414 protein-coding genes, 7 tRNA genes, 1 other RNA gene, 8 pseudogenes and 2 riboswitches (1 of these 432 running past the window's edge) are annotated in these 452,087 nt (G+C 67.3%); of the genes and pseudogenes, 242 read left to right on the top strand and 188 right to left on the bottom strand.

The genetic code is table 11. The annotated features are described in order from the left end of the window. Positions 1-360, top strand: partial view of a DUF4190 domain-containing protein gene (locus AC50YM_RS02150; protein WP_494955354.1) — the 3' portion only. The gene continues 303 nt to the left of window position 1, outside the view; only the last 360 of its 663 coding nucleotides appear in the window; its start codon lies off the left edge, out of view; it ends in the stop codon at positions 358-360. 42 nt (positions 361-402) lie between these two features. Here the strand turns inward: AC50YM_RS02150 and AC50YM_RS02145 are convergent, their stop codons facing one another. From AC50YM_RS02145 to AC50YM_RS02120, 6 genes are read right to left on the bottom strand one after another with little or no spacing between them, the layout of a single operon-like run. Further along, positions 403-1,908, bottom strand: coding sequence for a mannitol dehydrogenase family protein (locus AC50YM_RS02145; RefSeq protein WP_494955353.1), 1,506 nt, complete (start codon positions 1,906-1,908; stop codon positions 403-405). A gap of 59 nt (positions 1,909-1,967) precedes the next feature. After that, entirely contained in the window at positions 1,968-2,846 is an 879-nt protein-coding gene (locus AC50YM_RS02140; protein WP_494955352.1) for an ABC transporter permease, read from the bottom strand. After that, positions 2,846-3,763, bottom strand: a complete 918-nt coding sequence (locus tag AC50YM_RS02135) for an ABC transporter permease (protein ID WP_494955351.1) — start codon at positions 3,761-3,763, stop codon at positions 2,846-2,848. The genes AC50YM_RS02140 and AC50YM_RS02135 overlap by 1 nt, the downstream gene beginning before the upstream one ends. Before the next feature lie 2 nt (positions 3,764-3,765). Next, positions 3,766-4,899, bottom strand: a complete 1,134-nt coding sequence (locus tag AC50YM_RS02130; protein ID WP_494955350.1) for an ABC transporter ATP-binding protein — start codon at positions 4,897-4,899, stop codon at positions 3,766-3,768. Continuing rightward, a complete protein-coding gene (locus AC50YM_RS02125) occupies positions 4,896-6,122 on the bottom strand; it encodes an extracellular solute-binding protein (protein WP_494955349.1) in 1,227 nt (408 codons plus the stop codon). Before AC50YM_RS02125 ends, AC50YM_RS02130 begins: the two co-directional genes overlap by 4 nt. Further along, positions 6,109-7,167: a LacI family DNA-binding transcriptional regulator gene (locus AC50YM_RS02120; RefSeq protein ID WP_494955348.1), complete on the bottom strand. Its 1,059-nt coding sequence runs from the start codon at positions 7,165-7,167 to the stop codon at positions 6,109-6,111. Before AC50YM_RS02120 ends, AC50YM_RS02125 begins: the two co-directional genes overlap by 14 nt. Positions 7,168-7,404: 237 nt before the next feature. On the opposite strand from AC50YM_RS02120, the gene uxaC reads away from it, so the two are divergent. From uxaC to AC50YM_RS02100, 4 genes are read left to right on the top strand one after another with little or no spacing between them, the layout of a single operon-like run. After that, on the top strand, positions 7,405-8,850 hold the full coding sequence (uxaC, locus tag AC50YM_RS02115; RefSeq protein WP_494955347.1) for a glucuronate isomerase: 1,446 nt from the start codon (positions 7,405-7,407) through the stop codon (positions 8,848-8,850). A 34-nt stretch (positions 8,851-8,884) separates the two neighbouring features. Beyond that, positions 8,885-10,453, top strand: a complete 1,569-nt coding sequence (locus tag AC50YM_RS02110; RefSeq protein ID WP_494955346.1) for a UxaA family hydrolase — start codon at positions 8,885-8,887, stop codon at positions 10,451-10,453. Beyond that, positions 10,429-11,124, top strand: a complete 696-nt coding sequence (locus AC50YM_RS02105; RefSeq protein WP_494955345.1) for a bifunctional 4-hydroxy-2-oxoglutarate aldolase/2-dehydro-3-deoxy-phosphogluconate aldolase — start codon at positions 10,429-10,431, stop codon at positions 11,122-11,124. Before AC50YM_RS02110 ends, AC50YM_RS02105 begins: the two co-directional genes overlap by 25 nt. Next, positions 11,121-12,101 carry a sugar kinase gene (locus AC50YM_RS02100; RefSeq protein ID WP_494955344.1) on the top strand — a complete coding sequence of 327 codons (981 nt, stop codon included), beginning with the start codon at positions 11,121-11,123 and terminating at the stop codon, positions 12,099-12,101. Before AC50YM_RS02105 ends, AC50YM_RS02100 begins: the two co-directional genes overlap by 4 nt. 34 nt (positions 12,102-12,135) lie before the next feature. On the opposite strand, the gene AC50YM_RS02095 is transcribed toward AC50YM_RS02100, so the two are convergent. The 4 genes from AC50YM_RS02095 to AC50YM_RS02080 all read right to left on the bottom strand — a co-directional run bounded on the left by AC50YM_RS02095 (position 12,136) and on the right by AC50YM_RS02080 (position 17,367). Continuing rightward, positions 12,136-12,981 (bottom strand): phosphotransferase, encoded by an 846-nt coding sequence (locus tag AC50YM_RS02095; RefSeq protein WP_494955343.1) that lies wholly within the window; start codon positions 12,979-12,981, stop codon positions 12,136-12,138. A 4-nt stretch (positions 12,982-12,985) separates the two neighbouring features. Then, positions 12,986-14,455, bottom strand: coding sequence for a peptide MFS transporter (locus tag AC50YM_RS02090; protein ID WP_494955342.1), 1,470 nt, complete (start codon positions 14,453-14,455; stop codon positions 12,986-12,988). A gap of 230 nt (positions 14,456-14,685) precedes the next feature. Next, entirely contained in the window at positions 14,686-15,798 is a 1,113-nt protein-coding gene (locus AC50YM_RS02085; RefSeq protein WP_494955341.1) for an alcohol dehydrogenase catalytic domain-containing protein, read from the bottom strand. A gap of 108 nt (positions 15,799-15,906) precedes the next feature. Then, positions 15,907-17,367: an amidase gene (locus AC50YM_RS02080; protein WP_494955340.1), complete on the bottom strand. Its 1,461-nt coding sequence runs from the start codon at positions 17,365-17,367 to the stop codon at positions 15,907-15,909. A gap of 282 nt (positions 17,368-17,649) precedes the next feature. Here AC50YM_RS02080 and AC50YM_RS02075 point away from each other — a divergent pair, with 282 nt between their 5' ends. The 3 genes from AC50YM_RS02075 to AC50YM_RS02065 all read left to right on the top strand — a co-directional run bounded on the left by AC50YM_RS02075 (position 17,650) and on the right by AC50YM_RS02065 (position 19,305). Continuing rightward, positions 17,650-17,976, top strand: coding sequence for a rhodanese-like domain-containing protein (locus tag AC50YM_RS02075; RefSeq protein ID WP_494955339.1), 327 nt, complete (start codon positions 17,650-17,652; stop codon positions 17,974-17,976). Positions 17,977-17,994: 18 nt separating this feature from the next. Then, a complete protein-coding gene (gene pheA / locus AC50YM_RS02070) occupies positions 17,995-18,975 on the top strand; it encodes a prephenate dehydratase (RefSeq protein WP_494955338.1) in 981 nt (326 codons plus the stop codon). Positions 18,976-19,068: 93 nt separating this feature from the next. After that, entirely contained in the window at positions 19,069-19,305 is a 237-nt protein-coding gene (locus AC50YM_RS02065; protein WP_494955337.1) for a hypothetical protein, read from the top strand. Here the strand turns inward: AC50YM_RS02065 and AC50YM_RS02060 are convergent. Then, positions 19,302-20,366: a diacylglycerol/lipid kinase family protein gene (locus AC50YM_RS02060; protein ID WP_494955336.1), complete on the bottom strand. Its 1,065-nt coding sequence runs from the start codon at positions 20,364-20,366 to the stop codon at positions 19,302-19,304. The genes AC50YM_RS02065 and AC50YM_RS02060 overlap by 4 nt on opposite strands. Positions 20,367-20,454: 88 nt before the next feature. On the opposite strand from AC50YM_RS02060, the gene serS reads away from it, so the two are divergent. Together serS and AC50YM_RS02050 are read left to right on the top strand one after the other, a co-directional pair. Beyond that, the gene (gene serS, locus AC50YM_RS02055; RefSeq protein WP_494955335.1) at positions 20,455-21,735 is read left to right on the top strand and encodes a serine--tRNA ligase; all 1,281 of its coding nucleotides are present in this window, start codon (positions 20,455-20,457) and stop codon (positions 21,733-21,735) included. 113 nt (positions 21,736-21,848) lie between these two features. Continuing rightward, a complete protein-coding gene (locus AC50YM_RS02050) occupies positions 21,849-22,721 on the top strand; it encodes an HAD family hydrolase (protein WP_494955334.1) in 873 nt (290 codons plus the stop codon). 17 nt (positions 22,722-22,738) lie between these two features. Here the strand turns inward: AC50YM_RS02050 and AC50YM_RS02045 are convergent, their stop codons facing one another. Then, positions 22,739-23,338, bottom strand: a complete 600-nt coding sequence (locus AC50YM_RS02045; RefSeq protein ID WP_494955333.1) for a hypothetical protein — start codon at positions 23,336-23,338, stop codon at positions 22,739-22,741. Positions 23,339-23,477: 139 nt separating this feature from the next. Between AC50YM_RS02045 and AC50YM_RS02040 the strand changes: the two genes are divergently transcribed. Further along, on the top strand, positions 23,478-25,913 hold the full coding sequence (locus AC50YM_RS02040; protein WP_494955332.1) for a phosphoketolase family protein: 2,436 nt from the start codon (positions 23,478-23,480) through the stop codon (positions 25,911-25,913). Between the two features lie 32 nt (positions 25,914-25,945). Here the strand turns inward: AC50YM_RS02040 and AC50YM_RS02035 are convergent, their stop codons facing one another. The 3 genes from AC50YM_RS02035 to AC50YM_RS02025 form a co-directional block, all read right to left on the bottom strand. Beyond that, entirely contained in the window at positions 25,946-26,713 is a 768-nt protein-coding gene (locus AC50YM_RS02035) for a DUF429 domain-containing protein (RefSeq protein ID WP_494955331.1), read from the bottom strand. A gap of 53 nt (positions 26,714-26,766) precedes the next feature. Continuing rightward, entirely contained in the window at positions 26,767-28,092 is a 1,326-nt protein-coding gene (locus AC50YM_RS02030; protein WP_494955330.1) for a carboxylesterase family protein, read from the bottom strand. A gap of 144 nt (positions 28,093-28,236) precedes the next feature. Further along, entirely contained in the window at positions 28,237-28,725 is a 489-nt protein-coding gene (locus AC50YM_RS02025) for an inorganic diphosphatase (protein ID WP_494890114.1), read from the bottom strand. A gap of 158 nt (positions 28,726-28,883) precedes the next feature. Between AC50YM_RS02025 and dacB the strand changes: the two genes are divergently transcribed. The 15 genes from dacB (at position 28,884) to AC50YM_RS01950 (ending at position 44,336) form a co-directional block, all read left to right on the top strand. Beyond that, positions 28,884-30,431, top strand: coding sequence for a D-alanyl-D-alanine carboxypeptidase/D-alanyl-D-alanine endopeptidase (gene dacB, locus AC50YM_RS02020; protein ID WP_494955329.1), 1,548 nt, complete (start codon positions 28,884-28,886; stop codon positions 30,429-30,431). Positions 30,432-30,498: 67 nt separating this feature from the next. After that, entirely contained in the window at positions 30,499-31,611 is a 1,113-nt protein-coding gene (locus AC50YM_RS02015; RefSeq protein WP_494955328.1) for a zinc-dependent metalloprotease, read from the top strand. 134 nt (positions 31,612-31,745) lie between these two features. Continuing rightward, a complete protein-coding gene (gene tilS / locus AC50YM_RS02010) occupies positions 31,746-32,783 on the top strand; it encodes a tRNA lysidine(34) synthetase TilS (protein WP_494955422.1) in 1,038 nt (345 codons plus the stop codon). 30 nt (positions 32,784-32,813) lie between these two features. Further along, positions 32,814-33,365 (top strand): hypoxanthine phosphoribosyltransferase, encoded by a 552-nt coding sequence (gene hpt, locus AC50YM_RS02005; protein WP_494955327.1) that lies wholly within the window; start codon positions 32,814-32,816, stop codon positions 33,363-33,365. A 209-nt stretch (positions 33,366-33,574) separates the two neighbouring features. Beyond that, positions 33,575-35,644, top strand: coding sequence for an ATP-dependent zinc metalloprotease FtsH (gene ftsH, locus AC50YM_RS02000; protein WP_494955326.1), 2,070 nt, complete (start codon positions 33,575-33,577; stop codon positions 35,642-35,644). Between the two features lie 9 nt (positions 35,645-35,653). After that, complete coding sequence (gene folE, locus AC50YM_RS01995) at positions 35,654-36,298, top strand: GTP cyclohydrolase I FolE (protein ID WP_494955325.1); 645 nt, start codon at positions 35,654-35,656, stop codon at positions 36,296-36,298. An 11-nt stretch (positions 36,299-36,309) separates the two neighbouring features. Then, positions 36,310-37,248: a dihydropteroate synthase gene (folP, locus tag AC50YM_RS01990; protein WP_494955324.1), complete on the top strand. Its 939-nt coding sequence runs from the start codon at positions 36,310-36,312 to the stop codon at positions 37,246-37,248. 14 nt (positions 37,249-37,262) lie between these two features. Continuing rightward, complete coding sequence (gene folB / locus AC50YM_RS01985; RefSeq protein ID WP_494955323.1) at positions 37,263-37,631, top strand: dihydroneopterin aldolase; 369 nt, start codon at positions 37,263-37,265, stop codon at positions 37,629-37,631. Beyond that, positions 37,628-38,155 carry a 2-amino-4-hydroxy-6-hydroxymethyldihydropteridine diphosphokinase gene (gene folK, locus AC50YM_RS01980; protein WP_494955322.1) on the top strand — a complete coding sequence of 176 codons (528 nt, stop codon included), beginning with the start codon at positions 37,628-37,630 and terminating at the stop codon, positions 38,153-38,155. The genes folB and folK overlap by 4 nt, the downstream gene beginning before the upstream one ends. Further along, on the top strand, positions 38,155-38,676 hold the full coding sequence (locus AC50YM_RS01975; protein ID WP_494955321.1) for a DUF3180 domain-containing protein: 522 nt from the start codon (positions 38,155-38,157) through the stop codon (positions 38,674-38,676). Before folK ends, AC50YM_RS01975 begins: the two co-directional genes overlap by 1 nt. Further along, on the top strand, positions 38,657-39,169 hold the full coding sequence (locus tag AC50YM_RS01970; protein ID WP_494955320.1) for a PH domain-containing protein: 513 nt from the start codon (positions 38,657-38,659) through the stop codon (positions 39,167-39,169). The genes AC50YM_RS01975 and AC50YM_RS01970 overlap by 20 nt, the downstream gene beginning before the upstream one ends. A 39-nt stretch (positions 39,170-39,208) precedes the next feature. After that, on the top strand, positions 39,209-40,798 hold the full coding sequence (locus tag AC50YM_RS01965; RefSeq protein WP_494955319.1) for a PH domain-containing protein: 1,590 nt from the start codon (positions 39,209-39,211) through the stop codon (positions 40,796-40,798). Then, complete coding sequence (locus tag AC50YM_RS01960; RefSeq protein ID WP_494955318.1) at positions 40,791-41,711, top strand: Rossmann-like and DUF2520 domain-containing protein; 921 nt, start codon at positions 40,791-40,793, stop codon at positions 41,709-41,711. The genes AC50YM_RS01965 and AC50YM_RS01960 overlap by 8 nt, the downstream gene beginning before the upstream one ends. A gap of 1 nt (position 41,712) precedes the next feature. After that, complete coding sequence (gene panC, locus AC50YM_RS01955; RefSeq protein WP_494955317.1) at positions 41,713-42,612, top strand: pantoate--beta-alanine ligase; 900 nt, start codon at positions 41,713-41,715, stop codon at positions 42,610-42,612. Between the two features lie 191 nt (positions 42,613-42,803). Next, positions 42,804-44,336 carry a DHA2 family efflux MFS transporter permease subunit gene (locus AC50YM_RS01950; RefSeq protein ID WP_494955316.1) on the top strand — a complete coding sequence of 511 codons (1,533 nt, stop codon included), beginning with the start codon at positions 42,804-42,806 and terminating at the stop codon, positions 44,334-44,336. A 102-nt stretch (positions 44,337-44,438) separates the two neighbouring features. Here the strand turns inward: AC50YM_RS01950 and AC50YM_RS01945 are convergent, their stop codons facing one another. From AC50YM_RS01945 to AC50YM_RS01935, 3 genes are all read right to left on the bottom strand, one after another. Then, on the bottom strand, positions 44,439-45,272 hold the full coding sequence (locus AC50YM_RS01945) for an alpha/beta fold hydrolase (RefSeq protein WP_494955315.1): 834 nt from the start codon (positions 45,270-45,272) through the stop codon (positions 44,439-44,441). Between the two features lie 93 nt (positions 45,273-45,365). After that, the gene (locus AC50YM_RS01940) at positions 45,366-45,992 is read right to left on the bottom strand and encodes a thymidine kinase (protein ID WP_494955314.1); all 627 of its coding nucleotides are present in this window, start codon (positions 45,990-45,992) and stop codon (positions 45,366-45,368) included. A gap of 47 nt (positions 45,993-46,039) precedes the next feature. Further along, entirely contained in the window at positions 46,040-46,981 is a 942-nt protein-coding gene (locus tag AC50YM_RS01935) for an alpha/beta fold hydrolase (protein WP_494955313.1), read from the bottom strand. 76 nt (positions 46,982-47,057) lie between these two features. Between AC50YM_RS01935 and lysS the strand changes: the two genes are divergently transcribed. From lysS to dhaM, 9 genes are all read left to right on the top strand, one after another. After that, complete coding sequence (gene lysS / locus AC50YM_RS01930; protein ID WP_494955312.1) at positions 47,058-48,590, top strand: lysine--tRNA ligase; 1,533 nt, start codon at positions 47,058-47,060, stop codon at positions 48,588-48,590. 2 nt (positions 48,591-48,592) lie between these two features. Next, a complete protein-coding gene (locus tag AC50YM_RS01925) occupies positions 48,593-48,781 on the top strand; it encodes a hypothetical protein (protein ID WP_494955311.1) in 189 nt (62 codons plus the stop codon). Between the two features lie 135 nt (positions 48,782-48,916). Continuing rightward, positions 48,917-49,243 (top strand): histone-like nucleoid-structuring protein Lsr2, encoded by a 327-nt coding sequence (locus AC50YM_RS01920; RefSeq protein ID WP_494955310.1) that lies wholly within the window; start codon positions 48,917-48,919, stop codon positions 49,241-49,243. Between the two features lie 355 nt (positions 49,244-49,598). Continuing rightward, a complete protein-coding gene (locus tag AC50YM_RS01915; RefSeq protein ID WP_463963320.1) occupies positions 49,599-52,091 on the top strand; it encodes an ATP-dependent Clp protease ATP-binding subunit in 2,493 nt (830 codons plus the stop codon). Between the two features lie 173 nt (positions 52,092-52,264). Further along, the gene (locus tag AC50YM_RS01910) at positions 52,265-54,400 is read left to right on the top strand and encodes a S9 family peptidase (protein ID WP_494955309.1); all 2,136 of its coding nucleotides are present in this window, start codon (positions 52,265-52,267) and stop codon (positions 54,398-54,400) included. Between the two features lie 103 nt (positions 54,401-54,503). Continuing rightward, complete coding sequence (locus AC50YM_RS01905; protein WP_494955308.1) at positions 54,504-55,013, top strand: amino-acid N-acetyltransferase; 510 nt, start codon at positions 54,504-54,506, stop codon at positions 55,011-55,013. A 639-nt stretch (positions 55,014-55,652) separates the two neighbouring features. Further along, positions 55,653-56,654 carry a dihydroxyacetone kinase subunit DhaK gene (gene dhaK, locus AC50YM_RS01900; protein WP_494955307.1) on the top strand — a complete coding sequence of 334 codons (1,002 nt, stop codon included), beginning with the start codon at positions 55,653-55,655 and terminating at the stop codon, positions 56,652-56,654. A gap of 2 nt (positions 56,655-56,656) precedes the next feature. Next, a complete protein-coding gene (gene dhaL / locus AC50YM_RS01895; protein WP_494955306.1) occupies positions 56,657-57,283 on the top strand; it encodes a dihydroxyacetone kinase subunit DhaL in 627 nt (208 codons plus the stop codon). Continuing rightward, positions 57,280-57,954, top strand: coding sequence for a dihydroxyacetone kinase phosphoryl donor subunit DhaM (dhaM, locus tag AC50YM_RS01890; RefSeq protein ID WP_494955305.1), 675 nt, complete (start codon positions 57,280-57,282; stop codon positions 57,952-57,954). Before dhaL ends, dhaM begins: the two co-directional genes overlap by 4 nt. Before the next feature lie 102 nt (positions 57,955-58,056). Here the strand turns inward: dhaM and AC50YM_RS01885 are convergent, their stop codons facing one another. From AC50YM_RS01885 to AC50YM_RS01875, 3 genes are read right to left on the bottom strand one after another with little or no spacing between them, the layout of a single operon-like run. Continuing rightward, on the bottom strand, positions 58,057-58,749 hold the full coding sequence (locus AC50YM_RS01885; protein ID WP_494955304.1) for a hypothetical protein: 693 nt from the start codon (positions 58,747-58,749) through the stop codon (positions 58,057-58,059). A 24-nt stretch (positions 58,750-58,773) separates the two neighbouring features. Then, positions 58,774-59,268 carry a hypothetical protein gene (locus tag AC50YM_RS01880; protein ID WP_494955303.1) on the bottom strand — a complete coding sequence of 165 codons (495 nt, stop codon included), beginning with the start codon at positions 59,266-59,268 and terminating at the stop codon, positions 58,774-58,776. Between the two features lie 51 nt (positions 59,269-59,319). Beyond that, positions 59,320-60,156, bottom strand: a complete 837-nt coding sequence (locus AC50YM_RS01875; protein ID WP_494955302.1) for an A/G-specific adenine glycosylase — start codon at positions 60,154-60,156, stop codon at positions 59,320-59,322. Positions 60,157-60,441: 285 nt separating this feature from the next. On the opposite strand from AC50YM_RS01875, the gene AC50YM_RS01870 reads away from it, so the two are divergent. Continuing rightward, positions 60,442-61,215 (top strand): hypothetical protein, encoded by a 774-nt coding sequence (locus AC50YM_RS01870; protein ID WP_494955301.1) that lies wholly within the window; start codon positions 60,442-60,444, stop codon positions 61,213-61,215. A 94-nt stretch (positions 61,216-61,309) separates the two neighbouring features. Here AC50YM_RS01870 and disA read toward each other — a convergent pair whose 3' ends face one another. Then, positions 61,310-62,386, bottom strand: coding sequence for a DNA integrity scanning diadenylate cyclase DisA (gene disA, locus AC50YM_RS01865; RefSeq protein ID WP_494955300.1), 1,077 nt, complete (start codon positions 62,384-62,386; stop codon positions 61,310-61,312). 446 nt (positions 62,387-62,832) lie between these two features. On the opposite strand from disA, the gene AC50YM_RS01860 reads away from it, so the two are divergent. Both AC50YM_RS01860 and AC50YM_RS01855 read left to right on the top strand, forming a co-directional pair. Beyond that, the gene (locus tag AC50YM_RS01860; RefSeq protein WP_494955299.1) at positions 62,833-64,446 is read left to right on the top strand and encodes a peptide chain release factor 3; all 1,614 of its coding nucleotides are present in this window, start codon (positions 62,833-62,835) and stop codon (positions 64,444-64,446) included. Between the two features lie 202 nt (positions 64,447-64,648). After that, a complete protein-coding gene (locus tag AC50YM_RS01855) occupies positions 64,649-66,007 on the top strand; it encodes a GAF domain-containing serine/threonine-protein kinase (RefSeq protein WP_494955298.1) in 1,359 nt (452 codons plus the stop codon). A gap of 145 nt (positions 66,008-66,152) precedes the next feature. Here AC50YM_RS01855 and AC50YM_RS01850 read toward each other — a convergent pair whose 3' ends face one another. Continuing rightward, the gene (locus AC50YM_RS01850; RefSeq protein WP_494955297.1) at positions 66,153-67,355 is read right to left on the bottom strand and encodes a PucR family transcriptional regulator; all 1,203 of its coding nucleotides are present in this window, start codon (positions 67,353-67,355) and stop codon (positions 66,153-66,155) included. Positions 67,356-67,453: 98 nt separating this feature from the next. On the opposite strand from AC50YM_RS01850, the gene AC50YM_RS01845 reads away from it, so the two are divergent. Together AC50YM_RS01845 and AC50YM_RS01840 are read left to right on the top strand one after the other, a co-directional pair. Further along, positions 67,454-68,527, top strand: coding sequence for a ferredoxin reductase (locus tag AC50YM_RS01845; RefSeq protein WP_494955296.1), 1,074 nt, complete (start codon positions 67,454-67,456; stop codon positions 68,525-68,527). Between the two features lie 13 nt (positions 68,528-68,540). Then, positions 68,541-69,752, top strand: a complete 1,212-nt coding sequence (locus AC50YM_RS01840) for a fatty acid desaturase family protein (protein ID WP_494955295.1) — start codon at positions 68,541-68,543, stop codon at positions 69,750-69,752. Between the two features lie 97 nt (positions 69,753-69,849). On the opposite strand, the gene AC50YM_RS01835 is transcribed toward AC50YM_RS01840, so the two are convergent. From AC50YM_RS01835 to AC50YM_RS01815, 5 genes are all read right to left on the bottom strand, one after another. Beyond that, positions 69,850-70,485, bottom strand: coding sequence for a class I SAM-dependent methyltransferase (locus tag AC50YM_RS01835; RefSeq protein WP_494955294.1), 636 nt, complete (start codon positions 70,483-70,485; stop codon positions 69,850-69,852). A 32-nt stretch (positions 70,486-70,517) separates the two neighbouring features. Continuing rightward, positions 70,518-72,035: a multicopper oxidase family protein gene (locus AC50YM_RS01830; RefSeq protein ID WP_494955293.1), complete on the bottom strand. Its 1,518-nt coding sequence runs from the start codon at positions 72,033-72,035 to the stop codon at positions 70,518-70,520. Beyond that, complete coding sequence (locus tag AC50YM_RS01825) at positions 72,035-72,349, bottom strand: SHOCT domain-containing protein (protein ID WP_494955292.1); 315 nt, start codon at positions 72,347-72,349, stop codon at positions 72,035-72,037. The genes AC50YM_RS01830 and AC50YM_RS01825 overlap by 1 nt, the downstream gene beginning before the upstream one ends. A gap of 132 nt (positions 72,350-72,481) precedes the next feature. Next, positions 72,482-73,855 (bottom strand): DNA repair protein RadA, encoded by a 1,374-nt coding sequence (radA, locus tag AC50YM_RS01820; RefSeq protein ID WP_494955291.1) that lies wholly within the window; start codon positions 73,853-73,855, stop codon positions 72,482-72,484. Positions 73,856-73,918: 63 nt separating this feature from the next. After that, positions 73,919-75,046 (bottom strand): FUSC family protein, encoded by a 1,128-nt coding sequence (locus AC50YM_RS01815; protein ID WP_494955290.1) that lies wholly within the window; start codon positions 75,044-75,046, stop codon positions 73,919-73,921. 254 nt (positions 75,047-75,300) lie between these two features. Here AC50YM_RS01815 and pstS point away from each other — a divergent pair, with 254 nt between their 5' ends. From pstS to pstB, 4 genes are all read left to right on the top strand, one after another. After that, the gene (gene pstS / locus AC50YM_RS01810; protein WP_494955289.1) at positions 75,301-76,419 is read left to right on the top strand and encodes a phosphate ABC transporter substrate-binding protein PstS; all 1,119 of its coding nucleotides are present in this window, start codon (positions 75,301-75,303) and stop codon (positions 76,417-76,419) included. A 148-nt stretch (positions 76,420-76,567) separates the two neighbouring features. Then, on the top strand, positions 76,568-77,500 hold the full coding sequence (gene pstC / locus AC50YM_RS01805; protein ID WP_494955288.1) for a phosphate ABC transporter permease subunit PstC: 933 nt from the start codon (positions 76,568-76,570) through the stop codon (positions 77,498-77,500). Beyond that, positions 77,501-78,610, top strand: coding sequence for a phosphate ABC transporter permease PstA (gene pstA / locus AC50YM_RS01800; RefSeq protein ID WP_494955287.1), 1,110 nt, complete (start codon positions 77,501-77,503; stop codon positions 78,608-78,610). Between the two features lie 55 nt (positions 78,611-78,665). Further along, the gene (gene pstB, locus AC50YM_RS01795) at positions 78,666-79,445 is read left to right on the top strand and encodes a phosphate ABC transporter ATP-binding protein PstB (RefSeq protein ID WP_494955286.1); all 780 of its coding nucleotides are present in this window, start codon (positions 78,666-78,668) and stop codon (positions 79,443-79,445) included. 163 nt (positions 79,446-79,608) lie between these two features. On the opposite strand, the gene AC50YM_RS01790 is transcribed toward pstB, so the two are convergent. The 3 genes from AC50YM_RS01790 to AC50YM_RS01780 all read right to left on the bottom strand — a co-directional run bounded on the left by AC50YM_RS01790 (position 79,609) and on the right by AC50YM_RS01780 (position 82,191). Next, positions 79,609-80,625, bottom strand: a complete 1,017-nt coding sequence (locus AC50YM_RS01790) for an inorganic phosphate transporter (RefSeq protein WP_494955285.1) — start codon at positions 80,623-80,625, stop codon at positions 79,609-79,611. A gap of 1 nt (position 80,626) precedes the next feature. Beyond that, complete coding sequence (locus AC50YM_RS01785; protein WP_494955284.1) at positions 80,627-81,244, bottom strand: DUF47 domain-containing protein; 618 nt, start codon at positions 81,242-81,244, stop codon at positions 80,627-80,629. A gap of 290 nt (positions 81,245-81,534) precedes the next feature. Beyond that, on the bottom strand, positions 81,535-82,191 hold the full coding sequence (locus AC50YM_RS01780) for a hypothetical protein (protein WP_494891636.1): 657 nt from the start codon (positions 82,189-82,191) through the stop codon (positions 81,535-81,537). A 247-nt stretch (positions 82,192-82,438) separates the two neighbouring features. On the opposite strand from AC50YM_RS01780, the gene AC50YM_RS01775 reads away from it, so the two are divergent. From AC50YM_RS01775 to AC50YM_RS01765, 3 genes are all read left to right on the top strand, one after another. Further along, positions 82,439-82,511 (top strand) — tRNA-Lys (locus AC50YM_RS01775). A 124-nt stretch (positions 82,512-82,635) separates the two neighbouring features. Further along, the gene (locus AC50YM_RS01770; protein ID WP_494955283.1) at positions 82,636-83,133 is read left to right on the top strand and encodes a MarR family winged helix-turn-helix transcriptional regulator; all 498 of its coding nucleotides are present in this window, start codon (positions 82,636-82,638) and stop codon (positions 83,131-83,133) included. 56 nt (positions 83,134-83,189) lie between these two features. Continuing rightward, entirely contained in the window at positions 83,190-83,468 is a 279-nt protein-coding gene (locus tag AC50YM_RS01765; RefSeq protein WP_494955282.1) for a hypothetical protein, read from the top strand. A 40-nt stretch (positions 83,469-83,508) separates the two neighbouring features. Here the strand turns inward: AC50YM_RS01765 and AC50YM_RS01760 are convergent, their stop codons facing one another. Then, positions 83,509-84,669, bottom strand: coding sequence for a GGDEF domain-containing protein (locus AC50YM_RS01760; RefSeq protein ID WP_494955281.1), 1,161 nt, complete (start codon positions 84,667-84,669; stop codon positions 83,509-83,511). A gap of 180 nt (positions 84,670-84,849) precedes the next feature. Here AC50YM_RS01760 and AC50YM_RS01755 point away from each other — a divergent pair, with 180 nt between their 5' ends. Both AC50YM_RS01755 and AC50YM_RS01750 read left to right on the top strand, forming a co-directional pair. Continuing rightward, positions 84,850-85,866, top strand: coding sequence for a PHP domain-containing protein (locus AC50YM_RS01755; RefSeq protein WP_494955280.1), 1,017 nt, complete (start codon positions 84,850-84,852; stop codon positions 85,864-85,866). Positions 85,867-86,193: 327 nt separating this feature from the next. Then, complete coding sequence (locus AC50YM_RS01750; protein WP_494955279.1) at positions 86,194-87,006, top strand: putative protein N(5)-glutamine methyltransferase; 813 nt, start codon at positions 86,194-86,196, stop codon at positions 87,004-87,006. Between the two features lie 18 nt (positions 87,007-87,024). On the opposite strand, the gene AC50YM_RS01745 is transcribed toward AC50YM_RS01750, so the two are convergent. From AC50YM_RS01745 to AC50YM_RS01725, 5 genes are all read right to left on the bottom strand, one after another. Further along, a complete protein-coding gene (locus AC50YM_RS01745) occupies positions 87,025-87,588 on the bottom strand; it encodes a hypothetical protein (protein WP_494955278.1) in 564 nt (187 codons plus the stop codon). Between the two features lie 117 nt (positions 87,589-87,705). Next, positions 87,706-87,969 (bottom strand): GlsB/YeaQ/YmgE family stress response membrane protein, encoded by a 264-nt coding sequence (locus AC50YM_RS01740; RefSeq protein ID WP_494891622.1) that lies wholly within the window; start codon positions 87,967-87,969, stop codon positions 87,706-87,708. Between the two features lie 220 nt (positions 87,970-88,189). Continuing rightward, a complete protein-coding gene (locus AC50YM_RS01735; RefSeq protein ID WP_494955277.1) occupies positions 88,190-89,161 on the bottom strand; it encodes an aldo/keto reductase in 972 nt (323 codons plus the stop codon). A 127-nt stretch (positions 89,162-89,288) separates the two neighbouring features. After that, positions 89,289-89,498 (bottom strand): dodecin, encoded by a 210-nt coding sequence (locus AC50YM_RS01730; RefSeq protein ID WP_463883029.1) that lies wholly within the window; start codon positions 89,496-89,498, stop codon positions 89,289-89,291. A 96-nt stretch (positions 89,499-89,594) separates the two neighbouring features. After that, positions 89,595-90,338: an SGNH/GDSL hydrolase family protein gene (locus AC50YM_RS01725; protein ID WP_494955421.1), complete on the bottom strand. Its 744-nt coding sequence runs from the start codon at positions 90,336-90,338 to the stop codon at positions 89,595-89,597. 339 nt (positions 90,339-90,677) lie between these two features. Between AC50YM_RS01725 and AC50YM_RS01720 the strand changes: the two genes are divergently transcribed. Next, positions 90,678-90,935, top strand: coding sequence for a metal-sensitive transcriptional regulator (locus AC50YM_RS01720; RefSeq protein WP_494891616.1), 258 nt, complete (start codon positions 90,678-90,680; stop codon positions 90,933-90,935). Positions 90,936-90,951: 16 nt separating this feature from the next. Here AC50YM_RS01720 and AC50YM_RS01715 read toward each other — a convergent pair whose 3' ends face one another. Continuing rightward, positions 90,952-91,662, bottom strand: a complete 711-nt coding sequence (locus AC50YM_RS01715; RefSeq protein ID WP_494955276.1) for a FadR/GntR family transcriptional regulator — start codon at positions 91,660-91,662, stop codon at positions 90,952-90,954. 143 nt (positions 91,663-91,805) lie between these two features. Here AC50YM_RS01715 and AC50YM_RS01710 point away from each other — a divergent pair, with 143 nt between their 5' ends. From AC50YM_RS01710 to AC50YM_RS01675, 8 genes and pseudogenes are all read left to right on the top strand, one after another. After that, positions 91,806-93,344, top strand: coding sequence for a four-carbon acid sugar kinase family protein (locus tag AC50YM_RS01710; protein WP_494955275.1), 1,539 nt, complete (start codon positions 91,806-91,808; stop codon positions 93,342-93,344). A gap of 32 nt (positions 93,345-93,376) precedes the next feature. Next, positions 93,377-94,270 (top strand): NAD(P)-dependent oxidoreductase, encoded by an 894-nt coding sequence (locus tag AC50YM_RS01705; protein ID WP_494955274.1) that lies wholly within the window; start codon positions 93,377-93,379, stop codon positions 94,268-94,270. 122 nt (positions 94,271-94,392) lie between these two features. After that, on the top strand, positions 94,393-95,859 hold the full coding sequence (locus tag AC50YM_RS01700; RefSeq protein ID WP_494955273.1) for a GntP family transporter: 1,467 nt from the start codon (positions 94,393-94,395) through the stop codon (positions 95,857-95,859). Further along, the gene (locus AC50YM_RS01695) at positions 95,859-96,734 is read left to right on the top strand and encodes a class II fructose-bisphosphate aldolase (protein WP_494955272.1); all 876 of its coding nucleotides are present in this window, start codon (positions 95,859-95,861) and stop codon (positions 96,732-96,734) included. Before AC50YM_RS01700 ends, AC50YM_RS01695 begins: the two co-directional genes overlap by 1 nt. A 168-nt stretch (positions 96,735-96,902) precedes the next feature. Continuing rightward, positions 96,903-98,244: pseudogene (locus tag AC50YM_RS01690) on the top strand (acyltransferase family protein). Next, positions 98,241-98,585 carry a GNAT family N-acetyltransferase gene (locus AC50YM_RS01685; protein ID WP_494955271.1) on the top strand — a complete coding sequence of 115 codons (345 nt, stop codon included), beginning with the start codon at positions 98,241-98,243 and terminating at the stop codon, positions 98,583-98,585. Before AC50YM_RS01690 ends, AC50YM_RS01685 begins: the two are co-directional and overlap by 4 nt. A gap of 123 nt (positions 98,586-98,708) precedes the next feature. Next, positions 98,709-99,491 (top strand): hypothetical protein, encoded by a 783-nt coding sequence (locus AC50YM_RS01680; protein ID WP_494955270.1) that lies wholly within the window; start codon positions 98,709-98,711, stop codon positions 99,489-99,491. A gap of 30 nt (positions 99,492-99,521) precedes the next feature. Then, a complete protein-coding gene (locus tag AC50YM_RS01675) occupies positions 99,522-100,310 on the top strand; it encodes an SDR family NAD(P)-dependent oxidoreductase (RefSeq protein WP_494955269.1) in 789 nt (262 codons plus the stop codon). Between the two features lie 223 nt (positions 100,311-100,533). On the opposite strand, the gene AC50YM_RS01670 is transcribed toward AC50YM_RS01675, so the two are convergent. Beyond that, positions 100,534-102,141: an MFS transporter gene (locus AC50YM_RS01670; protein ID WP_494955268.1), complete on the bottom strand. Its 1,608-nt coding sequence runs from the start codon at positions 102,139-102,141 to the stop codon at positions 100,534-100,536. A gap of 408 nt (positions 102,142-102,549) precedes the next feature. Here AC50YM_RS01670 and AC50YM_RS01665 point away from each other — a divergent pair, with 408 nt between their 5' ends. Together AC50YM_RS01665 and AC50YM_RS01660 are read left to right on the top strand one after the other, a co-directional pair. After that, positions 102,550-102,783, top strand: coding sequence for a hypothetical protein (locus tag AC50YM_RS01665; RefSeq protein ID WP_494955267.1), 234 nt, complete (start codon positions 102,550-102,552; stop codon positions 102,781-102,783). Between the two features lie 84 nt (positions 102,784-102,867). Then, the gene (locus tag AC50YM_RS01660) at positions 102,868-103,116 is read left to right on the top strand and encodes a hypothetical protein (protein WP_494955266.1); all 249 of its coding nucleotides are present in this window, start codon (positions 102,868-102,870) and stop codon (positions 103,114-103,116) included. Between the two features lie 36 nt (positions 103,117-103,152). Here AC50YM_RS01660 and AC50YM_RS01655 read toward each other — a convergent pair whose 3' ends face one another. Then, the gene (locus tag AC50YM_RS01655) at positions 103,153-105,648 is read right to left on the bottom strand and encodes an ATP-dependent DNA ligase (RefSeq protein WP_494955420.1); all 2,496 of its coding nucleotides are present in this window, start codon (positions 105,646-105,648) and stop codon (positions 103,153-103,155) included. Between the two features lie 124 nt (positions 105,649-105,772). Here AC50YM_RS01655 and ku point away from each other — a divergent pair, with 124 nt between their 5' ends. Further along, positions 105,773-106,843 carry a non-homologous end joining protein Ku gene (ku, locus tag AC50YM_RS01650; protein ID WP_494955265.1) on the top strand — a complete coding sequence of 357 codons (1,071 nt, stop codon included), beginning with the start codon at positions 105,773-105,775 and terminating at the stop codon, positions 106,841-106,843. A 32-nt stretch (positions 106,844-106,875) separates the two neighbouring features. Here ku and AC50YM_RS01645 read toward each other — a convergent pair whose 3' ends face one another. The 6 genes from AC50YM_RS01645 to AC50YM_RS01620 all read right to left on the bottom strand — a co-directional run bounded on the left by AC50YM_RS01645 (position 106,876) and on the right by AC50YM_RS01620 (position 112,406). After that, entirely contained in the window at positions 106,876-107,163 is a 288-nt protein-coding gene (locus AC50YM_RS01645) for a DUF7218 family protein (RefSeq protein WP_494955264.1), read from the bottom strand. Between the two features lie 260 nt (positions 107,164-107,423). Beyond that, positions 107,424-107,702: an HPr family phosphocarrier protein gene (locus AC50YM_RS01640; protein WP_494891593.1), complete on the bottom strand. Its 279-nt coding sequence runs from the start codon at positions 107,700-107,702 to the stop codon at positions 107,424-107,426. 75 nt (positions 107,703-107,777) lie between these two features. Continuing rightward, positions 107,778-109,817: a PTS fructose transporter subunit IIABC gene (locus AC50YM_RS01635; RefSeq protein ID WP_494955263.1), complete on the bottom strand. Its 2,040-nt coding sequence runs from the start codon at positions 109,815-109,817 to the stop codon at positions 107,778-107,780. A gap of 2 nt (positions 109,818-109,819) precedes the next feature. After that, complete coding sequence (locus AC50YM_RS01630; protein ID WP_494955262.1) at positions 109,820-110,806, bottom strand: 1-phosphofructokinase family hexose kinase; 987 nt, start codon at positions 110,804-110,806, stop codon at positions 109,820-109,822. Beyond that, positions 110,803-111,606 (bottom strand): DeoR/GlpR family DNA-binding transcription regulator, encoded by an 804-nt coding sequence (locus AC50YM_RS01625; protein WP_494955261.1) that lies wholly within the window; start codon positions 111,604-111,606, stop codon positions 110,803-110,805. The genes AC50YM_RS01630 and AC50YM_RS01625 overlap by 4 nt, the downstream gene beginning before the upstream one ends. A gap of 536 nt (positions 111,607-112,142) precedes the next feature. Next, complete coding sequence (locus AC50YM_RS01620; protein WP_494955260.1) at positions 112,143-112,406, bottom strand: DUF6458 family protein; 264 nt, start codon at positions 112,404-112,406, stop codon at positions 112,143-112,145. A 629-nt stretch (positions 112,407-113,035) separates the two neighbouring features. Here AC50YM_RS01620 and AC50YM_RS01615 point away from each other — a divergent pair. The 11 genes from AC50YM_RS01615 to AC50YM_RS01565 all read left to right on the top strand — a co-directional run bounded on the left by AC50YM_RS01615 (position 113,036) and on the right by AC50YM_RS01565 (position 128,530). Continuing rightward, entirely contained in the window at positions 113,036-114,256 is a 1,221-nt protein-coding gene (locus tag AC50YM_RS01615; protein WP_494955259.1) for a beta-ketoacyl-[acyl-carrier-protein] synthase family protein, read from the top strand. A 9-nt stretch (positions 114,257-114,265) separates the two neighbouring features. Beyond that, the gene (locus tag AC50YM_RS01610) at positions 114,266-114,892 is read left to right on the top strand and encodes an alpha/beta hydrolase (protein WP_494955258.1); all 627 of its coding nucleotides are present in this window, start codon (positions 114,266-114,268) and stop codon (positions 114,890-114,892) included. A 432-nt stretch (positions 114,893-115,324) separates the two neighbouring features. Then, complete coding sequence (locus AC50YM_RS01605) at positions 115,325-116,062, top strand: HAD family hydrolase (RefSeq protein WP_494955257.1); 738 nt, start codon at positions 115,325-115,327, stop codon at positions 116,060-116,062. An 88-nt stretch (positions 116,063-116,150) separates the two neighbouring features. After that, positions 116,151-118,481, top strand: a complete 2,331-nt coding sequence (locus tag AC50YM_RS01600; RefSeq protein ID WP_494955256.1) for a glycoside hydrolase family 65 protein — start codon at positions 116,151-116,153, stop codon at positions 118,479-118,481. A 158-nt stretch (positions 118,482-118,639) separates the two neighbouring features. Then, entirely contained in the window at positions 118,640-119,518 is an 879-nt protein-coding gene (locus AC50YM_RS01595) for a hypothetical protein (RefSeq protein WP_494955255.1), read from the top strand. Further along, entirely contained in the window at positions 119,509-120,258 is a 750-nt protein-coding gene (locus tag AC50YM_RS01590; RefSeq protein ID WP_494955254.1) for a LamB/YcsF family protein, read from the top strand. Before AC50YM_RS01595 ends, AC50YM_RS01590 begins: the two co-directional genes overlap by 10 nt. 98 nt (positions 120,259-120,356) lie before the next feature. Beyond that, a complete protein-coding gene (locus AC50YM_RS01585; RefSeq protein ID WP_494955253.1) occupies positions 120,357-124,067 on the top strand; it encodes a nitrate reductase subunit alpha in 3,711 nt (1,236 codons plus the stop codon). Next, positions 124,067-125,782 (top strand): nitrate reductase subunit beta, encoded by a 1,716-nt coding sequence (gene narH, locus AC50YM_RS01580; RefSeq protein ID WP_494955252.1) that lies wholly within the window; start codon positions 124,067-124,069, stop codon positions 125,780-125,782. The genes AC50YM_RS01585 and narH overlap by 1 nt, the downstream gene beginning before the upstream one ends. After that, on the top strand, positions 125,779-126,399 hold the full coding sequence (gene narJ, locus AC50YM_RS01575; RefSeq protein WP_494955251.1) for a nitrate reductase molybdenum cofactor assembly chaperone: 621 nt from the start codon (positions 125,779-125,781) through the stop codon (positions 126,397-126,399). The genes narH and narJ overlap by 4 nt, the downstream gene beginning before the upstream one ends. A gap of 2 nt (positions 126,400-126,401) precedes the next feature. Continuing rightward, positions 126,402-127,235, top strand: a complete 834-nt coding sequence (gene narI / locus AC50YM_RS01570; RefSeq protein WP_494955250.1) for a respiratory nitrate reductase subunit gamma — start codon at positions 126,402-126,404, stop codon at positions 127,233-127,235. A gap of 71 nt (positions 127,236-127,306) precedes the next feature. Continuing rightward, positions 127,307-128,530 carry an MFS transporter gene (locus AC50YM_RS01565; protein WP_494955249.1) on the top strand — a complete coding sequence of 408 codons (1,224 nt, stop codon included), beginning with the start codon at positions 127,307-127,309 and terminating at the stop codon, positions 128,528-128,530. A gap of 37 nt (positions 128,531-128,567) precedes the next feature. Here AC50YM_RS01565 and AC50YM_RS01560 read toward each other — a convergent pair whose 3' ends face one another. Then, positions 128,568-129,905 carry a DUF445 domain-containing protein gene (locus AC50YM_RS01560; RefSeq protein WP_494955248.1) on the bottom strand — a complete coding sequence of 446 codons (1,338 nt, stop codon included), beginning with the start codon at positions 129,903-129,905 and terminating at the stop codon, positions 128,568-128,570. A 50-nt stretch (positions 129,906-129,955) separates the two neighbouring features. Between AC50YM_RS01560 and AC50YM_RS01555 the strand changes: the two genes are divergently transcribed. Beyond that, positions 129,956-130,855, top strand: a complete 900-nt coding sequence (locus AC50YM_RS01555; protein ID WP_494955247.1) for a glycerophosphodiester phosphodiesterase — start codon at positions 129,956-129,958, stop codon at positions 130,853-130,855. 12 nt (positions 130,856-130,867) lie between these two features. Here the strand turns inward: AC50YM_RS01555 and AC50YM_RS01550 are convergent, their stop codons facing one another. Both AC50YM_RS01550 and AC50YM_RS01545 read right to left on the bottom strand, forming a co-directional pair. Next, positions 130,868-132,460, bottom strand: coding sequence for an ABC transporter permease (locus AC50YM_RS01550; protein WP_494955246.1), 1,593 nt, complete (start codon positions 132,458-132,460; stop codon positions 130,868-130,870). After that, positions 132,453-133,424, bottom strand: coding sequence for an ABC transporter ATP-binding protein (locus tag AC50YM_RS01545; protein ID WP_494955245.1), 972 nt, complete (start codon positions 133,422-133,424; stop codon positions 132,453-132,455). Before AC50YM_RS01545 ends, AC50YM_RS01550 begins: the two co-directional genes overlap by 8 nt. 161 nt (positions 133,425-133,585) lie before the next feature. Between AC50YM_RS01545 and AC50YM_RS01540 the strand changes: the two genes are divergently transcribed. The 4 genes from AC50YM_RS01540 (at position 133,586) to AC50YM_RS01525 (ending at position 135,640) form a co-directional block, all read left to right on the top strand. Continuing rightward, positions 133,586-134,326: an AzlC family ABC transporter permease gene (locus AC50YM_RS01540; RefSeq protein WP_494955419.1), complete on the top strand. Its 741-nt coding sequence runs from the start codon at positions 133,586-133,588 to the stop codon at positions 134,324-134,326. Continuing rightward, positions 134,323-134,634: an AzlD domain-containing protein gene (locus tag AC50YM_RS01535; RefSeq protein WP_494955244.1), complete on the top strand. Its 312-nt coding sequence runs from the start codon at positions 134,323-134,325 to the stop codon at positions 134,632-134,634. The genes AC50YM_RS01540 and AC50YM_RS01535 overlap by 4 nt, the downstream gene beginning before the upstream one ends. 89 nt (positions 134,635-134,723) lie before the next feature. Next, positions 134,724-134,915, top strand: coding sequence for a hypothetical protein (locus AC50YM_RS01530; RefSeq protein ID WP_494955243.1), 192 nt, complete (start codon positions 134,724-134,726; stop codon positions 134,913-134,915). Beyond that, positions 134,915-135,640, top strand: a complete 726-nt coding sequence (locus tag AC50YM_RS01525; protein WP_494955242.1) for a GAF and ANTAR domain-containing protein — start codon at positions 134,915-134,917, stop codon at positions 135,638-135,640. The genes AC50YM_RS01530 and AC50YM_RS01525 overlap by 1 nt, the downstream gene beginning before the upstream one ends. 4 nt (positions 135,641-135,644) lie before the next feature. Here AC50YM_RS01525 and AC50YM_RS01520 read toward each other — a convergent pair whose 3' ends face one another. After that, the gene (locus AC50YM_RS01520; protein WP_494955241.1) at positions 135,645-136,061 is read right to left on the bottom strand and encodes a YkvA family protein; all 417 of its coding nucleotides are present in this window, start codon (positions 136,059-136,061) and stop codon (positions 135,645-135,647) included. A gap of 6 nt (positions 136,062-136,067) precedes the next feature. Continuing rightward, positions 136,068-136,700: a TetR/AcrR family transcriptional regulator gene (locus AC50YM_RS01515; protein ID WP_494891529.1), complete on the bottom strand. Its 633-nt coding sequence runs from the start codon at positions 136,698-136,700 to the stop codon at positions 136,068-136,070. 177 nt (positions 136,701-136,877) lie between these two features. On the opposite strand from AC50YM_RS01515, the gene AC50YM_RS01510 reads away from it, so the two are divergent. The 9 genes from AC50YM_RS01510 (at position 136,878) to ppsA (AC50YM_RS01470) (ending at position 147,833) form a co-directional block, all read left to right on the top strand. Next, positions 136,878-137,246, top strand: coding sequence for a thiamine-binding protein (locus AC50YM_RS01510; protein WP_494955240.1), 369 nt, complete (start codon positions 136,878-136,880; stop codon positions 137,244-137,246). A gap of 107 nt (positions 137,247-137,353) precedes the next feature. Continuing rightward, a complete protein-coding gene (locus AC50YM_RS01505; protein WP_494955239.1) occupies positions 137,354-138,031 on the top strand; it encodes an O-methyltransferase in 678 nt (225 codons plus the stop codon). A 160-nt stretch (positions 138,032-138,191) separates the two neighbouring features. After that, entirely contained in the window at positions 138,192-139,298 is a 1,107-nt protein-coding gene (locus AC50YM_RS01500) for an acyl-CoA dehydrogenase family protein (RefSeq protein ID WP_494955238.1), read from the top strand. After that, the gene (locus tag AC50YM_RS01495; protein WP_494955237.1) at positions 139,292-140,734 is read left to right on the top strand and encodes a PIG-L family deacetylase; all 1,443 of its coding nucleotides are present in this window, start codon (positions 139,292-139,294) and stop codon (positions 140,732-140,734) included. Before AC50YM_RS01500 ends, AC50YM_RS01495 begins: the two co-directional genes overlap by 7 nt. A 5-nt stretch (positions 140,735-140,739) precedes the next feature. Beyond that, entirely contained in the window at positions 140,740-141,543 is an 804-nt protein-coding gene (locus tag AC50YM_RS01490; RefSeq protein WP_494955236.1) for a glycosyltransferase family 2 protein, read from the top strand. A 91-nt stretch (positions 141,544-141,634) separates the two neighbouring features. Next, positions 141,635-142,051 (top strand): hypothetical protein, encoded by a 417-nt coding sequence (locus tag AC50YM_RS01485; protein WP_494955235.1) that lies wholly within the window; start codon positions 141,635-141,637, stop codon positions 142,049-142,051. A gap of 207 nt (positions 142,052-142,258) precedes the next feature. Further along, positions 142,259-142,555 carry a hypothetical protein gene (locus tag AC50YM_RS01480; RefSeq protein WP_494955234.1) on the top strand — a complete coding sequence of 99 codons (297 nt, stop codon included), beginning with the start codon at positions 142,259-142,261 and terminating at the stop codon, positions 142,553-142,555. Between the two features lie 116 nt (positions 142,556-142,671). After that, a complete protein-coding gene (locus AC50YM_RS01475; protein ID WP_494955233.1) occupies positions 142,672-145,326 on the top strand; it encodes a cation-translocating P-type ATPase in 2,655 nt (884 codons plus the stop codon). Positions 145,327-145,433: 107 nt separating this feature from the next. Then, the gene (ppsA, locus tag AC50YM_RS01470) at positions 145,434-147,833 is read left to right on the top strand and encodes a phosphoenolpyruvate synthase (protein WP_494955232.1); all 2,400 of its coding nucleotides are present in this window, start codon (positions 145,434-145,436) and stop codon (positions 147,831-147,833) included. On the opposite strand, the gene AC50YM_RS01465 is transcribed toward ppsA (AC50YM_RS01470), so the two are convergent. Next, entirely contained in the window at positions 147,784-149,721 is a 1,938-nt protein-coding gene (locus AC50YM_RS01465) for a heavy metal translocating P-type ATPase (RefSeq protein WP_494955231.1), read from the bottom strand. The two genes, ppsA (AC50YM_RS01470) and AC50YM_RS01465, sit on opposite strands and share 50 nt — an antisense overlap. A gap of 172 nt (positions 149,722-149,893) precedes the next feature. On the opposite strand from AC50YM_RS01465, the gene AC50YM_RS01460 reads away from it, so the two are divergent. The 3 genes from AC50YM_RS01460 to AC50YM_RS01450 all read left to right on the top strand — a co-directional run bounded on the left by AC50YM_RS01460 (position 149,894) and on the right by AC50YM_RS01450 (position 155,383). Further along, positions 149,894-150,997: an SDR family oxidoreductase gene (locus AC50YM_RS01460; protein WP_494955230.1), complete on the top strand. Its 1,104-nt coding sequence runs from the start codon at positions 149,894-149,896 to the stop codon at positions 150,995-150,997. 133 nt (positions 150,998-151,130) lie between these two features. Then, positions 151,131-152,117 carry a polysaccharide deacetylase family protein gene (locus AC50YM_RS01455; protein ID WP_494955229.1) on the top strand — a complete coding sequence of 329 codons (987 nt, stop codon included), beginning with the start codon at positions 151,131-151,133 and terminating at the stop codon, positions 152,115-152,117. Between the two features lie 92 nt (positions 152,118-152,209). Then, positions 152,210-155,383: an HAD family hydrolase gene (locus AC50YM_RS01450; RefSeq protein WP_494955228.1), complete on the top strand. Its 3,174-nt coding sequence runs from the start codon at positions 152,210-152,212 to the stop codon at positions 155,381-155,383. Between the two features lie 54 nt (positions 155,384-155,437). Here the strand turns inward: AC50YM_RS01450 and AC50YM_RS01445 are convergent, their stop codons facing one another. The 6 genes from AC50YM_RS01445 to AC50YM_RS01420 all read right to left on the bottom strand — a co-directional run bounded on the left by AC50YM_RS01445 (position 155,438) and on the right by AC50YM_RS01420 (position 160,628). After that, positions 155,438-156,445: a zinc-dependent alcohol dehydrogenase family protein gene (locus AC50YM_RS01445; protein WP_494955227.1), complete on the bottom strand. Its 1,008-nt coding sequence runs from the start codon at positions 156,443-156,445 to the stop codon at positions 155,438-155,440. 63 nt (positions 156,446-156,508) lie between these two features. Further along, the gene (locus AC50YM_RS01440; protein WP_494955226.1) at positions 156,509-157,396 is read right to left on the bottom strand and encodes a universal stress protein; all 888 of its coding nucleotides are present in this window, start codon (positions 157,394-157,396) and stop codon (positions 156,509-156,511) included. A gap of 72 nt (positions 157,397-157,468) precedes the next feature. Continuing rightward, positions 157,469-158,656 (bottom strand): YihY/virulence factor BrkB family protein, encoded by a 1,188-nt coding sequence (locus tag AC50YM_RS01435; RefSeq protein WP_494955225.1) that lies wholly within the window; start codon positions 158,654-158,656, stop codon positions 157,469-157,471. Between the two features lie 83 nt (positions 158,657-158,739). After that, positions 158,740-159,336: a DUF3618 domain-containing protein gene (locus AC50YM_RS01430; RefSeq protein WP_494955224.1), complete on the bottom strand. Its 597-nt coding sequence runs from the start codon at positions 159,334-159,336 to the stop codon at positions 158,740-158,742. Between the two features lie 18 nt (positions 159,337-159,354). Continuing rightward, on the bottom strand, positions 159,355-159,768 hold the full coding sequence (locus AC50YM_RS01425) for a phage holin family protein (protein WP_494955223.1): 414 nt from the start codon (positions 159,766-159,768) through the stop codon (positions 159,355-159,357). After that, a complete protein-coding gene (locus AC50YM_RS01420) occupies positions 159,765-160,628 on the bottom strand; it encodes a hypothetical protein (protein ID WP_494955222.1) in 864 nt (287 codons plus the stop codon). The genes AC50YM_RS01425 and AC50YM_RS01420 overlap by 4 nt, the downstream gene beginning before the upstream one ends. Positions 160,629-160,865: 237 nt before the next feature. Here AC50YM_RS01420 and AC50YM_RS01415 point away from each other — a divergent pair, with 237 nt between their 5' ends. Beyond that, entirely contained in the window at positions 160,866-161,789 is a 924-nt protein-coding gene (locus AC50YM_RS01415; protein ID WP_494955221.1) for a spermidine synthase, read from the top strand. Between the two features lie 28 nt (positions 161,790-161,817). Here the strand turns inward: AC50YM_RS01415 and AC50YM_RS01410 are convergent, their stop codons facing one another. Further along, on the bottom strand, positions 161,818-162,735 hold the full coding sequence (locus AC50YM_RS01410) for a LysR family transcriptional regulator (protein WP_494955220.1): 918 nt from the start codon (positions 162,733-162,735) through the stop codon (positions 161,818-161,820). A gap of 141 nt (positions 162,736-162,876) precedes the next feature. On the opposite strand from AC50YM_RS01410, the gene AC50YM_RS01405 reads away from it, so the two are divergent. Beyond that, on the top strand, positions 162,877-163,626 hold the full coding sequence (locus AC50YM_RS01405; RefSeq protein WP_494955219.1) for a 3-hydroxybutyrate dehydrogenase: 750 nt from the start codon (positions 162,877-162,879) through the stop codon (positions 163,624-163,626). 11 nt (positions 163,627-163,637) lie between these two features. Here AC50YM_RS01405 and AC50YM_RS01400 read toward each other — a convergent pair whose 3' ends face one another. The 3 genes from AC50YM_RS01400 to AC50YM_RS01390 form a co-directional block, all read right to left on the bottom strand. Next, on the bottom strand, positions 163,638-163,916 hold the full coding sequence (locus AC50YM_RS01400; RefSeq protein WP_494955218.1) for a helix-turn-helix domain-containing protein: 279 nt from the start codon (positions 163,914-163,916) through the stop codon (positions 163,638-163,640). A 17-nt stretch (positions 163,917-163,933) separates the two neighbouring features. Continuing rightward, a complete protein-coding gene (locus tag AC50YM_RS01395; RefSeq protein WP_494955217.1) occupies positions 163,934-164,125 on the bottom strand; it encodes a hypothetical protein in 192 nt (63 codons plus the stop codon). Between the two features lie 396 nt (positions 164,126-164,521). Beyond that, the gene (locus AC50YM_RS01390) at positions 164,522-164,860 is read right to left on the bottom strand and encodes a hypothetical protein (protein ID WP_494955216.1); all 339 of its coding nucleotides are present in this window, start codon (positions 164,858-164,860) and stop codon (positions 164,522-164,524) included. Positions 164,861-165,097: 237 nt separating this feature from the next. On the opposite strand from AC50YM_RS01390, the gene AC50YM_RS01385 reads away from it, so the two are divergent. The 15 genes from AC50YM_RS01385 to AC50YM_RS01315 all read left to right on the top strand — a co-directional run bounded on the left by AC50YM_RS01385 (position 165,098) and on the right by AC50YM_RS01315 (position 181,142). Continuing rightward, positions 165,098-165,931 (top strand): IclR family transcriptional regulator, encoded by an 834-nt coding sequence (locus AC50YM_RS01385; RefSeq protein WP_494955215.1) that lies wholly within the window; start codon positions 165,098-165,100, stop codon positions 165,929-165,931. A gap of 217 nt (positions 165,932-166,148) precedes the next feature. Beyond that, positions 166,149-167,846: a urocanate hydratase gene (hutU, locus tag AC50YM_RS01380; RefSeq protein ID WP_494955214.1), complete on the top strand. Its 1,698-nt coding sequence runs from the start codon at positions 166,149-166,151 to the stop codon at positions 167,844-167,846. Positions 167,847-167,943: 97 nt separating this feature from the next. Beyond that, a complete protein-coding gene (gene hutH, locus AC50YM_RS01375; protein WP_494955213.1) occupies positions 167,944-169,536 on the top strand; it encodes a histidine ammonia-lyase in 1,593 nt (530 codons plus the stop codon). A 150-nt stretch (positions 169,537-169,686) separates the two neighbouring features. Continuing rightward, positions 169,687-169,923, top strand: coding sequence for a hypothetical protein (locus AC50YM_RS01370; protein WP_494955212.1), 237 nt, complete (start codon positions 169,687-169,689; stop codon positions 169,921-169,923). Positions 169,924-170,161: 238 nt separating this feature from the next. Then, on the top strand, positions 170,162-171,268 hold the full coding sequence (locus AC50YM_RS01365) for a DUF475 domain-containing protein (RefSeq protein WP_494955211.1): 1,107 nt from the start codon (positions 170,162-170,164) through the stop codon (positions 171,266-171,268). Between the two features lie 55 nt (positions 171,269-171,323). Then, positions 171,324-171,914: a TerD family protein gene (locus AC50YM_RS01360; RefSeq protein WP_494955210.1), complete on the top strand. Its 591-nt coding sequence runs from the start codon at positions 171,324-171,326 to the stop codon at positions 171,912-171,914. 62 nt (positions 171,915-171,976) lie between these two features. Continuing rightward, a complete protein-coding gene (locus AC50YM_RS01355) occupies positions 171,977-172,558 on the top strand; it encodes a TerD family protein (protein ID WP_494955209.1) in 582 nt (193 codons plus the stop codon). Between the two features lie 72 nt (positions 172,559-172,630). Then, positions 172,631-173,212, top strand: a complete 582-nt coding sequence (locus AC50YM_RS01350) for a TerD family protein (protein WP_494955208.1) — start codon at positions 172,631-172,633, stop codon at positions 173,210-173,212. Between the two features lie 32 nt (positions 173,213-173,244). Continuing rightward, positions 173,245-174,441 carry a toxic anion resistance protein gene (locus AC50YM_RS01345; protein ID WP_494891462.1) on the top strand — a complete coding sequence of 399 codons (1,197 nt, stop codon included), beginning with the start codon at positions 173,245-173,247 and terminating at the stop codon, positions 174,439-174,441. A gap of 34 nt (positions 174,442-174,475) precedes the next feature. Beyond that, a complete protein-coding gene (locus AC50YM_RS01340; protein ID WP_494955207.1) occupies positions 174,476-174,997 on the top strand; it encodes a hypothetical protein in 522 nt (173 codons plus the stop codon). An 8-nt stretch (positions 174,998-175,005) separates the two neighbouring features. Continuing rightward, the gene (locus tag AC50YM_RS01335) at positions 175,006-175,548 is read left to right on the top strand and encodes a TerD family protein (protein WP_494955418.1); all 543 of its coding nucleotides are present in this window, start codon (positions 175,006-175,008) and stop codon (positions 175,546-175,548) included. A gap of 2 nt (positions 175,549-175,550) precedes the next feature. Next, complete coding sequence (locus tag AC50YM_RS01330; RefSeq protein WP_494955206.1) at positions 175,551-176,396, top strand: hypothetical protein; 846 nt, start codon at positions 175,551-175,553, stop codon at positions 176,394-176,396. Between the two features lie 35 nt (positions 176,397-176,431). Then, complete coding sequence (locus AC50YM_RS01325; RefSeq protein ID WP_494955205.1) at positions 176,432-177,613, top strand: HpcH/HpaI aldolase/citrate lyase family protein; 1,182 nt, start codon at positions 176,432-176,434, stop codon at positions 177,611-177,613. After that, positions 177,610-180,249 carry a phosphoribosyltransferase domain-containing protein gene (locus AC50YM_RS01320; protein ID WP_494955204.1) on the top strand — a complete coding sequence of 880 codons (2,640 nt, stop codon included), beginning with the start codon at positions 177,610-177,612 and terminating at the stop codon, positions 180,247-180,249. The genes AC50YM_RS01325 and AC50YM_RS01320 overlap by 4 nt, the downstream gene beginning before the upstream one ends. Continuing rightward, on the top strand, positions 180,246-181,142 hold the full coding sequence (locus tag AC50YM_RS01315; protein WP_494955203.1) for an HAD family hydrolase: 897 nt from the start codon (positions 180,246-180,248) through the stop codon (positions 181,140-181,142). Before AC50YM_RS01320 ends, AC50YM_RS01315 begins: the two co-directional genes overlap by 4 nt. Before the next feature lie 6 nt (positions 181,143-181,148). Here AC50YM_RS01315 and hutG read toward each other — a convergent pair whose 3' ends face one another. After that, the gene (gene hutG / locus AC50YM_RS01310; RefSeq protein WP_494955202.1) at positions 181,149-182,165 is read right to left on the bottom strand and encodes a formimidoylglutamase; all 1,017 of its coding nucleotides are present in this window, start codon (positions 182,163-182,165) and stop codon (positions 181,149-181,151) included. Between the two features lie 192 nt (positions 182,166-182,357). Beyond that, the gene (locus AC50YM_RS01305) at positions 182,358-183,800 is read right to left on the bottom strand and encodes an NCS2 family permease (RefSeq protein ID WP_494955201.1); all 1,443 of its coding nucleotides are present in this window, start codon (positions 183,798-183,800) and stop codon (positions 182,358-182,360) included. A gap of 110 nt (positions 183,801-183,910) precedes the next feature. Here AC50YM_RS01305 and AC50YM_RS01300 point away from each other — a divergent pair, with 110 nt between their 5' ends. Continuing rightward, a complete protein-coding gene (locus AC50YM_RS01300) occupies positions 183,911-184,504 on the top strand; it encodes a copper resistance CopC family protein (protein ID WP_494955200.1) in 594 nt (197 codons plus the stop codon). 160 nt (positions 184,505-184,664) lie between these two features. On the opposite strand, the gene AC50YM_RS01295 is transcribed toward AC50YM_RS01300, so the two are convergent. Beyond that, a complete protein-coding gene (locus AC50YM_RS01295; protein WP_494955417.1) occupies positions 184,665-185,291 on the bottom strand; it encodes an FAD-binding protein in 627 nt (208 codons plus the stop codon). Between the two features lie 462 nt (positions 185,292-185,753). Here AC50YM_RS01295 and AC50YM_RS01290 point away from each other — a divergent pair, with 462 nt between their 5' ends. The 5 genes from AC50YM_RS01290 (at position 185,754) to AC50YM_RS01270 (ending at position 192,822) form a co-directional block, all read left to right on the top strand. Continuing rightward, the gene (locus tag AC50YM_RS01290; protein ID WP_494955199.1) at positions 185,754-186,791 is read left to right on the top strand and encodes a universal stress protein; all 1,038 of its coding nucleotides are present in this window, start codon (positions 185,754-185,756) and stop codon (positions 186,789-186,791) included. A 38-nt stretch (positions 186,792-186,829) separates the two neighbouring features. After that, the gene (locus AC50YM_RS01285; protein ID WP_494955198.1) at positions 186,830-189,616 is read left to right on the top strand and encodes a PEP/pyruvate-binding domain-containing protein; all 2,787 of its coding nucleotides are present in this window, start codon (positions 186,830-186,832) and stop codon (positions 189,614-189,616) included. A gap of 60 nt (positions 189,617-189,676) precedes the next feature. Then, positions 189,677-190,831: a LolA family protein gene (locus tag AC50YM_RS01280; RefSeq protein WP_494955197.1), complete on the top strand. Its 1,155-nt coding sequence runs from the start codon at positions 189,677-189,679 to the stop codon at positions 190,829-190,831. Positions 190,832-190,850: 19 nt separating this feature from the next. Then, entirely contained in the window at positions 190,851-191,843 is a 993-nt protein-coding gene (locus AC50YM_RS01275; protein ID WP_494955196.1) for an ABC transporter ATP-binding protein, read from the top strand. Between the two features lie 163 nt (positions 191,844-192,006). Beyond that, positions 192,007-192,822, top strand: a complete 816-nt coding sequence (locus tag AC50YM_RS01270; RefSeq protein WP_494955416.1) for an ABC transporter permease — start codon at positions 192,007-192,009, stop codon at positions 192,820-192,822. 15 nt (positions 192,823-192,837) lie between these two features. On the opposite strand, the gene AC50YM_RS01265 is transcribed toward AC50YM_RS01270, so the two are convergent. From AC50YM_RS01265 to AC50YM_RS01250, 4 genes are all read right to left on the bottom strand, one after another. Beyond that, complete coding sequence (locus AC50YM_RS01265; RefSeq protein ID WP_494955195.1) at positions 192,838-193,770, bottom strand: cation diffusion facilitator family transporter; 933 nt, start codon at positions 193,768-193,770, stop codon at positions 192,838-192,840. Positions 193,771-193,780: 10 nt separating this feature from the next. Continuing rightward, a complete protein-coding gene (locus tag AC50YM_RS01260) occupies positions 193,781-194,254 on the bottom strand; it encodes a metallopeptidase family protein (protein WP_494955194.1) in 474 nt (157 codons plus the stop codon). A gap of 21 nt (positions 194,255-194,275) precedes the next feature. Further along, on the bottom strand, positions 194,276-195,319 hold the full coding sequence (locus AC50YM_RS01255; protein ID WP_494955193.1) for a DMT family transporter: 1,044 nt from the start codon (positions 195,317-195,319) through the stop codon (positions 194,276-194,278). A gap of 98 nt (positions 195,320-195,417) precedes the next feature. Beyond that, positions 195,418-196,299 (bottom strand): LysR family transcriptional regulator ArgP, encoded by an 882-nt coding sequence (locus AC50YM_RS01250; protein WP_494955192.1) that lies wholly within the window; start codon positions 196,297-196,299, stop codon positions 195,418-195,420. Between the two features lie 69 nt (positions 196,300-196,368). On the opposite strand from AC50YM_RS01250, the gene AC50YM_RS01245 reads away from it, so the two are divergent. The 5 genes from AC50YM_RS01245 (at position 196,369) to AC50YM_RS01225 (ending at position 198,188) form a co-directional block, all read left to right on the top strand. Further along, positions 196,369-196,971: a LysE/ArgO family amino acid transporter gene (locus tag AC50YM_RS01245; protein WP_494955191.1), complete on the top strand. Its 603-nt coding sequence runs from the start codon at positions 196,369-196,371 to the stop codon at positions 196,969-196,971. A gap of 56 nt (positions 196,972-197,027) precedes the next feature. Further along, positions 197,028-197,666 (top strand): FMN-binding negative transcriptional regulator, encoded by a 639-nt coding sequence (locus tag AC50YM_RS01240; protein WP_494955190.1) that lies wholly within the window; start codon positions 197,028-197,030, stop codon positions 197,664-197,666. Between the two features lie 157 nt (positions 197,667-197,823). Then, positions 197,824-197,896, top strand: a tRNA-Glu gene (locus tag AC50YM_RS01235). A gap of 94 nt (positions 197,897-197,990) precedes the next feature. After that, positions 197,991-198,064, top strand: a tRNA-Asp gene (locus tag AC50YM_RS01230). A 48-nt stretch (positions 198,065-198,112) separates the two neighbouring features. After that, positions 198,113-198,188 (top strand) — tRNA-Phe (locus AC50YM_RS01225). Between the two features lie 435 nt (positions 198,189-198,623). Here AC50YM_RS01225 and AC50YM_RS01220 read toward each other — a convergent pair. Further along, positions 198,624-199,469, bottom strand: a complete 846-nt coding sequence (locus AC50YM_RS01220; RefSeq protein ID WP_494955189.1) for a hypothetical protein — start codon at positions 199,467-199,469, stop codon at positions 198,624-198,626. 1,423 nt (positions 199,470-200,892) lie between these two features. On the opposite strand from AC50YM_RS01220, the gene AC50YM_RS01215 reads away from it, so the two are divergent. Then, positions 200,893-201,663: an EAL domain-containing protein gene (locus tag AC50YM_RS01215; RefSeq protein ID WP_494955188.1), complete on the top strand. Its 771-nt coding sequence runs from the start codon at positions 200,893-200,895 to the stop codon at positions 201,661-201,663. Positions 201,664-201,911: 248 nt separating this feature from the next. Here AC50YM_RS01215 and AC50YM_RS01210 read toward each other — a convergent pair whose 3' ends face one another. Further along, on the bottom strand, positions 201,912-203,111 hold the full coding sequence (locus tag AC50YM_RS01210) for an IS110 family RNA-guided transposase (protein WP_494955187.1): 1,200 nt from the start codon (positions 203,109-203,111) through the stop codon (positions 201,912-201,914). Positions 203,112-203,682: 571 nt separating this feature from the next. Between AC50YM_RS01210 and AC50YM_RS01205 the strand changes: the two genes are divergently transcribed. Then, positions 203,683-205,557, top strand: coding sequence for a diguanylate cyclase domain-containing protein (locus AC50YM_RS01205; RefSeq protein WP_494955186.1), 1,875 nt, complete (start codon positions 203,683-203,685; stop codon positions 205,555-205,557). A gap of 331 nt (positions 205,558-205,888) precedes the next feature. Here the strand turns inward: AC50YM_RS01205 and AC50YM_RS01200 are convergent, their stop codons facing one another. The 3 genes from AC50YM_RS01200 to AC50YM_RS01190 form a co-directional block, all read right to left on the bottom strand. After that, positions 205,889-207,703 carry an alpha/beta fold hydrolase gene (locus AC50YM_RS01200; RefSeq protein WP_494955185.1) on the bottom strand — a complete coding sequence of 605 codons (1,815 nt, stop codon included), beginning with the start codon at positions 207,701-207,703 and terminating at the stop codon, positions 205,889-205,891. A 218-nt stretch (positions 207,704-207,921) separates the two neighbouring features. Further along, positions 207,922-208,575, bottom strand: a complete 654-nt coding sequence (locus AC50YM_RS01195) for a class I SAM-dependent methyltransferase (RefSeq protein WP_494955184.1) — start codon at positions 208,573-208,575, stop codon at positions 207,922-207,924. A 5-nt stretch (positions 208,576-208,580) separates the two neighbouring features. Continuing rightward, positions 208,581-209,219 carry a CG0192-related protein gene (locus tag AC50YM_RS01190; protein ID WP_494955183.1) on the bottom strand — a complete coding sequence of 213 codons (639 nt, stop codon included), beginning with the start codon at positions 209,217-209,219 and terminating at the stop codon, positions 208,581-208,583. 162 nt (positions 209,220-209,381) lie between these two features. On the opposite strand from AC50YM_RS01190, the gene AC50YM_RS01185 reads away from it, so the two are divergent. From AC50YM_RS01185 to AC50YM_RS01145, 9 genes are all read left to right on the top strand, one after another. Further along, entirely contained in the window at positions 209,382-209,831 is a 450-nt protein-coding gene (locus AC50YM_RS01185) for an Asp23/Gls24 family envelope stress response protein (RefSeq protein WP_494955182.1), read from the top strand. Then, entirely contained in the window at positions 209,828-210,019 is a 192-nt protein-coding gene (locus AC50YM_RS01180; RefSeq protein WP_024367397.1) for a hypothetical protein, read from the top strand. The genes AC50YM_RS01185 and AC50YM_RS01180 overlap by 4 nt, the downstream gene beginning before the upstream one ends. Beyond that, positions 210,016-210,396, top strand: coding sequence for a hypothetical protein (locus tag AC50YM_RS01175; RefSeq protein WP_494955181.1), 381 nt, complete (start codon positions 210,016-210,018; stop codon positions 210,394-210,396). Before AC50YM_RS01180 ends, AC50YM_RS01175 begins: the two co-directional genes overlap by 4 nt. Positions 210,397-210,563: 167 nt before the next feature. Then, positions 210,564-211,127 carry a DUF6286 domain-containing protein gene (locus AC50YM_RS01170; RefSeq protein ID WP_494955415.1) on the top strand — a complete coding sequence of 188 codons (564 nt, stop codon included), beginning with the start codon at positions 210,564-210,566 and terminating at the stop codon, positions 211,125-211,127. After that, the gene (locus AC50YM_RS01165; RefSeq protein ID WP_494955180.1) at positions 211,124-211,735 is read left to right on the top strand and encodes a hypothetical protein; all 612 of its coding nucleotides are present in this window, start codon (positions 211,124-211,126) and stop codon (positions 211,733-211,735) included. The genes AC50YM_RS01170 and AC50YM_RS01165 overlap by 4 nt, the downstream gene beginning before the upstream one ends. A 245-nt stretch (positions 211,736-211,980) precedes the next feature. Continuing rightward, positions 211,981-213,330, top strand: a complete 1,350-nt coding sequence (locus AC50YM_RS01160; protein ID WP_494955179.1) for an ABC transporter substrate-binding protein — start codon at positions 211,981-211,983, stop codon at positions 213,328-213,330. Positions 213,331-213,427: 97 nt separating this feature from the next. After that, positions 213,428-214,393 (top strand): carbohydrate ABC transporter permease, encoded by a 966-nt coding sequence (locus AC50YM_RS01155; RefSeq protein ID WP_494955178.1) that lies wholly within the window; start codon positions 213,428-213,430, stop codon positions 214,391-214,393. Further along, positions 214,390-215,367, top strand: coding sequence for a carbohydrate ABC transporter permease (locus AC50YM_RS01150; protein ID WP_494955177.1), 978 nt, complete (start codon positions 214,390-214,392; stop codon positions 215,365-215,367). The genes AC50YM_RS01155 and AC50YM_RS01150 overlap by 4 nt, the downstream gene beginning before the upstream one ends. A 196-nt stretch (positions 215,368-215,563) precedes the next feature. Beyond that, positions 215,564-216,613 (top strand): LacI family DNA-binding transcriptional regulator, encoded by a 1,050-nt coding sequence (locus tag AC50YM_RS01145; protein WP_494955176.1) that lies wholly within the window; start codon positions 215,564-215,566, stop codon positions 216,611-216,613. Positions 216,614-216,643: 30 nt separating this feature from the next. Here the strand turns inward: AC50YM_RS01145 and AC50YM_RS01140 are convergent, their stop codons facing one another. Both AC50YM_RS01140 and AC50YM_RS01135 read right to left on the bottom strand, forming a co-directional pair. Continuing rightward, a complete protein-coding gene (locus tag AC50YM_RS01140) occupies positions 216,644-217,582 on the bottom strand; it encodes a DUF8083 family protein (RefSeq protein ID WP_494955175.1) in 939 nt (312 codons plus the stop codon). A gap of 30 nt (positions 217,583-217,612) precedes the next feature. Then, positions 217,613-218,419, bottom strand: coding sequence for an exodeoxyribonuclease III (locus tag AC50YM_RS01135; protein ID WP_494955174.1), 807 nt, complete (start codon positions 218,417-218,419; stop codon positions 217,613-217,615). Between the two features lie 164 nt (positions 218,420-218,583). Between AC50YM_RS01135 and AC50YM_RS01130 the strand changes: the two genes are divergently transcribed. The 4 genes from AC50YM_RS01130 (at position 218,584) to AC50YM_RS01115 (ending at position 223,029) form a co-directional block, all read left to right on the top strand. Beyond that, entirely contained in the window at positions 218,584-220,083 is a 1,500-nt protein-coding gene (locus AC50YM_RS01130; protein WP_494955173.1) for a CoA-acylating methylmalonate-semialdehyde dehydrogenase, read from the top strand. Then, positions 220,083-221,165, top strand: coding sequence for an enoyl-CoA hydratase/isomerase family protein (locus AC50YM_RS01125; RefSeq protein ID WP_494955172.1), 1,083 nt, complete (start codon positions 220,083-220,085; stop codon positions 221,163-221,165). The genes AC50YM_RS01130 and AC50YM_RS01125 overlap by 1 nt, the downstream gene beginning before the upstream one ends. Continuing rightward, positions 221,158-222,156, top strand: a complete 999-nt coding sequence (mmsB, locus tag AC50YM_RS01120) for a 3-hydroxyisobutyrate dehydrogenase (RefSeq protein ID WP_494955171.1) — start codon at positions 221,158-221,160, stop codon at positions 222,154-222,156. The genes AC50YM_RS01125 and mmsB overlap by 8 nt, the downstream gene beginning before the upstream one ends. 93 nt (positions 222,157-222,249) lie before the next feature. Beyond that, on the top strand, positions 222,250-223,029 hold the full coding sequence (locus AC50YM_RS01115; RefSeq protein WP_494955170.1) for an enoyl-CoA hydratase: 780 nt from the start codon (positions 222,250-222,252) through the stop codon (positions 223,027-223,029). Positions 223,030-223,229: 200 nt separating this feature from the next. Here AC50YM_RS01115 and AC50YM_RS01110 read toward each other — a convergent pair whose 3' ends face one another. Continuing rightward, the gene (locus tag AC50YM_RS01110) at positions 223,230-223,658 is read right to left on the bottom strand and encodes a DUF1761 domain-containing protein (protein ID WP_494955169.1); all 429 of its coding nucleotides are present in this window, start codon (positions 223,656-223,658) and stop codon (positions 223,230-223,232) included. Positions 223,659-223,827: 169 nt separating this feature from the next. Here AC50YM_RS01110 and AC50YM_RS01105 point away from each other — a divergent pair, with 169 nt between their 5' ends. Beyond that, positions 223,828-225,234 carry an MFS transporter gene (locus AC50YM_RS01105; RefSeq protein WP_494955168.1) on the top strand — a complete coding sequence of 469 codons (1,407 nt, stop codon included), beginning with the start codon at positions 223,828-223,830 and terminating at the stop codon, positions 225,232-225,234. Positions 225,235-225,377: 143 nt separating this feature from the next. Here the strand turns inward: AC50YM_RS01105 and AC50YM_RS01100 are convergent, their stop codons facing one another. From AC50YM_RS01100 to AC50YM_RS01090, 3 genes are all read right to left on the bottom strand, one after another. Further along, complete coding sequence (locus AC50YM_RS01100) at positions 225,378-226,232, bottom strand: LuxR C-terminal-related transcriptional regulator (protein ID WP_494955167.1); 855 nt, start codon at positions 226,230-226,232, stop codon at positions 225,378-225,380. A 78-nt stretch (positions 226,233-226,310) separates the two neighbouring features. Then, positions 226,311-226,817 carry a MarR family winged helix-turn-helix transcriptional regulator gene (locus AC50YM_RS01095; protein ID WP_494955166.1) on the bottom strand — a complete coding sequence of 169 codons (507 nt, stop codon included), beginning with the start codon at positions 226,815-226,817 and terminating at the stop codon, positions 226,311-226,313. Between the two features lie 36 nt (positions 226,818-226,853). Then, positions 226,854-228,614, bottom strand: coding sequence for an AMP-binding protein (locus tag AC50YM_RS01090; RefSeq protein ID WP_494955165.1), 1,761 nt, complete (start codon positions 228,612-228,614; stop codon positions 226,854-226,856). 265 nt (positions 228,615-228,879) lie between these two features. Between AC50YM_RS01090 and AC50YM_RS01085 the strand changes: the two genes are divergently transcribed. Then, positions 228,880-230,013, top strand: coding sequence for an acyl-CoA dehydrogenase family protein (locus AC50YM_RS01085; protein WP_494955414.1), 1,134 nt, complete (start codon positions 228,880-228,882; stop codon positions 230,011-230,013). A gap of 35 nt (positions 230,014-230,048) precedes the next feature. Here AC50YM_RS01085 and AC50YM_RS01080 read toward each other — a convergent pair whose 3' ends face one another. Further along, positions 230,049-230,726: a response regulator gene (locus AC50YM_RS01080; RefSeq protein WP_494955164.1), complete on the bottom strand. Its 678-nt coding sequence runs from the start codon at positions 230,724-230,726 to the stop codon at positions 230,049-230,051. After that, the gene (locus tag AC50YM_RS01075; protein WP_494955163.1) at positions 230,723-233,422 is read right to left on the bottom strand and encodes a DUF4118 domain-containing protein; all 2,700 of its coding nucleotides are present in this window, start codon (positions 233,420-233,422) and stop codon (positions 230,723-230,725) included. The genes AC50YM_RS01080 and AC50YM_RS01075 overlap by 4 nt, the downstream gene beginning before the upstream one ends. A 161-nt stretch (positions 233,423-233,583) precedes the next feature. Between AC50YM_RS01075 and AC50YM_RS01070 the strand changes: the two genes are divergently transcribed. After that, the gene (locus tag AC50YM_RS01070) at positions 233,584-235,560 is read left to right on the top strand and encodes an APC family permease (protein WP_494955162.1); all 1,977 of its coding nucleotides are present in this window, start codon (positions 233,584-233,586) and stop codon (positions 235,558-235,560) included. 125 nt (positions 235,561-235,685) lie between these two features. Here AC50YM_RS01070 and AC50YM_RS01065 read toward each other — a convergent pair whose 3' ends face one another. Beyond that, a complete protein-coding gene (locus tag AC50YM_RS01065; RefSeq protein ID WP_013599688.1) occupies positions 235,686-235,889 on the bottom strand; it encodes a cold-shock protein in 204 nt (67 codons plus the stop codon). 158 nt (positions 235,890-236,047) lie between these two features. Between AC50YM_RS01065 and AC50YM_RS01060 the strand changes: the two genes are divergently transcribed. Further along, positions 236,048-236,632 (top strand): glycosyltransferase family 2 protein, encoded by a 585-nt coding sequence (locus AC50YM_RS01060; RefSeq protein ID WP_494955161.1) that lies wholly within the window; start codon positions 236,048-236,050, stop codon positions 236,630-236,632. Positions 236,633-236,656: 24 nt separating this feature from the next. Here the strand turns inward: AC50YM_RS01060 and AC50YM_RS01055 are convergent, their stop codons facing one another. The 9 genes from AC50YM_RS01055 to AC50YM_RS01015 form a co-directional block, all read right to left on the bottom strand. Further along, positions 236,657-237,595, bottom strand: coding sequence for an alpha/beta fold hydrolase (locus AC50YM_RS01055; protein WP_494955160.1), 939 nt, complete (start codon positions 237,593-237,595; stop codon positions 236,657-236,659). Positions 237,596-237,654: 59 nt separating this feature from the next. After that, positions 237,655-238,770, bottom strand: coding sequence for an alpha/beta hydrolase (locus tag AC50YM_RS01050; protein ID WP_494955159.1), 1,116 nt, complete (start codon positions 238,768-238,770; stop codon positions 237,655-237,657). 91 nt (positions 238,771-238,861) lie between these two features. Next, complete coding sequence (locus AC50YM_RS01045) at positions 238,862-241,582, bottom strand: PEP/pyruvate-binding domain-containing protein (RefSeq protein WP_494955158.1); 2,721 nt, start codon at positions 241,580-241,582, stop codon at positions 238,862-238,864. A gap of 9 nt (positions 241,583-241,591) precedes the next feature. Continuing rightward, entirely contained in the window at positions 241,592-241,909 is a 318-nt protein-coding gene (locus tag AC50YM_RS01040) for an NIPSNAP family protein (protein WP_494955157.1), read from the bottom strand. 180 nt (positions 241,910-242,089) lie between these two features. Continuing rightward, positions 242,090-243,145, bottom strand: coding sequence for a zinc-dependent alcohol dehydrogenase family protein (locus AC50YM_RS01035; RefSeq protein ID WP_494955156.1), 1,056 nt, complete (start codon positions 243,143-243,145; stop codon positions 242,090-242,092). 38 nt (positions 243,146-243,183) lie between these two features. Then, the gene (locus AC50YM_RS01030) at positions 243,184-243,360 is read right to left on the bottom strand and encodes a hypothetical protein (protein ID WP_494955155.1); all 177 of its coding nucleotides are present in this window, start codon (positions 243,358-243,360) and stop codon (positions 243,184-243,186) included. 33 nt (positions 243,361-243,393) lie between these two features. Next, positions 243,394-244,578 (bottom strand): acetyl-CoA acetyltransferase, encoded by a 1,185-nt coding sequence (locus AC50YM_RS01025; RefSeq protein WP_494955154.1) that lies wholly within the window; start codon positions 244,576-244,578, stop codon positions 243,394-243,396. Next, positions 244,575-245,255: a CoA transferase subunit B gene (locus AC50YM_RS01020; protein WP_494955153.1), complete on the bottom strand. Its 681-nt coding sequence runs from the start codon at positions 245,253-245,255 to the stop codon at positions 244,575-244,577. The genes AC50YM_RS01025 and AC50YM_RS01020 overlap by 4 nt, the downstream gene beginning before the upstream one ends. Before the next feature lie 32 nt (positions 245,256-245,287). Beyond that, complete coding sequence (locus AC50YM_RS01015; RefSeq protein WP_494955152.1) at positions 245,288-246,025, bottom strand: CoA transferase subunit A; 738 nt, start codon at positions 246,023-246,025, stop codon at positions 245,288-245,290. A gap of 196 nt (positions 246,026-246,221) precedes the next feature. On the opposite strand from AC50YM_RS01015, the gene AC50YM_RS01010 reads away from it, so the two are divergent. Further along, a complete protein-coding gene (locus AC50YM_RS01010) occupies positions 246,222-247,007 on the top strand; it encodes an IclR family transcriptional regulator (RefSeq protein ID WP_494955151.1) in 786 nt (261 codons plus the stop codon). A gap of 118 nt (positions 247,008-247,125) precedes the next feature. Here AC50YM_RS01010 and nadE read toward each other — a convergent pair whose 3' ends face one another. Continuing rightward, positions 247,126-247,962, bottom strand: coding sequence for an NAD(+) synthase (nadE, locus tag AC50YM_RS01005; RefSeq protein WP_494955150.1), 837 nt, complete (start codon positions 247,960-247,962; stop codon positions 247,126-247,128). 196 nt (positions 247,963-248,158) lie between these two features. On the opposite strand from nadE, the gene AC50YM_RS01000 reads away from it, so the two are divergent. Then, positions 248,159-249,400, top strand: a complete 1,242-nt coding sequence (locus AC50YM_RS01000) for an FAD-dependent oxidoreductase (RefSeq protein WP_494955149.1) — start codon at positions 248,159-248,161, stop codon at positions 249,398-249,400. 34 nt (positions 249,401-249,434) lie between these two features. Then, positions 249,435-250,034 (top strand): dihydrofolate reductase family protein, encoded by a 600-nt coding sequence (locus AC50YM_RS00995; protein WP_494955148.1) that lies wholly within the window; start codon positions 249,435-249,437, stop codon positions 250,032-250,034. On the opposite strand, the gene AC50YM_RS00990 is transcribed toward AC50YM_RS00995, so the two are convergent. The 6 genes and pseudogenes from AC50YM_RS00990 to acsA all read right to left on the bottom strand — a co-directional run bounded on the left by AC50YM_RS00990 (position 250,031) and on the right by acsA (position 255,652). Beyond that, positions 250,031-250,273 (bottom strand): acyl carrier protein, encoded by a 243-nt coding sequence (locus tag AC50YM_RS00990; protein ID WP_494955147.1) that lies wholly within the window; start codon positions 250,271-250,273, stop codon positions 250,031-250,033. The two genes, AC50YM_RS00995 and AC50YM_RS00990, sit on opposite strands and share 4 nt — an antisense overlap. Positions 250,274-250,303: 30 nt before the next feature. Beyond that, positions 250,304-251,791 (bottom strand): dihydrolipoamide acetyltransferase family protein, encoded by a 1,488-nt coding sequence (locus AC50YM_RS00985; RefSeq protein ID WP_494955146.1) that lies wholly within the window; start codon positions 251,789-251,791, stop codon positions 250,304-250,306. Continuing rightward, positions 251,784-252,764 (bottom strand): alpha-ketoacid dehydrogenase subunit beta, encoded by a 981-nt coding sequence (locus AC50YM_RS00980; protein WP_494955145.1) that lies wholly within the window; start codon positions 252,762-252,764, stop codon positions 251,784-251,786. Before AC50YM_RS00980 ends, AC50YM_RS00985 begins: the two co-directional genes overlap by 8 nt. Beyond that, on the bottom strand, positions 252,761-253,474 hold the full coding sequence (locus tag AC50YM_RS00975) for a thiamine pyrophosphate-dependent enzyme (RefSeq protein ID WP_494955144.1): 714 nt from the start codon (positions 253,472-253,474) through the stop codon (positions 252,761-252,763). Before AC50YM_RS00975 ends, AC50YM_RS00980 begins: the two co-directional genes overlap by 4 nt. Continuing rightward, positions 253,399-253,797, bottom strand: a complete 399-nt coding sequence (locus AC50YM_RS00970; RefSeq protein ID WP_494955143.1) for a thiamine pyrophosphate-dependent enzyme — start codon at positions 253,795-253,797, stop codon at positions 253,399-253,401. The genes AC50YM_RS00975 and AC50YM_RS00970 overlap by 76 nt, the downstream gene beginning before the upstream one ends. Then, a pseudogene (acsA, locus tag AC50YM_RS00965) lies at positions 253,794-255,652 on the bottom strand (acetate--CoA ligase). The gene AC50YM_RS00970 and the pseudogene acsA overlap by 4 nt, the downstream one beginning before the upstream one ends. 116 nt (positions 255,653-255,768) lie before the next feature. On the opposite strand from acsA, the gene pyrE reads away from it, so the two are divergent. The 4 genes from pyrE (at position 255,769) to AC50YM_RS00945 (ending at position 259,055) form a co-directional block, all read left to right on the top strand. Next, positions 255,769-256,353, top strand: a complete 585-nt coding sequence (pyrE, locus tag AC50YM_RS00960; RefSeq protein WP_494955142.1) for an orotate phosphoribosyltransferase — start codon at positions 255,769-255,771, stop codon at positions 256,351-256,353. A gap of 95 nt (positions 256,354-256,448) precedes the next feature. Continuing rightward, positions 256,449-257,222, top strand: a complete 774-nt coding sequence (locus AC50YM_RS00955; protein WP_494955141.1) for a GAF and ANTAR domain-containing protein — start codon at positions 256,449-256,451, stop codon at positions 257,220-257,222. 96 nt (positions 257,223-257,318) lie between these two features. Further along, a complete protein-coding gene (locus AC50YM_RS00950; protein ID WP_494955140.1) occupies positions 257,319-257,942 on the top strand; it encodes a hypothetical protein in 624 nt (207 codons plus the stop codon). Between the two features lie 69 nt (positions 257,943-258,011). Beyond that, a complete protein-coding gene (locus AC50YM_RS00945; RefSeq protein WP_494955139.1) occupies positions 258,012-259,055 on the top strand; it encodes a thioesterase domain-containing protein in 1,044 nt (347 codons plus the stop codon). 9 nt (positions 259,056-259,064) lie between these two features. On the opposite strand, the gene AC50YM_RS00940 is transcribed toward AC50YM_RS00945, so the two are convergent. Next, positions 259,065-259,919 (bottom strand): HAD-IIA family hydrolase, encoded by an 855-nt coding sequence (locus AC50YM_RS00940; protein WP_494955138.1) that lies wholly within the window; start codon positions 259,917-259,919, stop codon positions 259,065-259,067. Between the two features lie 157 nt (positions 259,920-260,076). Between AC50YM_RS00940 and AC50YM_RS00935 the strand changes: the two genes are divergently transcribed. From AC50YM_RS00935 to AC50YM_RS00925, 3 genes are all read left to right on the top strand, one after another. Then, entirely contained in the window at positions 260,077-260,760 is a 684-nt protein-coding gene (locus AC50YM_RS00935; RefSeq protein ID WP_494955413.1) for a TrmH family RNA methyltransferase, read from the top strand. A gap of 175 nt (positions 260,761-260,935) precedes the next feature. Then, positions 260,936-261,955 (top strand): class II fructose-bisphosphate aldolase, encoded by a 1,020-nt coding sequence (gene fbaA, locus AC50YM_RS00930; RefSeq protein WP_494891287.1) that lies wholly within the window; start codon positions 260,936-260,938, stop codon positions 261,953-261,955. Positions 261,956-261,957: 2 nt separating this feature from the next. Further along, on the top strand, positions 261,958-262,386 hold the full coding sequence (locus AC50YM_RS00925; RefSeq protein WP_494955137.1) for a DUF3151 domain-containing protein: 429 nt from the start codon (positions 261,958-261,960) through the stop codon (positions 262,384-262,386). A 151-nt stretch (positions 262,387-262,537) separates the two neighbouring features. Here the strand turns inward: AC50YM_RS00925 and AC50YM_RS00920 are convergent, their stop codons facing one another. Continuing rightward, the gene (locus AC50YM_RS00920) at positions 262,538-263,170 is read right to left on the bottom strand and encodes a uracil-DNA glycosylase family protein (RefSeq protein ID WP_494955136.1); all 633 of its coding nucleotides are present in this window, start codon (positions 263,168-263,170) and stop codon (positions 262,538-262,540) included. A 172-nt stretch (positions 263,171-263,342) separates the two neighbouring features. Beyond that, a complete protein-coding gene (locus AC50YM_RS00915) occupies positions 263,343-264,551 on the bottom strand; it encodes a cobalamin-independent methionine synthase II family protein (RefSeq protein WP_494955135.1) in 1,209 nt (402 codons plus the stop codon). Positions 264,552-264,561: 10 nt separating this feature from the next. Further along, positions 264,562-264,663, bottom strand: a riboswitch (SAM riboswitch). A gap of 280 nt (positions 264,664-264,943) precedes the next feature. Between AC50YM_RS00915 and AC50YM_RS00910 the strand changes: the two genes are divergently transcribed. From AC50YM_RS00910 to AC50YM_RS00895, 4 genes are all read left to right on the top strand, one after another. Continuing rightward, a complete protein-coding gene (locus tag AC50YM_RS00910) occupies positions 264,944-266,233 on the top strand; it encodes an adenylosuccinate synthase (protein WP_494955134.1) in 1,290 nt (429 codons plus the stop codon). A gap of 346 nt (positions 266,234-266,579) precedes the next feature. After that, the gene (locus tag AC50YM_RS00905) at positions 266,580-267,077 is read left to right on the top strand and encodes a hypothetical protein (protein WP_494955133.1); all 498 of its coding nucleotides are present in this window, start codon (positions 266,580-266,582) and stop codon (positions 267,075-267,077) included. A gap of 107 nt (positions 267,078-267,184) precedes the next feature. Then, positions 267,185-267,733: an RNA polymerase sigma factor gene (locus AC50YM_RS00900; RefSeq protein WP_494955132.1), complete on the top strand. Its 549-nt coding sequence runs from the start codon at positions 267,185-267,187 to the stop codon at positions 267,731-267,733. Further along, complete coding sequence (locus tag AC50YM_RS00895) at positions 267,730-268,587, top strand: hypothetical protein (RefSeq protein ID WP_494955131.1); 858 nt, start codon at positions 267,730-267,732, stop codon at positions 268,585-268,587. The genes AC50YM_RS00900 and AC50YM_RS00895 overlap by 4 nt, the downstream gene beginning before the upstream one ends. Before the next feature lie 138 nt (positions 268,588-268,725). Here AC50YM_RS00895 and AC50YM_RS00890 read toward each other — a convergent pair whose 3' ends face one another. The 7 genes from AC50YM_RS00890 to AC50YM_RS00860 form a co-directional block, all read right to left on the bottom strand. Continuing rightward, positions 268,726-269,223 carry a CoA-binding protein gene (locus AC50YM_RS00890; protein ID WP_494955130.1) on the bottom strand — a complete coding sequence of 166 codons (498 nt, stop codon included), beginning with the start codon at positions 269,221-269,223 and terminating at the stop codon, positions 268,726-268,728. Beyond that, positions 269,220-270,575, bottom strand: a complete 1,356-nt coding sequence (locus tag AC50YM_RS00885) for an O-acetylhomoserine aminocarboxypropyltransferase/cysteine synthase family protein (RefSeq protein WP_494955129.1) — start codon at positions 270,573-270,575, stop codon at positions 269,220-269,222. Before AC50YM_RS00885 ends, AC50YM_RS00890 begins: the two co-directional genes overlap by 4 nt. Next, positions 270,575-271,795, bottom strand: a complete 1,221-nt coding sequence (sfnG, locus tag AC50YM_RS00880) for a dimethylsulfone monooxygenase SfnG (RefSeq protein WP_494955128.1) — start codon at positions 271,793-271,795, stop codon at positions 270,575-270,577. Before sfnG ends, AC50YM_RS00885 begins: the two co-directional genes overlap by 1 nt. 8 nt (positions 271,796-271,803) lie before the next feature. Beyond that, complete coding sequence (gene acs, locus AC50YM_RS00875; RefSeq protein ID WP_494955127.1) at positions 271,804-273,798, bottom strand: acetate--CoA ligase; 1,995 nt, start codon at positions 273,796-273,798, stop codon at positions 271,804-271,806. Further along, positions 273,774-274,685, bottom strand: a complete 912-nt coding sequence (locus AC50YM_RS00870; protein ID WP_494955126.1) for an ABC transporter permease — start codon at positions 274,683-274,685, stop codon at positions 273,774-273,776. Before AC50YM_RS00870 ends, acs begins: the two co-directional genes overlap by 25 nt. After that, positions 274,685-275,728, bottom strand: a complete 1,044-nt coding sequence (locus AC50YM_RS00865) for an aliphatic sulfonate ABC transporter substrate-binding protein (RefSeq protein WP_494955125.1) — start codon at positions 275,726-275,728, stop codon at positions 274,685-274,687. Before AC50YM_RS00865 ends, AC50YM_RS00870 begins: the two co-directional genes overlap by 1 nt. A gap of 130 nt (positions 275,729-275,858) precedes the next feature. Continuing rightward, positions 275,859-276,719 (bottom strand): ABC transporter ATP-binding protein, encoded by an 861-nt coding sequence (locus AC50YM_RS00860; RefSeq protein WP_494955124.1) that lies wholly within the window; start codon positions 276,717-276,719, stop codon positions 275,859-275,861. Between the two features lie 313 nt (positions 276,720-277,032). On the opposite strand from AC50YM_RS00860, the gene AC50YM_RS00855 reads away from it, so the two are divergent. The 7 genes from AC50YM_RS00855 (at position 277,033) to AC50YM_RS00825 (ending at position 280,984) form a co-directional block, all read left to right on the top strand. Continuing rightward, complete coding sequence (locus tag AC50YM_RS00855; RefSeq protein ID WP_494955123.1) at positions 277,033-277,458, top strand: CoA-binding protein; 426 nt, start codon at positions 277,033-277,035, stop codon at positions 277,456-277,458. A 40-nt stretch (positions 277,459-277,498) separates the two neighbouring features. Next, positions 277,499-277,909 carry an MmcQ/YjbR family DNA-binding protein gene (locus tag AC50YM_RS00850; RefSeq protein ID WP_494955122.1) on the top strand — a complete coding sequence of 137 codons (411 nt, stop codon included), beginning with the start codon at positions 277,499-277,501 and terminating at the stop codon, positions 277,907-277,909. After that, complete coding sequence (locus tag AC50YM_RS00845; protein ID WP_494955121.1) at positions 277,906-278,451, top strand: DUF1990 domain-containing protein; 546 nt, start codon at positions 277,906-277,908, stop codon at positions 278,449-278,451. The genes AC50YM_RS00850 and AC50YM_RS00845 overlap by 4 nt, the downstream gene beginning before the upstream one ends. Before the next feature lie 12 nt (positions 278,452-278,463). Next, the gene (locus AC50YM_RS00840; RefSeq protein ID WP_494955120.1) at positions 278,464-279,066 is read left to right on the top strand and encodes a hypothetical protein; all 603 of its coding nucleotides are present in this window, start codon (positions 278,464-278,466) and stop codon (positions 279,064-279,066) included. Positions 279,067-279,237: 171 nt separating this feature from the next. Beyond that, positions 279,238-279,555, top strand: a complete 318-nt coding sequence (locus AC50YM_RS00835) for a putative quinol monooxygenase (RefSeq protein WP_494955119.1) — start codon at positions 279,238-279,240, stop codon at positions 279,553-279,555. A 75-nt stretch (positions 279,556-279,630) separates the two neighbouring features. Beyond that, positions 279,631-279,924, top strand: coding sequence for a DUF503 domain-containing protein (locus AC50YM_RS00830; RefSeq protein WP_494955118.1), 294 nt, complete (start codon positions 279,631-279,633; stop codon positions 279,922-279,924). Positions 279,925-280,207: 283 nt separating this feature from the next. Beyond that, positions 280,208-280,984, top strand: coding sequence for a type IV toxin-antitoxin system AbiEi family antitoxin (locus AC50YM_RS00825; RefSeq protein WP_494955117.1), 777 nt, complete (start codon positions 280,208-280,210; stop codon positions 280,982-280,984). Positions 280,985-281,067: 83 nt separating this feature from the next. Here AC50YM_RS00825 and purL read toward each other — a convergent pair whose 3' ends face one another. From purL to purS, 3 genes are read right to left on the bottom strand one after another with little or no spacing between them, the layout of a single operon-like run. Next, positions 281,068-283,407, bottom strand: a complete 2,340-nt coding sequence (gene purL / locus AC50YM_RS00820) for a phosphoribosylformylglycinamidine synthase subunit PurL (protein ID WP_494955116.1) — start codon at positions 283,405-283,407, stop codon at positions 281,068-281,070. Beyond that, positions 283,404-284,165 carry a phosphoribosylformylglycinamidine synthase subunit PurQ gene (purQ, locus tag AC50YM_RS00815; RefSeq protein WP_494955115.1) on the bottom strand — a complete coding sequence of 254 codons (762 nt, stop codon included), beginning with the start codon at positions 284,163-284,165 and terminating at the stop codon, positions 283,404-283,406. Before purQ ends, purL begins: the two co-directional genes overlap by 4 nt. 1 nt (position 284,166) lies before the next feature. Then, complete coding sequence (purS, locus tag AC50YM_RS00810) at positions 284,167-284,418, bottom strand: phosphoribosylformylglycinamidine synthase subunit PurS (protein WP_056427643.1); 252 nt, start codon at positions 284,416-284,418, stop codon at positions 284,167-284,169. A 301-nt stretch (positions 284,419-284,719) separates the two neighbouring features. Between purS and AC50YM_RS00805 the strand changes: the two genes are divergently transcribed. After that, positions 284,720-284,905, top strand: coding sequence for a hypothetical protein (locus AC50YM_RS00805; protein ID WP_494955114.1), 186 nt, complete (start codon positions 284,720-284,722; stop codon positions 284,903-284,905). A 270-nt stretch (positions 284,906-285,175) separates the two neighbouring features. After that, entirely contained in the window at positions 285,176-288,316 is a 3,141-nt protein-coding gene (locus AC50YM_RS00800; RefSeq protein WP_494955113.1) for a S8 family serine peptidase, read from the top strand. A 109-nt stretch (positions 288,317-288,425) separates the two neighbouring features. On the opposite strand, the gene AC50YM_RS00795 is transcribed toward AC50YM_RS00800, so the two are convergent. The 4 genes from AC50YM_RS00795 to AC50YM_RS00780 are packed head-to-tail and all read right to left on the bottom strand — an operon-like array spanning position 288,426 to position 290,795. Next, the gene (locus AC50YM_RS00795; RefSeq protein ID WP_494955112.1) at positions 288,426-288,806 is read right to left on the bottom strand and encodes a serine protease inhibitor; all 381 of its coding nucleotides are present in this window, start codon (positions 288,804-288,806) and stop codon (positions 288,426-288,428) included. Further along, positions 288,803-289,783: a 3-methyladenine DNA glycosylase gene (locus AC50YM_RS00790; RefSeq protein WP_494955111.1), complete on the bottom strand. Its 981-nt coding sequence runs from the start codon at positions 289,781-289,783 to the stop codon at positions 288,803-288,805. The genes AC50YM_RS00795 and AC50YM_RS00790 overlap by 4 nt, the downstream gene beginning before the upstream one ends. Next, a complete protein-coding gene (locus tag AC50YM_RS00785; protein WP_494955110.1) occupies positions 289,752-290,303 on the bottom strand; it encodes an SSI family serine proteinase inhibitor in 552 nt (183 codons plus the stop codon). The genes AC50YM_RS00790 and AC50YM_RS00785 overlap by 32 nt, the downstream gene beginning before the upstream one ends. A 27-nt stretch (positions 290,304-290,330) precedes the next feature. Next, positions 290,331-290,795 (bottom strand): MarR family winged helix-turn-helix transcriptional regulator, encoded by a 465-nt coding sequence (locus tag AC50YM_RS00780; protein ID WP_494955412.1) that lies wholly within the window; start codon positions 290,793-290,795, stop codon positions 290,331-290,333. A gap of 89 nt (positions 290,796-290,884) precedes the next feature. Between AC50YM_RS00780 and AC50YM_RS00775 the strand changes: the two genes are divergently transcribed. Then, positions 290,885-291,118 (top strand): hypothetical protein, encoded by a 234-nt coding sequence (locus tag AC50YM_RS00775; protein ID WP_494955109.1) that lies wholly within the window; start codon positions 290,885-290,887, stop codon positions 291,116-291,118. A 146-nt stretch (positions 291,119-291,264) separates the two neighbouring features. Then, positions 291,265-291,477 (top strand): hypothetical protein, encoded by a 213-nt coding sequence (locus AC50YM_RS00770; protein ID WP_494955108.1) that lies wholly within the window; start codon positions 291,265-291,267, stop codon positions 291,475-291,477. 89 nt (positions 291,478-291,566) lie between these two features. On the opposite strand, the gene AC50YM_RS00765 is transcribed toward AC50YM_RS00770, so the two are convergent. After that, positions 291,567-292,925: an aspartate kinase gene (locus tag AC50YM_RS00765; RefSeq protein WP_494955107.1), complete on the bottom strand. Its 1,359-nt coding sequence runs from the start codon at positions 292,923-292,925 to the stop codon at positions 291,567-291,569. Positions 292,926-293,132: 207 nt separating this feature from the next. On the opposite strand from AC50YM_RS00765, the gene AC50YM_RS00760 reads away from it, so the two are divergent. After that, positions 293,133-294,101, top strand: coding sequence for an ABC transporter ATP-binding protein (locus tag AC50YM_RS00760; RefSeq protein WP_494955106.1), 969 nt, complete (start codon positions 293,133-293,135; stop codon positions 294,099-294,101). After that, complete coding sequence (locus tag AC50YM_RS00755; RefSeq protein ID WP_494955105.1) at positions 294,098-295,252, top strand: ABC transporter permease; 1,155 nt, start codon at positions 294,098-294,100, stop codon at positions 295,250-295,252. The genes AC50YM_RS00760 and AC50YM_RS00755 overlap by 4 nt, the downstream gene beginning before the upstream one ends. 47 nt (positions 295,253-295,299) lie before the next feature. Here AC50YM_RS00755 and recR read toward each other — a convergent pair whose 3' ends face one another. The 3 genes from recR to ffs form a co-directional block, all read right to left on the bottom strand. Next, entirely contained in the window at positions 295,300-295,899 is a 600-nt protein-coding gene (recR, locus tag AC50YM_RS00750; protein ID WP_494955104.1) for a recombination mediator RecR, read from the bottom strand. A 53-nt stretch (positions 295,900-295,952) separates the two neighbouring features. Then, positions 295,953-299,084 carry a DNA polymerase III subunit gamma and tau gene (locus AC50YM_RS00745; RefSeq protein ID WP_494955103.1) on the bottom strand — a complete coding sequence of 1,044 codons (3,132 nt, stop codon included), beginning with the start codon at positions 299,082-299,084 and terminating at the stop codon, positions 295,953-295,955. Positions 299,085-299,111: 27 nt separating this feature from the next. Further along, positions 299,112-299,208: signal recognition particle sRNA small type (gene ffs, locus AC50YM_RS00740), an RNA gene on the bottom strand. Between the two features lie 236 nt (positions 299,209-299,444). On the opposite strand from ffs, the gene AC50YM_RS00735 reads away from it, so the two are divergent. Further along, a tRNA-Ser gene (locus AC50YM_RS00735) sits at positions 299,445-299,529 on the top strand. A gap of 48 nt (positions 299,530-299,577) precedes the next feature. Here AC50YM_RS00735 and AC50YM_RS00730 read toward each other — a convergent pair. Then, positions 299,578-300,537, bottom strand: a complete 960-nt coding sequence (locus tag AC50YM_RS00730; protein ID WP_494955102.1) for an oxygenase MpaB family protein — start codon at positions 300,535-300,537, stop codon at positions 299,578-299,580. Positions 300,538-301,110: 573 nt separating this feature from the next. On the opposite strand from AC50YM_RS00730, the pseudogene AC50YM_RS00725 reads away from it, so the two are divergent. Next, positions 301,111-301,464, top strand: a pseudogene (locus AC50YM_RS00725) (M23 family metallopeptidase); the annotation flags it as partial. A 212-nt stretch (positions 301,465-301,676) separates the two neighbouring features. On the opposite strand, the gene AC50YM_RS00720 reads toward AC50YM_RS00725, so the two are convergent. Further along, entirely contained in the window at positions 301,677-302,435 is a 759-nt protein-coding gene (locus tag AC50YM_RS00720) for a hypothetical protein (RefSeq protein WP_494955425.1), read from the bottom strand. On the opposite strand from AC50YM_RS00720, the gene AC50YM_RS00715 reads away from it, so the two are divergent. The 3 genes from AC50YM_RS00715 to AC50YM_RS00705 all read left to right on the top strand — a co-directional run bounded on the left by AC50YM_RS00715 (position 302,434) and on the right by AC50YM_RS00705 (position 305,492). Next, positions 302,434-302,919 (top strand): glutathione peroxidase, encoded by a 486-nt coding sequence (locus tag AC50YM_RS00715; RefSeq protein WP_494955101.1) that lies wholly within the window; start codon positions 302,434-302,436, stop codon positions 302,917-302,919. The genes AC50YM_RS00720 and AC50YM_RS00715 overlap by 2 nt on opposite strands. 224 nt (positions 302,920-303,143) lie before the next feature. Further along, positions 303,144-304,355, top strand: a complete 1,212-nt coding sequence (gene fdhA / locus AC50YM_RS00710; protein WP_494955100.1) for a formaldehyde dehydrogenase, glutathione-independent — start codon at positions 303,144-303,146, stop codon at positions 304,353-304,355. A 195-nt stretch (positions 304,356-304,550) separates the two neighbouring features. Beyond that, the gene (locus AC50YM_RS00705) at positions 304,551-305,492 is read left to right on the top strand and encodes a phosphodiesterase (protein WP_494955099.1); all 942 of its coding nucleotides are present in this window, start codon (positions 304,551-304,553) and stop codon (positions 305,490-305,492) included. A 19-nt stretch (positions 305,493-305,511) separates the two neighbouring features. Here the strand turns inward: AC50YM_RS00705 and AC50YM_RS00700 are convergent, their stop codons facing one another. Both AC50YM_RS00700 and AC50YM_RS00695 read right to left on the bottom strand, forming a co-directional pair. Next, complete coding sequence (locus tag AC50YM_RS00700; protein WP_494955098.1) at positions 305,512-307,146, bottom strand: stealth family protein; 1,635 nt, start codon at positions 307,144-307,146, stop codon at positions 305,512-305,514. A gap of 117 nt (positions 307,147-307,263) precedes the next feature. Then, positions 307,264-308,178, bottom strand: a complete 915-nt coding sequence (locus AC50YM_RS00695; protein ID WP_494955097.1) for a hypothetical protein — start codon at positions 308,176-308,178, stop codon at positions 307,264-307,266. A gap of 179 nt (positions 308,179-308,357) precedes the next feature. Between AC50YM_RS00695 and AC50YM_RS00690 the strand changes: the two genes are divergently transcribed. Together AC50YM_RS00690 and AC50YM_RS00685 are read left to right on the top strand one after the other, a co-directional pair. Continuing rightward, positions 308,358-308,657: a type II toxin-antitoxin system VapB family antitoxin gene (locus AC50YM_RS00690; protein WP_494955096.1), complete on the top strand. Its 300-nt coding sequence runs from the start codon at positions 308,358-308,360 to the stop codon at positions 308,655-308,657. Continuing rightward, entirely contained in the window at positions 308,650-309,330 is a 681-nt protein-coding gene (locus AC50YM_RS00685) for a LytR C-terminal domain-containing protein (RefSeq protein ID WP_494955095.1), read from the top strand. The genes AC50YM_RS00690 and AC50YM_RS00685 overlap by 8 nt, the downstream gene beginning before the upstream one ends. 65 nt (positions 309,331-309,395) lie before the next feature. Here AC50YM_RS00685 and AC50YM_RS00680 read toward each other — a convergent pair whose 3' ends face one another. Then, positions 309,396-310,034, bottom strand: a complete 639-nt coding sequence (locus tag AC50YM_RS00680; RefSeq protein ID WP_494955094.1) for a TetR/AcrR family transcriptional regulator — start codon at positions 310,032-310,034, stop codon at positions 309,396-309,398. Positions 310,035-310,277: 243 nt separating this feature from the next. Here AC50YM_RS00680 and AC50YM_RS00675 point away from each other — a divergent pair, with 243 nt between their 5' ends. Further along, the gene (locus AC50YM_RS00675) at positions 310,278-311,396 is read left to right on the top strand and encodes a glycosyltransferase family 4 protein (RefSeq protein WP_494955093.1); all 1,119 of its coding nucleotides are present in this window, start codon (positions 310,278-310,280) and stop codon (positions 311,394-311,396) included. Positions 311,397-311,411: 15 nt separating this feature from the next. Continuing rightward, positions 311,412-313,559: an amylo-alpha-1,6-glucosidase gene (locus tag AC50YM_RS00670; RefSeq protein WP_494955092.1), complete on the top strand. Its 2,148-nt coding sequence runs from the start codon at positions 311,412-311,414 to the stop codon at positions 313,557-313,559. An 11-nt stretch (positions 313,560-313,570) separates the two neighbouring features. Here the strand turns inward: AC50YM_RS00670 and AC50YM_RS00665 are convergent, their stop codons facing one another. After that, on the bottom strand, positions 313,571-314,287 hold the full coding sequence (locus AC50YM_RS00665; protein WP_494955091.1) for a DsbA family oxidoreductase: 717 nt from the start codon (positions 314,285-314,287) through the stop codon (positions 313,571-313,573). A gap of 56 nt (positions 314,288-314,343) precedes the next feature. After that, the gene (locus tag AC50YM_RS00660; RefSeq protein ID WP_494955090.1) at positions 314,344-314,880 is read right to left on the bottom strand and encodes a GNAT family N-acetyltransferase; all 537 of its coding nucleotides are present in this window, start codon (positions 314,878-314,880) and stop codon (positions 314,344-314,346) included. Positions 314,881-315,028: 148 nt separating this feature from the next. On the opposite strand from AC50YM_RS00660, the gene AC50YM_RS00655 reads away from it, so the two are divergent. Continuing rightward, entirely contained in the window at positions 315,029-316,222 is a 1,194-nt protein-coding gene (locus tag AC50YM_RS00655) for an MFS transporter (RefSeq protein WP_494955089.1), read from the top strand. 6 nt (positions 316,223-316,228) lie between these two features. Here AC50YM_RS00655 and AC50YM_RS00650 read toward each other — a convergent pair whose 3' ends face one another. From AC50YM_RS00650 to aceA, 5 genes are all read right to left on the bottom strand, one after another. Further along, positions 316,229-316,891, bottom strand: coding sequence for a hypothetical protein (locus AC50YM_RS00650; RefSeq protein ID WP_494955088.1), 663 nt, complete (start codon positions 316,889-316,891; stop codon positions 316,229-316,231). An 89-nt stretch (positions 316,892-316,980) separates the two neighbouring features. Then, complete coding sequence (locus tag AC50YM_RS00645) at positions 316,981-318,315, bottom strand: O-antigen ligase family protein (protein ID WP_494955087.1); 1,335 nt, start codon at positions 318,313-318,315, stop codon at positions 316,981-316,983. A gap of 2 nt (positions 318,316-318,317) precedes the next feature. Further along, positions 318,318-319,028 carry a hypothetical protein gene (locus AC50YM_RS00640; protein ID WP_494955086.1) on the bottom strand — a complete coding sequence of 237 codons (711 nt, stop codon included), beginning with the start codon at positions 319,026-319,028 and terminating at the stop codon, positions 318,318-318,320. 448 nt (positions 319,029-319,476) lie between these two features. Further along, positions 319,477-321,141, bottom strand: a complete 1,665-nt coding sequence (aceB, locus tag AC50YM_RS00635; protein ID WP_494955085.1) for a malate synthase A — start codon at positions 321,139-321,141, stop codon at positions 319,477-319,479. Between the two features lie 105 nt (positions 321,142-321,246). Then, on the bottom strand, positions 321,247-322,560 hold the full coding sequence (aceA, locus tag AC50YM_RS00630; RefSeq protein ID WP_494955084.1) for an isocitrate lyase: 1,314 nt from the start codon (positions 322,558-322,560) through the stop codon (positions 321,247-321,249). 142 nt (positions 322,561-322,702) lie between these two features. On the opposite strand from aceA, the gene AC50YM_RS00625 reads away from it, so the two are divergent. From AC50YM_RS00625 to AC50YM_RS00615, 3 genes are all read left to right on the top strand, one after another. Beyond that, positions 322,703-324,211, top strand: coding sequence for a helix-turn-helix domain-containing protein (locus tag AC50YM_RS00625; protein WP_494955083.1), 1,509 nt, complete (start codon positions 322,703-322,705; stop codon positions 324,209-324,211). A gap of 119 nt (positions 324,212-324,330) precedes the next feature. Then, positions 324,331-326,079 (top strand): pyruvate dehydrogenase, encoded by a 1,749-nt coding sequence (locus tag AC50YM_RS00620; RefSeq protein WP_494955082.1) that lies wholly within the window; start codon positions 324,331-324,333, stop codon positions 326,077-326,079. 274 nt (positions 326,080-326,353) lie between these two features. Next, a complete protein-coding gene (locus AC50YM_RS00615; RefSeq protein WP_494955081.1) occupies positions 326,354-327,634 on the top strand; it encodes a serpin family protein in 1,281 nt (426 codons plus the stop codon). 231 nt (positions 327,635-327,865) lie between these two features. On the opposite strand, the gene AC50YM_RS00610 is transcribed toward AC50YM_RS00615, so the two are convergent. Then, the gene (locus AC50YM_RS00610; protein WP_494955080.1) at positions 327,866-328,735 is read right to left on the bottom strand and encodes a hydroxymethylpyrimidine/phosphomethylpyrimidine kinase; all 870 of its coding nucleotides are present in this window, start codon (positions 328,733-328,735) and stop codon (positions 327,866-327,868) included. Between the two features lie 142 nt (positions 328,736-328,877). Here AC50YM_RS00610 and AC50YM_RS00605 point away from each other — a divergent pair, with 142 nt between their 5' ends. After that, on the top strand, positions 328,878-330,281 hold the full coding sequence (locus tag AC50YM_RS00605; RefSeq protein WP_494955079.1) for an MFS transporter: 1,404 nt from the start codon (positions 328,878-328,880) through the stop codon (positions 330,279-330,281). A 323-nt stretch (positions 330,282-330,604) separates the two neighbouring features. Then, entirely contained in the window at positions 330,605-331,300 is a 696-nt protein-coding gene (locus AC50YM_RS00600; RefSeq protein ID WP_494955078.1) for a queuosine precursor transporter, read from the top strand. A 236-nt stretch (positions 331,301-331,536) separates the two neighbouring features. Here AC50YM_RS00600 and AC50YM_RS00595 read toward each other — a convergent pair whose 3' ends face one another. Together AC50YM_RS00595 and AC50YM_RS00590 are read right to left on the bottom strand one after the other, a co-directional pair. Then, positions 331,537-332,478 carry a type IV toxin-antitoxin system AbiEi family antitoxin domain-containing protein gene (locus tag AC50YM_RS00595; RefSeq protein ID WP_494955077.1) on the bottom strand — a complete coding sequence of 314 codons (942 nt, stop codon included), beginning with the start codon at positions 332,476-332,478 and terminating at the stop codon, positions 331,537-331,539. 418 nt (positions 332,479-332,896) lie between these two features. Next, complete coding sequence (locus AC50YM_RS00590; protein WP_494955076.1) at positions 332,897-333,910, bottom strand: LacI family DNA-binding transcriptional regulator; 1,014 nt, start codon at positions 333,908-333,910, stop codon at positions 332,897-332,899. A 151-nt stretch (positions 333,911-334,061) separates the two neighbouring features. Here AC50YM_RS00590 and AC50YM_RS00585 point away from each other — a divergent pair, with 151 nt between their 5' ends. From AC50YM_RS00585 to AC50YM_RS00575, 3 genes and pseudogenes are all read left to right on the top strand, one after another. Then, positions 334,062-335,240 (top strand): Gfo/Idh/MocA family protein, encoded by a 1,179-nt coding sequence (locus tag AC50YM_RS00585; protein WP_494955075.1) that lies wholly within the window; start codon positions 334,062-334,064, stop codon positions 335,238-335,240. Beyond that, a pseudogene (locus AC50YM_RS00580) lies at positions 335,237-336,253 on the top strand (sugar phosphate isomerase/epimerase family protein). The gene AC50YM_RS00585 and the pseudogene AC50YM_RS00580 overlap by 4 nt, the downstream one beginning before the upstream one ends. 83 nt (positions 336,254-336,336) lie before the next feature. Then, positions 336,337-336,582: a Gfo/Idh/MocA family oxidoreductase gene (locus AC50YM_RS00575; RefSeq protein WP_494955074.1), complete on the top strand. Its 246-nt coding sequence runs from the start codon at positions 336,337-336,339 to the stop codon at positions 336,580-336,582. 337 nt (positions 336,583-336,919) lie between these two features. Here the strand turns inward: AC50YM_RS00575 and tgt are convergent, their stop codons facing one another. From tgt to AC50YM_RS00550, 5 genes are all read right to left on the bottom strand, one after another. Further along, positions 336,920-338,218, bottom strand: coding sequence for a tRNA guanosine(34) transglycosylase Tgt (gene tgt, locus AC50YM_RS00570; RefSeq protein ID WP_494955073.1), 1,299 nt, complete (start codon positions 338,216-338,218; stop codon positions 336,920-336,922). A gap of 33 nt (positions 338,219-338,251) precedes the next feature. Beyond that, a complete protein-coding gene (locus tag AC50YM_RS00565; protein ID WP_494955072.1) occupies positions 338,252-338,977 on the bottom strand; it encodes an SRPBCC family protein in 726 nt (241 codons plus the stop codon). A gap of 48 nt (positions 338,978-339,025) precedes the next feature. After that, positions 339,026-340,081 (bottom strand): DUF6707 family protein, encoded by a 1,056-nt coding sequence (locus tag AC50YM_RS00560; RefSeq protein ID WP_494955071.1) that lies wholly within the window; start codon positions 340,079-340,081, stop codon positions 339,026-339,028. 119 nt (positions 340,082-340,200) lie between these two features. After that, a complete protein-coding gene (locus AC50YM_RS00555) occupies positions 340,201-340,740 on the bottom strand; it encodes an NUDIX hydrolase family protein (protein WP_494893979.1) in 540 nt (179 codons plus the stop codon). A 43-nt stretch (positions 340,741-340,783) separates the two neighbouring features. Continuing rightward, on the bottom strand, positions 340,784-341,575 hold the full coding sequence (locus AC50YM_RS00550) for a VOC family protein (RefSeq protein WP_494955070.1): 792 nt from the start codon (positions 341,573-341,575) through the stop codon (positions 340,784-340,786). 92 nt (positions 341,576-341,667) lie between these two features. Here AC50YM_RS00550 and AC50YM_RS00545 point away from each other — a divergent pair, with 92 nt between their 5' ends. Continuing rightward, a complete protein-coding gene (locus tag AC50YM_RS00545; protein WP_494955069.1) occupies positions 341,668-342,267 on the top strand; it encodes a YdeI/OmpD-associated family protein in 600 nt (199 codons plus the stop codon). 36 nt (positions 342,268-342,303) lie between these two features. Here AC50YM_RS00545 and AC50YM_RS00540 read toward each other — a convergent pair whose 3' ends face one another. The 4 genes from AC50YM_RS00540 to AC50YM_RS00525 all read right to left on the bottom strand — a co-directional run bounded on the left by AC50YM_RS00540 (position 342,304) and on the right by AC50YM_RS00525 (position 347,536). Beyond that, positions 342,304-343,485, bottom strand: coding sequence for an ABC transporter ATP-binding protein (locus AC50YM_RS00540; RefSeq protein WP_494955068.1), 1,182 nt, complete (start codon positions 343,483-343,485; stop codon positions 342,304-342,306). Then, positions 343,482-345,074 (bottom strand): ABC transporter permease, encoded by a 1,593-nt coding sequence (locus AC50YM_RS00535; protein WP_494955067.1) that lies wholly within the window; start codon positions 345,072-345,074, stop codon positions 343,482-343,484. The genes AC50YM_RS00540 and AC50YM_RS00535 overlap by 4 nt, the downstream gene beginning before the upstream one ends. A gap of 4 nt (positions 345,075-345,078) precedes the next feature. Further along, positions 345,079-346,134, bottom strand: a complete 1,056-nt coding sequence (locus AC50YM_RS00530) for an iron ABC transporter substrate-binding protein (RefSeq protein ID WP_494955411.1) — start codon at positions 346,132-346,134, stop codon at positions 345,079-345,081. A 166-nt stretch (positions 346,135-346,300) separates the two neighbouring features. Then, the gene (locus AC50YM_RS00525) at positions 346,301-347,536 is read right to left on the bottom strand and encodes a glycoside hydrolase family 76 protein (RefSeq protein ID WP_494955066.1); all 1,236 of its coding nucleotides are present in this window, start codon (positions 347,534-347,536) and stop codon (positions 346,301-346,303) included. A 135-nt stretch (positions 347,537-347,671) separates the two neighbouring features. Here AC50YM_RS00525 and AC50YM_RS00520 point away from each other — a divergent pair, with 135 nt between their 5' ends. Both AC50YM_RS00520 and AC50YM_RS00515 read left to right on the top strand, forming a co-directional pair. Then, positions 347,672-348,520, top strand: coding sequence for an SDR family NAD(P)-dependent oxidoreductase (locus AC50YM_RS00520; RefSeq protein ID WP_494955065.1), 849 nt, complete (start codon positions 347,672-347,674; stop codon positions 348,518-348,520). 137 nt (positions 348,521-348,657) lie between these two features. Next, the gene (locus AC50YM_RS00515) at positions 348,658-349,797 is read left to right on the top strand and encodes an acyl-CoA dehydrogenase family protein (RefSeq protein WP_494955410.1); all 1,140 of its coding nucleotides are present in this window, start codon (positions 348,658-348,660) and stop codon (positions 349,795-349,797) included. Between the two features lie 24 nt (positions 349,798-349,821). On the opposite strand, the gene AC50YM_RS00510 is transcribed toward AC50YM_RS00515, so the two are convergent. Together AC50YM_RS00510 and AC50YM_RS00505 are read right to left on the bottom strand one after the other, a co-directional pair. Next, positions 349,822-350,673, bottom strand: a complete 852-nt coding sequence (locus tag AC50YM_RS00510) for a DUF1684 domain-containing protein (RefSeq protein WP_494955064.1) — start codon at positions 350,671-350,673, stop codon at positions 349,822-349,824. A 2-nt stretch (positions 350,674-350,675) separates the two neighbouring features. After that, positions 350,676-351,287 carry a TetR/AcrR family transcriptional regulator gene (locus AC50YM_RS00505; RefSeq protein WP_494955063.1) on the bottom strand — a complete coding sequence of 204 codons (612 nt, stop codon included), beginning with the start codon at positions 351,285-351,287 and terminating at the stop codon, positions 350,676-350,678. Positions 351,288-351,430: 143 nt separating this feature from the next. Between AC50YM_RS00505 and AC50YM_RS00500 the strand changes: the two genes are divergently transcribed. From AC50YM_RS00500 to AC50YM_RS00480, 5 genes are all read left to right on the top strand, one after another. Further along, the gene (locus AC50YM_RS00500) at positions 351,431-352,525 is read left to right on the top strand and encodes an acyltransferase family protein (protein WP_494955062.1); all 1,095 of its coding nucleotides are present in this window, start codon (positions 351,431-351,433) and stop codon (positions 352,523-352,525) included. 216 nt (positions 352,526-352,741) lie between these two features. After that, positions 352,742-353,422, top strand: coding sequence for an NADPH-dependent F420 reductase (locus AC50YM_RS00495; RefSeq protein WP_494955061.1), 681 nt, complete (start codon positions 352,742-352,744; stop codon positions 353,420-353,422). A gap of 129 nt (positions 353,423-353,551) precedes the next feature. Further along, the gene (locus AC50YM_RS00490; protein WP_494955060.1) at positions 353,552-353,914 is read left to right on the top strand and encodes a hypothetical protein; all 363 of its coding nucleotides are present in this window, start codon (positions 353,552-353,554) and stop codon (positions 353,912-353,914) included. 112 nt (positions 353,915-354,026) lie between these two features. Beyond that, positions 354,027-356,864, top strand: coding sequence for a phosphoenolpyruvate carboxylase (gene ppc / locus AC50YM_RS00485; protein ID WP_494955059.1), 2,838 nt, complete (start codon positions 354,027-354,029; stop codon positions 356,862-356,864). Positions 356,865-357,170: 306 nt separating this feature from the next. Beyond that, positions 357,171-357,476, top strand: a complete 306-nt coding sequence (locus AC50YM_RS00480) for a hypothetical protein (RefSeq protein WP_160667988.1) — start codon at positions 357,171-357,173, stop codon at positions 357,474-357,476. 8 nt (positions 357,477-357,484) lie between these two features. Here the strand turns inward: AC50YM_RS00480 and AC50YM_RS00475 are convergent, their stop codons facing one another. Further along, the gene (locus AC50YM_RS00475; protein ID WP_494955058.1) at positions 357,485-358,111 is read right to left on the bottom strand and encodes a DedA family protein; all 627 of its coding nucleotides are present in this window, start codon (positions 358,109-358,111) and stop codon (positions 357,485-357,487) included. Between the two features lie 68 nt (positions 358,112-358,179). Then, positions 358,180-359,193, bottom strand: a complete 1,014-nt coding sequence (locus AC50YM_RS00470; RefSeq protein ID WP_494955409.1) for a pseudouridine synthase — start codon at positions 359,191-359,193, stop codon at positions 358,180-358,182. A 443-nt stretch (positions 359,194-359,636) separates the two neighbouring features. On the opposite strand from AC50YM_RS00470, the gene AC50YM_RS00465 reads away from it, so the two are divergent. Both AC50YM_RS00465 and AC50YM_RS00460 read left to right on the top strand, forming a co-directional pair. Further along, positions 359,637-360,329 carry a helix-turn-helix domain-containing protein gene (locus AC50YM_RS00465; RefSeq protein ID WP_494955057.1) on the top strand — a complete coding sequence of 231 codons (693 nt, stop codon included), beginning with the start codon at positions 359,637-359,639 and terminating at the stop codon, positions 360,327-360,329. Beyond that, a complete protein-coding gene (locus AC50YM_RS00460; RefSeq protein WP_494955056.1) occupies positions 360,326-361,018 on the top strand; it encodes an SRPBCC family protein in 693 nt (230 codons plus the stop codon). The genes AC50YM_RS00465 and AC50YM_RS00460 overlap by 4 nt, the downstream gene beginning before the upstream one ends. 216 nt (positions 361,019-361,234) lie before the next feature. On the opposite strand, the gene yczR is transcribed toward AC50YM_RS00460, so the two are convergent. Next, complete coding sequence (gene yczR, locus AC50YM_RS00455) at positions 361,235-362,758, bottom strand: MocR-like transcription factor YczR (protein WP_494955055.1); 1,524 nt, start codon at positions 362,756-362,758, stop codon at positions 361,235-361,237. A gap of 61 nt (positions 362,759-362,819) precedes the next feature. On the opposite strand from yczR, the gene yczE reads away from it, so the two are divergent. Continuing rightward, positions 362,820-363,452 carry a membrane protein YczE gene (gene yczE / locus AC50YM_RS00450; protein ID WP_494955054.1) on the top strand — a complete coding sequence of 211 codons (633 nt, stop codon included), beginning with the start codon at positions 362,820-362,822 and terminating at the stop codon, positions 363,450-363,452. A gap of 96 nt (positions 363,453-363,548) precedes the next feature. Here the strand turns inward: yczE and AC50YM_RS00445 are convergent, their stop codons facing one another. The 5 genes from AC50YM_RS00445 to AC50YM_RS00425 form a co-directional block, all read right to left on the bottom strand. Further along, positions 363,549-364,427: a DNA-formamidopyrimidine glycosylase family protein gene (locus AC50YM_RS00445; RefSeq protein WP_494955053.1), complete on the bottom strand. Its 879-nt coding sequence runs from the start codon at positions 364,425-364,427 to the stop codon at positions 363,549-363,551. Beyond that, positions 364,420-369,603, bottom strand: coding sequence for an Lhr family helicase (locus AC50YM_RS00440; protein WP_494955052.1), 5,184 nt, complete (start codon positions 369,601-369,603; stop codon positions 364,420-364,422). Before AC50YM_RS00440 ends, AC50YM_RS00445 begins: the two co-directional genes overlap by 8 nt. Positions 369,604-369,761: 158 nt before the next feature. Then, complete coding sequence (locus AC50YM_RS00435) at positions 369,762-370,409, bottom strand: DUF4232 domain-containing protein (RefSeq protein ID WP_494955051.1); 648 nt, start codon at positions 370,407-370,409, stop codon at positions 369,762-369,764. Between the two features lie 101 nt (positions 370,410-370,510). Continuing rightward, positions 370,511-371,239, bottom strand: a complete 729-nt coding sequence (locus tag AC50YM_RS00430; protein WP_494955408.1) for a YcnI family copper-binding membrane protein — start codon at positions 371,237-371,239, stop codon at positions 370,511-370,513. Between the two features lie 192 nt (positions 371,240-371,431). Continuing rightward, complete coding sequence (locus AC50YM_RS00425; protein WP_494955050.1) at positions 371,432-372,064, bottom strand: hypothetical protein; 633 nt, start codon at positions 372,062-372,064, stop codon at positions 371,432-371,434. A 507-nt stretch (positions 372,065-372,571) separates the two neighbouring features. Between AC50YM_RS00425 and AC50YM_RS00420 the strand changes: the two are divergent. From AC50YM_RS00420 to AC50YM_RS00410, 3 genes and pseudogenes are all read left to right on the top strand, one after another. Then, positions 372,572-373,735 (top strand): annotated as a pseudogene (locus AC50YM_RS00420) (IS110 family RNA-guided transposase); the annotation flags it as partial. 34 nt (positions 373,736-373,769) lie between these two features. Then, entirely contained in the window at positions 373,770-375,872 is a 2,103-nt protein-coding gene (locus tag AC50YM_RS00415) for a helicase-like domain-containing protein (RefSeq protein WP_494955049.1), read from the top strand. 273 nt (positions 375,873-376,145) lie between these two features. Beyond that, on the top strand, positions 376,146-376,319 hold the full coding sequence (locus tag AC50YM_RS00410; RefSeq protein WP_494955048.1) for a hypothetical protein: 174 nt from the start codon (positions 376,146-376,148) through the stop codon (positions 376,317-376,319). Between the two features lie 210 nt (positions 376,320-376,529). On the opposite strand, the gene AC50YM_RS00405 is transcribed toward AC50YM_RS00410, so the two are convergent. From AC50YM_RS00405 to AC50YM_RS00385, 5 genes are all read right to left on the bottom strand, one after another. Beyond that, positions 376,530-376,910: a hypothetical protein gene (locus AC50YM_RS00405; protein ID WP_494955047.1), complete on the bottom strand. Its 381-nt coding sequence runs from the start codon at positions 376,908-376,910 to the stop codon at positions 376,530-376,532. Between the two features lie 70 nt (positions 376,911-376,980). After that, the gene (locus AC50YM_RS00400; protein WP_494955046.1) at positions 376,981-377,973 is read right to left on the bottom strand and encodes an EAL domain-containing protein; all 993 of its coding nucleotides are present in this window, start codon (positions 377,971-377,973) and stop codon (positions 376,981-376,983) included. A 551-nt stretch (positions 377,974-378,524) separates the two neighbouring features. After that, a complete protein-coding gene (locus tag AC50YM_RS00395) occupies positions 378,525-378,728 on the bottom strand; it encodes a cold-shock protein (protein ID WP_069951488.1) in 204 nt (67 codons plus the stop codon). A gap of 208 nt (positions 378,729-378,936) precedes the next feature. After that, positions 378,937-379,545 (bottom strand): recombinase family protein, encoded by a 609-nt coding sequence (locus AC50YM_RS00390; RefSeq protein ID WP_494955045.1) that lies wholly within the window; start codon positions 379,543-379,545, stop codon positions 378,937-378,939. A 338-nt stretch (positions 379,546-379,883) separates the two neighbouring features. Next, positions 379,884-380,471, bottom strand: coding sequence for a CGNR zinc finger domain-containing protein (locus tag AC50YM_RS00385; RefSeq protein ID WP_494955044.1), 588 nt, complete (start codon positions 380,469-380,471; stop codon positions 379,884-379,886). Between the two features lie 89 nt (positions 380,472-380,560). Between AC50YM_RS00385 and AC50YM_RS00380 the strand changes: the two genes are divergently transcribed. The 7 genes from AC50YM_RS00380 to AC50YM_RS00350 all read left to right on the top strand — a co-directional run bounded on the left by AC50YM_RS00380 (position 380,561) and on the right by AC50YM_RS00350 (position 385,587). Next, positions 380,561-381,655: an LLM class flavin-dependent oxidoreductase gene (locus tag AC50YM_RS00380; RefSeq protein ID WP_494955043.1), complete on the top strand. Its 1,095-nt coding sequence runs from the start codon at positions 380,561-380,563 to the stop codon at positions 381,653-381,655. A gap of 51 nt (positions 381,656-381,706) precedes the next feature. Next, positions 381,707-382,336 carry a cysteine hydrolase family protein gene (locus AC50YM_RS00375; RefSeq protein WP_494955042.1) on the top strand — a complete coding sequence of 210 codons (630 nt, stop codon included), beginning with the start codon at positions 381,707-381,709 and terminating at the stop codon, positions 382,334-382,336. A 371-nt stretch (positions 382,337-382,707) separates the two neighbouring features. Beyond that, positions 382,708-383,064, top strand: a complete 357-nt coding sequence (locus AC50YM_RS00370; protein ID WP_494955041.1) for a DMT family transporter — start codon at positions 382,708-382,710, stop codon at positions 383,062-383,064. Beyond that, a complete protein-coding gene (locus AC50YM_RS00365) occupies positions 383,064-383,381 on the top strand; it encodes a DMT family transporter (protein WP_494955040.1) in 318 nt (105 codons plus the stop codon). Before AC50YM_RS00370 ends, AC50YM_RS00365 begins: the two co-directional genes overlap by 1 nt. Positions 383,382-383,793: 412 nt before the next feature. Then, entirely contained in the window at positions 383,794-384,393 is a 600-nt protein-coding gene (locus AC50YM_RS00360) for a hypothetical protein (RefSeq protein ID WP_494955039.1), read from the top strand. Continuing rightward, complete coding sequence (locus tag AC50YM_RS00355; protein ID WP_494955038.1) at positions 384,380-384,673, top strand: transposase; 294 nt, start codon at positions 384,380-384,382, stop codon at positions 384,671-384,673. Before AC50YM_RS00360 ends, AC50YM_RS00355 begins: the two co-directional genes overlap by 14 nt. A gap of 17 nt (positions 384,674-384,690) precedes the next feature. Beyond that, on the top strand, positions 384,691-385,587 hold the full coding sequence (locus AC50YM_RS00350; RefSeq protein WP_494955407.1) for an IS3 family transposase: 897 nt from the start codon (positions 384,691-384,693) through the stop codon (positions 385,585-385,587). Positions 385,588-385,639: 52 nt separating this feature from the next. On the opposite strand, the gene AC50YM_RS00345 is transcribed toward AC50YM_RS00350, so the two are convergent. Then, on the bottom strand, positions 385,640-386,032 hold the full coding sequence (locus AC50YM_RS00345; RefSeq protein ID WP_494955037.1) for a hypothetical protein: 393 nt from the start codon (positions 386,030-386,032) through the stop codon (positions 385,640-385,642). An 88-nt stretch (positions 386,033-386,120) separates the two neighbouring features. Beyond that, positions 386,121-386,843 carry a hypothetical protein gene (locus tag AC50YM_RS00340; RefSeq protein WP_494955036.1) on the bottom strand — a complete coding sequence of 241 codons (723 nt, stop codon included), beginning with the start codon at positions 386,841-386,843 and terminating at the stop codon, positions 386,121-386,123. A 265-nt stretch (positions 386,844-387,108) separates the two neighbouring features. Between AC50YM_RS00340 and AC50YM_RS00335 the strand changes: the two genes are divergently transcribed. Beyond that, entirely contained in the window at positions 387,109-387,357 is a 249-nt protein-coding gene (locus tag AC50YM_RS00335; RefSeq protein ID WP_494955035.1) for a hypothetical protein, read from the top strand. Positions 387,358-388,077: 720 nt separating this feature from the next. Here AC50YM_RS00335 and AC50YM_RS00330 read toward each other — a convergent pair. Then, on the bottom strand, positions 388,078-388,878 hold the full coding sequence (locus AC50YM_RS00330) for an IclR family transcriptional regulator (RefSeq protein WP_494955034.1): 801 nt from the start codon (positions 388,876-388,878) through the stop codon (positions 388,078-388,080). Positions 388,879-388,999: 121 nt separating this feature from the next. On the opposite strand from AC50YM_RS00330, the gene AC50YM_RS00325 reads away from it, so the two are divergent. The 8 genes from AC50YM_RS00325 (at position 389,000) to AC50YM_RS00290 (ending at position 396,224) form a co-directional block, all read left to right on the top strand. Then, complete coding sequence (locus AC50YM_RS00325) at positions 389,000-389,503, top strand: tripartite tricarboxylate transporter TctB family protein (RefSeq protein ID WP_494955406.1); 504 nt, start codon at positions 389,000-389,002, stop codon at positions 389,501-389,503. Between the two features lie 2 nt (positions 389,504-389,505). Continuing rightward, complete coding sequence (locus AC50YM_RS00320) at positions 389,506-391,008, top strand: tripartite tricarboxylate transporter permease (RefSeq protein ID WP_494955033.1); 1,503 nt, start codon at positions 389,506-389,508, stop codon at positions 391,006-391,008. A 68-nt stretch (positions 391,009-391,076) separates the two neighbouring features. Then, positions 391,077-392,081 carry a tripartite tricarboxylate transporter substrate binding protein gene (locus AC50YM_RS00315; RefSeq protein WP_494955032.1) on the top strand — a complete coding sequence of 335 codons (1,005 nt, stop codon included), beginning with the start codon at positions 391,077-391,079 and terminating at the stop codon, positions 392,079-392,081. Between the two features lie 33 nt (positions 392,082-392,114). Further along, a complete protein-coding gene (locus AC50YM_RS00310; RefSeq protein ID WP_494955031.1) occupies positions 392,115-392,744 on the top strand; it encodes an RraA family protein in 630 nt (209 codons plus the stop codon). 20 nt (positions 392,745-392,764) lie between these two features. Then, positions 392,765-393,553 (top strand): NAD(P)-dependent oxidoreductase, encoded by a 789-nt coding sequence (locus tag AC50YM_RS00305; protein WP_494955030.1) that lies wholly within the window; start codon positions 392,765-392,767, stop codon positions 393,551-393,553. 78 nt (positions 393,554-393,631) lie between these two features. Continuing rightward, entirely contained in the window at positions 393,632-394,969 is a 1,338-nt protein-coding gene (locus AC50YM_RS00300) for a TRAP transporter large permease subunit (protein ID WP_494955029.1), read from the top strand. Between the two features lie 11 nt (positions 394,970-394,980). Beyond that, positions 394,981-395,238 (top strand): hypothetical protein, encoded by a 258-nt coding sequence (locus AC50YM_RS00295; RefSeq protein WP_494955028.1) that lies wholly within the window; start codon positions 394,981-394,983, stop codon positions 395,236-395,238. Continuing rightward, positions 395,235-396,224: a cyclase family protein gene (locus tag AC50YM_RS00290; protein ID WP_494955027.1), complete on the top strand. Its 990-nt coding sequence runs from the start codon at positions 395,235-395,237 to the stop codon at positions 396,222-396,224. Before AC50YM_RS00295 ends, AC50YM_RS00290 begins: the two co-directional genes overlap by 4 nt. Positions 396,225-396,745: 521 nt before the next feature. Here the strand turns inward: AC50YM_RS00290 and AC50YM_RS00285 are convergent. The 10 genes from AC50YM_RS00285 to AC50YM_RS00240 all read right to left on the bottom strand — a co-directional run bounded on the left by AC50YM_RS00285 (position 396,746) and on the right by AC50YM_RS00240 (position 405,163). After that, positions 396,746-397,963 carry an MFS transporter gene (locus AC50YM_RS00285; protein WP_494955026.1) on the bottom strand — a complete coding sequence of 406 codons (1,218 nt, stop codon included), beginning with the start codon at positions 397,961-397,963 and terminating at the stop codon, positions 396,746-396,748. A 78-nt stretch (positions 397,964-398,041) separates the two neighbouring features. Beyond that, positions 398,042-398,266 (bottom strand): cupin domain-containing protein, encoded by a 225-nt coding sequence (locus AC50YM_RS00280; RefSeq protein WP_494955025.1) that lies wholly within the window; start codon positions 398,264-398,266, stop codon positions 398,042-398,044. A 185-nt stretch (positions 398,267-398,451) separates the two neighbouring features. Then, positions 398,452-398,853: a (R)-mandelonitrile lyase gene (locus AC50YM_RS00275; protein ID WP_494955024.1), complete on the bottom strand. Its 402-nt coding sequence runs from the start codon at positions 398,851-398,853 to the stop codon at positions 398,452-398,454. Between the two features lie 8 nt (positions 398,854-398,861). Further along, complete coding sequence (locus AC50YM_RS00270; protein ID WP_494955023.1) at positions 398,862-399,194, bottom strand: carboxymuconolactone decarboxylase family protein; 333 nt, start codon at positions 399,192-399,194, stop codon at positions 398,862-398,864. Positions 399,195-399,478: 284 nt separating this feature from the next. Continuing rightward, the gene (locus AC50YM_RS00265; RefSeq protein WP_494955022.1) at positions 399,479-400,519 is read right to left on the bottom strand and encodes a zinc-binding dehydrogenase; all 1,041 of its coding nucleotides are present in this window, start codon (positions 400,517-400,519) and stop codon (positions 399,479-399,481) included. 59 nt (positions 400,520-400,578) lie between these two features. After that, on the bottom strand, positions 400,579-401,067 hold the full coding sequence (locus AC50YM_RS00260; RefSeq protein WP_494955021.1) for a cyclophilin-like fold protein: 489 nt from the start codon (positions 401,065-401,067) through the stop codon (positions 400,579-400,581). A gap of 47 nt (positions 401,068-401,114) precedes the next feature. Then, the gene (locus tag AC50YM_RS00255; RefSeq protein WP_494955020.1) at positions 401,115-401,882 is read right to left on the bottom strand and encodes a glucose 1-dehydrogenase; all 768 of its coding nucleotides are present in this window, start codon (positions 401,880-401,882) and stop codon (positions 401,115-401,117) included. Between the two features lie 60 nt (positions 401,883-401,942). Further along, positions 401,943-403,148, bottom strand: coding sequence for an MFS transporter (locus AC50YM_RS00250; RefSeq protein ID WP_494955019.1), 1,206 nt, complete (start codon positions 403,146-403,148; stop codon positions 401,943-401,945). Positions 403,149-403,403: 255 nt separating this feature from the next. After that, positions 403,404-404,501, bottom strand: a complete 1,098-nt coding sequence (locus AC50YM_RS00245) for a PQQ-dependent sugar dehydrogenase (protein ID WP_494955018.1) — start codon at positions 404,499-404,501, stop codon at positions 403,404-403,406. Beyond that, a complete protein-coding gene (locus AC50YM_RS00240) occupies positions 404,498-405,163 on the bottom strand; it encodes an SDR family NAD(P)-dependent oxidoreductase (RefSeq protein WP_494955017.1) in 666 nt (221 codons plus the stop codon). The genes AC50YM_RS00245 and AC50YM_RS00240 overlap by 4 nt, the downstream gene beginning before the upstream one ends. 178 nt (positions 405,164-405,341) lie before the next feature. On the opposite strand from AC50YM_RS00240, the pseudogene AC50YM_RS00235 reads away from it, so the two are divergent. Beyond that, positions 405,342-405,563: pseudogene (locus AC50YM_RS00235) on the top strand (hypothetical protein); the annotation flags it as partial. A gap of 49 nt (positions 405,564-405,612) precedes the next feature. Here the strand turns inward: AC50YM_RS00235 and AC50YM_RS00230 are convergent. Further along, positions 405,613-406,509: a helix-turn-helix transcriptional regulator gene (locus AC50YM_RS00230; RefSeq protein WP_494955016.1), complete on the bottom strand. Its 897-nt coding sequence runs from the start codon at positions 406,507-406,509 to the stop codon at positions 405,613-405,615. Positions 406,510-406,855: 346 nt separating this feature from the next. Between AC50YM_RS00230 and AC50YM_RS00225 the strand changes: the two genes are divergently transcribed. From AC50YM_RS00225 to AC50YM_RS00190, 8 genes and pseudogenes are all read left to right on the top strand, one after another. Then, entirely contained in the window at positions 406,856-408,004 is a 1,149-nt protein-coding gene (locus AC50YM_RS00225; RefSeq protein ID WP_494955015.1) for an alpha/beta hydrolase, read from the top strand. Positions 408,005-408,713: 709 nt separating this feature from the next. Next, entirely contained in the window at positions 408,714-409,154 is a 441-nt protein-coding gene (locus AC50YM_RS00220; protein ID WP_494955014.1) for a hypothetical protein, read from the top strand. 58 nt (positions 409,155-409,212) lie between these two features. Beyond that, entirely contained in the window at positions 409,213-409,458 is a 246-nt protein-coding gene (locus tag AC50YM_RS00215; protein ID WP_494955013.1) for a hypothetical protein, read from the top strand. 221 nt (positions 409,459-409,679) lie between these two features. Continuing rightward, positions 409,680-409,823 carry a hypothetical protein gene (locus AC50YM_RS00210; RefSeq protein WP_494955012.1) on the top strand — a complete coding sequence of 48 codons (144 nt, stop codon included), beginning with the start codon at positions 409,680-409,682 and terminating at the stop codon, positions 409,821-409,823. Positions 409,824-409,887: 64 nt separating this feature from the next. After that, positions 409,888-410,871, top strand: coding sequence for an SDR family NAD(P)-dependent oxidoreductase (locus AC50YM_RS00205; RefSeq protein WP_494955011.1), 984 nt, complete (start codon positions 409,888-409,890; stop codon positions 410,869-410,871). A 336-nt stretch (positions 410,872-411,207) separates the two neighbouring features. Beyond that, positions 411,208-411,517 (top strand): annotated as a pseudogene (locus AC50YM_RS00200) (6-phosphofructokinase); the annotation flags it as partial. 395 nt (positions 411,518-411,912) lie between these two features. After that, positions 411,913-412,518 (top strand): TetR/AcrR family transcriptional regulator, encoded by a 606-nt coding sequence (locus AC50YM_RS00195; protein WP_494955010.1) that lies wholly within the window; start codon positions 411,913-411,915, stop codon positions 412,516-412,518. Between the two features lie 116 nt (positions 412,519-412,634). Continuing rightward, the gene (locus AC50YM_RS00190) at positions 412,635-413,615 is read left to right on the top strand and encodes a zinc-binding dehydrogenase (RefSeq protein ID WP_494955009.1); all 981 of its coding nucleotides are present in this window, start codon (positions 412,635-412,637) and stop codon (positions 413,613-413,615) included. A gap of 230 nt (positions 413,616-413,845) precedes the next feature. Here the strand turns inward: AC50YM_RS00190 and AC50YM_RS00185 are convergent, their stop codons facing one another. Both AC50YM_RS00185 and AC50YM_RS00180 read right to left on the bottom strand, forming a co-directional pair. After that, on the bottom strand, positions 413,846-414,226 hold the full coding sequence (locus AC50YM_RS00185) for a Rossmann-fold NAD(P)-binding domain-containing protein (RefSeq protein WP_494955008.1): 381 nt from the start codon (positions 414,224-414,226) through the stop codon (positions 413,846-413,848). Then, a complete protein-coding gene (locus tag AC50YM_RS00180) occupies positions 414,223-414,561 on the bottom strand; it encodes a site-specific integrase (protein ID WP_494955007.1) in 339 nt (112 codons plus the stop codon). Before AC50YM_RS00180 ends, AC50YM_RS00185 begins: the two co-directional genes overlap by 4 nt. 832 nt (positions 414,562-415,393) lie before the next feature. On the opposite strand from AC50YM_RS00180, the gene AC50YM_RS00175 reads away from it, so the two are divergent. The 3 genes from AC50YM_RS00175 to AC50YM_RS00165 all read left to right on the top strand — a co-directional run bounded on the left by AC50YM_RS00175 (position 415,394) and on the right by AC50YM_RS00165 (position 419,121). After that, entirely contained in the window at positions 415,394-415,660 is a 267-nt protein-coding gene (locus tag AC50YM_RS00175) for a type II toxin-antitoxin system Phd/YefM family antitoxin (RefSeq protein WP_494955006.1), read from the top strand. Beyond that, the gene (locus tag AC50YM_RS00170; RefSeq protein ID WP_494955005.1) at positions 415,657-415,917 is read left to right on the top strand and encodes a type II toxin-antitoxin system RelE family toxin; all 261 of its coding nucleotides are present in this window, start codon (positions 415,657-415,659) and stop codon (positions 415,915-415,917) included. Before AC50YM_RS00175 ends, AC50YM_RS00170 begins: the two co-directional genes overlap by 4 nt. Before the next feature lie 579 nt (positions 415,918-416,496). Next, positions 416,497-419,121, top strand: coding sequence for a non-ribosomal peptide synthetase (locus AC50YM_RS00165; RefSeq protein ID WP_494955004.1), 2,625 nt, complete (start codon positions 416,497-416,499; stop codon positions 419,119-419,121). A 252-nt stretch (positions 419,122-419,373) separates the two neighbouring features. Here AC50YM_RS00165 and AC50YM_RS00160 read toward each other — a convergent pair whose 3' ends face one another. Continuing rightward, positions 419,374-419,544, bottom strand: a complete 171-nt coding sequence (locus tag AC50YM_RS00160; RefSeq protein WP_494955003.1) for a hypothetical protein — start codon at positions 419,542-419,544, stop codon at positions 419,374-419,376. Between the two features lie 191 nt (positions 419,545-419,735). Here AC50YM_RS00160 and AC50YM_RS00155 point away from each other — a divergent pair. The 3 genes and pseudogenes from AC50YM_RS00155 to AC50YM_RS00145 form a co-directional block, all read left to right on the top strand. After that, positions 419,736-420,155, top strand: a pseudogene (locus tag AC50YM_RS00155) (acetaldehyde dehydrogenase (acetylating)); the annotation flags it as partial. A gap of 2 nt (positions 420,156-420,157) precedes the next feature. Beyond that, positions 420,158-421,204 (top strand): 4-hydroxy-2-oxovalerate aldolase, encoded by a 1,047-nt coding sequence (dmpG, locus tag AC50YM_RS00150; protein WP_494955002.1) that lies wholly within the window; start codon positions 420,158-420,160, stop codon positions 421,202-421,204. Between the two features lie 71 nt (positions 421,205-421,275). Then, positions 421,276-421,530 carry a hypothetical protein gene (locus tag AC50YM_RS00145; RefSeq protein ID WP_494955001.1) on the top strand — a complete coding sequence of 85 codons (255 nt, stop codon included), beginning with the start codon at positions 421,276-421,278 and terminating at the stop codon, positions 421,528-421,530. A gap of 748 nt (positions 421,531-422,278) precedes the next feature. Here AC50YM_RS00145 and ppsA (AC50YM_RS00140) read toward each other — a convergent pair. After that, a complete protein-coding gene (gene ppsA, locus AC50YM_RS00140) occupies positions 422,279-424,678 on the bottom strand; it encodes a phosphoenolpyruvate synthase (protein WP_494955000.1) in 2,400 nt (799 codons plus the stop codon). Between the two features lie 152 nt (positions 424,679-424,830). After that, positions 424,831-425,649, bottom strand: a complete 819-nt coding sequence (locus AC50YM_RS00135; protein ID WP_494954999.1) for a pyruvate, water dikinase regulatory protein — start codon at positions 425,647-425,649, stop codon at positions 424,831-424,833. Between the two features lie 149 nt (positions 425,650-425,798). Between AC50YM_RS00135 and AC50YM_RS00130 the strand changes: the two genes are divergently transcribed. Both AC50YM_RS00130 and AC50YM_RS00125 read left to right on the top strand, forming a co-directional pair. Then, positions 425,799-426,002, top strand: coding sequence for a hypothetical protein (locus AC50YM_RS00130; protein ID WP_494954998.1), 204 nt, complete (start codon positions 425,799-425,801; stop codon positions 426,000-426,002). A 439-nt stretch (positions 426,003-426,441) separates the two neighbouring features. Next, complete coding sequence (locus AC50YM_RS00125; protein ID WP_494954997.1) at positions 426,442-427,221, top strand: type 1 glutamine amidotransferase domain-containing protein; 780 nt, start codon at positions 426,442-426,444, stop codon at positions 427,219-427,221. A 182-nt stretch (positions 427,222-427,403) separates the two neighbouring features. On the opposite strand, the gene AC50YM_RS00120 is transcribed toward AC50YM_RS00125, so the two are convergent. After that, positions 427,404-427,491: transfer RNA gene (locus AC50YM_RS00120), tRNA-Ser, on the bottom strand. 62 nt (positions 427,492-427,553) lie between these two features. Between AC50YM_RS00120 and AC50YM_RS00115 the strand changes: the two genes are divergently transcribed. The 4 genes from AC50YM_RS00115 to AC50YM_RS00100 all read left to right on the top strand — a co-directional run bounded on the left by AC50YM_RS00115 (position 427,554) and on the right by AC50YM_RS00100 (position 431,618). Then, positions 427,554-428,618, top strand: a complete 1,065-nt coding sequence (locus AC50YM_RS00115) for a zinc-dependent alcohol dehydrogenase (RefSeq protein WP_494954996.1) — start codon at positions 427,554-427,556, stop codon at positions 428,616-428,618. Positions 428,619-428,622: 4 nt separating this feature from the next. Further along, positions 428,623-429,021: a 6-pyruvoyl trahydropterin synthase family protein gene (locus tag AC50YM_RS00110; RefSeq protein ID WP_494954995.1), complete on the top strand. Its 399-nt coding sequence runs from the start codon at positions 428,623-428,625 to the stop codon at positions 429,019-429,021. Positions 429,022-429,028: 7 nt separating this feature from the next. After that, positions 429,029-430,261 (top strand): glycosyltransferase, encoded by a 1,233-nt coding sequence (locus AC50YM_RS00105; RefSeq protein WP_494954994.1) that lies wholly within the window; start codon positions 429,029-429,031, stop codon positions 430,259-430,261. An 88-nt stretch (positions 430,262-430,349) separates the two neighbouring features. Next, positions 430,350-431,618, top strand: a complete 1,269-nt coding sequence (locus tag AC50YM_RS00100; RefSeq protein WP_494954993.1) for a DNA glycosylase AlkZ-like family protein — start codon at positions 430,350-430,352, stop codon at positions 431,616-431,618. A gap of 34 nt (positions 431,619-431,652) precedes the next feature. Here AC50YM_RS00100 and AC50YM_RS00095 read toward each other — a convergent pair whose 3' ends face one another. Continuing rightward, complete coding sequence (locus tag AC50YM_RS00095) at positions 431,653-432,156, bottom strand: nucleoside deaminase (RefSeq protein WP_494954992.1); 504 nt, start codon at positions 432,154-432,156, stop codon at positions 431,653-431,655. A gap of 71 nt (positions 432,157-432,227) precedes the next feature. Between AC50YM_RS00095 and AC50YM_RS00090 the strand changes: the two genes are divergently transcribed. From AC50YM_RS00090 to AC50YM_RS00080, 3 genes are all read left to right on the top strand, one after another. After that, positions 432,228-433,013, top strand: coding sequence for a phosphatase PAP2 family protein (locus AC50YM_RS00090; RefSeq protein ID WP_494954991.1), 786 nt, complete (start codon positions 432,228-432,230; stop codon positions 433,011-433,013). A 69-nt stretch (positions 433,014-433,082) separates the two neighbouring features. After that, a complete protein-coding gene (upp, locus tag AC50YM_RS00085; RefSeq protein ID WP_024366205.1) occupies positions 433,083-433,718 on the top strand; it encodes a uracil phosphoribosyltransferase in 636 nt (211 codons plus the stop codon). Between the two features lie 91 nt (positions 433,719-433,809). Next, complete coding sequence (locus AC50YM_RS00080) at positions 433,810-434,187, top strand: VOC family protein (RefSeq protein ID WP_494954990.1); 378 nt, start codon at positions 433,810-433,812, stop codon at positions 434,185-434,187. Positions 434,188-434,216: 29 nt separating this feature from the next. On the opposite strand, the gene AC50YM_RS00075 is transcribed toward AC50YM_RS00080, so the two are convergent. From AC50YM_RS00075 to AC50YM_RS00065, 3 genes are all read right to left on the bottom strand, one after another. After that, on the bottom strand, positions 434,217-435,002 hold the full coding sequence (locus tag AC50YM_RS00075) for an aggregation-promoting factor C-terminal-like domain-containing protein (RefSeq protein ID WP_494954989.1): 786 nt from the start codon (positions 435,000-435,002) through the stop codon (positions 434,217-434,219). Further along, a riboswitch (cyclic di-AMP (ydaO/yuaA leader) is annotated at positions 435,001-435,159 on the bottom strand. It overlaps the preceding gene by 2 nt. Before the next feature lie 103 nt (positions 435,160-435,262). After that, the gene (locus AC50YM_RS00070; protein ID WP_494954988.1) at positions 435,263-436,894 is read right to left on the bottom strand and encodes a sensor histidine kinase; all 1,632 of its coding nucleotides are present in this window, start codon (positions 436,892-436,894) and stop codon (positions 435,263-435,265) included. A 3-nt stretch (positions 436,895-436,897) separates the two neighbouring features. Next, positions 436,898-437,638 carry a response regulator transcription factor gene (locus tag AC50YM_RS00065; protein WP_494954987.1) on the bottom strand — a complete coding sequence of 247 codons (741 nt, stop codon included), beginning with the start codon at positions 437,636-437,638 and terminating at the stop codon, positions 436,898-436,900. Between the two features lie 623 nt (positions 437,639-438,261). Between AC50YM_RS00065 and AC50YM_RS00060 the strand changes: the two genes are divergently transcribed. The 5 genes from AC50YM_RS00060 (at position 438,262) to AC50YM_RS00040 (ending at position 442,194) form a co-directional block, all read left to right on the top strand. After that, the gene (locus AC50YM_RS00060; RefSeq protein ID WP_494954986.1) at positions 438,262-439,122 is read left to right on the top strand and encodes a winged helix-turn-helix domain-containing protein; all 861 of its coding nucleotides are present in this window, start codon (positions 438,262-438,264) and stop codon (positions 439,120-439,122) included. A 380-nt stretch (positions 439,123-439,502) separates the two neighbouring features. Next, entirely contained in the window at positions 439,503-439,706 is a 204-nt protein-coding gene (locus AC50YM_RS00055; RefSeq protein WP_146335814.1) for a dodecin family protein, read from the top strand. Positions 439,707-439,761: 55 nt separating this feature from the next. Beyond that, positions 439,762-440,289: a SixA phosphatase family protein gene (locus AC50YM_RS00050; protein WP_494954985.1), complete on the top strand. Its 528-nt coding sequence runs from the start codon at positions 439,762-439,764 to the stop codon at positions 440,287-440,289. A 116-nt stretch (positions 440,290-440,405) separates the two neighbouring features. Next, positions 440,406-441,017, top strand: coding sequence for a hypothetical protein (locus tag AC50YM_RS00045; protein ID WP_494954984.1), 612 nt, complete (start codon positions 440,406-440,408; stop codon positions 441,015-441,017). Between the two features lie 85 nt (positions 441,018-441,102). Next, a complete protein-coding gene (locus tag AC50YM_RS00040; protein WP_494954983.1) occupies positions 441,103-442,194 on the top strand; it encodes an EamA family transporter in 1,092 nt (363 codons plus the stop codon). A 603-nt stretch (positions 442,195-442,797) separates the two neighbouring features. Here AC50YM_RS00040 and AC50YM_RS00035 read toward each other — a convergent pair. The 5 genes from AC50YM_RS00035 to AC50YM_RS00015 form a co-directional block, all read right to left on the bottom strand. Then, on the bottom strand, positions 442,798-443,457 hold the full coding sequence (locus tag AC50YM_RS00035) for a TetR/AcrR family transcriptional regulator (RefSeq protein WP_494954982.1): 660 nt from the start codon (positions 443,455-443,457) through the stop codon (positions 442,798-442,800). After that, positions 443,454-445,514, bottom strand: coding sequence for a YhgE/Pip family protein (locus AC50YM_RS00030; RefSeq protein WP_494954981.1), 2,061 nt, complete (start codon positions 445,512-445,514; stop codon positions 443,454-443,456). Before AC50YM_RS00030 ends, AC50YM_RS00035 begins: the two co-directional genes overlap by 4 nt. After that, complete coding sequence (locus tag AC50YM_RS00025) at positions 445,511-446,230, bottom strand: ABC transporter ATP-binding protein (RefSeq protein ID WP_494954980.1); 720 nt, start codon at positions 446,228-446,230, stop codon at positions 445,511-445,513. Before AC50YM_RS00025 ends, AC50YM_RS00030 begins: the two co-directional genes overlap by 4 nt. A 180-nt stretch (positions 446,231-446,410) precedes the next feature. Beyond that, positions 446,411-447,868: a dihydrolipoyl dehydrogenase family protein gene (locus AC50YM_RS00020; RefSeq protein ID WP_494954979.1), complete on the bottom strand. Its 1,458-nt coding sequence runs from the start codon at positions 447,866-447,868 to the stop codon at positions 446,411-446,413. A 247-nt stretch (positions 447,869-448,115) separates the two neighbouring features. Next, positions 448,116-448,189: transfer RNA gene (locus AC50YM_RS00015), tRNA-Arg, on the bottom strand. A gap of 275 nt (positions 448,190-448,464) precedes the next feature. Between AC50YM_RS00015 and AC50YM_RS00010 the strand changes: the two genes are divergently transcribed. Both AC50YM_RS00010 and AC50YM_RS00005 read left to right on the top strand, forming a co-directional pair. Continuing rightward, positions 448,465-450,297: a phosphoenolpyruvate carboxykinase (GTP) gene (locus tag AC50YM_RS00010; RefSeq protein WP_494954978.1), complete on the top strand. Its 1,833-nt coding sequence runs from the start codon at positions 448,465-448,467 to the stop codon at positions 450,295-450,297. A 283-nt stretch (positions 450,298-450,580) separates the two neighbouring features. Next, a complete protein-coding gene (locus AC50YM_RS00005) occupies positions 450,581-451,966 on the top strand; it encodes an FAD-binding oxidoreductase (RefSeq protein WP_494954977.1) in 1,386 nt (461 codons plus the stop codon). The last annotated feature ends 121 nt before the right edge of the window (positions 451,967-452,087 follow it).

The following is a 452,087-nucleotide window of genomic DNA, read 5'->3' as shown; positions in this document are numbered from 1 at the left end:
CAGCCCTATGGCGCGCCGGCTCCTTATGGCCAGCAGCCCTATGGCCAGCCGGGCAGCCCGTTCAACGCGTACGGGCAGCCGAGTTATTACGGGGTGCCGCCGGAGCCCAAGAGCCTGAGCATCGCCAGCCTGTGCTGCGGCATCGCCGTCTTCCTGGGGCTGGGCTTTTTCCTGCTGCCGCAGCTCGCGGCAGTCATCCTCGGGCACATGGCGCTCAAGCGCGAGCCGTCGGGCAGGGGCATGGCCATTGCCGGCCTGGTGATGGGCTACGTGGGGCTCGCGCTGACCGTCCTGGTGATCATGGTCATCGTGCTGGGGCTGGCCCTCGGTGCCTCCTCCGGGACGTACTACGGGGCTTAGGCTCCCCGGTCAGCGATCCTGCCAGCCAGTCAGACGGCGGTCTCAGGAGACCTCCGACAGCAGACGCGCAACGGCGGAGCTGACCGCCCGGCGGAAGCCGTCGTGCCCGGAAACCTCGTCCGGAAAGACGGACCGCAGGCCCAGCAGCCGGTCGGGCAGTCCGGACTCGGACCCGGCGGCGGCCTGGCGCAGGCTCGCCGCCAGGGGATCGTCCAGCGGGAGCGGCTTTCCGTTGACGTCGTGCCCGCGGAAGACGAACACCATCCAGGCGGCGACAAGCAGCGCCCCGTATTCGGGCACAGCGCCGCCGGCCAGCCGGTCCGCGACCGTGCCGAGCACCCGGACCGGCAGTTTCTGGGATCCGTCCATCGCGACCTGGATGGTGGTGTGCCCCAGGTTGGGGTTTGCGAAGCGGCTGAGGATCGATTCGCCGTACTCCTCGAGGTCCAGTCCGAGCGGCGGGGTGAGCGTGGGGATAACGTCGTCGCGCTGCAGCCCGCGGGCGGCGCCGGCCAGGGACTCGTCGCCGACGGCTTCGGCGATGGTGGCATAACCCCGCAGCGCGCCCAGATAGGCCAGCAGCGAATGCGTGGCGTTGAGCATCCGCAGTTTGGCGACCTCGTAGGGGCCGACGTCGTCAGTCAGGACCGCCCCAGCACGCTCCCAGTGGGGGCGGGGGACCAGGAAGTGGTCTTCGATCACCCACTGGCCGAAGGGTTCGGCGACGACCAGCCCTTCGTCACGCACCCCGAGGATCCGTTCCGCCTCGGTCCGGTTGGCCGCCGTCGTCGCCGGAACAATCCGGTCCACCATGGTGGAGGGAAACGTGACCGAGTCCTGGAGCCAGTCCAGCAGGCCATCGGCGCCCGCGGCTCCGGCCAGGGCATGAAGGAGGCCGCGGGTGACCCGGCCGTTGGACATGAGGTTGTCACAGCACACGACGGCGAATGGCGCCCCGGACGCGGCATAGCGCCGGGCCAGGCCACGCCCCAGGAGGCCCAGGGGCGTGTGCGCGGCCCCGGTGACTGAGCGGCCCGCGAGCTCGGACGTGAGAGCCGCAATGTCCGCCGCGACCGCGGGATTGGAGGCATCCAGTCCGCCGTTGGGAAGGCGCGGATACCCCTTTTCCGTAATGGTCAGCGACGCGAGGTGAACATCGTCCGACGCCAGCGCCTGCAGCACCACTTCGGAATCGGCACCCGGGAAGACCACCTTGCGCAAAGACCCAACCAGACGGAGTGATTCCGCATCGCGTGCCTTGGTGAGGACGGAATACAGCCCGTCCTGCGGGCCCAGCTGTTCGGCCACCCTCGCCGACCGGCCGGTGACGCCGAGGATTCCCCAGCGGGTTTCGCCGGCTGCCGCCGCGGCGTCCTCGGTGTAGACGGCCTGGTGCGCCCGGTGGAACGCGCCGACGCCGAAGTGGACCATTCCCGTGCTCAGCGCGCGGGGGTCGACGGCAGGTCCGGCGACAGTCGGCCGTCCGCTGGTCGCAGCCAGTGACGCCAGGGACAGCCGCGCCGTCGTCGTGGGAGTTCCTGTGGACATGGCGTGACCTTTCAACGGAGGGCGGGGGAGGCGGTATCCGGGCGGAACCCGGTGCCCGTTCAGTCGGTGTCTTCGCGGATCTGCGAGACGAGCTGGGTCGGATTGACGAACCTGAGCGCCACGACCAGCATCAGCATCATTATCAGCATGTAGACCACGGCCATCGCATCTACCGACTGTTGCGCGCGGATGCCGGCACCGGTCATGGCCGTGAAGAGTGCCACCACGAGCGTGTCCGAGGTGGAGTCCGACGTCAGGAAGGTCAGTTCGAACATGCCCACTGTGCGCACCAGCACCAGAACCGCGGCGGCGAGGATCCCGGGAATCAGCAGCGGCGCCAGGATCTTCGTGAACAGCCGGAGCATGTTGGCTCCGCACATCCGGGCAGCGGATTCGATCGATGGGTTGATCTGCTCGATGAAGGGCGTCATGGTCAGGATGACGAACGGGATGGACGGGACGAGGTTGGCGAGGATGACGCCGGTCAGTCCCGGGGCCAGGTGGTAATACGTCAGCAACGTGGCCAGTGGGATGCCGTAGGTGATGGGCGGCATCATGATGGGCAGCAGGAAGATCAGCATCAGGATGCTCTTGCCTGGGAAGTTGCGCCGGGCCAGCACGTAGGATGCCGGCGCGCCGATCAGCACGGAGATGCCGACGACGGCGACGGAGACCGTCAGCGTGGTGCCGATGACCTGGCCGAGGTCGTACTCCTTCCAGGCTTCGGCGTACCAGGTGGCGGTGTAGCCGGAGGGCATCCAGGTGTCGAACCATTCGCGGGCAAAGGAGTTGACCACCACCGACGATACGACGCCGAGCAGCAGGAGCAGGAAGATCGTCATGCCGCCCCAGATCAGGAAGGTCCCGGGGGAGGCCGCCAGGGGGCGCTTGGCCGCGGCCGGCCCCGCTTTCGGGGTTCGTTTCAGCGTGAGACTCATCAGCCTTTACCTCCGGTGGATCCTTTGTACATCCGTGAACGCCAGATCAGCACCAGGACGATGACGATCAGTTCGACCGCGCCCATAACGATGGCCGCCGCGGACGCGAGCGGATAGTCGAACTGTTGGCCCCACGCGTTGTAGGCAACGTAGGCGATGACGCGGGTGGAGCCGGACGGATCGCCCACCAGGATCGCGGAGGGGAAGACACTGAAGGCCAGGACAAACGTCAGGCAGAACGTGATGGCAAGGCCCGGGGCCAGCAGTGGCAGGGTGATGCGGCGGAACCGTTGTTTCCAGTCGGCGCCGAGGGTCCGGGCGGCCGCCTCCAGCGACGGGTCGATGCCTGAGAGGTACGACAGGATCAGGAGGAAGGCGAACGGAAAACCGGAAATGATCAGCGACCACAGCACACCCCAGTAGTTCTGGACCAGCTGGAGCGGCTCGAACCCGAAGAGCCCCAGGAAGCGGTTCAGCCAGCCGCGCTGGCCAAAGAAGTTCAGCAGGCCTTCGGCCGTGAGGACGGTTCCCAGCGTGATCGGAATGACCAGCACCGTGGTCAGGGCGCGCTTGCCGCGAAACTTTCCGCGCATCTTGTAGGCGATCGGGACGGAGGCCAGCACGTTGATCAGGGCGGCGGGGACCGCAAGCTGCAGCGTCACCCAGATGGACTCCAGGCCCCGCACGGAAGGGTCGGTGAAGAACTTGGCATACGCGCCGAACAGGCCGCCGGTCTTCGGTTGGAAGGACAGACCCAGCCCGTAAATAAAGGGGTACACAAAGAGCACCAGGGCGAACACCAGGGCAGGCAGCAGCAGGAGCAGCAGCCTGTCGATGCCACGCTCAGCCAGTCGGTGGGAGAGTGCCGGCCGTGTACCGGGCGCCTGCTTCAGCTGGCCAGGTTTCTGCCCGGTCATGGTCACAGCACGGCCCCCTCAAGCTCCGGGACCGGAGTCGGGGCCCCGCCCAGCTCAGCGGGAAACACCAGGACGCGGTCGTGGGACGCGGTCAGGGTGACCCGCTGCCCCGGCTCGACATGCCGCGCCGTGCGCACGTGCAGGGCCTGTCCGTCATCAGCGCGTGCCTCGACGGCGAATTCCCGGCCCTGGTATTCGACCACCTCAACGGTGGCACTGATGCTCGCCAGCCCCTCCGGCGCCGTTCCTTCCGGCGCAATGTCGAAGTCCTCGGGCCGGAGCCCCACCTTCACAGCGTCGCCGGCGCGGAGAGCATCCTTGGCGGAGCCGGTCAAGGTTGTTCCCAGTACCGAGACGGTCACGGCGGCGCCCTGCACCCGTTCCACCACACCCTCGAGCAGATTGCGGTACCCCATGAAGTCGGCCACGTGCCAGTTCACCGGATGCTCGTGCAGCTCCCGTGGCGTGCCCACCTGCTGCACCTCGCCCAGGCGGAGCACGACCAGCCGGTCGGCGAGGGACAACGCTTCCTCCTGGTCGTGCGTCACGTACAGCGTGGTCAGACCCAGCGACTGGTGCAGGCGGCGGATCTCGGTGCGCATTTCCAGCCGGAGTTTTGCATCCAGGTTGGACAGCGGCTCGTCCATCAGCACGAGCGGCGGGCGGAGCACCACCGCGCGCGCAATGGCGACGCGCTGCTGCTGGCCCCCGGACATTTGGCCGGGCAGCTTCGAAGCGTGCGGGCCCAGCTGCACGAGCTCAATCGCTTCCGCCACGCGTTTCTTGATTTCCGCCTTGGGAATGTTCCGCATTTCCAGTCCGAAGGCGATGTTCTTTTCCACGCTGAGATGCGGGAAAAGCGCGTAATTCTGGAACACCATGCCGAAGCCGCGTTTTTCCGGCGGCAGCTGGTCGATCTGCTTGCCATCCATCAGGATGCGGCCGCCGGTCAGCGGCAACAGGCCCGCCAGGCAGTTCAGCGCCGTTGACTTGCCGCAACCCGAAGGGCCGAGGAGGGCGATGAATTCGCCGCTCCGGATGGACAGGTTGAGGTCCCGGAGCGCGTTCTGGCCGCCGAAGGAGCGGGCCACATTTTCAAGTTCGAGGGTCTCGAAACTGCTCGCGTGGATGCTCACTTTTTCTGTTCGACCTTTCCGGTGGCCACCTGCGTGTCCCAGGTGTCAAAGGCTTTGACGATTGCCGCGGCGTCGATCGGGGTGGCCTTGGGGTTGTCCTTGATCAGGGCGTCGTATTCGGGACGGCCGAACTTCGTGATGACGTCCTGGCTTGCCTGCGGGGCGAGGCTGACGCTGACGTCCTTGATCGCCGGGCCGGGGTAGAAGTAGCCGGTGTCGTAGGTCTTGGCCTGCTGCTCCGGCGTCAGGGCGTACTGCAGGACCCGGAGGATCGCGGACATCTTGTCCGCCGAGACGCCCTTGGGCACCGCAGCGTACTGGGCGTCAGTGACCCAGGTGAACCCCTCGAGGGCCTGGGTCTTGAAGTTCTCCGGGACCTGGCCCAGGGCGCGGGGGTTGATGTCCCAGCCGGTGGTGGTCACCGCCATGTCCCAGGTGCCGTTCTTGAGGTTGTTCATCGTGACGCCGGTGCCGGTCGGGTAACTGGTCACGGACTCATTCAGCTGCTTCAGGTAGTCCCAGGTCTTGGTCCAGCCCTTGACCGGGTCCTTGGGGTCCGAGTCGCCGAGGATGTACGGCAGACCCATCAGGAAAGTCCGGCCCGGGCCGGAGTTGGCCGGACGCGCATAGCCGAAGCGGCCCGGGTGCTCCTTGGCCCAGGTCAGCAGCTCTGCAGCGGTGGTGGGCGGGTTGGGGACCTTGTCCGGGTTGTATTCCAGCAGCGGGCCGGACGGGTAGTACGTCAGCGCCACGGCCTGGTCTTCAGCGAGCTTCTGCATTTCTGCGGCGGGCTCCTGGTAGTTGGCCATGTTGCCGAGCCGGTCCTTGTAGTCCTTGGCTATAGGGGCGAACAGGCTTTCGCTGATGCCGGCCGCCAGCCCGTCGGTGCCGGTGAGCACGAGGTCGATCTTCAGGTTTCCCGCCTGCTGCTGCGCCTTCACCTTGCCGGCCATGTCCGGAGCGCCGGCCGTTTCCCAGGTCACGGCGGAAATGATGTCCGGGTGGTCTTTTGCGAACTGGTCGAAGATGGCGCCGGTGAGTTGTTTGTTGCCAGCCACGTCCAGGATGTTCAACGTCACGGCCTTGGCAGGCTTTTCGGGGACGCTGCCGGCGGACAGCGTCGCTGCCGCCGCGCCGTCACTGCCCGGAGCCCCGCAACCGGTGGCAAGCAGCGCGGCCGCTCCAAGGGTGGCGGACCACTGGATTCTTCTAGATGCTCGCATGCGATTTCCTTTCGTTGCGTCCGGCAGCACTGCCGGACGGGCGCTCTGGTGCGGAGGACGGAGGGACGGCTGTGGATTGCCGGACGACAAGTTCGATCGGCAGGTTTTCCGGGGGGCGGGTCGGGGCGGAAGAGGAGAGGCTGTCAACCAGAAGGTCGACGGCGGACAGGCCCACCCTGCGCAGCGGTGCCCGCACGGTGGTGAGGGCGGGTGAGACCAGGGTCGCGGCGTTGATGTCGTCGATGCCCACGACACTCATGTCGCCGGGGACGTCGATGCCGCGGGCGTTCAGCCGGGCCATGAGCCCCAATGCCACCAGGTCGTTGTAGGCGAGGACGGCGGTGACCCCCGCCGCCACGGCGAGGTCGGCTGCGGACTGCCCGCCGCCGAAAACCGGGGCGAAGGAGCCCAGCGAAATGACCTCCAGCCCGCTGAGACCGGGGACAACCTTTTCAATGCCGATCCGCCGCTGGCCGTCGGACCAGGACCCGGTAGGCCCGCCCGCGTAGCCCACGTGCCGGTGTCCCAGGGCGTGGAGGTGTTCCAGGGCCTGCCGGACGATTTCCCCGTCATTCAGGGTGATGTGCGGCAGCCCGTCCATGGTCCGGTTGATCAGCAACACCGGGGTATCGCCCACCAGGGATGCCAGATCCGGATCGGACATCCGCGAGGAACAAAGGATGAGGCCGTCCACCTGGGGTTTGAGTTTGCGGACGAGTTCGAGCTCAAGCCGCGCGTCCTCGTCGGAGTCAGCCACGAACACCGAGTAGCCGGCGGTCAGGGCCCTGGCCTGGACGCCCTTCGTGACGGATGCGAAGTACGGGTTTTCGAGATCCGGTACAACGAGCCCCAACGTTCCCTTGCGTCCCGTTACGAGGCCTCGGGCTGCCTTGTTCGGGGTATAGCCCATCTCCCGGGACTTCTCGATGATTTGCTGCCGGGTTCGCGGCGCCACGAGATCGGAGGAGGACAGCGCCCGCGAGACGGTGGACGGCGATACGCCCAGCGCCTTGGCCACGTCCCGAACTGTGATGGATCCCTTCATGGATGCTTCGCCTAACGTCGTTGTCGAGAAGCCGTGATGTGCGGTACACCACATCCTGCAATCGTTTGCATTTACCTGTCAAGACTTGCAACGACTTTTCCTTATAAACATCCGAATAGCCGCCCTGGAATTCCCAATGAATCCAAAAATCATTGATTTCTTGGGGAGTCGGGGGCATATTGATACGTAGTTCAAATGCTGAATTTGTTGCATTTTGTTTCATAGGAGAGGCAAATTATGACTGAGACCCCGAAATGGGCGATCGATCCGGACCGCGCCCTTCCAGTCGATCCCGCAACCCGCGGCACCGCCCGGGAGATCTATGGTGCGGTGGCAGCGCTGCCGATCGTATCCATGCACGGCCACGTCGAAGCCGAGGTGTTCGTGGACAACGACTTCTTCGGGAACCCCTCCGACCTCCTGATTACGCCGGACCACTATCTGGTCCGGATGCTGGTCTCGCAGGGATACACGCCGGGGCAGCTTGGCGTGGCGTCCCGCCACGACCAGTCGCTGACCGAGCGGGACCCGCGGACGATCTGGCGGCACTTTTGCGAGAACTGGAAGCTGTTCCGCGGTACACCGACCCGCTACTGGCTTGAGCACGAACTGGCCGTGGTCTTTGGCGCGGAACTGCAGCCCTCAGCTGCCACTGCCGACGCGCTGTACGACCAGATAGCAGCCTCCCTGCAGACCGAGGCGTTCCGCCCCCGCGCCCTGCTGGACCGCTTCAACGTGGAAATTCTCGCGACCACCGATTCGGCCCTGTCGGATCTCTCCGCGCACAACAAACTCAGCGATCTCCTCGGGCCGGGCCGGGTCGTCCCGACCTTCCGTCCGGATTCCCTCCTGCACGTCGACCATGCCCGGTGGCAGGAGGAAGTCCGGATGCTGTCCGAGGTCTCCGGCGTGGAGGTGGCCGACTACGGGTCCTTCCTGTCCGCGCTCCGGCAGCGGCGGGACGCCTTTCTTGCCGCCGGGGCGAGGGCCACGGATCACGGCCATCTGCTGGCGGACACGACTCCGCTGCCGGCCTCGGAGGCGCAGCGGGTCTTCGCCGCGGCCCTCCGCGGGGAGGCCACCCCGGAGGAGGCCCAGGCGTTCTCCGCCAACATGCTCTGGGAGATGGCGCGGATGTCCGCCGAAGACGGCCTCGTCATGCAGCTTCACCCAGGCGTGCTGCGCAACCATTGCCACGGCGTCTACGACTCCTACGGGCCGGACAGCGGCTTCGACATTCCCGTCAAGGTTGAGTTCACCCGCTCCCTGCGGCCGCTGCTGGAGAGTTTCGGGATGAGCAAGGACTTCCGTCTGATCGCCTTCACCACTGACGAAACCGTCTACTCCCGCGAACTCGCGCCGCTGGCCGGCTGTTATCCGGCGATGAAACTCGGGGCACCCTGGTGGTTCCTGGACAGTCCCGAACAGATGCGGCGTTTCCGGGAGTCCGCCGTCGAAACCGCGGGCTTCTACAACACCAGCGGTTTCGTTGACGACACGCGGGCGCTGGCTTCCATCCCGGCACGCCACGATCTGTCCCGGCGGATCGACGCCGGTTACCTCGCCCGACTGGTCGCGGAGGGGCGCCTGGGTTTGGCGGAAGCCGTGGAAACCGCCGTCGACCTCTCCTACAACCTGCCGCTGCAGTCCTACGAGGCCCGCAAGTCCGGGGCCAAACCGTGACGATCCGTTCGGCCGAAAGGACGGTGCGTGGCTCGTGAACGGACCGGACGCCGCTGCAGCTGCGGCAACCATCGAGGGCTCAACCCTCAGGCTGGCGGAGGGTGATGAGGTGGCAGTGGCCACCCGCGACCTCACGCCCGGCACGATCCTCCGGGCCACGGACGGGACTCCCGAAGGGACTGCGCTGGAGGTGCACGCCCGTGTTCCGCGCGGACACAAAATAGCGCTCGCCGACGTGCCCGCCGGTTCGCCCGTCCATAAGTACGGCCAGTCGATCGGCCGTGCCCTCACCGACATCCGGCGCGGCGACCACGTCCATGTCCACAACCTCGGCATGGACGAGGTCCGCCAGGATTACGAGTTCGGCACCGCCCGCGTCACTCCGGGGGTCCCCGACGGCGGGCGGCCCACGTTCCAGGGGTACCGGCGGGCGAACGGGAAAGTGGGAACCCGGAACTACATCGGCATCCTGACTTCGGTGAACTGCTCGGCCAGCACGGCCCGAATGATCGCCGACCAGTTCCGCGGATCGGCGCTGGACGCCTACCCCAACGTTGACGGGGTCTTCGCCCTGACCCACGGGGGCGGCTGCGGCATGGTGCTGGGCAGCGCCGGGGCCGAGGTCCTGGTCCGCACGCTCCGGGGCTACGCCCAGCACCCCAACTTCGCCGGGCTCCTCGTCCTGGGGCTCGGCTGCGAAATGTTGCAGACAGAACGATTCATCGACGCGGACACCTCGGCCGGACTCATTGAACGGCTCACCATCCAGGATTCGGGCGGAATCCGGGCCACCGTCAAAGCCGGAGTCGCCCTGATCCAGCAGATGCTTCCGGTCATCGACAAGCTGCAGCGGGAAACCGTCGATGTCTCCGAACTTGTCCTCGGGCTGAACTGCGGCGGCTCGGACGGCTATTCGGGGATTACCGCCAACCCCGCGCTCGGCGTCGCCTCGGATCTGCTCGTGGCCTATGGCGGAACCTCAGTGCTCGCGGAAACCCCGGAGGTGTTCGGGGCCGAGCATCTCCTGACCCGCCGGGCGGTTTCGCCCGAAGTGGGCCGGCGGCTGCTGGACCGGCTCGCCTGGTGGCAGGACTACGCCGCCGCCGGGGGAGGAAGCCTGGACAACAATCCTTCGCCAGGGAACAAAGCCGGCGGCCTGACCACCATCCTGGAGAAGTCGCTCGGCGCCGTCGCCAAGGCCGGCCAGGCCGAACTGTCCGCCGTCTACGAATACGCCGAACCCATCACCAGCCGCGGTCTCGTCTTTATGGACACCCCCGGCTACGACCCCGTCTCGGTGACCGGCATCGTGGCCGGCGGCGCCAACGTCGTGTGTTTCACCACCGGACGCGGATCCGTGTTCGGCTGCAAACCGGTCCCGAGCATCAAGCTGGGCACCAACACGGAGCTCTACAACAAAATGCCGGAGGACCTGGACGTGAACTGCGGCGTCATCGTGGACGGCGAGGCAACCGTGCAGGAGCTGGGGAAACAGATCTTCGCCCGCATCCTCGCGGTGGCTTCCGGCGAACAGACGGTCAGCGAAGAACTCGACCTCGGACAGGAAGAATTTGTGCCATGGCAATTGGGAACAGTGACATGACGTCCGGCCAGGGCCTGGAGCGCCCTGCTCCCAGCGCCATTCTGCTGCGCAACCCCGTGGTCGCCGTGCTGCGTGCCCGGCATGCCGGGGAATACGCGCCGGTCATCGCCGCGCTCGCGGACGGCGGCGTACGGTCCATCGAACTGACACTCAGCACGGCGGGAGTCTTTGAACTCCTGCCTGACCTGATCCGGGATTTCGGTGCTGAGGTGGAAATCGGCGTCGGCACCATCACCGGGACCGCGGAGGCTGAGGAGGCGCTCGACGCCGGAGCGCGGTTCCTCGTCACGCCGGTGACGGACCGTGACATCGTCCGCGCCGCCGTCCAACGCGGCGTCCCGGTCTTTCCCGGCGGCCTCACCCCTACGGAACTGTTTGCCGGCTGGCGTGCCGGCGCGACGGCGGTAAAGGTCTTCCCGGCTTCGACAGTAGGTCCGGGCTACCTTGCGCAGCTCCGCGGGCCGTTCCCTGACCTTCAGGTCATCCCCTCCGGTGGGGTGGCGATCGAGGACGCAGCCGCCTGGATCAGCGCCGGGGCCCTGGCGGTCAGCCTCGGCGGCCCGCTGCTTGGGGATGCCTTCAAAGGCGGCGACCTGGGCAAGCTGAGCGCCCGGGCGGCCGAAGTCAGCCGGCTGGTGGCAGCAGCCCTGCCGGCCCGGGGCGACCGTTGAGCAAGCAGCAGCCCGGTACGGTGCCCACGGTGGCCAGCGATGTTGTCACTTTCGGTGAGACCATGGCGCTGATGAAGGCCTCGACTCCGGGCCCCCTGGCGTTTACGGAATCCCTGCGCCTCGGCGTCGGCGGGGCCGAGAGCAATGTGGCCATCGCCCTGCGGCGCCTGGGCGCCTCCGTTTCCTGGGTGGGGCGGGCCGGGGCGGACAGCCTGGGTGACCTCGTCCTCCGCGAGCTCCTGGCGGAGGGACTGGACGTGGACTGCATCCGCGATCCCGGCGCGCCGACCGGCCTGATGATCAAGGAGCGCCGGACCAGCGAGACGGCCAAGGTCTGGTACTACCGGTCGGGCAGCGCCGGCTCAAGGCTGGCGCCTGGCGACATCCCGGTGGACAAGATCGCCAGCGCCCGGCTGCTGCACGTCACGGGCATTACGCCGGCGTTGTCCCCGCCGGCGGCTGAAGCGACCCGGTACGCCGTCGACTGCGCCAGGAAGGCCGGCACCCTGGTGTCCTTCGACCTGAACTACCGCTCCGCCCTGTGGTCCCGGGACGAGGCCGGGAAAGTCTTCAGGGAGCTGATCGGGCAGGCGGACATCGTTTTCGCGGGCGACGACGAGGCGGCAATCGCGGTCGGCGCGGCCGGCGACGCCCTCACCCTGGCCCAGCGGGTGGCCGAGCTCGGCCCCTCGCAGGTGGTCATCAAACTGGGCGCGGAGGGCTGCGCCGCCCTCGCCGGCGGCCGGACCTACCTCCAGCCGGCCATCCCCATCCGGGCGCTGGACACGGTTGGTGCCGGGGATGCCTTCGTCGGCGGGTACCTCGCCGAACTGCTGATGGGGGAACCGGTCGAACAGCGGCTCCTGACCGCGGTGAAGTCCGGCGCCTACGCCTGCCTCGTTTCAGGCGACTGGGAGGGTATGCCCCGGCGTGCGGAACTCGATTTGCTGGGCGCCCCGGAACCCGTGAGCCGCTAAGGCCGCTGGCTCCCCCGGTCAGCGGGTCAAGGGGTCAGCAGGTCAGTGCCGCAACCAGCCGTCCGGCGTTGGCCTCGAGCCAGACGCCGCGGCGGCGGATCTGCCCGCCCACGCCGGCGTCCCACATCCGCGCCCAGCCGCCGCCGATCACCCGGGCGTTGTGTTCCATCCGCTGGTAGCTGAGCGCCGTCGCCTCGACCCCGAAATCCGGCAGCCGGCGTCGTTCTTCCTCGCTCCAGCCGTAGCCGTCGGCGAAGATCCGGAGCCGCCGGAACGGGTCGGTCGCCTCCCAGCCCGGCCAGGCATCGGCCGGATCCCGGAGCGGGACCCAGTGCGACGCGGTGTTAACGGAGTCCCTGAACGCCGTGCTGGGGCCGGCCAAATCGAAGTCCACCAGCCCGGCGGCGCGGCCTTCCCGGACCACCACGTTCTGCGGGGTCACGTCCAGGTGGCAGACGAGCTCGGCCGGATCCTGGCGGACCGGGCGGGGCGGAAACGGGTGGGCGTCCGGCACGAAACCGGCTGACGCAGCGTGCAGCCGGCGCAGCAGCTGCGCCACGGAGGCCAGGAGCTCCTCGGACTGCACCCAGGATTCCGGGAAGGGTCCGGCGCACCGCCCGGGCAGGAACGTCAGCACGTCCCTGCCCTCCGCGTCCCGGCCCAGGAACCGCGGCGCACCGTCGAACCCGGCGTCCTCCAGCCAGTCCAGGTACGCGGCGACCGCCAGGGACTGCGGCTGGTGCGGCCGGCGGACGGTTCCGCCGACCCGCACGACACCGTCGGTGACATCGCCCGCCGGCAGAAGTTCGACGTCGGACGCCTCGCCGGCGGCGGGGACGTGGACGCGGGACTCAAGCGGTGCGCGTTGCCCTGGACTCATCGGCTCAGCGTACGCCGCCCATGAGCTTCTTGATCGCCGGTGAGGCGGCCGCCAGGCCTACGGCCAGCAGCATGGCGGTGCCGCCGATGCCGATGAAGTAGGGCAGCTCGTCGTCCGGGTTGTACAGGCCGGACAGGATGCCGGCCAGCGTGGTGCCCAGCGACACCGAGAGGAAGAACAGCGCCACCATCTGGGTGTGGAACGCCTTCGGGGCCAGCTTCGTGGTGACGGACAGGCCGATCGGGGACAGGAACAGTTCCGCCAGGGTGAAAAGGAACAGGATCCCCACCAGTGCCAGCAACGGGGTCTTGCCCTCCCCGGCGAGCGGGATGAAGGCCAGGAACGCCAGGCCCATCACGAAGAGGCCGACGGAGAACTTCAGTGCCGAGCCGGGCTGCCTGCGGCCCAGCCTGGTCCAGAGGGCGGCCATAACGCCGGCGAAGATGATGATGAACACCGGGTTGATGGACTGGACCCAGGCGGCCGGCATTTCCCAGCCGAGCAGGTTCCGGTCCAGTTTCTCCTCCGAGTAGACCGCGATGAAGGTGAACTGCTGCTGGAACAGCGCCCAGAACGCAGCCGAGGCGACGTACAGCGGGATGAAGGCCGCGACCCGGCGGCGTTCGGTGCCGTTGACCTTTTTGCTGCTGAAAATCAGGCCGAAGTAGAGCACGGACGCCCCGATCGCCGCGTAGGCCATCGACAGGGCCAGGTTCCCGGCATTGACGATGCCGGTGGCCAGCAGCACGGCGATCACCGCGGCGATGCCGGCGAAGCGCAGGCCATACCGGGTGCGCTCGGCGGCGGGCAGCGGGTTGTGCACCAGGTGCGCCTCCCCGGGCAGGTTCTTGCGGCCCAGCGCGTAGATGACCAGGCCCACGGCCATGCCGGCGGCGGCGGCGCCGAAGCCCCAGTGGAACCCGTGGCTTTCCTGCAGCCAGCCGGTGACCAGCGGGCCGATCAGTGCGCCCGCGTTGATGCCCATGTAGAAGATGGAGAATCCGGCGTCGCGGCGTTCGTCCTGTTCCCGGTAGAGGCTGCCGACCAGTGCGGTGGCGTTGGCCTTCAGGCCGCCGGAACCGACGGCGACGAGTACCAGGCCGGCGATCAGGCCGGGGATGCCCGGCAGCAGCGCGAGGGCGATGTGGCCGGCCATGATCAGGATGGCGGAGCCGAAGAGCACTTTTTCGGAGCCGAAGAGCCGGTCTGCGAGCCAGGCGCCCAGGATGGTGGAGAGGTAGACGCCGCCGCCGTAGGCGCCGACGAGGCCTGCGGCCAGGCCCTGCTCAATCCCCAGGCCGCCTTCGGCGGCGGTGAAGTACATGTAGTAGAGGAGGATCCCCTGCATGCCGTAGAAGGAGAAGCGCTCCCACATTTCGACGGAGAACAGGCTGGCCAGCATCTTTGGGTGACCAAAAAAGGACGAATCGCCCGGCGTTGTAACGGGGGGATCAGATAAATGAGTAGTGCTCATTTACTTAATGCTGACAGTGGGACGCGGGAATGTCACATTCCGGGCGCCGCGGGGCGGGCTGCTGGCCCGGCTTCTGGCCCCCCGGGTCCCCCGCTCTGTGCCCCGCTTCCCGCCGTTGCCGTGTCAGTGGATGCTGCTCTGGACGCGGAATAGCAGCCGTACGTGATACCGCATTGTGAGGGCGGTGCGCCGCGGCGTGGGCCGGGCGCAGCCGGCGGGCGGGCGCGGGGCTACCCGGCGTCGAACATAATGACCTGGCGGACCGCTTTCCCGTCGGCGAGCTGGTCCATGGCCTGGTTGATGTCCGCAAGGGCGATGCGGGCCGAGATCAGTTCCTCGACCGGGAGTTTCCCTTCGCGCCAGAGCTGGGCGTACTTGGGAATGTCCCGGGCCGGCACGGCGGAGCCAAGGTAGCTGCCGACGATGGTCCGGGCCTCGGCTGTGACGGTCAGCGGCGAGATCTGGGCCCGCGCATCCGGGTGCGGCAGGCCCGCTGTGATCGTGGTGCCGCCCACCGCTGTCGCGGCGAAGGCGGTTTCGAAGGCGCGCGGGTTCCCGGCACATTCGATCACGTACCTGGCCTTGACGCCCTGTTCCACAACCTGCTGCGGGGTGTACGTTTCGTGGGCGCCCAGCCGGCGGGCGTGCTCCAGTTTTTCGTCCAGCGTATCCACGGCAACAATCCGCGAGACACCCTGCGAGATCGCCGTGATCAGCGCGGCCATGCCGACACCGCCGAGGCCCACAATCATGATGCTGTCCTGCGGCCGCGGCCGGGCCGCGTTCAGGACGGCGCCGCCTCCGGTCAGCACGGCGCAGCCGAGGACGGCGGCGATGTCGGCGGGGATGTCGTCCCCGACCGGCACGGCAGAAGCGCGGTCCACGACGGCGTGGGTGGCGAAGCCGGAGACGCCCAGATGGTGGAAGATCTTTTCGCCGCCGCGGTCAAGGTGCATGGACCCGTGCAGGAGCGTGCCGTCGCCGTTGCTCTTCGACCCCGCGGTGCAGGGGAGCCGTCCGTCCTCGGCGCAGTTCGCACACTTTTCACACCGCGGCAGAAAGGACATCACGACGCGCTGGCCCGGTTCCAGATCCTTAACGTCCGTGCCGACCTCGACGACGCGGCCGGCGGCCTCGTGCCCCAGCAGCATCGGCACCGGGCGCACCCGGTTGCCGTCCACAACACTCAGGTCCGAGTGGCAGATGCCGGCGGCCTCGATCCGCACCAGGATCTCGGTGGGCCCGGGGCCCGCCAGATCCAGCTCGGAGATGCTGATGGGCCGGGAATCCGCGTAGGGGCGAGGGCGGCCGATTTCCTCAAGTACTGCTCCGGTGATCTTCATTGATCCCTCTCGTCGGGAAGCTCTCAAAACTGGACATGTCCGGACCTGCTCAGCTAAACCGTAGCCGCACCGGTGCGTGAAATCACCCACACCGTGCGGGTCGCCACGCTAGCATCCGAGCTGCGTTGCCAGCTGAAGCAGCAGTGCCTCGGAGCCCAGCGGTCCGATCAGCTGGATGCCCATCGGCAACCCGGCACCCTTGGACCCGCCGGTCCAGTGCACCGGAATGCTGATCGCGGGCAGCCCGCACACGTTCACCATCGACGACCACGGCGCGTACTCGCACTGCTTGCGGTAGTCGCCGTCGGCGTCACCCGTCCACTCGGCCGCCGGCCAATAACCGTCCCCGTGGGCAGCGCCGGTGAACCAGCCCACCGGGCGGGGCGTCTGGGCCAGGGCCGGCATCAGCATCAGGTCCCAGCCGGAGTACTGGGCAACGGTGTCCCGCCGGAACAGCCGCAGGAACCGGAGCGCCTCGGCCAGCTGGGCCGGCCCGCGCTGCTGCGCGCGGCGCCGGAACGTCCGGGTCAGCGGGGTCAGGAGGGCCTCGCGCTGGGGCACGATCCGGGCGTCCCCGACGGCGGCGGTCCAGGCAGTGGTGAACGCTGCCGGGTAGCGGTTGTCGTAGCGGATCGAGGCCTCCGAGGTTTCGTGGCCGGCCGCCTCCAGCAGCCGGATGCCCTCGGCAAGCGCGTCGAGGGCCTCGGGGTCCGGGGTGAAGGGGAAGATCGTCTGCCACGGGCTGTCCAGGGTCACTCCGATCCGCAGCCTGGGCGGGTCCTGTGTGGCGAGCTCAAGGTATCCGGGGGCGGCAATCCCGGCGGTGCCGGCCCCGGCCGGGCCGGCCCCGGCCGGGCCGGGCACGAGGGCATCGAGCAGCAGCGCGGCGTCCGCCGCGGAGCGGGCCAGCGGCCCGGACACGACCAGGCCGGCCGGGTCGCCGGTGCTTTCGCCCGCGGGAGCCAGGCCGCGGCCGGGTTTCAGCCCCACCAGCCCGCAGGCGGCGGCCGGGATCCGGACCGAACCGCCGCCGTCGGAGCCGGGGGCAAAGGGCACCAGCCCGGCTGCGACCGCGGCCGCACTGCCGCCGGAGGAGCCTCCCGAGCTGCGGCTGAGGGCGTGCGGGTTCCGCGACGGCGGAGCGATCCGGTTCTCGCTGTACGCCGTCAGGCCGAACTCCGGAACCTGGGTCTTGCCCAGCGAGACCACCCCCGCATTCTTGAGCATGGCGACGATGGTGCTGTCGGCCAGGGCCGGCTTGTGGTCCAGGGCGGCGCTGCCGTGGGTGGTCACGACACCGGCAACGTCCGTCAGGTCTTTGAAGGCCACCGGCATGCCGTGCAGCAGAGCCAGCCCGGTCCCGTCCCGTCCCGCGCGGGCGTGGGCCCTGTCCGCGGCGTCCGCCTCCTGCATGGCCTGCTCCGCGGTGACGGTGATGAAGGCGCCGAGGTGCCGGTTTTCGGCGCCGATGCGGTCCAGGAAATGCTCCGTGGCCTGCCGCGCGGACAGCTCGCCGGCGCGCAGGGCGGCGCGCAGTTCCACCGCGGAGAGCTCGTGGATTTCAGCCAAGGTGGCGCGGCCCCGGTGATTCCCCGGCCGCACGCTCCGGGGGACATGCCCAGTGCTGGCGTGCGCTGGTGGACATGGTGGGATTGCGCCCAGCGGTGGCGCCGGGCGGAGGGCATGTCCGGTGGGTGGGGGAGCGGGGAGCCGCTGGGCCCGTGGGCCGGGCAGCTGCCCTTGATCTCCTGTGCGCCATGCCAGAAGCGTAACCTGCTGCGGGGTGAAGGTGCGTGGGTGCGGCTGGCGATACGCTGGAGTCAGACCATGCATTCTGCCGAAGGGACGACCATGAGCGACTTTGACACCGTAACCGTGTCCGACATCCCTGACGGGGCCAAGATCCTCGACGTCCGCGAGGACTACGAGTGGGCCGCAGGCCATGCTGCGGGGGCCCTGCACATCCCGCTGGACCAGCTTCCGGCCCGACTCGAGGACCTCGACCCGGACGAGGACCTTTACGTCATTTGCCGCACCGGGGGGCGGTCTTTCCGCGCCGCCCAGTGGCTCGCCGGACAGGGATATTCGGCCCTGAACGTCGCCGGCGGCATGGACCAGTGGCTGGAAACCGGAATGCCGCTGGTGTCCGACAACGGACTCAAGCCCGTCATCCTGTAGTAGAAGAAAGAAGCGCCGATGCCCGCATCACCCGTCACCTACACTTTCCTGGGACCCGCGGGCACCTTCACCGAGGCGGCCCTGATGCAGGTTCCCGGTGCGGCGGACGCCATCCGCATTCCGTCGTCCAACGTCAACACGGCGCTGGACAAGGTCCGTGATGGTTCGGCGGACGCGGCGATGGTGCCGATCGAAAATTCCGTGGAGGGCGGCGTCTCCGCCACCCTGGACGCGATCGCCACGGGACGGGAGCTGCGGATCCTGCGCGAGGCCCTGGTGCCGATCAGCTTCGTGCTGGTGGCCCGGCCCGGCACCCGGATCGAGGACATCCGGCGGATCTCCACGCACAGCCACGCCTGGGCGCAGTGCCGGCTCTGGGCCGACAATAATATTCCGGATGCAGAATACATCCCGGGCTCCTCGACGGCCGCGGCGGCAATGGGCCTGCTGGAAGACGACGTCCACTACGACGCGGCGATCTGCGCCCCGATTGTGGCCACCGAGCAGCCAGGACTCGCCGTGCTCGCCGAGAACATCGGCGACAACCCAGGTGCGGTCACGCGGTTTGTGCTCGTTGGCCGGCCCGGCGAGCTGCCGGAGCCCACCGGCTCGGACAAGACCACTGTGGTGGTTCCGCTGCCGGAAGACCGCCCGGGTGCCCTGATGGAGATCCTCGACCAGTTCGCCACCCGCGGGGTGAACCTCAGCCGGATCGAATCGCGGCCCACCGGCCAGTACCTGGGCCATTACTTCTTCAGCATTGACGCGGATGGCCATGTGGCCGATGCGCGGATGGCGGACGCCCTGGCCGGCCTGCACCGGATCAGCCCGGCCACCCGTTTTGTGGGTTCCTACGCCCGCGCCGACGGGCACCGGACCGCCGTGGAGCCACACACGTCGGATCAGGCCTTCCGGTCCGCCCATGCCTGGGTCAAAGACATACTGTCCGGGGCATCTGTGGTGCCGGAATATACGTCCAAGGCTTCGCCCACAGCGTAGACAAATGCCAGTTTAGGCACTTCCGCCCCCCTGAAACAGTGCGTATGCTTGCCTGATCCATATTGGGGAAGGTCTCTACTGAGGGAGCAGATCATGGCAAACACCAGCCTTGAAAATGACGGCCAGGGAATGATCGTGAATCCCAAACCGACCGCTGACAACCAGGACTGGGACGGCGACGACGCGGACCGTGCGGACCGCCTGCGCTTCGAAGAGGAGCAGGCCATGATCCGCGAGCAATCCGAAGCGCGCGCCGCGAAGGCCGCCGCGGAAGCGAAAGTGACCGCTGACGCGCACAAGGAAGCCGCCAGGAAGGAAGCCAGCGCCTAGTCTCCCTCGGTGCCGTCCTTGACCCGGACGAGCAGCGAGCCGGGGGCAACCTGCACGGTGACTTTCGTGGCGGCACCGGACGGATCGCCGTCAACCTGGGTGGGCATCGGCTCCGCGCAGCGGATGGTGATCTTGCCGGAGCGGTAATACGTCATCACCGGCAGGTGCCTCTTGTGCTTCAGCACGATCTTCCAGTACATCGCCAGCCAGCCGATCGCGCTGCGCGGACTCATCACCACGACGTCCAGCATGCCGTCATCGATCATGGCCTGCGGGATGAAGTCGATCCCGCCAGGGATCAGGCCGCAGTTCGCGAACAGGACGCTGCGGATCTTCCGGCTCTGTTCCGGCTGGTCGTCCAGCGAGATGGAGACCTTCTTCCGGCGCCCGGGCAGGTGCCGCACGCCGGCCTCGGTGTAGGCCAGCCAGCCGACAGCCTTCTTGAGGCCGTCGTTGGTGTCGCCGATGACCTCGGCGTCCATGCCGATTCCGGCAATGACCAGGAACGTGTACTCCGCAGACGCGTTGGTACGGGAGTTCTCCACCCGCATCCGCGCCGTGTCGATGAAGCGCTGGTGCCCGAACAGGGCGGTCTGGACATTCTCGTGCAGGTCACCGACGTCGAGGTGGATGTTCCGGGCGAGCAGGTTGCCGGTGCCGAGCGGGATCAGGCCCATGGCGGTGTCCGTGCCGGCGAGGATGTCGGCCACGACCCGTACGGTGCCGTCACCACCGCCCACCAGCACAACGTCGGCGCCGTATTCGACGGCGGCCCTCGCCTGCGAGAATCCGGGGTCCCCGGCGGTGGTGTCGAAAAACTGCGGCGGCACCCAGCCGGCTGCGGCGCAGGCGTCTTTTATCATGGCGCGAGCCTCGTCCGACCGCGATTTGATCGGGTTCATCACCACGGCCACCTTCTGCTGGCCCAGGCCCGGACTGTGCGTTTCCTCCCACACGGCGCTGCGCGTGTGCCTGGCCTTGAGCTTGCGCACGCCCCACCAACTGGAGACGGCAGATGCCAGCACTGCCGCGATGATGAGGTACGGCAGCCAGTCGCTCATGGTGCTCCAACACTATCCCGCCGGCGGCCGGAGGCTGGTTGCCCGTGGATTGCCCGGTAATGCTGGCTGGATTGGATACTCTTGTCTGGTGATCGACGTAAAAGACCTCAGCGAAAATCCGGACAAGTTCCGAGCCAGCCAGCGCGCCCGCGGCGCCGACGAATCCGTGGTGGACGCGATCATCGCCGCGGACTCGGCCCGGCGCGCCGCCCTGATCCGCTTCGAGAACCTGCGGGCTGAGCAGAATGCCTTCGGCAAGAAGGTTGCGCAGGCCAAGGGCGAGGAGAAGCAGGCCCTGCTGGCCGAGGTCAAGGTTCTCGCGGGCGAGGTCAAGGCCGCCTCCGCCGGGGCCGACGTCGCCCAGGCCGCCCAGGAGGAACTGCTGCGCGGCATCCCCAACCTGATCGAGGACGGTGTCCCCGCGGGTGGCGAGGACGACTACATCGTGGTCAAAACCGTCGGCGTCCCCCGCGAATTCCCCGACTTCGAACCCAGGGACCACCTGGAGATCGGTGAACTGATCGGCGCCATCGACATGGAGCGCGGCGCCAAGGTCTCCGGTTCCCGGTTCTACTTCCTGCGCGGCGCCGGTGCCCGGCTGGAAATGGCGCTGCTGCAGATGGCCATGGAGCAGGCGATCGACGCCGGCTTCGTGCCGATGATCACCCCGACGCTGGTGCGCCCGGAGACCATGCAGGGCACCGGCTTCGACGTCAAGCACGACGCCGAAATCTACCGCCTCGCCGAGGACGACCTCTACCTGGTGGGCACCTCCGAGGTGGCCCTTGCCGGCTACCACGCGGACGAAATCCTTGACTTCTCCGCCGGCCCGATCCGGTACGCCGGGCAAAGCTCCTGCTACCGACGTGAGGCCGGCTCGCACGGCAAGGACACCCGCGGCATCATCCGGGTCCACCAGTTCAACAAGGTGGAAATGTTCATCTATACCACGGTCGAGGAGGCCCCAGCCGAGCACGCCCGGCTGCTGGCCTGGGAAGAGGAGATGCTGGCCAAGTGCGAACTGCCCTACCGGGTGATCGACACCGCCGCGGGCGACCTCGGCAACTCCGCCGCCCGCAAGTTCGACTGCGAGGCCTGGGTACCGACGCAGGGCGCCTACCGCGAGCTGACCTCGACCTCCAACTGCACCACGTTCCAGGCGCGCCGGCTCAACATCCGCGAACGCGTGGTGAATGAGGACGGGGCATCCAAGGGCACCCGCGCCGTCGCCACGCTCAACGGCACCCTGGCGACCACCCGCTGGATCGTCGCCATCCTGGAGCACCACCAGAACCCGGACGGCTCCGTGAACATCCCGAAGGCGCTGCAAAAGCACCTCGGCGGCATGACGGTCTTCCCGGTCATCTGAGCCGTTAGCGCAGCGGCAGCCACGCGGGCCGTCAACAGCTGTTCACCCCGGTTTCACCGCGCGCTGTGTCATGCGTCCTAGCGGCGGTCGGGGGTGTCTGCTCTACTTATTGGATGACAACATTGACTGAAACCTCAGTCGCCGGCAACGATGACCGGCGAGACAACAACCAGAACAACCAGAACGCCACGGCCCACAAGCTGATGGTAGCTCTCGACGTCGACGGCACCCTGGTCGACCACGACGGCCACATGTCCGTTCCCGTCCGCGAAGCCGCGCGCGACGTCGTGGCGGCTGGCCACCACGTCACGATCGCTACCGGCCGCTCGCTGAACGCAACGCTGCCCATCATTGAGCACATCGGGATCGAAAACGGCTACGCCGTGTGCTCCAACGGCGGGGTCACCCTGCGTCTGGACTCGAGCCTGTCCGACGGCTACGAGATCATTCACAAGGCGACCTTCGACCCGGGCCCTGCGCTCCGGGCACTGCGCAAGCGGCTGCCCACGGCCAAGTACGCCCTGGAGGACGAGGACGGCAATTTCCTCTCCACCGAGCGCTTCCAGGACGCGAGCTTTGGGGTGGAGGCAATCGGCGTCGACTTCCAGACCATGCTGGCCGCCACTGCCGTGCGCGTGGTCGTGTTCAGCGCCGAGAACACCCCCGAGGAGTTCAACGCGGCAATCCGTCACATCGGCCTGGCCGGCGTGACCTACTCGGTGGGCTGGACGGCGTGGCTGGACATCGCCGCCGCCGGCGTCTCCAAGGCCAGCGCCCTGGAGGTCCTCCGCGGACGGCTGAGCATCGGGGCGCACCGCACGGTCGCCGTCGGCGACGGCCGCAATGACATCGAGATGCTCGGCTGGGCCGCCCGTGGCGTCGCCATGGGCCAGGCGCCCGAGGAAGTCATCGCCGCGGCGAATGAAGTTACGCACTCCGTTTACGACGACGGCGCCGCCCACGTGCTGCGCAGCCTGCTGCTCTAACAGACCCGGGCTCGCGGTCAGCGCACCTCGAGGATCAGGCCCAGCAACCTGGCAGCGGCGGGCCGCGCCGCGTGTTCCTCATTCCACTGCGCCCGCGCCACGGCCTTGCTGACCGCCTGGGTGGTGATGCCGAGCGCCTTGGCCACCGCCTTCTGCTGCCCGCGGACCCCCGGGGTCAGCAGGTCAAGGACCCGCCATTCAGCGGCGCTGCGGTCATGGACGATGTGACCCAGCAGCCGCAGCACTGCCTCGGACTCCGCGGCGACGTCGGCCAGCGGGCCCTCCACGGCCACCGGGATCCGGTCCTTGCCGTTGCGCAGCCGGTCGACGGCCCGGCGGGCGTAAATCAGCCCATGGCCGGAGGCGTCCTTGATTTGGTTCGGCAACGGCTCATTGACCGGGCCGACGCCGATTCCGACGTACCAGCTGCCGGTCCGCAGCGCGACCAGCGCCGCTTCGACGGCCTGCTGGGGACGGTCCACAATTCCCTGGACCTCGTCCTCCACCGAGCGGTCGAAATCGAGGCGCGCCGGTATGTGCCGCAGGTCCCTGAGGAGCTGCGGCACGCAGTCGCCGTCGCGCCGGCTGTCGGTTTGGTTGATGGTCAGCGTGAACATTCTGGGACAACACTACCCGGTGGTAACGGACTGGCAAGCGCCGCCCTGGACGCCGGGCCCGGGGCTTGTTTCCGGTCCGGGGACGTGTTGCGATGGAGCTTGTGTGCCGCCTTAGACCCCCGTTGAAGCGAGGACTCCATTGACCAGTGACCTGAACGCCGACACCGAACTGGAGCTCGTGGACCGCTGGTGGCGGGCCGCCAACTACCTCTCCGTGGGGCAGATCTACCTTCGCGCCAACCCGCTGCTGCGGAAACCCCTGAGCGCCGCCGACACCAAGTCACGGCTGCTGGGCCATTGGGGCACCACGCCCGGTCTGAACTTCATCTACGCCCACCTGAACCGGGTCATCCGCCGGGACAGCCAAAGCATGCTTTACATCGCCGGGCCCGGCCACGGCGGACCCGCCGTGGTGGCGAACGCCTGGCTGGAGGGTACGTACTCGGAGATCTACAGCAATGTCGGCGATGACGAGCAGGGCATGGCTGAGCTGTTCCGGCAGTTTTCCTACCCGGGCGGGATCCCCAGCCACGCCGCCCCGGAAACCCCGGGGTCGATCAGCGAGGGCGGAGAGCTGGGCTACTCCCTGGCGCACGCCTACGGCTCCGTCTTTGACAACCCGGACCTGATCACCGCCGTCGTGATCGGCGACGGGGAGGCCGAAACCGGGCCGCTTGCTGCGAGCTGGCACTCCCACAACTTCCTGGATCCGGTGCATGACGGCGCGGTGCTGCCGATTCTGCACCTGAACGGCTACAAAATCGCCAACCCCACCATCCTGGCCCGGATGCCCGAATCCCAGCTGGAGCAGCTGCTGCGCGGCTACGGCCACGAGCCGCACTTCGTCACGGTGGGACATCCGGACGACACTGCTGCCGCGCACCGGGACTTCGCCGCCGTCCTGGACGAGTGCCTCCACGAGATCAGGGCCATCCAGGCCGAGCGCCGGGGTGGACCCGACGGCGGACCGGCCAGCGGCCAGACTTCCGGCGGCGGGCCTGAGGGCGGCCAGACTGACGGCGGCGGCCCCGCTGCGCGCTGGCCCGTCATCGTGCTGCGCTCCCCGAAGGGGTGGACCGGCCCCCGGATCGTGGACGGATTGCAGGTCGAAGGCACCTGGCGGAGCCACCAGGTGCCGCTGTCCGAGGTGCGCACCAACCCGGAGCATCTCGTGGAGCTGGGGGAGTGGCTCGAGTCGTACCGGCCCGGCGAGCTCTTCGACGACGCCGGGCGTCTGCGGCCCGATGTCGCGGCGAACGCCCCCGCGGGCCAGCTCAGGATGAGCGACACGCCTTACGCGAACGGCGGCGTCCTGCTGCGGGACCTCAAGCTGCCGAAGTACGAGGACCATGCCGTAGAGGTCGCGGAGCCGGGAGTCGAGCGGGTCAGCGCCATGGTGACGCTGGGATCCTGGCTGCGCGACGTGATCAGCCAGAACCCGGAGACGTTCCGGCTGTTCGGACCGGATGAGACGGCCTCCAACCGCCTGCAGGACGTCTACCAGGTCACGGACAAAGTCTGGCAGTACCGGATCGAGGAACTTGATGAGCATCTGGCCCGTGCCGGACGGGTCATGGAGGTCCTTAGTGAACACCTGTGCCAGGGCTGGCTGGAGGGATACCTGCTCACCGGCCGGCACGGCGTGTTCAGCTGCTACGAGGCGTTTATCCACATTGTGGATTCCATGTTCAACCAGCACGCCAAGTGGCTCAAGGTGCACCGCGAACTGCCCTGGCGCCGGCCGGTCGCCTCACTCAACTACCTGCTCTCCTCCCATGTCTGGCAGCAGGACCACAACGGCTTCTCGCACCAGGATCCCGGCTTCATCGACCACGCGGTGAACAAGAAAGCCGAGGTCATCCGGGTCTACCTGCCCCCGGACGCGAACACGCTGCTCTCCGTCATGCAGCACTGCCTCGAATCGCGGGATTACGTCAACATCGTGGTCAGCGGCAAGCAGCCCTCGCCGACCTGGCTGGGCCCCGCCGCGGCCGCGCATCACTGCCAGCGCGGCCTCGGAATCTGGGAGTTCGCCGGCTCCGAAGTTCCGGGCGAGGAACCCGACGTCGTGCTGGCCTGCGCCGGAGACGTACCTACTGTCGAGACGGTCGCCGCGGCGGAACTGCTGAAGGCCGGTGCCCCGGGGCTCAAGATCCGGGTGGTCAACGTGGTGGACCTGATGCGGCTCCAGGACGCCAGCGAACACCCGCACGGCCTGACGTCCCGGGACTTCGACGGGATCTTCACGGCGGACAAGCCGATCATCTTCGCTTACCACGGCTATCCGTCCCTGATCCACCGGCTGGCCTACCGGCGGACCAACCAGGAAGGGCTGCACGTCCGCGGCTACAAGGAGGAGGGCACCACCACCACAGCCTTCGACATGGCCATGCTCAACGGGATTGACCGCTTCCAGCTGGCCATCGACGCGATCGACCGCGTGCCGGGACTGGCGGAGAAGCATTCACTGTTGCGGCAGGCGCTGCAGGACAGCCGGATCCGGGCCCATAACCAGACCCGGGACCACGGTGAGGACGCGAAGGAAATCAGCGGCTGGACCCTCGGCCAGGATTAGCTGCCCAGCTGGGGTCGTTGGGCCCGCCGGGATTAGCTGCCCGGCTGGGGGTCGTTGAGCCCGGCCAGCCCGCCGGTCGGGAGATGGATCCAGCCTTCGCTCAGGGCGGCCCGGGCCTGGCTGGCGTCGGGGCGGAGGGTCGTGCCCGCCGCCACTGCCCGCGCGGTGAGGGATGCGATGAGGGCGTCGAACATGTCATCCGAGCCCGCCAGCTGGTCATCCAGCCCGGCCAGGTCCAGCCAGGGTGCCGCCTGCTTGAGCCCGCCAAGAAGCACTGCCAGCCGCTCCGTTTCGACGCCGCCGCGCCCCTTGTAGCCGCGGGCCAGCAGGCCCCAGCCTTTCAGCGACGCCGCCGGGTAGACCTCGGCGAGGCGGCCGCTGCCGTCCCTCGGCTGCGGCCCGTGGTCCCGCGCGATCTTCGCCTGGATTACAGCACAGCGCATCGCCGGGTGCGCCAACCGGTCGGCGGAGACGCTGAGCGGGATCAGCCCGGTCCGGGCAGTGACGAACCGGTCGGTGTCCCGGTACGCCAGCAGCCGGCGGCCTTCGATCCCGTCATGGTCCAGCACCGGGTGCGCCGCTGCGGCCAGGTGCCCGGCGATGAAGGGCAGGAAAGCGTCCGGCCAGCCCACGGGACAGTCGATGCCGGTCATGTCGCTGGTGCCGAAGAGCCGGACTATCTCCTCGTCGCCGACGTCGAGGGCCAGGTGGGCCAGGCGGGCGGTGCCGTGACCCCACTCGATCACGGCGGCCGCGGTCTTCCTGGTTGCCGCGGCGAGGTCGACGCCGAGAGTCTTCACCGGGGGCCGCCAGGGACGGTAATCAGAAGCATGGTCTCAACCGCATCTCCGGCTCAGGCCGGGCTGTACCGCAGGAAGGCGGGAATGCCGCCGGGACTATTGAGACCCTCGCCGGCGGCGAAGCGGGCCCACACGGCGCGGAGGGCCCGGCCCTGCGCATCGATTTCCTCCCAGGACGCGCCCACGAGAAGGCCCGCCCCCGCCCAGGTCTTTTGGTCCCCGAACAGCAGCGGCAGGTCCACGGTGTGCGCGGCCCCGTAAAAGTTACCGGGCGCCGCCCAGGACAGCACGTAGCTGTACGCCGTGCCGCCCGCCCGGGCGTGCCGCCGGGCGAATTTCCGGGCGGCCCGGCCGTACACCGCCTCCGTCACGGCCCAGCTGACGGCCCGGAGGACTGTGGCCCCAACCACCGGGACCTTGCCGAGCAGGCTGACGGCGCGGTTGCGCGGCAGGAACATCCGGGCCTCCTCGGAGGTGTGGCCGATCAGGACCTCGATCCCTGGTGCCGTGGCATTCCAGGCGTCCTCAATGCCGGATTCCGGCGGCAGGGGTGCGTGCCCGTACTGCGTGCCGAACGGCATGGCCGCGATCAGCCCGAACTTCCGGGCCACCTGCGACACGTGCCCCTCAATCTCCACCACGTCCATGGCAGGGGTGTCTTCGGTGACGGTTTCCGCTGCGATGCCCATCGCGGTGCTCATCTTTTCCCGGCCCCGGGTGATGCCCAGCGGTGCGCTCTGGATGATGGCGCGGCGGAACAGGCTGGGGGCTTCCGGCGTCGCCATCAGGTGGGCGACGGCGTCGCCGCCGGCGGACTGCCCGAAGGCGGTGACGTTTTTGGGATCACCGCCGAAGGCACCGATATTCCGCTGCACCCAGCGGAACGCCTCGAGCTGGTCCAGCAGGCCGAGGTTCGCGGGCCGGCCGGTGCCCGTTGCCAGGTAGCCGAACAGTCCCAGCCGGTAGGTCACGGACACGACGATGACCCGGTTTTCGGCGACGAGGGCTTTGGCGTCGAAGATGGCCAGGTCGCCGGAGCCGGAGGTGTACGAGCCGCCGTGCAGCCACACCATCACCGGGACGCGTTCGTCGTCCTCGAGGCCGGCCGGCATGGTGATCGAGAGCCGCTGGCAGTCCTCGCTGCCGGGGAGTTCGCCGTAGCGGGTGCCCAGGATGTCGTCCAGGAACGGCACCGGACCCTGCGGGCAGGCGGGGGAGAGGGATGTGGCCGCGAGGACGCCGGTCCGGTCAGGGGCGCTGACCGGAGGCTGGAAACGTCCCGCGGTGGCGTACGGGATCCCGGTGGCGCGGACGACGTCGCCGTCACGCCACCCGGTGATCGGGCCGCAGGGAGGATTAAAGGCCGGGGCAACGTTCATGGGGCAACGATTTCACACATTCCTGACCCGCCACTGACAGCTGCCCGCGCGGAACAGTCCCCTAAACAGCAACGCGGGGTCACCTACGGCCCATTGTCCGTGGCCGGATGGGCCGTAGGTGACCCCGCGTTGGAGTTGGAGGGGTTAGTGCGTGTGCGGGACGTAACGCTTGATGGAAGCCTCAAGCTCGGCCTCGGCAGCGGCGCGGTCGCCCCAGCCCTCGGCCTTGACCCATTTGCCCGGCTCAAGGTCCTTGTAACGGGTGAAGAAGTGCTCGATTTCCTTGATCAGGAAGTCGCTGACGTCGCTGATCTCCTGGATGTGGTCGAAGCGGGCGTCAACCGGCACGCAAAGCACCTTGGCGTCGCCGCCGCCGTCGTCGGTCATGTTGAACACGCCGATGGGGCGGGATTCAACGATGACGCCGGGGTGCAGGTCGAAGTCCTGCAGCAGCACCAGGGCGTCCAGCGGGTCGCCGTCTTCGCCCAGGGTGTTCTCGAAGAAACCGTAGTGCGTCGGGTACTGCATGGAGGTGAACAGGACGCGGTCCAGGCGGACGCGGCCGGTTTCGTGGTCGACTTCGTACTTGACGCGTGATCCCTTGGGGATCTCGATGGTCACGTCATGCTTCATGGAATACTCCTCGACGAATTCAGGGGTGCACGGTTTTCAGGGGGTGCGCGGCACACACAAAAGGCTGCCGGTGCCGCCGACTACTATTGAGGATATAGCGACAGGCCCTGGTTTCAGGAACTAGTGGGGACATTTAGGACTAAAGGACCAGCAGCAGCATGAAACGCAGAACCAGCCGCCCCGGCGCGGACCCGGCACCCGGGCCGCTGCCGCGGTCCCTGCCGCTGCTGCTCCAGACCCTGCTGGTCGTGGCGCTCGCCCTCCCCGCCGGTTTCGCGGTCGCACCGGCTTTCCTGGGCCCCGGCCCCGCTGCCCCCGCACCCGCCGCCCCGCCCTGGCACCAGGCCCCCGGCACGCTGGCACCCCGCGACGGCACGGCGGACGGCAGCACGGCCGGAACCACCGACGACGTCGGACCGCTCACCAGCACGGCCCTCCTCCCGGCGCCCGGGCCGCTGGCCGGCCAGCTTAACGAAACCCTGAAGACCGACGGCGCCGGCAGCTTCACCGGCGTCGTGCAGGACGCCAGCACCGGGGAGGTCCTCTTCGACCGGTCCGGCGACGCCGCCCGCGTTCCCGCCTCCAATATGAAGCTCCTCACGGCCGCAGCCGCCCTGCGCGTACTCGGCCCGGAGCGCCGCTTCAGCACCCGGGCCGTGGCCGGCACCGCCCCCGGCTCCGTCATCCTCACCGGCGGCGGCGACGTGCTCCTGGGCGCCGGCGAATCGGACCCAGGCGCCGTGCTGGGCCATGCCGGACTGGCCAGCCTGGCGAAGTCAACCATCCGCACCCTGGCGGACGACGGCGTCCGGGTCCCTGTCACGGTGCTGCTGGACGACTCCCTGTTCACCGGCCCCGCACTTAACCCGGCCTGGAACCCGGAGGATGTGGCCGCCGGTGAGATGGCTCCGTTGTTCCCGCTGGCACTGAACTCGGCCCGCTTCGACCCTGCCACGACCACCGGGCCCCGCCCGCAGGACGCGTCGATGAGCGCTGCCGAGGCGTTCGCGGCCGAGCTCGCCGCGGCGGCGGCAGCGGCCGGGCTGACGGTCGCACCGGGCGTCACGCGGGCTCCCGCCGGAACCGCAACCGGCCCGGACGCCTCCGGACCGGACGCGGAAACCGGAACGGACGGGCCCCGGGTCCTGGCCGAAGTCCAGTCCGCCACGGTCGGCCAGCAGGTGGACCTGCTGCTGCGGACCTCGGACAACTACCTGGCCGAAGCGATTGGCCGGATGGCGGCGCTCGCGGCCGGTATGCCCGGCAGCAACGACGGCGCCGTCGCGGCCGTGCTGCAGCAGCTCGAGGGAATGAAAGTGCCGGCCGCCACGCTGCGCGCCGCCGACGTGTCCGGGTTGGCGCTCGCCAACCAGGTCTCGGCCCGGCAGCTCGCCCACGTGGTCCGCGCCATCACCTCGGGCACCGATCCGCGGCTGCGGGCCGCGCTGGCCGGGTTCCCGGTCGCCGGCCTCACCGGAACTTTGGCGGACCGTTATGCTGACGCGGCGACCGCCGGCGGTGCGGGGCTGGTCCGGGCCAAGACCGGCACCCTGAACACGGTGATCGCCCTCAGCGGTTATGTGGTGGACGCCGACGGCCGGCTGCTGGTGTTCTCCTTCATCGGCAACGGCCTGACGCCCGGGGCGGCAAACCGGACTGCCCTGGACCGCACCGCCTCCGTTTTGGCCGGCTGCGGCTGCCGCTGACGGCTGACCGTTCGCCGGCCGACGAATTTGCGGCGGATTGTCAGGCCCCTGTGTTCTGATGGAGCCTATGGAGTCCTCTGCCCCCGAGACATCAGCCCAAGCCCTTATCAACTGGGACCTTGCCGCTTCCACCGCAGCCCGCCTGACGCCCTCCGGACCCACCTTGGGATCGGCGGAGATCGGCGCCGCCGTGGAGAACCTGCGGCGGATGGCGGACATCTCCGTGCCGCACGTCCACACCATCACCGGGCTGGAGGCCGCACGCGACCTGCGGGATTCCTCGGTCCTGGTCGTGGACCGAGCCTCCTGGTCCAAGGCCAACACCCAGAGTTTCGCCGTGATGCTCAAACCCGCGATGGAAAAGATGCTCGAGAGCCGCCGCGGCACGCGGAACCCCGGCGCTGCCAGCGTCAGCGGCGCCATCACCGGCAGCCAGCTCGGCGCCATCCTCGCCTTCCTGTCCAGCAAGGTCCTGGGCCAGTACGACCCCTTCTCCGCCCTCGCCGAGAACTCCACCGCCCCCGCGGGCGGGCGGCTGCTGCTCGTCGCACCGAACATCATCTCGGTCGAACGGGAAATCAACGTCGAACCCGAGGATTTCCGGCTCTGGGTCTGCCTCCATGAACAAACCCACCGCGTGCAGTTCGCCGCCGCGCCCTGGCTGCGCCACCATATGCTCGGCGAGGTCGAGAGCCTCAGCGGGCAGCTGCTCGGCAACGTCGACTCCCTGATGGAACGGGCCTCGGCCGCCGCGAAATCACTGCGGGACCGCACTGCGTCCGGGAGTTCACCCAGCCGGGGGGCCATCCTTGACCTGCTGCAGAACCCCGAGGAAAAGGCCGCGATCTCACGCCTGACCGCCCTGATGAGCCTGCTCGAAGGGCACGCCAACGTGGTGATGGACGCCGTCGACTCCAGCATCGTGCCGTCCGTGAAGACCATCCGGCAGCGGTTCAATTCCCGGGGCACGGACCGCGGCGTGCTCGAAAAGTTCCTCCGCAGCCTGCTCGGCCTGGACGCCAAAATGCGGCAGTACAGCGACGGCGCAAAGTTCGTCCGCGAGGTGGTGGACGTGGCCGGCATGGAGGGGTTCAACAAGGTCTGGGAATCCGCCGACCACCTGCCAAGTGAGACCGAAATCCACGATTCAAAGCTGTGGCTCGAGCGGATGGGGCACTAGCTTCCGTGACTTCCCGTCCCGCCCCGGGGGAGCGTCCCGCTTCCAGCGAGCATCCCGCCCCCGGCGAACGTCCCGTCTCCCGCGGACGACGCCGGCCCGGCCGGCTGGCGCCCGTTGTTGGTACCGCCCGGAAAATGCTGCAGGACGCCCTGGCAGCTGCCGGCTATCCGGACCGGGTCCTGGTCGCCTGCAGCGGCGGACCTGACTCGCTCGCCCTTGCCGCCGTTGCCGCCTACTTCGCCCGCCGCGGACACGTGGACGGGCACCCGGTCGCCGTGGGCGCCGTCGTGGTGGACCACCAGCTGCAGCCCGGTTCAGCCGAGGTCGCCGCCACCACGGCGGCGACGCTGCGGGAACTGGGGCTCTCGCCCGTGCAGGTCAGGGCGGTCGACGTCGCTCCCACCGGGATGGGACCGGAAGCCGCCGCCCGGGACGCCCGCCATGCTGCCCTGGAGGCCGCGGCCGACGACACCGGTTCCCGGGCCGTCCTGCTCGGCCACACCCTGGATGACCAGGCCGAACAGGTGCTGCTGGGACTCGCGCGCGGTTCCGGTACCAGGTCCCTGGCGGGCATGCGGCCCGTCCGCGGGCGCCTGCTGCGGCCTTTCCTGGGACTGCGGCGCGCGGACACCCTGGCTATCTGCGAGGCTGAGGGCCTGGACCCCTGGCACGATCCGAGCAACGCCGACCCGTCGTTTGCGAGGTCCCGGACCCGCGTCGAGGTGCTGCCGCTGCTGGAGGCCAAGCTTGGTCCCGGGGTGGCCGAATCACTGGCGCGGACGGCCGCCATCCTGCAGCTGGACGCCGACTACCTCGACGACGTGGCGGAAGACACCTTTGTCCGGCTGAAGGAACTCACCGGTGCCACAATCAGCCTGCCGGAGGAAGCCCTGCGCGACCTGGCGCCGGCCCTGAGGTTCCGGGTGATCGCGAAGGCCGCCGCCGCCGTCGGGGGCCAGCAGCCCAGCTACCAGCGCCTGCTGGCCGCAGAGGCACTGCTTCGGCGGCAGGGATCGGCGGGTCCCGTCGAGCTCCCGGGCGGGGTCAGCGTCTACCGGCTCTCGCTCGCGGAACTCCTCGCCGAAGCGAAGTCCGGCCCCGAAGGTGTGCCCCGCGAAGCGGTCCGCTGTGGGAAGCTAGTATTCCGGCCTCAAAAACCGCCCCAAATATAGTCGCCCCCCGCATCTACACAGGAGTTATTGGTGGATTCAAACGACGTCCAGTCAGATCTCAAGCACGTTCTGTACTCCAAGGAGCAGATCCAGACACGGATCACCGAACTCGCTGCCCAGATCGACAAGGACTACGAAGGCCGTGAACTGCTGATTGTCGGAGTGCTCAAGGGCGCCGTGATGGTTATGGCCGATCTCGCCCGCGCCCTGCACAGCCACGTCTCGATGGACTGGATGGCTGTCTCGTCCTACGGCTCCGGCACCCAGTCCTCCGGCGTGGTCCGCATCCTCAAGGACCTCGACACGGACCTGATGGGCAAGGATGTGCTGATCGTCGAGGACATCATCGACTCCGGCCTGACGCTGTCCTGGCTCAAGACCAACCTGGAATCGCGCGGCACTGCCTCGGTCGAAATCTGCACCGCGTTCCGCAAGCCCACCGCCGCCAAGGTCAAGATCGACGTCAAGTACGTCGGCTACGACATCCCCAACGAATTCGTCGTCGGCTATGGCCTGGACTACGCCGAGAAGTACCGCAACCTGGACTTCGTCGGCACCCTGGCCCCGCACGTCTACGAGTAGCGGACGGCCGCCGGGTCCGGCAGGACAGGCCCGGCCAGACGGCACGCCGCCGGTCCTGGCCGGTCCCGCTACGCCCTCAGGGAACTTTTGGCCTACACCGTGCGTGAGTTACTGCGACGGTGTATAGCTAGAAGCTGATGCAGCACCACACGCGCGCAGATCGGTCGCCGTGCAGCACTACCAGGAGGGACGGGGCCTGCCCCGAACAGATGAAAGCTAAGAGTTTCTTCAAGGGCCCGGGCATCTGGATTGTCGTTGTTATAGGCATGCTCCTGCTGGCCTTTGCCACCCTTTCCCCGGCCGGCGCAGCCCGGATCGACACGGACAAGGGTCTTGCGCTGCTGACCGATGGCGGCAAGATCGAACAGGCTAAAATCTTCGACGCGGAGAACCGCGTGGACCTGGTCCTGAAGGAAAACCTTCAGGTTGACGGCCAGGACAAGGGCAAGAACATCCAGTTCTACTACGTCAACGCCCGCGCCGACGACGTGGTCAAAGCCGTCACGGACTCCCGGCCACCGAGCGGCTACACCGACCAGCCGGTCGAGAACAACTGGTTCGCCGGGCTGTTCTCCCTCCTGATCCCCGTGCTCCTCCTCGGCGTCCTCTTCTGGTTCCTGCTCTCCAGGATGCAGGGCGGCGGCTCCAAAGTCATGCAGTTCGGCAAGTCCAAGGCCAAGCTGGTCAACAAGGACATGCCCCAGGTCACGTTCGGCGACGTCGCCGGCGCCGACGAGGCCGTCGAGGAACTCGAAGAAATCAAGGAATTCCTGCAGGAACCGGCGAAGTTCCAGGCCGTTGGCGCCAAGATCCCCAAGGGCGTGCTGCTCTACGGCCCTCCCGGCACCGGCAAGACCCTCCTGGCCCGGGCCGTCGCCGGCGAGGCCGGGGTTCCGTTCTTCTCGATCTCCGGCTCCGACTTTGTGGAAATGTTCGTCGGTGTGGGCGCCTCCCGTGTCCGCGACCTGTTCGAGCAGGCCAAGGCGAACGCCCCGGCCATCATCTTCGTGGATGAGATCGACGCCGTCGGCCGGCACCGTGGCGCCGGCATCGGCGGCGGCAACGACGAACGCGAGCAGACCCTCAACCAGCTGCTGGTTGAAATGGACGGCTTCGACGTCAAGACCAACGTCATCCTGATCGCCGCGACCAACCGCCCCGACGTGCTGGACCCCGCCCTGCTGCGCCCGGGCCGCTTCGACCGGCAGATCTCCGTGGAGGCCCCCGACCTGATCGGCCGCGACCAGATCCTGAAGGTCCACGCCAAGGGCAAGCCGATGGCTCCCGGCGTCGACCTGAAGGCCGTCGCCAAGAAGACCCCCGGCTACACCGGCGCGGACCTGGCCAACGTCCTGAACGAGGCCGCGCTGCTGACCGCGCGCTCCAACGCCAACCTGATCGACGACCGCGCCCTCGACGAGGCCATCGACCGTGTGATGGCCGGCCCGCAGAAGCGCAGCCGCGTGATGAAGGAACACGAACGCAAGGTCACCGCCTACCACGAAGGCGGGCACGCCCTCGTGGCGGCGGCGCTGCGGAACTCGGCGCCGGTCACCAAGATCACCATCCTGCCCCGCGGCCGCGCCCTGGGCTACACCATGGTGGTTCCGGAAAACGACAAGTACTCCGTGACCCGCAACGAACTTCTCGACCAGATGGCCTACGCCATGGGCGGCCGCGTCGCGGAAGAACTCGTCTTCCACGACCCGTCCACCGGTGCGTCCAACGACATCGAAAAGGCCACCGGGATCGCCCGCAAGATGGTCACCGAGTTCGGCATGAGCGAACGGGTCGGCGCGGTGCGCCTCGGCCAGGGCGGCGGCGAGCCCTTCCTGGGCCGCGACGCCGGCCACGAGCGCAACTACTCCGACCAGATCGCCTACATCGTCGACGAGGAAGTGCGCCGCCTGATCGAGGGCGCCCACGACGAGGCCTACGCGATCCTGGTCGAGAACCGCGACGTCCTGGACGAACTGGCCCTCGAACTGCTGGAACGCGAAACGCTGAACCAGGCCGAAATCGCGCAGGTCTTCACCAACATCCGGAAACGCGACTTCCGCGAGATCTGGCTGTCCAAGGAGACCCGCCCGATCCAGGAAATCGGGCCGGTGGAATCACGCCGGGAAAAGGCCGAACGCGAAGCGCAGGTTGAAGCCAAGGAAGCCCGCCTCGAGGAACCGCTGGATGCCTTCCCGCCGCATGCCCAGGGCGTTGCGTCCGGACAGGAGCCGTTCCAGGGCGGTGTAACGGATCTCGGGCCTGACGGCCATCCCGGCTAGGCTTCATCCGTGACTTCTTTCTTCAACGACGATGACGACATGCCCGCCGCCGATGCTTCGGCGGCGGGCGGGTCCGTCCCCGAACCGGCCGCGGTGGACAAACCCCGAATCGAGGCGGCCGTTCGTGAGATCCTGCTCGCCATCGGCGAGGACCCGGACCGCAGCGGCCTCCTGGACACCCCGAAGCGGGTCGCCAATGCCTACACCGAGATGTTCGCCGGGCTGCACCACGATCCGGCGGAAATCCTGGCCACCCAATTCGACCTGGACCACGAGGAACTGGTCCTGGTCAAGGACATTCCGTTCTACTCGACCTGCGAGCACCACCTCGTCCCGTTCCACGGGGTCGCGCATGTTGGCTACATTCCCTCGCATGACGGGAAGGTCACCGGGCTCAGCAAACTGGCGCGGCTGGTGGACATGTTTGCCCGCCGCCCCCAGGTCCAGGAACGCCTGACCACGCAGATCGTCGAAGCCCTCGTCAGCCACCTCAAACCGCGCGGCGCCATCGTCGTCATCGAATGCGAACACCTCTGCATGTCCATGCGCGGCATCCGCAAGCCCGGCGCCAAGACCGTCACCAGCGCGGTACGCGGGCAACTCCATGACCCGGCCACCCGTGCCGAGGCCATGAGCCTCATCATCGGAAGGTAAGAACACAGACAATGGACTCCCTGGCTGCAGCCCCCGGAACCGGACCCGCGACCTCGCCCATGCCCGTCCTGCGCAAGCCCCGGCCGGCGGCGAAATTCGCGGACCTCCCCACCGACCGGACGCTGGTGATGGGGATCGTCAATGTCACCCCGGATTCCTTCAGCGACGGCGGCAAGCACGCCACCGCGGACACCGCCATCGCCGCGGGCCTGCGGATGTTCTACGCCGGAGCAGACATCATCGACGTCGGCGGCGAATCCACCCGTCCGGGGGCCGTCGAGGTCTCCGTCGAAGAAGAACAGCGGCGGGTCCTGCCCGTGATCCAGGCCCTGGTGAAGGCCGGCGCCCTCGTCAGCATCGACACCACCCACGCCGCCACCGCCGAAGCGGCGCTGGCCGCCGGGGCCGTGATCATCAACGACGTCTCCGGGCTGACCATCGAACCGGAAATGGCGGAACTCGCGGCCCGCAGCAAGGCCCCTTACATCCTCACGCACCGCCGGGGCAACGCCAGCACCATGGACTCCCTGACCGAGTACACGGACATCGCGGCGGACGTCGCGGCGGAACTCGCCGGCGTCCGCGACAAGCTGTACGCGGCCGGCGTCGCCCCGGAACAGATCATCCTGGATCCGGGACTGGGCTTCTCGAAGAACGAGGAGCAGAACTGGGAACTGCTGCGCCGCCTGGACGTCCTGCAGGCAATGGGGCACAAGGTTCTGGTCGCTGCCTCCCGCAAGCGGTTCCTCGGCAGCCTCCTGACCGTGGCCGGGAAGGCCGCCGCACCGGCCGAACGCGACGACGCCACTGCCGCCGTGACCGCCGTCAGCGCCTACCGGGGCGCCTGGGGGGTCCGTGTGCACGACGTCGTCTCCAGCCTCGACGCCGTCAAGGTCGCTGCCCGCCTGGCCCCGGCGCATCCGCCGGCTGCCGCGCCCGGCCAGCACTGATCTGACAGGCCACCATGGACCAGATCACGCTGAGCGGCGTCACCGCCGTCGGCCATCACGGAGTACATGACTTCGAGCGGCGCAACGGGCAGCCGTTCGTCGTCGACGCCGTGCTGCACCTGGACTTCAGCCGGGCCGCGGCGTCCGACGACGTGCTGGACACCGCGCACTACGGCGAAGTCGCTGAATGCATCCGGAGCTGGATCACGGGGGCGCCGCTGAACCTGATCGAGGCCCTGGCCGTGCGGATCGCCGAGGACGTGCTGGCGAAGTTCCCCGTCGCCACGGTGGACATCACCGTGCACAAACCCAAGGCTCCGATCGAAGTCGAGTTCGGCGATGTCTCCGTCAGCGTCCGGCGGACCCGGCAGGACCAGCAATGACCTACACCCGGGCCGTCCTTGCGCTCGGCAGCAACCTCGGGGCGCGCAGCGACACCCTGTCCGCGGCGGTCGCGGACATCGTCGACCCGCCCGAGGTCCGGCTCCAGGCGATCTCACCGATCTTCCAGACCAAAGCCGTCGGCGGGCCGGCCGGCCAGCCGGACTTCCTGAACATGGTGATCGCCGTGGACACCACGCTGACACCCCTGGAGCTGCTGCGGCACTGCCACGCAGTGGAACAAAAACACCACCGGGTCCGCGACATCCACTGGGGCCCGCGCACCCTCGACGTCGACATCATCACCTACGGGGAACTGGTGAGTTCCGACCCGGAGCTGACACTTCCGCACCCGCGCGCGGCCGAGCGGGCGTTCGTGCTGTACCCTTGGTCGCTGATGGACCCGGCAGCCGAGCTGAACGGCGAACGCGTCGGCGAGCTCGCGGTTAAGGCCGCCGACTTCGCCGACCTCATCCCCTTCGACGGCTTCGAAAACCTGCACGGCGTGGCCAGGGCGGTGGAGTGATGAAACTGACCAACCCGCTGGTGCTGTTGCTGATCGGCGTGGCCGTGGGGATCCTCGGCTGGCTGGCGGCCCTGCTGACCACCCGCTACAGCCTGAACACCCCCGTGCTGCCGCTGAACGGTCTCCTCACGATGGGCGTGATCGTGGTGCTCACCCTGGTGCTGGGCATCCGGGTGCTGCGCTGGCGGAACGGCAACAAAAAGAAGATGCTCAACCCGTTCCTCGCCGCCTGGACCCTTGTCCTCGCCCAGGCCGGGGCCTACACGGGCAGCGTGCTGCTGGGCTGGCATGCCGGGATCTTCGTGGACCAGCTGCGGCTCTGGAACCTGCGCAGTGACCAGACCCTCGCGTGGCAGGCCCTGGCCATGGCCGGCGGCGGACTGGTGATGATTGTGGTCGGGCTGATGGTGGAGCGGTTCTGCCGGATACCCCCCGAGGACAGCGACGGCGACACGGCGCCGGGCCTGCAGGAAAAGCGCAAGCCCAAGTCGGAGGGTGAATATGCGTACCGAGGCGATTGATCCGCCGGGCATCACCTGGCTGCGCGTCTCACCCAAGTACGTGACGGTGCGGCTCGCCAGCTGGGCGCTGGCCAACCTCGTCGTCGTGGCGCTGCTCTGCGTTCCGCTGCTGCTGGTCGCCGGCGGCTGGTGGCAGTCCTTCCCGCTGTGGCTGGCCGTCGCCGCCCCCGCCGTGATGCTGGTCCTGGCCCTGTGGCGGCTCCTGCTCATTCCGCGCCAGGTCCGCGCCATCGGCTACGCCGAACGTGAGGATGACCTGCTGGTCCGCCGCGGCATGTTCTTCCAGCGCACGCTCGTGGTTCCCTACGGCCGGATGCAGTACGTGGACATCGGCGCCGGACCGGTGGAACGCAGCCTGGGCCTGTGCACACTGAAACTGCACACCGCCTCCGCCGGGACCCACGCCGAGATCCCGGGACTGCCCGCCGCCGAGGGTGCCCGGCTCCGCGAGCAGCTCTCCGCCCGCGGTGAAGCCCGGCTGGCCGGACTGTGACGGGTTTCGTTGTGAGGCTCCCGCTGTGAAGGTCCCGCTGTGAAGCCGGACGTGGCACCGGAAGCGACCGCCGGCGCCGAGGCGGGAACACCCGACGTCGCGTGGCTGCGGGTGCACCCGGCCTCACCGTTCGTGCGCGGCTGGGTGGCGCTGGCCGCCATCGGGTTCTTCTTCTTCCGCGACACCTTTGAGCGGATGCTCCAGGGCGGACCCCTCGTGGATGAACAGTTCGCGGGCCGGGCGCCGTGGCTGCTGCTCGGCGGCGGCATCCTGCTGCTGCTCACCGTGCTCGGCTACATCCTGAGCTGGTACTTCACCCGCTACCAGGTGGCCGAAGGTTACGTCCGGCTGAACACCGGCTTCCTCTTCAAGCAGCAGCGGCAGGCCAGGCTGGACCGGGTCCAGGCGATCGACATCGTGCAGCCGCTGCTGGCCCGGATCTTCGGGCTGGCCGAGCTCAAATTCGAGGTGGCCGACGCCGGCGAGTCCGCCGTGCGGCTCGCCTATCTCCGGATGGACGAAGCCCGGCAGCTCCGGGCCACGATCCTGGCCCGCGCCGCCGGGGCGGTGCCGGATCCGGCGAGCCCCGGGGCCGCTGCCGCAGAAGCCCCCGAACACGCCGTGCTGACCGTCCCGCCGCCGCGGCTTGTCGGCTCGCTGCTCCTCAGCGAACAAAGCGCCGGGGTGGTCCTGGGCGCCGCCGCGTCCGTGCTGCTCTCCGCCGTGACCGAGAACCGCGGCTTCTACCTCTACCTGATCCCGGCCGCCCTGGGCCTGGCAGCCGCGTACTGGAACTCCTTCAACAAGGGCTACAACTTCACGGCCGCCATTTCCCCGGACGGCATCCGGCTGCGTTACGGGCTGCTGGACACCCAGGCGCAGACCGTGCCGCCCGGCCGGATCCAGGCGCTGCGGGTCAGCCAGCCGCCGCTCTGGCGGATTTTCGGCTGGTACCGGATCCAAGTCAACGTCGCCGGCTACGGCGCGGCCGGAAGCAACGGCGAAAGCTCTTCCCGGACCACGCTGCTGCCGGTAGGGACCTTCCCCGATGTCCTCACGATGCTTTCCCTGGTCCTGCCCGATCCGGGCACCCCCGACCCGGTGCGGGTCTTCACTGCCGGCATTAACGGCCTCGCGGACCCGGCGGCGGGGACGGACGACGGCGGCTTCGTCACCACCCCGCGGCGCGCCCGGCTGCTGGCACCGCTGGGCTGGCGGCGCAATGGCGTCACCGCCACCGACACTGCCCTGCTGATCCGCTCGGGCCGCTGGTGGCGGCACCTCGTGGTGGTCCCGCACCAACGCACCCAGTCGATGTCGCTGGAGCAGGGTCCGCTGGCCCGGCGCTTCCGGGTAGCGGACCTGGTGCTGCACACCACCGCCGGACCGGTGTCCCCGCGGCTGATCCAGGCCGGCCTGGACGAGGGGCGTGCCCTGCTGGATGCACAGGCGGCCCGCGCCCGGGCCGCGCGCAAACGCCAGACCAGCGAGCACTGGCTCGACGAGGTCCGGGCGCTCGTGGCGGAACCTTCCCCTGTCGCGGAACCCCTCCACAGCGCAGAAACCAACACCGCAGAACCCCTCCCCAGCGCAGATCCCAACAGGCAGGACGACCGGCAGCATGGCTAAACCAGGACGACTCGGCATCGGAATTATCGGCGCCGGCAAGGTCGGCGCGGTCCTGGGGGCGGCGCTGCGCGGCGCGGAGCACGCCATCATCGGTGTCTCAGCCGTCTCGGAGGCCAGCCGTGAACGCGCCGATGCCCTGCTCCCCGGTGTCCCCGTGCTGGATGTGCCCGACATCGTCGAGCGCGCCGAACTGGTGCTCCTGGCCGTGCCGGACGACGCGCTGGGACCGCTTGTCGAGGGCCTGGCGAAGCTTGGTGCCTGGCAGCCGGGACAGCTCGTTGCGCACACCTCCGGGCGGTTCGGCGTCGGGATCCTGCATCCGATCCGCGCGGCCGGGGCCATCCCGCTGGCGCTGCACCCGGCGATGACCTTCACCGGGATGAGCCTGGACCTGACCCGGCTGCTGGACTGCACCTTTGGCGTCACTGCGGACGCTGCGATGCTGCCCATTGCGCAGGCCCTCGTGGTGGAGATGGGCGCTGAACCGGTCGCGATCGCCGAGGCTGACCGCACGATCTACCACGCGGCCCTGGCGCACGGCTCAAACCACCTCGTGACCCTGGTCGCGCAGGCCTCGCAGCTGCTCCGGGAGATCGGCGTCGAATCCCCCGAGCGCATGTTGGGACCGCTGCTGCGCGCGACCCTGGAGAATGCGCTCGCCTCGGGCGAAGCGGCCCTGACCGGGCCGGTGGCCCGCGGGGATGTGGGCACCGTGGCCGCGCATGCCGAGTCCCTGCGGGAGCACGACGGCGGCTCGGGCGGCGATATTCTGGAGGCGTACCTGGCCATGGCCCGGGCGACGGCCCGCCGGGCAGGACGCCGGGGCCTGCTGAAGCCGGAGCAACTCGACGACGTCGCGCAGGCGCTCGAGCGACCGGACGGCACTGGCAACAACCCTAAGGAAGGTCCCTAACGTGGCGATCCAACTCGTGACCACGGCCGCCCAGCTCCGGGCCGAAAGCGCCCGCCTGCTCCAGGCGAAGGACGGCTCCTCACAGGGTCTGGTGCCCACCATGGGCGCCCTGCACGAGGGCCACGCCGAGCTGGCGCGCACCGCCGTCGAACAGAACGACGTGGTGGTGGTGAGCATCTTCGTGAATCCGCTGCAGTTCGGCGAGGCCGTTGACCTGGAACGCTACCCCCGGACCCTGGAGGCGGACCTGGCGCTGCTGGACGCCGCGGGCGTGGACCTGGTGTTCGCCCCGGACGTGGACGAGGTCTACCCCGGCGGGGAACCCCGGGTGCGGATCAGCTCAGGCCCCATGGCCGATAAGTGGGAGGGGACGTCCCGGCCGGGGCACTTCGACGGTGCCCTGACCGTGGTGGCCAAGCTGCTGCACTACGGAACGCCCGGCGCGGCCACGGGCGGGCAACTGCCGGCGTACCGGGCATATTTCGGCCAGAAGGACGCCCAGCAACTGACCCTGGTCAAGCGAATGGTGGCGGATCTGAATTTCCCGGTCGAGATCGTGCCGGTGCCGATCGTGCGGTCCGCAGACGGTCTTGCGCTCTCCAGCCGCAACCGTTTCCTCTCCGCCGAGGAGCGCGAGGCGGCCCTGGTGCTGTCGCGGGCGCTGCGGCTGGTTGAGGAACGGGCCAACGCCCACCAGCCGCTGGACCTTGAGTCCGCACGTGCGCTGGTGGAGTCCCAGCCGCTGGTGGAACTGGACTACTTCGATGTGGTGGACCCCGGCACCCTCGAACCGCTGGCCGAGAACTGCCGGGAAACCCCGTTCCGCGGCGAGGGCCTGGTGCTGATCGCGGCCAAGGTCGGCCCGGTCCGGCTGATCGACAACGTCCCGCTGGACTCCTGACCACACCAACCCACACCAACGCACACCAACGCGGGGTCAGGTAGCGCCCATGCCGGGCCCAAACTTGGGCCGGATCTGACTCCGCGTTGTTTTTACGGCGGCGGGAATTACTTGCTGGACCGGGTTGTTGGAGGATGAGTCAACGACGACGCTCGCAGACCCCAATTCAAAAACTCCCTGAGGGAACCCCCATGTCTACAGACGTCTCTTCACAGCCCGCCGGCGATCCCGCGCAGGGCACGGTTTCCGGCGCGGCTGTTGCTGCCCCGGAAGCGCCAACTCCACCCGCAAGGTCCGCACCACAGGTACCTCAGGGACCTCCGGCGGCGCCGGCAAAGATGTCCCGGGAGTCGGTTACTGTAATCGCCACCCTTTTGGTGGCCACCTTCGTGGTTATCCTGAACGAAACCATCATGAACGTCGCGCTCCAGCGGCTGATGGTCGATCTCGGGGTCACCGCCCCCACCGTGCAGTGGCTGTCGACCGGTTTTATGCTCACGATGGCCATCGTGATCCCGACAACGGGCTTCATCCTGCAGCGGCTGTCCACCCGCGCCGTTTTTATGCTCGCCATGGGTCTGTTCTCCGGCGGCACGCTGCTGGCGGCGCTGGCGCCGGGATTCGAGATCCTCCTGCTCGCCCGGATCGTCCAGGCCGGCGGCACGGCCATCATGCTCCCGCTGCTGATGACCACCATCCTCACGCTGGTCCCGGTGGCGCGCCGCGGCTTCGTGATGGGCAACGTCAGCATCGCCATTTCAGTGGCGCCGGCCATGGGCCCCACGGTTTCCGGCTTTATCCTTGAGCACTTCTCCTGGCGCTTCCTGTTCGTCTTTGTCCTGCCGATCGCCCTGGCCGCCTTCGCGATCGGAGCGAGGTTCCTGACCAACATCGGCGAAAAGGAATCAACCCGGCTCGACGTGCCCTCCGTGCTGCTCACCGTTCCTGCCTTTGGCGGCCTCGTCTACGGACTGAGCCAGATCGGCGGCGGGCAAGGCGGCCCCGGCGCGCCCGCAGTCATTGCGCTGGCCGTGGGCGTGATCGCCATGGTCGCGTTTGTGCTCCGGCAGTTGCGGTTGCAGGCGTCTGAGGCGCCGCTGCTGGACCTCCGCGCCTTCAACTTCCGGATGTTCACGGTGTCCGTGCTGCTCCTTGTGGTTGCCATGATCGCCCTGTTCGGTGCGGTGATCCTGCTGCCGTTGTACCTGCAGGAAATCCGCGGCCTGACATCGCTGGAAACAGGGCTGACCCTGCTGCCCGGCGGCCTCGCGATGGGCCTGCTGGGCCCGTTCATCGGGCGGCTCTTCGACAAGATCGGCCCGCTGCCGCTGACGGTTTCCGGCTCGATCCTCCTGGTCGTGGCCCTCTTCCAGTTCTCACTGCTCGACGCGGAAACGCCTGTCGCGTGGATCGTCGCGTTGTATGTGGGACTCAGCCTGGGACTGGCCCTGATCTTCACTCCGGCGTTCACCACGGGCTTGAACCCGCTGCCCCCGCACCTGTACTCACACGGTTCGGCGATCATGAGCACCCTGCAGCAAGTCGCGGGAGCCGCCGGGACGGCACTGCTCGTCTCAATATTCGCTGCGGTGTCCGCCGGCGCCGGAATCGTCGCGGGAATGCACGCGGCGTTCCTCACGGCATCGGTCATCGCACTGGCCGCCGTCGTCCTGGCCGCCATGATGCGAAAGACCGTCGCAGCGGAACAGCCCGCCTTCCACTAGGCACCCCACGCCCTCAACCCAACGCGGGGTCACGTAGCGTCCCTCCGGCCGGCCGGAATGGGCGCTACGTGACCCCGCGTTGCTTGGTGTGGGGGAGGGCAGTCAGCTGGCGAAGAACTCGCTGAGCGCGGAGATCAGTTTGTCCGGCGCCTTGTTGACGCCGTCGTGTCCCATGCCCGGCAGGATCGTGTAGCTGGAGCCGGAGAGCACGTCGTGGATCTGGCCGCAGGCCACGCCGAAGTACGCCGGGCTCTTCTCGCCCACGACAATCAGCGTTTCCAGCGGCAGCTCCAGGAACGGCTCGGCCGGCATGTCCGCGGCGATGATGGCCTTGATCTCACGGACGCCGGTCGTCATCAGCTCGCGCATCTGCTTGCCGATCGGCGTGCCGGCCGACAGCTTGTTCGCCAGCGTCAGCATGGACAGCGGCATCCGGGACAGTGCGCTGCCGGTCTCCAGGCCCCTGAGCAGCACTGCGAGGGCGCGGTCGTCGTCGCCCGCCGCCGTCGCTTTCTCATATTCGGCGGTCCAGTCGGCGGTGACGCTGTGGTTCACGGAAACGGCCGGGTCGTAGACTGCGAGGCGTTCCACCGGCAGCGTGCGGGCGGCGTGCAGCGCCACGGCTCCGCCGAAGCTGTGCCCGAAGACGTCAGTACTGGCGGTGTGCTTCATCACGGCGTCGAGGTCTTTGATATCCACATCGAGGGTGTAGTCCTCCGGCTGCGGGGATGAGGAGCCGCGGCCGCGCCGGTTGAAGGTATGCACCGGCCGCCCCAGGGATGCGCTGAGCTTCTGGGCGAAGCGGGTGTAGTCGGCGGCGGTCACCATTGAGGCCGGAACGACGACGACGCCCGAGCCCGCCGAGGCAAGCTCGGCGCCCGTGCTGAAAAGCTCGATCGTTCCACCATCGGGGGTTCTGATGTTCTCGCGGGTCATGCTCCGAGCCTAGCCGAGCCTGCAGCTACGGCGCAGTAGGTCCACCTGCGGGGGTCGCTGGGGCAATTCAGGCGCGGTCAGGCGTGGCGGGCCCTAGTTCCCCAGCCGGCCGCCGGAGACCTCGAGGTAGCAGGAGCCGCAGAGGGATTCATACCAGACGTCCTGGCCGTCGATCGCGACCTGGTCGCCGTCGAAGACCACCTGGTCCCCGGCCCGGCGGGTGTTGAAGATGGCCTTGCGGCCGCAGCGGCAGATGGTTTTGAGTTCCTCGAGGGTGTGTGCGATTTCAAGGAGGCGCAGCGATCCCGGGAACGCTCGGGTGCGGAAGTCGGTGCGGATGCCGTAGGCCAGCACCGGAACGTTGTCCAGGACGGCGATCCGGAACAGGTCGTCCACCTGATCCGGTTCCAGGAACTGTGCCTCGTCCACCAGCAGGCACGCTACCGGCTGGGTCTCCACGTGCTCCAGGAGGGCGTCCGGGTCATCCCCGTGGGCATGGGCGGTGAACACGCCGCGGGCGGATGCCCCGGCCGGGATCAGGAAGTCCACCGAGCGGGTCATGCCCAGCCGGGACACCACGTCGGCGTCGCCCTTGGTGTCCACGTCCGGCTTCGCCAGCAGCACCCGCTGGCCGCGTTCCTCATAATTGAAGGCAGCCTGCAGCAGGCCCGTCGACTTGCCGGAGTTCATCGCGCCGTAGCGGAAGTAGAGCTTGGCCAAAGGGGTCCTTTCGAAAGGGTCGCCCACCGATTGTAAAGGCGCGCCCCTCAGCGGCCCAGCCTGAGCCGCGGCCTGCGTGCCGAGAGTGGCCGCAGGACCCCTTCGCCGGCAAGGAGGAACCTCGCAGCAGCCCGCGGAAGCCTGATGCCGGGCCGGAGCGGGCTCTCGTGCAGCTGCCCGGGCAGCACAGCGAACTCAATCGAAGGGACGTCGGCGGCGAGCTGACGGCCGGTGTCGGCGAAATACTCGGGGCTCCAGCCGCCGCTCAGCATCAGCGTGGGGCTGGTCACCGCAGCGAAGTCGGCCAGTTCGGCGTCGGCGTCCAGCACCGCCCGCATTTCCGCGACGGCGGTGGGCAGCAGTTCACGCATCTCGGCGCCGGTACTGGTCCGGGCGGAGAGGATGCTGAGCATCCGCAAAGCGCCGAGCGGGAGTTTTGACACCGGCCCGGCCGTCTCGAGGCCCTGGACCAGGTGCGCCCACGCGTCGTCGAGCTGCCCGGCGGCCACCGAACGCTCCAGCTCGGGCCGCCAGCGCCGGGTCAGGTTGCCGGACAAGGAAACCGCTGCGTCATAGGTCACCATCCGGCGGATCGATAACGTCCGGGCGGCCTGCAGGGCCACGAAACCGCCGTAGCTGTGCGCCACGACGTCGCACGAGCCCGTCTCCCGCAGCACCGCAGCCAGGTCGCTGACCTCCGTGGACACGGAATAGCCGGCCGGCTGCGGAGAGGACCCGGCCCGCCCGCGCCGGTTGTAGCAATGCACCGGACGCCCCAGCAGCTTTCCGAGCTTCCGCGCAAACGGGCGGTACAGCGCATCGGTGACAAGCGTGCCGTGCACGACGACGATGCCGGGTCCCGGGTCCCGGGGCGGCGATCCCGGCACGGTGGCGGCAGGCCCGTCCCGCTCAGGCCCGGCGGCCGGACCGAAGGAATGCAGCTCGAGCTGCCCCTCGCCGTCGTCGGTGCTGATGGTCCGCGTCTCCACAGCCTGAGTCTATTCCGCAACCGGCCACAGCTGCGCGGGACCTGCCCCGGCAGAAACCCCGGTAAACTTGGGGATTGTGACTTCCCAAAACACTTCCGCCCCGAATACCGCCGCCGACTCCCACGACGCCAGCGAGCAGACGCGCATCCGTATGGAGAAGCGCGCCAGGCTGATCGAACGCGGCATCGAGGCGTACCCGGTGGGTGTTGAGCGCACCCATTCGCTGGGCGACATCCGGGAGAAGTACGCGCACCTTGAGGCCGACGAAACCACGGGCGACGTCGTCGGTGTCACCGGCCGCATCGTCTTCATCCGCAACACCGGCAAGCTCTGCTTCGCCACGCTCCAGGAGGGTGGCGTGGACGGCAAAGCCGTCCGGCTGCAGGTCATGCTGAGCCTGGCCAACATCGGGGAGGACGCCCTCGCCGACTGGAAGGCCCTCGTGGACCTCGGCGACCACGTGTTCGTCAAGGGCGAGGTCATCTCCTCGCGGCGCGGCGAGCTCTCGGTCATGGCCGGGTCCTGGTCCATGGCCTCCAAGGCGCTGCGCCCGCTGCCGGTGCTGCACGCCGAGCTCAACGAGGAAACCCGCGTCCGCCAGCGGTACGTGGACCTGATCGTCCGCGACGAAGCACGCCAAATGGTCTACACCCGGGCAGCCATCACCCGTTCCATCCGCGAGACCCTGCACCGCCAGGGCTATGTCGAGGTGGAAACCCCGATGCTGCAGCTGGTCCACGGCGGCGCCACGGCCCGTCCCTTCGAGACGCACATGAACGCGTTCGACCAGAGGATGACCCTGCGGATCGCCACCGAGCTGTACCTCAAGCGAACCGTCGTCGGCGGCATCGACCGCGTCTACGACATGGGCCGGGTCTTCCGCAACGAAGGTGTGGACTCCACCCACAGCCCGGAATTCACCACCCTGGAAAGCTACGAGGCCTGGGCCGACCAGTTCGTCATGGCCGACCGCATCAAGGAACTCATCCTCGACGCCGCCGACGCGGCCGGCGTGGGCCGCGTCCTGCAGACCGAGGCCGGGGAGATCAACCTCGACGGCGACTGGGCCTGGATGGCGGTCTACCCGGGACTCTCCGAAACCGTGGGCCAGGAAGTCACCCCGGAAACCCCGGTGTCGGAGCTGCTGGCGCTCGCTACCAGGCACGAGGTCAAGGTCGACGCCAATTGGGATGCCGAGAAGCTCGTGGTGGAACTCTTCGGTGAGCTTGTTGAACCCACACTGCTGAACCCGACCTTCGTCTACGACTACCCGCCGTCCGCCCAGCCGCTGGCCCGCCAGCACCGCGAGGATGACCGGCTGATCGAAGCGTGGGACCTCATCATCGGCGGGATGGAACGCGGCACGGCCTTCTCCGAGCTGATTGACCCGGTGATCCAGCGCGAGCGGCTCACCGAGCAGTCCCGCCGCTCCGCCGCCGGCGACGTCGAGGCCATGCAGCTGGACGAGGACTTCCTCCGGGCCCTGGAGTACGGCGCTCCGCCCATGGGCGGTATCGGCCTGGGCATCGACCGGCTGGTTATGCTCTTCACCGGCGCCGGTATCCGCGAGACCATCCTGTTCCCGCTGCTGAAGCCGGAAGGACACTGATCATGGAGTACGTAGCCGTATTGCTTCCCTCCGTTGTGGTCGGCCTGATTTTCTGGTTTGCCATGAAATCGATTTTCAATGCGGACAAATCCGAGCGCCAGGCCGAAGCGCGTGCGCAGGCGGAAGCGGACGCAAATGCCAAGGCCTCTGATACCCCCCGCAGCGACGGTCATTCCAACGGCCAGAAGTAATAGCCGGATATTCAAAACCTTGGGTTTTCCTTTGGAAAGCCCATTTCACTTTGACTCATTGCCATAAAGCAGAGGATACTTTCAAGTAGATAGATCCCGCTTTTCCCTAATACTCATCCTTTTGGAAAGGGAGTTATGGCTCAGAAAGTAAAAATCATCCTCGTTGATGATCTCGACGGGGGTTCCGCGGATGAGACCGTGAGGTTTGGCCTGGACGGTGTCAGCTACGAGATCGACCTGTCTTCGGACAATGCTGCGGCGCTGCGGTCGTCAGTGGAGCGGTTTGTAGCCCATGCGCGCAAGACCTCAAGCGGCCGCCCCACCCGCACCAAGATTTCATCCGGCCGGAATCAGGACTCCGCCCAGATCCGGCAGTGGGCCCGCGATAACGGCTACGCGGTAAACAGCCGCGGCCGCATCCAGGCTGAAATTCAGGAAGCCTACCAAAAGGCGAATTCCTAACTGGAAGACCGGACGGTGTGCGCACCCTGAGCTCCGTTGTGCAATAACTCTGACAAAAGCCCCCGCTCTCCGGCGGGGGCTTTTCTCATGAGGTGCGCGTGCTGAGTATGCCGACGTCGGGACGCCCCGTGGGACGCGGTCGCGCTGAGCGGCCGCCGTCGTCGGATCGCAGAGCGGCCGCCGTCGGAGGGCTGAGCGGTCGCCGCCGGAGGGCCGAGCCGCTCCGCGTTCGCGCCGCCACATGCCCCTGATGTGACGCGGCCGCGGCGTCCCGGTTTCCCCTGTGGCGAACAAGCCCCAAATCTTGAACCCGGGCACGTAGCATCAAAGTATTCGTAGCTAGGAGTGTGGCGAAATGTTTGAGCGATTTACGGACCGTGCCCGTCGCGTAGTTGTGCTTGCCCAAGAAGAGGCACGCATGCTGAACCACAATTACATCGGTACCGAACACATCCTCTTGGGTCTGATCCATGAAGGTGAAGGTGTTGCTGCCAAAGCCCTTGAGTCCTTGAGCATTTCGCTCGACGGCGTTCGCGAGCAGGTGCAGGAGATCATCGGGCAGGGCCAGCAGGCCCCGTCCGGACATATCCCCTTCACCCCCCGCGCCAAGAAGGTCCTGGAACTCTCGCTCCGCGAGGCCTTGCAGCTGGGCCATAACTACATCGGAACCGAGCACATCCTGCTCGGCCTCATCCGCGAGGGTGAAGGCGTTGCCGCGCAGGTGCTGGTCAAGCTCGGTGCGGACCTCAACCGTGTCCGCCAGCAGGTGATCCAGCTGCTTTCGGGTTACCAGGGCAAGGAAACCACCGGAGCCGGTGTTGGCCCGGGCCAGGCCGAAGGAACCCCCGCCGGTTCCGTTGTCCTGGACCAGTTCGGCCGCAACCTGACCCAGGCTGCCCGGGAGAACAAGCTGGACCCGGTCATCGGGCGCGAATCCGAAATGGAACGCGTTATGCAGGTCCTCTCGCGCCGCACGAAGAACAACCCCGTGCTGATCGGCGAGCCCGGCGTCGGCAAGACCGCCGTCGTCGAGGGTCTTGCCCAGGCGATCGTCCGCGGCGACGTCCCGGAGACCATCAAGGACAAGCAGCTGTACACGCTGGACCTTGGGTCCCTCGTGGCCGGCTCCCGCTACCGCGGTGACTTCGAAGAGCGCCTCAAGAAGGTCCTCAAGGAGATCCGCACCCGCGGCGACATCATCCTGTTCATCGACGAGATCCACACCCTCGTCGGTGCCGGTGCCGCTGAGGGTGCCATCGATGCGGCCTCGATCCTGAAGCCCATGCTGGCCCGCGGTGAGCTGCAGACCATCGGTGCCACCACGCTGGACGAGTACCGCAAGCACATCGAGAAGGACGCCGCGCTGGAGCGCCGTTTCCAGCCGATCCAGGTCAAGGAGCCTTCGGTCGCGCACGCGATCGAAATCCTCAAGGGCCTCCGCGACCGGTACGAGGCGCACCACCGTGTCACCATCACCGACGGCGCCCTCGCGTCGGCGGCGAGCCTCTCCGAGCGCTACATCTCGGACCGTTTCCTGCCGGACAAGGCGATCGACCTGATTGATGAGGCCGGCGCACGCCTCCGCATCCGCCGGATGACCGCTCCGCCGGAGCTCAAGATCATGGACGAGAAGATCGCAGCCATGAAGCTGGAGAAGGAATCCGCGATAGACGCGCAGGACTTCGAAGGTGCCGCCTCGCTGCGGGACAAGGAGCAGAAGCTCATTGCCGAGCGTGCCGAGAAGGAACGCCAGTGGAAGACCGGCGGCATGGACGACATCTCCGAGGTGGATGAGGATCTCATCGCCGAGGTGCTGGCGAACTCCACCGGCATTCCGGTCTTCAAGCTGACCGAGGAAGAGTCTTCGCGACTGCTGAAGATGGAAGACGAGCTGCACAAACGTGTTGTTGGCCAGAACGAGGCCATCAGGTCCCTGTCCCAGGCGATCCGCCGCACCCGTGCTGGCCTGAAGGACCCGAAGCGTCCGGGCGGTTCGTTCATCTTCGCCGGCCCCACCGGCGTCGGCAAGACCGAACTCGCGAAGGCCCTGGCCGAATTCCTCTTCGGCGAGGAAGACGCCCTGATCACCCTGGACATGTCCGAGTACTCGGAGAAGCACACGGTGTCGCGTCTCTTCGGTGCCCCTCCGGGCTACGTGGGCTACGAGGAGGGCGGGCAGCTGACCGAGAAGGTCCGCCGTCGTCCGTTCTCCGTGGTCCTGTTCGACGAAGTGGAGAAGGCCCACGCCGACCTCTTCAACTCGCTGCTGCAGATCCTGGAAGACGGCCGCCTGACCGACTCCCAGGGCCGCGTGGTGGACTTCAAGAACACCGTGATCATCATGACCACCAACCTCGGCACCCGCGACATCTCCAAGAGCGTTGCCACCGGCTTCCAGTCCGGCACGGACACGCAGACCGGCTACAACCGGATGCGGGCCCGCGTCACGGAGGAACTCAAGCAGCACTTCCGCCCCGAGTTCCTGAACCGTGTTGACGACGTTGTGGTCTTCCCGCAGCTGACCCAGGACGAAATCATCGAGATCGTGGACATGTTCGTCGGCCGGCTGGAGAAGCGGCTCAAGGACAAGGACATGGGCATCGAGCTCACGCCCGCGGCCAAGATCCTGCTGGCAACCCGCGGCTACGACCCCGCCATGGGTGCCCGGCCGCTGCGCCGGACCATCCAGCGCGAGATCGAGGACCAGCTCTCCGAGAAGATCCTCTTCGGCGAAATCCACGCCGGCGACATCGTTGTAGTGGATGTGGACGGCGAAGGCGACGACGCCAAGTTCACCTTCGCCGGCAACACCAAGCCGCGCATCCCGGAGATCGCTCCGAGCGTCTAGGCAGTCAAGCCAACGGCCCCGCCTTCCGGAAACGGAGGCGGGGCCGTTGCGTTGTCACCTCCTTCAGCCCGACGACGGCGGCATCCAGTCAGCCCAGGGCCTCTTCTGAAAGCAGCGTTTCACTCTTAGTGAATTTGCGTGACCGGGGCCACGCTGGGGTGTTGAATCGGGGCATGGCTTCCGACGATTCAGCGACACTCAACGAAAAACCCGAGACACCCTTCCACGACCTGGACCATTACCTCGCCATCCCGCGGGTCAGCGGCCTGGCGCTGAGCCCCGACGGCAGCAGGCTGGTCACCACTGTGGCCACGCTGAACGCAAAGGGCACCGAATACGGCACCGCCCTGTGGGAGCTTGATCCGGAGGGGCGCAAGCAGGCCCGCCGGGTCACCCGGAGTGCAAAGGGTGAGGCCGGCGCCGTGTTTGCCGGAGGCGGTGACCTCTACTTCAGTTCCGCGCGCCCCGACCCGGAGACCCCCGACGCGGATCCTGTCAACGCCCTGTGGATGCTGCCCGCGGACGGCGGCGAGGCCCGCGTCGTGCTGACCCGGGCCGGTGGAATCAGCGGACTCCTGGCCGCCAGGCAGACCGGTGCCCTCTTCGTCAACGCCTCCGTGCTCGCCGGTGCCACGGACGAGGACAGCGATGAGGAACGCCGCAAGGCGCGCAAGGACAACAAAGTCGCCGCCATCCTGCACAGTGGATATCCCGTCCGCTACTGGGACGCCGACCTGGGCCCCGCCCAGCCGCGGCTCTTCGCCGTCGAACCGGGCGCCGAGCCGCAACCCGGCAAACCGGCAACAGTGGACGCCGTGGCGCCGCTGACGCTCCGCAACCTCACCCCCGACGCCGGCGCCGGACTTCGGGATGCCCAGTCGGCGGTCAGCCCGGACGGGAAGACGATCTACAGCAGCTTCGACAAGCCGCTCGCACGCGCGGACTCACGGTCTGTCCTTATCGCGATCGACGTCGCCACCGGCACCCGAACCGTCCTGCTGGATACCGAGGGAATGAGCTACTTCCCTGGGCCGGTCAGCCCCGACAACTCGACCCTTGTGGTGGTCAGCGAAAGCGGCACGACACCGGAGGAGGCCCCGCAGGTCAGGCTGCACCTGCTCGACGTCGCCGGCGGTGCGTCCGGACCGGGACCGGCGGGCGAAACCGCCCTGACGCCCCTCGCGCACGGCTGGGACCGCTGGCCCCGCCCGGCCACCTGGCTGCCGGACGGCTCGGCCCTGCTCGTCACCGCCGACGAGGACGGCGCCTCGCCGGTCTTCCGAATCAGCGTGACCGGAGACGGGGGAGCCGGCGAGGTCGCCCGCCTGACCGCCGACACCGCCGCGTATACCGACGTCGTGGCCGCCCCCGACGGGCGCACCGCCTACGCGCTGCGCAGCTCCTACGAGTTCCCGCCCGAAGCCGTGCGGATCGACCTCGCCAGCGGCGACGTCCTCCGTCTCCCGGCCCCCGCAGAGCGCCCGCACTACAAGGGCGCGCTGGAACGGGTGGCGACGACGGCGCCGGACGGCACCCGCGTGCCGGCGTACCTGGCCCTCCCGGAAGGTGCATCCGCCGGCAGCCCGGCGCCGCTGCTGCTCTGGATCCATGGCGGCCCGCTCGGATCCTGGAACGCCTGGACCTGGCGCTGGAATCCCTGGCTGCTCGTGGCCCGCGGCTATGCCGTGCTGCTGCCGGACCCGGCGCTGTCCACCGGCTACGGCCAGCACCACATCCAGCGCGGCTGGGGCGAATGGGGGAATGCGCCGTTCACCGACCTGATGGCCATCACCGACGCCGTCGTGCAGCGGCCGGACATCGATGAGACCCGCACAGCCGCCATGGGCGGGTCCTTCGGCGGCTACATGGCCAACTGGGTGGCCGGCCACACGGACCGCTTCAGGGCGATCGTCACCCACGCCAGTCTCTGGGCGCTGGACCAGTTCGGGCCCACTACCGACGCCGCGCAGTACTGGCTCAAGGAGATGACGGCCGAGATGGCGCTGGCGAACTCCCCGCACCTGCACGTGGCGAACATCAGCACCCCGATGCTCGTTATCCATGGCGACAAGGACTACCGCGTCCCGATCGGCGAGGGCCTGCGGCTTTGGTACGAACTCCTTGCCAAGTCCCGGCTCCCCGCCGACGAAAACGGCGAGACCGAGCACCGCTTCCTCTACTTCCCGGACGAAAACCACTGGATTCTGCAGCCGCAGCACGCCAAGGTTTGGTACGGCGTCGTCGAGCACTTCCTTGCAAGGAACCTGCTGGACAAGGATCTGCCGGTACCGGACGAGCTGGGACTTTAGGCGGCTGCCGACCGGCGAAGGAGGTTGGGCATGGCGCAGCCTCCTTCGAACGGACGTCGGGAGACTTCCCAGGCACAGGCAAGCGCCGCCGTAGGATTGGGTGGTGACTGAGACAATCCGCATCCGCCCTGCCCGCACCAGCGATGTCGGGGCGATCAAGACGCTCGTGGCGCCCCTGGCTGATCAGCGGATCCTGATGGCCAAGGAAACTGTGGCGTACTACGAAAGCCTGCAGGAATTCCGGATCGCCGAATCCCCGGACGGCGAAGTGATCGGCTGCGGAGCGCTGCACGTTATGTGGGAAGACCTCGCCGAAGTGCGCACGCTCGCAACATCGGACGCCTGGCGGGGCAAGGGCGTGGGGCACCTGCTTGTGGAGCGCCTGCTGGAGGAGGCTAAGGCGCTGGGCGTCTCCCGCGTGTTCTGCCTGACCTTCGAGGTGGACTTTTTCAAAAGGCACGGCTTTGATGTCATGGCCGACCAGACCGCCGTCGACCCCGCAGTGTATTCGGAGCTGCTGCGCTCCCATGATGAGGGTGTGGCCGAATTCCTGGACCTCGCCCGGGTAAAGCCCAACACGCTCGGCAACACCCGGATGATCAAAACCCTGTAGTTCGACGGCGTCCGGCCCGACGGCGTCTGGCTCGGCTACGCCTGGCCCGACGGCGTCTGGCTCGGCTACGCCTGGCCCGACTACCGCCGCCTCGACAGCAACTGCTTTGACGGCTGTCGGCGGCGCCGCGCAGGACAAAATTCGACTGCCACTTCCCATATGTAAATATGATGGATAAACTGACGGCGGTCCAGGGGGTGGACCACCCGACTTCCGGAGGCAAGAAATTGCACGAGCGCGCCGTTTTTCCAGATTTCTCCGCTTTCCAAATGACGATGAACGGCGCGGCTGCAGCTCACCGCGCCTCGGAACCGAACGCCGGGGAAGCGCCCGCTCAGGACCTGCAGGCTCCACCTCTGCGCCTCGCTGCCGGCCCGGGTGCCGGCCCGGCAGCTGAGACTAGTTTTGGGCGGCAAGCCGCGCCGCCGTTCTCCTGGCTGGGCGGGGATGCCTGGCCTAATTTCCCGTTATCGGCTGACAAGGGAACGTGACGCCGGCTCCAGAACATTCCGCTCCGGGCTGTCATGCCACGGAACCGCGTTTCCGCTGCTGAAGTCGGGAATTCGGAGCCTACCGCTGGCAGGGGCCCCGGTAGTAGGGTGAGCAAGCAAGCCAGGACACCATCCAGGGAGCACAGCCATGAAGAAGCTCATCAATGATCCCCGCGCAGTGGTTGACGAGTCAGTGGAGGGTTTCGGGCTTGCCCATGCCGACCTCGTGACCGTCTTCGCGGACCCGAAGTACATCGTGCGCAAGGACGCGCCCGTGGCAGGGAAAGTCGGACTGGTCTCCGGCGGTGGCAGCGGGCATGAGCCGCTGCACGGCGGCTACGTCGGCATGGGAATGCTCGACGCCGCCGTCCCGGGCGCCGTGTTTACCTCGCCCACACCCGACCAGATCCTTCCCGCCACGCTCGCCGTCAACGCCGGCGCCGGCGTCGTGCATATCGTGAAGAACTACACCGGGGATGTCCTGAACTTTGAGACAGCCGCCGAGCTGGCCGAGGCCGAGGGGGTGCAGATCCGCACGGTGCTGGTCAACGACGACGTCGCCGTGCAGGACTCGCTCTACACCGCCGGCCGCCGGGGCGTCGGCGGAACGGTCCTCGTGGAGAAGATCGCTGGTGCCGCTGCCGAACGGGGCGACAGCCTGGACGCCGTGGCCGCGATCGGCGACCGCGTCAACCAGAACGTGCGCAGTATGGGCGTCGCGCTGACTGCCTGCACGGTCCCGCATGCCGGGGCGCCAAGCTTCATGCTGGAGGAAAACGAGATCGAGATCGGCATCGGCATCCACGGCGAACCCGGCCGGAAGCGGATTCCGATGGAGAACGCCGACGGCATCACCGACCGACTGTTGGAACCCGTCATCAGCGACCTGGGTGTGGCGTCCGGGGACAACGTGCTCCTGTTCGTCAACGGCATGGGTGGCACCCCGCAGAGTGAGCTCTACATCGTCTACCGCCGCGCCGCGCAACAGCTGGCCGAGAAGGGCATCACGGTGGCACGCTCGCTGGTCGGCAACTACATCACCGCCCTCGAAATGCAGGGCTGCTCCATTACCGTCCTGCGCCTCGACGACGAGATGACTGCGCTCTGGGACGCTCCCGTGCACACCCCGGCCCTCCGCTGGGGCGTCTGACCGTGGGGCTGGACGTCAACTGGGCTGTCCGGTGGCTGACGCTCTCGGCCGAGGCCATGGCTGAGCACCGGGAAGAGCTCATCGAACTGGACCGGCCGATCGGCGATTCGGACCACGGTGAGAACATGGACCGCGGCTTCAAGGCGGTGATGGCGAAGCTCGCCGAAGCGCCGCCGGAAACGGCGGGGGCGGCGCTCAAGCTGACCGCCATGACGCTGATGTCGAAGGTCGGCGGGGCCGCGGGGCCGCTCTACGGCACGGCCTTCCTCCGTGCGGCCACGGCGCTGGGCGACGCAGCCGACGTCGACGCCGCCACCCTCGCCTCGGCGTTCCAGGCCGCACGGGACGGGATCGTGGCCCGCGGCAAGGCAGAATCCGGCGATAAGACGATGGTTGATGCGTGGACCCCCGCCGTTGACGCGGCCGCCGCCGCGGCCGGAGACAGCGATGTGCACAAGGTCCTGGCGGCCGCCGCGGAGGCAGCCGAAGCCGGTGCCGTCTCCACCGACCCGATGCTCGCCCGCAAGGGACGCGCCAGCTACCTGGGGGAGCGCAGTATCGGCCACCGGGACCCGGGCGCGGTGTCGACCGCCCTGATCCTGCGGGCCGCGGTCGGGGCAGCGGAATGACAGTCAAGCTCGTCGTCGTCTCCCACAGTGAAAAGATTGCCGACGGCGCCGTCGAGCTTGCCGCCCAGATGGCGCCCGACGTCCTGATCCTCCCCGCCGGCGGCACCGACGACGGCCGGATCGGCACCAGCCTCGAGCGGGTCATGGCCGCGCTGGAACAGGCAGCGGACGCGAACAGCGACGGCATCGTCGTCCTCACGGACCTGGGTTCGGCCGTGATGACGGCCGAGTCCGCGGTGGAGTTCGTGGCGGATCCCTCCGCCGTGCTGATCGCCGATGCGCCCCTCGTCGAAGGGCTGGTCGCCGCGGCCGTGGCGGCCCAGGCCGGAGCTGATGCCAAGGCCGTGAAGGAAGCCGCGGAAGCGGTGTACCGGCCGCCCGCCGCGCCGACGCATGCGCACGGGGGCCGGCCCCCGGAGGCGACCGGGGACTTTGAACTGGTCAACCAGGCCGGCATGCATGCCCGCCCGGCGGCGAAGATTGCCGGCGGCCTGTCCGGCATGGACGCCGAGGTGACCGTCAACGGCGCGGACGGGGCCTCGATGACGGAGCTGATGATGCTCGGAGCGGCTAAGGGAACGGTGCTGCACGTGGAAGCCAGTGGCCCGGACGCCGCGAGAGCCGTCGACTATCTGCGTGGACTGGTCGCGGCGGGTTTCGGCGAACCCTAGCGTACGGGTTCCCGCCGCACGGCTCTTGCCGCACGGTTTTCGTGCCGCATGGGTCCAGACCGTACCGCGGTTCAAACGTGCCCCTTTCAGGCCGTGCCCGTTTCAGACCGTGCCGGCCGAAGTCAGGTCCGGTGCCATCTGGGCCTGCCGGGATCCGCTCCAGGCGATCCATCCGCCGGCCACCGCCATCAGCAGGGCGCCCGCGGTCTGGGTCGGCAGGCTGCTTCCCGTTGTCGCCTGCCCGAGGACGACGCCCAGGACGTAGAACAGGGCGGCGCCGGCCGCCCATAGCACCCCGGCCCAGCGTGGCAGCTGGTGGGACCGCCACACAGCGATTCCCAGCAGTATGTTCCCCAGGAAAGCGAGCAGGAGGCCCAGCAGGAACGCCGCTGTCATTGTCCCGGGGAATTCCAGCTGCATCACGTCCTGGTTTCCGGCCAGGTAGGCCTTGCCGATGGCGGGCGTGGCAAAGGTGGAGATCACGGCCGGGACCAGGAGTAGGGCCGTGCCGGCGGCGGTGCTGACCATTGCTGCCAGGGCCAGGCCGCCGACCCTGCTGTTGGCCAGGCAACAGCCCAGGGCGAAGACTCCGAAGATCGCGAGGATGGTGCCGGCGGTGCTGCCCAGCAGGTGGCTCAGGTGGTACGAATCGGAGCTGACAAACCGGGCCCAGGCATCCGGGTCCTTCTCCTGGTCCGGTTGCGGCTCCAGCGTGGCCCAGGCGGTGACGAGCCACGAGGCGGCGAGGACCCACAGCCCTGCCCGGATCCAGTGGCGGATGTTCTTGGAGTTCATGGCGTTTCCCTTTCTGCTCGCGGGCTAGCCCGCCTGCCGGACGCCGTCGGCGTCGAGCAGCACTCCGGCCGAGATGAACCTGCCGCACTGTGCGCCATACGGGTGGGCGACGCGCGGCGTGAACGTCAGGGTCCGGCCCGGCAAAGGAACGCCCCCGGGGCCGGTACCGCCCACGCTGGCCTCGATGGGGGATTCCGTGAGGTGATCCAGGAACAGCATTCCCATAAGGGTGCCGTCGGGTGAGGCCGTCGCCGAACACGGACGGTCCTTTCCGTACCCGGGTTCGCAGCCCTGGTCCACCGTGGTGCTCCCCGGGAAAAGCTCAAGGTCAGCCTCGGTGCAGCGCCCGTCCTGGCAGGCTTTGAGCCGGAGCGAGTGCACTGAAGCGGCGTACTCCCGCGCTACGGTCAGCGCAACAACCGGTGCCTGGCCGATGTCCGGGCACGCCGTCTCTCGCTGGCACCCGGCGGCCAGGAGCGTGGTGCAAGCCAGGCCGACGAGCGCAGTGAACGTGCGCATGTTTCAGGGTAGTTCCGGGAGGACAGGGCTGCTAGGGGCTGGCGGTGGAGTTCAGGCCGGCAACTGGAGGCCGGCGGGGTGCAGCTGCGCCAGACCGTCGCCCACGAGCCCGGCCAGCGCGCGTTCCAGCTGCTCCGGTGCCGAGTTGAGCCGGTGCAGTGCGGCCAGCGGGATTCCGATCCCGGCTGCTTCGAAGCCCAGGTCCGCGGCGGGCCGCTGGAACAACTCCGGGGCCACCGGCGACTCGGCCACCCGCAGCACCGCCAGCACGGCTCCCCGCACCTGACGGTCCGTTCCGTGCCAGGACTGTCCCTTTGGGGTGTAGGTCGGCGGCGGCTCGCCTGCCGCGAGCCAGGCGCAGGAGGCGCTGACCGGGCATTCCGCGCACTTCGGCGACCGCGCCGTGCAGACCAGGGCGCCCAGTTCCATCACAGCGGCATTCCAGCGGACCGAGGAGCCTGCGCCGTCCGGCAGCGCCTGCGCGGCAAGCCGCATTTCCGCGGCGGTCAGCGACTGCGACGGCAGGGCCGAGCCGGAAAACAGGCGCGCGTGCACGCGGCGGATATTGGTGTCCACCACGGTTTCGCGGCGCCCGTAGGCGAAGGCTGCGACGGCGGCCGCCGTGTAGCTGCCCACCCCGGGCAGCTCGATCAGTTCAGCGTAGGTGCCCGGGACCTTTCCGCCGTGGTCAGAACCGATGGCGGCGGCGGCGGCGTGCAGCCTCAGCGCCCGGCGCGGGTAGCCCAGCCGCCCCCAGGCCCGGACGGCTTCGCCCGCGGGTTCCCGGGCCAGGGCAGCAGGCTCCGGCCAGCGCCGCAGCCACTCCTCCCAGACCGGCAGCACGCGCACCACCGGTGTCTGCTGCAGCATGATCTCGCTCACCAGCACAGCCCACGGTGTGCAGTCGGCAGCCCGCCACGGCAGATCCCGGGCGTTGAGCTCGAACCATCCGGCGAGGGCCTCATGCAGGGCGGCAAGCGCTGAGCGTTCGGGAAGTTCTCCCGGGCGCGCGGCGGCAGGGACAGCGGGGGCATCGGCTAGAGCATTGATGGATACAGCGTAGTGGATTCAGTTGGTGGATTTAGCTGGGGATTCGGCGTAATAGATGAGGGCCACACCGCGCCTGCGGCGTGGGAGGGCCGCATCCCCGGCGCGGTTCTCTAGCCTAGAAGGATGGGCAGGCAAGACAATTCCGGACCGCAGGGTTCCCGGCCGAAAGTTCCCGGCAGCGGCGCACCCGCAGACCGCGGCGCGGCGCGCGCAACCGCGCGCAAAACCGGGCCCAAAACCGCGGGCAAAACCGTGCGCAGGCCTGCCCGAAGGCCTGCCCGGAAAACGGTCAGCCCCGTTTACCGCCGCCGCCGCCTGTTCGTGGGCGCCGCGCTGCTGCTCGTGATCGCCGTCGCGTTCGGGGGATTCGCCGCTGCCTCAAACGTCCTCAACGCCGGGCAGTCGGGATCCGGCGGAGGAGAGACTCCGTCGGGCCAGGAGACGCAACCGGCCCCGGCCCCAGAGACGACGGCCTCAGCGTCCCCGTCGGCGTCGCCGACAGGCAACGGCTGCGAACTGAACCTCGTCACCGTGACGGCCGCCACCGACAAGCCCGCCTACGCTGCCGGGGAAAACCCGCTGCTTACGCTCAAGGTGACGAACGGCAACAAGGTGCCGTGCCAGGTCAACATCGGCACGTCGCAGATGGAGTTCCTGGTCACGAGCGGCTCGGACCGGATTTTCTCGTCCACCGACTGCCAGACGGACCCCACCGACCTGATAAAGACCGTCGCGCCGGGGCAAAGCGAGACGGCCAACTTTCTTTGGGAGCGCAACCGCTCGGTCGAGGGCTGCAAGCTCATCGACGCCAAACCGGGAGCCGGCGGCGCGTACTACGTCTTCACGGCCCGGCTGGCGGACAAGACCAGCCCCAAAGCCGTGTTCCAGCTCAACTAACCCCATCGGTTGCTGAGTAGGCGCCGTTTTGAGGGCTCAAAAGGGCGGTTGCGGAGCAATCGACGGGGTAATGGAGGGGGTTGCTCCAGCGGGGTTAGAGGAACCGGTCCAGCAGGCTCGCCTCGGCCATCCGGCTCAGGCCCTCGCGGACCGTCCGGGCGCGCTGGTCGCCGATGCCGTCCACCGTCATCAGGTCATCGATCGTGGCGGCCATCAGGAACTGCAGGCCGCCGAAGTGGTCGACCAGGCGGTCGGCGACGGCCTTCGGCACGGCTTTCAGCCCGGAGAGCAGCCGGTGTCCGCGCGGCTGGACGACGGCGTCGAGGTTGGCTTCGCCGCCGGAAAAGCCGACAATTCCGGCTATCTTGCCCAGATCGATCAGCTCGGTGGGGCCCAGGTTAACGAGCGCCTTCACGGCCTTGTCGATGTCGTCGGCGGTAGTGTCAGGCCCGGAGTAGTCGCGGATGATCACATCGCTGCCGGGACCGCGGCCCACGGTGAGCTCGTCCAGCTGGAGGGAGAGCAGACGGCCGTCCTCGCCGAGTTCCAGCACATACTGCGAAATCTCTTCCGAGATCCGGCGGACCATTTCCTGGCGCTGCAGGGTCACGGCAACGTCGCGGACTGTCACCATGGCCTCGATTTCCAGGGCCGAGAGCGAACTGGTCACCTGGTCAAGGCGGGAACGGTAGCGCTCCAGTGTCGCGAGGGCCTGGTTGGCCCGGGCCAGGACCTTTTCCGAGCCCTCCAGGACGTGCCGCAGCCCGTTCACGTAGAGGGCGATGATCTGCATGGACTGGCTGACCGAGATGACCGGGACGCCGGTCTGGATGGCAACACGCTCCGCGGTCCGGTGCCGGGTGCCGGACTCCTGGGTCTCGATGCTGGAGTCCGGGACCAGTTGAACGGCCGCGCGCAGGATGTTGCTGGCGTCCTTGTCGCAGATGATCGCGCCGTCCATTTTGGCCAGTTCCCGCAGGCGCGTGGGGGAGAAGTCGATGCCGATGTCGAAGCCGCCGGAGCAGATGGACTCGATGGTCCTGTCGATGCCCAGCACAATTAGGGCGCCGGTCCGTCCACGGAGAATACGCTCCAGACCGTCGCGGAGGGCGGTGCCCGGTGCCACCCGGCCCAGGGTCGCCTTGAGTGAATCTTCAGGGCTCCGAGCCATAGATCTTCCCTTCAAAGGTGCAGGTCACAGCCTGCAAGTGCGCCGGTTTCCAGTAGTTACCGGCAGGATCAAAAGTACTCGGTTGCCCGTTCTCACCATAGTAGAGGCAAAGAAGGTCAACTTCCGCACGGACAAGCCCCAAAGTGGGCCATCTGAACCTTCGCGGAACGCCCGGGGAATGGCCCCGCGGACGATGCAGCAGAACGGCGTTTTTGCGCGGCTGAGCTCCGGCGCCGCCCTGGCTTTCTTCCCGCATCGCGGAGGCAGCGCGGGCTGGGATAAACTTGAAGCCTTGGGTGTACCGTCGGCTGCCGCCGCCGCGTATTGGCAAGCACGCCCAGCAGTTCCGCAGAACCCCAGCAGAACCACCAGCGATCCCACCGGGCCAGCCTGATTACCGCCGGTCCGGGACCGCAACCATCCAAAGCCGCAGCGAAAGTAGCACCGTGTCCCAAGAAGTCCTTAGCCCCGCCCGAGTCCAGGAGATTCACAAGCAGGCGGCCCGGCGTCGGACATTCGCGGTCATTTCACACCCCGACGCCGGCAAGTCAACGCTCACCGAGGCACTCGCGCTGCACGCGAAGGTGATCGGCACTGCCGGTGCCTCCAGTGGCAAATCCAACCGCAAGGAGACGGTCTCGGACTGGATGCAGATGGAGAAAGACCGCGGCATCTCGATCAGCTCCGCGGCCCTGCAGTTTTCCTACCGGGACACTGTGATCAACCTGCTGGACACCCCCGGCCACGCGGACTTCTCCGAGGACACCTACCGTGTGCTGGCCGCCGTTGACTGCGCCGTAATGCTGGTGGACGCCGCCAAGGGCCTGGAAACCCAGACCATGAAGCTCTTCGAGGTCTGCAAGCAGCGCAACCTGCCGATCATCACCGTGATCAACAAGTGGGACCGGCCGGGCCTGGACGCGCTGGCCCTGATGGACGAGATCACCGAACGCACCGGACTCCAGCCAATGCCGCTGACCTGGGCGGTGGGGATCTCCGGTGACTTCCGCGGGGTCTGGGACCTGCGCAATGACCGTTTCGCCCAGTTCCAGCGCAACAACGCCGGCGCCAAGATCGCCCTCACCGAGTACTTCACCCCCGAGCAGGCCGCGGCAAGCCAGGGCGACGACTGGTCCAACGCCGTCGATGAGGCCGGACTGGTCATCGAGTCCAACCTTGAGTTCGACGTCGATGCCTTCCACGCCGGCAAGGCCACGCCGATCCTCTTCAGCTCCGCCGCGCTGAACTTCGGTGTGAAGGAGATCCTCGACGCCCTCGTGGACTTCGCCCCGCCGGCCGCCCCGCGGCCCGACGTCGACGGCGACGCGCGCCCCGTCGATGCCCCCTTCTCGGGCTTCGTGTTCAAGGTCCAGGCCGGCATGAACAAGGCCCACCGGGACCACGTCGCGTTCATCCGGGTCTGTTCCGGCATCTTCGAGCGCGGCATGGTGGTGACGCAGGGCCGGACCGGCAAGTCGTTCGCCACCAAGTACGCCCAGCAGGTCTTCGGCCGGGAACGCGAGGTCATTGACGAAGCCTTCCCCGGTGACGTTGTGGGCCTGGTGAACGCGTCCTCGCTGCGGGTCGGCGACAGCCTCTTCCTCGAGCAGCCGGTGGAGTTCCCCGCCATCCCGCTCTTCGCGCCGGAGCACTTCCAGGTGGCCCGCTCCAAGGACCCGAGCCGTTTCAAGCAGTTCCGCCGCGGCATCGAACAGCTGGAGCACGAGGGAGTCATCCAGGTGCTCCGCTCGGACATCCGCGGCGACCAGGCCCCGGTGCTGGCCGCCGTCGGCCCCATGCAGTTCGAAGTGGTGGAGGACCGCATGGCGCACGATTTCAGCGCACCGATGCGGCTGGAGCGCCTGCCCTATTCCATCGCCCGGATTTCGACGGCGGACGCCATGCCGGCGCTGGCCACCGTCCCCGGAGCCGAGGTGCTGCTGCGCTCCGACGGCGAATACCTCGCCTTGTTCAACGACGTCTGGGCCCTGCGCCGGATCGAGAAGAACCACCCGGACCTGACCCTGCTGCCGATCGGCACGCACAATCCGGCGAAGTAGCGCCCCGCGGTCCTGGGCCGGGCAGAAACAACTGCGCCGCCGGTCGTCCGGAAACCCGTTCCCGCGGTATCATAAGTAACCTTGCTACTTTGCTGGCGCCGTGATTTTTCGGCTTTCTGGACTGATCCGCCCGATTCTATTGGCGGGCCCCGCACCTGAGGGACAACGAACACGCTTGACTGACTACAACAGAAAACCCGGCATGGAAGCAGGCTTCCTGCTGAGCGGGCGCTACCGGATCGAATGCCTGATTGGCCGGGGCAGCCAGTCCACCGTGTACCGCGCCCATGACGAACTCCTGCAGCGCCAGGTGGCCATCAAGCTGTTCCGGGCCGACGCTGACGACCTTGAACACACCCGCCGGCAGGGGCAGGAAATCCGCATCCTCGCCGGGATGAGCCACCATTCCCTCGTGACCCTGTTCGACGCCGGCGCTGACCTGAGCGACCCGGCCGCGCCCCTGAGCTACCTCGTGATGGAACTGGTCCGCGGGCCGGACCTGCGCAGCCGGGCCGCCGAGGGCCCGCTGTCTGCCGCGCACATGGCGGTGATCGGCCACGACCTGGCGGATGGACTCTCCAACATCCACCACTATGGCATCGTGCACCGCGACGTGAAGCCCGCCAACATCCTGCTGGTGGACTACAGCAACGACGACCGGCGCCCGCGGGCGAAACTCAGCGACTTCGGCGTGGCCATCATGACGGGCCACGGCCCGGTGGCGGACGACGGCGGAACCTCCGGAACCCCCGCGTACCTGAGCCCGGAGCAGGCTGCCGGCGAGCCCGCCGGGCCGCTGAGTGACGTGTATTCCCTGGGCCTGGTGCTGCTCGAAGGACTGACCGGGAAGATGGCCTACCCCGGTGCGCCTGTCCAGTCCGCCGTCGCGCGGCTGCTCCACGATCCGGACATCCCCGAAGAGCTCGCCCCGATGTGGACCTCGCTGCTGACGTCCATGCTTGCCCGCGACCCGGCAGATCGCCCGGCAGCCCGTGAAGTCTCGCTGGCCCTGCGCCAGGAAGTCATCAACGGCGCTGCCCGGCACCGCCGGGACCAGGCTGCGAGCACCGTGGCTGAGGAAGGCCGGATGCGTGCGGTGGACCGCTACCGGATCCTCGACACGCCTGCGGACGGCGCCTTCGACCGGATCGCGGGCCTCGCGGCCCGGATGTTCTCGGTGCCGGTGGCGATCGTCAGCGTGGTGGATCATGACCGGATCTGGTTCAAAGCCCATCACGGCACCGGGGTCAGCGAGATCGGCCGCGATCCGGGACTGTGCGCCTCCGCGATCCTGCAGGACGACGTCTGGGTTGTTGAGGACGCCACAAAGGATCCCCGCACCCTTGCCAACCCGCTGGTGGCGGGCGAGTTCGGCCTGCAGTTCTACGCCGGGGTCCCGCTGCGCACCCCGGACGGCTACAACCTGGGCACGTTCTGCATTCTGGACCGGGAGCCGCGGGAGTTCAGCGCCGAGGACACCCGGACGCTGCAGGACCTGGCCGCGATCGTGATGAACGACCTGGAGCTGCGGCTGCAGAGCCGGGAAGCGATCGCCGGTTAGCCGGAGTCGACGGCGGGGACGCCGGCTGCGCTTCGCGCGCCGGCCGTGTTTAACGCCGGCTCTGCTTAACGCCTGCTCTGTTTAACGCCTGCTCTGTTTAACACCTGCTCTGTTTAACACCTGCTCTGTTTAACGCCGGCCGTGTTTAACGCCGGCCGGCGTGGAGCGCCAGTTCAAGTTCGAACCTGGCCTGGGGGTCCTCCAGCGCGTCGCCGAACAGTTCGCGCAGCTGCGCCGCCCGGTAACCCACGGTCTGCGGGTGGATTCCGAGCTCGGCCGCGACTGGGGCGCGCTGGCCCCAGTTCCGCAGCCACGACAGCAGTGTTTCCGCCAGCCGCTCGCGCTGGGCCGGCCGGAGCCCTTCCAGCGGCGCCAGGCGGCGGCTGGCCAGTTCCGCGATAGCGACAGGCTCCGCCCCGAGGATCACCTCGGCCAGGTGCTCGTCGGCCCAGATCGGCGGGTCCTCAGGACCTTCCCGGGGTGGCAGCGCCGAGGCCGCGAGCACTGCCAGACGCAGTGAATCGGGGACCTTTCCCCAGTCACCGGCCGGTCCCACGGCCGCCCCGCGGCCGCGCAGCGCCTTTTCCAGTTCCGCCCGTGCGGTCTTGCCCCTCCGCGCCGGAACCAGGGCCACGGCATCGGTCTCACGCTCGATGACCAGCGTCCCTGGCCCCAGCCGGAGCCGCAGCCCCGCGGACCGGTCGATCGGCAGGGTCACCACCACCATCCGCTGCGGCAGGGCCCAGTCAGCCATCGCCGCCGTCTGGCGCAGGGCCGCCTCATCCGCCTGCCCCAGCAGCAGCAGGTCAAGCAGTTCGGTGCGCCGCCGGTCCACCGCGCCGGCCCGTTCCGACTGTTCGAAGGCATACGCCTCGGCGCTGACGGCGGACAGTTCGTCGATGTACGCCAGAATCGATTCGCCCAGGTCCACCACCACGCTCTGGCCCAGATGGTGTTCCACGGACACCCTGGACATCTCGCGGAAGGTGACACGGGCGCCCATCCGGTAGGCACTCAGCAGCGCATCCATGCTCCGGCCCTGCCGGAACTCGCCGCTACCCAGCCCGGCCACAAGTTGCCTGCTCTCCTCCGACAGGGCGGGCAGCCGGGTTCCGGGCAGCTGCAGGAAGCGGTCCAGTGCGGCCGCCACGCCGCGGCGCAGCCCCCGCCCGAAGCGGCCCTCGATCGGGCGGGCGTAGGCCGGCACAAGCTGCGGCACGGCGTCGATGATCGCCTCGACAATGCCGGGCATCATCGGCCGGAGCATGTCGCTGACCTCACGCGGCAGGGCCAGCCACGGAGGGTCGTGGGCGGGGGAGGCGGAAGGGCTGGCGGGCGAGGCGTTCATGTCGGCTTCCATTAAGTTGTTGCGGGGAGACAGTTTCTTTGAGTCGATCGTATGCCTTGAATGAAGAAGTATGACCCAATCTGACATACGCTTGATAAATGATCCGGCTCCGTAAGCTGGCGCGCGCCGCATCTGTACTGACCACCCCACTGGCTCCAGAAGACATTCTGTCGCTGTTCAATCCTGTGTTTTCCGCCCGCCAGTTGCGCGGCGTGGTTACCCGGGTGGTTCCAGAAACGGCCGATTCCGCCACCATTTTCTTCCGTCCTGGCCGCGGCTGGCAAGCACACCTTGCCGGCCAGTGGGCCCGTATCGGCGTCGAACTCGACGGCGTCCGCCACTGGCGGTCGTACTCGCTCAGCGCGCCCGCCGGCGAAGACCCGGCCATCACCGTCAGTGACATGGGTGCTGTCTCGGGGACTCTCGTGCGCAACACGAAGCCCGGCGACGTGCTCTTCCTGGCGCCGCCGCAGGGCGACTTCGTCCTCCCGGAGCACCCGCGGCCCCTGCTGATGCTCACCGCCGGCAGCGGGATCACCCCGGTGATGTCGATGATCCGCACGCTTGTCCCGCACCGCCCGGACTCCGACGTCGTCCTCATCCACACCGCCCGGACCCCGGATAACGCCATCTTCCTCGAGGAACTGGCGGAACTGGCGGACCAGTTTCCCAACTTCCGGGTTATCCACTGGTTCACCGGCGAACGCGGCCGGCTGGACTTCAGCTCCGTTGCCGCGCTGGAACAGCTTTGCCCCGACTGGCGCGAGCGCGCCGCCTACGCCTGCGGCCCGGAGAGCTTCCTGGACGACGCCGAGGCGCTGTGGGCGGCGGAGACCGAAACCGCCGGACCCGCCGCGGACTCGACCCTCACCATCGAGCGCTTCAGCACCAAGCTGGCCGGCGGCGCAGGGCACGACGGCGGCCTGGTCAGCTTTGAGGCCTCGGACCGCGAGGTCGAAGCCGACGGCGACACTTCGCTGCTCGACGTGGGCGAGGACGCCGGCGTGCTGATGCCCAGCGGCTGCCGGATGGGCATCTGCCACAGTTGCCTAACCCCACTCCGGGCCGGACAGGTTCGTGACCTGCGCACGGACGAAGTCCATGGCGAGCCCGGTCAACTAATCCAAACGTGTGTCTCGGCAGCCGCCGGACCCGTAAACCTCGACATCTGAGGAGTACCAGAGCATGACGATTGTTTCCGACAAGCCAGACGTTTCCGACGAAGGCGCTACGGCCGCAGCATCCGGCGCCGTTTCAGCCAAGGCGCCCGCTCCCGTAAAGACGCGGCCGGGCGCACTCGCCGAATTCGGCAGCCCGACGCTGCGTCCGCCATCGGCCGCGCACCTCTCCGACGAGCAGGTCGCCGAACTGGGCCGCGAACTCGACGCCATCAAGGACGATATCCTCGCCAAGCGCGGCGCGTCCGATGCTGCCTACATCCGCCGGATGATCAAGATCCAGCGCGGACTGGAGATCTCAGGCCGTGCCACCCTGCTGGTCAGCAAGCACAAGGCTGCCTGGGTTGCCGGCACCGCGCTGCTCAGTTTTGCCAAGATCCTGGAGAACATGGAGCTTGGGCACAACATCCTGCACGGCCAGTGGGACTGGATGCGGGACCCGGACATCCACTCCACCACCTGGGAGTGGGACTTCGTCACCCCTTCGCGCGCCTGGCAGCACACCCACAACGACCTGCACCACCGCTGGACCAACGTCATCGGCAAGGACAACGACGTCGGGTACAACCTGCTGCGGATGGACCCGGACCAGGAGTGGAAGCCCTTCAACCTGGGCAACCCGCTCTACAACGCGCTGCTGGCCCCGGTCTTCGAATGGGGCATCGCGATCTACGACCTCGAGCTGGAGGACTTCAAGCAGGGCAAGAAGTCCAAGGAGGCCCTGGTCAAGGACCTCAAGGCCCTGGGCCGCAAGGCCCTCACACAGTTCACCAAGGACTACGCCGCCACTCCCGCCGTCGCCATGCTGACCGGTTCCGGCAAGCAGGCACTGTACGGCACCCTGACCGCCAACGCGGTCCGCAACGTCTGGGCCCACGCGGTGATTTTCTGCGGGCACTTCCCCGACGGCACGGACACCTTCACCGAGGAAATGGTCGAAGGCGAGACCCGTGGCGACTGGTACGTCCGGCAGATGATTGGCTCCGCCAACATCTCCGGGTCCAAATTCATGCACCTGATGACGGGCAATCTCTCGCACCAGATCGAGCACCACCTCTTCCCGGACATTCCGTCCAACCGCTACGCCGAGGTGGCGCCCAAGGTGCAGGAAATCTGCAAGCGCTACGGCCTGACCTACACCACCGGCCCGATCTGGAAGCAGGTCGGCTCCACCTGGGCCAAGGTCTTCAGGCTCGCGCTGCCGCCCAAAAAGGCCTAGACGCCGGGCTCAAACCGGTCTGACTGATTGACGCAGGGGCGTCTGCCAGGGGGCAGGCGCCCCTTTTGTATGCCCGGGCTGGATTGCGCGCCCGGGCTCAGGGCTTGCGGGCCACCCCGAGAACGTGGGCCAGCCGCGGGTTGCCGGGGAGCACCGAAAAACCGAAGCGCTCCAGGGCCTGCACCGTGAGGCCCGCCCGGGCGACCATGGCGGTGGTGTTCCGGTTCGGGTGGCATCCGCCTGCCAGCCGGCTCCACAACGGCGTGACCAGGTCTTCGGCCAGGCCGAGCACGGGGTGTGCCGAGCGGACGTGCTCGTAGAACAGCAGCTGGCCGCCCGGCCGCAGGACCCGGACCACCTCCGCCAGCGCAACGGACTGGTCCGCCACGCTGCACAGGACCAGGCTGGAAACGACGACGTCCACCGAGCCGTCCGCGACCGGCAGCGATTCCGCCACGCCGTCCTCTACGGTGACCGGCACCGGCGCCTGCCTGGCGGCGGCAAGCGCGAGCTCCCGAAGTGTGGGGTCCGGCTCGAGGGCAAGCACACCCGTCACCGCGGTCGGATAATGCGCGAAGCTGGCCCCGTAGCCCGCTCCGATCTCGACGACGACGCCGTGCGCCGCTGCCACGAGGCGCCGGCGGTGCTCCGCTGCCCCGCGGGCGTCCATCCGCGGCCCCACCCGTGCGAACGATTTCCCGAACGAGGGAGGGCGGGGAGTGTCCTCCGGCATGGGTTCCTTCCGCCCGTCCACGTGGGGGGACATCATTTGACCTCGATCACGCTCATCATCCCGAGGTCCTCGTGATCCAGGATGTGGCAGTGGTAGACCGAACGGCCACTGAAGTCGCGGAATGCGATCCTGACCGTGACGCGCCCGTTGGCCCGCACGTTCACCACGTCCCGCAGGACCACGGAACTGACGGCCTGGCCGTTGTCGTCGATGAGCTGCATCGGCCACACGTGCAGGTGGAAGGGGTGGTCCATCGGGCTGGTGTTGACCAATGTCCATTCCTCCACGGTGCCGGCTGCGACGGTGGTGTCGGTGCGGGTTTCGTCGTATTCGCGGCCGTTGATGGTGAACCGCATCATGCCGCCCATTCCGCCGCCCATCCCTCCGGACCCCGCGCCCGCTGCCAGGACGATCTGCCGGCGTGCGGCGACGGCGGCAGTGCGGAGGTCCTCGGGGACGGGCCGGGACGGAACGCCCCCGGGCGGAATGGCGGATTCGCCGTCGACCCGCAGCACCGCCAGGGCTGCCGACCCGCTGGCGGAGGCCGGTCCCCGCCCCATCATTCCGGGCATGCCGCCGCGGTCATAAGGGAAGGCCCGCAACACCGATTCGTTGGCCGCGGCGGTCATCAGCAGGTCCGCCCGGTTGCCCGGCGCGAGCAGGAGCTCGTCCACGGCTTGGGGATCGGCCGACTGCCCGGAATCCATGCCGAGCAGCTGCAGCCGCTGGCCATCCAGCCGGAGCCGGAGGTAGCGGGCCACGCAGGTGTTGATGATCCGCCACCGTTCCCGTTCCCCGGGGCGGGCCGTCAGAAGGGGGCTGTCCTGCCCGTTCAGCAGCAGCAGGTCACCTTCCCGGCCGGCCATCCGCTCCATTGGCGACACGGCGGAGATGTTGCCCCTGCGGTCCAGAGTGGTGTCCGAAACCAGCAGCACCCGTTCGGTGCTTACCGGGATGGCTTCGGGGTCTTCCACGATGAGCGCCCCGAACAGTCCGGCGAAAATCTGCCCTGCGACCAGGCCGTGGTGATGCGGGTGGTACCAGTAAACGCCCGGCGGGTGGTTGGACGGCAGCTTGTAGCTGTAGTCGTAGCCGGTGCCGGGCAGGACTGCGAGGAACACATTGTCGCCGTTGCCTTCCGGGGTCACGTGCAGGCCGTGGACGTGCAGGTTCGTGACTTCGGCGAGGTGGTTCTCTAGCCTGATGGCGAGCTCATCGCCCGGCCGCAGGCGGAGGGTTGGGCCCGGGAGGGTCCCGTTGTAACAGAGCGGGTTGGCCCGCCGGCCGCCGAGTTCCACGGGTGCGCGTGCGGCGTCGAGGGTGACCTGCAGCCTGCCGTCCGTGCTGCGAAGCTCGGCCGGGCTGCGCAGATCCTGGCCTGCCGCCGGGTTGCGCTGCCCGGGACCGCGTCCGGGATCCAACCCGGCACCTGCGCCGCCGGTCCGGTCCGTGGAAGCCAAGGCCCACCACAGCCCGGCGCCGCCCGCCACCGTGGCCGCCGTGCCCAGGCCGCCCAGGAGCAGCGCGTCGCGGCGGCTGACCGGCCGCATCAGGTCCCCTCGCCGAGGACTTTCAGGTTCTCGCGGTACTGGTCCGCGCTGAGTTCGCCCCTCGCGAAGCGCTCATCCAGGATCAGCCGGGCCTGGCTTTTTCCGCCCGGGAATCCGGGGCCGCCAGGGGGAGCCCCCGGCTGGCCATAGGGCGGCGCGCCATAGCCGCCGGCCCGTCCGGATTGGGCGGGACCGCGGCTGGCCCCGCCGGTGACCAGCCGGACCGCGAGCAGTACCAGGACCGCGATTCCGACCAGCAGCAGCAAACCCCAGAGCCACATCCAGCCGAAGCCGTCTCCGTAGCGTCCCATCATGGCAGATCTCCTCCGTGGGCGACCGTTCTGGTCCCATCATCCGCCGAAAGCCGGGGCGGTGCTAGAGTCCTAAGTCGCCTTTTGAGGCGTGAAACCGAGCTCAGCCGATCAGCAGGTCCCGCGAAGCCAAGCTCAGCCGATCAGCAGGTCCAGGGCCTCGGTCAGGTGTCCGATTTCCCGCACGGAGAAGCCCGCGGGCACCGGCCCCGGGCCGTTCGGGCTGGCGGGCACCACGGCGTGGGTGAATCCCAGCCGGTGCGCTTCGTGGATCCGCTGGTTGATGCCGGGCACCGGGCGGACCTCGCCGGCCAGGCCGACTTCGCCGAAAGCGATGAGCCGCTGCGGCAGGGGTTTCCTGGCCTTCGCCGATGCCACGGCCAGCGCGACGGCGAGGTCCGTGGCGGGCTCGCTGAGTTTCACGCCGCCCACCGTTGCCACGTAGGAATCGTCCTTGTTCAGCAGGCAGCCGGCCCGCTGCTGCAGCACGGCCAGCAGCATTGCCACCCGGGAACTGTCCAGTCCGCTGGTGGCCCGGCGGGGCTGCGCGTTGGCGCTTTCGGCCAGCAGCGACTGCACCTCCGCCAGCAGCGGCCGGCGCCCCTCGAGGGTGACCGTGATGCAGGTTCCGGACACCGGTTCCTTGGTCCGGGAAACGAACAAACCGCTCGGATCGGCCAGGCCCACGATGCCGTCCTCGTTCAGGTCGAAGCAGCCGACGTCGTCGGTGGGGCCGTAGCGGTTCTTCACCGCCCGCAGCAGCCGCAGCCGGGAGTGGCGCTCGCCCTCGAACTGGCACACCACGTCCACGAGGTGCTCAAGCAGCCGTGGCCCGGCGATGGAACCGTCCTTGGTTACATGCCCCACCAGCAGGGTGGTCATATTGCGGCGTTTGGCCGCGGCGATCAGGGAAGCTGCGACCTCGCGGACCTGCGAGACGCCGCCGGCGCTGCCCTCGACGTCGGCGCTGCTCAGCGTCTGCACGGAGTCCACGATCAGCAGGCGCGGCTCAAGCTTCTCCACCTGGCCCAGGGCCTGGCCGAGGTCTGTTTCGGCGGAGAGGTACAGCGATTCGGCGACGGCGTCGATCCGGTCGGCGCGGAGCTTGACCTGGGCGGCGGATTCCTCGCCGGTGATGTAGAGGACGTCCTGCGCGGTGCGGGCAAACTTGGCGGCAACGTCCAGCAGGAGGGTCGATTTGCCGACGCCGGGTTCCCCCGCCAGCAGGATCACGGCGCCGGGAACCAGCCCGCCGCCGAGCACCCGGTCCAGTTCGTCCACGCCGGTCGGCAGGAAGGCCGCGGACGTCGCATCCACCTCCGAGATCCGGCGGGCTGGCTCCAGCACCGCGGAAGCCGCCGTCGTGCGCGCCACGGCGCCGCCGGTTTCCTCCACGCTTCCCCAGGCCTGGCACTCGCCGCAGCGGCCCACCCACTTGGCCGTGGTCCAGCCGCACTCGGCGCATTTGTAGCCCGGCGCCTTGGAGGTCCGGGAAGTCTTGGTAGCCATCGCTCCACCCTATCCGCGCCCGGCGACTACAAAAGTGACAACCACGCTCCCGCCCCACGGCATCTACAGCGGCGGCAGGATGTCCCGGGCTTCCCGGGAATCGACCCCGGCCGCCTCGAGCAGGTCCACGATCAGCGGACGGAACAGCATAACCACGGTCTCGCCCTCAAGCCGCTGCACGTCCAGCAGCCGCGGATGCAGCCGGCCGGCGACTTCCCGCAGCTCCGCCCGCGCCGTCCTCATGTGCGTGCGGCGGACGCCGTCGTGCACCTCTGCCAGGCCCAGCGAGAGCTCGTCAACGGCGTCGGCCGTGTCCTGCAGGACGTCGGCGATGTTCTGCGTGGCGTCGTCGGACAGCGCCGCATGGTTGATGGCGCTGGTCAGCCGGCGGGCAAAGACGCGGCTGTTGCGCAGCGCGAGATCGATGTAGTCCAGCGACTGCGCCATCTGGTCCAGCTCGTCCCGGTGCCGGCGGTAGGCGGGCGCCAGGGTCGCCACCTCCCCGGAACTTCGGAGGGTCTGCCGCATGGAATCAACGAGCGGCTGGCAGTTCCGCCCACGGATGAGCGCATGCCAGGCCTGGGTCGAGTCGCTGTAGCTCAGCGCGGAGGCGCACTCGCGCAGCACCTCGGCGAATTCGTGCAGCAGCTTCTTGACGTCGTTGCGGGGTTCCCGGCGCGGGTCCTTCGGAACCAGGAACGTCACCAGCAGGGCGAACACGCCGCCCACGACGGCGTCGATGCTGCGGGTGAACGGACCCTCGGCCGGAGCCGGCAGCAGCACCACCAGCAGCGACTGCAGCCCGAGCTGGGTGGTGAAGATCGTGCCGCTGTCCAGGAAGCGCGCCAGCAGGATCGAGAAGAGCAGCACGACGGCGGCCTGCCAGAGCCCGGGGCCCAGCCAGTGCAGCAGCAGGTCGCCCACCACGATGCCGATGGTGCAGCCCAGGCCCACCTCGATCACGCGGCGGAGCCGGGGGTCGCGGGAAAAGCCCAGCGAGATGAGTGAGGAGGTGGCGGCGAAGAGCGGTCCGCTGTGGCCCAGAACGTTCTCGGCGAACGCATAAGCGCCGACTGCGCAGGCGGTCATCTGAACGGCCGGCAGGAGGGAGTTCCGGCTTCGGACCAGTCCGGTGCGGACCCGCCCGCGCAGGAAACGGGCGCTTGCGGAGAGTCCATTAGCGGGGGCCATGCGCACCAGTCTATTTGTTCGGTCTGCCGGTGCTGGACGCGCCACAATCACTACGGACGTGACGCAGGTAACGCAATAGGAACCCGGTGGTTGTAAGCCAATGTCCGCGCGTCGTTAACCGTGCGTTAACCCTGGACGGCAATTCTCTTCATCTGGGGCACCTAAATTCAATAAAGGTACAAACCGTACGCATCCCCTGCCCGGCCCTTCTCCGGCCCGGCACGCATAGAAAATCCCTGGAAGGGGTACATCTAGTGAAGGCACTCCGCTTCGGCCGCCACGCGGCACTCGCTGTTATCGCAGCCGGCGCTCTCGCGCTTACCGCTTGTGGTTCGGACAACGCTACGAACACCGCTCCCGCCAGCACCACCGCGTCGGGCCCCAAGGTCACCGGCACGCTGACGGGTATCGGTGCCTCATCGACCGGCGCAGCGATGGATGCCTGGAAGGCCGGTTTCACGTCCGCGAACCCGGGCGCAACGGTGCAGTACTCCCCGGACGGCTCCGGCGCAGGACGGAAGGCCATCATTGACGGCTCGGCCCAGTTCGCCGGCTCCGATGCCTACCTGAAGGACGAGGAAGTCGTCAGCTCGCAGGCCAAGTGCGGCCCCGACGGTGCCCTCAACATCCCGGTTTACATCTCCCCGATCGCGGTGGCCTTCAACCTGCCCGACATCAAGGAACTGAACCTCGACGCCGTCACCGTTGCCAAGATCTTCCGCGGCGAAATCGCCAAGTGGAACGATCCCGCGATCGCCGCCCTGAACGCGGGCGTCACGCTCCCGGACCTGGCCGTCACCCCGGTCAACCGCTCCGATGACTCCGGCACCACGACCAACTTCACCGAGTACCTGGCCGCTGCAGCGCCCGAGGCATGGACCGACAAGGCCGCCGGCATCTGGCCCGCAACCCTCCAGGGTGAGAACGCCAAGGGCACTTCCGGTGTAGTCAAGACCGTCACCGACACCCCGGGCGCCGTGACCTACGCCGACGACTCCGCCGTCAGCGGGAAGCTCGGCACCGCCCAGATCAAGGTCGGCACCGAATTCGTGAAGATCTCAGCTGAGGCGGCCTCCAAGGCAGTCGAAGCCGGTGCGCCCGTTGAAGGCCGCAAAGCCAACGACGTCGCGATCAAGCTGGACCGCAAGACGACCATGGCCGGCGCCTACCCGGTCGTCCTGGTTTCCTACCACGTCGTCTGCAGCACCTACGACTCCAAAGAAACCGTTGACCTGGTCAAGGCTTTCGAAAACTACGTAGTCTCCGAGGCAGGCCAGAAGACTGCCGCCGATGCTGCCAAGTCGGCCCCGCTGTCCAAGACCCTTCAGGACAAGGCCCTCAAGGCCATCGAGTCCATCAAGGTCAAGGCCTAGGGCTAACGTCCTCAGCAAGGCATAGTGGAAACACCAGCCTGAACCAGGTTCCCTGTCCCGACCAGGCGGTCACTGACCGTCTGGCGGGGCAGGGAACCTGAGCGTTTTGTCCGAAGTACCAAAAGATTCGAAGCTGAAGGACCCTGAAGTGACCACCACCTCCCTGACCTCGTCACGGGGCGCAGGCCGCGCCGGAGACAAAGTCTTCTCCGCAGCCACCCTGGCCGCAGGGTGCCTGATTCTGGCTGTGCTCTTCGGCGTGGCGCTCTTCCTCGTTGTCCAGGCGTTCCCCGCCCTCGTGGCCGCCCCTGACAAGATCCAGGGCGGCGAAGGGTTCTTCGCCTACATCTGGCCGATCGTTATCGGCACGCTCATCGCGGCCGCAATCGCCCTGGCAATCGCCACTCCGGTGGCCATCGGCGTCGCGCTGTTCATCTCGCACTTCGCCCCGCGACAGCTCGCCTCGGGCCTCGGCTACGTGATCGACCTGCTGGCCGCCATTCCGTCGGTGGTTTACGGAGCCTGGGGTGCGGCCTTCCTGGCGAAGGAAATCTCGCCGGCCTACAACTGGCTTGCCGACAACATGGGCTGGCTGCCGATCTTCCAGGGCCCCGCCTCCGCCACCGGCAAGACGATCCTGACCGCTGGAATCGTCCTGTCCGTCATGGTCCTGCCCATCATCACGTCCCTCGCCCGCGAAATCTTCCTGCAGACCCCCAAGCTGCACGAAGAAGCCGCGCTGGCCCTCGGAGCCACCCGCTGGGAAATGATCCGGATGGCGGTGCTTCCCTTTGCCCGGCCGGGCATAGTCAGCGCCGTCATGCTGGGCCTGGGCCGCGCCCTGGGCGAAACCATGGCCGTCGCGCTCGTGCTGTCCTCCGGCGCCCTCACCGCCAGCCTGATCCAGTCCGGCAACCAGACCATCGCCGCCGAAATCGCGCTGAACTTCCCCGAGGCAAGCGGGCTCCAGGTCAGCACCCTGATCGCGGCAGGCCTGGTCCTGTTCGTCATCACCCTCGGCGTGAACATGATTGCCCGGTGGATCATCACCCGGCACAAAGAATTCTCGGGAGCCAACTAAATGACCTCCACCCTGACTCCCGTGCAGAAGCGCTCGGCCCTCACCAAGGGCCAGCTGCCGAAGTGGGCCCCCTACCTCGTGCTGGCCATCGCGCTGATTTTTGGTGCGGCCATCCTCGCCTTGATCGGCTTCAATGCCTTCGGCTGGGGAATCGTCTCCGCCATCCTCTTTGCCGTCGGCCTGGTCGGCTGGAGCGCCGTTGTGGAGGGTTCGCGCCGCGCCAAGGACAAACTGGCCAGCTGCCTCGTCGTGGGTTCGTTCCTGGTTGCCCTGCTGCCGCTGATCTCCGTGATCTGGACGGTGCTGGTCAACGGACTGCCCGGGCTTACGGACCCCGGCTTCCTGTCCACATCGATGAATGGCGTCACGGGCGCCTTTGACAACAAGAGCGTCGAGGAGGGGACCCCAGTGGTCGGGGGCATCTACCACGCCCTCATGGGTACCCTGCAGATCACCCTGGTCGCGACGGTCATCTCAGTCCCTGTGGGCCTGCTGACCGCCATCTACCTGGTGGAATACGGGAACGACCGCCCGCTGGCCCGCGCCATCACGTTCTTCGTGGACGTCATGACCGGCATCCCCTCGATCGTGGCGGGCTTGTTCGCAGCGGCGTTCTTCTTCGCGGTCGTGGGACCGGGCACCAAAACCGGCGCCGTCGCCGCCGTCGCCCTCTCCGTCCTGATGATCCCCGTCGTGGTGCGCTCCAGCGAGGAAATGCTCAAAATCGTTCCGAACGAACTCCGCGAGGCCGCCTACGCCCTCGGCGTCCGTAAATGGCGGACCATCCTCAAAGTGGTCATCCCGACGGCGATCTCCGGCATCGCCTCCGGCGTCACGCTCGCGATCGCCCGGGTGATCGGCGAGACCGCGCCGATCCTGGTCACCGCCGGCTTCGCGACCTCGATCAATACCAACGTGTTCTCCGGATGGATGGCCTCGCTGCCAACGTTTATCTACTCGCAGATCCTCAACCCCACCTCGCCGTCCAACCCGGACCCGTCCTCCCAGCGTGCCTGGGGTGCGGCCCTGGTGCTCATCATCCTGGTGATGCTGCTCAACTTCGGCGCACGCCTGATCGCCCGCGCCTTCGCCCCCAAGACCGGCCGCTAGCCAGCACCGGCGACCCAAATCTTCAGCCCGTACCTCCAGCAAGTGAAGGAACATCATGTCTAAGCGCATCGACGTCAAAGACCTGAACGTCTACTACAGCAAATTCCTGGCCGTCGAAGACGTCAACATCAACATCGAGCCGAAGTCCGTCACGGCCTTCATCGGACCCTCCGGCTGCGGCAAGTCCACCTTCCTGCGCACGCTCAACCGCATGCATGAGGTGATCCCCGGCGCCCGTGTCGAAGGCGAAGTGCTGCTCGACGGCGACAACCTGTACGGCCCCGGCGTGGACCCGGTCACCGTCCGCTCGCAGATCGGCATGGTGTTCCAGCGGCCCAACCCCTTCCCCACGATGTCCATCCGCGACAACGTGCTGGCCGGCGTGAAGTTGAACAACCAGAAGATCTCGAAGGGTGAGGCCGACTTGCTGGTGGAACGCTCGCTGCAGGGCGCCAACCTCTGGAACGAGGTCAAGGACCGGCTGAACAAGCCCGGCTCGGGCCTGTCCGGCGGCCAGCAGCAGCGGCTCTGCATTGCCCGGGCGATCGCGGTCGAACCGCAGGTGATCCTGATGGACGAGCCCTGCTCGGCCCTGGACCCGATCTCCACGCTGGCCATCGAGGACCTCATCAATGAGCTCAAGGATGACTACACCGTGGTGATCGTGACGCACAACATGCAGCAGGCCGCGCGTGTGTCGAACAAGACCGCGTTCTTCAACATCGCGGGCACCGGAAAGCCGGGCAAGCTGATCGAGTACGGTGACACGCACACGATCTTCAGCAACCCCACCGAGAAGGCCACCGAGGACTACGTCTCAGGCCGCTTCGGCTAAACACCCGCTAAACCCCCGCTAAACCCCATCGACTGCTCCGAAGCCGCCCTTTTGAGCCCCCAAAAGGGCGGCTTCGGAGCAACGGATGGGATCCCTCAGCGCAGCGCCCGGGGACACCGCGTCACATGCGGCCTGCGGCCCTGAGTCCCGAAGCGTCGCGGGCCTAGAGCCTAACGAGCGGTGACAGGGACAGGGCCAGCACGAACGCCGCCGCCGCGGTGACGAGCGGTGTCAGCAGCCAGAACATCAGGACCCGGATTACCACTTTGCGGTTGGTGGCGGGGAACCTCTGGTTGGCTCCGGAGCCCAGGACTGCCGAGGTGACGGCGTGCGTGGTGGAGATGGGCCAGTGCAGCCCCACGGCGCCCACCAGCAAGATGGCCGAGCTGAACAGCTGCGCCACGGAGCCGCGCAGGGGTTCCATCCGGATCAGCCGGTTGCCAATCGTGTAAGAAATGCGCCAGCCGCCGGCCAGCGTCCCGGCAGCCAGCAGGGCCGCTGTGGAAAGCCCTACCCAGACTGGCATCGCGCTGCCGTCGGACAGCCCGGAAGCCAGCAGCGCAAGGAGCAGGACGGCGCTGGTGCGCTGGCCGTCCTGGAGGCCGTGGGCGAACGCCACAGCGCCCACGGCAATGCTCTGGGCGCGGCGCGCCCGGCGGTTGACGACGTTCGGCGGGGTGTACCGCGCCACCCAGGCGACGGGCCAGACCAGCAGGTACGCGCCGGCGAAGGCTATTGCGGGCGAGAGCAGGAGTGGCAGCACCACCTGGAACAGCAGGGAGGCGTCAACGCTCCCGACAGCGCCCCCGCCGACCGCTACGCTGGCGACCCCGGCGCCGGCCAGCCCGCCGACCAGGGCGTGCGTGGAGGACGACGGGATGCCCCGCCACCAGGTGTAGATCCCCCACAGCACGGCACTGGCCAGTCCCGCCATCAGGATGCTCAGCCCGTTTCCGCCGCTGGGCAGCTGCACCCAGGTCTGGCTGGCGGCCAGGGCCAGGCCGGCGCTCAGCCCGGCGCCGACGAAATTGAATAAAGCGGCCAGCAATACCGCGACGGTGGGCGTGAGCGCGCGGGTCCGGACGGCAAGCGCCACCGCCGCCGAAGCGTCCCTGAAGCCGTTGAGAAAGGCGAATGCCCCGGCGCAGGCGACCACCAGGACAAACAGGAACAAGATCACGTCAGGATTCCTTGACGATGATGCTGCCCACCTGCGTCGCAATCCGGCGCATGTCCCTGGTGACCCCCACCAGCTGCTCGGCGATGTCACGGTTGCGCGCGTACGGGGTCCACTTCATCTCGTTGAGCATGTCCGCCACCCAGACCCGGTGGGATCGTTCCGCGCGCTTGGCGAGGCGGAGGACCTCGATCCAGTAGTCCTCGAGGTCGTCCAGGTTGTCGAGGTTCCGCATGGCATCCACGGTGAGTTCGGCCTGCCTGCTGATGATTTCCAGCTGGTCGGCGGCGCGCTTGGGCAGGCGGTCCAGCTTGTAGAGCGAAACCAGCTCGGCGGCGGCATCGAGTTTTTCCATCGCATTGTTGAGGCCCAGCGAGAGCGTGTACATGTCCTCGCGGGGGAGCGGGTTCACGAAGGAGGTCCGCATATGGGTCAGCAGCGCGAAGTGCAGCTCTGCGGACTTTGCCTCATGGTTGTGCATGTCCTCCACCAGCCGGGCATTCTCGCTGGCCGGCGCGCCAACGATCTCCGAGAGGGTGCCCGTGGCGAGCATTATCTGGTTGGCCATTTGGGCGAGGAGTTTCAGCCCGGCGGGCTCCTGGGGGAAAAGGCGCAGCTTCACGTGTGATTACCGGTCTTCGGGGAGGAGGTGCACGGGGGTTGTCTGCCGGGCCCAAGAAGTGATGAAGTCCCGTGCATAGGTATTACTTTATCCTCTGGCCGGAAGCGGGCATGAAGATGGTGCCGAACCGGATACGCCTCTCGGCGGTAGGCCGCTCTAGGCGGCTAGATGTTGAAGCCCGGGGGTTTCGCGGTTCGGCACCGCTTTTAGTTTTCTACGTGGTTGGGGACAAGTCAACATTGACAGTCAGGGGGTCGCGTGCGTTGCGGTGCCCCGAGGGTGCCGACGCCTCAGTCCAGTTCGCCCAGGCGCCAGGCGTTGGCGGCATGTTCCAGGTCCTCGGCGGTCTTGACCAGGAGGTGCGAGTTGCGGGTGAGCTTGCTCGCATGGTTCTCGTTGCTGTGCTCGGCGCCGTCGGCCAGGGTGGCCTGGCCAAGGGCAACGACACGGCAGAACGCGGCGGAGCGTTCCAGCGCGACGTCGAACTCGCCGTCGAACGCGCCCGAAAGGATGGCATCGGCCATCAACTTCATCTCGTCCGCGCCGGGCGGCTCTGCGGCGCCTGCCACCACATGCGAGACCTGGGCAGTGTCCTTGCCGGCCTTGAAGTAGACGGAGATCCGCTCGGGGTCCTGAATCGTGGCGGCGCGGATGGCATAGAGCCGCCAGAGGGCTCCCGGCAGCGAACGTGCCGGGCTTTCGGCCCACATTTCGGCGATGGCCTCCAGGCCCTGTTCGTCGGCGAGCTTCACAAGCCGCTTGGTCACGACGGGATCGTCGCTGTCGCGTCCGCGGCGCACGAGGGCCTGGGCGGCGAGATGGGCGGCCTCGGAGATGCGGGCAGGATCAGCCCCGCCCGCGAAGGGCTCAAAGTCCATGGGGGCGAAGGCCTTCGGCTTGTGGTGCCGGTGCGGCCCGGGGGCGCTGGATCCTGCTTGCTCGCTCATGCCACCACGCTACTCCTGTGCTGTCGGGGAATCGAGCGCGCTCCCGGCACGCGCCAGCGCCCGACGGCGGGCGACGGCGGTGCGATGGCGGGCGACGGCGGTGCGATGGCGGCGACGGTGTGCGACGGCGGCGCCCGCGTGCGAAAAACGTCCGCCGGTCTGGGGTACAGTATTAACGTTCAGAAATGGACTGGGCTGATCGGCCTTGGAAGGGTGGATTTATCCGCAGTTTCAGGGCATTCGGCTGGGGCCTTTAGCTCAGTTGGTAGAGCATCGGACTTTTAATCCGTGGGTCGTGGGTTCGATCCCCACAGGGCCCACTCTTTTAGCGAAGAGTGGAAAACCCCCGGCATCCTGGCGACAGGGTGCCGGGGGTTTTTGTCACCCCGGCGCAGCGCAGAACTCCCACGAAATTCCAGATATCAGGTCGGCTAGGATAGCCGGATGAACGCGCACAGCCCCTCCGGCTCCGGGTATTGGTACGGACCCGACGACAGGCTCGACCCGCCTGGCGCCGTCCTGCAGGCCCTGCGTGACTACCGCACCGCGGAAGTCGCCCGGCGGCGATCCACGAGGGATTCGATGGGAATGGGCGAAACGGACCTGCTGGCACTGAGGTACCTGCTGCGCGCCCAGGCGGACGGCGAGCGGGTTGGACCCAAGGATCTGAGCCGCGTCCTGGGGATTACCACGGCCTCCACCACCTCGTTGCTGGACCGGCTGGTGGGCAGCGGCCATGTCCGCCGCGAACCCCATCCCACGGACCGGCGCTCGCTGGTGATCGTTCCCACGGCTGATTCGGATTCGGAAGTCCGGGCCACCCTCGGTGACATGCACCGCCGGATGATGGCCGTTGCGGAGGAGCTCAGCGCCGCGGAGGCACGGGTCGTGGTCAACTTCCTGCGGCGGATGAGTGAAGCCGTTGCAGAGCCGCGGGGCTGAGCCCGGATTATCCTATGACTAGCTAGTCTGACTAGTCATATGTATGCTTACTAACTGTGTCTATCCAACGTTCCACCCGCGCTGCCGTCGCGGATTTCGCGCCCGCCGCATTTCCGGCGCCTGCCGATCCGTCTCCTGCGCTTGCCCTGGCCGCGCCGGTCCACTGCGGGATGCCGATGGAATGGACGACGCCGGCCGCTGCCTTTATGACCGTGTACTCCTTGGCCCCAGCCGGCGCCGCGGCGGAGTTGCCGCCGCTCTGGCGCTGCAGCCGCGGCTTCCAACTGGACGGAATCGTTCAGCCCTCCAGTTTTTCGTCGAAGCTCAGCCGCTAGGTCCCCGGTCCGGGGCGCTGGCGGCGGGTCAGGGCGCCTGCTAGCCGGCCGCTGTAGTACTGATCACTGCCCGGTTGCGGCCGCCTGCCTTCGCGTCATACAGGGCGCGGTCGGCTTCCCGGAGCAGGCGGGGCAGCCCGGCGTTCCGGTCCCGCGCGTCGACCACGCCGAAGCTCGCCGTCGGCGCAACTACTCCGTCGGGCAGTGAACTGTGACCGGCCAGGGCGGCGTTGATCCGCTGGGCGATCCTTGCACCTTCTTCGGCGTCGACGCCGTTGAGCAGCAACGCGAATTCCTCGCCGCCGTAGCGGCCCACCAGGTCATCCTCCCGCACGGCTGCCCGGCAGGCCTCGGCGAACGCGCGGATGACGCCGTCGCCGGCCTCATGCCCGAACCGGTCGTTGATGGCTTTGAAGCGGTCCAGGTCCGCCATCACAATGGCGGCTCCGCCGCCGCCCGCGAGGGTGGCCCGGAGCCGGCGCTGGGCCTGCTGCATGAACTCCGCCCGGTTCAGCAGCCCGGTGAGCCCGTCCCGCGAGGCCCGTTCCTGCAGATTCTCGGTTTGGCGGGTGTTGTCCAGCGAAGTGATGCTGGACGAGACGACAACCAGCAGGACCATCGCCATCAGCAGGGTCACTCCGGTGCCGAACAGCACCTGGAACAGCGGATCCTCGGGCCCGAGCACCGCCAGCCCCACCATTCGGCTCAGGTAGTACACAGCGCCGCCGGCAGATGCGATGGCGAGGGACCGGACAAGATGCCAGGACTCCGCACGCTCGCGCCACAGCTCCGCCGAGGCGAGACCGACGGCTGTCCCCATCAGCGCCAGCAGGACAATGCTGCCGACCCGGGCGTTGTCGGAGTAGCGGACGGTGGCGTCAATGGCCACGGCCGCCGTCGCCGGGATCGCCAACAGAACGGGCCGGACCCGACGGCCGGCCAATGACCTGGTTCCGGCCCAGACGCACCCGGAGCCAAGCACCATCACGCCGTTTCCGACGCTGGGGGCCCAGGCGACTTCCTGGACCTCGCCCAGGAAGTAGAAGACGGCGGCCAGGAAGAACGACGCGACGGCCCCGCACCACCAGGCGGCAAACGGCGCATGGCTCTTGCGGTAGGTATCGAAATAGAAAAGGACCAGCATTGTCAGCGTCATCACGGCGAAAACCACCATAAGCGTTGACCGGTCGAGCAGCACCATAGTCGATGAATCCCTGCTGCTTGGCGGTCCTCCCCGGGACCGTCAGGCGTAGTTTCCCGCCGGATCAGGCCCCGGCCGGGACAAGTCTCTCAGAAGAGGCCCCGGCTGCCAGGCATGCCGCGCGGCATTTGGGCGCCGCCGGGGGTCCCAGGGCGACGGCCGGGGGTGCAAGATGGTGCAATGGATGCCGTCGACGCCCTCAATGAGATTGCCTTCTGGCTGGAACGCGAGCTTGCCCCGACGTTCAAGATTCAGGCGTTCCGCAAGGCCGCCGGAATCATCGCAGACCTGGAGCCGGAGGAACTTGCGGCCCGGGCCGGGGACGGGCGGCTCAAAAGGACCAAAGGGATCGGCGACCGGACATTCCAGGTGCTCCGCGAAGCGCTCGACGGCGGCGTCCCCGAGTACCTGAGCGGACTCCGGAACCGGGGGGCCGGGCCGCTGGTGCCGGGAGGGCATGCGCTGCTTGCCTCACTCCGCGGCGACCTGCACAGCCACAGCGACTGGTCCGACGGCGGGTCCCCGATCGGGGCCATGGTGGACGCCGCCCGACTGCTCGGCCGAGAGTACCTCGCCCTGACCGATCATTCGCCCAACCTCAAGATCGCCAACGGGCTAAGCGCCGGGCGGCTGGCGGACCAGCTCGGCGTCGTCGACGAAATCAATGCCGGCGGCGGCTTCCGCCTGCTGCGGGGCATCGAGGTCGATATCCTCGAGGACGGCACCTTGGACCAGACGCCGGAAATGCTCGACCGGCTGGATATCGTGGTCGCCAGCGTGCATTCGAAGCTCCGCTCGGACAAAGGAACCATGACGCGCAGGATGCTGGGCGCGATCGCAGACCCGCACACGAACGTGCTTGGTCACTGCACGGGCCGCCTCGTCCAAGGAGGCCGCGGCACCCGTCCGCCGTCGGAGTTCAACGCCGAAAAGGTCTTCGCCGCCTGCGCGGAACACAACGTCGCCGTCGAAATCAATTCCCGCCCGGAACGCCAGGACCCGCCGGACGACCTGATCGAACTGGCCCTCGACGCCGGCTGCCTCTTCAGCATCGACAGCGACGCCCACGCCCCGGGGCAGCTTGATTTCCTGCAGTACGGTGCCGAGCGCGCGGAACACAACGGTGTGCCGGCGGACCGGATCGTCACGACCTGGCCCCTGGACCGCCTGCTGGAGTGGGCGGCGTCGGGGCGCTGAGTGCCCGCCCTGGCGCCCCGCCTAGCCACCCGCTGCGTGCCTTGGGGCCTGCGCACTGCTCCCATCCCCTTGGGGCCTGCGCACTGCTCCCATCGCAGGGGTCCGCGCCCGGCCGCGCACCCCGGACATGCCCTCCGGGTGGCTTGCTTCCTCCGGGACATGCCCTCCGGCCGGCCTGCTTCCCTTCGGGACATGCCCTCCGGCTGCCGGGAGGACCGGACATAGTCCCGTTCTGCCCGGTCCTGGGCGTGAGGAATGGGCATGTCCCCTCGCCGGCCGTTTCGATAGCATGGGATTCCAGTAGGGCAAGCGGGAGGGGGTCCTGGCATGACGATCCGAGCGGAGCCCGAACGCTCCGTGGTCGCCCGCCTCCGGGCTGCCGGCTGCGTCTTTGCTGAGGAGGAGGCCCGGCTGTTGTCCGAAGCCGCCACCACGCCTGGTCAGCTGGAGGCCCTCGTGGAGCGGCGGGTGTCTGGCCTGCCGCTCGAGCACCTTCTGGGCTGGGCGGAGTTTTGTGGACTGCGGATCGAAGTGGACGCCGGCGTCTTTGTGCCCCGCCGCCGGACCGAGTTCCTCGTCCGGCAGGCCGCACGGCTCCTCGAGCGATCCCGCGGCACCGCGACGGATCCCGTCGTCGTCGACCTGTGCTGCGGGTCAGGGGCTGTTGGAGCCGCGCTCGCGGTGCTGGCCGGCCGGCTGGAGCTTCACGCCTCCGACGTCGACCCCGCCGCCGTGGCGTGCGCGGCCCGCAACATCGTGGCTTTGGGTGGTGAGGTCCACGCAGGGGACCTGTATCAGGCGCTCCCGTCACGGCTGCGGGGCCAGGTCGACATTCTCGCCGTTAATGCCCCGTACGTTCCCTCGGCAGAGTTGGCCACCATGCCGCAGGAAGCCCGCCTTTACGAGCCGCGGGTTTCCCTCGACGGCGGCAAGGACGGGCTTCGCGTGCAGCGGCGGGTGGCCGCCGCGGCGCGGCAATGGCTTGCGCCGGGCGGATCCCTGCTGATCGAGACGAGCCGGCGGCAGGCACCGCGGACCGTCGAACTGTTCGTCCGCAACGGGCTCACGGCCCGGGTGGCGAGCTCCGCGGGACTGGGCGCGACCGTTGTTATCGGATCGGCGCGTGCTGCGGCCGGCTAAGGATCCGGACCGGTGGAGCTAGGGAACCTTGTCGGGATCGACGTTGGTTGCCGGGCCGGCCGGGGTGGCCCCGCCTTCGTCGGACCAGTCCTGGCCGTGCTGGTCGTTAAGCGCAGGGTCGGACTCGACGTCGGAAGCAGCGGACACCGTGGCGTCGGCCGAAGAAGAGGTACCAAGGTTGACCGTCTCCGGGTGGGTGCTGTGCGCGGGGATACCGGCATCGGCAGCCGTGGCGCCAGTGCTGCCCGGCTGGCCGCCGCCGGTGGTTGCCGATCCGCTGGATACTGCGCCGCCTGTTGCGCCGCCTGTTGCGCCGGTGGTCCCCGTGGGGGAGTTGTCACGGTGGACGGCGGAACTGATCACCGTTCCTGCCCGCCGGGCCGCCTCGCCGAGCTGCTCGGTCACCTCGGGTGCCTTTTCTTTGACAGCCTCGGTTGCCGCTGCCACCTTGTCCTGGACCGGCTTGCTTTCCCAGAGTGCTGCCGCGCGTGCCTTGAGCTTCTCGTAGGCTGCCCGCCCGGACCGTGACCCGAAAACGTAGCCGGCCGCGATGCCGGCTCCGAATAGAAGTTTGCCTTTCATGCTGTCCTCCTGCTTATTGGTGGTGCCCTCAGAGGGTGGTCATTCAAAGTGTTGATGCATGTGCCAAAAAACCGGCCCCGGGAAAGTCCCGGGACCGGCTTTTCGGTCGCGTCAGTCTTAGCGGACTGAGCGCTTGGTGATCATGCCGTATACCAGCAGGACGATGATCGCACCGCCGATGGCCAGCAGCCAGGTGGAGAGCGAGAAGAACTCATTGATGCTCACACCGAAGAGTGCGCTGCCAATGAAACCGCCCAGGAGGGCGCCTACGACGCCGAGGAGCAGCGTAATGAAGATGCCGCCACCCTGCTTGCCCGGAAGGATTGCCTTAGCAATCGCGCCGGCGATAAGACCCAGAAGCAGAAATCCGAGAAAACCCATTTTTTGTTCCTTCTTCTTTCATTGAGGAGACACCCGGGTTGCCGGGTGCGCTTCATCCTTCTGCCTCAATACTAATCATGCTTAGTATAAAAGAGCCAGTCAGGAGCTGAAAAGCATTCCGTGTGGCGACTCCTTTCGGCCCATCGGGACAGAACTGTAGGGTTTTTCCTCATTCTTCGGTGTCCGGTCCGCGGCGCCGGGTCACTATGCGAGCCGCCGGTCACCAGGCGTAATCCTCGGGTGCTGTCCGGTGGCCCGGGAAGATTTCGTCGAGTCGCTGCAGTGCGCCCGGGTCCAGCGGCAGGTCCACGGCGCGGAGGGCGGCGTCGAGCTGGTCCTGGGTGCGGGGGCCCACAATCGGAGCGGTCACCGCGGGCTGGTGAAGCAGCCAGGCCAACGCCACGTCCCCGGGCTCCCGGGCAAGCTCGTCCGCGAAATCCTCGTACCGCCGGAGCTGTTCCTGGTGCTTTTTCAGCGTCTCCAGGGCGCGGCCCTCGGCGCGGCGCACCCCGGTGCGCTCCTGCTTGAGCACACCGCCGAGCAGCCCGCCCTGCAGGGGTGACCAGGGAATCAGCCCCAGCCCGTAGTGCTGTGCAGCCGGTATGACCTCCAGCTCCACGGCGCGGGTCAGCAGGTTATAGATCGACTGCTCGCTCACGAGGCCGTTGCTGTGACGGCGGGCGGCAGCTTCCTGCGCTTGGGCGATGTGCCAGCCGGCGAAGTTGCTGCTGCCTGAGTACAGAATTTTGCCCTGCTGGACTGCGACGTCGATGGCCTGCCAGATCTCTTCCCACGGGGTGTTCCGGTCCACGTGGTGGAACTGGTAGAGATCGATGTAGTCCGTCTGCAGCCGCTTCAGACTCGCGTCCAGGGCGCGTCGGATGTTCAGGGCGGAGAGCCTCGACTCGTTCGGCCGGTCCGACATGGAGCCATAGAGCTTCGTCGCGAGCACGGTCCGGTCCCGTCGCCTGCCTCCGGCGGCGAACCAGCGGCCGATGATGTCTTCGGTCCGGCCCCGGTGGCCGGTGCCGCCGTAGACGTTGGCGGTGTCGACGAAATTGATGCCGGAATCCAGTGCTGAGTCCAGGATCGAATGGGCGTCTGCCTCCTCGGTCTGCGGGCCGAAGTTCATGGTTCCGAGGCAAAGCCTGGAGACTTTCAGGCCGGAGCGGCCGAGTTGCGTGTACTGCACGCGGGGTCCTTCCCGGGGTGCGGAACAGGCGGATCCGTTCACCGGGCGCGGCGACGCCTTCGCGCCGACGCACCCGGCGACCGGGGGGTAAAACGACCGGACGTGCCCGGGCGGCCGGCCTCGGAGCCTAGCGTTCCAGGCGGAAGCCGAGCTTGATGGTTACCTGCCAGTCGGCGACCTCGCCGTTTTCGAGGTGTCCGCGAACTTCCTTAACCTCAAACCAATCGAGGTTCCGCAAAGTCTTGGCCGCCTCTGCGATGCCATTGCGGACGGCGGCATCGATACCTTCGTTCGACGTTCCGACAATTTCAGAAATGCTGTAAGTGTGATTAGGCAACTTCGCTCCTCGTGATCGCCATGGAGACCCGGCGGTGGGCCGTTCCTGCAGATTAGCGGACAGATCGCGGCGGGACTAGGGGCGGGAGGCTGCCTCTCAGGATCCGGAGACCGGCCCCGGTTCCGGACGTTTGGGTGCCAGCGGCGGGTCATCAGAACGCTTGTGGACGCGGCTGACCATCCAGGGGAGCAGATAGTTGGTGAACCAGGCGATGTCACCGGCCTTGCTGTCCCGCCAGCTTCCGGCAGGCATGGGCTTGGGCTCCTGCGGGCTCAGGGTGTGCGGGACGCTCAAGGACTCCAACACCATGGCCGCGATGGTGTGGTGTCCCATCGGCGAGAAGTGCAGGCGGTCAGGGTCCCACATACGCGGGTCCGAGAGCTGCCGCAAGGCCCAGAGATCAGCGATGACACCGTGGTGGCGCGCGGCGATCGTCCGGATGTTCTCGTTGAAGACGGCCACCCTTCCCCGGTTGTGGCCCAGCAGCGGCGTGTCGCGCCAGTCGGGGCCGGTGAACAGGACGATCGTGGCGCCGGTGGCGCTGAGCATGCCCACTCCGGCATCGAGAGTGGCAGCCAGCCGGTCAGGATCGCTCCGGTGAAAAACTAGGTCGTTTCCGCCCGCCGAGAGCGTGATCAGGTCCGGCCTCAACATGATCGCAGGGCCAAGTTGCCGGTCGAGGATCTCGCGCAGGAGCAGGCCGCTGACGGCGAGGTTGGCATAGCGAAAATCCGGCCTCCCGCCGCTGAGCTCCTCGGCGATGCGGTCCGCCCAGCCCCTCACACCGCCGGGACTCAGCGGTTCCGGGTCGCCGATGCCCGCCGTGAACGAATCCCCCATTGCCACGTAGCGGGTCCACAGCCCGGCATTTGGGCCCAAGGTTCGGCGCGGACCCCGCCCAGTGCCGGGGCCACCGGAGCCGGACCAGCCGGCGCCAGGATCCAAGAAACCGGCGGCGTTCACATCCCCAGCATTACGCCGAATATTCGACGTCCGGTAGGTACTTTGGTCCCTAGCGGGGCGACCTCCGGGCGGGCCGGGGCTTAAAGGCCGGCGTGGAAGGGGCCCGGGCAGCAGAAGCGCAGGTGTCAACGGGCCCATGATCATCGGCCGCCGGCTGGTCCTTATACGTAGGGGGGTATATTATGGAGACTAGCCCTGCAAATCCCGGAGGAACACATGGAACTCGATCCCGCCGACATGAAGCCCGTCATCAATCGCCTGCGCCGCGCCCAGGGGCAGCTTGCCGCCGTGACCCGGATGATCGAAGAGGGCCGCGACTGCAAGAGCGTCGTGACCCAGCTGGCGGCTGTTTCGAGCGCGCTGGACAAGGCCGGATTCTCGATCATCGCCACCGGCCTGCAGCAGTGCATGAAGCAGGAGGACCCCAGCCTGGACCGGGCCGAACTTGAGAAGCTATTCCTCTCACTCGCCTGAGCCTGGCCGGCGCGACTCAGGCGGGGCGGCCCGCCAGGACATAGGCCTTCAGGTCATCCAGGGTCTGCTGCATGTGCGCGTCCATGGCATCCCGGGCCCGGTGCGGATCCCGTGTTGACAGCGCCTCCACGATCTTCTGGTGGTGGCCGATCGCATGCGCCTGGATTTCGCGCACCTCGGACGTCTGGGTCCGCCGCCGTTCGAGCACCCGGTGCAGCGGCGCGAACAGGACGGCCACAAAAACATTCTCCGCGGCGTGCAGGATCAGATCGTGGAACGCCAGATCGGCCGCCACGAACGCGGCGACATCGTGCTTTTCGTGCGCCATGCGCATCGCTTCCAGCTGCCCGGAAAGCGCGTTGAGGTCGGAGTCGCTGATCCGGCCGGCCGCCAGCTCGCACGCCCCGGTTTCCAGCATCCGGCGCAGCTCGATCAGCTGAACGGCGGCCGCCGCATCGTCTTTCCCCTCCGAAGCTGCCCGTAGTACCGCCTCCAGCGACGCCCAGCGGCTCAACGGGTTTACAAAGGTGCCGCGGCCGCGCTCCACACTGAGGATCTGCTGGGCTTCAAGGGTCTTCATCGCCTCGCGGACCGTCATCCGGCTCACCTCATGGCGTGCGCTCAGCTCAAGCTCGCCGGGGACTGGTGCGCCGGGTGGGAATTCTCCGCCAATGATCCGGTCCAGCAGTTCATCTGCCACCACTCCGACCAGCGATTTCCTAGCCAATTTTCCCCATTCGCCGTCGCCGATGCCTGATTGACAAGTCTACTTGCGCGTCTTTGTGCCGTGTGCCACACTAGCATTCAAATGTTAGATGTCAGACATCTTACATATTTCAATGCAGCAGAGTTTCCCACATTGGAGTGCAAGTGCCTTTTGAATCAGAGCTTTTTGAAGCAGATGTGCTGGCCGCCTTCCCGGCCGAAGTCCGGATTCCCGCCAAGTCTGTGGCCGAGGCCCTCGAGACTGCCGCCTTGTCGTCCCCTCGGATCCTGGTGGTGCTCGACGACGATCCGACGGGCACGCAGTCCGTCGCGGACCTGCCGGTGCTGACCCGCTGGGACGTTGCCGACTTCTCCTGGGCGTTCACCCACCGCATCAACGGCCGCCGCCCGGATGCCGTCTACGTCCTGACCAACACCCGGAGCCTGGACGCCGCCGAGGCTGCCGTCCGCAACGAGGAGGTGGTCCGTAACGCCCTGGCGGCGGCGGCACTCGAAGGGGACGCTGCCGGCTCCAGCGCTGCCGGTTCCAGCCTGCGCCTGGGGTTCGTCAGCCGCAGCGACTCCACCCTCCGCGGCCACTACCCGCTGGAGCCGGACACCATCGCGGCAACCATCGCCGCTGTCAGCGGCGAGGAGACGGACGGTGTCGTGATCGTCCCTGCGTTTCCCGACGCCGGACGCGTCACCATCGGCGGCGTGCACTACATGCGCGGCACCGGCGACAAGGCCGGCAGGCTCACGCCGGTGGCCGAGACCGAGTTCGCCAGGGACGCGAGCTTCGGTTTCGCCAACTCCGAACTTGCCAAGTACGTCGAGGAGAAGTCCGGGGGGCGATTCCAGGCGGATTCGGTGATCGTGCTGGACCTGAATGTCATCCGCGCCGCAGGCCCGGACCAGGATCCCCAACTCTCGGCTGACGCCATCGCCGACGCCATCGCATCCGCCACCGACTCAACCCCCATCGTGGCCGACATCGTCACTGAAAACGATTTCCGCGCCCTGGCACTGGGTCTGGCGGAAGCCGAGCGCCGCGGAAAGAAGCTGCTCTACCGCGTGGGTCCGCCGTTCGTCCGGGGCCGCATCGGCCAGGAAATCCGGACCGAGCTCAGCGGCGCCGAGGCCTACGCGGGCAACACGCCCTCGGACGCCGGCGGCCTGATTGTGGTGGGCTCCCACGTCGGTGTCACAACCCGCCAGCTGCAGGCCCTCGTCGAACAGCACAGCGCCGCGCGCATCGTGGAAATCGACGTCGAAAAGCTGCTTGGCGGCAAGTCTGACGGGTACCCGGACGAAATCGTCGAAGCCGTCGTGGAGTCCCTGCGCAGCGCCGACGTCATCCTGCACACGAGCCGGCTGCTCATCAAGACGGACGACGCCGCCGAGAGCCTGCGGATCGCCCGCACCGTGTCCGCCGCCGTCGTCGCCGTGGTGAACCGGACGCTGAAGACCTTTCCGCCGCGCTTTGTCATTGCCAAGGGCGGCATCACCTCCTCGGACGTTGCCGCCCACGGACTGGAAATCCGGCATGCCATCGTCCGCGGCCCCATGCTGCCGGGCATCGTCAGCCTGTGGGAGCCGGTGGACGGACCCGCCAAGGGCATTCCCTTCATCGTCTTCGCCGGCAACGTCGGCGACGACCAGTCCCTGGCCCAGGTCACCCGCAAGCTCAGCAACACTTTCTGACCCTCCCCAACCCCATTTCAACGGAGAAAACCATGAACTACAAAGTCACCGTCCTCGGCCTGGGCGCCATGGGACTGCCCATGGCCACCCGGCTGGCAACCCGGCTGACCGTCCACGGCTTCGACATCGCCGAGCCCCGCCTGCGGCTCGCCGAAGAAGCCGGCGTCCGCACCTTCGCCTCCGCCCGCGAAGCAGCCGAGGGCGCGGATGCCCTGCTGCTGGCCGTGCGCAACGGCGAACAGCTGGACGATGTCCTCTTCGGCGGGAACGGCGTCGCCTCCGTGCTGAAGCCGGGCGCCGTCGTGATCCTGGGCAGCACCGTCGGAACCGACGCCATTCCCGCCACGGTCGCGCGGCTCGCTGAGTTCGGCGTTTCCCTCGTTGACGCGCCGCTCTCCGGCGGACCGAAGCGCGCCGCCGAAGGCGACCTCCTGATCGTCGTCGGCGCGGAACCGCAGGCGCTGGAAGCGGCCCGGCCGGTCCTGGAACTGCTCGCCTCCACCCTGACCGTCGTGGGGGACAAGCCCGGCGACGGACAGGCCCTCAAAACCGTCAACCAGCTGCTCTGCGGGATCCACATCGCCGCGGCAGCCGAGGCGATGGCCCTCGCCGACGCCCTCGGCCTGGACCAGGCCAAGACCCTGGCGGCCCTCGAAGCCGGCGCCGCCGGGTCCTTTATGCTGTCCAACCGCGGGCCCCGCATCCTTGAGGCCTACACGGAAAACGGGGCCGAGGTCCTCAGCCGGCTGGACATCTTCGTCAAGGACATGGGCATCGTCGGCAAGGCCACCCGCGCCGCCGGCCTCGCCGCACCCGTGGCAGCCGCCGCCGAGCAGCTGTACCTCCTCGGCCAGGCCCAGGGCCTCGCCGCCGCCGACGATTCCGCGGTCATCAAGGTCGTCGCACCCACCAAACGCACCGCCTAGGTCCCGCACCTCCGGATTCCCCCACCCGACGACGGCGGCACCCTCCGCCGTCGTCGGACCCCCGCACCCTTCCCGACGACTGAGTCGTCGGACGCCTTTGCTGTCCAAGGAGACACCCCGACATGACCCCCCTGCTCAATTCCCTGATTGTGCGCGCGGCCGACGCGCCCGTTATCAAGCCGGCCGTGGAACTGGGAACTCCACTGCTGCTGAGCATCGCCGTTGCGGGCGTCGCCCTGCTGCTGCTGATGATCATCCGCTTCAAGATCCAGGCCTTCGTGGCCCTGCTGACCGTCAGCGTCCTGGTGGCCGTGGCCGCCCAGATCCCGCTCAAGGACGTTTTCACCGTGGTGGCCAACGGGGTGGGAAGCACGATGGGCAAGGTGGCGCTGCTGATCGCCCTCGGCGCTATCCTGGGGCGCATGATCGAGGTTTCCGGCGGCGTGCAGTCGCTCGCTGACCACTTCACCGCCAAGCTCGGGGCCCGGCGGGTCGCCGTGGCCCTCACCGCGGTGGGCTTCCTGGTCGCCATACCGGTGTTCTTCGAGGTCGGCATCATCGTCCTGGTTCCGATCGTCTACGCCTTCTCCAAGATCGCCAACGTCCACCCGGTGAAGTTCGGCCTGCCCATGGCCGGCATCATGCTGGCCATCCATGTGGCCGTGCCTCCGCACCCGGGAATTGTCGCCGGGGCCGGCGTCCTTGGCGCCGACATCGGACTGATCGCCCTGATTTCGCTGGCGATCTGCGTGCCGCTCGGCTTCCTGTCCTACTGGGTCGCGGCGATCATGAACCGGACGACATACGCGCTGCTGCCGGCCGTTAAAACCCAGGTGGACGAGTTCGGCTCCGGCACCGTGGTGCACCCCGGCCACACCGGAAAGGACCACCACACGGTGGCCCCGCCCCGCCCGGGCCTGATCATCTTCCTCATCGCCACACCTATCGCGCTGATCCTCCTTGGCACGGTCGGCACCCTCGTGATCGACAAGAACAACGTCTGGTACGGCGTCGCTGCCTTCGTTGGCAACCCGGTCTTCGCGCTCCTCGTGGCCGTCGCGCTCTCCTTCCTCCTCCTCGCCGTCCGCCGGCAGTGGTCGCTGACGGAAACCGGCGAAATCTTTGAAGGTGCCCTGCCCCCGATCGCCTCCATCCTCCTGGTCGTTGCGGCCGGCGGCGTCTTCGGCAGCGTCCTGCAGGTGAGCGGAATCGGGAAGGCGCTCTCCGAATCGCTCGACACTCTCGGCGTGCCGCTGCTGCTGCTGGGCTTCATCATCTCGCTGGCCCTCCGCGCCGCCCAGGGCTCGGCCACCGTCGCGATCGTGACGACGGCGGGCCTGCTCTCTTCCGCCGTCGCCGGCGGCGGCTACACGCCGGCGCAGATTGCCGTGATCGTGATCGCCATCGGGTTCGGCGCCCTCGGCCTTTCGCATGTGACCGACGCGGGGTTCTGGGTGGTCGTCAGGTACTACGGCCTGACTGTCGCGGACGGCCTCAGGACCTGGACGGTGCTCACCACCATCCTGGGCCTTGCCGGCTTCGCGCTGACCTTCGTGGCCTGGATCCTGGTCGGAGGCCTGAGCGCCTGATGCGGGCCCGTCTAGATCAGCTGGTCCATTCAGCCCTCCAGCAGGGATCCGCCGTTCCGGCTTTCACCTGCTATGACTTCACCACCGCGCTCGCCGTGGTGGCCGCGGCGGAGCATGCCAACCGCGGCGCCATCCTGCTGGTCTCGCCGAGCACGGCGGCCACACCGAACGGCCTGCGGCTGGTCGCGGCGCTGCGCGGCCTCGCGGACGGCGCCGGCGTTCCCGTCGTCGTCCAGCTCGACCATGCATCCGATCTCCGCCTGATCGCCGACGCCGTTGCCGCCGGCGCCGACGCCGTCCTGGTGGACGGATCGTCGCTGGAGTACGAGGACAACATCGCCCTGGTCCGGGCGGCCCGCGCCGCCCTGGACGGCGCCGGCGCGGCGGAGACAGTCATCGAGGCGGAACTCGGCGTCCTCGCCGGCGACGAGGACAGGGCCTTCGGGTCCGACGCCGCGGGCAGCGCCCCGGCAGCCGGCACGGCCGGACTCACCGACTCCGCCCAGGTGGAAGACTTCGTGGCCCGCACCGGGGCCCAGCTGCTGGCCGTCGCCGTGGGCAACGTCCACGGCGAGTACCAGGGCGAGCCGGAGTTGCGCTGGGACGTACTGCAGGACATCGCCGTACGGACCCGCGTTCCCCTGGTGCTGCACGGCGCCTCGGGAATCCCCTCCACCGAGCTCGTCAAAGCCGCCGCCATGAACGTGGGCAAGGTCAATTTCAACACCGAGCTGCGCACCGGCGTTCTGGAGACCCTCGAGGCACGCACGGCGGTGCACCGGAGGGACGGCGAGAACCTGCAGGGATTGCTGGCCGAGTGGGATACCGCGGCTGGGACGTTCGCGGCCGCGGCGCTTGCCACCCTGTCACGCTGATCCGCTGATCCGCTGGCGGGACGGAAACCGGGGGAGGCCAGGGTCAACCCATGATCCTGGCCTCCCTCATGACCGGCGGTACTGGCCGCCGGCCCGGACAAGGCCGACAATGGAGCAACATGGCAGCACCCACCCTTCCGGGTGCTGCCAGCTTCCCTAAGAGGCTCCATGGTTCCACGGCACCAATCCGGCCGGCCAGCGGTTCGGCCCGGCCACGACCCGGTGATTGATCTCGCCCGGTTCTTCTGCCTTGCGCTCGTGGTGGTGGCGCATACCATGATGGTCAGCCCCGAGCTGCAACCCGACGGAACCGTGATCTCCGAGAACACGCTCGGCAACCAGCACTGGTTCGAACCGGTCGTCTGGATCCTGCAGGTCATGCCGCTGTTCTTCGTTCTCGGGGGCATTACCGGCCTGCAGTCCTGGCACCGCCTCAGCGCCCGGGGCGGCAGTGCCTTCGACTTCATGCAGGCCCGGATGCTGCGGCTCATCCGCCCGGCCGCTGTGCTGCTCGCGTTCATGTTTACCGGGCTCTGGGCGGCGCGGCTTGCCGGTGTGGACCCGCAGGTCATCCAGCTGCTGGCTGCCGGCGCAGGCATGCCGTTGTGGTTCCTCGCCGCGTACCTCGCGGCGCAGCTGAACCTTCCACTGCTTGCCCGGCTGCAGCCCGGGCGCCCTGGCAGCCCTGGCAGCCCTGGCAGCCCTGGTCGCGCTGGTAGTGACTGGCGACTGCCTCCGGGGGGCCGTGCCGCCGCTGGCGTACTTCAACATAATCTTCCTGTGGTGTGCCGTGCAGCAGCTCGGATTCTTCCTCGCCGACGGCGGACCTGCGGCTCCCGGCCGTCCTGCGCTGGCGGTCCTCATCCTGGCGAGCAACCTGCTGCTGGGCCTGCTCGTGTGGCTGGGGCTGTACTCCGGGAACATGCTGGTGAACCTCAATCCGCCCAACCTGGCCATGCTGCTGCTCGGAGTCTCGCAGGCCGCGGCCCTGCAGCTCCTGCGGCCCCTGCTGGCGGACCTGGGGTCGCTCGCGCCGGTGCGGGGTTTCCTGGGAGTGGCCGGGCGGCGGTCAATGACCGTCTACCTCTGGCACCTGCCGCTGTTCGCGGCGCTGTCCGGGCTGCTGCTGCTGACCGATTTTCCGCAGCCGGCAGGGGGAACCGCAACCTGGTGGTGGGGGCGGCCACTCGTGCTGCTGGCACTGATCGGCCTGCTGCTTCCCGTGCTGGCACTTTTTGGCCGGCTTGAGGAACGTCCGACGACGGATGCCGCCGCCCGGCCCCGTCCGGCGGCCGCGGTGGTGACGGCCGCCGCCGTCGTCTATGTCCCGATGGCTGACGCCGCCCTCAACGGGCTCAACCTGGGCCTGCTCGGCGGGGGAGCGGCGTGTTTCGCGCTCGCCGTGCTGTTGCTGGGGCGGATGCCGGCCCGGTTCGTGGCTGGTCCGGGCGTCGGCGGATCGGGTCCGCCATTGCCACGCCCGCCTTTACGTGCCAATGTCGAACCATGACGGAGAACTCGGCAGCCACTGAAGACACGTTCAGCCCGGACGTTTCCACCACCCGGAATGATGAGCTGCACCGCTACGAACTCCGTGTCGGTGACAAGCTTGCCGTCCAGATCCGATTCATCGACGAACCGGGCCATGTGGACTTCATCCACACCGACACGGCGGAGCAGTTCCAGGGCCAAGGGCTGGGCAAGGTGCTGGCCCATTTCGCCCTCGATGACGTCGTGGCGTCCGGCAAGCGAATCATTCCGAACTGCCCGTTTATGTACCGTTATTTGCGCAAGCACGACGCCTACACCCAGTACATCGACTGGCCGGAGCGCCCACCGGCCGGAGCCTGAAAGGGGACCGGGGCCGGACAGGGCGGCTGAACGGCCGGCACCGCTTGTGACCGCGGCAACAACCTCGTAAAGTTTGTACTGAGTTATGCAGCTGGCTCATGGACGTGTCGCTTTGGAGAACCCGTGAATCATAAACTGCGTGTGCTTGTCCGTGTGGATGTCGATCCCGGACATGTGACCCTCGAAGTCACCGGTTGCCTCACCCAACCAGACTTCCCCGCGCTGCTGCACATCATGCAGCGGGCAGGCCGCCTCGGCGCCGGCACCGATGTCATCATCGACCTCCACGGGGTGTCCCACCTGGACCCCGAGATCCTCCTGCAGTTAAGGGCCATTGCCGCGGCCAGCGTGGTTGCCGCCGCGCCGGACCCCGGAGCCCCTGAATCCGCGCCCGGCGGGGACGCGGAGCCGTTCCGGGTCACCCTGTCGGAACCCGCGGAGCTGCCGATCTGCCTCCTTCACGTGGGCGCCGACGGCGCGGTCCTGGCCGGTCTCGAGGGGCAGCTCCCGGTAGTCCCGCTGTTTGACGTCGCGGCCGCGTCCGTCGCCGACGGCGCCGTCGGAGTGCCTTCGGTCAGTGCCGATTTCAGCGGGAATGGCCGGAAGGACTCCGGACGGGGCGAGACCAACAGCCCCTTCGTCGAGGGGCCCGGCACGATCAACGGCCTCGAGCCCGCCGAGTACTTCGAGGGCACTCTCGACCCGGCCGCCACTGTCCGGGCATTGTCCGACGCCGCCCTGGGCCAGCTGGCTGACGCCCTGTACCGGCACCTCGACACGGACAGCCCGTCCTTCGGGGCGCACACCTGGTACGAACTGGCGGCCGAAGAGCTGGAGAACCGCAAGCTGAGCGGCGCGGACGGCGCCGCGGAGGACGACCTGGCAGCCGGGCAGGCCATTGCCTGAGTCGGGGCCCGGCAGGGATAGGCTGTCGCCATGACTGCACCTACTGCCTCTACTGCGACGCCGGCGGGCACTGCCCTGGTCACCGGGGCAACGGCCGGCATTGGAGCGGAGTTCGCCCGGCAGCTCGCCGAACAGGGACACAACCTGGTGCTGGTGGCCCGCGACGCCACCCGGCTGCAGGCCACGGCCGCGGAGCTGCAAAACCGCTACAGCATCAGCGCCGAGGTGCTTCCTGCGGACCTGACGGACGACGCCGGTGTGGCGGCTGTTGTGGCCCGGCTCACGGATCCGGTCCGCCCGGTCGAGATCCTGGTCAACAACGCCGGGATGGGCCTGCTGCTTTCCTTTGAGGAAAACGACATCGAGGAGGAGAGGAAGCACCTCAAACTGCACGTGGAGACCGCGATGCAGTTGACGCATGCCGTGCTGCAGGGCATGCTCCGGCGACATTCCGGCAGGATTATCAACGTCGCCAGCGTGGCCGCGTTCCTTCCCCGGGGCAGCTACTCGGCGGCGAAGGCGTGGCTGGTCAGCTTCAGCCGCTGGGCCAACCTCGCCTATTCCAAACAGGGCGTCAAGGTGACGGCGGTCTGCCCGGGGTTTACCCACACCGAGTTCCACGACCGCATGGGCATGGACAAAACGGTGACCCCGAGGTGGTTGTGGCTGCGGGCCGGGCGTGTGGTGCGGGAGGGCCTCGCTGACAACGCGCGGGGCAAGGCAGTTTCCATCCCGACCAGACGATACAAGGTGCTGACGGCGGCTGCCCGCCTGCTCCCGGACAGGCTCGTGGCCGGTCCGCCCCGCCGCGCCAAATAGCCGTTCAGCGCGGTAGGTCCGGCGTCGGACCCGATTGGACGGCCCGCGCAGCAGCAGCGGGCCTCAACGGGCCGGACACACCAAAGGCCCGCCGTATGTGTTTCCCAAAAACGGGTACAACACACACGGCGGGCCTCACAGGGCGGGACGCTACGACAGAATCCGGCTTAGCCGGCCCGGCCCAGGACGAACCGGACGGGCTGGCCGTGCGACGGGCTCAGGCTCAGACCGGAACCTTTTCGGTCTCCCGGGGCGCCGCCGGAGCAGCACCCGACTCGGCCGCCGTCGCGGTGAAGGGCATGTCCATTTCGACCAGGTCGATCAGCGGGTTCTCGTCCTGGTTCGCAACGATGTCCTTGGCTTCGGCCTGCGTGGCCACGCTGGGCATGGAGCCCGGCAGCGGGCGCTGGGCCGATTCCTTGAGGAAGTAGATCGCAACGGCACCGATCGCCGAGGTGGCCATCAGGTAATAGGCCGGCATCATGTCATCGCCGGTGGCCCCGATCAGGGCGGCAACGATAAACGGTGTGGTGCCGCCAAAGATGGCCACCGAGAAGTTGTACGCGATGCCCATGGCGCCGTAACGGCTCGCCGTCGGGAACTGCGCCGGCAGGGCCGAGGCCAGGTTTGCCACGTAGAAGGTGACCGGGAAGGCGATCATGCCCAGGCCCAGGAGGGTGGACCAGATTTCTCCGACGCCGATCAGCATAAACGCCGGGGCAGCCAGGACCACGGTGCTGAGCGCGCCGATCCACAGCACCGGGCGGCGGCCGATCCTGTCGGACAGCTTGCCGGTGAGCGGAATGCAGAGGCTCATGACGACCAGCACGGGAATGGTCAGCAGGGTGCCGTGCACCGGATCGTAGCCCTTGGACTCGGTCAGGTACGTCGGCATGTAGGACGTCAGGGCGTAGCCTGCGGTGTTCGCGGCTGCCACCAGGATCATGGCAACGATGAGTGAACGCCAGTAGGCCTTGACGATGCCGACCGGTCCCTTCGACGCGGTGACGTCGGAGGAGATGGCGTTGGCTGCGTTTTCCTGCTGGGCGTCCAGGGTGGCCTGGAACTGCGGGGATTCCTCGATCTTGTTACGGAAGTAGATCGCGATCAGGCCCAGCGGGCCGGCAAGCAGGAACGGGATCCGCCAGCCCCACTCCTCCATGGCGCTCTGGCCGAGGGTGAGCTGCAGCGCCGAGACGAGTGCGGCGCCGAGGGCGAAGCCGATGTAGCTGCCCATGTCCAGGAAGCTGGCGAAGAAGCCGCGGCGTTTGTCCGGGGAGTATTCGCTGACGAAAGTTGTGGCGCCGGCGTACTCGCCACCGGTGGAGAAGCCCTGGACGAGCTTGAGCAGGACCAGGAGGGCAGCAGCCCACATGCCGATCTGCGCGTAGCCGGGCAGCAGGCCGACGGCGAAAGTGCTCGCGGCCATCAGCATCAGGGTCCAGGCGAGGACCTTCTGGCGGCCCACCTTGTCGCCAAGCCAGCCGAAGATGACTCCGCCCAGCGGGCGGGCAATGAAGGTGGCAGCAAAGGTGCCCAACAGGAACAGGGTCTGCACGGACTTGTCGGCCTCGGGCAGGAACACGGGTCCCATGGTGGTGATCAGGTAGCCGAACACGCCGACGTCGTACCATTCCATGGTGTTACCCACGATGGTGCCGCCGAGGGCTTTCTTGAGCATTGGTTTGTTGACGACGTTGACGTCGGACTCTTTGAGCCGACGGCGTGTCCGGAGCTTTGGTTTTCTGGCACCTGTGGGGGCAATGTTGTTGGTTCCGCTGGCGTTCATAACGCCTGCTGAAGAGTCGGTCGTGCTTCGGTCTGTGGGCATTTGGGCCGCTCCTATGGAGGTCATTTGCTTACGACTTGTAGCTGCCCCGCTCTGGGCAGGCTTTCAATTTTACGCGATTTCTATGGTGTTTCGGAGATTGGTGACGTATGATCCGGTTTTTCAGCCCGTATCGGGGGTCGGTGGCCGGTTTCTTTTCCCCGGTTTCACCGCGCCATCGTTGGGAATGGCCGGTCTTGGGCGGTGGCTGCGGAAAGTTTTTCCCGAAAAGGCGGCCGGAGGCCCTAAATCCGGTCGGATTCACCGCCTGGTGCCGCGTCCGGCTCGCCGCTCGCGGCCCCGTTTACGGCGTGCGGACGCGGTGCCGAAAGGGGTACCCAAGGGATCCGGAATGCGCTTAGGGTTGAATTCAGCGCAGTGCTGATCAAAAGCCACACGAGGAGACAGTCAATGACGGGCAAAGAGACCAAAAAGAGCGGCGGCAACGGAGCCGCAGAGGACAACACGTCCCAGCCCACGCAGGACGAAGCCAAGGGCATCAAATCGCGCCTCACCGACGCCCAGAAGGAGATGCTCGCGAGCAAGTCCAGGGGCGGCGCCGGCTCACAAAGTGTCGGCCACAGCCACAAGCCCACGCACGCCAGCGGCAAGCAGGGCCCGGCTGAGAAGAAAGTCCGCTGGTAGACCTGCAGACATCGCGGGCCGCCCGTCCTACGATGGTGGAACACTTCATTTCACAGCGGTAATTGCACAGGGGAAGGAAGAGCAATGGCAGATCACTTGCGAGACGAGATCGAGCCGGAGGTGGCCAGCCACCTGGCTGAGTCCATGGATGAGGCTCCGGGGCCCGAGCCGGTGCATCACCTTCCACCCCCCGCTTCCGAGGGTCATTCCTGGCCGGATGGCAGCGGCAAACACCGCCACCCGAAGGACCGCGACGAGGTCCGCAGCCAGCAGGTCGTGGAGGCCGCCGAGCACCGGACCAGCCGCCCGGACATCCCGCACCGCGACAAGTAACCCGGCGGTCCGGACGGCGTCGAGTCCGGCCCGGCACTATTCGAACACCACGTCCTCCGGCCTCTTGTCCAGCCGCCAGCCGCGCCAGACAGGGTGCCGGAGCTTGCCGCTGCCGGTCCATTCACCGTAGGTGACCTCCCCGACCAGGCTGGCGCTCACCCAGTGGGCGTCCGAGGCGTCGGCCGCCGGCACCTCCTCGAACGGCGAAGTCTTCCGCGGGAGCGCATCGAGCTGCCTTCTCAGTTCCTGGAGCTCCTTGGCGCTGAATCCGCTGCCGACACGGCCCACATAGCGCAGCTTGGATCCCTCCGGTATTCCCAGCAGGAGTGAGCCCACAGACTGTCCGCGCCCGCCCTTGCCGGGCCGCCAGCCGCCGACCACCACCTCCTGGGTCCGTTCGAACTTGAGTTTGAGCCAGGACCTGCTGCGCTGACCGACGTACCGGCCGCCCGTGCGCTTGGCCATCACGCCCTCCAGGCCGAGCTCCTCGGCGCTTTCCAGGATGTGCCGGACTTCGCCGTCGATCAGCGGCGAGAGCTCCACCGGGCAACCGGAAGGCGCAAAGAAGTCCTCCAGCCTTTCCCGGCGTTTGCTGAGCGGCAGACGGCGCAGATCCCTGCCGTTCTCCGACAGGAGGTCGAACAGCATCAGCCGAACCGGCGTCGACGCCTGCGCCTTGGCGATGTCGGAGGCGTGGGTGAGCTTCATCCGCCCCTGCAGCAGCCCAAAATCCGGCCGCCCCGAGGCGCCGACGGCGATGACCTCGCCGTCGGCGATGAAATCCTGCTCCGGCCAGCAGGAGCGATCCGTCAGTTCCGGGTACACCGCGGTCATATCGTTGCCGTTGCGGCTGACCAGGCGGATCTTCTGCGCGTCGCCGACGATCAGGGCCCGCACTCCGTCCCACTTGAGCTCAAAGCGCCAGTCCTTGCCCGGCAAGTCGGCGGCCGTTCCGGCACTGGCCAGCATCGGCCGGAAGTCCGCCGGGTCAGGGGCGGCGGACCCGTCGTCGGGCGCGGGCGGCTCCGGCGCCGCCGGCGACGCCTCCTCCGGCGACGCCTCCTCCGGCGACGCCGGGGGCGCATGCCCCTTCTTCGTGCCCAGCGGGTCCATCAGATGGATCAGCCACTGGTCGTCCGCCCGGCCGGTATGGATCAGGGCGAACCTGCGGGTGCCGCCCAGCCCGCCGTCGTCCTGGCCGGTAAGGGAGGCGATGACCTCCTTTCCCGCGATCCACTTTTCACATTCGTAGTGGCCGCGGTCCCAGATGCTCATGGTCCCGGCGCCGTACTGGCCCTTGGGAATGGTGCCTTCGAAGTCCAAATAGTCCATCGGGTGGTCCTCGGTCTGGACCGCCAGGTGGTTTTTCGTCTTGCTGGTGGGGACACCCTTGGGCAGCGCCCAGGAGACCAGCACGCCGTCCCGTTCCAGCCGCAAATCAAAGTGCAGCCGGCTCGCGTGGTGTTCCTGGATGACGAACTTCTCCCGGAGCGTCCCGTTATCTGGCTCCGCGCCGTACCGCTCCGCGGCGAACGGCTCCGGCGTAGAGCCCGGGTCCCGCTTGGCGCGGTAGGTGTCCAGCCGCGGGTCGGTGTTGCCGCCGTCGCCGGCTGCTTCCCCCGCTGCGGCGCCGGTGCCACCGGCGCCAGCGCCGGCCGCGTGGCCGTCCGGGTGGCCGTACGTGTGGCCGTCCGGCCTGGCCGCGGGCCGGACCCGGCCCGAGATCGCGGCGAACGGATCCTTGCCGGACTGCACCCGCTTCAGCACCTCGTGGTAATCGAGCTGGTGCAGGGACGGCGAGCCGAGTTCGCGCCAGGTGCGTGGCGCCGCCACGGTGGGCCGGAGCCGCCCGCGCAGGGAATAGGGCACGATGGTGGTCTTCGCTGCACTGTTTTGGCTCCAGTCCACCAGCACCTTGCCGGTCCGCAGCGTCTTCTTCATGTCGCTCACGGCCAGGTCCGGGTGGTCGGCTTCCAACGAGCGGGCCAGTTCGTGGGCGAACTCGGAGATCTGCTCGGAACTCTGCGAGCCGTCGAGGGCGGCGTACAGGTGGATGCCTTTGCTGCCGCTGGTCACGGGCACCGGGTCCAGTCCCACGTCCTGCAGGATGGTCCGGGCGAGCCTGGCGACCTCCACGCATTCGGCCAGCCCCGCACCCTCGCCGGGATCCAGATCCAGCACCAGCCGGTCCGGAGGCAGGGCGTTTCCGTGCGAATCAACCCGCCACTGCGGTACGTGGATCTCAAGGGAGGCGATCTGGGCGAGCCAGGTGAGCGTGGCCGGGTCGTTGACCAGCGGGTACTGGATGGTGCGTTCCTTGTGCGTGATGGAGGCCCTGGGCACCCACCCGGGAGTTGAATGGTCCAGGTTTTTCTGGAAGAACATCGTGCCGGGGGCATCTGCGGTCCCGACGCCGTGCACCCAGCGCTTCCGGGTGGCCGGGCGGTTCGCGGCGGCCGGGATCAGCATGGGCGCCACCGCGGCGTAGTAGGCGAGCACATCGGCCTTGGTGGTGCCGGTCTCCGGATACATCACCTTGTCCAGGTTGGTCACCACCAGTTCGCGGCCGCCAACCCGGACCCGCTCCCTGCCGCCGGCCGGGATCCTTTCAGCCAAGGGGCTTCACCTCCACGCAACTGTGATGTTCACTGTATCCATGAGAGCCATCTGGAAAGGCGCGATAGCGTTCGGGCTGGTCAACGTGCCCGTCAAGGTCTACAGCGCGACCGAAGATCATGACATCAGTCTGCACCAGGTCCACAACGCCGACGGCGGACGGATCCGCTACCAGCGCCGCTGCGAGATCTGCGGCGAAATCGTCGACTACGAGGACATCGACAAGGCCTACGAGGACGACGGCCGCACGGTGGTTCTCAGCCGCGAGGAGCTCAAGTCCATTCCGGCTGAGAACAGCCACGAGATCGACGTCGTGCAGTTTGTCCCGGCCGGGCAGCTCGACCCGATGATGTTCGAGAAGAGCTACTACCTTGAGCCGGACTCCAAGTCCCCCAAGGCCTATGTCCTGCTGCGCCGGGCGCTGGAGGACACCGACCGGGTGGCCGTCGTCCAGTTCGCCCTGCGGGACAAGACCCGGCTGGGCGCCCTGCGGATCCGCGGCGACGTGCTGGTGCTGCAGGCCTTGCTCTGGGCCGACGAGGTGCGGGAGGCCAGCTTCCCCGCGCTCGAAACCACCATCCGCATCTCCGCCCAGGAGCGGGAAATGTCCGCCGCGCTGGTCGACTCGATGGCAGCGGACTTTGAACCGGACCAGTTCACCGACGACTATCAGCTGCAGTTGCGGCAGCTCATCGAGGCCAAGCTGGAGAAGGGGGAGTCGCTGGACACGGAGGAGACCTTCGGGGTGCCGGCAGCGGAGGCCGGTGGCGGCGAGGTGATCGACCTGATGGAGGCCCTCAAGCGGAGCCTGGAGAAGAAGCGCGGGGGAGGGGCGGCATCCGCGGACGAATCCGGCAGTGCGGCCCCGAAGCCGGCCGGTGCCAAGTCCGCCCGGAAGGCGCCCGCTGCGACGGCGGCTCCGAAGACGGCATCGCGGGCACCGGCCCAAACCGCGGTCAAAACTTCGGCAACGGCCGCCGGAACGAAAGCCGCCGCAACGAAGGCTGCCGGCACGAAGACCGTCGGAACGAAAGCCGCCGGCACGAAGGCTGCCGCAACGAAGGCTGCCGCCCCAAAAACTGCGGTGCGGAGCGCACGGAAAGAGGCCTGAGCAGTCTGCCGTCCGGCCCGTGGCCACCGGGATCAGGAATTCCTGAGTGCGGAGATGAGCTCGCTTTTCTTCATTGCCGAGTAGCGTTTCAGCCCGATCTCCTTGGCGCGTTCCCTCAACCGGGGGACGGTCCAGTCCTCGTAGTTGCCGGCTTTTCCGCCCGTCCGTCCCACCGCTGATCTGCCCTTCGCGGCTGCGGCGTTGGAGATACGGGCGGCCTTCTGCTTCGAGGCGCCGTCGTCGAGCAGGGCTTCGTAGAGTTCGGGGTCCTTTATGCTGGGGCTTTCGGATCCCCGCGGGGCATTATTCTTCGTTGGCATCGCAACCTCGGGAGTCGTCCTGCGGCAGGCAGGCCGTGCCGCCGCGGTTCCAAGCTAGCGCCGCCGCAGGGGCCGTGACAAGCACCTAACAAGTTTGCTTAGGGATTTAAGGCAGTCGCCGCGACCACTGCAGGCTCCGCAAACCCCGCCGTCCCCTTAACCCCGGAACGCCGAAACCCGGCCGCACCCCTGTTCAGGGTTCGGCCGGGTTTCGGCGTTCCGGTCCTCGTGCCCGGCGGCAGAACCGCCGGGAGGTGGGACTATTCGGCGTCGTGGTCCGTTTCCAGGATCTGGACCAGGCGATCGAGGGCGGCGTCGGCGCCGTCGCCCTCGGCGCGCAGAACCACTACTTCGCCGTGGGAGGCACCCAGGCTCATGAGGGAGAGGATGCTGGCGGCATCCATGGCCTCGTCCACGGGTTCGCCCAGCCGGGCGATGGTGATTTCGAGATCGAACTCGCCTGCAGCCTCGGCAAAAATGGCGGCCGGTCGGGCGTGCAGCCCTACGCGGCTGGCGATGGTGGCGTTACGTTCGGTCATTTCTGCTCCTTGAATTTCAAAAAAGGAATGTCGGCCGGGAAGGTCGGCCCTGGAAGGGATTATTCCGGGTCCGGCTTAGACGGTTACGGGAACCGGTTCAACCGTATCAACGCTCTTCTTGGCTGCCCAGCGCTTGAGGGCGACGACCGCCAGGGCGCTGACCACGGTTCCGGCGAGGATGGAGACGATGAACATCACCAGGTTGCCGATGGCGAAGAACACGAAGATCCCGCCGTGGGGTGCCTGCGAGGTGACGCCGGTGGCCATGCAGAGGGCCCCGGTGAGGGCGCCGCCCAGCATGCTGGCCGGGATGACACGCAGCGGGTCGGCGGCCGCGAACGGGATGGCCCCTTCGGAGATGAAGGACGCGCCCAGCAGCCAGGCCGCCTTGCCGTTTTCACGCTCGGCGAGGCTGAAGAGCTTCTTGTCCAGGACAGTGGCCAGCGCCATCGCCAGCGGCGGGACCATGCCGGCAGCCATCACAGTTGCCATGATCTGCCACGGCGCCTGGTTGGTGGCGCTGCCGGCGCTCAGGCCGGCCACGGCGAAGGCGTAGGCAACCTTGTTGACCGGACCGCCGAGGTCGAAGCACATCATCAGGCCGAGGATGATGCCGAGGACGACGGCGGAGGCGCCCGTCATGCCCGAGAGCCACTCGTTGAGAGCTTTGGTGAGGCCTGCGATGGGACCGCCGAGAACCAGGAACATCAGGCCGGAGGCAAAGATCGAAGCGAGCAGCGGGATGATCACCACGGGCATCAGGCCGCGGAGCCAGCGTGGGACCTGCCAGGTCCCGATCAGGTGCGCCATGTAACCCGCGAGCAGGCCGCCGACGATGCCGCCGAGGAAGCCGGCACCCATAAAGCCTGCCACCGCACCGGCGACGAAGCCCGGTGCAATGCCCGGCCGGTCGGCGATTGCGTAGGCGATGTAGCCAGCGAGTGCGGGGACCAGGAAGCCCATGGAAAGGGCACCGATCTTGAACAGCACAGCGCCGAGGTAGATCGCGAGGCCGCCCTCGGGAAGGTTGCCGAAGTTGTTCTCCACGACCACTTTGTCAGCAACAGCGGTGATGTCGTAGCCGCCCAGGAGGAAGCCCAGGGCAATCAGCAGGCCGCCACCGGCGACGAACGGGATCATGTAGCTGACACCGGTGAGCAGCGCCCGCTTCAGCTTCTGGCCGATGTGCTCGCCTTTTTCGGACGCCTCGTGCTCGGCCTGTTCCTCGGCGCCGAAGTGCGGGACGCGGCGGGCGTTCGGGTTGTCCGCCGCGGCGAGGGCCTCCTGGACCATCTTGTCCGGCTCGTCGATGCCTCGCTTGACGGGTGCGTTGATGACGGGCTTGCCGGCGAAGCGCTCCTTGCCGCGGACGTCCACGTCCACCGCGAAAATGACGGCGTCGGCGGCAGCGATGACTGCCGGATCCAGGGGCTTGGCGCCGGAGGAGCCCTGGGTTTCGACCTGGAGGTCGACGCCGGCTTCCCTGGCTGCGGCCACGAGTGAATCGGCGGCCATGTAGGTGTGGGCGATGCCGGTGGGGCAGGCGGTCACGGCGACGAGGCGCTTGGGGCGGGCTGCCCCGGGCGTTTCCGGTTTGGCGGTTGACAAGGCTGCTGCACCGGCTGCGGTTGCCCCTGCTGCGGCCGGGGCCGCGGCGGCGGGCTTGTCAGCCAGTGCGCCGTCGACGAGCGCGACGACCTCGGCCTCGGAGCCCGCGGCGCGCAGGGCCGCGGTGAAATCCTTTTTGATCAGCGAGCGGGCCAGCTTGGAGAGCAGCTTGAGGTGCTCCTGGTCCGCGCCCTCGGGTGCCGCGATGAAGAAGATCAGGTCCGCGGGACCGTCCTTGGCGCCGAAATCGACCGGGGCGGAGAGCCGGGCCATCGCGAGGGTGGGTTCGATGACCGCCGTCGAACGGCAATGCGGGATCGCGATGCCGCCGGGGACGCCGGTGGCGGTCTTGGATTCCCGGGCGAAGGCGTCGGCGAAGAGGCCTTCGACCTCGGTGGCGCGTCCGGTGGCCGCAACTCTGCCTGCCAGGTGCCGGATCACGTCCTCGGGCGAGCTGCCCAGGTTCTGGTCGAGCTCGACCAGGTCGGTGGTAATGAGCTGAGTCACTGTCAATCCTTCCGGAGGGCCGTGATGGTTACGGCATCGGGGGTGGTTTGGTGGACTGCCGGAACTGTGGAGCCCGGCAGCGAAGCGGCGGCGGCACCATGGGCCACCGCCTGACGGAGGCAATCGGCCGGGGCGGCGCCCTGGCTGGAGGCGAGCAGGTAGCCGGCCAGCGACGAGTCGCCGGCGCCCACCGTGCTCACGGCGGTGACCGGCGGATGCGTGGCCAGCCACGCGCCGTCGGCCGTTACGAGCACTGCACCCTTGGAGCCGAGCGTTGCGAGCACGGCACCCACCCCGGATCGCACGACGGCGGCGGCGGCCACTGCGGCAGCCTCCGGATCCGCTTCGAGTTCCTCGGCGGATTTGTGCGTGGCGAACCCGGCTGCGGCAGCCAGTTCCACCAGTTCCTCGGCATTGGGCTTAATGAGATCCGGTTTCCCCAGCGCGTCGCCGGAGATCGCGGCGGCGAGCGGTTCGCCGGAGGAGTCGACGGCGATGAGGGGGGGCTCGTTGCCGTGATCCATGGAGCGCAGCCGCCGGGAGACGGTCGCGTAGAAGTCGGCCGGGACCCCGGGTGGGAGCGAGCCGGCCAGGACGACCCAGCTGGCGCCGCGGGCGTGGTCCAGCAGCAGCCCAATCAGGGCTTCCTGCTGCTCCTCGCTGAGCACCGGTCCGGGTTCGTTGATTTTGGTGGTGACCCCGCCGGGCTCGGTCAGGGCCACGTTGCTGCGCAGCGGCTCGCCGATCGGGAGGGCAGCGAACGGGACGTCGCCTGCCCGGAGCCCGGCAAGGACCGGGTCCGCCTCGGCTCCGGGCAGCACGGCGACGGTTGTCAGGCCGGAGGCGACGAGGGCGCGGGAGACGTTCACTCCCTTGCCGCCGGATTCCTGCCGGACGGAGACGGCCCGCTGGACTTCGCCGCGGAGCAGCGGGCCGGGCAGGGCCACAGTGCGGTCCAGGCTCGGGTTCGCGGTCAGGGTGACTATCACGCGACCACCACCTCCACTCCGGCGTCCGACAGGGCATCGGCCAGCTCCTGGCTGGGTTTCGTGTCAGTGATCAAAGTGTCCAGATCTTTCAACGAGGCGAACTGGACCAGGGTTTCGGCATCCAGCTTGGAGGAATCAGCCAGCACCACAATGCGGCGTGCTGATTGGACGAAGGCAGCCTTGACCGCGGCTTCTTCAGGATCGGGCGTGCTTAGCCCGAAGGCTGCGTGGATGCCGTTGGTGCCGATGAAGGCGATGTCCGGGCGGATCCGCCGGGCGGCTTCCACGGTGGACGGGCCGACGGCGGCCTGGGTGATGCCGCGGACCTTCCCGCCGAGCAGGTGCAGGGCGATGCCCGGTTCGCCGGACAGCTTCACGGCAATGGGCAGGGAGTGGGTGATGACCACGAGTTCCGCGGCGGGCCCGGAGAGAGCGGCGATCGCTGCGGTCCGTGCGGCCAGGAGGTCCGCGAGGGACTCGGTGGTCGAACCGGCGTCGATCAGGATGCTGCCGGTGCCGTCCCGCGGGATGAGCGCGAGGGCGGCCTCCGCGATCCGGGTCTTTTCCGGCTGCCGCTGGTCCGTCCGGACCAGGATGCTTTCCTCGTTTGTGCTGAAACGCTCCGGGGACACCGCACCGCCGTGGACCCGGCGCACGCTGCCCGCGGCCTCAAGGGCGGCGAGGTCGCGGCGGACGGTCTCGGTGGTGATGCTGAAACGCTCGGCAAGGTCCGTCACGCTGGCACGGCCGCTGACGGTGATGAGACCGACAATCAGCTGTTGGCGTTCCTCGGCGAACACTGGCTCTCCCTTGCGTCAGTACTGCGGACCCTCCGGCCACCTCCGTGATGACCATCACACGGCTGGTGGAGTTGATTGACTTTATCTTTGAATTTGTGGCTTTGTCAATGGAAAACAACAGAAACGCAGAATCCTCACGGACGCCCCCGGGGGACATGCCCAGTGGTCGCGCCGAGGAGCGGGCATTTTGGCACTATGTCCCGCGACGGCTGCGAGGACTGGGCATGTGCCCTCCGGGAGGAGTGGTTACCCCGATCTGGGGCGTGGTGAGCCGCGGGACATGTCCACGTATCGCGCCCAGAGGTGGACATTTTGGGACCATGTCCACCGGTGGCTGCGGGGGCGGGGCATGTCCCGCGGGCTGGCGGTGGGCATGTTCGGCGGACTGGCGGTGGGCATGTCCCGCGGGCGGGCGGGCGGCGCCTGTCCCGCGGAGGGGCCGGGACGCAAACGACGGACGCCGGGCCAGACCTGAGGTCCGGCCCGGCGTCCGGGTCGTTGGAGTGGGGCACCTTGGTGCATGTTGGCCCCGTGGTTCAGAGACCGGCGTCGCGGCTTTCGTTGCGGGTGATGGTTTCGCCGGTGTTGGGGTCCACGACGGAGCGGGTCTCGCTGACCCGGCGCGTGCGGCTTCGGCCCGGAGTGGCCAGGATCAGCGAGGCGATCAGTCCGATCACGCCCACAGCCATCAGGATGTAGCCGATCATGGTCTGGTCAACGTTGGGGATCAGGCCGGGAGTGATGGCCCACGCCAGAATGGCGCCGAGGGCGATGAGGAAGATGGAGGAACCGATTCTCATGAGGTGCTCCTTATGTCCGGTGGGACGGATAGGTATTGCTAAGCATGCTTTCCAGCGTCACGCTACAGCCCGGTGGACGCTCATTCAACGATCCGCGGCGCCGCCACACCGGACGGTTTCCGCGCAGTTTTGTGCTTTCCGCCGCGGATTCGGACCATCGCGGCGCGGATCCTGCCCGCGGTTGTCCGTTTCCGACGCAGTTGTCCGATTCGCGAGCGGCCGGCGGGTAGCGCCCGGGAAGTCTCCGGCCGGAGCCCGCGACAGGCCCGCAGGCGCCCGCGGAATCCCTGGCCGGAGCGGAAATACCGGTGGGGGAGTCACAGAACGGCACGGTTCCGGCCGTCCCCCGTATCCTTAAGTTGTCCCGGGTCCCACCCAGGTATCAAACCGCTTTGACCGCTTCCGCGCGCAACCACCCTGCACGCCCCACGCCGCACACCCGCGCGCAACCACCCTGCACACCCGCACGCACGCAACCACGCCGCACACCCGTGCGCAACCACCCTGCACACCCGCACGCACGCCCCACCCCGCACACCTGCACGCCCCACCCCGCACACCCGCTCGCCACGGACCGCACGCCGCGCTCACCGCGGGTCCCGGCGGGCCTCACAGAAACACCGGTACCCATGCCTGAAGCCTTTCCCCGCGTTGTTGTCACCGGACTGGGCGCGGTGACCCCGGTAGGCGGGACCGCGGCCGAGACGCGGGCCGCGCTGCTGGCCGGGCGCTCCGGCATCGTGGCCCTCGAGGACGACTGGGCGCAGGAGCTCCCCGTCCGCATGGCCGGCCGGGTGACCGTCGACGTCGCGTCGCTGCTCTCCACCCCCGAATACAAAAGGATGGACCGGTGCGGGCAGCTGGCGCTGGTTGCAGCCCGCGAAGCGTGGGCGCAGGCCGGCCGCCCCGAGGCCGACCCGGAACGCCTGGCGGTGGTGATCGGCTCCGGCTACGGCGGACTCGACACCACCCTGGCACAGAACCGGACACTTGATGCAAGCGGTCCGCGCAGGGTCTCCCCGCACACCCTCACCCGAATCATGACCAATGCGCCCGCGGCCTGGGTATCCATCGACGTCGGAGCCAAGGGCGGGGCACGGACACCCGTAAGCGCCTGCGCCTCCGGGGCGGAAGCCATCTCCCAGGCGGCCGACATGATCCGGGCGGGGTCGGCCGACGTCGTGATCGCCGGCGGCGTCGATTCCTGCATCAACGGCCTGATCATCAGCGGTTTTGCCCAAATCCGTGCCCTGTCCACCCGCAACGAGGACCCGCAGTCCGCCTCCCGGCCCTTTGACCGCGACCGGGACGGATTCGTCCTGGCCGAGGGCGCCGCGGTCCTGGTCCTGGAACGCGAGGACCACGCCCGGGCGCGCGGCGCCGAAATCCTGGGCGTCGTGGCCGGGACCGCGGTGACCTCCGACGCCGTCGACATCGTCGCTGCCGACCCGGCCATGCAGCGCCGCGTGATGGAAAAAGCACTCGCAATGGCGGGCCTGTCCGCCGGTGACATCGGCCTGGTCCACGCGCACGCAACCTCCACGCCGGTCGGTGACCGGCTGGAAGCGGAAGCGATCAGGGCCGTGCTCGGAAACCAGGTTCCGGTGACGTCCACGAAGTCCCTCACCGGCCACCTCCTCGGCGGCGCCGGCGCGCTCGGCGCCGTCGTAATGATCCAGTCACTGAAGACGGGGGCGGTCCCGGGCATCGGCAACCTTGACGAACCGGATGACGGGATCGACCTCAACCTCCTGCGGGGAACCGCTGAGGGGCAGCCGGCGAAGGCGGGCATCGCCAACGCCTTCGGATTCGGAGGGCACAGCACGGCGCTGGTGATCACCGAAAGCTAGGATGTTCCGATGGAGACAGTCGTCTGGTCCAAGCCGGAACACGAGCGCGCTGGAACGCCGCTGCTGGTGATGCTGCACGGCTACGGCCGGGATGAATCCCGGATGGCAAAACTCTTTGACCGCCTGCCCCCCGAGTTCAGCTGCGCCGCGCTCCGCGGACCCAAGGTGATTGGGGACGGCTTCGGCTGGTTCCTGCTGGACTACTTTCTGACCCATGACTTCGCCGACGTTATCTCCTCCACCAACGCCGTCTTCAGCTGGATCGAATCCGTCAAGGCGCAACACAGCAGCGTCACCCTGTTCGGCTACTCGCAGGGCATGGCCATGGCAACCACCCTGCTGCGGCTGCGCCCGGCGCAGTTCCGGGCCGTCGTCGGGCTGTCAGGATTTGTCCTGGAAAACGAACTCCTGGCGATGAGCGAATCGTTCGATTCCCGCACGCCCGTCTTTTGGGGCCGCGACCGGGACGATCTGGTGATCAACGACGCCGCCACCGAGCACACTGAGGAATGGCTGTACGAGCACACCCAGTTGACCGCGCGGACGTACCCCGGCATGGGCCACGCCATGTCAGCGGCCGAACTCGTGGACGTCAGCGCCTTCCTGCGGCATTATGTGCTGCGCCCGGGCAGCTGACCCGGCTCCCGGGCGAGACCCGGCTCCCGGGCGAGACCAGGGTGCACCGGCGCGACAGGGGCCATACCGTGTTCGTCCACTTGCGCGTTAATTTTGCCAGCCTTTATACTTAACGTTGGCCGTCTCCACGGCCGATAATTCAGGGGGAAGAAAGGCTGAGCCCCGTGCCGCAGGCCAAGAGGCCACCCGTTCCCAGCCAGGACGCAGCCGGACCCTCCATCCGCATCATCTGCACAGCACTCCGGTACTTGCCGGGCCTCCCGCCGCGCTGAACCGTCGCGCCCACCCGGTGTCCCAGGCCCGCGGTCCGCCCGCGGAAGACTCCGGAGCGTCACCGCCCGCACTGCGCCACCGCCGCCGTGCGCACAATTTCTGGCCCGCTGTCGTGCCGCCCACGCGTTACCTACCGCCGTCTGAAAGGACACCCGATCCATGACTGAGCCTTCCAGCACCACCCTGTCCGGCTGGACCGGTGCCGCAGCGATACTCTTTGACCTCGACGGCGTCCTGACCCCCACCGCGGTGGTGCACGAACGCGCCTGGCAGGAACTCTTCGACGGGTTCCTCACGACCGTTCCCGGCGCGCCCGGCTACCGCGAAAGCGACTACTTCGACCACATTGACGGCAAGCCACGGTTCGACGGCGTCCGCGACTTCCTCGCTTCCCGCAACATCGTCCTGCCGGAAGGACCGCTGGATGACGACCCGGCCCACAACACGGTCCACGGTCTGGGCAACCGCAAGAACAAGGTCTTCAACGACATCGTGGAGGCCGGCGGCGTCAAGCCCTACGAAGGGTCCGTGCGGTTCCTCGACGCCGCGCTGTCCCGCGGACTGAAGGTCGCCGTCGTCTCCTCCTCCCGCAACGCACCGGCAGTGCTCAAGGCCGCCGGGCTCTCCGACTGCTTCCCGGTGGTGGTCGACGGCGTCGTCGCCGTGGCCGAGGGGCTGCCCGGCAAGCCCAGCCCGGCGACCTACGAGTACGCCGCCCGGCTGCTGGGCCTGCCCAGCGAGGACTGCGTCGTGGTCGAGGACGCCGTCTCCGGGGTCCAGGCCGGACGAGCCGGAAACTTCCATTCGGTGATCGGCGTCGACCGCGGCGCCGGCCGGCAAACGCTACTGGACGCGGGAGCCACCCTGGTGGTAAACGACCTTCAAGAGCTCCTTTAACCAGAGGTTTCCGCCCCGCTCCGCACGACCCGCACCAACTTTCACGCACGACTTCGCCGCACGACTTCACCGCCTCAAGGAAACCACCATGGCTCTCATCACCTCGGACCGCGCACGGTTCCCCAACGACCCCTGGCAGCTGGTGGAAACCGTCCACCTCCCCGGGAGCGCGGGCGTCCTGGAGACACTCTTCAGCCTCGGCAACGGCCACCTCGGCATCCGCGGCGCCCACTGGGCCACCACCGACGCAGACTTGCCGGGCAGCTTCATCAACGGCTTCCACGAGACCTGGGACATCAAGCATGCGGAGAACGCCTACGGCTTCGCCCGCACCGGCCAGCGCATTCTCTACATCCCGGACGCCAACAACTTCACCGTGATCATCGACGGCGAACCCCTGAGCCTGGACGAATCCCACGTGCTGGACTACCGGCGCAGCGTCGACTTCGCCACCGGCATCTACGAGTGCAGGATCACGTGGCTGTGCCGTTCCGGGGCGACCGTGACCACCACCGAACGCCGCGCCGTCGGCTACCAGTCCCGCGGGGCGCTCGGCATCTCGCTGGAGCTCGCCGCCGACCGGGACATTTCGGCCGACGTGACCTCCTGGGTGATCAACCGCCAGGACCAGCCGGTCGACGACCACTCGGCCCACGACCCGCGCCGTGCAGGCCGGCACGCCGGCCGGGTGCTGCTTCCCCTGCGGCTCGACGGCGGCGACGGCTCGCTGCGCCTTTCCTGGCAGACCGCCGAGTCCAAGCAGCGCATCGGCCTGGCCGTGGACCACTGGACGAACGCCGGTGTGCAGCCCTTCGACACCCACGTGCATGAGGACGAGAGCAGCGTCCGCTACGTCCTGGCCGTGGGCGCCGACGAACCGTTCCTGCTCGAGAAGAGCGTCAGCTACGCCGTCGGGCAGGGCGCCGAGGACCTCGCGGGCGACGCCGAGGCAGCCCTCAAGCCGCTAGCGGACATCTTCGCGGAAAGCGCCACGCACTATCGGAACTACTGGACCACCAGTGACATCGTCCTTGCCGGCCAGACCGAACTCCAGCAGGCCGTCCGCTGGAACCTCTTCCAGCTGGCGCAGGCCACGGCCTGCGCCGACGTCGCCGGCATCCCGGCGAAGGGTGTCAGCGGATCCGGCTACGACGGGCATTACTTCTGGGACCAGGAGGTGTACCTGATGCCGTACCTGACGTACACCAACCCGGGCAACGCCCGCCAGGTCCTCGAATTCCGCCACGAGATGCTGCCCGAGGCCAAGATCCGCGCCGAGGAGCTCAGCGTCGACGGGGCCCTGTTCCCGTGGCGCACCATCAACGGGCTCGAGGCCAGTGCCTACTACGCCGCCGGAACGGCGCAGTTCCACATCGCCGCCGCGATCGCCTTCGCGACCAACCGCTACATCTGGGCCACCGGCGACCAGGAGTTCGAGGCAACCCTCGGCGCCGACCTGCTGATCGAGACTGCCCGGATGTGGGTCTCGCTGGGCTTCTTCGGCAAGGACGGGCTCTTCCACATCCACGGCGTCACCGGCCCGGACGAGTACACCGCCGTCGTCAACGACAATCTGTACACCAACGTGATGGCGCGGTTTAATCTGCGCGCCGCGGCGGCGCTGGACCACGCGGATATTGACGACGCCGAACGCCAGGTCTGGGAGCAGGCCGCCAAGCGGATGCAGCTGCCCTATGACGAGGACCTCCAGGTGCACTCGCAGGACAACGACTTTATGACGCTGGAGCCATGGGACTGGAGCACACCGCGTTCGAAGTATCCGCTGCTGCTGCATTTCCACCCGCTGGTGATCTACCGCCACCAGGTCCTCAAGCAGGCGGACAGCGTGCTGGCCATGTTCCTGCAGTGGCAGGACTTCACCGCCGAGGAGAAGCGCCGCGCCTTCGACTTCTACGATCCGATCACCACCGGCGATTCCACCCTTTCCGCGTGCGTGCAGGGCATCATGGCGGCCGAGGTCGGCTACGGCAAGGCCGCGCTGGACCACTTCATGCACGCTTTGTTCATCGATCTGGACGACACGCACGGCAACGCGATCGACGGCGTGCACATCGCGTCCACCGGCGGCGTCTGGAGTTCGCTGGTCAGCGGCTTCGCGGGTCTGCGCGACCAGGGCGCGCTGCCCTACTTTGACCCGCGGCTGCCCGCCGAATGGGACGGGTTGTCCTTCCACCTGAAAATCCATGGCCGGCTGCTGCGGGTCGAACTCGAACAGGGCGCCATTAGCCTGACCGTGCGCGAGGGCGCACCGCTGCTGGTCGATGTGCGCGGCGAGCAGCTCACCATCGACGGCGATACCGTCCGGGTCCAGCTGGCGCCGGTCGCGACACCGGAGCCGACGATCTTCCCGAGCGGACTCCCGACGGCGTCCATCCCGATCGTGCGCGCCGCAGTCTAAAATGCCGCCAAAGCAACGCGGAGTCACTTCGCGTCCATGACACCCTCTGACATGGGCCCGACGTGACCCCGCGTTGGTTGCACGGGGGCGGCGGGACGGCTGTGGCCTAGTGTTAAGGACTGCAACTGCAGCAGTTCAGGTTCCGACGAGAGGCGATGATGGCCAAGCGAAGCAACCCGGCAATGAAAATTGTCCAGAAGTCCGCGCACAACGTGATGTTCGACGCCGAGGGCAAGCCCAAGCCGGGCGTCCACAACATGCTCCTGCGCGCGGTCGAAGTCCAGCGCCCGCTGGTGCTGGCCAACCTGCGCAGGCTCCAGAAGAAGCATCCCCAGGCCACAGCGGCGCAGCTCGCCGCCCTGCTGGAACGGGATTATCTGATCGCTGTCACCGGCGGCGGCGCGCTCGTGGGCGGAGCAGCGGTGATCCCCGGCGTCGGGACGGTTGCCGCGTTGGGCCTTTCGGCGGCCGCCGCCGTCGGTTTCCTCGAAGCCACCGCACTGTTCTCCACGTCCCTCGCGGAACTGCACGGCGTACGGATGGTTGACCCTGAGCGGGCCAGCACCCTGGTCATGGCAATCATGCTGGGCGAGGAGGGCACAGCCCTGTTAAGCTCCCTGAGCGGACAGGCCGCGGGGCAGGGCAAGGGCCCCACCCAGGCCTGGGGTTCCCTGTTCGCCCGCCGGGCACCGCTGGCCGGATTCGGCTCGGTGCGGGAACGGATCCAGACGATGTTCCTGCGGACGCTGCTCAAGAAGCAGGGCACCGCCCTGCTGGGCCGGGCGCTTCCGTTCGGCATCGGGGCCGTGGTCGGCGGCGTGGGCAACCGGATGATGGGCCGTGCCGTGATCGCGAACGCCAAGGAAGCCTTTGGTCCGATGCCGCTCACCATTCCCGGGGAACTGGCTGACTTGGGGGAGAAGGCCGATGCTCCGGCGGGGGTCCAGGACCAGGCAGACTCAACCATCAGGGACAACCCGAACAACCCGGACTCCAAGAACAATCCGGCCAAGGAAGGCGGCAACTTTTGGATCTGAACGCTGACCTGGGGGAGTCCTTCGGGACCTGGACCATGGGCGACGACGCCGCGATGTTCCCGCTGGTCACCAGCGCCAGCGTCGCCTGCGGACTGCACGCCGGGGACCCCGTGACCATGCTGGACACCTGCCGGGCAGCCTACGAGCTCGACGTCCGGGTGGGCGCCCACCTCGGCTACCCGGACCTGGCCGGTTTCGGGCTGCGGGCGATGGACATCACCTTCGATGACCTCTTCGGCGCCGTGCTGTACCAGCTCGGAGCCCTCGACGGCGTGGCGCACGCCGTCGGAGCCTCGGTGGACTACATCAAGCTGCACGGCGCACTCTATGACCGGACCGTGCACGACGCCGAGCAGGCCTCCGCCGTCGTCGCCGCCATCCAGGCCTACGATCCGGGCCTGCCCGTCCTCGGCTTCCCGGGCTCTGCGCTGCTCGGCATCGCCCAGGAAGCCGGCCACCCGGTCTTCGCCGAGGCCTTCGCCGACCGCGCCTACCTGCCCGACGGCACCCTCGTGCCGCGCTCGCAGGACGGCGCCCAGCTGCACGACGTCGACCGGATCACCGAACGGGCCGTGCGCCTCGCGACCAAGGGCGAAGTCGAGGCCGTCGACGGCACCGTGCTCCGGATCCAACCGGACTCGCTGTGCATCCACGGCGACACCCCCGGTTCCCTCACCACGGCCGCCGCGATCCGCGCCGCGCTGGAAAATGCCGGCGTGGAGCTGGACAGCTTCGCCTGATCCGGCATTGCCGGCGTCGGGCGCCGCACCGCCAGACGCCTTCTGGCCAGTGCCGTAAGACACTATCGGGGCCGAAGTACGGCCCATAGCTTGAGGGCATGACTGCCGGAGGCTCCGCGGGGTTAGACGGACCCGCCTCGGACGCAATGTTGAAGCTGGGCCGTTTCTTCACGAAATGGGACCAGACCGGCGACGGCAGGGCGGTGTTCCGGGAAGGCGGCCGCAAGGGCGATATCTTCTACCGGGACCGGTGGAGCCACGACAAGGTGGTCCGCTCCACCCACGGGGTGAACTGCACCGGCTCCTGCTCCTGGAAGGTGTACGTCAAGGACGGCATCATCACCTGGGAATCCCAGCAGACCGACTACCCGTCCGTCGGACCCGACAGCCCGGAATACGAGCCGCGGGGCTGCCCCCGCGGGGCCGCGTTCTCCTGGTACACCTACTCGCCCACGCGGGTCCGTTTCCCCTACGCCCGCGGCGTCCTCGTGGAGATGTACCGCGAAGCCAAGGCCCGGCTCGGCGATCCGGTGCTGGCCTTTGCCGACGTCGTGGGCGACCCCGAACGGCGCCGCCGCTACCAGCTGGCCCGCGGCAAGGGCGGCCTGGTCCGCGTCTCCTGGCAGGAAGCGATCGAAATCGCGGCCGCCGCGCATGTGAACACGATCAAGACCTACGGGCCGGACCGCTGCGCCGGTTTCTCCCCGATCCCCGCGATGTCGATGGTCTCGCACGCGGTCGGAACCCGCTTCATCCAGCTGATCGGCGGGGTGATGACGTCGTTCTACGACTGGTACGCGGACCTGCCCGTGGCCAGCCCGCAGGTCTTCGGGGACCAGACCGACGTACCCGAATCCGGTGACTGGTGGGACGCCGGCTACCTGATGATGTGGGGCTCCAACGTCCCCGTCACCCGGACCCCGGACGCGCACTGGATGGCCGAAGTGCGGTACCGCGGCACCAAGGTCGTCACGGTCAGCCCCGACTACGCGGACAACACGAAGTTCGCCGACGAGTGGCTTCCCGCCCAGGCCGGCACTGACGCCGCGCTGGCCATGGCGATGGGCCATGTGATGCTCAAGGAATTCTTCGTCGACCGTGAGGTCCCCTTCTTCTCCGACTATGTCCGCCAGTACACCGACCTGCCGTTCCTGGTCCGGCTGGAACGGCGCGACGACGGCACCCTCACGCCGTCGAAATTCCTCACCGCCAGGGACATCCCGGCCGAATCCCTGGCCGAGGACGCGGCGTTCCGCACCGTGCTGTTCGACAAGAAGGCGGGCCGCCCGGCCGTCCCCAACGGCTCGATGGGGTTCCGCTACTCCGGCAGCGGCGAGGGCAAATGGAACCTGGACCTGGAGGGGATCGAACCGGCGCTGTCGCTGCGCGAGGTCTCCGGGGAGAGCGCCGAAATCCTGCTGCCCTGCTTCGAGCAGGCCGACGGCACCGGCAGCGTGCTCCGCCGCGGGGTGCCCGTCCTCGAGGTTGAGGGCCAGCTGGTCACCACCGTGTTCGACCTGATGCTGGCCCAGTACGGGGTGGGCCGGGAAGGGCTGCCGGGCGACTGGGCCGCCGGCTATGAGGATGCCGCGACGCCCTACACCCCGGCCTGGCAGGAGGAGATCACCTCCGTTCCGGCGCAGGCCTGCATCCGGGTGGCCCGGGAGTTCGCCCGGAACGCCGAGCAGTCCAAGGGCCGCTCGATGATCATCATGGGTGCCGGGATCTGCCAGTGGTTCCACGGCGACACCACCTACCGGGCCGTGCTGGCCCTGGTGATGCTGACCGGCTGCATGGGCCGCAACGGCGGCGGCTGGGCGCACTATGTGGGCCAGGAAAAGACCAGGCCGGTGACCGGCTGGGTGTCGCTGGCGAATGCGCTGGACTGGTCCCGGCCGCCGCGGACCATGATCGGCACCGGCTACTGGTACATGCACACCGACCAGTGGCGGCAGGACGGCTACTCCGCGGACGCACTGAAATCACCGCTGTCCACCGGGGCGCTGGACGGCATGCACACCGCGGACGCGCTGGCCCAGTCCGCCCGGCTCGGCTGGATGCCGTTCTACCCGCAGTTCGACCGCAACCCGCTGGACCTCGCGGACGAGGCGGAGGCCGCCGTCGCCGCCGGGACCGCCGCGGACACCCCCGCCTACATCGCGGCGGCGCTGAAGAACCGCACCCTGAACCCGGCGATCGAGGACGTGGACGCCCCGGAGAACTGGCCGCGGACGCTCGTGCTATGGCGCTCCAACCTGTTCGGCTCCTCCGCCAAGGGCAACGAGTACTTCCTCCGGAACCTGCTCGGCACGCACAACAACGTCCTGGGCAAGGACCACGCCGATGGCCTCAGGCCCACGGACGTGAAATGGCATGAGCAGGCGCCGGAAGGAAAACTGGACCTGCTGGTCTCCGCGGACTTCCGGATGACCTCGACCACGCTGCTGTCCGACGTCGTGTTCCCGGCCGCCACCTGGTACGAGAAGCATGACCTGTCCTCCACCGACATGCACCCGTTTGTGCACGCGTTCACCCCGGCGATCGACCCGCCGTGGGAGACCAAAACGGACTTCGACCTGTTCCACCTGCTGGCCCAGGAGTTCTCCCGGCAGGCCAAAACCCACCTGGGCGTGCGCCGGGACCTGGTCAGCGTCCCGCTGCAGCACGACACCCCCGGCCAGCTCGCGCAGCCCGGCGGGATCGTCCGGGACTGGCGGGACACGTCCATCCCAGCGGTCCCGGGGCAGAACATGCCCATTTTTTCTGTGGTGGAGCGCGACTACACCGCCATCGCGGACAAGCTGGCCGCCGTCGGGCCGCTGGCCGACAAGCTTGGCTTCACGGTCAAGAACGTCACCTATAAACTCGCCGGCCCGCTGGACCGGCTCAGCCGCTCCAACGGGGTGATGCTCGGCGGCGCCGCGGACGGCCGGCCCGCGATCGACACCGACGCGAAAATGGCGGAGGCCATCCTGGCGTTCTCCGGCACCACCAACGGCGCCCTGTCCGTGCAGGGCTTCAAGGACCTGGAAATCCGCACCGGCCGGAAACTGGCGGACCTCTCCGAAGGATCCGAGGAAAAGTTCATCACCTTCGCCCAGACCCAGGCCGGGCCGGTCCCGGTGATCACCTCGCCGGAATGGTCCGGCTCCGAGACGGGCGGCCGGCGCTACGCCCCGTTCACCATCAACGTGGAGCGGCTCAAGCCCTTCCACACCCTGACGGGGCGGATGCACTTCTTCCTCGACCACGACTGGATGATCGACATCGGCGAGGCGCTGCCGATCTACCGGCCGCCGCTGGACATGCACCGGATCTTCGGCGAGCCCAAACTCGGCAGCGACGGGCAGCTGGAGGTGGTGGTCCGCTACCTGACGCCGCACTCCAAATGGTCCATCCACTCCGAATACCAGGACAACCTGCTGATGCTCTCGCTCTCCCGCGGCGGGCCGACGGTCTGGATGAGCCCCGCCGACGCGGAGTCCATTCAGGTCAGGGACAACGACTGGGTGGAGTGCCTGAACATCAACGGGGTCCTGGTGGCCCGGGCGATTGTCAGCCACCGGATGCCGGCCGGTGTGGTCTACGTCCACCACGCGCAGGAACGCACCATCGACGTGCCGAAGTCGGAGGCAACCGGACGGCGCGGCGGGATCCACAACTCCGTGACCCGGCTGCTGGTCAAACCCTCGCATCTGATCGGCGGCTACGCCCAGCTGGCCTACGCGTTCAATTACCTTGGCCCCACCGGAAACCAGCGCGACATGGTTGCCACCGTCCGCCGTCGTTCCCAGGAGGTGCAGTACTGATGCGTGTAATGGCTCAAATGGGCATGGTCATGAACCTGGACAAATGCATCGGCTGCCACACCTGCTCCGTGACCTGCAAGCAGGCCTGGACCAACCGTGCGGGCACCGAGTACGTCTGGTTCAACAACGTCGAAACCCGCCCCGGGCAGGGGTACCCGCGCCGCTACGAGGACCAGGACAAGTGGCAGGGCGGCTGGGTGCTGAACAAGCGCGGCAAGCTGGTCCTCAAGGCCGGCGGCCGGGTGAAAAAGATGTTCGGGATCTTCGCCAGCCCGGTCCAGCCCGAGCTCAAGGACTACTACGAGCCGTGGACCTACGACTACAAGACGCTGGTGGACGCGCCGCTGGGCGATGATTTCCCGGTGGCCCGGCCCAAGTCCCTGATCACCGGGGAGGACACCAAAATCACCTGGTCCGCGAACTGGGACGACGACCTGGGCGGCTCCACCGAGTACGGCCACCTGGACCCGATCGTGGAGAAGGTCCGGCGCGAATCCGAGGACAAGATCAAGTTCGCCTACGAACAGACCTTCATGTTCTATCTGCCGCGGATCTGCGAGCACTGCCTGAACCCCTCCTGTATGGCGTCCTGCCCCTCCGGCGCGATCTACAAACGGGTGGAGGACGGGATTGTGCTGGTGGACCAGGACAAGTGCCGGGGCTGGCGGCAGTGCGTCACCGGCTGCCCGTACAAAAAGATCTACTTCAACCACAAGACCGGGAAGGCCGAGAAGTGCACCTTCTGCTACCCGCGGGTCGAGGTGGGACTGCCGACGGTCTGCTCGGAGACCTGCGTGGGCCGGCTGCGGTACCTGGGGCTGTTCCTGTACGACGCCGACGCCGTCACCGCGGCGGCCGCCGTCACGGACCCGCAGGAACTCTACGACGCCCAGATGGACGTGCTGCTGGACCCGAATGACCCCGCCGTGCAGGCCGAAGCCCGCGCCCAGGGGATCCCGGAGGACTGGATCGACGCCGCCCGGCGCTCGCCGGTCTACGCCCTCGCCAAGGTCTACAAGGTGGCGCTGCCGCTGCACCCCGAATACCGGACCATGCCGATGGTCTGGTACGTGCCGCCACTGTCCCCGGTGGTGGACCTGCTCCGCGACCAGGGGCACGACGGCGAGGACGCCGGCAACCTCTTTGGCGCCATCGACGCGCTGCGGATCCCGGTGGAATACCTCGCCGAACTCTTCACCGCGGGCGACGCCGACCGGGTCACCGCGGTGCTGAAGAAGCTCGCGGCCATGCGCTCCTACATGCGCGGCATCAGCATGGGCAACGACCCGGACGACTCCATCCCCGAAGCCGTGGGCATGGACGGGCAGACCATGTACGAGATGTACCGGCTGATGGCGATCGCGAAGTACGAGGAGCGCTACGTGATCCCCAAGGCGCATGTGGAACAGGCCCATGACCTTGAGGAAATGGGCTGCTCGCTGGACTTCGACGGCGGCCCCGGCATGCAGGATTCCTCCCCGTTCGGCGAGGCCAGCGGGCGGCCCGTGCCGGTGGCGGTGGAGACCTTCAACGCCCTGCGGGACCGGCAGACCTCCGGCGAGGCGCCCGGGGGGACCACCCTGCGCGGCCGGGTGAACCTGCTGAACTGGGACGGCACGGGGGCCCCCTCGGGGCTGTTTCCGGAAAAGGCGGTCTTTCCGGAGGAATCGGTGCTCCCGGATAAACCCGGCCCGCCGCAAGGAGAGCAACCGTGAGCCGGCGCCAGCAGGTCGTTTACCTCGCGGCAGCCTGGTGCCTGTCCTACCCGGACGAGGACCTGATCGCCCGGGTGCCGATGATGCGGGCCGCGCTGGACGAGTTCCCCGGCGCCGCCGCGGACTTCCAGGAGGTGCTCGATGCGCTGGAATCCGCGCCTCCGATGCAGAGCCAGGCCCACTACGTGCGTGAGTTCGACCTCGGCAAGCGCCACGCCCTGCACCTGTCCTACTGGACGGACGGGGACACCCGGCGCCGCGGCGAAGTCCTCGGAAACTTCAAGAAGACCTACCGGCAAAGCGACATCCTGGTCGACACCCACGGGGAGCTGCCCGACTACCTGCCGATGGTGCTGGAATACGCAGCCCGGGTGGACCTCGCCGCCGGCAGGGAGCTGCTGACCCGCTTCCGGGCCAGCCTGGAGATGCTCCGGTTCGGGCTGCTGCGGGACGAACTGCCGCACGCCAGGATCCTGCAGGCCATCTGCGCCACGCTGCCCGGGAAATCGCCGGCTGACGAGCAGGCCGTGATGCGGATGGCAGGCTACGGTCCGCCCACCGAAGCCGTGGGCCTGGACCCGTACGACCCCCGACTGCTGCCCGTGAAGGGGGCCTGAGAATGCTCGCATCCGACGTTGAGCCCGGATCCGCCGTCGAACTCTCCGCGCTGGACATCGTGCTCTGGGGCGTCCTGCCGTACGTGATGGTCGTCGTGCTCGTGGGCGGGCTGGTCTGGCGCTACAAATACGACCAGTTCGGCTGGACCACCAGGTCCTCCCAGCTGTACGAATCCCGGCTGCTGCGGATCGCCTCGCCGCTGTTCCACTTTGGCCTGCTCGCCGTGATCGCGGGCCACTTCTTCGGCCTGGTCATCCCGATGGCCTGGACCCAGGCGGTGGGGATGAGCCAGGACTTCTACCACTTCAACGCCCTGTTCGTGGGCGGGATCGCCGGGGTGGGGACCCTCGGCGGGATCCTCCTGCTGATCTACCGCCGCCGCACCACCGGGCCGGTGTTCATGGCCACCACCAGGAACGACAAGATGATGTACGTGGTGCTGACCGCGGCCATCGTCTTCGGCCTGTGGACCACCCTGGCCAGTGTCTTCGAGGGCGAGCACGGCCACAACTACCGTGAAACGGTGGCCCCGTGGTTCCGCTCGCTGTTCATCTTCCAGCCGGACCTTAGGGCCATGGCCGCCGCGCCGTTCTCCTTCCACCTGCACACCCTGGTGGGCATGGCGCTCTTTGTGATCTGGCCCTTCACCCGGCTGGTCCATGCCTTCACCGCGCCGTTCCACTATCTGTTCCGCCCCTACATCGTCTACCGCTCGCGGGACCGGGACCGGAGCGGCGGGAAGGCCGGAACGCCCGCGGCGCGTGCCTCCAACGTCGCCGCCCGCCGCGGCTGGTCCGCGGTCGGAACCCGCGACCGCGACACCCGGAACCGCTGACCCGAACAGAAATCAACCCAGAAACTGACCCAAAAACCTGACCAAAACTGACCCGACTGAGAGGAAACCCAGTGGCCGGATCCGCGCCCAATCCCTCGGCCGTCCCCGCCGGGCGGACGCTCAACCTGGTGCTCGCCACCTCCGCGTCGGTGGTCGGGTTCTGGGCCTGGAACTCCGTGGCCACCCTCGGCGCCTTCTATACGCAGAACCTGCAGCTGAACCCGGCCGCCACCGGCGTGCTCGTGGCCATGCCGGTGTTCGTGGGCTCGCTGGGCCGGATCGTTGTCGGCACCCTGACGGACCGGTACGGCGGCCGCGTGATGTTCACCTTCGTGCTGCTCGCCTCCATCCTGCCGATCCTGCTCGTGTCGCTCGGCGGACTCCTCAGTTCCTTCGCCCTGGTGCTGGGCGCCGGCCTCCTCCTCGGCGTCGCCGGAACGGTCTTCGCCGTCGGGATCCCCTTCGTCAGCGCCTGGTACAAACCATCCCGGCGCGGCTTCGCCACCGGCGTCTTCGGCGCCGGGATGGGCGGCACGGCGCTGGCCGCCTTCCTGAACCCGCGGCTGGTCGCCAGCATCGGCTATTTCCCCACGCACCTGCTGATCGCCGCGATCCTCGCCGGAATGGCGGCACTCGTCTGGTTCCGGATGAAGGAAGCCCCGGGCTGGGCCCGCAGCACCCTCCCCGTCCTGCCCAAGTTGCTGGACGCCGCAAAGACTCAGGTCACCTGGAAGATGTGCTTCCTCTACGCGGTAGTCTTTGGCGGATTCGTTTCCTTCGCCACCTACCTGCCCACCTACCTCCGCGACGTCTACAGCTTCGACCCCAGCGGCGCCGGGGCCCGCACCGCAGGCTTCGCGCTCGCGGCCGTGCTGGCCCGGCCGGTCGGCGGCATGCTCGCGGACAAGTTCGGGCCCAAACCCGTCGTGGTTACCTCGCTGACGGCCGTTGCGGTCCTCGCCTGGGTGGTGAACCTGCAGCCCGACGGCGAGGTCCCCGCCGGCCTGACATTCGTCGCCCTGGCGGCGGCGCTGGGCCTCGGAACGGGCGGCGTTTTCGCCTGGGTCGGGGTGCTCGCCCCGGCCGGAAAAGTCGGCAGCATCAGCGGGGTGGTGAGCGCCGCCGGCGGCCTGGGCGGGTACTTCCCCCCGCTGATCATGGGAGCGACGTACGACGCCGCGACGCGCAGCTACTCGATCGGGCTGCTGCTGCTCGTGGTCACGGCGCTGGCCGCGCTGGCCTTCACGGTCTTGGCCCTGCCGGGCCGGGCGAAGGCAAAGGTCGCGGCAGCCTAGGACGGCCGCCGGGCCGGAGCCGCGGACGGCCGGCGGGTCAGCCGAAGGCCAGATGCGCCACGGTAAAGATCGCCAGCCCGGCCAGGGCGCCCACCACGGTGCCGTTGATCCGGATGAACTGCAGGTCCTTGCCGATCTGGAGCTCGATCTTCTGCGAGGTCTCCTCGCCGTCCCAGCGGGCCACGGTATCGGTGATCACCCCGGCGATGTCCGAGCGGTACGTCTTCACGAGGTACCCGGCGGCGTCGCCGATCCACTTGTTCACTTTGCCGGCCAGCTCGGGATCCACCACCAGCCGGGTGCCGAAGTCATGGACGGCGGCTTTGAACCGAACGGTCAGTTCGCTGTGCGGATCGTCGACGGCGGACAGCAGCGCGGCCTTGATGGTGCCCCAGGTGCGGGAAGCAAGTTCCCGGATCTCGGGGTCGCCGAGAACCTGGGCCTTGATGCCTTCCGCCCGGGCGATCATCACCGGATCGTGCTGCAGGTCCTGGGCGAGGTCCTTGAGGTATTTGTCGATCGAGCGGCGGACCTGGTGCTGCGGATCGGACTGCACGGCGCGGGTGAACTTGAGGATCTCAACGTAGACCTTGTCGCCGACCAGCCCGTCCACGAACGAGGGCACCCAGGTCGGGGAACGGTCGGTGACCAGCCGGTTGACCGTGTCCTGGTTGTCCCGCACCCAGTCCACAGTGCGGTCCACGAGCACGTCCACCAGCGCGTGGTGGTGGCCGTCCTCGAAGATGCGCTGGGCGACCCGTCCCACCGGGGGACCCCACGGCGGGGCGATCAGGTGACGGCGGACCATGCCCTCGATCACGGCCTGGACATCGTCGTCGTTGAGTACGGTAAACGCGCCGCGGATCACGGCGGCGCCTTCCCTGGCGACGCGTTCGGCGCCGCCGGGTCCGGAGAGCCAGGCGCCGGCCTTGCGGGCGATGTCAACGGTTGCCAGTTTTTCCTGGACCACCTGCTCGGAGAGGAAGTTGGTTTCCACGAATTCGCCCAGCGAGGCGCCGATCTGGTCCTTGCGCTGCGGAATGATGGCGGTGTGCGGGATCTTGAGGCCCATCGGGTACTTGAACAAGGCCGTCACGGCGAACCAGTCGGCGAGGGCGCCGACCATCCCGCCCTCCGCCGCGGCCCGGACGTACTCCAGCCAGGGGTACTGCTTCTGCAGGGCGAAGGCGACGATGAAGATGACGGCCATCAGGATCAGCAGCGAGAGCGCCAGGAACTTCATCTTCCGCAGCGCCGCGGCCTTTTCGGCGTCCCCAGCGGACAGCGTGTGGGGGCGGCCGGGACCGCCGGGCGCGGCAGCGCCGGTGCCGCCGGGGCTGTCCGAACGGGTACTTGGCTCAGTATTCACCTGCATGTGCCCAGCCTAGCCCCGGTTTGGCAGGCGCCGTCGGCTAACGTGGCAGCATGACGACTGACGAGTCCACCGCAGCCCGTCCGCTGGTCTACGCCCACCGCGGTTCCAGCGCGGCGTTCGCCGAGCACACCCGGGCGGCCTACCTGCAGGCCATCGACGACGGCGCCGACGGGGTGGAGTGCGACATCCACCTCACCCGGGACCAGCACGCTGTGCTGCTGCACGACGCCAACCTGGACCGCACCTCGGACGGTACCGGCCCGGTCTCGGACCGCACGCTCGAGCAGCTTCGGCAGCTCGATTTCTCCTCCTGGAAAGGTGCCAGGATCCCGGACAAATACGGCGCCCGGTCCACGCAGCTGCTGACCCTGCCCGAGCTGCTCGAGCTGCTGCGGACCGCAGGCCGGGAGATCGGGCTGGCCATTGAGCTCAAACACCCCAGCCCGTTCCAGCTCAAACTGGAAGACCGGGTCCTGGCCGTCCTTCGGGCCGAAGGCTGGGACCCCGCGACGTCCCGGCTGGGCAACATCAGGGTGTCGTTCATGAGCTTCAGCCCGGACTCGGTCAAGCACCTGCTGAAGTCCGTCCCGGCGTTCGCCGTGTGCCAGCTCGTGGACGACGTCAACGCCGAGGAGATCCGGGAGGAACTCGGTCTGGGGGCGCTCACCGGCGGCGCGCTGGCGAACGTGATGAGGGCCGCGCAAACCGAGGCCGAACGGATCCTGGACGACTGCGAGGCCGGTCTGGCCGGTCCGGGCATCGACTATGTCCGCGGGCACTCCCGGACCATCCGGCGTTGGCTCGACTCCGGCCGGCGTTTCCGGGTGTGGACCGTGGACTCCGAATACGACGTCGCACTCTGCAAGCAGCTTGGGATCCACGAGGTCACCACCAACCGTCCCGCGCAGGTCCTCGCCCAGCTGACGGCGGGCTCCCCGAGCTTCCGCTGATCGGGTACGTGCCTAGGCGGCGAGATCGCGGCGCCGCCAGCCGGCATAGCCCAGCCCCGCGAGAGCCGCCGCAGCCACGATGAGGCCCGCCAGCCCCGGCACGCCCGCGGAACCCACCGGCAGCAGCGGGGAGTGCCGGAATGGCGAGAGGTCCATGAGCCATTCGGGGGCGTTCCAGAGCACCCCGAATTCGCCCAGGGCGACGAAGGCCAGCAGGATGCCCCACGTCGCCCCGGCGAGCCGGGGCGCCCAGCCAAACACGGCAAGCGCAATACCAGTCACTACCCACGCGGCCGGGACCTGGGCCAGCGCGGCCACGGTGCTGCGGCCCACCAATCCGGGATCGTTGACCGCGACGGCGGCCCCGACGCCGATCGATACCCCCGCCATCAGCAGCAGCACAGTGACCCCTGCCAGGGCAAACCCGAAGTGGCTGCTCGCCCAGCGGATCCGGGTGGTGGCGGTGCCCAGCAGGGCTTCGGTGTGGCCCGTGGCCTCCTCACCGCGCAGATGGTTGGCCGAGGACACCCCGTAGGCGGCCGCCAACAACCCGATGATGCTGATCTCGGCGGCCAGGAAGGCCTCGGTCAGGGCCTGCCGGCCGCCCAGCATCTTGATCAGCTCCTGGGCGTTCGGTGAACTCAGCAGCTCTCCCACATTGCTGACCAGGGAACCGATCACCACGCCGAAAACGAGGAAGGCCACGGCCCACGCCAGCAGCACCCGGTACTGCAGGCGCACGGCGAGGTCCCAGACGCCGGAAAGTGAGCCGACGGCCGGCCCCGGGCGTTCAGCGCGGAGCCCGGCCCCGAGGTCGCGCCTGGCGCGGAGCGCAAAGGAAACCGGGACCAGCAGCAGGGACAGGCTGACCGGCAGCGCGAGGACCCACCATTGGTCGCCGGCGAAGGCGCGGATCTGCTGGTTCCATCCGATGGGCGACAGCCAGGAGAAGAATGACGGACCCGGTTCGGCGAGATCGCCGACGGCCCGCAGAGCGTAGGTGACGGCAACGACGCCGATGCTGAACCCGGTGGCGGCCCGCGCGCTCGCGGTCAGCTGGGCGGCCAGCCCGGCCACGGCGCTGAAAGCCATGCCCGTGGCAGCCCAGCCCAGCCCGAAAGCGAGCGAGCCGGCGGCCGGCAGCCCCCCGGCGGCCAGCGCGGCTGCCGAGAGCAACCCGAGCAGCACGTTGGCGCCGAGGCAGATCATGAGGGCTGCTGCCAGCGGCGCGTCGCGGCCCAGCCGCCCCCCGCCGAGCAGCTCCAGGCGGCCGGTCTCCTCGTCGCTGCGCGTGTGCCGGATGGCGAGGATGACCATGAGGACGGCGAGGATGGCGGTCATGAACGCGGTGTATTTGATCAGTGAGAGGGCGCCGATGGAGCTGGGGTCGTAGATCCGGCCGAAGAGCGCCACCATCGAGGCGGTCGCATTCACGGCGGTGGAGGCCTCGACCCGGCTCGCCACATCCGGATAGAGCTCGGCTCCGGCCGCCGCCGTCGAGTACGCGATGAGGGCAAAACCGGCGATCCAGACCGGCAGCATCCACCGGTCCCGCCGAAGCCCGAGCCGGATCAGGACGCCGGTGCCGGCCAGGGTCTCAGGCATCGCCGGCCCGCCGTCCGCCCGGCCCCGGGGTGCCGGGCCGGACCGGCACCGAGCCGACGGCCGCGGCAGGAACCCCCGCGCTGAGGTCACCGTAGTGGCGCAGGAACAGGTCTTCCAGCGTCGGCGGCTGGCTCGTAAGCGACGTCAGTCCCGCCGTCGTGAGCGCCTGCATCAGGTGGTTCAGTCCGGCGGGCTCGACCTGGGCGGTGACCCGGTGGTTGGTGATGACGACGTCGTGGACCCCGGGCAGGAGGTCCAGCCCGGGAGGCACCACGGCGACGTCGGCGGTGACGGCGGTGCGGGTCAGGTGCCGCAGCTGCTCCAGCGGGCCGGTCTCCACCACCCGTCCGGCGCGGATGATACTGACCCGGTCCGAGAGCGCCTCGGCTTCGCTGAGGATGTGGCTGCTCAGCACGACGGTGCGCCCCTGCGCGCGCAGGTCGCGGACGCAGCCTCGGAACGCGTCCTCCATCAGCGGGTCCAGTCCGCTCGTGGGCTCGTCCAGCAGGAACAGTTCGGCGTCGGTAGCCAGGGCAGCCACCAGGGCCACTTTCTGCCGGTTTCCCTTGGAGTATGTGCGCGACTTTTTCGTGGGATCCAGCTCGAACAGGTCCAGCAGGCGGTCCCGGCGGGCGCGGTCCTGGCCGCCCTGCAGCCGGCCCAGCAGCTCGATCACTTCGCCGCCCGTCAGGTTCGGCCAGAGCACCACATCCCCCGGGACATAGGCCAGCCGGCGGTGCAGGGTTGCGACCTCGCGCCACGGATCCAGCCCGAGAACCCGGATGGAACCGGCGTCGGAGCGCAACAGGCCCAGTAGGAGTCGCAGGGTGGTGGACTTGCCGGACCCGTTGGGGCCGAGGAAACCGTGCACCTCGCCGGCGGCCACCTCGAAATCCAGTCCGTCCAGGGCCGTCACGGCCCCGAAACGCTTGACCACACCCGTCATCTCCACGACACCGCTCATAGTCACACGGTACGTCGGATTGACGGGCCGCGACCCCTGCGCAAAGTCCTGTTTCTGCGACGCCGGCCGCGGTTAGCAGGGGGTCCGTTGCTGTGATTGAGTTATTCCATGCCATCTCGCTGGTCCGGCCGGGACACCCAGACGCCGAAACCGGTCCGGCCGTGACCCTCCTGCAGTCCCCGGCCGTGCGCGTGGGTCTCTCCATCAGCATCGCCACCGGACTTTATGGGGTGTCCTTCGGTGCCCTGTCGGTCACCTCCGGACTCGACTTCTGGCAGACCATGGCCCTGAGCCTGCTGCTGTTCAGCGGCGGCTCCCAGTTCGCCTTCATCGGCGTGGTGGCCGGGGGCGGCTCCGGCGTCGCCGCGATGGGGGCAGCCACCCTGCTGGGCATGCGCAACGGCATTTATGGAATGCAGATCAACGCCCTGCTGCAGCCACGGGGCTGGCGGCGGTTCGCAGCCGCCCACGTCACCATCGACGAGTCCACCGCCACAGGCACCGGCCAGACGGACCCGCTGGAGCAGAAGCGCGGTTTCTGGACCGCCGGCCTGGGCATCTTCGTCTTGTGGAACCTGTTCACCGCCGTCGGCGCGCTGGCCGGAGGCGCGCTGGGGGATCCCAGGCAGTGGGGCCTCGACGGCGCCGCCGTGGCGGCGTTCCTGGGCCTGCTGTGGCCGCGGCTCAAGGGCCGCGAGCCCGTCGCGATCGCCGTTGTCTGCGCCTTGGCCACTGTCCTTGCCGTACCGTTTGTGCCCGCCGGCGTGCCGATCCTGGTGGCCGCGGTGGTCGCGGCGGCCATCGGCTGGTTCAGCCATGGCCGCAGCGACGAAGGGCTGGAACCGGACGTTGACCCCTACGCCGAACACCCGCGAGCCCATCACCCGGGAGACGACCGATGACCCTGTGGATGTGGGTGCTGCTCTCCTGCCTGCTGGCCTATGCCTGGAAGCTGCTGGGCTATCTGGTCCCGGCCAGTGTGCTCCGCGATCCCCGGATGTCCCGGATCGCCGGGACCATGACGATTGGCCTGCTGGCCTCCCTGACGATCGTGAACACCGTGGCCTCCGGCCAGACGCTCACACTGGATGCACGCCTGGGGGCCCTCGCCGCGGCCGCCGTTGCCCTGGCGTTCCGCGCGCCGTTCCTCGTCGTTGTGCTCGCCGGAGCCGGTGCGGCAGCAGGCCTCAGGCTGCTGGGCTGGGGCTGACGGACCTGCCGCAGGACCGTCCGCCCGTACCGATCCGCAATGGTCTTTAGTCCCTACTTGCCGCAAGGCCCCCGTGGGAGCATTCGGGTATGAGCGAGAACGACGATCCGGATACGCCCGCGCCCGGAAAAGACCAGCACCACAAGCCGCCCGCGCCGTTCGTTCCGCCCGGAGCAGAGTCCACCCGCGAACTGCGCGAGCTGGCCCGGCGCCGGCGGGAGGCCGAGGAGAAGCTGCAGCACCACCTGCAGGAGGCCAAAGAAAAGCCCGCGGAGGATTGATGCCGGGAACCCGGCTCACGGAGCGCCTGCAGGATCTGTTGCTGGACAATGAACAACTCGAGGATTTCCTCCTGCAGTTGTCCGATCTGGCCGCGGGGTTCGCCTCCGCTGAGACCGGCCGACCGATGCTGTGCTCGGTGCGGGCAGCCGCGAGACGTCAGCCGGCAGTCCTCGCCGCCAGCAACGCCGAAGCCCGGGTGCTGGACCGCTTGCAGGACGACGTGGGGGAGGGGCCGGGGCTGGACGCCTGGCAGACCGGGCAGGCAGTGATGGTGCCTGACACGATTATGGATCCGCGGTGGAGGCGCTACCAGCGGGCGGCTGCCCAGCGCGGGAGCCGCAGCATCCTCGCTGTCCCGCTGCCTGTGGGTCGGGACGCAGCGGCCACCCTGACCCTCTTTTCGACCTCCCCCGAGGCTTTCGACGACGGCGCACTGGCAGCCTGCGGGGTGCTCGCCGCCCGCGCCGCCAAAGTGACGGGGCTGGCCCTCCGGCTGGAAACCGCGCAGGGCGTGAACCGGGACTTGCTGCAGGCCATGCGGTCCCGGACCGAGATCAATCTCGCTACCGGCATCCTGATGGCACAGAGCCGATGCTCCCAGTCGGACGCGCTCGCGCTGCTGGCCAGGGTCTCCAACACCAGGAACGTCAAGCTCCGCATCCTGGCCCGGGAGATCCTCCGTCGGTTCGACGGCGGTCCCGCCGGCACTGCCTTCAGCGTATGAGCTCCTACAACGGTGCTCCGAGACCGGCGAGCCGGAGAATGAGCTCCAGCCCCTCGGGCGTACCGGGCCAGTGCCGGCGCAGGGCATCCGCGCCGGCCCGTGCGATCACCGCGCGCAGGACGACGGCAACAATGATCACGTCGTCGGCGTAGCCGATCACCGGAATGAAATCCGGCACAAGGTCGATCGGTGAGAGGAGGTACGCCAGAAGCAGGGCAAGCCGGACCCGCACCCCTGCGCCCAGGGTCTTGTCCGCAACCAGCCGCCGCAGGAGTCTAAGCAGGTCCGGCAGCAACCGCAGCGCGTCCTTCATCGTCACCGCTTCCGGGTGGCGGCGCGCATAGCCCCACAGCAGGAGCAGGAGGACGGCGTAGACCAGCAGCAGACCCCCGATTGCGCCGACGACGGTTTCCCAGCCCACAGGTGTCTAGCCGAGCACCGAGTCGTACGCCGTGCCCGGCAGCGGCGCCTGCGGCGGCAGCGGGCGGTGCGGGCGCTCGGTTCGGATGGCGTCCTCGACCAGGGCGACGGGGCGCCGCCAGGCATCCGAACCGGCCTCCATCGTGTCCACAACACCGATCAGCATGGCCAGCAGACGGATCAGGTCCGTCATCGAGATGTCGCTGCGCAGGGTTCCCTGGCCCTGTCCGCGGCCCAGCAGCACGGCCACGGATTCGATCAGATCGCCCGTGATGCCGGTGAGCAGCCCGCGCCGGCCGGCGACCGCACCCAACAGGTTGGCTTCTTCGCTGGCCACCCCCATCAGGGCATCAATGACACGGAAGAGCCCCTCCGCGGCGTCCGGCCCGGCGAGGGCCTCCTCGATGACGGGATCGACCAGCAGGCCGAGCTGCCGGTGCAGGGCAGCGAGGACCAGTTCTTCCTTGTCGGCGAAGTTCCGGAAGAGCGTGGCCGGGCCGACGCCGGCGGTCACGGCGATGGTCTGCAGCGGGACCTCGGGTCCGTGTTCCCGGAAGCACTGGCGGGCCGCGGTAATGATCTTGTCCACGTTCCGCGCGGCATCGGCGCGGAGCGGCCTGCGGTCTGCTACCCGGTTCATTTGCTTAGGTTAGCAATGCAGGGCCGGGCCGGGGAGGTTACTTCCGGGTATTGATTTATGTGACGGAGCCGAGAGCAAACTCCGGGCCCGGGACCGGTCCGGAAACAGCCCGGAAGCCGGAAAGGCCGGGCCCGCTCCGGACCGTCAGGCCGCCGGTGCACGTGACAGACTGGTGCCATGTTGCTTGCATTCTCTGTCGCACCTTCAGGCCGTCCCACAGCCTCTCCCGGCAGCCCGCCCGCCGGTTCCGGGGCCGTTCCGTCAGACGAGGCTTCCGTCCACGACGCCGTCGCCGAAGCCGTGCGGATCGTCCGGGAGTCCGGCCTGCCGAACCGCACCGACTCGATGTTCACCACGATCGAGGGGGAATGGGATGAAGTCTTCGACGTCGTGAAGCGCGCCACCGAGGCCGTGGGCCGCTACGGCAGCAGGGTTTCGCTGGTGATCAAGGCAGACATCCGCCCCGGTTTCGCGGGCGAACTCACCGGGAAGCTGGACCGCCTGGAGCAGGCGCTCGACGGCGGCCCGGACCCCGCCGCTGGCTAGGACCCCCGAGTCCGGGCCCTGACGCTGGCTAGGACCCCGAGCCGGGCCTCTGGCCGCGGACAGCGTGGAGCCTACCGCCGGGACGGGCCAGCTGGGAGACTTGGCGCATGTTCGAGCATCAGCCCACAGCCCGCTGGACCGCCGTCGAGGACTTCCTGTCCGAATCCGTGGTCCGCCCCGACAGCACCCTGAAGCACGCCGTCACCACGGCCCTCGAGGCGGGCATGCCGCCCATCGAAGTCGCCCCCACCGCCGGGAAACTGCTGAAACTGCTCGTCCAGCTCACCGGCGCCCGGCGGGTGCTGGAGATCGGGACGCTGGCCGGATTCAGCACGATTTGGATGGCCCAGGGCCTGCCCGGCGGCGGCCGGCTGATCACCTGCGAATATCTCCCCAGACACGCCGCGGTGGCCCGCGCCAACGTCGACTTCGCCGGGGTGGGCCACCTTGTGGAAATCCGGGTCGGGGCCGCCCTTGATACCCTGCAGGCGCTCGCCGACGAGGAGGCCGGGCCGTTCGACTTCGTCTTCATCGACGCGGACAAGGAAAACAACCCGCACTACCTCGACTGGGCCATCCGCCTCGGCCGGCCCGGCACCGCCGTCGTGATCGACAACGCGGTCTGGGAAGGCGCCGTGCTGGATCCGGCCATGGACCCCGTCAACGCTCCGGGCATCATCAGCGCCCTGGAAATGCTGGGCTCGGACCCCCGGCTGGACGGCACGGTCATCCAGACGGTGGGCTCCAAAGGCTGGGACGGCTTCGCCCTTGCCCGCGTGCTGTAGCCACGCGGGCAACAGCATCGGGGTGCCACAGGTCTGCCCGGGGAACCCCAAAGTGCTAAGTGTGCTTAGATTTACGGGAAGGCCTGAAATTACCGGCCGGGAGGGCGGCTGGCACGGACGCCGGGAGCAGCAAGCACGTCGAAGGAGAGCAGGGCAGCGAATGAACCGGACTCCCGATTCCCGGCGGCCACTCGCCGTCAGGATCAGCTCCACGCCGCAGGACCTCGCGGGGCTCGGCGCCCTGCTGGCGGACGCACGGTCGGCGGTCGGCGACGTCCCGGCCCTGCTGGAGCTGGCCAAAGCCGCAGCGGCAATTGCCCCGAACCCCGGCGCAGGCGAAACGGCGTTCCTCTGGGAGATCCTGGCCTCCGTTACCGCTGTCGATGTTGGCGCCGGCCGGGCCATTGAACCCCACCTGGACGCTGCCGCCATCCTTGCCCAGGCCACCGGCCAGGCGAAACTGGGCGGCTGGGACTGTCCGGACTTTGACAGCGTGCACTTCGACGGCGCCTGGGGTGTGTTTGCCGCGGAAGCCCCCGGCCTGCGGCTTGAGGCAGCAGTGGTGGACGGTTGTTTCCGGCTGCATGGTGCCAAACCCTGGTGCTCCCTCGCGGCCCAGCTGGACCACGCCGTCGTGACCGCCCGTTTGGACGACGGCGGCAGGGCAGCGTTCGCCGTCGACCTGCACGCCGACGGCATCAGCTTCGAGGACCCGCAGTGGACCACCCGGGCGCTCGCGGAAATCCCCAGCGGCACCGTGCACTTCGACGCCGTCCCGGCCGTGCCGCTGGGCGACGCCGGCTGGTACTACCGCCGTCCCGGCTTCGCGTGGGGCGGCATGGGTGTGGCGGCCTGCTGGCTGGGCGGCGCCGTCGCGGTGGCCCGCAGTTTCAGGGATTCCCTGCTCACCGCGGCCGACGGCGGCCGCGAACCGGACCAGATTGCGCTCGCCCACCTCGGCGAGATCGACCGGACGCTCACCGCCGTGACCGGCTACCTCGCCCGGACGGCCGCCCGGATCGATGCCGGGGAACTCTCGGACACCGGCGCCTGGAGCGAGGCCCTCCGCGTCCGCGGCCACGTCGCTGCCGCCGTCGAACGCATCCAGACCCTGGTCAGCCAGAACCTCGGACCCGGCCCGCTCGCCTTCGACCCGGTCTACGGTAAGCGGATGGCTGACCTCTCGCTTTACATCCGCCAGCACCACGCCATGCGCGACGACGCCCAGCTGGGTGCCCGCACGCTCAGGGAGGACCATCCGTGGTGAACTTCAGCCACCGCGACGCCGGCACCAGCGAGGACGCCTGGGCAGCCAGCGGACTCGCCGCCCTCCCGGAACTGCCGCTCGACGCCGACGAACTCGCCGGACAGGCGTTCATCGTCCTGGCCGCGCACCCGGACGATGAATCCCTCGGCGCGGGCGGCCTGCTCGCACGGCTGCGGGGGCTGGGCGCCCGCGTCACCGTGCTGCTGTGCACGGCCGGTGAGGCCTCGCATCCGGATTCCCCCACGACAACGCCGGAACAGCTTGCCGCCGTCCGGCTGCAGGAATTCGACGGAGCCCTCGCGCGCCTGCTGCCCGATCCGGACTGGGAATTCCTCGCCCTGCCGGACGGCAGGCTCGCCGACCACCGGCCGGAGGTGGACGCAGCGCTGCAGCGCGCCCTCGCCGGGGCCGCCGCCGGCTCGGGACTGCCGCCGGAGCAGATCACGATGGTGGCCCCCTACCGACAGGACGGCCACCCGGACCACGAAGCACTGGGTGCCGCCGCCGCCGAGGCGGCCGGGGAAGGCGGCCACGGACTGCTGGAATACCCCATCTGGTACTGGCTTTGGGCCGACCCCGCGGACCCTGCCTGGCAGTCCTGGCTGCGCCTGCCGCTTCAGCCTGCCGAACAGCAGGCCAAGGCTGCGGCGATGGCCGCCCACGGCTCGCAAACCCGTGCACTCTCCGGCCGGCCCGGCGACGAAGTGCTGCTTCCGCCGGCATTCCTGGCCCACTTTGACCGGTCCTTCGAGACGTTCGCGTGGCAGCGCCCGGCCGTTCGGGGCGGCACCGGTGAAGCCGGCGGCGCCTACGCCGCCGCCGACGCGGAACGCGTCTTTGACGGCGTCCACGCCGGAAATGACGACCCGTGGGATTACACCGGCAGCTGGTACGAACACCGCAAACGCGCTCTCACGCTCGCGGCACTGCCCGGCCTGAACTACATTGCCGGACTCGAAATCGGCTGTTCCATCGGGACGCTCAGCGTGGAACTCGCGCAACGCTGTGCCAGCTTCCTGGCCGTCGACGCCAGCAGCGCCGCACTGGCCCACGCCGCCCGGCGCCTCGAGCACCTGCCGGCTGCCCGGACCCGGCACGTCACCGTCCCGCAAAACTGGCCGGAGGGCCGCTTCGACCTGATCGTGGTCTCCGAGGTGGGCTACTACCTCGCCCCCGGCGAGCTGGCCGAACTGTTCGACCGGATCGAGGCAGCACTGCTGCCCGGCGGCACCCTGGCCCTGTGCCACTGGCGGCACCCCATCTCCGGCTGGGAGCTCGACGGCGACTCCGTCCACGCCGCCGCCCGCAGTCAACTCGGCTGGGCCGACGCCGGTCTCTACTGCGAACGCGACTTCATCCTCGAGGTCCTGGTCGCGCCCGGAGCCGGCGGGGATCCGCAGTCCGCTGATGCCGGCGTGCGGGCACGGGAAGGCTAGACCGAATGGCCGCCCTTGCCCTGCCGCTGCCCCGCGGGCACAGTCTCGACCGGATCGCCGTCGTGCTTCCTGCCCACAATGAGGATGAGTACCTCGGCCGCGCCCTGGGCGCGGTGCAATGCGCCGCCGATACGCTGCACCGGCTCCGGCCCGAAGTTGAGGTCCGCGTAATCGTGGTGCTGGACAGCTGCAGCGACGGCTCCGCCGCCATTGCGGCGCGGTACGCCGCGGCGGACCGGCGCTTCCGCGTCCTGGATGTGGACTTCCACAACACCGGAGCCAGCCGCGCGGCCGGGGTCCGGGCAGGGATCGGAGCATCCCGGCGGAGACCGCCCGGCAAACGGTGGACGCCGCCGCCGTGGGCGGGCCGGACCTGGCTGGCCAACACGGACGCGGACTCGCAGGTTCCGGAAAACTGGCTGGTCCGCCAGGTGGAATTCGCAGCGGCCGGAGCCGACGCCGTGCTCGGCTCGGTGGAACCGGACCCCGCCGGGATGGACCCGGAGTTGCTCCGGCGGTGGCGGGAACGCCATCCCTTCGAGGAGGACCACCCGCACATTTACGGAGCCAACTTCGGCGTCAGGGCCTCCGCGTACCTGGCCGCGGGCGGCTTCCCGAAGCTCGCCTCGCACGAGGACCGGACCCTGGTGCAAAGCCTCCGCAACCGCGCCTTCACCGTGACGGCGACGGACAGCATACGCGTGCTGACCTCGGGCCGGATCCAGGCCAGGGCGCCGCATGGCTTCGGCGCCTACCTCCGGACGCTGGGACGGACCCGGCCACCCGAGAGCCAAGTTCCGGGCAGATGACTTGCCATCCGGTGGACCGGCCGTAGACTCGGCCCATGTCTGGTCCTGGGGGAACGAAACAGTCCGCTGCCTTCTGGCGCTCATTATCGCTATGCCGCTGGCCGGGGGCCTGGCCGGGGGCCTGGCCGCCTGCGCTTACGAGGACGGGGACGATCCCCAGCCGACGGCGGCGGGCGCAAGCCTCCGGCCCGGGCCCACCCTCCCCGCGAAGGACCCGGACGTCCTGGCTGTGGAAGCGCGCAACTACGCTGAACTGGATCAGCGCCTGGCCAGGGTACCGGGGTCGGTTCTCCTGGCCGACACCGGCCCGGCCGACGGGCCAGGCGTCGGCTTCAGCAAGGGCGCGACAGTGAGAACTGCTGGCCCGCACACTGTCACCGCAGCGTGTGTAGGCATCCCCCAAGCCCAGGTAGGCGGCCGCGAAGATAAGGTCTTCGAAGTCGATTGCGCGGGAACGCAGACACAGGTGGTCCAGCTCCAGAGGGGTACATCAGTGCCCAGCTGGTAGGGCGCCGGGACCCTGCGGGTGCCTGGACCGGGGCGGTCGCCGGGATCAGGATCACGGTCGGAGAGAACGCGGCGCCGCCAACCTTGCCAGCCCGTTGGGGCACGAGGTCGAAGCCTCACGATGGCCTTCGCCAACTGGTTGACATCCGGCGTTACGAGGTCTAGAGGTTGGCCTGTCGAACACATCCAGACCGGCCTAGGAGTAGAAATGGAAGCAGCGCCCTATGGAATCGTGCACTTCTTTGCGGGAGGCACGAAGGACCAGTACGAAGCCTCAATTGCCGCTGTTCACCCTGGTGAGGGGCGCCTGCCCGAGGGCCAGATCTTCCATGCAGGCGGCTCTTCTGCCGGTGGCTGGACGATCATGGCTGTCCATGAGTCGAAGGAGAGCTGGGAGAAATTCCGCGATGCCATCCTCCTTCCCCGGATGCAACAGGGCATCGAGGGCGGATTCGCATCGCCGCCCGAGGAGACCGTCATCGATCTGTACAAGATCATGCCCTAGCACGCCGCCGTGACCTTTGGCCCTAACGGCCGGCACGCCCCGGGCGCACCCTCAACCCATGAGCTACCTGACCCGGGCCGGTCTACGGTGTTGCGCCTAAGCCGCCCCGGCTGGCCGTGACACCGGAGGCTCCGGCCGGGGGGCGGGACACCGGGGCATTGCCGGGCGTTGCCGGCCTGAGCTCCGCGGAGGCGGCCCTAAGACTCACTCAATTCGGGGCGAACAAGCTTCCAGAGACCGGCACGGTACCCGGCTGGCGGAGGCTGCTGGCCGAACTGACGCACTTCTTCGCCATGCTGTTGTGGTGTGCCTCCGTGCTGGCCTACCTCGCGGGTATGCCGCAGCTGGCCATCGCGATCGTTGTTGTCATCCTGGTGAACGGTATTTTCGCCTACATCCAACAGGAGCGCGCCCAGCACGCCGCCGCGAAGCTCCGCGAACTGCTCCCGGCGATGGTCTCGGTCCGCCGGGACAACCGCGTCATCAAGGTCCACACAACTGACCTGGTGCCGGAAGACGCCGTCGTACTGGTTGCCGGTGACCGGGTACCGGCAGACCTCCGCTTGGCGGTGGCGGCAGGCTGCTCCGTGGACGAATCGATGCTCACGGGTGAAAGCGAGGCCGTCGCCAAGGTCCCCGGCGACACCGTCTTTGGCGGGACCTTCCTGGTCAACGGCCAGGCTGAAGGTGTGGTCGCGGGAACGGGCGCTAAGACCCGGCTCGCCGAAATCGCCGCCCTGACGGGAAAAGTGGAGGCGCCGCCGAGCCCGCTCGCGCGGGAACTGCAACGAATAGTCCGCATCACCGCCGCGATGGCCCTGGGCATTGGCGTGCTGTTTTTTGTGCTCTCCCTGTTGGTCGGGATCTCCTGGCGGGATGCCTTCTTGTTTGCCATCGGCGTGATGGTGGCGTTGGTGCCCGAGGGCCTGCTGCCCACGGTCACACTGTCCCTGGCCGTCGGGGCGCAGCGGATGGCGCAGCGAAACGCACTGGTCCGGAACCTGGAAGCGGTGGAAACCCTCGGCTCCACCACCTTCATTTGCACGGACAAAACCGGCACGCTGACCCAGAACCGGATGAACGCCGTCGAGGTCTGGACCCCGGCCGGGGTGCTCAGCGTCATCGGTGCAGGCTACGGGCCGGAGGCCGAGATCACCGGGACGGGAACCGGGGAGGCACTGCACCTCAGCACCGCCGCGCTGGCCGCTTCCCTAGGCCGCGCGGTGCTCCACGAGGGGCAGTGGATCGCCGAGGGCGACCCGATGGAGGCCGCCATCCATGCGCTTGCCGTCCGGCTGGCAGGTGCCGGGACAGGTCCCGGGTCACGCCCCGGGGCGGGTCCGGCCGAGCCCGCGGTGTCGCACCGCTTTGCCTTCGATCCCCGCCGGCTGCGGGAGTCCGCGATCGTGGGGACCACGCTGTATGTCAAGGGCGCCCCGGAGTCAGTGATTCCGCTGTGCGGCGGCAATGGCCGCGCCCTGCAGATGGTCGACGAGATGGCCTCGCACGGGCTGCGGGTACTGGCCGTGGCCGAGCGGAGCCTGCCCGGCCTGCCGGGCGCCAGCTTCAGGCTCGAGGAAGTTGAGCGCGGACTGACGCTGCTGGGGCTGATCGGACTGCACGACCCGCCGCGGGCCGAGGTCCGGCTGGCCCTCGAGGCGGCCCGCGGGGCCGGCATCAAGGTGGCCATGGTCACCGGCGACCACGCTTTCACGGCCGCGGCCATCGCCCGGGAAACCGGGCTGATCGGCTCGCCCGAGCTGGTGCTGGAGGGTCATATCCTGCCCGAGGACGATGCCGTCCTGACCGCCCTGCTGGACCGCGACGGCGTGGTGGTTAGCAGGGTCACCCCGGAACAGAAGCTCCGGGTTGCCCGCCTGCTCCAGCGCCGCGGCCACGTGGTGGCAATGACCGGCGACGGCGTCAACGACGGCCCCGCCCTCCAGCAGGCCGACATCGGCGTGGCCATGGGGCTGAGCGGCACCGACGTGGCCCGCGAGGCGGCGGATCTGGTGCTGCTGGATGACGATTTCGCCACCATCATCGCCGCGGTGGAGCAGGGTCGCGCCACCTACGCGAACATCCGCCGTTTCCTGACTTACCACCTGACGGACAACGTCGCCGAGCTCACCCCGTTCGTGATCTGGGCACTGTCCGGTGGGCGCTTTCCGCTGGCGCTGAGCGTGCTGCAGATCCTCGCCCTGGACATCGGCACCGACCTGCTCCCCGCACTGGCGCTGGGCAGTGAGGCCCCCAGCAAGGGGACGCTGAAGCGCCCGCCGGAGCGCAGGCACCTGATGGACCGGGCGCTGATGCTCCGGGTGTTCGGGCTGCTGGGCCCGGTCGAGGCGTTTTTTGAGATGACGGCGTACACCGCCGTGCTGCTCGGTGCCGGCTGGACGCCCGGGGCGGAACTTCCCGCGGCGGACGTGCTGATGGCCGCCTCCGGCGCCGCGTTCACCACCGTGGTGCTGGCCCAGCTCGCCAACGCCTTCGCCTGCCGCAGCGCCTCCGTCCCGCCGTGGCGGCTCGGCTGGTTCACCAACCGGCTGCTGGTCTGGGCCGTGCTGGCCGAACTGGGCCTGCTGGCAGTGTTCCTGTTCCTCGGCCCGCTCGCCACCCTGCTGGGCCACGCACCGCCGTCGCCCGGTGGCCTGGCCGTGGCGCTCGCCGCCATCCCCGCCGTGCTGCTCGCGGACTGGCTGTACAAGATCCTCCGCCACCGCCGGGCTGGGCAGGCCGCAACAGGTACAAAGGTCCAAAGACTCTGACACCGGACGGCCCGCCGCCACAGGATGGGTTCAGAGACGCCGCGCACCGCGGATCATCATCGTGCCCGGCGGGTCCCTTTCCCGTTGCCGAAAGCAGGAGCTGCGACATGGCTGAATCCCCGGTGCTGTGGTTTGACGAGATCGGAATGGGCGATGTCCCGCAGGTGGGCGGCAAGAACGCCTCCCTCGGCGAACTCATCCAGTCCCTCAAGGCCAAGGGGGTGCGCGTCCCGGACGGCTTCGCCACCACCGCGGACGCCTACCGACGGTTCCTCGAGGCCAACGGGATCGAGGCCGCGATGCGCGCGCGGATCCAGTCCTACCGTGCCGGCGAAACCACCCTGCGCGCCACCGGGGAAGCCATCCGCGAGCTGTTCCTGGACAGTGAGTTCCCGCCGGACATTGCCGGATCCATCCGTTCCCACTACCGGGAACTGGGGGAGCGCGCCGGACTGGACCGGCTCTCGGTCGCGGTCCGCAGCAGCGCCACCGCCGAGGACCTGCCGGACGCAAGCTTTGCCGGGCAGCAGGAGACGTTCCTGAACATCGCCGGGGAACGGGAGCTGCTGGACGCCTGCCGCCGCTGCTACGCCTCGCTGTTCACCGACCGGGCCATCAGTTACCGCGAGGTCAAGGGCTTTGACCACCTCGAGGTCGCGCTCTCCATCGGGGTGCAGCGGATGGTGCGGTCCGACGTCGGCGCCTCCGGCGTGATGTTCTCCATCGACACGGACTCCGGGTTCCCCCGCGTCGCCGTGATCAGCGCCGCCTGGGGGCTGGGTGAAACCGTGGTCCAGGGCACCATCAACCCGGACAAATACCTCGTGTTCAAACCGCTCCTGGCGGAAGCCGCGGCCGCGGGCGAAATCAGCCCGATCATCGAAAAGACCCTCGGTTCCAAGGAACGGAAGATGGTCTACAGCCGGGGCGGCCACGCCCGCACCAAAATGGTGGACACCTCGGCAGCGGAACGCCGCGCGTTTGTCCTGGCCGACGCCGAGATCCTCGCGCTGGCGCGCTGGGCCGTGAGCGTTGAGGAGCACTACGCCCGGGCGATGGACATGGAGTGGGCCCGGGACGGTGTGACCGGGGAACTGTTCATGGTCCAGGCCCGGCCGGAGACGGTCCAGTCGCAGAAGTCAGGGTCCCGTTTCACCCTCCACCACCTCGTGGGGACCGGCACCGTGCTCGCGCGGGGCGCCGCGATCGGCGACTCCATCGCGCAGGGCACTGCGTGCGTGATCAGGAGCGCGGCGGACATCGAAAACTTCCGCGACGGCGCCATCCTGGTCACCGAAATGACCGACCCGGACTGGGTGCCGATCATGAAGCGGGCGGCCGGCATCGTCACCGACCACGGCGGTCCCACGAGCCACGCGGCGATCGTCAGCCGCGAACTCGGGGTCCCCGCCGTCGTCGGCACCGGGAACGCCACCACCGTCCTGGCGGAAGACCTGGCCGTGACGATTTCGTGCTCCGAGGGCGATGAGGGCCGCGTGTACGAGGGCAGCCTCGCCTACGACACCGAAGAGGTGGATCTGGGGGAGCTGCCGGAGACGCGCACCAAGGTCATGGTCAACATTGCCAGCCCCGCGGCGGCGTTCCAGTGGTGGCGGCTGCCGGCCGACGGCGTCGGGCTGGCCCGGATGGAATTCATCATCAGCAGCCTGATCCGGGTCCACCCGATGGCGCTGGTCCATCCCGAGCGGGTCACCGACCCCGCGGAAGCAGAGCAGATCCGGGCCCTGACCAGCGGCTACGCGGACCCGAAGGACTACTTTGTGGACGCCCTGGCCCTCGGCATCGCCAAGATCGCCGCTCCCTACCATCCCCGGCCGGTGATCGTCCGGCTCAGCGACTTCAAGACCAACGAGTACGCGCACCTGATCGGCGGGTCCGCGTTCGAGGAGCCGGAGGAGAACCCCATGCTCGGCTTCCGCGGCGCCTCCCGCTATTACGACGAGCGCTACCGGGAGGGATTCGCCCTGGAATGTGTGGCCCTCAAGCGGGTCCGGGAACAGCTCGGGTTCGGCAACATCATCGTGATGATCCCGTTCTGCCGGACCCCGCAGGAAGCGGACAAAGTGCTGGCCGTGATGGCGGAGAACGGCCTGGTCCGCGGTGAAAACGGCCTGCAGGTCTACATGATGTGCGAAATCCCGTCCAATGTTGTCCTCGCCGAAAAATTCGCCACCCGCTTCGACGGCTTTTCCATCGGCTCCAACGACCTCACCCAGCTGGTCCTCGGTGTGGACCGGGATTCGGCGCAGCTCGCCGCGCTCTTCGACGAGCGGGACGAGGCCGTGATGGCGATGATCAGCGAAGCCATCCGCAAGGCCCACGCCGCCGGGATCAAGATCGGCATCTGCGGCCAGGGGCCCAGCAACCATCCGGAGTTCGCGGCCTTCCTGGTCAGCGAGGGCATCGACTCGATCTCGTTGAACCCGGACAGCTACCTCAGGACCGTTCCGCGGATCGCGGAAGCCGAGAAACAGGCCGGCCGGTAGCGCCGACGTCGTCCGTCACCCCCGGGCCCTTGGGTCCGGGGGTCTTCTTGCGGGCGGATTTCCTGCCGGGGCTGAGCGCGCGCAGCGCATTGAGGATCGTGGCCAGGTCCACCAGTTCCTGGGAGAGGGCGCCTGCGATGGCGGGAACGTAGCCGGCCATCGCCGCGACCATCAGCGCCACACTCAGCGCGATCCCGATCCAGATGCTCTGCAGCGCCACCTTGACGGTGCGCTGCCCGATCCGCACGGCGGATGCCACCTTGGACAGGTCATCCAGGATGATCACGACGTCGGCCGACTCGCCGGCCGCCGTCGATCCCCGCGCACCCATCGCGATTCCGACGTCGGCGACGGCCAGGACGGGCGCGTCGTTCACGCCGTCGCCGACCATCATGACCGGGCGGACGGGCAGCGAGCGGACGGCCTCGACCTTGTCCGGCGGCAGGCACTCGGCGCGGACATCCGTGAGCCCTGCCTCGTCCGCGATGTGCTCGGCGGTGGCGAGCGCGTCACCGGTCAGCATGACGGTCTGGGTGACGCCGAGCGCGGTGAGTTCGGCCAGGGTGTGGCGGGCTTCCTTGCGGATCGGGTCGCTCATCACAAGGGACCCGGCGAATTCCCCGGCCACGCCCACGTAGATGGCGAGCTCGCCGCTGGCCAGCTCCGTTTCCTGAACGCCGGGGGCCGATTCAGCCACGAACTTGGGCTTGCCAACCACCACCTCGCGGCCGTCGAAGCGCGCCCGGACGCCGTGGGTGGCATATTCCGTGGCCTCCGTGGCGGACTCGAAGACCAGCCCGCGGGTCCGTGCGGCATCCATCACGGAGGCGGCGAGAACATGCGAGGAATACTGTTCGGCGGAGGCCGCCAGCCCGAGAACCTCGTCCTCGGTGAAGGACCCCGACGTCCGGACCCCGACGAGCGCGGGCCGGCCATAGGTCAGGGTTCCGGTCTTGTCGAAGGCGACGGTTTTGATCCGGCTCAGCTGTTCCAGCACGCCGGCGTACTTAACGATGATGCCGCCGCGCGCGGCACGGCTCATGCCGCCCAGGAAGGCGACCGGGGCGGCGATCAGCAGCGGGCACGGGGTGGCGACCACCAGCACTTCCGCAAACCGGGCCGGGCTGCCGCTGATGATCCAGCCGATCGCCCCCAGCAGGTAGGCCAGGGCCGTGAACGGAACGGCATACCGGTCCGCGAGCCGCACCATGGGCGCTTTGCTGTCCGCGGCTTCCTTGACCAGGGCGACGATGCGGCTGTACTGCGAGTCCTCCATCAGGGCCGTGACCTGCATCCGGACTGCGGCTTCGCCGTTGAGGGAGCCGCTCATCAGCCCGTCGCCGGCAATCCGTTCCACCGGAAGGCTCTCGCCGGTGAGTGAGGACTCGTCGAGGGTGGCGGATTCGGAGAGCAGGATGCCGTCCAGCGGCACCACTTCACCCGGCCGGACCAGCAGGATGTCGCCGATCCGGACATCGGTGGCGGCGACATCCTCGTGCTGGCCGTCTTCATGGTTGCCGTTGCGTTCCCGGTGGGCAGTCTGCGGGACGCGTTCCAGCAGCGATGTCAGTTCTTTCTTGGCCCGGCCGGCAGCGTAGTCCTCGAGGGCTGTGCCGCCGGCCATCATGAGGACAATGATCATCGAGGCGATGAACTCGCCCACCAGGACGGTGCTAACGATCGCGGTGACCGCCAGGATGTCGATGCCCCATTGGCCGCCGATCAGCCGGCGGACCATGCCAACCCCCAGATAGGCCGCCACCGCCAGGGCGTAGAGGCTCGCCGCGATCTGCGCTATCAGCGGCTGGCCAGACACCAGCAGAACCAGCACGGCCAGGAGGACGGCGAGGGTGCCCGCCACGAGCGGATACCGGAGCAAAAGTTTCACGGAGAGCCCGCCTTAGATTTCGCTTTGTGGACTACTTTGCATCCTACTGCGGGGGCCTCCCCGGGAGGGCCGGGCGCGTACAGGTTACGCGGCGCCGGCGGGCCGCCCCCGCGCCGGGGCGTGAGACGCTGGAGCGGGAAAGTTGGAGCGGGACAGCAACAGGAGGCATAGCGTGCGAAGCATTTCAGACGCCGTTGAGACGAAGACTGCCCTGGTGGTGGGGGCCAGCGGGATTGCCGGATCGGCCCTGGTCGACCGGCTGGCGGATGAGGGCAGGGACGTCGTCGCACTGTCCCGCCGCCCGATTCGGCGCGGGGATGTTCGGCATGTGAGTGCGGACCTGAATTCTGTGGAGAACCTGCGTGAAGGCCTGGCCGGCGAACGGGTTAGCCACGTCTTCTACACGGCGTGGTCACGGATGAGCACGGAGCAGGAAAACATCGAGACCAACGCGGCTATGCTGCGGAACCTGCTCGCCGGCCTCAGCGGCCATCCGGTAAAGCACGTGGCGCTCATGACCGGGCTGAAGCACTATCTCGGGCCCTTTGAAGCGTATGCGGCAGGGGAGATGCCCGACACCCCGTTCCGCGAAAGCGAGCCGAGACTGCCGACGCCCAACTTCTACTACGCCCAGGAAGACGAATTGTGGGCTGCCGCCGGCAAGCAAGGCTTCGGCTGGTCCGTGCACCGGGCGCATACGGTGATCGGGCATGCGGTCGGCAACGCCATGAACATGGGCCTAACGCTCGCCGTCCAGGCATCCATCTGCCGGGAACTCGGCCAGCCGTTCATCTTCCCCGGGTCCGAGACGCAGTGGAACAGCCTCACCGACATGACGGACAGCGGGCTGCTCGCGGAACACATGATCTGGGCGGCCACCGCCGACGGGGTGGCCGACGAGGCCTACAACATCGTTAACGGCGACATCTTCCGGTGGCGGCGCATGTGGCCTGCACTGGCCGCCTATTTCGGGGTTGAACCCGAAGGATACGCCGGCCAGCCCCGCCCGCTGGAACAACAGATGCTCGGCAGGGAGAAGGAATGGGCTGACATCGCCGCCCGCCATGGCCTGGCCGAACCCGATCTTTCGCGGGTCGCCTCCTGGTGGCACACCGACGGTGATCTGGGCCGGAACCTGGAAGTGGTCACCGACATGAGCAAGAGCCGCCTTGCAGGCTTCACCGGGTACCGCCGAACGGAAGACTCGTTCATCCGCCTGTTCGACCGGTGCCGGGCCGACCGCCTGATTCCCCCAGCACCCTCCGGCTCAGCTTAACCAACGCGGGGTCAGACCGCGCCCATCCGAGGGGTCAACATGGGCGCGGAATGACCCCGCGTTGCTTGGGGGTTGACGGGCGCTGGGCACTTTAGCCCTACTCCGGCCATGGCCGCTGGTGCCACTGTGAGGCATGTGGGCGATTTTTACGGGGGACCGGCGCCGGTGGCTCGCGGCCGCGGCTGCGGTGCTGTTGCTGGCCGCCGCGGTGGTGCTGGGCGTCGTGTTTTCGTCCGGGCCACCAGGAGCCAGTCCGACGCCGGCGCCCACTTCGCCGTCGCTCACGGCCACCGCCGGCCCGTCGGACAGCCCTTCGATTAGCCCGTCGGACAGTCCGGTGCCAGCGTCGCCGTCCGAAACCCCGGCCCCCGGCCCCAGCGGCACTGCTACGGCCGCCCCCGCCCCGCCGGCCCCGCCCCCGGCACCCCCTGCGCCTCCACCGCCAGCGCCGGAACCCCCGGCACCGGCACCCGCCGCACCGTTCCCCGCCGCGCTCGCCGGACGCGACATCGAGGTGATCCCGGGCGCCGGGACGGTGGTGGCGCTGACGTTCGACGCCGGAGCCAACTCGGCGGGGCTGCCCCGGATCCTGCAGACCCTGGCCGCCACCGGGGTGCGCGGCACCTTCTTCCTCACCGGCAACTGGGCGGCCGCCAACCCCGCGGGCGTCGCCGCGATTGTGGCGGGCGGCCACCGGGTCGGCAACCATTCGATGACCCACCCGGGCTTCACCGGGCTCGCCGACGCCGCGATCGGGGACCAGCTGTCGGGGGCCGAACAGGCCATCAAAACCGGCGGTGCGGACCCGCGGCCGCTGTTCCGCTTCCCCCTCGGCGACCGCGACGCCCGGACCATCGCCACCGTCAACGCCCATGGCTACCTCCCCGTCCGATGGACCGTTGACAGCCTGGGCTGGAAGGGCAGCAGCGGAGGGATCACGGCCCAAATCGTGGCGGACCGCGTGCTCGCCCGGCTTCAGCCCGGCGAGATCGTGCTGATGCACATCGGCTCCAACCCCGACGACGGGACCACCCTCGACGCCGACGCGCTGCCCGGGATGATCGACCGGATCCGCCAGGCCGGCTACGGCTTTACGACCCTCGACGCGCTGCTGGGCTGACGGCCGGCAGCCGGAAGGGAAGCGCGGACCGGGCCGCGCATTGCGGCAGAACGACACTGTCGCGGTGGCCGGATGCCTGATACGACTGAGCCATGACGGAGTCGCCCACCCTTGCCGCCGCCCTGGCGCCGGTCGATGCCGTGATCTTTGACCTCGACGGCGTGGTCACGGACACTGTGGAGCTCCGCGCCGCGGCCTGGCAGCAACTCTTCGATGGCGTCCTGCAGGACCCGCGGCTTCCCGCCGGGACGCGCCGGGACCCGTTCAGCACGGACGACTTCCGGGACTTCGCCGCGGGCCGGACCGGGGAGGACGCGGTCGCAACCTTTCTCCGCTCCCGCGGCGCAGGCATGCCGCTGGGTTCGCCGTCGGATGGCCCGGCGGACTGGACCGCCTTTGGCCTCGCGGCCCGCCAGACCGACCTGTTCGACAAGCTTCTCAGCCGCAACCCGGTCCGGGCCTTTCCCGGCACGGCCGACCTGCTCAGCCGGCTGAAGGCAGGCCGGATTCCCGTGGTGCTTGCCACCTCCGCAAGGAAAGCGGGGGCGCTGCTGACCGCAGCCGGCCTCGGGGACGCCTTCGACCACATCATCGACGGGCAGACAGCCCTTGACCGGGACGTCGCGGGCAAACCTGCCCCCGCGCTGCCCCTCGAAGCGGTGCGCCGGCTCCAGATCCTGCCAGCCCGGGCGATGGTTATCGAGGAATCAGTCGCCGGAATCGAGGCGGGCCGGCGCGGCGGCTTCGGGTTGGTCGTCGGCATCGACCGCGTCGGACGCCGGGACCTGCTGGAAGCGGCGGGAGCCGACGTCGTCGTCGAAGATGTCGGCCAACTGGACATCGGACTTGCCATCACGCACCCGTGGCTGCTGGTCTACGAGGGCTTCGACCCGGCGCACGAAGGGCACCGCGAAGCCCTCACTACCCTGGGCAACGGTTACCTGGCCACCCGCGGCGCCGCCCCCGAACACCGCGCCGGGGCAGTGCATTATCCCGGCAGCTATCTCGCCGGTGTCTACAACAGCCTGCGCAGTGTGGTGATGGACCAGGAAACCGTCGACGAGCACATGGTCAACATCCCCGACTGGCTGCCGCTGGACCTCCGGATCGGCGCGGGCCGGTGGTGGTCCGAGGGCGGGCTGTCCCTCCGCAGCGAGCGGCGCACCCTGGACCTGAAGAACGCGGTGCTGGCCCGCGAGGCGCTTCTGGAGGACGACGCCGGCCGCCAGCTCCAGCTGCAGCAGCGCCGACTCGTGTCCATGGCCACGCCGAACCTGGCCGCCCTGGAAACCGTGATCACAGCTGTCGGCTGGGACGGCGCCGTCAGCATCCGCAGCGGCTGTGACACGGACGTCACCAACGCCAACGTCCCCGATGACGAGGCGCTGTCCAACCGGCACCTGGGGTCCGTCAACGTTGCCGCTTCCGAGACTGGTCCTGGCGCCGCCGGGCTAACCGTTGAAGTCAGGACCGTCACCAGCGGGATCGGGATCGCCCTCGCGCTCCGGACCGAGGTTTCCGGGTCCGACCGACCGGCCGGGGCCGGGATTCCCGACGTACTGGGCGGGCTGCACGCGCACCGCTTCGAGCGTTCCCTGGCTGCCGGGAAGCCGCTGACCGTACTCAAGACCGTGGCCGTGGCCTCCTCGCGCGACCACGCCATCGCATCGCCGCTGGCGGCAGCCAGGGCCGTCCTGGCCCGCGCCCCCGGCAGTTTCGCGGCGCTGCTGGCCGAACACGAGGCAGCGTGGACGATCCTTCTCGACTCCTTCCGCATCGAGCTCGAGGACGGCTCGCAGACGCAGCTCATCCTCAACCTGCATGTCTTCCACCTGCTGCAGACGCTCACCACCCACACCGCCGAACTGGACGCGGGCGTACCGGCCCGCGGACTGCATGGCGAGGGCTACCGCGGGCACGTCTTCTGGGATGAACTGTTCGTTCTCCCGCTGCTTAACTCCAGGTTGCCGTCGCTCGCGCGGGAGCTGGTCGATTACCGGTGGCGGCGGCTCGGCGCAGCGCGGGACGCAGCCCGGGCAGCGGGGCTGAAGGGGGCAATGTTCCCGTGGCAAAGCGGCAGCGACGGCACCGAACAGACGCCCAAGCTGTTGTTCAACCGGCTGTCCGGGCGCTGGATGCAGGACCATTCCCGGCTTCAGCGGCATGTTGGCCTCGCCGTCGCCTACAACGCCTGGCAATACTTCGAGTCCACCCAGGACCGGGGCTGGCTGACCAAACACGGCGCGGAAATCATCGTCGACGTCGCCCGGCTGTTCGCGTCGATGGCGGAGTATGACCCGGCGGAAGACCGCTTCCACCTCCGGGGGGTCATGGGCCCGGATGAATACCACACCGGAAACCCGGGCGACCCGGGCGGCGGACTGAACGACAACGCGTACACCAACGTCATGGCGGCCTGGGTGTTCGATCAGGCGGTCTGGATCATGCATTCCGTCCGAGGTTTTGACATGCAGGAACTGCGTATCAGGCTGCAGGTCACCGCCGCCGAGATCGATGCCTGGGAACACCTCAGCCGCCGCATGTTCGTTCCGTTCCACGACGACGGCGTGATCAGCCAGTTCGAGGGCTATGAAGCGCTCCGGGAACTGGACTGGAAGCACTACCGCCGGACTTACGGGCTCATCGAACGGCTGGACCTGATCCTGGAGGCGGAAGGGGACAGCGCCAATCACTACCGGCTGGCCAAACAGGCCGACGTCCTGATGCTGTTGTATGTCCTGGGCGAGGACCAGCTCATCCAGTTCCTGGCCCGGATGGGCTACGTCGTTACGTCCGCCCAGATGGCCGCCACGGTCGACTTCTACCTGGCCAGGACGGCGCACGGATCCACCCTCAGCCGGGTGGCCCACGCGTCTGTCCTGGCGCAGCGGGATCCCGAGCGGGCGTGGGCGGTGTTCCGGGAGGCCCTGGACGCTGATCTGGATGACACCCAGGGCGGAACCACCAGCTCCGGCATCCATCTGGGGGCGATGGCCGGGACGATCGACGTCATCCAACGCAGTTTCGCCGGGCTGCGGATCACCCGGGATGCCCTCGACTTCGCGCCCCGGCTGCCCACAGAGCTCAGCCGGGTAAAATTCCAGGTCCGCTACCGGGACCAGCTGCTCGCCGTCCATCTGGAACGCGACCGCCTGCTGGTGTCGACTGCCCCCGGCGACGCCGCCCCGGTGCTGGTGCGGGTCGGTACCCAGCGGGTGCTGCTCCGGGCCGGCCAGGACCACGTCTTCCTGCGCCAGAACGACTGAAAATCGGACGGGCTGAACCAGGACGGGCTGAACCGGGATTCGCCGGGATGCCGGCTACGGGGAGTCCATCCGGAGTACGGCAGCGCCCGTGATCCGGTCCTCCGACAGGTCCAGCAGGGCCTGGTCCGCGGCCTCGAACGGATAGGGCACCGTCGTCGGACGCAGCGGGATCTCCGCGGCGATGCGGAAGAACTCCTCGCCGTCGGCCCTCGTGTTGGCCGTGACACTGCGCAGCTGGCGTTCCTGGAACAGCTCTGTGGCGTAGTGCAACGGCGGTATGTCGCTCAGGTGGATGCCGGCGACGGCCAGGGTGCCGCCCCGGTCCAGGGCCCGCAGGGCCACCGGAACCAGGCCACCGGCCGGGGCAAAGAGGATGGCGGAGTCCAGCGGATCCGGCGGCTGCTCGTCGGCGCCGCCGGCAAACGTAGCCCCCAGCTCGAGGGCGAGTCGGCGGGCCTCCTCAGACCGGGTCATCACGTACACCCGTGCGCCCTGGAAGAGGGCGATCTGTGCTGCCAGGTGCGCGGATCCACCGAATCCGTAGAGGCCCAGCCGGCCGCCGATGGGCAGCTCGGCACGGCATAGCGCGCGGTAGCCAATGATCCCCGCGCAGAGCAGGGGTGCGGCCTCCTCATCCGAGAAGCCCGAGGGGAGCCGGTAGGCGAATTCTTCGGCCACCGTGATGAGTTCGGCATAGCCGCCGTCGCGGTCCCAGCCCGTGAACACGGGGGAGAGACAGAGGTTCTCCGCCCCCCGGAGGCAGAAGCGGCACAAGCCGCAGGTCCCGCCCAGCCAGGCAGCTCCCACCCGGTCGCCGGGGGAGAACCGCGTGGCGCGGGACCCCGCCGCGATGACTTCGCCCACGACTTCATGGCCCGGGATGACGCCGGGACGCCGCGGGGCAAGGTCGCCCTCGGCCAGATGAAGGTCAGTCCGGCAGACACCGCACACATGGACCCGCAGCAGCACCTCCCCGGGGCCCGGACGCGGATCGGGGCACTCGTCCGCCACCAGCGGGCCGCTTCTCATCGGCCCGGGCCGTCCTACCCGCCAGGCTCGCACGGGTGTCCTCCTCTGCTAGGACCTCCAGCTCCCCTCTGAAGGCAGTGGTCCGGTGGAGCGGGGTCAGCGCGTGATCAGGACATTACAGCGCGCCTTGTTAAGGACGGCCGTGACGGTGTTGCCCAGGCCACCCTCATGATTGTGGGTTCCGATCACCAATACCCCGGCGTCGCTGGCGGCCGCCAGCAGTTCTTTGGATGCTGCGCGCCCTTCCCGCAGGTCGACTGAGATCAACAGCTGCGGGACGTGGCTTCGGGCCTCCTCCCGTGCGCGGTCCAACAACTCCTGGCGGCGCAGCGGGACGTGCCGGCCGTGGCCTTCTCCCGCGCCGCCGCGGGTCTGATCGATGTGCACGATCCGCAGGGATGTACCCAGCGCTGCCGCCGGCTCGGCGGCGCCGGCCGGCGCTTCGGAGCTTCGGGACGTCCCGTCGACGCCCACGACGACGGGGGCCACCCGTTCGCCGGGGCTGCGGGGGCGGCGGATGACCATCAGGGGGCAGGGCGAGGAGGCCGCCAGCTCGAGGCAGACTGACCCAGCCACGTGTCCGAGCACACCGCCGATGCCACGGCTGCCGACCATCAGGCCCTCTACGTCGGGGCCGGGATCGGCCGCTATTTCCGGCGTGGGTCCCTCTGGGGCGGTTTCAGCTGCCGTCGCTGCCCGGTGTGCCCCCGTCGCGCGGGCGTCGGCGCGGGCAGCGCGGGCCGGTTCGGCGCCGTCCGCCAGGATGGATTCGGCGGACTGCCGCAGTCCGCTGCCTTTTACGCCCGCGACCGGGCCAAGTTGTTTCGTGAATATGGGCCACACCCAGGCGTGGCCTACCCGCAACCGGGAGTTACCGGCAGCAGTGTCCTCCGCGGCCCACCGGACGGCCCCTTTCGCTGCCTTCGCCCCGTCGTAGCCTACGGCCACGGTGGTGCGATCCTGCCCTGCCGCGGGTGCCGTCATCCGTCCTCCCGGTCAGCCGTGTCCGCCTCCGGGCGGTGTTTTGCCCATTAGAACGCAAAGGGCGGGAAAGGGCTAGTGGCTTTCGTCCCTCGGCTTGCGCCGACCCGAATCCTGAATGTGCCCGCTTTCCTGCGTGCCACCCGTGGGCCGGACTGGCTCCGATCCAGTGGCCTCGCCGCTCCGTTCACGAAGTTCGCGGCCGCGCCGGATGTCATCCTCTTCCTTTTCCTGCAGCTTGTCGCTCTTCTTGGTGTCCCGGGGCGGCAGTTGGATGGTTTCTTCCGCCACGATGCCGGCCTGGAGCTGGCGCCCGCGTTCCATCTCGGCGTCGAACTCAGCGCCGAACAGCAGTGACATGTTCAGGATCCAGAGCCAGAGCAGCGAGACGATGACGCCGCCGATCGTGCCGTAGGTCTCGTTGTAACTGCTGAAATTGGCCACGTAGAAGCCGAAGGCCAGGGAGGCGAGCAGGAAGATCACCAGGGCAATGAACGAACCCAGGCTCATCCAGCGGAACTTGGGCTGCTTCACGTTCGGAGTGGCGTAGTAGAGGATGGCGATTGTCAGGACGACAAGCAGCACCATGACGGGCCACTTGAGGATGTTCCAGACAACGAGGACAGTTCCGCCCAGGCCAATCATCCGGCCGACGGACTCTGCTACCGGCCCGCTCAGTACGAGCATGGCAGCCAGCACGAGGACGATAAGCACGGTCACAATCGTGGCCGCAAGCATGGTGCCCCGAAGCTTGATGAACGGCCGGCCCTCGTCGACTTCGTAGATCCGGTTCATGGCCCGGCCAAGAGCACCGACATAGCCGGACGCGGACCAGAGGGCGGTGATGATGCCGAGCACCAGGGTCAGGCCGGCGGCGGAGGAACCGGTCAGCTGCTGGACCGGTTCGCGGATGGCGTCCACGGTGTCGGCGGGGGCGAATCCTGAGACGATTTCCAGAAGCGCGCCGGTGGTTTTCCCGGCGTCGCCGAAGATGCCCAACAGCGATACGAGGGCCAGCAGGGCCGGGAAGATGGAGAGAACGGAATAGTAGGTCAACGCCGCGGCGAGGTCCGGGCACTGGTCCTTGGTGAATTCTCGAAACGTTTTCCTGGCGATGTACTTCCACGACGGTTTGGTGACATCGGTAGGGCTGTCCGGCTTCCGCCGGTCGTCCGGATGGGGCGCCGTGCGGGCCTTGGCGGTGCTGCTCTCCTGGGTTTCGGCGTCGGCCCCAGTGTCTGCGGTGGCGGGATTCTTGGCCATGGGAATTCTTCCTCTGCGAGTTAAGTGCGACGGCCGGCCCGTCCGGCGCGTGAGCGCAGGAGGGCCGGCCGGTTCAAGCGGGATCAGACCTGCTGGACGTTGTCCCTGGCCTCGGCGGTGCGGTCCTTGACATCCGTGACCGCGCCCTGGCCCTCGGCCTTGACATGTTCGGTGGCATCGGCGGCGGTGGCCTTGACGTTTTCCATCGCTTCCTGGGCGGGCTCCTTCAGGCCTTCAGCGACGTGCTTGGCGGCCTCGGTGAGCTCCGTCGTGAGCGGTTCGGCCGCGGTCTTCAGTGCATCCGCGGCTTCGCGTTCCTTCTGGCTGGCGGGAATCAGCGAGGAGACCAGCAGGCCCGCCCCGAAGGCGATCAGGCCTGCCGCCATGGGGTTCCCCTGCGTCTTGGTCTTCAGCTGCGCCGGGGCGTCACCGATCGCCGCGCCGGCGTCGCTGAAGTGGCTCCCTGCGCTGCCGGTGGCGGAATGGACATTGCCGGCGGTGTGGTCGGCAGCTCCCATGACTTTCTCCTTCACTCCAAAGACGGCGTCCCGTACTTTGTCCGTTTGCCGCTGGACGATGTGGGACGGGGTGACTTTGTCCGCGACGGCGTCGACATTCGTGCCCAGCCGCGCGCGGGTTGCTTCAATATCTGCTCGGATGACATCCGGGTTTTCACTCATCGTGTTTCCTCGCTGTAATTAAGGGTTGGGTTTGAGCGTGGGCGGGATTTCCTGGAGCGTTGCGGCGGTCTGGGGCATCCCCTTGATCGCATTGAGTTCCTTGCGCCCCTTGGCGGCCAGGACTGCGGCGACAATGCCCCAGATGACGGCGACGACGACGCCGGACCAGCCCAGTCCCATGAGGTTCCCCAGCGCCCACCAGAGCGCGAGGGACAGGAACAGCAGGACGAAGTGGCCCGCGACGCCGGCGCCGGCCAGCATCCCGCTGCCCTTGCCGGCGCGGGTCGCGGACTGCTTCAGTTCAACCTTGGCCAGCTCGACTTCCTGCCGCATCAAAGTGGACATGTCCCGCGTGACCTCGCCCAGAAGATCACCCAGGGACGTGCTGTCCGCCTTGGCGTGCGCGGCAGTGGGGGGAATTTCGGTGCTCATCGACGTCCGCCCTCAAAGGGGTCGTCGCGGAGCCCATCCTGACGGAGCGGGTCGGTGACGACGGGTTCCGAAGCCCAGCGGTCCTCGCGGCCCCCGCCGAGCGGGTCGGTCTGGCGCGGGATGGGCGGATAAGTGGTGTCCGCGAAGCCCGCCGTCGTGGTTTCCGGTGCAGGCATCTGCACGGGAGGCGGCGGAACCGCCATTCCGGTGTCGGCAACGCGGGTGGCCGGGCGGCTGGTTCCTGCGGTGGACGGGGAGTCCGGGGCGCCGGCGCTGAGGCTGCGGCTGAGCCGGCCTGCCAGCACGCCTGCTCCGGCCGCAAGCAGCAGGAACGTGCCAGGGCGCTGGCGGGCGAAGGACTTTACCTCGGTCAGCAGCGAGCCCGGATCGCGGCCGTCAAGCCAGGCGGCGACGGCAGAGGACCGCTCGGCGGCCTGACGCACCAGATCGCTGGCGACTCCGGGCTGATCCGAAGCGGCGGACATCGTGTGCAGCTCGGTGGAGATGGAGCGCAGTCCCGCAGCGACCTTCTGCTGCTGCGTCCCTGCCTGATCGGTCAGGTCGGACTTCGCCTGGTACAGCAGATCCTTGGCGTTTGTCTTGACCTCGGCAACGACATGGGCTGCTTCGGTCTTCGCGGTCTCGGCCACGTGCTGGACCGAATCCGCGGCCTGGTTCTTGACGCCGGCCGCTTCGTCCTTGGCCGCGTCGGTCTTCGAGGCCCCGACCGCGGTGGACGTCCCGTAGGCCTCGGCGTCGGCGGTCGGCGGGAAAGTGCTTGCCGGCCGGAGGGGAGTTGTCTGCTGGGTGGCCGTGGGGGTGCCGTAGGTACGGTCTTCGGGCCAGTTGTTCTCTGTCATCTTCGCTCTCATTTCAAGATCGGCTGCTGATCACAAACCAGCAATAACTGGAGCCTTAATAGTAAGCATGGTTACTAACAAATAGTAAGTACCCTTTGCTTAGTTCTTCCCGGGACCGATCAGTGCAGGGTTTTCCTGTACGGGACCCGCCACCGTTCGGACCGGGCGCGTCTTCCCGGTGAAGGCCGCCCGCGCCGTCAACTAGGCTTGAAACATGAGCAAAACGGTGGACGGCTGATGGCGAAGCGGGGCAGGGCCGCCGGCCGGAGCAACACCGAAAAGACGGCAGGAGTCGTGGAGGTTCCGAAAGGCAGCCGGCCAGACGGGCCCGTGGAGGGTGTCTACTACATCGACACCGGGGACTGCGAGCTGATCGCCGATCAGGACAATTCCAACGGCTGGCTGCTGCGGATCAACGGCGTGATGAGTTCGCACATCGATCTGGCGGACCCGTTGTTCCTGGACTTCGAGTACATGCGCTGGATCTCGGCGCTGGTGGAATCGCGCTGGTCACGGGAATCCCGGCCGAGGCTGCGCGCCCTCCACCTTGGCGGCGGAGCATGTTCACTGGCGCGCTACTTCCACGCCGCCTACCCGGAGGCGCGCCAGGTGGTGGTGGAGCTCGACGGCAAACTGGCGGAGTACGTCCGGGGCTGGTTCGACCTGCCAAAGGCACCGCTGATGCGCCTGCGCGTGGGGGAGGCGCGCGAGGTGACCGAAAGCCTCACCCCGCAGACCCGGGACCTGATCATCCGCGATGTTTTTGCCGGCTCGGTGACGCCGCGGCCGCTCACCACCAAAGAGTTCACCGAGCACGCCGTGCGTGTCCTGGCACCCGGCGGGATGTACGTGGTGAATTCCGGGGACGCCCCGGACCTGCGGAATGCGCGCGAGGACGCGGCGACCATCGCGGACACCTTCAAACACACCGTGATCATCGCGGACCCGGCCATGCTCAAGGGCCGGCGGTACGGGAACATGATCATGGCCGGCAGCGACGTCCCGTTCGACGACGACCCGGGGCTGGCACGGCGCCTGCTGGGCGGGGCGGTGCCAGCGCACATCTGGAATGATGCCAAGGTCCGGGCCTTTGCCGCTGGCGCCGCGGTCCGGCATGACCCGAAAACAGAGGACCCACTCCCGCCGTCGGCTGCTCCGTAACGGCCCTTTTGCGGCCCCAAAACGGCGCCTACGGAGCAGCCGATGCAACTCCTCCCCGGCCCATGAGCGCCTCGCGGTGCGCCCTGGTCTGTTCGCGCAGGGCCTGCACCACCGCAGCGACGGCCGGGCGGCGCATCGAGTCGGGCCGCAACACCATCCAGTAGGGCAGGAGTTCGGAGAACTGCTCGGGCAGCAGCCTGACGAGGTCGGGGTGCAGGTCCGCTGCAAAGCACGGCAGGAACCCGATGCCGGCGCCGGCGCGGGTCGCCTCGATGTGGACGAAGACGTTGGTGGAACTGAGCCCGTCCCGCATCTCCGGCACCAGGCGGCGCGGCGCGTCCAGGTCGTCCACCTGCAGCATGGAATCCACGAAGTAGACCAGCGAATGGGTACTCAGTTCCTCGATTGTCGTGGGCGCGCCGTACTCGGCCAGATAGTCGCGGGAGGCATACATGCCCAGCATGTACTCCCCGAGCCGGGCCGCCGCGGCCCGGTGCACCTGCGGTTCACCCACCACAACTTCGATGTCCAGGCCGGAACGCTGCTGCAGCGCCCGCCGCGTCATGGTGATGATTTCAACGCTGAGACCGGGGTGCTCCCGGCGGATCCTGGCCACCGCGGGTGCCGCGATGTAGGCGCTGAAGCCGTCCGTCGCGGTCATCCGGACGACGCCGGTCACCGGGTCGGGCGCCCGGCCGGGCTCGTCGAGGACACGGACTGCCGCTTCCACGCGTTCCGCCACCTGCACCGCTTCGGCGCCCAGGTCCGTGAGTTCCCAGCCGCCCGACGCGCGGGAGAGCACCCGACCGCCCAGGGCCTTCTCCAGTGCCGCAATCCGGCGTGAAACGGTGGTGTGGTTCAGCCCCAGCGATTGTGCGGCCGTAGTGAACTTCGCCGAGCGGGAGACGGCCAGGAGTACGAGCAGGTCATCCGGGTTCGGTTTCATATCTGCAATTCTGCACATACCTCGTGCCTGTTTGACCATTGAATCGCCAACTTTGTGCGGCAATACTCAGTGAAGCTGCTCAGCGCTGTGCATCGCACCTCCTCTGGGCTGTTTAAGACCACAAACTTGAGGAGTGCAGCCATGGAGAGCAGCTTGAACGGGCGCAAGGCCCTGGTGACCGGCGGAGCCGGCGGAATTGGCGCCGCCAGCGTCCGTGCCCTTGCCGCGCGGGGCGCCAAGGTGGTGATCGCGGATGTGGATGAGGCCGCGGCCGAGGCCCTGGCCGACGAGGTTGGCGGCACCGTCTGGGCGGTGAACCTGCTCGACGTCGGATCGCTCGAGACCGTCAGCCTGGACTGCGACATCCTCGTCAACAACGCTGGCATCCAGCGGATCAGCCCGATCGAGGACTTCGATCCGGCGGACTTCCGCCGCCTCATCACGCTGATGCTCGAAGTTCCGTTCCTGCTCATCCGCGCCGCGCTGCCCCACATGTACGCGAACAACTACGGCCGGATCATCAACCTGTCATCCGTGCACGGGCTGCGTGCCTCGCCGTTCAAGAGCGCCTACGTCTCAGCGAAGCACGGGCTCGAAGGGCTGAGCAAAGTCACGGCGCTGGAGGGCGGCGCGCACGGCGTCACGTCCAACTGCATCAACCCCGGCTACGTCCGCACGCCACTGGTCGAGTCCCAGATCGCGGACCAGGCCAAGGTGCACGGGATCCCGGAGTCCGAGGTTCTCAGCAAGATCATGCTGACCGAGGCCGCGGTGAAGCGTCTCGTCGAGCCGGAGGAGGTCGCCTCCCTGGTCGCGTGGCTTGCGTCCGACGACGCCGGTATGGTCACCGGCGCGAGCTACACGATGGACGGCGGCTGGTCGGCGCGCTGACCAGCCGCTGGTCACTGAGTATTCTTGTCGTCGCCCTTGCTGTCGCCCTGGTCGGCGGCATGGTCGCCATCGGCACCTTTGTCGTCGCCCTGATCCTGGGTGGCCGGTTCGGTGGAGCGACGGATGTAGTCATTGACGGCTTCCTCGGGAACCCGGAACGAGCGGCCCACCCGAACGGCCGCGATAGCGTGCGCCTTCACCAGCCGGTAGACGGTCATCTTGGATACGCGCATCGCTGCAGCGACTTCCGCGATAGTGAGGAAGTGGGAGGAAACATTCGCTGAGCTCACGTCTTCTGGCCCGTCCACTATTCGGGGTACCGGAGTTGCCGGTAGTCGTAGAAGACGACGCGCCCTGCGGGGCTGCCGGCTGTCCGGAGGCCCACATAGGGGGTCTTGATCACGGCCACTGTGCCCAGGTGCCGGCCGGTGAACGGGTCATCCCCGATCAGCACCTGCCCCACCCGGAAGGGAACTTTCGGAATTCTGGCGCGGCTCACCGTTTTCGACAGCAGCCGTGTCAGGCCGTGTCTCTGGCGTTGTATCTGCGGAGATGCTGGGGACCCCATCGGAACCACTCCTTCGAAAAGCGAGTCATGCACGATCGGCGGTTCCGGACCAGATTTGGGATGGCTCCCCAGCCAGCGTCCTGTGCGGTCCGGACTAGCCGTGAAGCAACTGTAGCCGCCCGCCCCTCTCGTCACACGAGTAACTTCTACCCCTGAGGGACCGGGCACCACTTAGGCTGCCGCGCCGACTACTTGCCGGCAAACCAGGGGCGCGCCCTACTGGCGATCAAAGCCCGGCCACTGTCCGGGCCAGCGCGGGCCCGGCGATCAGCAGAACGCGGCTGCTGCCCCCGGGGACATCTGGACGGCGGGACAAAGTTCGACCGTTCAGCTTGCCTGCTGCAGTGCAAGCACGATGATTGCGGTGTTGATTCCGAGGCCGATCAGCCACCAGCGGTTAAAGGTCAGAATCAGCAGTGCTGCAGAGACCGCCGCTCCGGCGACTGTGACCGGAACCCACCACGTCGCGTCCCCGATCAGGCGGAGCCCGCCGAACGCCAGGATCACGGCGGCCGCAATGGCCAGTCCGGATGCCAGCCGGCGTACATTGCCGGCAAAAGGTGAGTGGCCGACGTCGAACGGTGCCTTCTCGTCCGGCTTCGGCAGCCAGATGGCCAGATGAACCAGCCCGTGCGCAATCACAAACACCCCGGCAATCCAGCGCATGACGGCCCTCCTGTGTCCGGCTGACGGGTCCATCCAAGCGCCGACGCCGGGCGGCGGCAAGGGCCGGAAGCCCCCGCCCGGGACGCGTTTTCAGCCGCGCATCTGAAAGCGCCAGGGTCTGCGCAGGCAATGTCCGGGATACCGGACGGCGCACCCCGTGCCGGACCGTCCGGGGCCCCGGCCAGGGCGCATGCTTAAGTACGGGATACCGGACACCGCACGATGTGAAGAGGATCTATGCCAGCCGACAGCACCACCCCGCCTGCCGGCGAGCCGGCGCCGCTGGCCCCGGCGAAGCCAGCGTCCAAGGTTCCGGCGGCGGAAAACACCCTGCGCATCCTCAAGCTCCTGGCCTCGAAGCGCGGGCCGATGGCGGCGTCGAACATTGCCACCGCGCTGGGACTGCCGCGCTCCAGCGTCTACCACCTCCTGGGCGTGATGGAAGCCAACGGATTTGTGATGCACCTGCACGAGGAGCAGCGCTACGGGCTGGGCATCAGTGCGTTCGAGCTGAGTTCGGCCTACTCGCGGCAGGAGCCGCTGTCCCGCCTGGGCCGGCCGATGCTCGCCTCGCTGGTGGATGTGATCGGCGAAAGCGCCCACCTCGCCGTGCTGCACGGCCGGGACGTGCTGTACATCGTCGAGGAACGGGCGAAAAACCGCCCGTCGCTCGTGACCGACGTCGGCGTCCGGCTGCCGAGCCATCTCACCGCGAGCGGACGCGCCATCCTCGCGGCGCTGCCGAAATCCCAGGTCCGCGCGCTGTATCCCAACGCTGCCGCTTTTACGGCCCGGCACGAGACTGAGTCGCCGATCATGAAGTACTCGGCGCTGTCCTCGCATCTGGACCAGGTCCGGCAGCGCGGTTACGCGACCGAGCACGGGGAGGTGACGCCCGGGTTCGGCTCGATCGCCGCCGCCGTCACGGACCATGTTGGCTGGCCGACCGCCGCCGTCGCTGTGACCTTCATCGAGGACAAACTGCCGCCCGAGGAGTGGCCGGCCCTGGCCGCCCGGGTGAAGAAGGTCGCCGACGAGCTCTCGATCCGGATCCACGGCCGCCCCGCCTGACCCCGCCGCACGCCCCTTTGCGCTATCACGCACTGTCCCTATCCGCAGGTTTTAGGCACTGGAAGTGATAGCGCAACGTGGGGCGGCGGACCTGCCTGCCAGGGTCTGGAATCCCGGACAGCACCTGGCCGCTGGCCCTGTTTCCGCGGACCCGGGCAGGCTTTAGTTGAGACAGAACCTCATTTCCCCGAACCACCAGGAACCAGAAGGAGCCCTCATGGCACCCGCCGACTTCACCACCGGTGCCCGCCCGGTCAAAGCGGCCCGCGGCACCGAGCTGACCGCCAAGAGCTGGCAGACCGAAGCCCCGCTGCGCATGCTCATGAACAACCTGGACCCCGAGGTCGCCGAGCGCCCCGATGACCTGGTGGTCTACGGCGGCACCGGCCGCGCGGTCCGGTCCTGGGCCGCGTTCGACGCCATCATCCGCACCCTGGAAACCCTGGAAAAGGACGAAACACTGCTGGTGCAGTCCGGCAAGCCGGTCGGCGTCTTCCGCACCAACGAATGGGCGCCGCGCGTCCTGCTGGCCAACTCCAACCTCGTCGGCGACTGGGCGAACTGGCCCGAATTCCGCCGGCTCGAGGCCGAGGGCCTGATGATGTACGGCCAGATGACCGCCGGGTCCTGGATCTACATCGGCACCCAGGGCATCCTGCAGGGCACCTTCGAAACCTTCGCCGCGATCGCCCGGAAGCTCACCGGCGACGAGAACGGCACCCTCGCCGGCACCCTGACCCTCACCGGCGGCTGCGGCGGGATGGGCGGCGCGCAGCCGCTCGCCGTCACCCTCAACGACGGCGCCTGCCTGATCGTCGACGTCGACGAAAGCCACCTGCGCCGCCGCCTCGGCAAGCGCTACCTCGACGAGGTGGAAACCGACCTCGACGCCGCCATCGCCAAGGTCCTCAAAGCCAAGGAGGAGCGCCGCGGCTGGTCCGTCGGCTACGTCGGCAACGCCGCCACGGTCTTCCCGGAGATCCTGCGCCGCCACCTTGCCGGCGAGCTCACGGTCGACATCGTCACGGACCAGACCTCCGCGCACGATCCCCTGAGCTACCTGCCTGAAGGCGTCACGGTGGCGGAATGGCAACGCGAGGCCGCCGCCGACCCCGAGGGCTTCACCAAGAAAGCCCAGGCCTCCATGGCCAGGCACGTGGCGGCCATGGTCGAGTTCCAGGACGCCGGCGCCGAGGTGTTCGACTACGGCAACTCCATCCGCGACGAGGCCCGCAACGGAGGCTACAACCGCGCCTTCGAGTTCCCCGGCTTCGTCCCGGCCTACATCCGCCCGCTGTTCTGCGAGGGTCTCGGCCCGTTCCGCTGGGTGGCGCTCTCCGGCGACCCCGAGGACATCGCCGTCACGGATGCGGCGATCAAGGAATTGTTCCCGGACAACAAGCACCTGCACCGCTGGATCGACGCCGCGCAGGAACGGGTCGAGTTCGAGGGCCTGCCGGCCCGCATCTGCTGGCTGGGCTACGGCGACCGCGCCAAGGCCGGCCTGCTGTTCAACCAGCTCGTCAAGGAGGGCAAGGTCAAGGCGCCCATCGTGATCGGCCGCGACCACCTCGACTCCGGCTCCGTCGCCTCCCCGTACCGCGAAACGGAGGCGATGGCCGACGGCTCGGACGCCGTGGCCGACTGGCCGCTGCTGAACGCCCTGCTTAACACCGCCTCGGGCGCCACCTGGGTGTCCATCCACCACGGCGGCGGCGTCGGCATTGGCCGCTCCATCCACGCCGGCCAGGTCTCGGTCGCGGACGGCACCGACCTCGCCGCTCAGAAACTCGAACGACTGCTCACCAACGACCCCGGCATGGGTGTCATCCGCCACGCCGACGCCGGCTATGACCGCGCCGTCGACGTCGCCGCCGAGCGCGGCGTCCGCATCCCCATGAACGAAACCCGCTAACCGGTCCAACCCCAAATCGACTGCTCCGCAAGTGCCCTTTTGAGCCACCAAAAGGGCACTTGCGGAGCACTCGATGAGAACGAAGTAGGAACTTTCCATGACTACCACCACCCAGGCCCCGCTCACCGTCACCCTCGGCTCCAGCGGCGTCGCGCCCGAGGACGTCGTCGCCGTCGCCCGCCACGACGCCCGGGTGACCATCGCCCAGGACGCCCTCCACGCCGTCGAAAAGGTCCGCGCCCACATCGACGGCCTCGCGCACAGCGACACGCCGGCCTACGGGATCTCCACCGGCTTCGGGGCGCTGGCCAACCGGCACATCCCCACTGAGCTGCGCACCCAGTTGCAGAAATCGCTGATCCGCAGCCACGCCGCCGGCATGGGCCCGGCCGTGGAACGCGAGGTGGTCCGCGGCATCATGTTCCTGCGCGCCAAGACCCTCGCGTCAGGCCGCACCGGCGTCCGCCCGGTGGTGCTGCAGACCATGGTGGACGTGCTCAACGCCGGCATCACCCCGGTGGTCCGCGAATTCGGCTCGCTCGGCTGCTCCGGGGACCTCGCGCCGCTGTCCCATTGCGCCCTCGTGCTGATGGGCGAAGGCGAAGCGGCCGGCCCGGACGGGGAGCTCTATGGAACCAAGGGCGGGCGCACCGTCGCGGAACTCCTCGCCGCCCACGGGATCGAGCCCGTCACCCTGGCCGAGAAGGAAGGCCTTGCCTTGGTCAACGGCACCGAGGGCATGCTCGGCATGCTGCTGATGGCCATCGCGGATATCCGCCAGCTGCTCACGACGGCGGACATCACGGCCGCGCTCAGCGTCGAGGCGCTGCTCGGCACCGACCAGGTGTTCCTGCCCGAGCTGCACGCAGCGCTGCGCCCGCACCCGGGCCAGGCCGCCTCCGCGGACAACATGCTCCGGGTCCTGTCCAACTCGCCGATCGTGGCCTCGCACCGGATCAACGACACCAAGGTCCAGGACGCCTACTCGCTGCGCTGCGCCCCGCAGGTGGCGGGCGCCGTCCGCGATACCGTGGACCACGCCGCGATGGTCGCCTCCCGGGAACTCGCCGCCGCGATCGACAACCCGGTGGTCCTGCCCGACGGCCGGGTCAGCTCCAACGGCAACTTCCACGGTGCTCCGGTGGCCTACGTGCTTGATTTCCTGGCCATCGCCGTCGCGGACCTGAGCTCCATCGCCGAGCGCCGGACCGACCGGATGCTGGACCCGGCCCGGTCGCACGGACTGCCGGCCTTCCTGGCAGCGGATCCCGGGGTCGACTCGGGCCTGATGATCGCCCAGTACACCCAGGCCGGGCTGGTCTCGGACAACAAGCGGCTGGCCGTACCGGCGTCGGTGGATTCGATCCCCAGCTCGGCCATGCAGGAGGACCACGTGTCGATGGGCTGGCACGCGGCCCGCAAACTCCGCCGCGCGGTCGAGAACCTGCGCCGGGTCCTCGCGATTGAACTGGTGGCCTCGGCGCGGGCGCTGGACATCCGCACCCAGCTCTCCAACGGCGACCTCACCCCGGGGCCTGCGGGTACCGCCGTGATCGCCGCCCTGCGCGCCGTCGTCGACGGTCCGGGCACGGACAGGTTCCTCTCACCGGAACTTGAAGCGGCTGACCTCCTCGTGGCCTCCGGCAAGATCCGGGCGGCGGCCGAATCCGCCGTCGGAAATCTCGCGTGAAGGAAAACAAAATGCAGTTTTAGTGAACAATTCCCGGTACTCCCGAAATAGTCGGCAACACTGCCGGCAGGGCCCCGGGAACTGTAGTACAAATAGAAGTTCACACCAACGAAGTTGTGATACAGAACGTATACAAAGGGGTAGAAGTTCATGAAAGCACGCGGAACAGTAATGTCCGGGCGCCAGGCGTCAACGACCACGGTTTCTGACTGGCGGAGCCTGAAAGCCGGAGATCCGGTCGAAATCCTTAAGCACGCCCAGGTTTTGGCTGCCGGTGAGGTGGAAGAGGTCTCGCTGAGCGGCAACGTTCTCTGGCTGGTCCCGGCGGTCCCGTCCGAGACCCAGCTTTTCCTGAAGTCCGACGGCGTGGAAGTGCGGCGCGGCTAGCCGCACCGGTCCCGCCGGAAAGTCCCTGCCGTGACCGGCGGGGACTTTCTCCGTTTGGCCGCCGGTCAGGCGCCGGCCGCCGTTCGTCGATAGCGATAATACGGGCGTGGCAGGGCAAAGCGTCGCACCCAGCGGATAGGATGGGTGGCACGAAGTCTTGGGGGATAACTTCCGGGATGTTTTTTCGCCGTCCTGCCGTCGACCGGACAGGACCCGTCGTTCCAGGAGTTGTTCCAGCTTGATCCTCAAGACATTCGGATGGTCGTTCGCGGTCACCATCATCGCCCTCGTGGTCGCCTTCCTCTACGGCGGTCCCGAAGCGCTCATCCTCTGCATCATCCTGGGCATCCTGGAAATCAGCCTGAGCTTCGACAACGCCGTCGTCAACGCCCGAATCCTGGAGCGGATGAACGCCTTCTGGCAGAAGATGTTCCTCAGCGTCGGCATCATCATTGCCGTGTTCGGCATGCGCATCCTGTTCCCGCTCCTGATCGTCGGCGTCACGGCCAACCTGAATCCGGTCGAAGCCGTCACCCTGGCCATGGAGAAGGGCGACCCGGCCACGCCCGGCAGTTACGGGTACCTGCTGCACGAGGCGCACCCGCAGATCGCTGCCTTCGGCGGCATGTTCCTGCTGATGCTGTTCCTGGACTTCATCCTGGCCCACCGTGACATCAAGTGGATCAAGTTCCTTGAAATCCCGCTGGCCCGGCTGGGCAAACTCGAAGGCGCATCCCTGATCATCGGTATGGTCGCGCTGGCGATCGCCGGTGCCGTCTCCGGCGAGAAGCAGGGCATCGTGCTCCTCTCCGGCCTGCTCGGCATGATCACCTACTTCCTGGTGAACGGCCTCGGGAACCTCTTCGACGTCGATCAGGACGGCGACGTCGACGCCGCGGACGCGGACCGCGTGGTCCATTCCGGTCCCTCCGGTTCCGCCAAACTGGCCGGCAAGGCCGCCTTTATGCTCTTCCTCTACCTCGAGGTCATCGACGCGTCCTTCTCGTTCGACGGCGTCATCGGCGCCTTCGCCATCACCTCCGACCCCATCATCATTGCCCTGGGACTCGGCTTCATCGGTGCCATGTTCGTCCGTTCGCTGACCGTCTTCCTGGTCCGCGAAGGGACCCTGGACGAATTCGAATACCTGGACCACGGCGCGCACTGGGCCATCGGCGCCCTGGCGGTCATCCTGCTGATCACCATCGTGACCCCGATCAACGAAATCATTACCGGCCTCATTGGAGTCGTCTTTATCGGCGCAGCCTTTACCGGATCGATTATGCGTAACCGGCGCGCCAGCGCCGCTGAGCAATTAAACGAGCCGGCGGACGTAAAAGGCTAACTTTTTACCAGCACTTACAAGCAGTAACCACGACTAGGGAAAAGCGAGTAAATCAATGGGTTTGAGTTTGCAAAAAGGCCAGTCACTATCCCTTACCAAGCAGAACGGCGAGTCCCTGACGAACGTCCGCCTGGGCCTGGGCTGGGACTCCGCTGTCCCGGCGAAGAAGGGTTTTTTCGGCGGTACGAAGACCGTTGAGATCGACCTGGATGCCTCGGCCATCATGTTCGACGCCGCGGGCAAGCACCTGGACACGGTCTTCTTCAACCAGCTCGCCAGCAAGGACGGCGCCGTCCGCCACACCGGCGACAACCTCACCGGCGCCGGCGACGGCGACGACGAGACCATGATGGTCAATCTGCCGGCCGTATCGCCGGCGGTCCAGAACATCGTGTTCGTCATCACGAGCTACAGCCAGCAGACCTTCGACATGGTCCAGAATGCGTTCTGCCGGGTCATCGACGACTCGGTCGCAGGCAGCCCGGAGGTAGCCCGCTACTCCCTCACCGAATCAGGCCGGAACACGGCCATGATCATGTCGAAGCTTTCACGGACCGGCAACACCTGGACCTTCCACGCCATCGGCAATCCAGCCAACGGCCGCACGGCGACGGATGTCCTCGGCGCCGCGGTTTCCGCCCTGTAATCCAACGGGACCGGGGCTTCTGAGCCCTTCCGACTGCACCCACCAACCTGAAGGAGCACCTCGTGTCCAGCCTGACTCTCAGCAAGGGCAGCAACCTGTCGCTCACGAAAGCCGATCCGGGACTTCGCAAGGCAATGATCGGTCTGGGCTGGGATCCGCGCAGCACCGCGGGTGAACAGTTCGACCTCGACGCCTCGGCTCTCCTTGTCCGCGCTGACGGCAAGGTCCGCTCCAACGCCGACTTCATCTTCTACAACCAGCTGTCCTCGCCGGACGGCTCAGTCGTCCACCAGGGTGACAACCGCACGGGCGAAGGCGACGGCGACGACGAGCAGGTCCTGATTGACCTTGACGCCGTGGCGCTGGACATCGAAAAGATCGTCATTGTCGTGTCGATTGACCAGGCAGAGGCCCGCCGCCAGAACTTTGGCCAGGTCCGCGACGCTTTCTGCCGGGTCGTGAACCAGGAGACCGACAACGAAGTGGTCCGCTACGACCTCACCGAGGACGCCGCTGCCGAAACCTGCATGATCTTTGCCGAAATCTACCGCCACAACGGCGAGTGGAAGTTCCGTGCGGTCGGCCAGGGCTACGCCTCCGGCCTCCACGGCGTGGCCACGGACTTCGGCATAGCGCTGGACTAAATGCCGGGCGGTCCGGGGGAAACCCGGCCGCCCCGTTACCCCTCCACCCCGACTGAACAAGGAGAACAACCAATGGCTGGACTGACCCTCACTAAAGGCAGCAACCTCTCGCTCACCAAGACCGACCCGGGGCTGAACAAAGTTCTCGTCGGGCTCGGATGGGATCCCCGCACGACCACCGGCGACGCCTTTGACCTGGATGCCTCAGCGCTCCTGCTCGGCGCGGACGGCAAAGTCCGCAGCTCCGCGGACTTCATCTTCTACAACCAGCCGGCCGCCCCTGACGGTTCGGTCGTTCACAAAGGTGACAACCGCTCCGGCGACGGCGACGGCGACGACGAAGTGGTCGCCGTCGAACTTTCCGCCGTGGGCGCGGACGTTGAGCGGATCGTTTTCGTGGTTTCGATCGACCAGGCGGAAGCCCGCCGGCAGAACTTCGGCCAGGTGCGCGCAGCCTACTGCCGTGTGGTCAACCAGGAATCCGACGCGGAAGTCGTCCGCTACGACCTGAGCGAGGACGCCGCCCCGGAGACCTGCATGATCTTCTCCGAGCTCTACCGGCACAACGGCGAGTGGAAGTTCAAAGCAGTCGGCCAGGGGTACGCCACCGGCCTCGCCGGCATCGCCGCGGACTTCGGCGTCCAGCTCGGCTGAGCACCCAAGACCATAGAAAGAGAGACGGACCCATGAGCATGCAACTCACGCCGCCGGAGGCCACCGCCTCGTCGCCGCTGGTACTGAACGCCCCGGAAAGCGTTGACATCGTCAAGGTGGACGACGCTCCCGGAATGGTTCCGGTTCCGGCCGAACGCCAGCAGGAGATCAACGCCCAGGCGCGCGCCTTCATCAGCGAGGTGTCGGCGATGAGCCCGTTCAGCCCCGAATACTCCAGCAAGATTGATGGCATCAACCGGCTGGCCGGGCAACAGCTCGTGGCCTCCGCCAGCACCTCAAGCCGGCTGCTGGAGCGGTCGTCGACGTCGCTGGCCGGTGCGAAGAAGTCAGGCAGCAATGCCCAGGTGCAGGTCGCCTCGACGCTCGGTGAGCTTCGTTCCACCGTGGAGGACCTGACGCCGAACAACTCCGACTTGAGCGTCGGCCGGAAAATCCTGGGGATCATCCCGGGCGGCAACAAGCTCGCGAAGTATTTCCAGAAATACGAGAGTGCGCAGACCCAGCTCGACAAGATCATCAAGTCCCTGATGGCGGGGCAGGACGAACTGCTCAAGGACAACGCCTCGCTTGCGCAGGAAAAGACCCAGCTGTGGGAGACCATGCAGGGACTGAGCGAATATGCCGTGTTCGCCAAGGCCCTGGATACTGCAACTGCCAGCAGGATCGACGAAATGAAGATGCAGGGCCAGATCGAAGAGGCGGGCAAACTCGACTCGGACGTCCTGTACCCGATCCGCCAGCGCCACCAGGACATCCTGACCCAGCTGGCCGTCTCGGTGCAGGGCTACCTCGCCATCGACATGATCCGCAAGAACAACACCGAACTGATCAAGGGCGTTGAACGGGCCCGCACGACGACGATCTCCGCGCTGCGGACCGCCGTCATCGTGGCCCAGGCGCTGGCGAACCAGAAAATGGTGCTGGACCAGATCGACGCCATCAACACGACGACGAACAACATGATCCTCAAGACTTCCGAGATGCTCAAGGATCAGACCGCACGGATCCACCAGCAGGCGGCCAGCTCCGGCGTCAGCGTCGAAACACTGCAGAAGGCGTTCGACAACGTCTTCCAGACCATGGACGCCATCGACACCTTCCGCTCCCAGGCCAACAAAAGCATGGAAGGCACCGTGCAGGCCCTCGAAACCGGGCTGGAACGCGCCCGCCCCTACCTGGACAGGGTGCGGCAACAGGAGGGGAATTAGTGGTCGTCAGCCCTGAGCAATAGGCTTACGGGCTATGGTCGCAAAATTCTTAGGCTCGCTGTTCGGCGGCGGAGCGGAATCCCGCTCCGCCGCGGCGGCGGGCGCCGAATCTCCACCCGCCGCGGATCCGGCTGCGGACGAGCTGACAGTCACCGGAGCCGCGCTCGAGGAGCTGCGGCGGACCGTGCTGGGCAATGGCGCAGAACTGCCCACCGTCGTGGTGTCCCAAGTGCTGCAGTTGGCCGACATCCTGCGTGCCCTCATCGGCTACATCGGCCAGTCGGGGGCGTCCACGGAACAGCGCGTCCTGCTGGACGCCGTCATCACGGACTACCTGCCGGCGCCGCTGCGGGCCTATTTGATGCTCGCCGCTGCATCGCGGACCGACGACTCCGCGGACACGGCGGTACTGCTGGAACAGCTCGACACGCTCTATTCCACCGCCCAGAACCTGGACAACCAGGTCCGGACAGGTGCCATAACGGAACTGGCCGTCCACGGGCAGTTCCTTCGCGACAAGTTTGATATTGATGGTCTTCATCTGGAAGGACGCTAGTGACTTCGATGGTCGCGGGCAGCAACGCCGCCCTCACTGCTGAGAACCCCGGACTGGCGAAAGTGCTGCTGGGGATCGGCTGGGACCTGGTCCCGAGCCGCGGCCCGCAGGCGGAGCTGGTTCCGATGGTGATCATGTGCGGGACGGACGGCCGCGCCATCTCCGACGACCATCTGGTCTTCTTCAACCAGATCGCCAGCCCCGACGGCAGCATTTCCTTCGCGGGCGCGGAAGACCAGGAACAGATCGACGTCGACCTCAACCGGGTGCCCGAATCGGTCCAAAAGATCGCCGTGCTCCTCTACGTGGACCCGGATGTGCGGGGGCCCGGTACCTTCGGGGCCGTCAAGAACGCCTACCTGAGGGTCGCCACCGAACAAAACCGGGAGCTCCTGCGTTTCACGGTGCCGCGGGGGAACCTGGACAAGATCAACGCCATGATCCTCGGCGAGCTCTACCGGCACTCGGGGGGCTGGAAGTTCCGTGCCCTCGGCCAAGGATATGAGGCCGGGCTCGCGGCCGTTGCCGCCGACTTCAAGTTGAAGCTCTGAACATGGTGGTGAACCGAACCGCGGTGCGGACCGACATCGGATACCTCAGCCGGCGCCGGAAGGCCGTGGCGCAGCCTGAGCCCACCCTGACCCCTGCGCGCAGCACTGCCCCCACCTCCGCCTCCGGCCCGGCTGCGTCCGGCGGGCTCACGCTCGGCTCCGGTCCGGCCCCGGCTGCGTCCGGCGGGCTGACACTGGGCTCCGGCCCGGCTGCGGACCCGGCCCCAGCCGCGTCCGCCGGGCTGACGCTCGGCCGCGGCCCGTCGCCCGCACCGTCCGCGAGCACCGCAGCGGCATCCAGGCCAGGCCCCCGGCCCGCCCCGACGGCGACGGAACGGCTGTTCCCTGCGCCGGCCTTCGGCAGCCTCCGCGCGTTGGGGGAAGCCAACCCGGTAGTGCGCCTGAACCCCAGGCAATCCGCGATTGGCTCACTCCTGGTGGCCGGAATCCGCTCGGTGGCCTGGGAGGACCAGCAGTTCACCACCGGCGCCCACCACACGGACGGGCACAAAGCCGGGACCGCCGTCGTCACTCCCGGAAACCGGCCCCTGGCCGGCGTCCAGGACGGGGCCGGCATCGTGTCGCTGCGCCACGTCCGGCTGCTGCGCCGCGCCCTGTTCGTCGCGGGGGAGAGGCCGCTGACGATCGGCGTCTTCGACGGCGCGGCCGCCGCGGTTGCCGCCCGGAACGATGCCGGGCTGCGGAGCGTTCTGTATGTCGTGCGGGTCGGCGCGGTCCTTGAGCTTCGCGCCGAGTTTGTGCCCGCAGACGCCTCCGACGCAGCCATCTGGGCTACTTTCGGATTCACCATGACCATCCCACTGGACCAACGGGTCCTCCTGCGCTGATCCGGAAGCGCACCACTGCTATCCACTAGGGGACGATGCAGCACTTCAAAGCCTTGACCGAATCCGTTCAGGATCGGCTTTTCCACCTGCGCCCTGAACACCTTCACCGCACCTCGGACCCGGGCCTGCTCGCCGTCGCACTGGGCGCCACCCTGTACTCGCCGGCCACGAGAACCTCACTGGCACACGGAATCCGGAAACAGGCCCGGGCCGGGTGCCTCAGCATCGTCGTCTGCCTCGAAGACGCTGTCCCCGACGAGGAAGTCCCCGCCGCAGAGGAGAACCTGCTCGCTGCCCTGGCGGAGCTGGCCCAGGACCATCCGGGTGAGCTCCCGCTGATCTTCATCCGGTGCCGTACGCCCGAACAGCTGCTCGACGTCGGCCGCCGGGCCGGCGCCGCACTCAAAGTGGTCTACGGCTTCGTCCTGCCCAAGTTCGAGAACGAGACAGGGCGCGGGCGCGCCTTCCTGACGGCACTGCGGCTGTTGAACGAAGAAGCCGGACGCACCGGGGCCCCGCAGGAACAGGCCCTGATGGCGATGCCGATCATCGAGGACCTGTCGACAACCCACCTGGAGTCACGCGTCAGGGTGCTGACGGACAACCTCGCCTTGGTCGAAGAATTCCGTGATCTGGTGCTGTGTGTCCGGATCGGTGCGACGGACATGTCCAGTGCTTTTGGCCTGCGCCGTTCCCGCGACCTGACCATCTACAACGTCAAGGTCGTCGCGAACATCATCGGCGACGTCGTGAACATCTTCGGCCGCCCGAATGACGGCTGGGTCATCTCCGGCCCCGTCTGGGAACACTTCGTAAACACCGAACGGGTGCTGCGGCCGCAGCTGCGGTCCACGCCGTTCGAAGCCGCCAACGAGGGCAAACTCCGGAAGCGCATCCTGCTGGAAAATCTGGACGGCCTGATCCGCGAGATTGAACTGGACCTGGCCAACGGCCTACTGGGCAAGACCGTCATCCATCCCACCCATGTGCCCGTGGTGCACGCCATGTGCGTCGTCAGCCACGAGGAATACCTCGATGCGCTGGACATTGCCGGGAGCGCAGGGGGAGGGGTGAAGGCCTCGTCCTACGGAAACAAGATGAATGAGGCGAAGCCACATCGTGCCTGGGCGGAACGCACCCTGCTGCGTGCCAGGGCCTTCGGGGTCGCGCGGCCCGGCGTCAATTTTGTCGAACTACTGGAAGCGAGCATGCGGTGAAGCAACTCTCAACGGAGGCTCCCTGGAGCGGCGGTTACGTGCGCGATGCCCTCGGCGTCGACGTGGCTTCAGAGCCCGGCCGCAGCGTGCTGCCGGTGAAGGCACTGGTCGGGCTGGCGCTGCGGCGCAATCCCAAACGGGCCCACCTGCTGGTCTCCCGGGTGCTCGCCAAGCACGTCCCCACCGAACCCGGGATCGTGACGTCGGCAGGCCGGCTGCTGGGCCTCCTGGTCCGCCGGGAACTCCAGCTCCCCGCCGCCTCTGCCGGCCCTGCGGCCGGGCCGGACGCCGGATCGCTGACCGCCGTCATTGACGCGGCCGCCGACCGGCTGGAGCGCCTACTGGCCGCCGCGTCCCTGCCGGACGGCGCAACGGCCCCGGCCGAGGACGAACGACGCACCAGGATGGCCGCCGTGGCAGCCCTGTGCGACCTGCTCGCCGGAGCGCAAACGGAACTTCCCGGCGTCGTGACCATCGGCTACGCGGAAACCGCCACCGGGCTGGGCCAGCTGGTGGCCGGGCAACTGGGCACGTACTACCTCCACTCCACGCGGCAGGGCGGCAACGGGATCGAGCCGTACGGCGCGTTCGAGGAAATGCATTCGCATGCAACCTCCCATCAGCTGCTGCCGACCAGCCGGGCCGCCCTGGACCTGGCCGGGACCGTGGTCCTGGTGGACGACGAACTCAGCACCGGCGCCACGATCATCAACACTATCCGCGAACTGCACCGCACCGCCCCGCACGACCGTTACGTCGTCGCCTCCCTGGTGGACCTCCGCGCCCCGGCAGACCGGGACAGCCTGGATGAACTGGCACGCGAACTCGGCACCCGGATCAGCTCCGTGGCGCTGGCGCAGGGAAGCATCCAGCTGCCGGACACCCTTGCAGCGGATGCCGCGGAGCTGATCGGCAGCCTTCCGCACCCGCCCGAACCGGTCCCCGGACCGGGCCGGATCCAGCTGCTGGACCTGCACCAAATCGTGCCGCCCATCCGCAGCGCCCGCTTCGGCGTTGCCGGACGACCCGATCCGGACCAGGCGGCGCGCATCGCGGACGCCCTTGCCGCGGATCTCGGCAGCAGCGCCGGGGCGGGAGCCCGCGTGCTGGTCCTCGCCACGGAGGAATTCATGGCGCTGCCGCTGGCGGTCGCCGCCCGGCTCCAGGACCTGCGCCCCGACGCCGACATCCGCTATTCCACCAGCACCCGCTCACCGATCGCCGCACTGGACCAACCGGGCTACGCGATCCGTTCGGCGATCGCCTTTGGCAGCGACGACGACGCCCCGGACGGGCCCGGACCGCGGTTCGCGTACAACTTCACCCACCCCGAGGGGCGGTTCGATACGGTGGTGGTCATGGCGGAACCCGGCACCCCGGTGGCCGGACTTCTGGCCCCCGGCAGGATCGCCGAGGCCGTTGCCGGCAGCGCCGACGCTGTCCGGCTAGTGGTGCTGCCGGTCCAGGCGCCGTTCCCGGCGCCGCTGGTCGGCCCCGCCTTTGGCTCGTATCTGCCGGAGGACGTGGAGTGGCTGCTGAAGGACCTGAGTTTTGCTCAGCTGGAAGCGCCGAAGGCAGAGCGTGAAGCGGCGATCCAGTCCGGCAAGGCCAGCTATGCAGAATCGTTGCCGCAGGAGTTCGAACCCTCGCCCGAGTACGGCGCCTTGTTCCAGGCCGCGCTGGAGAGCACCGCCGTCCGGATCGCGCACGCCGTCGGAACGCTCACCGAGCAGGTCCTGAAGCTGCGCGGCAACGCGCCCGTGCTGGTGTCCCTCGCCCGCGCCGGAACCCCCGTGGGCATCCTGATGAAGCGCTGGGCCTGGGAAGTCCACGGACTGGAGCTGCCGCACTATGCCATCAGTATCGTCCGCGGGCTCGGCATCGACCAGACCGCGCTCGGCTATCTCGCCTCCCGGCACCGCCCGGAGGACGTGATGTTCGTCGATGGCTGGACCGGCAAGGGAGCCATCGCGCGCGAACTGGCCGCCGCCGTCGAACTCTTCCGGCAGACCGACGGGCCTGCGTTCCGGCCGGACCTTGCCGTCCTCGCAGATCCCGGGCGCAGCGTCCGGATCTTCGGCACCCGGGAAGACTATCTCGTCCCGTCGGCCTGCCTGAATTCGACCGTGTCAGGTCTCGTCTCCCGCACCGTCTTCAACAAGGCGCTGATCGGCCCCGGCGATTTCCACGGGGCCAAGTTCTACTCGGAGCTCGCCGGCAGCGACGTCTCCCGCGACTTCCTGGCGGCCGTCACGGCCCAGTTCGACGGCGTCCGGGATGAGGTCCTGCGGGCGGCAGCCCACGCCCCCTCGGACATCGCCGGGCTCCCGGAAGCGGACTGGGCCGGCTGGGCCGCCGTCGAGGAGATCAGCCGGAGCTTCGGCATCAACAACGTGAACCTGGTCAAACCGGGTGTCGGCGAAACCACCAGGGTCCTGCTGCGGCGCGTTCCATGGAAGGTGCTGGTGCGCCCCGAGGCCGTCCCGGAGCTCGCCCACGTGCTGCACCTGGCCGAACAGCGCGGCGTCGAGGTACTGGAGGTCCCGGACCTGGCCTACAGCTGTGTCGGACTGATCCATCCGCTCCACACACCGGGAGCAACCGGCGCCGACGGCAAGGCAGTGGTCGACGTATGAGCGTTGCATCAAGCGCCGCACCCGTCATGGTGGCCAGCGACCTGGACCGAACCCTGATCTACTCGGCGAACTCCATGGCCCTCGTGGGGAGCGACCATCTGGCGCCGCGGATGGTCGTCGCCGAGGTCTATGACGCAGCGCCGCTGTCCTTCATGACCCGGGCTGCGGAGGAGCTGCTGGAAGGGATCGTGGAGCGGAGCGTCTTCGTGCCCGTCACCACCCGCACCCAGGCCCAGTTCTCCCGTGTGCGGCTCCCGGGCTTTGGCCGCGGGTACGCCGTCACCACCAACGGTGCCGTATTGCTGCACGACGGCGAGCCCGACGCCGGCTGGTCCCGGCACATCCGGCGGTCGTTGGGCGATTGCGCGCCCCTGGCCGACGTGCTGGACCAGTTCACCGGCAGCGACGCGAACCCCGCGGTGCTGAGGGTCCGGACCGCCGAAGACTACTTTGTCTACTCGATCGTTGACCGGCAGGCGCTGACCGATGCGTACCTGCACGAGCTCAACGACTGGTGTGCCGCCCGCGGCTGGACGACATCCCTGCAGGGCCGCAAGCTCTACTGCGTGCCGGCCCCGATCACCAAGGAAGCCGCCGTGCAGGAAGTCCGGCGCCGCAGCGGTTCAGGCCTCCTGGTGGCCGCGGGGGACTCGCGCCTGGACGCGGGCATCCTCGAGCTGGCGGACATCGCGATCCGGCCTTCGCACGGCGAACTCGACAGCGACTCGTTCACCCGGCCGAACCTGACGGTGACCTCGGCTTCCGGGGTGATGGCCGGCGAGGAGATCCTGCGGTTTGTCAGCGATATCGTGGCGCAGGCGGCAGACCCCGCTGCGCTGGCCGTGTTGCTGGCAGGACAGTGGTCCGGGCCTCTGGCGGCAGTTCCGCGCTGACGCGGCCTACGCCAGCAGCGTGTTGATGAGCCGCGCGGCCACCTTGGCGGTGCGCTGGTCGATATCGAACTCCGGGTTGAGTTCGGCGATGTCCACTTGCAGCAGCTTTCCGCTCGCGGCCACCTGGCGGCATACCGCGCTGACCACCGGCAGCGGCACCCCGTACGCGGCCGGTGCGCTCACCCCGGGCGCCACCGAGGCCGGCAGTACGTCCAGGTCGATGGTCAGATAGAGGGCGTCCACCTGCGCCAGGAACGCTGCAACGAAGGCCCGCGCGGCCTCCGCCGAGCAGTCCTCGTCAAGGAGGAAGTCGGCACCGAGATCCTCGGCGGTGCGGAACAGCGCCCGGGTGTTGTTCGGCTCGGAAATGCCGACGACGGCGTACTTCAGTTCCCGGCCCGCGGCGGCTTCCGCGCGGGCCATCTGCAGGAACGGGGTGCCGGAACTGGGCGCGGGTTCGTCGCGGAGGTCGAAGTGGGCGTCCAGATTCAGCACGCCCACGCGCAGGCCCGCCCGGACCGCCGCCGAACCGGCCACGCCCAGGTAGCTCGCGAACGCGGTCTCGTGCCCGCCGCCCAGCACCACCGGCAACTGCCCGGCGTCGAGCAGGCTGGTGATGGCGAGTCCGGCGCGGGCCTGGCCCGCTTCCAGGGCATCCCCGGCCACGGTGACGTCGCCGGCGTCGTGCACGTCCCGGCGAAGGTGGAAGGCGAGCGGACCGAGCGCGGCGCGGATCGCGGCGGGCGCGGCGGCGGCACCGGCGCGGCCCTTGTTGCGGCGCACCCCGGCATCGCTGCCAAACCCGAGAAGGACCGCGGGCCGGGCGGACGCGTCCCGGCCGGCCCCGGTCCCGGCCCCGGTCCCGGTCCCGGACGCCGACGCGGGCTCAGACCCTGCCCGCTCCCGGCGCGCCGCGTACGGCGTGACGGCCTGCCACCAGCGGCGGTGGTCGGCGCCGTCGCCGTCGAACCGCCCGGTCCAGGGCTGCGGCGGGACATCGATGACGGGCACGGGGGAAACCATGCCCCTAGCTCACCCCAGCCTGGGCCGGAAAACCAGCCGCGCCGCCGTCGTGCCGTCCGGAATCCCGGATTCACGCCGGTAACACCCCCAAAAGCACCGCCGAGGTGACACTTCGCGCCCATGTCGTGGAGGAACATGGGCGCGAAGTGTCACCTCGGCGGGGAAGTGGGGCGTGCGGCGCGATGGTGGTGCTTAGTGCATCCCCAGCGCAGCTTCGATCGGGCCGATCGCGAAGAAGAGCAGGAAGGCCGCGGCCACAGCCCACATCAGCGGGTGGACTTCGCGGGCGCGGCCCTGGAAGGTGCGGATCAGGACGAAGGAGATGAAACCGGCGCCCAGGCCGTTGGCAATCGAGTAGGTGAACGGCATCAGCGTGAAGGTCAGGAAGGCCGGGATTGCGATGCCCATGTCCGTCCAGTCGATCTTGCCGACCTGGGAGACCATCATGAAGCCGACCACGACGAGCGCCGGCGCCACTGCCTCGAACGGCACGAGGTTGATCAGCGGGGTGAAGAACATCGCCACCAGGAACAGCAGGCCCGTGACGATCGAGGCAAGACCGGTCCGTGCGCCTTCGCCGATGCCGGCGCCGGACTCGACGAAGATCTGGTTGGAGGACACCGACGCGCCGCCGCCGACGATCGCGCCGAGCGCGTCGACCTGGAGGACGCGGTCAACGTTGGGAATGTTGCCGTCCTTGTCGATGGTGCCGGCCTCGGTGGCCAGGCCGACCATGGTTCCCATGGCATCGAAGAAGATGCTCAGCAGGATGACAAACGCGAGCAGGGTCGCGGCGATGAAGCCCAGGTGCTCGAAGGCGCCGAGCGGGTTGGCCTTGCCGATCAGCGACAGGTCCGGGGCGGCCCATTCGGTGAACTTCGGGGCCACGAGGGACCAGCCGGCCGGGTTGTAGGTCTTGCCGTCGAAGCTGGGGCCGATGTGCAGGGTGAATTCCAGGATCACGGACAGGATGGTCGAGGCGATGATGCCGATCAGGATCGCGCCCTTGACCTTGCGGACCACCAGGGCGATGGTCAGGATCAGGCCCAGGACAAAGACCAGGGTGGGCCAGCCCAGGAGCTTGCCGTCGAAGCCGAGGCCGACCGGAACGGTGGTGCCGGCGACATCCGGGATGCGGCGCACGAAACCCGCGTTGACCAGGCCGATCAGGGCGATGAAGAGCCCGATGCCCACGACAATCGCGGTTTTCAGCCCTTCCGGGACCGCCTTGAACACGGCGGTGCGGAAGCCGGTGAGGACCAGGATCAGCATGGTGACGCCCGAGAGCACCACGAGGCCCATCATGTCCGGCCAGGTCAGGCCCGGGTTGGTGGCCACCGTGACGGCGACGAAGGCGTTGACGCCCAGGCCCGTTGCCAGCGCGAAGGGGTGCTTGGCCCACGCCCCCATCACGATGGTCAGGATGCCGGCCGCGAAAGCGGTGACGGCGGCGACGGCGGGGAAGCCCAGCGTGGCGCCGGAGGAATCGGGGCCGGAGAGGATCAGCGGGTTCAGCACGACGATGTAGCTCATCGCGAAGAACGTGGCGAAGCCTCCGCGGATCTCGCGGGAGAAGTTCGACCCCCGTTCGGAGATCATGAAGTACCGGTCGAGTGCAGAGCCCTGCTTGAGCATTAATCCTCCGGGGGAAGTGGGTGTTCCTTGAATCCTATTGGGCGTACCAGCGGCGCCCGGCCAGATTCCCATAGTCTGTAAGGAAGCCAACACTAGGAGCAGCTTTACCCATGCGCCTCATCCGACAGTTTCTGAGCACCCTGCTGGGCGCCGTAATCCTTGCCGCCGCCCTGCTGGGCGCGGTTGGTCCGGCCTCGGCCCACGACGCCGCCGAGTCCACCAGCCCGGCCTCCGGCGCCACCGTGGCGGCGCCCCCGGAGAAGGTTTCCATCACCTTCAACAAGAACCCCCTGGCGATCGGTGCGCAGATCACGGTCACGGACGCGGCGGGGACCGGCTGGGCCGACGGCCCCGTGGAAATCGTGGATAACGTCGCCTCCGAGCGGCTCAAGCCCGGCGCGCCCGCCGGGCTGTTCACCGTCGCCTGGCGGGTGGCCAGCTCCGACGGCCACCCCATCGAGGGCAGCTTCACGTTTACGGCCACCGCCGGGGCCACCGGCTCGACGGCGGCTGCCGCGGTCCCCACGATGGGAACCGCCCAGCCGGGCATCACGACGGCGCCGGAGCCGACGGCCAGCTCAGCGGAGCCGTTCCCGTGGAGCATCGTGATCTTCGTCGGGACGGCGATCGGCATCCTCGTGGTTCTGGGGCTGATGGCGAAAAGCCGCCTCAAGCCGGGTTCGGGCAGCGACCCCGAAAGCTGACCACTGCCAACGCGGGGTCACTTCCAGCCCATCAGGAGCCCCCCGATGGGCCGGGTCTGACCCCGCGTTGCAGTGGTAGCCGAGTGACTCCGGGGCTGGGCGCTCCGGGCAGGGCCGCGTTACTCCGGGGCTGGGCGCTCCGGGCAGGGCCGAGTTGCAGTCAGGCCGGCGCGGCGAGGGCATAACCTCCGGGCAGCGCGGCGGGAAAGCCGTCCGGATAGACCTTGGCTGAGATCGCCTGGCCGACCACCTTGGCCTGGCGCAGCACTTCCTTCGGCGTGGGCGTGATCAGCTCGCCCACGCCCACGAGGTACATCCCCAGTGCGTGCATGGCGGCCATCAGGTTGTGGCCCGCTGCCATCCCAAGCTCGGAAAGCATCCGGCGCAGCTGGCTGTGGGCGCAACGGGTCAGCACGAGGTGGTCCGCCAGGAGGACACCGCCGGGCGTGCGGACGGCCCATTGGTGCGTGGCCCCGGTGACGGCGGCGTCGAGGTGTTCCAGCTGCAGGGCCCGGATGTTGTTGCGGACGTCCAGCTTGTGGCTGGTGGCGTAGTTCCTCAGGTGCCGGAGGATCTCATTTCGCTCGCGCAGGCTGCCGGCGTCTGCCGCGTCGCAGCGCTGCAGGGAGGACGTGTTGGCCGGATTCCCGGCGCCCAGCAGATCGAGGCCGTCCACAACGATGGAGTCCACGCCCCGCCGTTGCAGCTCGCTGGCAACCGCCAGCCCGGACAGACCGGTGCCGATCACGACGGCGGAGGTCCGTTCGATACCCCCGGACGTAGGCATGCTCGCCACTGCAGGTCCCTCCTTGAATGTTGACGGTCGCGGGGCCGATGCGCCCAAACGCGTGACCGCTCCAAACCAGCTCACTCAAGTGAACTGCGTTCTGAAACTAGAGTCTCGTTTTCGTAACGCTCGAAGAATACCCAACATTTCCACCCTTGGATAGAGCAGTTGCAACATTAGCCGTTCCGGGTAAATCCGCTCTTTTCGGAGACTCAAAGGACGAAATCCGCCGTCATTCGGGGTCACCGGAAGCCGTGTAAACACTGGGTAAAACCTTCGCGACGCTCGTCAGCCGGCCCGCCCGGCCGCCGTCTTGCTTGTTCCCGGCAAACCGAGAATAGTGAAGGAAACCAGGGCTTCTGGCCGCAGAATCTTCGGGCGCGTTGCCGGTGGACGCTGCACGCGGGCACGTCTGGCAGAATAGCCGCAACATCAGGCAAGAATCGCAAGGAGGCGGACCCCATGGGCCGAGAACAGGTGCATCCGGATCCGGCTGGGGATACCCCCGGCAGGTCCGCCGCTCCCCGGGGGATCGTTGTCGGCGTCGACGGTTCAGACCACAGCAAATGCGCCCTGGTGTGGGCCGCCCGCGAGGCCGAGCGACGCCGCCGCCCCTTGCACATCGTGACCGCTTATTCCGTTCCGATTTTTGCCGCGTCGGGGCTCGACGGCGGCTACGCCACCGTCGATGATTCGGTGATCCGCGAAGGCGCGGAGGCCATCCTGCAGCAGGCCGTGAACAAGGTCGCGGGATACGGCATCGACGTCGACGCTTCCGTCGAGAACGGGGACGCCTCCGGCGTCCTGCTGGAAATGTCCGAAACCGCCGAGCTGCTGGTCTTCGGCACCCGGGGCCGGGGCGGCTTCGTCGGGCGGCTGCTCGGCTCGGTCAGCAGCGCCCTCCCTGCGCACTCCAAATGCCCCACCGTCACCGTGCCACTGATTTGCGCCGACCGGCTGGGCGAAACCACCGATGACAAGCGTGTTCTGGCGGAGCAGGCGAAGTCCGGGCACGCCGCGGTCGAGAACGTTGTGGTGGTGGGGGTCGACGGCTCCGAACAGGCCCGCGTGGCGGTGCTGGAGGCCGCGGCCCAGGCCGAGCGTCTTTCGGCGCCGCTGCGGGTGGTGTGCGCCGTCCCGCAATACAGCGGGTCGCTCGCCTGGGTTCCGGCACCGATGGACCGGGAAGCACTCTTCGCCGACATCAGGACCCAGCTCGACGCCGGCGCAGCCTGGATCCGGAGCCACTTTCCCCGCCTCACCGTGGAGACCCAGCTGGTGGACGGCTCGCCCGTGGACATCCTCGTGGAGGCCAGCCGGCACGTGGAGCTGGTGGTCGTCGGCACCCGCGGCCGCGGCGGGTTCGCCGGGATGCTGCTCGGGTCCACCTCGGATGGCATCCTGCACCACTCCAAGGGCCCTGTCATGGTGGTCCCGGACCGGGACGACCCCCGGCTGGCTGACCGGGTGAACTTCGGACCCGTTCTCGGGGACTCGTAGCCCCAAGCGGCTCTAAGCGTTGAACGGAGGACCGGCAGGTGGAGCAGCTCCCCGGACCCACTGCGTTGCGGCAGGAGCCGCGGCAGGCGCTGGTGCTCGAGCTGGAGCAGGTCGGCGCGGAACTGCTCCCCGACGTCGGCGGCAAGGCGGCCAACCTCGGTGAACTGATGCGCGCCGGGCTGCCGGTCCCGGCTGGTTTTTGCCTCACCACACAGGCCTACCGGCGTGCCACCGCCCCGGCCGGGCTGGACGCTGTCCATGCGGAGCTGGCCGGGACCGCCCCGGATGACCTCCCGGGGCTCGCCGGGCTGGCCGCCGCCGCCCGCCGGCTGGTCCTGGCCGCGGCGGTTCCGGCTGACATTGCCGAGGCCGTGCGGGACGCCTACGCCGCGCTGGGAACCGACGTCCCGGTGGCCGTGCGCTCGTCCGCGACCGCCGAGGACCTGCCCTTCGCGAGCTTTGCCGGCCAACAGGACACCTTCCTGAACGTGGTGGGCGTCGACGCGGTCCTGGCCGCGGTCCGGCAGTGCTGGGCCTCGCTCTGGACCGACCGCGCCGTGAGCTACCGCGCCACCCACGGGATCAGCCCCTCGACGGTGGCGCTGGCCGTGGTCGTCCAGCGGATGGTCGACGCAGCGGTGGCAGGGGTGCTGTTCACCGCGAATCCGGTGACCGGAAGACGGCACGAGGCGGTTATTGACGCCAGCCCGGGGCTCGGCGAGGCGGTCGTGTCCGGGGCAGTCAACCCGGACCACTTCGTCGTCGACAGCACCATGCAAAGGATTCTGGAGCGCCGGATCGGCAGCAAGCAGGTGGTGATCCGGCCGCTTCCGGGCGGAGGGACCGAACGGATCGAGCTGTCCGGGCCACGGTCGCAGCCCTGCCTGGACGACGCCCAGCTTGCGGCGCTGGAGCGTCTGGGTCGCCGCGCCGAAATACACTTCGGCGCGCCGCAGGACCTCGAATGGGCCGTCGCCAGCGGCGGAGAGCTGTGGCTGACGCAGTCACGGCCCATCACCACCCTCTATCCGATGCCGGAGCGGCGGCGGGTCCGGGACGGGACACGCGTCTACCTGTGCTTCAGCCTGGCCCAGGGCCTGACCCGCCCGCTGACCCCGATGGGGCTGGCAGCCTTCCGGCTGATTGCCTCCTCCGTGGCGCGCGCGGCGCACTTCGACGTCGCCGAGCCGCACGACGGGCCGCCACCCTACGTCGAGGCCGGCCAGCGCCTCTTCTTCGACCTGACGCCGGTGCTGCGGAGCGCCGTCGGGCGGGCGGTCGTTCCCCGGGTCTTCGACGTGATGGAAGCCCGCTCCGCGACCGTGATGCGGAAGCTGTTCGCGGACCCCCGCTTTTCCGTCACCAGCAGATCCCCGTGGCGCGTGCTGCGGCACGTCGGCCCGGTGGCGGCGCGCGCCCGCGTCCCGGAGGCGCTGCTCCGCGCCGTGTTCCGGCCCGAAGCCGCGCTGCGCCGTGCGGAACGATTCGGCGAGCGGTTCCGGGCCGCCCTCATCGTGCCGGCCGGCGCCACAACGGGGCAGCGCCTGGACCACGTGGAGCGCATCCTGGGACGGGAGCTGTTCCCGGTGGTCCCGAACATCCTGCCGCTGCCGGCGCTGGGTTTTGCCCTGCTGGCGGCCGCCGGCAGGCTGTTGGGGCCCGCGGCCGGGCCAGGGTCGCTGCAGCAGGTCCTGCGCGGGCTGCCCAGCAACGTGACCACCGAAATGGACCTGGCACTCTGGCGGCTCGCCTCCGCCATCCGGGCCGACGCCGGATCCGCTGCCGTGTTCGACGGCGTGGCGGTGCCGGAGCTGGTCCGCCGCTACCGCGCCCACGAACTGCCCGCCGTCATGCAGTCGGGGCTCGCCGGCTTCCTGGGCCGCTACGGGCACCGGGCGGTCGCAGAAATCGACGTGGGGATGCCCCGGTGGTCCGACGACCCGGCCCATATCCTCGGAGTCCTGGCCAACTATCTGCGGCTGGAGGACCCCGACCAGGCCCCGGACCTTCAGTTCAGCAGGGCCGCACGGGAGGCCGGGTCGCAGATCGACCGGTTTGCCGCCGCCGCAGGGGAGCGGAGCAGACTGCGGGCAGTCCTCGTCCGGGCGGCACTGAAACGCACCCGGATGTTCGCCGGGCTGCGCGAACTGCCGAAGTACCACATCGTCGAGGCGCTGGCCGTGGTGCGCGGGCAGCTCCAGCACATCGGGGCCGAACTGGCCGCGGCCGGCCGCATAGATGAGGCGGACGACGTCTTCTTCCTCGACCTGGTCGAGACCCGCGAGGCCCTTGCGGGGACCCCGCTGCACGCGGTCGTGGCGCAGCGCCGCGACGCCTACGCCCGGGAACTGGGACGCCGGCACATTCCGCGGGTGCTGCTCTCGGACGGGACGGAACCGGAGGCGCTGCAGGCCAGCGCCGCCGGGGCGGATAGCGCGGCCGCCGGAACGCTGACGGGCACCCCGGCGTCGGCCGGCACGGTGACCGCCGTGGCCCGCGTCATCCTGGAGCCGCAGGGTGCGCAGCTGGAGCCCGGGGAGATCCTGGTGGCACCCTCCACCGACCCGGGCTGGACGCCGCTGTTCCTCACCGCCGGCGGACTGGTGATGGAAATGGGCGGACCCAACTCGCACGGCGCCGTCGTCGCCCGCGAGTACGGAATCCCCGCAGTCGTCGGCGTCCCGGACGCTACCTCGCTGATCCGCACCGGGCACAGCATCACGGTCGACGGCGCCGCCGGCACCGTTGTGCCCGCCGCCGGCCCGGCCCAGGCCGCCGGCCCGGACAGAATTGCCGGCCCTCACCAATCTGCCGCTGAAGGGTGAAACGGGCCATCCCCGGGCGTACTGTTGAAACATGAGCTGCAAGGTTGGAGCGCTGTCACAATGACGCGCAAATGGCTGCGTTGGATCCCCGCCGTGGCGGTGCCTGCCGTGATCGCGGCCGGCGTCCTGTCCGGTTCCCTCCCCGCCACCGCCGGAGACTCACTACCGGACAAGACTCCGCAGCAGGTGCTGCAGATGATCGCCCAGCACGGCGAGAAATCCCTCTCCGGGACCCTGCAACAAAACTCCGAGATCGGCCTGCCGGACCTGCCGAAGTCCGGAGCCGGCGCGGGCTCCGCGGAGACCGCGTGGCTGGAACTGCTGACCGGGCCCCACACCGCCCGCGTCTACCTGGACGGACCCGAAAAGGCCCGGGTTCAGATCCTGGACCGGATGGCGGAACGGAACGCGGTCCGGAACGGGAATGACCTCTGGTTCTACAACTCCAAGGACAACACCGCCGCGCATGCCCAGCTGCCGGCCGGAACTGCCGACCGCCACTCTGCCCGTCCCGGAACACCGACCCCCGAGGAGCTGGCTGACAAGCTTCTCGCCAAGCTCGACGCGAACACTCAGGTGACCGTCGGCGCGGATTCCCAGGTGGCCGGGCGGTCAGCCTACAACCTGGTGCTCACCCCGAAGTCCGGCATCACCCTGATCGAATCGGCCACCATAGCGGTCGACGGCGAAAGCGGCCTGCCGCTCGGCGTCGAACTGAAAGCCCGAGGACAGTCCGAGCCGGCCTTCAGTGTCGCCTTTACGAGCCTCACGCTCGGAGCCCCGGATTCCTCCATCTTCAACTTCACTGCGCCGGCCGGGGCCACCGTGCAGGAGATCCCGGTTCCGGAGCGCAAGACCGGCGCCGCCACACCGCAGGACCTGGCCACAGCGAACGCTGCGAAGCGGCCCACGGTCATCGGAACCGGCTGGGAAACGGTGCTCGCGTTCCCCGCCGGGACCGCACGGCTTCCGGGCACCACACCGCAGACCGAAGCGCCGGACCTCTCGACCACCAACCCGCTGCGGCCCGGCCACGCTGACGCGGAAGGAAACCGTTCCGGCGCCGCCGCGCTGCTGGAGCAGGCTGCCGTGGCCGTCCCGGGCGGCCGGCTGATGTCCACGTCCTTGGTGAACGTGCTGATCCTCGACGACGGCCGTATCCTCGCCGGATCCGTGCCCTTGGAGCGGTTGCAGGCCGCCGCCACGCCGTGGTGAACCGCCCGGTGACAACCGCGTGACCGCCGTCGGGCCGGCGACGGAACTCAGCATCGAGACTTCCGGTCTCAGCAAGCGCTTCGGCCACCAGTTGGCCGTCGACGGCGTTGACCTCGCCGTGCCGAAAGGCTCGGTTTTCGGCTTCCTGGGCCCCAACGGCTCCGGCAAAACGACCACCATCCGGCTCCTGCTCGGCCTCGCCGCTGCCACGAGCGGATCCGTCCGGCTCCTCGGCCAGGAGATGCCCGGGCAGCTGCACGGAGTGCTGCCCCGCGTGGGCGCCCTGGTGGAGGGGCCTGCCTTCTACCCTTTCCTCTCCGGCGCTGCGAACCTGCACCGCTTCGACGCCGCCGACCCGCACGTTCCCGCCGCCACCCGGAAAGCCCGGGTGCAGTCGGCGCTGGAGCGGGTGGGGCTCTCGCATGCCGCGGACAAGAAAGTCCGCGCCTATTCGCTGGGCATGAAACAGCGGCTGGGCATCGCCAACGCCCTGCTGGCACCCCGCGAACTCCTGGTCCTGGACGAACCGACCAACGGCCTGGATCCGCAGGGCACCCGGGAGGTCCGCAGCCTGGTGCGTTCGCTCGCGGCCGACGGCGCCACGGTTTTTGTCTCCAGCCACCTGCTGGCCGAAGTGGAACAGATCTGCACGCACGCCGCCATCATGAGCGCCGGCCGGCTGGTGGCGCAGGGGACCCTTGCGGAGCTGCGGCAGGCCGGGCAGGCACGGATCCGGGTCCTCACGCCCGACGCCGGGACCGCCACCGAAGTGCTGGCCCGGCTGGGACTGGGCGTTGCCGGCGGCACAGTTGCCGGCAGTGCAGATGCCGATGGCGAAGTGCTCTACGCGCCGCTGCCCGCGACGGCCGGCGCTGACGCCGTGGCGCCGGAGGCGGTCGTGGCTGCCCTGGTGACGGCCGGTGTCCGGGTCCGGGGTTTCGCGACCGAACAGGTCAGCCTGGAAGAGCGCTTCGTGGCACTGACGGGGGAGGGCTTCGACGTTGTCCAGTGAAAAATCCGGCACCAGGGGAGGGCCCGTTGCTGCCGAACGCTCCGGCGCCAGCTCCGACCGCGCCGGCTCCGACCGCGCCGGCTCCGGCCTGTCCAGCCCCGCCGCCGCGAGCCCGGGCGGCTCCAACCCGGGTAGGGCCAGCGGAGGCAGGCAGGGCCGGGGTCTGCGGAGGCATGGTCTGCTGGCGTCCGAACTCGGCGTGCTGTTCCGCCGCCGCAGGACCTGGGCCATGCTCGGTGCGCTGGCGGCCATTCCAATCCTGATTGCCCTGGCCGTCCGGCTGTCCTCCGCTGTGCCGGCCGGCCGGGGTCCGGCGTTTCTGGACCGGATTTCCCAGAACGGTCTGTTCGTCGGCGTGACCGCGATGCTGGTCTCCGTTCCGCTGTTCCTGCCGCTGACCGTGGGGGTGGTGGCAGGGGACACCGTGGCCGGCGAGGCCGGGCTGGGAACCCTGCGGTACCTGCTGGTGGCGCCGGCGGGACGGGTCCGGCTGTTGCTGGTGAAATACGCCGGGGCGCTGGTCTTCGCTGTCGCGGCGCCGCTCGTGGTGGCGCTGGTCGGGGCCGGAATCGGTGCGGCCCTTTTCCCGGTGGGGCCGGTTACGCTGCTCTCCGGGGACTCGATCGGAGCGGCGGAAGCACTGCTGCGGCTGCTGCTGATCGCCACCTACCTCGCCGTCTCGCTGCTGGGACTGTCGGCGATCGGGCTCTTTATGTCCACGCTCACGGACGTTCCGGTGGGGGCGATGGCGTCCACGGTGGTGCTCGCGGTGGTCTCGCAGGTCCTTGATGCGCTGCCGCAGCTGGAATGGCTGCACCCGTGGCTTTTCAGCCACTACTGGCTGGACTTCGCGGACCTGCTCCGCCAGCCGGTGGTGTGGGATTCCTTCCTCACAAACGCACTGCTGCAGGGCGGCTACGTCGCCGTTTTCGGTGCGCTCGCGTACGGTAGGTTCGTCACCAAGGACGTGCTCTCCTAGCGCGTAGGTCCGGGCTCAGGCGTGCTGGTGTGATTCGTGCTCCGCGTGGGAGACAGGTTCCAGCTGGAAGGTGCAGTGTTCGGTGTCGAAGTGCGAGCCCAGGCAGCTGACCAGCTTGTCCAGGACCTGATCCGCGCCCCGGGCCCCCAGCGCCGCGTCCTCCACCACGACGTGGGCGGAAAACACGGGCACCCCGGAGGTGATGGTCCAGATGTGGATGTCGTGCACCGACACCACCCCCTCGACGGCGAGGATATGCTCCCGGATCAGCTGGACTTCCACACCCTTGGGCGTCGCTTCCAGCAGCACATCCACCACGTCCCGGAGCAGATGCCAGGCCCGTGGCAGGATCATCAGCGCGATAACGATCGAGGCGATGGTGTCGGCCGTCTGATAGCCGGTGACCATAATGACCACTGCGGCGGCGATCACGGCGATAGAGCCGAGCAGGTCGCCCAGGACCTCGAGGTAGGCGCCGCGAACGTTCAGGCTCTCCTTCTGCGCGCCGCGGAGGATCAGGAGGGAGATGAGGTTGGCGACGGCGCCCAGGACCGCTGCGTAAAGCATGACGTCGGTCTGCACCTCGGGGGTGGAGCCCAGGCGCCGGATGGCCTCGGTGAAGATGACCACCGAGATCACGATCAGCACCAGGGCGTTGGCCAGCGCGGCGAGGACTTCGGCGCGCTGGTAGCCGTAGGTGCGCTGGTCGCTGGCCGGCCGGGAGGCGATCCAGGCGGCCAGCAGGGCGATGAAGACTCCGGCCGCGTCGGAGAGCATGTGCCCGGCGTCCGCCAGCAGTGCCAGGGACCCGGAAACCAGGGCGCCGATGATCTGGATCAGGACGACGCCGAGGGTAATGGCCAGCACGGCGACCAGCCGCTTGCGGTGCTTTGCAGTGCCAGTGGCAGAGCCTGCGATGCCGTGCGAGTGGCTGTGGTCGTGTCCCATGCCTACAAGGCTAGCCCCAGCCGAGCTCGTGCAGGCGGTCGTCGCTGATGCCGAAGTGGTGCGCGATCTCGTGGACCACGGTGACGGTGACTTCCTCGACCACGTCCTCGCGGGATTCGCAGATCTCCAGGATCGGGTCGCGGTAGATGGTGATGCGGTCCGGCAGCGAGCCGGCGTCCCACCACGAGTCCCGCTCGGTCAGCGGCACACCCTCGTAGAGGCCCAGCAGTACGGTGTCCGGGTCCTCGCCGGGCTGCGGTGTGTAGTCGTCCTCGATGAAGATGGCGACGTTGTTCATGGTCTTGGCGAGGTCCGGCGGGATCCGGTCGAGGGCGTCGTTGACTGCGGCCTCGAAGTCGTCGTCGGACATCGGGAACGCGGCGTGATCGTGGCCGTTCCCGCTGTCGTCCGGTTCACCCGGGTCATTTGGTGTGTGAGGTCCGTCCGGGATGATGGGCAGGCCTGGCGGCAGGGAGGCGGGCATAGCTGAAACTCTAGCGTCGAATCAGCGGGACCGGCGCCGCGTCAGTCCGACGCCCACGAGGCAGATGCCGCCGCCGACCAGGCCCCAAATGGTGGGTATTTCGCCGAGCACCAGCCACGAGATCAGAATCGTGGTGCCAGGCACCAGATACGTGGTGGCGGCGAGCCGGCCGGCGTCGATCAGCGACAGCGCATAAGCCCAGGTGGTGAAGGCGATCGCGGTCGGGAAGACGCCGAGATAGACCAGTCCCAGCGTGGCCGGCAGCGGGGCCGCCTGCAGTTCGCCGAGCAGCTGGCCGCTGAACGGCAGGCAGCAGATGGCGCCGACCATAATGCCGAACCAGGTGGCCTGGGCGGCAGGGAACTTCCGCAGCACCGGTTTTTGCACAATGACGCTCACCGCGGCGAGGGCAGCCGCCAGCAGGCAGAGCAGCACCCCGGCGACATCCGCCGTCGACCGCTGGCCGGAGCCGAGCGCGATCACCGCGACGCCGCCGAAGGCGACGAGGCTGCCGATGATCAGCCAGCGCGGGAAGCCCTCCTTGAGGATCAGGCCGGCCATGATGGCGACCAGGATCGGGTTGACGTTGATCAGCAGGGCGGCCGTGCCGGCGTCGAGGAGGTGCTCGGCGGCGTTCAGCGCGACGTTGTAGCCGCCGAACCACATCACGCCGTAGGCCAGGATGGGCCACCATTCGCGGCCCCGGGGGAGGTTCTTGTGTTTCAGGAGCTGGGGCAGCACCACTGCCCCCAGCACGACGGCGGCAATCGCCAGCCGGCCCAGGGTCAGGGAGCCGGGGGAAAAGCTGGGCCCGACCGCGCGGATGCCCACAAAGGCGGAGGCCCACAGCACCACGGTGACGATGACGGCGGCGATGCCGAGCCTGCTGATCTGGCCCGGCGGCAGGGGCGTCCTGGCGGGCTGCGTGGCGGGCCGGGGAGCGGGCGCCGGCCCTTCGTGGGTACTGTCCGGATGGGTGCGGTCCGGATCCGCGTCGACTGGACCCACACCCCCCGGATGGGTGCGGTCCGGGTGGGGTGGGCCTGCTGGTGCGGTTGTTGCCATGTTGCCAATCTAGTCCGTGCCTCGTCCCGGGGACTGGCGGAATTCGGTCACGTCTAGTCGAGTTCCTGCCAGCGGCCGTGCCGTCGGTCCCGGCGGGGTCAGCGGAGCGGGCGGGCGGCGGCCTGGATTGCCGCCGCGACCTCGTCGAGGGCGGCCGACCCGTGCCGCCATTGCTGCCAGTGGAGCGGCACGTCCACATGCGCCGCCGGATCCAGGGCAACCAGTGTGCGGCGCTTCAGTTCCTCCGAGACCTCGATTTCCGGCAGCAGCCCCCAGCCCATTCCCCAGCGGATGGCTTCGCCGAACTCGTGTGCGGCCGGGACGTAATGCCGGGGCGGCTGGAGGGCCCGGCGGCTGGCGCCCCGGAGGTAGCGGTCCTGCAGATCGTCCTTGCGGTCGAAAGTGATGACGGGGGCGGCGGTGAGCGATTCCGCCGTCGCGCGCTGCGGAAACCACCGGGCGGCAAAGTCCGGGGTGCAAACCGGCAGGTAGCGCATCACACCCAGACGCCGGGAGGAGCAGCCCGGGGCGGCCTTTGCCGTGGTGGTGATGGCGGCGGCTGCGGCGCCGCTGCGCAGGAGTTCCAGCGAGTAGTCCTGGTCCTCGCGCAGGATCTCCAGCAGGACCTTGTCCGCCACCGCCGCGAGCCCGGGCAGCGCCCAGGTGTGCAGGGAATCGCTGTTGATGACCAGGGTCAGCCGGACGCTGTCGGGCTGGGCTCCCGGCTGCAGTTCTTCAGCCAGATCGGCGGCGAGCATCTCCAACTGCCGGGCGAAGCGCACCACCGCCTGGCCGGACGCGGTGAGTTCGACCGGGCGGGTCCGGGTCAGTACCGGCCGGCCGACTGCCACCTCGAGGGCGCGGACGCGCTGGCTGACTGCCGACGCAGTGACCGAGAGGTGGGTGGCGGCGGCCTCGAAGCTGCCGTTGGCCACGATTGCAGCCAGGGTGCGGGCCTGTTCCGGAGAAACATCGATCATTAGCTCATCTTATGTTGCTGCAAAATTATTAACTGGTCTCATTCTGGAGTGACCCCTAGCGTGGGTGATGTGATCCTCTCTCTCGTATCGGGCCTGGCCAGCGGGCTGTCCCTCATCGTGGCCATCGGCGCCCAGAACGCCTTCGTGCTCCGGCAGGGGGTGCAGCGGGCGCACGTGGCGCTGGTTGTTGCCGTCTGCGCCATCTCGGACCTGGTGCTGATTGTGCTGGGCGTTGCCGGGGTCGGCGTCGTTATTGAGCGGGCCCCCGCGGTTCTCGAGCTGGTGCGCTGGGCCGGGGCCATTTTCCTGCTGGTCTACGGCGGCAGGGCTGCCTTGCGGGCGGTCCGCGGGGGGCAGCTGGCCCAGCCGGCTGCCGGGTCCAAGGGAACCTGGGCGGCTGCGCTGGGGACCTGTCTGGCGTTGACCTGGCTGAATCCGCACGTTTATCTGGATACCGTTCTGCTCCTTGGTTCCCTGGCCGGGACCCACGGGGCGGACGGGCGGTGGTGGTTTGCTGCCGGTGCAGGGTTCGGCAGCGTGCTGTGGTTCGTTGCGCTCGGCGTCGGGGCCCGGTACCTCGCGCCGCTGTTCGCCCGGCCGGGCAGCTGGCGTGTGCTCGACGGCGGCATCGCGTTGGTCATGGTCATACTGGCCGTCATGCTCGTAGCCTGATCCTGTCAGTCTGCCCGCAGCGCCTCGAAGAAATGAACTCGAAGAAGGAACCGACCATGTACATCCCCTCGCATTTCGCCGTAGACCAGGAAGCCATCACGGAGCTGCTGTCGGACCACGGGGCAGCAAACCTGGTGACCTCGACGGAGCGCGGCCTGCTCGCCACCCTGCTGCCGTTTGTTTACGACCCGGCGGCCGGCGACCACGGGGCGCTGCTGGGTCATGTTGCCCGCAACAATGAGCAATGGCTGTTGCCGGCGCTGGGCGAATCCCTCGCCATCCTGCAGCGGTCCGATGCGTACATTTCGCCGTCCTGGTACCCGTCCAAGGCTGAACACGGCCGGGTGGTCCCCACCTGGAACTACACCACCGCGCACGTCTATGGCCGGCTCGTCATCCATGACGACCCGGCCTGGGTTGACGCCCTGGTCCGGCGGCTGACGACGCTGCACGAAGCGTCTTCCGAACAGCCCTGGGCGGTGGATGATGCGCCGCCGCGGTTCGTCGCGGGTCAGCTCCGGGCGATTGTCGGCGTCGAACTGGTCATCACCCGGGTGGAAGCGAAACGGAAACTCAGCCAGAACCGGCCGGCCGCCGACGTCGACGGCGTCATCGCGGGTTTGCGCGCCAAGGGCGAGCTGGCGGCGGCCGCCGACGTCGAGCGGGCGCAGCCGGATCCGACGCTCCGGGGATGAGCGCCGGACAGGCCGGCGACCGCGATTTTGGATAATCCGGGGGTCTGCCCTTATAGTTTTATAGTCCAGTTCGGAGGAACCCGAAAGGACAAAAATGAACGGCTTCGGCCCTTAATTTTTGCCTTTGTTTCAGTGGGTTTAACCGGATGGCGTTCTGGCCCCCATCGTCTAGCGGCCTAGGACACCGCCCTTTCACGGCGGCGGCACGGGTTCGAATCCCGTTGGGGGTACGCAAGGAACTGGTCTGGCCGGGTGTGAAAGTCTGGTAGGCTAAAGGCCTTGAAAAATTGCGGTAGCGATACTGCGGAAGCAAGAAAATAGCAAGGCCCTGTAGCGCAGTTGGTTAGCGCGCCGCCCTGTCACGGCGGAGGTCGCGGGTTCAAGTCCCGTCAGGGTCGCTCTGATTGCCAGAAGAAATTCCGGCTCTCATGGTGACATGTCACCTAGGCTCTGTAGCTCAGTTGGTAGAGCGTTCGACTGAAAATCGAAAGGTCACCGGATCGACGCCGGTCGGAGCCACCAGCTAGAACCCCGCTGTTCCTCGTGTTTACACGGGAACGGCGGGGTTTTTTCGTTGTGCGGGGAGACCGGCGATTCAGTCTCAATCATGCGGAATCAGCCAAGGTCGATAACAGACCTCTGGTATTCCCTTGGTATATGCCCCGGCCCCGGCATGATGCGGTGAGACTGGTTGCCTAAATCTGTTCTTCTTAGCAGCGCATTCGCGCAGGGGAGTGCGTCAGCTTCGAGAGCGCTTCGATCCGCCGGCGTGGAACTGTCTTGGTCCTGGGAACGTGCCAGTAGGGTCAGCTGCGGCCGGGGTAATTGCGGCTGTTTCTTCATCCACTAGTTAGCTGGTTTCAGTCATTGCGCCGACGATCCAGGTTGATCGTTGGTGGGCCTAACGTCGGCAGGGCAGTGTCAATGACGATCCAGATCCTTTCAGCCCCCGCTGATTCAGGTGGGTCTGGTCACGGGCGGATATGTTAATGCCTGCTTCAACTGCTGCTGAGTCGCCTTTGTTAATGCGATACCGGCGATGGCGGCTAGCGCCACGCAGTCTCTGTATGGGACGGCCTGCGTCAGGATGATATACGCCTTGTAGACGGGGTTAGGGGAGGATTGCATCTTGACGGCGCCACCTAGTCCGGTGATCCACACCCTGGCGAGACCCGCCGCCCAGCCTCCGGTGGCGATACTGAGCACGCAACCGCCCGTCACCGGCGAAGTAAGCCACTCCGGTGGCGTCGGAAAGTCCTCGTGTGCCACCTCGTGGGGTACACCGAGGCACTGGCCGCCGGGGCCGACGATGCATCCGAACGGGATGAGTTGAAGGTTGCTTGCCCCGCCATATCCCCACCAGTCATTAAGAGTGAACTGTTGGGCGAGCTCTGGCACCACGTCGAACTTCGCCCAACTGGGGAACTTACTGCCGCCCGGGACGGTCCAGTTCGTGCCCGGGAACTTGGCGCAGTAAGAGTCACTTTCGGTGTAGGTCCTCCCGTTTAGCGTAATGGAGGTACGTTGGACCGCCTGCGGACAGGTGAGCCCTTGAGGGTACGATGTGACATTCTGATAGATCACTTCGGCTGTGCTTTGCCCCCCGGCTACCGACATGGACGACAAGCGCACATTGAACGGACTTCCGGTACCGTTACCCAGGACTCTGCTGAGCATGTAGACCCCGTCTGGCGTGACGGCCGCTCGGGCAGCAGGTGTTCCCGCCACCACCGCGAAGCAGCCCAACGCCAGAGAAACCACTAAGAGCAACGAGGCCGACGTCGATTGATTTGGTCTGCGCATGATGTCCTCCAAAGGGTGGTTGTGCGCATGCGGCCCTCTGGACGTCGGAAGGCTCGCTGGCTCAACCGTGGACGACCAGGGAATGGGTTTGGGACGGCCGCCAAGGTTAGGGAGCCGGCCCCGGTTTAGATAGGCGTGGCTTCATACGGTGGACAGTCCTTGAGGACTGTGACACGGCCGTAAGCTGTGGCTCGTTGAATCCGATCTAACTGGCATACATCCGCTGTTAATACGTGTCAAGCCCGGAAATCTCCCCCAGCTCCGGGCATCGTTTGGTCCTGCCATCCCGTGACCGGTGGCCCGGGAACAGGAGACTTCGAACTTCACCAGCCTGTACTTACGCGGATGCCGGTGCATATGACTTCGACAGATCAACATCACGCCTGCAAGCGCGTACCAGGCTGCCGAGAACCACTGGAGCACAGTGACACCCAAGGCGGATTTCAAAGTTGGGCAATGATGCTGGAGAAGTATCTGACTGATGGGGGATACCGCTGACTAACGTCAGGCATCTTCCGATACTTGCGGCGGATTGGCATCTGCTGCGGCATTTCCTGACACGATTGTTTGCGGGTCTAAGGGGTCAGCTCCATCTGTCCACAATGGGCATAACCCGCCAGACAGGCCTGCCCTAACGCGGTGGAAAGGCCCCCGGGCGGAGTGTCCAACTTCTGTTTGCATTTTCCGGCGCGTGTTCGATGGCGAGACCGCTGTTGGTTCGACGCGCCCCCTCGATCCCACCTGTGCGACTTCGGCAGGGTAGGTCTGTCTCCACCCAGTCCGGCGACGAGCGCCCGGGCTCTCCTTGCCATGAAAGAGCGTTCCGAAAACCCGCCCGTCCTCTCTGCTTCGCTGCCGGTTCAGACCGGACCTACGGCAGCGGTCAGCCAAGTGACCGGCCGGCCTCCCGCCCCAAAGTGCGTCTTCCGGCGTCATGTGGACGTCAGCAGACTCTCGGCTCCAGCGGCGGACAGGTGGGTCCCGTTGTACTGTGTCCTCAGGGCCCCCGCTCTCCTGACCCGGCAAGTCTGGAAGAGGAGCGCGCGCGGCCGGATGTGGATTCCGGGCTCAGCCGGAATCCCTAACAAAGGAATAGCGTATGTCGATGCAGCCGCCGTCCGTTCCGGGTGGCCCTCATGGCGCCGACTCTGCAAACCAAAGCCTTAATTCGGCGTGCGGCGCTGAGCCTGCGGGGATACGCCGGCAGGCCGCTTGGATTGTTGAGACGGTGCTGGCCGACCCAGCGCCGGAGCTGGCCCATGTCAAGGGACTGCTGCGCGGACATCTGGCTGCCCATCCGGGACGGCCGGACATTGCGTTGGCGGAGCATCTGGCGGCTCTCAGATCTCTCACGAGACTGCCTGAGGAATCCGAGGCACTGTCGTCCAGACAACGGATACCTGCCCGGGATTCCCAAGAAAGCATGAATTTAAGGATCCAGACGGTCCTGAAAGGCCGGATGCTGGTGACCGCTTTCCAACCGATCCGTGAACTGTCCACCGGTGGGGTTGTTGGAGTCGAAGCATTCACGCGGTTCGTCAGCGATGGGGGCGACACCGCGGGGGAGTGGTTCGCTGCGGCCGCCGACGCGCGGCTCGGCAGCGAGCTTGAAATCGCGGCCCTGGAGTCTGCCCTCGCCTCGGCTGTGCACCTCCCGGCGCACGTGTACGTGGCCCTGAAACTCTCACCGGCCACCTGTTTGGACCCGCTCCTGCCAGGACTGCTCGAGGAATCCATGGTCGCCGTCGACCGCGTGGTCCTCGAGCTGACTGACGCACTGACAGACATGCAGCCCGCCGCTCTGGTCGTTGCGCTGGCGCCTCTGCGCCGGCGAGGGCTCCGTCTGGCGGTTGACCACGTGGGATCGCACTTCGATTCCATCCGCCAGATCAGGCAAATCTGCCCCGACTTCATCAAACTCGACCGTAACCTCGTGGCCGGAATCGATACGGACACGCTCCGTCACGCCTTCGGCGAGGTCATGATCGATTTTGCTGAGCAGCTCGGAGCGGTGCTCATCGCGGAAGGCATCGAGACCAGCAGTGAACTTGCAGCCGTCGCAGCTCTCGGTGTGACAACCGGTCAGGGCTATCTCCTCGGCCGGCCCACGGTCCGGCTCCGGGACTGGGCCGGGTGGAAGGACCCGGTCCAGGAATTCCGGCCGTTGGCAGCTGACGGCGCGGGTTCTTCCTGACTGCAGGCCGGGCGGTGCACTTTGCGTCGAGAGGCCCCATCACCCGGCCCTAAGAACTCAAACGCGGACGGAAGACATGGGCATGAATATGCCGAATTTCTTGTGCCCACGTCGCCGAACACGAGGTTGGCATCCCGGGCTAAAACTTCACCGCGCTCCACGACGACAACGCGGGGGTCCCGCATCCCCTGCTGACGCATCTGTTCGCGGAAACGCCCGGAAGCGGGGACGTGTCCCTATGTTTTTTGTCAAGCGGTTTGGGGAGCTTTTTCCTCGTAGAGTGTGCCGTTGCGGAGCATGGCGTGGATGACGTCGCAGCGGCGGCGTGCCAGGCAGATGACGGCGGCGTTGTGTTTCTTCCCTTCGGCGCGTTTCCGGTCGTAGTAGGCCTTGGAAACGCGGTCGTGGCAGGAGGCGGTCCAGGCGGATCGGAAGAGTGCATTCTTGAGTTCCTTGTTGCCGGAGCGGGCAGGGAATTCGCCACGGATGGAGGTCCCGGACCGTCGAGTGACCGGTGCGATGCCGGCGTAGGCGGCGAGGTGGCCGGAGGTGCGGAAGCTGCTCCCGTCGCCGATGGTCAGGAGTATCGTGGCGGCGGTCTTGATGCCAACTCCCGGCATGGACATCAAGACCCGGGAAAGAGGGAAGTCGTCCAGGAGCTTTTCGACTTCTTCGGCCACGATGGTCCGTTGGTATTTGAGTTCCTTGATCTGGGCGGCGACGCGTGGGATGACCAGCTCCACCGCCTCGGTCCCGGCGACGGTTACCGTCTGCTCGCCCAGGGCGGCGAACACGGCGTCGATGAGCGCGGCCGGGTCTTTGCGGCTATGGTTGCGGGCCCAGCGCAGCACATTCCCGCGTCCCGCGGCACGAAGACCGGTCGGGCCCGCGTATTTGATCAGCATTTCCAGGACCAGGGAACGGGTCAGGACGGTGCCGGGAAATGCCCGTTCCAGGGCCGGGAAGATCTGCAGCAGCAGGGACCGGAGCCGGTTGATCGCACGGGTGCATTCGTGGGTCAGATCCTCATCAAATCCGGAGAGCACCTTCAGCGCCGAGAGGACCTCGCTGTCACGGTCGACCGCGCGCAGAGTGTGCGGCATCGCGCGCGCCGTGGCCGCGATGATGAAGGCGTCACGGGCATCGGTCTTGGACTTTCCCGGGTAGAGGTCTGCCGCTTTGCGCATGGCCAGTCCCGGCAGATAAGCAACCTCGCAACCACAATCCCGGGCTACAGCAACCGGCAGCGCCCCGATGGTGTTGGGCTGGTCGACCACCACCAGGACCTGTCCGTGCTCCTGGAGGGCGGTAAACAGCATCCGGAGCCGTGCCTCGTCTTGCGGCAACGGTTTGTCGAAAACCCGCTCCCCGGCGGCGTTGAGCGCGGTCGCATGATGTTCGCTCTTGCCGACATCGAGCCCGCAGAAGATGTCGAATTCCTGTTCCATACCGGCGCTCCTTTGCACCACCATATGGCCGCAGTCACGACACCCGATGCCGGCACCCACGTTACAAAGAGACCTGGACGCTATCGCCCGGCCGTGTCCCTATCAGCGGTCAGCAAGTGTCTCCGAACCCGGCGACAACACCCCCCCGGATCATCAATGACAGGGCGAGAAAGTCATACCGGGTCCAGCGACCAAATCCCCGGCCTTCGTGGACCCAATAAATGTAACGGGGTGGCTGACGGGAAGGGGCCGGCCGGGGCGGACGCTTTCACTGATTCTGCAGAAGCTAACGGAAACGGGTGTGGCCCGTGTAGTCATACTTCCCGTTGCTGGCTCCAGCCGGGTGCTATCGGGCTATGTTGGGGGTATCCGTCGCAGGATTCTGGCGGGGCTATTGGGGGCGTTATGGATTATCAGCGGACTTTCATACGGACACATCGCGGCCATGCCGTCGGGTTGGCAAGGAGCGGGGGGGCGGGCCGCGAGGAATCGGGGCTTCCGTCCTGCGGGGTTGCCGTTTCTGGTTCGTTGGGTACTCGCGGTCGCGTCGGCGATATTGCTGGCTGGCCTGGTGGGATTTGCCGTCGCGCAGCAGCAGATCGTTGACCGCGGGCTCCAGGACTCCTTACGGAACTATGGGGCGCTGGCGGAGGAGCTCGAACAAGCCTTGGCTGCTGATTCGGACCTGACGGTTCAAGATGCGGCCGTCGCTGCCGAATTGGACCACATCCGGCACGGTTACGGCACGGTATATGTCGGGCTGTTCGCCTCGGATGGTCGACTGTTTGCAGAGTCCGGGAAAGAGGCCGGCCGGACCAGGGCTGATCCGGCGCGGCTCGCCGAAGTGGCATCCACCGGCACGGCGGCGATCGAGACGGAATCTATCGCGGGGGAGAACGGGCCGGGTGAGGCCTACGAGTTCTTCATCCCCGTGTCGGCACCGGGAGGAACACTCGTTTTGAACATCGACCAGCACCCGGACATCATCGCGGAGATGGTCGCTGACCTGTGGCAGCGCGAGGTGCTGGGGCTGTTGCTTGCCGTGCTGTGTGCGCTGCCGCTGTCGTACTTTTTTGGGGGCCGGACCCTGCACCGGCGTCATCTACTGGCCAGGCGCGAGGCCGACGAGGATGCGCTGACGGGGCTGGCCGGCCGACGGCCTTTCCGGCCGGCGCTGGAGTCGGCACTGACGCGCATAACGGAGGCTCCGGTGACGCTGGCCCTGCTCGACCTGGACAATTTCAAGCGGATCAACGACCGTCTGGGGCATAGCCACGGCGACCGCGTCCTCACCGGATTTGCCGACTCCTTCGCGGAACTGCGCTCTACAGACATTGCTTTCCGACTCGGCGGGGATGAGTTCGCCGTCATTCTGCCCGGCCGCAGCGAACATGGGGCCGTCGAGGCGCTGGAGCGGGTCCGGACCGCCCTAATCACGAGGTTCCCCGGCGTGACCTTCAGTGCCGGCATCGCTTCCAGCACCGCGGCGGATCCGGCTGCGCTGCAGGAACTGTGGGAACGTGCCGACGCTGCACTTTATGAGGCAAAGCGGCGGGGACGCCGCCAAAGCGTCACCTTTCAGTCCATGGCTGCGGGCCACACCGTCAGCGCCGAAAAGATCGAGGCCCTGACGGCGCTGGTGGCCTGCGACAGCCCCATCACGGTGGCCTTCCAACCGATTTGGGACCTGCGCCTCGGTGTGGTGCTGGCTCACGAAGCCCTGCTGCGGTTACCAACGGAATCCCCGATCTCTGGGCCCCAGGAGGCCTTCGAACTCGCCGAACGTCTCGGACTGGCCGCGATACTGGACTCCCGGGCGCGCAGCGCCGTACTCGAGGCGGTGAAGGCCCGGGAGTGGGCAGGCCTGCTGTTCATCAACATCTACCCCGACGCCTTGACAAACCTTGACATCGCAGCCCTCACGTCGGACCTGGCCGCGGCCAGCCTCGAACCGGAAGATATTGTCCTGGAGGTCACCGAACAAGCCGGACTCGACCACCCCGAACCGATCCGCAGCCTTACCCGGGCGCAAGAGTCGGGTTTCCGGCTGGCCCTCGACGACATGGGCCGGAGCAACGCCGGACTGCGCGGGCTGACCCTTGTCCGGTTCGACATTATTAAGATCGACGGAGAGGTCATCTCCCGGCTCGGCACCGACCCCTCTTCGGCGGCCACAGTGGCCGCGGCCATGACGTTCGTTGAACAGACCGGAGGGTGGATCGTAGCGGAGGGCATCGAAGAGCAACGGACGCTCACCGCCCTGCTGCAACCCGGACATGCCGGCGCAGCACGGAAGACCGTGCTCGCCGGGCAGGGTTACCTGCTGGGCAGGTTGGCCCCGCAGCCGGTCGGACTCGACACCCACCTGCCAGTACTGGACAACCACCCGTCCCATGCCGAAACGGACGATCTTGACGCCGGCAGGGCCATCCACGGAAAACCCTAGCCCCCGCCCGAGGCCTCCACTGCCCCGGTGCCTTGTCAGGTAAAAATGGGGATCGAAGTCCGCCGCTGAGTCAGTCCAGCAGGACTGTTCGTCCGGCCAGCCTGCCCGCAGATGTGAACCTCTAAGCGGTGGGCCGCCGGGGAATCCCGGCGCGTGTAGCGCTGTCCGGAAAAGTCGGATAACCGGAGCGACGACGCACTCCAGTCGGACCTTCTTTCTCACAGGATTCGTCAGGATGCGGGCCGTGGTTAGCCTGCTCCCAGGAAAGGCGCCTGATCTGCTGCCTTGACCATCCAGGACGGACGCCGGCCCGGTGGACGCGGCCCGCCCCTCACGGCCTGTGCAGGAACTCCCGCACCGTAGCTACGTACCCCGCGGTTCGCGTTGCCATCACTCCGTGGCCCGCCCCCGGGAAAAGACGGACCTCCGCGGCAGGATAGAGGGCGCGGAGCGCAGCGCGTGCCTGGGGCGAGAATGCTTCGTCTTTCTCCGACTCGATCAGCAGCACGGGGGCCGGCGGCATCGCCGGCGTTGGGATCCCCGGGCCTGAGGCCGGCAAATGCGCGAATTCGTTCATCTCCCGCAAGCCGGAGAGCAGATCATCCTTGTCCAGCTGGCTGAGGACGTCCGAAAGCAGCGACTTCCAGAAAACCGCGTCCGCCTGTGATTCCGGGACAAACCAGCGGCGCCAATTCCATCCGGTCAACGAGCGCACCGCGTTTTCCGGAAGGACAGCCAGCAACCGGATGAGGTACGGAAGTAACGGAAGCGGGGTTACGCCCGGGCCCCCGGTGTTCGCGAGCACCAGGCGCCGCACACGGTCGGGATGCCGGCGGGCGAACGCCTGGGCCACAAAGCCGCCGAAGGAGGAGCCCAGCACATCCGCCCGGCTGACGCCCTCGGCATCGAGGATCGCAGCGAGGCCGTCCGCCAGCCCCGCGATGCCGGCGCCGGCGGGGTAGGCCGGCGCGATGACGCGGAAATCCCGTTCCAGCGCCTCGATCAGCAGCAGGTACATGTCCGGCAGCCTTGTCCCTCCGGAGGGCAGCAGCACCGTTTGCTCTCCGGCGCCGCCGGCAAGATAGCGCCAGCGCAGCCCGCCGACGTCGAGCGTTCGATACCGATGGCTGGCACGGAAAGCGGCAAGCCGGGCATCCAGTGTGGCGGGCGGCCCGGCTGACCGGTCTGCCGGGCTGCTGTTCGGCGCCGGACGGTGCGGCGGGGCGGCAGCGCTGTCGCCGGGTCCCGCGGGAGGACGTCCGTCGAGGAAGCGTCCGCCGACGTCGGCGTATTCGGCCGGGTGGGTGACGGCCGCCAAGTGGCCGCCTGTGGCAAACACGTAGGTCCGGGCGCCGGGATAGGTTGCCAGCAGAGTTTCGCGTTCGTGCGGGGTGAAGCCGTGGTCATCGGAGGCTGCGATCACCAGTACGTCCTCGGGACGTTCGAAGGCCGATGTGGCGGCGTATTGGTCCTGGTGTGCTGCCAGACCCAGCAGTGCTGCCAGGCGGGCCAGGGCTGATTCCTTGGTGTGTGCCGCGAAAAGGTCCTCCGTGTAGGCCGTGAGGAAAGCGCGCTCGTTTTCTTCCGCCCCGGCAACAAGGCGCGTCATCCGCCGCCGGTGGAAAGCGGCGAGGGCGGTTTTGGGCAGCATCGAGAAGAGCCGGACGAAGGCGCCCACCAAGCGGGTGTGACCGGGGGTGTAGAGACCGAACCCGGACAGGATGAGCCGGTCCACCCGCCGCGGATAAAGGCGTGAAAAGGCGTGCGCGACGCCGGCTCCGAGGGAGTGGCCGAAAACGCTTGCGGACCGGATGCCCTCGGCGTCGAGTATGGCCGCGACCCCTGCCAGCAGTTCGGCCATGGTTCGTACCGGGGGATAGGACGGTGAGATTACGCGGAAACGGGGTTCGAACGCGCTGATCGTGCGGAACGCGGAATCGCCGAAGGAAAAGCCGCCGCCGAGGACGAGAAGGGCTGGCCTTGCATCCTCTGCCGCCGTTGAGGGGCCCGTGGCGGGGCTGTCGGCTTCTGCCGGTGCGCCCGGAGTGGCGGGACCGGCAAGGTACGTCCACTCGACGCCGCCGACCGTCAGCGAGCGGTATTGGTGGGTGGCACGGAACGCCCGGAGACCGGCATACCCGTCCATGGATCCTCCCGCTGGCTGGCCTGATAGGAGGGAGAGTACGCCGCCGCTTCCGGGCACCGCAACCCGATGCGTTACCGGCCGGGTCGCTGCGGTGGCCGGTCAGCGGGGGGAAGCGTCAGCACATGCGGTACCAGTGCCGCAACGCGGCTGCGGGCCCGAAAGGCGAGAACCTCATCTCCCGAGCGCAGTAAGGCACTGCTGCGCGTCCCAGCCAGCGTTCAGCCCGAACGCCTTACGAGGATGAATGCCTGGGCTTGGGTTTCGACTGTCCGCGGTTCCCGCGTCAGCTCGGCGGCGATCGTGAACCCGTGGTGAATGAAGTGTCCCGCAGTCGCGGCGGGATCGTGCAGATAGGCGGTGAGCGCCACGTCATGGCCATAGGCCCGGTCGAGCGTTCGGTGACCGGTACCCGCCTGGAAGCCCACGAGGACGTGGCCGTCGGCGCTGGTCACCCGGGCCAGCTCTGCGATGACAGCCGGCAGCTGGTGCGGCGGAGTGTGAATGACCGAGTACCAGGCCAGGACACCGCGGAAATGCTGGTCAGGATAGGGGAGTGCGGACAGGTCTCCGATTTGGAAGCGACGGCGAGGGTGGGCGGTGCGGGCCTGCTCGATCATGGCTCCCGACAGGTCCACCCCTTCAATGTCCGAAAGTCCCAACGACTCTAGGTGGGAGATCATCCGGCCGGCACCGCAACCGGCATCGAGGATGCCGGCGTCGGGAGTCCCGGCTGACACGGCGTCAGCGAACTGCCGAACCATGGCCAGATCCAGCGCCGACTCAAACGACACGTCTGCGAGCAGGCGGGCGTACGAGGCGGCGACCGTGTTGTACGCCTCGCGGACAGAATCAGTGGCGCTGCCGGCGTTCATACCCTTCAGGAGGCCCTTGTGGCTATGGCGGCGAGTCTGACGTCGTCCTCTTGTCCCGCCCAGGTGCCGGTCAGCTCGAGCTCGACGCCGGGCTGCCCCGCCAGGTCGAGCTGCCGGACGACGAGGAACTCCAGGGATGCTGTTTCGATCAGCGTGCCGGCGGCCGCGTTGCGGGGCGTGGCCGAAGAGATATCAGGAGCGGCATCCTGCTTGGGCCCGGTGCTTTGCACGGAGACCGACCGGGGCATCAGGTGTTGTGGTCCCTCTACTTCGAGGTACTGCTCCGCCTGGGGCTGGCACAGCATAATGCTGGCCGCCAATGCTGCCACATAGATGGGATCGGCGCAGGCATCGTAAACCCACCTGGCACCGAGGACCGAGTGCTGCATTGTTCCGACTAACCAAGCTTCCGCGCCAGGCAGGGGCTCGGCCCGGTACGAAAGGGGTACCTGAAGGGTGGCACTCCCGGCGGAGACGATGATCGTCTCCATCCCGACCTGGCCGGCAGGATCATCGAACCGGTACGAGCCCACTTTGCGCAGTGCCGCCGTGCCGGACTGCGGAAACCAGGGCTGGTGGGGCAGCCATGCTTCGAGGAGTTCGAGTTTCGTCGGCTGCAGTTCTGCCGCGTGGATGATCGCCATGGCCGCAAGCATAGCCGGGAAGGCGGGAGCCGCCGTCGACCGGACCGTGCCCCGGCTCGACTGTCTTGATGCGTCTTGATGCAATAGGCGATTCCTGCCCTAAGCGGCACCCTTGTCGGGGGCAGGTACTAGTGTGGTCACAAAGAGAAGGGGGAGTGCCTCATGGAATACCAGAATCCTCAGCCCGCTGCGCCGCCGGTCACCACGCCGATGCCCGGCGGGGGCAGGACCGTCATTTCCGAAGCCGCCGTCGCGAAGGTCGCAGGCATCGCCGCCCGCGCGGTCCCGGGCGTCTACTCTCTGGGGACCGGCCCGTCCCGCGCGCTCGGGGCGTTCCGTGACGCCGTCGGCAGCTCGGACCACGCCGCCGGTGTCCGCGCCGAGGTCGGCGAAACCCAGGTGGCCGTCGATATCGATTTGGTCGCGCTCTACGGCACACCCCTGCACGCGCTCGCGGACCAGATCCGGGCCGCAGTGTATACGGCAGTCGAGGAGCTTGTTGGGCTCCAGGTCATCGAGGTCAACATCGAAATCACCGACGTCTACGTGCCCGGCCCGCCGAAGTCAGGCGCCGCGGCCGAAACCCGGACTGCAAGGGAGGCCATCCAGTGAATCTCACGGTTGTAGGGATCGCCATGGGCGCCTTCGTGGCGTTCATGTCCTTCCAATTCGGCGTCTGGGGATTCCTCGGCGCCCTGCTTTTCATGGGGATCGGAGCCCTGCTGGGCCGTGCCGCGGAAGGGAAACTGGACCTGCGCAGCGTGCTTGACGCCCTCACGGGCCGGCGTTCCTCCTCATGACCGGCACGGCTGGTGATGTCGCCGCTCCCGCGAGGTCAGGACACACCAGGATCAGCACCCAGGCACTCACCAGCGTGGCGCGGGCTGCCGCGGCGGAAGCCCTCGGCGTCACGCCGCACGAGATTCGGGCCGAGTGGTCCGACGACGACGGCCTGCTGGCGCTGTCGCTTGTCTCGCCCATTGCTGTCCCCTCGCTGACAGCAGTCCTGCGCGACCCCGGACGCGTCGGGATCTTCGGCGGCTCCGTCTGGGACCGGGCCGTGGCCGCCAAGGCTGAGATCCTGCAGCGCGTGTCCGAGGTGAGCGGTTCCCGGCTGAGCCGGGTGGATATCCGCATCAGCGGCGCAAGCATGAGTGAAGGAGGGCGTGTCCATTGAGCCACCGTACCGACCATGATTCCAGCCACGCCCGCCACGTTCCGCCTGCTCCCGAGGCCGCACCTTCGGCAGCACCGTCGACCGGCAGCCCCGCGGGCAGCACGACCGGCAGCCCAGCAGGCAGCCCCGCAGGCAGCTCGGCCCCTGCGGAGACCGGGGTCGCGGGCATGGAAGCAATCCTCAAACGTGAGACTCACTCCTCGAGGGCCGTGCCGTCGATCATCGCCGCCGTTCTCGTGATCGCTTTTTGTGTCTACGCCCTCCTGGAAACCGGGGTCCGGGCCATCGGACAGCCGCCCTGGCTCGTGGATCCGCAGACGGCGGCCGACCGGGTGGTGGCGCTCCCGACCGGGGTCCCGCCGCTTCTGCTTGGTGTCATTGGCGCGGTGTTGGTGATGGCCGGGCTGTTCTTTTTCCTCAACGCGGTACTGCCCGGCCGCCGGGCCCGCCACCTTCTCCGGGACCGGCGTGCCGCCGTCGTCGTGGACGACGAGGTGATTGCCTCCGCCCTGGCGCGCAGGGCCCGGGTCGCGGCCAATCTGAGTCAGGAACAGGTGATGGTGACGGTCTCCCGGCAGCAGGTCCAAGTCAACGTCCGGCCCACCTCCGGCGTGCCGCTGAGCCCGGATGCCGTCCGTGCCGCCGTCGAGGATGAACTCCGGGACATGGGCCCCACCCCCGCACCGGACGTGCGGGTGAACGTCACGTCGGCAGGGGTGATCGGCGCATGAACGGCACCCCTCGGATCCTCAACCGGATCCTGATCGGCGTCCTTGGGCTCAAGCTCCTCGCCATCGGAATCCTGCTCATCCTGCTCGCGGGCGTTCCCGCCGTCGGGCGCTGGTGGCAGGGCTGGTCCGCCGGCGTGTGGAGCATCTGGCGTGACGTCTTTGAACGCACGCGTTTCCCGGGACGTGCGGAGAGCTGGCTCTGGATTGTGGCCGTCCTGGCCCTGCTGCTCGTCGTAGCCGCCATGGTGGCTTGGGCCGCCCAGCAGGGCAAAGGCCGTGCCAGCCTGCTCGTGTCCGAAGAGGATCCCGGCGAAGTGCCCGGAAACGTCCGGATCGGCAGCGGCGTGGCCGAACAGGCGCTCCGGGCTGCCCTGGCCGACCGTCCGGACCTGGCCGGCATCACTGTCGCAACCTACGAGTTCCGCGGCGAACCTGCCCTGAAAATCAGGATCCAGCCGCGCCAGGGCGTCGCCCCGCACCGACTCGCGGCTGAGGTGTCCGGCCTGGTGGAGGCCCTCGACGCCGCGCTCGGCAAACGCACCCCGGTGCTCATCCATATCGCCGCCGGTGCGCGGTCGAGGTTCGGGCGGGCCGAGCGGGTCCGCTGACCCTGCAGTGTGAGCTTTCGGCAACAAGCACGGGGCGGCTTCTTGAGGGCGCCAGCAGGGCCGCCTCCGCTGGAATGGCACGGAACGGCGGGTAATTCTGTTGGCAGGGCCACGGTCTCCTTTGCGTAAAGGTTGTGTGTAAACGCTTGCATTCCTCACCGGATGATGATTACCGTGATGGGCACCACACGAACGCACCGCTGCTCCAACGCCGATCTCTACCCAGTCAATGAGGAGTTTTCCGCATGAAGAACCGCAACTATTTGATGCCCGTCGCCACGTTCGGGGTTTTGGCCTTATCCCTGACCGCCTGTAGCGGATCCAACGGCGGCTCCGGCACCACCGGCTCTGCAACGGGCACAGACTGCGCTGCATATTCCAGCTACGGCAAGCACGACGGCAAGACGGTTTCCGTTTATTCGACCATCGTCGATATTGAAGCGACCAACCTTGAAGCCGCTTGGGAACCCTTTGAGAAGTGCACCGGCATCACGGTGAAATATGAAGGCAGCAAGGAATTCGAGACCCAGATCGGTGTGCGCGCCAAGGCCGGCAACGCCCCGGACGTCGCCATTTTCCCGCAGCCCGGACTCATGGCTGACCAGGCAAGGGCCGGCAACCTGAAGGAAGCCCCGAAAGCCGTTTCGGACCTCGTCGACAAGAACTGGTCGGCCGACTGGAAGAAGTACGGAACCGTCGACGGCAAGTTCTACACGGCCCCTATGCTGGCCAACGTCAAGGGCTATGTCTGGTACGCACCCAAAACATTCAAGGACAAGGGCTGGGAAGTCCCCAAAACCTGGGATGAGATGCTGACTCTCAGCAAGAAGATCACGGATGACAAGGCGATGAAGGCGTGGTGTGCGGGATTCGAGTCCGGCGAAGCGACCGGCTGGCCGGGCACGGACTGGATTGAAGATGTTGTCCTCCGGGCCGAGGGCCCCGAAGTCTACGACCAGTGGGTCAGCCACCAGATTCCCTTCAATGATCCCAAGATCGTCAGCGCCTTCGACAAGACCGGTGAAATCCTGCTCAACCAGGACTTCGTCAACGGCGGCTTCGGCGACGTACGGTCCATCCTGACCACCGGCTTTGCGCAGGCCGGCCAGCCCGTGCTGGACGGGCAGTGCGCGATGCACCACCAGGCCAACTTCCAGGCCGCCAACTGGCCGGCCGGGACCGTTGTCGCTCCGGACGGCGATGTCTGGGCGTTCATGACCCCGCCGATCGACGCCAGCAGGGGCGAATCCATCACCGGTGGCGGCGAAATGGTAGGCGCGTACAAGGACACCCCGGAGGTGCAGGCGTACTTGGCCTACATGGCCAGTGCTGACTTCGCCAACAACCGCGTGAAACTGGGCGGCGTCATCAGTGCCAACAAGGGACTCGATCCGAACAACGCCCAGTCCGAACTGGACAAGCAGTCTGTCAAGCTCCTTCAGGACCCCAAGACGGTATTCCGCTTTGACGGGTCTGACCTGATGCCCGGCGCAGTCGGCTCGAACTCCTTCTGGAAGGGAATTGTCACCTGGATTAACGGCACGCCCTCCCAGCAGGTCGCCGACACCATCGAATCCAGCTGGCCCAAGAGCTGACGCAAAGTGCGCTGCCTTCCTGCGTAAGACGTCTTAGGCAGGAAGGCAGCGTGTTCTCTCGCACTCACAGATCCACGGACACCTCGGAGGATGGGCTATGGAATTTATCGGAGGGAAACTCCTACAAGTAGTGATTGCCCTGGCGGTCTTTGCCGCCATTATTGGACTAATCATGCTTGTGGTGGACAAGGCCCCAAAATCGTCAAAAGACAAACTGACCGTCATCGGCTTTCTGGCGCCGGCGGCGATCCTGATGCTGGTGGGTCTTGTGTATCCGGCTATTCAGACCTCGTTCTTCGCTTTTACTGATGCCAAGGGCCAGCCGAACGGCGTCGAAAACTTCGTCTGGATGTTCACCCAGCCGGAAGCGCTGGTGACGCTCAGGAACACGATCGTTTGGACCGTCCTTGTGCCATTGTTGTCGACAGGATTTGGCCTTGCTTACGCCGTGTTCATCGACAAGGCGCGCGGCGAAAAAGTGCTGAAGGCCTTAGTGTTCATGCCGATGGCTATCTCCTTCGTTGGAGCAGGCATCATTTGGAAACTTGTCTACGACTACCGGGGTCCCGGAATTGAACAAACAGGCGTACTGAATTTCCTTCGCGTTGCCATGGGGATGCAGCCGAAGCAGTTCCTGCTGGATGCGCCGGAGAACACGATCTTCCTGATTATTGTGATGGTCTGGATTCAGACCGGATTCGCCATGGTCATTCTGTCGGCCGCTATTAAGGGTGTGCCCACGGAACTGGTTGAGGCCGCCCGTTTGGACGGGGCGAACCCGTGGCAGCAGTTCCGCAACGTAACCGTTCCCGGAATCCGCGGGGCACTGGTCGTGGTGCTGACCACCATCACGATCGCGACGCTGAAGGTCTTCGACATCGTTCGGACGATGACAGCCGGAAATTACGATACCTCCGTCATCGCCAATGAGATGTATACGCAGGCCTTCCGGGCCGGTGAACCTGGCCGCGGTGCGGCTCTCGCCCTTGTGCTGTTCCTGCTGGTCCTGCCCATCGTGGTGTACAACGCCCGCGTCCTTCGTCAGCAAAGGGAGATCCGATGACCGCCACCCCAGTTCCGGACGAGGCCTCCGAAGCGACCCGTACCCGACCCCGCACCGAGCCGGGCATCACCGAATTGCCCGGGGATGCCCCTCCGATCATGCGAAGGGTCAGGCAGAAACTAACGTCACGCTGGGCCACGGCGGCGGCTCTGCTGATCGCCGTCGTCTGGACGGTGCCGACGTTCGGCCTTTTTGTCTCGTCGTTCCGCCCGGCCCCGAAACAGGTCGGACCGCGCTCGGACGGGTGGTGGAACTTCTTCGGGGACTGGCAATTCACGTTCCAGCACTACATTGATGTGACCGCCTCGGCGGGTTCCCAGTCACCGAATTTGTCTCAGTACTTTGTGAACTCACTCGCCATTGTTATACCCGTCACCCTGTTCATCCTGGTCCTGGCGTCCATGGCGGCCTACATCTTCGCCTGGGGAAAGTTCAAGGGCAAGGACGGTCTGTTCATTTTCGTCTTCGCCCTGCAGATCATCCCGTTGCAGATGTCCCTGATCCCGCTGCTCCAGCTGTTCACCCAGGTCCTTCAGCTGCCTTCCGGCTCCTACGCGCAATTGTGGATTGCCCACACGATGTTCGGGCTGCCTCTGGGCATCTTCCTGCTTCACAACTTCATCTCGGAGATCCCCGGCGAAATGATCGAGGCTGCCAGGGTCGACGGCGCGGGGCACACCACCATTTTCTGGCGCATCATCCTGCCACTGTCCGTGCCGGCGCTGGCATCGCTGGCTATCTTCCAGTTCCTCTGGGTCTGGAACGACCTGCTGGTGGCCCTCGTGTTCTCCGGCGGCACCGCTGACGTTGCTCCCATCACCCAGCGGCTGGCGGAGATCTCCGGCACCCGCGGCAACAAAGACTTCCTGAATCCCGCCGCGGCGTTCGTATCAATCATTGTCCCGCTGGCGGTCTTCTTCGGGCTGCAGCGGTACTTTGTCCGCGGCCTGCTCGCTGGTGGGCTCAAGGGCTAACCATGCCGATGCCCAGAACTGCACCAGGGCACAACTGAAACGCGGGGTCACTCAACGCCCATCCCGAGGGGATTTATGGGCCGTAAGTGACCCCGCGTTGCCTGTAGAGGGGTGTGGGTGGCGTGGGGCGGCCCAGTTCAAGCAGGGCTGCGGAGGGCCGCGAGGTGCCTCCGCAGCCAGTCGACAGGGGGATACGGTGGCAAAAACAACAGACAGGGCGCAGCGCGGCGGCCACTCCGGCGTCAGCATTGAGGATGTGGCCGCTGCCGCCGGAGTGTCAACCGCCACCGTGTCCCGGGCCGTCCGCGGCCTGCCCAGGGTATCGCCGGCCACCCGGGAGAAGATCCTGGGAATTGCTGAGGCCCTGGGCTACGTGGCCTCGTCCTCGGCGTCCGGACTGGCCACCGGGCGCACCAGGACCATCGGGGTGCTGGCACCGTTCGTCAGCCGCTGGTATTTCTCCAAGGCCATCGAAGGCGCGGACCGGGAACTGCACGCCCGGCAGTACAACCTCTCGCTGTTCAATCTGGGCGGCCACGGCAGCAACCGTGAACGGCTCTTCAGCAAGACCATGGTCTACAAGCAGATCGACGCGCTGCTGGTACTTTGTATGGCGCTGACGCATGAGGAGATCCAACACCTGCAGAAAATCGACATCCCGCTGGTCGTGGTCGGTGGCCATGTCGAGGAATGTCCGTACATCGGGATCGACGACTACGCCGCAGCCGCAACAGCCGTTCGGCACCTGATCGACCTCGGCCACACCGACATCGCCCTGCTGCACGGTGATGACGAAACCGACCTCAACTTTGACGTACCGCGGGTCCGGATCAAGGCCTTCCAGGACGTGATGGCGGAAGCCGGCCTGGACGTTCGGGAGGAGTGGGATGAATTGGGGGATTTCACGGTCCGCAGCGGCCAGGAGGCCTTCCGCCGGCTTTGGGACCGGCCCGGGCCGAAGCCTACGGCCATCTTCTGCGCCTCGGACGAGATGGCGATGGGGATCATCTTCGAAGCCAGCAGGGCCGGGGTGCGGGTTCCGGAGGACCTGTCCGTGATCGGGATCGACGACCACGACTTTTCGGAGGCCATGGGCCTCACCACCGTCAGGCAGCGCCCGGACGAGCAGGCCGAACTGGGCACGAAGATGCTTCTGGACGAGCTCGACGGGATCACCGGGGCGGTGCGCTCCACGGTCGCCCCGCACCAGCTGATTGTCCGGACCACGACGGCGCCACCGCGGTAGCGCTGACAAACTGCTCCCGAAAACCAGCCGTCAGGAAGCGCGGGCCAGCTGCCGGATCGGGACCCAGCGGGAGGCCAGCCGACGGTAGGCCGCGGCGGCGCCGGTCATGTCCCCCTCGGCCAGGCACTCAATGCCAAGCCGCACATCCATGGGTGAGTCGTCCGGGTAAACCTTGTCCGCCACCGCGCCGTAATCCAGTTCCACCACCGAGCCCGGGTGGAAGAGCTCCAGCCACTCGGTGAGCTGGGTCAGATCCTCCAGCATGTCCAGATCCGGCGCGGCAAGGGCCAGATGGGCCACCGCATAGCGGACCCGCTCCAGGGCCTGGGCAATGTTCGCGCGGATGCGCACGGTGACAATGTGCCCGTCGGATTCCACCACGTCCGTGGGGTCCGATTCCTGGAACAGGCAGAACCAGCTGAACGGGATGCCCCACGTGGAGGCCCGCGTATGCACGCGGCCCAGCCCGGCGTGCGCCTGCACGTCATTGATGCGCTCCTGGTGCCTGTCACGCTGTTCTTCCGGGATCAGCAGCTGGGCCAGCGGCCCATGGATGCCCTCCATCAGGGCGTTGGCGGCCAGTCCGGCCCGGAGCACCAGCTGGCTCGGGCAATAGAGCAGGTGGTCCGGTTCCCCGAGGGCAGGGGTCCCGGCAGGGGTCCCGGTCGCGGAAGCCGCGGCGCCGCCGTCGTCGGCGGGCGCCGCCCGGGGGGTGCTGTTCGGGCGGGCAGCGAGAACCCGGACCAGGTCCGTGGCCCCGGTGGGGAACGGGTCGCCGCCCGGGCGGGTGATGCGGCCCAGCGAGGCGAGCAGTTCGGCGTTTTCGACCGCCGCGCGGGACGGGCTCCCGGCTGCGGCCGCGCGCAGGGCCGCCTGCTGCTTCTCCGGAAACGCCTCCAGGGGTTCGTAGATCCGCAGCGCGGAGGAGAACGGGAGCCCGGCCTGTCCGCGGTAGAGATTGCCTGTCACGGGATCACCGGCTTCCCTGGGGGACGCTCATCAGTCGCTCAATTCCACGATTACCGGGGCATGGTCCGAGGCGCCCTTGCCTTTGCGTTCCTCGCGGTCGATCGCGGCGCCGGTGACCCGGGCAGCCAGGGCGGGGGAGGCGAGGGCAAAGTCGATCCGCATGCCCTCCTTCTTCGGGAAACGCAGCTGCGTGTAGTCCCAGTACGTGTAGACGCCGGGGCCGGGGGTGTACGGCCGGACCACGTCCCGGAATCCGACGTCCTCAAAGGCGTGGAACGCTGCCCGTTCCGGGTCGCTGACGTGGGTGAGGCCCGCGGAGCGGAAATAGTCGATGTCCCAGACGTCGTCGTCCTGCGGGGCGATGTTCCAGTCGCCCATCAGGGCGATCTGGGCTTCCGGGTCGTCCCGGAGGATGCCCTCGGCGTGCGTCTTCAGTGCGTCGAGCCAGCCGAGCTTGTACGGCATGTGCTCATCGTCGAGTGCCCGGCCGTTGGGGACGTACAGGCTCCAGACCCTGATGCCGCCGCAGGTGGCGCCGATGGCGCGGGCCTCCTGCACGGCGTCCTTGCCGTTCTTGCCGAAGACCGGCTGGTCCAGGAAGGTGCGCTCGACGTCGTCGAGCCCCACCCGCGAGGCGATGGCGACGCCGTTCCACTGGCTCAGGCCGTAGTGCGCCACTTCGTAGCCCATGCTCTCGAACAGCTCCCAGGGGAAGTTGTCGTCCTTGCACTTGGTTTCCTGGATGGCCAGGACATCACAGTCGGTGCGCTGAAGCCAGGCTTCAACGCGGTCGGCACGGGCGCGGAGCGAGTTCACATTCCAGGTAGCTATCTTCACACTCCCTAACTTACCGAACTTGGCCGCCGGACGGCTGCCGCCCGGACGCGGCCTCTGGAATTTAGTAGGAAGTCCGAGTATATTCGGGAGCAGAAGATGGTGTGGGTCACACGCGGCCCCGCCGTCACTTCGGGCAATCACACGGTGCAAAGGAGCATTCCATCATGGTTCGCGAGCTATCCCACTACATTGACGGTCAGCATGTTGAAGGCACCTCGGGGCGCTTCAGCGATGTCTACGATCCGTGCACCGGCGAAGTCCAGGCAAGAGTGCCGCTCGCCAGCACCGAGGAAGTCCGCAACGTGATCTCCAACGCGGAAAAGGGCCAGCTGGAATGGGCGGCCATGAACCCGCAGCGCCGCGGCCGGGTCCTGCTGAAGTTCGTGGACCTGGTCAACCAGAACCTGGACGAACTCGCCACACTGCTGTCCTCCGAGCACGGCAAGACGTTCCTGGACGCCAAGGGCGACATCCAGCGCGGCATCGAGGTTGTGGAATTCGCCGCCGGCGCCCCGCACCTGCTCAAGGGGGAATTCTCCGACAGTGCCGGAACCGGTGTCGACGTCCACTCGATGCGCCAGCCGCTCGGCGTCGTCGCCGGCATCACGCCGTTCAACTTCCCGGCCATGATCCCGCTCTGGAAGTCCGGTCCCGCCCTCGCCGCGGGCAACTCCTTCATCCTCAAGCCCTCCGAACGGGACCCCTCCGTGCCGCTGCGGCTCGCCGAACTCTTCACCGAAGCCGGCCTGCCGGCCGGCGTCTTCAACGTTGTCAACGGCGACAAGGAAGCGGTGGATGCGCTGCTGGAGGACCCGAGGGTCCAGGCCATCGGCTTCGTCGGCTCCACCCCGATTGCGCAGTACATCTACGCCACCGCGGCCGCCAACGGAAAGCGCGCCCAGTGCTTCGGCGGCGCCAAGAACCACATGGTCATCATGCCGGACGCCGACCTGGACATGGCCGCCGATGCGCTGATGGGCGCCGGCTTCGGCTCCGCCGGTGAACGCTGCATGGCCATCTCGGTGGCCGTGCCGGTCGGCAAGGCCACCGCTGATGCGCTCGTTGCCAAGCTGGAGGAGCGGATCGCGGCCCTCAAGGTCGGCCACAGCCTCGCCAAGGATTCGGACTTCGGCCCGGTGGTGGCGGCTTCCGCCAAGGAGCGGATCGAGGGCTACATCCAGGCCGGCGTCGACGAAGGCGCCACCCTGCTCACCGACGGCCGCGGCCTCAAGGTCGAGGGCTACGAGGGCGGCTTCTGGGTCGGCCCCACCCTGTTCGACAACGTCACCAAGGACATGACGATCTACAAGGAAGAGATCTTCGGCCCGGTACTGAGTGTGCTCCGCGCGGAGGACTACGACGAGGCCCTGCGCCTGTGCAGCGAGCACGAGTTCGGCAACGGCGTGGCCATCTTCACGCGCGACGGCGACTCCGCCCGCGACTTCGCCAGCCGGGTCCAGGTGGGCATGGTCGGCATCAACGTCCCGATCCCGGTGCCGATCGCCTACTACACCTTCGGCGGCTGGAAGGCCTCCGGCTTCGGCGACCTCAACCAGCACGGCGCCGACGCGTTCCGCTTCTACACCAAGACCAAAACGGTCACCACCCGCTGGCCCTCCGGGATCCGCTCCGGCGCCAGCTTCGTGATGCCGGAAGGCAGCTGATGGCGGGCAAGCACGCCGGGGACAGCCCGTCCGAGGTGCTGTTCGAACGGCGCGGCCGGCTGGGCGTGGTCACGCTCAACCGCCCCAAGGCCGTCAACGCGCTCACCGCGGGTATGGCCTCGGCCATGCTGGAGCAGCTGACCCTCTGGGCGGACGACGACGCCGTGGCAGCGGTGCTGGTCCGCGGCGCCGGCGACCGGGGGCTCTGCGCCGGCGGCGACATCGTGGCGATCTACCGCGACATGCTCGACGGCGGCGACGCGACCGCGGACTTCTGGGCCGAGGAATACAAGCTGAACTCCCTCATCGCCGGCTACCCCAAGCCGTACATTGCCTTCATGGACGGACTGGTTCTCGGCGGCGGCGTGGGGATTTCCGCGCACGGCTCGGTCCGGATCGTTACCGAACGCACCCGGATGGGCATGCCGGAGACCACGATCGGTTTTGTGCCCGACGTCGGCGGAACACTGCTGCTCTCCCGCTCGCCGGGGGAATCGGGCACCCATGCGGCACTGACCGGTGCGCACCTGAGCGGCTCCGACGTGCTGTTCCTGGGCCTCGCGGACCACTTCGTTCCGTCCGGGAGGCTCGCCGAACTGGCCGGGGCGCTGGAGGGCGAGACGCCGGGGGCCGCCGTCGCGCGCTTCGCCGAGGACGCCCCGCCGTCGGTCCTCGCGGGGCAGCAGGACTGGATTGACGCCTGCTACTCCAGCGACGACGCCGAGGAGATCGTCCGCCGGCTGCGTGCGTTTGGCGGCGGGGCCGGCGGGGACGCCGCCGAAGTTGCGGACACCATCGAGGCCAAGTCGCCGACCGCTGTGAAGGTGGCGCTGGCCGCGCTGCGCCGGGCCAGGGGGCTCAGCCTGGAGGAAGCCCTCGAGCAGGAGTACCGGGTGGGCCTGCGGTTCCTCGCCGGGCCAGACTTCCGCGAAGGCATCCGCGCCCAGGTGGTTGACAAGGACCGCAACCCGCACTGGCAGCCCGCCACACTCGCGGAAGTCAGCCGCGGCGACGTCGAATCGTATTTTGCGCCGCTCGGCGACCGTGAACTGATCCTTTCGAAGGAGCGCGACAATGTCTGAACCCACCTTGTCTGAACCATCGCAGCCGGAAGCATCGCCGTCCGAACCGGGCCAGCCCGGGGCGAACACCGGCCTGATCGCGTTCCTGGGCCTGGGCCACATGGGCGGGCCGATGGCCATCAACCTGGTCAAGGCCGGCTACGCCGTGACCGGCTTCGACGTGGTGCCGGCCGCGCTGGAAACCGCCCGGGCGCACGGCATCACCACCGCGGACACCGCGGCCGAGGCCGCGGCGGGGGCCGCCGTCGTGCTGACCATGCTCCCCAGCGGCAAACACCTGCTGGACGCCTACCGCGGCATCCCCGGCCTGCCGGGACAGCCCAGCCAGCCGGGGCTGCTCGACGTCGCCACGCCCGGCACGCTTTTCCTGGACTGCTCGACCATCAATGTCGATGAGGCCCGCGAGGCTGCCGAACTCGCCGTCGCGGCCGGCCACCGGGCGGTGGACGCGCCGGTTTCCGGCGGCGTCGTCGGTGCCGAAGCGGGCACACTGACCTTTATGGTCGGGGCCTTGCCGGAGGACTTCGAAGCGGTCAAACCGATGCTGGAGGTGATGGGCAGGCGTGTGGTCCATTGCGGGGAGCACGGCGCAGGGCAGGCGGCGAAGATCTGCAACAACATGATTCTCGGCGTCTCGATGATCGCCGTCAGCGAAGCCTTTGTCCTCGGTGAGAAGCTGGGCCTGACGCACCAGGCGCTGTTCGACGTCGCCTCGGCGGCCTCGGGCCAGTGCTGGGCGCTGACCACGAACTGCCCGGTGCCGGGGCCGGTGCCCACGAGCCCCGCCAACCGCGATTACCAGCCCGGCTTCGCCGGAGCCCTGATGGCGAAGGACCTCAAGCTGGCGCTGAACGCACTGGAAAGCACGGGCGTTGCCGCCCGGCTGGGGCCGCTCGCATCCGAAATTTACGATACCTTTGCCGCGGAAGGCGGGGCGGGCCGGGACTTCTCCGGCATCATCACCGACATCCGGAACAAATCCGAACACTGACAAGTCCGGCAAGGACAAGTCCGAACGCCGACACGTCCGACCCGGGCGCGTCCGGCACCAATCATTTGCTGAACAGCAGCCGAGGGGACAGGCATGACAGGGCAATACACAAACATTCTGGTGGAGCGGCGCGGCCGGGTGGGCCTCGTGACGCTCAACCGGCCCGAGGCGCTGAACGCCCTCAACAAGGCCACCATGGACGAACTCGTGGCCGCGGTCTCGGCCATGGATACCGATCCCGAGGTGGGGGCGGTGGTGCTGACCGGCTCCGCCAAGGCCTTCGCCGCCGGCGCCGACATCAAGGAGATGCAGTCCAAGGGCTACATGGACATGTACGCCGCGGACTGGTTCCGGGGCTGGGAAGACTTCACCAGGCTGCGGATTCCGGTCGTCGCTGCCGTGTCAGGGTTCGCGCTGGGCGGCGGCTGTGAGCTCGCCATGATGTGCGACTTCATCATTGCCGGGGACAACGCCAAGTTCGGCCAGCCGGAAATTAATTTGGGCGTGCTGCCCGGAATGGGCGGCTCCCAGCGCCTCACCCGCGCCGTCGGCAAATCCAAGGCGATGGACATGATCCTGACCGGGCGCTTTATGGACGCAGAGGAAGCCGAACGCGCCGGCCTCGTCTCCCGTGTGGTCCCGGCCGCGGACGTGGTTGCGGAGGCTCTCAAGGCCGCCGAAGTGATCGCCTCCAAGTCCAAGCCGGTGGCGATGGTGGCCAAGGAAGCCGTCAACGCCGCGTTCGAGACCGGGCTGGCCCAGGGAGTGCTGTTCGAGCGGCGCGTCTTCCACTCGCTGTTCGCCACCGACGACCAGAAGGAAGGCATGGCGGCCTTCTCCGAGAAGCGCAAGCCGGACTTCACGCACCGCTGACCGCTCGCCGCGGGTCCATCACGTGACGCGTGAGCCATGCGGCGATGCGCCAACAGCTTTGTGGAGCGCCGACTGCTCTAAGACGCGAAAAAGCCCTGTCGCTGCCAATTCCGGTAGCGGCAGGGCTTTTGCGCGTCGCGGGGCCGTAGCCGCAGCGTCAATCCGTGCATAATACGCCGCGCCGGAGCCGTCCGGCAGCGTCAGGCCGCGCTGATCCCGAACAGTCCGATGATCAGGGCCATGACCATCAGGGTCACGAGTTCGTGGGCGCAGTTCAGTACCGTCAACCCGGCCGGGCGGCCCTCAAATGCGTCGTGCGTGATGAACCGGGCCGCGGTGAACCCGGCCCACAGGATCAAGGCGGTGACCAGGGTGTTGACCAGGAAATTGCCGCCATAAAAGTGCTGTGAGATAGCCGCTGACCCGGCGAGCACCCAGGCGCTGATGAAGCTGACCACCAGGGTGACCAGGATCGGCTTGACGGCGTCCTTGGCGTCCCCGCCCGGGCTGACCTTGGCGACGCGCATCCAGTAGTTGCCGAACACCTTCGGCGTGTACCAGACCGACCCGACGACCATGCTGGAGAGCGTGGCCAGCAGTACCGCCCAGATGTTGATTTCCGGAATCATGGCGTTCTCCTCAAGTGCAGGGATGGTTCTCCACGAAGTCTAGGGGACCTTCCGGGCGGTCCCCGGCTGGCCACTACCTCTTTTAGGAGGTAGTTGGATGTCCACGCTTTTGGCTACGGTGAGCTAAGTCACAAGCCGTGCATCGTGGCTGACATCAAAGGAGATTGCCATGACTTCAGTTTCACCGACTTCGCCGGCCGGGCTGCAAGCGCCGCCCAGCCGCAAGACCCTGCGGAAGGTGGCCTTCGCGAGCGCCGCCGGAACCACCATCGAGTTCTACGACTTCTTTATCTACGGCACCGCCGCCGCCCTGGTCTTCCCGGTCGTCTTCTTCCCGGCGCTCGGCGCCGCGGCCGGCACCATCGCCTCGTTCGGCACCTTCGCCGTCGCCTTCTTCGCCCGTCCCGTCGGCGCCATCATCTTCGGCCACTTCGGAGACCGGATCGGCCGGAAGAAAACACTCATCACGACGCTGTTGATGATGGGCATCGCCACGGTGATGATCGGCCTCATTCCGGACGCCAGCACCATCGGCGTGGCCGCCCCCATCCTGCTGGTGGTGCTCCGTTTCGTGCAGGGCCTCGCCGTCGGCGGTGAATGGGCCGGCGCCACCCTCCTCGTGGCCGAATACGCCCCCAAGGGAAAGCGCGGGCTGTTCGGCTCCTTCCCGCAGCTCGGCCCGTCCGTTGCCTTCGCCCTGGCCAGCGGCACTTTCCTCATCACCAACCTGACGCTGGGGGACAAGTCCGAGGCCTTCATCACGATCGGCTGGCGGGTGCCCTTCATTCTCAGCGCGGTGCTGGTCCTCGTGGGCCTCTGGGTGCGGCTGAGCATCGAGGAAACCCCGGTCTTCAAAAACGCTGCCACGGTCACCGCCACCACCGCCACCACCGCCACCAAGCTGCCAATCCTTGAGTCCATCAAACGCCAGCCCCGCGAAATCCTCCTCGCCGGCGGCTCCCTGACGCTGCTGTTCGCCTTCTTCTACATCGGCACCGCCTACCTCACGAGCTACGCCACGAGCCCCACCGGCATGCAGCTGAGCCGCGTGGAGGTGCTGAGCACCGGCATGGTCGCGTCACTGTTTGTCGCCGCCGCCACCCTGGCCTCCGGTGTCCTCTCGGACCGCTTCGGCCGCAAGAAGGTCATTGCGACCTCGTGCGTCCTTGCCGTGCCGTGGTCCCTCATGCTGTTCCCGATCCTCAGCGCCAACACGGTTTTCGCCTTCGGCCTTGGCCTCACCGTTACCCTGGTGATCTTCGCCATCGCGTACGGCCCTGCCGGGGCGCTGCTTCCGGAGCTCTTCGAAACCCGGTACCGCTACACCGGCGCCGGGATGGGCTACAACCTCGCCGGCGTCGTCGGCGGAGGCATTGTTCCGCTCGTGGCGGCCCAGCTGGCCGGTACATCCGGGGCGTGGTCCATCGGGCTGCTGCTTGCCGGGATCGGCGTGTTCAGTGTGCTCTGCACCCTGGCGCTGCCCAACCGCGAAAAGCAGGGCCTGGAAGACGGCCCGGTCCCTGCGCCGGAGTACGCGGCCGGCGCAGCTGTCGCCAATCCAATGTCGCTGCCCTAGGGATCTGAGCTGAGGCCGGTCTGCCAACCCTGACCTGACTTGGCCGATCCGCTTAGCCGGAGCGGGGTTGCCGGCCAAACCGGCGGCCCCGCTCTACGGGATCAGGCGAAACCCGGCGGCCCCGCTCCACAGGCGGCCCCGCCCTACGGGATCAGGCCCAGCCGGCGTGCCGCGGATACGGCCTCGAGCCGGTTGTGCACGGACAACTTGCCCATCGCGTTTTGCAGGTAGCTCTTGACGGTTACCGCTTTCAGTCCCAGCCGTTCCGCGGTTTCCTGGTACGAGCAGCCAAGCGCCACCTGCGCCAGCACGTCAAGCTCCCGGCGGGCCAGCCGCGCGGTCGGATGGACTGCGTCGGCCGACGGCGGCGCCAGGTGGCTGCCGATGAGATCCAGCTGCCGCGCCAGCTGGGGATCGGAGACCGTGCCGGCCAGGGACCTCAGCTCGGCATGAGCTTCCCTGACGTGCTCCAGCCAACCCCGGTCCAGGGCCAGGGAAGGCACGGACTTGGCAGCGTCGATGATCGAGACCCGGCGGTCCACCTCGTCCCGGATCCGGAGCTCCGCGGCAATCTCGAAGGCCGCCTCCATCGCCTCGCTCACAGCGTTTTCCCCCAGCGGCGCGCTGTCGCGGCTCGCGATATACAGCACCGCCCGCGCCTGGCCCCGGACCACGACGGGGACGGCCGCCATCGAGGTCAGCCGCTCCCGGCTGACAGCGAGGTCGTATTCATGGGTGATGCCCTCTGAGGCGACGTAGTCCTCCACGAGGAAGGGCCGCTGTTGGGTAAACACCCGGCCGCCGAGGCCCGCGCCGGGAACGACGACGACCTGGTGCAGGCTGGACGTGGCGGTGCCAAGGAAATCCGTCAGCTGCAGCAGCTCGCCGCTGGCCAGTCCGGCGAAGAGCACGGCGGGGCGGAACCGGCCGGAGAGCAGGCGGAGGGAGGCCCGCAGCAGCTCCCGGTCATCCGGGCGGGAATAGGCGTTCGGCTGCATGAGTCGTCTCCTGGTGCCGGAAGCCCGTCACCGCATTGTGTCGGGCCGTCAATCTTGGTCAAGCGTTGGGGCCTGGGGTCACTCGCTGAAGTCGCCGGCGTTGCGGCGGAAGGTGCCCAGGATTCCGATCAGCTGGTCGACGTCCTGTTCCGCGAAGCCGGACCGGGCAAACACCTCGGCGTTGAGTGCCGCCGTCGCGCGCTTGGCCAGCGTCCGTCCCTCTGTGGTGAGTTCAATCAGGGTGGTGCGCCCGTCGGTCGGATGCGCCGAGCGGATGACCAGCCCCGCACCCTGGAGCCGGTCGACGGCGTTGGTCACCGAGGTGGGGTGGACCTGCAGCAGCGCGCTTGCCTTGTTCATGGGCAGGGCGCCGCTGCGGGCGAAGCTGAGCAGGGCGAGCAGTTCGTACCGGGCAAACGTCAGCCCGAACGGCTTCAGGACCCCCTCGATCCGGGACAGGAGGATCTGCTGGGTGCGCATGATGGCCGTGATGGCAGCCATCGGCGCCGCAACGTCGGACCAGCCGTGGCGCTCCCAGTTTGCCCGGGCGTCGGCGATCGGATCACGCGGCAGCGGCGATGCCACGGCACCTCCCGCGTATTGCTTTCAATGTCATGGTATTCAGCCTAGCTTTTCGGCCGCGCTCTTCAGCCCGGGGAAGTCGGACTCGGAGTACTCAGTGCCGAGCCCGGCCGGGACCGCCCCGCCGCCGTGGCGCACTTCCTCGCTGTGCCGCAGCTCCACGCGCCGGATCTTGCCAGAGATGGTTTTGGGCAGCTCGGCGAATTCCAGCCGGCGGATCCGCTTGAACGGGGCCAGATGGTCGCGGCAGTAACGCAGGATATCCTCGGCTAGTTCCGGGCCGGGCTCGTGCCCGGCGGCCAGGACCACAAAGGCCTTGGGTACCGAGAGCTTGAGCGGGTCGGGGGAGGGTACGACGGCGGCCTCGGCCACCGCCGGGTGCTCGATCAGCACGCTTTCCAGCTCGAACGGCGACAACCGGTAATCCGAGGATTTGAAGACGTCGTCGCCGCGGCCAACGTACGTGATGATGCCGCGCTCGTCCCGGCTGGCCATGTCGCCCGTGTGGTAATAGCCGTCCCGGAATGCCTCGGCTGTCTTTTCGGGATCCCCGTAGTACGCCTTCATCAGCCCGACGGGCCGGGGGTCCAGGCGCAGGCAAAGCTCGCCGTCGTCGCCCTCCGCACCGGTCGCCGGGTCCACCAGGACGACGTCGTAACCGGGCAGCGGTTTGCCCATGGCGCCGATCTTGATCGGCTGGCCGGGGGTGTTCGCGATCTGCACGGTGGATTCGGTCTGGCCGAAACCGTCGCGGATGGTCTGCCCCCAGGCGCGCTGGACCTGGTCGATCACTTCGGCGTTGAGCGGTTCGCCGGCGGACACCACCTTGGTGGGCGGGTTCTTCAACAGGGTCAGGTCGGCCTGGATAAGCATCCGCCAGACTGTGGGAGGGGCGCAGAAACTGGTCACGGACTCGCGGTCCATCTGCTCCATCAGGGCCTTGGCGTCGAATCGCTCGTAGTTGTAGATAAAGACGCAGGCTTCGGCGATCCAGGGCGTGAACACGTTGGACCAGGCGTGTTTTGCCCAGCCGGGTGATGCCACGTTGAGGTGCACATCGCCGGGTTCCATCCCGATCCAGAACATGGTGGACAGGTGGCCCACCGGGTAGGAGGTGTGCGTGTGCTCAACCAGCTTGGCTTTGGAAGTGGTGCCCGAGGTGAAGTACAGCAGCAGCGTTTCGTCGGCCAGGGTCGGCGCGTCAGGGGTGAAGTCTTCCCCCGCGCCGGCGGATTCGGTGTACTGCCGGGCAGCTCTGCCGGTGCCGCCTTCGCCGGTGCCGCTTTCGGCGCTCTCGCCGATTTCGATCAGCGCGTAGTCGCCCGGGACGTCGTCGAACTTCGCGATGTTGGCGCTTCCGACGGCGGCCCAGTTCGCCCCGCCGCGTTCCACCCGGTCCTTGAGGTCCGCCGGGCCCATCAGGGTCGTGGTCGGGATCATAACGATGCCCAGCTTGATCCCGGCGAGCATCAGTTCCCAGAGCTCGACCTGGTTGCCGAGCATGATGATCATCCGGTCCCCGCGCCGAACGCCCTGGCCGCGCAGCCAGTTCGCCACCTGGGCGGAGCGGCGGGAAAGGTCAGCGAAGCTGCGCCGGGTGGCAGAGCCGTCCTGTTCGACGATCACGAGCGCCGGATTGTTGGCCTTGGCCGGGTCCGCCGCGATCTGGTCGAACCAGTCAAGGGCGAAGTTGAAGTGTTCAAAGCGAGGCCACTGGAAGTCGCTGCGGGCCGCCTCGTAATCCAGGCGGAGCTCAAGCATACGGTCGCGTGCTGCGCGGAATTCTTCAGTGACGGTCATGGTGCACCTTTCGAAAGTCTGGCGGCGCAGCCGCTGCAGGCCCGGCGCCGTTGCCCGGGGTCACTGGTTTTCCAGTGATCCCCATCACTGTGCAATATACTAGGACATCCAAGGGTTTGGAAGAGCCGACCCGGTTCATGACTCGATCACCACGAAGGGATACAAGCCCGTGCAGCCACAAGGACGTGCCAGCGGACCGAGGGTCACTCAGGAAGAAACAGCGCTGGAGTGCGCGGCGGCGCCGCCCTTCCCGGACGCCGATCTGATGTACATCGTGGACCTGTTGCCCCCCGCAGAACGGTCCCGCTACCTGGAAATCCGTGACTTCCTCCAGTCCCGGATCCGGGCAGCCTCGATCGACTACTGGAACCGCGAGGAATTCCCCTTCGGGCTGCTCGCCGAGCTGGGAAAATACGGCCTCGGCGGACTGCAGACGGACGGCACTTCGAAGCTGTTCAAGGGCCTGATGTATGTCGAGGTGGCCCGCGCCGATGTGTCCCTCTCTGCTCTCGTGGGGATCCATAACGAGCTGATCGTTGGCATGATCGACCTGCTGGGCTCCGAAGAGCAGAAGGCGCGCTGGCTGCCGGGGCTCACCGCCCTGACGCAGATCGGCGCCTTCGCCCTGACCGAGCCGGATCACGGCTCGGACATCGCCGGCGGGCTGGCCACCACGGCGCGGCGCATGGGGGACGAATGGGTGATCAACGGCGCCAAACGCTGGATCGGCGCCGGCACCATCGCAGACTTTGCCCTGGTCTGGGCGCGCGACGTCGCCGACCAGCAGATCAAGGGCTTCATCGTGGAGACGGACCGCCCCGGCTACACCGCCACAAAGATCGCGAACAAGATCGGGCTGCGGATCATGCAGAACGCGGATATCGTGCTCGATGAGGTCCGCATCCCGGCGGCGAACCTGCTCCCGGGCGCCACTGACTTTTCCAGGGCCAACGAGCTGCTGCGGGATTCCCGTGCCTGGGTAGGCTGGCAGGCCGCCGGCATCCAGCTGGCCGCGTTCGACGTCGCGCGGTCCTACGCGCTGAAGCGGAAGCAATTCGGCAAGGAGCTGGCGCGCTTCCAGCTGGTCCAGCAGCAACTGGCCGAGATCCTGGGCAACGCGTCCGCCTCGCTGTCGCTGATGGCGCAGCTGGCCAGGATCCAGGAGGACGGCAAACTTGAGATGGTCCAGTCCGCGATGGCCAAGTCCACCACCACCAGGCTGGCCCGGGCGTCCGTGGCGATGGGGCGCTCGCTGCTGGGCGGCAACGGGATCAGCAGTGACTACGAGATGGGCAAGCTGTTTGGCGACGCCGAAATCCTCTACACCTACGAGGGCAGCTACGAGATCAACTCGCTGATCGTGGCCCGGGCCGTGACCGGTAAGTCCGCTTTCGTGTAGGGACCGCCGCTGTGCTTCAGGTTCCGCAGGCCTAATCAGGGCATGAACCGGTAGCCGATGCCCGCCTCGGTGATCAGGTGGCGGGGAGTTGCGGCCTCAGGCTCCAGCTTGCGCCGGAGTTGGGCCATGTAGACCCGCAAATAGTTGGTTTCTTTGGCGTAGGCCGGCCCCCACACCTCCGACAGGAGCTGCTGCTGGGTGACGAGTCTTTCCGGATTCCGTACCAGAACCTCCAGCATTTTCCATTCGGTCGGAGTCAGCCGGATGTCCAGGCCGTCACGGAGAACGCGGCGTTTGCCCAGGTCGACGGTGAACGCGTCGGTAGTGACCAGCGCCGACTGTTCCGCCGGGGTACTGCGGCGCAGAAGGGCGCGCAGTCGGGCCAGGAGTTCGTCCAGCCCGAACGGCTTGGTGATGTAGTCGTCGGCGCCGGCGTCGAGCGCTTCCACCTTGTCCTCGGAGCCATGTCGGGCGGACAGGACCAGAACGGGCACTGCGCTCCAGCCGCGGAGCTTTCGGATCACCTCCGAGCCTTCCAGGTCGGGAAGTCCCAGGTCCAGGATCACGAGGGCCGGCGGCTGCCGTTGAGCAGCGAGCAGCGCGGAACGCCCGTCCGCGGCCGTGCTGACGTCGTAGCCGTGGGCTTGCAGCGTGATCCGTAGGGCTCGAAGGAGGTAGGCGTCGTCGTCGACTACCAGTACGGCGGTGGTCATGCCGGGTCCGTTCCCGACGCGAGGAGCGGCGGTGCATGGCGGCGGCCGACGACCGCTGACTGCGGCTCCAGCGGCGCTTGGTCCCGATCCGCCTGGAACGGGATACCAGCGGACAGAGGAAGGGTGATCACCATGGTCAGGCCGCCGCCCGGCGTCGCTTCGGCAACCAGCCTGCCGCCCATCGCCTCGGTGAATCCCTTCGCCACGGCGAGGCCGAGCCCGACTCCGGTTGCCTGCGCGGCATCGTCGAGGCGCTGGAAGGGGCGGAACATGTCCACTACCCGATTCGCCGGGATGCCGGTTCCGTGGTCAATAATGCGCAGTTCACCGGCGGGACGGCCGCCCAAAGCCGCGGGACCTAGGCCGCCTGCCGAACCGGCCAGGACAATGTCGGAGTCCGGGGCGTATTTGACGGCGTTCTCCACGATGTTGGCAATGACGCGTTCGAGCATCCCCGCATCCGCCTCGATCTCGGGCATGTTGGCTGGGAGTTCGACGTGCACCCGGCCGGGAGCGATCCCGTGCAGCCCGGCGGGAACAACCTCGTACCACCGCACCGGCCGCAGCAGCGGCTTGATTGAGTCGGACGTAAGCCGGGACATGTCCAGAAGGTTTCCCACCAGCACTTCGAGCCGGTCCGAGCAGTCCTCGATAGTGGCCAGCAGTTCCTGCTCCTCCGCCGGGGTGTAGTGGACGCCCGTCTGGCGGAGGCCCCCGACTGCGAGTTTGATCCCGGCCAGCGGAGTGCGGAGATCGTGCGAGACGGCGCGGAGGATCGAAGTCCGCATCGTGTTGCTTTCAGCCAGCTTGAGGACTTCAGATCGACTGGCAAGGAGTTGCTGACGCTCAAGCTGGGCTACCAGATGGACAGCAAACGCGCCGAGCAGGCGCCGGTCACTGGCCGGCAGCACCCGACCGGACAGGACCAGGCAGGTGGTGGCATCGATCCGTTCCACGTTGTCACCGCGGATCCCTGCGGTGCCGGGGTTGTCACCGGCGCCCCCGGAAATGATGTCCGGAACGTCGCCGGCGCTGGCGATAATCCGCCAGCCGTCATCCGCGGGTGCGCTGTCCCCGGTGCCCGCCCGGAAGGCGTCGTCGTCCTGCCGGCCGAGCATGGCCGCGCCCCGGACCTGGAAGACGTCCAGGGCCTGCTCCAGCAATCCCGCCACCGTGTCCTCCGAACCGGCCGCCCCGCGCGAGAGGTCCGCCAGCGTGGCCGCCTCCGCCCTCGCGAGGGCTGCTTCCTTGGAACGCCGTGCGGAGAGGTCAACCACGGTGGCGACGGCGGCGGACACTCCGACAAACACCAGCAGGGCAAGCACGTTTTGGGAATCGCTGATGGTCAGGTTGCCCACCGGCGGGGTGGAGAAGTAGTTCACCAGCAGGCTGCTCCACAGCGCGGCGAGGATCGCAGGCCACAGTCCGCCGACCAGAGCCACGGCGATGGAGCCGGTGAGTTGGACCAGGACGGTTGTCGCCAGATTCTTGTCCGGATTCCCAGTGAGTAAGAGCTGCAGCAGGGCGGGCAGGAGGACGGCCATCACAAAACCTGTCGTGACGCGGGCGCGGCCCAGATCCCGCCTGGGCACGCCCGGGCTTCCGCCCTCAGTGGGCTGGGACACGAAGTGAACGTCGATGGCACCGGCGGCCCGGACCACCCTGGCGCCGGTGCTGCCGCCGCGAAGGCCTGCGAGTAATCCGGCCAGCCGGCCGCTGCGTGGGATTCCGACGACGATCTGGGTGGCGTTGGTGCTGCGGGCGAAGTCCAACAGCGCGGCGGCCGGATCTTCCCCGGCCACGAGGTGATAGCTGCCGCCAAGGTCCTGGACCAGGCGCCGCTGCGCCTCGAGTTCCTGCGGCGATTCCGTGGCCGCAGTATCCGCAGCGCGAACGTGCACTGCCAGCAGGTCGCCGCCGTTGACGCGGTTGAGGATGCGCGCGCCGCGGCGGATCAGGGTCGCACCTTCGGGGCCGCCGGGCAACCCGACGACGATCCGCTCGCGGGCCGGCCAGCTGGCCTCGATGCCGTTCCCCGTCCGATACCTTGCGAGTCCCTCGTCCACCCGGTCCGCCAGCCAGAGCAAGGCCAACTCGCGTAGGGCTGCCAGGTTGCCCGGCCGGTAGAAATTGGCGAGCGCAGCGTCGACCCTGTCAGCAGCAACGATGTTGCCGTCGGCGACGCGCTGCCGCAGGATTCCGGGGGAGACATCCACCAGCTGAATTTGCCCGGCCCGCCGGGCAATTTCATCAGGCACCGTCTCCGTCGGCCGGACGCCGGTGATGGCGCTGACAACATCGCTGAGAGATGCGAGGTGCTGGATGTCAAGGGTGGACAGGACGTTGATGCCGCTGTCCAGCATTTCGTCAACGTCCTGCCACCGGTGGGCGTTCCGGCTGTCCGGCGGATTGGCGTGGGCGTAATCATCGACGATGGCCAGAAAAGGGCTGCGGCGAATTACCGCGTCCAGGTCCAGCTCTTCGAGGTGGAGCCCTTGGTACGGGACCCGCCTGGCCGGGATCAGCTCGAGCCCTTCCAACAGGGCCCGGGTGTCGCGGCGGCCCCGGTCCCGGGCGAACGCGACGACGACGTCCTCGCCGCCGTCGCTCAGCCGGTGCCCCTCCCGGAGCATCGCGTAGGTTTTGCCGACGCCAGGTGCTGACCCCAGGAAGATCCGCAGCGTTCCACGTGCCATGGGGCCATTCTTCCATTTCATGCAGCGTCGGGTGGGCAGCCCTCCGTCAAGGATTCGTCAAGATCCCCGTCTGGGCAGGGGCGCTGCGGGCCGGCGCTGCTAGTTTCGCAACTGGGAGCTGCGCACCGCCCTCTGAGACCGCGCCGCGAGGGAAGGAAGACATGACCACGCTGAGCAGGCCACCGGCAGACCCATCGGCTCCGGGGCCCAGAGCCAAGACAACTGTGCGGAACTGGCTGTTGTTCGGGCTGCAGGACAGCAAGGGAAGCCACCAGGGCCCGGGCGGTGTGCCCACGGCCCACGAGAAAAAACACTCCTGGTGGCAGGTGATGTGCCTGACCGGCGTCGACTATTTCTCCACGCTGGGGTATCAGCCCGCGATCGCCGCGCTCGCCGCAGGCGTGATCTCGCCGCTCGCGACCCTCGTGCTAATTCTCATCACGCTGCTGGGTGCCCTGCCCGTTTACCGGCGCGTGGCAGGCGAGAGCCACCGGGGCGAGGGCTCCATCGCGATGCTCGAGCGGCTCATGCCGCGATGGGGCGGGAAGCTGTTCGTCCTGGTCCTGCTGGGCTTCGCGGCAACGGACTTCATGATCACCATGACGCTGTCGGCGGCTGACGCCACGGCGCACCTGATCCAGAATCCGATAGCCCCGGGCTGGTTGCAGGGACAAAACGTGTTGATCACGATCTTCCTCCTGGCGCTGCTGGGTGCTGTTTTCCTCCGCGGTTTCAAAGAGGCCATCGGTGTCGCCGTCGTCCTCGTCGCCGTCTATCTGGGCCTGAACCTGGTGGTGCTGTCCGCGTCGGTCTTTGATGTGTTCACGCACCCCTTCGCCGTGGACAACTGGTGGCAGGCGATCTCCACCTCGCACGGAAACCCGCTGTTGGCTGTCGGCTTTGCCCTGCTCGTCTTCCCCAAGCTGGCACTGGGTCTGTCCGGGTTCGAGACGGGGGTGGCCGTCATGCCTCAGATCCGCGGACACGCCAGCGACACCGAGGACAATCCCGCGGGCCGCATCGCGGGCACCCGCAGGCTCCTGACGACCGCCGCGGTCATTATGAGCAGCTTCCTGATCGTCAGCAGCTTCACGACCGTGGTGCTCATCCCGGAGCAGGAATTCCAGCCTGGTGGACAGGCGAACGGGCGTGCGCTGGCGTTCCTGGCCCACGAACTCCTGGGCGTGGGGTTCGGCACGGTCTATGACATCAGCACCATCGCGATTCTCTGGTTCGCCGGGGCCTCCGCCATGGCCGGGCTGCTGAACCTGGTACCCCGGTACCTGCCCCGCTACGGCATGGCCCCGGGCTGGGCGCGGGCTGTCCGGCCGCTGGTGCTTGTTTTCACCCTGGTCGGGTTCCTGGTCACCTGGCTGTTCGACGCAGACGTCGACGCGCAGGGCGGCGCCTATGCAACCGGTGTGCTGGTGCTGATGACGTCGGCGGCGGTGGCTGTGACCCTCTCGGCCCGACGTCAGCGGCAGCGCAAACGCGCGGTCGGGTTCGGCGTTATTGCCGTTGTATTTATTTACACCACAGTCGCGAACATCATCGAACGGCCTGAAGGCATCCGGATCGCGTCGGTGTTCATCCTGGGAATCATTGTGATCTCCCTGTTGTCGCGGGTTGGGCGTTCCTTTGAGCTGCACGCCACCCGCGTGCATCTGGACGGCGCGGCGCTGGAATTCATGTCTGACGACCTGGACGGTCCGATCCGGATCATCGCGCATGAGCCGCTCCGCATGAGCTCCGAGGCCTACCGGCAGAAACTGGAGTCCGCGACGGAGGTCAGCCACTTGCCCCTGGACTACCGCGCACTCTTCCTTGAAGTGGTCGTGGACGACTCCTCGGACTTTGAAACGGAACTAGTTGTCCGGGGCATCACCCGGCACGGCTACCGGATCCTCGAAGTCCACGGACCGGTCGTCCCCAACACGATCGCCTCGGTCCTCCTTCACATCCGCGATGTGACGGGCCTGATGCCGCACATCTACTTCCGCTGGACTGAAGGGAATCCCGTCAGCAACCTCCTGCGGTTCTTGGCTTTCGGTGAGGGTGAGATCGCTCCCGTGACCCGCGAGGTACTGCGCGAGGCCGAACCGGACGTCACCAAACGGCCGTGGGTGCACGTCGGCTGATGGCTGCCGCAACATAGGGGGCAGCACCAACGACAAACGCCCCTCCCGAGGAAACCTCGAGGGGGGCGTTTGTGGTCTTGGGGAAAGCATGGCGGCCGGCTGGCCGGTGCTGCTATCCGGAGTTCTTAGAGCGGGCGGATGTTCTCGGCCTGCGGGCCCTTGGGACCCTGGGTGACGTCGAACTCTACCTTCTGGTTCTCATCCAGCGAGCGGTAGCCGCTGCTGGCGATTGCCGAGTAGTGGGCGAAAACGTCGGCTGACCCGTCATCCGGGGCAATGAAGCCAAAACCCTTTTCGGCGTTGAACCATTTAACTGTGCCTGTAGCCATGCCATATCCTTCTGAAATGCTGCTGATCTCCGGCGGCCCGGAGGCCAACGGCTGCGGAGACATTCGTCCGCTGTTGCCCAACCTACGGGGCCGGGGGCCGTCGTGCAAGAGGCCAACGGGGGGATTTCGTCGTGTCACGGGACTGGAAGCGGGGCAAGATGGCAACAATTTCGGTGGTTATCCCCACCCGGAACGACGCCGACATGCTCGCCGTCTGCCTCGCCGCGCTCGCCCGCCAGATGCGTCCGGCCGACGAAATCGTGGTCGTGGACAACGGCAGCACGGACGATACCGCCAGGATTTGCGCCGCCGCGGGCGCCCGGCGGATCGCCGTCGACCTCCCGGGGATCGCCGCCTGCACGGCGCACGGTTTCGATGAAGCCCGCGGCGAACTGATTGCCCGGCTGGACGCGGACTCCGTTCCGCCCGCCGACTGGCTCGAGCGGGTTGCGGGGATTCTGGAGGAGGCCGGCCCATTGTCCGCGGTGTCCGGTCCGGGCGAATTCTATGGCGGTACCCGCTTCGGCCGCTGGGTGGGCCAGCACCTCTACATTCCGGGGTATTTCTGGGCCGTCGGCTGGCTGCTGGGGCATCCTCCGTTGTTCGGCTCGAATTTCGCCCTGCGCTCCGTCGGCCGGAGGCTGTCGATGGCGTGGACGACATTCCGGGTCGAGTTTAGGGAAGAGGGACCGCTCCGGCGACGCCGCCGCCGTCGCCAGTGGGAACGCGACCACCCGCGTTAGCCCAACCGCCTTCGACCACCCGCGTCAGACAGACCCGTAGAGCGCGATCAAGTCCCGGCTCATCTGGTGCGGCGAGGTCTCACTCGGACTGTGTCCGCCCCGGTAGACCGCGATCCGCGCACCAATCGACTGCGCGAAGCGGCGGTGCAACACCAACGGCCAGAGGTCGTGTTCGCCGACGGCGACGAACTTCGGCAGCGACGCGGCGGCCAGGGCCGCCTGCAGGTCGGGCGCATGCTGCATCAGTCCAAAAATGTCACTCACGGATTTACGGCGGGTGAAGAGGAACCGGTATCTTACGAACCTGACCCGGTTGGGCGGGACATGCACGACGTTGATGCGGATGCCCCAGATCATCAGGGCGGCGCCGACCCGGGGGCTGGCCCAGCTGCTGAACCGGCCGATGCGCTGGACTCCCCGGAAAGCCTGGCCGGGTTCGGGCGGGCAGCTCAGCAGTGTGAGGCTGCGGAACTTTTCCGGGCGACGGGCGAAAGCCAGCTGGGCGACGATCGCGGCAAAGGAATATCCGACGACGTGCGCGGGGCGTTCTTCGGCGTCGAGCATGGCGATCAGGTCATCGGTGAACAAATCGTAGTCGTAGTGGGTGCGCGGCGGCACGAGGTTTTCCGGGCCGGCCGCGGCAGATTCGTACTGGCCGGCAATGTCACAGCTCAGCACGAAATACCCGGCCGCGGCGAGCTCGGGAAGCATCAGGACAAAGTCTTCCTTGGAACCGGTGGCCCCGGGGATGAGGAGCACCCGGGGGTTACCCGGGGTGCCCATGGAGAGGGTGGCCAGCGTTCCGCTGGGGGCCTCGAAGCTGCCCCGCACGGCGCCGTCGGGCAGGGCCGCCCAGTCCACGTCGCCCAGGGCGGCGTCCCGGCGGGCGGCTTCATCCACCAGCGCCGATCCGAAACCATCAGGTTCCGGATTGTTCCGTGCGTTGCTGCCGACAGACACCATGGACTAAACATAGCCCCGTGGGGCTATGGCCCGGACGGATCCGGCCCAAGTGGCGGTGCTTAGGCTGCCGGCGCCGGCGCCACTTTGCGGACGAACGCATGAAGCCGCCGGTACACTTCCTGCGATTCCGGGTAGCGGAAATCCTGCTGCCAGGTGTGTTCGGTGTTGGGGCTGTCCCAGTCGTAGATGAGTCTGTCCACCGGGACGGAGTGTTCGCGCAGCCGGGCCATGAAGTTTAGGTTGGCGGCGTAGAAAAAGTCCCGTTCCGAGGTGGTCACCAAGACCGGCGGGAAGCGGGAATCCAGCCATTCGATCGGCGAGAGGAAACCGGCCCCCTGGCGGAGCGCAGCGATCCGGCCGACGCCGCGGTCTCTGCCGCCTGCAGGCAGGCCGGGCAGCAGCATGCGGATGAAGTTCAGGCTCAGCACGAAGCCCCTATCGAAGAAGACGGAGAAGTCCACTACGCTGCAGTGCTGGACGAGGCCCTTGAAGTCTGACGCCGGCACCGCCGGCGTCAGACCGTGGTGCCGGGCCAGTTCCGGCCGGAAACTGGCCGCGGTCAGGAGGGCCGCGATTTGGCCCCCGGCGGAGTCGCCGCCCAGCACGATCCGTGATCCGTCACCGCCAAAGCCGGCGATATTTTCCTGGACCCAGGCAAGGGCGGCGTTGGCATCTGCCAGGACATGGGCCATCTGGAATCGTGGCGCCGTCCGGTAGTTCACGTTGACCACCACCATGCCGCCCTCGGTCTGGCTCGCGCAGTACTTAGTCAGCGAGGCCTTGTCCCCGGACGTCCAGCCGCCGCCGTGGAAGTACACGTAAACCGGCAGCAACTCCGCCGCCGGGCCGGTGCCGGTGACCGCGGTGCCGGCTGCCGTGTTGCCGGCGGGACGCGGGGTGATGACGTCGAGGCGGTGGGCCTGGATGCCGTCGCCGACAAAATCGATGTCGTGGCAGTACTCCACGCCGGTAATCGGGTCGACGTTGAAGCGGGAGTTCTCGCTGGCCTTCACCGAGTGCATCAGCACCCGCCAGCTCCACACCGGGACCCGGCGCAGGACGCTCCTCGCCCTCCGGGCCAGCGTGAAAGTCCCGCCGGGCTGGTGCGGCGGCCGTGGGCGGGACAACTGGAAAATCATTTCGGGGCGCCTGGGTCGGCGGGCCGGTGCGGTCATGGACTGATTCTATCTGGCACAACTGTGCCACAACCGTGAGGGCAGCCTGCCTGGCTTGAACCCGGCCGCCGGTTGTGGCGCTGGTCCCGGATCACGGCTCCTCGCGGATGGAGCCGGACGCGCCGTCGACCGTGACCGTCTGGCCGGTACGCAGCCGCGTGGTGGCGTCCGGAACGCCCACCACGGCCGGGATGCCGTACTCGCGGGCCACCACGGCTCCGTGGGAGATCACTCCGCCCATTTCCATGACGAGCGCGCCGGCCGTCAGGAACAGCGGGGTCCAGCCGGGGTCGGTTGAGGGGGCCACCAGGATTTCGCCGGGTTCCAGGTGGGCGCCCACCGGGTCAAGGATTACCCGGACGGGTCCCGTTGCGGTGCCTGCCGAGGCGGGTGTTCCGGTCAGTCCGCCGGATGCCGGTGCCGTGGCCATCATTGCGGCCTCCACGTCGGTGCCGTCGGACAGCAGCACCCGGGGGATGTGCCGGCGTCGGAGTTCAACGTTGTACAGCCGGCGGCGGTCCGCGACGAAACCGTGCAGGTCCGCGCCGCGCAGGCCGACCCGGACCTCTTCAAAGTCGAGGAAGAACACGTCGTCGGCGGCTGCGATGGTGCCGCTGGAGGCCAGGTGTGCCCCGATCCGCAGCAGCTGACGGTGCATTTCGCCGAGCACCAGCACGATGTAGAACTTGGGCAGTTCGCGCAGTCCCGCCAGTTGCCGCACCCGGCGCAGGCTCAGCTCCAGCACCCGGGCGCGCAGGGGGCTCCGGACCCGCGTTCGGTCCACCAGGCTTCGGATCCGCTCCTCGGCATGTTCGGCTGCCCGGGAAAACTGCCGGTCAGGTGCCTGCTCCGGATCCTCGACGCGGAGGTAGTTGGAGATCATGCCCAGGATGTGGTCGGGCTGCTCGGACCAGCGGGGCATGCCGAGATCTATTTCAGCCACGGCACGGTGGCCGTAGCGGGCCAGGAAACCGCGCACTCCTGCCTGCGCCTGGGGCGGCAGCTGGCCGGCGAGGTAGCCGGCGGACAACTCCTCCGGACGTTCCGTCAGGAATTGCTCCCGAGACACGGGGTCGTCGCCGATCGAGACGGCCAGGCGCCAGAGTTCCAGGTCCATCTCGGTCGTGATGTTGTGGGGGAGCCCGCGCAGGACAGCCTCCAGCTCCCGGGCCGGCGCTATGCCGCGCAGCAGCCTGCGGGCGACGGCCAGCATGATGTAGCCAACGGACGGGCCCGGCAGCGTGGCCTGGATCAGCCCGTTAACCGTCCGGGCCATGATCTGTTCGGTGTGGTCCAGCCGCTGGGCGGGGCTGGCAGGCTCGGCCAGATGGAGCGTGGATTCGAGCTGTTTCCCGAAAGACTTTGCCCGGCGGAGTTCCGCGGCCGGCTGGACAGCGGAGCGGATCATGGCGGGAATGGCCCGCAGGATGAGACCAACGCTGGCTGAATTTTCGCTGCTGCCGGTGCGTCGTGCTGGCAGCGGACGGCCGCGCTGGGCCCCGGCTCGGCGGAGCGATTGCAGGAACGGGCGCTTTACGATGCCGAACCGCGCGTCTTCGAGCAGTGCCGGCAGCACGGCGCCGGACCTGCCGTCGGCCAGCGGAAGCACGCGCAGCAGGTAGCCGCGGCCGGCCTTGTTGCGGACCACGGCTGTCAGGTCCACGAACATCCGCAGCCCGGGGTTGACGTACCGCCAGGGTCCCTTGCCGTTGCGCATCACTTCGAGGACGGCCAGCCCCATCGGGGTGATCGGCCGGGTCAGCCCCTGGAGCAGGGTGCCGCACAGGTACACCCGGGCGGGCGCCGCGTCGCCGGCGTAGCCGGGCTCTGGCTCGGGGAGCGGATACAGCGTGGTGATCGGGCGTGATTGGGTGAGCCAGACCCTGCCGCCGGCGTCGATCACCCACTCGATGTCCTGCGGTGCCCCGAAGAGTCGCTGGACGGTGTCCCCGAGCGCCGTGAGTTCCTGCAGCCGGGGGTCGTCCAGGCTGGTTCTCCGTCCGGGCTCGGTCCCTCCCGGGGTCCGCCGCTTGACCAGGCCCGAGTCCGTCTCCAGCACGAATTGGTCCGGGTTGACCGCTCCCGAGACCACGGCCTGCCCCGAGCCCGGGCTGGCGTTGATGACAGTCTCCGTCCGGGTCCCGGTGACGGGATTGGCGGTGAACAGCACCCCGGCCGTGTCGGCGTCGACCATGGCCTGGACAACGACGGCGAGCCCGACCTCGCGGTTGCTGATCCCGTTTGCGGAACGGTACGCCACCGCCCGGTCGCTCCACAGGGACGCCCAGCAGCGCCGGACCGCCTCGACGGCGCCATCGGCGCCGACGACGTCGAGGAAGGAATCCTGCTGGCCGGCGAAGCTGGCGAAGGGCAGGTCCTCCGCGGTGGCCGAGGAACGGACCGCCACCGGCAGGGTTCCGCCCATACCGGCGTAGGCGGCGCGGACGGCGGCATCCACCTCGTGCGGGATCGGCGCCTCCGCGATCAGGGCCCGGGCCCGCGCGGCAACCGCGCGCAGCGGCCGCGTGCCGGCTGCTGCGCCGGCCGCCAGCGGGTCGGTGCCACCCCCGGATCCCAGAGCGTCGAGCTCGGCCGCGAGGGCATCCAGTCCGTGCGGTGCTGCCAGTTTGTAGGCGACGGTGGTCAGGCAGAACCCGGGCGGCACCGGCAAGCCAGCCGCGATCAGTTTGCCCAGATTCAGGGCCTTGCCCCCCACCAGGGGCAGGGACGCATCGCTCGCGCCGCTGAGGTCCAGCACCAGGGGTTCGTCCGCGGGAGTGTCGGCCGGTGCGGCAAAAGGTGCAGTGTCCATAGCCGGCGCCTACGGAAGATCCGCGGGACTGCCGTCGTCCTCCCACATCACGTCAAGGTTGCGGAACACCGGCGGCCCATCGCAGAGGGCCGCCATCTGTGCCGCGTAGTCCGAGGTCTCGGGCCGCGCGGAATTCTCCATAGCCGAATCGTAGGAATCGAATTCGACAATGGTGAGATACGTGCCGGGGCGGTCGCGGTCCGCGGTGGCAAGGATCCGGCGGAAGGTCGGCGGCGTGCTTCCCTCGGTCCTGGACGGCCGGCCCAGTGCTTCAATTTCCTCGATGCGTGAGGTCTGGAATTCAATGATCTGCACGAACCTTGCCATGACGGCTCCTCGACAGGCGGCGGATGCTGATGGGCTTCACGCTAGACCCCGTGATCTGGGACTACAAGAGCCGGCACAAGGGGCAGGGGAGGGGCTCGAACAACGGCCGGTACGGGCCCGCGTGCCCGGGGGTTACCGGGACCCGAGCAGGTGCCCGGCGCGCCGCCGTCGGGCGTGCCGTCAGGGGGTCAGCAGGACCTTGATAGCGCGGCGTTCGTCCATGGCGCGGTAGGCCTCGGCGGCTTCCTCCAACGGCATGACAACGTCGAAGACGCGGCCCGGATTGATCGTACCGGCGAGCACGTCTGCCAGCAGTTCCGGAATGTAGGTCCGTGCGGGGGCCATGCCGCCGCCGATGGAGATGTTCGTGTCAAAGAGGTAGCGCAGCGGCACTCCACCGCCGCCGGTGGGGACGCCGACAAAGCCCAGCGCCCCGCCCGGGCGAGTGCTGTGCAGTGCCTGATCCATGGATTCCTGGGTCCCGACGCACTCGAGCACGGAATCGGCGAGCACTCCGCCGAGGAGTTCGCGGACCCGGGCGACGCCGTCGTCCCCGCGCTCCTCCACGATGTCGGTGGCCCCGAATTCGCGGGCGATCGCCTGCCGGTCGGCGTGGCGCGACATCGCGATGATCCGTTCCGCGCCGAGTCTCTTGGCGGCCAGCACTCCGCAGAGCCCGACGGCGCCGTCGCCCACCACCACGACCGTCCGGCGCGGTCCGGCCTTCGCGGCGAGGGCCGCGTGGTGCCCTGTCGCCATCACATCGGACAGCGTCAGCAGGCTGTTCCGGAGGGCATCATCCGGTTCGCTGATCCCGGGGACCTTGACCAGGGTGGCGTCGGCCAGCGGGACGCGGACCGCCTGGCCCTGGCCGCCGTCGATTTTGTGACCGGTGTCGTCCCTGCCGCCCCAGCCGGCCAGATGCTCGCAGGCCACAGTGACCCCGTTGAGGCACTGGGGGCAGGCGCCGCAGCTGATCACGAACGGGGCGATTACGAGGTCTCCGACCGCCAGGCTGGTGATCCCGGAGCCGATGCTCTCCACGGTCCCGATGAACTCGTGCCCGATCGCGGTGGGTTTGCGCGTGGGCCGTACGCCTCGGTAGGGCCACAGGTCCGAGCCGCAGACGCAGGACGCGGTGACCTTGACGACAACGTCGGTGGGCAACTGGACGGTGGGGTAGTCGCGGTCCTCGACGCGGATGTCACCGGGGGCGTGGATGATCGTGGCGCGCATGGGGACTCCTTGGATTGCGGTCGCGGATGGAATCGAGTCTAGGGGATCTCAAGGAGGCGGAGCCGGACGATTTCCGCCACGGTCTCCGGCGGGACGGGGTGGTCCGGCGTGAAACGGATGGTCCCTTTGGACACGGAGAAACCCTCCAGCCGGTGCGCGACGGCCTGCACCACTTCCAGCAACGCGGGGTCAGTTCCGGCCCATAAAGATGCCAATAATGGGCCGTGTCTGACCCCGCGTTGGTGTGGCTAGACGGCTTCGAGGACGCTGACGTAGTTGGCGATGCCGACGCCGCCCATGTTCTGCACGGCCGCGCGGCGGGCCACGGGCAGCTGCATGTCCCCAGCGGTGCCGGTGAGCTGCATCGCGGCGATGACGTGCTGGGAGACGCCGGTGGCGCCCACGGGGTGGCCCTTGGCCTTGAGCCCGCCCGAGACGTTGATGGGCAGCTTGCCGTCCTTGAAGACCCAGCCTTCCTGCACAGCGCGCGCCCCCTGGCCCGGTTCGGTCAGACCCATGGCCTCGTACATGAGCAGCTCGGCGATGGTGAAGCAGTCATGCACCTCGGCGAAGTCCAGCTCCTCGAGCCCGACGCCGGCCATCCCCAGGGCGCGCTGCCAGGAGGCCCGGGTGGCGCTGAAAGCGGTGGGGTCGCGGCGCTCAGCCGGGAAGAAATCGTTCGCCTGGCCAAATCCGGCGAGCCGCACCGGGGCAGTGGCACCGCCTGTGGGGGAGGCCGACAGCACGACGGCGGCGGCGCCGTCGGACACGGGGGAGCAGTCGGTGCGGCGCAGCGGGTCGGCGACCATCGGGTTCTTGTCCGAGACGGTCCGGCAGAACTCCTCGCCGAGGTCCTTGCGGAGCTGGGCGTACGGGTTGTCCACGCCGTTGCGGTGGTTCTTCGCAGCGATGGTGCCCAGCACGTCGGAAACAGCGCCGTAGCGCTTTTCGTAATGCTTGGCCACGTCGGCAAACAGCCCGGTGAAGCCGGTGCTGGAGGGCCTGCCGGCCATGTCGTAGTCCGCACCCAGCAGTGCGGCTCCCACGACGTCGGCGCCGGCATGCGTCATCTTCTCCGCGCCGATCACGAGGACTGTCTTCGCGGTACCGGCCAGCAACGACTTGGTGCCCTGCTGGAACGCAGCCGACCCGGAGGCGCAGGCGTTCTCGACCCGGGTGGACGGGACGTTGGCCAGCTGCTCTGAAACCTGCAGCGCCAGTGAGGACGGGAACGCCAGCGGCATCATGCCGGAGTTGAACTGGCCGAGGTAGATTTCGTCAATCTGGCCCGGTTCGATGCCTGCATTGCCGATCGCCTCCGTGGCGACCTGGACGATCAGGGACTCGAGGGTCTCGTCCGTGAGTTTGCCGAAGCGGCTGTGGCCCCAGCCGGTCAGCAGGACATCCTTGCCAAACTGTTCGCGCAGGCTCATGCGGTTACTCCCTCAAAGGTTGCGTCAAGGGACGGGGAGACGTCGAATTCGGCTTCGGTTTTTCCGCGGATCTCTTCCAGGCTCACGCCCGGGGCGAGGCGGGTCAGCGTGAGCTGCCGGACGCCGTCGACTTTTTCAAGGTCAAACACGGCAAGGTCGCTGATGATCCGGTCAACGCAGCTCAGCCCAGTGAGCGGCAGCGAGCATTCCCGAACGATCTTGGCGGTGCCGTCCTTGGCGTTGTGCTCAGTGAGGACCACGACGCGCGGGGTGCCGGCGACGAGGTCCATCGCGCCACCCATGCCCTTGACCATCTTGCCCGGGATGGTCCAGTTGGCGAGGTCACCGTTTCCGGCGACCTGCATGGCGCCCAGGATGGCGACCTTGACGTGCCCGCCGCGGATCATGCCGAAGGACGCGGCGGAGTCGAAGATGCTGCCGCCGGGCAGTACTGTGACGGTCTGCTTGCCGGCGTTGATGAGGTCAGCGTCCTCCTCGCCCTCGTAGGGGAAGGGGCCCATGCCGAGCAGGCCGTTCTCGCTCTGCAGCACGACGCGGACGCCGTCGGGCAGGTTGTTGGCGACCAGCGTGGGGATGCCGATGCCAAGGTTGACGTAGTCGCCGTCGTTGAGTTCTTCGGCTGCGATGGCAGCCATTTCGTTCCGGGTCCAAGCCATGGTGATTCTCCTAAAGAAAGTAGGGGCGGCGCTCAGGCCGGAACGGATGCGGTGGCGGCTTCCGCAGCCTCGGCGCGGGGACGGACCGTCCGCTGTTCAATGTCCTTGACCCGGTCGCCGGCCTGGACGAGGCGCTGGACAAAGACGCCCGGGGTGATGACGTGCATCGGGTCCAGCTGGCCGGGTTCCACGATCACTTCAGCTTCAGCGACCGTGACGGCCCCGGCAGCGGCCACCACGGGGTTGAAATTCTGGGCGGTGTAACGGTAGATCAGGTTGCCGTCGGTGTCGGCGGTGTGCGCGTGCACCAGGGCGACATCCGCCTTGATGGCGCGTTCCAGGACGAAAGTCTCGCCGTCGAACTCGGCAAGCGGTTTGCCCTCGGCGACGAGGGTGCCGACGCCGGTCTTGGTGTAGAACGCCGGAATGCCGGCGCCGCCGGCGCGGAGGCGTTCGGCAAGGGTCCCCTGCGGGGTGAATTCGACCTCCAGCTTGCCGGCAAGGTACTGCTCGGCGAAGAGTTTGTTCTCGCCCACGTAGGAGGCGATGACTTTGCGGACCTGCCCGGCTTCGATCAGGATGCCGAGGCCCTTGCCGTCCACGCCCATGTTGTTGGACACCACGGTGAGGTCTTTGACGCCGGAGTCGCGCACGGCTTCGATCAGATCAGCAGGGATGCCGCTGAGGCCAAAGCCTCCGACGGCGAGCGTCATGCCGTCCCGCAGTACGTCCTGCAGGGCGGCGGCCGCTCCGGATTTCAGCTTTGACATTGCATCTCCTCATTGAGCCGTTGAACCAATCCACTTTGTGGACTGTTCCTCTGCTGTTGGAGCCTACGGGGCCCAAATAGCGGCTGTCAACGGTCGAAATTGGCCGCACACCTCCCGTTTTTACAGTGTGGACGCTAGACTGAGGACAGTCCACAATGTGGATGTTTGTGAGATTCCTACCAGTTTGCGAGGAAACATGACGTCAGTGCCGGTCCAGGGCGCCCAGGTCGTCAGCCGCGTCGCGTCCCTGCTGCGCATCGTCGGGCGGAAGCCGGAGGGTTCACCGCTTGTGGAACTCGTTCGGGAATCCGGGCTCACCCGTCCCACCGTGCACCGGCTGCTCTCCTCGCTGGCCTCCGAGGGGCTGCTGGACCAGGATCCGGTCAGCGGCAACTGGGTGCTGGGTCCGGAGATCCTGCTGATGGGTTCCGTGGCTTCAGCGCGCTTCCCCCTCGAGGATATTGCCCGACCCAGCCTCCGCCGGCTCGCCGAGGAGACCGGGGAAAGCGCGTTCTTCTCCATTCGCCGCGGTGCCGAAACGGTGTGCCTGCTCCGGGAGGAGGGCAGCTTCCCGGTGCGGTCCTTCGTGCTGCACGAGGGAGTCCGCTTCCCGCTCGGTGTCGCCTCCGCCGGCACCGCCATCATGGCCTTCCTCCCGGAAGCGGAGCAGGAGGAACTGCTGGCGAACTGGGCTACGCATTCCGGCCATTTCGCGGCGGTGCACACCGAGCCCCTTGTCCGGGAGAACCTGGCAAAGACGCGCCAGACCGGTTACTCGGTCAACCCCGGGCTGGTGCTGGAGGGCAGCTGGGGGATGGGGGCAGCGGTCTTCGACGAGCGCGGCCGCCCCGCCTGGGCCTTGTCGCTGACCGGAATTGAGCCGCGCTTCAAAGGTGAGCGGCAGGAAATGCTGGGCCGGCTGCTGATGGAAGAGGCGCACCGGATCTCGTCCCTGCTGACCCGGTCGCCCACCGGCGCCTGAGCCGGGCGGGCCGGCATGTGGGTGCGGCGGAGACGGCCGTCACGGGGCATTTTGACACGGACACGCCAGCACTTGGGTCCGGCACAGCCGACCGGGGGATCCATAGTGCCCCGGCCGGCTATCCCTGGGCCGGTTCTTTCCACCAGGTGTCGAAGATGGTGACGGGGACGGTGCGCTTGTGCCGGGTGCGGAGGTACTTCTGTTCGATCAGCTCGGCCGCGGCCACGGGGATCTCCCGGCCCTCGAGGTAGTCATCGATGGTGTCGTAGCTGAGGCCCAGTTCGTCCTCGTCGGTCCGGCCGGGCTGGCCGTCGAGGAGGTCCGCCGTGGGGACCTTCTCCCAGATCCGGGCCTCCGCGCCGAGCTCGGCGAGCAACGCACGGTTCTGGCGTTTGTTCAGGCCGAACAGCGGCAGGATGTCGGCGCCGCCGTCGCCGTACTTGGTGAAGAAACCGGTGACCGATTCCGCGCCGTGGTCCGTCCCGATGACCAGGTAGTTGTGCTCGCCGGCAAGAGCGTACTGCGCGATCATCCGGGTGCGGGCCTTGGTGTTGCCCTTGTGGAAGTCGGAGATCCCGTTGCCCACGGTCTTTTCAAACTCGTCCTCGAAGCCGTCCACCGCGGCCGAGATGTTGAACGTCCACTCGGTTTTGGCCTGGATGAAGTCCAGGGCAGCCTGGGCGTCGTGCTCATCATGCTGCACGCCGTAGGGCAGGCGGACGGCAACGAAGTTCGCGTCCACCTCTTCGGCCGACAGTTCGTCCACGGCAAGCTGGGCCAGCCGGCCGGCGAGCGAGGAGTCAAGCCCACCGGATATTCCCAGGACGAAGCCCTTGGTGTGGGTCGTTTTGAGGTAGTCCTTGAGGAACGCGACGCGCTTGCGCACCTCCCCGGCGGGGTCGATCGTGGGCTGGACGCCCATTTCTTCAATGATTTTCGCCTGGAGTTCGCGCATGCCTCAAAGCCTAGCCAGCCGTGTCAACCGGGCTCAACTGTGTCCGGCCGGTCGTCGCTGCGGTAATAGTCCCTCGCTGCGCAAAGTTCGCTGCGCTACGCGGATCCCCGCCGCGCCGGACCGATACCGCAGCGCATGCCTGAAACCGCCGCGAAAACCCCTCCCGCGGGACCGTGCGCAGGCGTAGCGTATGGCCATGGAGACGACCGGGTGCGTGGTGGTCGGCGGCGGGCCGGCCGGGATGATGCTGGGCCTGCTGCTGGCCCGGGCAGGCGTGGACGTGACAGTGCTGGAGAAGCACGCCGACTTCTTCCGCGACTTCCGCGGCGACACCGTCCACGCCTCGACAATCAGGCTGATCGACGAGCTGGGTCTGGGTGAGGAATTCCGCAGGCTTCCGCAAAGCAAGCTGAACAGCGTCGCCTTCCCGGTGCCGGGCGGGCCGCCGGTGACGATGGGCAACTTCGATTCACTGCCGCCCCCGTACAACTACGTCGCCATGATGCCGCAGTGGGACTTCCTGACCTTCCTGGCCGACGCCGCCGCTGTGGAGCAGTCCTTTACGCTGCGAATGAACCACGCGGCCACGGCGCTGGTCCGCAACGGTGGCCGGGTGACCGGTGTGCGTTACCGGACGACGGAGGGGGGCGAGGGTGAACTCCGGGCTGACCTGGTGGTTGCTACGGACGGGCGCCATTCCACCCTTCGCCGCGAGGCCGGGCTGGCCCCGCGGGAGTACCGGGTGCCGTTCGACACCTGGTGGTTCCGGCTGCCGCGCCATGCCTCCGAGCAGGGTGCGGTGGCGGGAATCGTCCCCGCGTTCGGTCGGGGTGAGGCCATGATCGCGCTCAACCGAACCGACTACTACCAGATGGGGTACCTGGCGCCGAAAGGCACGGATGCGCGGATCCGGGCGGAGGGTATCGAGGGCTTCCGGCGCCGGGTCGCGGCACTCCGCCCGGACCTCGCCGACCGGGTGGACGCCATCGCTTCGCTGGAGGATCTGCACTGGCTGGATGTGCGCCTGGACCGGCTGCGCGAATGGCATATCAACGGGCTGCTTTGCATCGGCGACGCCGCGCACGCCATGTCGCCCGCTGGCGGTGTCGGGATCAACCTTGCGATCCAGGACGCGGTAGCCGCCGCGGACTGCCTTGCCCCGGCGCTGCTCCGGGGCCGGGTCTCCCGCGAGGACCTGGCGATGGTGCAGCGACGGCGGCAGCTGCCGACCGTTATTGTCCAGGCTGTTCAGCGCGTCATGCACCGTCTGGTGTTCGAACCAATCATGACCGGAAAGAGGTCCGGGGCGCCGGCCGTCCTACTGTCCGTCGGAAGGCACATCCCGGCCGTAGGCAAGCTACTGCCGCGCTTCGTCGCCTTCGGACCTCGGCCCGAGCACGCGCCCGCCTTTGCCCGGCGCGCCCCGCAGCGGTCGTAGCCTAACCGTTTGTAGCGGAGTTGAGGAGCCGATCATGGGGCAACTGGTTGTCCAGGAATTTGTGACCGCGGACGGATTCGCGGCCAACGCCAACAACGAATTCACCGCCTACGAGATGCTCGAAGGCGGCACAGCGGGATTTGACCGAAACCAGCTGGCATGGCTCGACACCGTGGACGCCATGGTGCTCGGTGCCAACACGTACCGTATGTTCGTCGACTTCTGGCCCACTCCGGCGTCGGCGGGGGAAGTGATTGCGCCCGCGCTGAACGGTCTCCGCCGCTTTGTGTTTTCCCGCCGCCTCAAGAAGGCCCCGTGGGGTGACCTGCCCGCGGCAACGATTGAATCGGGAGACGCGGTCGAGGCGATCCGCCGGATCAAGCGCAACGTCGAGGGCACTATTGTGCTCTGGGGCAGCCTGACATTGAGCGAGGCATTCTTCGCGGCCGGCGAGGTGGACGGCGTTCGTCTCGTTGTGATGCCGGTGGCGATCGGCGCAGGGCGCGGCGTGTTCCCGGCCGGCCCGGAACCGACGCTGCTGAGGCTGCGGAGCTCTACGACCTTCGACGCTGGGTTGGTCGAGCTTGACTATGCGCTCGGCCCCGGGCATTCCGCCGGGTCGAACCGCGACTAACCGTGCGCGGCGAGGTAGCCGATCAGCCCCTTGACCGTGGCCACTTCGGGGTAGTCCCGCTCCGGGATGTCGACACCGGTGGCCATGTCGATCGTTTCGACCAGACGGAGGAAATCCAGCGAATCGAGTTCGAGGTCCTGCCGAAGCCGGGCACCCTCGTCCAGCCCGTCGAGGTCCACATCCGGTGCCACTTTGCCGAGCGCGGCCTGCACCGCCGCCCGGGCGTCCTGTTCAATCATGATTCCTCCCGTTGCACAATCCCGCGTGGTTCACAGTTCCTCCGGCTTCTGCAGCAGCTCATCGATTCGGGCCAAATAGCGGCCGCCGCGCAGCCCGTCGCTGACCCGGTGATCCGCGGAGAGCGTGGCGATCACGGCAGGCCGGACCCCCAGCAACCCGTTCCGCGCCCACGGTTGTTCCGTCACCCGGCCGAAGCCGACCATCGCGACTTGCGGAGGATAGATCACACCGAAAACGCTCTCCACGCCCAGATCCCCAAGATTGGTCACGGTGATGGTGGGATCCGCCATTTCGGCCCGCTGCAGCCGCCCGGCCCGGGCGCGGCTGACCAGGTCCCGGAGCTGTTCCATCAGCTCGTCCACGGACAGGGTGTCCGCGTCATGGATGGCGGGGGCCACGAGGCCGCCCTGCCGCAGTGCGACGGCGACCCCGAGGTGCACGGACGCGCTGGGCCGGAAGCCGCCGTCGTCATCGAAAAAGCCGTTCACCTCCGGCAATTCCTTGGCCGCCAGCGCCGCTGCCTTGAGCAGGAGCGCGGAAGGAACCAGCCGGGAGGCCACCGGCCGTTGCGCGTTAACGGACTGCATCCATTCGACGGCGGCACGCAGGTCCAGGGTGGTGCTGAGGTAGTAGTGCGGGATGGTTTTCTTCGACCGTGACATCAGGGCGCCGATGGCGCGGCGCAGGCTGGCGACGCGCTCGCCGGCGTCCGTTGTTTTCCCGGCCGGTGCCGCCGGAGCGGGTTCTTCCCGCGCGGGCGCCGTTCCGGCGGTCCCGGCCACCGGCTCTGCTGGCGCGGGCGCCGGTGCCGTTGGGGCGCCTGCCACGGGGACCGCAGCCTCCGGTGGGTTTTCCACTGGACCTGGCGGCGCGCTGCCCGCGGCGCGCTGGACGTCCGGCACGGTCACGGTGCCGTCCGGGCCGGTTCCGCTGACGGTGGAAAGGTCGACGCCGTCTTCGGCGGCGAGCCGCCGGGCCCTCGGGGATGCGCTCACCCGGCCGGCTGGGGACGGGGCGGCGGCCACGGCGTGCTCGACATCGGCCCGTGTGATGGCGCCGCCCTTGCCGGTGCCGCGGATGTTGGCCGTATCGACACCCAGCCGGCGTGCCAGGTGCCGAACCGGCGGGGCGACCGGCGGGGCTTCGCCGGCGGCGGCGGCTCCGCCTTCGGCCGCGACGGCGGTCTGGGAGGATCCGGGTCCGGCTCCCGCGGCGGCGCCCGCCGCGGCCTTGGGCCGGACCGGGGGAGCCGGCTCCTGCAGCGGTGCCCCGACCTCGGCCGGTGTCTGAGTGATGCGGGCCAGCGGGGTCCCGATTGGCACCGTTTCGCCGAGGCCAACGAGAAGTTCCGCGACCACCCCTTCCTGGAAGGACTCGACATCCATCACGGTCTTGTCGGTGTCCACGACCGCCACGAGATCGCCGCGGCGGACGTAGTCGCCGGGCTTGATCAGCCATTCGACAATCTTGCCGTGCTCCATGTCGGCGCCGAGGGAGGGCATCAGGAAATCAGCCACCGGCCCCGACCGCCTCCCTGGCCGCCGCGACGATCCGGTCAACCGACGGCAGCGCGGCGAGTTCCAGATGCTTGGAGTAGGGGATCGGCACTTCGGCGCTGCAGACCCGGCCCAACGGTGCGTCCAGGTCATAGAACGCGTGCTCGGTGATCCGGGCGCTGATTTCGGCGGAGATGCTGCCGCTGCGCCACCCTTCGTCCACGACGACGGCGCGGTGGGTCCGGCGGACGGAGGCGAGGATGGCGGCCTCGTCCAGCGGCCGCAGGGTGCGCAGGTCCAGCACCTCGGCATCGATGCCCTCGGCTGCCAGCTGGTCGGCGGCGTCGAGCACGGCGGGGAGCGTGCCGCCGTAGGTAATGAGCGAAAGGTCGTTGCCGGTCCGACGGATCGCGGCAGTATCGATGTCCACCGGGCCGGCGTCGTCGTCGAGTTCCCCGGTCACGTTGTAGAGCGAGCCGTGCTCGAAGATCAGCTCCGGATCGGGATCCTGCAGTGCGGTCCACAGCATGCCGCGGGCGTCGGCCAGGGTGGCGGGGGCGAGGATGCGCAGGCCGGGGATGTGGGCGAACCATCCCTCCAGGCTGTGCGAGTGCTGGGCGCCGAGCTGGCGGCCGGCGCCGGTGGTCATCCGGATCACGATCGGGACATTGAACTGTCCGCCGGACATGTGCAGCAGGCTGGCCGCGTTGTTGACGATCTGGTCCAGCGCCAGCAGGCTGAAATTGACGGTCATGATCTCCACGATGGGCCGCATTCCGGCCAGGGCCGCGCCGATTCCGGCGCCAACGAAGCCGGACTCCGAGAGTGGCGTGTCGCGGATGCGTTCCGGGCCGAACTCCTCCAGCAGCCCCAGGCTCACGGCGAAGGACCCGCCGTAGGACCCGACGTCCTCGCCCATCAGAAAGACCCGTTCATCGCGGAGCATGGCGTCCCGGATCCCGGCCCGGAGTGCCTCGCGGTAGCTGGATTTCATCGCCCGCTCCGCCCGCCGGCGGTGCCCGGTCCGCCGTCCCCGCCGCGCTCGCTGTAGACGAACCGGGTGAGGTCCGCCAATGGTTCGAGCGTCCCCGCCTCGGCGAAGTCGACGGCGGCGGCAACCTCCGCGTCGGCGTCGGACTGCAGCTGCTCCCAGTCCTGGGCGGTGAGTTGGCCGGCGGCCTCCAGCGTGGCGCGCAGCAGGTTGATGGGGTCGCGTTCGAGCCAGCGGGCGACTTCGGCTTTGTCGCGGTACCGTTCCGGGTCGAACATCGAGTGGGCCCGGAAACGGTAGGTGCGCAGCTCCAGGAAATGCGGTCCGCCGCCGGCGCGGACCGCCTCGACGGCGTGGCGGGCGGCGTCTTCGACGGCGACGACGTCCACGCCGTCCACGGCCCACGCCGCGATCTCGTAACTCGCCGCCTTGAGCGCAATGTCCGTCTGGGATTCCGAGCGGCCCAGCGCCGTCCCCATGGCGTACAGGTTGTTTTCGCAGCAGAACAGCACAGGCAGCTGCCAGAGCGCGGCGAGATTGAGGCTTTCGTGGAATTCACCCTCCGCGACGGCACCCTCGCCGAAGAAGCACGCGGTGACGCGGGAACGGCCCGACATCTTGTCCGCGAGCGCCATTCCTACCGCGAGCGGCAGGCCCCCGGCGACGATCGCGTTCCCGCCGTAGAAGCGCGTGGCGGCATCGAACAGGTGCATGGACCGCCCCGGCCGCGGCAGCAGCCCTCGACGTGGCCGTACATCTCGGCCAGGATCGACCCGGCGGAGACCCCGCGGAGCAGGGCGTGGCCGTGCTCGCGGTAGGTGGCGAGGACGGCGTCCTCCGGCGCCAGCGTCTCCAGGACACCGGCCGCAACTGCTTCCTCGCCGATGTAGACGTGCAGGAAACCTCGGATCTTGGCGGCGCTGTACAGTTCGACGCACTTTTCCTCGAGCCGGCGGACGCGGAGCATCTGCAGCAGCAGGTGACGGCCGTGGGCCGGGTTCAGGGTGCGGCCCGGCGGGTCGAGCGGGCCGGTCATGGCTGCGCCCCGGGAGGCTGGCCGGCGGGCTGGACCGGCGGTTCCGCCGCCGCCGGGGTCTCGATGGTGGACGTGTCGCCCTCGGGCAGGCCGAGTTCGCGGGCCTTGAGCAGCCGCCGGAGGATCTTGCCGCTGCGGGTCCGGGGCAGGCTCGGCGTTAAGTCCAGCAGCCGGGGTGCCACCGCCGGGCCGAGCCGCTTGCGGGCGAAACCGATGATGTCCAGCTGCAGCCGCTCGGACGGCTTCCAGCCGGGGCGCAGTTCCACGAAGGCCTTCACCACCTCGCCGGCCACCGGATCGGGGACCCCGATCACGCCGGCTTCGGCCACGGCCTCGTGTTCCATCAGCGAGCTCTCCACCTCGAACGGACCGATCAGGTGCCCCGAGGACTTGATGACGTCGTCGCCGCGTCCGACGAACCAGTAGTACCCGTCGGCGTCGCGCTTGGCGAGGTCGCCCGTGAGGTACCAGCCGCCCGCGAAGCAGCGGCGGTAGCGCTCCTCCTCGTGCAGGTAGCCGCGGAACATCGACGGCCAGCCTGGCCGCAGGGCCAGCTCGCCCACGGTGTCCGGCTCTGCCACGAGGACCGCTTCGCCGTCGCGGATGACCGGCTGGTCCTGGGCATCCCGGGCCACGATGCCCGCCTCGACGCCGGGCAGCGGCCGGCCCATCGAGCCGGGGCGGATCTCGGTGGCCGCGTAGTTGGAGATCATGATGCCGCCGGTTTCGGTCTGCCACCAGTTGTCGTGCACGGGCTGGCCGAAGGCGTGCTGGCCCCAGACAACGACCTCGGGGTTGAGCGGTTCGCCCACGCTGGCGACGAAGCGCAGGGCGGACAGGTCATGGCCCCGGGCGCGGTCTGCCCCGGCCTTCATCAGCATCCGCAGCGCCGTGGGGGCGGTGTACCAGACGGTCACGTGTTGTTCGGCGAGGATCCGGTACCAGCGGTCCGCGTCCATCTCTTCCTCGTCCACGATCGTGGTGACACCGTGGGTCAAGGGCGCAATTACGCCATACGAGGTTCCGGTGACCCAGCCGGGGTCCGCCGTGCACCAGTAGACGTCCTCCGGATGCAGATCCAGTGCGGAGGCGCCGGTCGCGTGGTGGGCGGTCACGGCGTCGTGCACATGGATGGCGCCCTTCGGGGTCCCGGTGGTGCCGGAGGTGAAGTGCAGCAGTGCCATGTCCTCGGCCTGCGTCGCGGCGATCTCACCGTCGGCCGGCGCCGCGCGCATCAGTGCATCGAGATCCAGTGTCCCCGGCTCCGGGTGGCCGTCGGCGTCGGTCAGCAGGACGTGGCGGAGCTCCGGGAGCGAGTCGCGGAGGGGTGGGCAATCTTCTTGCGGTACAGGGCCCTGGTGGTCACCAGGGCCCTGCCGGACCCGAGCTGCAGCCGCTGGCGGACCGGCTCGGGGCCGAAGGCGGAGAACAGCGGGCAAAACACGCTGCCGTTCTTGAGGGTCCCGAGCACCGCGATGTAGAGTGCCGGGCCGCGGCCGGTGAGCGAGAAGACGCGCTCACCGCGGCCGACGCCGAGGCCGCGCAGCACACCGGCGAAACGGCTGGTCTGCTCCGCGAGTTCGCCGAAAGTCAGCGAGTGGCTGCTGCCGTCGGCCCGGACGAACCGCAGTGCCTCGTGCCCGGCGCGGCCGTTGGCCGCATGCCGGTCCACCGCCTCATACGCGATGTTGACGCCGCGGCCCCCGGGCAGCCCGGACAGTTGGTGACGGGCTTCGTCCCAGGAAAACGCGGCACACGCCGCGTCATAGTCCACCAGGTTCGGCCGGACCCGGAAGCTTCCGACGTCTTTACGGATGGCCGGCCAGCGGGTGGAGGATTCCGTTCCTGCCGTCATGGTTCCATCGGACTCCGGCCCGGCAGGGGTTCCTAGAGGACAAAGACCCGCCGCGGGGCCAGGTGCGTAGCCGGCGCGTGGAAAACCGGTACCGCCCAGCCACTAAACTGGGTCCCATGACTGCCAACAGCGCCCCTGCAGCTGACACCGCTGCCGCCCGAGCCCGCCTGCTTGAACTCATCAAGGAGTTGGCCGTCGTCCGCGGCAAGGTGATCCTCTCCAGCGGTGCCGAGGCTGACTACTACATCGATCTGCGCCGGATCACGCTGCACCATGAGGCGTCCAAGCTGGTTGGCCAGGTCATGCTTTCCCTGCTGGACGACGCCGGGATCGACTTCGAGTGCGCGGGCGGGCTCACCATGGGTGCCGACCCGGTGGGCACCGCGGTGATGCACACCGCCGTCGACGCCGGACGCGCCGTGGATGCCTTCGTGGTCCGGAAAGCGCAGAAGTCCTACGGCATGGGCCGCCAGGTTGAAGGGCCCTCCGTTGAGGGCCGCAAAGTGCTTGTGCTCGAGGACACGTCCACAACCGGCGGCTCCGCGCTGACCGCCGTCGAGGGCGTCCGCAAGGCCGGGGGCAACGTCGTCGCCGTCGCCGTGATCGTGGACCGCGACACCGGTGCCAAGGAAAAGATCGAAGCAGAGACCGGTGTCCCGTACCTCTTTGCATTCGGTAAAGACGAACTCGGCCTCAACTAGCCGGTTCGTCCCTGAACGGACCGGGGTGGACGCTGGATTGCCCGGTCAATTATTATTCTTTGAACACCCGCCTGACCCTCCGGAGACTACGCGCCATGCTCCTTCCCGAAGAAACCCTCGGTACTGAATCCGCCGGCACTCTTGACCGCATCCAGAACCTGATCCTGGACAGTGCCGATTTCGAGGACTTCCTCAATGAACTGGCCCGGTTCTCGGCCCACCAGGTGGCGGGTGCGGGAGACGACGCATTGTGCGGCATTACGCTGCTCCGGGACCGCAAGGCCGCAACCATCGGCTGGAGCAGCGACTCCGCCCGGGAAGTGGATGAAATCCAGTACCGGCTCTCGCAGGGCCCGTGCCTGACGGCGGCGCAGGAGGAGCGCGAGGTCTACGTTCCGGACCTGTTCGACGAGGACCGCTGGGGACCGGACTATGCCAGTGCCGTCGCCGCGCACGGCCTGCGCTCGGTGCTGTCCGTACCGTTTCATCTGCAGGGTGAAGCGCAGGCGGCGCTGAACCTTTATTCAGATGTGCCGCGCAAGTTCGACGGCGACGTGGCCGCCCGGGCGCGCGGCTACACCCGTCAGATCTCGCAGGCACTGCGGCTCGCCGTTCGCTTTTCCCTGCACGCCGACAGCGCCAGCAATCTCCGGGCCACACTCGAGTCCCGGACCGTGATCGACATGGCTATCGGGATTGTGATGGCACAGAACCGCTGCAACCAGGAGACAGCGGTCAGGATCCTCACGGACGCGTCCAACAACGGCAATGTCAAGCTGCGCGAGATCGCCGCCTCCCTGGTCCAGTCCGTGGGCGGCACCGCGTCCCGGACACACTTCGAGGAACCGGACCGGCGAGAGGTCGGCTGAATCCGCAGCGGCCGTCCGGCTTGTGCGCATTCCTGGCGGCCGCTACGCTGTCTGAGGTTGAGCCGTCGGCCATAGACACCCCCTTTTGGAGTACCTATGGACCAATCGTTGAACGCTCAAGTCAAACTCGACATCGCCACGGATGTCGTCCGGATCGATGTCCGGGGGAGTCTCACGCAGCACTCCCGCCCCACCCTGATGCAGCTGTTCCAGCGCGTCCGCCGGATGGGAATCACATCCCACATCCGGGTTAACCTGGGGAGCGCGTCCTTCATCGAATCCGGCGCCCTGGCTGGGCTCCGGAACGACCTCAACGCGCTCGACGGCGCCGCAGCGCTCGTCGACACGGCTGGTGTTTTGCCCAGCTCCGCCGGTGTGTCGCTGGAGCTGAACCCCTCCGTGGAGCACACAGGCTCCGCGCTGCCGCCGCTCGATCTCTCGGCGGAATTCACCGCGTCCCTTGGCACCTCCGGAACCCGCCCGCTGGCCGTCTACTCCCACGACGAACTGCTGGCTGCCAGTGACTCCCTGTTCGGGCTGCTGGACAACCCGGCGGACATGGCCCGCTCGCAGCTCCGCGCGACTTATGACGAAATCGGCCTTGAGATCAGCCGCCGCGAACTTCGCGTCGAAACCGGCCCGGGCGCGGCGGAACTCGGAGCCGTCCAGCCTGCAGCCAGCCTCCGCTCCGTCGCAGGCCGGGAGCCGGAGCCGGTCTAACGGCCCTGTGTCCGCGCAGTCATCCGGCGGCGTTTTCTGTCAGGGTTGGCCGGTGGCTACGGTAGAGATGTGCCCCGTGAGCCGGAAGTTGAGGAAGCGGGTGGCGTCGGCGATCCCGACGCCACCCGCGTACTTCAGCATGCCGCCGAACTGAAGAGATTTTCCCGCCGCGGCTTCCTGATCGGCGCGGGTGCCGCCTCGGTCCTGGCAGGCGACATGCTGCTGACCCGGCGCGTACAGGCCGAGCGGCGGGTCCACAAGATCCTCACGGTGCCGGACGAGACAGCGGAGAAGTATTTCCCCAATGCCAGCTGGTTCCTCTTCCCCGGTTACAAGACAAGCTGGGAGGAGGCCTTGTGGATTCTGAGCGTGCTCCGCGGTGCGCTGAACAAGCGTGGCCAGCTCGCCGCCGTCGGATATTCCAATGAGGGCATCGACATTGACCAGATCGTGATCGCCGTGGTCGAGCATGCGCGGGCCCATCAGCTCAGCAAGCTCTACTTCTACGGCCACAGCTTCGGCGGCATGGTGGCAACCCAGGTCGCCGCCCGGCTCCGGGAGCTCCACGGCATCGAGGTGGCGTTCATCCTGCTGGATTCCAGCCCGTACAGCAAATTCGATGTGCTGGACCAGAGCTGGTTTGAGGGGGTGGTGTTTCTCTACGAGAGCGGCTACCGGGTCCCCTCGGTGCTGCGCGGCGGCTACGAACTCGGCGAACGGGTGCTGCACAAGGACGAGCGCAGCTGGGGTCAGGTCCTGGACCAGACGCTGGAACAGCTCTCGCCGATCGCGCCCTCCAGCGTGCTCATCCAGTCCGAGTCCGCCTACATCTACCATTTCGACGGCACCCGTTTCGCGGGGAAGCTCGGCGCGACGCGGATGGCCTTTATCGGCAACCCCCGCGACCGGACCGTGGACTACGAGAGCGCCCGGGACTCCTGGGCGTTGACTTATCCGGAAAATATGGCCTCCGGCTCACTGCGGACCGATGGTGCGCGTCCGGCGCACGCCAGCCCGGGCTGGAACCCGTTCGTCTACCGGCCGTTAATTGAGGAACTGCAGGACGAACTGTTCCCGCTGCCCTCCGGCGGAGGCAGGAAGACCGCCTTCTAGGGTGGTGTCCTAGATCTGGTTCTTCAGGTCAGCCACGGAATTCAGGATCTGGTTGGGCCGGAACGGGTACGCGGCGATGTCGTCCTTATGGGTGATGCCGCTGAGCACCAGCACGGTGTGCAGCCCCGCTTCCATGCCGGCGATAATGTCGGTGTCCATCCGGTCACCGATCATGGCCGTGGTTTCCGAATGCGCGTCGATCTGGTTCATCGCCGAGCGGAACATCATCGGGTTGGGCTTGCCCACAATGTACGGCTCCCGGCCGGTCGCCTTGGTGATCAGCGCCGCGATGGCGCCGGTGGCAGGCATCGGGCCGTCCTTTGAGGGGCCGGTGGCGTCCGGGTTGGTGGCGATGAACCTCGCGCCGCCCAGGATCAGCCGGATGGCCATCGTGATGGCTTCAAAGGAGTAGGTCCGGGTTTCGCCGAGCACCACGAAGTCCGGGTCCTGGTCGGTGAGGATAAAACCGGCCTCGTGCAGCGCCGTCGTGAGGCCAGCCTCACCGATTGTGTACGCGCGGTTGCCCGAATCCGAGCCCTGGACCTGGTCTTTGAGGAACTGGGCGGTGGCCAGGGCCGAGGTCCAGATATTCTCCTCGGGGATTTCCAGGCCCGAGCTCTTCAGCCGTGCCGCGAGGTCCCGGGGAGTGAAAATGGAGTTGTTGGTCAGGACAAGGAAGCGCTTGGAGGTGTCCACCCAGCGCTGAATGAGGTCGGCGGCGCCCGGGATGGGCTGGTTTTCGTGCACCAGGACCCCGTCCATATCGGTCAGCCAGCACTCGATCTCCTGGCCGCTGCGGTACACCGACTTCGATGAGCGCACTTGGTCCGGGTCGTTCCTGTGGTCTGCCTGCTGCTCCGCCATGCTGTCCTCCGCCGATAAGGTGCCGATGCCAGTCCCAGTCTAATGTTGAGTCGTGACTGAACCCGAGATGCCCAGCGAAACCAGTTCCGGTGCTTTGACCGCGGAAGGGACCGGGAACGCCGACGGCGCAGAGGCCGAGCCGGAGGCCGAGCCGGAGATGGAGGCGGGGGCCGCGACGGGGGCGGAGGCGGGGGCCGCGACGGGGGCGGAGGCGGGGGCCGGGCCCAAGCCCGAGGTCGGCGTCGGCCCCTGGGCAGGCGAACTGCCGGCGGGCGATCACTGGGACCCGGATCTGCTGGCGGATGGGGACCGCCGCAACGTGGTGGACAAGTACCGCTACTGGAAGCATGAGGCGATCGTGGCGGATTTGGACTCCCAGCGCCACAACTTCCACATCGCGATCGAGAACTGGCAGCACGACATGAACATCGGCACCGTCGTGCGCAGCGCCAACGCGTTCCTGGCCAAGGAAGTGCACATCATCGGGCGACGCCGCTGGAACCGCCGCGGGGCCATGGTCACCGACCGCTACCAGCACATCCGCCACCACCCGACCGTCGCGGACTTCGTGAGCTGGGCGGACGGGGAGGGTCTGGCGATCATCGGGATCGACATCTTCCCGGACTCGGTGCCGCTGGAAACCTACGAACTGCCCAAGGACTGCGTGCTGGTGTTCGGCCAGGAGGGCCCGGGACTGTCCCCCGAGGTCCATGAAGCGGCGGTGGACACCCTGTCGATCGAGCAGTTCGGCTCCACCCGCTCGATCAACGCCGCCTCGGCCGCGGCCATCGCGATGCACGCCTGGATCCGCCGGCACGTCTTCAACCAGCTCCCGGGGTAGCGGCCGCAGTAGGAGCGGGCGGGCGCCGGGCCAGCAGCGCGTCAGCGCGATATTACAGGTCCCGAGTGACCGGAAACACTGCCCGGCGCCGGGAATGGCTAGGATGGTTCGTAGCCGACGAGGTTCACTCCAGGGTCAACCCAGCCCGCAGACGAAATTCACTTTAGGAGTCAGCATGCCCATTGCAACCCCAGAGATCTACTCCGAGATGATCGACCGCGCTAAGACGGGCGGCTTCGCGTTCCCCGCCGTCAACGTCACCTCCTCCCAGACCCTTAACGCAGCCCTCCGCGGCTTCGCCGAGGCCGAGTCCGATGGCATCGTCCAGGTCTCCACCGGCGGCGCCGCGTACTGGTCCGGCGCGTCCACCAAGGACATGGTGGCCGGTTCGCTCGGCTTCGCCGCGTTTGCCCGCGAAGTCGCCAAGAACTACGGCGTCAACATCGCCCTGCACACCGACCACTGCCCCAAAGACAAGCTCGACGGCTTCGTCCTGCCGCTGCTGGCAGCCTCCGAAGCCGAGGTCAAGGCCGGCCGCAACCCGCTCTTCAGCTCCCACATGTGGGACGGCTCGGCCGAGACCCTCCCTGAGAACCTGCGCATCGCCCGCGAACTGCTGGCGCGCACCGCGGCTGCGAAGATGATCCTCGAGGTCGAGATCGGCACCGTCGGCGGCGAGGAGGACGGCGTCGAGAACGCCATCAACGACAAGCTCTACACCACCGTCGAGGACGCCCTCGCGACCATCGAGGCCCTCGGCTCCGGCGAGAACGGACGCTACATCACGGCGCTGACCTTCGGCAACGTGCACGGCGTCTACAAGCCCGGCGGCGTCAAGCTCCGCCCGGAAATCCTCAAGGACATCCAGGAGCAGGTGGGCGCCAAGATCGGTAAGGCCAACCCGTTCGACCTGGTCTTCCACGGCGGCTCCGGCTCCTCCGAAAAGGAGATCGCCGACGCTGTTTCCTACGGTGTCATCAAGATGAACATCGACACCGACACCCAGTACGCCTACACCCGTCCCGTTGCCGACCACATGTTCCGCAACTACGACGGCGTACTGAAGGTCGACGGCGAGGTCGGCAACAAGAAGCTCTACGACCCCCGCGTCTGGGGCGCCTCCGCCGAGGCCGGCCTCGCGGCCCGCGTCGTCGAGGCTGCCCAGCAGCTCGGCTCCACCGGCAAGACGTTCTAAGCATGTCGGACGAATTCCGCAAGAACCTGATGGGCCCCGAGCCCACCCTCCTGCCCGCCGAGACCGAGGTCTACGCAGCGCTGGAGGCCGGCCAGGAGGCCCTGGACCTGGTGGAAAAGCACCCGACGTCCTCGCTGCTCTGGGCGGTGCTGGCCGAGGAAGCGTGGGCCGAGGGCCGGACCATCGACTCGTACGCCTACTCCCGGGTCGGCTACCACCGCGGCCTGGACTCGCTGCGCCGCAACGGCTGGCGCGGCGTGGGTCCCATCCCGTGGGAGCACGAGCCCAACCGCGGTTTCCTGCGCGCGCTGTATTCGCTGGGACGCGCCTCCGCGGCGATCGGTGAAGCCGAGGAGCCGGAGCGGATCGAGAAGTTCCTCAAGGACTCCGACCCCACCGCCAAGGCCGCCATCGAAGCGGAAAAGCGCTAACCCCTCCCGGCACCACGAAGCAACGCGGGGTCACTTCCGGCCCATTCCACCCCCTGGGATGGGCCGGAAGTGACCCCGCGTTGTTTGTTAAACAACGACGGCGGGCGTCCACCAGAAGGTGGGCGCCCGCCGTCGTCGGTGCGGGTAGAGACTAGCTGGTCTTGGCCAGACCGGTGCGGGCCATCGCGTCCGCGTAGACGGTGCCCATCTCGTCGAGGTACTGCTCCTGGCGGGCAGGGGTGCCGGCGAAGGCGCGGCCGCTGAGCGAGCGGACCTTGTAGGTCTTAAGGCCGCGGCGCCAGATCATCGGCACCTCGGTCTTGAGGAGCAGGTTCGCGAGGCGGTTGGCCTCGGTGCCGTGAGCCACGATCACTGAGGCGCGGGGCACCACGGCGAGGAACTTCAGCAGCGGCTTCAGGCCCGCGGAAATCTGGTCGGGCGTGAACTTGCCGTTCGGCTCGCCCGGGACGTACCAGGGGTGAACGTTCCACGGCATAACGTACTCGGGGCGCAGGCCCAGCTTCCAGTGGACGCCGAGCAGGCGGGTGGCGGCTTCCTCGTCCCCGGCAGTGATGAAGCCTGACTCATCCTCGGTCCCGATGTTGGAGAAGAGGCTGATGATGCGGCACTCATCGATGTCGTGCATCGGATCCACGTAGGGGACATTCATGCCAGCTTTGGTTGCCTGCAGCGTGTCGCACAGCTCGTTGACGGCTGCGACGCTAGGTTCATAGCGGCGGCTCAGAAGCTGTTCGCGGGAATTTTCAGTGGCCAAGGCTGTCATATATTGCTGAGTCTCCTGCGGGTTTGGTGAAGCTGCCAGACCGTACGTGGGCACGCCAAGCACCGGGTACGTAATGTACGGTGTGGTTTGAAAATGTGGTGTGGACCGATTCCTGGTCGATCCTTACTAGTCTATCAAGTCCCACGAAATGCCGTTCCCGCGCGAGGGACTGCTACCAGAGCCGCGCCGAGGCGCGGCGGGCGCCTTCCCCCAAGGATTCCAGCTTGGCAAAGGCAATTTGGGGGTGCACCCGGCCGCCGAGACCGCAGTCTGTGGAGGCAATCACATTTTCCCGGCCCACCAATTGGGCGAAGCGGACGAGCCGGTCAGCCACGAGGTCCGGGTGTTCAACGACGTTGGTGGCGTGGGAGACGACGCCGGGGATGATGACTTTTCCGTCCGGGAGCCTGGTCTCCTCCCAGACCCGCCATTCGTGCTCGTGGCGGACGTTGGCGGCCTCGAAGGAGTAGCCGCCAGCATTGACCTGCAGCACCGAGTCGATGATGTCCGCGAAGGGGATATCCGTGGTGTGCGGGCCGTGCCAGGAGCCCCAGCAGACGTGCAGCCGGATCTGGTCCTGCGGAAGGTCGCGCAGGGCCCAGTTGGTGGCCTCGACCCGTAGCTGGATGAACTTGAGGTAGTCGGCCAGGGCCGGTTCCGGGTTGATCTGGTCCCAGCTCTCGGCCAGCGAGGGATCGTCGAGCTGGACCGTGAGCCCGGCGTCGATGATGGCCTTGTACTCCTCGCGCATGGCGTCGGCGCAGGCGTAGAGGAGTTCCTCGTCCGTCTTGTAGTACTCGTTGGCCACGCGGGCGCAGGAGCCGGGGGACAGGGAAGCGACGAAGCCCTCGGACAGGCCCGCCGCGGCCAGGCCCGTCTTCAGGTCGGCGATGTCCGAGCCCACGAGGGCGTGGCCGGTGTAGGTCAGCGGGCCGGCGATCTTCGGTTGCGTGACACTCTTGCGGTGCGCCAGGATCCCGGAGGACGGATCGGTGTAGGCGTCGTCGAACTTCTGCCGGTCGCGCCGGTCCGGGAACGTGGTCAGGACGATGTTCCCGGGGGTGGAGCGGTGTACCGCGGCGTCTTTCCAGCGGTCCACCTCCGTGGGCTCAAGCCCGCCGAGCCGGCTGAAGGAGTAGTTCCACCACGCTCCATAGTCCACCGAGTTGGACATGGTGTGCCCGTATTCGCCGTCGTTGGCGATCTCGAGGCCGAGGTCTTTCTGGCGCTGCACGATGTCCACCACGGAGGTTTCCAGCAGGTCCAGGAATTCGGGGCTGATGCCGTCCACTTCCTTGGCCTCGTTCGCCGCGATCAGCTCGGCGGTGCGGGGCAAGGAGCCGGCGTGGGTGGCGCGGATATGGTCGGTGTTCTGCTGCATGAGTGGTTCCTTTGCATCGGTCCTGGCGGTAGCACCGTTGCCGTCACAGGGGAGTGTCCGCAGGTTGCTGCGGCGTCAATGGTCCAGGTCCCTCGGCCGCTCGGGATGGTCAACTCTTACTAAATTCCACCACGGAGACCCGCGCAAGTCCGCGCGCCGAAGTTTCGCTGGCCGGACACCGGGTCATTACCGCAACGGCCCGCAAAGTCCATTGGATGGCCAAATGGGTGGCCGCCACGGCTATCGGCTAAACTTGGGTGGTAAGAGCCCCGGACTCTGGCGTTGATGGTAAGAGCACAGCGGTAGATTCGGGGCATTCTCATGAACGGCGCCCAGCTCCGGATCACCCTGGTGAATCCGGAACCCGGCCCGAACGAATGGGGGAGGATCCCATGCCAGCAATCGTGATCGTCGGAGCCCAATGGGGCGACGAAGGCAAAGGTAAAGCCACTGACCTGCTTGGTGGCCGAGTCGACTACGTCGTCAAGCCCAATGGTGGCAACAATGCCGGGCACACCGTCGTCGTAGGCGGTGAGAAGTATGAGCTCAAGCTCCTTCCGGCCGGCATCCTGAGCCCCAACGCCATTCCGATCATCGGCAACGGCTGCGTGGTGAACCTCGAGGCGCTGTTCCAGGAGATCGACGGACTGGAAGCCCGCGGTGCGGACACCTCCAGGCTGCGTATCTCCGCCAACGCCCACCTCGTGGCGCCCTACCACCAGGTCCTGGACAAGGTCACCGAGCGGTTCCTCGGCAGCCGCGCCATCGGCACGACCGGCCGCGGTATCGGCCCGGCCTACATGGACAAGGTGGCCCGCCTCGGCATCCGCGTCCAGGACGTTTTCGACGCGTCGATCCTGCGCCAGAAGGTCGAAGGATCGCTGCGGCAGAAAAACGAACTGCTGGTCAAGGTCTACAACCGCCGCGACATCGAGGTGGACGAGATCGTGGACTACTTCCTGTCCTTCGCCGAACGCCTCCGCCCGCTGGTCATCGACAGCACCTATGTCCTGAACACCGCCCTGGACGAGGGCAAGGTGGTCCTCATGGAGGGCGGCCAGGCCACGTTCCTGGACGTCGACCACGGCACCTACCCGTTCGTGACCTCCTCCAACCCGACCGCCGGCGGCGCCTCGGTAGGCTCCGGCATCGGCCCCACCCGGATCTCGCGGTCCATCGGCATCATCAAGGCGTACACCACCCGTGTCGGCGCCGGCCCGTTCCCCACGGAACTCTTCGACGAGATGGGCATGTACCTGCAGAAGACCGGCGGCGAGTTCGGCGTCAACACCGGCCGGCCGCGCCGCTGCGGCTGGTACGACGCCGTGCTGGCGCGGCACGCCTCGCGGGTCAACGGCTTCACGGACTACTTCGTCACCAAGCTGGACGTGCTCACCGGCATCGAACAGATCCCGGTCTGCGTGGCCTACGACGTCGACGGCGTCCGGCACGACGAAATGCCGATGACGCAGACCGAGTTCCACCACGCCAAACCGATCTTCGAGCTTTTCGAGGGCTGGACCGAGGACATCACCGGTGCCCGCACCCTGGACGACCTCCCGGAGAACGCCAGGAACTACGTGCTGGCGCTCGAGAAGCTTTCCGGCACGCGCTTCTCCGCGATCGGCGTTGGCCCGGACCGCGACCAGACCATCGTGATCAACGACCTGATCAACGACTAGTACTGCCCGCGGCGGACGCTCATTCCGGCGCCCGACGGCGGCGGGTCACCTGAAAGGGTGGCCCGCCGCCGTCGCCGTTAAAGCCGGTGTTACCGCTCCGCCGGGCAGCCCCCGGAGAAAGTTCCGGATGGTGCGTAACCTTTCGGGGCCGCCGGGCGATTACTCCTTTGTAAGCGCCGCCGGATGATGGACCCCCCCACCAGGAATCCGGCCGGCCTTCCATGTAAGTGCAGGCCGGCCCGCCCCGTGCGGCGCCGGCCGGCCTTCGAAAGATAGCGCGGGCTGTTGACTGCCCCCACGCGGCTTCAGCCGGCTACACCCAAAAAACAAAGGATGTACGTTTCTTATGCAGAGTGTTAGCAAGACCACCAAGATTGCTGTCAGCGCCGCCATTATCGTTGTCGGAGGCTTCTCCGGTGTCGGCCTGGCCAACGCGGCCCAGGTTTCGAGCACCCAGCAGGCTGAAGTGACCCCCGCTACGCCCGCCGTCCCGGCAACCCCCTCGGTTCCGGCGACCCCCGAACTTCCCGCCGCGCCGGCGGTTCCGGCCGTCCCCGCCGTCCCGGCGTCGCCGTCCGTTGATGGCTCCGTTGATGGCTCCGCCGAGGGCGACGCCAGCACCGAAGGCACCGAAGGATCCGTCGAGGGTACCGTCGACGCCGACCAGGACGGCGTCACCGCCGAAGCTGCGGCCAACGCCACCGGCGCTGCCCAGGCCAAGGCCCACGCCGGCGTGACCGTTGCTGTTCCGGCCGTGCCCGGCGCCGAGGGTGCGCCGGCTGTTCCCGCCACCCCGGCCGTGCCGACCCTGCCGTCGGACAAGCTGCCTGAGCTCAACAAGTAGGCACTGAGCTCTACAGGCAGGGACTGGACGCCTCTACGGAGGCGCCCGGGGGTGCGGCCGCTACACTGGCAGGGCCGCACCCCGGCAGCAACCGGAAGGACAGCCACTTGGCAGCACAGCTCAGCGATGACGAAATGTCAGCCGCCTTGGCGGGCGAGCCATCAGGATTCAGCGCTGTCTACGCCAGCATTTCACCCGCGGTGTTGGGTTACTTCCGGGCCCGCGGGGTGGACGACGCCGAGGCGTTGACCCAGGACGTCTTCGTCGACATCCTGCCGAAACTCTCCAAGGTCACCGGGGGCCGGAGCGGCCTGCGGACCTTCATTTTCTCCGTCGCCCACGCCCGGCTGGTGGACCACCACCGGCGGGCCGACCGGACGCCGTACCTGGCCGAATACGACCCCCGGGATGACACACGGTACGCCGCTTCCGCCGAGGACGAGGTACTCGGTTCGCTGGGAGGCCTTACTGATTTCCTCTCCCGGCTCAACGATGAGCAACGGGAAGTCCTGGTCCTGAGGATCGTCGCGGACCTCTCCATCGACCAGGTCGCCCGCATCATGGACAAGACGCCGGGTGCCATTAAACAGCTTCAACGACGCGGGCTCAGTGCCCTGCGCGAACTCGTCACCGAAAAGGACCACGCAGCATCATGACCGGATCCCACGAACCCCAGCAGGATGGCAGCATCCAGGCGATGCTCCGTGACTCCGGCCTCGAAGCAGCGACCGAGCTCCGCAGTTCGCTCGAAGAGCTACGATCCCTGGTCCCTTCCCAGGCCCCTGCGCCCCGCGCCGACCTCGCGGCGCTGCTGGCCGTGGGTTCCTCCGCAGGATCCGGTGCTCCCGCAGCCGGTACTTCCGCTGACACGACGACGGCGATGCCCACCCTCGCGTCCGTGCCGGGTCCCGCCGAGGAGGCGCTGCCGGGTCCCCTGGGGACTGCTACGCCGGGTCCTAGGGAGACTTCGACGCCGGGTCCCGCCGAGGAAGCGCTGCCGGCGGGCGTTTCCAGCCTGGCCGAGCGCCGCGGCCGGAAGCGCCGGCTGGCGATCGTTGGCGGCGCTGTCGTAGGTGCCATGACCCTCGGGGCCGGCGCCGTGGCAGCCTCCGGCGAGGACTTCCGGGCCAGTGTCAGCCACGCCGTGGGCGTCGTCTTCCAGCCGTCCGGCGCGACACCGGATTCGGCCCCACAACCGGCCGGACCCTCACCGGCGCATATCCCGGCAGCTCCCGTGCCGTCAATTCCGGCTACAGCCACCACCCCGACGACAGCCGATGGCGCGGCCGCAGCTCCTGGATCCGCTGGTGCGGTTCCTGCTGCGCCAGGCGCGCCGGCCACTCCACCCGCTCTTGGACGGGACGGAGTTCTTCCGACGCCGCCGCACCGCCCGGTCACACCGGGGATTCCCGGGCTCCCGGGTCCGGGCGAGGACCACAATCTCCCCAGGGCTCCGCTGCCGGTGCCGACCCTTCCGGGCGTGCTTCCGGAGCTCCCCGGAAAGCCCTAGTCCGGTCCGAGCCCCCCCGGCGGCGGCCCGGCCACCCGGGCCGGTCGCCCCGGTCGCGGGTAACGTGCCGGCTCGCTGTTTCGTTACAGCGACCAGGCACGTTTCCCGCGAGTTCGGCAGCCGAACGCGCAGGACGGGCTAGGCGAGCACCTGCCGCTTGGAGGAAATGACGCCGGTGTCGAAGCCGGCCAGGTGCAGGCCGCCGTGGAACCGGGCATGCTCAATCTTCACGCAGCGGTCCATCACGACGTCGAGCCCGGCAGCCTCGGCTTCCTTCGCCACATCCTCGTGCCACGAGCCCAGCTGCAGCCACAGGGTCTTGGCGCCGGCCGCGATGGCCTCTTCCAGGACACCCGGCAGGTCATCGTGCTTGCGGAAAACGTCCACGATGTCCGGGCTCTCCGGGAGGTCCGCCAGCGAGGCGTAGGTCGGCTCGCCCAGGATTTCCTTCACCACCGGGTTCACGAAATACACCTTGTAGCGTGTGGAGGACTGCAGGTAGGTCGCCACGAAGTAGCTCGCCCGGGACGGCTTGTCCGAAGCGCCCACAATCGCGATCGATTTCGCCTGCCGCAGCAGGTTCAGCCGCTCCGGAGCAGACGGGCTGGTCCAGGTGCGGGTTTCTTCGCTGCTCATGAGAGTGCTCCAATCGTGCAGGTGTCGGCCGCAAGGGTGTCCGGGACGGACTCCGATCCGGCCGTTGCGGTGGTTGCCACGGCCAGGGCCTGGTCGAGGTCCCAGAGGATGTCCTCGATGTCTTCGAGCCCGATCGAGATCCGGACCAGATCCTCGGGGATTCCGGCGGACTCGAGCTGTTCGGGGCTGAGCTGCTGGTGGGTCGTGGAACCCGGGTGGATCACGAGGGTCCGTGAGTCGCCGACGTTGGCCAGGTGCGAGGCCAGCTGCAGGGACTCGATGAACTTCTGCCCGGCGGCGCGGCCCCCCTTCACACCGAAGGAGAACACCGAGCCGGGTCCGAGCGGCAGGTACTTTTTGGCCCGCTCGAAGTGCGGGTGCGAGGGCAGCCCGGAGAAGTTCACGTAGGCCACGCGCTCATCCGCTTCAAGCCATTCCGCCACGGCCTGGGCGTTCTTGAGGTGCTCGTCCAGGCGCTGCGGGAGGGTCTCCACGCCTTGCAGCAGCTGGAACGCGGACATCGGCGACAGCGCGGGTCCGATGTCGCGCAGCTGCTCGCAGCGCAGCTTGGTCAGGAATCCGTACTCGCCGAAGTTCCCCCACCAGGAGACATTCCCGTAGGAGGCCACCGGTTCGGTCATCGTGGGGAACTTCCCGTTGCCCCAGTTGAAGCGGCCGCTCTCGACGATGACGCCGCCGAGGGTGGTGCCGTGCCCGCCGAGGAACTTGGTGGCGGAGTGGATCACGATGTCGGCCCCGTGTTCGATCGGCCGCACGAGGTACGGCGTGCTTAGGGTGGCGTCGACGACGAGGGGGATACCGGCGTCGTGCGCTACCTTTGCCAGCCCCTCCAGGTCCTGGACTTCCGACGACGGGTTGGCCACCACCTCGACGAAGATCGCCTTGGTGTTCTCCCGGACCGCGGCGGCATAGTCCGCCGGGTCGGTGCCGGGAACGAAGGTGGTGTCCACGCCGAAGCGGCGCAGCGTGACGTCCAGCTGCGTGACAGTGCCGCCGTACAGCTGGGAGGCCGCGACGATGTGGTCACCGGACTGGGTGAGCGCGGCGAAGGTGATGAACTCCGCGGCCATGCCCGAGGACGTGGCGACGGCGCCGATCCCGCCTTCGAGGGACGCGATGCGTTCCTCGAACGCGGCGACTGTGGGGTTGCCGATCCGGGAGTAGATGTTGCCGTACTTCTGCAGCGCGAAGAGGTTGGCGGCGTCCTGGGTGTCCTTGAACACGAAGGACGTGGTCTGGTAGATCGGGACGGCCCGGGCGCCGTGCTCGGCGTCGGGCGTGCCACCGGCGTGCAGGGCGCGGGTGCGGAAACCAAACTTGCGGTCAGCCATTACGCGTTCACCAGCCCGGACGTTGCGGCGGCCGAAGCCACCGGGGTGCCGGACAGGTCCAGCTCCGTGCCGTTCCTGCGGGCCAGGTCCGCTTCGAGCTCGCGGACAATCGGCAGGATGTCCGTACCGAACGCGGCGACTTCCTCCTGGAAGTGCAGGTACCCGGTGAGGAACAGGTTCACGCCGATCTTCTTGTACTCCACGATCCGTTCCGCGATCTGCTCGGGGGTGCCGATCAGCTGGGTCTTGAAGCCGTCGTTGTACTGGACCAGGTCCTCGAAGCTCGAATCGGCCCACATGCCCTTGCCGTCCTTGGTGGACGAGCCGGCCTCCTGGACGGCGTCGCGGAAACCTTCGACGGCGGGCTTGTGCGCCTTCTCGACGATCTCGCGAAGGGTGTCGCGGGCTTCCTTCTCGGTATCGCGGGCGATCACGAAGCCGTTCAGGCCAAAGCGCGGGGCGGGGAGTGCGCCCTCTGAGCCGCGGCGGGTTCCTCGTCCGCTTTCTCCTGCGGAAGCGACGACGCCGGCGATGTTCTCCTTGAAGCCCTCCAGGTCCTTGCCGTTGGAGAAGTACCAGTCCGCCACGCGGCCGGCCGTGGCCTGCGCCGCGGTCGAGTTGCCGCCGAAGAAGATCTCCGGGTGCGCGCGGCCCGGCACGTCCACCGGGGCAGGCTGCAGGGTGAAGTTGTTGATGTTGTAGTACTTGCCGGACTGGCTGTACTCCTGCTCGGTCCACAGCCCGCGGAGGACCCTGATGAACTCCTCGGTGCGGACGTAGCGTTCGTCGTGCTCAAGCCATTCGAGCCCGAAGTTCTCGAACTCCGCCTTGAGCCAGCCGGAGACGATGTTCACGGCGGCGCGGCCGTTGGAGATGTGGTCGGCCGTGATGATGAATTTAGCCAGCACACCGGGGTGCCACATGCCCGGGTGGACAGCGGAGATGACCTTGAGCCGCTCCGTGGCGGCCAGCAGCGCCAGGCTGAACGAGGTGGCCTCGTGCTGCTTGTCCGCGCCGTAGGAGGCCGCGTAGCGGGTCTGGGTGAGGGCGTATTCGAAGCCCGAGTTCTCCGCGATCCGGGCGAGCTTCTTGTTGTAGTCGAAGTCCCAGCCGGTGCGCTGTTCGATGGTGGAGACGACGAGGCCGCCGGAGACGTTGGGAACCCAATAGGCGAACTTGAGCGGTTCGGAAAGACGGGCGACGGTGCTGATGTCAGTCATGGGGGTCCTTACTTCTGGGTATTTCTGGTGGTGTCATTGCGTTCACGCAGGACGGACTGGATGCCGGCGATCGACGGCTCGTTCTGGAGCGAGGTCGTGTCGCCGAGCGTGGTTCCTTCGAACAGCTGGGTCAGCAGCCGGCGCATGATCTTGCCGCTGCGTGTCTTCGGCACGTCCTCCACGACGACGACGTCGCGCGGCTTAGCGATCGGCCCGATCTCCTTCGCGACGTGGGCCTTCAATTCGGACGCGATGTCCGTGGTAGCCGCCGAACCTTTCAGCACGACGAACGCGACGATCGCGTGGCCGGTCTTCGGGTCCGCGACAGGGCAGACGCCGGCCTCCACGACGTCCGGGTGCGAGACGAGGGCTGATTCGATCTCGATCGTGGAGAGCAGGTGCCCGGAGACGTTGAGCGTGTCGTCCACGCGCCCGAGGATCCAGATGTCGCCGTCGTCGTCGTACTTTGCGCCGTCGCCGGCAAGGAACCAGCCCTGTTCGGCGTACTGGCGCCAGTACGAATCGAAGTAGCGCTGCGGGTTCCCCCACACAGTCCGGGCGATGGCGGGGCCGGGGGCATCGACCACGATGAAGCCCTGGACCCCCGGCGGCACGGTGTTGCCGGCGTCGTCCACGATCCGGGTGCCGACGCCGGGCAGGGGACGGGCCGCGCAGCCCGGCTTGAACTCCGTGTCGGTGGGGGCGGGGGAGAGGATGGTGGCACCGGTTTCGGACTGCCACCAGGTATCCACCACGGGGGCGGTCCCGGCTCCGACGTTGGCCCGGAACCAGCGCCAGGCCTCCGGGTTCACGGCCTCGCCCACGGTGCCGAGCAGGCGGATCGAGGAGAGGTCGTAGCTGGCCGGAACGCCGTCCGGGAACCAGCCCATCAGGGACCGGACCAGGGTGGGTGCGGTGTAGTACTGCGTGACACCGTAGCGTTCGATGATTTCGAAGTGCCGGCCGGGATGCGGGGTGTTGGGTGTGCCCTCGAAGATCACCTGCGTGGCTCCGTTGGAGAGCGGGCCGTACAGCTCGTAGGTGTGGGCGGTGACCCAGGCGAGGTCGGCCGTGCACCAGTGGACGTCCAGGTCCCGGAGGGCCGGGTCCGGGTTGCTGAAGAGGTGCTCAAAGCTCCAGGACGCCTGCGTGAGGTAGCCGCCGGAGGTGTGGACCAGGCCCTTGGGCTTCCCGGTGGTGCCGGAGGTGTACATGATGAACAGCGGCGTCTCGGCGTCGAAGGCTTCCGGCGTGTGCTGCGGGGAGGCCTGCCCGACGGCGTCATGCCACCAGACGTCGCGGCCCGCGGTCATCGGGACGGTGTCCAGCAGGTCCGGTGCGGTGGTGCGGTTGACCACCAGGACGTGCTCGATCGCGTTGTCCCCGGCGACGGCCGTGTCCGCGTTGTCCTTGACCGGCACGGCGACGCCGCGGCGGAACTGGCCGTCGGTGGTGACCAGCAGTTTGGCGCCGGTGTCCTCCACCCGGAACTTGAGCGCCTCGGCGGAGAAGCCGCCGAAGACCAGCGAGTGGATGGCGCCGATGCGGGCCACGGCCAGGGTGATGATCACCGTTTCGGGGATGACCGGGAGGTAGATGACCACCCGGTCGCCCTTGGTGATGCCGAGGCCCAGCAGGGCGTTGGCGGCCCGGGAGACCTCGCGCTGCAGTTCGGCGTAGCTGATGGTGCGGCGGTCGCCCGGTTCGCCCTCGAAGTGCAGGGCCACTTTGTCCCCGCGCCCCGCCGCCACGTGGCGGTCGACGCAGTTGTAGGCGACGTTGAGCCGCCCGCCGTCGAACCAGGTGATGTCCGGGCCGGTGCCGGCGTCGACGTCGGCCGGAACGCGGCGGTGGGTGGTGTGCCAGGGCTTGTCCTGCCCGGGCACGTCCTCCCAGTCGAGCCGGAGCGCGGCATCCTCCCAGAAGGAGAGTCGTTCCGCTTCGGTGGCCGGGTGACTGACCGGGGCGGTTTCGGTGTTTACGCCCATCGTTTCACTGCCCATTTCTCTGCCAGGCCCAACAGGGCGTCGGTAATTTTTCCGATCACGGCGAGCAACACGATCGCCAGCAGGAGCCGGTCCGTGCGGCCGTTGTTCTGCGAGTCGGTGAGGAGGAAGCCGAGGCCCATCGAGGAGGCGATGAGTTCGGCGGCCACGAGGAACAGCCAGGCCTGCGCCAGCGCCAGCCGGAGCCCGGAGAAGACCGCCGGAACCACGGCCGGGAGCTGCACCGTGGTCAGCAGCTTCACGCCCTTAAGCCCGAAGGCGCGCGCCGCTTCCACCAGGTTCCGGTCCACGTGGCGCAGCGCCAGGGAGACGGTGGTGAAGACCGGGAAGAACGCTCCGATCAGGATCAGGGTGATCTTGGAATCCTCGCCGATCTTCATCCAGAGGATGAGCAGCGGCACCCACGCCAGCGACGGGACGGCGCGGAGGGCACCGATGGTCGGTGCGAGCAGGGCATCGGCGAACCGGGACAGGCCCACCAGGGAGCCGAAGACCAGGCCCAGCGCCGCGCCGGCGGCGAAGCCGATCAGGACCCGCTGGGTGGAGATGGCGATGTGCTGTCCGAGCTGACCGCGCTGGAGCAGGTCGATGCCCGCCTCCAGCACCATCGACGGCGGCGGGAGCTGGACGACGCTGAACACGCCGGCAGCCGTGGAGAGGTGCCAGGCGGCAAGCACCGCCGCGGGAATAATTAATCCAAGGAGCAGACGCGCCCAGCCGTTGGCCAGGATCCCGGCGGGGGACCATCCGTTCGCCGGGAGGCTGCCTGCACTCTTAAGGGGCAGGCCAGGCCGGGCGGCGTCTGCTGGAGTTGCGGGGACGGCTGCAGCGCGCCCGTCCGCAACATTAGTGCCGGTGACGGCCGGATTCCTGAGCTGAGGCATCAGGAGTCCTTGATGGCGGACGTATCCGCCTTCTTCACCAGCGAGTCATCAAGAATGGTGGTGACGGCGTCGTCGATCTGCTTCTGGCTCGCGACGTCGCCGGTTTCCACGAACGTGGGGCCGATCTTCGCCAGGACCTTGCGCTGCGCCTCACCGGGGGCCGGGTCCACGTCCAGGTTGCTGCGCTCCAGGACCACGGTCTTCGCGACGGCGAGGTCCAGGCCGGCGACGTCCGCGAGGATCTGTGCCGTCTCGTCCGGGTTCGCAGCGGCCCAGGCGCGTGCTTTCTCGTAGGCGTTGACGACGGCCTGCGCCTGCTTCGGCTTGTTCTTCAGGAAGGATTCCGTGGCGTTCAGGAAGCCGTAGGTGTTGAAGGAAAGGTTCCGGTAGAAGAGCTTGGCGCCCTTCTGCTCCGCGCCGGCCATGATCGGGTCCAGCCCCGACCAGGCGTCCACCGAGCCGTTTTCCAGCGCGGCACGGCCGTCCGCGTGCTGCAGGTTCTGCACCGTGACGTCCTTGGCGGAGATCCCGGCTTCGGCGAGGGACTGCAGCAGGAAGAAGTAGGGGTCGGTGCCCTTGGTCGCGGCCACGGACTTGCCCTTGAGGTCCGCGACGGTGGTGATGCCGGAGGACTCCTTCGCCACCAGGGCCGCCCACTCCGGCTGGGAGTAGATGTCGATCGTTTTGATCGGGGACCCGTTGGCGCGGGCCAGCAGGGCAGCGGATCCGGCGGTGGAGCCGACGTCGATCGCGCCGGAGCGCAGCGCCTCGTTGGCCTTGTTGGAGCCGGCCGACTGGACCCAGTTCACGGTGACGCCCTGGTCCTTCAGGGAGGATTCGAGCCAGCCCTTCTTCTTGATGACCAGGCTGAGCGGGTTGTAGGTGGCGAAGTCGATGTTGAGCGTGCCGGTTTCGACGGCGGCGTTGGAGGCGGGGGACCCGCCGGAGCCCTCTCCTGCGACGCAGCCCGTCAGGACGAGGGCGGCGGAGACGGCGGCGGCGCCAATAACCGAGCGGCGGGTGACTTTGCGGGCGAATGACATGGCAATCCTCTGGGGTATGAAAAGCGAGCGAAGCGAAAGGCGAAGGGGCGTGAAAACGGTGGAGCAGTCTGCGCGCAACAGGTGCTGCGGCTTCCGGCTGGGAAGGCGTGGGGAACCGGGGGAGGTGCGGCTAGTGGCCGTCGACGCCGAGGGTCGCCAGGAGCGAGGCCCGCATTCGGGCGAGTTCCACGGAACCGCGGTCCCGGGGGCGGTCGCCAGGCACGGCTAAGGTGCGGACGATTGTCGCGCCGGGCGCCGCCGATGCCTCCCCTGCACCCGCACTCGGGTCCTTGCCCAGGACGATGATGCGGTCGGCAAGCTGGAGGGCCTCGTCGACGTCGTGCGTCACCAGGAGCACAGTGGTGGGTTCGGCCCGGTGGATGTCCAGCAGCAGATCCTGCATCTTGATCCGGGTCAGTGCGTCGAGGGCGCCGAACGGCTCATCGAGGAGCAGGACGGCGGGATTGCGGGCGAGCGCCCGGGCCAGTGAGGCGCGCTGGGCCATTCCGCCGGAGATCTCGCGCGGGCGGTGCTTGGCGAAGTTCGTCAGGCCCACGAGGTCGAGCAGCCGGGCCACCTTCGCTTTGCCGTCCCGCGCGCTGATGCCGGCGGGCAGGCCGATCGCAATATTGGCCTGCAGGGTGTGCCACGGCAGGAGCCGCGGTTCCTGGAAGGCGAAGGCGCAGCGGGAATCAATGCCCTGCACCGGGCTGCCGTCGATGTCGACGCTGCCTGAGGTGGGGGAGTCGAGTCCGGCGGTGGCGCGGAGCAAAGTGGACTTGCCGCAGCCGGATGTGCCGAGGATCGCCAGGACTTCCCCGGCGCGGATCTCGAAGTCGACGTCGCGCAGGACGGTGTGGGCCTCTGCGCCGGTGCCGAAGGTGCGGCGCAGCGAGCGGAAGGCAACCGGCAGTGCCGGGGTGTGGGTGGCGGCTCCGGCGGGGGCGTCCAAAACGGACTCCGGCGCGGAGGAGGACAGGACAGCAGTCATAAGTTACTCCATCGGTCCTGGCAGTAGCACCCTACGGAATGAGCCTTTGAACCGGGTGGTCAGTCCGGTTGTCCCTTGGCTCCATACCTAGCTATCGCCGGCATCCAGGGGCGGATGACGGCGACCAGGGTTGCTGCGGCTTCATCGATCCAGGTCTCTCGGCCGCTCGGGATGGTCGCTTCTAACTAAAACGGAATCGGAGCTTTTTCCCAAATGGGGGTGTTTTGCGACGTAATATTCGGCCTTTCCGTGCTGGCGGGCCGAGGGCCGGTCAATTGTTCGGCGCCGGCGCCGGGGCGGTTAGGCTGTGCTCATGGCCCACGTTAACGATCCGGCAGTCCTCGAGAAGCTCATGCGCACCAAGGGCCGGTGGGCAATTGTCGGCCTGACCAAGAACCAATGGCGTGCCGCCTATGACACCTCCCTCTTCATCCGCGACCGGCTCGGGATGGAGATCATCCCGGTGAACCTGCCCGGTGATCCCGTCCACGGGGAAACCGGCTACACCACCCTTGCTGACATCCCGGCCGGGAAGCAGCCGATCGACGTCGTGGACTGTTTTGTGAATTCCCAGAAGGTCGGGGCCGTGGTGGACCAGGCAATCGCCGCGGGGGCGGGGGCCGTCTGGATGCAGCTGGGCGTCATCGATGAGGCCGCGGCGGCCCGGGCGAAAGCTGCCGGTCTCGACGTCATCATGAACGCCTGCCCGGCGCAGGACGCCAGGCGCTTCGGCCTCTGACCGACTGCAAAATGTCCGCGCCGGCCTCTAGGCTCGGATCATGGACGCAGCCGTACTCCGCAAGATCTGCCTCGAGTTTCCCGGCTCGTTCGAAGACTTCCCGTTCGGGCCCGAGACGTCTGTCTTCAAGGTGCAGGCTGCCGTGTCCGGCGGGTCCCGGCACGGAGCCAAAATGTTCGCCCTTTCCGCCCTGGACGAGGCCGACCTCTCCGTCAGCCTCAAGTGCGAGCCCGCCCTGGCTGAGCAGTTGCGCGCCGCCCACCCGGAGATCACCGGGGCGTGGCACATGAACAAAAAGCACTGGAACGGCGTGCGCCTCGATGGCTCGCTGCCCGATTCGATGGTGCGCGACATGGTGGAGGACTCCTACGACCTCGTGGTCGCTTCGCTGAGCCGGCGCCAGCAGGAGCAACTGGGCTGGGCGCGGCTTGCCGGCGGGCGACGCTCATGAATCCGCGGATCGCTGCCGGTGAGCTGAACTATAACGGGGTCGGGTCCACGGAACATGGCCCGCCGCCCGCGGACGCCGAATGCCTGGTCACGCACGCCTACCTGGGCGAGGGCGTGGCCACCTACCGGCGCGTGGTGCAGGGGATGCTGACCTGGCAGCTGCAGAAACGGGCCGGCCTGAGGGTCCGTGCGGAGTCCGGCGTCGTGGCCCCCGGCGTGCGTGTGGTGAGCGGATTCGGCGTCGGGCCGTTCCGGATCAACGCGCCGTGCGAAGTCGTCTGGGTCCGCCGTCCGGTGCCGGGGGACACTGCGCAGTCCGCCGGGTTCGGCTACGGGACCCTCCCCGGGCATCCCGTCCGCGGCGAGGAAGCCTTCGAGGTCTCCATCGACGCCCGGGGCCAGGTCCTGATCCGCATCACTGCCTTCGGTGAGCCGTCCAACTGGTTCTACCGAGCGGGCGGCGCCGTGACGGAACGGGCGCGCGGCCACCTGACTTCCCGCTACATTAGGAGTGCCCAGGAACTGGCCGCAGGTGTGAACTGAGAGCAGGCAGCAATGCTGGATCAACAGACCCTAGACCAACTATGGAACTTCGATGACCCCGCGCTGTCTGAAGCGCGTTTCCGGGCAGCGTCCCGGGATCCCGCCTACGACGCCGACGAACGGGCCGAGCTCACCACCCAACTGGGCCGGGCCATCGGCCTGCAGGGCAGGTACGAGGAAGCCGACGCGCTGCTGGACGCGGTCGACGGCGACGAGCCCACCGTGGCTGTCCGGGTGCTGCTGGAGCGCGGGCGGGTGCTGAACTCCGGCGGCCACGCGGAAATGGCCGTGCCGCTCTTGGAACAGGCCGCGGAACTCGCGGACCACCTCGGCGAGGAATTCCTGGCCGTGGATGCCCTGCACATGCTCGCCATTGCCGACCCTGCCCACGCCGAAACCTGGACCCGGAGCGCCCTGGAGTACGCCTCCACGGTGCACGATGAACGGACGAAACGCTGGCTGGTGGCACTGCACAACAACCTGGGCTGGACGCTGCACGACGCCGGCCGCTGCGCCGAGGCGATGGTGGAGTTCCAGCTCGCCGAACAGTGGGCCGAACGTGTCGGCACACCGCAGCAGCAGGAGCAGGCACGCCAGGCGATCCACGCCTGCTGACCCCGCCCTCCCAACTCCAACGCGGGGTCATTCCCGGCCCATAAATGGCGCCGCCATGGGCGCGGTGTGACCTCGCGTTGTCCTGTTGCAAGAATGGTAGGCGAACCATCCCGCCCGCTGCACCCGCCCAAGCCGCTGCACCCACACCCCCGGACCGAAAGGCTCACTCCCGTGATCTTCATTGTCGTCAAATTCAAGGTCAAGCCCGACTGGTCCGAACGGTGGCCCGGCCTCGTGCACGACTTCACCCAGGCCACCCGCCAGGAACCGGGGAACCTCTGGTTCGAGTGGTCCCGCAGCCTGGACGATCCCAACGAATTCGTCCTGGTCGAGGCGTTCAAGGACGACGCGGCCGGGGACCACGTCAACAGCGCGCATTTCAAGCAGGCCATGGCGGACATGCCGCAGGCGCTGCTCGAAACCCCGCGGATCATCAGCCGCCAGCTCGACGGCGAGAGCTGGGACCGGATGGGCGAACTCACCATCTGACCCCGTCGATTGCTCCGTAACCGCCCTTTTGAGGCCCCACAAGGACGGCGACGGAGCAATCGATACGCTTAACTCATGTGGATCGGCTGGATTGAATTCGACGTCCTCCTCGGCGACGTCCATAGCCTGAAGGAGAAGCGCTCGGTGGTTCGGCCGGTGCTCGCAGAGCTCAAGCGCCGCTTCGAGGTTTCCGTCGCGGAGGCCGGACTCCAGGACCAGTACCGGCGGGCCGTCATCGGCGTCGGACTGGTCGCGGCGGACCGCGCGCACCTGGTCGAGGTGCTGGCCGCCGTCGAACGCTTCATGGCGGCGCGCCCGGAACTCGAGCTGCTCAGCGCCCGCCAGCGGGAACTCCGCAGCGACGATTAATCCCCGTCGACTGCTCCGCTGACGCCCTTATGAGGCGTCAAAACGGCACTTATGGAGCAGCGGTTGGGAGGTGTGGATAACTTCTGCGGCGACCACGCGGTTCTGCTCTGATGAAGCCATGAAAACCGCACGGCCGCTGCCGGAAAATCTCCTGGGACGTCCCTTTACCGTTGCCGAAGCGGCGGACGCCGGAGTGTCACCCAAGAGGCTCCGCCACCGCTCACTGGCAGGACTCGGAAGAGGGATTCGGTCCCTGCCGCCGACGCCGGGGCTACCCCTGAGTGTGAGAGTGCGGCCATTCATCGAGGTCAACGAGCGATGCGCCGCGTCGCACCTCACCGCGGCGGAGCTTGGTTCGCTTCCGGCGCGACTAGCGAAGGAGGGACCGCAGATGTACCACTTGATCAGGCCCGAGGGTGCAGCCCACCTCAACCGGCCGCATGTAATCGTTCATCGGATGAAGCTCCACGACGACGAAATCACGATCCATGAGGGGATTCCGGTGACCACCCCGGAGCGAACCTGGCTGGATCTTGCCGAAATGCTGACCGTGGATGAACTCGTCGTGGCCGGCGACAGCTGCGTCCGCGTGCCCCGGCGTGAGCTCGAAGGCAGGGAGTTGCCGCTCTGCAGCCTCGGTGATCTGCAGCGGATGATCGACCGCCATAAGGGAAAGCGGGGAATCCGGCGGGCGCGGGAGGCACTCAAACTCATTCGAGTGGGTTCAGATTCGCCGCAGGAGTCCCTGCTGAGGCTGGCCATGGTTCGGGCCGGCCTTCCGGAACCGGAGCTGAACGTGCCGATTATCGACGACGGCGGAACTAGGCACCACCAGCCCGACCTGTCCTATCGGAAATACCGGATTGGCATCGAGTACGAGGGTGAACTCCACGGCGACGAGGGGCAGATTGTCCGGGACATTGCCCGTTCCGAACGCTACGCGGCCCTCGGCTGGACAGAGATCCGGATCTCGAAGCGGCACATGCCCAATGATGCCAAGGCTGCCGTGGCCAAGGTGCGCGCCGCACTGGTCCAAGCCGGCTGGCGTCCCGGCCGGTGACCCAAACGAATGCTCCGTAACTGCCGTTCTGGGGGTTCAAAAGGGCGGCTACGGAGCACTCGATGGGAGGGGGGAAGGGGACGCTAGCCGAAGTACTTCGGCAGGGTCGCCTCGTGGGCTTCGCGGAGGGCGTCGAGGTTCATGGTCTCGACGCCGGTGATCTCCAGGGTGCCGCCCTCGGCGTCGACAACGCCGATCCGCAGGTGCGGGAAGCCGCGGGCGGTGCACATGTCCTTGAACCGGATCTCCTCGGAGCGGGGCACGGCCACAATGGCGCGGCCCTGCGTCTCAGAGAACAGGGCGGTGAACAGGTCCACGCCGTCGCGGTCCAGGACGTCCTGCAGGGCGATCCGGGCACCGACGCCGTAGCGCAGCGAGGACTCCACGAGGGCCGCCGCGAGGCCGCCTTCGGAGAGGTCGTGGGCGGAGTCCACCATGCCGTCGCGGGAGGCGTTGATCAGGATCTCGCCCAGCGCGCGTTCGGCGTCGAGGTCAACCTTGGGCGGCAGCCCGCCCAGGTGTCCGCGCATGTTGGACCATTCCGAACCGTCCAGTTCCGCCGCCGTTGTGCCGAGCAGGTAGATGGCCTGGCCATCTTCCTTCCAGCCCGACGGCGTACGGCGCGCGACGTCGTCGAACTTGCCCAGCACTGCCACCACCGGGGAGGGGTGGATGGGGGTGGTGCCGGTCTGGTTGTAGAGCGAGACGTTGCCGCCGGTGACCGGGATGCCCAGCACCATGCACGCGTCGGACAGGCCGCGGATAGCCTCGGCCAGCTGCCACATCACGTCCGGATCCTCGGGGGAGCCGAAGTTCAGGCAGTCGCTGACGGCCATCGGCACGGCGCCGGAGGTGGCGACGTTGCGGTAGGCCTCGGCCAGCGCCAGCTGGGCGCCGTGGTACGGGTCGAGGTAGGTGTAGCGGCCGTTGGCGTCGGTGGCCAGGGCCACGCCCAGCCCGGTTTTCTCGTCCACCCGGACCACGCCGGCGTCGTCCGGGAACGCCATGGCGGTGTTGCCGCCGACGTAGCGGTCGTACTGCTGGGTGATCCAGGACTTGTCGCACATGTTCGGGGACGCGACGAGCTCGGTGATGGCGGCGGCGAGCTCGGCGGGTGCGGCCGGGCGGCCGGCGTCCTGCACGGACCCGGTGAAAGCATCGGCCTGCACGGCGTCCTGCCACTCCGGGCGCGCGTAGGGGCGGTCGTAGACCGGACCGTCGTGCGCCACGGTGCGCGGGTCGACGTCGACGATGACTTCGCCTTCCCACGTGATGATCAGGCGGCCGGTATCGGTCACCTCGCCCAGCCAGGAGTACTCGACAGCCCACTTGTCCATGACCGCTTCAAACGCGGCGACGTTCTCGGGGGTTACGACGGCCATCATGCGTTCCTGCGACTCGGACATCAGGATTTCGCCCGGGGTCAGGGTGGGATCGCGGAGCAGGACGGAGGTCAGTTCGACTTCCATGCCGCCGTCGCCGTTGGAGGCGAGCTCGGACGTGGCGCAGGAAATGCCCGCGGCGCCGAGGTCCTGGATGCCCTCCACCAGGGAGCCCTTGAACAGCTCGAGGCAGCATTCGATCAGGACCTTTTCGGCGAACGGGTCGCCGACCTGCACGGCGGGGCGCTTGGACGGCTTTGTGCTGTCGAAGGATTCCGAGGCCAGCACGGAGGCGCCGCCGATGCCGTCGCCGCCGGTGCGGGCGCCGAAGAGCACCACCTTGTTGCCCTTGCCGGAAGCGTTGGCGAGGCGGATGTCCTCGTGGCGCATGACGCCGACGGCCAGGGCGTTGACCAGCGGGTTGCCCTGGTAGACCGAGTCGAAGACCATTTCGCCGCCGATGTTCGGCAGGCCCAGGGAGTTGCCGTAGCCGCCGATGCCGGCGACCGCGCCGTGCATGACGCGGGCCGTGTCCGGGTGGTCAATCGCGCCGAAACGCAGCGGATCCATTACGGCGACGGGGCGGGCGCCCATCGAAATGATGTCGCGGACAATCCCGCCGATGCCGGTCGCGGCACCCTGGTACGGCTCGACGAAGGACGGCGAGTTGTGGGACTCGATCTTGAACGTCACGGCCCAGCCGTCGCCCAGGTTTGTGACGCCGGCGTTTTCGCCGATCCCCACGAGCATGTCCTTCTTCATCTCCTCCGTCACCTTTTCGCCGAACTGGCGCAGGTGGTTCTTGGAGGACTTGTAGGAGCAGTGCTCGCTCCACATCACGGAGTACATGGCGAGCTCGGCGCCGGTCGGGCGGCGGCCCAGCACCTTGATGACCTCGTCGAACTCGTTCTTCTTGAGGCCCAGCTCGGCCCAGGGGAGTTCGACGGCGGGGGTCTTCGCCGCGTTCTCGACGGTGTCGATGTTGAATTTCTTGGTCTCGGTGGCGGTGCCAGCCGTCCGGCCTGTTGACGTCTCCGTCATTTGTTGTCTCCCACGATCTTGTTCAGTACAGAGGTGAAGAAGCCGAGGCCCTCGGTGCCGGAGCCGTTTTCGGGGCCGAAGCCGGCCTCCACTGCGTGCTCCGGGTGCGGCATGAGGCCCACGACGTTGCCCTCGGCGTTGGAGATGCCGGCGATGTCGCGGCGCGAGCCGTTCGGGTTGAAGCCGACGTAGCGGAACACGACCCGTCCCTCCGCCTCCAGCGCATCGAGGGTCTTCTCGTCCGCAATGTACTGGCCGTCCTGGTTCTTCAGCGGCACCGTGATTTCCTGGCCGGCGGCGTAGTCCCGGGTCCACGCGGTGGCGTTGTTTTCCACCCGCAGGACCTGGTCGCGGCACATGAACTTCAGGTGGTCGTTCTTGATCATCGACCCGGGCAGCAGGTGCGATTCGGTGAGGATCTGGAAGCCGTTGCAGATGCCCAGCACGGGCAGCCGGGCGTCCGAGTTGGCGGCGTCGATGATCCTGGCCATCAGCGGAGCGAACCGTGAGATGGCGCCGGCGCGGAGGTAATCGCCGTAGGAGAAACCACCGGGGATGACGACGGCGTCGACGTCGCCCAACGTGGTGTCTGCATGCCAGAGGGCCACCGGGGTGGCGCCGGCCAGGCGCACCGCGCGGACGGCGTCGCGGTCGTCCAGGGTACCGGGGAAGGTAACGACACCGATCTTCGCGCCCGCGAGCCCGCGGGCACCAGGAGCGGCGGCGGTGGTTTCGCCGATCAGGGGGAGTTCAGTCATCTCAGGCCTCGACGACCTCGACGTTGACGACGTCCTCGATGACCGGGTTCGACAGCAGGGTCTCCGCGGCGTTCCGGGCCTGGGCCAGGATCTCTTCGGTCACCTCGCCGTCGACCGTGAGTTCAAAGCGTTTGCCCTGGCGGACAGCGCTGAACGCGGTGAAGCCCAGCCGGGGGAGTGCACCCACGATGGCTTTCCCCTGCGGGTCCAGAATCTCGGGCTTGGGCATGACGTCGACAACGATCCGGGGCATCCGGCAACTCCTGTGCGTGAGCATTTGGGTAAGGGCGCAGCGGAGTGATGCCGTCTCACACCTGTCCCGTTGTGGTGAGGGCTGTTTGGTGAAGACAGCGTGAGAGGGCGCTCCGCGAGCGTGCAAGCCCATTCTACCGGCCACGGTGCGTCCGGCCGCATTCCGGCGGGGGAGTGTGAACGGCGCCCGTTGGGCCGCCGGGACGGCCGGCCGGGACGCTCCCCGGCGGACGGCCTTGTCACGCGGTGTGACCTGCGACGACGCTATGGTCACCCCGGTGCCCCGTCAGTAGCATGTGCGTATGGCTGAGAAATCGAAATCCGTGCTTTTACCCGTTGTCGCTGCCGCCGTGTTCGCCGGCCTCGGGCGGATGGTCCTGCAGAAAATCAAGGCGGACCGGAAGGCCAGGGACAGCAATGTGGCCGGACCCGTCGATGAGAAGACGCGCGCATGGATCAGCGAAGTTGTCCGAACGCCCCGCCAGTAGGGCCCCTGGAAGCGCCCAAAGCCCCAGGAATCGGCAGCTCGTCAGGGCCGTCAGCGCCGCTCCGGTGCGGGCGGTCCTTGATGGGCTGTCGAATTGATTGACTAATTTAGATTTCCCCTATGTGTTCTATGTCATAACTGGCTCTCAGTCTGTACTGTATGAATCGGCTGGTATCCGTCCGGACCGCTAGAGTCTCAGCTCTTGCTCTCCCGCCAGCCGATGAGCCGGCAGCAACGCCGGGACCGTTCCTTATGAAAGGTTCAACCACACGTGAAATCACCAGGAAAGAGCTTCCTTCGAAGCGGGGGACTCCGGAGGGCCGTGGCGCTGACTCTGGGCTTGCCGGTTCTCTTGTCCACAGTCGCGATCGCGCCAGCCATCGCGGCACCTGCCGCGGGCACCACGCCCGCGGCAGTGGCACAGAAGAATCAGGCCCCGGAAAGCTACGCGGACGGCCGCTACATCGTTGTCCTGGCCGAGAAGCCGGCGGCCACGTACGACGGCGGCACACCCGGCTTGGCGGCAACTAAACCGCAGTCGGGCAAAAAACTCGACTCCAAGAGAGCCGAAGTGCAGCGGTACCAGGCGCACCTGGAAAAGAAGCAGGCCGAGGTAGCAGGCCAGCAGAACGTGCAGATCAACCGGCAGTTCACTGCGGCGCTTAATGGCTTCAGCGCGAACCTGACGGCGGATCAGGCCAGCAAACTGGCGAAGGACCCCAGCGTGCTGGTGGTTGCACCCGACACGGAAAACGCTCCTGATTATTCCAGCACCGATTTCCTGAAGCTCAGCGGCCCCAACGGAACCTGGAACACCAAGTTCGGCGGCCAGGATGGCGCCGGCAAGGGCGTCGTCGTCGGTGTCATCGACACCGGCTACACCCCGTCCAGCGCGTTCTTCGCCGGCGACGAGGTCAAACCCCTCGTCGGCCCGGCTGTCGTCGGGGTGCCGTACAAGGACGCAGACGGCAAGATCGCCATGCTCAAGTCCGACGGCGACATCTTCACCGGCGAGTGCCAGACGGGACAGGACTTCGACGGCTCCGCCTGCAACTCCAAGGTTCTGAGTGCCCACTACTTCGCCGATGACTTCCTGCGCACCGTTCCCCCGGCCAGCCGTGCTCCGGAGGAGCTGCTGTCCCCGGTCGATGTCGCCAGCCACGGTACCCACACCGGAAGCACCGCTGCCGGCAACGCCAACGTCGAGACTTTCGTCGACGGCCGCAGCTTCGGCCTGACGAGCGGCGTCGCGCCGGCTGCCAAACTTTCCGTCTACAAGGTCTGCTGGGAAGACAAAGATCCGAACACGGGCGGCTGCTACAGCTCCGCGTCGGTTGCCGCCGTCGAGCAGGCCATCGAGGACGGGGTCGACGTACTGAACTACTCGATCTCCGGTTCCGCGACGTCCGTTATCGACCCGGTCTCGATTGCTTTCCTGAACGCAGCGTCCGTCGGCATCTTCGTCGCCGCCTCGGCCGGAAACTCCGGTCCGACGGCCAGCACCGTCAACCATGGCGGACCCTGGGTTACTACGGTCGCGGCCAGCAGCTTCTCCCAGGAGCTTCAGGGCACGGTTGAATTCGCTGACGGCACCAAATTCCGTGGCGCCAGCATCATGAGCAAAGAGGTAAAGGACGCCGGCGTTGTGCTGGCGGCCAACGCGGCCGCCGCCGCCCCGCCGACGCCAGCCGTGCAGTGCGGTCCCGGCACCCTTGACCCGGCCAAGGTGGCGGGCAAGGTTGTCGTCTGTGACCGCGGCGTTGTTGACCGCGTCGCCAAGAGCGCTGAGGTCGCGCGTGGCGGCGGTGTTGGCATGATCCTGGTGAACTTGAGCAATTCCTCGCTGGACACCGACCAGCACGCGGTCCCCACGGTCCACGTGAACCCGCCGGCCACCGGGGCGATCAAAGCCAAGGTGACGGCTACGCCGGATATCAAGGTTTCCCTGGTCAACAAGGACACCACCGGACTGCCGCTTGAGGCCCAGCCGCAGATCGCCGGCTTCTCCTCCCGCGGGCCGCTGCTGGCCACCGATTCGGACCTGCTGAAGCCTGACGTCGCCGCTCCGGGCGTTGCCGTCCTGGCCGGTGTCTCGCCGATTGGCGCCGACGGCGCGGAGTTCGGCTTTATGTCCGGCACCTCCATGGCGGCACCCCACGTTGCGGGCTTCGGCGCGCTGCTCCTGGGCAAGAATCCGAACTGGTCCCCGGCAACAATCAAGTCCAGCATGATGACGACGGCAAGCAATGTCGTGAACGCCGATGGCTCCAAGAACACGGACGTCCACGCCACCGGCGCGGGCCAGGTGGACCCGGCACGGATGGTCGATCCGGGCCTCGTCTACGACGCGAACGAGGAGGACTACTGGAAATTCATCCAGGGCACCGGGATCAACCTCAACCTGCCGTCCAGCACGCTGCCGCGGGACATGAACGTCGCGTCCTTCTCGCTGGGCAACCTCGCCGGCAAGATCGAGGTCACCCGCACGGTTACCGCTCTGACCCCGGGCATCTACAAGGTCAAGGCCAATGTGCCCGGCATCAAGGTCAGCGTTTCTCCTGCGGCCCTGAACTTCAAGGCCGCCGGTGAAAAGAAGACCTTCAAGGTCAGCTTCGAGAACAAGAGCGCGGCGCTGGGCGAGTTCGCCATGGGCTCACTGAGCTGGGAGGGTGCAGGCAAGACCGTCACCTCGCCGATCTCAGTCCGGCCGCAGTCCGCTGTGGCCGCCAAGGATGTGCTCCTGAGCACGGACTCCGGCACCGGCTCGGGCGACATCAGCGTTGTTTCCGGCACCGACAAGCCGATCAGCATGACCCTGGACGGCCTGTCGAAGGCGGATTCCACTGCCGTGGAGCTGATCCCGGGAGCCTTCACAGGCCGCGCCAATGCCTCTACCTTCGTCAAGACCGTGCAGGTCCCGGCCGGCGCTCCGCTGGCCAAGTTCTCGGTCTTCTCCGCTGACCCGGACTCGGACTTCGACATGTGGGTGTCCACCCCCAGGGGCGTCGAACAGGTCGCCACAGCGTCGGCCAGCGAGACGCTGTCGATCCCGAACCCGGCCGCCGGCTCGTACACGATCTACGCGAACCTGTACTCCAGCCCGGACGGCAAGGCCCGTAAGGCAAGCGTCGACGCCGCGGTCCTGGGTGCCAACGAGAACAACGCGACGGTCACGCCGAACCCGCTGGTGCTGCCCAACGGTGAAACGGGAAAGATCACGCTGAACTGGACCGGTCTTAAGCCCGGCTCCTACATCGGCCGGATCATCTTTGCCGGCGCCAGCGAGCCGACCTTCGTCACTGTGCTGGTGAACGCCGCCGGCGCGGCTTCGGTGGCGCCGACGTCGGACGGTCCAGCACAGCAGTCCAAGGTCCAGAACCAGGAGCTTGAGCGCCCCAACAACGCCATCTAGGCGAAACTGCAACCCTGACAGCAAAGGCAATGGCCGGCGGTTCCACCGCCGGCCATTGCGTTTTAAATTGCCGGGCCAAGTTCTCGTTCAGGCTGCAGCCGGCGGCAGCTCAGATTGCCCCGGTGGACCCCGCGACCCCGCCCAGTAGCGGCGCCATGGCACGCCAGCGCGCGATCTCGCAGCCATCGGTGCGGCTGAACGTGCTGTGGACTTCCCGGCCCCGGAACCAGCCCGTCACCTCGGCGACCTGGGGACCGCCGTATTGCTGGGTGCACATCTTCGGCGGACCTGGCTTGGGGAAGAAGATGTCCTCCCCGTGCTCCGTCACTGCCGCGAGGGCTGCTGCGGAATCCGGCAGAGTGCACCCTTCGGCCAGGGTTCCGCCCGTGGCCTCCAGCTGGAACACGTATTCCGGGGCGCCCGGGGCGTCGGTCAGGCGGACGGTGAGCTCGATCTCGTGGCGGCTGTGACTTTCGTGCGTGGCGGTCATTGTTGTCCTTCCGTGCGTTCCGCGGCGGGCCCGGAAGCCGCCAACTCGAGCAGGGGCGTAAGCTCCCGCAGCAGCCTTTGCCGCAGTTCCTGCGATTCGGCGGCAAAGGAGCGCTGGTATTCAACGTACTCGGCCTTGCCCTCGGGCGTTTCAATCAGGATGGCGGGATAGCCCCACTCTGTCAGATCATAGGGGGATGCCTGCATGTCCATGGCCCTGATCCGCCAGGAGAGCTCGAAGCAGTCCATGACCAGTTCACTGGGCAGTAGCGGGGCCAGCTTGTAGGCCCACTTGTACAGGTCCATATTGGCGTGCAGGCAGCCGGGCTGCTCGATCGTCCGCTGGTTCTCCCGGCTTGGCCGCAGCCTGTTCAGCGGCACCGCGTCGGGAGTGTAGAAGCGGAAGGCGTCGAAGTGCGAGCAGCGGATCCGGTTCTCCTCGACCACCTCGTCGGTCCGTCCGGAACCGAGCCGGAGCTGCAGATACTCGTGCCGGAGTTCGAATTTGTCCTGCCGGTAGACCATTGCCCATTCATGCAGCCCGAAGCAGCCGAACTGGGCGGGCCGCGCCGCTGTTCCGGCCAGGATGATGCCGGCGAACTGCACGGCGTCCCGCCGGTCCCGGAGGAACGCTTCGACGTCGACCGCAACGGCGGGGGGGCCCGCCGGGAGCCCCGCAGCGGCGAGGTCACCGCCGTCGGGCGTGCGGTAGTACTTCCAGCCGGCGCGCTCCGCCACCGCGGGACCGGAGAGTACGACGCCGGCACCCGGGTGCCAGCGCGCCAGCTGGCCGGGCTTCTGGGTGTAGTAGGTGAAGAGGAAGTCCTCGACGGGGTGCTTCTTGCCGGCCGACCGCCGGGCCAGGTAGGGCTCGGCGTAGCGCCGGACGCGCGCCTGGTGGGCGGCCTGGCGCGGCAGCCAGGATTCCTGCGTGAGGTGCTGCAGCTTAGACAGCCCCGCCGGTCGAGCCAAGGACATCCTTGGCGGCGTTCCAGGCGGAGATCTCGCAGCCGTCACGCAGGCTGAAGGTCGCCTCGACCGGCTGGCCGTCCACGACGCCGGTCACCGTCGCCTCTTGCGGTCCGCCGTACTGCTGCGTGCAGGCCCGGTCCGTTGGCCGGGGCTCCGGGCTCAGGAGCGCCGCGTCGTTCTTGACGGCGGTGCAGGCTGCGGCGGCGTCGGGATGCTGGCTCTCGGCGGCCGGGACGCCGGCCACGCAGACCAGGGTGAAGTTCGACGGCGTGCCGGACTCGGACGGTTTGACCATAATTGCCAGTTCGGCATTTCCCTGGCCGGGACCGGACGTAACCGGGGCCGCAGACGGCGAGGGGGCGGGAGTTTTCGTCTCGGCGTCCGGCGGGAGGGTGGCCGACGGGCTGGCCGCGCTCGTCGGGGCGGACGCCGTGGGCGACGGCGATGGCGCGGCTCCCGGCGAGCAGGCTGCCAGTCCGGCAATCGCCATCAGAACGATCGCTGCATGACTGAATTGCTTGCGCATGAGACGTCCTCCCGTGTTTCGCCCAGTCTACCGCCGCGTCGCGTTCCCGGCAGCGGTCTTTGTGGCTGCAATCAGGCCCATCATGGCGGCGTGCAGTTCACCAACCTGTTCGCGGGTCAGGCCCAGCAGGTCCATCATGGTTCCGGGCACAGCGGTGGCCTGCTGCCGCAGCGCCGCGCCGAGCGGTGTCAGATCCACGGCAAGGGTCCGTTCGTCGCCCGGCACCCGCTGGCGCGTGATGAGCCCGGCCGTCTCCAAGCGGCGCAGCAGGGGCGAGATGGTTGCCGGCTCCTGGGCGAGGGCCTCGCTGATGTCCCGAACGGAGCGGGGGCTGGATTCCCAGAGACACAGCATCACCAGATACTGGGGGTGCGTCAGCCCAAGATTCTCCAGCACCGGTTTGTACGCGCCGACGACGCTGCGGGAGGCCACGGTCAGGGCAAAGCAAAGTTGGTGTTCGAGCAGGAGATCGTCCTGGGTTCCCTCGGCCATTTCCGCCACTGGACCCTCCTTTGGATAGTTAGTACACTAATGATTAGCGTACACTGGTTGAATCGTCAGGTTCAAAGGAGTGGATAGTGATGGCCAGGGACAAAGCGGAAAGCGCCTCGCAGAGGTTCATGCGCGCAATGGGCAAGATCCGGATGATTCTCGGACCGGCCAACCGCAGCGCCCTTGGACACGAAATGACGGAACAGAACCGCCAACTCCTGGTCCAGCGGGAAGCCGAAACCCAGCAATGGGAGACCCTCCACCGTCCCGACGGCAGCACCTATGTTGTGCCGCGCAACCCCGAGGACAAATCGCTGCGCTAGAGCCCCTGCTCAGCGGGGTGCGCCCATGCCAATTCCCGGCGTCGGGCGTAAAATAAGGACACTGGCACCAGCACTCAGCCGCGGCCGATCCCCGCGGCCCGGACGCTGGAGAGGGGGTGGGAATTATGGCACTTGCACTCAGAAAGATGGCACTCAGGCAGCACCTGCACCCGTCGTCCTGGGCGCGCTTCCTGTTCGGCCCTGCCTCGCGCGGAGATTACGCGGCGCCGGTCGTGCACCGGCGTGACGACTTCGAGCAGGCCTCGGAGGTGGAACTTGCCGGTTTCGAAGTGGAGACCGACGCGCAGGGACACCACTACGCAGTCCGAAAGGAAGACCTCCCGAAAGAGGAAGTCTGAGCAAGCCCCCGCGAGGGCATAATAAAAGGGAGCGGCACAGGCCGCTCCCTCCGTCAGTTAATTCGTGGTGCAGTCCGCGCCGGGGCGGCTCAGCGGCCGGTGCCGCCGTAGACCGTGGCCTCGTCCTCGGTGTCCAGGTCGAAGGCCTTGTGGATGGCGCGGACGGCGTCGTCGAGCAGGTCCGCGTGCGTTACGACGGAAATCCGGATCTCGGACGTGGAGATCATGTTGATGTTGATCCCGGCCTCGGAGAGGGCGGCGAAGAACCGCGCAGAGACGCCCGGGTGGGAACGCATCCCGGCGCCAATCAGCGAGAGTTTGCCGATCTTCTCGTTGTATTCGATGGTTTCGAAGCCGATCCGGTCCTGCGCGGCGTGCAGGGCGGCGAGGGCATCGGCGCCCTCGACGATCGGCAGCGTAAAGGAAATGTCGGTCTTGCCGGTGCCGTGGGTGGACACGTTCTGGACGATCATGTCGATGTTCGAGTGCGAGTCCGCGATGACCTGGAAGATCGCCGCCGCCTTGCCGGGGATATCCGGAACTCCGACCACCGTGACCTTGGCCTCGGAACGGTCGTGGGCAACACCGGAGATGATTGGCTGCTCCAAGGCAACTCCCTCGTGGGTTGTGATCTTGTCGTCGGCGCTGGGGAGGACCCAGGTGCCTTCGTTCTGGCTGAATGAGGAACGGACGTGAAGCGGAACACCGAACCGGCGGGCGTACTCGACGCAGCGCAGGTGCAGGATTTTGGCGCCGGACGCCGCCAGCTCGAGCATTTCCTCGCTGGAGATCCGGTCGATCTTCCGGGCGGACGCGACCACGCGCGGATCGGCGGTGTAGATCCCGTCGACGTCGGTGAAGATTTCGCACACGTCGGCGTCGAGGGCTGCGGCGAGGGCGACCGCCGTCGTGTCCGAGCCGCCTCGGCCCAGGGTGGTGATCTCGTTCGTGGTGCGGCTCATGCCCTGGAAGCCCGCGACGATCGCGATGTGTCCCTTGTCCAGGGCGGTGCGGATGCGGTGCGGGTCGACGTCGATAATCCGGGCCTTGCCGTGGATCCCGTCGGTGATCATGCCCGCCTGGGATCCGGTGAAGGACTGGGCCGAGGCGCCGAACTTGTTGATGGCCATGGCGAGCAGGGCCATCGAGATGCGCTCCCCGGCGGAAAGGAGCATGTCCATTTCACGGGCCGGGGCGGAATCGGTGACCTGGGACGCGAGGTCGAGAAGTTCATCGGTGGTGTCGCCCATGGCGGAGACGACGACGACGACTTCGTCGCCGGCGTTCTGGGCATCCACGATCCGCCGGGCTACCCGCTTGATGCCCTCGGCGTCGGCCACGGAGGAGCCGCCGAATTTCTTCACCACAAGGTGCTTGGTGGCAGCGGCAGAGACGGGCAGCACCTGGGGCTGCGGTCCGGGGTGGACTTCGGTAGTGGGCAAACTCATGCGCGCACCCTCACTGGATCATCGGGGTTCTGGGCCAAGCAACCAAACGGCGCGACGGCGTAACTTCTCAGCCCAGTTTATCGCCGGCTGCCTCCGAGCGATGAATTGTGACCGAATCTCCGCCAACTACTTGATTCCACACGGAATTCTGCCCCGTAGGATCGGAGATGGCATAGCGGTATCGATCGGGGGATAGGTGCGCGGTACATGGCAGCGATCAGCGAGATTTCCGGCGGGCAAGACCGGGCACGGGATTTGACCGGCGGAATCGCCGCGACGGCTGTGAGCCGTAGCTTCGGCACCGTCCACGCGGTGGTGAATATGGATTTTCATGCCCCGGCCGGGAAGGTGACCGCGCTGATCGGGCCCAATGGCGCCGGGAAAACCACCCTCCTGCTGATGTTGGCCTCGCTGCTGGCACCGGACTCCGGTGCCGTTACGGTGGGCGGGTTGGATCCCGCCCGCAGCCGCGCAGAAGCGCGGCTGCGGGTCGGCTGGATGCCGGATACCTTGGGCGTCTGGGAGTCGCTGACCGCACGCGAGATCCTCACCCAGATGGCACGGTTCTACGGGATACCCAAGGCGGACATCGCGCCGCGGGTGGCGGACCTGCTGGGCCAGGTCCGGCTGACGGAACTGGCCGACCAGCCCGCGCGGGTGCTTTCCCGGGGCCAGCAGCAGCGGCTCAGCCTGGCGCGCGCCCTCATCCACGATCCCTCGGTACTGCTCCTGGATGAGCCCGCCTCCGGCCTCGACCCGGGCTCACGCGTTGAACTGCGGGTCATGTTGCGGCAGCTCGCCGCCGCCGGCAAGGCGGTGGTGGTGTCCTCCCACGTCCTGAGCGAGCTCGATGAGATCGCCGACGGTGCTGTGTTCGTCAACCAGGGCCGCACCGTGCGGCAACAGACCGTGGAGGAAGCGGCGGCCGGCGGCCGGCGCTATGCCATTCGCGCCGCCGACGGCCGGGCCCTGGAAGCAAAACTCACCCAGCTGGGGATGGCATTCCGCCCGGAAACCGGCCGGCAGCCCGCAGTCAGCCTGTTCCTGAGGAATGATGTCGATGCAGCCCGGCTGCTTCGGGAGTTGGTGCTGGCCGACATCGAAGTGACCTCGTTCGCCCCGGCGTCCGGGGCCCTGGAAGAGACCTACCTGAACCTGGAGGGGGAGCGACGATGAGCCAGTCCACGGAAAGCCCTCCGGCCGGCGGCGGGTTGCCGCCCCGCCCGGCCGGGCACGCCGGAGCCCTGCGGTATACGGCGGCGGTCCGCGACGTCGTCGTCCTGGAGCTCAAGCAGAGGCTGAGGTCACGCGGCTGGTACATCATGCTGGCCATCTGGTTTGCACTCACAGCTGTGGTCACGTGGCTGACCTGGGCGAGCTGGAACGCCAACCAGCAATTCCAGCGTGACTTTGGGGGCGTGTCGCCCGCGCTGCCGAATGGTCCGGGATCCATGATCTTCGAAGTTGTGCTGGCGTTCGTGTTGCTCTTCGCGCTGCTTGTGGCTCCGGCGCTCTCCGCCAACGCGGTTAACGGCGACCGTGCCGGGGGCACCCTGGCCATTTTGCAGGTCACACTGCTGACACCCGGCCAGATCCTGTGGGGCAAATTCTTCGCTGCGTGGTTTGCCGCCCTCGCTTTTCTTCTCACCAGCATCCCATTCCTGGTCTTCGGCGTGGTCCTTGGCGGCATGACCGCTGGCCACGTGCTGGTGGCGCTGCTGATGCTGACGCTCGAAGTGGGCGTGGTGTGCGCCGTGGGAGTGGGTATATCGGCGCTGGCTGGGCGGCCGCTGTTCTCCATCGTCATCACGTATCTGGCAGTTGCGGGATTGGTTGTTGGCACCTTGATTGCGTTTGGACTCGGGTTGGGTCTGACCCAGGGCACGGTGCGGGCCAATGAGGCGGTGTCACCAGGCTTCCAGCAAGCGACGCCGGAGGAAGCCGCGCCGGCCTACACCTGCACCGGACCGCTCCGGGATCAGCCGGCCGCCCACACCGAGCGGATCGCCTGGCTGCTTGCCATGAATCCCTATGTGGTGGTGGCTGATGCCATTCCCTACCCGGATCGCAGCGCGGAGCCTTTCTACTACTCCGGCGGCACCATCGAGTCCATCAGCCAGGGCGCGCGCTATGCCCTGGCCGGTCCTGAGCAGACCTACCCGTGCGCTAACGGCGAGCCAAAGGCTCCGTACCTGCAGCAAACGTCACCACTGTGGCCGCTGGGACTGGGGATGCAGGTTCTGCTGGCGGCGCTCCTGATGTGGCTCGGCTGGCGGTCACTCCGCACTCCGGTTCGCCGGCTGGGTCGCGGCACACGCATCGCCTGAGGGCTGAACCCGCTGCTCCCATCACGGGGTCTTAAGCCGCGGGCGGCTTAAGTGAGGGCGTTGCGCCGGCCCTCGAAGGCGCGGCCGAGGGTGACCTCGTCGGCGTATTCGAGGTCTCCGCCCACCGGCAGCCCTGACGCCAGCCGGGTGACGGCGATGCCAATCGACTTGAGCATCCGCGCGAGGTACGTAGCCGTGGCCTCGCCCTCGAGGTTGGGGTCCGTGGCGATGATGATTTCCTGGATGGCGCCGTCGTTGAGCCGGGTGAGGAGTTCGCGGATCCTGAGCTGCTCGGGGCCGATGCCGGCAATGGGATTAATCGCCCCGCCGAGCACGTGATAGCGGCCCCGGAACGAGCGGGTGCGTTCGACGGCGAGCACGTCTTTGGATTCCTCGACGACACAGATAATCGAGGGGTCCCGGCGGGGGTCCCGGCAGATGTTGCAGAGTTCCTGCTCGGTGACGTTGCCGCACACCGTGCAGAATTTGACCCGTTCCTTGACCGTGGTGATGGCATCCACAAGGCGCTTCATGTCCTGCGGGTCAGCCTCGAGGATATGGAAGGCCAGCCGCTGGGCGGACTTGGGCCCGACTCCGGGAAGGCGTCCGAGCTCGTCAATCAGCTCTTGAACTGCACCTTCGTACACAATGTCCTCGTTCGGTTGGGGTGGTGTCGGCGGAGCGCCGCGGGGTGGGACGGCTAGGAGCGGGGAGCCAGCGGGCTTCCGTCAAGCGACCGCTCCTCGACCAGCTTTCCGCCGAGGATACGCTCGACGGCGGCCCGGCCGAACACGCCGGACTCCTCGATGGTTTCGTCGTCCGCGCTTGGGATGTCCTGCACATAAACGGTGGTGGCAGCCGCTGCCCGGGCCGGAGCCTTGGCCCGACCGGCTTCAGCTTCCGGGCTGTTGGACAGCCGCTGGTAGAGGCTCTGCCGGCCCGTCGCGGTCGGCGCGGCCGGGGACACGGGCTCCGCCGGGGGTGCAGCTGCTGGCGCGGCCGACGGCGCAGCTGCCGATGGTGCAGCTGCCGACGGTGCTGCCAGCGGTGCAGCGGTTGCTGAGACCGGAAGCGATGCGGCGCCGACCGACACCAAATCCGCGGAACCTGCCCAGCTGTTCGAGGAGGACGCGACAGGCTCGTAGGAGGCCGACGCCGACACGGCCGCGGCGTACTGCGGGATCTGGGCCGCCGCAGGTTCGTAGTGCGGCGGATCGGGCTCCGGGGTGGGCTCCGGGGTCTCGGACCTATCCGCCGGGTAGCCCCCGATGTTCGAGTCCGTGCCGATCGCCCAGATTCCTGGGGACTGCTCGACGGCACGGGCCCAGGGGTCGTTGGCGGTGTCGGGCGCCTCAGGGGTGGGGGCCTTGGCCGGCGCCGTTGTGGATCCTGCGCCGGAACGCGCGGGCGCGACGGCTTTCTTGCGGGCGGGCGCGGCGGCGGCCGGCTGGGGTGCCCTCGCCGGGCCGGGGGCGGAGGGGTCCCAGTCCATGGGCGGTTCCTCATCCAGCGGCGGCGCGTCCTCGTCGCGGGGCGGTCCCCAGTCGCCGTCGGAGTAGGCGTAGGATCCGGCAGGCTCCGCGAAGGTGCTTTCCTGGTCGCTGACGGCCGGGCCTGCCGGTGCCGGGGCGGGTACCTCGTGGGGGGCTGGAGCGGGAGCTGCCGGCGCCGGGGGAGCAGGGGCCGGTGCCTGGGCACGAGTGGCTGGCGTGACGGGAACCATTGCGGGGGCCGCCGCGGGCTGAACCGGTCCGGGTTGAACTGTTTGGGGCAGAGCGGGTTCGGTTCGGTCCGGGGCGGCGGCCGGGCTAAGGCCCCAGTCAGCGTCGGTGGACGTCGCCGGGACGTCCGGACTAGCGGGTGCTTTTGGGTTTGGCTCAGAGCTCGCTGCGCTGTTGCTTCCGCTGGCCACCGCATTGATCTGGCATTCGATGCCGATGGTCTTGTGGATCGCCTGGCGCAGGTTCTCGGAGTGATCCGCCCGGCCGAAAGCGCCAGCCAGCCCGGTGGTGGTGAAGGCGAGTGTCAGGACATGGTCTTCGAAGTGGCCCACCTGGGCGTTCGGTTCGACGAGGGCCCACGTGCTCCGCTTGATTTTGCTCAGCGTCTGCAGGATCTCCGGCCAGGCCCTGCGGAGGACCTCGACGTCGGGCCCGGAACCGGTGATCGGCGCCGCGGCGGGTGTGGCATCAGGGGCGGCGGGCAGGCCGGAAGCAGGGGCGGGGGCCGGCGGGATCTGGGCCGGGGCGGACGGACCCTGGCCGGATGGAGCCTGGTTGGATGGGGCCGGGGAGGCAGGCGCCGGGCTGGATGGGGCCGGGGTGGCAGGCGCAGCGGTGGCCGGCGCCGGCCGTGCCGGCACTGATGCCCGCGGCTCGGAGGCCATTTCCGCAGTAGCTCGGTTGGCCGCGGCAGATTCATCGACCGGCCAGTCACCGGTGCTGACGCGAGGCGGTGTGAGGGTGTCCCGGCCCGCCACGGTGCCGCGCGCAGGTTCCACGGCAGGCGCGGGTGGTGTCGCCGCCGCCGCCGCAGCGACCGGAGGCGCAGCGGCCGGAGTAGCGGCGGCAGGTGCGGGGGTCGCCGGCGCGGGAGCGGCCATGGCGGGAACGGCTGGGGTCTGAACAGCGGGCGCCGCGGAAGGAGCGGCGACGTCGTTCCCGGCGTAATTCAGCCGGCGTTCCACCCTGTCAATCCGGGCCGCGATGCCACGCTCGGTCTGCTCGGCGGAGGGCAGCAGGATGCGGGCGCACAGCAGTTCGAGGTGCAGGCGCGGCGAGGTGGCGCCGGTCATCTCGGTCAGGGCGGTGTTGGTGATATCGGCCGCCCTGGACAGCTCGGCCGCGCCCAGGTTATGGGCCTGGTTCTGTAGGCGCGCGATCTGGTCCGCGGGCAGGCCGCGGAGGATTGACTGGGCACTTTCCGGCAGGGCCTGGACGATGATGAGGTCCCGGAAGCGTTCGAGCAGGTCCTCGACGAAGCGGCGGGGGTCATGCCCGGTCTGGATGACCCGGTCCACTGCGCGGAAGACAGTGGCGGCGTCGGACGCTGCCACCGCCTCCACCACGTCGTCGAGCAGCGAGGCATGGGTGTAGCCCAGCAGCGCGACGGCGAGTTCGTAGTTCAGGCCCGACGGTCCGGCGCCCGCCATGAGCTGGTCCAGAACGGACAGGGAGTCACGGACAGAACCGCCGCCGGCGCGGATGACAAGCGAGAGCACACCGGGGGCGACGGGGACGCTTTCCTGCGTGCAGAGCAGCTCAAGGTACGCCATCAGCGGTTCCGGCGGCACGAGCCGGAACGGGTAGTGGTGCGTGCGGGAGCGGATGGTGCCGATGACCTTGTCCGGCTCCGTGGTGGCGAAGATGAACTTGATGTGTTCCGGCGGCTCTTCGACGATTTTGAGCAGCGCGTTGAAGCCGGCGGAGGTGACCATGTGGGCTTCGTCGATGATGAAGATCTTGTAGCGGTCGCGGACGGGGGCGTAGGTGGCCCGTTCCCGCAGGTCCCGGGCGTCGTCAACGCCGCCGTGGCTGGCGGCGTCAATCTCGATCACATCGAGGGATCCGGAGCCGCCGCGGGCGAGTTCAACGCAGCTGGGGCACGTGCCGCAGGGGGTGTCGGTGGGGCCCTCGGCGCAGTTCAGGCAGCGGGCCAGGATCCGGGCAGACGTGGTTTTTCCGCAGCCGCGGGGGCCCGAGAACAAGTAGGCGTGGTTGACGCGGTTCTTGCGCAGCGCCGTCATAAGCGGCTCGGTGACGTGTTCCTGCCCGATAACGTCCGCGAACGAATCTGGGCGGTATCTACGGTAAAGAGCGGTTGTAACAGTCACAGCTAAACCCTACCAATCGGCACAGACATAAAAGACCCCTCATGCACCCGCCAGAGCCCATTTACCCTTGCTACCTTCCGGTCCTGGGGGAGTTCAACAGGATGACGCCACATGAGGGGCCGTCAGCAACTTTACCCGACGATTGGGTGTGCCCCGAATCGGGCACCCGGGGCCCTGCAAATCCCGGAGGGACATGCCCATTCCTGGTGCCCGGGAGTGGGCACAACAGGACTATGCCCAGTTCCCGCGGCCGGGGCGGGGCATGTCCCGTGGCGAGGGGTCCCGGCGGGCCCGGGGGTCAATTGGGCGATGCCGGGAAGTTCAGGTAGTCTAGTATCTGCTTTTGATTCAGAAGCTACTGGAGAATTCGCCTAGCGGCCTATGGCGCACGCCTGGAACGCGTGTTGGGTTAACGCCCTCGGGGGTTCAAATCCCCCATTCTCCGCGTTTGGCCCCGGTCCCATGGACCGGGGCCTTTTTGCGCCTTGGACCCTCAGCCCTCAGCGCCCCCTGCGGTGGTACGTGGGGTTACGTTCAATTCTCCTGTCCGGTGGCCCAGCCTGCGGAGCCGGTCCCGGGCGGCCTTTTCGCTGGGCCCCATCCGGCCCAGGGCAAGGTGGACGACGCCGAGGGTCACCTTGGTGGCCAGTCGGACCGGCAGCGGGATGGGGCCGAAGTGTGCCGTCCGGAGGCCCAGCAGCTCACGGTATTTGGGTTCCAGGGTCGCCACGGCCGCAGCGAACAGCACCCGGTACCCGGGTCTGAGCCCGGGGTGGAGCGGCGGATTGCGGATGAATGCCACCGTCTCGGCAACCCTTTGGTCGGAGCGGAGCTCGCCGGCGTCGTACCACTGGTCCAGCTGCCGGCGCATCGCCTGCTCGGTCAGCGGCGGGGATTCCACCCCCATCAGCTCCCCGGCCCGAGCCCACTCGCGCACATAGGCATCTGGGCCGCCGGGTATCGGCCTGCCCCAGATCTTGTGCGCCGAAAGGAACGCGTCGGTGAAGGAGATATGCACCCAGCGGAGCAGCTCCGGGTCGTTTGCTGCATAGTTGCGGACGGCGCCGTGCCCGTCCACATACTCCCCACGCACCGTTCCATGCAGCCGGAGCACCCAGCCGGAGGCCGCGCGGGCCGCGGCGGTTGAACCGTAGGAGACCGTGAAAATCCACCGGATCGTTCCGGCCAGGCGGCCCAGCGGATCCTCTCGGAAGCGGGAGTGGTCGTGGACGCCGGCCAGCGCGCCGGGATGGAGCGCCTGCATCAGCAGGGCGCGGATGCCCGCCACGATCGTCGGCATGCCACCATGGACGGCCCAGACGGCGGAACCCGGCAAGTGGTAGCCAACATCGTCGCCTTCTGCCAGATGTGGCACCCACTCCGGCACGGCGTCCCGGGTCCCCGTGAACGTGTGCTTGAGCTCGCCCTGCCACTCCCTGAGGATGTTGCGCATACGCCATTCTCGCGCACCTGTGCTCCGCCCCGATACTTGGCCCAATACCTAGTACTACTCGCCAGCCACTTGAGTTTGAAAGAGGGTAGGTTTTACCGTTCCCACGGGCCTTCCGGCTGTGGTGCCATAAGAACGTGAGTCCGCAATCTTGGGGACTGGCGGACCGGATGCGGGAGTCACATCGTGGGAAAACACTGGGGAAACTCATCGAGTGAAAAAGCCATCAGAGCAAGGATCATTGCAGCGCGCTGTCTGTCCGGGGGATTTTGCCTCTCGTTGGCGGTTCTGACTTTCGGCGCCCAGGGATTGTCTGGCGGTGTCGCCCCTGTTTTGCCTTCCCCGTTGTTGGCTTCCGGCGTCGTGGGCCCGGGCATTTTGAATCCGGGCACTGCCGACGCTCTCGCCGCCGACGCCGCCGGCGCTGGGGCCCCGTCGACGGCAGCTCTGACCGCTGACGCACTTGCCCTGGTCGCCTACAGCCGCTCAACGGTTGAGACAACGTCAAAGGACGGCGTCCCCGGGGAGCTTAACGTGGCCTCCGCCGGACTGAAGCGGCCCGCAGAAGGCTTCCTGATGGCGCCCCTCGAATCACTTCACGAAACTTCTCCGTTCGGGTTGCGGACCAGCCCGATCACGGGGTCATCGGGAGAATTCCACTGGGGCCAGGACTACGCTGCAGCCTGCGGAACGAGGGTCTATTCGGCCGACGCTGGAGTCGTGCGGGCTGTCGGCTGGCACCCGTGGGGTGGCGGAAACCGTGTGGAGATCGACCATGGCAACGGGCTCATTACCACCTACAACCACCTTGAGGCGATCGCCGTTAAGAAAGGCGACTCGGTGCGGGTGGGCGAGGTCATTGCCCGGGTGGGAACGACCGGATCCTCCACCGGCTGCCACCTGCATTTTGAGACCATCCTGAACGGCTCCCATAAAAACCCGCATGACTGGGTCCTGCTTCCCATCGTGCAGACGGATCAGCTCGGCACCTTCGAGATGACCAGTTACGCGCCCGACGCCGGCCTGCCGTCCAACACCTCCCTTGGCTGGGCTATCCCGGGCTCCCGTGACGGGCGGCACGAAGTCACCGGGGGCGCCCAGGAAACGCGCGTCGCCGCGGTGCTGGGGACTCCCGGGACGCCCTACTTCACTTCCGCAGCCACTCCCACGCCGTCCATCTGGGACGCGCTGTCGCCCACGAGGACGAGGTCGGGCACTCCAACGCTCGAGTCCAGTTGGCCCTCGAGCGGTTCCTCCAGCGAGACCACCACGCCCGGAGAATCGCAGCTTCCCAGCGGCACTCCCGACCCCAGCGACACCCCGACTTCATCGGCGCCAGGCACCTCGGTGCCGCCGCCACCGCAATCGCCGACGCCGACCCCGGAGCCCACCGCGCCGCCGTTGCCGCCGCCACCGTCGAGCGAGGAACCCCCGGCCCCACCGCCTACGCAGGAGCCCACGCAGGAACCGGCCCCGCCGCCTGTGGCGGATCCGGTGCTGCCCCCGCCGCCACCGCCGCCTGTGGTGGAACCGGTGCTGCCCCCGCCCCCGCCGCCGCCTGTGGTGGAACCGGTGCTGCCCCCGCCCCCGCCGCCGCCTGTGGCGGAACCGGTGCTGCCCCCGCCCCCGCCGCCGCCTGTGGCGGAACCGGTGCTGCCCCCGCCGCCGCCGCCGCCGCCGCCGCCGGCCCCTGAGCCAGTGCCAACGTCGGAACCTGCGCCGCCTGCACCGACGGAGTCCACCGGGACGTCGGTGACCACGGACCCGTCGCTGGCTCCTGGCCCGTAGCGGGCACAAACCCATACCCTCGCGCGTTGGTACCGAATGACTGTCGTGACCAATTCCGGAACATCGTGCCCGGACACGACCTTCTTGAACGACTTCGCGAGGAAACCAGCCATGACCGCTCTGCACAGCATTCCGCTTACCCTCATCGACGGCACAGGCACCGACTTTGGCCGCTTCAAGGGCCAGGTGGTGCTGGTGGTGAACGTCGCTTCACAGTGCGGTTTCACGCCGCAGTACGCCGGCCTCGAGGCGCTTCACAACAAGTTCCGGGAGCAGGGCTTCCAGGTGCTCGGCGTCCCCTGCAACCAGTTTGCCGGCCAGGAGCCAGCGGCCGACGCCGAGATCGCCGAGTTCTGCGAACGGAACTTCGGCGTGACCTTTCCCCTGACGACCAAAGCCGACGTCCGCGGAAAGAACCAGCACCCGCTCTATGCTGAGCTCACAAATTTCAAGAAGGGCCTCCTGCCAGGACTGGTGAAGTGGAACTTCGAGAAGTTCCTGGTCAACCGCGACGGCGAGGTGGTGGCCCGTTTCGCTCCGACGGTGGAACCCGACTCCCCGGAGGTTATTGAAGCCGTCGAGGCCGCGCTTAGCTGAGAGTCGGCTTTCAGAGCGCAAGAGGACAACGGCCCCTATCCATAAGTATGCTTACCGTCCTAGACTGGCCGGACCTTCCAAATGAACCGGGCACCCCCGTATGGCTCACGCGCGTGCGCGTTTCGGCTGCGGGGCCGCAGTAGCCCGGGGACGGTGTATCAACTCGCTTCGTGAATCACAACTGGACGCTCATCTTGGGGGTCCGTGAAACCAGGAGGAAAGTGATGACAGGGAACAAAGCCGTTGCCTACAAGGGTCCGGGCAAGGTCGAACTGATCGACATTGACTACCCCACCTTCGAACTCAAGGACGGCCCGGGGGTCAACCCCGCCAATGTGGGCCGCCCGGTGCGCCACGGTGTGATCCTCAAGACCGTTGCCACGAACATCTGCGGCTCAGACCAGCACATGGTCCGTGGCCGCACCACTGCCCCCGCAGACCTGGTGCTGGGCCACGAAATTACCGGCGAAGTCGTGGAAGTCGGACCGGACGTCGAATTCATCAAGGTCGGGGATATCTGCTCGGTCCCCTTCAACATCGCCTGCGGCCGCTGCCGGAACTGCAAGGAGCGCAAGACCGGTATCTGCCTGAACGTCAACCCCGCCCGCCCGGGCGCCGCCTATGGCTACGTCGACATGGGCGGCTGGGTCGGCGGCCAGGCCAACTACGTCCTCGTCCCCTATGCGGACTGGAACCTGCTGAAGTTCCCGGACAAGGACCAGGCCCTCGAAAAGATGATGGACCTGACGATGCTGTCGGATATCTTCCCGACCGGCTTCCACGGCGCCGTTTCCGCCGGGGTGGGCGTGGGTTCCACGGTCTACATCGCGGGGGCCGGTCCCGTTGGGCTGGCCGCGGCCACCAGCGCACAGCTGCTGGGCGCCGCCGTCGTGATTGTCGGCGACATGAACGAGGGCCGACTGGCGCAGGCGCGCAGCTTCGGCTGCGAAACCATTGACCTGTCCCAAGGCGGGCCCGCGGAGCAGATCGAACAGCTCCTCGGGGTTCCGGAAGTCGACTGCGGCGTTGATGCTGTCGGTTTCGAAGCCAAGGGACACGGCCACGACGCCAAGGAAGCGCCGGCGACGGTTCTCAACTCGCTGATGGAAATTACAGCAGCCGGCGGTGCCCTGGGCATCCCGGGTCTCTACGTCACGGGTGACCCGGGCGGAGTGGACGAGGCGGCCAAGGTGGGTGCGCTGTCCATCAGTCTCGGCACCGGCTGGGCGAAGTCGCTGAGCTTCACAACCGGGCAGTGTCCGGTGATGAAGTACAACCGCCAGCTGATGATGGCGATCCTGCATGACAAGGTCCATATCGCCAAGAACGTCAACGCGAAGGCCATCACCCTGGAGGACGCTCCCAAGGGTTACGCGGAGTTCGACGCCGGTGCGGCCACGAAGTACGTGCTGAACCCGAACGGCTACCTGAGCTAGGCGCCCGGTACCTGAGTAAGCACGTTCCGGCGGACACATACCGGAATAGGTATGTGTCCGCCGGAATACCCGTTGTTGCTTCTTTTCAAACATGCCTACTGGAGTTTGCACAAAGTTGGCCGGATGTCTGGTTGGATAGATCTTACTGAGAGGGACGCTGGGGGTAACCGCCCCCACCCAACCAGGAAGGTAGCAATGGAGCTCATCGAGGCCGAGCACCCCCGGCCACGTCATTTTCTACTCCATCTGAGTGACCCCCACCTGTTGGGCGGCCCTGCACCATTGCATGGTGTTGTCGACAGCGACGCGCTGCTGCAGCAACTTTTCGACGAAGTGCTTGCTTCCGGCGCGCGGCCCGAAGCGGTGATTTTCACCGGCGACCTCGCTGACCAGGGCGAACCCGAGGCCTATGCCAAGCTGCGGGCCATCGTAGAGCCCGCCTGCAAGGCCATGGGTGCGAAAGTCATCTGGGCGATGGGAAACCACGACAACCGGGCACACTTCCGCACCGGACTGCTCGACGAGCCGGCCGATGACGCCCCAGTGGACCACAGCTACTTCATCAACGGGCTGCGGATCATCACCCTGGACACCTCCGTCCCCGGGTACCACCACGGAGAGGTGAGCCCGGAGCAGCTCGAGTGGCTCGCGGCCGAGCTCGCAACCCCCGCCCCGGATGGAACGATCCTGGCCCTGCACCATCCGCCGGTTCCATCGGTCCTGGACCTTGCCGTCCTGGTGGAACTGCGGGACCAGGCCGCCCTGGCCGGGGTGCTGCGTAACTCTGACGTCCGGGCCATTCTGGGCGGCCACCTGCACTATTCGACGACGGCGACCTTCGCCGGAATCCCGGTTTCAGTGGCGTCGGCGACCTGCTACACGCAGGACCTCAACGTTCCGGTGGGCGGGACCCGCGGGCGCGATGGCGGGCAGGCGTTCAACCTCGTCCACGTCTATGAACACACCATCGTGCATTCCGTGGTGCTGCTCGGAGACACCCCTGCCGTCGGCGAGCTCGTCTCGGCAGAGGAAGTCCAGCGGCGGATCGCGGCGGCCGGGATCCGCATCCCGAGCAAGGCAAGGCAAGAGGACGCGGCCATGACCCCCAGCCAGCGCCGGCTGTCCGCCAGCAACTAGGAGCCAGGAACCGGGACCCCTACTTCTCCCAGGGTGCCTTGATTGGGTAGTACTTCTCGAGGAAGTCCGTTACGACCTCGGCACGTTCCGCCGCCGGGACCTCGGGGAAACTGCCGTCGTTGAGGCAGAAGAAGTCCATGTTCCTTTTTGCGAGCAGCTTGGGCAGGTAATTGAGGCCTGCCCGGGCGGTGGTATCCACGTAGCGCACCTTGGCCGCCGTCTGGGTGACAGCCCGGCCCGTCAGCAGCGCGTAGTAGTGGTAAAACGAGTTCGTCACGGAGATATTGTCGGCCGCGCGGAACGTGCTCGCCGCCGTCTTGGCAAACTCCGCCGGGAACTCCCGCTCCATCGTGGCCATGACGCTGCGCCGCAGCGGCGCCGCCGCGTGTTCCAGGTGCCGGGTGGTGATCCGGCCGAAGCGGTCCCAGAGCAGCTTCCGGTTCACCCGGGCGGCGTTCTCGAAGCCGCTGCGCTCGGCGTCGTTGTCGCCGAGCCCGATCCGGGTCTCCGCCTCGATGAATTTGGTTATGCCGCCGGGCGTGAAGAACGTGTCGGGCCCGACAGCGCGGCCGAAGAACATGTCGTCATTCGAGTACAGGAAATGCTCGGACAGGCCTTCGATGTGATGGAGCTGGCATTCCACCGCTTGAGAGTTGTGGGTGGGCAGCACGGACGGGTCCGCGAAGAACTCCTCGCTGCGGACGATCGTCACGGTGGGATGCTCAGCCAGCCAGGCGGGAGCGGGGGAGTCCGTGGCGATAAAGATCCGCCGGATCCAGGGGGCGAACATGTAGACCGACCGCAGCGCGTACTTGAGTTCGTCGATCTGGCGGAAACGGGCTTCATGGTCATCGCCTTCGCCCACCACGACGCCGGCCATCCTGGCCCGCCGCGCCGCGATGTACTCCGGGGAACTGCCGTCCACCCAGGAGAACACAAGGTCGATATCGAAGCTGATGTCGCTGGCGTGGTCCGCGAACATGTTCTCGATCGTGGGCCAGGTGTGGCCGTAGCGCTCCACCGTGCCGCGGACTGCGTCCTGGGCCTGCAGTGTCCGGCGCGTCAGGGAGTTTTCGATCGGCAGGATCAGCTGGTCGCCTTCGAAGCTCCACAATTCCAGCTGCACCCCGGCCGAGGCGCCGAACTCAAAGCCGCCTTCCGGCTCCACCCGGGGCCGGTACAGCCGGAAGATCCGGGCTTGCCGGTTGGGGGAGAGCTCCCCGTCGGCCACCAGAACCGAGGATTTCTTCTTGGCATCGACGCTCATGGAGTAGAAGGGCTCATCGTGGCAGGCGTCCACGAGGGCGTCGCGGAGTTCCTTACGGTCTTTCCAGTCCACGGCGATGACCGGGCGGTGGTTGTTGCCGCGGACCAAAAGATAGTCGAGGCCGGCGCCGTCGAGCACAGACCGGAGGAACATGAGATCCTCGACCATGGCCTGGTACGGCGTCCGGTTCTCATTGACGAGCCCGTACCGGCCGCGCCGGCGCACAACGTCCTGGCGGGTCCGGAATCTCGCCACGGCAGCCGCGGAAGTAACCTCATCATGGGCGTCTACCGATGCCTGGCTGCCGTAGTAGATCTCGTCCTGGACCAATGCGTCTGTAATGTCGATTCTCCGTGATTCGTTGCGTGAATTTATCCCTACTTGCATAATAACGTCCGCCCCAAAATCGCCTTGAATTTCGGCGGCCGAAGCCGCGCCGAAGCCGCGCCGAAACCGCGCCGATGCGGGCCGCGCGGGCCCGCCGTGGTGACCCCGGGTCCCGGTTCAGCCGAGAAGGGCCGACCGCCAGCGGTGCAGGAAGGCCGCGCCGGCGTCGTCGTGGATGACGTCCCCGCCCAGCCCAAGATCGGCCGCGGTCAGTACCTCGTACGGTTTCACCGGAACCCCGTCCGCGGGCCGGACATCGACGTGTTTCACCGGGTGGTCGTTGTGGTGCAGCCAATCCGCCATCGCGTAGTCCGTGCGGGAATCGCCCACTGTTCGCCAGGCCTGCGGGGTGATGCCCTGGGCCGCCAGCAGCTCCACAGCACGGCTCGCGCCAAGGTCCTTGCCCAGCCGGACCGACTCGATATCGGTCGAGATAATGGTCGGATCGACCCGGTAGTCGATCTGGTCGTCGGAATCCGGGGCGTGGTGGTCCAGGCGCACAACTCCGAGGCCATGCCGGGCCATCAGCCCCATGGCATCGGCGTCGAACAGCTCCTGCTCGGCCCGGTAGTCGGAATTGTCGACGGCGATGTGCTGCTCCACGGAGACCATCGCCAGTTTCGTTTCGTCGAAGAACATGTGGCTGGCGTAGTCCTCGGCCACGAGCCGGCGGACGTCGTCGCCGAAAGACCGCGGGATGGCCAGTTCGTGGTCGACGTGGACTGCGCCGGGACCCGTGGACGTGTAGCTGAACCAGACAGCGCCCTTCTCGCAGATGGCGTGAATGAGGGTGCCGGCAGGCATCCCGGCGGCGATCATCGGTTCCATGACCTGTTCGCGGATGAAGGCCGCCGAACGGCCGGTGTTGAAAATAACGGGGATCCCTGCCGCGGCCAGCGCCAGCAGGTCCGCGATGATCGCCGGCCGGACCGTGCGGGTATCGGGACTCGCCACGGGACCGTCGACGTCGAGCAGCAGTGCCAGCGGAGGGGCCGACGGCGAGGGGGAGGCTGTGGTCTCGGGAGTTGTCATGCCCCTATTCTCCCAGCCGGCACGCAACTTTGCATGGGCTGTGGACCGCACCCGTCGCCCTGCGTTGATTGTGACAGGAGCGAGCGCGGGGTGTGACAAATGGTTACCGTTTGGCTACAACCTCCCGGCTCCGGGCGTCGCGGATTCCTTTGGCCGTCCAAGTTCCCTAGGCTTGCATAGTGATATTCAAAGCCGTGGGCGAGGGACGCCCGTACCCCGAACATGGTTACAACACGCCCAAGGACTGGGCGACGTTGCCGCCGCGCCCGGTCCGGCTGGACGATCTGGTGACCACCAAGCGCACCCTCGACCTTGAGGCGCTGCTGGCTGAGGATTCCACGTTTTTCGGTGACCTTTTTCCGCACGTGGTGGAGTACCGCGGCGTCCTGTATCTGGAGGACGGGTTGCACCGCGCCGTCCGGACCGCGCTTCACCAGCGCACTGCGATCCATGCCCGCGTCCTGGTGATCAATGGCTAGGAAGCCGAAGGACATCACGGTCCTGCATGGTCACCACGTCATTTCCGGCTCGGACCTGCGGGCCACGTTCGTGGACGATGACGATCCGCACGGCAACCCGGTCAGGATGCGGCGCCGGATCCTGCATGGCGTTGTCCTGGTGCTGCTCGTCGGCCTGATTGCCGCTGCCATTGTGGTGGCACTGGCGATCATGAACGGCCAGATCAAGATTCCGACGGCGGAGCGCAGCCAGGCGGCTGCGTCCGTCTGCCCGGCAGCGCTATATGATTACACCCCGCCAGAGACGATCAACCTCAACGTCTTCAATTCAACGTCCCGACCGGGCCTGGCCCGGTCCGTGGCCGACGAGTTCGCGGCCAGGAAGTTCATTGTCGGGGCCGTATCCAGTACGACGTCGAGCTACCGCGGGGTTGCCCTGGTCGTTTCCGGCGCGGCAGGCCAGTCTGCGGCCTTTAGCGTGCAGCGCAACGTGCCCGGCTCGGACTATTTTCAGGATGGCCGGACCGACCCGAGTGTGGATGTCATCCTCACCGGGGATTTCAAGGAGCTGGCGAAAGCCGAACTGGTCGACCAGACGCCCGGACAGCTCAGCTGCCCGCGCGAGGACCGGCGGATAGTGGACGAATCGGAGTGGGCCGTGACACCGACGGCTTCGCCCACGCCCGGAAAATAACAGCGCCGGCCGGGCAGCAACCCCCGCGGCCCGGCAGCGCCGGTGCCCCACTGCCCCGGTGGAGCCTACGCGTTTAAGCGGAGGGGGCGGCCGTCGTCGTCGAACCGCGCCCCGGCGCCGAGCTGCACGAACCGGACGGTGCGGGCCAGCCGGGCCTCTGCCTCGGAATCCTGGCCGGCACCGTCGCCGCGGGCGGCACTCGAGGACAGCGTCCCGTGGATCAGCTGCGCGAGCTGGCTGATGTCCGCCTCCGGCAGGTACCCCTGGGCGATGCCGTCCCGCAGGATGCCCTGCAGGAGAACGCTGAGTTCGCCCACATGGTCCGCCAGTTTCGCGAATGACGCCGGGGAGAGCACTGCGCCCATGGCAGGCCCCGGCGGGAGGTGCCGCCGGCTGAGGTCCTCGACCTGGGCTCTTACGTAGAGCGCCAGCCGGTCGACCGGGTTTACGAGTGAGTCGAGGGATTCCCTCAGGTCCAGCAGGAACCGCTCGGTCTCGTTCAGCGCATAGGCGATGAGGAGCTCTTCGATGTCGGCGTAGTAGTTGTAGACCGCAGTGCGGCCGATCCGGGCGTGCCGCGCGACATCAGTCATGGTCAGCCCCGGCAGTCCATGCGTGAACAGCAGTTCGCCGAACGCAGTCAGGATGCGCTGTTGGGTCTCGGCTCGTTGGGCGGCGTTGCTGGCGGCCGAAATCCTGGGCATACCGACACTCTAGCCCGATCTGTCAGCAAAACGCCGTTAGTCGCAGCCGGGCGACCCGGAGATTTCCGCGGGAAAACTCCGGCGCCAAGTGAGGATTCCGGCGGCGGTCAGCCGTTTCCATTGGGGGCTTGTCAGGGGGCGCACCGCGGGGCGATAGTCGGAACAACAGGTTTAGCAGAGGCCTTTTTGAACAATTCAGTCGCCACGTCCGGGGCCGGGCTTGGCATCGTCACGGAGACGAGTATGCGGATAGGACTTGTTGCAGCACCATGGATTCCGATTCCACCCGTTGGCTACGGGGGCATCGAGAGGATTATTGACTCCCTCGCCCGGGGATTCATCGCGGCCGGGCACGAGGTGATGTTGGCCGCAGCGTCGGACAGCACCTGCGCTGCACCCTTGGTGCGGAATATGCGGCCCTCAGAACCAGATCAACTCGGGGTATCCCTCGCCGAGCTCAGCCATGTCATCAGGGCCTATGACGGGCTGACAGGCGTGGACGTGATCCATGACCACACACTGGCGGGACCGCTGTTGGCCCGGAAGACGGCCAGTGTGCCGGTGGTGACGACCATTCACGGCCCGCTCACCGTGGCGTCTGCTGATCTGTACCGTGCCATGGCTGCCAACACGGCCATCATTGGAATTTCTCGTGACCAGGCCTCCCGCGTTCCCGATGTCCCGGTCAACCGGGTCATCCATCATGGAATGGACGTCGCCGCCGTGCCGGTCGGCTCCGGTAAAGGCGGCTATGTCTGTTTTGTCGGCCGAATGTGCCCGGAAAAGGGCGTGCGTGAAGCAATCCAGATCGCACGGAACGCCGGCATTCCGCTGCGCATTGCAGCCAAAATGCGCGAGCCGCAGGAGATCGAGTACTTCCACTCCGTGATCGAGCCGCTCCTGGACTCGAACACGGATTTCCTGGGCGAACTGGGGGACGCGGACAAATACCGGCTGATGGGTGAGGCGATGGCTTTCCTGAATCCCATCCAGTGGTCCGAGCCGTTCGGGCTGGTCATGATCGAATCCCTTTCGGCGGGCACCCCGGTGGTGGGCACACTGATCGGGTCAGCACCCGAGATCGTGGACCACGGCAAGACAGGGTACCTGGGCCCGACAGAACAGCTGCACAGTCTGCTCCCGTTGGCCGCGGAGCTGGACAGATCGCTTTGCAGGGGCCGGGCGCTCGAGCTTTTCAGCACCGCGAGGATGGTAGCCGACCATCTGGATCTGTATGCACAGCTCGTGGAAAAGCGTCAGGTCCCGGGGGTTCCGGATGCTTCCGCCGTGCACCAGAATCGAATACGGGGAGCTGCTATCCGGACGCCGGACTCGAGTCAAATCTTCACCCGGCGGCCCTGACTAAGGAGCACAGCCATGACTGCATGGAATGCCGACACAGAAGCCGACGTCGTTGGCGGCGACGCCGTAACGTTGGTAGAGGGGTCTTCCTTCTGCATTTCTGCCGTCAGCGGGGATATCAGTCCCGAGGGCGGAACCAGCGGCGCGTTCTACCAGGACACCCGGATCGTGTCCCGGTGGATCCTCCGGATAAACGGCGCGCTCCGGGAGCCGCTTGTGGCGCAGCGGCCCGACGCCTTCGAGGCCACCTTCGTGGGCCGTGCCACGTGGCCCGGTGGCCGGTTCGACAGCCCTCTCGTGGTCAGGCAGGAACGCCACGTCGGGCCCGGGCTTCGGGACGACATCACGCTGCACAATTACTCCGGTGAGGCAGTCGATTGCGACATCGAAATACTGGTGGACGCCGATCAGGCAGATCTTTTCGACGTTAAAGGTGGCCGCCAAACCACTGGCGCCGCCTTGAGCCGGACGGTGCGGGACGAGGGGCTGTTGGTCGAAACCGTCCACGACGGGCAGCGGCGCGGCTCCGCCATCCGTGCGGCCGGGGCCGAGATCACCAGTGACGGACTGCGTTTCCGCGCGAACATTCCGGCACGGGGCAATTGGTCCACGAGCGTCATTGTCGTTCCCCTCATCAACGGTGTGGCCCCCAGGGAGCCCTTCACCGAAGCGGGGGTGCCCCGGCAACGGACGGGCGTGCAACGCCACCTGGCGTGGGAGGAAAACGCCCCGCGTATCTCCGTGACCGACCACGACGTCGAGGCAACCCTGGAGCGGAGCCAAAGCGATCTGGGCTCGCTGCGGATCTTCGACGCCGAGAACCCGGACCGGGTGGCCGTGGCCGCGGGCGCGCCGTGGTTCATGGCGCTGTTCGGCCGGGACTCCCTGCTGTCCTCCTACATGGCTCTCCTGATCGATCCTTCTCTGGCGGTGGGAACCCTCCAGACCCTGGCAGAAATCCAGGGCTCGAAGATGGACCCGGATTCGGAGGAACAGCCCGGACGTATTCCACACGAAGTACGGCTCGGAGTCACAGCCGGCCTGTCCCTGGGTGGGACTGCCTACTACGGCACCGCGGATGCCACACCGCTGTTTGTCAGCCTGTTGGGCGAGCTGAGCCGCTGGGGTCTGTCGGGCGAGATCCTCGAATCGCTCATTCCGAATGCCGACCGCGCCCTGGACTGGATTGAAAAATACGGCGACCGCGACGGCGACGGCTTCGTGGAATACCTGCGCCCCAACGACCACGGGCTCCTCAACCAGGGCTGGAAAGACTCCTGGGACGGAATCAACTTCGCGGATGGGCGGCTGGCCGAGCCGCCCACGGCCCTGTGCGAGGTCCAGGCCTACGTGTATTCCGCGTACGTGGCGCGGTCATTGCTGGCCCGGACAACAGGGGATACCAAGACAGAACACCACTGGGCCGGACGCGCGGCCACCCTCAAGGGGGCGTTCAACGAGAAATTCTGGCTGCCGGACAAGGGCTACTTCGCCATCGCGCTGGACAAGGACAAGAACCCGGTCGACTCCTGCACATCGAACATGGGGCACTGCCTCTGGACCGGCATCGTCGACGAGGAGAAAGCCCCATCAGTGGTGGAACACCTGATGTCGCCGAAGATGTTCACCGGCTGGGGGATCCGGACGCTGGCCTCGGATATGGGCGCCTACAACCCGGTCAGCTATCACAACGGGTCGGTTTGGCCGCACGACACGGCCCTGGTGGCCACAGGCATGATGCGCTACGGCTTCGTGGATGAAGCGAGGAGGATCTCCAGCGGTCTGCTGGACGCCGCCGGGCATTTCGACGGCCAGCTGCCGGAATTGTTCTGCGGCTTCGACCGGTCTGAGTTTCACGGCCCGGTACCCTATCCCACGGCCTGCTCCCCGCAGGCGTGGGCCGCCGCGACACCCATCCAGCTGGCGCGCATCCTGCTGCGGTTCGATCCCGATCTCACCCGGAACGCGGTCCATCTGGCACCGATCCTGCCGGAGGAATTCGGCGACTTCAGGGCGCAGAACGTCCTACTGGGACGCTCGCGGATAACCATCAACGCGGCCGGCAGGGACGGCAGTATTGACGGCCTGCCACCGGGCGTGAAGCTCATCAAGGAGCCGCGGCCACCCCTGGACGAGCGGCTCGGCGGCCGGGCCGGCGATTAGCGGGCCCGAGACTATGGGGCGGCGCAGCCGGCCGGGCCGCAGACGTCTCCGGTTCCGCTGGCGTCCCCGCCGGAGCTGACCATCTCCAGCGGCCGGCTCTCCTGCCATGCCTGCTCGAGGGCGGCGGTAAACGTTTCGGCGGGCTGGGCGCCGGAGAGCCCGAACTTACGGTCGATGACGAAAAACGGGACCCCGGTGATGCCGAGGGCGCGGCCTTCCTCGAAGTCCAGCCGGACGTCGTCGGCGTATTTGTCCGTCGTGAACAGTTCGTCCAGCTCTGCGGCGGCGATCCCCAGGTCCAGCCCCAGCGCGGTCAGATACTCCCGGTTGCCGATGTCCTTGCCGTGCTCGAAGTGGTCGCTGAGCAGGCGCTCCTTGGCGGCGTCCTGCTGCCCGTGCGCCGCGGCGAGGTGGATCAGCCGGTGGGCGGTGAAGCTGTTGGCGACCACGACGTCGTCGAAACGGTAGGTGAGGCCCTCACCGACTGCCTGCTCGGAGACGTGCGCGAACATGCCGGCGACCTGGGCCGGGGCCATGCCTTTGAGGGTGCTCAGGTAGTCCAGTTCGGTGCCGTCATAGTGCTCCGGCAGGGAAGGATCCAGCTGGTAGCTGCGCCATTGGACTTCCACGGAATCCCGGTGCGGGAAGGCCGCGAGGGCAGTTTCAAAGCGCCGTTTGCCGATGTAGCACCAGGGGCAGGCCACGTCGGACCAGATCTCAATCTTCATGCTCGCCACAACCCCGGGGGCACCGGCTCCATTCCCCCGGCGGCATGTTGGCTTGGTCACGGAGTAAGCGGGCGCTCCATCACGAAGTCGTGTTCCACGGTGCTGCCCAGTTTGAAGGACTTGGTTCCGACCCTGCGGAAACCGCATTTTTCGTAGAAGCGGATGGCGCGGGCGTTCTGGTCGTTCACGCCGAGCCAGAGCCCGCGGGCGCCGGCCGCCGCGGCCGCACCGATGCTGGCGTGCATCAGTTCGGCGGCGGCGCCCAGACCGTGGTGGTCCGGGTGGACGTAGCATTTGCTGAGCTCGGTTGAAGGAAGCACCCTCAGGGCCGCTGCCACATCCGGGTCCTGGGCCGGCCGGGCAACCAGCAGGCTGTAACCGCGGAGTTCCCCGCTGGCGTCGATCACAAGAACGGTGGTCGCAGGATCGGCGAGATAGCTGACGAAACTGGCCTCGCTGAGGGTGTTCGCGAGGTGCGCGGCGATGTCTGCCGGTGGCGTGCTGGGCGGGCAGGCCAGCGGGAAGGTGACGGCGGCCAGCGCGGCCAGCCCGCCGGCGTCGTCCGCGGTTGCCGTTCGGATTACATGCGTCATGCCAGAACCCTAATCCGCAAAGCAGGCTCGATTCGCTTCGTGAAGCGTTGTTGCGCCGGTGTCACAATCGCAATGCCCGGACTCCGCGCGTGATAGCAATGGGACTGATGAAAGCATATTTCTGCCCGCCGGCCGAGCCGCGGGACCAATGAGCGCCAACGTCCTCGCCAAGGTGCCGGGAAGCTGGATCCTGCTGGCCGCCATCGGGCTCATTGCCCTGAACATGCGCGGCCCGTTCGTGGCCGTGGCGCCCGTGGTTGGTCCGATGCAGGCAGACCTCGGCTTCTCGCCGGTGGAACTCGGACTGTTGACCGGCATCCCCGTGCTCTGCTTCGCGGTTGCCGCGCCACTCGCGTCGCTCACCGGGCGCAAGCTCGGCGCGGAAGTGGCCATCACTCTCACCCTCCTGGGGGTGCTGCTGGGCGTCATTGTGCGGTCTGCTGGCGGCGGTACCCTGGTCATGCTCGGCACGGTGATCCTCGGCATCGCCATCACGATCGGAAACATCGCCGTACCGCTGATCATCCGGCGCGACTTCACGCCGGCCCGGCAGGCCACTGCCATGGGTATTTACACCGCCGCCCTGAATATCGGCTCCTTTGTCACCGCGATGGTCACGGCGCCGCTGGCCGAACTGCTGGGGTGGCGGGTGGGGCTGGCCGCCTGCGGTGCCTTCGCCGTCGCAGCGTTCGTTGCCTGGGTGCTGGCCTTCAGGAGCCGGGCGTTCCGCGCAGAACCCGTTCCCGCGCCGGACCCCGCACGCGCCACGCTCAAGCCGGCGTCGCGCTGGATCACGGTGGGGCTGACCGCAGGCTTCGCCGGGCAGGCCTTCTCCTACTACGGTGTGACCGCCTGGCTGCCCAGCATCCTCGCGGATGAACTGGGGATGACGGCTGCGGGGGCAGGCGCCGGGTCCTCGCTGTTCCAGATCCTCGCGATCGTGGGCGGGCTGGGCGTTCCGCTCGCGGCCCGTTTTGCCAATACGACGACGGTCGGGCTCTCCCTGGGGCTGTTGTGGCTGACGGTTCCGGTCGGCCTGCTGCTGGCGCCGGAGCTGTGGTGGCTGTGGTCGTCGTTCGGCGGCGTGGCCCAGGGCGGCGGGATCACCCTGATCTTCATCGCGATCATCCGGCTGGCCCGGGACCAGGCCTCGGCCGGCCGCATGTCCGCCGTCGTGCAGGGCGCCGGCTACGCCTTCGGCGCCCTCGCACCGACCCTCCTGGGCTACGCCAACGGCGTCACCGGATCGTGGACCGGGCCGCTGCTGATGGTGCTCGGCTCAGTGGCGATGTTCATCCTCGGAACGGCGCTCTCCCTCCGGCACGTCCCCAAACCGCACTGAGCTACGTCACCTGGGGTGCCGTCCCACTTTCTCCTCGAGGCCGGACGTGGACGCGGGCATCCGGTGCTGGATGCCGCTCTGCGCCCCGGTCCGCCCGCCGGCTACTTCGCGACGGCGGGCGGTGATCCGGTCCGCCGCGAGCGGTATTCCCGCGGCCAAGCCGACTGTCAGAAAAGCGAGCGCCAATTCCGCCCTGCCATTCCTCACCCCGATATACGTGATGTAGGCCGTGGTGAGGTCCAGGTCCGTCGTTACGCGGAGCTGCGAACCGATGTCCCTTTCCTGCTGCGCAGCCTCAGCAAGCGCGGAAATCCGATTCACTATCGCGTCGCGCTCAGTGGCCACCTCTTCGGCGGACTCGCCGACGACCTCGACGGTGATCACAGGGCGGCTGAAGCTCTTTTGCCATTGGCCTCCCGTGTTGGGGAGGTAGACCTGGTGTCCCTTACGGACACCCGATCCGTAGAGCGGGGCGGAGGTACTCCGCGGATTGACACCCCGGTCTTCTGCATTGAAGCGATGGGCGATGATCGACGCGAAGGGGACTATTTGAAGCGGGTCTCCCTGGAAGACGTTGCCCTCAATGGGAAGTGGTGCCAGAAAGCGCACATCCGCTTTGGAGTAGTAGACGCCCGTTTCCGCGTGGGCCGCGAGCAGGACCGGCAACATGAGGACCACTATGGCGAAGGCGAAGTACCAACGCCGCATCGTCGTCGTTCGACCACCCGCTATGCCGCGACGAAGCTGATCACGGATCCTCAAGGTTGACCGTCCGTCACCGCGGCAGCACGTCGCTGGATGTTTGCATAGGCGCCGCAAAGACCTGCGACCAGAAAAAGCGTGCCGCAAGCCTGCGGGAAGCTAAATGCGTCGAAGAAGGCGAAACTCAGGCTACCGGCCACCATTGAGGCGGCCAGCGCCAGTCCCATGGCGCCCATCGGCTGTCCTTTGCCATGACGCCGGGCGGAAATGGCTACAGTCACGGCGGCCACGATGACAGCTAAGAAGCTGACGAGGCCGACGAGTCCGATTTCAATGCTGGTGCCCAAATACTGGTTGTCCAGGATGCGATAGGCGGGCAGGAAGGTCCCAAAGCCGCGCCCGAACCACGGACTGACAAGCAGAAAAGATATGGCGTCGTCATAGCTGTCGGTTCGGGACGCGACGCTTGAGTCGCCGGCGGAGAACATCCCCACTATGGTGCCGGCCATCCCGGGAACGGCCACGTAGACCGCGACCGCGCCCAATGCCATCACGAATCCGGCAGTCCGGCGGACGGCAGGCGGCCACGATGGAATCAAGATCAGCAGAACAGCGGCCAAGGAAATGAACGCTGACCTGCTGACGGACAGTACCGCGGAGAGGGTTATTGCCGCGACCGGAAACCAGCGCAGGACGGCAGACCGGGAGCGATCGTAAATGGCGGCGGTCAGGCAGAACGGCAACATCATTGAGAGTACGACGGCGTACTCCAGGGGGTGGGTGGATGTCGCGGCCGCGCGTACGAAACCGCCTCGGTCGACAATTCCGACGTTTCCCGTGGCTGTCAATCCAGGAATCTGCCATGTGTCCACAAAGTTCTGGCCAGTCAAAAATTGTGCAAGGCCTAACCCGGCGTAGAGGCCAGCAAACAGGGTGAGCCGTCTCGTGAGGACCATAAAACGGTCCTCACTGGTGATCCCGTCATGTGCGATGAGCAAGATGCCAACCAGCGCTCCGACCCTGATGAGTCCCATGTCGGCGACGCTGACTTCCGATGCCGGCATGGCCACTAGGGCAGATTTCGCGTAGCTTGCCACGCAGGCGCCGACGAAGATGAAGGCCGCGGCGCGAACCCACTGAAGACTTTGTGGCCCGGCCAGGGCAGGCTGTTGGATCCGATGCCACGCCCACCATAACATCGTCACGATTGCCAAGAGAAAGGCCGGCGAACCCGCACTGCCAAGCGCCCCGATGCCCCGGTCGGTAGGAACCACGAACAGCAGAATGGCATACCACGTGATGACTGTGACCGCATCGGGGCCATTGGATGTCCGGACGTTGGCTACGACCGACTCATGACGCCCCCGCGTTGGCGTGGTCACGGCAGTCATGTCTACTTGTTCGGTGCCATGGTCGGGACTAATTCGTCCGGTTCATCCTCCGGGAAAGAATCGTCCTGGGGCTGATCTTCCGTTCCCAGGTCCTTGCGTCGCCGCCGTGTTGACCCTTTCCGGGAAGAGATGAGGCGGTCGAGCAGTCCGGTCGCCAAGACTGTGAGGCAAACACCTACTGCCAGGGCAGCCAACACGGCCCGGAGCTGGCTTTTTCGGTCTATTTGGGGCTCGTTCTCGCGGACAAGCGTCATGGCGGTAATGCGGGATGAGGAGGGGACATGTAGCTGGTCCTGCATGATCACAAGATTCTGCGGTACCACGCTCAGCACGTCGTCGAGAAGCTGAAGGCTGCTTGCCGGGCTCTCGCCCTCGGATGTGATGAGCATGATGGGCCCAGAGAACGCGGTGTCCTTCTCTGCAACGTAGCCTGTCCCGGCGCGACCTTTCACAATCTCTTCCTGGACAGATCCTGAACCGAGCCTCACGTTGAGCACGCTGAGTGCTTGATCAAGCCCTCCCAAAAACAGATAAGGATTTCCTCCGGGAGTGACCAGGGAAGCCGGTGGTATTAGCGCTACCCGCGCAGTCCCTTTGTAAGTTGGCGGTACGGCCGAGGACAAAAACAGTGCGGCAAAAGCGGTAAGGAGGACACCGACGACAACAAAGTACCAGCGTCGCAGAAGACCGGCGCCCAAATCACGCAAAAGCATGGTCACCCCTTGGCCCGGGCGTGATGCAGACTCGAACTGGTCTTGTCGCCACTGGGCCGGGCCTGAATTCCATGCTTGCCTCCGTTGAGGTGCCGAGTGCCTAACGAGCGGGCTGGTGCATTCGCGTTGTCACATCGTAACCGTGGGCACCTTGGCGCAACAGTAGTCACACTGAAGTCAAGTAGTCCGTCCCCAAATGGCAAGTATTGCGGCCAAGAGGCCAGGTCACCGGAGGTTTCGACCAGGCCCGTGGCCCGCTGAGGAGCGAATTAAGGCCCATGTTCACGAGGAACATGGGCCTTAACTTTGACCTCGACGCCGTTGTCGAGGGTCCAGGGGGTCTTCCGTCGCTGGGCCACCGCCCCGGATCTCGGGGGTGCCTGTTGCGAAGGGCGTGGCGGCCCAGCAGACGGAAATCTGCACCTACTTTGGCGGACCTGTCCTCGCCCTAGGCGGGAATGAGGGTGGGGTCCTCGGTGGCGACATCGGCGCCGTCGCGCGCTTCATGCAGGAACCGGTCATAGGCCGGAAGCGTCAGGAAGGCGGGGTACGCGGCGGTGAGCGTGACTTCCTCGAAGATGTCCCGCGCATCGGCGAAGCGGTCGCCTTCGAAGCGTTCCAGGCGGGCGAACTCCTCGTCCAGCATGTCCTCAACCCATTCGCGGGTGATGACGTCGCCCTGGTCCGTGATGGCGCGGGAGAAAATCCACTGCCACAGCTGCGAGCGGGAGATCTCCGCGGTGGCGGCGTCCTCCATCAGGTTGTGGATGGCCACGGCGCCATTGCCGCGGAGCCAGGACTCGATGTAGCGGATGCCGACCTCGATGTTGTTCCGGATGCCCTGCTCGGTGATGGTGCCGGTGGTGGAGGCGATGTCGAGCAGTGCGCGGTCATCCGGGGTGACATCCTCGCGGAGGCGGTCCAGCTGGTTCTGGCGGTCCCCAAGGGCGCCGTCGAAAACTTCACGGCAGACCGGGACCAGGTCCGGGTGTGCCACCCAGGACCCGTCGAAGCCGTCGCCGGCCTCGCGGGTCTTGTCGGCGCGGACCTTTTCGATGGCGATCGTGTTGGCTTCCGCGTCCTTGCGGTTGGGAACGGCTGCGGCCATCCCGCCGATGGCCATGGCGCCGCGCTTGTGGCAGGCCCGGACCAGCTGTTCGGTGTAGGCCCGCATGAAGGGCTGGGTCATGGTGACCTGGCTGCGGTCCGGCAGGACGAAACGCGGGCCGCGGGTGCGGAAGTTCTTGATCAGCGAGAAGATGTAGTCCCAGCGGCCGGCGTTCAGGCCGGCGGCGTGGTCGCGCAGTTCATAGAGGATCTCCTCCATTTCGAACGCGGCCGTGATGGTTTCGATCAGCACCGTGGCGCGGATGGTGCCCTGCGGGATGCCGAGGAGGTCCTGGGCGAGGACGAAGATGTCGTTCCACAGACGGGCCTCGAGGTGGTTCTCGATTTTCGGCAGGTAGAAGTACGGGCCCTTGCCCTGGGCGATCAGGCGGCGGGCGTTGTGGAAGAAGTACAGGCCGAAGTCCACGATGCCGCCGGCGATCGGCGTGCCGTCAATGAGCATGTGCTTTTCCGGCAGGTGCCAGCCACGGGGCCGGACCACAATCGTGGGCAGCTCCCCGGCGGGGCGGAGCTTGTACTCCTTGCCCTCGGGGGAGGTGAAGTCGATGCGGCGCTCCAGCGCGTCCGTGAGGTTGAGCTGGCCCTGAATGACGTTGCGCCAGGTCGGGGTGGAGGAGTCCTCCATGTCCGCGAGCCACACCTTGGCGCCGGAGTTCAACGCGTTGATGGTCATCTTTTTGTCCACCGGGCCGGTGATCTCGACGCGGCGGTCCTCCAGGCCCGGGGCTGGGGGAGCGACGCGCCAGGTCGGATCGTTCCGGACGGACTCGGTCTCGCTGAGGAACCGCGGGTCCTGGCCCTTTCCGATCTGCTGGCGGCGGTCCCGCCGGGCCTGCAGCAGCTCCAGCCGCCGTCCCGCAGTGGCCTTGTGCAGCTTGGCAACAAACGCCAGCGCGTCCGGCGTCAGGACCTCGCTCTGCCGGCAGATGGGCTGTGCGGTCAGGGTCACACCATTGATGGTGTAGTCGTCAGTGAAGCTGTTCATGGGAGTTGCTCCTTGAAAGTCCGCTGTTGCCCTATCACTTTTGGTCTCCAAAGGAGGCCGATGAGGACCAAAAGTGATAGGGCAACGGGCGGGAAAAGCTGGGGATTAGTGGAACTGGCCTTCTTCGGTGGATCCCACCAGAGCCAGAGTGGATGCGTTCGGGTTGAGCGCAGTTGCGATGTCGTCGAAGTAGCCGGTGCCGACTTCGCGCTGGTGCTTGGTCGCGGTGTAGCCGCGGGATTCGGAGGCGAATTCCTTCTCCTGCAGCTCGACGTAGGCGCTCATGCCTTCACGGGCGTAGCCGTGGGCAAGGTCGAACATCGAGTAGTTCAGGGCGTGGAATCCGGCCAGGGTGATGAACTGGAAGGTGAAGCCCATGGCGCCGAGTTCGCGCTGGAACTTGGCGATCGTGGCGTCGTCGAGGTGCTTCTTCCAGTTGAACGACGGGGAGCAGTTGTAGGAGAGCATCTGGTCCGGGAAGTCGGCCTTGACGGCTTCGGCGAACTTGCGGGCCAGCTCCAGGTCCGGGGTGCCCGTTTCCATCCAGATGAGGTCGGAGTACGGGGCGTAGGCCTTGGCGCGGGCGATGCAGGGTTCGATTCCGTTGCGGACCTTGTAGAATCCCTCCGGGGTGCGCTCGCCGGTAACGAATTCCTGGTCGCGCTCGTCGACGTCAGAGGTGATCAGGGTGGCCGCCTCCGCGTCGGTGCGGGCGATGATGACGGACGGGGTGCCCGCGACGTCGGCCGCCAGGCGGGCGGCGTTCAGGGTGCGGACGTGCTGCTGGGTGGGGATCAGGACCTTGCCGCCGAGGTGGCCGCACTTCTTCTCCGAGGCGAGCTGGTCTTCCCAGTGCACGCCCGAGGCGCCGGCCTGGATCATGGACTTCATCAGTTCGTAGGCGTTCAGCGGGCCGCCGAAGCCGGCCTCGGCGTCGGCGACGATCGGGACCATCCAGTCCTCGACGGTCTGGACGCCTTCGGAGAACTCAATCTGGTCTGCGCGCAGCAGGGCGTTGTTGATGCGGCGGACCACGGTGGGCACCGAGTTGGCCGGGTAGAGCGACTGGTCCGGGTAGGTGTGGCCGGAGTTGTTGGCATCGGCGGCGACCTGCCAGCCGGAGAGGTAGATGGCACGCAGGCCGGCCTTGACCTGCTGCACGGCCTGGTTGCCGGTCAGTGCGCCGAGGGCGTTGGTGTACTTGCCTGCCTTGTGCTCCGTGGTGAGCTGCTCCCACAGCTTCTCGGAGCCGCGGCGGGCCAGGGTGTGTTCCTCGGAGACGCGGCCGCGGAGCCGGACGACGTCGGAGGCCTTGTAATCCCGAGTGACACCATCCCAGCGCGGGTTGCCGGCCCACTCGAGCTCCAGGGCTGCGGCCTGCTCGGCGGGCGTCTGGGTGGGCTCAAATGCTGCAGTCATCTTTGTCTCCTTGATGGGGTCCGGGGCCGTTTCCGCTGCTGCTTCGCAGACGGTCTGGCTGGTCCGGAGCTGTGTAACTTTTCCGTAAGACCTACTTTTCTGTACTTTCAAGCAGCTTTCTAGGGGAAAACTATGGAAAGAAATGCACTTCTTCGCGTATTCTCAAGAAATGCATCCCGCCAGTTGGAATAGAACCGCATCCGCCGCCCCGACCGCCGTCCCGGAGGTGGACGTGATCAGCATGGGCCGCCGCGTCCGCCACCTCCGGAAGGCCGCCGGGCTGACTCTGGATGACCTGAGCGCCAAGGTGGGAACGGCCCCGAGCCAGCTAAGCCTGATCGAGAACGGCAAGCGCGAGCCAAAACTTGGCCTGCTGCAGCTGCTCGCCGCAGCGCTCGGCGTCAGCATCGACGAGTTGTTGGGAGCGGAGCCGCCCAACCGCCGGGCAGCCCTGGAGATCGAGCTGGAGCGCTACCAGCGCAGCCCCATCTACGAGTCCCTGAACCTGCCCACGATCCGCATCAGCTCGCGGCTTCCGATGGACGTGCTGGAGTCCATGGTGGGTTTGCAGCACGAACTGGAACGCCGTCTCAACGAGCAGATCGCGACGCCGGAAGAGGCCCGCCGCGCGAACGGGAAACTGCGCGCCATGATGCGTGAACGGAACAACTACTTCCCCGAGTACGAGGCGGAGGCGCAAAAGGTCCTCGCCTCGGTAGGGCATACCAGCGGCCCGCTGTCCCACCACGTCATCGCGGACATCGCGGAGCACCTCGGGTTCAGCCTCCACCACGTGGGCGACCTGCCGCATTCCACCCGTTCGGTGACGGATCTTAAGAACCGCCGAATTTATCTCACGCAGAACGCGCGCAGCGACCACGACCCGCGTTCGGTGCTGTTGCAGGCGCTGGGCCACTACGTCCTGGGCCACCAGACCCCGACGAACTACGGGGACTTCCTGATGCAGCGGGTGGCCACCAACTACTTCGCAGCAGCGCTGCTGCTGCCGGAGCAGGCCACCGTGGAGTTCCTGCAGAAGGCCAAGCAGGCCCGGGAAATCGCGGTCGAGGACATCCGTGATGCCTTCGCGGTGTCGTACGAGACCGCCGCGCACCGGTTCACGAACCTCGCCACGCAGCACCTGGACCTGCGGACGCACTTTCAGAAGACCCATAAGAGCGGCATCATCTACAAGGCCTACGAGAACGACGGCGTGACATTCCCGCAGGACCACACCGGCGCCATCGAGGGCCAGCCGTCCTGCAAAAACTGGACTTCCCGGGTGGTCTTCGACGTGCCGGACAAGTTCTCCGCCTACAACCAGTACACCGACACCCCGGCGGGGACGTACTGGTGCACGGCCCGCACCGAGCGCTCCGCCAACGGCGAATTTTCCTTGTCGGTCGGTGTTCCCTATGCGCAGGTCAAGTGGTTCCGCGGCCGGGACACCACCGAGCGGTCCAAGTCGACCTGCCCGGACGAAAGCTGCTGCCGCCGTCCGCCGGCGGCCCTGACCTCGGAGTGGGCGGGGAACGCCTGGCCCTCGGCGCGGGCACATTCGCACCTGCTTGCGGCCATGCCTCCGGGTGCATTCCCCGGCGTGGACGAGACCGAGGTCTACTCGTTCCTGCAGGCCCACTCGGGCAGCTGACGCTAGGCGCACCCGCAGCTTCTGCAGGTTTTCCCGGGACGCTCCCTCAGCTTCCGCCCGGGCGGACGGACTATATTGGCCGTGTCAGCTAACGGATTCGACTGCGGGAGCGCCCAGCCATGGCCAAGGAACTTGCAACCCAGCTCATTGAACAACTGCAGGCCGCCGGTGTGCAGCGCATCTATGGGATCGTGGGCGACAGCCTGAACCCGCTGGTCGACGCCGTCCGGAAGACCGGCGGTGCCGCGACGGGCGGGATCGACTGGATCCAAGTCCGGCACGAGGAGGCCGCCGCGTTCGCGGCAGCGGCGGAGGCACAACTGACCGGCCGGCTAGCGGTCTGCGCCGGGTCCTGCGGACCGGGAAACCTGCACCTGATCAACGGACTCTATGACGCCAACCGCTCCGGCGCCCCCGTGCTGGCCATCGCCTCGCATATTCCAAGCAAACAGATCGGCAGCAGCTTCTTCCAGGAGACGCATCCGGACCGGCTCTTCAACGAGTGCTCGGTGTATTCCGAACTGGTCAGCACCGCAGAACAAGCCCCCCGGGTGATGCAAAGTGCCATCCAGCACGCCGTCGCGCTCCGCGGCGTCGCCGTCGTCACACTTCCCGGGGACATCGCCGGGCTGGAGGCGACGGCTCCCACCCCGGCGCCTGCCGCGTTCCGGCCGGCGGCGCTGACGCCGGACCCCGCCAGCGTGCAGGACCTCGCCAACGCCATCAACGCCGCCGAAAAAGTGGCGATCTTTGCCGGAGCCGGAGTCCAGGGCGCCCACGACGAGGTCATCGCCCTGGCGGAAGCGGTCAACGCGCCGATCGGGCATTCCCTGCGCGGCAAAGACTTCATGCAGTACGACAACCCGTACGACATCGGCATGACCGGGCTGCTGGGCTACGGCGCCGCGGCCGAGGGAATCGAGGACGCGGATCTCCTGATCCTGCTCGGCACCGACTTCCCCTACGACCAGTTCCTCCCCGGAACCCGCACGGCGCAGGTGGACCGGGCGGCCCAGAACCTGGGCCGGCGGACCGACGTCGACGTCGCGGTCCACGGCGACGTGCTGCCGACCCTCGCAGCGCTGATGCCCTTGCTGCAGCCGAAGAAGAACCGCCGCTTCCTCAACGCGATGCTGAAGAAGCACGACCGGTTGATGAACAAAGCCGTCGGCGCCTACACGCGCAAAGTCGAAACCAAGGAGCCCATCCACCCGGAATACGCTGCATCGGTGCTGGACCAGGTTGCGGCGCGGGACGCGATCTTCACCGCCGATACCGGCATGTGCAACGTCTGGACCGCCCGGTACATCAACCCGCTGGGCACCCGCCGCCTGATCGGCTCGTACCTGCACGGCTCCATGGCCAACGCGCTTCCGCATGCGATCGGCGCCCAGCTCGCCTATCCCGGGCGCCAGGTGGTTTCGGTATCGGGCGACGGCGGCCTGTCGATGCTGCTGGGGGAGCTGATCACCCTCGCCGCGCACCGGCTTCCAGTCAACGTGGTGGTGTTCAACAACTCCACTCTGGGCATGGTCAAGCTGGAGATGCTGGTGGACGGGCTGCAGGACTTCGGCGTCGACGTGCCGGACGCCAACTATGCCGCCGTGGCCCGGGCCCTGGGATTCCACGCCGTCCGCGTGACGGACCCGACCCGGATCGAGTCCGCCTACCGGGAAGCCTTCGACCATCCCGGTCCTTCGCTGGTGGAGCTGATCACCGACCCCCAGGCGCTCTCGCTTCCCCCCAAGATCAAGGGCGCCCAGATCATCGGGTTCGCCACTGCGATGTCCAAGGTGGTCCTGAACCGGGGCGCCGGCGAGGCCGTCAGCATGGCCCGCAGCAACCTCCGCAACATCCCGCGGCGCTGAGGACCTTCGAGGTTCTCTAGAAACCCCTCGGGTCGCCGTAACCGGAACTTCTGGCGACGTGGACGTTCTCCGGCGACGTGGGGATGGGCGACGTCGACGTCGGAGCGCCTGACGCAGCGCTGCGCGGCCCGGACCCTAGACAAGCGGCCGGTGCTCCGCAAATGGGGCAAATCGTGACCCAGACGTGGTCGCGTTCTTCCGCACGCGCTGGTTGACTGGCCGTAGGCGGATCTCTGCCGTTCCGCTGTTACCGCATGCGGTCCTTGGGGGTGCGATGAAAGAGAAAGCGTTGGCACGGCTCGGTGCCGCGGCGGCAGCCGTGGCGCTGGCCATGACGGCCTGCTCAGCCTCGCCGCCGGCGCTGCTGAAGGCCGACGGGGTCGAACGGGTTACGGCGGAACGGTCCGCCTTTCCGGCCGAGCTGGCTCAACTTAGGGCGTCGGTGCGGAAGCTGGGCGCCGCGCTTCTGGCCGACGGCGGGGATGCCGGCGGCGGAAACGTGGTTTCGTCCCCCGGCAGCCTGCTGATTGCCCTGGCCATGCTGCGGACAGGAGCATCCGGGGGAACGGCTGCCGAAATGGACAGCGTCCTGGGCCTCCCCGCGGAGCACCGTGATGAAGCCTTCAACGCGCTGCAGGCATCGCTGGAAGCCTTCGACGCAGACCCCGGCTCGGTGGACGAAAAGAATCCCCCGCGCCGGCCCGTCCTGCACAGCGCCAACGGACTGTTCGTGGACAAGGGCGTGCCCACCGGAGACAGCTATCTGCAGTCCCTTGCCCGGAATTACGGGACCGGCGTGTACCCGGTGGACTTCCAGGACGAGGCCGCCACCAGCCCGGCGATTGACGCCTGGGTCAACAGGAACACCGGCGGACGGATCAAGAAGGCGCCAGCGCAGTACGACCGCAGAAACACCTTCAGCCTCCTCAACGCGGTGTACTTCGCCTCCGCCTGGAACGTCCCCTTCGACGCGGTAGACACCGCCGAGCTGCCGTTCACGACGGCGGACGGCCGGCAGGTTTCCGTCCCCACCATGTCCTGCGTCCAGGATCTTGCCTTCGCCCGGGGCGCAGGCTGGCAAGCGGTGGAGCTTCCCTATGCCGAAGGTTTTGTCATGCGTCTCGTGCTGCCGGACGCCGGGACGGCCGGGCCCGAAGCGCAGGACGTCGCCGACGCCGCGGCGGCCCTTGACTCCGCGGCCCGGGCGCCCACGCAGCTGTTCCTGCCGAAGTGGGACCAGAAGAGCAACTTTGACCTGCGGAAGGTCTTCGCTTCCCTGGGCCTGCAGGAAATGCTGCAAACCGGGACCGACTTCGACTCAATCCAGCGCGGCCTCAAGCTCCAACAGGCCGGTCAGTCCGCCAACATCACCGTGGCGGAGAAGGGCACGATTGCCGCGGCGGTCTCGCAGATCAACGCGCGGGCCGTCAGTGGTGTGGCGCCGACGAACGTGATCCGCTTCGACCGGCCCTTCCAGTACGAAATAGTCCACGTCGAGACCGGACTGCCGCTCTTTATGGGCCTTGTGTCCGAACCCCGCACGGCCGGGTCCTGAGCCTACGTTTCTCGAGGTCGCGGGAAACGCCTCCGTTCGCCGGAACGTCCCAGCGAACCCGGCGTTGTCCGGCGAACGGGGCGTACCCTGCGACCCTGCGACCCGGCGACCCGGCGACCCTGCCCGCGGCGGAGACCCGTCGACCCGGCGTACCCGGCGACCCGGCGACCCGGCGACCGGGGCGTACCCTGCGACCCTGCGACCCGGCGACCGGGCCGGCGGCGGCGGAGGTTAGCGCGGGCCGCCCTGCCAGAGGGCAGTGAACGGCGCCCCCGAGGCCAGCCTGTTCCGGATCCCCGCGGTCACAAAGGCTTTGGCGGTGCGTGCGGCCTCCAGCGGCGTCGCACCCTTGGCCAGCTCCGCTGTCACGGCCGCGGCCAGCGAACAGCCTGCGCCGGAAACCGCCACCTCGCCCACCTTCGGGGCGGACAGGACTTCCAGGGTCTCGCCGTCGTAGTAAACGTCGACGGCGTCCGGCCCGGCCAGGCGCACTCCGCCCTTGGCGAGTACCGTGGCGCCACTCAGCTCGTGGATCCGGACGGCGGCGGCCTTGAGCGACTCAAGGTCGGTGATCTCCAGGCCGGACAGGGATTCGGCCTCAAAGTGGTTCGGCGTGACAAACGTGGCCAGCGGCAGGATCTGCGCCTTCAGTGCCTGGTCGGTGTCCAACGCATGCCCCGGCTCCTGGCCCTTGCAGATCAGCACCGGATCCAGCACGACGTTGGTGAACGAGGCCGCGGCCAGCGCCGTGGCGACCGTGGCGATGGTCGCCGGGCTGCCCAGCATCCCGATCTTCACGGTGCCCAGCAGGGACGGTGCGCCGGACGCTGCACCGTAGGCCGCCGTCGTCGCCTCGAGCTGGTCGGCGATGACCTGCTGGTCGATCGGGACGAAGCGGTGGTTCCAGTTGTCCTTCGGATCGAAGGAGACGATGCACGTCAGGTTGGCGATGCCGAATACCCCCAGTTCCTGGAACGTCTTCAGGTCAGCCTGCGCACCGGCGCCGCCGGTCGCTTCGGATCCGGCGATGGTGAGGGCGACGGCGGGGGCGGACACGGCGTCGGGCGTAACGGCGGTGGGCGAGTCAACTGTGGAAGTCATGCCCTTATCCTGCCATTTCCGGAAAACCGTCCGCATTGTGCGCATGACCAATATGACCAAAACCCTGGTGTTCCGGATCACCAGGAATAGGGTGGCGGACGGTGTTGCTTTCTTGCGGCGCCGGATCCAGGAAGGTTCATTGATGAGCACCCAACTGTCCGAATCGGCGCAGACGAGAAAAGCCGTCAGCAATATTCTCAAAGGTTCTGCGGGAAACCTCGTGGAGTGGTACGACCTGTATGTCTACACGGTTTTCGCGGCATATTTCCAGTCGCACTTCTTCAATTCCAAGGACGACCTGCAGGCCGGCCTGGAGGCAATGGCCGTCTTCTCGACGTCGTTCCTGATGCGCCCGGTGGGCGCCTGGTTCTTTGGCCGCTATGCCGACCGGAAGGGCCGGAAGGCTGCGCTGACCCTGAGCGTGACGATGATGTCCGCGGGTTCGTTCGCCATCGCGATCCTGCCGACAACGCAGCAGATCGGCGTCTGGGCCCTGGTCCTGCTGATCGTAGTCCGGCTGATCCAGGGCTTCTCTGTGGGCGGCGAATACGGCACCAGCGCCACCTATATGTCCGAGGCCGCCACGTCCAAGCGCCGCGGCTTCTTCTCCAGCTTCCAGTACGTAACACTGATCGGCGGCCAGATGCTGGCGCTGCTGGTCCTCGTCGTCCTGCAGAACACCATGGACAAGTCCATCCTGACCGAATGGGGCTGGAGGATCCCGTTCGCGATCGGCGGCGTCGCCGCGCTGGTGGTCCTGTGGCTGCGCCGCTCGATGGAGGAAACCGTATCCGCCGAGCAGGTCGAGGCCGCCAAGACTCCGGCCGTGGCAGGCGTCGCCCAGCCGGGCACGATGAAGCTGCTCTTCACCCAGTACTGGAAGCCGCTGCTGATCTGCATCGGAGTCACCCTCGGCGGCACCGTTGCGTTCTACACGTATACCAACTTCATCCTGAAGTTCATGAACGATACGTCCGGCATCGCCAAGACCGACACCTCCGTGATCAACTTCTGGGCGCTGTTCATCTTCATGCTGATGCAGCCGGTCTACGGCATCATTTCCGACAAGGTCGGACGCAAGCCGCTGCTCCTCTGGTTCGGCATCACCGGTGTGCTCTTCACCTGGCCGCTGCTTTCAACGCTGGCCGGCACCAAGGACCCCTTCACCGCGTTCCTGCTGATGATGGGCGGCCTGCTGATCGTCGGCGGCTACACCTCGATCAACGCCCTCGTGAAGGCCGAGCTGTTCCCGGCCTCCATCCGTGCCCTCGGCGTCGGCCTTGGCTACGCGATCGCCAACTCGCTCTTCGGCGGCACCGTCCCGCTGATCGGCGCGGCCCTGCAGAAGTCCGACCAAGTGGACCTGTTCTTCACCTACGTCACGGTGGCGATCGGCATCTCCCTGCTGGTCTACATCTTCGCGCTGAAGAACAAGAAGTCCACCCACCTGGACCACGAACAGGGACACGCCTGGGAGTCTCCGGTTGTGCCGGGCGACGGCCGCAGGGACGACGACAAGGACCTCGTCGACGCCTCGCGCCGCTAGCGCTGCGGGCCGCCGAACTGGCGGTGACTTCGACGACGGCGGGTTGCCGGCTCCGGGACTTCGGTCCGGAAGCCGGCAGCCCGCCGTCGTCGTTCGGGGCAAGGGCCGGTTCGGTCGCCGGAAGGTGGCGTTCGGTGACGGGGAAGGCCGCGGCAATGCGAGGGCTCGGCCCGGGCCACGGCTTCGGATCGGGGGTGAGAGAATGGAAGCCGGTTCCCGGCGGTCAGCCCGCCAGGACCGCCCAGTGCTAATACAGCCGGCGCCCAGCCAGGTCCTCCTCGAGGACCCGGGACGCCGAGCGAACCACTACGAATGGAACACCCATGACTTCCGCCAAGACCTTGCCGGCCGCCGCGCCGCCGAAATTCGCCTCAATCGGTTCCCCCTACTTCGGCATCCTGCTGGCCGTGATGGCCGTGGTGCTGATCCTCTCCAACATCGGGGCGTCCAAGGGCGTCGCGATCGGCCCCATTATCACCGACGGCGGCTTCTTCCTCTTCCCGCTGGCGTACATTCTCGGCGACGTGATCAGCGAGGTTTACGGCTTCAAGGTGGCGCGCAAGGCCATTGTCACCACCTTTGCGCTCTCGGTTTTCGCGTCCCTCTGCTACTGGATCATCATCGCTTTGCCGGGATTCGACGACGACTTCGGGGTCGCCAAGCAGACCGCCCTGGAAGGTGCGCTGGGCCCGGTCCCGCAGATTGTGCTCGCGTCACTGCTGGCGTTCCTGGCCGGGCAGACCATCAACGCATGGATCCTCGTCAAGATGAAGGCACGCACGGGGGAGAAGTCCCTTTGGGCCCGGATCATGAGTTCCTCGGTCGCCGGAGAGTTCGTTGACACGCTGATCTTCTGCAGCATCGCGGCCTCCGTGATCGGGATTACCGATTTCGCGACGTTCGTGAACTATGTCGTCGTGGGCTTCCTCTACAAGACCCTCGTCGAGTTTCTCTTCGTCCCGGTCACCGCCGGCGCCATCGGCTGGATCAAGAAGCGCGAACCGAGCTACGGGGCGTAGGCTCCCGCCGGCGGGCGCCTCGGCGGGCACCTCGGGGGCCGGGGCCCTCGGCGGGCGGGGCCCTCGGCGGGCGCCTCGGCGGGCACCTCGGGGGCCGGGGCCCTCGGCGGGCGGGGCCCTCGGCGGGCGGGGCCCTCGGCGGGCGCCGGGGGCTGGTCCAATTCGGCGGTCCCGTTCGCGGTCGCCGTAACGGCCATCGGCGACGCGACGCCGCAACGCTCCGACGACTACAGGGTTCAGGGTCGTGGACGGCCGGCTAGCGCGCGGAGGAGACGGCTCTTGAACTCCTGCTCCCGGAAGAGGTCTTTCCACTCGACCCGGACAAAGAGCCAGCCGTCCTCCGTCAAGGCTTTCTCCCGCTGCCGTTCCTCGAAGATCACCTCCGCTGTGGGCGCGTAATCGAAGTACTTGGTCCTGCCGTCAAATTCGAGCGCGACCTTCTCCTCCTTCCAACCGAAGTCGAGGCGATGGCGGCCTGCCTGGCTTGAGACTTGGAGCTGCGGCTGGGGCGGCCTGATCTTCAGGCGAAAGATCAGCTCGCGGGCCAGGGTTTCTCCGGCGGATTCGGACCGTGGATCGGCCGTTGCGAGCACGCGGCGAAATGTCCGGATCCCCCGCCGGCCATCCAGACCATCTGCCATGGCCTGCAGCGCGGTCGGATCCGCGCCCAGGCGAAGCGCGTGGTCTGTAAGGATCAACGCCTGCCGGTAGCGGAGCATCATGGCGCAGTCGGCGACGGTGCGTTCCAGGGAAGTCGTACGAAGACCGTCCACTACGGCGACGTCGTGTTCGGCGTAGGGACGGGTGTGGCACTGGACATCCTTGCCGTGACGTTCGCTGGACGGTCGCACCTTTTGGAGGATGTGGATGGCGTCACCCACGTTCCAGAGATAGAGCCGGCGGAGGCGCGCTGCGGAGGTGTGGCTGTACAGGAAGCTGCCGGTCGACGTGGTACGCGTTCCGTGGGCATGGGCGTAGATGAGTTGCCTGCTTCGTGCGGGCGGTGACTGGGCATTCCAGTGGCTCGCTCGGATGTAGCAGCCGTGCCGCAGCCGGACCAGGGAACCCGAATCGAGGAGTCGGCGAATTCCCCGCGATCCGTAGCCGAGTTCGAGCAACTGTTCGGTTCGCCAAAGGGTACCCGTCGGCGGCAGCTCCAGTGGGTGATTATTTGTCATGCCACCAGCTTCAGCTGCCGTGGAAGCGGGAGGCAGGCTCCGGCGCCGCTATGTGGAAAACCCGAGATCGCGGGACCCTCCCGGCGTCGCTGTAAGGTTCCAGCGCCCCCAGGCGTTTCCCGCGATTTCGCTGGAGTGAAGGGGGCGGCAGGCGGTGCGGGACATGCGATACGGGTGCGGCAGACGCGCAGGGCAGGTCCGTGTGCGGCAGGCGCGGGCGGGGGAGGAGACGGGGCCGGACAGGTAAGGCAGGGCAGGCAGGGGCCGGACAGGGCAGGCGCGGCGGGACAGGGACGGCAGGGGCCGGACAGGTAAGACAGGGCAGGCAGGGGCCGGACAGGTAAGGCAGGCAGGGGGCGGCAGGCGGGCTGTCAGACGGAGCGGGAGGCAGCGCGCACGGGCCCGGGCGCCACCCCTGTCAGCCGGAGACTTGGCCCGTGGTGCTCCGGACGACGAGGGCAGGGTGGATGAGCCTGCGCTCCGGCTCAAGCGCGGAGTCCTGGATCCGGGCCAGCAGCGTGTTGGCGACCTCGGCGCCGACAAGGTCGCTGCGGTTGTCTACGGAGGACATGTCCAGATAGCGGGACTTGGCCAGCTGGGAATTGTCGTAGCCGATCACCGAGAGGTCGGCCGGGACAGACAGGCCGCGTGCCTTGGCCGCGGCAAGGGCGCCCAGCGCCATGGTGTCGTTGGCCGCGAACAGGGCCGTGGTGTCGGGATGGTGGTCGAGAATCCAGCAGGCGGACGCGTAGCCGTCCTCCTCGGCGGTCCCTTGGGATTCGCCGGCGATCCGGACCTCGGCGCCGGACTCCGCGATGCGGCTGCGGAATCCTGCCCGCCGGTGGGCGGCGGCCCCGCCGGAGCCCGAGAGGTGCCCGATCCGCGTGTGGCCGAGCCCCAGCAGGTGCTCCGCGGCCATCCGGCCGCCGGCGTCGTCGTCATTCGAGATGAGGCCGGCGCCGGCCGGGACGCCGTTCCGCCAGCCGGCCACGACGGCGGGAACCCAAGTCCCGGCCATCATCGACTCGCTGGGTTCGGCGGCGATCACGAGGCCCGCCACATGCATGGACAGCAGCCCGTCCGTAGCCTCCGTGATGCGGTTCTCGCCCGGCCGCGAGTCCGCGAGGGTGACCTGGTAGCCATGGGGTGAGAGCGCGGACTCCATGCCGCGCAGGAGGTCCACGAACCAGAGATTCCGGAAATCGTCGATCACGAGCCCGATGCTCTTCGTCTTGCTGCTGGCGAGTGTGGTGGCAGCGCGGCTGGGCCGGTACCCCAGATCCGTCATGGCCGTGCGGACCGCCTCCCGGCGCTTCTCGCTGACCTTTGACGGGTTCTGCAGCACAAGTGAGACCAGTGACGGCGAAACGCCGGCGCGCTGGGCAACGTCGTAGATCGTCGGACGGCGTGTCCGGGGGGTGTTCAGCGTCATCTATAAAGCCTTTCACATCTCATCCGGGGATAACCGGCAACCATTGACAGGACATATGCACATAGTTACGCTTGTTTTCAGCGCAGTTTTTGTAGCGCTCCAATTCTAAACGTCGGGCCGTTGGCCTGGCCGAATTTCAAAGGAGAAATCGATGGCTGACAGTTTGGGAGTCGCCGTAATCGGCGCGGGCATGGCCGGCAAGGCCCACGCGGCTGCCTACCGCACGGCGTCGGCGCTTTACAGCCCTGTGCTTCCCCCCATCCGGCTCGTCTCCATCGGTGACGTCAACGCCGAGTTCGGCTCGCTGGCAGCCAAGCGCTTTGGCTACGAACGCAATGACACCTCGTGGCAGGCGATCGCCGAAGCCGACGACATCGACGTCGTGAGCGTTGTGATCGCCAATTCCCTGCACCGCGAAGTCGTGGAGGGCCTGCTGGCTGCCGGCAAGCATGTGCTGTGCGAAAAGCCGCTGAGTGACACCCTTGAAGACGCCCGGGCCATGGCGGAAGCGGCCCGCAGCGCGAGCTCAATCGCGCGCATCGGATTCACTTTCCGCCGCACGCCGGGCATCGCGTACATTCGCGACCTCATCCGGTCCGGCGTGCTGGGCAATGTCCTGCATTTCAGCGGCCGCTACTGGACCGACTACGGGTTCAGCCCGTCGGCGCCCATGAGCTGGCGCTACAAGGGCGGCCCCGGCTCGGGCGCGCTGGCCGACGTCGGCAGCCACCTCACATACGTCGCCGAATTCCTCTGCGGCGACATCAAATCCATCAGCGGTGGACGCCTCAGCACAGTGATCGGCAAGCGCCCGATGCCGCTCGGCGCCGTGATGGGCCATGACCACGCCGCGGTCAGCGACACCTTCGAGCCCGTCGACAACGACGACTACGCGGTGTTCTCCGCAGAATTCGAGAACGGCGCCGGCGGCTTCGAGGTCTCGCGCGTCGCGGCCGGCCACGCCAACAGCCTCATCTTCGAGGTCTTCTGCGAGAACGGCGCAGCCCGGTTCGACCAGCGCCGCCCTGCGGAGATCGAACTGTTCCTCAACGACGGCCCGGCCAACGAGAACGGCTACCGCCAGGTCATCCTCGGACCCGGGCACCCCTACATCGCCGGCGGCCTGGCCATGGACGCGCCCAGCGTCGGCTTCGGCCAGAACGATGCCTTCGGCTACCAGGCCCGGGCCTTCCTCGAGGAAGTCGCCGGCCTCAGTGAGGCAGAGTCGCTGCCGCGCTGCGCCACTTTCGATGAGGGCGTGCGCAACATGGAGCTGCTCGGTGCGGTCACCGAATCCGCGCTTAACAACGGAAAGAAGATCACGCTATGAAACTCGGTGTCTACAACGCCATCCTGCACGACCGGCCACTGCCCGAGGCCCTCAAGGTCATCGCCGGCCTGGGGCTGACCGGCATCGAAATCAACACGGGTGGGTTCCTGCCGGCCGTCCACGTCCCCACGATGGACCAGATCCTCGAAAGTGATGCGGCCCGGGATGACTACCTGGCCATCTTTGAGGGGACGGGCGTCTCGATTGCCGGACTGAACTGAAACGGCAACCCGCTGCACCCCAAACGTGAGATCGGCGAGAAGCATGCCGAGGACATCCGGCGCTCCATCCGGCTGGCGCACCGGATGGGGCAGGACCGGGTGGTGACCATGTCCGGCCTTCCCGGGGGCGAGCCCGGGGCCACCACGGTCAACTGGGTGGTCAACGCCTGGAACTCGGCGGCCCTGGACGTGCTCGACTATCAGTGGGGCGTCGCGGCCGATTTCTGGAAGGAAACCGACCGGCTCGCCGCCGACCACGGCGTGAAGGTTGCCCTCGAACTGCACCCGCAGAACATCGTGTTCAATACCGCCGATGTCCGCAAGCTCATCGAACTTACCGGCGCGACCCACGTGGGCGTCGAGCTGGACGCCTCGCACCTGTTCTGGCAGCAGATGGATCCGGTCGCGGTCGTCCGCGAACTCGGTCCGCTGGTCTTCCAGGCGGCCGCGAAGGACGTCCGCGTCAACACCGCGAACGCCGCGCTCTACGGCGTCCTCGACAACAGCTTCCGCCGGCTGTCGCCGGAGGAAAGCCGCACCAATTTGGGCGGCGACGAGTGGGCCAACGAGTGGCCGAAGAACTCCGCCTGGGACTTCGTGGCACTGGGCCGCGGCCACGACACCGCGTTCTGGACCGAGTTCCTCCGCGCACTGTATGAAGTGGACCCGGACATGCTCGTCAACATCGAGCACGAGGATGTGTCCCTGGGCCGGATCGAGGGCCTTCAGGTGGCAGCGAAGGTCCTGCGGGACGCCGACGCGGCGCTCCGGGCGTCGCTGCACCCCGCCTGACAGTCTGACAGGCCACGAGGTCGCCGGAACGCTGCGGGGTCGAGGCCCTGTTCAGAGGCCGCCGCCCGGCTTTGGAACCGTCCATGTGGGGGATCGATGCCCCGGAAAACTGGGGGACGCTCGCGGTAGCCGGTGGCCGCTCCCAGATCGCCTCGGAGCTGGGCAACTATGCCGGGTTCTACACTGAGTTCGCCCGTGCGGTCCGGGACGGCGGCCCGGGACCGGTGCCAGCATCCGAAGGCGTGCGGACCCTGGAGGTCCTCGACGCCGCCCGGCGAAGCGCGCTGGAGGACACGCTTGTGGAGCTCGGCGGCCAGGCGCCGGATTAGCTGACGGTCGTCCCGGGCAGAAACCTGGCGGGATCGCCGGAAAGCTGCCTGACACACACCAACGAAACGGCGATCTGGCACCGTTCCGGCGACTTCGACGGCGGGGCGGCCCCCACGCGTCCGTTCCGGCGACTTCGACGGCGGGGTGGCCCCCACACGCTTCCGTTCCGGCGATCTGGCACTGTTCCGGCGACTTCGGCGGCGGGGCGGCCCCCACACGCGTCCGTTCCGGCGATCTGGCACTGTTCCGGCGACTTCGACGGCGCGGGGACCCCAGCGGTACTGCGAACTCGACAGCAGGGGGACCCCACGGCCCGGCCAGCCCCGATCCAACGGCCTAGGAGTAGTACTGGCCCAGGGTCTCGGCCTTGAACTCGAAGAACGTGCCGGCCTCGATGGCGAGCCGGGCGTCGTCGACCATCTTCACGACAAAGCGCTCGTTGTGGATCGAGATCAGCGTCGCCGAGACCATTTCCTTGGCCTTGAACAGGTGATGGATGTAGGCCCGCGAATAGTTCAGGCAGGCGTAGCAGTCGCAGCCTTCCTGCAGCGGGCCGAAGTCGCGCTTGTACCTGGCTCCGGAGAGGTTGTACCGGCCGGTGGGGTGGTAGAACGCCGAATTCCGGGCCACCCGGGTGGGGGAGACGCAGTCGAAGGTGTCCGCGCCGTTCTCGATCGCGGTGAAGATGTCGTCGGGCTCGGAGATGCCGAGCAGGTGCCGGGGTTTGTTCTCCGGCAGTTCCTCGTTGCACCAGCGCACGATCGTGCCCAGGTTTTCCTTCTCCAGGGCGCCGCCGATGCCGAAGCCGTCGAAGTTCATCGCACCGAGGTCACGGCACGCCTTGCGGCGCAGGTCCTCGTACTGGGCGCCCTGGATCACCCCGAAGAGCGCCTGGTACGGCTTCCCGGCCCGCTCTGAGGTGAGCCGGAGGTGCTCCGTGATGCACCGTTCGGCCCAGCGCCGGGTGCGCTCCAGCGATTCCTCCTGGTAGCCGCGGGAGTTCTGCAGCGTGGTGAGCTCGTCGAAGGCGAACATGATGTCCGCGCCGATCTGGTGTTGGACGTTCATGGAGATCTCGGGGCTGAAGCGGTGCCGGTCGCCGTTGAGGTGGCTCTTGAACCACACGCCCTCCTCGTCCACGTGGGCCAGCCGTTCCTTGCCGGGGGCGACGGCGTCGTCGGGTCCCGAATTGTCGACCGATTTCATGTCGATGACCTTCTTGAACCCCGAGCCCAGGCTCATCACCTGGAAGCCGCCCGAGTCGGTGAAGGTGGGGCCGCGCCAGTTCATGAAGGCGCCCAGGCCGCCGGCCTCGTCCAGGATATCGGCGCCGGGCTGCAGGTACAGGTGGTAGGCGTTGGCCAGCACGGCCTGCGCGCCCAGCTCGGCGACGGACTCCGGGAGCACCGATTTGACGGTGGCCTTGGTGCCGACGGCGATGAACGCCGGGGTCTGGATCTCGCCGTGCGGGGTGGTGATCGTGCCGGTGCGGCCGAGGAATTCCCCGCCGTTACCAGCCACCTGGGCCGCCGACGGCGGGCAGCTCTCGCTCAGGCGCTTGCCCACGCGGAAGGAAAACTCCGATTGCTGGGCTGGCAGGGGTGAAGACACGGGTGAATCAGGATTGGCTGGCACCGTTCAAGTGTGCCAGCTAACAGGACTCAACCCTTAGTGCAGCGGATCGGATGTGGGGTAGTTCTCAGCCCGCCACTTGTCCCAGTGGCTGCGGATGGACTCCAACTGGTGCGCCCCGAGGTCGTAGGTGGAGATGATGACCAGGGAGCCGCCTTTGGGCCGGATGTCTTTGATGACTGGCTGGTCCGCCACGATCACCAGCCCCTCGCCGTGCTCCGCATAGTGGTGGACGGTCAGACCCACCTGGTGGTTGCTCCGGAACCACACCTTGCCGGAGATTTCCTCGCCCGTGGCCAGGGTGAGCGAGTACGGTTCGCCGGGCTTGGGAACTTCCGAGAGTCCCAGCTGATCTATGGCGGACTCCTCATTTCCCGGAACGGAGAAGAAGAAGGTCCGGCGCTTGCCGTGCGGATGCCGTTCGAGGGCAAACCGGAGCTGCTGCAGGAAGGTCAGCCAGCCCTGGGTGATGTCCTCGTCCCAGGCCGCCCACTCGGAATTGTGGTCGATGGCCGCCCGCGTGACGCTGACCTCGGTGCCGGTCGGGACCGGTTTCAAGGTAAAGACATCCCCGCCGTCGACCACCAGGGACGTGTGGTCGGCGCCTTCGACAACGTTGGGGCCGAAGTAGATCTCGTTGATCTCGGCCGCCTGGTCGTCGGCTTCCCAGCCGTGCCACTGGGCAACCTTGGCGGGTTCGCGCAGCATCGTCCAAACCTGCTGCGCGTCGGAATTGATCACAACGCTCAGATTGTTCGTCATGGGGTGAATCTACAGCGCCCGGCCGTGAGGGGGTAGGGGGCAAACGCCTCAGGAACGGACGGACTCGAGTTCGTTGCCGATCCGGCGGTCCAGTTCCGGTGCCCCGATGGTCTCCGAGCCGCCGTGGGCGCGCAGGAAGAGCAGTGCCTCGAGTCGCAGGAGCCGCCACTCGCGTTCCGCGTCCGGATTCGAGTTGTCCATCGAGCGGAAGATTTCCTTGTCGTACAGGTTCGGTTCGTTGAGCGAGCGCTGGCGGACCTTGGCGTTGATCCTGGCCTTGAACCGGTCCGTCTCCATGGCTTCGGGGGCGCGGAGGAACTTCTCGTAGACAGCGGCCCGTTCCTCCTGCCCGAGCTGCCGGCAGATGTAGCTGGACAGGGCGAGGGCGGCCTCCACCGACGCCCAGCGGCCCCGGTTGCCGTCGAAAGGCAGCACGTTCAGCAGATCAGCAACGGCAAGGGCGTTTTCGGGGTCCTTGAGGATGATGAACAGCTCCTGCGCGAGGTCGCTGAGGTCCTTGAGACAGCTGCCGGACTTGGTGTTGATGCCCTTGGCCAGCCGTTCGCTGAGCAGCAGCACCCCCACCGAGTCCGGGTGGGCCTCCGCGACTGCCTGCACCACGGACTCGGGGGTGCCCTCGAGGGCGGGGATCAGCGCAAGGTCCGCTTCGCTGGGCCCACTCACGGCGGGCGGCGCGGGCGGAAGGGGCGGGACGACGACGGCGGCCGCTGCGGCGCCGTCGTCGGTCCCCTGGCCTCCACCCTGCTCCTTGGCCTGATTCTGGACGGCGCCCTCAGCGGGGGCCGGTTCGACGAGCTGAAGCGGGGAGCCGGCGTCCTCGAAGGCGGGTTCTGCGGACGCGGATTCTGCAGCGGCGGTGGCCGTTTCGAGGACCAGGACGGTGGAGGCGGCCGCGATCCGGACGCCGCCGCCGCCGGTGAGGGTCGCCAGGACCACGGCAGGAGTGCCGAAATCGTCGGTTTCGACGTCGACGCGCCGGATTTCAGCGGAACGGTTGCCATCGGGCAGGAGCAGATGATCGCCGCTCTGCAGAGCTCCAGCCTGTTGTTCGATGTAGTTCGGTGCGGCTGGTGGGTGGGTCATCGGAAATCCTTAAATTCTTTTGCGGTCCGCCCACCAGTCTACAAAGGCGCGCCCCGGAAGTCGGGGACGCACTGCAACCTCCGGGCGTCCCGGGCGGTTTCAGGCAGGCCCGGCGCGGGTCAGTTCCCGACCCCCGCGAAGGCCAGAGCCTGGCGGATCAGGGCGCCTCGCCCGCCGCTGAATTCCAGCTGGACATCCGAACTCATGACTTCCTGCGGCGTCATCCAGGTCAGCTCCAGGGCGTCCTGGCGCGGTGAGCATTCGCCGGTGACCGGGATGATGTATGCCAGTGCAACAGCGTGCTGGCGGTCGTCGGTGAATCCGGTGTGGGACGGGGCGGGGAAGTACTCGGCCACTGTGAACGGCACCGGGCTGATGGGCAGCTGGGGAAAAGCCAGCGGGCCGAGGTCCTTCTCCATGTGGCGCAGCAGCGCCGCGCGGATGGTCTCCCGGTACAGCACCCGGCCGGAGACCAGCGAGCGGATCATGTTGCCGTCCGCATCGGCCTGCAGGAGCGTGCCGACCTCGTTCACAAACCCGAGCGGATCCAGCCGGACCGGGACGGCCTCGACGTAGACCATGGGCAGCCGGCCGCGCGCCTCGAACAAATCTTCTTCGGAGAGCCAGCCGGGGTTCGGGTCAGGAGTGCGAACATTCATGGTTAAGTTCTACCCCATCCCCGTGGCCGGGGCGTGCTCACCCTCACCCAAGCGCCGGTGCCGCGGAAATCCAGAGGGGCCGGCGGGCGGCCACACCGTCCGCATCGGGGTTGGCGATATGCAGGGTCGGGATGGCGGACTCCTCGACAAGTGCGGCCTCGTGACCCGCCTCGGCAAGGCGTTCACGCAGCACGTTCAGGTCGCCGGCGTATTCGAACCCCAGCCCGGCTTGCCCGGCCCCGGCGCCTGTCCCAAGCATCAGGGTCCCGCCGTTTTTGGCCGTGAACGCCTCCGACTCGGCTGTGTCGGTGGCTGTGTCGGCGTTGCCGACGGCGGCGCTGCCTGGCACCGGGCGGGGTGCGGCGCCGATGTCGCGCAGGGTCCGGGCTGCCGCCACTGCGTCCTCGGAAAACCAGACGCCGACGACGGCGATGCCGGGGTCTGCTTCAGCTGATCCGCCCCAGCTGCCGTCGCTGGCGCGGGCGGCCAGGTCGGCCAGGAAACTGTACCCGTCCGCGGCGGTGATGCGGCAGGCAGGTCCGTGGTCGGCTTCGACGAGTTCCGCGGTGGTGCCGGCTGTTGTGGTGCTGTCAGCCGCGCCGGCTTCCTTGGTCCGCCGGGCGAATTCCTTGAGGTCCCCGACCTCGACGCCGAGGGAGGTGGTGCCGTCCTCAGCGGAGCCGGCCTCGACGAAATGGAGCGCCAGGCGCCCGGATCCGGCGTCGAACTCCCGCCAGGTGGGCTCGTCAACGGTCTTGACCAGGCCAAGGTCGGTCAGCAGCCGCTCCCATGCATCAAGGCGGGAGGTGAAGTGGACCGGGCGGACTCGCAGCATCGTTGCTCCTCAGGGTGTGACGGTATCCAGCTCTCAGGGCTATCGTGCCACCAAAGCACCGCCGATGGTCAGGGCCGGGGCAGAATGGTGCCATGGCTGTTGAACTCGAGGAACTGCTGGTGAAGGACGCGGCCCAGTGGCGTGCCTGGCTGGAACAGCACCATGCGGAGAGTCCCGGTGTGTGGCTGGTGCTGCACAAAAAGGGTGGGACCGTCACGGAGCTGGACTACGAGGCCGCGCTGCAGGAGGCGCTGTGCTTCGGCTGGATCGACGGCCAGGGCCGGCGCCGCGACGAGGGGAGTTCCTTCCAGCGGATGACCCGGCGGGGGCCGAAGAGTGTCTGGTCCGCGCGGAACGTGGAGCGGATCGGGCGACTCGAAACCGCCGGCAGAATGGCTCCGGCCGGCCGCGCCGCCGTCGAGAGCGCCAAGGCGGACGGCCGCTGGGAAGCCGCTTACTCGGGCGCCGCGACGGCGGAGGTCCCCGATGACCTCGCCGCCGCCATCGCGGCAGACCCGCGGGCGCAGGCGATGTTCGACGTCCTGACCTCGGTGAACAGGTATGCCCTGATCTACCGCACCAACGGCGTCAAACAGGCCACCACCCGGGAAAAGAAGATCGCGGGATTCGTCGAGATGCTCGCCCGCCACGAGACGCCGTATCCGCAGACCAAACGCCCGCCGGCGACCTGATGTCCGCCGGCATGTCACCCTGACGCCCGCGGCCGCTTAGGCCGGCGGCAGATCCTCCATCGGGAAGGCCACTGCCTCGCCGACGACGCGGAGGCACAGCTCCGTGCCAGGGCGGGCGATCGAAGCGTTCCAGTGCCGGATGGTGATGATTTCGCCGCCGCCGGGATAGCGGTGGTCGGCCACTGCGCCCTCTGCCAGGACCGGCGGAACGGCGAGTTTGAGCCGGACGGTGGTTTCGGGCCCGAAGTAATCGGTGTCCACCACGACGCCGCGGATCGGTCCGTCCTCGGAGATCCGGATCTGTTCCGGCCGCAGCATGAGCTGGACGCGGCCCTGCGCCGGGGGCCGGCGCACGGGGATGCCGCCGAGGGAACAAGTGGCCAGGGAACCCTCCATCCAGGCATCGAGGATGACGGCGTCACCGAGGAATTCCGCGGTGGCGCGGTCCGCCGGACGGGTGTAGACGATGAAGGGGTTGCCGATCTGCGCCAGCCGTCCGCCGCGCATCACCGCCACCTGGTCCGCGAACGACAGTGCCTCGCCCTGGTCGTGGGTGACCAGGATGGTCGTGACCCCGGCATCGTGCAGCACCTTGCCGACGGCGCGGCGGGTGGCCACGCGCAGGCCTGCATCCAGCGCCGAGAACGGTTCGTCCAACAGCATCAGTTCCGGCTCCCGGGCGAGGGCCCGGGCCAGGGCCACGCGCTGCTGCTGCCCGCCGGAAAGCTCGTGCGGGCGGCGTTTGGCCATCGACGGATCCAGTGACACCATGGCCAGCAGTTCGGCCACCCGGTCCCTGACCCCACGGTGCCCGCCGGGCAGCCCGGCGGCGTCGAGGCCGAACGAAATGTTCTTTCCGACGCTCAGGTGCGGGAAGAGCGCGCCGTCCTGCGCCACGTAGCCGACGTGCCGTTTATGCGCCGGGACCCAGACGCCGTCGCCGGCGACCTTGGCGCCGTTGAGCGAAATGCTGCCGGTCTCGGGGTGCTCAAAACCGGCGATCAGCCGCAGCAGCGTGGTCTTGCCCGAGCCGGAGGGCCCCACGATCGCCGTCGTGCCGCCCTTCGCTACCGAAAGGTTGACACCCTTGAGGACCGCCTGGGAGCCGAAGTTCTTGGTGACGGCATCAATTTCCAGGTGGTTGTTGGTGCTGGTGGCCACGGACGACGCGACCCGCGGTTCCGGGAGCCGGGAGGGGCTGTGCTGGGTTTCGGTCACTGTCCCGCTGCTTTCTTGGACTGCTGGAAGAGGAGGTAGGTCATCGGTGCCGAAAGGACAATCATCAGCAGGGCGTACGGGGCGGCGCCGGCGTAGTCGATTTCGCTGCTCTTGCTCCAGAACTCGGTGGCGAGCGTCCGGGTGCCGTTGGGGGAGAGCAGCAGCGTCGCCGTCAGTTCATTGACGATCGCGAGGAACACGAGCGCGGCACCGCCCGCGGCGGCGGGGGCGGTGAGCCGCAGCGTGACCCGGAGGAAGGCCGGCAGCGGCGGCTTGCCGAGCGCCTGCGCGGCCTCGTCGAGTTCCTTCGGCGCCTGGGCCAGGCCGGAACGGATGTTGACCAGCGCGCGCGGCAGGAACAGCAGCACGTAGGCCGCGATCAGCAGGGCGGAGGTCTGGTAGAGGTCCGCCGCGGCCTTGATGCTGACCGTCACGAACGCCAGGCCCACCACGATCCCCGGCATGGAGCTGGTGATGTAGTTGGACAGTTCCAGGGCCTTGCTGAACCAGCTGGGGTGCCGCACGGCCAGGTACGCCATCGGGAACGCGACGACTGTGGTGGCGAGGGCGCCGGCGAGGCCGTACATCAGGGTCTGCAGCAGCGCCGGCAGGAATTCGTCCGCTGCCCAGATGTCCGGGCCGCCGGAAAAAATCCAGCGCAGCACGAAGGTCAGCGGCAGCCCGAAGGCCAGCGCGGTGAGCGAGGCCAGAAACAGCTGGGCCGGGAGCTGGTAGGCGTGCAGCGGCAGACGCAGGGCGCGGGCCTGTGCGCCGGAGCCGATCTTGGCGTACCGGGCGCTGCCGCGGCTGCGCACCTCCACCAGCAGCAGGATCAGGCAGAGGAACACGAGCACGCTGGCGAGCATGTTCCCGGCAGTGCCGTTGAAGGTGGACTGGTACTGCACCATGATCGCGGTGGTGAAGGTGTCGAAGCGGATCATCGCGAAGGCGCCGTATTCGGCGAGCAGGTGCAGGGACACGAGCAGCGCGCCGCCGGTCATCGCAATCCGTAGCTGCGGAAGCACCACGCGGAAGAAGGTACGCCAGGCACCGAGGCCCAGGGACGCGGCGGACTGCTCGATGGCAGGATCCAGCCGGCTGAGCGTGGCGGCGGCCGGGATGTAGACGAGCGGGAAATAGGACAGCGTGGCGATCAGCACCCCGGACCACAGACCCTCGAGCGACGGCACCGCGGAAACCCACGCGTAGCTGTTGACAAAGGCGGGGATGGCCAGCGGGGCGGCGAGCAGCAGGGCCCACCATTTGTGTCCCCTGAGCTGGGTGCGTTCCACCAGCCAGGCGCCGCCGACGCCGAGGATCAGGCAGAGCGGCACGGTGACCAGCATCAGCAGCACCGTGTTGAGCAGCAGCACGCCGACGCGTTCCCGGAAGATCAGTTCCACGGCGGTGTCCCACCCCGTGGCCACCGTCATGACTATGACGTAGCCCAGTGGAATCAGCGCGAAGAGGGCGATCAGGACCGCCAGGACAGCAATTACGGATACGCCGAGAGGCGGGCGGGGGCGCTTGCCCCGGCCCGCCGTCGTCGGGCCCCCGGGTGTTCCGGGAGCCGCCAGCTTCGTGGTCACGTGCTTAGAGCAGTCCTGCCTTGGTCATGAGCTCGGAGACCTTTGCGGAGTTGAGCTTGGCCGGATCCACCGTGGGCGCCTGGAGTTCCGGCAGCGGGACGAGCTTCTCGTTGGCCGGGACATCGGAGGCGATGGCGTACTCGAACGAGGTGCCCTTCTGCAGGATTTCCTGGCCCTTCTTGCCGGTGATGAACTTGACGAAGGCCTGGGCCGCCGCCGCATTCTTCGAGGACTCCAGTACGCCGCCGCCGGAAACGGACACGAAGGCGCCGGGATCCTGGTTCTTGAAGTAGTACGGGGCGACGTTTTTGGAGTTCTCGCCGGTCTTGGCCTGGTCGCCGTAGTAGTAGTAGTGGTAGATCAGGGCGGCGTCGATTTCACCGGCGTTGACCGCCTTCATGGCCGTGCTGTTGCCCTTGTAGGCCTTGGAGTTTGCCTTCATGCCCTGGAGCCACTCCTCGGTGGCTGCTTCGCCCTTGAGTTCGAGCAGGGCGGAGACAATCGCCTGGAAGTCGGCACCGGACGGCGATGCCGCCCATTTGCCCTGCCACTCGGGCTTGGCCAGGTCCAGCATGGACTTGGGCAGCTGGTCCTCGGTGAGCTTGGCTTTGTCGTACACCAGTACGGTGGAGCGGGCCGCGATGCCGGTCCACTTGTTGGTGGAGGGGCGGAATTCGGCCGGCACCTGGTCAATGGTGGCCTTGTCGACGTCGGCGAAGAGCCCGGCGTTCTCCACCTGGGCCATTGCGGGGGAGTTTTCAGTCAGGAAGACGTCGGCCGGGGAGGCCTTGCCTTCCTGGATGATCTGGTTGGACATCTCGGTGTCCGAGCCCTGGCGCACGGTGACCTTGACGCCGGTTTCCGCGGTGAAGGCGTCCACCCACTCCTGGGTCAGGGATTCGTGCTGGGCGTTGTAGACCGTGATCTCTCCGGAGATCTTGCCGTCAGCGGCGGCGCTGCTGCTAGGGGCCGTGGAGGTGCTGGAGCCACAGGCGGTGAGGCCGAGCGCGGCGGTGGCGGCAAGTGCGATACCTGCCAGCGCGTTGTTGCGGATCTTCATGGGGCTGCTTTCTGCAAGGAATGTCATGGGAACCCTAAGCCCCGGTGAGCGGGGGAAGTTAGGGCATGCTCACTAGGAAAAACTGTAGGTTAGCCAAACCTAAGTCACCAAGTTGAAGGCCCGTTAAGTGACGAGGATCACTTCGATTACGAAACTATTTCGTGACTTAATGCCCGGCCGGTAGTCCCGGCGACGATTCTGCCGGCCTCCGCGCCCCCGTTACGCCGGCAATCGACGCCGCGGCTTCCAGCACCATCCAGGCCTGCAGCTGGGTGGAGAGTTCGACGGCGGATCCCGCCGGGTAGCTGCTGAGCGCCGGTAACTCGGCGCGGGCGGAGAAGATGATCCGGCTGCCCTTGCCCGCCAGCGGCTCCCGGGCTGAGACCGTCCGGCGGCCCTCCCAGAACGCCCCGGCGGTGTCGTGCACCAGGGCCGTTGCCTTCGCCCTGGTCCGGGCCGGGAGCCGGGCGTCGACGGCGGCCAGTGCGAGGTAGCGGGCCAGGATGCCGGTGAAGAGGCCGCCGTCGCCGCTTCCCTCGCAGCGCAGGATGGTGCCGCCGGTACCGGGCGTCGGGGCCGGTACCGTGAGGTGCTGCGCCACGGAAGCCACGAGTGAGGCCGCGCGGGCCAGGTTGGCCTCGCCGCCGAGCTCCAGCAGTGCGCCCAGGACCGGGCCTTGGTTGTAGGAGTAGATCGTGCTTTCCAGGACTACCTCGCCGCCGGGTGTGATCCGGAGGCCGTCCCGGTACATGCCCTGTTCGGGGTCGAAAAGCCGGGCATCCAGCCAGTCCAGCAGGGCCTGCGCCTTGGCTGCCTGGCCGGTGCGGGCGTAGTAGAGCGCCACCGGGGCCGTGGCCGGGGTGTTCTTGAAATCCCGCTTTTTGCTCCAGAAGGTGCCGCCGCCAAGGTCGTCCGTGGAGGCGGAATCGAACTGCAGCGTGAGGCTCTTCAGGACCCTGGAGTTGCGGCGCCGTCCTGCCGCCTTGCGGCTTTGTTCGGCGAGGTGCTCCAGCCGCAGGGTGGACAGCGCGAGCCAGGCCATGTCGTCGTAGTAGTTGTTCACGACGGTGAGGAAGTTGCGCAGCCGGATCCCGGTGACCAGCCGGGAGGCGAGCCTGCCCGCGCTGGGCCGGTTTTCGCCGTCGAACCGTCTTCCGGGCCGCGTGTCCGTGCCGAGCTCGCGGCGGCCGGTGTCCACCAGGCAGTCCAGATAGTGCGCCTGCCACCAGTAATGCCAGGGCCGGGCCAGGTTTTTGAGCCGTCCCGAGGGGCGCACGATCGCGGCAATGTGGGTTCCCGGCAGGAAGAAGAGCCGCTGCCCGAAAAGTCTGGTCACCGAACGGGCCGCTTCGTCCGCGCGGAAGGACCAGTCAGCGGCGGCGGAAACTTCAGCGGGGCTCATGGTTCCAGCCTAGTAGGGGCGGGGCGGAGGTGCGGAAAGTCCGTATTCCAGTTAACATTCACTAACTAATGTTCCCGGACGGTTCGTGACGCTGCACACAATGTCGTGGGGACGGTTCCACATCAAGGAGGATGCATGGACATCAAAGGTACAGTCGCGCTGATTACGGGCGGGGCCTCGGGCCTGGGTGCTGCCACGGCCCGGCGCCTGTTCGACGCCGGCGCCTCCGTGGTGCTGGTGGACCTGCCCGGCTCCGCCGGCGACGCCTTTGCCGCCGAGCTGAACGCCAGCGCCGGAGCCGGCGGCGGAGGCAAAACCGGCGGGGAGGCCGCCGGCGGCACCCCGATAGGGCAGTCGAACCAGGCGGTCTTTATCCCCGCCGATGTCACCAGCGAGGGGCAGGTGCAGGCCGCCGTCGACGCCGCCGTCGCTCTCGGCCCGCTGCGGATCGTGGTCAACTGCGCCGGGATCGCCACGCCCGGCAAAGTCCTGGGCCGTGACGGCGTGCTGCCGCTGGAGGCCTTCAGCCGCGTCATCCAGATCAACCTCGTGGGCACGTTCAATGTCATCCGCCTGGCCGCGGCCGCGATGGCCGCGACCGAGCCCGCCGTGACCGCGCTGGGCGGCCCGGAGCGCGGCGTCATCATCAACACCGCCTCCGTCGCGGCTTTCGACGGCCAGATCGGCCAGCCGGCCTACGCCGCTTCCAAGGGCGCTGTGCATGCGATGACGCTGCCGATCGCCCGCGAACTGGCCCGGTCGCTGATCCGGGTGGTGACCATCGCGCCGGGCATCTTCGAGACGCCCATGATGGCGGGGCTGCCGCAGGAAGCGCAGGACTCCCTCGGCCGGCAGGTGCCGCACCCGTCCCGGCTGGGCCGCCCCGCGGAGTACGCGAACCTGGCCGCGCACATCGTGGACAACGCCATGCTCAATGGCGAGACCATCCGTCTCGACGGCGCGATCCGGATGGGGCCGAAGTGATGCAGCCCGGGCTCGCCGGCTCCGCCGCGCCGGCCAGCTCCGCCAGTTCCGCCGCGCCCGCCGGCTCCGCCGGGTCCGCGGCGCCCGCTGACTCCGTCTCCGGGCTGCCGACCGCCGATTTCTTCGACTTCGAGTCGATGCTCAACGACGCGGAACAGGAAAAGCTGGCCGAGCTGCGGGAGTTCCTGGCCCGCGAAGTGGCCCCTTTTGCCGGTGAGTGGTGGAACAAGGCCGAATTCCCCGCCCACATCCTGCCGAAGCTTGCCGCGCTGGAGCTAAGCGCGCCGGCCCAGCGCGGCTACAGCCATCTGTTCGCCGGGCTGGTCATCGCCGAGATGACCCGGGTGGACACCTCGCTGGCGACGTTTTTCCTGGTCCACCACGACCTCTTTGTCGAATCGCTTTACGGCTTCGGCTCGGACGAACAGAAGGCGCGCCTGCTCGAGGACGCCGCGAACCTCCGCACCACCGGCGCGTTCGCGCTGACCGAGCCGGAGCATGGTTCCGACGTGGCAGGCGGCATGGAGACCGTCGCGCGGCGCGTTCCCGGCGGAGGGTCCGACGGCGGCGACACCTGGGTCCTGAACGGTGCCAAGCGCTGGATCGGCAACGGGACGTTCTGCGACTATCTGCTGGTATGGGCCCGCGACGAGGCCGGCGGCGCCATCCGCGGTTTCATCGTGGATGCGACCCTGCCCGGTGTGAGCCGGAGCCGGATCGAGAACAAGATCGCGCTGCGCACCGTGCAGAATGCGGACATTGTCTTCACGAATGTGCAGGTGGCCGAGTCGGACCGCTTCGCCGGGATCAACAGCTTCGAGGACACCAACGAGCTGCTGCGCGGCTCGCGGATCATGGTTGCCTGGCAGGGGGTCGGGCAGCAGCTGGCGGCGTTCGACGTCGCCCGGCAGTACGCCGTCGAACGCCAGCAGTTCGGCCGGCCGCTGGCGAAATTCCAGCTGGTCCAGCAGCAGCTGGTGACGATGCTCGGCAACGCCGTGGCGAGCATGGGGATGATGGTCCGGATCGCGCAGCTGCAGGAGCGCGGCACAGCGGACATGCCGCAGGTGGCGCTGGCGAAGTCCTACGTGAGCGCCCGGATGCGCGAGACCGTGGCGATGGGCAGGTCCCTGCTGGGCGGCAACGGGATCGTCACCGACTACCGGATGGCCAAGATCTTCGCCGACGCCGAGGCGATCTACACCTACGAGGGGTCGTACGAGATCAACACGCTGATCGTGGGCCGGGCCGTGACCGGGGTTTCCGCGATCGTCTAGAAGCGCGCGCGTCTGGAAGCGCGTCTAGAAGAGCGCGGGCTCCTTCTCGCCGGCCTCGATCCGGTAGTCCAGGCTGTTGTTCTTCACCGGCATGGGGCAGGTGCCGTACGGGGTGAAGGCGCTGGGGTAGTTGATGGCCCGGTTGAAGTCCAGGCTGACCGTCCGGTTTCCCGACGCGTCGACGCGGGGCCGGGCGGTGGAGACCTTCCGCCACTCAGCTGTTGCGAATTCCGGCGGGGCCGCGCCGTTGGTCTCATCGTGGAAAGTCACCGTCAGTGCGCCGAGGTTTTCCTCCTCGGCCTGCAGGTGGAATTCGTGGTCCTTGCCGGGCAGTCGGAACACCAGCTCGCCGACCGAACGGTGTACTCCGTCGACCAGCGGGTTGGCGGTGCCGATCGGGACGTCCACGGGCTCGGGGTAGGGGTGGAACTTCGCTTCGACGACCAGGTCCGGCCGGTAGTCGAAGGTGGGGACGCCCGCGAACTCTGTGAAAACCGGCGACTGGGAGTCCCGGGTGCGGACCGCATACTTGCCGGCCCGCATGGCGAGTTCCACCACGACCTGCCGGCCGTCGCCGCCGCCGTACTGGACCCAAAGCAGTGATTCCTCGTCGGAGAGTGTTGCGCTGATGGTGCCGTCCACGGGTCCGCCGGTTTCCACGAGCGTCAGTCCGTCCGCCGCAGCGGCGGTGAGGAACGCCGTCTTGCCGTCCGTGGACCAGTGCCCGGGGACGAGTTCGACGGCGGCTGGCCGGTCCTCCAGCCACTGGAACGACGTCAGGGTCAGCCAGCCAAACTCGCTGGCCAGGGCCGCGTTGCGGCTGGTCCGGAAGCGCTGCCAGCGGGCAAGCAGGGCGTCAGGACTGGTGGGCGTCATGTTCACGGGTTCCTTCCCAGAGTTGCGGCCACGAGGTGCGCAGCGGTCTCGCGGGCGGCGAGGGCCGCCGCCGGGTCGGCGTCGAGCACGCCGCTGGCCAGGCCGCCGTCGAGGACCAGGGTGAGGCTGCGGGCGAGCAGGTCCGGATCCTGGGCCCCGGCCTGGGCCGCGAGGTCCCGGATCCAGGCCCGGATGTGCTCCTTGTGCGCCACCGTCCGGGCGTGGACGCGGGTTCCGGAGGCGGACTCGGCAGCGGCGTTGATGAAGGCGCAGCCGCGGTAGCCGTCACGGCGGCAGGCGTTCGCCAGGGCATCGAACAACCCGACGAGCTGCGCGGCTGGGTCGGGTCCGGCGGCTTCCGCGGCGGCGTGCAGCTGCCCGGTCCAGATGCCGTCGACCTTCTCCAGATAGGCCAGAATCAGTTCGTCCTTCGCCGGAAAGTACTTGTAGAACGTGGCCTTGGCGACCCCGGATTCGGCGATGATCGTGTCGATGCCTGCCGCCCGGAGCCCGTTCGCATAGAACAGCCGGAAGGCCGTGGCGAGGATCTTGTCCCTGGCCTGGCCGACGGGCGTGCGTGCGGCCGGCGGTGCTTTGGCTGCTGGCGGCGTCATGGTTCTATCGTACACAGACAAGTCTGTCTAGTAATTGTCCGTGAGAAAGGCTGAAGCCCTCCCTTCCGCCAATGGCGCCGGAGATCTGCAACTACGCGTGCGGAGCAGACCGCCTTCGTATGGAATTCGAGTAGTCAGTACTGTTGGCGGCCATCCTGATGGCCAATAGCGTGTGGCGCATGACATCTGATGTCGCACTTCATACAGTCAGCCTCCGACGTCCTAGTCCGCGCCTAAGGGTGGCTCTTGACGTGATCCGCGCGCTCTCCGCCGTCTACGTGGTGATCCATCACGTCGTGCTCAACGTGGGTCCCACGGGCCCACTCGCGGTCATTTTCAAGTACGGACCCCAAGCCGTTATCGTGTTTTTCCTGCTCAGCGGATTCGTTATCTTCTCGAATGAAAATACGAGGGTGCAGAAGAGTGCCACGTCTTACTACTTGCGTCGATTGCGCCGCATCTACCCGCCGTTAATAGTCGCTTTTGCTGTCTCGGCGCTCATAAGCTGGCTGAATGGCACTCTTGTTCGTGATTTCTCGCCCCTGACACTGGTGCTAAACTTGCTGTCCCTGCAGGACCTTGGGGATTTCAAACCGGGCACCATTTCTTACCCGTTCCTGGGAAATGGCCCACTCTGGTCCTTGTCATACGAAGTCCTTTTCTATCTGGCCTTTCCGCTGATTATGGTGGCCCACCGCCGTTCTGCGGCCCTGTCATTGGGAATAGTAGGAAGCCTGTCCGTAATCGGATTCGGCTCCTACATGGTCGCGCCGAACCACTTCTCCCTGGTCTTCGCCTACATGCTGACGTGGTGGTCCGGGGCTGTAATGGCTGACCTCTACGGATCAGATCGGCTCAAGATTCGGGCATTGTTGCCGGTCGGGTACTGGCTGGTTGCGCTGTGCGCCGTTGCGGGCGCGGGGGTTGCGCTCAATCGGGACCCGGAAATGGTGCAGATCCTAAGGCTCTCACTTCTTCTTTTCGTGTTCGCGCTCGCCTGCGTAGTCGCTTCGGCCACGGCCTTGGCCAGACATTTCGTTCGGCTTGCAGTGCCATTGGCGGCCCCTGCCGCATTCACCGCATCCATTTCATACGGCCTGTATGTGTTCCACTTTCCGCTGCTCGTTCAATGGGAATTTGCCACGACGCCATCAGGGCTGGCCGTGGCTACGGTGCTGCTTCTGGTCATTTCCGTTGTGGGCGACCGCTACATGGAGCGGTGGATCCCGAAGCCGTAGCCCCATGCGGATGCTGACATTGATTGGCGGCCTTTACCTTGAGGGCGCAGGTTTAGCGAACGATCATATCCACTCCGACTGAACCCTGGCGCCCGGAAACCTTAAACCGGCACCCGACGCCTGGGACTGGACTCTTGCCGTAGACAGGTCTGTCTGATAGTGTCGGCGCCACGAGTAGACAAACCTGTCTACCAGCCAGTGATGAGTGAGGACACCATGAGGATTGCAGTACTCGGAACGGGAAGCGTTGGGCCCACGATCGCCGGAGCACTGTCGGCGCTGGGGCACGGCGTGGTGGTCGGCACGCGCGATCCGCAGGCGACTCTGGCACGCACCGAGCCCGGCGCATCGGGCGGACCGGCCTTCGCGGCCTGGCACGCGGAGCACAACAGCGTCGGGGTCGCCACCTTCTCGGACGCCGCTGCCGGGGCGGAGATCCTCATCAACGCCACCAACGGCGCCAACTCCCTCGAAGCGCTGACCGCTGCCGGAGCGGGAAACCTGGCAGGGAAGGTGCTTATTGATGTCGCGAACCCGCTGGACTTCTCCCGTGGGTTTCCGCCGTCGTTGAACCCGGTGAATACGGACAGCCTGGGCGAGCAGATCCAGCGGGCCTTCCCGGACGCCCGGGTGGTCAAGACCCTTAACACCATGACCGCCAGCGTGATGGTGGATCCGGAGGCCGTGGCCGGGGGCGACCATTCGGTCTTCGTGTCCGGAAACGACGCGGACGCCAAGCAGGCGGCGACCATCCTGCTCAACGAATTCGGACACCGGGACATCATCGATCTGGGCGACATCACCACCGCCCGCGGCACCGAAATGATCCTGCCGCTCTGGGTGCGGCTCTGGGGCGCCCTGGGCACCGGCGCGTTCAACTTCAAAGTCGCACGGTAAGGCCCAAAGTGCCTGCTCCGAGTCCGATGGGAAGTGCGGGCCGGCGTCCGGGTGTTGTGAAGGGTTCGCAGTCGGGGTGCCCCCGGCGGATGCCTCCTGAGTGGGTGCCGGCGCGCGTACGATGGTCTCATGGCTCTTGAAATCCTCGGGACCGTTCTCGTCTGCCTGGCGGTGATCGTCGGGTTCACCTTGGCGGGGATGTCGGCGCTGCGGCGCGGCGGGAACCCGAAAGGCGCGACCGGCACCCTCGGCAGCGTGCTGGGCATGATGGATCCCGCGACCGGCGCTCCCACCCGCCACGAGGCGGCCGCGGCCCGGGAAGAACTCAAGCAGCAGCGGCACGAAGCCAGCGAGTCCGGCAGCGGCCCGGACCATAGCGACCCCTACAGCGGCCGGGTCACGCTGCCCGCCACAGCAGCTGCGGAGGCACACACAAGGGCAGCCGCGGAGGCATCCGCGGAGCCCCAAGTCAAGGGCCCCGACACTTTCTGAGACGGATTCCCCTGCCGCCCGGCCTCCGGGTAGCATCCAGTAGGAAGAACGTAACCCGGCTCACAGTATCCAGCGCAGTGTACGAGCCAACTCCCTTCGAGAGATAGTTTCCATGGCTGACACTGCAATGAATTCCGGCACCGACCTCGCCTCCGAGCTGCGCGCCGACGTCCGCCGCGTGTCCACCCTCCTCGGTGAATCACTGGTCCGCCAGCACGGTCCCGAGCTCCTGGACCTGGTCGAGCAGGTGCGCCTGCTGACCAAGGAATCCAAGGAAGCCGCCCGCGGCGGTGCGGACGCCACCGGGCCGTGGAGCTCCTACGACGTCGTGGCCCAGGTCCGCGAACTGCTCGGCTCCCTGCCTCTCGAGCAGGCAACCGACCTGGTCCGTGCCTTCGCGTTCTACTTCCACCTGGCCAACGCCGCCGAGCAGGTGCACCGGGTCCGCGGGCTGCGGAACCGGGCGGAAAAGGACGGCTGGCTGGCCAAGGCCGTCACCGACATTGCGGCCCAGGCCGGGACCTCGGTTCTGCAGGAAGTCGTGAACGAACTCGACGTCCGGCCCGTCTTCACCGCGCACCCCACCGAGGCCTCCCGCCGCTCCGTGCTGGACAAGGTCCGCCGGCTCTCCGACATCCTGGCCGAGAGCACTGCGGAGGGCACGTCCGCGCGCCGCCGCCAGGACCGCCACCTGGCCGAGGTGATCGACCAGATGTGGCAGACGGACGAACTCCGCCAGGTCCGTCCCACCCCGGTGGACGAGGCCCGCAATGCGGTCTACTACCTCACCGGCATCCTGGGCGACGCGCTGCCGGAGATGCTCTCGGACCTCTCCGAGCTGCTCGGCGAACACGGCGTTAGCCTCCCCGCGGAGAGGGCACCAATCCGCTTCGGCTCCTGGATCGGCGGCGACCGCGACGGCAACCCCAACGTGACCGCAGCGGTCACCCGTGAAATCCTGCAGATCCAGAATCAGCACGCCGTCCGGATCAGCATCGGCCTGATCGACGGGCTGATCTCCATCCTGTCCAATTCGACGGCGCTCGCCGGGGCCGACCAGGAGCTGCTGGACTCGATCGACGTCGACCTCGAAAACCTCCCGGGGCTGGACCGCCGGGTCCTTGAACTCAACGCCCAGGAGCCCTACCGGCTCAAGCTCACCTGCATCAAGGCCAAGCTGCTGAACACCGTCCGGCGCGTTGCGGCCGGGTCGGCCCACGAGCCGGGCCGGGACTACACCGCCACCGCGGAGCTCCTCGCCGAACTCGGCCTGCTGGACCGCTCGCTCCGGCACCACCATGCCGCGCTCGCCGCCGACGGCGCCCTGGCGCGGGTCCGGCGCACCATCGCCTCCTTCGGCCTGCATCTGGCCACCCTGGACATCCGGGAACACGCAGACCACCACCACGACGCCGTCGGGCAGCTGATGGACCGGCTCGGCGGACCCGGTGTCCGGTACGCGGAACTGAGCCGTTCCGAGCGGCTTGAGGTGCTCGGTTCGGAGCTTGCCTCGCGGCGTCCGCTGTCCGGCCACCCGGTGAAGCTCGACGGCGTCGCCGACGGCACGTACGACGTCTTCCGCGAGATCCGGCGGGCCCTGCGCACGTACGGCCCGGACGTTATCGAGACGTACATCATCTCGATGACCCGCGGCGCGGACGACGTCCTGGCCGCGGCGGTGCTGGCCCGCGAGGCGGGGCTGGTCAGCATCTTCGGTGAAGCCCCGTATGCCAGGATCGGCTTTGCCCCGCTGCTGGAAACCGTGGAGGAACTGCGGGCCTCGGCCGAAATCGTGGACCAGCTGCTCTCCGATCCCTCCTACCGCGAGGTGGTCCGGCTGCGCGGGGACGTGCAGGAAATCATGCTCGGCTACTCGGACTCCAATAAGGAGTCCGGCGTGATGACCAGCCAGTGGGAGATCCACAAAACCCAGCGCAAGCTCCGCGACATCGCCGCGAAGCACGGTGTCCGGGTGCGCCTGTTCCACGGCCGCGGCGGCTCGGTGGGCCGCGGCGGCGGGCCGACCTACGACGCCATCATGGCCCAGCCGAACGGGGTGATGGAAGGCGAAATCAAGTTCACCGAGCAGGGTGAGGTTATTTCGGACAAGTACTCGCTGCCCGAACTCGCCCGGGAGAACCTGGAGCTCTCGCTCGCGGCGGTGATGCAGGGCTCCGCGCTGCACCGCACACCGCGCACCTCCGAGGACCAGCGCGAACGCTACGGCCACGTCATGGAGACCATTTCCGACGCCGCTTTCGCCCGGTACCGGACCCTGATCGAGGACCCGGACCTGCCGGCGTACTTTATGGCATCCACCCCGGTGGAACAGCTGGGCTCCCTCAATATCGGCTCCCGGCCGTCCAAACGGCCCGATTCCGGCGCCGGACTCGAAGGCCTGCGGGCCATCCCGTGGGTGTTCGGCTGGACCCAGTCGCGGCAGATCGTTCCGGGCTGGTTCGGGGTGGGATCCGGGCTCAAGGCCGCCCGCGAGGCCGGCCATTCGGCCCAGCTGGTGGAGATGATGGACGGCTGGCACTTCTTCCGTTCGGTGCTCTCCAACGTGGAAATGACGCTGGCGAAGACGGACATGGACATCGCCGGATACTACGTCTCCACACTGGTCCCCGAGGAGCTGCACCACCTGTTCCGTGCGATCAGGGTCGAATACGAGCTGACCGTCACCGAGATCCAGAACCTGACCGGCGAAGAGCTGCTGCTCGACGCGCAGCCGACCCTGAAGCGTTCCCTGGAGATCCGGGACCAGTACCTCGACCCGATCAGCTATCTCCAGGTGGAACTGCTGCGCCGCATCCGTTCCGAGGCTCCAGGCGGGGCAGGCGACAGTGCCGGGCAGGGCATGCCCAACGCCGAGATCGACGACCGCCTCCAGCGGGCGATGCTCATCACGGTCAACGGCGTGGCTGCGGGCCTGCGCAACACCGGCTGATCCGCGCGGGGTCCCTGCGGCGGGGCCTTCGTTCGCCGGGCACCAGCCGCGGCGGGAATCCGCTGCTGAATCGGACAGCCGCTACGGTGACCCACGTAGCAGCTGTCTGAAACCGGCGCGGAAATCGCGACGCGGCAGGCGCCCGGGGCCTTCTCGGCGATTAGGGTATCCCGGCGCACCTGAACACCCACTTTGTGGCTCGTGGATCCGGGGCAAGCGTGTCGTCGGGTTCGGCCGCGGCGGCGTTCCCCGCCCCGGCAGCGGGGCTGCCGCGGGGTCCGCCGTTGGTCCCGATAGGGTTGGTGCATGCCGTCGTTCCAGACCAGACTGAAGATCACCGGGCTCAAGCCGGGCAACCCGCCGGAGGCCGTGATGGCTGCCGCCGTCGAGGCGCTGGAGACGCGGCACCATGTTGAGGCGAACCAGCTCGACCTGGCCGGCGGGGTGCCTCAGCTGAACCTGCGCTTCCTTGTTGAGCCCACGTCCTACAGCGGCGAGAACCGCCAGGCGCTGGAGTCGGCAGCGATGATGCGCGACGCCGTCGAACGCGTTGCGGTGACCGGAAACCTGCTGGTGCTCCGCCGCAACCGCGGCCGCTGGGCGCCCGTGTAGGCGCTGCCTCAGAAGTCCAGTTCCTCTTCGGGGCCGTCCACCACCGGGGAGCGGTTGCCGCGCTTCCGGGTGACAATCACGCCAACGACGGCGCCGATCACGATCCCGACGCCGACGCCGATCAGTGAGCTCGCCCAGAACGGCAGCCCCGTGGCGGCGCCAGTGGCAAAGCCGAGACCGACGGACCACACAGCCCAGAGCAGTCCGCCCAGGGCCGCGCAGAGGCTGAAACCCCGCGTGGAGACGTTGGCGATGCCGGCCGCGGCTGTTGTCGCCAGCCGTCCCCCGGGGATGAAGCGGATGCCGATGATCGCCCCGTAGGCGGTTGACCGGCCGGCCTTCCCGATCGCGGTGTGCACGGCCCGGTGGAACGCCCGGCCCCACCGCCAGCGGTCCAGGACATGGCTCAGGCGGCGCTTGAAGAGCTGGAAGACCAGGATGTCGCCGAGCCAGGACGCCGCCGCCGCGACAAGCACCACCAGGAGCGCGTTGGCGCGCCCGTCGGCGGACAGGGCGCCGCCGGTGATGACCACCATTTCCGAGGGGATGGGCGGGAAAATGGCATCGCCCATGACTATCGGGATGATCCAGAAATAGATCGTGTCCCCCCAGCTGTCCGCGCTGCCGAAGTCCATGGGCACAAGGTACCGCACTTCCGGCCCGGCGCCCTTCCTGTGTCGAAGGGCGTGCCCGGGAGGACGGCCTAGATGGCCTCGCTGAGTTCCAGCCCGCTGCGGTACGCCACGGGCCTGCCGGTGATGGGGTCCACGAAGCGGATCCCGCGGGCGAGGAGCTGGAGCGGCTTGGCGTAGTCGTCCGGGGCCTTGTCCAGCAGGTCGGGGTAGAAGGCGTCGTTGACGATCCCCAGCCCCAGCGAGGCCATGTGCACCCGGAGCTGGTGGGTCTTGCCCGAGTGCGGTTCCAGCCGGTAGAGGGCGCGGCGCCCGGTGGAACCGGAGGGGGTCTCGGCGTCGGGCTTTTCCGGGGAGGGAACGTCGGGGCCGGGCGATGCCACGGGGCCGCGCGGTGCTGTCTCGGGGCCGGGCAGGGTCCGCAGCCGCTCGATCCGGGTCTCGGCGTTGGGTTCGCCGTCGATCACCTCGGCCAGCAGGTAGCTGCGGGACTTGGTCATCCGGTTCCGCACTACGGTGGGGAAGTCAACGGCCGGGTGCCCGGGAACCGGCTGGGCCGCGGCTACACATTCGTATTCCTTCTGGACCTGGCGCTTTTCAAACAGCACCTGGTACTTTCCCCGGGTTTCCGGATTTGTGGAGAGCAGCAGGATTCCGGCGGTCATGCGGTCCAGACGGTGCATCGGAATGAGGTCCGGCAGGTCCAGTTGGTTCCGGAGCCGCACCAGCGCCGACTCCTGGATGTAGGTGCCGCCGGGAGTGGTGGGCAGGAAGTGCGGCTTGTCGACCACAAGGAGGTGCTCGTCCTGGTGCAGGATGTTGAGCTCCACCGGGATCCGGGTTTCCGGCGGAAGTGTGCGGTAGTACCAGATGAAGGTGTGGTTGCGCAGCGGGGTGGCGCGGTCCAGCGGGATGCCGGCCTCGCCCACGATCTCCCCGGCGTCGAAGCGGTCCTCGATGCCCTGGGGGTCGATATGGCCCCAGCGGTGCATCATATAGTCCATGGCGGTGTGCCACGGGCCCTCGTCCGGCAGGCGGAGGCGGGTCGCGTTCACGCCGTCGCGCACGGGCAGGGGGGATTGCATCACCGGTCCATTCTACTGGCCGGGCCCGGGACGGACGGTTCAGCGTCGTGTGCTGCCTGCCCCTGCGGGAGTCGGCATGGCCGCCGGGACGTGTACGGCCGCGAGCATGGGACGCGTACGGCCCCAGCACTGCTACGGCCCCTAGATCGCGGGACACTTGCCAGTTCGCCGTAAGCTCCCCTGCGAAATCGACGTTGTCCGGCGACCGCGGCGCGAGGATCGCAGAGCCGCAGGGACCTCGGCCGCCGCCGGCATGGGAACGTCTATGAGCAGGGGCACGGCCGCCGGAATGGGAACGGCCGCGAGATCGCTGGACACTTGCCAGGTAGCCGTAAGCTCGCAACCCCGCGCTCCCGACCTCTTCCGGCGACCCTGGCGATAAAGCCCCACCGACAGCAAAATAGTTCTTGACAAATAAAACTGTCGGTTGCGACACTGGAAGCATGTTGGACATCGAAGTGATCGAAGACCCGGCCGCGGCGGAGGCTTCCCTGGACCCCATCCGGACCCGCATCCTGATGGAACTCAGCCAGCCCGGATCGGCCACGCAGCTCGCCGCGAAAGTTGGACTGCCCCGGCAGAAGGTGAACTACCACCTCAAGGCCCTGGAACGGCACGGGCTCGTGGAACTCGTGGAGGAGCGCCGGAAGGGCAACGTTACGGAGCGGATCCTGCGCGCCAGCGCGGCCTCCTACCTGATTTCCCCGGCGGCGTTGGCCTCGGTGGCTCCGGATCCGCACAGGTTTTCGGACCGCTTTTCGGCTTTCTGGCTGCTGGCGCTCGCCAGCCGCATGGTCCAGGAAATGGGCCAGCTGATCGCCGGAGCGGCGGCGGCCAAGCAGGAACTCGCCACTTTCGCGATCGACGGCGAGATTACCTTCCGGACCGCCGCGGATCGTGCGGCATTCGCCGAGGAACTCGGTGTCGCCGTGACCTGGCTCGTGGACAAATACCATAACGGCGGCCCGGGCGGCCACGGCGGCCCGGGCGGCCACGGCGGACCGGGCGCCCCGGAGCCGGGCGTCACCGCGGGCGGCGGCCGCAGGCACCGCCTTGTCGTCGCGCTTCACCCGTCGCTCAAGACACCACCCAAAACATCACCCAAAAACCCATCAGTTAAGGAGCAGGAAAAATGACTGACAAACGGAACTTCGAAATCACCGTAGACACGGAACTGCCCGGCACCCCCGAGCGGGTCTGGGAAGCGGTCACCGCGGGCACCCCGGCGTGGATGTTCCCCACGGACGAATGGCCGGCCGTGCGGACAGTGGACGACTATCCCCGCCATCTGGTGTCCCGCATGGAGGGTCCGGACGGCTGGTTCAACCAGCTGGAACACGTGTTGGAACCGCTCGACGGCGGCGGCACCCGGCTGCACTATGTCCACAATGGCATCTTCGCCGAGGACTGGGACCAGCAGTATGACGGAGCAAGCAAGCACACCGAGTTCTACCTGCACACCCTCGGCCAGTACCTGAAGTACTTTGACGGCAGGCCGGTGGTCTTCGCCGACATCCAGGCACCTGCCGCTTCGGCGGTGCCGGACGGCTTTGTCCGGCTCAAGAAGGCCCTGGGCGTTGAGGGGACTGCGCCGGGCAGTGCCGTAGAGCTGGAGCTGGACGGTGTGGGGAAGCTCTCGGGCGAGGTGGACTTCGCCAACGAAAATTTCCTCGGTCTGCGCACGGCCAGCGCGATGTACCGGTTCTTCGGCCGCAATGCCTTCGGCGCTACCGTCGGCATGACGGTCCACGACTTCAGCGGCAGCGGGAACTCCGACGCCACAGCGAAGGCATGGGGCGGTTTCTTCGAGAAGGTTTACGCCTAGGCGGCGCCTCCCCGGGGCTTCGTGGCGACGCGCAGCCCGCCGTGCGACACGGAAAGCCTGGCGCTACCGAATTGTGGTGGCGCCAGGCTTTCTGCGCGTCATCAAGGAGCAACCAGCGTCGTAAGGCACTGTCGGCGTCTCCGGGCGGGGGGCGGCGTCTCCAGGGCCGCGTCGCCGGGCCGCAAGCTCGGGCTGCACGGACCGGTCGGCGCCGGTTCAGGCGATGGCAGCTGCAGGCGGGGCGCCAAAGCTGCGCCGCAACTGCGGGGACGCCTCGAGGCGGTCCTGGGCTGAGCGCAACGCCGCAACCGCGGTTTCGAGCCGTTCCGGGGGAAGGGTGAACGGCACCCGGAGATGGTGTTCGAAGGCGCCGCCAATGCCGAACCGGGGCCCAGCCGCGAGCCGGATGCCGAAGTCCGGGGCCACCACGGCAAGGGCGGTGCTGATCGGGGCCGGAAGGCGGCACCACACGGACAAGCCGCCGTCGGGCCGTTCGGTCTGCCAGCCCGGCAATCGTCCGGCGATGAGGTCCAGCAGGGCGTCCCGATTGTCCCGAAGGGTGGCGAGCCGCGCCGGGAGCGGCTCGGCGAGCGCGTTGACCAGGTGGGCCGCGGCGAGCTGCTCGACCACCGGACCGCCGAGATCCATGGTGGTGCGGGCGGCGGCGAATCGCTGGATGAGGGATTCGTCGGCCCGGATCCAACCGGTCCGCAGTCCGGCCCAATGGGACTTGCTGAGGGAGCCGATGGAGACGACGGCGGGGCTGAAGGCGGCCATCGGCGTGGAGGCGACGCCGTCGAGGTTCAGTTCGCGCAGCGTCTCGTCGACGACGAGGACGGTACCGGCGGCTGCGGCAGCCCGGACCAGCCGGCGCCGCTGGGAATCGGACATTAGCCGCCCGGTGGGATTGTGGAAGTCCGGGACCACGTAGGCCATGGCGGGCCGCTGCTGCATAAGTGCGGCCTCGATCGCCTCCAGATCCCAGCCCGGACGGGTCCGGGGCCCGGCCCCCCGGCGGGTGTCTGAGCGGGCATAGGCAGGGGCGGCGGCCATGGCGACCGGAACCAGCCGGCAGCCCGCGGCCCGGATCGCGTCGATCGCATTGGGGTAGCTGGGGTGCTCCACGAGGACCTTGTCCGACCGGCCGGCCAGGGTGCGCAGCACGATGTTCAGTGCGTGCTGCGCCCCGGAGGTTACCAGCACCTGGTGCGCCGTGGTCGGCACGCCGGCCGCGGAATAGTGGCCGGCGATGGCCTCCCTCAGGGCGTTCACGCCGAGCGCGTCGTAGCCGAAGCCGGGCAGCAGTGCCGGAAGTTCGGTCAGGGCGGAGGCGAACGCGCGGTGCACCACCTCGCCGCTGGCCGGCAGCGAGGCATAGGCAAGGTCGATGATTCCGTTCGGAGCGGCCAGGCCCGGAGCCCCGCTGAGATTTGTTCCGTACCCGTTCAGGCTGCCGGGTGGATTGGTCTGCGGGATCCTTGTCCGGCTGCGGCTGCCCTGGCCGCTGCTCAGGAAGCCCTGGTCGCGCAGCATCGAGTAGGCGGCAGTGACGGTCGTCCGGCTGATGCCCAGCGTCGCGGCCAGCGCCCGTTCGCTGGGCATCGCCATCTCGAGGGGCACCCGGCCGTCGAGGACGAGAAGGCGGACGACGTCGGCGAGCTCACGGTAGGCGGGGGCGGCACCGATGTTCCACTCGCCGAGCAGTCTTGCCAGCGCAGTGGGGTTCAGGGATCCGGGCATAGAGCCAGTATTTCAAACTGGCTATGGAATGCAAGGCCAGTTGTTCGAGAGGATGGGGACCATGATGACCCGCAGGCTCCTTCAACTCCTTATCGGCCTCGCCATGTACGGCGTATCCCTGGCTATGTTCATCCGCGCCGGTCTCGGCCTTGACCCCTGGGACGTGTTCCACCAGGGACTCGCGGTCAAGACCGGGCTGAGCATCGGCACCGTCGTGGTGATCGTCAGCTTCCTCGTGCTGCTCCTGTGGATCCCGCTGCGGCAGTGGCCGGGCCTCGGAACCCTGTGCAATGCCGTGCTGGTGGGCGTCTTCGCCGACGTTGGACTGGCACTGATCCCCGCGTTCTCCCACCTCGGCGGGCAGGCCGGCATGCTTGCCGGGGCCATCCTGCTCAACGGAATCGCCTCCGCCTGCTACATCGGGGCCCGGCTGGGACCCGGTGCCCGGGACGGGCTGATGACCGGCCTCGCCCGCCGAACGGGCTGGTCCGTCCGGACGGCGCGCACCGGCATCGAAGTTGTGGTGCTGGCTGCGGGCTGGCTGCTCGGCGGCTCCGTCGGTATCGGGACCGTGCTCTACGCCCTGGCGATCGGCCCGCTGGTGCAGTTCCTGCTGCCGCGGTTCACCGTTCCCGAGCCGAAGAAGCCCGAACTCGCGGTGGCGGCGGCCGATCCGGCCGTCGTCGCACCCTGACGGCCGGAAATTCCCTCGCAACGCGCAGGTTGCCGCTCGCTACCGGGGCGCCTCAAATAATTGGCGCGTCGCAGGCCCGTTGCCGCGTCATGGGCGTCACTGTGCCGGGACCATTCCGGCGCCCGGCAAGGGCTGGCACTTCGGGCAGTAGTAGATGTCGCGCTCCTCGGTTCCGGTGCCGCGGGCGAGGACTCCGCGCCGCACCGGGGTTCCGCACTTCAGGCACGGCTGGTGTTCCCGGCGGTAGACCCAGTAGCCGGGCAGCCCCGACGTGCGGCCCACGGCCACGCCCCTCGGATTCAGGACGGTGGTCCGGCGCCCCGCCCCCAGGTTCGCTTCCAGCAGCACCTTGGCATCGGTGATTATGGCCGCCACGTCCGGCACCGCCGACACGGGGGCCGCCGGATGAACTCCGGAGAGGAAGCAGGCCTCGCAGCGGTAGATGTTGCCGATCCCCGCGAGGTTCCGCTGGTCCAGCAGGGCGACGCCGATCGGGACCTCCGGTGCGGCGCGGATCCGCCGCTCGGCCTCGGACAGGTCCCAGCCGGGGCCGAGCAGGTCCGGTCCCAGGTGGCCAACCACGGAGTCTTCCTCGGAGGTGCGGACCACTTCGAGGATGCCGAGCGAGAACCCGACGGCGTCGGCCGCAGCGGTGCGCAGCACACAGCGGGCGGTGAATCCCGGCTTCCGCCAGCGGCCACCCGGAGGGTAGACCTGCCAGGTGCCTTCCATTTTGAGGTGGGAATGGATCGTCAGCCGGTCCGGTTCGGCCGTGCCGCCGTCACCGGGCCGGGCCGGGCCCTGCAGCCGCATCAGCAGGTGTTTGCCCCGCGGGACCACCTCGGTCACGGTCCAGCCGCCCAGTTTCAGGGTCGCGAACCGCGGCACACGGAAGTCGGAGGAGATCAGCTGCCGGCCGGCCAGCGCAGCATGCAGCTGGGCCGCCGCGCGGAAGACCGAATCGCCCTCAGGCACGGATCCTCAGCCCCTTGGGCGTGGAGTAGGCCCCGGCGTGCGCCAGGGCCGCGGCGATGGGCGTGTCGAGGATCCCGTGGCCGTTGACCTTTTCCATAATCAGCTTGTCCACCGCACCCCGGGTGACAACACTGACCAGGGCCGCGCCGGCCGCAGCCAGCACCTCCGTGTCCTCGCTGAACGCCAGCAGGGTCTTGCCGCCGCGTTCCACGTAAAGGACCAGGGCACCGTCGACCAGCACCACCAGAGCGCCGGCCTTCCGGCCCGGACGGTGGCCGGTTCCTGCTTCGACGTTCAGTGCGGGCCAGGGCAGGGCGGCGCCGTAAGGATTGGCGGGGTCCGGCGCGGCGAGGGCAAGGGCCACCGGTTCGGGTTTTTGGATCTGCGTGTCTTCGGCGTACGAGCGCAGCCGGTCCACCGTCGCCGGAACGGCAAACTGCGCCGCGCCAAGGTGCTCGATGAAGTACCCTCGCCGGCACCGGCCGGCTTCCTCCAGCCGGGCCAGGACCTTGTACATCAGGCCGAAGCCGCCCAGGATGTTCTCGGCCATGACGGAACCACGGGTGACCACGCCATACCGGTCGAGGAGGAGTTCCGCGGTGGCCCGGGCATGGATGGTGGCATCCAGTTCGGGGTCGGGCAGTGCGGACCAGCGGCCTGCAGCGAGCGGGGGAGTGGGCGCCGCGCCGGTGACGGATCCGTACCGGCCGCCGGTCAGCCCGGGGGATCCGAGCAGACCGGCTCCGTGGGCCCGACCCAGCCGGCTCAGCCTGGGGGCGCGGGCGCGGGGTGCGCGGGCGACCTGCCGGTGCGCGGTGTGGCCGCCGGCAATCATGGCCCGGACCGGGGCGAAGGTGTCGCCGGTGACCCGGCCCGCCCACGCAAGGTCCCAGAGCGCGGTGACAACGTCCTGGTCGCTGAGCACCGTGTCCATGCCGCCGGCGACCTCGGTCAGTTGCCGGAAGAAGTAGCCGCCGCCGTTGTTCCGCAGGTGGTCCAGCAGCCGCTGCTGGGAGTCGCCCGGCGCGAAGTCGATGGCCGGATTCAGGGTCAGTTCGGCGGAATCGGCCAGGTGCAGGCTGACCCAGCCGTCGTTGCCGGGGAGCGCGCCGGCGCCGGACCAGAGCACTTCGCCGGCCGCCATGAGCTCATCGAGCATCGCGGGCTGGTAGTCGGACACCCGGCTGGCGAGGATCAGGGGTTCCCAGGCGGACGCCGGAATCGGCACCCCGGACAGCTGGTCGACCGCGGTGATGATCCCGTCCAGCCCGCGCAGCGCCGACTGGCCGCGCTTGCCCGGGATCCGAACGTTTTGCCAGGCCGGCAGGAAGCGTCCGTAGGCGGCGGCATCCACGGGCTCGACCTCGGCGCGCAGCGCGGCAAGCGAACGCCGGCGGAGCTTCCGCAGGACTTCGGCATCGCACCATTCGCTGACACCGGCCAGCGAGGGGGGCAGGGGCGCGGCGGTGCCGGCGGTGCCCGACGACGGGCTGGACGCCGTGTCGCCGCCGCCGTCGTCGGCTTCCGGCGCCGGAGTGGGTGCGGGCGGGGGTGAGGCATGCGGGCGGAACTCGCCTTCCACCACCCGGCCGTCCGCCGCGAGGCGCTTCAGCGCCGTGGCGACGACGGCGACGCCGAGTCCCAGCCGGGTGGCCGCCTCGGCGGAAGTGAAGGGGCCGTGGGTGCGGGCATAGCGCGAGACGAGGTCTCCGAGTGGATCAGCGACCGGCTCGATGAAGGCCAGCGGCACACCCATCGGCAGCGGCACGCCCAAGGCATCACGGAGGCGGGCGGCGTCCTCCACCGCGGCGAAACGCTCGGTTCCGCCGATGTTGACCTTGATGGCGCGGTTGGCGCGCTGGAGCGCTGCCAGATGCGCGGCGGCATCGGCCATGAGTGCAGCGGCGACGGGGGCCGCGCGCTCGACCACCTGTCCGTCGGCCGGTGCAGCGTCGGCCGGTGCAGCGTCAGCCGGCGCAGCCTCCGCCGCCGGGCCCGGCCCAGCCGCCGGGCCCGGCCCGGCAACGGGTGCAGTGTCGGCTGCCGTTTCGAGCCGGATGCCGACTTCCTCCGGAGTCAGCGGACCGAGCAGGCGGAGCAGGTCCGCGACCCCCTCGAGCCCGCGCACCTTCCGATCCGGCGCGAGCCGCTGCAGCTCCCGCTCGGTGGCATCAATGACTTTGGCATCGAGCAGCTCGCGCAGCTCCACCCGGCCGAGGAGCTCATTGAGGAGGGTCGAATCCAGCGCCAGCGCGGCGGCCCGGCGTTCGGCCAGCGGGGAATCGCCCTCATACAGGAACTGCGCGACATACCCGAAGAGCAGGGACTTGGCGTAGGGCGAGGGCTGCTGGGTGGTGGTCTGCAGGATCCGGAGCTCCCGCCGCTCGATGGACGCCGCAATGTCCTTGAGCGCCGGAAGGTCGTACACATCCTGCAGGCATTCGCGGACGGTCTCGAGGACGATCGGGAACGTGGGGTACTTCCGCGCGACATCGAGCAGCTGCGCGGAGCGTTGGCGCTGCTGCCACAGGGGCTGCCGTTTGCCCGGATTCTGCCGGGGCAGCAGCAGGGCCCGGGCGGCGCACTCCCGGAAGCGGGAGGCAAACAGGGCGCTCCCGCCGACCTCCGCGGTCACGATCTGTTCGAGTTCCTCCGGGTCGAACAGGAACAGCTCGGCCCCGGGCGGCTCGTCCTCCATCATCGGCACGCGCAGCACGATCCCGTCGTCGGCGGCCATCGCGGAGCCGTCCATCCCATAGCGCTGGTGCAGCCGCTGCCCGACGGCGAGAGCCCACGGGGCATGCACCGGCATGCCGAACGGGCTGTGCAGCACCACCCGCCAGTCGCCGAGTTCGTCGTGGAAACGCTCCACCACCAAAGTGGTGTCGCTGGGGACCACCTCGGTGGCCAGCTTCTGCTCCGCGAGGTACTGGATCAGGTTGTTGGCGGCGAAATCGTCCAGGCCGCTGGCCTTGCAGCGTTCCATCGCCGGCCCGACGTCGGACGCGGACAGTTCGCGGACGAACGCACCGAGGGCGCGGCCCAGATCCACCGGCCGGCCCAAGGAGTCGCCCTTCCAGAACGGGAGTTTGCCCGGCTGGCCGAAGGCGGGGGAGACCAGGACCCGGTCGTGGGTGATGTCCTCGATCTTCCAGCTGGTGGCGCCCAGGGCGAAGACGTCACCGACCCGGGATTCGTAGACCATTTCCTCGTCGAGTTCACCGACGCGCCGGCCGCCCTTGGCAGCGGCGGCGGCCGGGCTGGCGGCCCGTCCGCCGGCGCTGGCGGAGCCGGCAGCGCCGGAGGACCCGGTGCCTTCGACCTCGGTGCCGATGATGTAGACGCCGAAGAGCCCGCGGTCCGGGATCGTGCCGCCGGAGGTGACGGCCAGCCGCTGCGCGCCGGGGCGCCCCTCGATGGTGCCGGCGTTGCGGTCCCAGATGATCCGGGGCCGCAGTTCGGCGAACTCGTCGGAGGGATAGCGGCCCGCGAGCAGGTCCAGGGTGGCCTCGAACGCGGAGCGGGGAAGTGAGGCGAACGGCGCTGACCGCCGCACGGTGGAGAACCATTCCTCCACATCGATGGATCCCAGCGCCGTGGCCGCAACGGTCTGCTGGGCGAGGATGTCCAGGGGATTCGCCGGCACGTAGAGCCGTTCGATCTTGCCGGCGAGCATCCGTTCCACCGTGATGGCGGTGTGCACCAGATCTGCGCGGTGCTTGGGGAACAGCACACCCTGCGAGATCTCGCCGACCTGGTGGCCGGCGCGGCCCACCCGCTGCAGCCCGCTGGCCACGGACGGCGGGGATTCCACCTGCACCACGAGGTCCACGGCGCCCATGTCGATGCCCAGTTCCAGCGAGGACGTGGCCACGACGCAGCGCAGCCGGCCGGATTTCAGGTCATCCTCGATCAGGGCTCTCTGGTCCTTGGACACCGAGCCGTGGTGGGCCCGGGCGAGGACCGGATCGGCGCCCGCGGTGCTGCCGGCCTGGGCCATCATGTGGGCCGGCGTCGCGGTGGAGGTTGGCAGCGCCGGGCCTGGCGCGGAGCTGGAGCGTGGCGGCACGGGGGCGCCGCCGGCCGGTGCTCCCGCCGGCACGGATTCGAAGTCGGGGGCGCCTGCGCCGAACTCGTTCCAGCCGACGCCCTCGGCCATCAGCTGCCGCTCGGCATAGATCTCATTGAGCCGTGCGGTGAGGCGTTCGGCGAGCCGGCGGGAGTTGGCGAACACAATCGTGGACTGGTTGGCCAGCACCAGATCCACGATTTTTTCCTCCACGTGCGGCCAGATCGAGGCCTGCGGCTGCAGTCCGGACGCGGGGCCGGAGTCGAACGCACCGGCGGCGCCCTGCAGATCGGACATGTCCTCCACCGGGACGGAAACCGTCAGGTCCCAGGTTTTCTTCGACGGCGGGCTGACGATTTCCACTGGCGCGGAGCCGGCGAGGAACTGTGCCACCAGCTCCTTGGGCTCAACGGTGGCCGAAAGCCCGATCCGCTGGGCGGGTTTCGGCAGCAGGGCATCGAGGCGTTCCAGCGACACGGCCAGGTGCGCGCCGCGTTTGGTGCCCGCCACGGCGTGGACCTCGTCAACGATGATGGTGTCCACCTCGCTGAGGGTCTCCCGGGCCTTGGAAGTGAGCATGAGGAACAGCGATTCGGGCGTGGTGATCAGGATGTCAGGCGGGTGGCTCAGCAGCGAGCGGCGCTCCGACGCCGGGGTGTCGCCGGAGCGGACCCCCACGGTGATCAACGGCGCGGGCAGGCCGAGCCGTTTGGCGGTCTGGGTGATTCCGATCAAGGGGGCGCGAAGGTTGCGTTCGACGTCGACGCCCAGCGCCTTGAGCGGGGAGATGTAGAGCACCCGGGTCTTGCGCTTGGGCGTTTTCTGCCGGGCACCTTTCGCCGTCTCCAGGCCGGGCAGCCCCTCGGGCTCTGCGGGGGCCGAGACGAGGAGCCGGTCGAGCGCCCAGAGGAACGCCGCGAGTGTTTTGCCGGAGCCTGTGGGGGCGACCACGAGGGCGTGCGCGCCGGAGGAAATTGCGTTCCAGGCGCCGTCCTGGGCGGGAGTGGGCGCAGCGAATGCACCCAGGAACCAGTCCCGGGTCGGCCGGCTGAACCGGTCCATGGCGTCGGCCGCGAGTGTCCCGCCGGCGAGCTCCTGCCCCTTCATTCCTCCATCATGCCTTACGGCAGTGACAGTCATTGGCGGGCGGTATCAGGGAGCGGATTCCGGCCGCCGTGAACAGCCGGGACCCCCTCCGAGGTGAGACTTCGCGCCGATGTGCCGTGGGCAGATGGGCGCGAAATCTCACCTCGGCGTTGTCGGGGTTACGTGGCTGTGAATACGCCGATGGTGAGCAGTTTGGGTCCCGGGTTGCTGCAGGCGTCCCTGGGCTGGGCGATGAACAGCGACGCCGTGTCCTCCGGCGGGTAGATCCGGAAGCCGGCTGCCGGAACGACGGTGCAGTCCGGGTAGTTGCGGGCCTGCGTGTAGCGCAGCGTGGCGGTTCCGGCCCGGCCGGGTGCGAGCAGCACGTCGGCTGCGGGTGTGGTCTCGTCGCGCGCCGCGGGGGCGCCGATCGGTTCGCCGTTCGCATTGGCGGTGAGGGAGACGCCGGCAAAGCCCCTCAGCAGGCACGGCTCGGCGCCGGAGTTCGTCAGGATCAGCGTCATGTAGACGCTGCCAGCGGCGCCGCCGCCGGTGGAATCGATCGTGGCTGCCAGTCCGGAGGCCTTGCACAATCCGGGGCCGGCCGGCGTGGACTGTGCCGGCGCTGCTGCGGAGGAGCTGGGAGCGCTGGTGGCGGTCGGGGCCGCAGAGGTGGCCGGCTGGCTCGAAGTGGTGGCGAGCGGGGACGCCGCGGTGCTGGATGTCTGGGCCTGCGGTGTGCCGCCGCCGCAGCCGGTGAGGAAGAGCGCTGCCGCGGCTGCCGCCGTCGTGAATACCAGTCTGTTCGTGATTCGCTGAGCCGTCATGGCACCACCTTCATGCCCTTCCCGCCCTGAGTCAATGACGCCACGACGGCGGCGCCCGATTGATGCCCGGATTGTGATTTCCGGGCATCAACCGAGGTCAGCTACTCCTTAGGTGCGGAACCGGGTGCGGAACCGGGTGCGGCGACGGGTGCCGGAGCCCGAACCGGTGAGGGCGTGTTCCCCCGGCCTCGGGCCAGGGCAAGGCCGCCGAGGGCGAGCCCGCCGACGCCGGCCACGAGCCCGGCCCAGCTGCGGGCCTGGGCGCCGTCGTCGCTCACCGCAGCGGCCTGGACCGTCCCGACGGTGGTTTCCGGGGCGCTCGCGGCGTGGGCAGTGTGTCCGTCGGCAGCGGCGGCGGTGACTGCAACGGAGGGTGCCGGTGCCTTGAGCGAGTGCGGATCCTGCCCCTCGGCGGGGAGCTGCGACCAGTCGGTCTGGCCGGTCTCGCAGTTCTGCAGTGTCGGGAAGTACAGGGTCTTGCCGGCAGCGTCGGGCAGTTTCACCGAGAGCACCAGGGCATCGCGGAGGGCCGGTTCCAGGGGTGCCTTGGCGGTGTAGACGATCTGGCTGGTCCGTTTGGTGATGCTGGTGCCGTCGGCGAGTTTCTTCGGTTCGGCCAGCTGTTCGGTGACCTTGGCGGCCGTCCAGTTCGGGTTGACCGTGGGCTGCGCATCGTTGAGTTCGGCGGGCAGGGTGATGGTCACCTTGGTGGTGCCGGACTCCTCGCAGCCGTGCGGGATTGCGAACGTCAACAGGGCTGGGGAGTTCGCGGTGGTCTTATCCGGAGTGACGCCGACGTGCGCCGACGCACCGGACAGGCCGGCAAGCATCAGGGCAGCGGTTCCGCCGGCGACTGCCGTCGCGGTGAGGGTGCGGCGCAGGACAGGGTGGGAGGAAATTTTCACAGGGGGTGCCTTTCAGGCGTGGGCGCAGCACAGCGGCAGGCGCACCAAAAAATGGGGTGGCGCGGCGGTGCTGGGCCTGGTGTCAGGGAACAGACGCGGCCGCGGCCGGGAAAGAAGTCAGGAAAATTCGACGGCGGCAGGCGGCCCGCGCCGGCAATCGCGCCGGAGGTTCCGCCAGGGCAGCGGCGCGGACTCCGCCGGCCAGCCGGCCACGGACGGTGCTGCGACGGCGTCGGGCATTCTGGCGGCGGGGAGCCGGAGCAGCGGGCGGAGCCAGGCTGCCAGCGACCACAGCGCATCCTCACCCCTTGCGAGGAGTACGGCGCAGAGGAGGGTGGCCAGCGCGTGGCCCGCCAGCATCAGTAGCGGGAGCCCGGACTCCAGCCCGGGTGCCGCGAGCTGGCTGCCACCGCCGACCGGGAAGGGAACCGTTCCGAGGTGGTGCGGAACGGTTCCGGCCGCCGGTCCGGATACGGAGCCGGCCAGGGCCGGGCCGCTGAAGGCGGCGAAGGCGTGGTGCAGGACCAGTTGTCCGGCCCCGAGCAGGCCCGCCATCGCGGGGAGGGTCAGCTTCAGCCGGGTCGCGGTGGTGGCGGCCAACCCGGTCAGCGCCAGCAGGGCCAGCAGGATGCCGGCGGCCGGGAGCTGCCCGCCGGCAAGGGTGTGGGCGCCGGCCGCCAGGGTCAGGACGGTGAGCGCCACCATGGCCGAGCGCAGGGCGTGGAACGGTGCTCTGGCGGCTGTGCGCATCGAACACTCCCTCCACCGGCGGCGGCCATGGTTGCTCCCGTTGGGGCTGCGGGTTTGTCCTGATTCTACCGGCGAGTTCTACCGCGGTGCGAAAACGGGCCGGTACGTGAAGCGGCCGCCCGCCACGAAAAAACACCCCGGTCTGAAGACCGGGGTGTTTCCATTTTTCAGTGGCGTGCCAGGGCTAGCCCCAGCGCACCGTGTCAGGTCACCGGGCTAGCGGTCCAGCGTCGCTGTCGCGCCGTGGTGGGAGAAAGTATGCGGTTGCCTCGCCCCGGGCTCTGGCCGCGAATGAGGTTTCGGGCAGATCATGGAGGTGTCTGCCGCGGTGGACGCCGGTTCGTCTATGGTGCCGTGGTTGAGCCTGTGGGCTAGCGTGGCGCGGAGGGCTTCCACGGGAACCGTGGATTGTTGCCTTTGGAGCACGAGTGTTAGATTCCTCTGTTTTCCCTGTCCTCCCGGCGGCAGACGCCAGCTAACCAGGTCGAGGTGTCAGGAGGAACAGTCATGGATATCGTGCATGAGCGGGCTGCCGGTTTGGACATTTCCAAACGCGACGCGAAGGTCTGTCTCCGGCTACCCGGGCAACGGGCCGGAACCTACACCTCCACGGTCACCACCTGGGGTGCGACCACGGGCCAAATCCTTGCACTGCAGGACTTCCTGGAACGCGAACACGTCACCACCGTGGTGATGGAGGCCACCAGTGATTACTGGAAACCCTTCTTCTATCTCCTCGAAGAAACGCTGCCCGTGATGCTGGTCAACGCCAAGGCCGCAAGGAATATCCCTGGCCGCAAAACCGATGCTTCCGACGCGGCCTGGCTGGCCCAGCTGGGCGCACACGGGCTGCTCCGGGCCTCGTTCGTCCCGCCGGAGCCGATCCGTGAACTGCGGGACCTGACCCGGGCCCGGTCGATCGCCACCCGTGACCGGACACGGGAGATCCAGCGCCTGGAGAAGTTCCTGGAAGGCTCCGGAATCAAGCTCTCCTCCGTGGTCTCGGACCTCACCGGTGCTTCGTCCCGGGCGATGCTCGAAGCCCTCGTCAGCGGTGAGCGGGACCCAGGGGTCCTCGCCGGCCTCGCCAAAGGCACCCTCCGCTCCAAAATCCCCGAGCTCGTGGAGGCCCTCACCGGCCGCTTCAAAAGCCACCACGCGTTCATGGCCCGGTTGCATCTGGACCAGATCGATGCCCAGTCCCGCATCATCGATGCGCTCACCGGGCGGATCGAGGAAGCGATGGAGCCCTTTCGTGCCGCCAGGGAATTCCTGGCCACCATCCCCGGAGTCTCACTCAAAGTCACCGACGTGATCATCGCCGAAACCGGCGCGGACATGTCCCGCTTCGAAACACCCGGCCGGCTCGCATCCTGGACCGGCGTCTGTCCCGGCGCCAACGAATCCGCCGGACGGATCAAGTCTGCGCACATCCTGCCCGGCAACAAATACCTCAAAAGTGCCCTGGGCATCGCAGCCCTGTCCGCTTCCCGGAGCAAGAACACCTACCTGGCCGCAAAATACTGGCGCGTCGCCGCCCGCCGCGGACCCATGAAAGCCATCGTGGCCGTCGAACACTCCATCATCACCGCCGTCTGGCACATGCTCGCCGACGGCGAATGCTACGCCGACCCCGGCGCCGACCACTTCACCCGCCTGGACCCAATCAAAGCCAAGCGCGAGCATCGTCAAGCGGCTCGAAAAGGTGGTCCTGGGACGGGAAGAACGCCTCAAAGCCAAGCTCGACACCCCCGCCGATCCGGGAATCAGCTTCGAGGAAACCGGCATTGACTACCTCGTGGTGGACGAGCTGCACGACTACAAGAACCTGGAGACACCCAGCAACATCCCCGGCGCCGGAATCCAAGGATCCAACCGTGCCTCGGACCTGCACATGAAGACAGAGTTCCTGCGCCAACGCGAGGGACGGCGCGTAATCACCGGAGCCACAGCGACACCCATCGCCAACTCCGTCACCGAAATGTACGTCATGCAGCGCTACCTGCGGCCGGACCTGCTGCAGGCTGCCGGGATCCAGGACTTCAACACCTGGGCCGCGACCTTCGGCCAGGTCGTTGAGGAAATGGAACTCTCCGTAGCCGGCGGGGACCGGTTCAAACTCAAGAGCCGGTTCGCCAAGTTCCAAAACGTCCCCGAGCTGCTGAAAATGTTCCACACCTTCGCGGACGTCAAAACCGCCGAAGACCTGAAACTGCCCGTCCCGAACCTCGCCCCACGGGACGGGGACGGGCTGCGCCAGCCGAACATGCTCACCGTGGAACCCAGCCCGGAGCTGCGCGAATACATCCAGGACATCGGCAACCGCGTGGACCGCATCCAGCAACGCCTCGTGGCCTCCGAGGAAGACAACATGCTCAAGGTCTCCTCAGACGGCCGCAAGGCCGCCCTGGACATGAGACTCGTCGACCCCACACTGTTCCAGCGCGGACCCACCAAGATCAGCGCCACCGCTGACCTGCTGGCCAGCGTCTACGAAGAACACAAGGACCGCATCTACACCGACCCGAAAACCGGCGAGCCAGACCCCATGCCCGGCGCCCTGCAGCTGGTCTTCTGCGACTTCGGCACACCCTCGGACCGGTGGAACGTCTACGGCGAACTCAAAGACCAACTGCGCCGCCGGGGCGTCCCCGAGCACATGGTCCGGTTCATCCACGAAGCAAAGAACGACACCGAAAAAGGCCGGCTCTTTGCCGCCGCACGTTCCGGGCAGATCGCCGTTCTGATGGGATCGACCTCGAAAATGGGTGTCGGCACGAACATCCAAAAACGCGCCGTGCACCTGGTGGACATGGACGCCCCTTGGCGGCCCTCCGACGTCGAGCAACGCCACGGCCGCATCCTGCGCCAGGGCAACCAGAACCCCGAGGTGCGCATCTCCCAGGTCGTCACCAAGGAATCCTTCGACTCCTTCATGTGGCAGGGACTGGAACGGAAATCCCGGTTCATCAACCAGATCATGCGCGGCCGCCTGGACGTCCGGGAAATCGAAGACATCGGAGACAACACCCCGAACTTCGCCCAGGCGAAAGCCAGCACCAGCGGTAACCCGCTGGTGCTGGAAAAGGCCGTCGCCGACCAGGAACTATCCCGCCTGAGCCGCCTGGACCGGGCCTACAACCGCAACATGGTTGCTGTCGCCCACACCAAACGCGGCGAACAATCGGCAGCCGACACCGCCGCCCAAGACCTGCCCCTGATCCAGGCAGCAGCGGCCCGGACCCTCGACACCACCGCGGATGCCTTCAAAGCCACCATCGACGGAAAGTCCCTCAACAACCGCGGCGACGCAGCCGAAGCACTCCGGGCATGGGCCGGCAAACAAGGCCACCGGCTCATGAATCTCTACGGCCACGACGAGCTCGGAACCATCGCCACCCTCGGCGGCCACGAACTCCGCGCCCGCCTCATGCCGGCCCGGGACCTCGACCGGGCAACCGTCGAAATACGCATCGAAGGAGTACCCAGAGCAACCACACAAATAGCCCGCCGCAGCCTGCTGTCCGCCGATCTAGGCACCATCAGGCAGCTCGAAAACAGAGTCTCATCCCTCCCAAAACTGGCAGCCGACGTCGAAATACGACGGCAGGAAGCACTCACCCACGTCGAACAAGCAGAGAAAGCCCTGGCGGAACCCTTCAAACACGCCGACGCGCTCAACGCCGCCCTGGCGGACTCAGTACGCATCAACCAGCTCATGGCCGACGCCGCAAAACCGGAAGAATCGGCACAGCCCGAACCCCCGGCCGAAATCGATCCCCGGATGAAAAAATGCAACGGCTCGTGAACGCCTCATTCCCGCCGCCAACAGGATCCGCGTCCGCCACCGCCACAACCGCCCAACCGCGGACCCCGGACCAGGGCCGCCAGCAACAACCCGAATACGGGGCGCTGAGGGGAAGAAGGGCGGTTTGCTGCGCCGCAGAATGCGCGGCGCAGCAAACCTAATGTCCCACGTAGCGTCCAGTTGGGCCTGTTAGGGTGGGCGGCGGTGCCGGGCCCGCGTATCCCCCAAGATTCGGGTCCGGCACCGCCAACAGCACCACGAGAGGCTCTTATGATGCGCTGGGAAACATACGACGTCCGCAACAACAAGAACACCGGAATGGGCAGCTTCAGCAGCCAGGAAGCAGCTGAATCACAGATCGAGCGATGGAAGATCCGGGACCGGCGCGGCGGCCGACCGGACATCCGCGACCTGATGCCGCATCTGGCGGCCCGGCCCGTCAGCTAGCCGCGGACCTGGCGCCCGTCGCACGACTGATCGCCGCGGCCAGCAAGCTCACGAATGCTGGCACCAACCCCGAATCTTGTTGTTGCCGATGAGCGTAGAGCAGAACGAGGTGTTTGCTCTGCACAGTAAAGATAAACGCACATTCAGGCCAAACATGCCCGGGCCCCGCGCCGCCTGAACATCATCGGGACCATGCTCCGTGACGCGTCCTTAGCCACGGTAGGAGGCGAGGTGCGGCAAATGAAGTTCAGTCAGGCGCTCGTTGAGGATCAACGCCAGCAGGTCGCAGTCGTGGGCGGGCAGCGGCATCAGTCCGTTCAGATACGCATCAATGACCCATATATCCTGGTTGCCCCTAGCCCCGAAATACATTAACCAGGCTTCGCGGACCTCAAGGTCCGCGAGCAGGAAAGCAACATGCGTCAATTTCTGCTGGTATTCAGCCATCAAAACCCATCCCCCCGGGGATCCCGCACTTTCGTAGAAGTGCGCGACGTCAGGCCAAGCCCAGATCAGCGCCATGGGGAGCGCTCCGGCCAAAATGGCCCCGGCAATCATGAAGAGGACCGCAACAGGAGACTCGGGCTCCATCGAGGTGGCATTCACCTTGATGGAATCTCAGAAAGGTTGGCAGCTCAGTGCTCCCGCTGCGGGACCGTGGTCAATACCAAATCGATGCTATTGGGTGAGAAATGTCCGATCCCGTCTTCGAAAGAACCGGGAGGCTCCATCGGGCCCAGTCCTGGTGGCGGGTGCTGGGCCGGTCGAGGAGGTAGCCTTGCACGGACTTCACGCCGAGACTGGCGACGGCCGCGAGTTCGTCCTGGGTTTCGATTCCTGCGGCGATAAGCGTTGATCCGAGCTGCTCGGCGAAGCCGACCATGGCCCCGACGCAGGCGTGTCGGAGGGGGTCCGTGTCGATTCCGGCGATGAGGTTGCGGTCCAGTTTGATGATGTCGGTTTGGAGCTTCCTGATGTGGCGGATCGAGTCGAAGTACGAGCCTGCATGGTCGATGGCGAGCCGGATTCCGCGATGTCGCAGGGGTGCCAGCGCGGTGACCAGGGCGGCGGTCTGCTCCACGGTCAGGGCTTCGGTGAGTTCCAGGACCATGCGGTCAGGGGCCAGCATAGATTCCTCAAGCAAGCCCGGCAGCAGGGGGTCCAAACAGGTGGCCGGGGACAGTTTCAACGCCACGTAAAGGTGGGTCGGGAGCCGCTGCGCGGCGTCGAGTGCGGATTCCAGGGCCGCGAATTCAAGTTCGCTTCCCAACTGCGCCTCGGCGGCTTCCGCGAACCAGTAGTCCGCGGCGCTGCTCCCGTCAGTGACGAACCGTGTGAACGCTTCGACCCCGACAGCGGAGCCGGTGGAGAGTTCGTAGATCGGCTGAAAAGCGGTCAAAAGCAGCCTGCCTTTCAGGACCGCCTCGATCCGCGAGGCACGCTCTGCCGGTGACGGGGTTCCGGCGTGCGGTTCAATGGCGGGCCCGACGGCCGGGGCAAACGCCATCGAGGTGCCGCCCGGGAGCCCGGTCAGAGACCTGAGGGCAATCAGGTGTTCGGTCAGTGCTGTTTCCGGGTGATCGGGATGGGCGGCAACGTGTTCGCGAAGCTGATCCCTGATACGGCCCTGCTCCGGAATGGGGTCTGCGAGCACCGTTTCGATAATGGCTGAGGCCTGCCGGCGTATACCCGTAGCGGTATCACGGGAGCACCCGCCCGGTGCCGGGTCAGCGAAAGATTGGCCTTTGGAGGATGTTGGAGAGGACGACGGTTCCATAGACATGGGCTATTCCCTTGTTCCCTGTCCCGGCTGAGTCCGGAACCGGCCCGCCTCTTCCACACACCAACACCCCGTGTCTCGGGGGAAGGCCGTGAACGCAATCTACCACGGCACGGAAACGTCTGACCCTTGTGGATTTGATTCCTTGTAAACAGCGGCCGGTCGCGGGCGGCGGAGGGCGGGCTGGTGCGGATCATGACGAAGTCGTCCTCGAATTCCACATAGTCAAGAATCGAGCCCAGGACCAGGTGCGCGACGCGCTTGCCCATGTCGTGTTCGGGCCGGCGCCTGATTTGTCGCAACGGGTCCAAGGCTCCGCGGCGGCTACCGCCCGGATTAACGTCATCGTGCCAGAAGTTTACTCTCGCCCCGGACACAGCAAGAGACTGGCCGGCCGCAAGGGCTGACCAGTCTCTCGGGGACTGCTAGAGCGGCTGGATGTTCTCAGCCTGGGGGCCCTTGGGGCCCTGGGTGATGTCGAACTGAACCTTCTGGTTCTCGTCCAGGGACTTGTAACCGCTGGATGCGATTGCCGAATAGTGTGCGAACACGTCAGCGCTTCCGTCGTCAGGGGCAATGAACCCGAAGCCCTTTTCGGAGTTGAACCACTTGACAGTACCTGTTGCCATGCTTGATTTCCTTCACGGGTCGCTGGGCGGTTCCGCTTCTCGGAATACCGTCCCCGCCACTCACATGGATGAGCCTATGGGCGATCGTTGGCAGGGGCAACAGTTGGCTTCAAAAGCGGAAGTCGCCGAGGCGGCTTGGCATCAGCTGGGGCCTGAAAGGGCCGAAGGGTGAACCGGCCGGTGCGGGGGCCACTGCTGCCGGCCTGCCTCAGGGCGTCTGAGAGGTGATCCATTGCCGGGCATCCAGCTCTCCGATCCGCCGGTACAGGGTCGCCCGCGACATACCCAGGTCACGGGCGACGTGGGTGGCTGCCTCCCCGGAGTCGATGAGGCGGCGGGCGTTGCTGATCTGGCTGTCGCTGAAATGCTGCCGCCGCCCGCCCAGATCTTTCCCCGCGGCCCGGCGTTTGGAGACGGAGTCGTTGATGCGTTCGCGCTTAATCTCGAGTTCCATCTGGGCCAGGGCCGCCATGACGGTGAAGACCATGGATCCCATCGGGGTGCCGGTGTCCACATTCCCGCCGCCCAAATTCAGCACCCGAAGGTTGATGCCCCTGGCCCGCAGCTCTTCGGCAAGGCCGAGCATGTTCACCGTGGACCTTCCCAGCCGGTCCAACGTGGTGATCACCAGCGTGTCCCCCTCGTGCAGTGCTTCCAGCGCCCTATTGAATGCCGGCCTCGATGCCCGGGCGCCGCTGACCCCGTGGTCGGTGTAGAGGTCATCACGTCGCACACCGGCTGCGAGCAGGTCCCGAACCTGCCGGTCGAAGTCCTGGGCCTTGGTCGAGACGCGGACGTAACCGATCAGTTTTCCCATATAAACCCCGTAAGTGTCTTGCAACCAATACTCATGTCAGCAAACTAGCAGGAGGCTGCGATACATGGTGGCAAGACACTCGGAGCCCCGGAGTTCCAAGCCGCACTGTTGTCTCGCCGGACCGTCTCACATCCCAAGGGATATGAGACTAGCTGGCACCGTCGTCGAAGTCCCTCCAGCAGGCCTTTTTATTCTTTATACCCCCGGCCAGTGGAGCCGGAACCAATCGTGGCGGCCTGCTACGAAGATGTGTGGGCCGGACTTCGCTCACAAAGTTACTTTGAAGCTGTGCGTGCTTGTTCCATCGGGCCGAAGGTTGGCTTCGGCAGCACATGATGTCATGCGCTGTGTAGCGCGCGTTTGCGCGCGTAGGCCCGTGCGGCGCGGACGCGGTCGCCGCAGCGGGTTGAGCACCATTGCCGTCGCGCGTGGGTGCGGAGGAAGAATCGCTGGCACCCGTCCGCTTCGCAGGACGCGAGCACCGATGCTTGGTCGCGGCTTAGCAGCGAGGCAGCGTCGTCGGCGATGACGGCCATGACGTGCTCGACGACTTGTGTCACGGGGTGGCTGGCGCTGCGGGTAAACCCTGACTCCGGGTCGAATTGAAGCAGGAGCGCCCCGGGTGCACAAGTCAGCGCACGATTTAGAGCTTGCATGGCCGCTGTCGTGGGGACGTCCCCTGTGGTGTGCGCGGTGAATAGATCGCGCAGGTCTGCGCGCAGGTCTGCGAGCCTGCCCCGGCAGTGCTCGTGCAGCACAGTCTCCGGTGCGATGAGATCGTGTGCTCTCAGCCAAGCCGCGGCGTCGTCAGGACCGTCCAATTCGTCGTAGCGTTTGCCTCCGGGCAGTTCGCTTGCGCTGTTGACCAGTGCGAGGCTGGGATGCTCTTTGGCGCCTGGTACGGCTGCTAGCAGTGTTTCGGACATGGTTCTCATGGTATCAGTTTCATTTAAGCATGAGGCAGCTGCTACGCTCGAATCACGCCAAAAAACATGTTTTTCCATGAGGAGTTTTTATGAAGTTCGGTCAAGCAGCCGGCACGGCCCCATTCACACTGTCCGTGCTTTCCGCGGGCGGCACCGGAGTGGGGATGACCGCTGAGGAGGGGCTCGCGGGCACGATCGAGTTGGCGCGGACGGCGGACCAGCGCGGCTATCACCGGTTCTGGATGTCTGAGCATCATGCGATGGGAGCGACCTCGGTGTCATCACCTCCGTTGATGGTCGCCCGCCTCATCGCTGAGACGACGCGCATCCGCCTTGGCGCCGGAGGGGTAATGCTGCCCAACCACGCACCGTTGCTGATCGCCGAGCAATTCGGGATGCTGGAGGCTCTCGCCCCAGGCCGGATCGATCTTGGGCTAGGACGCGCCCCAGGCACTGATGGGGCGACTGCTGCGGCTCTGCGTAGGGGCGCGGATGCGAACGACGGATTCCCACAGCAAGTACTCGAGTTGCTCGGGTTCCTGGGCGACGGGTTTCCTCCCGGACACCCATACCGGAACGTCCACGCGGTGCCAGGCCCCTGGCAGGCAAGGGAAAACCGGGTGTCCGCACCTTCGACCGCTCCAGAGGTGTGGGTGCTCGGCTCCTCTCCGTACTCAGCACAGCTAGCCGGACAGCTCGGCCGGCCATATGCGTTCGCCTTGCAGTTCGGCGACGCTGACATCGACACGGCCATGCGTCTCTACCGTGAGAGCTTCCAGCCCTCCGACGTGCTCGCAGAGCCACACACCCTCGTCAGCGTACCCGTGGCGATCAGCGACGACCCGACTGAGGCAAAACGGCAGGCGGCAACATCGGCGATGGCGATGCTGCGCATGTTCAAAAGCGAAGGGTACCTACTCCTTCCCCCGGACGAGGTCGAGGCCTACCAAGCCACAATTCAGGAGCGGCAGATCCTCGACGCCTACACCAGCCGCAGTTTCCACGGCACGCCCGAGGCGGTCGCCGACCGTCTCGAAACCCTGCACGAGCGCACCGGCGCCGATGAGGTGATGCTCGTCGTCGGCGGCCACTCCACATCGCTCGACCAGGAAGGGATCAGCCTGATCGCCGATCACTACGAACTCCCGCACCTGAACGCACCTCTACCGGCCACCGCGCAATAGAGCCATTTCAATGCCCCGACATTCACAACACACCCCTTGAAGGAGAACCCCATGACCGCCCCCCACCGAGCCCTAATCGTCATTGACGCCCAACAGGAATACTTCGACGGACTGCTTCCGATCCAGTACCCGGACCGTGACCAATCCATCACCAGCATCCAGACCGCGATCAAGGCCGCAGAGCAGACCGGAACGCCGGTCGTGCTCGTCCAGCACGAGCTTCCCGCAGAAGCCCCGGTGTTCGGCTCCGGGTCGGCGACCTGGCAAAACCACCCCGAAGTAGTTGCCCACGAGGACGCGGCAGCCAAGCGAGTTGGCAAGCAGTTCTCCAGCATCTTCGCTGACACGGATCTCGAAGCCTGGTTGCGTGAACAGGGCATCGACACCATCACCCTCGTTGGCTACATGACAAACAACTGTGTGATCGCCTCCGCCGCAGCCGCCGAGCCTCTTGGATTCACCGTCGAGGTCCTCAGAGACGCTACGGGAGCAATCGACCTCGCCAACGACGCCGGCACCGCGCCCGCACGCCAGGTCCATGAGACCCTCATGGCGCTGCTGCACTCGAACTGGGCCGCCGTCGCCGACACCGCGACCTGGGCCGAAGCACTGCGTACGAGCGCGGCGCTGACCAAGAGTGACCTCATCACCTCCGCCGCACGGGGCCATAGTACCCGGTAGAAAGTACCGCGACGGTGGTCATCATGCACTCAGCATGCCCGGACTATGCATCTTGAACTAGAACCGGCCGCACACCGATCGCTCAGTGGGCACTGAGCCCGCCGGCGTACCACCGTCGGCGGGCAGCCGAATCAGGCGTGTGGGCAAACCTCAACGATGCATTCTGAAAGGAAACGCATCACTTACAGAACCTCCCTCTAGGCCAAATCATCTTGAATAAGCATCTACGCAACCGTTAGCTTCCTGCTGCAGGGTGAAGGACGGGATCATCGCATGACTTTTGCAGACATACTCTTTCCCTCGTTCGTGGCTACGAGAGCCACCTCGTCCTCCAGATCACCCAGTAGCTCATCACGCAAGGAACCAACCCCATGACCAACACCACTAAGGCATGGCTACTCCTAATTCCCGCGATCCTGGTCGAAGTGGCGGCCTCGCTCGCCCTCAAGGGCGCACTCGAGCACCCTGCCCTCTACGTCGTCGTTGTCATCGGCTACCTCAGCGGATTCGTCGTGCTCGCCAAGATACTCCGCACGGGTATGGCCCTCGGGGTTGCCTACGGTATCTGGGGAGCTACCGGTGTCGCCCTCACTGCCGTTGGCTCCCTCCTGCTCTTCGGAGAACCGATCACCGCCCTCATGGGCATCGGAATCATCGTCATCATCGCCGGCGTCCTGTGTGTGGAGCTCGGAGCCCAGGCCGCCCACAAGAAGGCAGAGATTGCCTGATGTCCTATCTTCTCCTCATCGGCGCCATCCTGTTTGAGGTCTCCGGCACGATCAGCCTCCGCCTAGCCATCGACAACACACGCTGGTACGCAGCAGTTGCGGTCGGGTACGTGGTGTCCTTTAGCATGCTCGGCCTCACCCTCGCTCATGGGATGCCCATTGGCATCGCATACGGAATCTGGGCCGCAACAGGCGTCGCCCTTACCGCCGTCCTTTCCAAGTTCCTCTTCAAAGATCCCCTCACGTGGCTAATGAGCCTTGGCATCATCCTCATCATCGGCGGCGTCCTCCTCATCGAACTCGGCGCGACCCACTAGCCAGAACCAAGTCACCTCCTACCGGCAGTCACGGCTGCGCTTGGTACGCCAAGCGCTACAGGAATCGACCGTAAGGGGGTTCCCATCTCAAGACGGTGTCTCGAACCTTATTGCCTCAAAACGCTAGGGTTGTGCGACGCCAAGGTTGTTGCTGGTGGGTCACCTTCAGGGGGCATTTAGTCGGGCGGGATATACGGCACGTCAGTTCCAGCATCCATACAGACGGACTTTAGGGTGCGGGGACGCCCGATGATCGACCGGCTTACGGGCGCTATCAATCAACTTGCCACCTACCCGCATGAGCGATGATGATTCCATGGGGAAAAAGTCACGCAGGCCATCTCGTCGGAATCGAAATATCCTTGGACCGCCTCGCTCTGGCCTGACTGTCACAGTCGGTGCCAGTCCGCGTATGAAAAATAGCGGCCAGCCAGCGTTGTATGACGAGCTGCGACTATTGCGCAGTTCTCTGCTCTACGCAGATCATGTGGATCTCGTCGCGCCCAGCGCGGCGTGGATAGGTACCTTTTCTCCGTTGTTGGACACAGATCCTGACGATCCCTTGTTGACCGTTGCGAATCTTCCTTCCGAGACCCTGCAGCGCCTGGGAGTCAAAGAAGTGACACCTCAAGAATTTCGCAGAGCACTGCGCAAGTTGGCCGTCAGGCCGGACAATGACCCGCAGCGCCTCGAAGGGGAGGCGCTATGGCGTCCGGCGATCGTCGATTTTAGGCAGCAGGCAGCCGAGGTCTTGCACAGCGCAGAAGGGTTGGAGCTGAACATGGCGTTGGAGGCCGGCTCTGTCACCCTGATCAGCGATGGAACGCGCTTTGAGGACGCCACTGCCCAGCAGGTCACGTGGTTCCGCGAACGACTTTCCCAGGCACTGGCTGATCCCAGCTCATCGGTTCTTCTAGATCAGGTCACCACTGAGTTCCTGCGTGAAGCAGTGCGGCCGTATGGTTTTGTGAGACAGCTTGTTAGGAGCCCGTCTTCGCATGACCGACCGTAAGAGGTATAGCCAGAAGTACAAGGACGACGCCGTTGGGCTCGTGATTTCCTCGGGCCGCCCGATCGCCCAGGTGGCGCCGGATATCGGCGTGAACGAGGGCACTCTGGGGACCTGGGTGCGCAAATACGGTGAGGATCATCCTGATCGGTTCCTCACCGAGGAGAAGGCAGCCGTGCCTTGGGAAGATCACCAGAAAGCGCTGGCCGAGAACGCGAAGCTGAAGCAGGAAATTGAGTTCCTGGGAAAAGTCAGCGCCTTCTTTGCAGCGAAGCAACGGTAGAGGAATTCTACGAGTTCATCGAAGCGGAGAAGGCGAACCATCCTGTCGCCTGGCTGTGCCGGACCCTGAAGGTCTCCCGGGCCTCGTTCTACCGGTGGCGCAACCCTGCGGGCCCGTCCCCGCGGGCCGTGCGGCACCAGGTACTCGTGGAGGCGGTGGCCGGAAAGTTCAACGACGCCCAGGGTAGAGCCGGCAGGGACCAGCTGACCCGGATGCTCAACCAGGACGGGATCAGCGTTTCCCAACCCACCGTCGGGGCCATCATGCGCGAGCAGGGCCTGCGCGCCGTACGGACCCGGGCGTGGAAGAAAACCACCGAGCAGGATCCGCAGGCGAAGACCGCCCATATCGAGAACCACATGCTCGACGAAAACGGCAAGCGGGACTTCTCCTCCCAGGTGCCCGGCACCCGGCTGTGCGGGGACATCACGTACCTGAAGACGGGCGAGGGCTGGCTGTATCTGGCCACCGTGATCGATCTGTGCACCGGCATGGTGATCGGCTGGAACATGGACCGCCACATGCGCACCGAACTGTGCACCGGGGCGCTGGCCATGGCCCGCGATCACGGCTACCTGCACGCGGACGGGGCGGTCTTCCCTTCAGACCGCGGCACCCAGTACACCTCCGCCGAATTCCAGGGCTGGTGCGCCGGGAACAACGTCACCCAATCCATGGGCAAGGTCGGCGTGTGCTGGGATAACGCCGTCGCCGAAAATTTCTTCTCGCACCTGAAGACCGAGTTCTACCACCACCACAGCTTCACCAACCGGCTCGCCGCCCGCACCTCGGTCATGGACTACATCGAGTCCTGGTACAACCGCAAACGGCCCAACGCCCGAGCGGGCCACCGACCCCCGGCGGCAGCCCTCACCGCCCACCAGACCCGCGACCAGGAACCCCTGGCCGCGTAACCGAAAAACAACGATGAAACTGTCTCAGAAACTTGACGTGCGCACCACCCGGTCAGCCTGCGGCCGCGAACGCGCGGGCGGCGGCCAACACCTGTGGGCCGGCGTCGTCGAGCTGGCCTTCGCGGAGCAGGCGGGCCGGCGGGACATCGTCCAGCTGCGGGTTCATGCCTTGGAACCAGGCCTGCACCACGGCCCGGGAATCACGCTCCGCGAGCAGGGCGGCCACGTGGTAGGCGGTTCTTAACCGGTGCATCACGTCGGCGGAGGGTTTCCGTTCCCCGTCCACCCATTGCCGGACGGCCCGGGTTTCCTTCACGGACCCGATGTAGGCGACCAGTTTCGCCCCGAGCAGGTCCCGCAGGTCCTGGACCAGCACGTCGTCGGGAAGCCGGATGGAATCCTGGTGCGCCTTGAGCCCGCCGCGGGCGCCTGTCAATGCAGTCATAGTTCATGGTCCCACAAAAAGACACGCTGAATCAAGGCTCTAAACACATCTCAAATCACACCCTGAATCACCGATAACCGTGATTCCGTCAAGCTGGTCCGATGCTGGTTCCCGAATCATCCCCGGGGTACTCCCAGACCCAGCCCCCAATGCCGTTCGGAACGAAGGCAACCTGGCCGGTCGGCGTCGTCACATCAAGGATGACCAACCCGTTCAGCTTTCGGTCTTTACCAAAATAATCGGGCAGAAGCTTTGTTCTGTCGGCAAGGCAGCCGTGCTCGATGGAGGACTCAATGGTGTTCATCGGCGTGCCGTTGGAGGCATAGCCCTTCCAGTAGTGCGGGCGGAAACTGATCATCCCTGGCTGGCCATTAACTACCAGTGGTCCCGAAAACGATGGGGTGGTGACGATTTCAAGGGCTACCGCGATGGCAATTCCATGTGGCCGGGGTGCGTTAGGTGCGTCGCATTTGACCGGCTCAATGGACGTCACCTTGAAGGTCATCGTAGGAGGGGCGTCATATCCGTCGGTAACGAGTACGGCCGTTTCACCGATCTCCTGGACCACCTGGCCGCGTTCGTTTTCATTGCCGGCAGCGCCCTCATTGGGGGTAGGTCTTGCGCTCGGCGCCGATGCGGGTGCAATTGAGGCTGTCGGTGCTGCCTGGGGTTGCGGGCCAGAGCATGCAGTGAGCATTAGCGCCAAGAGCGCGATTCCGGCGGCGACTCGAGAAGTATCCATTTCTCCCCATAATGCATGGACAGACGTGATGTCTTCATAGTAGCCCCAAGGGTTATCACCTGAATACATGCGGCGGCTTGCACGATCAACTGGTTTTGCGCCGGGGTCGGTTTGTGTTCCGACCGGGCTGGTTCTAGCGGGAGATGTAGTAGGTGCCCCATCCTCTGCCTACGAAGGTCCGGGCGCCCCAGGTGCCTTTGCTGAAGGGATAGTGGGCGAGTCTGCCGTCGCTGAGCCCAGTTATGAGACCGGAGCTTCCCGGGCGTGGGCCCTGGAGCGTCTGGCAGTCGGTGGGACGGCCCGGGGTGCAATGCCCTTTGGCGATAGGAAGGCCTTGGACGAGCTGGATGCGAGGCTCAAGTGGCAAGTCCAGGAGCAGACGCCAAACCTCCGCTTCATCGCTACCCACGTGAAAACCTTAAATTACAAAGAAGTTGAAGGTTCTCTGCGCTCCATTCAGAGGGAACTCGAATACTTTGAAACCAATGAGGACCGCCGTGAAGGTGTGCGCCACGTTGGGGTGTTGGCGGCAGCCCGGCGCAGAGGGAGTCAACCGCTAGTACCGGCAGGACAGCGAGGTTGACCGCGTCCGTAAGTGTCTCCGGAACGACCGTATGCGGAGGGCCACTTGTTCGGTCTCCCGTGCCCGCACCGGTGATTAGCACCCTTTGTGGATGAACGGCCCGATGCTTTGAGGGACAAAGTCTCCCGGCTCTCCAGGAGACGGTTGATCGCAGGACTGTGGTCGTTCCAGCACGCTCGCTGGATGGACGCTGGTGCCATGACCGCAGTCGAACCTGTCCCTGCCACGGACCTCCTGGCTGTTCCGGATCAGGGGGAAGGAACGCTCGCCGTTTCAGACCGGTCCGTTTCTGCTGATGCCTCCGGGAGCCCAAGGGCCGTTTCGGCAACGGGCGCGGCCAGCTGCCCGCTCCCAAGGTGGCCTTCTGCCGCCGCTGGGGCTGCTATTTCGTCGCCCCCGGAGCCCGCGGCAACAGCGTTGCCGGTGGCCGGGGTTGCAGCGACGTTGGCTGTGAGACGGAAGTACGCCCACAGCCCAACAGCGAAAATGGCGTAAGTCAGGAAAACGCCGATCCAAAGGGCCAGCGACTGCGAAATTTCCTTCCAGGACAAGGGCAGAGGAACCAGTACGAACGAGTAGGCGGCGAGACCGACGGCGTACCGGCATAGGGGTCAGTGGCGGAATCCTCGGCGGCAAGTCCCATGGAGCGAGCCCGCACGGGTCGGTGACCGCAGACTCCCTGCCCACTGAGGGTCCTGGCCGCGTGGCTGTGAGGCCGGACTAGTAGACGGAGCTTTCCAGCAGTTCGGACAGTCTGGCGGCTGCACGCCGGAGTTCCGGAACGCCGCCCATGAGCCTGCTTTCGGTGGCGGCTTCGACGGGGCTGGTCAGGGAGATGGACTCGCTGGGGCGACCTGCCCTGTTGGGGACGGCGACGGCGACGGACAGCACGCCGGTGGCGCGTTCATCCGCTGAATAGGAGTAGTCCGTGCCGGGTTCAGGCAGGCGGGCGCGGAGCTCGTCGTGCGTAAACGCGGCCTTTTCGTGGCCTGCCGCGATGGCCGCGGCGGCTGCCTGCTGCAGTTCTTCCTCCGAAAGTGAGGCCAGCAGAATTTTGCCTGCCGCTCCGACCGTGAGGGGGAGCCGCTTGCCGAGCGGCAGGTCATACCGGAGGGGCGCGTCGCCGTCGACACGTGCAACCAGGATTCGTTCGAAGCCAAGCCTGGTGTAGAGGGATGCGGTGAGGCCTGTCTGGGAGGCGACCTGCTGAAGGATCGGGCGGGCTGCCACTACCAAGGGGTCATTCTCGAGGTAGCTGCGGGCGGCCGGCAGTACGGCCGGTCCGATCCGGTAGGACTTGTCCGTCTGGCTGACCATGCCGAAGTCCTGAAGGACCCGCAGGATCCGCAGGGTGGTCGGCAGGCTCATGCCGCAGGTCCTGGCGAGATCACTGAGCCGCTGCGGCCGGTCCGCGCGCTGGAGTTCCGCGAAGACCTCCATGGCCCTGGAGAGAGAGCGCATGTTGGCGGCCTTAGGGCCGTCTTCGGCCGAACTTGCCGAGTGTGTCGAAGTCACCGTCATTCTTTCATTCTATGTAATCTCCTTGCCCTTGACAGCTCATGTGTCGTCTGTCACTATTTCTTCAGACGAAACATTCTTTCATAGAATGAAATGAATGATCACGGAATGTAAGAAGGAATCGATGACAACGGAGTCACTACTGACCAAACCGGAGCGCGCCATCCGCGTCGCTACGTCGGTGCTTACGGGCATCGGCGCGTTCGCCGCCGTCGGCGTGTATGTACTGGCCAGTTCGGTCAGCCTCGGCCTGTGGACGTCGCTGGGCCCCGGCCCGGGCCTGTTCCCGTTCGCCATGGGGGGAGTGCTGGTCGCGATGTCGGCGCTCTGGCTGGTCCAGGAGCTGCGCCGGCCGAGCGAGAGGGCCGAGGGGATCGACCGGGGTGTGGTCATCTCGGTCGTGGTCAGCCTTGTTGTCCTGGCGTCCGTCCTGGATCTCCTGGGCTTTCAGGTGAGCATGTTCCTGTTCCTGCTCTATCACCTGAAACTGCGCGGGCGCCGGAGCTGGGTGTCCTCGCTGATCATCGCCCTCGCCGGAAGCGTCGGTGCGTTCTATGCCTTTAACTACGGGCTGAACGTCGCGCTTCCCGTTTCGGCATTCGCTCCGCTGAACCTGATCGGACTCTAAACGTGGACACAATCAACGAATTGCTCGGCGGCTTCGCCACCGCCATGACCTGGCAAAACCTGCTCTTTGCTTTTCTGGGCTGCCTGCTGGGCACCATCATTGGAGTCCTTCCCGGTGTTGGTCCGGTGGCTGGCGTGGCCCTGCTCATCCCACTCACCTTGAACCTGGATCCCGCCGGCTCGATCATCATGCTGTGTGCCATTTTCTACGGCACCCAGTATGGCGGCACCATCACCAGCGTCCTTTTGAACACACCGGGTGAGGCGTCGTCGGCGATCACCACCATCGACGGCTACGCGATGACCAAACTCGGCAGGGCAGGTGCGGCGCTGACCTTGGCCGCCGTGGGATCTTTCGTCGGCGGAACCATCGCCACCATCGGCCTGGTCGCCGCCGCCAAACCCCTGGGTGAACTGGGCCTGCTCGTCGGGCCCCCGGAGTTCTTCGCGCTCATGGTCGTCGGCATATCCCTGCTGGTTGCTCTGGCCGGCAAGTCCATGGTTAAGGCCATCATCTCCGGTGCCGTGGGTCTGCTGATCTCCATGGTCGGCATTGACCCCGTCGCCGGCGCCCCGCGCTTCACCTTCGGGATGGACCGGCTCCTGGACGGCGTCAGTTTCGTCGCTGTCATCGTCGGCGTCTTCGGGCTCTCTGAAATCCTTTCCTACCGCAAGAGCGCGGAGACTCCCTTGGTTCATGCCCCCGGCATGCGCTCACTGCTCCCGACCCGGACAGAATGGCGGCGCAGTGCCCCCGCCATAGCCCGGGGCACCGGCGTCGGCTTCGGACTTGGCCTTATTCCCGGCATGACCGGATCGGTGTCGTCCCTGTTGTCCTACGCCGCGGAAAAGAAGTTCTCCCGCTTCCGCCACCAACTCGGCAAGGGTGCGGTGGAGGGCGTCGCCGGTCCGGAAACAGCCAACAACGCCCACGCCAACGCCGCCCTGATCCCGCTCTTCACCCTCGGCATCCCGGCATCCCCGACCATCGCCGTGCTGATGGGCGCGTTCCTCCAGCAGGGCCTGACGCCCGGGCCCGCCTTGTTCACGGATCACTCCGAGATCGCCTGGGCCATCATCGCCAGCCTCTTCATCGGCAACGTGCTGCTGCTGCTGCTCAACGTCCCCCTGGTAGGCCTTTGGACCTCCATCCTGCGCGTTCCCACCCCCATCCTGACCGCCCTGATCCTGCTCTTCATGGTCATCGGCGCTTACACCATCAACTTCAGCGTTTTCGACGTTTTCGTGATGATCGGCTTCGGCCTCCTCGGCCTGGCCCTGCGGAACCTGGACATCCCGCTGGCGCCCATGGTCCTCACCCTGGTTCTGGGCCCGCTGATGGAACGCTCACTGCGCGAATCCCTGGAAATTTCCCAGGGCGACTTCGGTGTCTTCACCAGCCGCCCCATTTCCGCCGTGCTGATCGGCGTCGGCGTGCTGATCATCTGCAGCCCGCTGCTCAAGTTCCGCAAACCCAAGGCCCTCACCGAGGACCCCGAAGCCTAAACCTGCCCACCACTACGCCTTACTAAATATCAACCCCAAATCACGCATTTCTTCAAAGGAGAAGACCCTTGTCACGCAAGAAAATCACCGCAGCCTTCGCCGCAGCAGCCCTCCTCGCCCTCACCGGCTGCGGCGCCAACGCCAGTGCCAACAACGCCGCCTCCGGGGACGATTTCCCCAAGAAGGGCAAGTCCATCGACTTGATCGTGGCCTTCGGCTCCGGCGGGGCCGTGGACACCGCAGCCCGCCTCGTTCAGCCGATCCTGGAGAAGGAGCTCGGCACCAATGTTGAGGTCATCAACAAGCCCGGCGCCGGTGGACAGATCGGCTACACGGCTCTGACCAGCGCCAAGCCCGACGGGTACACCATCGGCGCCACCGGCTCCCCGTCAGTCGTCGTCTCACCCCTGGACCCGAGCCGCGGCGCAAAATACACCCGCAGCAGCTTCCAGCCCCTGGGCCGCCAGGTCATCGACCCCACGGTCATCGCCGTCCAGCCCGACAGCCCGTATCAGACCTTGAAGGAGCTCCTCGACGCGGTTAAGGCCAACCCGAAATCCATGACCGCGAGCACCACCGGGCTGCAGACCGGCGAACACTTCGCCCTGGCCCAGATCCAGGAGGCCACCGGCTCCGAGTTCGCCCCGGTCCACTTCTCCGAGGGCGCCTCCCAGGCCACCACCGCATTCCTCGGCAAACACGTGGACGTGCTGGTCGCCAACGTCAGTGACGTGAACGACCTGACCAAACAGGGCAAAGCCCGCGTCCTGGGCGTCATGACCGCCGAGCGTGCCCCCTCGCTGCCCGATGTTCCGACCTTCAAGGAAGCCGGTTACGACTTTGTCGCCGGCACCGTCCGTGGCTACTCGGCACCGGCCGGCCTGCCGGACGCCGTCGCCAAAAAGCTCGAAGCCGCCCTGCAGAAGGCCATCGAGGACCCCGCTGTCAAGGAGAAAATGAGCGCCCTCGGCCTTCAGACCAGCTACCTCACGGGCGGCGACTACGAGAAGTTCTGGGCCGGACAGGAGGAGGACTTCAAGAAGGTCCTCCCGCTGGTCCAGAAAAAAGACTAACCCCCACTGCCACCACTCACGGAAGAAACCACCATGACAACGCCCGTCCTTGAGGACATCGACGCAGACTTCGCCCGACCCGACAAGGTCGTGCTCGACCGCCTCGCCAAACTGCCCGCCGCCAACATCGGCGACGCCATGGACCGCCTTGGAGTCGCAGACTCAGCCATCCGGGCCATCTGGCCCGGCGCCCGCCTCGCCGGACCGGCCTTCACCGTCTGGACACGACCCGGAGACAACCAGGGCATCCACCGGGCACTGCAGCTCGCCCGCCCAGGAGACGTGATCGTCGTCTCCGGCGGCGGGGACGAATCCCGGGCGCTGCTGGGCGAACTCATCGGCGAACGCGCCATCAACCTCGGCCTCGCGGGCTTTGCCCTGGACGGCGCAGCCCGCGACGCCGAAGCCCTCGGCGAGATCGGCATGCCCGTCTTCGCCCGCGCCATTACACCGGCGGGCCCGTACAAGAACGGCCCCTCCCGCCTCGGCACGCCCATCTCCTTCGGCGGAGTCCCCGTCCTCCCGGGGGACATCATCATCGGCGATTCAGACGGCGTCGTCGTCATCCCCAGGGAACAGGCAGCCAACGTCGCGGAAGCCGCCGAAGCCGTCTTCGCCGACGAAACCAGCCGCCGGGCCGCCATCATCGCCGACCGCCACTAGACAGAAAAGACACATACCAAATGACAGCGTGCACCGTCATAGGCCTCGGTGAGGCCGGAGCCACCTACGCGGCCGCCCTCGTCGCCGCGGGCCACAGCGTGACAGGATTCGATCCCGTCGCACCCTCCACCCCAGCCGGCGTCACCCGGGCAGCAACCGCAGCACAAGCCTGTGCCCGCGCGGATATCGTCCTCGTCCTCACCGGGGCGGGCGCAGCGCGAAGCGTGGCCCAGGAATGCCTCCCGGTACTCCCGGCAGGGAGCTGCTACGCGGACTTCACCTCCTCTTCACCGCAGGTCATGCAGGAACTGGGGCAGCTGCCCGGCCAGGCGCTCTTCGCCGACGTCGCCATCCTCGGCCCCGTCCCCACCCAAGGCGTCAAGACACCCCTGATGGTCAGCGGACCCGGCTCCCGGGCAGTGGCCGAACTCCTTTCCCCGCTGGGCGCCGACGTCGAAATGGCGGACGGGGAACCCGGGGCCGCGATGGCCCATAAACTGCTCCGCAGTGTCCTGATGAAAGGCCTGGCCTCAGTCGTCGTAGAGGCGGTCACTGCCGGACGCGCCGCCGGGCTGGAGGACTGGATCCGCACCCAGATCGCCGGGCAGCTCGCCGGTAACGGCCACGCTGTCATCGACAGGTTCCTCACCGGCACTGCCAAGCACGCCCTGCGCCGTTCCAAGGAGATGCAGGACACCGCCAGCTACCTCTCGGACCTGGGGGTGCCCGCCGAAATGACGGCAGCCTCAGCCACGGCCCTTACACGCATGGCCCAGGATACGGCGCCGATGGCGCCTGCCTTGCGCTGACCCGGGCATCAGGCACAATCATTTACAGGAACCAACGATGAACTATTCGCCAATAAATTCCCCGTCAGGAGCAGCATCATGATCGGCATCTGGGCTCTCGGGGCCTACCTGGCCGTCATCCTGATCTGGACGACACTGATCAAACGCAGCGTCGGGGAAGCCATGATCCTCGGCTTCCTGGCCGTGCTCCCGTTCACGGGAGCCGCCGCGGCACAGATCGGCTGGGCGTCCCTGTACTCCGCGGTGACCGACGAAATTGTCTACGCCACCATGGCGTTCGTGTTCATGGGGTACCTGCTGGACAAGACAGGCGTGCTTGACCGGCTCATCGACCTGCTGAACTCCCTGATCGGCGGCGTCAGAGGCGGCCCCGCCTGGGTGTCCACCGTGGCGTCCGCCGGTCTGGGCGGGGTGGTGCACAACCAGGCGGCCATCGCCGCGACCGTCGGCTCGGTGACCATCCCCTGGATGGAGAAGTCCAGCCTCGACAAGCCCTCGGCCGCGACGCTCGTGGCCGGAAATGCCGGAATGGGCATCACCTTCCCCTTCAGCGCCTCCATGTTCGTCCTGGTCGGATCCGCCACCGTCGGCCCCCTGCTAAACGTCAATTCGCTCGTTCTTCCCCTGCTCATCGGCGGTCTGTGGTGCTTCCTGCACCGGCTGATTGTCACCTGGCTGCTGATCCGCAAGAGCGGGATGACGCCGCTGGACCCCGCACACCGGCTGACTGCCCGGGTAGCCTTCGGGCGCGGCTGGGCCACCCTGCTGCTCTTCATTGTGGTGGCCATCCCGCTGATCATCACCTCCGGCGCCATCGCCACGGCCCTGTCGGACTGGACCGGGGGAGATGTCACCAAAACCGTCAGCGTTATCGTCTGGATTCCGGTGGTCCTCCTCATCACCGGGGCCCTGCTGGGCAGGAAAAAGCTGCCCGGCAGCGGCCGCGCCTGGTGGACCCTGCTGCGGGACTCCTCCCCGAGGTTCGGCATCGTCGGCATCACCGTGGTCTTCGCCTTCGCGGGGGCCAACGCCCTCGCCGCCACCGGCCTGCCCAAACAGATGACCGCCCTGCTGAACCAGCTGAACCTGCCCCTGTGGCTCCTCGCCATCCTCATCGGGCTGATCGTCATCGCCGTCGCCGCGCCCCTCTCCGCCACAGCTACCATGGCCGCCGTCGGAACCGTCGGCGTCGCCACACTCGTCGCCGCCGGCGTCCCGGCGACCACTGCCGCCGTTGCCGTGCTGATCTTCTCCTCCTGCGAAGCAGCGGTTCCCCCCGGAGGCGCACCGCTCTACGTCGCCTGCGGCATCGCTGACGTGGACCCGGTCAAGACCTTCTCCCGCCTGCTCACCCACTACGCCCTGCCGCTGCTGGGAATCGGCGTGCTAATCATCGTCGGCATCCTGCCGATCTAAAGGAACAAGACATGCAGCAGACCAGACGAACCATCGAAGTCATCTTCGTCCTGACCCTCGCCCTACTCCTCCTGGGAGGCGTCGTATTCGTGGCAGGCCAGGCCATCGCCCTCATCGCCGGGCAAGGTGACTGGCTGCAATTCTTCAATGGCGCGTTCAAGCCCCCGCTGTGCATCGCTGCCTCCGTGTGTGCGGGCGCCGGTTTCCTCCTCAGCTACAAGCACCAGCAGAAAAAAGTAGAGGCGCCCCAGGAGGTAGCGACGCGATGACATTCCTTGCCGGGGACGGGACGTACCCGACATTTGCCGGGTTGCTGGAAAGGGAGGGTGGGCTAGCCGGGACATCCTGGGGATTGTTTCCCTACCCGGACCGCGGAACGCCGTCCTTCATCACACCGGACACCATCCTGGAAGCCACGAACTGCATCAGGACCGGTACGGTCTTCGGCCTGGACTACCCGGCCGACGCCTTCGATCCCGGAATGTCCCTCAAACGCAGCGCACCGCGCCACACCATCTACTCCTCCCACCCCGCCCACCGCGACGACTACCTCGACGGGTACTACCTCCAGGGATCCACCCAGATCGACGGACTCCGCCACCGCCGGGCAGACGACATCGGCTTCTACAACGGCACGCCGGATGACCGAATCACAGAAGGCACCCCGGACCTCGGCATCCAGGAATGGGCGGACAAGCCCATCGTCGGCAGGGGAGTGCTGATAGACCTCGACGGGCACCGCAACCGTCTGGGCGCCCCCATCGACCATGCATGCGGAGAACCGCTCAGCCTCAACCTGATCCGGGAGGCCATGGAGGCGCAGGACCTCAGCCTCCGGCCGGGCGACATCCTCATGCTCCACACCGGCTGGTGCGAATGGTTCCTCGCCCTGAAACCCGAGGAAAAACGGCGGACCCGCGACGGCCGGCGTGCCACCGGCATCGCCCAGACAGAGGAGTTTGTCGCCTGGGCCTGGGACCACCGGCTCGCACTCCTCGCCGCCGACAACTTTGCCTTCGAATGCCTGCCCGCCATTCCCGGAAGCCCCTTTCTAAACAGCGCGCCGAACGACCACGGCATGATGCACCAGCAACTCCTCGCCAAACTCGGCATGCCCCTAGGCGAACTGTGGCGGCTCGGCCCCCTCAGCCGCCACATGAAAACCACCGGCCACTGGGACGCTTTCATCGGCATCAAGCCGCTGAACATCACCGGCGGAACCGGGTCACCCGCCAACGCCACCGCAGTGATGTGACCCGAACGCGCTCATGGCCACGGCCGAATTCCGAATGGGCCCCGGAGAATTCGCCTCCTGGGCCTCCATCATGGCGGTAGGGACAGCTACAGAACTGCCCCGGAATGGCGATGCTCAACGTAACGCCGCTGATACTACTGCTTGGATCTCCCAGGCTGACGCAATGCGCTACGTTCTAGCCGTTCACTTACCCCTCCTTGGCGCTGAAACGACATAGATCCGTTACCGGTGTTTCAGTAGGGCGAGTTGAGACAGGTGAGAGAGTTCAAGACGCCGCTCGTCCCGCAGCCGCAGCATGGTTCCGCGTTTGTGCTCAATCAGGGCTGACCGCAAGGCCGCGTCTCCAGCACCTGGCCTGATCCCGGCTCCGGGACAGCTACTGCCCTGACGTTCCAGTCCGGGCCGGCGCGAGAACAGGGCGGTCATGGTTTTCGTCATGTGTAGTTCCTTACGTGAGTGTGCTTGTGGGCCAGACCCTGAATGGTTGCGGGCCAGTGGACCGGAGCGATATCAGGGTCGGGCTATTTGGCCCGACGATGACGCCGTGGGTGGGTTGCGGGCGGCCACGAGCGTGCTGATCCAGACGAGGACGGCGAGGATGGCGTAGCCGACAGTGATTGTCGGGAGGCTGACGGTTCGGCTTGCTTGTCCGGCGATGAGGCTGGGGACGGCGGAGCCGGTGTAGGAGATGGAGTAGATGACCGCAAGCAGCCCGCACGTTCCTGGGGGCGCGCTTCCGGGAGGAGGGTGTTCATGCTGCCGGAGGCGGCGACGCCCATGCCGATGCCGCCGACGACGCCCGCGCCGATGAACATCACGAGGACTCCGGCGGTGCTGGCAAACGCGAGACCTACACCGGCGGCGGCAACAAGCGTCATCCCGACGCGTTGGGCAGTTGCCGGCGTGAAGTGTCCGGCGATGAAACCGCCTAGGAAACTCGGCGCCATGTAGGAAGCGAACACGGCGGCCGCGGCGAGAGGGCTGTGGGAGCCGAGGTCGTCGGCGGCGATGGAGGGCCCGAACGAAGTGAAGTATCCGCCAAAGGCCCAGGTTGCGACGAAGACCCCGGACGCTAAGGGCAGGTAGCGGCGTGACGCCTTTGGGACTGCTAGCCGGGGGATCAGCGATGACCACGCGCCGGCGGTGCGGGGGACGGTCTCGGGGCGAGTGCCCAGAGCGATCGCGCAGCCGAGCAGGATCACGGCGAACACACAGAAAGGCAGCTGCCGCGGGGCCGGCGCGAACTCGACGAGCGCTCCGGAGAGGAAGACACCGAGGGCAAGACCGACGGTAGCGGCAGCGGTGGTGACGGCCGGGACAAGCCAGCCGGGTCGCCGGGGAGCCGTATCGACGACGTAAGCGCCGATCGCGCTGGAGGCGAGACCGGCGGCGAGTCCTTGGAGGACGCGGCCCATGAACAGAGGAAAGAAGCTGTCGACCCATAGCAACGTCATACAGCCAGCGACGGCGATCAGGAGCGCCGCAACTGAGACGGGACGGCGTCCGTAGTGATTGGAAAGCCGCCCAAGGAAGAGCAGTGCGAAAACGGCGCAAACGAAGTAGGCGACCGCGACGAGTGAGAATTCATCGTTGCTCAGCCCGTCGAGAGTCCGATAGCTGTCGTAAAGCGGGATGGGCGTTGCACCGGCGGCGAAGACCGCGACGAACGAAACCGTCGCCGTGACGAAGCCGCGGGCCTTGACGCGGGTAGGGTCCGGGGCGGTGGGGTGTGTGGTCATGCGCGTCCTGGGCTGACGAGCCCCGGGAAGATGGACGTACCGGGGTTCACAGTTGAGATGAAAGGGGGCAGATGGGGGCTACGCCGGCGTGGTGCCGTTGTACTCGTCGGCGGTGATGTGTTCGCGCCAGGTGGTGGTCTCTGCCGGGTCGTCGCCGTTCTCCAGCATGGCTATGTGCTCCATGAAACAGCCGGGTGCGGCGGCGTGCCAGTGTGTTCGCCAGGCGGTGTGGGCGCCCTGGGCGAAGCGTACTGTGGCGACAACCATGCGCTGGTCGCCTTCGTCGGGAAGTGCGATGGCCACACATCGCCGGCGAACTGCGCCGGGGTCTTGCTGGTGGGATTGGGGTTTCGATGTCATACGTTTGCGTCACCTACAAGGAGTTTCCGAGACGCCGATATGCCCATTCAAATTGGTCCGGATAACGTGCACAGCTGGGAGCGGCCGCGGCCAATGGGTCGGCCGCGGCCGGAACCGTTCCGGTCTACCTAGTTGCCGTTGTACTCGTCGTCGGTGATGTGCTCGCGCCAGGTGGTGGTCTTGGCGGGGTCCTCACCGTTCTGGAGCATGGCGATGTGTTCCATGAAGCAGCCGGGGGCGGCAGCGTGCCAGTGCTCCTCGCCGGGCGGGGTGTACAGCGTCTGGCCGGGGTGGACTTCAATGATCTTGCCATCGCGGCCGCCGAAGCGTGCGACGCCCTGGGTGACCCGAAGGTACTGGCCGTGCTCGTGGGAGTGCCAGGCGGTGCGGGCCCCGGGAGCGAACCGGACGGTCGCAACGACCATCGTCTGGTCACTCTCGTGGGGCAGCGCTATCGGGTCGAGCCAGACGTCGCCGGCGAACTGCGCGGCCGGGTTTTTCGAGGTGGGCACGGTGGGTTCGATGTGCATGGTTTTCCTTACTTGTTGTCGGTGAAGAGTTGCTTGGCGACGCCCATCGCGGACATGCCCTTGGGCCAGCCTGCGTAGAGTGTGACATGGGTGATAGCTTCGATGAGCTCCTCCTGAGTCACGCCGTTCTCGACGGCGCGGCCGAGGTGGTAGCCCAGCTGCTCGGTGTTCCCGCCTGCGGTGAGCACAGCAACGGTGATGAGGCTGCGATCCCGTGCGCTCAGTTCGAGCCGGTTCCAGACGTCCTCGAAGAGGACGTCGTCGGTGAGCTCGGCAAGTTTCGGGGCGAAGTCGCCGAACATCTTCCGGCCGCCTCCGAGCTGCTTGGGTTGGTCAGTCATGATGATCCTTCTTTCTGTGCGTGCACTGCTGCAACTGACGGTTGCAGCGGGGTCTTTGGCTTTCGTGGACGGCCAGGGAGGCTTGTCGCGTTGAGCGGCAGCCTGGTCAAGGAAGGTGCAGGCTTCTGCTCTAGGCGTCCTCGGCGCACCGGAGAACAGATCTTCCATCGCGGCGGTCGTGACGAGCGCGGAACCGATCCTGGCGGAGGAGCCGGTCTGGCCTCGCTTACAGGGGCGTGCCTCGGGGCAGGTCTCCGTGGCATAACCCCCGAACGCTTGTTTGGTCAGAAGGCGATCATCACTTTGAGGGCTTCGCGGTCGTCCATGGCGCGGTAGGCGTCGGGGACCCCGTCGAGACTAACGGTGCGGTCGAAGACCCTGCCCGGGTTGACGGTACCGTCAAGGACGGCCGGCATCAGCTGTTCGATGTAGGCGCGCACGGGTGCGGGACCGCCGGTGAGGGTGACGTTGCCGCCGAAGAGGCTGCCGAAACCGACCGATGCCTCTTCGTACTGGGGAACCCCGACGCGGCTGATGATCCCGCCGGGGCGGACGATGCCGTAAGCCTGCTCGTAGGCCGGCATGTGTCCGACCGCCTCGAGCACCTTCCGAACACCCTGACCGCCGGCGAGTTCACGGACTTTCGCGATACCTTCCTCGCCGCGTTCGGGGACGATGTCGGTTGCCCCGAACTCGATGCCGAGGTCGGTGCGGGACTGGTGGCGTCCCATCAGGATGATGCGTTCGGCGCCCAGCTGCTTGGCGGACAGCACGGCCATGAGGCCTACCGCGCCGTCGCCGATGACCGCAACGGTGTCTCCGTCGGTGACGCCGGCGCGTGCAGCTGCGTGCCACCCGGTGCCGTACACGTCGGACAGGGTCAGCAGCGAGGTCAACAGCGGGGACTCCTCGTCAACGCCGGGTACTTTCACGAGGGTCCCGTCGGCGAACGGAACCCGGATGCCTTCGGCTTGGCCGCCGCCCATTCCGGGTGCATCCCAGAAGCCTCCGTGCAGGCACGAGGTGTGGAGGCCTTCGCGGCAGAATTCGCAGGTTCCGTCGGAGTACGCGAAGGGGGCGATCACAAGGTCGCCGGGTGTAAGGGTGCGAACGTCGGATCCGATCTCGTCGACGACGCCGATGAACTCGTGTCCCATGGACACTCCGCCGGGGGTGCTGTCCATGCTGTGGAAAGGGTGCAGGTCCGATCCGCAGACGCACGCCCGGACGATCCGGACTACTGCGTCGGTGGAGTTTTTGAGGACGGGGTCGGGGGCGTCGATGATGCGGACGTCGCCGGGGCCGAACATGTAGGTGGCTTTCATTGCTATCTCCAGATGAGTGGTGGGCGGGCGGTACGACGGATCAGGCAGGCTGCAGTGGGTCAGTCGGCTTTACGGATGGTGGCGGTGAAATCGTTGGTCTGGTTTTGGACGGCCTCGGTGTTTTCGTAGGTGCCGATGGGTACGATGCCGGTGAAGTAGCCGACGTGCCGGTAGTAGAGGACGAGGCTTTGCTCGGGGGCGTAGTACCCGATCGTTAGCGGCGCGGCGTCACTTCCCTCTGGTGCGCCCGCGAGGTCCAGCGGGGCGGGTAGTTCCGAGATCTTTTCCTGGCCGCCATGGTCACGGAACGACAGAGTCAGGGGAAGCTGGGCCAGCAGCGAGGCTGACGTGGCGCTGCCGTCGAGTTCTCCAGCGATTCTCCGGCCGTCGACCTCGATGACAATCGGTGTAGCCGCTGACGATGGTGTCCGGGTGGCTGCCGGATCGGCCGTTGGCGTGGCCGGGGAGGGTGAACGTGTCTCAGCGTTGCCGGCCGGGTTGGAGGTGCAGCCGGCGAGGACGATGGCGATCAGGACGATCGCAGGCACCACGACACCTGGTCGCAGAGCTCTTCTGGGTGAGAAACGCTTGCTCATCAGCCGACCGTCTGTCCGCCGTCGACGACGAGCGTGTGCCCGACGGTGAAGGCTCCCTCGTCCGAGGACAACCACAGCACGGCGGATGCGATTTCCTCCGGTCGCCCGAGACGGCCGATGGGTTCCATAGACTCCATCTCCTTGCGCCCCTCTTCGGTACCGCCGGATACCCGTTCGATCATCTTGGTGTCGATGACGCCGGGGGCGACGACGTTGATGCGCACCCCGTCGCCGACGTATTCCAGCGCCGCGGACTTGCTCAGGCCGATGACGGCGTGCTTCGCGGCCGCGTACGCCGCTTGTCCGGCGATGCCGATGACTCCGGCGCCGGATGAGGTGTTGACGATAGTGCCGCCGCCGGCGGCGACCATGAGACGGATCTGGTGTTTCATGCACAGATACACCCCGCGCAGGTCGACGTCGATGATGCGGTCCCATTCGTCGTCGTCGAGGTCGGCCACGAAGTCGTGGGATTGTTCAATTCCGGCGTTGTTGAACGCCGCGTCCAGGCGGCCATAGGTCGAAGTCGTGAATTCGAGGGCAGCGACAACGTCGCTGGCGCTGGTGACGTCGCAATCGACAGCAGAGGCTGTTCCTCCGAGGCCGGTGATCAGCTGTACGGTCTCGTCCTGGCCGGCGCTGGGGAGGTCGGCGGCGACCACTCGGGCGCCTTCGGCGGCGAACGCCAACGCGGTTGCCCGTCCGATGCCGGAACCGGCACCGGTGACGAAGGCGACTCTGTCAGTGAAGCGGTTGCGAGTGTTCATGATGGATCCCTTTCCGGGGATTGTGGGAGGGCAGGGTCTGCGGGGGCCTGCCGGTGTTTTCTAGAGGCGGGCGGGGAATGCGGTGCGGCGTCCGTAGATGGTCAGCATGAGCGCGGCCAGGCCGGCGACGATCATCACGACCGCAAGTACCAGGCCGCTGAAATTCGTTAGCAGGGCGGCGCCGAGGATGCCGGCGGCGAAGATGGCGAGGTTGAACGCCACCGGCAGGAAGGAGTTGGCGACGTCCGAGTCCGCGCCCCCGGTGGTGGTGAGGGCAGCTTGGAGCTGGGCGGCCGCCCCGCCGAACGTGATCCCCCACAGCACGGTGGCGACGATGATCGCCGGGGCCGATGTGTGGCCGACCAGCAGCACCACCGCGGCTGCGATGAACAGGGCGACGCTGCCGTGCAGCAACGGGCGGGGGTGGCGGTCCAGGAGCGCCCCGGTGATGACGATTCCGGCGATCGAGGCGACCCCGAAGATGAAGAGTTCGACGTCGACGGTGAGGCTGCTGCCGGTAGTCCTCAGATACGGGGAGATGTAGGTGTAGATGGTGTTGTGTGCCAGCATCCAGGTGAAGATGACGGCCAGGATCACGGCGATGCCGGGGATGCGGAACACCCGGACCAGGGGGAGCCGCGAGGTCCCCGGCTGCCCTTCGGCATCGGGCGCGATAACAGCGATGAACACACCGGCGATAACGGCCACTGCGGTGAGTCCGGCGAAGGCCCACCGCCAGCCGAATGTCGTTCCGAGCCATGACCCCAGTGGTGTGCCGAGAGCGAATCCGACGGGTGCCCCGACGGAGACGATCGCCAACGACAGGCCTGCACGGGAGGGCGGGCTGATCTTCCGGCCGTAGGCGGCCAGCATTCCCCAGATGATTCCGGAGAACGCGCCGGCAACGAAACGCGACACCAGCGAGAGGGTCACGTCGCTTGAGAGGGCGGTGGTGCTGTTGGCCAGGATGAGGCCGAGGATCGCGCCAAGGAGTAATGGCTTGCGGCGCATGCCCCGGGTCAGGGTGATGGCGGGGATCGTGATGATCACCGTGCCGAGGGCGTAGGCGCTGACGAACAGTCCGACGGTGCCTTCACTGGTCCCCATTCCGGTCGCGATAACCGGCAGCAGGCCAGCCGGCATGGTCTCCATCGCGACGAGGACGAAGCCGATGATCGCCAGAGCGACCAGAGTCGTGAGCGGTAGCTGTTTCGGTTTTTCAGTAACTACCGGGGACGGCGCCGGAACGGCGGTGGTGGTGTTCATTATTCTCCTTAACCGCAATGGGTTGCGCGGTTATTACTGGCTGGGAATGGGCGTGAATGTTTTCGGCGCCGTGGGTGTGGAGCCTTGTTGCAGTTGGCCACAAGGAGGGTGCCCGCCGGCGTTCTAAGCACTCACCGTGACGGCCTCTCTATAGAGACATCAATGCTCACGTTTGCCACCGGCCAGCTGATTGTGAGGAGCAAGTTCGAGGATGGCTGCGCAAGCGTTCAATTCCGTGGTGTGTTCGTCTCTGCGTCAGGTGAGGGGAACGCGGACGATCCGGTCATCGTCGGGTGAGGGGTCTCCGCGGCCGTCGGTGTTGTTGGTCAGTATCCAGAGCGACCCGTCGGGGGCGACCGCGGCGTCTCGAAGTCGTCCGTACTCGCCGACAAACTGTTCGGCTGCGGTCGACGGGTCGCTCAAGGGCACTTCTCGGAGGCGTTGGCCGCGGAGGTTGGCGATGTAAATTGTTTCGTTGTGGATCGCGATGCCGCTTGGGCTGGCATCCGCGGGTTCCCATTGCTGCACTGGGTCGATGAATCCTGTCTCCTCCGCGATGCCTTCGACCTCGGGCCACCCGTAGTTGCCGCCGGGCTGTATCACGTTAAGCTCGTCCCACGTGTTCTGCCCGAATTCGCTGGCGTACAGGGTGCCGTCTTGGGTCCAGGCGATGCCCTGGGGGTTGCGGTGTCCGTAGCTGTAGACCAGCGAACCCGGGAACGGATTATCCTCCGGAACCTCTCCGCCAGGGGTCATGCGAAGGATCTTGCCAGAGGGCATGCTGAGGTTCTGCGCGTTGTCGCGGTTGCCGGCGTCCCCGACGGTGGCGTACAGCATGCCCTCCGGGCCGAACGCGATGCGGCCGCCGTTGTGGTAGCTCGCTGAGGGAATCCCGGCCAGGATCGTCTCTGCCGGGCCGAGCACGAGGGCTCCCGGGCCGCCGGTGAGCTGGTATCGTTCGATGCGGTTCCCGCCGCTTCCGGTGAAGTACGAATACAGGTAACCGCTGTGTACGGCGATGCCGAGGAGTCCGCCTTCACCGATGGACTCGACCACGGCGATGGTGGCGATCTCCCGGGTGCTCCCGTCGATGCGGAGTTCGAGGATGCGGGCGGTGTCCCGCTCACTGAGGAGTGGGGTGTCCCCGTGGAAGGCGATTGACCATGGGGCGTGGAGCCCGTCAGCTACGACTTCCGGTTCGCCGAACGCCGTGACCGGGACGCTCAGCGTGGGCGTTGGCGAGGCGGGCATCTGGGCCGGTTCGGCGGTGCAGGCGGTCAGCGCAGACAGGGCGATCAGGCTGCTGGAGAGCGCACCGATGCGTTGCCTCCTGCGTTTAGTTTCCCCGGTCATGCAGCGTCCGCGCCGACGGTGGTTCGGAACGGGCCGCGCTGGGTGTGGATCATCCAGAGCTGGTCGGCCAGGGCCTCGGGAGCGTAGATCGGGTCTCCGCCGCCGATTGCGCCAGGGATGATGAGCTGGCCGACGTGGACGTTCCGGGGCGCGAGGGCTTCGTGCAGCATCGCCCCGTAGGCCGATTCCCCGGCGAACGCGATCGACGTGGCCGCGACGTTGCCGTTGGGCGTCGCGGCGCTGGAGCCGTTGACGAGGAGGATGGTGCCGCGTCCGAGTTCATTCATGCCGGGCAGGACCTGCTGGACGGCGGTGACGGGGCCGAGGATGGAGAACCCGGTGGCAGCAGAGAGATCCTCCACCGTCGTGTCCAGCACGGGGCGCAGGAACTCTTTCCGAGGAACGGGGCTGTATTGGAGCACCTCGACTGGGCCAAGTTCTTCGGCGGCCGCATCGAGCGCGCGGGTGATGGCAGAACGGTCCTGGACGTCCGCGGTGTACCCACGTGCCTCTATACCGGCGGCCCCCAAGGCTGTGCTGAGAGTACCGAGCTTCTCCTGATTGCGGGAGATAAGCGCGACGGAGAATCCGCCGCGTCCAAATTTCTCGGCAACGGCAGCCCCGAGTCCGGGCCCTGCTCCGATGATCGCTAACGTCGTCATATTGTTCCTTTCCTCGCTCCATGTGACTGCACGTCTGCATCGTCCTGGTGTTGATCCGGAGCGCGAGTCTTCTTCAACGGTAGGCAAATGCGCCCGGGTCAGGGAGTCCCTTTGAGTACCCCTACCAACCGGGACTCCCTCCGCGCGGCAAACGCGGCACTCTAGAGGAGCGCAAATAGTGACCGTTCGTTTGCGCGCAACAGCGTCAACGCGGCATGCCCCGGCACCAGCGCCAGGCGCCACACCCACGGTTGACCGCATGAGTCTCGCTGGTGGGCGCGACTTAACGCGACCCGCGCGGTCGCCGATGGCGCGTTTGGGAGAGCCTGAAGACATCGCCGCTGCCGTCCTCTGCAGCCCGGCATCGGGCAATGTCACCGGCGTCGCGCTACCCGTTGACGGCGGTTACACCGCCCAGTCGCTACCGGTCGCAAGGACTCCGTTAGCCGTCAGCCGTCCGTCCGCGTCCTCTCCAACACGGAGGAGACGGCTTTTCCATACTCACTGGCCGCCCACGAAGCGAGCAGCTGCATGCGCTCAGCCGACGGCGACCCGGGCTCCGCGGTATAGATCGTCAGCGTCAGACCCGGCTCAGCGGCCATCTCCAGCCCCTCGAAAGCCAGCGTCATCTCACCGACCACCGGGTGATGAAAGGTCTTGAAACCGGTGCCGTGGTGACGGACGTTGTGCGCACCCCAGCGGCGTCGGAACTCCTCGCTGCGCGTACCCAGCTCACCAATGAGGTCGTGGAGTTCCTTGTTATGCGGGTCCCGGCCGGCTTCCGTGCGCAGGATAGAGACCGTCACTTCCGCGAACGCATCCCAGTCTGGGTAAAACTCGTACGCGCGTTCGTCCAGGAAGGTGAATCGGGCGATGTTCGGTGATTGCCCCGGCATGTCGTACACGTCCTTGTAGAACGCCCGCGCCAACGCGTTAGCAGCCAGCAGGTCCATCCTGCCGTTGCGGACAAATGCAGGACCAGCCGTGACCCCATCAAGCGCCCATTGCAGGCTCTGATGGGGCGCCCAGGACTTCGGATTCCGCCGTCGCGGCGGCCGCGCGACCGGGCTGGCGGCGTGCGCAAGATCAAACAGGTGGGCCCGTTCAGCGTCGCTCAGGCACAACGCCCGGGCGATGCTTTCGAGCACTTGGGGCGAGGCGCCGCTAATCACACCACGCTCCAGGCGGGTGTAATACTCCACACTCAAACCGGCAATCGTGGCCACCTCGCCGCGGCGCAAACCACGTACCCGCCGGTTCGTCCCAGCGGGCAGTCCCACCTGCTCCGGGCTGACCTGGGCACGGCGCGAGATGAGAAATTCGCGTACTTGCGCTCGGTTATCCATACCCTCCACGCTACGTCAAGCCTCGCAGACAAGGGAGTCCCTCGCAGTACCACTATCACGCGGACCTCCCATTCATAAGCCTCCCAGCCTCCCATTCATGAGCGGAATTAGGGGACGTGAATAGGACTAAGGAAAGCAATAGTGAGGGTCCACCCGAATGCAAACCGAATACGGATGGCGGTTGCGCCGCTTCAACTTTCTGGCCTTGCGCGCGTCGTTTTGCTGAGGGTCCCTCGCAGTACCAGCCCCGGCAGGGGCTCCTCCGTACCGGCGAGCCGTGGTGAGCTGGAAATGAAGCAGGAAAGTTTCAACGTTCGTAAACGGCTATCAGGAAGATGACATCATCATGAGCACGAATGCTGACGGAACCAAGAAGACGGCCACCGGGACGGGCTGGGCGGAGCAAGGCGTCTCACGCCGGAACCTGATGAGGCTGACCGGTGCCGGTGCGGCTGCGGTCGGGCTCGCCGGCGCAGCGGGGCTGGCAACACCCGGACAGGCCTTCGCGTCCACGCCTGCATCGAGGAAGGATCTGGAGCCGGGGGACACGTCAAACGGCGCGGACAACTTTTACACGAGTGACAGGGTCACGGTCCGGAAGGTCTCGTTCAAGAACCAGTACGAGATGAAGGTCGTAGGTAACCTGTTCGTCCCCAATGACCTGAACCGCAGCACGGGCAATCCGGCGCTGGTGGTCGGGCATCCCATGGGCGCCGTGAAGGAACAGAGCGCTAACCTCTACGCGACGAAGATGGCGGAGCAGGGATTTGTCGCCCTGTCCTTCGACCTGTCGTTCTGGGGAGAAAGTGCAGGGAAGCCCGGGAACGCCGTTGCGCCCGAGATCTACAGCGAAGACTTCAGTGCCGCAGCGGATTTTCTGCGCGCGCAGTCGTTCGTTGACAGGGAGCGTGTCGGAGCCATCGGGATCTGCGGCAGCGGCAGCTTCGTTCTCAGCGCGGCAAAGATCGACCCCAGGATCAAGGCCGTCGCCACGGTAAGCATGTACGACATGGGCGCCGCTAACCGCGACGGGCTCCGGAAGTCCGTGACCCTGGAACAGCGCAAGGCGATGATCGACCAGGCCGCCAACCAGCGCGACGTCGAGTTCGCCGGCGGAAAAACCCAGTACACCGGCGGAACGCCGGAAGAGCTCACTGCGGCATCGACCGCGGTGGACCGGGAGTTCTACGACTTCTATCGGACAGCACGTGGCTACTGCCCGAACACCACGACGCATCCCGCGCTGGCCACCAACGCCAAGTTCATGAACTTCCACCCGTTCGCCGACCTGGAATTGCTCTCGCCCCGGCCGCTGCTGTTCATCACCGGTGACCAGGCGCACTCCAGGGAGTTCAGCGAAGAGGCGTACCGGCTCGCCACCGGGCCCAAGGAACTCTTCTGGGTCCCGGGGGCCGGCCACGTTGATCTCTACGACCGCGTCGGCCTCATCCCGTTCGACAAGCTCACTACCTTCTTCCGCTCCAACCTGAAGTGAGGTCGGGGGATCGCGCGGCCGTTCCTGGTCCGCGCGATCCCCTCACCAGTCGCCGGCCTCGGGACCCGGTATTGGGTCATCTCAAGGGTTGAAGTTTGCTTCGGCGGCGACCATCGTGGGTGGAAGGTAGGGGTTTGCCGTACTTTCGGCAGCGCCGAAAGACGCGAGGTGTACGCGCATGGCGGGAACAGTGGGCCGGACAGTCAGACGCGCTCGTCCGCTCCTGCGTGCTCTGGCGTGCGGCATCTGCTTCGGCCTGGCCGGCCTGGTCTGGTCTGTGCCACGTCTTCGGGTCCGCCGCCTGCGACGGGCGGCGACGTGCCGAACCTGCGCGTCACACATGAGGATGCGCACCGTGGCCGTGTTCCTAGTTGCGGCGTTGCTGGTCGCCGGAGCTGCGGCTCGCACACTCGAGGCGGCGTCGCCGCAGATCATCTGCCATAGTCACATCACCCCCGATGGGCAAGTGCAACCGGAGCCGTATCTTCAGATCTCGCCGCCCCTGGCATGGAGTGTCACCCGGAACGTGTTGGTCGCGCCCATCAGCGGAGTAGGGGTCCTGGCCGGCCGGGCGATGGGTATGGAGTCTTGCTCGGGACCGCCGCTGCTGGTCATGTTCTGGCCAGCTCCCCGCACAAGCGGCGGCGGAAGCACCTTGGGTGACGTGTTCGTCGCGTGGATGCCACCGGGCGAAACGCGCGCGGGACCCTTGAGTATCGACGGGTACGGGACCGAGGGTGAGCGGTTGTACGTCAGGTACGGCCCCAACATTTCGCAGGCCCGCGAGGAGGAGGAGGAGCTCGGCTACCACGAGTCACGCCACGTGGACCAGTGGGCTGTAGCGAACCTTATGGCCGGCCCGTTCGCGTTCCCGGCCGCCTACTTCCTTGACGAGGCAGTGTTTCCCGCATCACGCAACCACTTTGAGCAGGACGCGGGCCTGTCCCGGGGAGGGTACCCGCCCGTGCCCGACAACTGGCCGGCGCCCCGGTGGCCCGACACGGCGGCCGTCGCCGTACTCTGTCTGTTGATCTTCCGGCGACGACTGCGGTGGTCGGTGCGCATAGTCCGGGGCGGGCCAGGGCAACGAACGGCACACGCACCGCATGCGTGCCCGGTCCACACCCGTGGCTGGACTCCGGTCGCTTAGCCCACCCCGCCGCTGTCTCTACAGTCCTGATGCTCGACGGTGGATTGGCTAGGCGAGAATGAAGCTAGGGCAGGCCCACTCCCCGCCTATCTCCAACCGTCGATTCGCCCAAGCCATCGGGGTCTCGAACTTCCATCTGGACCGCTTCGGAGACCTCATCACCCGCAATGGAATCACCCGCGCGGTGAACCAAATCGAATCCCGCCCGTTCTTCCCGCGCAGCGAAGACCAGCGCATCATGAAGGAACACGGCGTCCAAATCACAGGAGCTTTTGCCATGAGGACCGCTTCTCAGCCTGTGTGATGCTGCTCCCGGCCTGGACGATGGTGCTTCGGCGGTCTCGGTTCTGCGCGAGATAAGCCTTTACGATCTGGATTGCGACGTGACCCGCGACGACCCTGAGAGGGGCGCCTCAGCTCCGTGCAGAGACGAGGCAGGGCCCTGAGCATCCTGGCCGCCGCCATGGCGGTATACGTTGCTCTCGTGATCTTGGATTTCGGTCCAGGTGGGGGCGCTTCACCTGTGTGCACCTCGCGAATCAGCTGACGCAGGAGCAGCTGGACGGCGCCGTGTATGTCGTCGTGGGCCCCAACACCGCTGTCGTCGCCATGCAGCGAACCCTCGGGGTCTCGTCCGCACGGATCCACCACGAACGCCTCACCATGTAGCCGTCATCACATCCAGACCGTCCCCGTAACATCTCAGAGAAAGCAGCAAACCGCCATGATCGGCATGACCAGACGCACCCTCCTCCTTTCGACAGCCCTGCTCGGCACGGGCATCCTGACCGCGTGCACGGCGGCTCCGTCCCTCGAGAACCCGCCAGCACCTGGCACCACGCAAACAGCCGGCGGTGGCGCCGCCGCGAGCGGGGGCCGGTACGGGGGCGGAGGCTACAACACTCAGGAAGTCGCGGACGAGCTGCGCTACATCGAGGAGAACATCCGCCCGCTCACCACAGGAGAAGGAGAACGGAAGAGGATCCTGATCACCGGTTCCACCGCGGGCCTCGGCCAACTCGCCGCCGCGCATCTTCTCGCCCGTGGCCACCGGGTCGTCGCGCACGCGCGCAACGAGCAGCGTGCTGCGGACGCGCGGCGCGATCTTCCTGGCCTCGATGCCGTCGTAGTCGGCGAGTTGAGGGACCTCGATGAAACACGCACCCTCGCCGGCCAGATCAACAAGCTGGGGGCGTTTGACGTCATCATCAACAACGCCGGGGAGTTCGGCCTCTCGGGTGAAGAGATGCTGAACGCGAATTCGCTCTCACCTTACTTGCTGACGGCACTGGTCAACGCTCCTGCCCAGCTGATCTACCTCACCTCGGATCTGCACCTTGGCGGCTCCCTCAAACCGGATGCGTTGCGATCCGGTGGCCGTGACTTCAGCTACGACGACACCAAGACCCAGATCCTCACGCTCGCCATGACCGTGGCCCGACGGCGGCCCACGGTGCAGGTCAACGCGGTGGCCCCGGGATGGGTGCCGACCGTAATGGGGTTCCACAACGGCCCTTACGCGCCCGATAACCTGCGCGCAGGCTACATGACCCAGGTGTGGCTCGCAGAAGGCATCGAGCCCGCTAGCCGGGTCACGGGACAATTCTTCTTCCACCAGGCGCCGGAAACCCGCGTGCACGCCGATGTCCGCAACACCGCTGCGCAGGACCGTCTGCTCGAGGCGTACGCGCAGCGCACCGGGGCCACGCTCACCTGAGCGGACCCCGTACTGGGAGGGGTCGCCTTCCCAGTAACAACGACATGGAGCTCCCTCCGTCGTCCTCAACGCGTCCGCCACGGACGAACAAAAGCATCCGGCTTCGCACCCGGCGGGAGGGTAAAAGGAGCGTCCCCGAGAGGGAAAGGGATGGGCGCACTCGCAGCCCCTTCTGAGCGATTACTTGAACTCTGGATCCTGGAGGATCCTGAACTCGCGGCAAGGCCGCATGACCAAAGTCGTGGACCTCTATGGCGCGCCGCTTCAGGCCCTGATTGGTGGCGGTCGGCCGGCCGCATAGCCGGGGAGTCCATCCCGGCGGGGTATCCGCCCACTACCTTCGGACGGCCGCGCCTGGGCGGAATCGGTGAAAAGCTCCCCCCGAGATCGAGGCACGGACTGGAATCGAAACCCGCGCCACCGTGCTTGGCCCATCCAACGTGGGGGAGTGCCCTCTGCATTCGACCGCGTCCTGGCCACACGGCTGGGCATGGCCGCATTCGACTCCGTGGCGCACAACCGCTGGGGGACCATGGTCACCCTCAAGGGAACGTCAATCGAATCCATTGATTTCGATACCGTCCTGGGGAGCCTGAAAACCGTACCTCAGGAACGATGGGACGAAGCCAGTCTCCTCTTCGGCTAGGTGCCACATAAGCAGGCAGTCAATTTCCATTCAGACCACAGGGAAGAGCGATGAACCGTGCTAAGTGTCTTCTGGACGGCCACGACTGGGACGCAGAGGAGTTCAGCAAAAAGGACGACCAATGGCAGAACCGCCATCGCAAAATGCTTGTCTGCCTCTCCTGCAACGCTCCCGCCGTTCACCGGGCAGGTTCGCAGCGGAAGGGCTATCGGCTTCCTGGGGGATCGGGTCAGTCCATCTGACTCCAGTACACCCCAGCCTGCCGGTCATCGTTGGGGACGGCAGGTTTGCATCGAGCGCCATTTACACTAACCTATCACTTAGTAGGTACTCAGTTAGCGAAGGAGATCATGGTGCGGAGCGCCGGAGACGTGCATCGCCGGGTACGAACGCGAATGACCGGCCCAGCGCGAGCCCAACAGATCCTCGAAGTCACCATTGTGCTTATTGCAGACCGCGGCTACTGGGGGCTTTCCATGCAAGATGTTGCCGATGCGTGCGGTCTGACCGTACCCGGGATACTTCATCATGTGGGGTCCAAAGAGGGCCTCCTGGCCAAGGTCCTTGAGTACGTCGACGCCGAGGATGAACGTCTTCTATCGGCGGAGCTCGGGCTGGAGAGCGGTCTCCCATACGAGGACTGGGCTAAGCGCGTCTCGCTGGCAGATATTTGCGCAGCCGCGGTTAGAGCAAACGTCCGTCGACCAGAGCTTGTCAGATTCCTACTCGTGCTGCAGGCAGAATCTCTATCACGGGCTCACCCCGCGCATAACCATCTGGTGGACCGCGACCGGCGAGCAATTGATCGCCTCGCCGCGCTTGAGGTGACCGCTGGCGATAGCTCTAGGGACCGCGCGATCCACGCCTACTCGAGCCTTATTGGACTTCAAATGATGTGGTGCCGCGAGCCCGACGTATTCGATCTGGTTGGTGCCTGGGCCACGGCCTCGCAGGCAATTTTCAGCTCGCATGTAAGAAGTGGCACCGGGCGGAAGCGCTAACAGCTCGCCCCTCCTCACACTCACTGATTAATCTGATCATCCACACCCAACCAGCCTCACTTTCACGGATGACCTTGGTACCAAGGTCACCATACTGAAACAGGAGTAAATGTCTCATGAAAGCTCTAGTTCTCGATCAGGTCGGGACTCCCGACAACCTCCGCATATCCGACATTCCGCTTCCAGAGCCCGGCCAGGGCGAGATTCGAGTCAGGGTCGAAGCGTGCGGCCTGAATCCCTCCGACTACCAACGGGCGGCCTATGGCATGCCCGACTGGGAATGGCCAGCGGTCCTGGGTCTCGATGTCGTAGGAATCGTTGATACGGTCGGCGCGGACGTGACTAAAGTTGCGCCAGGCCAGCGCGTGGCCTTTCACGGAAACGTCAGTAAGCGCGGCGGCTTTGCCGAATACGCTTTGGCGGATGGCGCGGTCGTAGCCGTTGTACCGGATTCACTCGAGCCGGTCAGCGCTGCCGCTATTCCTTCGGCGGGCCTAACCGCCTATCAGTCCATCGTGCGTCGATTGCACGTGTCAAAGAATGACACTGTACTGATCACGGGCGGAGCAGGTGGGGTAGGCGGCTACGCAGTTCAACTTGCGTCTCTTGCAGGGGCACGGGTCATCGCCACCGATGCGGGGCATAACGAGGAACACGTCCGGTCCTTGGGTGCGGACGAGTTTATTGACTTCCAATCCGAAGACATCGCTGGACGAGTCCGAGAGATGACGGGTGGCCGTGGGGTAGATGCCGTGCTGGACACAGTCAGCTCGGAGTCGGCAACCGTGAATCTCGGACTGCTTGTCCACGGCGGTGGCATCACCACCACCGCAGGGCGGCCCGACTTATCAACCGTTCCGCCGTTCTCCATAGGGCCATCCGTGCATGAGATTGCGCTCGGTGCGGCCTACAGCGTCGGTGATGCCCGTTCGCGCGCGGATCTGGCCACGATGCTTGCAGAGCTCCTATCACTCGCTGCCGAGGGGAAACTCGATCCAATGGTGTCCAGCACGGTGAAGCTCGAAGAGGTGCCCGCTGCGCTGGCTGCAATGGCTGGCCGTAAGGTACGGGGGAAAATCGTTCAATCCTTTCTCTGAGCGCTACTAACCTCGGAGTGCTTGGGGTCGAGTTTCCAGCTGCCGGCGATGTAGCCGGGGAAGGTGTCGTGGGTGACGGTCATCCGATTTTCCTGGATTCCTGTTGCATGCAGATCGGGGAGTGTTTTTCGGGCGGAATCGACACGTCCGCTAGGTGGCAAGGTCTCCGGCTCCTTGGCCCGCTGCGGGCGGAGGGTCCGGCTAGCCGAGACGGGTCCGTGGGCTCGTAGCTAGGATTTAACGGTGTAAGTGCCGGACCGGACGTCATCGAGGAGATTCACCCGGTTCGGGCGCCAGCCAAAGGTGGACGTTGCTTTGGTGTTAGGGACGTTGTTGGTGCTCGACACGAGCGCAACGAGCCATCCGAGCTTGTGCGGTGCTTCCTCGGGGGAGAAGGAAACGGCGGGGGTTGAGGTGAGGTGGCCGATTGCCTCCGCGAGCTGGCGGAAGCTGAAGGGCGTGGAGGACACGGCGTTGAAGACGCCTGGGACGGGACGGTCGAGCACAAGCAGATAGAGATCTATCAGGTCATCGACGTGGACGGGCGTCCATGTGTTGGTGGCTCCGCCCACATAAGTCGCGGCACCGAGGGTTGCTGCGGACTGGATCATGTTCGCAAGTGTGCCGGGGGAAACAGATCCAGCCCGTCGGTCATGTGGGGGCGGCCGCGTTCAAGCCAGTCGGCAACGATCTCAGCCGACCAGTCAAACACCGTCAGGACGCTGCGGCGTTTCGGGGGAGAACCCCTCATCGCCTTTCCATACCGGACCTGGAGCACCCCGTACTTGCCGAACTCGCGGGCGTGTTGATTCCTGGCGAAATCCACGGTCTGCAGGTGCCGGACCTCGTTGCGGCGCAGCGCCCAGCAGTAGGCGATTTTGAAGAGGACCGCGTCGCGGTAGGCCGGCAGCCAGCCCTTGCGTCCCAGAGCTACAATCCGGCCCACCTCGTCATCGGCCCGGTCAAAGAACGCCTGCAGCTCCTGCCGGGTGAAGGGGCGCCGCTTAGGAGCCGATTCGGTCGCCTGGGCATGGACGCGGTGTTCCCGTCGAAACAGACCTGCGTAGGGTGTGCACCGAAGTACTGTTCGCAGACCCGGTCCCAGCCATACTCAGGCGACGCTGCGTATGCGCAGAATGCCCTGAGCGCTGCCTGATACCTGCGGATCGTGAACTGGGCGGCGTGCTTCACACTACGAAGATCGCCGAAGAACTCATCCACGTGGGCCGGTGTCCATAGCCACGGATACTCGATCGTGGATGCCTGGAACCGCGTCACCAGTCGTTCCCGGGACTCGATCGTGCCAAGCGCCAGATTCCTGCTCAACTGCTGATTGCGCCACCCGGTGAGCATCTGTTCGAACACGTGATCCTCGGGATGAAGGAAACGCACGGGGCCGAATCCGAGCACCCGCCCCGCCTAATCAACAGCTACAACGCCTCCCTGACATTGCATTGAATGAATGAATCATGCAATTAATGCAGAATCTAGGCAAATCCTCAGATCAGGGGCTTGCGTCAGGCAGTGCACCTGGCCTCGCCGGGTTCCAATGGGCACGATGTCGTGACGGAAGACGGCAGTCGAATAGAGTATTTCCGCATGTCAGCGGGGCATCTATGACATGCAAAGGATCCACATCTGAAGAGACGAGCGGAGACGGGCTGATATTGCATCAGATGCAATAAGCAGGGTACTACTTGACATAAGGTCCATTATCGGCGTTTCCGCGATTTTCGCGCTTATGTACATTTAAGCGTTTTCGCCGCTAAAATAGAGTCATGAGTGAGATGACTGTGACCGACGCGCGAAGCCGGCTCTCGGAAGCGGTCGATACCGCGCGGGTGAACCATGAACCGGTGTACCTGTTGCGGCGGGGCCGCCGCGTCGCGGCATTGATCGACGCCGAGGATCTCGCAACGCTGATCGCGGCGGCTGAAGATCTGGATGATCTCCGGGCGGCGAACGCAGCGAGGATCGAAATGGCCGAGACCGGTGAAGGTCCGGTCCCCTGGGACGAAGTCAAGGCGGAACTGGGACTGACGTGAGCTATGCCGTACAGCTCGCGCCGGCCGCAGTACGACAGTTGCGCAAGCTCCCGCCCGACGCCCGCCGCCGCATCCAGGCCGCCATTGAACTTCTAGCCGAAACACCACGCCCCCCTGGCGCCAAGAAGCTCTCCGGCAGCAGCGGAGACTGGCGCGTCCGCACCGGCGACTACCGGATCATCTACGAGATCCAGGACGCACAGCTGATCGTCCTGGTCGTCGCCATGGGACACCGCCGGGAGATCTACCAGCACTAGAAACAGCGGACCCGCACCCCCGCGCTCACTTGCCTCTGGTGGTCCTAACGATTGATCTGGCCCACAGCGTGGGACTGGGCGACTGCCGAACGACCCCATGCGGCCATTGAAGGCTTCCGCGGCGGCCAGCAACGCCGCGGCAACTTGTGCGGACCAGACGGATCCGGAAAGGGCGTGCAGCGGCCAGTAGCCCGCATTGCCCGTGTCCAGGGCGCGGATGTCGAAGCCGGAGAACATGCTCGGGTGCATCAAACGCTGCACCACCACCGCGGCATCCTCCGCATTGAGGATGCCCGTACCCAACAGGTTGCCCGTGTTGCTGGCCACCCCGTCGACGGCGCCCTTGTCAGGGTCCAAGGCGATGTCCGGGTACGGGCCGAGGTAATCGGAGCACCAAAAGGAAGCCCGGAATTTACCGGCCAGGTCTTCGGCGTAGCCCTGGACCTCTGCCGGGGCGATGGGTCCGGTGGCGATGGAGCCGTCGTTCCAGCAGTAGCGAGCCCGCAGGGCCACCAGCCTGGCCACCGCCTAAGCATTGTCAATTTGAGTTAGGTAAGGATTACCTTCTAAAGTGCATCGGTGACTATTGAGCCGGTTTTGGCGGGTGTCTCGTTTGCTGCCGGCCTGGCTGCATTCGGAGACCGGACCGCCGTACATGTTGAGGGCGAATCCGTGAGTTACGGTGAACTCGCCGACCGGGTGGACACTGCCGCCCGGTCTTTGGGGACGGTACGCCGTCTGGTGGCCCTTGAAGCAGACAATTCCCTGCCCTCCCTCGTGGTGTATCTGGCGGCCCTGTCATCCGGACATCCGCTGCTCATTCTGCCAACCGGTGGCGGGCGGGCCTCTGAATCGCTTGTTGCTGCCTACGACCCGGACGTGCTGGCACGCGTTCAAGATGGCGAAGCCGTGTTGGAGGTGCGACGGGAAGGGACCCGCCACACCTTGCACCCGGAACTGGCGCTCCTAGTGAGTACCTCCGGCTCTACGGGCTCGCCGAAACTTGTCCGGCTCTCTGCCGAGGCCGTCCAGGCCAACGCTGCCGCGATCGCCGAGTACCTGCAGCTGGGCCCCGATGACCGGGCCGCAACCACCCTCCCCTTGTCCTACTGCTACGGCATGTCGGTCGTGAACAGCCACTTGTGCGCAGGGGCCTCGGTGGTGCTCACCGACCTTTCCGTGGTCGACCTTTGTTTCTGGGAGCTGGTCCGCAAGGAGCGGGTGACTTCCTTCGCCGCAGTGCCCTACACGTTCGACCTGTTGGAGCGGGTGGGCTTCGCGGACAAGGACCTGCCAAGCCTGCGCTACATCACCCAGGCAGGTGGCCGCCTGGACCCGGACCGGGTACGTGACTACGCGCAGTTGGGCCGTCGCCGGGGCTGGGACCTGTTCGTCATGTACGGGCAGACGGAAGCCACGGCCAGGATGGCCTACCTGCCTCCTGACGTCGCGGCAGAACACCCACAAGCCGTCGGTATCCCGATTCCGGGCGGCCGGTTCCGCCTCGCCCCGGTCCCCGGGCTCGATGACCGCGAACTTGTCTACAGCGGACCCAACGTAATGCTCGGGTACGCCGAGAAGCCCGAGGATCTGGAGCTGGGACGCACGGTCACGGAGCTTCACACCGGCGATCTGGCCCGCCGGACCGCCGAGGGCCTCTATGAGATTATTGGCCGCCGCAGCCGGTTCGTGAAGATCGTCGGGCTTCGGGTGGACCTTGGCCAGATTGAGCGGATCTTCGCAGGCTTGGGCCTTTCCGCCGCGGTCGCGGGCACAGACGGCCATGTGATCGCCGCCGTCGAGTCCGATGACCTTTCCCTGATCGCCAAATCGGTCGCTCAGGACGTGGGTGTGCCGCGCGCAGCCATCCATCTTCACCCCGTGGCGGTCATCCCGCGACTGAGCAGCGGGAAGCCGGACTATCCCGCGATCCTCGCCCTGCACACGAAAAAAGAAGAAAGCGCAAAGGGCAGGGGCGGGGACCCGGAGGGGGCGTCGAACGATGTACGGAGCATTTTCGCGGACGTCCTCGAACGGGACGACATCCGTGAGACGGACACGTTTGTTGCATTAGGCGGCGATTCGCTGTCCTATGTTGCCGCATCGGTCCGGCTCGAGGGTGCGCTCGGAGGTCTTCCACACGATTGGCATCTGATGCCGCTGGGTGAGCTTGCACGGGCCCGCGGCGTGGATGCAGATCCTGATGCCGCAGGTCCAGTGGGGGCGGTGTTCCAAAAATGGCGGAGGCGGCTGCTCGCACCCATGGAGACCGGAATCGTGCTCCGCGCACTGGGCATCATCTTCATCATCTCTACCCATATCCGGTGGTTTTCGTGGGAAGGCATGGCGCACGTGCTAGTGGCCGTCGCTGGATTCAACTTTGCCCGGTTCCAGCTAAGCGGCCCGCCCCGTGTACGGTTGCGGCGGCAGTTGCGGACAGTCGCCCGGATCGTGGTGCCGAGCGTCGCGGTGATTGGCTTCGCGTTTGCCGTGACCGACACGTACAGCTGGGCAAATGTATTCCTGCTCAACTCCCTCCTCGGACCGGAAGGATGGACGGATTTCTCCCGTTTCTGGTTCGTGGAGGCGTTGGTGCACATCCTGCTCGGCGTGACTGTCCTCTTGGCGATACCCGCGGTCGGGCGCGCGGAACGCCGGTGGCCATGGGCCGTCCCGCTGGCTCTTTTTGGCGCGGACCTTCTGCTGCGTTTCCGCGTCGTCGACCTCCCGTACCCGGGTCAGGGTCCGGTGCTGTGGCTGTTTGCGCTTGGTTGGGCGGCGTCCGCGTCCCGAGCGCTGCCGAAGCGGACGATCGTGACCGTCCTTGCCGTGCTCACCATCCCCGGGGCGTTCGACGACGAATTCCGAAACCTGACTATCCTCGCCGGTGTCCTCATCCTGCTCTGGCTCCCTACAGTGCCCGTGCCCCGCGCTCTCCACTGGATCACCGGCCTCCTGGCCAGCGCCTCGCTCTACGCCTACGTGACGCACTGGCTCGTTTATCCACTTTTCGATCAAGACAGCAAGGGGCTGGCGGTCGCGGCCTCCCTTGCAGTTGGCATCGCCTACCGGGCGGCGGCGACCCGGGTCATGGGCGTCTCCGAGCGCTGGCTTCGGAAACGGCTGGCCACCCGCCGTCACCGAAGGCAAGCAGCCTCCCTGGAAGACCGGGACCGATCGCCGGCGGCATCGATGCGTGAATAGTCCCCGCGGTTCCGGGGATTTTTCACAGGCCGGTATGCGTGAATTCGTCAAGCGGACTTTCCGTAAGATCCGTTATCGGCGTTCGAAAACGGGCGGGGGAGTGGTCAAAAAGGGGCTGCTTCTGGCCTCAGGACCGGGTCGTTTCTTCGTCCCAAATGTCGGATCAGAACTGGTCAGCCAGGGCCCGGTCGTTGAGAACGAAGAGCTGAAGGTCCTGGCCACATCGCCGATCGCAGAATTGAAGCGCTGCGCTCAATCCACCCCGAACTTCTTTCGCATGGTTTGGAGTCTGTCCTCGAAGGTCACCAGATTCAGGTCCAGGATCATCACGTCTCCACTGAGCGCCTGGAAGCCGATATCGCTCCAGACGCTTCTAAGCTTGGCCTCGGCCCTCTTTCGTACTCGCCCCTGTGAATCGTCCATTGGGGCTGGGTATGTCGCCGCAAAGTCGGCACCTGGACTTAACGAGTCGATGACCTCGGCAGCAAACCAGCGCCCTATGCCTCTCCCGCGCCAACCTTTCGCCATATGAACTCGGTTGAGAATTAGGAAATCCTGCCTCCAAGTCCGCCGGGCCGGGCACCCGCGCCAACGTCGACTAATTCACCGAAACCACCGCCAAGGCCCTGGAAGTCGTCGGTGGTGCCAAGCGGGGCAAGGCCATCATCATCATCAACCCGGTCGAACCGCCCAAAATCATGCGCAACACCGTCTACTGCTCCATCCCCGCCGCAGCCGCCCAACCCGGCGGGTTGCAGGACAAAATCCGTGCCGCCATCGATGAGGCCGTCGTGAAGATCCAGGACTACGTCCCCGGCTACTCGCTGCGGGTTGAGCCCCAGTTCGACCCCGCCCGTGCCGACTGGGACGGCAACGGCCGCGTCGGGATCTGGATCCAGGTCAAGGGCGCCGCCGATTACCTGCCCGAATACGCCGGCAACCTGGACATCATCACCGCCGCCGCCACCCGCACCGCGGACCTGCTCGCCGAACGCATGGACGCAGCCCTTCCCGCCACCCCCGTAGGAGCCTAACCATGACCCCCACCTCGGACACCACAGCACAGAACCTCAGCATCCGCCTCACCGACACCACGCTGCGCGATGGCTCCCACGCCATGAGCCACCGGTTCACCGAAGACCACGTCCGCTCCGTCGTCCGGGCCCTCGACGACGCCAAGGTCGAAGTTATCGAAGTCACCCACGGCGACGGCCTCGGCGGGTCCTCGTTCAACTACGGCTTCTCGCTCACCCCGGAACTGGACCTGGTCCGCGCCGCCGTCGCCGAGGCCCGCAACGCGAAGATCGCCGTGCTCATGCTCCCGGGGCTGGGCACCATCCACGACCTGAACCAGGCCCACGAGGCCGGGGCATCGGTGGCCCGGATCGCGACGCACTGCACCGAGGCCGACGTCTCCATCCAGCACTTCGGCCACGCCCGCAAGCTCGGCATGGAAACCGTCGGGTTCCTGATGCTCTCGCACCGCGCCACCCCGGAAAAACTCGCGGAGCAGGCCCGGATCATGGTCGACGCCGGCTGCCAGTGCGTCTACGTCGTGGACTCCGCCGGCGCTTTGATCCTCGAAGACGTCTCCGACCGCGTCACGGCCTTGGTCGCCGAGCTCGGCACCGACGCCCAGATCGGGTTCCACGGCCACCAGAACCTCAGCTTCGGCGTCGCGAACTCCGTCTACGCCGCCCGCGCAGGCGCCAAGCAAATCGACGGGACCCTCCTGCCCCTCGGCGCCGGGGCCGGGAACTCACCCATCGAAGTCCTGGCCGCAGCGTTCGAACGCCTTGGCATCCAGACCGGCGTAGACGTTCACGGGGTCATGGCAGCCGCGGATGACATCGTCAAACCCATCATCACCCGCATGCCCATCATGGACCGCGCCTCCATCATGCAGGGCTACGCCGGAGTCTACTCCTCCTTCCTCATTCACGCCGAACGCGCCGCCGAACGCTACGGCGTCCCCGCCTGGCAGATCCTCGAGGAAATCGGCCGCGCCGGCTACGTCGGCGGACAGGAAGACATGATCGTCGACGTCGCCGTCCAACTCTCCTCCGGCGCGCGCGTCGCGTGACCAGCTAGTTGAAAATGCAGGGGGCGCGGCGCGTCCGGCGCCCCCTGCTTCCCGACGCAAGTGAGGCACCCATGAACTTCATCAGATTCGACGACTGGCGCAAACTGCGCGGAGCGGAGGTCGAGATCTGGCGCCACGGCGTTCTGCAACGAACCGGCGTCATCGAGGAAGCGACAGAAGATTCCGCCGTCGCATGGGTGGCAGCCGACTCAAATGAACCTCGCCGTCTCTTGGAGCGTGCCAGCGGATTCGAGCTAAGGATCTGCTTCGAACAAATTGTACTCAGGGCGGCGCCACCGACGCCCCTAAAGCAGCTCGGGCCCTAGAGATACCGACAGAGCAAGGAAAAACTTAACAACACCAGCCACCGTGCCGTTATTGAGCCCTGAATCATAACGAGAGTTCGCAAGGTTAGTGCATCCCGTACGCGGCGAAGGCCGTGTTAATCAGTTGCATCATCGGTGGCCTGCGCCCCCTTTGGCCACGGCCATGAAGTGCGTCGCGGTTCGGCCCCGGACGGCAGTGGTCCGGGCACAGGCTTGGATGCCGCGGGCCCCGCCGCCAACCCCGCCAAGCGTCCTGGGCGGCCTCTCACTTGATCGATGGTGGATCGCCGCCCAGTGGCACGGCGCCGGAGTTCCGTTGTCCTTGCGCCGCCACATTAGACGCCGCCTCCGGGGATTACCTGAACACCTGAACGCGCTTCATTCGACGAGAGACAGTGTAAAGGTGCTGTGCCAGCGGGTGAAGGTCAGGAGTACATCGGTGCCATATGTCGGAGAAAAGTACTCGACCACCCCTAGCTATCCCTCGTAGGAGGGTTCCGGTCGGTGGAACCGTCTCATCATGGGCACGAGCCACTCATTATTCTCCTGAGAGCGCCTTTCAGCGAGGAAAAAGGCACAACCGTATAGGGAGAGAAAATGTCAACTGTAAGTCTTGTCAGATCGGACAAGCGCGCCCACCAGAGTCGCGCTGCGTTCGCAGAACAACGCCATCAAAAAACTCACGAGCCTCGGCTACAACTTCACCATCACCCCGGCCACCGCCGCCTGACCCACCTCTACTTTCGTATTAGACGGCGGCGGCCGTGGCGGCCGCGGTGGCGCCGGCGAGCCGGAGCCAGGTGTCCACCACGGTGTCGGGGTTCAGCGAGACGGAATCCACGCCTTCCTCGACCAGCCATTCGGCGAAGTCCGGGTGGTCGCTGGGCCCCTGGCCGCAGATGCCCACGTACTTGCCGCGCGCCTTGCAGGCCTTGATTGCCATGCTCAGGAGCTTCTTGACGGCGGGGTTCCGCTCGTCGAAGCTGCCGGCGACGATGGCGGAATCCCGGTCCAGGCCCAGGGTCAGCTGGGTCATGTCGTTGGAGCCGATGGAGAAGCCGTCGAAGTAGTCCAGGAACTCGTCGGCCAGCAGCGCGTTGGACGGCAGCTCACACATCATGACGACCTCGAGGCCGTTCTCGCCGCGGCGCAGGCCGTTCTCCGCGAGCAGGCCGATGACGCCGCTGGCCTCGTCCAGGGTGCGCACAAACGGGATCATCAGCTTGACGTTGGTCAGGCCCATCTCGTTGCGGACGAAGGACAGTGCCTCGCACTCCAGATCGAAGCAGTCCCGGAAGGACGGCTCCAGGTACCGGGAGGCGCCGCGGAAACCGATCATCGGGTTCTCTTCGTGCGGCTCGTAGGCGGGTCCGCCAAGGAGGTTCGCGTATTCGTTGGACTTGAAGTCGGACATCCGGACGATCACCGGCTCGGGCGCGAACGCCGCGGCGATGGTCGCCACACCCTCCGCCAGTCGCTTGATGTAGTACTCACGCGGGTTGTCGTAGGCGGCGATCCGCTCGCGGATTTCGGCCTTGACCTCGTCCGGCTGGTCCTCCAGGTTCAGCAGCGCCTTGGGGTGGATGCCGATCTGGCGGTTGATGATGAATTCCAGCCGGGCCAGGCCCACACCGTGGTTGGGCAGCTGCGCGAAGGTGAAGGCCTGTTCGGGCGTGCCGACGTTCATCATGACCTTGACCGGGGCCTCGGGCAGCTGGGTGATTTCGGTTTCCTCGACGCTGAAGTCGATGATTCCCTCGTAGATGACGCCGGTTTCGCCGTCGGCGCAGGAGACGGTCACGTCGAGTCCGTCGGAGAGGACGTCCGTGGCGGACCCGGTGCCGACGACGGCGGGAATCCCCAGCTCGCGGGCGATGATGGCCGCGTGGCAGGTGCGTCCGCCGCGGTTGGTCACGATCGCGGAGGCGCGCTTCATGATCGGTTCCCAGTCCGGGTCGGTCATGTCCGCGACCAGGACGTCGCCGGTCTTGAAGGCGGCCATCTGGTCGATCGAGGTGAGGATGCGGACGCTGCCGGCGCCGATGCGCTGGCCGATCGCGCGGCCCTCGACGAGCACCTTGCTGGTGCCGTTCAGGCGGAAGCGGCTCAGGCTACCGGCGGCCCGGCGGGACTGTACGGTTTCGGGGCGCGCCTGCAGAATGTACAGGCCGCCGTCGATCCCGTCCTTGCCCCATTCGATGTCCATCGGGCGTCCGTAGTGGTTCTCGATGGCGACGGCGTGGCGGGCGAGCTGCTCGACGTCGTCGTCGGTAAGGCTGAAGCGGTTCCGCAGCGAGGCCTCCACCGGGACGAAGTCAATGGTGTGGCCGATTTCGCGGTTGGACGTGTAGGTCATCTGCAGCGCCTTCTCGCCCAGTCCGCGCTTGAGGATGGCGGGGCGGCCGGCCTGCAGGGCGGGCTTGTAGACGTAGAACTCGTCCGGGTTGACCGCGCCCTGGACTACGGCCTCGCCGAGGCCATAGGAGGAGGTGACGAAGACGGCGTCCTGGAACCCGGATTCGGTGTCCATCGTGAACATCACGCCGGAAGCGCCGACGTCGGAACGGACCATGCGCTGGACGCCCGCCGAGAGTGCGACCTCGGCGTGCTCGAACTTGTGGTGCACGCGGTAGGCGATGGCGCGGTCGTTGTAGAGCGACGCGAAGACATCCTTGATGGCCACGAGGATGTTCTCGATGCCGCGGACGTTGAGGAAGGTTTCCTGCTGGCCGGCGAAGGAGGCGTCGGGAAGATCTTCCGCCGTCGCGCTGGAGCGGACGGCCCAGGACAGGTCCTCGGAGCCGCCGTGCTTTTCCACCAGCTTCTGGTACGAGGCGCGGATCTGCGCCTCAAAGTCCGGCAGGAAGGGAGTCTCGCGCATCAGCTTGCGGATCTCCTGGCCCGCGGCGGCCAGCGCCGTCACGTCATCGGTGTCCAGACCGACCAGCCGGTCGGCAATTCGCTGGTCCAGGCCGGAGTCCGCCAGGAAGCTGCGGTAGGCGTCGGCGGTGGTGGCGAAGCCGTCCGGGACCTGGACGCCGGCGGAGGTCAGGTTCTGCACCATCTCGCCAAGGGAGGCGTTCTTACCGCCCACCCGGTCCAGATCCTTGAGGCCGAGTTCTGAGAACCACAGGATGTCTGTCGTCATGGTTGCTGCTCCTTTGCAGATGATGGCATGCGGTATGGCCGCCCCGCATGGGGCGCTCGCCGGTTGATGGGCGCAAGTTGTTTTCCACACTGACAGGTCTAGGCCAGTGTTTCCACCTGATGTGGTCCACGCAACATTTGTGAACCGCTGCCCTAGTGTTTGAGGTTCATCTTCTGGAGGATGGTCGCCGCCATTTCCTCCACCGAGACGCTGGCCGAATTCAGGTACGGGATCCCGTGCGAGACGTACAGCCGCTCGGCGCTGCGGAGCTCGAATCCGCACTGCCGCAGCGAGGCGTAGGGCGAGCCGCGGCGGCGTTCGGTGCGGACCTGGCTCAGCCGCAGCGGGTTGGTGGTGAGGCCGAAACACTTCGACACGAACGGCCGCAGCGGCTTGGGCAGTCCTTCCCGTTCGAAGTCCTCGTCCACCAGCGGGAAGTTGGCGGCGAAGATGCCGTGCTGCAGCGCCAGGTACATGGTGGTGGGCGTCTTGCCGCAGCGTGACGGGGCCACCAGGATGACCTGGGCCTTTTCGAGCGCGCGCAGGCTCTGTCCGTCGTCGTGTTCCATGGCATATTCGACGGCGGCCATCCGCGACTGGTAGCGGGCGGCGTTGCCCAGGCCGTGGGCCCGGCCGGGTTCCCCGCTGGCCTGTGTGCCCAGGGCGGACTCCAGCACCCCGACGTGGGTGCCGATGAGATCCACGATGATCCCCTTGCAGGTGCCGAGCGTCTGGCGGATGTCGCTGCTTACGGCCGTGGAAAAGACGATCGGCTGCAGGCCGGTGGCTGCCAGGTTGTCGATCACCTTCACCACGGCCCGGGCCTGGTCGACGGTGGTGATGAAGGGGACGGTGATGCGGTCAAAATCGTTCGCGGGGAACTGCGTCAGCAAGGTGTTGCCGAGCGTTTCTGCGGTGATGCCCGTACTGTCCGAAAGGAAGTAGACCGGGCGGGGAGCGTCATTGGTCATGATCGCATTGTGCACCAGTGCGGGCCGGCCTTCCTTCCGTGACGCACCTGGCGCGCGCCCGGGGTGGGCATGGGCCACGACCGGCGCGTGGCCCGTAGCTGCCGCGCGGCCAGGAGTAGGCTGTGTCCCACGTCACTAAAGGAGCCCGAATGAGCTATAAATACCGGACCGTCAAAGTCCGCGGCACGGACCTGGTCGGAACGATTGCGCGCCGGCACGGGGGTGCACCCGAAATCTACGAAACCTCGAAGGACCCGAGCACTTCGGTTGTTCCGGTGTTTTTTCCGGACACCGGAGAGATCCGGTTCTTCGACCGGTCTGTCCTGGAGGACGTGGTGGTCCCGGCCGGCTGAGGAGCGCCGTGCCGGCATAACCTGGCAGGTCCGGGTCGGACTAACCACAGGAAGACCGAATTTTCAAGTCAAATGGCGCCTATTGCCCGCCTGGGATTCGCCGTTTACTCTTGCGTTGGGATCTGGCCCGGGCATCTTTCTGGGGAGAGACCATTTCGGTGTTCCGATCGAGCCGGATTCCGCATCGGCTGGCTCCATGGTCTCAAAACGATGGAGCCAGCTGGCAGAATTTCCCGCTCCCCACGGGGCACTGCACCCAGACCCCGTTCGGACAAAGCAAAGGCCCCCGTCTCCCTTGATATGCAAAAGGGAACCTGGGGCCTTGCTGTTTCGCTGTGATGGCGGGATTCGCACCCCGCGCCCTGATGCGCGACTTCGCGCACTCTCAGGGCCCGAATTGGCTGGGCGTAGGGTGGAGTTCAGACGATAGGAGCACTTCATGAAGAAAATCCTCATGGTACTGACCAGCGTTTCCGAGATCGGCGATACCGGAGAGAAGACCGGCTACAACGTGGCCGAGGCTGCGCATCCCTGGAAGGTCTTCAAGGATTCCGGGCATTTCGTCGACTTTGCGTCCATCCAGGGCGGCCAGCCCCCGCGCGACGAGGTGGACTCATCCGATCCCATCCAGGTCGCCTTCACGGAGGACGAGACCACGCGCGCCGGCCTCTACAACACTGCCCGCGTCGACGTCGTTGATCCCGACCAGTACGATGCCGTGTTCCTCGTGGGTGGCCACGGCACCATGTGGGACTTCCCGGACAGCGAAGGCCTGCAGAATCTGGTGGCCAGCGTTTACAACGCCGGCGGCGTGGTGGGCGCTGTCTGCCACGGGCCGGCCGGACTGCTGAACGTCGAATTGGCCAACGGCTTTCGGCTGGTCGAGGGCCGGAAGGTGGCTGCTTTCACCAATGACGAGGAGGTTGCCGCCGGGAAGGACAAGGTCATCCCGTTCTTCTTGGCAGACCGGCTTGAGGAACAGGGCGCCACCCACGTCTCCGCTGATGTCTTTGAGGAGAAGGTCGTGGTTGACGAGCGGCTGGTGACCGGCCAGAACCCGGCCTCAGCCGCCGGCGTGGCCAAGGAGATGGAGAAGCTCCTGGCCGAGGTCATCCACCAGGAAAAGGCCGAGGAACAGCACGAGACTGAGGCTCTGCGCGCCGAGAAGGACGCCGAGAAGAACGCCAAGAAGGCTGCTGCGGCAGACGCCGAGCACTAGCACCCACACCGCACTAAAACTGGCGGCCGTCCCGACGGCGGGGTGGCCGCCAGCCTGCATTCGTGAGGCAACCAAACTGTCCAACTTCCAGGACCCGGCAGGCTAGTGCGGGACGCATTACGGAGCAAAGCAAAGACCCCTGCTTCCCTTGTGTTTATAAGGGAAGCAGGGGTCTTGCCGCTTGGCGGTGACGGTGGGATTTGAACCCACGTTGGCTTTCACCAAACAACATTTCGAGTGTTGCACCTTCGGCCGCTCGGACACGTCACCAACCTGTATAGGGTACCGGAGCAATGCGCCCAACCCCAAAACGGACTAGATTCGTCAGCAAGATGACTAACTTGGACAAGCAACCAGCACAGCACAGCACAGCCACCGCATATTGGACCGTCGGCCCCGAGAAGGGGGAACTCCGGCGCGAAGGCCTGCCTGTCCCCGGCCCGGGCGAGGCGCTGGTCCGCAGCCTCTACTCCGGCATCAGCAAGGGTACCGAGCTGGTGGTGCACAACGCCCGCGTCCCGGAATGCGTGGCCGAGGAAATGGCCGCCCCGAACCAGGAGGGCACCTTTCCTTCGCCAGTGAAGTTCGGCTACCTCTCTGTCGGCGTCGTCGAGGACGGCCCGGCCGACTGGCTGGGCAAGACAGTGTTTTGCCTGTACCCGCACCAGGACCGCTACGTCGTCCCGGTGGCGTCCCTCACCGTGGTTCCGGACGTCGTTCCCGCCCGCCGCGCCGTACTGACCGGCACCGTGGAGACCGCGATCAACGGCATCTGGGAGGCCGGGCCCCGGCTCGGCGACCGCGTCACCGTGATCGGCGCCGGTCTCGTCGGCGGCATGGTGGCCAAGCTCCTGAGTACCTTTCCGCTCGGACGGCTGCAGCTGGTCGACGTCGACCCGGCCAAGCGGGCCTTCGCCGAAACGCTCGGCGTCGAATTCAGCCACCCCGACGACGCCCTGCCGGACTGCGACCTCGTAATCCACTGCTCCGCCTCGGAGTCCGGTCTGGAGCGCGCCCTGCAACTCGCCGGAGACGACGGTGAGGTGATCGAAATGTCCTGGTACGCCGACCGGAAGGTGACCGTGCCGCTCGGGGAAGACTTCCACGCGCGCCGGCTGTCGATCCGGGCCAGCCAGGTCGGCGTGGTGGCCCGCTCGCGCCGGCACCGCCGCACCAACGCCGACCGGCTGCGGCTCGCCGTCTCCCTGTTGGGTGATCCCGGCTACGACGTGTTCCTCACCGGCTCGTCGGCGTTCGAGGATGTGCCCGACGTCGTCCAGCGGCTCTCCGACGGGACCCTTGAGGCGCTCTGTCACGTCATTGAATACCCTGTCCCTGACAACCCTGGCCGGAAAGCCCCCGCGACCGAACCAGCCCCTACAGAAGCCACGAGGTAAAGCCGTGTTCAGCCTGACCGTCCGCCGCAATTTCATGATCGCCCACAGCCTTCCGCGCCCCGCCTTCGGCCCGGCCCAGGGGATGCACGGAGCCACCTTCGTGACGGAGGTGACCTTCCGCCGCCGAACCCTGAACGAGGACTCGATCGTCCTGGACATCGGCGACGCCGGCGAGGTGCTGGATTCGATCCTCGAAGGCCTGAACTTCAAGAACCTCGACGAGCACCCGGACTTCGCGGGCCGGCTCAGCACCACCGAGGCGCTGGCCCAGTATGTCGCCGACGCCGTGGCCGCCAGAATCCGCCCCGGTGCTGACGGACGCGAACTGGCCGGGCTGGACGTCACGCTGCGCGAAACACCCGACGCCTGGGCCAGCTACTCGCTCGACTTTGAGGCCAGCTAGGACTCTGGTGCCAGCCGGGAACAGGGTGCAGCCGGACGGCCTCCGCGTCCGACTCGTGGTGCCCGGCAACGTGCGCCACAACTCGGGCGGCAACGTCTACAACGCAGCCCTCGCCCGTGAGCTTGCCCTCCTGGGAGTGGAGGTGGAGATTTGCCCGCTCGACGGCGACTGGCCGGTGGGCAGCGCGGAGGACAGGCAGCGGCTGGGCGCCCTTCTTTGCGGCGACGGCGCCGACGGCAATGCCGACGACTTTAGCGACGGCGACGATAAAAATGCCAGCAATGCCAACGGGGATTCCCACGACGGCCGCGGCACCCGCCCCCGCCGCACCGTCACCCTCGTTGACGGGCTGCTCGGCTGCGGGGCTCCGGAGCAACTCGCGGCCGCCGCGGCTATCGGACGTCCCGCCTGGATCCTGCTTCACATGCCGCTGGACGACTCCGGACAGGAGGAAACCAGCCTGGAACGCCGGGCCCTGCGGGCGGCCGCCGGGGTGATCTGTACCAGCGGCTCGGCTGCGGACCGGATCCGGGCCCGGCACGGGATGGACGGTCTGCGGGTCGCCCTGCCTGGCACCGACCCCGCCGCACTGGCCTCCGGGTCCGAGCCGCCGCATTTCCTTGCCCTGGCCGCCCTGCTGCCCAACAAGGACCAGCTGCTGCTGCTGGCGGCGCTGTCAGCCCTGCTGGATCTGCCGTGGACCGCTTCCCTGGTCGGTTCGGACACTGCGGATCCGGGTTACGCCGCCCTGGTCCGCGACCGGGCCAAGCGGCTGGGACTGCAGGACAGGCTCCGGATCCCGGGGGAGCTGCGCGGCGCGGCGCTTGAGGCGGAATGGGCAGCGGCCGACCTCAGTGTGCTCATCTCGCAAGCCGAGACTTTCGGGCTCGTGGTCACGGAGTCGATTGCGCGGGGCGTTCCCGTGATCGTCAGGGCAGGCACCGGCGCCGTCGAAGCGCTCGCTGCCGGCGCCCCGGAGCCGGCGCATCCTGCGCCGCCAGCGGCCACACCTCCCGCTCCGGCGTCTCCCGGAGCCACTCCGCCGGGGACCCCTGTCACCCTGCCGGGTACCGCCGTCGCCCTCGAGGAGGACCCGGCTCCGCTCGCCGAAGTACTGCGGCGCTGGCTGGACGATCCCGGGGTCCGCACCCGCTGGCGGGCCGCTGCGACAGACGCAAGGGGCCGTCTTACCGGCTGGGACGCCACCGCCCGGGCCGTGCTGGAAGCCCTGAACGGGTAATGCCCGGCGGTCCCGCCGCCGGCTGCCGCGCCGGAAATGCCTCCCGCAGAAGATTCCCCTGCCGGGCCGCCGGGTGGACAATGACCCCATGACGCCCCAGCCCCTGACCACGCAGACCCGGACCGTGAACACCCCGCCGGCCCGGACCCTCACCCCGGAGCGGCTCCGCGCCTGGGCCTGGCACAAACAGGGCCTGGACGGTTCACTGGCCGGCTGCACCTCGGAGCAGGTCTTGGCCCGGGCAGGCTGGGCGCGCTCCGTTGGCGGCGCCAACCCCTACCTCACGCTCTTCGCCCGCGCCGGCATCCGCCGCGACCAAGTGGACGCCGACGTGCTGGCGCACCGGATCCTGGAACTCCCGACGGCGCGCGGCTGCACCTACGTCCTCGGCCGCGACGACTTCGCCTGGGCGCTGCAGCTCGGTCGGGACTCCGCCGAAGCCACCTTCAAGGTGGTCGGCCGGCTGGGCGTGGACCGGGGCGAGATCACGTTGTTGGAGGAGCAGGTGCTGCACACCCTCGGCGAGGCCGGCGTCCCGCTGGACCCAAGGCAGCTCAAGGAGGAACTCGGCGACTCTGTGCGGAACCTCGGCGAGGAAGGCAAGAAGAAGGGCGCAACTACCACCCTTCCCACCGCCTTGGGCATCCTGCAGGCCCAAGGCCGGATCCGCAGGGTCCCGGTCAATGGGCGCCTGGACCTGCAGCGCTATGCCTACGAGCTCTGGAACCTGCCGCCGAGCCCGCTGGACGACGAGGAAACCCGCGCAGAGCTGATCCGCCGCTACCTGGGCTGGACTGGCGGCGCGACCTTCAAACAGTCCCAGTGGTTTACCGCCTTCACCGTGGCCCAGAGCAAAGCGGCGCTGGCTGCGGTCGGCGCGTTGGAGGTTGCCACCGCCGCCGGGGACATCCTGTGGATGCTGCCCGACGACGTCGAAGGGCTCGCCACGTTCCAGGAACCGGCGGATGAACAGATCCAACTGCTGGCCGGCACGGACTCACTCGCGCTGCTGCGGCGGAACGCCGCGGACCTGCTGGCCGACGAAGACCAGCACACCAAGGCCATCGGCTCGCTGGCGCTGCAGGCGGACCTCCCGGACCATCCCATCTTCGACCGGGGCCGGATTATCGGGCTGTGGCAGTACGATCCCGGCCAGGAACTGATCGTGCCCTGGGTTTTCCACGGCCCCACAGCCGCCGTGACCCGCCGGATCGCCGAAGTCGAGGCGTGGATCCGCGAGGACCTCGGAGACTTCCGCGCCTTCAGCCTCGACTCGCCCGCCACCCGGCAACAGCGGACCGACGCCCTGGCGGCGTCGGCAGCAGCGTCGGCAGCAGCCTCCGCGGCCGGCCGGTAGCACGGCCGGGACCGGAACTCGCGATGGCCAGGGTTCAGGAGCCACGGTGTCCGGCGAAGAAGTCCCGCAGCAGCTCCGCGCACTCGTGCTCGCGGATCCCGCCATACACTTCCACCCAGTGGTTGAGGCGGCGCTCGCGGAGGATGTCGAACACGGATCCGGCGGCGCCGGCCTTTTCGTCCCAGGCGCCGAACACGACCCGGGGGATCCGGGCCAGCACCACGGCCCCGGCGCACATGGCGCAGGGCTCCAGCGTCACCACCAGCGTGCAGTCCTCCAGACGCCAACCGTCACCGGCCATTCCGCCCTGCGCACTCCGTTCCTGCAGCCGGACGGCCGCCTCGCGGATGGCCACCATCTCAGCGTGCGCCGTCGGGTCCCCAAGTGCTTCGCGTTCGTTGCGTCCGCTGCCCAGCACGGTCCCGTCCGGACCGATAACGACGGCGCCGATCGGCACGTCGGCCGTGGCCAGCGCGGCACGGGCCTCGATGAGGGCAAGGCCCATCCATTCGGCATGGCGGGGCTCGGGGGAGGTCATGGCTCAATGATAGTTTCGATGCTAAGCAAGCTGTGCAGCCAAGCGGCCGGCACCAACATTCGGGAGAGATCGTGAACAACGGGACAGTGGGCTGGATAACGCACCGTTGGGGGAAATGGGTGGTGCCGTACGCGGCGCTGTGGGCCACGATGCTCATCGGCGGCGTGGTGGTGCTGGTCCTGGCACTGCTGAGCGCCGAGGTCTATGACAACGTCGTGGACGAGGCCGGCCTGGCCAACCTGGACAAGCCCACCCTGGGGTTCATGGAACAGCTCCGCAGCCCCGGCCTGGACGCGTTTATCACCGGGTTCACCAACATCGGGGGCGGGATTGGGATGCCCATCCTGGGCAGTCTCCTGACCGCGTGGCTGATCTGGACCAGCCGGACCTGGCGGCCGCTGATCCTGATCGGAGGCGCCGCCGCCGTCTCGGTGACCGCGACATCCGTGGGCAAGAAGCTGATCGGCCGGACCCGTCCCGACCACGCCGACGCCGTCCCGCCCTACGAAGACTCGCCGTCGTTCCCAAGCGGCCACACCCTCAACACCACGGTTGTCATCGCACTTGTCGTCTACCTCGCCTGTCTGCAGATTGAAGGCACCCTGGCCCGGGTCGGCCTGATCGCGGCGGGGGCGGCCTTCATCTTCGCCATGGGCATGAGCCGGGTCTACCTGGGCCACCACTGGATGACCGATGTGATCATCGGCTGGGTGCTCGGGCTGGCCTGGGTCGGAATCGTGATCATGGCCCACCGGCTCTTCCACGCCCTGCGGCACCGCGAGCACGCCGGACCCGCGCCGACTTTTGACAACTCGGCCCACCTGACAGACGGCGCCGCCGGCAGGAGTCATCAATAGGAAACGAACGACGTCGGCGCCCGCGGTCCCACGGGCGGCGCACCATCCGTTGGGTGATAGTTTTGACCCATGCGCACTCTCGTTGTGGACCACCCGCTGGTCGCCCATAAGCTCACCGTTCTGCGGGACAAGAACACCCCGTCGCCGGTTTTCCGCCAGCTCACCGAGGAACTCGTCACGCTCCTGGCGTACGAGGCAACCCGCGAAGTCCGCACCGAACCGGTGACCATCGAGACCCCGGTCAGCACCACCATCGGCACGGCGTTCACTAAGCCCACGCCATTGGTCGTCCCCATCCTGCGCGCCGGACTCGGCATGCTCGAGGGCATGACCAAGCTGGTCCCCACGGCCGAAGTCGGCTTCCTGGGGATGGCCCGCGATGAAGAGACGCTGGACATCATCACCTACGCGGAGCGCCTCCCCGAGGACCTCACCGACCGTCAGATTTTCGTCCTGGACCCCATGCTCGCCACCGGCGGTACGCTGCGCGAGGCCATCAAGTTCCTCTTCAAGCGCGGTGCCTCCGACGTCACCTGCATCTGCCTGCTCGCGGCCCCGGAGGGTCTGGCGAAGCTGGAGGAAGAGCTCGCCGACGCGAACGTGACGATTGTGCTCGCCTCGATCGATGAGAAGCTCAACGAAAAGTCCTACATCGTCCCGGGCCTGGGCGACGCCGGCGACCGCCTCTACGGCGTGGCCGGCTAAGCCACCCGCGCGCTGCGAAGCTGCCCGCGTGGGCGGATTCCATTGAGATTTTCCTATCCCGGAGAGACCCTCCGGGACTAGCCTGAGCCCCATGGACTGGAAACTTGAACTCGTCTTTGTCCCGGTGTCCGATGTGGACCGCGCCAAGGATTTCTACGTCAACAAGGTGGGCTTCCACGCCGACTACGACGAGCGGCCGATGGACGGCATCCGCTTCGTCCAGTTGACCCCGCCCGGCTCAGCCTGCTCGATCGCCATCGGCGAGGGCCTCAATGAGGCGCCGCCGGGTACCGCCCCCAGCCTGCAGCTGGTGGTCAGCGACATCGGGGCGGCCCATCAGCAGCTCAAGGACAATGGTGTGGAGGTCAGCGACATCGACGTCCAGGATTGGGGGCACTTCGTCTATTTCGCCGATCCCGACGGCAATAAGTGGGCAGTGCAGTATATTCCCAACCGCCCGGGCGGCTGATCAGCAGCGTTGTTTCGCAGCAACGCTGCTTAGTACCAGTTATTGGCGTAGTGGAAGTTCAGGGCGCCACACGGCGAGCCGTAGCGATCCTTCACGTACTGCAAACCCCAGTTGATCTGCGTGCGGTAGTTGGTCCGGTAGTCCGCGCCGGCGCTGGCCATCTTCTCGGCCGGCAGGGACTGGACCACGCCGTAGGCACCGCTGCTCGAGTTGGTCGCGGTCGTTTCCCAGTCCGACTCCTTGGTCCAGAGCTTCATCAGGCAGGGCATCTGGCCGGCGGCCCAGCCGTAGGACCCCAGCTGGCCGGCCGCGTAAGCCTGCGCGCCGGCAGGGTCATTGACGGCAACCGGGGCAGGTGCCGGTGCGGGCTCCGGAGCCGGAGCCGGAGCCGGAGCCGGAGCGGCTGCCGGTGCCGGGGCAGCGGCTGGCGCGGCTGCCGGGGCGGGCGCTTCGGCCGCCTTCGCCTCGGCTGCCGGGGCGGCGGTTCCGGTCGGGACTACGGCCTGGTTGTCGACCCGGACGCGTTCAAAATCGAGGTGCGTCAACGGATCCGCCGTCGCGGCTGGTTGCGTGAGATTGCCCGTGCTGGCGTTGCGGGCGCCGGTTTCAGCCGCCTGGCCTGCGGCGCCGGCCCCCACGAGTACCGCGCAGGCGGCCACTACAACCGCCGCGCGGCGGCCGGTGGAGCCGACGCGGCCGGCGATCCGGGCCAGGCCCGAAGCGGGCGTGGCTGGTTCGGCGCGGTGGCGCGTTGGCTTGGAGCGGGTGGTGTTCTCGGCGCCGTCAGGGCGCGATTGTGCGTTGAAGTCGGTCATGATCGCCTCTCAACGCCTGCGGAGTTAGCTGTCGGGTTCGGGTGAGGTCACCCGGCCGCACGGAATTTCACGTGTCGGCTTCACCCCAAGGGCGCAAGATGCAAATGCCCGGGAACTCTGGGTTCCCCGCCTCTGCCTGGTCCAGCGGAATCCGGGAGGCGGCAGAGCTTGGCGTGCGTCCGGATGTGCGGCCTTAGTGATGGCCGCACCTAAAAACCGTACAGGACTTGGCCGGCTAAGTCACATTTGCATAACGGAGGTCACGACGGCGGCGTGGCGTCTTGCGCTTCCAGCGGCCGGTTGGCCTCGGTCGTCAGGGGAGTTGCCGGCAGCCGCACGGTGAATTCAGTCCGCCCCGGGCGGGATGCGACGCTTACGGTCCCGCCATGGGCAGCAATGATTGACTGCACGATGGACAAGCCCAGCCCGCTGGTTCCTTCGGCGGATGCGCTGGTGACCGTGGCAGCGGCGCCGGAAGCAGCAGGCAGGCGCGGCGGGTGAAGGGGAGGGCGCGGAAGGGGCCGCCGCCCGTGCGCCGGCGACGCAGCAGGCACTGGATTCTTCCGGGAGGCGTCCGCGCGAGTGAAACGCGCGAACACGCGGTCCACAAATTCGGGAGCGATTCCGGGGCCGTTGTCTGTCACCGTCACGACGGCGCTCCCGTCCTGGGTGAGCTTCACGCCGGTCACGACCGTCGTGCCTGGCCCGGTGTGCTTCCGCGCGTTGGAGAGCAGGTTGGCCAGCACCTGGTGCAGCTGGGTCGCGTCGCCCCGGACCACCACGGGCTCCTCCGGGAGCTCCAGGTGCCAGATCCGGTCAGGGGCCATGACCTTCTCATCACTTACCGTCTCGATGGCCAGCTGGGTGAGGTCCACGTCGCTGAGCTTGAGCGGCTGGCCCTCATCCAGCCGCGCGAGCAGGAGCAGGTCCTCCACCAGGGTGGTCATCCGTTCGGACTGGCTTTGCACCCGGGCGAGGGACTTCTCGCCGTCGGGCGTGAAATGTTCGGTCATCCGCATCAGCTCGGTGTAGCCGCGGATGGCGGTCAAGGGTGTGCGCAGCTCATGCGAGGCGTCCGCCACGAACTGGCGGACTTTCATCTCGCTGTTCTGCCGTGCCTCCAGCGCGTTGGAGACGTTGTCCAGCATCAGGTTCAGGGCATGGCCGACGCTGCCCACCTCGGTTCCGGGATGCGCCGCGGACGCCGGAACCCGCATAGCCAGTCCCACCTCGCCTGCGTCGAGCGGCAGCCGGGACACCTGCGTCGCAACCTCGGACAGCTGGTCCAGTGGCTTCATGGTCCGGCGGATCAGTGCCGTGCCGGCCAGGCCGATCACGACCAGGCCGCCTGCTGAAACAAGCACCATGGTCCAGACCAGGGAGGCCAGCGTGTTTTGTTTTTCTGCGAGCGGCAGCCCGGTGACAATCACGTCGCCGTTTGGTGATTCGGCCGCAACCAGCCGGTAGGCTCCCGCGGAAAGGGTCCGGTCCACCGGCTCGCTGCGGGGGCTGAGTCCAAGGAGAACTTCGTCGTCTTCGTTGGTGAGGGACTTACGGGTGGCGTCCTCGCCCAGGAACCCTGCGCTGCGGACTGAATCTTCATCGATCCGCGCATTCAGCGTGCCGATTCCCTGGCCCCGCGCCTCAAGGGGATCTGTGCGGCCGCCGGCGCGGCCAGAATCGCGGGCACGATCCTCTGCCTGCTGCAACTGCTTGTCGAGCTGTCTGGTCAGGAAGAGGTCCATCGAGGCATAACTGACGACGCCGACAGCACCGCAGATCGCCACGAGCAGGGCCATGGCGACCAGGACCAGCCGGGTGCGCAGGTGCCAGGTGGAGGGGTTGCGCCAAGTGAACCCGGAGGGACGAATCTCGCCGAAGCGTTCGGGCACGAATCAGTCCGCCGGCTTCAGGACATAGCCAGCGCCGCGCACGGTGTGGATCATGGGCGGGTAGTTGGCATCCACCTTCTTGCGGAGGTAGGAGATGTAGAGCTCCACGATGTTTGCCTGCCCGCCGAAGTCGTAGTCCCAGACCCGGTCCAGGATTTGGGCCTTGCTGACAACGCGTTTCGGGTTCTCCATGAGGTAGCGCAGCAGCTCGAACTGGGTGGCTGTAAGGTGGAGTTCCTCGCCGGCGCGCCGGACTTCCCTGGTGTCGATGTTCAGGATCAGATCCCCGACGACGAGTTCGGCGGTATCCATTGCAGCCACGCCGGAGCGCTGGACGAGCCGGTGCAGCCGCAGCAGCACTTCCTCCATGCTGAACGGCTTGGTGACGTAGTCGTCCCCGCCGGCTGCCAGGCCGGTGATCCGGTCCTGGACGGCGTCTTTGGCTGTCAGGAACAACGCCGGCACCTCCGGCGCGAAGGCGCGGATCCTGCCCAGCAGCTCTACGCCGTCGAACCCCGGGAGCATCACATCGAGCACTAACACATCGGGACGGAAGTCCTTCGCCAGCTTCACTGCTTCGGGGCCGTCGGCGGCGACGGCCACGGACCAGCCCGCCATTCGCAGGCCCATGCTCATCAGCTCGGAAAGACTCGGTTCATCGTCCACGACCAGGGCACGGATGGGGGACCCGTCCGGATGGGTGAGCTGGGGAAGATTGTTCGTCATGGAGTGCGAAGTGGCCATGGGACAACTCTCCGATCTGCCGGTTAGGCGCGGCTTTGGGAATCCTGTGCGGCACCTGTGAATCCCAGCCTAACGAGCTGGACGGCCCTGGGAGCCCCTGCACGGGCACTTTCCGCGGCTGCGGAGTGACCACTCTGTGGGACGGTGGACATCCGTTGATAAGTAGGCGAACGGTTTTACGGTTTCCGGATACAGTGAATGATTCAGGGCCGGTGGGGCATCTGCGCGAAGCTTCTTCGGGCAGATGACCCACGGGACCTTTTTTGTTCGAATCCAAGGTTTTTCCAGCGCCCGGTCAGAATTGTGATCTGCGCTACTATTCCCCGTTTAGTCTCACATCGTGGACTTATGAATGCTTTGTTACTTGCAAGTTTTCATTGTTACGTTGCACACTTCAATTGTGAACAAGAACATAACAGCTCCTGCAGCCGCAGTTTTTTGGATCAGCGCACCCGCTGATACCGAGAATCGCTGTTGTCGAATGCACGCCTAACTTTTACACCCCAAAGGTTTCTAGGCATTCGCCCCCAGCCCAGCGTCGGGCGCCCCTCCCCAAGTTTCATTGCGGGGAAAAGTAGCATTCGAGCCGCGATGACGGCCATTCACATTGAGGTAAGCAATCCATGTCAGTTGCATCCGGATACGTCCACATCTCCGTCCGTAACGCCAGCAAGGCCGGCCAGGCCTCCGGTATCCGCCAGGGCTTCGGCGGCCGCGCTTCCTTCGCCCCCTCCGGCTCCGGCAACACCTTCCCCGCCCCCGGCTATGCCCCGCAGGGCTACAACCCCAACTCCTATGGACAGCTCCGGGCCGTTCCGCCGGCCACGGCCCCGACTCCCGTGATTACGCCGGGCAGCGCCGCCGCCCCCGTCCGTCCGGTCCCGGCCGACAATGTGGCCCGCGGTTTCGTGCTCTACATGGGCATCGACGAGGAAACCGCGGCGGCCGCCGGGACCTCCATTGCCAAGCTGGCCCAGGAAATCCGGGCCTACGCCCAGTCCCTGGTCTCCGGCGCCGAAAGCTACGCGGCCGTCGCTGTTGCCCCGGCCAGCGCCCCCGGCTCCGCGCTCGACGTCGTCCGTTCCACCTTCGGTGACCCCACGGTGGGGGCCCGCCAGCGCGCCGAGACCTCCCGCCAGCAGCAGCCCCAGGATTCGCGTCCGTCCGGCGTCCTGATTGACCTTGCCCGCCGCGAAGTGGCGCTCGACGGCGAATCCCTGAACCTCACGTTCAAGGAGTTTGAACTCCTCAACTACCTCGTGGAGAACGGCACCCGCACCGTGGGCCGCGACGAGCTGCTTGAGGGCCTGTGGCGGAACGCCGAAGAGGTGCCCAACGAGCGCACCATCGACGTCCACATCCGCCGTCTGCGCTCCAAGCTTGGCCGCCTCGCCAATACTGTTCGCACGGTCCGCGGCCAGGGCTACCGCTTCTACGAGCACCCCGAAGTTGTTGTCTGGGCCGCTCCGGAATACTCGATCTAGCTTCCAGCCCGCGCAAGCGTCCGTTCCTTGACTGGGGCGGGCGCTTTTGCATTGACCGTTGCGCTTCACGCGCCGCGGGCGGCACTTTGCCGTGCCCTGGCGTTCGCTGGCTCCCTTGACCTCGCAAGCTCGGACAAGGAATCCGGCCAGCTCTCGTCCTCCCTCGTTCCTCAGTCTGCGATGCGGCACTACGCAAAACGCCACGCTGCGCTTACTTCCTCCTGAGAACGCACCTTCCTCCCGTTCCGGGGTGGAGGCTTTCGGCGGGGCAGGCTGATGGACGTTGGGCTTCGCGGCTCTTGGGCGGCGCTTGGACCCTGTTGTGTTTCCTTCCTTCGGCGTAGTCTCGGACCCGTTGAGACGACTACTGAGAGGAAGATATGTCTGTTGCACGCATTACTACCCTGAGTTCGAACTCCAAGACCTCGTTCGATGCCGCCATCAAGGAGGGCGTCGATCGGGCCAACAAGACCCTGCGCAATGTAACGGGTGCCTGGGTGAAGGAGCAGAAGGTTGAGATCAGCGACGGCGCCGTCGTTGCCTGGCACGTTGTGCTGGAAGTGACCTTCGTACTGGACGACTGAGCCGCCGTTGGTGCGACGCGCGCCCGGGGATCAGCCGCCGCACTAGGATTGGTCCATGAGCGCGCATCACATCAAACGGCTGGTGATCATGCGCCATGCCAAGGCGGACTGGCCGGGCGGCGTCGCCGATCACGACCGGCCGCTTGAAGAGCGCGGCCACCGCGACGCCCCGCAGGCCGGAAAATGGCTGCTGAAGCACGGCGTGGTCCCCGATTTCATCCTCTGCTCCAGCGCCCTGCGCACCCGTCAGACCTGCACCTGGGTCTGCAGCGAACTGGGCGACAAAGCCCCGACGCCGAAGCTCGAGGACGGACTCTACGCCGCCTCGGCGTCGCGGATGCTGACGGTCATCAACCACGTTCCGGACACCGTGACCACCCTCATGGTGATCTCGCATATGCCCGGCGTGCAGGATCTTGCCATGCACCTTGCCTCCCGCGATTCCAACCACGATGCCTACATGGACGCCGCCACGCGCTACCCCACGAGCGCCCTGACGGTGATGGAGACGGAGAAGCCCTGGGCCGAACTGGACGGCCAGGACGCCAGGCTCACGCACTTCAAGGTTCCCCGGGCCAAATAACGCCGGCGCCGGGCGGGCTGCCTGATTCCCGAATGATGGTCACGCAGGCATTTCTGCGGTTTACTGATCCTGTTTACTCGTAACTTACGGGGATCGAGAGAAAAGGCGGAATCATCGTGGATTCGGGACTGCTCATATGGATCATTGTCGGCATCATCGTTGTGCTTGCCATCATCGCCGTGGCAACCAGGCTCAGCCGCAAGCGCAAAGTGGAAGCGGACCGCAACCGGGCTGTCGAAATGCGCGAAAAGGCCCGGACCGATGAGATCGGGGCGAGGGAACGCGAGGCGCAGGCCGCAAAGGCAGAGGCCGACGCAAAACAGGCAGAAGTCGAGGCCGAGAGGCTTCGGGAGGAAGCCCGCGACCGCCAGCGGGAAGCTGGGCAGGTCCGCGCCGGAGCGCAGGAACAGCTGAGGAAAGCGGACGAAGTGGACCCGGACGTCGTCACCACGGAACGCGACGGCCAAGTCCGGGACCGGCGGTCCGATGCCGACGCCGGCAATGACGAGCTGCGCCGCGACCGGCGGTCCGATGTAGACACCGGAGATGACGAGCTGCGCCGCGACCGCAGCGCCCGAAACCCCGCCGACGCAGACCGCACCCCCGACCCGGACGGCAGCCAGACGCCCAACAGGCAGGTCCCGCCGGAGCCGGTCCGCGGCGACGTGCCCCGCACCGAAAATCCACGCACTGACAATCCCCACACCGACAATCCCCGCAACCTCTGATCCCTCACCTGCCGGCTAACCTCCGGTCCGCCGGGTCCGGACGGTTCCGGCCGCGGATGACGCCGGAACCGGGCATAGTGGCAGGGTGAACCCACGCCATTCCGCCCTGGCCCTGCTCGTCGCCGTACTCTGGGGCGTCAACTTCGTCGCGATCGACCTCGGCCTGCACCCGGACGGGGCGGAGATGCCGCCGCTGCTGTTTGTGGCCATGCGGTTCATCCTGGTGGTCGTGCCGTGCATCTTCTTCATCCGGAAACCGGACGTGAGCTGGAAGGCGATAGTCGGCGTCGGGCTGCTGATGAGCGCAGGACAGTTCGGCCTGCTGTATCTGGCGATGGCCCTGGGCATGCCCGCGGGCCTGGCGTCCCTGGTGTTGCAGGCGCAGGTGCTGTTGACGGTGCTTCTGGCGGCAGGCTTTCTCGGCGAGCGGCCGAGCCGACGGCAACTCGCCGGGGTTGTACTGGGAGTCGCCGGACTCGTTGTTGTGGCGGTCGGCCGCAGCCTTGTCGCCCCGGTGCTGCCGCTTCTGATTGTGCTGGCCGCGGCACTGTCCTGGGCCGCTGGCAACATCGTCGCCCGGAAAGCGAAGGCAGCGTCCGGGCTGGGGCTGGTGGTGTGGTCCGGGGCTGTGGTGCCACTGCCCCTGCTGGGTCTCTCGCTGCTGCTCGACGGGCCGCCGGCGGTGGCGCAGGCACTGGTGGAAGTCCAGCCCGTCACGCTGTTGAGTGCCCTCTATACGGCCGTGTTCGGTTCGCTTGTCGGCTACGGCATCTGGAACCGCCTGCTGGGGCTGTACCCTTCCTCGGCCGTGGTGCCGTTTACCCTGCTGGTTCCGGTGGTCGGGATGACGGCGGCGTGGCTCGTCCTGGCCGAGGTGCCCACTCCGGCCGAGGTGACGGGCGGACTCCTGCTGCTCGCCGGGGTGGCGACCGCGGTGCTGCGGCCCTGGAATTTTCGCCGGCGCGACACTCAGCGGCGGAGCTTGCCGCCGTCAGCGCCGCCGCGGGGACTGCGCCCGCATGGTCAGCGCCCGCATGTTCAGCGGCGCGAGGAGGACCGCGCGGCGGGGCGTGCCGGGGACTTGGCCGGTGACTTGGCAGCGGACCCCGTGGCGCCCGAAGCTGGCCGCTTGAGCCCCGAGGAAGCGGCCCGCGGGGCGGGAACGCGGGCTGATTGAGATTTGGCCGGCTGAGATTTAGCCGGCTGAGTCGAAGCCGGCCTGCCCGTTGCGGACCTCGGTGCCGGGCGTGCGGCGGCGGCGGTACGGGACGGTGCGCGGCGGGTGTCCGCCGCCGTCCGGGGCCGCTGGACCCTCGCGGCCGCAGGACGCCGCCGCGCAGCGCTGCCGGCAGTCCGCGGACGCCTGCCCCTGCCCGGCAGGACGGTTCCGGCCACCAGCAGCAGCAGGGTGGCCGCACCGGATGCGGCGGCGAGGTAGAAGAACAGGTCCGGATGGTCGGCATCCACCGGGGCCGACAGCGCGTCCGGATCCGCATTGAAAGCCAAACCCCACTGCCGCAGGAAGGCGATGCTGAAGGCAATGAACAGGATGCTCCCGATCCCGCTGGCGGCCAGGGTCCGGTGCCGCCGGCGGATCACCACCTCGGCGACGCAGGCTACGTAGGCAGCGGCGGATGCCCCCAGGAACCAGAGGAACACCGTTCCGTGCAGGGTGATACCGGTCAGCGCCAACAGCGCGAGGGCGGCGAGAAACGCACCGATGGCAATCCTGCCGCTGTTACCCATGTGGCCCATGTGAATAATCATCCCCGAGCGGGCGCTACTTCACGACGAAGCCGCGCATGGACGCCATAATCGCCGTCACACTTTGCTCACGGGTCCGCTCCGGATTGTAGGTCTGCCGGTCCAGGCCCACCACAAAGCAGGCGCCGAAGATCGCGGTCTCCAGGCTGCCCCGGGACACCGCCGGATCCACCGGGTAGACGGCGGCCACCGCATCGATCGCGGCGCGGACCACGGTGAGCAGGCGGCCGCGGAGCTCCGTGAAGGTGTCCTGCCACTCACTGGGGGTCCGCCAGTTTTCGCTGACCCACAGCCGGGCAAAGGAGGGGTATTCGTCCATGAAGTCGATGGCCTGGCCGATCATCCCGTCCATCGCCGTGAGCGGGTCCGCTGAATCGTCCCTGACGCTCAGCAGTCGAGCCAGCAGGATATCCACCCCGTGGCGCAGCAGCTGGGCGATCAGGTCCGATTTGCTGCCGAAGTTGTAGTACACGGTCCCCTTGGACACCCCGGCGGCCGCGGCGATCTCATCGACCGTCACCCCCGCCACGCCGCGTTCGCCAATCAGCTCCATCGAGGCCTCGAAAAGCTTCTGCTTGGTCGCGTTGGTCCTGGCCGGCCGGAGCTTCCTGGCCGCGCCTGCCGGGGTCCCCGCGTCGGCGGGAACCTCCGTGCTGCTGTCCGTGCGGCTGGTCATACGGCGATCTCCGGTTTCAGGGTCTTCAGGGTCCAGTATTTGTGCTTCCGGACGGCAAGGGTGGACATGGCCGTCCCCAGCAAAGTGTAGCCAAGCAGCCCCAGCATCGTGGGCAGGATGACAGCGAGGTCCGCGCCGTAAATCAGGTGCCGCATGCCGTTGACCACGTATCCCATCGGCAGGAGTTGGTGCACGACGTGGAGCGGTTGGGGCGTTGTCTGCCAGGGGAAGGTGCCGCCCGAGGAGACCAGCTGCAGGACCAGCAGGATCAGCACCACCAGCTTGCCGGGGGACCCCAGCAACGCAACGATGCCTTGGATGATCGCGCTGAATGCCATCGCGGCGGCCAGCATCAGGAACCACATCAGCCAGGGATGGGCGGGATCCAGGCCCAGCCCGACGTCGACCACCAGGGTCAGCAGGCTGGCCTGCACCGCAGAGACTGCCAGGAACGGCAGCCAGCCGCCGACGGCGATTTTCCACGCCGGAGCGTTCGACGCCAGCGCCCGCTGGGTCACAGGCCGCATCGCCTGGATCAGCATGAAGACGCCGATCCACAGGGCCAGGGTGAGGAAGAACGGTGCCAGGCCCGCGCCGTAGGAGCCCGCCTTGGCCTGCGAGACATTGCTGACGGCGACCGGATCCGCCATTACCTTGGCGAGGCTGTCCTTCTGGCTGTCGTCGGGGTTGGGGACCTGGCCGGCGCCCTTGGTGAGTTCCGCTGCGAGCGTTCCGGCGCCGTCGGCTGCCGTGGCCGCGCCGCCTTCGAGCCGGGCAGCGCCGTCGTCAAGGTGTTGCGCGCCGGCTGCCAGTTGTGCGGCGCCGTCCAGGGCGCTCTGCTGCCCGGCGGCGAGGGTGGCGGCGCCGCCGGCCAGCTGGTCCGCGCCGGTGGACGCCTGGGCGATGGCGCCGCTGAGCGTGGGTGTGGCTCCCGCCAGCCGGGCTGCGCCGGCGCTGACGGCGGCGGACCCGTCCGCCAGTTGCTGGACCTGTCCCGCCGCGGCCATGAGGGAGGCGCCCGGACGGGCGGAGACCGGCGCGACAGGGTGGGCGTCGAAGTCCGCCAGGATGGCCTCCGCCTGGGCCGGGGTGATGGTTCCGGCGGCGACGAGCCGGCTGGTGGACGCAGCCACCCGGCTGTGCTCTGCCTGGGCGGCGGCCTGGGCGGATGCCTGTTCGGCGGCGGCCTGCTGGCCGGCCAGGGCCTTGAACTGGGTGTTGAGCGCGGCGTTGCCGGCCGCCACCTGCGCCGCGCCGTCCGCAAGCGTCCGGGTATCGGCGGGCAGGGTGGCGGTTTTGTCCTTGAGCTTCGCCAGGCCGCCGTTAAGCTCGGCGGCCCCGGTACTGAGCGCGTTGGCACCGTCCCGGAGTTTGAGCTGGCCGTTGGAGAGTTCGGCGGCGCCGTTCTTCAGGTCGGCCGTGCCCTGCTTGAGGGTGACGCTCCCGTCGTGCAGGCTGGTGACGCCGTCGGCAAGCTGCGCGGCTCCGGCGGAAGCCTGGAGCATCTGGGTGTGGATGGTGCCAAACCCGGTGAGGAGCTGGTTGGCGGTTTCCTCGCCGACTTCTGTGGCCACCGTGGTGTGCACAGCCGTCGTGAGTTTGTCCACGATGGTGCTCAGCAGGTAGTTGTTCGCGTCGTTGGTGGTCACGTTGAGCATGGCCTGGTTGGCGGCGTCGAAGCTGCCGGGGGACACGAGGTTCGCCGAGAAGTCCTTCGGGATTTTCAGGGCGAAAGCGTATTTGCCCGTGCTGACGCCCTGGTCCGCTTCCGCCGTCCCGGTCACCGTCTGCCAGTTGAAGACATGGCCGTCCACGAGGCTGTCGGCGACCTTCCGGCCGGCCTCGAGCCGGGTACCGTCGGCGGAGGTGGCGCCGGCGTCCTCCACCACGAGGGCGGCGTCGATCTGGTTCAGGTTTCCGTAGGGATCCCAGTTGGCGTAGAGGTAGACGGCGCCGTAGAGCAGGGGCACCAGTGCCAGCGCCAGAATGGTCAGCTTGGGCAGCAGGCCGCCGGTCATACGCTTGAGTTCGGAACGGGCCAGCCGTAGAACAGTCACTGTGCGTCCTCAGGTTCGAGTGCGGTTTCGAGATGGGCGGAGGCGTCCTGCAGTTCGGCGCGGGGCCTTCCGGGGGCGGGTGCACTTGCGTTCCCGATCGCGGCGGTCGGGCCGGTCCAGCTCGCCGGGACGCTCATGACGACGGCGACGACGGCGAGCGGACGCCCGGCGTCGTGCGCCAACTGCTCGAGCCTCGGCAGCCAGTCGCCCGGATCGCCGTGGCGGTCGGGGGAGTCCAGCACAAGCAGGTCCGTGTGGGGGTTCGCCAGGGCGAGCGCGGTGAGCAGCTCAATCCGGCGGGAGGCCGGGAGCTGCTCGGTCCACAGCCCGGCGATGTCCTCAAAGCGGTTGACCTTGAGCCAGGGCTTGCTGAGCAGCGGCCCCCGGTAGCGGCGCGGGACCAGGGCCAGGTCTTCGGTGACGAGGTCGCGGACGCTGAGGTGCTGCTCCGGTTCGTTCACCCCGGGGGAGTCCACGACGGCGCTCGCCTGCCGCAGGGTCCTGATCCGGGCGCTCCCGTCCCACTCTGTGCCGTCCCAGGCAAAATGCCCGGCAGAGGGCTTGAGGCGCCCGCTCAGGGCCAGGGCCAGGGCGGTGCGCTGGTCCGGGCGTGTGCCGGAGACCAGCAGAAGCTCGCCGCGCCGGACCTGAAGGGAGGTGGCCGGCAGCAACTCGTCCCGTCTGCCGTTCACGGAGAGTTGTTGGACGCGGAGCAAGGAAAGCCTTTCGCAGAAGAATGTCTACAAAAAGCCTAACCGAACTGACCGGTCAGTTCAAATAGATTGGGCGATTGTGATCAAGCAGATGGCCGGTCCCGTCCGCGGCCGATTCCGCCGAGGTGAGAGTTGGTGCCGATGTTCGTCCGCGGCATGGGCGCGAAGTGACACCCCGGCAGGTCAGAGCCCGTACTCCTCGAGCAGGCGGAGCCAGACCTCGCTGATCGTGGGGTAGGACGGCACGGCGTGCCAGAGCCGGTCCAGGGTTACTTCCCCGACGATCGCGATGGTGGCGGCATGCAGCAGCTCGGCCACGTCGGGACCGGCGAAAGTGGCGCCCAGCAGCACCCGTCGGTCCTCGTCGACCACGAGCTGGGCCCAGCCCTCGTACCGTTCGGCGTGCAGCGAGGATCCGGCCACCTGGATGGGCAGTTCCACCGAAGACGCCCGGAGTCCGTCGCGTTCGGCCTGCTGAACCGTCCGGCCGACATTGGCCAGTTCCGGATCGGTGAACACGACATTGGGTATGGCATGGTCGTTGGCGGTCCGGGCGTAGCGGCTCCAAGGGGCGGGGTTGCCGCTCAGGTCGCCCGTGGCCCGCGCGGCTATGGCGTCACCGGTGGTCCGCGCCTCGTACTTGCCCTGATGGGTCAGCATGACCTTGCCGGCTGCGTCGCCGGCGGCGTACAGCCACGGCTCATCGTCGTTCCCGGGGCCGCCCAGGACCAGGCCCGTGGAGTCGGTGCTGAGCCGGATTTCCTTCCCGTCCGCGGCGGCGAGTCCGACGTTTTCCAGCCCGATTCCTTCAAGGGCGGGATGCCGGCCGGTGGTAACCAGGAGCCTGTCCGCCGTTACGGTGCCGCCGTCCGCCAGATCGATGGTGAGGGAACCGTCGTCGTTCTCCCGGACGCGCTTGGTTCCGGTGTGGAGCCGGAGGCCGACGCCGTCCGCGCGCAGCCCGGCGGCGACCAGCGCGGCTGCCTCCTCCGGGAAGGCGCCCAGCAGGGCGCCCCGGGCCACCAGGGTGACCGAAGTGCCGAGCCGGGCGAACGCCTGGGCGAGTTCGGTGCCGGCCACGCCGCCGCCCAGAACCGCCAGCCGGTCGGGGATTTCGTGCGCGGACGTCGCTTCCCTCGTGGTCCAGTAGTCCACGTCCGCCAGCCCTTCGATGGGCGGGGCGGTCGGGGAGGACCCGGTGGCCACCACGACGGCGTGCCGCGCCGTGAGCGCGTAGCTGTTGCCGTCCAGTCCCGCGACTTCGACCTTGCGGGCGCCGGTGATCCACCCGTGGCCGCGGATCAGCGCGATTCCGGTGTCCTCGACCCACTTCACCTGGCTGTCGTCCTGCCAGTTGGAGGTGAAATAATCGCGGCGTTTGAGCACCGCGGCCGCGTCCAGGGTCCGCGTGACGGCTTCCGCGGCGCCGGGCACGGACTGTGCGCCGTGGAGCGCGGTGCCCGGGCGCAGCAGCGCTTTGGAGGGCATGCAGGCCCAGTAGGAGCACTCACCGCCGACCAGCTCCGCCTCGATCAGGACCGCGGTCAGCCCGCCCCGCACCGCACGGTCTGCCACATTCTCGCCCACGGCGCCCGCGCCGATCACAATGACATCGAATTCGCGTTCAAGCTGTGCCGTCATGGCAGAATCCTACGCCCGGGCCGCTCCCGCTGACCCGCGGTGGCAACCCCGCATCGGGGGATCCTCGATGCTGTCTCGACCCGGGACAAAGCGCTCGCGGCCCGAACGGCTGAGCGGCCACTTCGACGGCATCGGGCATCGGGCACCGGGCACCGGGTCGGCCAGGCCGTCGTAACGGTGGGCCGCCGCCGTCGGGTCCTTAAACAAAAGATCCGCACCGGCGGACCGGTGCGGATCTTCTTCTCTGTGCGCCCAAAGGGATTCGAACCCCTGACCTTCTGTTCCGTAGACAGACGCTCTATCCAGCTGAGCTATGGGCGCATTCTCGGTTCTTGGAGTTTCTCACTCCCCGAACCTCGAATTACTTTACGCGAGGTGGGGCTGTAGATACAAATCGAAACGGGTGTAATCTAGCTGACTAGACCGGTCTACGTGACCTTAGTCACAAAATGGGATATCTCCGGTCGGCGGATTCCTTGTGTTTCCGCGGTTTTTGATTTCGGGGCCACCGGACATCACCCATCTGGCGCCGATTTTGGGGGGTGATCTAGCCCTACATTTAGGGAACACGACTGAACCCGAGGAAGGGAACCGTAATGGGAGATTTGGCGCGACTGCCGTTGCTTGAAAAAGCACCCACCACACATGCCGGCCTGCTGGCATGGGTCGAAGAGGTAGCTGAACTGACCCAGCCGGACCGGATCCACTGGGTAGACGGCACTGAGGAAGAGAACACCCGGCTCACGGACGAGCTCGTCGCCGCGGGCACGCTGACCCGCCTGAACGAGAAGCTGTTCCCCAAGTCCTTCGCGGCCTTCTCCGACCCGGCCGACGTGGCACGCGTGGAAGAGCAGACGTTCATCTGCTCCGAAAACGAACGCGATGCAGGCTTCACCAACAACTGGATGGCACCGGTGGAGATGAAGCAGAAGCTCCGCGGGCTCTTCAGCGGCTCCATGCGCGGCCGCACGCTGTACGTCATCCCGTTCGTCATGGGCCACCTGGACGCCGAGGATCCCAAATTTGGCGTGGAGATCACTGACAGCGCCTATGTTGTCGCCTCCATGCGCATCATGGCCACCATCGGCACCGAGGTCCTGGACAAGATCACCGCCACGAACGCGTTCTTCGTTCCGGCGCTGCACTCGCTGGGCGCACCCCTGGCCGCCGGCCAGGCCGACGTCGCGTGGCCCTGCAACCCGGACAAGTGGATCGTGCACTTCCCCGAAGAGCGCTCCATCTGGTCCTTCGGCTCCGGTTACGGCGGCAACGCCCTGCTGGGCAAGAAGTGCTATGCCCTGCGCATCGCCTCGGTGATGGCCCGGGACGAAGGCTGGCTTGCGGAGCACATGCTCATCCTCAAGCTGACCTCGCCGGAAAAGAAGAACTACTACATTTCGGCGGCGTTCCCGTCGGCCTGCGGCAAGACCAACCTCGCTCTGCTGGATCCGGCCATCGAGGGCTGGGAAGTTGAAACCCTCGGTGACGACATCACTTGGATGCGGATTGGCAAGGAAGGCGAACTGCGCGCCACCAACCCGGAGGCCGGCCTGTTTGGCGTCGCCCCGGGCACCGGCTGGGGCACCAACCCGAACGCCATGCGCGCCATCGCCAAGGGCCACAGCATCTTCACCAACGTGGCCCTCACGGACGACGGCGGCGTGTGGTGGGAGGGCATGACCGACGAAACGCCCGCGCATCTCACCGACTGGCAGGGCAACTCGTGGACGCCTGATTCGGACAAGCCGGCCGCCCACCCGAACTCGCGCTTCTGCACGCCGATTTCGCAGGTCGACATGCTGGCCGAGGAATACTTCAGCCCCGAGGGTGTGGAGCTCTCCGCGATCCTCTTCGGCGGCCGCCGCAAGACCACGGTTCCGCTCGTCACCCAGGCCCGCAGCTGGACCAACGGTATCTTCATGGGCTCCACGCTTTCCTCCGAGACCACGGCTGCGGCCGCGGGCCAGGTGGGCGTTCTCCGGCGCGACCCGATGGCCATGCTGCCGTTCATCGGCTACGACGCCGGGGACTACCTGAAGCACTGGATCAGCGTCTCCGGCAAGGCCAATCCGGAACGTCTGCCGCACATCTTCCTGGTGAACTGGTTCCGGCGCACGGCCGACGGTGACTTCGCGTGGCCCGGCTTCGGCGACAACGCACGGGTCCTCAAGTGGGCCATCGAGCGCATTGAAGGCAAGGCGGACGCCGTGGAAACGCCCATCGGCTTCGTGCCGGCCGGGCACTCGCTGGACCTCACCGGCCTGGAGCTGACGCACGCCCATGTGGAAGATGCGGTCCGCGTGGACCGCGCGGAATGGGACACCGAGCTGGCCTCTATCGAGGAGTGGTACGCCAAGTTCGGCGACTCCCTGCCCGGGGAGCTGCGCTCAGAGCTTGAAAGCCTGAAAGAACGTCTGGCCGCGCACTAGCAGCCGGCATCCCCCAGCTGCGCATGAACGGCGGCCCCGCACCCTGTGAAAGGTGCGGGGCCGCCGTCGTGCGTGCTGGGCTGCCCGGAGGTGCTGCCTTGCCCAGTGGCGCCCGGGGGGCGTGAGGGACTTAGGGCCCTAGACCGCAGTTCGACGGTGATCCTAGGCTCGATTTATCATCAGCCGGGCCGTCCGCCGACTGGGAAAGATGCTGGGGGTACTCCACGCGTGCGCTGCCGTGCCCCCGACCTGCTCGCAGCACGCGAGTGCCCAGGAGTTCATCATGCTTGTCAGCGACGACATCCAGGCCCTGTCCACGGCTGTCAGCGGCCCGGTCGCTCTGCCGGACAGCCCCGAATTTGCGGCCGAGACGCTGGCCTTCAACGCCGCGATCGTGCACCGGCCAAACGTCGTCCTGGGCGCCGAGAACGCACACGACGTCGCAGCCGGGGTGAAGTGGGCGGCAGAACGCAGGCTCCCGGTGGCGGTCCAGTCCACCGGGCACGGCGCCGACTCGGTGGTTGACGGCGGCCTGCTCATCAACACCCGGCGCCTGCAGGAGCTGCGGATTGATCCGGTCGAACGCACCGCGCGGGTGGGGGCCGGAGTGAAGTGGCGCAGCGTCCTGGAAGCGAGCGTGCCACACGGGCTGGTCGGGCTGCACGGCTCCAGCACCGACGTCGGCGTCGTTGGCTACACTCTCGGCGGCGGGCTGCCCCTGCTGGGCCGCGCGTACGGTTTTGCGGCGGACCACGTCCGCAGTATGGAGGTCGTCACCGCGGACGGCGCGTTGCGCCGGATCGACGCCGAGGCCGAAGCCGAACTGTTTGCGCTGATGCGCGGTGGCAAGGGCAACCTCGGAATCGTGACAGAACTTGAGTTCAGCCTCTTCCCGCTGGGGGACTTTTACGGCGGCGCAATCATCTATCCCGGAGCAGACGCCGCGCACGTCCTGACGGCGTTCCGGGCGTGGCTGCCCACGCTTCCGGACCACGCCTCGCCGTCGATCTCCCTGCTGCGGCCACCGGACATGGAGTTCGTCCCCGAGCCGCTGAGGGGCCAGTTCGTGGTGCACCTCCGCTTCGCTTTCCTGGGCAGCCGTGAGGACGGCGACCGCTTGCTGGCCCCGATGCGCGCGGTCGCCAGGCCGTTGATGGACACCGCCGGTCCGATGAGCTATCTCGACGTGGACCAGATCCACATGGATCCGTCGGATCCGCTCCCCTTCACGGCTGGCGGGGCGCTCCTGAAGGACCTCGGCGAAGACACCGTTGCGGACCTGCTGGAGCTCACCGGTGAGGGTTCGGACTGTCCGCTGCTCTTCGTTGAGATCCGGCCGCTCGGCGGGGCCCTGGCGCGGGGCGGGGCCGTGCCGGACGCCGTCTCGGGGCGGGACGCAGCGTTCCTGCTGTTCGTCCTCGGGTTCAAGATGCCGCCGGTTGACGAGGCCGTCGCCGCGTCAATCCGCGGCGTCCTGGCGGCGATGGCCCCCCACTCCACCGGACGCACGCTGGTCAACTTCCACGGCGAACCCGGCGATGAAGCCGACCGGGCCCGGGCATGGTCACCCGACGTATACGAACGGATGCGGGCCGCGAAGTCCAGTTACGACCCGGGGAACCTGCTGCGCTTCGGCCATGCGATCACCGGGGTGCCGTCCGCGGGGTGAACCGGGGTTGGGCGGCGCGGCTCAGTCAGCGCCCGTGAGGCTTAAACGTCGACGGCGGGAGCCCAGCCTCTGGGGAGGGAGGGGGGGACGGAGTGGCCCCCTCCCCTTTCCCGCACAAAAC

It is taken from the genome of Pseudarthrobacter sp. RHLT1-30-1 (assembly GCF_059383415.1).
Note: the sequence above shows the minus strand (reverse complement) of the source record. Positions and strands in the feature narration are given on the sequence as shown.

What these genes read in the sequence shown, in the direction of transcription:
- AC50YM_RS02145 (WP_494955353.1), bottom strand. Translation starts at nt 1,908, where the DNA reads ATGTCCACAGGAACTCCCACGACGACGGCGCGGCTGTCCCTGGCGTCA.
- AC50YM_RS02140 (WP_494955352.1), bottom strand. Translation starts at nt 2,846, where the DNA reads ATGAGTCTCACGCTGAAACGAACCCCGAAAGCGGGGCCGGCCGCGGCC.
- AC50YM_RS02135 (WP_494955351.1), bottom strand. Translation starts at nt 3,763, where the DNA reads ATGACCGGGCAGAAACCTGGCCAGCTGAAGCAGGCGCCCGGTACACGG.
- AC50YM_RS02125 (WP_494955349.1), bottom strand. Translation starts at nt 6,122, where the DNA reads ATGCGAGCATCTAGAAGAATCCAGTGGTCCGCCACCCTTGGAGCGGCC.
- AC50YM_RS02120 (WP_494955348.1), bottom strand. Translation starts at nt 7,167, where the DNA reads ATGAAGGGATCCATCACAGTTCGGGACGTGGCCAAGGCGCTGGGCGTA.
- uxaC (WP_494955347.1), top strand. Translation starts at nt 7,405, where the DNA reads ATGACTGAGACCCCGAAATGGGCGATCGATCCGGACCGCGCCCTTCCA.
- AC50YM_RS02105 (WP_494955345.1), top strand. Translation starts at nt 10,429, where the DNA reads ATGGCAATTGGGAACAGTGACATGACGTCCGGCCAGGGCCTGGAGCGC.
- AC50YM_RS02095 (WP_494955343.1), bottom strand. Translation starts at nt 12,981, where the DNA reads ATGAGTCCAGGGCAACGCGCACCGCTTGAGTCCCGCGTCCACGTCCCC.
- AC50YM_RS02090 (WP_494955342.1), bottom strand. Translation starts at nt 14,455, where the DNA reads ATGAGCACTACTCATTTATCTGATCCCCCCGTTACAACGCCGGGCGAT.
- AC50YM_RS02085 (WP_494955341.1), bottom strand. Translation starts at nt 15,798, where the DNA reads ATGAAGATCACCGGAGCAGTACTTGAGGAAATCGGCCGCCCTCGCCCC.
- AC50YM_RS02075 (WP_494955339.1), top strand. Translation starts at nt 17,650, where the DNA reads ATGAGCGACTTTGACACCGTAACCGTGTCCGACATCCCTGACGGGGCC.
- pheA (WP_494955338.1), top strand. Translation starts at nt 17,995, where the DNA reads ATGCCCGCATCACCCGTCACCTACACTTTCCTGGGACCCGCGGGCACC.
- AC50YM_RS02065 (WP_494955337.1), top strand. Translation starts at nt 19,069, where the DNA reads ATGGCAAACACCAGCCTTGAAAATGACGGCCAGGGAATGATCGTGAAT.
- AC50YM_RS02060 (WP_494955336.1), bottom strand. Translation starts at nt 20,366, where the DNA reads ATGAGCGACTGGCTGCCGTACCTCATCATCGCGGCAGTGCTGGCATCT.
- AC50YM_RS02050 (WP_494955334.1), top strand. Translation starts at nt 21,849, where the DNA reads ATGACAACATTGACTGAAACCTCAGTCGCCGGCAACGATGACCGGCGA.
- AC50YM_RS02045 (WP_494955333.1), bottom strand. Translation starts at nt 23,338, where the DNA reads ATGTTCACGCTGACCATCAACCAAACCGACAGCCGGCGCGACGGCGAC.
- AC50YM_RS02030 (WP_494955330.1), bottom strand. Translation starts at nt 28,092, where the DNA reads ATGAACGTTGCCCCGGCCTTTAATCCTCCCTGCGGCCCGATCACCGGG.
- AC50YM_RS02025 (WP_494890114.1), bottom strand. Translation starts at nt 28,725, where the DNA reads ATGAAGCATGACGTGACCATCGAGATCCCCAAGGGATCACGCGTCAAG.
- dacB (WP_494955329.1), top strand. Translation starts at nt 28,884, where the DNA reads ATGAAACGCAGAACCAGCCGCCCCGGCGCGGACCCGGCACCCGGGCCG.
- AC50YM_RS02015 (WP_494955328.1), top strand. Translation starts at nt 30,499, where the DNA reads ATGGAGTCCTCTGCCCCCGAGACATCAGCCCAAGCCCTTATCAACTGG.
- tilS (WP_494955422.1), top strand. Translation starts at nt 31,746, where the DNA reads ATGCTGCAGGACGCCCTGGCAGCTGCCGGCTATCCGGACCGGGTCCTG.
- ftsH (WP_494955326.1), top strand. Translation starts at nt 33,575, where the DNA reads ATGAAAGCTAAGAGTTTCTTCAAGGGCCCGGGCATCTGGATTGTCGTT.
- folP (WP_494955324.1), top strand. Translation starts at nt 36,310, where the DNA reads ATGGACTCCCTGGCTGCAGCCCCCGGAACCGGACCCGCGACCTCGCCC.
- folB (WP_494955323.1), top strand. Translation starts at nt 37,263, where the DNA reads ATGGACCAGATCACGCTGAGCGGCGTCACCGCCGTCGGCCATCACGGA.
- folK (WP_494955322.1), top strand. Translation starts at nt 37,628, where the DNA reads ATGACCTACACCCGGGCCGTCCTTGCGCTCGGCAGCAACCTCGGGGCG.
- AC50YM_RS01975 (WP_494955321.1), top strand. Translation starts at nt 38,155, where the DNA reads ATGAAACTGACCAACCCGCTGGTGCTGTTGCTGATCGGCGTGGCCGTG.
- AC50YM_RS01970 (WP_494955320.1), top strand. Translation starts at nt 38,657, where the DNA reads ATGCGTACCGAGGCGATTGATCCGCCGGGCATCACCTGGCTGCGCGTC.
- AC50YM_RS01960 (WP_494955318.1), top strand. Translation starts at nt 40,791, where the DNA reads ATGGCTAAACCAGGACGACTCGGCATCGGAATTATCGGCGCCGGCAAG.
- AC50YM_RS01950 (WP_494955316.1), top strand. Translation starts at nt 42,804, where the DNA reads ATGTCTACAGACGTCTCTTCACAGCCCGCCGGCGATCCCGCGCAGGGC.
- AC50YM_RS01945 (WP_494955315.1), bottom strand. Translation starts at nt 45,272, where the DNA reads ATGACCCGCGAGAACATCAGAACCCCCGATGGTGGAACGATCGAGCTT.
- AC50YM_RS01925 (WP_494955311.1), top strand. Translation starts at nt 48,593, where the DNA reads ATGGAGTACGTAGCCGTATTGCTTCCCTCCGTTGTGGTCGGCCTGATT.
- AC50YM_RS01920 (WP_494955310.1), top strand. Translation starts at nt 48,917, where the DNA reads ATGGCTCAGAAAGTAAAAATCATCCTCGTTGATGATCTCGACGGGGGT.
- AC50YM_RS01915 (WP_463963320.1), top strand. Translation starts at nt 49,599, where the DNA reads ATGTTTGAGCGATTTACGGACCGTGCCCGTCGCGTAGTTGTGCTTGCC.
- AC50YM_RS01910 (WP_494955309.1), top strand. Translation starts at nt 52,265, where the DNA reads ATGGCTTCCGACGATTCAGCGACACTCAACGAAAAACCCGAGACACCC.
- dhaK (WP_494955307.1), top strand. Translation starts at nt 55,653, where the DNA reads ATGAAGAAGCTCATCAATGATCCCCGCGCAGTGGTTGACGAGTCAGTG.
- dhaM (WP_494955305.1), top strand. Translation starts at nt 57,280, where the DNA reads ATGACAGTCAAGCTCGTCGTCGTCTCCCACAGTGAAAAGATTGCCGAC.
- AC50YM_RS01885 (WP_494955304.1), bottom strand. Translation starts at nt 58,749, where the DNA reads ATGAACTCCAAGAACATCCGCCACTGGATCCGGGCAGGGCTGTGGGTC.
- AC50YM_RS01880 (WP_494955303.1), bottom strand. Translation starts at nt 59,268, where the DNA reads ATGCGCACGTTCACTGCGCTCGTCGGCCTGGCTTGCACCACGCTCCTG.
- AC50YM_RS01870 (WP_494955301.1), top strand. Translation starts at nt 60,442, where the DNA reads ATGGGCAGGCAAGACAATTCCGGACCGCAGGGTTCCCGGCCGAAAGTT.
- disA (WP_494955300.1), bottom strand. Translation starts at nt 62,386, where the DNA reads ATGGCTCGGAGCCCTGAAGATTCACTCAAGGCGACCCTGGGCCGGGTG.
- AC50YM_RS01855 (WP_494955298.1), top strand. Translation starts at nt 64,649, where the DNA reads ATGGAAGCAGGCTTCCTGCTGAGCGGGCGCTACCGGATCGAATGCCTG.
- AC50YM_RS01850 (WP_494955297.1), bottom strand. Translation starts at nt 67,355, where the DNA reads ATGAACGCCTCGCCCGCCAGCCCTTCCGCCTCCCCCGCCCACGACCCT.
- AC50YM_RS01845 (WP_494955296.1), top strand. Translation starts at nt 67,454, where the DNA reads ATGATCCGGCTCCGTAAGCTGGCGCGCGCCGCATCTGTACTGACCACC.
- AC50YM_RS01840 (WP_494955295.1), top strand. Translation starts at nt 68,541, where the DNA reads ATGACGATTGTTTCCGACAAGCCAGACGTTTCCGACGAAGGCGCTACG.
- AC50YM_RS01835 (WP_494955294.1), bottom strand. Translation starts at nt 70,485, where the DNA reads ATGCCGGAGGACACTCCCCGCCCTCCCTCGTTCGGGAAATCGTTCGCA.
- AC50YM_RS01830 (WP_494955293.1), bottom strand. Translation starts at nt 72,035, where the DNA reads ATGCGGCCGGTCAGCCGCCGCGACGCGCTGCTCCTGGGCGGCCTGGGC.
- AC50YM_RS01825 (WP_494955292.1), bottom strand. Translation starts at nt 72,349, where the DNA reads ATGATGGGACGCTACGGAGACGGCTTCGGCTGGATGTGGCTCTGGGGT.
- radA (WP_494955291.1), bottom strand. Translation starts at nt 73,855, where the DNA reads ATGGCTACCAAGACTTCCCGGACCTCCAAGGCGCCGGGCTACAAATGC.
- AC50YM_RS01815 (WP_494955290.1), bottom strand. Translation starts at nt 75,046, where the DNA reads ATGGCCCCCGCTAATGGACTCTCCGCAAGCGCCCGTTTCCTGCGCGGG.
- pstA (WP_494955287.1), top strand. Translation starts at nt 77,501, where the DNA reads ATGACCTCCACCCTGACTCCCGTGCAGAAGCGCTCGGCCCTCACCAAG.
- pstB (WP_494955286.1), top strand. Translation starts at nt 78,666, where the DNA reads ATGTCTAAGCGCATCGACGTCAAAGACCTGAACGTCTACTACAGCAAA.
- AC50YM_RS01780 (WP_494891636.1), bottom strand. Translation starts at nt 82,191, where the DNA reads ATGAGCGAGCAAGCAGGATCCAGCGCCCCCGGGCCGCACCGGCACCAC.
- AC50YM_RS01770 (WP_494955283.1), top strand. Translation starts at nt 82,636, where the DNA reads ATGAACGCGCACAGCCCCTCCGGCTCCGGGTATTGGTACGGACCCGAC.
- AC50YM_RS01760 (WP_494955281.1), bottom strand. Translation starts at nt 84,669, where the DNA reads ATGGTGCTGCTCGACCGGTCAACGCTTATGGTGGTTTTCGCCGTGATG.
- AC50YM_RS01755 (WP_494955280.1), top strand. Translation starts at nt 84,850, where the DNA reads ATGGATGCCGTCGACGCCCTCAATGAGATTGCCTTCTGGCTGGAACGC.
- AC50YM_RS01750 (WP_494955279.1), top strand. Translation starts at nt 86,194, where the DNA reads ATGACGATCCGAGCGGAGCCCGAACGCTCCGTGGTCGCCCGCCTCCGG.
- AC50YM_RS01745 (WP_494955278.1), bottom strand. Translation starts at nt 87,588, where the DNA reads ATGAAAGGCAAACTTCTATTCGGAGCCGGCATCGCGGCCGGCTACGTT.
- AC50YM_RS01740 (WP_494891622.1), bottom strand. Translation starts at nt 87,969, where the DNA reads ATGGGTTTTCTCGGATTTCTGCTTCTGGGTCTTATCGCCGGCGCGATT.
- AC50YM_RS01725 (WP_494955421.1), bottom strand. Translation starts at nt 90,338, where the DNA reads ATGGGGGATTCGTTCACGGCGGGCATCGGCGACCCGGAACCGCTGAGT.
- AC50YM_RS01720 (WP_494891616.1), top strand. Translation starts at nt 90,678, where the DNA reads ATGGAACTCGATCCCGCCGACATGAAGCCCGTCATCAATCGCCTGCGC.
- AC50YM_RS01705 (WP_494955274.1), top strand. Translation starts at nt 93,377, where the DNA reads ATGAACTACAAAGTCACCGTCCTCGGCCTGGGCGCCATGGGACTGCCC.
- AC50YM_RS01700 (WP_494955273.1), top strand. Translation starts at nt 94,393, where the DNA reads ATGACCCCCCTGCTCAATTCCCTGATTGTGCGCGCGGCCGACGCGCCC.
- AC50YM_RS01695 (WP_494955272.1), top strand. Translation starts at nt 95,859, where the DNA reads ATGCGGGCCCGTCTAGATCAGCTGGTCCATTCAGCCCTCCAGCAGGGA.
- AC50YM_RS01685 (WP_494955271.1), top strand. Translation starts at nt 98,241, where the DNA reads ATGACGGAGAACTCGGCAGCCACTGAAGACACGTTCAGCCCGGACGTT.
- AC50YM_RS01675 (WP_494955269.1), top strand. Translation starts at nt 99,522, where the DNA reads ATGACTGCACCTACTGCCTCTACTGCGACGCCGGCGGGCACTGCCCTG.
- AC50YM_RS01670 (WP_494955268.1), bottom strand. Translation starts at nt 102,141, where the DNA reads ATGCCCACAGACCGAAGCACGACCGACTCTTCAGCAGGCGTTATGAAC.
- AC50YM_RS01665 (WP_494955267.1), top strand. Translation starts at nt 102,550, where the DNA reads ATGACGGGCAAAGAGACCAAAAAGAGCGGCGGCAACGGAGCCGCAGAG.
- AC50YM_RS01660 (WP_494955266.1), top strand. Translation starts at nt 102,868, where the DNA reads ATGGCAGATCACTTGCGAGACGAGATCGAGCCGGAGGTGGCCAGCCAC.
- AC50YM_RS01655 (WP_494955420.1), bottom strand. Translation starts at nt 105,648, where the DNA reads ATGTATCCGGAGACCGGCACCACCAAGGCCGATGTGCTCGCCTACTAC.
- ku (WP_494955265.1), top strand. Translation starts at nt 105,773, where the DNA reads ATGAGAGCCATCTGGAAAGGCGCGATAGCGTTCGGGCTGGTCAACGTG.
- AC50YM_RS01645 (WP_494955264.1), bottom strand. Translation starts at nt 107,163, where the DNA reads ATGCCAACGAAGAATAATGCCCCGCGGGGATCCGAAAGCCCCAGCATA.
- AC50YM_RS01640 (WP_494891593.1), bottom strand. Translation starts at nt 107,702, where the DNA reads ATGACCGAACGTAACGCCACCATCGCCAGCCGCGTAGGGCTGCACGCC.
- AC50YM_RS01620 (WP_494955260.1), bottom strand. Translation starts at nt 112,406, where the DNA reads ATGAGAATCGGTTCCTCCATCTTCCTCATCGCCCTCGGCGCCATTCTG.
- AC50YM_RS01615 (WP_494955259.1), top strand. Translation starts at nt 113,036, where the DNA reads ATGCCTGAAGCCTTTCCCCGCGTTGTTGTCACCGGACTGGGCGCGGTG.
- AC50YM_RS01610 (WP_494955258.1), top strand. Translation starts at nt 114,266, where the DNA reads ATGGAGACAGTCGTCTGGTCCAAGCCGGAACACGAGCGCGCTGGAACG.
- AC50YM_RS01605 (WP_494955257.1), top strand. Translation starts at nt 115,325, where the DNA reads ATGACTGAGCCTTCCAGCACCACCCTGTCCGGCTGGACCGGTGCCGCA.
- AC50YM_RS01600 (WP_494955256.1), top strand. Translation starts at nt 116,151, where the DNA reads ATGGCTCTCATCACCTCGGACCGCGCACGGTTCCCCAACGACCCCTGG.
- AC50YM_RS01595 (WP_494955255.1), top strand. Translation starts at nt 118,640, where the DNA reads ATGGCCAAGCGAAGCAACCCGGCAATGAAAATTGTCCAGAAGTCCGCG.
- AC50YM_RS01585 (WP_494955253.1), top strand. Translation starts at nt 120,357, where the DNA reads ATGACTGCCGGAGGCTCCGCGGGGTTAGACGGACCCGCCTCGGACGCA.
- narH (WP_494955252.1), top strand. Translation starts at nt 124,067, where the DNA reads ATGCGTGTAATGGCTCAAATGGGCATGGTCATGAACCTGGACAAATGC.
- narI (WP_494955250.1), top strand. Translation starts at nt 126,402, where the DNA reads ATGCTCGCATCCGACGTTGAGCCCGGATCCGCCGTCGAACTCTCCGCG.
- AC50YM_RS01560 (WP_494955248.1), bottom strand. Translation starts at nt 129,905, where the DNA reads ATGCAGGTGAATACTGAGCCAAGTACCCGTTCGGACAGCCCCGGCGGC.
- AC50YM_RS01555 (WP_494955247.1), top strand. Translation starts at nt 129,956, where the DNA reads ATGACGACTGACGAGTCCACCGCAGCCCGTCCGCTGGTCTACGCCCAC.
- AC50YM_RS01550 (WP_494955246.1), bottom strand. Translation starts at nt 132,460, where the DNA reads ATGCCTGAGACCCTGGCCGGCACCGGCGTCCTGATCCGGCTCGGGCTT.
- AC50YM_RS01545 (WP_494955245.1), bottom strand. Translation starts at nt 133,424, where the DNA reads ATGAGCGGTGTCGTGGAGATGACGGGTGTGGTCAAGCGTTTCGGGGCC.
- AC50YM_RS01535 (WP_494955244.1), top strand. Translation starts at nt 134,323, where the DNA reads ATGACCCTGTGGATGTGGGTGCTGCTCTCCTGCCTGCTGGCCTATGCC.
- AC50YM_RS01530 (WP_494955243.1), top strand. Translation starts at nt 134,724, where the DNA reads ATGAGCGAGAACGACGATCCGGATACGCCCGCGCCCGGAAAAGACCAG.
- AC50YM_RS01525 (WP_494955242.1), top strand. Translation starts at nt 134,915, where the DNA reads ATGCCGGGAACCCGGCTCACGGAGCGCCTGCAGGATCTGTTGCTGGAC.
- AC50YM_RS01515 (WP_494891529.1), bottom strand. Translation starts at nt 136,700, where the DNA reads ATGAACCGGGTAGCAGACCGCAGGCCGCTCCGCGCCGATGCCGCGCGG.
- AC50YM_RS01510 (WP_494955240.1), top strand. Translation starts at nt 136,878, where the DNA reads ATGTTGCTTGCATTCTCTGTCGCACCTTCAGGCCGTCCCACAGCCTCT.
- AC50YM_RS01505 (WP_494955239.1), top strand. Translation starts at nt 137,354, where the DNA reads ATGTTCGAGCATCAGCCCACAGCCCGCTGGACCGCCGTCGAGGACTTC.
- AC50YM_RS01500 (WP_494955238.1), top strand. Translation starts at nt 138,192, where the DNA reads ATGAACCGGACTCCCGATTCCCGGCGGCCACTCGCCGTCAGGATCAGC.
- AC50YM_RS01490 (WP_494955236.1), top strand. Translation starts at nt 140,740, where the DNA reads ATGGCCGCCCTTGCCCTGCCGCTGCCCCGCGGGCACAGTCTCGACCGG.
- AC50YM_RS01485 (WP_494955235.1), top strand. Translation starts at nt 141,635, where the DNA reads ATGCCGCTGGCCGGGGGCCTGGCCGGGGGCCTGGCCGCCTGCGCTTAC.
- AC50YM_RS01480 (WP_494955234.1), top strand. Translation starts at nt 142,259, where the DNA reads ATGGAAGCAGCGCCCTATGGAATCGTGCACTTCTTTGCGGGAGGCACG.
- ppsA (WP_494955232.1), top strand. Translation starts at nt 145,434, where the DNA reads ATGGCTGAATCCCCGGTGCTGTGGTTTGACGAGATCGGAATGGGCGAT.
- AC50YM_RS01455 (WP_494955229.1), top strand. Translation starts at nt 151,131, where the DNA reads ATGTGGGCGATTTTTACGGGGGACCGGCGCCGGTGGCTCGCGGCCGCG.
- AC50YM_RS01450 (WP_494955228.1), top strand. Translation starts at nt 152,210, where the DNA reads ATGACGGAGTCGCCCACCCTTGCCGCCGCCCTGGCGCCGGTCGATGCC.
- AC50YM_RS01440 (WP_494955226.1), bottom strand. Translation starts at nt 157,396, where the DNA reads ATGACGGCACCCGCGGCAGGGCAGGATCGCACCACCGTGGCCGTAGGC.
- AC50YM_RS01435 (WP_494955225.1), bottom strand. Translation starts at nt 158,656, where the DNA reads ATGGCCAAGAATCCCGCCACCGCAGACACTGGGGCCGACGCCGAAACC.
- AC50YM_RS01430 (WP_494955224.1), bottom strand. Translation starts at nt 159,336, where the DNA reads ATGAGTGAAAACCCGGATGTCATCCGAGCAGATATTGAAGCAACCCGC.
- AC50YM_RS01425 (WP_494955223.1), bottom strand. Translation starts at nt 159,768, where the DNA reads ATGAGCACCGAAATTCCCCCCACTGCCGCGCACGCCAAGGCGGACAGC.
- AC50YM_RS01420 (WP_494955222.1), bottom strand. Translation starts at nt 160,628, where the DNA reads ATGACAGAGAACAACTGGCCCGAAGACCGTACCTACGGCACCCCCACG.
- AC50YM_RS01415 (WP_494955221.1), top strand. Translation starts at nt 160,866, where the DNA reads ATGGCGAAGCGGGGCAGGGCCGCCGGCCGGAGCAACACCGAAAAGACG.
- AC50YM_RS01410 (WP_494955220.1), bottom strand. Translation starts at nt 162,735, where the DNA reads ATGAAACCGAACCCGGATGACCTGCTCGTACTCCTGGCCGTCTCCCGC.
- AC50YM_RS01405 (WP_494955219.1), top strand. Translation starts at nt 162,877, where the DNA reads ATGGAGAGCAGCTTGAACGGGCGCAAGGCCCTGGTGACCGGCGGAGCC.
- AC50YM_RS01390 (WP_494955216.1), bottom strand. Translation starts at nt 164,860, where the DNA reads ATGCGCTGGATTGCCGGGGTGTTTGTGATTGCGCACGGGCTGGTTCAT.
- AC50YM_RS01385 (WP_494955215.1), top strand. Translation starts at nt 165,098, where the DNA reads ATGCCAGCCGACAGCACCACCCCGCCTGCCGGCGAGCCGGCGCCGCTG.
- hutU (WP_494955214.1), top strand. Translation starts at nt 166,149, where the DNA reads ATGGCACCCGCCGACTTCACCACCGGTGCCCGCCCGGTCAAAGCGGCC.
- hutH (WP_494955213.1), top strand. Translation starts at nt 167,944, where the DNA reads ATGACTACCACCACCCAGGCCCCGCTCACCGTCACCCTCGGCTCCAGC.
- AC50YM_RS01370 (WP_494955212.1), top strand. Translation starts at nt 169,687, where the DNA reads ATGAAAGCACGCGGAACAGTAATGTCCGGGCGCCAGGCGTCAACGACC.
- AC50YM_RS01360 (WP_494955210.1), top strand. Translation starts at nt 171,324, where the DNA reads ATGGGTTTGAGTTTGCAAAAAGGCCAGTCACTATCCCTTACCAAGCAG.
- AC50YM_RS01350 (WP_494955208.1), top strand. Translation starts at nt 172,631, where the DNA reads ATGGCTGGACTGACCCTCACTAAAGGCAGCAACCTCTCGCTCACCAAG.
- AC50YM_RS01345 (WP_494891462.1), top strand. Translation starts at nt 173,245, where the DNA reads ATGAGCATGCAACTCACGCCGCCGGAGGCCACCGCCTCGTCGCCGCTG.
- AC50YM_RS01340 (WP_494955207.1), top strand. Translation starts at nt 174,476, where the DNA reads ATGGTCGCAAAATTCTTAGGCTCGCTGTTCGGCGGCGGAGCGGAATCC.
- AC50YM_RS01335 (WP_494955418.1), top strand. Translation starts at nt 175,006, where the DNA reads ATGGTCGCGGGCAGCAACGCCGCCCTCACTGCTGAGAACCCCGGACTG.
- AC50YM_RS01330 (WP_494955206.1), top strand. Translation starts at nt 175,551, where the DNA reads ATGGTGGTGAACCGAACCGCGGTGCGGACCGACATCGGATACCTCAGC.
- AC50YM_RS01325 (WP_494955205.1), top strand. Translation starts at nt 176,432, where the DNA reads ATGCAGCACTTCAAAGCCTTGACCGAATCCGTTCAGGATCGGCTTTTC.
- AC50YM_RS01315 (WP_494955203.1), top strand. Translation starts at nt 180,246, where the DNA reads ATGAGCGTTGCATCAAGCGCCGCACCCGTCATGGTGGCCAGCGACCTG.
- hutG (WP_494955202.1), bottom strand. Translation starts at nt 182,165, where the DNA reads ATGGTTTCCCCCGTGCCCGTCATCGATGTCCCGCCGCAGCCCTGGACC.
- AC50YM_RS01305 (WP_494955201.1), bottom strand. Translation starts at nt 183,800, where the DNA reads ATGCTCAAGCAGGGCTCTGCACTCGACCGGTACTTCATGATCTCCGAA.
- AC50YM_RS01300 (WP_494955200.1), top strand. Translation starts at nt 183,911, where the DNA reads ATGCGCCTCATCCGACAGTTTCTGAGCACCCTGCTGGGCGCCGTAATC.
- AC50YM_RS01295 (WP_494955417.1), bottom strand. Translation starts at nt 185,291, where the DNA reads ATGCCTACGTCCGGGGGTATCGAACGGACCTCCGCCGTCGTGATCGGC.
- AC50YM_RS01290 (WP_494955199.1), top strand. Translation starts at nt 185,754, where the DNA reads ATGGGCCGAGAACAGGTGCATCCGGATCCGGCTGGGGATACCCCCGGC.
- AC50YM_RS01280 (WP_494955197.1), top strand. Translation starts at nt 189,677, where the DNA reads ATGACGCGCAAATGGCTGCGTTGGATCCCCGCCGTGGCGGTGCCTGCC.
- AC50YM_RS01265 (WP_494955195.1), bottom strand. Translation starts at nt 193,770, where the DNA reads ATGGGACACGACCACAGCCACTCGCACGGCATCGCAGGCTCTGCCACT.
- AC50YM_RS01260 (WP_494955194.1), bottom strand. Translation starts at nt 194,254, where the DNA reads ATGCCCGCCTCCCTGCCGCCAGGCCTGCCCATCATCCCGGACGGACCT.
- AC50YM_RS01255 (WP_494955193.1), bottom strand. Translation starts at nt 195,319, where the DNA reads ATGGCAACAACCGCACCAGCAGGCCCACCCCACCCGGACCGCACCCAT.
- AC50YM_RS01250 (WP_494955192.1), bottom strand. Translation starts at nt 196,299, where the DNA reads ATGATCGATGTTTCTCCGGAACAGGCCCGCACCCTGGCTGCAATCGTG.
- AC50YM_RS01240 (WP_494955190.1), top strand. Translation starts at nt 197,028, where the DNA reads ATGTACATCCCCTCGCATTTCGCCGTAGACCAGGAAGCCATCACGGAG.
- AC50YM_RS01220 (WP_494955189.1), bottom strand. Translation starts at nt 199,469, where the DNA reads ATGCGCAGACCAAATCAATCGACGTCGGCCTCGTTGCTCTTAGTGGTT.
- AC50YM_RS01215 (WP_494955188.1), top strand. Translation starts at nt 200,893, where the DNA reads ATGAATTTAAGGATCCAGACGGTCCTGAAAGGCCGGATGCTGGTGACC.
- AC50YM_RS01210 (WP_494955187.1), bottom strand. Translation starts at nt 203,111, where the DNA reads ATGGAACAGGAATTCGACATCTTCTGCGGGCTCGATGTCGGCAAGAGC.
- AC50YM_RS01200 (WP_494955185.1), bottom strand. Translation starts at nt 207,703, where the DNA reads ATGGACGGGTATGCCGGTCTCCGGGCGTTCCGTGCCACCCACCAATAC.
- AC50YM_RS01195 (WP_494955184.1), bottom strand. Translation starts at nt 208,575, where the DNA reads ATGAACGCCGGCAGCGCCACTGATTCTGTCCGCGAGGCGTACAACACG.
- AC50YM_RS01190 (WP_494955183.1), bottom strand. Translation starts at nt 209,219, where the DNA reads ATGGCGATCATCCACGCGGCAGAACTGCAGCCGACGAAACTCGAACTC.
- AC50YM_RS01185 (WP_494955182.1), top strand. Translation starts at nt 209,382, where the DNA reads ATGGAATACCAGAATCCTCAGCCCGCTGCGCCGCCGGTCACCACGCCG.
- AC50YM_RS01175 (WP_494955181.1), top strand. Translation starts at nt 210,016, where the DNA reads ATGACCGGCACGGCTGGTGATGTCGCCGCTCCCGCGAGGTCAGGACAC.
- AC50YM_RS01170 (WP_494955415.1), top strand. Translation starts at nt 210,564, where the DNA reads ATGGAAGCAATCCTCAAACGTGAGACTCACTCCTCGAGGGCCGTGCCG.
- AC50YM_RS01165 (WP_494955180.1), top strand. Translation starts at nt 211,124, where the DNA reads ATGAACGGCACCCCTCGGATCCTCAACCGGATCCTGATCGGCGTCCTT.
- AC50YM_RS01160 (WP_494955179.1), top strand. Translation starts at nt 211,981, where the DNA reads ATGAAGAACCGCAACTATTTGATGCCCGTCGCCACGTTCGGGGTTTTG.
- AC50YM_RS01155 (WP_494955178.1), top strand. Translation starts at nt 213,428, where the DNA reads ATGGAATTTATCGGAGGGAAACTCCTACAAGTAGTGATTGCCCTGGCG.
- AC50YM_RS01150 (WP_494955177.1), top strand. Translation starts at nt 214,390, where the DNA reads ATGACCGCCACCCCAGTTCCGGACGAGGCCTCCGAAGCGACCCGTACC.
- AC50YM_RS01130 (WP_494955173.1), top strand. Translation starts at nt 218,584, where the DNA reads ATGGTTCGCGAGCTATCCCACTACATTGACGGTCAGCATGTTGAAGGC.
- AC50YM_RS01125 (WP_494955172.1), top strand. Translation starts at nt 220,083, where the DNA reads ATGGCGGGCAAGCACGCCGGGGACAGCCCGTCCGAGGTGCTGTTCGAA.
- mmsB (WP_494955171.1), top strand. Translation starts at nt 221,158, where the DNA reads ATGTCTGAACCCACCTTGTCTGAACCATCGCAGCCGGAAGCATCGCCG.
- AC50YM_RS01115 (WP_494955170.1), top strand. Translation starts at nt 222,250, where the DNA reads ATGACAGGGCAATACACAAACATTCTGGTGGAGCGGCGCGGCCGGGTG.
- AC50YM_RS01110 (WP_494955169.1), bottom strand. Translation starts at nt 223,658, where the DNA reads ATGATTCCGGAAATCAACATCTGGGCGGTACTGCTGGCCACGCTCTCC.
- AC50YM_RS01105 (WP_494955168.1), top strand. Translation starts at nt 223,828, where the DNA reads ATGACTTCAGTTTCACCGACTTCGCCGGCCGGGCTGCAAGCGCCGCCC.
- AC50YM_RS01100 (WP_494955167.1), bottom strand. Translation starts at nt 226,232, where the DNA reads ATGCAGCCGAACGCCTATTCCCGCCCGGATGACCGGGAGCTGCTGCGG.
- AC50YM_RS01090 (WP_494955165.1), bottom strand. Translation starts at nt 228,614, where the DNA reads ATGACCGTCACTGAAGAATTCCGCGCAGCACGCGACCGTATGCTTGAG.
- AC50YM_RS01085 (WP_494955414.1), top strand. Translation starts at nt 228,880, where the DNA reads ATGTACATCGTGGACCTGTTGCCCCCCGCAGAACGGTCCCGCTACCTG.
- AC50YM_RS01080 (WP_494955164.1), bottom strand. Translation starts at nt 230,726, where the DNA reads ATGACCACCGCCGTACTGGTAGTCGACGACGACGCCTACCTCCTTCGA.
- AC50YM_RS01075 (WP_494955163.1), bottom strand. Translation starts at nt 233,422, where the DNA reads ATGGCACGTGGAACGCTGCGGATCTTCCTGGGGTCAGCACCTGGCGTC.
- AC50YM_RS01070 (WP_494955162.1), top strand. Translation starts at nt 233,584, where the DNA reads ATGACCACGCTGAGCAGGCCACCGGCAGACCCATCGGCTCCGGGGCCC.
- AC50YM_RS01065 (WP_013599688.1), bottom strand. Translation starts at nt 235,889, where the DNA reads ATGGCTACAGGCACAGTTAAATGGTTCAACGCCGAAAAGGGTTTTGGC.
- AC50YM_RS01060 (WP_494955161.1), top strand. Translation starts at nt 236,048, where the DNA reads ATGGCAACAATTTCGGTGGTTATCCCCACCCGGAACGACGCCGACATG.
- AC50YM_RS01055 (WP_494955160.1), bottom strand. Translation starts at nt 237,595, where the DNA reads ATGGTGTCTGTCGGCAGCAACGCACGGAACAATCCGGAACCTGATGGT.
- AC50YM_RS01050 (WP_494955159.1), bottom strand. Translation starts at nt 238,770, where the DNA reads ATGACCGCACCGGCCCGCCGACCCAGGCGCCCCGAAATGATTTTCCAG.
- AC50YM_RS01045 (WP_494955158.1), bottom strand. Translation starts at nt 241,582, where the DNA reads ATGGACACTGCACCTTTTGCCGCACCGGCCGACACTCCCGCGGACGAA.
- AC50YM_RS01040 (WP_494955157.1), bottom strand. Translation starts at nt 241,909, where the DNA reads ATGGCAAGGTTCGTGCAGATCATTGAATTCCAGACCTCACGCATCGAG.
- AC50YM_RS01035 (WP_494955156.1), bottom strand. Translation starts at nt 243,145, where the DNA reads ATGCGCGCCACGATCATCCACGCCCCCGGTGACATCCGCGTCGAGGAC.
- AC50YM_RS01025 (WP_494955154.1), bottom strand. Translation starts at nt 244,578, where the DNA reads ATGAGCCTGCGCGAACAGTTTGGCAAGGATGTCCTGCTGACCGGCTGG.
- AC50YM_RS01020 (WP_494955153.1), bottom strand. Translation starts at nt 245,255, where the DNA reads ATGGCTTGGACCCGGAACGAAATGGCTGCCATCGCAGCCGAAGAACTC.
- AC50YM_RS01015 (WP_494955152.1), bottom strand. Translation starts at nt 246,025, where the DNA reads ATGTCAAAGCTGAAATCCGGAGCGGCCGCCGCCCTGCAGGACGTACTG.
- AC50YM_RS01010 (WP_494955151.1), top strand. Translation starts at nt 246,222, where the DNA reads ATGACGTCAGTGCCGGTCCAGGGCGCCCAGGTCGTCAGCCGCGTCGCG.
- nadE (WP_494955150.1), bottom strand. Translation starts at nt 247,962, where the DNA reads ATGCGCGAACTCCAGGCGAAAATCATTGAAGAAATGGGCGTCCAGCCC.
- AC50YM_RS01000 (WP_494955149.1), top strand. Translation starts at nt 248,159, where the DNA reads ATGGAGACGACCGGGTGCGTGGTGGTCGGCGGCGGGCCGGCCGGGATG.
- AC50YM_RS00995 (WP_494955148.1), top strand. Translation starts at nt 249,435, where the DNA reads ATGGGGCAACTGGTTGTCCAGGAATTTGTGACCGCGGACGGATTCGCG.
- AC50YM_RS00990 (WP_494955147.1), bottom strand. Translation starts at nt 250,273, where the DNA reads ATGATTGAACAGGACGCCCGGGCGGCGGTGCAGGCCGCGCTCGGCAAA.
- AC50YM_RS00980 (WP_494955145.1), bottom strand. Translation starts at nt 252,764, where the DNA reads ATGAAATCCAGCTACCGCGAGGCACTCCGGGCCGGGATCCGGGACGCC.
- AC50YM_RS00975 (WP_494955144.1), bottom strand. Translation starts at nt 253,474, where the DNA reads ATGCACCTGTTCGATGCCGCCACGCGCTTCTACGGCGGGAACGCGATC.
- AC50YM_RS00970 (WP_494955143.1), bottom strand. Translation starts at nt 253,797, where the DNA reads ATGACCGGCCCGCTCGACCCGCCGGGCCGCACCCTGAACCCGGCCCAC.
- pyrE (WP_494955142.1), top strand. Translation starts at nt 255,769, where the DNA reads ATGACTGCCAACAGCGCCCCTGCAGCTGACACCGCTGCCGCCCGAGCC.
- AC50YM_RS00955 (WP_494955141.1), top strand. Translation starts at nt 256,449, where the DNA reads ATGCTCCTTCCCGAAGAAACCCTCGGTACTGAATCCGCCGGCACTCTT.
- AC50YM_RS00950 (WP_494955140.1), top strand. Translation starts at nt 257,319, where the DNA reads ATGGACCAATCGTTGAACGCTCAAGTCAAACTCGACATCGCCACGGAT.
- AC50YM_RS00940 (WP_494955138.1), bottom strand. Translation starts at nt 259,919, where the DNA reads ATGGCGGAGCAGCAGGCAGACCACAGGAACGACCCGGACCAAGTGCGC.
- AC50YM_RS00935 (WP_494955413.1), top strand. Translation starts at nt 260,077, where the DNA reads ATGGAGGCGGGGGCCGCGACGGGGGCGGAGGCGGGGGCCGCGACGGGG.
- fbaA (WP_494891287.1), top strand. Translation starts at nt 260,936, where the DNA reads ATGCCCATTGCAACCCCAGAGATCTACTCCGAGATGATCGACCGCGCT.
- AC50YM_RS00925 (WP_494955137.1), top strand. Translation starts at nt 261,958, where the DNA reads ATGTCGGACGAATTCCGCAAGAACCTGATGGGCCCCGAGCCCACCCTC.
- AC50YM_RS00920 (WP_494955136.1), bottom strand. Translation starts at nt 263,170, where the DNA reads ATGACAGCCTTGGCCACTGAAAATTCCCGCGAACAGCTTCTGAGCCGC.
- AC50YM_RS00915 (WP_494955135.1), bottom strand. Translation starts at nt 264,551, where the DNA reads ATGCAGCAGAACACCGACCATATCCGCGCCACCCACGCCGGCTCCTTG.
- AC50YM_RS00910 (WP_494955134.1), top strand. Translation starts at nt 264,944, where the DNA reads ATGCCAGCAATCGTGATCGTCGGAGCCCAATGGGGCGACGAAGGCAAA.
- AC50YM_RS00905 (WP_494955133.1), top strand. Translation starts at nt 266,580, where the DNA reads ATGCAGAGTGTTAGCAAGACCACCAAGATTGCTGTCAGCGCCGCCATT.
- AC50YM_RS00895 (WP_494955131.1), top strand. Translation starts at nt 267,730, where the DNA reads ATGACCGGATCCCACGAACCCCAGCAGGATGGCAGCATCCAGGCGATG.
- AC50YM_RS00890 (WP_494955130.1), bottom strand. Translation starts at nt 269,223, where the DNA reads ATGAGCAGCGAAGAAACCCGCACCTGGACCAGCCCGTCTGCTCCGGAG.
- AC50YM_RS00885 (WP_494955129.1), bottom strand. Translation starts at nt 270,575, where the DNA reads ATGGCTGACCGCAAGTTTGGTTTCCGCACCCGCGCCCTGCACGCCGGT.
- sfnG (WP_494955128.1), bottom strand. Translation starts at nt 271,795, where the DNA reads ATGACTGACATCAGCACCGTCGCCCGTCTTTCCGAACCGCTCAAGTTC.
- acs (WP_494955127.1), bottom strand. Translation starts at nt 273,798, where the DNA reads ATGGGCAGTGAAACGATGGGCGTAAACACCGAAACCGCCCCGGTCAGT.
- AC50YM_RS00870 (WP_494955126.1), bottom strand. Translation starts at nt 274,685, where the DNA reads ATGCCTCAGCTCAGGAATCCGGCCGTCACCGGCACTAATGTTGCGGAC.
- AC50YM_RS00865 (WP_494955125.1), bottom strand. Translation starts at nt 275,728, where the DNA reads ATGTCATTCGCCCGCAAAGTCACCCGCCGCTCGGTTATTGGCGCCGCC.
- AC50YM_RS00860 (WP_494955124.1), bottom strand. Translation starts at nt 276,719, where the DNA reads ATGACTGCTGTCCTGTCCTCCTCCGCGCCGGAGTCCGTTTTGGACGCC.
- AC50YM_RS00855 (WP_494955123.1), top strand. Translation starts at nt 277,033, where the DNA reads ATGGCCCACGTTAACGATCCGGCAGTCCTCGAGAAGCTCATGCGCACC.
- AC50YM_RS00850 (WP_494955122.1), top strand. Translation starts at nt 277,499, where the DNA reads ATGGACGCAGCCGTACTCCGCAAGATCTGCCTCGAGTTTCCCGGCTCG.
- AC50YM_RS00845 (WP_494955121.1), top strand. Translation starts at nt 277,906, where the DNA reads ATGAATCCGCGGATCGCTGCCGGTGAGCTGAACTATAACGGGGTCGGG.
- AC50YM_RS00840 (WP_494955120.1), top strand. Translation starts at nt 278,464, where the DNA reads ATGCTGGATCAACAGACCCTAGACCAACTATGGAACTTCGATGACCCC.
- AC50YM_RS00830 (WP_494955118.1), top strand. Translation starts at nt 279,631, where the DNA reads ATGTGGATCGGCTGGATTGAATTCGACGTCCTCCTCGGCGACGTCCAT.
- purL (WP_494955116.1), bottom strand. Translation starts at nt 283,407, where the DNA reads ATGACGGAGACGTCAACAGGCCGGACGGCTGGCACCGCCACCGAGACC.
- purQ (WP_494955115.1), bottom strand. Translation starts at nt 284,165, where the DNA reads ATGACTGAACTCCCCCTGATCGGCGAAACCACCGCCGCCGCTCCTGGT.
- purS (WP_056427643.1), bottom strand. Translation starts at nt 284,418, where the DNA reads ATGCCCCGGATCGTTGTCGACGTCATGCCCAAGCCCGAGATTCTGGAC.
- AC50YM_RS00805 (WP_494955114.1), top strand. Translation starts at nt 284,720, where the DNA reads ATGGCTGAGAAATCGAAATCCGTGCTTTTACCCGTTGTCGCTGCCGCC.
- AC50YM_RS00795 (WP_494955112.1), bottom strand. Translation starts at nt 288,806, where the DNA reads ATGACCGCCACGCACGAAAGTCACAGCCGCCACGAGATCGAGCTCACC.
- AC50YM_RS00790 (WP_494955111.1), bottom strand. Translation starts at nt 289,783, where the DNA reads ATGTCCTTGGCTCGACCGGCGGGGCTGTCTAAGCTGCAGCACCTCACG.
- AC50YM_RS00785 (WP_494955110.1), bottom strand. Translation starts at nt 290,303, where the DNA reads ATGCGCAAGCAATTCAGTCATGCAGCGATCGTTCTGATGGCGATTGCC.
- AC50YM_RS00780 (WP_494955412.1), bottom strand. Translation starts at nt 290,795, where the DNA reads ATGGCCGAGGGAACCCAGGACGATCTCCTGCTCGAACACCAACTTTGC.
- AC50YM_RS00775 (WP_494955109.1), top strand. Translation starts at nt 290,885, where the DNA reads ATGGCCAGGGACAAAGCGGAAAGCGCCTCGCAGAGGTTCATGCGCGCA.
- AC50YM_RS00770 (WP_494955108.1), top strand. Translation starts at nt 291,265, where the DNA reads ATGGCACTCAGGCAGCACCTGCACCCGTCGTCCTGGGCGCGCTTCCTG.
- AC50YM_RS00765 (WP_494955107.1), bottom strand. Translation starts at nt 292,925, where the DNA reads ATGAGTTTGCCCACTACCGAAGTCCACCCCGGACCGCAGCCCCAGGTG.
- AC50YM_RS00760 (WP_494955106.1), top strand. Translation starts at nt 293,133, where the DNA reads ATGGCAGCGATCAGCGAGATTTCCGGCGGGCAAGACCGGGCACGGGAT.
- AC50YM_RS00755 (WP_494955105.1), top strand. Translation starts at nt 294,098, where the DNA reads ATGAGCCAGTCCACGGAAAGCCCTCCGGCCGGCGGCGGGTTGCCGCCC.
- AC50YM_RS00730 (WP_494955102.1), bottom strand. Translation starts at nt 300,537, where the DNA reads ATGCGCAACATCCTCAGGGAGTGGCAGGGCGAGCTCAAGCACACGTTC.
- AC50YM_RS00715 (WP_494955101.1), top strand. Translation starts at nt 302,434, where the DNA reads ATGACCGCTCTGCACAGCATTCCGCTTACCCTCATCGACGGCACAGGC.
- AC50YM_RS00720 (WP_494955425.1), bottom strand. Translation starts at nt 302,435, where the DNA reads ATGGCTGGTTTCCTCGCGAAGTCGTTCAAGAAGGTCGTGTCCGGGCAC.
- fdhA (WP_494955100.1), top strand. Translation starts at nt 303,144, where the DNA reads ATGACAGGGAACAAAGCCGTTGCCTACAAGGGTCCGGGCAAGGTCGAA.
- AC50YM_RS00705 (WP_494955099.1), top strand. Translation starts at nt 304,551, where the DNA reads ATGGAGCTCATCGAGGCCGAGCACCCCCGGCCACGTCATTTTCTACTC.
- AC50YM_RS00700 (WP_494955098.1), bottom strand. Translation starts at nt 307,146, where the DNA reads ATGCAAGTAGGGATAAATTCACGCAACGAATCACGGAGAATCGACATT.
- AC50YM_RS00695 (WP_494955097.1), bottom strand. Translation starts at nt 308,178, where the DNA reads ATGACAACTCCCGAGACCACAGCCTCCCCCTCGCCGTCGGCCCCTCCG.
- AC50YM_RS00685 (WP_494955095.1), top strand. Translation starts at nt 308,650, where the DNA reads ATGGCTAGGAAGCCGAAGGACATCACGGTCCTGCATGGTCACCACGTC.
- AC50YM_RS00680 (WP_494955094.1), bottom strand. Translation starts at nt 310,034, where the DNA reads ATGCCCAGGATTTCGGCCGCCAGCAACGCCGCCCAACGAGCCGAGACC.
- AC50YM_RS00675 (WP_494955093.1), top strand. Translation starts at nt 310,278, where the DNA reads ATGCGGATAGGACTTGTTGCAGCACCATGGATTCCGATTCCACCCGTT.
- AC50YM_RS00670 (WP_494955092.1), top strand. Translation starts at nt 311,412, where the DNA reads ATGACTGCATGGAATGCCGACACAGAAGCCGACGTCGTTGGCGGCGAC.
- AC50YM_RS00665 (WP_494955091.1), bottom strand. Translation starts at nt 314,287, where the DNA reads ATGAAGATTGAGATCTGGTCCGACGTGGCCTGCCCCTGGTGCTACATC.
- AC50YM_RS00660 (WP_494955090.1), bottom strand. Translation starts at nt 314,880, where the DNA reads ATGACGCATGTAATCCGAACGGCAACCGCGGACGACGCCGGCGGGCTG.
- AC50YM_RS00655 (WP_494955089.1), top strand. Translation starts at nt 315,029, where the DNA reads ATGAGCGCCAACGTCCTCGCCAAGGTGCCGGGAAGCTGGATCCTGCTG.
- AC50YM_RS00650 (WP_494955088.1), bottom strand. Translation starts at nt 316,891, where the DNA reads ATGTTGCCGGTCCTGCTCGCGGCCCACGCGGAAACGGGCGTCTACTAC.
- AC50YM_RS00645 (WP_494955087.1), bottom strand. Translation starts at nt 318,315, where the DNA reads ATGACTGCCGTGACCACGCCAACGCGGGGGCGTCATGAGTCGGTCGTA.
- AC50YM_RS00640 (WP_494955086.1), bottom strand. Translation starts at nt 319,028, where the DNA reads ATGCTTTTGCGTGATTTGGGCGCCGGTCTTCTGCGACGCTGGTACTTT.
- aceB (WP_494955085.1), bottom strand. Translation starts at nt 321,141, where the DNA reads ATGAACAGCTTCACTGACGACTACACCATCAATGGTGTGACCCTGACC.
- aceA (WP_494955084.1), bottom strand. Translation starts at nt 322,560, where the DNA reads ATGACTGCAGCATTTGAGCCCACCCAGACGCCCGCCGAGCAGGCCGCA.
- AC50YM_RS00625 (WP_494955083.1), top strand. Translation starts at nt 322,703, where the DNA reads ATGCACTTCTTCGCGTATTCTCAAGAAATGCATCCCGCCAGTTGGAAT.
- AC50YM_RS00620 (WP_494955082.1), top strand. Translation starts at nt 324,331, where the DNA reads ATGGCCAAGGAACTTGCAACCCAGCTCATTGAACAACTGCAGGCCGCC.
- AC50YM_RS00615 (WP_494955081.1), top strand. Translation starts at nt 326,354, where the DNA reads ATGAAAGAGAAAGCGTTGGCACGGCTCGGTGCCGCGGCGGCAGCCGTG.
- AC50YM_RS00610 (WP_494955080.1), bottom strand. Translation starts at nt 328,735, where the DNA reads ATGACTTCCACAGTTGACTCGCCCACCGCCGTTACGCCCGACGCCGTG.
- AC50YM_RS00605 (WP_494955079.1), top strand. Translation starts at nt 328,878, where the DNA reads ATGAGCACCCAACTGTCCGAATCGGCGCAGACGAGAAAAGCCGTCAGC.
- AC50YM_RS00600 (WP_494955078.1), top strand. Translation starts at nt 330,605, where the DNA reads ATGACTTCCGCCAAGACCTTGCCGGCCGCCGCGCCGCCGAAATTCGCC.
- AC50YM_RS00595 (WP_494955077.1), bottom strand. Translation starts at nt 332,478, where the DNA reads ATGACAAATAATCACCCACTGGAGCTGCCGCCGACGGGTACCCTTTGG.
- AC50YM_RS00590 (WP_494955076.1), bottom strand. Translation starts at nt 333,910, where the DNA reads ATGACGCTGAACACCCCCCGGACACGCCGTCCGACGATCTACGACGTT.
- AC50YM_RS00585 (WP_494955075.1), top strand. Translation starts at nt 334,062, where the DNA reads ATGGCTGACAGTTTGGGAGTCGCCGTAATCGGCGCGGGCATGGCCGGC.
- AC50YM_RS00575 (WP_494955074.1), top strand. Translation starts at nt 336,337, where the DNA reads ATGTGGGGGATCGATGCCCCGGAAAACTGGGGGACGCTCGCGGTAGCC.
- AC50YM_RS00565 (WP_494955072.1), bottom strand. Translation starts at nt 338,977, where the DNA reads ATGACGAACAATCTGAGCGTTGTGATCAATTCCGACGCGCAGCAGGTT.
- AC50YM_RS00560 (WP_494955071.1), bottom strand. Translation starts at nt 340,081, where the DNA reads ATGACCCACCCACCAGCCGCACCGAACTACATCGAACAACAGGCTGGA.
- AC50YM_RS00555 (WP_494893979.1), bottom strand. Translation starts at nt 340,740, where the DNA reads ATGAATGTTCGCACTCCTGACCCGAACCCCGGCTGGCTCTCCGAAGAA.
- AC50YM_RS00550 (WP_494955070.1), bottom strand. Translation starts at nt 341,575, where the DNA reads ATGCTGCGAGTCCGCCCGGTCCACTTCACCTCCCGCCTTGATGCATGG.
- AC50YM_RS00545 (WP_494955069.1), top strand. Translation starts at nt 341,668, where the DNA reads ATGGCTGTTGAACTCGAGGAACTGCTGGTGAAGGACGCGGCCCAGTGG.
- AC50YM_RS00530 (WP_494955411.1), bottom strand. Translation starts at nt 346,134, where the DNA reads ATGAAGATCCGCAACAACGCGCTGGCAGGTATCGCACTTGCCGCCACC.
- AC50YM_RS00525 (WP_494955066.1), bottom strand. Translation starts at nt 347,536, where the DNA reads ATGAGCCCCGCTGAAGTTTCCGCCGCCGCTGACTGGTCCTTCCGCGCG.
- AC50YM_RS00520 (WP_494955065.1), top strand. Translation starts at nt 347,672, where the DNA reads ATGGACATCAAAGGTACAGTCGCGCTGATTACGGGCGGGGCCTCGGGC.
- AC50YM_RS00515 (WP_494955410.1), top strand. Translation starts at nt 348,658, where the DNA reads ATGCTCAACGACGCGGAACAGGAAAAGCTGGCCGAGCTGCGGGAGTTC.
- AC50YM_RS00510 (WP_494955064.1), bottom strand. Translation starts at nt 350,673, where the DNA reads ATGACGCCCACCAGTCCTGACGCCCTGCTTGCCCGCTGGCAGCGCTTC.
- AC50YM_RS00505 (WP_494955063.1), bottom strand. Translation starts at nt 351,287, where the DNA reads ATGACGCCGCCAGCAGCCAAAGCACCGCCGGCCGCACGCACGCCCGTC.
- AC50YM_RS00495 (WP_494955061.1), top strand. Translation starts at nt 352,742, where the DNA reads ATGAGGATTGCAGTACTCGGAACGGGAAGCGTTGGGCCCACGATCGCC.
- AC50YM_RS00490 (WP_494955060.1), top strand. Translation starts at nt 353,552, where the DNA reads ATGGCTCTTGAAATCCTCGGGACCGTTCTCGTCTGCCTGGCGGTGATC.
- ppc (WP_494955059.1), top strand. Translation starts at nt 354,027, where the DNA reads ATGGCTGACACTGCAATGAATTCCGGCACCGACCTCGCCTCCGAGCTG.
- AC50YM_RS00480 (WP_160667988.1), top strand. Translation starts at nt 357,171, where the DNA reads ATGCCGTCGTTCCAGACCAGACTGAAGATCACCGGGCTCAAGCCGGGC.
- AC50YM_RS00475 (WP_494955058.1), bottom strand. Translation starts at nt 358,111, where the DNA reads ATGGACTTCGGCAGCGCGGACAGCTGGGGGGACACGATCTATTTCTGG.
- AC50YM_RS00470 (WP_494955409.1), bottom strand. Translation starts at nt 359,193, where the DNA reads ATGCAATCCCCCCTGCCCGTGCGCGACGGCGTGAACGCGACCCGCCTC.
- AC50YM_RS00465 (WP_494955057.1), top strand. Translation starts at nt 359,637, where the DNA reads ATGTTGGACATCGAAGTGATCGAAGACCCGGCCGCGGCGGAGGCTTCC.
- AC50YM_RS00460 (WP_494955056.1), top strand. Translation starts at nt 360,326, where the DNA reads ATGACTGACAAACGGAACTTCGAAATCACCGTAGACACGGAACTGCCC.
- yczR (WP_494955055.1), bottom strand. Translation starts at nt 362,758, where the DNA reads ATGCCCGGATCCCTGAACCCCACTGCGCTGGCAAGACTGCTCGGCGAG.
- yczE (WP_494955054.1), top strand. Translation starts at nt 362,820, where the DNA reads ATGATGACCCGCAGGCTCCTTCAACTCCTTATCGGCCTCGCCATGTAC.
- AC50YM_RS00440 (WP_494955052.1), bottom strand. Translation starts at nt 369,603, where the DNA reads ATGAAGGGGCAGGAGCTCGCCGGCGGGACACTCGCGGCCGACGCCATG.
- AC50YM_RS00435 (WP_494955051.1), bottom strand. Translation starts at nt 370,409, where the DNA reads ATGACGGCTCAGCGAATCACGAACAGACTGGTATTCACGACGGCGGCA.
- AC50YM_RS00430 (WP_494955408.1), bottom strand. Translation starts at nt 371,239, where the DNA reads ATGCTTGCCGGCCTGTCCGGTGCGTCGGCGCACGTCGGCGTCACTCCG.
- AC50YM_RS00425 (WP_494955050.1), bottom strand. Translation starts at nt 372,064, where the DNA reads ATGCGCACAGCCGCCAGAGCACCGTTCCACGCCCTGCGCTCGGCCATG.
- AC50YM_RS00410 (WP_494955048.1), top strand. Translation starts at nt 376,146, where the DNA reads ATGCGCTGGGAAACATACGACGTCCGCAACAACAAGAACACCGGAATG.
- AC50YM_RS00405 (WP_494955047.1), bottom strand. Translation starts at nt 376,910, where the DNA reads ATGGAGCCCGAGTCTCCTGTTGCGGTCCTCTTCATGATTGCCGGGGCC.
- AC50YM_RS00395 (WP_069951488.1), bottom strand. Translation starts at nt 378,728, where the DNA reads ATGGCAACAGGTACTGTCAAGTGGTTCAACTCCGAAAAGGGCTTCGGG.
- AC50YM_RS00390 (WP_494955045.1), bottom strand. Translation starts at nt 379,545, where the DNA reads ATGGGAAAACTGATCGGTTACGTCCGCGTCTCGACCAAGGCCCAGGAC.
- AC50YM_RS00385 (WP_494955044.1), bottom strand. Translation starts at nt 380,471, where the DNA reads ATGTCCGAAACACTGCTAGCAGCCGTACCAGGCGCCAAAGAGCATCCC.
- AC50YM_RS00380 (WP_494955043.1), top strand. Translation starts at nt 380,561, where the DNA reads ATGAAGTTCGGTCAAGCAGCCGGCACGGCCCCATTCACACTGTCCGTG.
- AC50YM_RS00375 (WP_494955042.1), top strand. Translation starts at nt 381,707, where the DNA reads ATGACCGCCCCCCACCGAGCCCTAATCGTCATTGACGCCCAACAGGAA.
- AC50YM_RS00370 (WP_494955041.1), top strand. Translation starts at nt 382,708, where the DNA reads ATGACCAACACCACTAAGGCATGGCTACTCCTAATTCCCGCGATCCTG.
- AC50YM_RS00365 (WP_494955040.1), top strand. Translation starts at nt 383,064, where the DNA reads ATGTCCTATCTTCTCCTCATCGGCGCCATCCTGTTTGAGGTCTCCGGC.
- AC50YM_RS00360 (WP_494955039.1), top strand. Translation starts at nt 383,794, where the DNA reads ATGAAAAATAGCGGCCAGCCAGCGTTGTATGACGAGCTGCGACTATTG.
- AC50YM_RS00355 (WP_494955038.1), top strand. Translation starts at nt 384,380, where the DNA reads ATGACCGACCGTAAGAGGTATAGCCAGAAGTACAAGGACGACGCCGTT.
- AC50YM_RS00345 (WP_494955037.1), bottom strand. Translation starts at nt 386,032, where the DNA reads ATGACTGCATTGACAGGCGCCCGCGGCGGGCTCAAGGCGCACCAGGAT.
- AC50YM_RS00340 (WP_494955036.1), bottom strand. Translation starts at nt 386,843, where the DNA reads ATGTATTCAGGTGATAACCCTTGGGGCTACTATGAAGACATCACGTCT.
- AC50YM_RS00330 (WP_494955034.1), bottom strand. Translation starts at nt 388,878, where the DNA reads ATGACGGTGACTTCGACACACTCGGCAAGTTCGGCCGAAGACGGCCCT.
- AC50YM_RS00325 (WP_494955406.1), top strand. Translation starts at nt 389,000, where the DNA reads ATGACAACGGAGTCACTACTGACCAAACCGGAGCGCGCCATCCGCGTC.
- AC50YM_RS00310 (WP_494955031.1), top strand. Translation starts at nt 392,115, where the DNA reads ATGACAACGCCCGTCCTTGAGGACATCGACGCAGACTTCGCCCGACCC.
- AC50YM_RS00305 (WP_494955030.1), top strand. Translation starts at nt 392,765, where the DNA reads ATGACAGCGTGCACCGTCATAGGCCTCGGTGAGGCCGGAGCCACCTAC.
- AC50YM_RS00300 (WP_494955029.1), top strand. Translation starts at nt 393,632, where the DNA reads ATGATCGGCATCTGGGCTCTCGGGGCCTACCTGGCCGTCATCCTGATC.
- AC50YM_RS00295 (WP_494955028.1), top strand. Translation starts at nt 394,981, where the DNA reads ATGCAGCAGACCAGACGAACCATCGAAGTCATCTTCGTCCTGACCCTC.
- AC50YM_RS00290 (WP_494955027.1), top strand. Translation starts at nt 395,235, where the DNA reads ATGACATTCCTTGCCGGGGACGGGACGTACCCGACATTTGCCGGGTTG.
- AC50YM_RS00285 (WP_494955026.1), bottom strand. Translation starts at nt 397,963, where the DNA reads ATGACCACACACCCCACCGCCCCGGACCCTACCCGCGTCAAGGCCCGC.
- AC50YM_RS00275 (WP_494955024.1), bottom strand. Translation starts at nt 398,853, where the DNA reads ATGCACATCGAACCCACCGTGCCCACCTCGAAAAACCCGGCCGCGCAG.
- AC50YM_RS00270 (WP_494955023.1), bottom strand. Translation starts at nt 399,194, where the DNA reads ATGACTGACCAACCCAAGCAGCTCGGAGGCGGCCGGAAGATGTTCGGC.
- AC50YM_RS00265 (WP_494955022.1), bottom strand. Translation starts at nt 400,519, where the DNA reads ATGAAAGCCACCTACATGTTCGGCCCCGGCGACGTCCGCATCATCGAC.
- AC50YM_RS00255 (WP_494955020.1), bottom strand. Translation starts at nt 401,882, where the DNA reads ATGAACACTCGCAACCGCTTCACTGACAGAGTCGCCTTCGTCACCGGT.
- AC50YM_RS00250 (WP_494955019.1), bottom strand. Translation starts at nt 403,148, where the DNA reads ATGAACACCACCACCGCCGTTCCGGCGCCGTCCCCGGTAGTTACTGAA.
- AC50YM_RS00245 (WP_494955018.1), bottom strand. Translation starts at nt 404,501, where the DNA reads ATGACCGGGGAAACTAAACGCAGGAGGCAACGCATCGGTGCGCTCTCC.
- AC50YM_RS00240 (WP_494955017.1), bottom strand. Translation starts at nt 405,163, where the DNA reads ATGACGACGTTAGCGATCATCGGAGCAGGGCCCGGACTCGGGGCTGCC.
- AC50YM_RS00230 (WP_494955016.1), bottom strand. Translation starts at nt 406,509, where the DNA reads ATGGATAACCGAGCGCAAGTACGCGAATTTCTCATCTCGCGCCGTGCC.
- AC50YM_RS00225 (WP_494955015.1), top strand. Translation starts at nt 406,856, where the DNA reads ATGAGCACGAATGCTGACGGAACCAAGAAGACGGCCACCGGGACGGGC.
- AC50YM_RS00215 (WP_494955013.1), top strand. Translation starts at nt 409,213, where the DNA reads ATGAAGCTAGGGCAGGCCCACTCCCCGCCTATCTCCAACCGTCGATTC.
- AC50YM_RS00205 (WP_494955011.1), top strand. Translation starts at nt 409,888, where the DNA reads ATGACCAGACGCACCCTCCTCCTTTCGACAGCCCTGCTCGGCACGGGC.
- AC50YM_RS00195 (WP_494955010.1), top strand. Translation starts at nt 411,913, where the DNA reads ATGACCGGCCCAGCGCGAGCCCAACAGATCCTCGAAGTCACCATTGTG.
- AC50YM_RS00190 (WP_494955009.1), top strand. Translation starts at nt 412,635, where the DNA reads ATGAAAGCTCTAGTTCTCGATCAGGTCGGGACTCCCGACAACCTCCGC.
- AC50YM_RS00185 (WP_494955008.1), bottom strand. Translation starts at nt 414,226, where the DNA reads ATGATCCAGTCCGCAGCAACCCTCGGTGCCGCGACTTATGTGGGCGGA.
- AC50YM_RS00175 (WP_494955006.1), top strand. Translation starts at nt 415,394, where the DNA reads ATGAGTGAGATGACTGTGACCGACGCGCGAAGCCGGCTCTCGGAAGCG.
- AC50YM_RS00160 (WP_494955003.1), bottom strand. Translation starts at nt 419,544, where the DNA reads ATGGACGATTCACAGGGGCGAGTACGAAAGAGGGCCGAGGCCAAGCTT.
- dmpG (WP_494955002.1), top strand. Translation starts at nt 420,158, where the DNA reads ATGACCCCCACCTCGGACACCACAGCACAGAACCTCAGCATCCGCCTC.
- AC50YM_RS00145 (WP_494955001.1), top strand. Translation starts at nt 421,276, where the DNA reads ATGAACTTCATCAGATTCGACGACTGGCGCAAACTGCGCGGAGCGGAG.
- ppsA (WP_494955000.1), bottom strand. Translation starts at nt 424,678, where the DNA reads ATGACGACAGACATCCTGTGGTTCTCAGAACTCGGCCTCAAGGATCTG.
- AC50YM_RS00135 (WP_494954999.1), bottom strand. Translation starts at nt 425,649, where the DNA reads ATGACCAATGACGCTCCCCGCCCGGTCTACTTCCTTTCGGACAGTACG.
- AC50YM_RS00130 (WP_494954998.1), top strand. Translation starts at nt 425,799, where the DNA reads ATGAGCTATAAATACCGGACCGTCAAAGTCCGCGGCACGGACCTGGTC.
- AC50YM_RS00125 (WP_494954997.1), top strand. Translation starts at nt 426,442, where the DNA reads ATGAAGAAAATCCTCATGGTACTGACCAGCGTTTCCGAGATCGGCGAT.
- AC50YM_RS00115 (WP_494954996.1), top strand. Translation starts at nt 427,554, where the DNA reads ATGACTAACTTGGACAAGCAACCAGCACAGCACAGCACAGCCACCGCA.
- AC50YM_RS00100 (WP_494954993.1), top strand. Translation starts at nt 430,350, where the DNA reads ATGACGCCCCAGCCCCTGACCACGCAGACCCGGACCGTGAACACCCCG.
- AC50YM_RS00095 (WP_494954992.1), bottom strand. Translation starts at nt 432,156, where the DNA reads ATGACCTCCCCCGAGCCCCGCCATGCCGAATGGATGGGCCTTGCCCTC.
- upp (WP_024366205.1), top strand. Translation starts at nt 433,083, where the DNA reads ATGCGCACTCTCGTTGTGGACCACCCGCTGGTCGCCCATAAGCTCACC.
- AC50YM_RS00080 (WP_494954990.1), top strand. Translation starts at nt 433,810, where the DNA reads ATGGACTGGAAACTTGAACTCGTCTTTGTCCCGGTGTCCGATGTGGAC.
- AC50YM_RS00075 (WP_494954989.1), bottom strand. Translation starts at nt 435,002, where the DNA reads ATGACCGACTTCAACGCACAATCGCGCCCTGACGGCGCCGAGAACACC.
- AC50YM_RS00065 (WP_494954987.1), bottom strand. Translation starts at nt 437,638, where the DNA reads ATGGCCACTTCGCACTCCATGACGAACAATCTTCCCCAGCTCACCCAT.
- AC50YM_RS00060 (WP_494954986.1), top strand. Translation starts at nt 438,262, where the DNA reads ATGTCAGTTGCATCCGGATACGTCCACATCTCCGTCCGTAACGCCAGC.
- AC50YM_RS00055 (WP_146335814.1), top strand. Translation starts at nt 439,503, where the DNA reads ATGTCTGTTGCACGCATTACTACCCTGAGTTCGAACTCCAAGACCTCG.
- AC50YM_RS00050 (WP_494954985.1), top strand. Translation starts at nt 439,762, where the DNA reads ATGAGCGCGCATCACATCAAACGGCTGGTGATCATGCGCCATGCCAAG.
- AC50YM_RS00035 (WP_494954982.1), bottom strand. Translation starts at nt 443,457, where the DNA reads ATGACCAGCCGCACGGACAGCAGCACGGAGGTTCCCGCCGACGCGGGG.
- AC50YM_RS00020 (WP_494954979.1), bottom strand. Translation starts at nt 447,868, where the DNA reads ATGACGGCACAGCTTGAACGCGAATTCGATGTCATTGTGATCGGCGCG.
- AC50YM_RS00010 (WP_494954978.1), top strand. Translation starts at nt 448,465, where the DNA reads ATGGGAGATTTGGCGCGACTGCCGTTGCTTGAAAAAGCACCCACCACA.
- AC50YM_RS00005 (WP_494954977.1), top strand. Translation starts at nt 450,581, where the DNA reads ATGCTTGTCAGCGACGACATCCAGGCCCTGTCCACGGCTGTCAGCGGC.